At 74.7% G+C, this 459,969-nt stretch carries 400 protein-coding genes, 4 tRNA genes, 2 other RNA genes, 2 pseudogenes and 1 riboswitch (2 of these 409 only partly in view); of the genes and pseudogenes, 214 read left to right on the top strand and 194 right to left on the bottom strand.

The features are described 5' to 3' along the window. Together R3E88_07855 and R3E88_07850 are read left to right on the top strand one after the other, a co-directional pair. A protein-coding gene (locus R3E88_07855) for a glycosyltransferase family 4 protein (GenBank protein ID MEZ4216375.1) crosses the window boundary here: on the top strand, positions 1-1,021 show its 3' portion. 101 nt of this gene lie to the left of the window's left edge; the window shows 1,021 of its 1,122 coding nt (coding positions 102-1,122); the start codon falls outside the window, past its left edge; it ends in the stop codon at positions 1,019-1,021. Beyond that, positions 1,018-2,745, top strand: coding sequence for a lipopolysaccharide kinase InaA family protein (locus R3E88_07850; protein MEZ4216374.1), 1,728 nt, complete (start codon positions 1,018-1,020; stop codon positions 2,743-2,745). Before R3E88_07855 ends, R3E88_07850 begins: the two co-directional genes overlap by 4 nt. On the opposite strand, the gene R3E88_07845 is transcribed toward R3E88_07850, so the two are convergent. From R3E88_07845 to R3E88_07705, 29 genes and pseudogenes are all read right to left on the bottom strand, one after another. Next, positions 2,726-3,034, bottom strand: a complete 309-nt coding sequence (locus R3E88_07845) for a hypothetical protein (protein MEZ4216373.1) — start codon at positions 3,032-3,034, stop codon at positions 2,726-2,728. The genes R3E88_07850 and R3E88_07845 overlap by 20 nt on opposite strands. A gap of 65 nt (positions 3,035-3,099) precedes the next feature. Continuing rightward, on the bottom strand, positions 3,100-4,071 hold the full coding sequence (locus R3E88_07840; GenBank protein ID MEZ4216372.1) for an ABC transporter ATP-binding protein: 972 nt from the start codon (positions 4,069-4,071) through the stop codon (positions 3,100-3,102). Next, positions 4,068-5,096 carry an ABC transporter ATP-binding protein gene (locus tag R3E88_07835; protein ID MEZ4216371.1) on the bottom strand — a complete coding sequence of 343 codons (1,029 nt, stop codon included), beginning with the start codon at positions 5,094-5,096 and terminating at the stop codon, positions 4,068-4,070. Before R3E88_07835 ends, R3E88_07840 begins: the two co-directional genes overlap by 4 nt. Next, a complete protein-coding gene (locus R3E88_07830; GenBank protein MEZ4216370.1) occupies positions 5,093-6,043 on the bottom strand; it encodes an ABC transporter permease in 951 nt (316 codons plus the stop codon). The genes R3E88_07835 and R3E88_07830 overlap by 4 nt, the downstream gene beginning before the upstream one ends. Then, entirely contained in the window at positions 6,040-7,227 is a 1,188-nt protein-coding gene (locus R3E88_07825) for an ABC transporter permease (protein ID MEZ4216369.1), read from the bottom strand. Before R3E88_07825 ends, R3E88_07830 begins: the two co-directional genes overlap by 4 nt. Continuing rightward, positions 7,224-9,302 carry a peptide ABC transporter substrate-binding protein gene (locus tag R3E88_07820; GenBank protein ID MEZ4216368.1) on the bottom strand — a complete coding sequence of 693 codons (2,079 nt, stop codon included), beginning with the start codon at positions 9,300-9,302 and terminating at the stop codon, positions 7,224-7,226. The genes R3E88_07825 and R3E88_07820 overlap by 4 nt, the downstream gene beginning before the upstream one ends. Continuing rightward, positions 9,299-9,598 (bottom strand): type II secretion system protein GspG, encoded by a 300-nt coding sequence (locus tag R3E88_07815; GenBank protein MEZ4216367.1) that lies wholly within the window; start codon positions 9,596-9,598, stop codon positions 9,299-9,301. Before R3E88_07815 ends, R3E88_07820 begins: the two co-directional genes overlap by 4 nt. A 622-nt stretch (positions 9,599-10,220) precedes the next feature. Next, positions 10,221-11,126: pseudogene (locus R3E88_07810) on the bottom strand (ATP-binding cassette domain-containing protein). Beyond that, complete coding sequence (locus R3E88_07805; GenBank protein MEZ4216366.1) at positions 11,123-12,193, bottom strand: ABC transporter ATP-binding protein; 1,071 nt, start codon at positions 12,191-12,193, stop codon at positions 11,123-11,125. The pseudogene R3E88_07810 and the gene R3E88_07805 overlap by 4 nt, the downstream one beginning before the upstream one ends. A gap of 1 nt (position 12,194) precedes the next feature. Then, entirely contained in the window at positions 12,195-13,430 is a 1,236-nt protein-coding gene (locus R3E88_07800) for an ABC transporter permease (GenBank protein MEZ4216365.1), read from the bottom strand. Continuing rightward, complete coding sequence (locus R3E88_07795) at positions 13,427-14,884, bottom strand: ABC transporter permease (GenBank protein ID MEZ4216364.1); 1,458 nt, start codon at positions 14,882-14,884, stop codon at positions 13,427-13,429. The genes R3E88_07800 and R3E88_07795 overlap by 4 nt, the downstream gene beginning before the upstream one ends. A gap of 10 nt (positions 14,885-14,894) precedes the next feature. Further along, positions 14,895-16,868 carry an ABC transporter substrate-binding protein gene (locus tag R3E88_07790; protein MEZ4216363.1) on the bottom strand — a complete coding sequence of 658 codons (1,974 nt, stop codon included), beginning with the start codon at positions 16,866-16,868 and terminating at the stop codon, positions 14,895-14,897. Positions 16,869-17,060: 192 nt separating this feature from the next. Beyond that, a complete protein-coding gene (locus R3E88_07785; GenBank protein ID MEZ4216362.1) occupies positions 17,061-17,879 on the bottom strand; it encodes a hypothetical protein in 819 nt (272 codons plus the stop codon). Beyond that, positions 17,876-19,600 carry a tetratricopeptide repeat protein gene (locus R3E88_07780; protein ID MEZ4216361.1) on the bottom strand — a complete coding sequence of 575 codons (1,725 nt, stop codon included), beginning with the start codon at positions 19,598-19,600 and terminating at the stop codon, positions 17,876-17,878. The genes R3E88_07785 and R3E88_07780 overlap by 4 nt, the downstream gene beginning before the upstream one ends. A gap of 68 nt (positions 19,601-19,668) precedes the next feature. Continuing rightward, positions 19,669-20,277: an adenylyl-sulfate kinase gene (gene cysC / locus R3E88_07775; protein ID MEZ4216360.1), complete on the bottom strand. Its 609-nt coding sequence runs from the start codon at positions 20,275-20,277 to the stop codon at positions 19,669-19,671. Positions 20,278-20,418: 141 nt separating this feature from the next. Further along, complete coding sequence (locus tag R3E88_07770; GenBank protein ID MEZ4216359.1) at positions 20,419-21,582, bottom strand: cysteine desulfurase family protein; 1,164 nt, start codon at positions 21,580-21,582, stop codon at positions 20,419-20,421. Positions 21,583-21,591: 9 nt separating this feature from the next. Continuing rightward, complete coding sequence (locus R3E88_07765; GenBank protein MEZ4216358.1) at positions 21,592-21,924, bottom strand: iron-sulfur cluster assembly accessory protein; 333 nt, start codon at positions 21,922-21,924, stop codon at positions 21,592-21,594. 51 nt (positions 21,925-21,975) lie between these two features. Next, complete coding sequence (locus tag R3E88_07760; GenBank protein MEZ4216357.1) at positions 21,976-22,830, bottom strand: TlyA family RNA methyltransferase; 855 nt, start codon at positions 22,828-22,830, stop codon at positions 21,976-21,978. Beyond that, the gene (gene dxs, locus R3E88_07755; GenBank protein ID MEZ4216356.1) at positions 22,827-24,716 is read right to left on the bottom strand and encodes a 1-deoxy-D-xylulose-5-phosphate synthase; all 1,890 of its coding nucleotides are present in this window, start codon (positions 24,714-24,716) and stop codon (positions 22,827-22,829) included. The genes R3E88_07760 and dxs overlap by 4 nt, the downstream gene beginning before the upstream one ends. A 34-nt stretch (positions 24,717-24,750) precedes the next feature. Next, positions 24,751-25,605 (bottom strand): polyprenyl synthetase family protein, encoded by an 855-nt coding sequence (locus R3E88_07750; GenBank protein MEZ4216355.1) that lies wholly within the window; start codon positions 25,603-25,605, stop codon positions 24,751-24,753. Beyond that, positions 25,605-25,967, bottom strand: a complete 363-nt coding sequence (locus tag R3E88_07745; GenBank protein ID MEZ4216354.1) for an exodeoxyribonuclease VII small subunit — start codon at positions 25,965-25,967, stop codon at positions 25,605-25,607. Before R3E88_07745 ends, R3E88_07750 begins: the two co-directional genes overlap by 1 nt. 82 nt (positions 25,968-26,049) lie before the next feature. Continuing rightward, a pseudogene (xseA, locus tag R3E88_07740) lies at positions 26,050-27,356 on the bottom strand (exodeoxyribonuclease VII large subunit). Between the two features lie 71 nt (positions 27,357-27,427). Further along, positions 27,428-28,966 carry a S41 family peptidase gene (locus R3E88_07735; protein MEZ4216353.1) on the bottom strand — a complete coding sequence of 513 codons (1,539 nt, stop codon included), beginning with the start codon at positions 28,964-28,966 and terminating at the stop codon, positions 27,428-27,430. A gap of 96 nt (positions 28,967-29,062) precedes the next feature. Further along, a complete protein-coding gene (locus R3E88_07730) occupies positions 29,063-30,214 on the bottom strand; it encodes a M23 family metallopeptidase (GenBank protein MEZ4216352.1) in 1,152 nt (383 codons plus the stop codon). Between the two features lie 50 nt (positions 30,215-30,264). After that, entirely contained in the window at positions 30,265-31,164 is a 900-nt protein-coding gene (locus R3E88_07725; GenBank protein MEZ4216351.1) for a permease-like cell division protein FtsX, read from the bottom strand. Further along, positions 31,161-31,883: a cell division ATP-binding protein FtsE gene (gene ftsE / locus R3E88_07720; protein ID MEZ4216350.1), complete on the bottom strand. Its 723-nt coding sequence runs from the start codon at positions 31,881-31,883 to the stop codon at positions 31,161-31,163. The genes R3E88_07725 and ftsE overlap by 4 nt, the downstream gene beginning before the upstream one ends. Further along, entirely contained in the window at positions 31,880-32,410 is a 531-nt protein-coding gene (locus R3E88_07715) for a hypothetical protein (GenBank protein MEZ4216349.1), read from the bottom strand. Before R3E88_07715 ends, ftsE begins: the two co-directional genes overlap by 4 nt. Before the next feature lie 319 nt (positions 32,411-32,729). Beyond that, positions 32,730-33,407, bottom strand: a complete 678-nt coding sequence (locus tag R3E88_07710; protein MEZ4216348.1) for a PEP-CTERM sorting domain-containing protein — start codon at positions 33,405-33,407, stop codon at positions 32,730-32,732. A 47-nt stretch (positions 33,408-33,454) separates the two neighbouring features. Then, the gene (locus R3E88_07705; protein MEZ4216347.1) at positions 33,455-35,203 is read right to left on the bottom strand and encodes a hypothetical protein; all 1,749 of its coding nucleotides are present in this window, start codon (positions 35,201-35,203) and stop codon (positions 33,455-33,457) included. 261 nt (positions 35,204-35,464) lie between these two features. Between R3E88_07705 and R3E88_07700 the strand changes: the two genes are divergently transcribed. From R3E88_07700 to cofE, 4 genes are read left to right on the top strand one after another with little or no spacing between them, the layout of a single operon-like run. Continuing rightward, the gene (locus tag R3E88_07700) at positions 35,465-35,878 is read left to right on the top strand and encodes a hypothetical protein (GenBank protein MEZ4216346.1); all 414 of its coding nucleotides are present in this window, start codon (positions 35,465-35,467) and stop codon (positions 35,876-35,878) included. Then, positions 35,875-36,864 carry a 2-phospho-L-lactate transferase gene (gene cofD, locus R3E88_07695; GenBank protein ID MEZ4216345.1) on the top strand — a complete coding sequence of 330 codons (990 nt, stop codon included), beginning with the start codon at positions 35,875-35,877 and terminating at the stop codon, positions 36,862-36,864. The genes R3E88_07700 and cofD overlap by 4 nt, the downstream gene beginning before the upstream one ends. Before the next feature lie 8 nt (positions 36,865-36,872). Further along, positions 36,873-37,544 (top strand): 2-phospho-L-lactate guanylyltransferase, encoded by a 672-nt coding sequence (cofC, locus tag R3E88_07690; GenBank protein MEZ4216344.1) that lies wholly within the window; start codon positions 36,873-36,875, stop codon positions 37,542-37,544. Beyond that, complete coding sequence (gene cofE / locus R3E88_07685; protein ID MEZ4216343.1) at positions 37,541-38,314, top strand: coenzyme F420-0:L-glutamate ligase; 774 nt, start codon at positions 37,541-37,543, stop codon at positions 38,312-38,314. Before cofC ends, cofE begins: the two co-directional genes overlap by 4 nt. Here the strand turns inward: cofE and yihA are convergent. Next, on the bottom strand, positions 38,311-38,946 hold the full coding sequence (yihA, locus tag R3E88_07680; protein MEZ4216342.1) for a ribosome biogenesis GTP-binding protein YihA/YsxC: 636 nt from the start codon (positions 38,944-38,946) through the stop codon (positions 38,311-38,313). The genes cofE and yihA overlap by 4 nt on opposite strands. Further along, a complete protein-coding gene (locus tag R3E88_07675; GenBank protein ID MEZ4216341.1) occupies positions 38,943-40,178 on the bottom strand; it encodes a pyridoxal phosphate-dependent aminotransferase in 1,236 nt (411 codons plus the stop codon). The genes yihA and R3E88_07675 overlap by 4 nt, the downstream gene beginning before the upstream one ends. Positions 40,179-40,422: 244 nt before the next feature. Here R3E88_07675 and R3E88_07670 point away from each other — a divergent pair, with 244 nt between their 5' ends. The 6 genes from R3E88_07670 to R3E88_07645 all read left to right on the top strand — a co-directional run bounded on the left by R3E88_07670 (position 40,423) and on the right by R3E88_07645 (position 47,347). Next, a complete protein-coding gene (locus R3E88_07670; protein ID MEZ4216340.1) occupies positions 40,423-40,917 on the top strand; it encodes a cytochrome c maturation protein CcmE in 495 nt (164 codons plus the stop codon). A 104-nt stretch (positions 40,918-41,021) separates the two neighbouring features. After that, a complete protein-coding gene (locus R3E88_07665; protein ID MEZ4216339.1) occupies positions 41,022-42,992 on the top strand; it encodes a heme lyase CcmF/NrfE family subunit in 1,971 nt (656 codons plus the stop codon). Continuing rightward, positions 42,993-44,972: a hypothetical protein gene (locus R3E88_07660; GenBank protein MEZ4216338.1), complete on the top strand. Its 1,980-nt coding sequence runs from the start codon at positions 42,993-42,995 to the stop codon at positions 44,970-44,972. It abuts the gene before it with no gap. Beyond that, entirely contained in the window at positions 44,969-45,721 is a 753-nt protein-coding gene (gene ccmA / locus R3E88_07655; protein ID MEZ4216337.1) for a heme ABC exporter ATP-binding protein CcmA, read from the top strand. Before R3E88_07660 ends, ccmA begins: the two co-directional genes overlap by 4 nt. Then, the gene (locus R3E88_07650) at positions 45,718-46,383 is read left to right on the top strand and encodes a heme exporter protein CcmB (protein MEZ4216336.1); all 666 of its coding nucleotides are present in this window, start codon (positions 45,718-45,720) and stop codon (positions 46,381-46,383) included. The genes ccmA and R3E88_07650 overlap by 4 nt, the downstream gene beginning before the upstream one ends. Positions 46,384-46,849: 466 nt before the next feature. Then, a complete protein-coding gene (locus tag R3E88_07645) occupies positions 46,850-47,347 on the top strand; it encodes a hypothetical protein (GenBank protein MEZ4216335.1) in 498 nt (165 codons plus the stop codon). A 69-nt stretch (positions 47,348-47,416) separates the two neighbouring features. On the opposite strand, the gene R3E88_07640 is transcribed toward R3E88_07645, so the two are convergent. Genes R3E88_07640 through R3E88_07630 form a run of 3 tightly spaced genes read right to left on the bottom strand, consistent with a single transcriptional unit; the run spans position 47,417 to position 49,884 of the window. After that, entirely contained in the window at positions 47,417-48,325 is a 909-nt protein-coding gene (locus R3E88_07640; GenBank protein ID MEZ4216334.1) for an ion transporter, read from the bottom strand. A gap of 12 nt (positions 48,326-48,337) precedes the next feature. After that, the gene (locus tag R3E88_07635; protein ID MEZ4216333.1) at positions 48,338-49,021 is read right to left on the bottom strand and encodes a class I SAM-dependent methyltransferase; all 684 of its coding nucleotides are present in this window, start codon (positions 49,019-49,021) and stop codon (positions 48,338-48,340) included. Continuing rightward, positions 49,018-49,884: a sterol desaturase family protein gene (locus tag R3E88_07630; GenBank protein ID MEZ4216332.1), complete on the bottom strand. Its 867-nt coding sequence runs from the start codon at positions 49,882-49,884 to the stop codon at positions 49,018-49,020. The genes R3E88_07635 and R3E88_07630 overlap by 4 nt, the downstream gene beginning before the upstream one ends. Before the next feature lie 120 nt (positions 49,885-50,004). Between R3E88_07630 and R3E88_07625 the strand changes: the two genes are divergently transcribed. Further along, positions 50,005-50,466, top strand: coding sequence for a MarR family transcriptional regulator (locus R3E88_07625; protein MEZ4216331.1), 462 nt, complete (start codon positions 50,005-50,007; stop codon positions 50,464-50,466). Here R3E88_07625 and R3E88_07620 read toward each other — a convergent pair. From R3E88_07620 to R3E88_07590, 7 genes are all read right to left on the bottom strand, one after another. Further along, a complete protein-coding gene (locus tag R3E88_07620) occupies positions 50,452-51,018 on the bottom strand; it encodes an NUDIX hydrolase (protein MEZ4216330.1) in 567 nt (188 codons plus the stop codon). The genes R3E88_07625 and R3E88_07620 overlap by 15 nt on opposite strands. Before the next feature lie 7 nt (positions 51,019-51,025). Continuing rightward, a complete protein-coding gene (gene hisG, locus R3E88_07615; GenBank protein ID MEZ4216329.1) occupies positions 51,026-51,910 on the bottom strand; it encodes an ATP phosphoribosyltransferase in 885 nt (294 codons plus the stop codon). Next, entirely contained in the window at positions 51,907-52,311 is a 405-nt protein-coding gene (hisI, locus tag R3E88_07610; protein MEZ4216328.1) for a phosphoribosyl-AMP cyclohydrolase, read from the bottom strand. Before hisI ends, hisG begins: the two co-directional genes overlap by 4 nt. Positions 52,312-52,324: 13 nt before the next feature. Further along, positions 52,325-54,931, bottom strand: a complete 2,607-nt coding sequence (locus tag R3E88_07605) for a 1-acyl-sn-glycerol-3-phosphate acyltransferase (protein ID MEZ4216327.1) — start codon at positions 54,929-54,931, stop codon at positions 52,325-52,327. A 31-nt stretch (positions 54,932-54,962) separates the two neighbouring features. After that, complete coding sequence (locus R3E88_07600) at positions 54,963-55,817, bottom strand: SDR family NAD(P)-dependent oxidoreductase (protein MEZ4216326.1); 855 nt, start codon at positions 55,815-55,817, stop codon at positions 54,963-54,965. A gap of 73 nt (positions 55,818-55,890) precedes the next feature. Beyond that, the gene (locus tag R3E88_07595; protein MEZ4216325.1) at positions 55,891-56,760 is read right to left on the bottom strand and encodes a GNAT family N-acetyltransferase; all 870 of its coding nucleotides are present in this window, start codon (positions 56,758-56,760) and stop codon (positions 55,891-55,893) included. 16 nt (positions 56,761-56,776) lie between these two features. Next, positions 56,777-56,998, bottom strand: coding sequence for an acetyl-CoA carboxylase biotin carboxyl carrier protein subunit (locus tag R3E88_07590; GenBank protein ID MEZ4216324.1), 222 nt, complete (start codon positions 56,996-56,998; stop codon positions 56,777-56,779). Positions 56,999-57,148: 150 nt separating this feature from the next. On the opposite strand from R3E88_07590, the gene ffh reads away from it, so the two are divergent. The 3 genes from ffh to R3E88_07575 all read left to right on the top strand — a co-directional run bounded on the left by ffh (position 57,149) and on the right by R3E88_07575 (position 62,523). Continuing rightward, on the top strand, positions 57,149-58,663 hold the full coding sequence (ffh, locus tag R3E88_07585; GenBank protein MEZ4216323.1) for a signal recognition particle protein: 1,515 nt from the start codon (positions 57,149-57,151) through the stop codon (positions 58,661-58,663). Positions 58,664-58,712: 49 nt separating this feature from the next. Further along, a complete protein-coding gene (locus R3E88_07580) occupies positions 58,713-61,103 on the top strand; it encodes a LysM peptidoglycan-binding domain-containing protein (GenBank protein MEZ4216322.1) in 2,391 nt (796 codons plus the stop codon). Positions 61,104-61,224: 121 nt separating this feature from the next. Then, positions 61,225-62,523, top strand: coding sequence for a DUF1214 domain-containing protein (locus R3E88_07575; protein MEZ4216321.1), 1,299 nt, complete (start codon positions 61,225-61,227; stop codon positions 62,521-62,523). 12 nt (positions 62,524-62,535) lie between these two features. On the opposite strand, the gene R3E88_07570 is transcribed toward R3E88_07575, so the two are convergent. The 7 genes from R3E88_07570 to R3E88_07540 form a co-directional block, all read right to left on the bottom strand. Next, on the bottom strand, positions 62,536-63,213 hold the full coding sequence (locus tag R3E88_07570; protein ID MEZ4216320.1) for a metallophosphoesterase family protein: 678 nt from the start codon (positions 63,211-63,213) through the stop codon (positions 62,536-62,538). Between the two features lie 202 nt (positions 63,214-63,415). Then, the gene (gene rlmN / locus R3E88_07565) at positions 63,416-64,483 is read right to left on the bottom strand and encodes a 23S rRNA (adenine(2503)-C(2))-methyltransferase RlmN (protein MEZ4216319.1); all 1,068 of its coding nucleotides are present in this window, start codon (positions 64,481-64,483) and stop codon (positions 63,416-63,418) included. A gap of 29 nt (positions 64,484-64,512) precedes the next feature. Then, positions 64,513-65,154: a tRNA (guanosine(46)-N7)-methyltransferase TrmB gene (trmB, locus tag R3E88_07560; protein ID MEZ4216318.1), complete on the bottom strand. Its 642-nt coding sequence runs from the start codon at positions 65,152-65,154 to the stop codon at positions 64,513-64,515. Further along, entirely contained in the window at positions 65,154-66,878 is a 1,725-nt protein-coding gene (gene sppA / locus R3E88_07555) for a signal peptide peptidase SppA (protein MEZ4216317.1), read from the bottom strand. The genes trmB and sppA overlap by 1 nt, the downstream gene beginning before the upstream one ends. 1 nt (position 66,879) lies before the next feature. Beyond that, on the bottom strand, positions 66,880-68,508 hold the full coding sequence (locus R3E88_07550) for a hypothetical protein (protein ID MEZ4216316.1): 1,629 nt from the start codon (positions 68,506-68,508) through the stop codon (positions 66,880-66,882). After that, a complete protein-coding gene (locus R3E88_07545; protein MEZ4216315.1) occupies positions 68,505-69,920 on the bottom strand; it encodes a sigma 54-interacting transcriptional regulator in 1,416 nt (471 codons plus the stop codon). The genes R3E88_07550 and R3E88_07545 overlap by 4 nt, the downstream gene beginning before the upstream one ends. Positions 69,921-69,962: 42 nt before the next feature. After that, positions 69,963-71,171 (bottom strand): hypothetical protein, encoded by a 1,209-nt coding sequence (locus tag R3E88_07540; protein MEZ4216314.1) that lies wholly within the window; start codon positions 71,169-71,171, stop codon positions 69,963-69,965. 233 nt (positions 71,172-71,404) lie between these two features. Here R3E88_07540 and R3E88_07535 point away from each other — a divergent pair, with 233 nt between their 5' ends. The 6 genes from R3E88_07535 to R3E88_07510 all read left to right on the top strand — a co-directional run bounded on the left by R3E88_07535 (position 71,405) and on the right by R3E88_07510 (position 76,568). Further along, positions 71,405-71,968, top strand: a complete 564-nt coding sequence (locus tag R3E88_07535; protein ID MEZ4216313.1) for a MerR family transcriptional regulator — start codon at positions 71,405-71,407, stop codon at positions 71,966-71,968. Positions 71,969-72,166: 198 nt separating this feature from the next. Beyond that, a complete protein-coding gene (locus R3E88_07530; GenBank protein ID MEZ4216312.1) occupies positions 72,167-73,261 on the top strand; it encodes an AAA family ATPase in 1,095 nt (364 codons plus the stop codon). A gap of 140 nt (positions 73,262-73,401) precedes the next feature. Further along, complete coding sequence (locus R3E88_07525) at positions 73,402-74,190, top strand: hypothetical protein (GenBank protein MEZ4216311.1); 789 nt, start codon at positions 73,402-73,404, stop codon at positions 74,188-74,190. Then, positions 74,183-74,830, top strand: coding sequence for a hypothetical protein (locus R3E88_07520; protein ID MEZ4216310.1), 648 nt, complete (start codon positions 74,183-74,185; stop codon positions 74,828-74,830). Before R3E88_07525 ends, R3E88_07520 begins: the two co-directional genes overlap by 8 nt. Positions 74,831-75,053: 223 nt before the next feature. After that, positions 75,054-75,632: an RNA polymerase sigma factor gene (locus R3E88_07515; GenBank protein ID MEZ4216309.1), complete on the top strand. Its 579-nt coding sequence runs from the start codon at positions 75,054-75,056 to the stop codon at positions 75,630-75,632. 111 nt (positions 75,633-75,743) lie between these two features. Further along, positions 75,744-76,568: an alpha/beta fold hydrolase gene (locus R3E88_07510; protein ID MEZ4216308.1), complete on the top strand. Its 825-nt coding sequence runs from the start codon at positions 75,744-75,746 to the stop codon at positions 76,566-76,568. On the opposite strand, the gene R3E88_07505 is transcribed toward R3E88_07510, so the two are convergent. Further along, the gene (locus tag R3E88_07505) at positions 76,565-77,422 is read right to left on the bottom strand and encodes an EI24 domain-containing protein (protein MEZ4216307.1); all 858 of its coding nucleotides are present in this window, start codon (positions 77,420-77,422) and stop codon (positions 76,565-76,567) included. The two genes, R3E88_07510 and R3E88_07505, sit on opposite strands and share 4 nt — an antisense overlap. 205 nt (positions 77,423-77,627) lie before the next feature. Between R3E88_07505 and R3E88_07500 the strand changes: the two genes are divergently transcribed. Continuing rightward, a complete protein-coding gene (locus R3E88_07500; protein ID MEZ4216306.1) occupies positions 77,628-78,647 on the top strand; it encodes a thioredoxin domain-containing protein in 1,020 nt (339 codons plus the stop codon). Between the two features lie 27 nt (positions 78,648-78,674). On the opposite strand, the gene R3E88_07495 is transcribed toward R3E88_07500, so the two are convergent. Beyond that, the gene (locus R3E88_07495; GenBank protein MEZ4216305.1) at positions 78,675-80,018 is read right to left on the bottom strand and encodes a phosphomannomutase/phosphoglucomutase; all 1,344 of its coding nucleotides are present in this window, start codon (positions 80,016-80,018) and stop codon (positions 78,675-78,677) included. Positions 80,019-80,185: 167 nt separating this feature from the next. On the opposite strand from R3E88_07495, the gene R3E88_07490 reads away from it, so the two are divergent. Beyond that, on the top strand, positions 80,186-80,404 hold the full coding sequence (locus R3E88_07490; GenBank protein MEZ4216304.1) for a twin-arginine translocase TatA/TatE family subunit: 219 nt from the start codon (positions 80,186-80,188) through the stop codon (positions 80,402-80,404). Here the strand turns inward: R3E88_07490 and R3E88_07485 are convergent. Next, the gene (locus tag R3E88_07485; protein ID MEZ4216303.1) at positions 80,379-81,710 is read right to left on the bottom strand and encodes a zinc-ribbon domain-containing protein; all 1,332 of its coding nucleotides are present in this window, start codon (positions 81,708-81,710) and stop codon (positions 80,379-80,381) included. The two genes, R3E88_07490 and R3E88_07485, sit on opposite strands and share 26 nt — an antisense overlap. Positions 81,711-81,847: 137 nt before the next feature. On the opposite strand from R3E88_07485, the gene R3E88_07480 reads away from it, so the two are divergent. The 4 genes from R3E88_07480 to R3E88_07465 are packed head-to-tail and all read left to right on the top strand — an operon-like array spanning position 81,848 to position 85,408. Continuing rightward, the gene (locus R3E88_07480; GenBank protein MEZ4216302.1) at positions 81,848-82,885 is read left to right on the top strand and encodes an ArsA-related P-loop ATPase; all 1,038 of its coding nucleotides are present in this window, start codon (positions 81,848-81,850) and stop codon (positions 82,883-82,885) included. After that, positions 82,882-84,192, top strand: a complete 1,311-nt coding sequence (locus tag R3E88_07475) for an ArsA-related P-loop ATPase (GenBank protein ID MEZ4216301.1) — start codon at positions 82,882-82,884, stop codon at positions 84,190-84,192. Before R3E88_07480 ends, R3E88_07475 begins: the two co-directional genes overlap by 4 nt. Positions 84,193-84,215: 23 nt before the next feature. Further along, positions 84,216-84,785, top strand: coding sequence for a hypothetical protein (locus R3E88_07470; protein MEZ4216300.1), 570 nt, complete (start codon positions 84,216-84,218; stop codon positions 84,783-84,785). Further along, complete coding sequence (locus R3E88_07465) at positions 84,773-85,408, top strand: polyhydroxyalkanoate synthesis regulator DNA-binding domain-containing protein (protein ID MEZ4216299.1); 636 nt, start codon at positions 84,773-84,775, stop codon at positions 85,406-85,408. Before R3E88_07470 ends, R3E88_07465 begins: the two co-directional genes overlap by 13 nt. Positions 85,409-85,453: 45 nt before the next feature. Here the strand turns inward: R3E88_07465 and R3E88_07460 are convergent, their stop codons facing one another. Then, positions 85,454-86,464: a lysophospholipid acyltransferase family protein gene (locus tag R3E88_07460; GenBank protein MEZ4216298.1), complete on the bottom strand. Its 1,011-nt coding sequence runs from the start codon at positions 86,462-86,464 to the stop codon at positions 85,454-85,456. Positions 86,465-86,485: 21 nt separating this feature from the next. Continuing rightward, a complete protein-coding gene (locus R3E88_07455) occupies positions 86,486-87,451 on the bottom strand; it encodes an NAD-dependent epimerase/dehydratase family protein (GenBank protein MEZ4216297.1) in 966 nt (321 codons plus the stop codon). 134 nt (positions 87,452-87,585) lie between these two features. On the opposite strand from R3E88_07455, the gene R3E88_07450 reads away from it, so the two are divergent. From R3E88_07450 to ftsZ, 16 genes are all read left to right on the top strand, one after another. Further along, positions 87,586-88,650 carry a histone deacetylase gene (locus tag R3E88_07450; GenBank protein MEZ4216296.1) on the top strand — a complete coding sequence of 355 codons (1,065 nt, stop codon included), beginning with the start codon at positions 87,586-87,588 and terminating at the stop codon, positions 88,648-88,650. 228 nt (positions 88,651-88,878) lie between these two features. Continuing rightward, entirely contained in the window at positions 88,879-89,319 is a 441-nt protein-coding gene (gene mraZ / locus R3E88_07445) for a division/cell wall cluster transcriptional repressor MraZ (protein MEZ4216295.1), read from the top strand. A 195-nt stretch (positions 89,320-89,514) separates the two neighbouring features. Further along, positions 89,515-90,498 (top strand): 16S rRNA (cytosine(1402)-N(4))-methyltransferase RsmH, encoded by a 984-nt coding sequence (rsmH, locus tag R3E88_07440; protein ID MEZ4216294.1) that lies wholly within the window; start codon positions 89,515-89,517, stop codon positions 90,496-90,498. Next, positions 90,495-91,079, top strand: a complete 585-nt coding sequence (locus tag R3E88_07435; GenBank protein ID MEZ4216293.1) for a hypothetical protein — start codon at positions 90,495-90,497, stop codon at positions 91,077-91,079. The genes rsmH and R3E88_07435 overlap by 4 nt, the downstream gene beginning before the upstream one ends. Further along, entirely contained in the window at positions 91,076-93,232 is a 2,157-nt protein-coding gene (locus tag R3E88_07430; GenBank protein MEZ4216292.1) for a penicillin-binding protein, read from the top strand. Before R3E88_07435 ends, R3E88_07430 begins: the two co-directional genes overlap by 4 nt. Then, positions 93,232-94,839, top strand: coding sequence for a UDP-N-acetylmuramoyl-L-alanyl-D-glutamate--2,6-diaminopimelate ligase (locus tag R3E88_07425; protein MEZ4216291.1), 1,608 nt, complete (start codon positions 93,232-93,234; stop codon positions 94,837-94,839). The genes R3E88_07430 and R3E88_07425 overlap by 1 nt, the downstream gene beginning before the upstream one ends. Continuing rightward, positions 94,836-96,245: a UDP-N-acetylmuramoyl-tripeptide--D-alanyl-D-alanine ligase gene (gene murF, locus R3E88_07420; protein MEZ4216290.1), complete on the top strand. Its 1,410-nt coding sequence runs from the start codon at positions 94,836-94,838 to the stop codon at positions 96,243-96,245. Before R3E88_07425 ends, murF begins: the two co-directional genes overlap by 4 nt. Further along, positions 96,245-97,318, top strand: coding sequence for a phospho-N-acetylmuramoyl-pentapeptide-transferase (gene mraY / locus R3E88_07415; GenBank protein MEZ4216289.1), 1,074 nt, complete (start codon positions 96,245-96,247; stop codon positions 97,316-97,318). The genes murF and mraY overlap by 1 nt, the downstream gene beginning before the upstream one ends. Before the next feature lie 28 nt (positions 97,319-97,346). Further along, positions 97,347-98,741 carry a UDP-N-acetylmuramoyl-L-alanine--D-glutamate ligase gene (gene murD, locus R3E88_07410; protein MEZ4216288.1) on the top strand — a complete coding sequence of 465 codons (1,395 nt, stop codon included), beginning with the start codon at positions 97,347-97,349 and terminating at the stop codon, positions 98,739-98,741. Between the two features lie 205 nt (positions 98,742-98,946). Further along, entirely contained in the window at positions 98,947-100,029 is a 1,083-nt protein-coding gene (locus tag R3E88_07405; GenBank protein ID MEZ4216287.1) for an FtsW/RodA/SpoVE family cell cycle protein, read from the top strand. Next, a complete protein-coding gene (gene murG / locus R3E88_07400) occupies positions 100,026-101,120 on the top strand; it encodes an undecaprenyldiphospho-muramoylpentapeptide beta-N-acetylglucosaminyltransferase (GenBank protein ID MEZ4216286.1) in 1,095 nt (364 codons plus the stop codon). Before R3E88_07405 ends, murG begins: the two co-directional genes overlap by 4 nt. Then, on the top strand, positions 101,117-102,568 hold the full coding sequence (gene murC / locus R3E88_07395) for a UDP-N-acetylmuramate--L-alanine ligase (GenBank protein MEZ4216285.1): 1,452 nt from the start codon (positions 101,117-101,119) through the stop codon (positions 102,566-102,568). The genes murG and murC overlap by 4 nt, the downstream gene beginning before the upstream one ends. Continuing rightward, positions 102,565-103,551 carry a UDP-N-acetylmuramate dehydrogenase gene (gene murB, locus R3E88_07390; protein MEZ4216284.1) on the top strand — a complete coding sequence of 329 codons (987 nt, stop codon included), beginning with the start codon at positions 102,565-102,567 and terminating at the stop codon, positions 103,549-103,551. The genes murC and murB overlap by 4 nt, the downstream gene beginning before the upstream one ends. 13 nt (positions 103,552-103,564) lie before the next feature. Next, positions 103,565-104,680, top strand: coding sequence for an FtsQ-type POTRA domain-containing protein (locus tag R3E88_07385; GenBank protein ID MEZ4216283.1), 1,116 nt, complete (start codon positions 103,565-103,567; stop codon positions 104,678-104,680). After that, on the top strand, positions 104,659-105,897 hold the full coding sequence (gene ftsA / locus R3E88_07380) for a cell division protein FtsA (GenBank protein MEZ4216282.1): 1,239 nt from the start codon (positions 104,659-104,661) through the stop codon (positions 105,895-105,897). The genes R3E88_07385 and ftsA overlap by 22 nt, the downstream gene beginning before the upstream one ends. A 440-nt stretch (positions 105,898-106,337) precedes the next feature. Beyond that, the gene (gene ftsZ, locus R3E88_07375) at positions 106,338-107,612 is read left to right on the top strand and encodes a cell division protein FtsZ (GenBank protein ID MEZ4216281.1); all 1,275 of its coding nucleotides are present in this window, start codon (positions 106,338-106,340) and stop codon (positions 107,610-107,612) included. A 391-nt stretch (positions 107,613-108,003) separates the two neighbouring features. On the opposite strand, the gene ndk is transcribed toward ftsZ, so the two are convergent. From ndk to R3E88_07350, 5 genes are all read right to left on the bottom strand, one after another. Next, positions 108,004-108,444, bottom strand: a complete 441-nt coding sequence (ndk, locus tag R3E88_07370) for a nucleoside-diphosphate kinase (protein MEZ4216280.1) — start codon at positions 108,442-108,444, stop codon at positions 108,004-108,006. 101 nt (positions 108,445-108,545) lie between these two features. After that, positions 108,546-109,544, bottom strand: coding sequence for an NAD(P)H-quinone oxidoreductase (locus R3E88_07365; protein MEZ4216279.1), 999 nt, complete (start codon positions 109,542-109,544; stop codon positions 108,546-108,548). Positions 109,545-109,589: 45 nt separating this feature from the next. Then, positions 109,590-110,768, bottom strand: a complete 1,179-nt coding sequence (locus R3E88_07360; protein ID MEZ4216278.1) for an acyl-CoA dehydrogenase family protein — start codon at positions 110,766-110,768, stop codon at positions 109,590-109,592. A 36-nt stretch (positions 110,769-110,804) separates the two neighbouring features. Beyond that, entirely contained in the window at positions 110,805-111,911 is a 1,107-nt protein-coding gene (locus R3E88_07355) for an acyl-CoA dehydrogenase family protein (protein MEZ4216277.1), read from the bottom strand. 14 nt (positions 111,912-111,925) lie between these two features. After that, on the bottom strand, positions 111,926-112,657 hold the full coding sequence (locus R3E88_07350; protein ID MEZ4216276.1) for a winged helix-turn-helix transcriptional regulator: 732 nt from the start codon (positions 112,655-112,657) through the stop codon (positions 111,926-111,928). A gap of 96 nt (positions 112,658-112,753) precedes the next feature. On the opposite strand from R3E88_07350, the gene rnpB reads away from it, so the two are divergent. Continuing rightward, an RNA gene (gene rnpB / locus R3E88_07345) (RNase P RNA component class A) lies at positions 112,754-113,192 on the top strand. A 241-nt stretch (positions 113,193-113,433) separates the two neighbouring features. Further along, a riboswitch (cobalamin riboswitch) is annotated at positions 113,434-113,593 on the top strand. Between the two features lie 193 nt (positions 113,594-113,786). Then, on the top strand, positions 113,787-115,754 hold the full coding sequence (locus R3E88_07340; GenBank protein ID MEZ4216275.1) for a TonB-dependent receptor: 1,968 nt from the start codon (positions 113,787-113,789) through the stop codon (positions 115,752-115,754). Positions 115,755-115,778: 24 nt separating this feature from the next. On the opposite strand, the gene R3E88_07335 is transcribed toward R3E88_07340, so the two are convergent. Beyond that, positions 115,779-116,861, bottom strand: coding sequence for a GNAT family N-acetyltransferase (locus R3E88_07335; GenBank protein MEZ4216274.1), 1,083 nt, complete (start codon positions 116,859-116,861; stop codon positions 115,779-115,781). A gap of 104 nt (positions 116,862-116,965) precedes the next feature. Between R3E88_07335 and R3E88_07330 the strand changes: the two genes are divergently transcribed. Then, positions 116,966-118,744, top strand: coding sequence for an SLC13 family permease (locus R3E88_07330; GenBank protein ID MEZ4216273.1), 1,779 nt, complete (start codon positions 116,966-116,968; stop codon positions 118,742-118,744). Positions 118,745-119,451: 707 nt separating this feature from the next. Next, positions 119,452-120,831: a sigma-70 family RNA polymerase sigma factor gene (locus R3E88_07325; protein MEZ4216272.1), complete on the top strand. Its 1,380-nt coding sequence runs from the start codon at positions 119,452-119,454 to the stop codon at positions 120,829-120,831. A gap of 77 nt (positions 120,832-120,908) precedes the next feature. Here the strand turns inward: R3E88_07325 and R3E88_07320 are convergent, their stop codons facing one another. Beyond that, complete coding sequence (locus tag R3E88_07320; protein ID MEZ4216271.1) at positions 120,909-121,694, bottom strand: undecaprenyl-diphosphate phosphatase; 786 nt, start codon at positions 121,692-121,694, stop codon at positions 120,909-120,911. Positions 121,695-121,819: 125 nt separating this feature from the next. On the opposite strand from R3E88_07320, the gene thrH reads away from it, so the two are divergent. Beyond that, complete coding sequence (gene thrH, locus R3E88_07315) at positions 121,820-122,437, top strand: bifunctional phosphoserine phosphatase/homoserine phosphotransferase ThrH (protein MEZ4216270.1); 618 nt, start codon at positions 121,820-121,822, stop codon at positions 122,435-122,437. Between the two features lie 22 nt (positions 122,438-122,459). Here thrH and R3E88_07310 read toward each other — a convergent pair whose 3' ends face one another. Together R3E88_07310 and typA are read right to left on the bottom strand one after the other, a co-directional pair. Beyond that, positions 122,460-123,266 carry a phytanoyl-CoA dioxygenase family protein gene (locus R3E88_07310; protein MEZ4216269.1) on the bottom strand — a complete coding sequence of 269 codons (807 nt, stop codon included), beginning with the start codon at positions 123,264-123,266 and terminating at the stop codon, positions 122,460-122,462. Positions 123,267-123,327: 61 nt separating this feature from the next. After that, the gene (gene typA / locus R3E88_07305) at positions 123,328-125,178 is read right to left on the bottom strand and encodes a translational GTPase TypA (protein ID MEZ4216268.1); all 1,851 of its coding nucleotides are present in this window, start codon (positions 125,176-125,178) and stop codon (positions 123,328-123,330) included. 307 nt (positions 125,179-125,485) lie between these two features. Here typA and R3E88_07300 point away from each other — a divergent pair, with 307 nt between their 5' ends. Further along, positions 125,486-126,430, top strand: a complete 945-nt coding sequence (locus tag R3E88_07300; GenBank protein ID MEZ4216267.1) for an acyl-CoA desaturase — start codon at positions 125,486-125,488, stop codon at positions 126,428-126,430. Here the strand turns inward: R3E88_07300 and R3E88_07295 are convergent. Beyond that, complete coding sequence (locus R3E88_07295) at positions 126,427-127,134, bottom strand: hypothetical protein (GenBank protein ID MEZ4216266.1); 708 nt, start codon at positions 127,132-127,134, stop codon at positions 126,427-126,429. The two genes, R3E88_07300 and R3E88_07295, sit on opposite strands and share 4 nt — an antisense overlap. 106 nt (positions 127,135-127,240) lie before the next feature. Here R3E88_07295 and R3E88_07290 point away from each other — a divergent pair, with 106 nt between their 5' ends. Continuing rightward, positions 127,241-127,675, top strand: coding sequence for a hypothetical protein (locus tag R3E88_07290; GenBank protein ID MEZ4216265.1), 435 nt, complete (start codon positions 127,241-127,243; stop codon positions 127,673-127,675). Continuing rightward, positions 127,672-128,535, top strand: a complete 864-nt coding sequence (locus tag R3E88_07285) for a protein phosphatase 2C domain-containing protein (GenBank protein ID MEZ4216264.1) — start codon at positions 127,672-127,674, stop codon at positions 128,533-128,535. Before R3E88_07290 ends, R3E88_07285 begins: the two co-directional genes overlap by 4 nt. Here the strand turns inward: R3E88_07285 and R3E88_07280 are convergent. Genes R3E88_07280 through R3E88_07270 form a run of 3 tightly spaced genes read right to left on the bottom strand, consistent with a single transcriptional unit; the run spans position 128,527 to position 131,910 of the window. Next, a complete protein-coding gene (locus R3E88_07280; GenBank protein MEZ4216263.1) occupies positions 128,527-129,675 on the bottom strand; it encodes an NAD(P)/FAD-dependent oxidoreductase in 1,149 nt (382 codons plus the stop codon). The genes R3E88_07285 and R3E88_07280 overlap by 9 nt on opposite strands. Then, the gene (locus R3E88_07275) at positions 129,672-130,937 is read right to left on the bottom strand and encodes a sodium:calcium antiporter (protein ID MEZ4216262.1); all 1,266 of its coding nucleotides are present in this window, start codon (positions 130,935-130,937) and stop codon (positions 129,672-129,674) included. Before R3E88_07275 ends, R3E88_07280 begins: the two co-directional genes overlap by 4 nt. 1 nt (position 130,938) lies before the next feature. Beyond that, a complete protein-coding gene (locus R3E88_07270) occupies positions 130,939-131,910 on the bottom strand; it encodes a carbohydrate kinase family protein (protein MEZ4216261.1) in 972 nt (323 codons plus the stop codon). Positions 131,911-131,987: 77 nt separating this feature from the next. Here R3E88_07270 and metF point away from each other — a divergent pair, with 77 nt between their 5' ends. From metF to R3E88_07245, 5 genes are all read left to right on the top strand, one after another. Continuing rightward, a complete protein-coding gene (metF, locus tag R3E88_07265; protein ID MEZ4216260.1) occupies positions 131,988-132,875 on the top strand; it encodes a methylenetetrahydrofolate reductase [NAD(P)H] in 888 nt (295 codons plus the stop codon). Between the two features lies 1 nt (position 132,876). Further along, positions 132,877-133,497 (top strand): phosphoribosylglycinamide formyltransferase, encoded by a 621-nt coding sequence (purN, locus tag R3E88_07260; protein MEZ4216259.1) that lies wholly within the window; start codon positions 132,877-132,879, stop codon positions 133,495-133,497. A gap of 96 nt (positions 133,498-133,593) precedes the next feature. Next, positions 133,594-134,373: a hypothetical protein gene (locus R3E88_07255; GenBank protein ID MEZ4216258.1), complete on the top strand. Its 780-nt coding sequence runs from the start codon at positions 133,594-133,596 to the stop codon at positions 134,371-134,373. Continuing rightward, positions 134,370-135,968 (top strand): hypothetical protein, encoded by a 1,599-nt coding sequence (locus tag R3E88_07250; GenBank protein MEZ4216257.1) that lies wholly within the window; start codon positions 134,370-134,372, stop codon positions 135,966-135,968. Before R3E88_07255 ends, R3E88_07250 begins: the two co-directional genes overlap by 4 nt. 466 nt (positions 135,969-136,434) lie before the next feature. Beyond that, positions 136,435-137,022 (top strand): methyltransferase domain-containing protein, encoded by a 588-nt coding sequence (locus R3E88_07245; protein ID MEZ4216256.1) that lies wholly within the window; start codon positions 136,435-136,437, stop codon positions 137,020-137,022. Between the two features lie 140 nt (positions 137,023-137,162). Here R3E88_07245 and R3E88_07240 read toward each other — a convergent pair whose 3' ends face one another. Beyond that, positions 137,163-137,513, bottom strand: coding sequence for an RNA-binding protein (locus R3E88_07240; protein MEZ4216255.1), 351 nt, complete (start codon positions 137,511-137,513; stop codon positions 137,163-137,165). 413 nt (positions 137,514-137,926) lie between these two features. On the opposite strand from R3E88_07240, the gene R3E88_07235 reads away from it, so the two are divergent. Beyond that, positions 137,927-138,304 carry a PH domain-containing protein gene (locus R3E88_07235; protein MEZ4216254.1) on the top strand — a complete coding sequence of 126 codons (378 nt, stop codon included), beginning with the start codon at positions 137,927-137,929 and terminating at the stop codon, positions 138,302-138,304. On the opposite strand, the gene dinB is transcribed toward R3E88_07235, so the two are convergent. The 4 genes from dinB to R3E88_07215 form a co-directional block, all read right to left on the bottom strand. Next, positions 138,284-139,555: a DNA polymerase IV gene (gene dinB / locus R3E88_07230; GenBank protein MEZ4216253.1), complete on the bottom strand. Its 1,272-nt coding sequence runs from the start codon at positions 139,553-139,555 to the stop codon at positions 138,284-138,286. The genes R3E88_07235 and dinB overlap by 21 nt on opposite strands. 64 nt (positions 139,556-139,619) lie before the next feature. Beyond that, positions 139,620-140,021, bottom strand: a complete 402-nt coding sequence (locus R3E88_07225) for a VOC family protein (GenBank protein MEZ4216252.1) — start codon at positions 140,019-140,021, stop codon at positions 139,620-139,622. A gap of 56 nt (positions 140,022-140,077) precedes the next feature. Next, positions 140,078-141,394, bottom strand: a complete 1,317-nt coding sequence (locus tag R3E88_07220; protein ID MEZ4216251.1) for an NAD(P)/FAD-dependent oxidoreductase — start codon at positions 141,392-141,394, stop codon at positions 140,078-140,080. After that, entirely contained in the window at positions 141,394-141,813 is a 420-nt protein-coding gene (locus R3E88_07215) for a response regulator (protein ID MEZ4216250.1), read from the bottom strand. The genes R3E88_07220 and R3E88_07215 overlap by 1 nt, the downstream gene beginning before the upstream one ends. A 149-nt stretch (positions 141,814-141,962) precedes the next feature. Here R3E88_07215 and R3E88_07210 point away from each other — a divergent pair, with 149 nt between their 5' ends. Next, complete coding sequence (locus tag R3E88_07210) at positions 141,963-145,196, top strand: error-prone DNA polymerase (GenBank protein ID MEZ4216249.1); 3,234 nt, start codon at positions 141,963-141,965, stop codon at positions 145,194-145,196. Between the two features lie 37 nt (positions 145,197-145,233). Here R3E88_07210 and R3E88_07205 read toward each other — a convergent pair whose 3' ends face one another. The 3 genes from R3E88_07205 to tkt are packed head-to-tail and all read right to left on the bottom strand — an operon-like array spanning position 145,234 to position 148,676. Beyond that, a complete protein-coding gene (locus R3E88_07205; GenBank protein ID MEZ4216248.1) occupies positions 145,234-145,854 on the bottom strand; it encodes a hypothetical protein in 621 nt (206 codons plus the stop codon). Then, complete coding sequence (locus R3E88_07200; protein ID MEZ4216247.1) at positions 145,851-146,591, bottom strand: Mbeg1-like protein; 741 nt, start codon at positions 146,589-146,591, stop codon at positions 145,851-145,853. Before R3E88_07200 ends, R3E88_07205 begins: the two co-directional genes overlap by 4 nt. A 54-nt stretch (positions 146,592-146,645) precedes the next feature. Further along, the gene (gene tkt / locus R3E88_07195; GenBank protein MEZ4216246.1) at positions 146,646-148,676 is read right to left on the bottom strand and encodes a transketolase; all 2,031 of its coding nucleotides are present in this window, start codon (positions 148,674-148,676) and stop codon (positions 146,646-146,648) included. Between the two features lie 241 nt (positions 148,677-148,917). Here tkt and R3E88_07190 point away from each other — a divergent pair, with 241 nt between their 5' ends. Then, positions 148,918-149,970, top strand: a complete 1,053-nt coding sequence (locus R3E88_07190) for an alpha/beta hydrolase (protein MEZ4216245.1) — start codon at positions 148,918-148,920, stop codon at positions 149,968-149,970. A 43-nt stretch (positions 149,971-150,013) separates the two neighbouring features. On the opposite strand, the gene R3E88_07185 is transcribed toward R3E88_07190, so the two are convergent. The 3 genes from R3E88_07185 to R3E88_07175 form a co-directional block, all read right to left on the bottom strand. Then, a complete protein-coding gene (locus tag R3E88_07185) occupies positions 150,014-152,188 on the bottom strand; it encodes a PQQ-dependent dehydrogenase, methanol/ethanol family (GenBank protein ID MEZ4216244.1) in 2,175 nt (724 codons plus the stop codon). 134 nt (positions 152,189-152,322) lie between these two features. Further along, a complete protein-coding gene (locus tag R3E88_07180) occupies positions 152,323-153,318 on the bottom strand; it encodes a 3'(2'),5'-bisphosphate nucleotidase (protein ID MEZ4216243.1) in 996 nt (331 codons plus the stop codon). Positions 153,319-153,392: 74 nt separating this feature from the next. Then, positions 153,393-153,467 (bottom strand) — tRNA-Pro (locus R3E88_07175). 172 nt (positions 153,468-153,639) lie between these two features. On the opposite strand from R3E88_07175, the gene leuC reads away from it, so the two are divergent. From leuC to R3E88_07160, 3 genes are read left to right on the top strand one after another with little or no spacing between them, the layout of a single operon-like run. Further along, the gene (leuC, locus tag R3E88_07170) at positions 153,640-155,061 is read left to right on the top strand and encodes a 3-isopropylmalate dehydratase large subunit (GenBank protein ID MEZ4216242.1); all 1,422 of its coding nucleotides are present in this window, start codon (positions 153,640-153,642) and stop codon (positions 155,059-155,061) included. Between the two features lie 2 nt (positions 155,062-155,063). Then, positions 155,064-155,675, top strand: a complete 612-nt coding sequence (gene leuD / locus R3E88_07165) for a 3-isopropylmalate dehydratase small subunit (GenBank protein ID MEZ4216241.1) — start codon at positions 155,064-155,066, stop codon at positions 155,673-155,675. 14 nt (positions 155,676-155,689) lie between these two features. Then, positions 155,690-156,958 carry a CoA transferase gene (locus tag R3E88_07160; protein ID MEZ4216240.1) on the top strand — a complete coding sequence of 423 codons (1,269 nt, stop codon included), beginning with the start codon at positions 155,690-155,692 and terminating at the stop codon, positions 156,956-156,958. 60 nt (positions 156,959-157,018) lie between these two features. Here R3E88_07160 and R3E88_07155 read toward each other — a convergent pair whose 3' ends face one another. Beyond that, a complete protein-coding gene (locus R3E88_07155; GenBank protein ID MEZ4216239.1) occupies positions 157,019-157,795 on the bottom strand; it encodes an enoyl-CoA hydratase-related protein in 777 nt (258 codons plus the stop codon). Positions 157,796-157,929: 134 nt separating this feature from the next. On the opposite strand from R3E88_07155, the gene R3E88_07150 reads away from it, so the two are divergent. After that, on the top strand, positions 157,930-158,694 hold the full coding sequence (locus tag R3E88_07150) for a DUF1499 domain-containing protein (protein MEZ4216238.1): 765 nt from the start codon (positions 157,930-157,932) through the stop codon (positions 158,692-158,694). A gap of 63 nt (positions 158,695-158,757) precedes the next feature. Here the strand turns inward: R3E88_07150 and R3E88_07145 are convergent, their stop codons facing one another. From R3E88_07145 to R3E88_07135, 3 genes are read right to left on the bottom strand one after another with little or no spacing between them, the layout of a single operon-like run. Further along, positions 158,758-160,431 carry an acyl-CoA synthetase gene (locus R3E88_07145; protein MEZ4216237.1) on the bottom strand — a complete coding sequence of 558 codons (1,674 nt, stop codon included), beginning with the start codon at positions 160,429-160,431 and terminating at the stop codon, positions 158,758-158,760. Positions 160,432-160,482: 51 nt separating this feature from the next. Then, positions 160,483-161,415 (bottom strand): hypothetical protein, encoded by a 933-nt coding sequence (locus R3E88_07140; GenBank protein ID MEZ4216236.1) that lies wholly within the window; start codon positions 161,413-161,415, stop codon positions 160,483-160,485. Next, positions 161,412-162,602 (bottom strand): class I SAM-dependent rRNA methyltransferase, encoded by a 1,191-nt coding sequence (locus R3E88_07135; protein ID MEZ4216235.1) that lies wholly within the window; start codon positions 162,600-162,602, stop codon positions 161,412-161,414. The genes R3E88_07140 and R3E88_07135 overlap by 4 nt, the downstream gene beginning before the upstream one ends. A gap of 96 nt (positions 162,603-162,698) precedes the next feature. On the opposite strand from R3E88_07135, the gene R3E88_07130 reads away from it, so the two are divergent. The 4 genes from R3E88_07130 (at position 162,699) to R3E88_07115 (ending at position 168,172) form a co-directional block, all read left to right on the top strand. Next, positions 162,699-164,819 (top strand): thioredoxin domain-containing protein, encoded by a 2,121-nt coding sequence (locus tag R3E88_07130; GenBank protein ID MEZ4216234.1) that lies wholly within the window; start codon positions 162,699-162,701, stop codon positions 164,817-164,819. Between the two features lie 88 nt (positions 164,820-164,907). After that, complete coding sequence (locus R3E88_07125; GenBank protein MEZ4216233.1) at positions 164,908-165,960, top strand: deoxyhypusine synthase family protein; 1,053 nt, start codon at positions 164,908-164,910, stop codon at positions 165,958-165,960. 5 nt (positions 165,961-165,965) lie between these two features. Then, positions 165,966-167,258 (top strand): dipeptidase, encoded by a 1,293-nt coding sequence (locus tag R3E88_07120; GenBank protein ID MEZ4216232.1) that lies wholly within the window; start codon positions 165,966-165,968, stop codon positions 167,256-167,258. Next, positions 167,255-168,172, top strand: a complete 918-nt coding sequence (locus R3E88_07115; GenBank protein ID MEZ4216231.1) for an LLM class flavin-dependent oxidoreductase — start codon at positions 167,255-167,257, stop codon at positions 168,170-168,172. Before R3E88_07120 ends, R3E88_07115 begins: the two co-directional genes overlap by 4 nt. Positions 168,173-168,192: 20 nt before the next feature. Here the strand turns inward: R3E88_07115 and R3E88_07110 are convergent, their stop codons facing one another. Both R3E88_07110 and R3E88_07105 read right to left on the bottom strand, forming a co-directional pair. Next, entirely contained in the window at positions 168,193-168,879 is a 687-nt protein-coding gene (locus tag R3E88_07110) for a VIT family protein (protein MEZ4216230.1), read from the bottom strand. Positions 168,880-168,916: 37 nt separating this feature from the next. Next, positions 168,917-169,525, bottom strand: coding sequence for a hypothetical protein (locus tag R3E88_07105; GenBank protein MEZ4216229.1), 609 nt, complete (start codon positions 169,523-169,525; stop codon positions 168,917-168,919). Between the two features lie 282 nt (positions 169,526-169,807). On the opposite strand from R3E88_07105, the gene R3E88_07100 reads away from it, so the two are divergent. From R3E88_07100 to R3E88_07065, 8 genes are all read left to right on the top strand, one after another. After that, entirely contained in the window at positions 169,808-170,647 is an 840-nt protein-coding gene (locus tag R3E88_07100; GenBank protein ID MEZ4216228.1) for an amidohydrolase family protein, read from the top strand. Between the two features lie 13 nt (positions 170,648-170,660). Further along, the gene (locus tag R3E88_07095; protein ID MEZ4216227.1) at positions 170,661-171,065 is read left to right on the top strand and encodes an ester cyclase; all 405 of its coding nucleotides are present in this window, start codon (positions 170,661-170,663) and stop codon (positions 171,063-171,065) included. 245 nt (positions 171,066-171,310) lie between these two features. After that, positions 171,311-171,715: a hypothetical protein gene (locus R3E88_07090; protein MEZ4216226.1), complete on the top strand. Its 405-nt coding sequence runs from the start codon at positions 171,311-171,313 to the stop codon at positions 171,713-171,715. A gap of 195 nt (positions 171,716-171,910) precedes the next feature. Further along, positions 171,911-172,594 carry an alpha/beta fold hydrolase gene (locus tag R3E88_07085; protein MEZ4216225.1) on the top strand — a complete coding sequence of 228 codons (684 nt, stop codon included), beginning with the start codon at positions 171,911-171,913 and terminating at the stop codon, positions 172,592-172,594. A gap of 32 nt (positions 172,595-172,626) precedes the next feature. Further along, complete coding sequence (locus R3E88_07080) at positions 172,627-173,427, top strand: class I SAM-dependent methyltransferase (GenBank protein MEZ4216224.1); 801 nt, start codon at positions 172,627-172,629, stop codon at positions 173,425-173,427. Between the two features lie 30 nt (positions 173,428-173,457). Beyond that, positions 173,458-174,183, top strand: a complete 726-nt coding sequence (locus R3E88_07075; protein ID MEZ4216223.1) for a class I SAM-dependent methyltransferase — start codon at positions 173,458-173,460, stop codon at positions 174,181-174,183. Positions 174,184-174,259: 76 nt separating this feature from the next. Then, a complete protein-coding gene (locus tag R3E88_07070; GenBank protein ID MEZ4216222.1) occupies positions 174,260-176,026 on the top strand; it encodes a hypothetical protein in 1,767 nt (588 codons plus the stop codon). Between the two features lie 149 nt (positions 176,027-176,175). Further along, positions 176,176-176,667, top strand: a complete 492-nt coding sequence (locus R3E88_07065) for a DUF1801 domain-containing protein (GenBank protein ID MEZ4216221.1) — start codon at positions 176,176-176,178, stop codon at positions 176,665-176,667. Here R3E88_07065 and R3E88_07060 read toward each other — a convergent pair. Genes R3E88_07060 through R3E88_07050 form a run of 3 tightly spaced genes read right to left on the bottom strand, consistent with a single transcriptional unit; the run spans position 176,603 to position 178,518 of the window. After that, a complete protein-coding gene (locus R3E88_07060) occupies positions 176,603-177,127 on the bottom strand; it encodes a hypothetical protein (protein ID MEZ4216220.1) in 525 nt (174 codons plus the stop codon). The genes R3E88_07065 and R3E88_07060 overlap by 65 nt on opposite strands. Positions 177,128-177,138: 11 nt before the next feature. Then, the gene (locus R3E88_07055) at positions 177,139-178,074 is read right to left on the bottom strand and encodes an alpha/beta hydrolase (GenBank protein ID MEZ4216219.1); all 936 of its coding nucleotides are present in this window, start codon (positions 178,072-178,074) and stop codon (positions 177,139-177,141) included. 36 nt (positions 178,075-178,110) lie between these two features. Then, entirely contained in the window at positions 178,111-178,518 is a 408-nt protein-coding gene (locus tag R3E88_07050; protein MEZ4216218.1) for a RidA family protein, read from the bottom strand. A gap of 98 nt (positions 178,519-178,616) precedes the next feature. Here R3E88_07050 and R3E88_07045 point away from each other — a divergent pair, with 98 nt between their 5' ends. Beyond that, on the top strand, positions 178,617-180,305 hold the full coding sequence (locus R3E88_07045; protein MEZ4216217.1) for an amidohydrolase family protein: 1,689 nt from the start codon (positions 178,617-178,619) through the stop codon (positions 180,303-180,305). 24 nt (positions 180,306-180,329) lie between these two features. Here the strand turns inward: R3E88_07045 and R3E88_07040 are convergent, their stop codons facing one another. From R3E88_07040 to R3E88_07025, 4 genes are all read right to left on the bottom strand, one after another. After that, the gene (locus R3E88_07040) at positions 180,330-181,535 is read right to left on the bottom strand and encodes a CaiB/BaiF CoA-transferase family protein (GenBank protein ID MEZ4216216.1); all 1,206 of its coding nucleotides are present in this window, start codon (positions 181,533-181,535) and stop codon (positions 180,330-180,332) included. Between the two features lie 211 nt (positions 181,536-181,746). Further along, positions 181,747-182,694: an enoyl-CoA hydratase/isomerase family protein gene (locus R3E88_07035; protein MEZ4216215.1), complete on the bottom strand. Its 948-nt coding sequence runs from the start codon at positions 182,692-182,694 to the stop codon at positions 181,747-181,749. A gap of 110 nt (positions 182,695-182,804) precedes the next feature. Beyond that, positions 182,805-184,313 (bottom strand): class I adenylate-forming enzyme family protein, encoded by a 1,509-nt coding sequence (locus tag R3E88_07030; protein MEZ4216214.1) that lies wholly within the window; start codon positions 184,311-184,313, stop codon positions 182,805-182,807. 27 nt (positions 184,314-184,340) lie between these two features. Next, positions 184,341-184,643, bottom strand: coding sequence for a hypothetical protein (locus R3E88_07025; protein ID MEZ4216213.1), 303 nt, complete (start codon positions 184,641-184,643; stop codon positions 184,341-184,343). Positions 184,644-184,986: 343 nt separating this feature from the next. Between R3E88_07025 and R3E88_07020 the strand changes: the two genes are divergently transcribed. The 3 genes from R3E88_07020 to R3E88_07010 all read left to right on the top strand — a co-directional run bounded on the left by R3E88_07020 (position 184,987) and on the right by R3E88_07010 (position 189,137). Then, a complete protein-coding gene (locus tag R3E88_07020; GenBank protein ID MEZ4216212.1) occupies positions 184,987-186,516 on the top strand; it encodes a CoA transferase in 1,530 nt (509 codons plus the stop codon). Next, a complete protein-coding gene (locus R3E88_07015; GenBank protein ID MEZ4216211.1) occupies positions 186,510-188,135 on the top strand; it encodes an amidohydrolase family protein in 1,626 nt (541 codons plus the stop codon). Before R3E88_07020 ends, R3E88_07015 begins: the two co-directional genes overlap by 7 nt. Positions 188,136-188,225: 90 nt before the next feature. Then, positions 188,226-189,137: an NAD(P)-dependent oxidoreductase gene (locus tag R3E88_07010; GenBank protein MEZ4216210.1), complete on the top strand. Its 912-nt coding sequence runs from the start codon at positions 188,226-188,228 to the stop codon at positions 189,135-189,137. Between the two features lie 10 nt (positions 189,138-189,147). Here the strand turns inward: R3E88_07010 and R3E88_07005 are convergent, their stop codons facing one another. Continuing rightward, a complete protein-coding gene (locus R3E88_07005) occupies positions 189,148-189,798 on the bottom strand; it encodes a PilZ domain-containing protein (protein ID MEZ4216209.1) in 651 nt (216 codons plus the stop codon). Positions 189,799-189,891: 93 nt separating this feature from the next. On the opposite strand from R3E88_07005, the gene R3E88_07000 reads away from it, so the two are divergent. Beyond that, positions 189,892-190,647, top strand: a complete 756-nt coding sequence (locus R3E88_07000) for a PAS domain-containing protein (protein MEZ4216208.1) — start codon at positions 189,892-189,894, stop codon at positions 190,645-190,647. A gap of 32 nt (positions 190,648-190,679) precedes the next feature. Here the strand turns inward: R3E88_07000 and R3E88_06995 are convergent, their stop codons facing one another. Beyond that, positions 190,680-191,510, bottom strand: coding sequence for a dienelactone hydrolase family protein (locus R3E88_06995; protein MEZ4216207.1), 831 nt, complete (start codon positions 191,508-191,510; stop codon positions 190,680-190,682). A gap of 24 nt (positions 191,511-191,534) precedes the next feature. Here R3E88_06995 and R3E88_06990 point away from each other — a divergent pair, with 24 nt between their 5' ends. Both R3E88_06990 and R3E88_06985 read left to right on the top strand, forming a co-directional pair. Continuing rightward, positions 191,535-192,488 (top strand): inositol monophosphatase, encoded by a 954-nt coding sequence (locus tag R3E88_06990; GenBank protein MEZ4216206.1) that lies wholly within the window; start codon positions 191,535-191,537, stop codon positions 192,486-192,488. A 63-nt stretch (positions 192,489-192,551) separates the two neighbouring features. Next, positions 192,552-193,748 carry a hypothetical protein gene (locus R3E88_06985; protein ID MEZ4216205.1) on the top strand — a complete coding sequence of 399 codons (1,197 nt, stop codon included), beginning with the start codon at positions 192,552-192,554 and terminating at the stop codon, positions 193,746-193,748. Here the strand turns inward: R3E88_06985 and R3E88_06980 are convergent, their stop codons facing one another. Then, positions 193,749-194,918, bottom strand: coding sequence for an acyl-CoA dehydrogenase family protein (locus tag R3E88_06980; GenBank protein MEZ4216204.1), 1,170 nt, complete (start codon positions 194,916-194,918; stop codon positions 193,749-193,751). It lies immediately after the preceding gene. A 217-nt stretch (positions 194,919-195,135) separates the two neighbouring features. Here R3E88_06980 and R3E88_06975 point away from each other — a divergent pair, with 217 nt between their 5' ends. From R3E88_06975 to R3E88_06945, 7 genes are read left to right on the top strand one after another with little or no spacing between them, the layout of a single operon-like run. Beyond that, the gene (locus R3E88_06975; GenBank protein ID MEZ4216203.1) at positions 195,136-195,918 is read left to right on the top strand and encodes an enoyl-CoA hydratase-related protein; all 783 of its coding nucleotides are present in this window, start codon (positions 195,136-195,138) and stop codon (positions 195,916-195,918) included. Between the two features lies 1 nt (position 195,919). Continuing rightward, a complete protein-coding gene (locus R3E88_06970) occupies positions 195,920-196,690 on the top strand; it encodes a TetR/AcrR family transcriptional regulator (GenBank protein ID MEZ4216202.1) in 771 nt (256 codons plus the stop codon). After that, positions 196,690-198,171 carry a biotin carboxylase N-terminal domain-containing protein gene (locus R3E88_06965; GenBank protein ID MEZ4216201.1) on the top strand — a complete coding sequence of 494 codons (1,482 nt, stop codon included), beginning with the start codon at positions 196,690-196,692 and terminating at the stop codon, positions 198,169-198,171. Before R3E88_06970 ends, R3E88_06965 begins: the two co-directional genes overlap by 1 nt. Further along, positions 198,168-198,788 (top strand): biotin/lipoyl-containing protein, encoded by a 621-nt coding sequence (locus tag R3E88_06960; protein MEZ4216200.1) that lies wholly within the window; start codon positions 198,168-198,170, stop codon positions 198,786-198,788. The genes R3E88_06965 and R3E88_06960 overlap by 4 nt, the downstream gene beginning before the upstream one ends. Then, positions 198,785-200,392, top strand: a complete 1,608-nt coding sequence (locus tag R3E88_06955; GenBank protein ID MEZ4216199.1) for a carboxyl transferase domain-containing protein — start codon at positions 198,785-198,787, stop codon at positions 200,390-200,392. Before R3E88_06960 ends, R3E88_06955 begins: the two co-directional genes overlap by 4 nt. Continuing rightward, the gene (locus R3E88_06950; GenBank protein MEZ4216198.1) at positions 200,389-201,252 is read left to right on the top strand and encodes an SDR family oxidoreductase; all 864 of its coding nucleotides are present in this window, start codon (positions 200,389-200,391) and stop codon (positions 201,250-201,252) included. Before R3E88_06955 ends, R3E88_06950 begins: the two co-directional genes overlap by 4 nt. Continuing rightward, entirely contained in the window at positions 201,245-203,026 is a 1,782-nt protein-coding gene (locus tag R3E88_06945; GenBank protein MEZ4216197.1) for an acyclic terpene utilization AtuA family protein, read from the top strand. The genes R3E88_06950 and R3E88_06945 overlap by 8 nt, the downstream gene beginning before the upstream one ends. Here the strand turns inward: R3E88_06945 and R3E88_06940 are convergent. The 5 genes from R3E88_06940 to R3E88_06920 form a co-directional block, all read right to left on the bottom strand. Next, positions 203,023-203,865 (bottom strand): SDR family NAD(P)-dependent oxidoreductase, encoded by an 843-nt coding sequence (locus R3E88_06940; protein MEZ4216196.1) that lies wholly within the window; start codon positions 203,863-203,865, stop codon positions 203,023-203,025. The genes R3E88_06945 and R3E88_06940 overlap by 4 nt on opposite strands. Next, positions 203,866-204,810 carry a sterol desaturase family protein gene (locus R3E88_06935; protein MEZ4216195.1) on the bottom strand — a complete coding sequence of 315 codons (945 nt, stop codon included), beginning with the start codon at positions 204,808-204,810 and terminating at the stop codon, positions 203,866-203,868. After that, a complete protein-coding gene (locus tag R3E88_06930; protein ID MEZ4216194.1) occupies positions 204,807-205,616 on the bottom strand; it encodes an SDR family NAD(P)-dependent oxidoreductase in 810 nt (269 codons plus the stop codon). The genes R3E88_06935 and R3E88_06930 overlap by 4 nt, the downstream gene beginning before the upstream one ends. Before the next feature lie 132 nt (positions 205,617-205,748). Then, positions 205,749-207,083: an MFS transporter gene (locus R3E88_06925; protein ID MEZ4216193.1), complete on the bottom strand. Its 1,335-nt coding sequence runs from the start codon at positions 207,081-207,083 to the stop codon at positions 205,749-205,751. Between the two features lie 77 nt (positions 207,084-207,160). Continuing rightward, positions 207,161-208,186 carry a GNAT family acetyltransferase gene (locus tag R3E88_06920; protein MEZ4216192.1) on the bottom strand — a complete coding sequence of 342 codons (1,026 nt, stop codon included), beginning with the start codon at positions 208,184-208,186 and terminating at the stop codon, positions 207,161-207,163. A 239-nt stretch (positions 208,187-208,425) separates the two neighbouring features. Here R3E88_06920 and R3E88_06915 point away from each other — a divergent pair, with 239 nt between their 5' ends. Together R3E88_06915 and R3E88_06910 are read left to right on the top strand one after the other, a co-directional pair. Then, on the top strand, positions 208,426-209,223 hold the full coding sequence (locus R3E88_06915; protein MEZ4216191.1) for a DUF547 domain-containing protein: 798 nt from the start codon (positions 208,426-208,428) through the stop codon (positions 209,221-209,223). A 46-nt stretch (positions 209,224-209,269) separates the two neighbouring features. Further along, positions 209,270-210,361, top strand: coding sequence for a MaoC family dehydratase (locus R3E88_06910; GenBank protein ID MEZ4216190.1), 1,092 nt, complete (start codon positions 209,270-209,272; stop codon positions 210,359-210,361). Between the two features lie 192 nt (positions 210,362-210,553). Here R3E88_06910 and R3E88_06905 read toward each other — a convergent pair whose 3' ends face one another. After that, on the bottom strand, positions 210,554-211,720 hold the full coding sequence (locus tag R3E88_06905) for a zinc-binding dehydrogenase (protein ID MEZ4216189.1): 1,167 nt from the start codon (positions 211,718-211,720) through the stop codon (positions 210,554-210,556). A 220-nt stretch (positions 211,721-211,940) separates the two neighbouring features. Between R3E88_06905 and R3E88_06900 the strand changes: the two genes are divergently transcribed. From R3E88_06900 to ttcA, 7 genes are all read left to right on the top strand, one after another. Then, positions 211,941-213,152 (top strand): ATP-grasp domain-containing protein, encoded by a 1,212-nt coding sequence (locus R3E88_06900; protein ID MEZ4216188.1) that lies wholly within the window; start codon positions 211,941-211,943, stop codon positions 213,150-213,152. Next, positions 213,149-214,066 (top strand): CoA-binding protein, encoded by a 918-nt coding sequence (locus R3E88_06895; GenBank protein MEZ4216187.1) that lies wholly within the window; start codon positions 213,149-213,151, stop codon positions 214,064-214,066. Before R3E88_06900 ends, R3E88_06895 begins: the two co-directional genes overlap by 4 nt. After that, the gene (locus tag R3E88_06890; GenBank protein ID MEZ4216186.1) at positions 214,066-214,287 is read left to right on the top strand and encodes a hypothetical protein; all 222 of its coding nucleotides are present in this window, start codon (positions 214,066-214,068) and stop codon (positions 214,285-214,287) included. The genes R3E88_06895 and R3E88_06890 overlap by 1 nt, the downstream gene beginning before the upstream one ends. Before the next feature lie 5 nt (positions 214,288-214,292). Continuing rightward, the gene (locus R3E88_06885; GenBank protein ID MEZ4216185.1) at positions 214,293-215,342 is read left to right on the top strand and encodes a CoA ester lyase; all 1,050 of its coding nucleotides are present in this window, start codon (positions 214,293-214,295) and stop codon (positions 215,340-215,342) included. Positions 215,343-215,536: 194 nt separating this feature from the next. After that, positions 215,537-216,427: a hypothetical protein gene (locus R3E88_06880; protein MEZ4216184.1), complete on the top strand. Its 891-nt coding sequence runs from the start codon at positions 215,537-215,539 to the stop codon at positions 216,425-216,427. An 81-nt stretch (positions 216,428-216,508) separates the two neighbouring features. Continuing rightward, a complete protein-coding gene (locus R3E88_06875) occupies positions 216,509-217,204 on the top strand; it encodes a carbonic anhydrase family protein (protein MEZ4216183.1) in 696 nt (231 codons plus the stop codon). Between the two features lie 55 nt (positions 217,205-217,259). After that, on the top strand, positions 217,260-218,060 hold the full coding sequence (gene ttcA / locus R3E88_06870) for a tRNA 2-thiocytidine(32) synthetase TtcA (protein MEZ4216182.1): 801 nt from the start codon (positions 217,260-217,262) through the stop codon (positions 218,058-218,060). Positions 218,061-218,137: 77 nt separating this feature from the next. Here ttcA and R3E88_06865 read toward each other — a convergent pair whose 3' ends face one another. Further along, the gene (locus tag R3E88_06865) at positions 218,138-218,968 is read right to left on the bottom strand and encodes a DUF1566 domain-containing protein (GenBank protein MEZ4216181.1); all 831 of its coding nucleotides are present in this window, start codon (positions 218,966-218,968) and stop codon (positions 218,138-218,140) included. A gap of 375 nt (positions 218,969-219,343) precedes the next feature. Between R3E88_06865 and R3E88_06860 the strand changes: the two genes are divergently transcribed. Together R3E88_06860 and R3E88_06855 are read left to right on the top strand one after the other, a co-directional pair. Beyond that, positions 219,344-219,679, top strand: a complete 336-nt coding sequence (locus R3E88_06860) for an RNA-binding protein (GenBank protein MEZ4216180.1) — start codon at positions 219,344-219,346, stop codon at positions 219,677-219,679. A gap of 92 nt (positions 219,680-219,771) precedes the next feature. Further along, complete coding sequence (locus R3E88_06855) at positions 219,772-219,966, top strand: hypothetical protein (GenBank protein ID MEZ4216179.1); 195 nt, start codon at positions 219,772-219,774, stop codon at positions 219,964-219,966. 49 nt (positions 219,967-220,015) lie between these two features. On the opposite strand, the gene rimO is transcribed toward R3E88_06855, so the two are convergent. Then, positions 220,016-221,389, bottom strand: coding sequence for a 30S ribosomal protein S12 methylthiotransferase RimO (gene rimO / locus R3E88_06850; GenBank protein MEZ4216178.1), 1,374 nt, complete (start codon positions 221,387-221,389; stop codon positions 220,016-220,018). Between the two features lie 145 nt (positions 221,390-221,534). On the opposite strand from rimO, the gene R3E88_06845 reads away from it, so the two are divergent. From R3E88_06845 to R3E88_06835, 3 genes are all read left to right on the top strand, one after another. Next, entirely contained in the window at positions 221,535-222,887 is a 1,353-nt protein-coding gene (locus R3E88_06845) for a hypothetical protein (protein ID MEZ4216177.1), read from the top strand. 236 nt (positions 222,888-223,123) lie between these two features. Next, positions 223,124-224,692, top strand: coding sequence for a histidine kinase dimerization/phosphoacceptor domain -containing protein (locus R3E88_06840; GenBank protein ID MEZ4216176.1), 1,569 nt, complete (start codon positions 223,124-223,126; stop codon positions 224,690-224,692). After that, positions 224,677-226,713, top strand: a complete 2,037-nt coding sequence (locus R3E88_06835; protein ID MEZ4216175.1) for a response regulator — start codon at positions 224,677-224,679, stop codon at positions 226,711-226,713. The genes R3E88_06840 and R3E88_06835 overlap by 16 nt, the downstream gene beginning before the upstream one ends. On the opposite strand, the gene R3E88_06830 is transcribed toward R3E88_06835, so the two are convergent. The 3 genes from R3E88_06830 to R3E88_06820 are packed head-to-tail and all read right to left on the bottom strand — an operon-like array spanning position 226,710 to position 228,526. Continuing rightward, positions 226,710-227,639 carry a hypothetical protein gene (locus tag R3E88_06830; GenBank protein MEZ4216174.1) on the bottom strand — a complete coding sequence of 310 codons (930 nt, stop codon included), beginning with the start codon at positions 227,637-227,639 and terminating at the stop codon, positions 226,710-226,712. The genes R3E88_06835 and R3E88_06830 overlap by 4 nt on opposite strands. After that, entirely contained in the window at positions 227,636-227,977 is a 342-nt protein-coding gene (locus R3E88_06825) for a hypothetical protein (protein MEZ4216173.1), read from the bottom strand. The genes R3E88_06830 and R3E88_06825 overlap by 4 nt, the downstream gene beginning before the upstream one ends. A 39-nt stretch (positions 227,978-228,016) precedes the next feature. After that, positions 228,017-228,526 (bottom strand): DUF1993 domain-containing protein, encoded by a 510-nt coding sequence (locus R3E88_06820; GenBank protein MEZ4216172.1) that lies wholly within the window; start codon positions 228,524-228,526, stop codon positions 228,017-228,019. Positions 228,527-228,824: 298 nt separating this feature from the next. On the opposite strand from R3E88_06820, the gene R3E88_06815 reads away from it, so the two are divergent. The 8 genes from R3E88_06815 (at position 228,825) to R3E88_06780 (ending at position 237,129) form a co-directional block, all read left to right on the top strand. Beyond that, complete coding sequence (locus R3E88_06815; GenBank protein ID MEZ4216171.1) at positions 228,825-229,577, top strand: GDSL-type esterase/lipase family protein; 753 nt, start codon at positions 228,825-228,827, stop codon at positions 229,575-229,577. Between the two features lie 6 nt (positions 229,578-229,583). After that, positions 229,584-231,158 (top strand): MBOAT family O-acyltransferase, encoded by a 1,575-nt coding sequence (locus R3E88_06810; protein ID MEZ4216170.1) that lies wholly within the window; start codon positions 229,584-229,586, stop codon positions 231,156-231,158. 7 nt (positions 231,159-231,165) lie between these two features. Further along, positions 231,166-232,389, top strand: a complete 1,224-nt coding sequence (locus R3E88_06805) for a hypothetical protein (protein MEZ4216169.1) — start codon at positions 231,166-231,168, stop codon at positions 232,387-232,389. A 12-nt stretch (positions 232,390-232,401) separates the two neighbouring features. Beyond that, the gene (locus R3E88_06800) at positions 232,402-232,944 is read left to right on the top strand and encodes an elongation factor P hydroxylase (GenBank protein MEZ4216168.1); all 543 of its coding nucleotides are present in this window, start codon (positions 232,402-232,404) and stop codon (positions 232,942-232,944) included. 145 nt (positions 232,945-233,089) lie between these two features. After that, on the top strand, positions 233,090-233,485 hold the full coding sequence (locus R3E88_06795; GenBank protein MEZ4216167.1) for a hypothetical protein: 396 nt from the start codon (positions 233,090-233,092) through the stop codon (positions 233,483-233,485). Between the two features lie 2 nt (positions 233,486-233,487). Further along, positions 233,488-234,015: a hypothetical protein gene (locus R3E88_06790; GenBank protein ID MEZ4216166.1), complete on the top strand. Its 528-nt coding sequence runs from the start codon at positions 233,488-233,490 to the stop codon at positions 234,013-234,015. Further along, on the top strand, positions 234,002-234,595 hold the full coding sequence (locus R3E88_06785) for a prepilin-type N-terminal cleavage/methylation domain-containing protein (protein MEZ4216165.1): 594 nt from the start codon (positions 234,002-234,004) through the stop codon (positions 234,593-234,595). The genes R3E88_06790 and R3E88_06785 overlap by 14 nt, the downstream gene beginning before the upstream one ends. Before the next feature lie 5 nt (positions 234,596-234,600). After that, on the top strand, positions 234,601-237,129 hold the full coding sequence (locus R3E88_06780) for an HD domain-containing phosphohydrolase (GenBank protein ID MEZ4216164.1): 2,529 nt from the start codon (positions 234,601-234,603) through the stop codon (positions 237,127-237,129). 30 nt (positions 237,130-237,159) lie between these two features. Here the strand turns inward: R3E88_06780 and R3E88_06775 are convergent, their stop codons facing one another. The 3 genes from R3E88_06775 to R3E88_06765 all read right to left on the bottom strand — a co-directional run bounded on the left by R3E88_06775 (position 237,160) and on the right by R3E88_06765 (position 239,877). Beyond that, positions 237,160-237,807 (bottom strand): hypothetical protein, encoded by a 648-nt coding sequence (locus R3E88_06775; protein MEZ4216163.1) that lies wholly within the window; start codon positions 237,805-237,807, stop codon positions 237,160-237,162. Between the two features lie 156 nt (positions 237,808-237,963). Beyond that, entirely contained in the window at positions 237,964-238,926 is a 963-nt protein-coding gene (gene nadA / locus R3E88_06770; protein MEZ4216162.1) for a quinolinate synthase NadA, read from the bottom strand. A 105-nt stretch (positions 238,927-239,031) separates the two neighbouring features. Further along, a complete protein-coding gene (locus R3E88_06765; protein MEZ4216161.1) occupies positions 239,032-239,877 on the bottom strand; it encodes a VOC family protein in 846 nt (281 codons plus the stop codon). Between the two features lie 42 nt (positions 239,878-239,919). Here R3E88_06765 and R3E88_06760 point away from each other — a divergent pair, with 42 nt between their 5' ends. The 5 genes from R3E88_06760 (at position 239,920) to R3E88_06740 (ending at position 245,710) form a co-directional block, all read left to right on the top strand. Then, positions 239,920-241,146 (top strand): sulfatase-like hydrolase/transferase, encoded by a 1,227-nt coding sequence (locus R3E88_06760; protein ID MEZ4216160.1) that lies wholly within the window; start codon positions 239,920-239,922, stop codon positions 241,144-241,146. A gap of 319 nt (positions 241,147-241,465) precedes the next feature. After that, positions 241,466-242,344 carry a PEP-CTERM sorting domain-containing protein gene (locus tag R3E88_06755; GenBank protein MEZ4216159.1) on the top strand — a complete coding sequence of 293 codons (879 nt, stop codon included), beginning with the start codon at positions 241,466-241,468 and terminating at the stop codon, positions 242,342-242,344. A gap of 62 nt (positions 242,345-242,406) precedes the next feature. Continuing rightward, positions 242,407-243,111 (top strand): hypothetical protein, encoded by a 705-nt coding sequence (locus tag R3E88_06750; protein ID MEZ4216158.1) that lies wholly within the window; start codon positions 242,407-242,409, stop codon positions 243,109-243,111. 275 nt (positions 243,112-243,386) lie between these two features. Then, on the top strand, positions 243,387-245,180 hold the full coding sequence (locus R3E88_06745) for a hypothetical protein (GenBank protein MEZ4216157.1): 1,794 nt from the start codon (positions 243,387-243,389) through the stop codon (positions 245,178-245,180). After that, positions 245,177-245,710, top strand: a complete 534-nt coding sequence (locus R3E88_06740) for a hypothetical protein (protein MEZ4216156.1) — start codon at positions 245,177-245,179, stop codon at positions 245,708-245,710. Before R3E88_06745 ends, R3E88_06740 begins: the two co-directional genes overlap by 4 nt. A 31-nt stretch (positions 245,711-245,741) precedes the next feature. Here R3E88_06740 and R3E88_06735 read toward each other — a convergent pair whose 3' ends face one another. Further along, positions 245,742-246,815 (bottom strand): serine/threonine protein kinase, encoded by a 1,074-nt coding sequence (locus R3E88_06735; protein ID MEZ4216155.1) that lies wholly within the window; start codon positions 246,813-246,815, stop codon positions 245,742-245,744. Positions 246,816-246,916: 101 nt separating this feature from the next. On the opposite strand from R3E88_06735, the gene R3E88_06730 reads away from it, so the two are divergent. Both R3E88_06730 and meaB read left to right on the top strand, forming a co-directional pair. After that, positions 246,917-248,893: a protein meaA gene (locus R3E88_06730; GenBank protein ID MEZ4216154.1), complete on the top strand. Its 1,977-nt coding sequence runs from the start codon at positions 246,917-246,919 to the stop codon at positions 248,891-248,893. Next, positions 248,886-249,920 carry a methylmalonyl Co-A mutase-associated GTPase MeaB gene (gene meaB, locus R3E88_06725; GenBank protein MEZ4216153.1) on the top strand — a complete coding sequence of 345 codons (1,035 nt, stop codon included), beginning with the start codon at positions 248,886-248,888 and terminating at the stop codon, positions 249,918-249,920. Before R3E88_06730 ends, meaB begins: the two co-directional genes overlap by 8 nt. Positions 249,921-250,038: 118 nt before the next feature. On the opposite strand, the gene R3E88_06720 is transcribed toward meaB, so the two are convergent. From R3E88_06720 to epsC, 3 genes are read right to left on the bottom strand one after another with little or no spacing between them, the layout of a single operon-like run. Beyond that, positions 250,039-250,599, bottom strand: a complete 561-nt coding sequence (locus tag R3E88_06720) for a cob(I)yrinic acid a,c-diamide adenosyltransferase (protein MEZ4216152.1) — start codon at positions 250,597-250,599, stop codon at positions 250,039-250,041. Next, positions 250,596-251,207, bottom strand: coding sequence for a cytochrome c-type biogenesis protein CcmH (locus tag R3E88_06715; protein ID MEZ4216151.1), 612 nt, complete (start codon positions 251,205-251,207; stop codon positions 250,596-250,598). The genes R3E88_06720 and R3E88_06715 overlap by 4 nt, the downstream gene beginning before the upstream one ends. Beyond that, positions 251,195-252,109 carry a serine O-acetyltransferase EpsC gene (gene epsC / locus R3E88_06710; protein ID MEZ4216150.1) on the bottom strand — a complete coding sequence of 305 codons (915 nt, stop codon included), beginning with the start codon at positions 252,107-252,109 and terminating at the stop codon, positions 251,195-251,197. Before epsC ends, R3E88_06715 begins: the two co-directional genes overlap by 13 nt. Positions 252,110-252,309: 200 nt before the next feature. Here epsC and R3E88_06705 point away from each other — a divergent pair, with 200 nt between their 5' ends. The 4 genes from R3E88_06705 to R3E88_06690 are packed head-to-tail and all read left to right on the top strand — an operon-like array spanning position 252,310 to position 254,973. Further along, the gene (locus R3E88_06705) at positions 252,310-252,795 is read left to right on the top strand and encodes an NUDIX domain-containing protein (GenBank protein MEZ4216149.1); all 486 of its coding nucleotides are present in this window, start codon (positions 252,310-252,312) and stop codon (positions 252,793-252,795) included. Between the two features lie 28 nt (positions 252,796-252,823). Beyond that, entirely contained in the window at positions 252,824-253,726 is a 903-nt protein-coding gene (locus tag R3E88_06700) for a PD-(D/E)XK nuclease family protein (GenBank protein MEZ4216148.1), read from the top strand. Positions 253,727-253,757: 31 nt separating this feature from the next. Continuing rightward, entirely contained in the window at positions 253,758-254,516 is a 759-nt protein-coding gene (gloB, locus tag R3E88_06695; protein ID MEZ4216147.1) for a hydroxyacylglutathione hydrolase, read from the top strand. Between the two features lie 4 nt (positions 254,517-254,520). Then, the gene (locus R3E88_06690; GenBank protein MEZ4216146.1) at positions 254,521-254,973 is read left to right on the top strand and encodes a thioesterase family protein; all 453 of its coding nucleotides are present in this window, start codon (positions 254,521-254,523) and stop codon (positions 254,971-254,973) included. A gap of 26 nt (positions 254,974-254,999) precedes the next feature. On the opposite strand, the gene R3E88_06685 is transcribed toward R3E88_06690, so the two are convergent. Genes R3E88_06685 through R3E88_06675 form a run of 3 tightly spaced genes read right to left on the bottom strand, consistent with a single transcriptional unit; the run spans position 255,000 to position 257,880 of the window. Next, on the bottom strand, positions 255,000-255,485 hold the full coding sequence (locus R3E88_06685) for a DUF1232 domain-containing protein (GenBank protein ID MEZ4216145.1): 486 nt from the start codon (positions 255,483-255,485) through the stop codon (positions 255,000-255,002). Next, positions 255,482-256,957 carry an alkaline phosphatase family protein gene (locus tag R3E88_06680; protein MEZ4216144.1) on the bottom strand — a complete coding sequence of 492 codons (1,476 nt, stop codon included), beginning with the start codon at positions 256,955-256,957 and terminating at the stop codon, positions 255,482-255,484. The genes R3E88_06685 and R3E88_06680 overlap by 4 nt, the downstream gene beginning before the upstream one ends. Continuing rightward, positions 256,954-257,880 carry an NAD-dependent epimerase/dehydratase family protein gene (locus R3E88_06675; protein MEZ4216143.1) on the bottom strand — a complete coding sequence of 309 codons (927 nt, stop codon included), beginning with the start codon at positions 257,878-257,880 and terminating at the stop codon, positions 256,954-256,956. Before R3E88_06675 ends, R3E88_06680 begins: the two co-directional genes overlap by 4 nt. A 178-nt stretch (positions 257,881-258,058) precedes the next feature. Here R3E88_06675 and R3E88_06670 point away from each other — a divergent pair, with 178 nt between their 5' ends. From R3E88_06670 to R3E88_06640, 7 genes are all read left to right on the top strand, one after another. Continuing rightward, the gene (locus tag R3E88_06670; GenBank protein MEZ4216142.1) at positions 258,059-258,700 is read left to right on the top strand and encodes an alpha/beta family hydrolase; all 642 of its coding nucleotides are present in this window, start codon (positions 258,059-258,061) and stop codon (positions 258,698-258,700) included. Then, positions 258,670-259,107, top strand: a complete 438-nt coding sequence (locus R3E88_06665) for a Rieske 2Fe-2S domain-containing protein (GenBank protein MEZ4216141.1) — start codon at positions 258,670-258,672, stop codon at positions 259,105-259,107. The genes R3E88_06670 and R3E88_06665 overlap by 31 nt, the downstream gene beginning before the upstream one ends. A 39-nt stretch (positions 259,108-259,146) precedes the next feature. Next, positions 259,147-259,851 carry an MBL fold metallo-hydrolase gene (locus R3E88_06660; GenBank protein MEZ4216140.1) on the top strand — a complete coding sequence of 235 codons (705 nt, stop codon included), beginning with the start codon at positions 259,147-259,149 and terminating at the stop codon, positions 259,849-259,851. A 224-nt stretch (positions 259,852-260,075) separates the two neighbouring features. Continuing rightward, positions 260,076-260,849, top strand: coding sequence for an electron transfer flavoprotein subunit beta/FixA family protein (locus R3E88_06655; GenBank protein MEZ4216139.1), 774 nt, complete (start codon positions 260,076-260,078; stop codon positions 260,847-260,849). A 26-nt stretch (positions 260,850-260,875) separates the two neighbouring features. After that, positions 260,876-261,838, top strand: a complete 963-nt coding sequence (locus tag R3E88_06650) for an electron transfer flavoprotein subunit alpha/FixB family protein (protein MEZ4216138.1) — start codon at positions 260,876-260,878, stop codon at positions 261,836-261,838. Between the two features lie 137 nt (positions 261,839-261,975). Beyond that, positions 261,976-262,545, top strand: coding sequence for an elongation factor P (gene efp, locus R3E88_06645; protein MEZ4216137.1), 570 nt, complete (start codon positions 261,976-261,978; stop codon positions 262,543-262,545). Beyond that, a complete protein-coding gene (locus tag R3E88_06640) occupies positions 262,517-263,788 on the top strand; it encodes a patatin-like phospholipase family protein (protein ID MEZ4216136.1) in 1,272 nt (423 codons plus the stop codon). Before efp ends, R3E88_06640 begins: the two co-directional genes overlap by 29 nt. A 22-nt stretch (positions 263,789-263,810) precedes the next feature. Here the strand turns inward: R3E88_06640 and R3E88_06635 are convergent, their stop codons facing one another. The 4 genes from R3E88_06635 to R3E88_06620 form a co-directional block, all read right to left on the bottom strand. Then, positions 263,811-265,502 carry a hypothetical protein gene (locus R3E88_06635; GenBank protein ID MEZ4216135.1) on the bottom strand — a complete coding sequence of 564 codons (1,692 nt, stop codon included), beginning with the start codon at positions 265,500-265,502 and terminating at the stop codon, positions 263,811-263,813. A 151-nt stretch (positions 265,503-265,653) separates the two neighbouring features. Next, the gene (locus R3E88_06630; GenBank protein ID MEZ4216134.1) at positions 265,654-266,625 is read right to left on the bottom strand and encodes a WYL domain-containing protein; all 972 of its coding nucleotides are present in this window, start codon (positions 266,623-266,625) and stop codon (positions 265,654-265,656) included. 39 nt (positions 266,626-266,664) lie between these two features. Then, positions 266,665-267,735 (bottom strand): ferritin-like domain-containing protein, encoded by a 1,071-nt coding sequence (locus R3E88_06625; GenBank protein MEZ4216133.1) that lies wholly within the window; start codon positions 267,733-267,735, stop codon positions 266,665-266,667. 50 nt (positions 267,736-267,785) lie between these two features. Next, positions 267,786-268,439, bottom strand: coding sequence for a TetR/AcrR family transcriptional regulator (locus tag R3E88_06620; GenBank protein ID MEZ4216132.1), 654 nt, complete (start codon positions 268,437-268,439; stop codon positions 267,786-267,788). A gap of 363 nt (positions 268,440-268,802) precedes the next feature. Here R3E88_06620 and R3E88_06615 point away from each other — a divergent pair, with 363 nt between their 5' ends. Both R3E88_06615 and R3E88_06610 read left to right on the top strand, forming a co-directional pair. Further along, the gene (locus tag R3E88_06615) at positions 268,803-270,863 is read left to right on the top strand and encodes a hypothetical protein (protein ID MEZ4216131.1); all 2,061 of its coding nucleotides are present in this window, start codon (positions 268,803-268,805) and stop codon (positions 270,861-270,863) included. A gap of 38 nt (positions 270,864-270,901) precedes the next feature. Further along, the gene (locus R3E88_06610) at positions 270,902-278,095 is read left to right on the top strand and encodes a filamentous hemagglutinin N-terminal domain-containing protein (protein MEZ4216130.1); all 7,194 of its coding nucleotides are present in this window, start codon (positions 270,902-270,904) and stop codon (positions 278,093-278,095) included. Between the two features lie 5 nt (positions 278,096-278,100). Here the strand turns inward: R3E88_06610 and R3E88_06605 are convergent, their stop codons facing one another. The 3 genes from R3E88_06605 to R3E88_06595 form a co-directional block, all read right to left on the bottom strand. Further along, the gene (locus R3E88_06605) at positions 278,101-278,598 is read right to left on the bottom strand and encodes a DUF1203 domain-containing protein (protein MEZ4216129.1); all 498 of its coding nucleotides are present in this window, start codon (positions 278,596-278,598) and stop codon (positions 278,101-278,103) included. A 134-nt stretch (positions 278,599-278,732) separates the two neighbouring features. Continuing rightward, positions 278,733-280,226 carry a pitrilysin family protein gene (locus R3E88_06600; GenBank protein MEZ4216128.1) on the bottom strand — a complete coding sequence of 498 codons (1,494 nt, stop codon included), beginning with the start codon at positions 280,224-280,226 and terminating at the stop codon, positions 278,733-278,735. Continuing rightward, on the bottom strand, positions 280,223-281,572 hold the full coding sequence (locus tag R3E88_06595) for a pitrilysin family protein (GenBank protein MEZ4216127.1): 1,350 nt from the start codon (positions 281,570-281,572) through the stop codon (positions 280,223-280,225). Before R3E88_06595 ends, R3E88_06600 begins: the two co-directional genes overlap by 4 nt. 256 nt (positions 281,573-281,828) lie before the next feature. Between R3E88_06595 and R3E88_06590 the strand changes: the two genes are divergently transcribed. Both R3E88_06590 and R3E88_06585 read left to right on the top strand, forming a co-directional pair. Continuing rightward, positions 281,829-282,254 (top strand): CoA-binding protein, encoded by a 426-nt coding sequence (locus R3E88_06590; protein ID MEZ4216126.1) that lies wholly within the window; start codon positions 281,829-281,831, stop codon positions 282,252-282,254. Between the two features lie 4 nt (positions 282,255-282,258). Further along, the gene (locus R3E88_06585) at positions 282,259-282,615 is read left to right on the top strand and encodes a translation initiation factor Sui1 (protein ID MEZ4216125.1); all 357 of its coding nucleotides are present in this window, start codon (positions 282,259-282,261) and stop codon (positions 282,613-282,615) included. Here the strand turns inward: R3E88_06585 and R3E88_06580 are convergent. Both R3E88_06580 and R3E88_06575 read right to left on the bottom strand, forming a co-directional pair. After that, entirely contained in the window at positions 282,612-283,376 is a 765-nt protein-coding gene (locus R3E88_06580) for a glycosyltransferase (GenBank protein MEZ4216124.1), read from the bottom strand. The two genes, R3E88_06585 and R3E88_06580, sit on opposite strands and share 4 nt — an antisense overlap. Further along, positions 283,376-284,002, bottom strand: a complete 627-nt coding sequence (locus R3E88_06575) for a hypothetical protein (GenBank protein ID MEZ4216123.1) — start codon at positions 284,000-284,002, stop codon at positions 283,376-283,378. Before R3E88_06575 ends, R3E88_06580 begins: the two co-directional genes overlap by 1 nt. A gap of 214 nt (positions 284,003-284,216) precedes the next feature. Here R3E88_06575 and R3E88_06570 point away from each other — a divergent pair, with 214 nt between their 5' ends. From R3E88_06570 to R3E88_06535, 8 genes are all read left to right on the top strand, one after another. Continuing rightward, on the top strand, positions 284,217-285,914 hold the full coding sequence (locus R3E88_06570; protein MEZ4216122.1) for a glycosyltransferase family 39 protein: 1,698 nt from the start codon (positions 284,217-284,219) through the stop codon (positions 285,912-285,914). Between the two features lie 144 nt (positions 285,915-286,058). Next, the gene (locus tag R3E88_06565; GenBank protein MEZ4216121.1) at positions 286,059-287,345 is read left to right on the top strand and encodes a citrate synthase; all 1,287 of its coding nucleotides are present in this window, start codon (positions 286,059-286,061) and stop codon (positions 287,343-287,345) included. After that, positions 287,231-288,208 (top strand): aminotransferase class IV, encoded by a 978-nt coding sequence (locus tag R3E88_06560; protein ID MEZ4216120.1) that lies wholly within the window; start codon positions 287,231-287,233, stop codon positions 288,206-288,208. The genes R3E88_06565 and R3E88_06560 overlap by 115 nt, the downstream gene beginning before the upstream one ends. Positions 288,209-288,254: 46 nt before the next feature. Next, positions 288,255-289,265, top strand: coding sequence for an LLM class F420-dependent oxidoreductase (locus R3E88_06555; GenBank protein MEZ4216119.1), 1,011 nt, complete (start codon positions 288,255-288,257; stop codon positions 289,263-289,265). Positions 289,266-289,273: 8 nt separating this feature from the next. Continuing rightward, entirely contained in the window at positions 289,274-289,693 is a 420-nt protein-coding gene (locus tag R3E88_06550; GenBank protein ID MEZ4216118.1) for a nuclear transport factor 2 family protein, read from the top strand. After that, positions 289,690-291,132, top strand: a complete 1,443-nt coding sequence (locus R3E88_06545) for a phosphotransferase family protein (GenBank protein ID MEZ4216117.1) — start codon at positions 289,690-289,692, stop codon at positions 291,130-291,132. The genes R3E88_06550 and R3E88_06545 overlap by 4 nt, the downstream gene beginning before the upstream one ends. Positions 291,133-291,230: 98 nt before the next feature. Beyond that, entirely contained in the window at positions 291,231-292,388 is a 1,158-nt protein-coding gene (locus R3E88_06540; GenBank protein ID MEZ4216116.1) for an acyl-CoA dehydrogenase family protein, read from the top strand. A 34-nt stretch (positions 292,389-292,422) separates the two neighbouring features. Then, on the top strand, positions 292,423-293,508 hold the full coding sequence (locus R3E88_06535; protein ID MEZ4216115.1) for an acyl-CoA dehydrogenase family protein: 1,086 nt from the start codon (positions 292,423-292,425) through the stop codon (positions 293,506-293,508). Between the two features lie 34 nt (positions 293,509-293,542). On the opposite strand, the gene R3E88_06530 is transcribed toward R3E88_06535, so the two are convergent. Then, positions 293,543-293,971 (bottom strand): hypothetical protein, encoded by a 429-nt coding sequence (locus R3E88_06530; GenBank protein ID MEZ4216114.1) that lies wholly within the window; start codon positions 293,969-293,971, stop codon positions 293,543-293,545. 179 nt (positions 293,972-294,150) lie between these two features. Here R3E88_06530 and R3E88_06525 point away from each other — a divergent pair, with 179 nt between their 5' ends. Next, a complete protein-coding gene (locus R3E88_06525; GenBank protein ID MEZ4216113.1) occupies positions 294,151-295,113 on the top strand; it encodes a COX15/CtaA family protein in 963 nt (320 codons plus the stop codon). Between the two features lie 9 nt (positions 295,114-295,122). Next, complete coding sequence (locus tag R3E88_06520; protein ID MEZ4216112.1) at positions 295,123-295,599, top strand: hypothetical protein; 477 nt, start codon at positions 295,123-295,125, stop codon at positions 295,597-295,599. Positions 295,600-295,681: 82 nt separating this feature from the next. Here R3E88_06520 and R3E88_06515 read toward each other — a convergent pair whose 3' ends face one another. Continuing rightward, a complete protein-coding gene (locus R3E88_06515) occupies positions 295,682-296,536 on the bottom strand; it encodes a MaoC/PaaZ C-terminal domain-containing protein (protein MEZ4216111.1) in 855 nt (284 codons plus the stop codon). 15 nt (positions 296,537-296,551) lie between these two features. Then, on the bottom strand, positions 296,552-297,457 hold the full coding sequence (locus R3E88_06510) for an SDR family oxidoreductase (protein MEZ4216110.1): 906 nt from the start codon (positions 297,455-297,457) through the stop codon (positions 296,552-296,554). 207 nt (positions 297,458-297,664) lie between these two features. Between R3E88_06510 and R3E88_06505 the strand changes: the two genes are divergently transcribed. From R3E88_06505 to R3E88_06490, 4 genes are all read left to right on the top strand, one after another. Then, positions 297,665-298,864, top strand: a complete 1,200-nt coding sequence (locus tag R3E88_06505; GenBank protein MEZ4216109.1) for a methyltransferase domain-containing protein — start codon at positions 297,665-297,667, stop codon at positions 298,862-298,864. A 3-nt stretch (positions 298,865-298,867) separates the two neighbouring features. Then, complete coding sequence (gene arsS, locus R3E88_06500) at positions 298,868-299,914, top strand: arsenosugar biosynthesis radical SAM protein ArsS (GenBank protein MEZ4216108.1); 1,047 nt, start codon at positions 298,868-298,870, stop codon at positions 299,912-299,914. Between the two features lie 67 nt (positions 299,915-299,981). Next, on the top strand, positions 299,982-300,797 hold the full coding sequence (locus R3E88_06495; GenBank protein MEZ4216107.1) for a TVP38/TMEM64 family protein: 816 nt from the start codon (positions 299,982-299,984) through the stop codon (positions 300,795-300,797). Position 300,798: 1 nt separating this feature from the next. Then, positions 300,799-302,322, top strand: coding sequence for a mercuric reductase (locus R3E88_06490; GenBank protein ID MEZ4216106.1), 1,524 nt, complete (start codon positions 300,799-300,801; stop codon positions 302,320-302,322). A 13-nt stretch (positions 302,323-302,335) separates the two neighbouring features. On the opposite strand, the gene R3E88_06485 is transcribed toward R3E88_06490, so the two are convergent. Genes R3E88_06485 through R3E88_06475 form a run of 3 tightly spaced genes read right to left on the bottom strand, consistent with a single transcriptional unit; the run spans position 302,336 to position 303,569 of the window. Beyond that, entirely contained in the window at positions 302,336-302,572 is a 237-nt protein-coding gene (locus R3E88_06485; protein ID MEZ4216105.1) for a zf-HC2 domain-containing protein, read from the bottom strand. Continuing rightward, entirely contained in the window at positions 302,569-303,189 is a 621-nt protein-coding gene (locus R3E88_06480) for a sigma-70 family RNA polymerase sigma factor (GenBank protein MEZ4216104.1), read from the bottom strand. The genes R3E88_06485 and R3E88_06480 overlap by 4 nt, the downstream gene beginning before the upstream one ends. 11 nt (positions 303,190-303,200) lie before the next feature. Continuing rightward, positions 303,201-303,569, bottom strand: coding sequence for an ArsC/Spx/MgsR family protein (locus R3E88_06475; protein MEZ4216103.1), 369 nt, complete (start codon positions 303,567-303,569; stop codon positions 303,201-303,203). Between the two features lie 120 nt (positions 303,570-303,689). Here R3E88_06475 and R3E88_06470 point away from each other — a divergent pair, with 120 nt between their 5' ends. Then, positions 303,690-304,220, top strand: a complete 531-nt coding sequence (locus R3E88_06470) for a TerB family tellurite resistance protein (GenBank protein MEZ4216102.1) — start codon at positions 303,690-303,692, stop codon at positions 304,218-304,220. A gap of 17 nt (positions 304,221-304,237) precedes the next feature. On the opposite strand, the gene R3E88_06465 is transcribed toward R3E88_06470, so the two are convergent. The 6 genes from R3E88_06465 to infA all read right to left on the bottom strand — a co-directional run bounded on the left by R3E88_06465 (position 304,238) and on the right by infA (position 310,091). After that, positions 304,238-304,927 (bottom strand): hypothetical protein, encoded by a 690-nt coding sequence (locus R3E88_06465; protein ID MEZ4216101.1) that lies wholly within the window; start codon positions 304,925-304,927, stop codon positions 304,238-304,240. 54 nt (positions 304,928-304,981) lie between these two features. Next, positions 304,982-307,078, bottom strand: a complete 2,097-nt coding sequence (gene fusA / locus R3E88_06460; protein ID MEZ4216100.1) for an elongation factor G — start codon at positions 307,076-307,078, stop codon at positions 304,982-304,984. A 196-nt stretch (positions 307,079-307,274) separates the two neighbouring features. Beyond that, on the bottom strand, positions 307,275-308,075 hold the full coding sequence (locus tag R3E88_06455) for a hypothetical protein (protein MEZ4216099.1): 801 nt from the start codon (positions 308,073-308,075) through the stop codon (positions 307,275-307,277). A gap of 78 nt (positions 308,076-308,153) precedes the next feature. Then, positions 308,154-309,092, bottom strand: coding sequence for a formyltransferase family protein (locus R3E88_06450; protein ID MEZ4216098.1), 939 nt, complete (start codon positions 309,090-309,092; stop codon positions 308,154-308,156). Positions 309,093-309,176: 84 nt separating this feature from the next. Then, positions 309,177-309,815 (bottom strand): acyltransferase, encoded by a 639-nt coding sequence (locus R3E88_06445; protein MEZ4216097.1) that lies wholly within the window; start codon positions 309,813-309,815, stop codon positions 309,177-309,179. A 27-nt stretch (positions 309,816-309,842) separates the two neighbouring features. Next, complete coding sequence (gene infA, locus R3E88_06440; protein ID MEZ4216096.1) at positions 309,843-310,091, bottom strand: translation initiation factor IF-1; 249 nt, start codon at positions 310,089-310,091, stop codon at positions 309,843-309,845. A gap of 184 nt (positions 310,092-310,275) precedes the next feature. On the opposite strand from infA, the gene R3E88_06435 reads away from it, so the two are divergent. Next, positions 310,276-310,367, top strand: a tRNA-Ser gene (locus R3E88_06435). A gap of 160 nt (positions 310,368-310,527) precedes the next feature. On the opposite strand, the gene R3E88_06430 is transcribed toward R3E88_06435, so the two are convergent. The 3 genes from R3E88_06430 to R3E88_06420 form a co-directional block, all read right to left on the bottom strand. Beyond that, positions 310,528-310,890 (bottom strand): hypothetical protein, encoded by a 363-nt coding sequence (locus R3E88_06430; protein ID MEZ4216095.1) that lies wholly within the window; start codon positions 310,888-310,890, stop codon positions 310,528-310,530. A 70-nt stretch (positions 310,891-310,960) separates the two neighbouring features. Beyond that, positions 310,961-314,365 carry a PilC/PilY family type IV pilus protein gene (locus R3E88_06425; GenBank protein ID MEZ4216094.1) on the bottom strand — a complete coding sequence of 1,135 codons (3,405 nt, stop codon included), beginning with the start codon at positions 314,363-314,365 and terminating at the stop codon, positions 310,961-310,963. A gap of 191 nt (positions 314,366-314,556) precedes the next feature. After that, complete coding sequence (locus tag R3E88_06420; GenBank protein ID MEZ4216093.1) at positions 314,557-316,941, bottom strand: hypothetical protein; 2,385 nt, start codon at positions 316,939-316,941, stop codon at positions 314,557-314,559. A gap of 173 nt (positions 316,942-317,114) precedes the next feature. On the opposite strand from R3E88_06420, the gene R3E88_06415 reads away from it, so the two are divergent. The 8 genes from R3E88_06415 (at position 317,115) to R3E88_06380 (ending at position 323,384) form a co-directional block, all read left to right on the top strand. Beyond that, positions 317,115-318,098, top strand: a complete 984-nt coding sequence (locus tag R3E88_06415) for a sterol desaturase family protein (GenBank protein ID MEZ4216092.1) — start codon at positions 317,115-317,117, stop codon at positions 318,096-318,098. A 71-nt stretch (positions 318,099-318,169) separates the two neighbouring features. Further along, an RNA gene (gene ffs, locus R3E88_06410) (signal recognition particle sRNA small type) lies at positions 318,170-318,270 on the top strand. A 64-nt stretch (positions 318,271-318,334) separates the two neighbouring features. Beyond that, entirely contained in the window at positions 318,335-320,287 is a 1,953-nt protein-coding gene (gene dnaX / locus R3E88_06405) for a DNA polymerase III subunit gamma/tau (protein MEZ4216091.1), read from the top strand. Continuing rightward, the gene (locus R3E88_06400; GenBank protein MEZ4216090.1) at positions 320,284-320,643 is read left to right on the top strand and encodes a YbaB/EbfC family nucleoid-associated protein; all 360 of its coding nucleotides are present in this window, start codon (positions 320,284-320,286) and stop codon (positions 320,641-320,643) included. The genes dnaX and R3E88_06400 overlap by 4 nt, the downstream gene beginning before the upstream one ends. Beyond that, on the top strand, positions 320,640-321,242 hold the full coding sequence (gene recR / locus R3E88_06395; GenBank protein ID MEZ4216089.1) for a recombination mediator RecR: 603 nt from the start codon (positions 320,640-320,642) through the stop codon (positions 321,240-321,242). The genes R3E88_06400 and recR overlap by 4 nt, the downstream gene beginning before the upstream one ends. A gap of 147 nt (positions 321,243-321,389) precedes the next feature. Beyond that, positions 321,390-321,878: a roadblock/LC7 domain-containing protein gene (locus R3E88_06390; protein MEZ4216088.1), complete on the top strand. Its 489-nt coding sequence runs from the start codon at positions 321,390-321,392 to the stop codon at positions 321,876-321,878. Positions 321,879-321,890: 12 nt separating this feature from the next. Beyond that, positions 321,891-322,481, top strand: a complete 591-nt coding sequence (locus R3E88_06385) for an ADP-ribosylation factor-like protein (GenBank protein MEZ4216087.1) — start codon at positions 321,891-321,893, stop codon at positions 322,479-322,481. Between the two features lie 96 nt (positions 322,482-322,577). Further along, positions 322,578-323,384 carry an alpha/beta fold hydrolase gene (locus R3E88_06380; protein ID MEZ4216086.1) on the top strand — a complete coding sequence of 269 codons (807 nt, stop codon included), beginning with the start codon at positions 322,578-322,580 and terminating at the stop codon, positions 323,382-323,384. A 33-nt stretch (positions 323,385-323,417) separates the two neighbouring features. Here R3E88_06380 and R3E88_06375 read toward each other — a convergent pair whose 3' ends face one another. Then, positions 323,418-324,146, bottom strand: coding sequence for a fused MFS/spermidine synthase (locus R3E88_06375; GenBank protein ID MEZ4216085.1), 729 nt, complete (start codon positions 324,144-324,146; stop codon positions 323,418-323,420). 76 nt (positions 324,147-324,222) lie between these two features. Between R3E88_06375 and priA the strand changes: the two genes are divergently transcribed. From priA to R3E88_06345, 6 genes are all read left to right on the top strand, one after another. Next, positions 324,223-326,697, top strand: a complete 2,475-nt coding sequence (gene priA, locus R3E88_06370; GenBank protein MEZ4216084.1) for a primosomal protein N' — start codon at positions 324,223-324,225, stop codon at positions 326,695-326,697. 62 nt (positions 326,698-326,759) lie between these two features. Then, positions 326,760-327,308 carry a peptide deformylase gene (def, locus tag R3E88_06365; GenBank protein ID MEZ4216083.1) on the top strand — a complete coding sequence of 183 codons (549 nt, stop codon included), beginning with the start codon at positions 326,760-326,762 and terminating at the stop codon, positions 327,306-327,308. A 23-nt stretch (positions 327,309-327,331) separates the two neighbouring features. Further along, a complete protein-coding gene (gene fmt, locus R3E88_06360) occupies positions 327,332-328,330 on the top strand; it encodes a methionyl-tRNA formyltransferase (GenBank protein MEZ4216082.1) in 999 nt (332 codons plus the stop codon). Positions 328,331-328,464: 134 nt separating this feature from the next. After that, a complete protein-coding gene (rsmB, locus tag R3E88_06355) occupies positions 328,465-329,979 on the top strand; it encodes a 16S rRNA (cytosine(967)-C(5))-methyltransferase RsmB (protein MEZ4216081.1) in 1,515 nt (504 codons plus the stop codon). After that, a complete protein-coding gene (rpe, locus tag R3E88_06350) occupies positions 329,979-330,665 on the top strand; it encodes a ribulose-phosphate 3-epimerase (GenBank protein ID MEZ4216080.1) in 687 nt (228 codons plus the stop codon). Before rsmB ends, rpe begins: the two co-directional genes overlap by 1 nt. A 151-nt stretch (positions 330,666-330,816) precedes the next feature. Beyond that, positions 330,817-330,893: transfer RNA gene (locus tag R3E88_06345), tRNA-Pro, on the top strand. Between the two features lie 57 nt (positions 330,894-330,950). Here R3E88_06345 and R3E88_06340 read toward each other — a convergent pair. Both R3E88_06340 and R3E88_06335 read right to left on the bottom strand, forming a co-directional pair. Next, the gene (locus R3E88_06340; protein MEZ4216079.1) at positions 330,951-331,115 is read right to left on the bottom strand and encodes a hypothetical protein; all 165 of its coding nucleotides are present in this window, start codon (positions 331,113-331,115) and stop codon (positions 330,951-330,953) included. Between the two features lie 404 nt (positions 331,116-331,519). Next, positions 331,520-332,749, bottom strand: a complete 1,230-nt coding sequence (locus R3E88_06335) for an amidohydrolase family protein (GenBank protein ID MEZ4216078.1) — start codon at positions 332,747-332,749, stop codon at positions 331,520-331,522. Between the two features lie 449 nt (positions 332,750-333,198). Here R3E88_06335 and R3E88_06330 point away from each other — a divergent pair, with 449 nt between their 5' ends. Beyond that, complete coding sequence (locus R3E88_06330) at positions 333,199-333,453, top strand: hypothetical protein (GenBank protein ID MEZ4216077.1); 255 nt, start codon at positions 333,199-333,201, stop codon at positions 333,451-333,453. Between the two features lie 75 nt (positions 333,454-333,528). Here the strand turns inward: R3E88_06330 and R3E88_06325 are convergent, their stop codons facing one another. Together R3E88_06325 and R3E88_06320 are read right to left on the bottom strand one after the other, a co-directional pair. Further along, positions 333,529-334,575 (bottom strand): malectin domain-containing carbohydrate-binding protein, encoded by a 1,047-nt coding sequence (locus R3E88_06325; GenBank protein ID MEZ4216076.1) that lies wholly within the window; start codon positions 334,573-334,575, stop codon positions 333,529-333,531. Positions 334,576-334,711: 136 nt separating this feature from the next. Continuing rightward, positions 334,712-335,317 carry a CPBP family intramembrane glutamic endopeptidase gene (locus R3E88_06320; GenBank protein MEZ4216075.1) on the bottom strand — a complete coding sequence of 202 codons (606 nt, stop codon included), beginning with the start codon at positions 335,315-335,317 and terminating at the stop codon, positions 334,712-334,714. A gap of 300 nt (positions 335,318-335,617) precedes the next feature. Between R3E88_06320 and greA the strand changes: the two genes are divergently transcribed. From greA to R3E88_06295, 5 genes are all read left to right on the top strand, one after another. After that, positions 335,618-336,094, top strand: coding sequence for a transcription elongation factor GreA (greA, locus tag R3E88_06315; GenBank protein MEZ4216074.1), 477 nt, complete (start codon positions 335,618-335,620; stop codon positions 336,092-336,094). Between the two features lie 94 nt (positions 336,095-336,188). Beyond that, a tRNA-Asn gene (locus R3E88_06310) sits at positions 336,189-336,264 on the top strand. 27 nt (positions 336,265-336,291) lie between these two features. Beyond that, a complete protein-coding gene (locus tag R3E88_06305) occupies positions 336,292-338,202 on the top strand; it encodes an ammonia-forming cytochrome c nitrite reductase subunit c552 (GenBank protein MEZ4216073.1) in 1,911 nt (636 codons plus the stop codon). 160 nt (positions 338,203-338,362) lie between these two features. Next, positions 338,363-339,013 carry a TIGR04211 family SH3 domain-containing protein gene (locus R3E88_06300; protein MEZ4216072.1) on the top strand — a complete coding sequence of 217 codons (651 nt, stop codon included), beginning with the start codon at positions 338,363-338,365 and terminating at the stop codon, positions 339,011-339,013. Positions 339,014-339,015: 2 nt separating this feature from the next. Beyond that, a complete protein-coding gene (locus R3E88_06295; protein MEZ4216071.1) occupies positions 339,016-339,963 on the top strand; it encodes an LLM class flavin-dependent oxidoreductase in 948 nt (315 codons plus the stop codon). Here R3E88_06295 and R3E88_06290 read toward each other — a convergent pair. From R3E88_06290 to R3E88_06260, 7 genes are all read right to left on the bottom strand, one after another. Further along, positions 339,960-340,910 (bottom strand): CHAD domain-containing protein, encoded by a 951-nt coding sequence (locus tag R3E88_06290; GenBank protein MEZ4216070.1) that lies wholly within the window; start codon positions 340,908-340,910, stop codon positions 339,960-339,962. The two genes, R3E88_06295 and R3E88_06290, sit on opposite strands and share 4 nt — an antisense overlap. Positions 340,911-340,940: 30 nt before the next feature. Further along, a complete protein-coding gene (locus R3E88_06285) occupies positions 340,941-341,384 on the bottom strand; it encodes an Hsp20/alpha crystallin family protein (GenBank protein ID MEZ4216069.1) in 444 nt (147 codons plus the stop codon). Positions 341,385-341,556: 172 nt separating this feature from the next. Further along, complete coding sequence (locus R3E88_06280) at positions 341,557-342,963, bottom strand: TIGR00366 family protein (GenBank protein ID MEZ4216068.1); 1,407 nt, start codon at positions 342,961-342,963, stop codon at positions 341,557-341,559. Between the two features lie 39 nt (positions 342,964-343,002). Further along, a complete protein-coding gene (locus tag R3E88_06275; protein ID MEZ4216067.1) occupies positions 343,003-343,758 on the bottom strand; it encodes a rhomboid family intramembrane serine protease in 756 nt (251 codons plus the stop codon). Positions 343,759-343,770: 12 nt separating this feature from the next. Next, positions 343,771-344,238 (bottom strand): DUF420 domain-containing protein, encoded by a 468-nt coding sequence (locus tag R3E88_06270; GenBank protein MEZ4216066.1) that lies wholly within the window; start codon positions 344,236-344,238, stop codon positions 343,771-343,773. Between the two features lie 21 nt (positions 344,239-344,259). Further along, positions 344,260-345,504: a 6-phosphofructokinase gene (locus R3E88_06265; protein ID MEZ4216065.1), complete on the bottom strand. Its 1,245-nt coding sequence runs from the start codon at positions 345,502-345,504 to the stop codon at positions 344,260-344,262. A 20-nt stretch (positions 345,505-345,524) separates the two neighbouring features. Further along, the gene (locus tag R3E88_06260; protein ID MEZ4216064.1) at positions 345,525-345,821 is read right to left on the bottom strand and encodes a hypothetical protein; all 297 of its coding nucleotides are present in this window, start codon (positions 345,819-345,821) and stop codon (positions 345,525-345,527) included. A gap of 816 nt (positions 345,822-346,637) precedes the next feature. Between R3E88_06260 and kdsB the strand changes: the two genes are divergently transcribed. Then, positions 346,638-347,438: a 3-deoxy-manno-octulosonate cytidylyltransferase gene (kdsB, locus tag R3E88_06255; protein MEZ4216063.1), complete on the top strand. Its 801-nt coding sequence runs from the start codon at positions 346,638-346,640 to the stop codon at positions 347,436-347,438. Continuing rightward, positions 347,435-348,391 (top strand): cyclase family protein, encoded by a 957-nt coding sequence (locus tag R3E88_06250; protein MEZ4216062.1) that lies wholly within the window; start codon positions 347,435-347,437, stop codon positions 348,389-348,391. The genes kdsB and R3E88_06250 overlap by 4 nt, the downstream gene beginning before the upstream one ends. Here R3E88_06250 and R3E88_06245 read toward each other — a convergent pair. Beyond that, entirely contained in the window at positions 348,362-349,531 is a 1,170-nt protein-coding gene (locus R3E88_06245; protein MEZ4216061.1) for a hypothetical protein, read from the bottom strand. The genes R3E88_06250 and R3E88_06245 overlap by 30 nt on opposite strands. A gap of 711 nt (positions 349,532-350,242) precedes the next feature. Here R3E88_06245 and purU point away from each other — a divergent pair. Together purU and R3E88_06235 are read left to right on the top strand one after the other, a co-directional pair. Then, entirely contained in the window at positions 350,243-351,130 is an 888-nt protein-coding gene (gene purU, locus R3E88_06240) for a formyltetrahydrofolate deformylase (GenBank protein ID MEZ4216060.1), read from the top strand. Positions 351,131-351,134: 4 nt separating this feature from the next. Continuing rightward, positions 351,135-352,106, top strand: a complete 972-nt coding sequence (locus R3E88_06235) for a hypothetical protein (protein ID MEZ4216059.1) — start codon at positions 351,135-351,137, stop codon at positions 352,104-352,106. A 10-nt stretch (positions 352,107-352,116) separates the two neighbouring features. Here the strand turns inward: R3E88_06235 and R3E88_06230 are convergent, their stop codons facing one another. From R3E88_06230 to R3E88_06185, 10 genes are all read right to left on the bottom strand, one after another. After that, the gene (locus R3E88_06230; GenBank protein MEZ4216058.1) at positions 352,117-353,640 is read right to left on the bottom strand and encodes a rhomboid family intramembrane serine protease; all 1,524 of its coding nucleotides are present in this window, start codon (positions 353,638-353,640) and stop codon (positions 352,117-352,119) included. 94 nt (positions 353,641-353,734) lie between these two features. Beyond that, positions 353,735-355,060, bottom strand: a complete 1,326-nt coding sequence (locus R3E88_06225; protein MEZ4216057.1) for a hypothetical protein — start codon at positions 355,058-355,060, stop codon at positions 353,735-353,737. After that, positions 355,057-355,611, bottom strand: a complete 555-nt coding sequence (locus R3E88_06220; GenBank protein ID MEZ4216056.1) for a cytochrome c — start codon at positions 355,609-355,611, stop codon at positions 355,057-355,059. Before R3E88_06220 ends, R3E88_06225 begins: the two co-directional genes overlap by 4 nt. Next, complete coding sequence (locus tag R3E88_06215; GenBank protein ID MEZ4216055.1) at positions 355,604-356,110, bottom strand: DUF3341 domain-containing protein; 507 nt, start codon at positions 356,108-356,110, stop codon at positions 355,604-355,606. Before R3E88_06215 ends, R3E88_06220 begins: the two co-directional genes overlap by 8 nt. After that, positions 356,110-357,480 carry an NrfD/PsrC family molybdoenzyme membrane anchor subunit gene (gene nrfD / locus R3E88_06210; protein ID MEZ4216054.1) on the bottom strand — a complete coding sequence of 457 codons (1,371 nt, stop codon included), beginning with the start codon at positions 357,478-357,480 and terminating at the stop codon, positions 356,110-356,112. Before nrfD ends, R3E88_06215 begins: the two co-directional genes overlap by 1 nt. Then, complete coding sequence (locus R3E88_06205; GenBank protein ID MEZ4216053.1) at positions 357,477-360,449, bottom strand: 4Fe-4S dicluster domain-containing protein; 2,973 nt, start codon at positions 360,447-360,449, stop codon at positions 357,477-357,479. Before R3E88_06205 ends, nrfD begins: the two co-directional genes overlap by 4 nt. 54 nt (positions 360,450-360,503) lie before the next feature. After that, positions 360,504-361,340, bottom strand: a complete 837-nt coding sequence (locus tag R3E88_06200) for a cytochrome c3 family protein (protein ID MEZ4216052.1) — start codon at positions 361,338-361,340, stop codon at positions 360,504-360,506. Between the two features lie 596 nt (positions 361,341-361,936). After that, on the bottom strand, positions 361,937-362,764 hold the full coding sequence (locus R3E88_06195; protein MEZ4216051.1) for a metal ABC transporter permease: 828 nt from the start codon (positions 362,762-362,764) through the stop codon (positions 361,937-361,939). A 1-nt stretch (position 362,765) separates the two neighbouring features. Beyond that, a complete protein-coding gene (locus R3E88_06190) occupies positions 362,766-363,566 on the bottom strand; it encodes an ABC transporter ATP-binding protein (GenBank protein ID MEZ4216050.1) in 801 nt (266 codons plus the stop codon). After that, positions 363,563-364,528: a zinc ABC transporter substrate-binding protein gene (locus R3E88_06185; GenBank protein MEZ4216049.1), complete on the bottom strand. Its 966-nt coding sequence runs from the start codon at positions 364,526-364,528 to the stop codon at positions 363,563-363,565. Before R3E88_06185 ends, R3E88_06190 begins: the two co-directional genes overlap by 4 nt. Before the next feature lie 268 nt (positions 364,529-364,796). On the opposite strand from R3E88_06185, the gene R3E88_06180 reads away from it, so the two are divergent. Genes R3E88_06180 through R3E88_06165 form a run of 4 tightly spaced genes read left to right on the top strand, consistent with a single transcriptional unit; the run spans position 364,797 to position 368,666 of the window. Continuing rightward, positions 364,797-366,029, top strand: coding sequence for an acetyl-CoA C-acetyltransferase (locus R3E88_06180; GenBank protein MEZ4216048.1), 1,233 nt, complete (start codon positions 364,797-364,799; stop codon positions 366,027-366,029). A 27-nt stretch (positions 366,030-366,056) separates the two neighbouring features. Then, a complete protein-coding gene (locus tag R3E88_06175) occupies positions 366,057-367,148 on the top strand; it encodes an acyl-CoA dehydrogenase family protein (protein ID MEZ4216047.1) in 1,092 nt (363 codons plus the stop codon). A 27-nt stretch (positions 367,149-367,175) separates the two neighbouring features. Next, positions 367,176-368,405: an acyl-CoA dehydrogenase family protein gene (locus R3E88_06170; protein ID MEZ4216046.1), complete on the top strand. Its 1,230-nt coding sequence runs from the start codon at positions 367,176-367,178 to the stop codon at positions 368,403-368,405. A gap of 9 nt (positions 368,406-368,414) precedes the next feature. After that, a complete protein-coding gene (locus tag R3E88_06165) occupies positions 368,415-368,666 on the top strand; it encodes a hypothetical protein (GenBank protein MEZ4216045.1) in 252 nt (83 codons plus the stop codon). 806 nt (positions 368,667-369,472) lie between these two features. Here the strand turns inward: R3E88_06165 and R3E88_06160 are convergent. The 3 genes from R3E88_06160 to R3E88_06150 form a co-directional block, all read right to left on the bottom strand. Next, positions 369,473-370,249 (bottom strand): PAC2 family protein, encoded by a 777-nt coding sequence (locus R3E88_06160; protein MEZ4216044.1) that lies wholly within the window; start codon positions 370,247-370,249, stop codon positions 369,473-369,475. Between the two features lie 102 nt (positions 370,250-370,351). After that, the gene (locus tag R3E88_06155) at positions 370,352-371,053 is read right to left on the bottom strand and encodes a response regulator transcription factor (protein ID MEZ4216043.1); all 702 of its coding nucleotides are present in this window, start codon (positions 371,051-371,053) and stop codon (positions 370,352-370,354) included. Position 371,054: 1 nt separating this feature from the next. Beyond that, entirely contained in the window at positions 371,055-371,990 is a 936-nt protein-coding gene (locus R3E88_06150) for a HAMP domain-containing sensor histidine kinase (protein ID MEZ4216042.1), read from the bottom strand. Between the two features lie 96 nt (positions 371,991-372,086). On the opposite strand from R3E88_06150, the gene R3E88_06145 reads away from it, so the two are divergent. Beyond that, positions 372,087-373,580, top strand: a complete 1,494-nt coding sequence (locus tag R3E88_06145; protein ID MEZ4216041.1) for a DUF1329 domain-containing protein — start codon at positions 372,087-372,089, stop codon at positions 373,578-373,580. Here R3E88_06145 and R3E88_06140 read toward each other — a convergent pair whose 3' ends face one another. Both R3E88_06140 and R3E88_06135 read right to left on the bottom strand, forming a co-directional pair. Next, complete coding sequence (locus R3E88_06140; protein ID MEZ4216040.1) at positions 373,581-377,987, bottom strand: DUF1302 family protein; 4,407 nt, start codon at positions 377,985-377,987, stop codon at positions 373,581-373,583. 327 nt (positions 377,988-378,314) lie between these two features. Further along, positions 378,315-381,176 (bottom strand): DNA topoisomerase, encoded by a 2,862-nt coding sequence (locus R3E88_06135; GenBank protein MEZ4216039.1) that lies wholly within the window; start codon positions 381,174-381,176, stop codon positions 378,315-378,317. A gap of 249 nt (positions 381,177-381,425) precedes the next feature. Between R3E88_06135 and R3E88_06130 the strand changes: the two genes are divergently transcribed. Beyond that, the gene (locus R3E88_06130; GenBank protein MEZ4216038.1) at positions 381,426-382,208 is read left to right on the top strand and encodes a nucleoside phosphorylase; all 783 of its coding nucleotides are present in this window, start codon (positions 381,426-381,428) and stop codon (positions 382,206-382,208) included. Positions 382,209-382,275: 67 nt separating this feature from the next. Here the strand turns inward: R3E88_06130 and R3E88_06125 are convergent, their stop codons facing one another. Next, a complete protein-coding gene (locus R3E88_06125; protein MEZ4216037.1) occupies positions 382,276-383,643 on the bottom strand; it encodes a VCBS repeat-containing protein in 1,368 nt (455 codons plus the stop codon). 170 nt (positions 383,644-383,813) lie between these two features. Here R3E88_06125 and hisS point away from each other — a divergent pair, with 170 nt between their 5' ends. Then, complete coding sequence (gene hisS / locus R3E88_06120; GenBank protein MEZ4216036.1) at positions 383,814-385,109, top strand: histidine--tRNA ligase; 1,296 nt, start codon at positions 383,814-383,816, stop codon at positions 385,107-385,109. Between the two features lie 176 nt (positions 385,110-385,285). Further along, positions 385,286-389,914 carry an FG-GAP-like repeat-containing protein gene (locus R3E88_06115; GenBank protein MEZ4216035.1) on the top strand — a complete coding sequence of 1,543 codons (4,629 nt, stop codon included), beginning with the start codon at positions 385,286-385,288 and terminating at the stop codon, positions 389,912-389,914. On the opposite strand, the gene R3E88_06110 is transcribed toward R3E88_06115, so the two are convergent. Next, the gene (locus R3E88_06110; protein MEZ4216034.1) at positions 389,911-392,943 is read right to left on the bottom strand and encodes an AAA family ATPase; all 3,033 of its coding nucleotides are present in this window, start codon (positions 392,941-392,943) and stop codon (positions 389,911-389,913) included. The genes R3E88_06115 and R3E88_06110 overlap by 4 nt on opposite strands. A gap of 290 nt (positions 392,944-393,233) precedes the next feature. On the opposite strand from R3E88_06110, the gene speA reads away from it, so the two are divergent. Both speA and R3E88_06100 read left to right on the top strand, forming a co-directional pair. Then, entirely contained in the window at positions 393,234-395,141 is a 1,908-nt protein-coding gene (gene speA, locus R3E88_06105; protein MEZ4216033.1) for a biosynthetic arginine decarboxylase, read from the top strand. A 14-nt stretch (positions 395,142-395,155) separates the two neighbouring features. Then, entirely contained in the window at positions 395,156-395,953 is a 798-nt protein-coding gene (locus tag R3E88_06100) for an exodeoxyribonuclease III (protein ID MEZ4216032.1), read from the top strand. Here R3E88_06100 and R3E88_06095 read toward each other — a convergent pair. From R3E88_06095 to R3E88_06085, 3 genes are all read right to left on the bottom strand, one after another. Then, positions 395,908-396,261: a PGPGW domain-containing protein gene (locus tag R3E88_06095; GenBank protein ID MEZ4216031.1), complete on the bottom strand. Its 354-nt coding sequence runs from the start codon at positions 396,259-396,261 to the stop codon at positions 395,908-395,910. The genes R3E88_06100 and R3E88_06095 overlap by 46 nt on opposite strands. Further along, positions 396,258-396,656 carry a phage holin family protein gene (locus R3E88_06090; GenBank protein ID MEZ4216030.1) on the bottom strand — a complete coding sequence of 133 codons (399 nt, stop codon included), beginning with the start codon at positions 396,654-396,656 and terminating at the stop codon, positions 396,258-396,260. The genes R3E88_06095 and R3E88_06090 overlap by 4 nt, the downstream gene beginning before the upstream one ends. 114 nt (positions 396,657-396,770) lie before the next feature. Beyond that, entirely contained in the window at positions 396,771-397,661 is an 891-nt protein-coding gene (locus R3E88_06085) for a universal stress protein (protein ID MEZ4216029.1), read from the bottom strand. 295 nt (positions 397,662-397,956) lie between these two features. On the opposite strand from R3E88_06085, the gene R3E88_06080 reads away from it, so the two are divergent. The 6 genes from R3E88_06080 to R3E88_06055 all read left to right on the top strand — a co-directional run bounded on the left by R3E88_06080 (position 397,957) and on the right by R3E88_06055 (position 402,433). Next, positions 397,957-398,505 carry a hemerythrin domain-containing protein gene (locus R3E88_06080; protein MEZ4216028.1) on the top strand — a complete coding sequence of 183 codons (549 nt, stop codon included), beginning with the start codon at positions 397,957-397,959 and terminating at the stop codon, positions 398,503-398,505. A 19-nt stretch (positions 398,506-398,524) separates the two neighbouring features. Further along, positions 398,525-399,412: a ferritin-like domain-containing protein gene (locus R3E88_06075; GenBank protein MEZ4216027.1), complete on the top strand. Its 888-nt coding sequence runs from the start codon at positions 398,525-398,527 to the stop codon at positions 399,410-399,412. Positions 399,413-399,448: 36 nt separating this feature from the next. Next, positions 399,449-400,873, top strand: coding sequence for a wax ester/triacylglycerol synthase family O-acyltransferase (locus R3E88_06070; protein ID MEZ4216026.1), 1,425 nt, complete (start codon positions 399,449-399,451; stop codon positions 400,871-400,873). Further along, complete coding sequence (locus R3E88_06065; protein MEZ4216025.1) at positions 400,870-401,670, top strand: ferritin-like domain-containing protein; 801 nt, start codon at positions 400,870-400,872, stop codon at positions 401,668-401,670. The genes R3E88_06070 and R3E88_06065 overlap by 4 nt, the downstream gene beginning before the upstream one ends. After that, the gene (locus R3E88_06060; GenBank protein ID MEZ4216024.1) at positions 401,670-401,969 is read left to right on the top strand and encodes a hypothetical protein; all 300 of its coding nucleotides are present in this window, start codon (positions 401,670-401,672) and stop codon (positions 401,967-401,969) included. Before R3E88_06065 ends, R3E88_06060 begins: the two co-directional genes overlap by 1 nt. Positions 401,970-402,055: 86 nt before the next feature. Beyond that, positions 402,056-402,433: a cupin domain-containing protein gene (locus tag R3E88_06055; GenBank protein MEZ4216023.1), complete on the top strand. Its 378-nt coding sequence runs from the start codon at positions 402,056-402,058 to the stop codon at positions 402,431-402,433. Positions 402,434-402,457: 24 nt separating this feature from the next. Here the strand turns inward: R3E88_06055 and ccoS are convergent, their stop codons facing one another. The 8 genes from ccoS to ccoN all read right to left on the bottom strand — a co-directional run bounded on the left by ccoS (position 402,458) and on the right by ccoN (position 409,272). Further along, on the bottom strand, positions 402,458-402,619 hold the full coding sequence (gene ccoS, locus R3E88_06050) for a cbb3-type cytochrome oxidase assembly protein CcoS (protein MEZ4216022.1): 162 nt from the start codon (positions 402,617-402,619) through the stop codon (positions 402,458-402,460). Continuing rightward, positions 402,616-404,841 (bottom strand): cation-translocating P-type ATPase, encoded by a 2,226-nt coding sequence (locus tag R3E88_06045; protein MEZ4216021.1) that lies wholly within the window; start codon positions 404,839-404,841, stop codon positions 402,616-402,618. The genes ccoS and R3E88_06045 overlap by 4 nt, the downstream gene beginning before the upstream one ends. Continuing rightward, on the bottom strand, positions 404,838-405,050 hold the full coding sequence (locus R3E88_06040) for a hypothetical protein (protein ID MEZ4216020.1): 213 nt from the start codon (positions 405,048-405,050) through the stop codon (positions 404,838-404,840). The genes R3E88_06045 and R3E88_06040 overlap by 4 nt, the downstream gene beginning before the upstream one ends. After that, positions 405,047-406,354, bottom strand: coding sequence for a cytochrome c oxidase accessory protein CcoG (gene ccoG, locus R3E88_06035; protein MEZ4216019.1), 1,308 nt, complete (start codon positions 406,352-406,354; stop codon positions 405,047-405,049). Before ccoG ends, R3E88_06040 begins: the two co-directional genes overlap by 4 nt. Before the next feature lie 88 nt (positions 406,355-406,442). Beyond that, the gene (locus R3E88_06030) at positions 406,443-407,021 is read right to left on the bottom strand and encodes a c-type cytochrome (GenBank protein MEZ4216018.1); all 579 of its coding nucleotides are present in this window, start codon (positions 407,019-407,021) and stop codon (positions 406,443-406,445) included. Then, positions 407,018-407,167 (bottom strand): hypothetical protein, encoded by a 150-nt coding sequence (locus tag R3E88_06025; GenBank protein ID MEZ4216017.1) that lies wholly within the window; start codon positions 407,165-407,167, stop codon positions 407,018-407,020. The genes R3E88_06030 and R3E88_06025 overlap by 4 nt, the downstream gene beginning before the upstream one ends. Beyond that, on the bottom strand, positions 407,167-407,850 hold the full coding sequence (gene ccoO, locus R3E88_06020) for a cytochrome-c oxidase, cbb3-type subunit II (protein MEZ4216016.1): 684 nt from the start codon (positions 407,848-407,850) through the stop codon (positions 407,167-407,169). Before ccoO ends, R3E88_06025 begins: the two co-directional genes overlap by 1 nt. A gap of 3 nt (positions 407,851-407,853) precedes the next feature. Next, positions 407,854-409,272, bottom strand: coding sequence for a cytochrome-c oxidase, cbb3-type subunit I (gene ccoN, locus R3E88_06015; GenBank protein MEZ4216015.1), 1,419 nt, complete (start codon positions 409,270-409,272; stop codon positions 407,854-407,856). Between the two features lie 305 nt (positions 409,273-409,577). Here ccoN and R3E88_06010 point away from each other — a divergent pair, with 305 nt between their 5' ends. Further along, positions 409,578-410,030 (top strand): universal stress protein, encoded by a 453-nt coding sequence (locus tag R3E88_06010; protein ID MEZ4216014.1) that lies wholly within the window; start codon positions 409,578-409,580, stop codon positions 410,028-410,030. A gap of 34 nt (positions 410,031-410,064) precedes the next feature. Here the strand turns inward: R3E88_06010 and R3E88_06005 are convergent, their stop codons facing one another. Then, positions 410,065-411,303 carry an APC family permease gene (locus R3E88_06005; protein MEZ4216013.1) on the bottom strand — a complete coding sequence of 413 codons (1,239 nt, stop codon included), beginning with the start codon at positions 411,301-411,303 and terminating at the stop codon, positions 410,065-410,067. 342 nt (positions 411,304-411,645) lie between these two features. On the opposite strand from R3E88_06005, the gene R3E88_06000 reads away from it, so the two are divergent. The 4 genes from R3E88_06000 to R3E88_05985 all read left to right on the top strand — a co-directional run bounded on the left by R3E88_06000 (position 411,646) and on the right by R3E88_05985 (position 414,840). Beyond that, on the top strand, positions 411,646-412,074 hold the full coding sequence (locus R3E88_06000; GenBank protein MEZ4216012.1) for a CBS domain-containing protein: 429 nt from the start codon (positions 411,646-411,648) through the stop codon (positions 412,072-412,074). Between the two features lie 82 nt (positions 412,075-412,156). Continuing rightward, complete coding sequence (locus R3E88_05995; GenBank protein MEZ4216011.1) at positions 412,157-412,726, top strand: CBS domain-containing protein; 570 nt, start codon at positions 412,157-412,159, stop codon at positions 412,724-412,726. A 93-nt stretch (positions 412,727-412,819) separates the two neighbouring features. After that, complete coding sequence (locus R3E88_05990; protein MEZ4216010.1) at positions 412,820-413,575, top strand: DUF2238 domain-containing protein; 756 nt, start codon at positions 412,820-412,822, stop codon at positions 413,573-413,575. Positions 413,576-413,655: 80 nt separating this feature from the next. Continuing rightward, entirely contained in the window at positions 413,656-414,840 is a 1,185-nt protein-coding gene (locus R3E88_05985) for a hypothetical protein (GenBank protein MEZ4216009.1), read from the top strand. Between the two features lie 12 nt (positions 414,841-414,852). Here R3E88_05985 and R3E88_05980 read toward each other — a convergent pair whose 3' ends face one another. The 4 genes from R3E88_05980 to R3E88_05965 form a co-directional block, all read right to left on the bottom strand. Beyond that, entirely contained in the window at positions 414,853-415,290 is a 438-nt protein-coding gene (locus R3E88_05980; GenBank protein MEZ4216008.1) for a universal stress protein, read from the bottom strand. Continuing rightward, on the bottom strand, positions 415,287-416,681 hold the full coding sequence (locus tag R3E88_05975; GenBank protein ID MEZ4216007.1) for a sigma-54 dependent transcriptional regulator: 1,395 nt from the start codon (positions 416,679-416,681) through the stop codon (positions 415,287-415,289). Before R3E88_05975 ends, R3E88_05980 begins: the two co-directional genes overlap by 4 nt. Before the next feature lie 122 nt (positions 416,682-416,803). Beyond that, positions 416,804-418,075, bottom strand: coding sequence for a protoglobin domain-containing protein (locus tag R3E88_05970; GenBank protein MEZ4216006.1), 1,272 nt, complete (start codon positions 418,073-418,075; stop codon positions 416,804-416,806). A gap of 34 nt (positions 418,076-418,109) precedes the next feature. Then, positions 418,110-418,901 carry an enoyl-CoA hydratase/isomerase family protein gene (locus R3E88_05965; GenBank protein ID MEZ4216005.1) on the bottom strand — a complete coding sequence of 264 codons (792 nt, stop codon included), beginning with the start codon at positions 418,899-418,901 and terminating at the stop codon, positions 418,110-418,112. A gap of 121 nt (positions 418,902-419,022) precedes the next feature. Here R3E88_05965 and R3E88_05960 point away from each other — a divergent pair, with 121 nt between their 5' ends. The 3 genes from R3E88_05960 to R3E88_05950 all read left to right on the top strand — a co-directional run bounded on the left by R3E88_05960 (position 419,023) and on the right by R3E88_05950 (position 421,199). Further along, positions 419,023-420,171 carry a PilZ domain-containing protein gene (locus R3E88_05960; protein MEZ4216004.1) on the top strand — a complete coding sequence of 383 codons (1,149 nt, stop codon included), beginning with the start codon at positions 419,023-419,025 and terminating at the stop codon, positions 420,169-420,171. A gap of 61 nt (positions 420,172-420,232) precedes the next feature. Further along, complete coding sequence (locus R3E88_05955; GenBank protein MEZ4216003.1) at positions 420,233-420,814, top strand: nuclear transport factor 2 family protein; 582 nt, start codon at positions 420,233-420,235, stop codon at positions 420,812-420,814. 22 nt (positions 420,815-420,836) lie between these two features. Beyond that, a complete protein-coding gene (locus R3E88_05950) occupies positions 420,837-421,199 on the top strand; it encodes a VOC family protein (GenBank protein MEZ4216002.1) in 363 nt (120 codons plus the stop codon). Between the two features lie 589 nt (positions 421,200-421,788). Here R3E88_05950 and R3E88_05945 read toward each other — a convergent pair. Both R3E88_05945 and R3E88_05940 read right to left on the bottom strand, forming a co-directional pair. Beyond that, positions 421,789-424,050 (bottom strand): sulfatase, encoded by a 2,262-nt coding sequence (locus tag R3E88_05945; GenBank protein ID MEZ4216001.1) that lies wholly within the window; start codon positions 424,048-424,050, stop codon positions 421,789-421,791. A 147-nt stretch (positions 424,051-424,197) separates the two neighbouring features. After that, complete coding sequence (locus R3E88_05940; GenBank protein ID MEZ4216000.1) at positions 424,198-424,707, bottom strand: DUF5658 family protein; 510 nt, start codon at positions 424,705-424,707, stop codon at positions 424,198-424,200. A gap of 301 nt (positions 424,708-425,008) precedes the next feature. On the opposite strand from R3E88_05940, the gene R3E88_05935 reads away from it, so the two are divergent. Further along, the gene (locus R3E88_05935) at positions 425,009-426,169 is read left to right on the top strand and encodes an MFS transporter (GenBank protein ID MEZ4215999.1); all 1,161 of its coding nucleotides are present in this window, start codon (positions 425,009-425,011) and stop codon (positions 426,167-426,169) included. A gap of 20 nt (positions 426,170-426,189) precedes the next feature. Here R3E88_05935 and R3E88_05930 read toward each other — a convergent pair whose 3' ends face one another. Next, the gene (locus R3E88_05930) at positions 426,190-427,740 is read right to left on the bottom strand and encodes a hypothetical protein (GenBank protein ID MEZ4215998.1); all 1,551 of its coding nucleotides are present in this window, start codon (positions 427,738-427,740) and stop codon (positions 426,190-426,192) included. Between the two features lie 65 nt (positions 427,741-427,805). On the opposite strand from R3E88_05930, the gene R3E88_05925 reads away from it, so the two are divergent. The 3 genes from R3E88_05925 (at position 427,806) to murA (ending at position 433,313) form a co-directional block, all read left to right on the top strand. After that, complete coding sequence (locus tag R3E88_05925) at positions 427,806-430,061, top strand: hypothetical protein (protein ID MEZ4215997.1); 2,256 nt, start codon at positions 427,806-427,808, stop codon at positions 430,059-430,061. Positions 430,062-430,876: 815 nt separating this feature from the next. Continuing rightward, the gene (locus tag R3E88_05920) at positions 430,877-431,908 is read left to right on the top strand and encodes a hypothetical protein (protein ID MEZ4215996.1); all 1,032 of its coding nucleotides are present in this window, start codon (positions 430,877-430,879) and stop codon (positions 431,906-431,908) included. A 109-nt stretch (positions 431,909-432,017) separates the two neighbouring features. Next, on the top strand, positions 432,018-433,313 hold the full coding sequence (gene murA / locus R3E88_05915; GenBank protein MEZ4215995.1) for a UDP-N-acetylglucosamine 1-carboxyvinyltransferase: 1,296 nt from the start codon (positions 432,018-432,020) through the stop codon (positions 433,311-433,313). Between the two features lie 23 nt (positions 433,314-433,336). On the opposite strand, the gene R3E88_05910 is transcribed toward murA, so the two are convergent. Beyond that, positions 433,337-435,535, bottom strand: a complete 2,199-nt coding sequence (locus R3E88_05910) for an acetate--CoA ligase family protein (protein MEZ4215994.1) — start codon at positions 435,533-435,535, stop codon at positions 433,337-433,339. A gap of 197 nt (positions 435,536-435,732) precedes the next feature. Here R3E88_05910 and R3E88_05905 point away from each other — a divergent pair, with 197 nt between their 5' ends. Both R3E88_05905 and R3E88_05900 read left to right on the top strand, forming a co-directional pair. Then, positions 435,733-437,256 carry an alanine/glycine:cation symporter family protein gene (locus R3E88_05905; GenBank protein ID MEZ4215993.1) on the top strand — a complete coding sequence of 508 codons (1,524 nt, stop codon included), beginning with the start codon at positions 435,733-435,735 and terminating at the stop codon, positions 437,254-437,256. 32 nt (positions 437,257-437,288) lie between these two features. Then, positions 437,289-437,555: a hypothetical protein gene (locus R3E88_05900; protein ID MEZ4215992.1), complete on the top strand. Its 267-nt coding sequence runs from the start codon at positions 437,289-437,291 to the stop codon at positions 437,553-437,555. A 58-nt stretch (positions 437,556-437,613) separates the two neighbouring features. Here R3E88_05900 and R3E88_05895 read toward each other — a convergent pair whose 3' ends face one another. Together R3E88_05895 and R3E88_05890 are read right to left on the bottom strand one after the other, a co-directional pair. Beyond that, the gene (locus tag R3E88_05895) at positions 437,614-438,441 is read right to left on the bottom strand and encodes a hypothetical protein (GenBank protein MEZ4215991.1); all 828 of its coding nucleotides are present in this window, start codon (positions 438,439-438,441) and stop codon (positions 437,614-437,616) included. Positions 438,442-438,504: 63 nt separating this feature from the next. Continuing rightward, complete coding sequence (locus tag R3E88_05890) at positions 438,505-439,143, bottom strand: cytochrome c3 family protein (GenBank protein MEZ4215990.1); 639 nt, start codon at positions 439,141-439,143, stop codon at positions 438,505-438,507. A gap of 174 nt (positions 439,144-439,317) precedes the next feature. Between R3E88_05890 and R3E88_05885 the strand changes: the two genes are divergently transcribed. Together R3E88_05885 and R3E88_05880 are read left to right on the top strand one after the other, a co-directional pair. Further along, a complete protein-coding gene (locus R3E88_05885; protein MEZ4215989.1) occupies positions 439,318-440,205 on the top strand; it encodes a TIGR03620 family F420-dependent LLM class oxidoreductase in 888 nt (295 codons plus the stop codon). Between the two features lie 77 nt (positions 440,206-440,282). Beyond that, positions 440,283-441,518 (top strand): LL-diaminopimelate aminotransferase, encoded by a 1,236-nt coding sequence (locus R3E88_05880; GenBank protein ID MEZ4215988.1) that lies wholly within the window; start codon positions 440,283-440,285, stop codon positions 441,516-441,518. Between the two features lie 15 nt (positions 441,519-441,533). Here the strand turns inward: R3E88_05880 and R3E88_05875 are convergent, their stop codons facing one another. Next, entirely contained in the window at positions 441,534-442,250 is a 717-nt protein-coding gene (locus R3E88_05875; GenBank protein MEZ4215987.1) for a DUF2490 domain-containing protein, read from the bottom strand. Positions 442,251-442,257: 7 nt separating this feature from the next. Next, positions 442,258-443,610 carry a phosphotransferase family protein gene (locus tag R3E88_05870; GenBank protein ID MEZ4215986.1) on the bottom strand — a complete coding sequence of 451 codons (1,353 nt, stop codon included), beginning with the start codon at positions 443,608-443,610 and terminating at the stop codon, positions 442,258-442,260. 125 nt (positions 443,611-443,735) lie between these two features. On the opposite strand from R3E88_05870, the gene R3E88_05865 reads away from it, so the two are divergent. From R3E88_05865 to R3E88_05850, 4 genes are all read left to right on the top strand, one after another. Next, positions 443,736-444,758 (top strand): DUF924 family protein, encoded by a 1,023-nt coding sequence (locus R3E88_05865; GenBank protein MEZ4215985.1) that lies wholly within the window; start codon positions 443,736-443,738, stop codon positions 444,756-444,758. A gap of 38 nt (positions 444,759-444,796) precedes the next feature. Next, positions 444,797-445,186: a DUF4345 family protein gene (locus R3E88_05860; GenBank protein MEZ4215984.1), complete on the top strand. Its 390-nt coding sequence runs from the start codon at positions 444,797-444,799 to the stop codon at positions 445,184-445,186. 135 nt (positions 445,187-445,321) lie between these two features. Continuing rightward, positions 445,322-446,809, top strand: coding sequence for a VWA domain-containing protein (locus R3E88_05855; protein MEZ4215983.1), 1,488 nt, complete (start codon positions 445,322-445,324; stop codon positions 446,807-446,809). 97 nt (positions 446,810-446,906) lie between these two features. Next, positions 446,907-447,146 (top strand): hypothetical protein, encoded by a 240-nt coding sequence (locus tag R3E88_05850; protein MEZ4215982.1) that lies wholly within the window; start codon positions 446,907-446,909, stop codon positions 447,144-447,146. Positions 447,147-447,155: 9 nt separating this feature from the next. Here the strand turns inward: R3E88_05850 and ettA are convergent, their stop codons facing one another. Next, positions 447,156-448,832, bottom strand: a complete 1,677-nt coding sequence (gene ettA, locus R3E88_05845) for an energy-dependent translational throttle protein EttA (GenBank protein MEZ4215981.1) — start codon at positions 448,830-448,832, stop codon at positions 447,156-447,158. Positions 448,833-449,039: 207 nt separating this feature from the next. Here ettA and R3E88_05840 point away from each other — a divergent pair, with 207 nt between their 5' ends. Further along, complete coding sequence (locus R3E88_05840) at positions 449,040-450,602, top strand: TIGR03790 family protein (protein MEZ4215980.1); 1,563 nt, start codon at positions 449,040-449,042, stop codon at positions 450,600-450,602. A 72-nt stretch (positions 450,603-450,674) separates the two neighbouring features. Continuing rightward, positions 450,675-452,636, top strand: coding sequence for a hypothetical protein (locus R3E88_05835; GenBank protein MEZ4215979.1), 1,962 nt, complete (start codon positions 450,675-450,677; stop codon positions 452,634-452,636). On the opposite strand, the gene R3E88_05830 is transcribed toward R3E88_05835, so the two are convergent. Next, a complete protein-coding gene (locus R3E88_05830) occupies positions 452,549-457,030 on the bottom strand; it encodes a DEAD/DEAH box helicase (protein ID MEZ4215978.1) in 4,482 nt (1,493 codons plus the stop codon). The genes R3E88_05835 and R3E88_05830 overlap by 88 nt on opposite strands. Positions 457,031-457,219: 189 nt before the next feature. Here R3E88_05830 and R3E88_05825 point away from each other — a divergent pair, with 189 nt between their 5' ends. Together R3E88_05825 and R3E88_05820 are read left to right on the top strand one after the other, a co-directional pair. Continuing rightward, entirely contained in the window at positions 457,220-457,948 is a 729-nt protein-coding gene (locus R3E88_05825) for a histidine phosphatase family protein (GenBank protein ID MEZ4215977.1), read from the top strand. An 88-nt stretch (positions 457,949-458,036) separates the two neighbouring features. Beyond that, positions 458,037-459,969, top strand: the 5' portion of a protein-coding gene (locus R3E88_05820; protein ID MEZ4215976.1) for a DUF3604 domain-containing protein. The gene runs 248 nt beyond the window's last position; 1,933 of the gene's 2,181 nt are visible here — the first part of the coding sequence; it begins with the start codon at positions 458,037-458,039; its stop codon lies off the right edge, out of view.

Below are 459,969 nucleotides of genomic sequence, written 5' to 3'. Positions count from 1 at the left end.
CGTGAGCGTCGCGTGTCGCGCCCACGCGCCGTCCGTGCGCGTCGCCGCGCGCGCGTTCCGCGTCTCGACGGCCTGGCAGCCGTGGCGCGTGCTGCGCTTCGCGGCGCGCGTCGGCCCGTGGCTCGAGGCCGAGCGCGCGCGCGGCGCGCTCGACGCCACCCACGCGTTCAGCCGCGTGCCCGGGGCGGACGTCTTCCACGCCGGCGAGGGAAGCCACCTCCACTACATGCGGCGCGCGTACGGAGACGCGGGCGCCGCCTGGCGGCGCGCATCGCCGCGCCACGCCGCGCTGCTCGCGCTCGAGCGACGCATCGACGCGCGCGCACGGACGGTCGTGCAGTGCGTGTCGCAGCAGGTCGCGCGCGAGTGGCGCGCGCGCTTCGGCGCGAGCGAGGCGCGCACGCCCGTCGTCGGCTACGGCGTCGACCTCGCGCGCTTCCATCCCGAGGACGGGAGCGGCGAGCGGCGCGCGACGCGCGCGGCCCTCGGCGCGGGCGACGGGCCGGCCTTCCTGTTCGCGGGCAGCGGCTTCCGGCGCAAGGGGCTCGACACCGCGCTGCGCGCGCTCGCGCGCGCGCGCGACGGCGGCGCCGAGCTCTGGGTGGCCGGCCGCGACGATCCGCGGCGCCACCGGGCGCTCGCGCGCGAGCTCGGCGTCGAGCGCCGCGTGCGCTTCCTCGGCCCGCGCGACGACGTCGACCGCCTGCTGCGCGCGTGCGACGCCCTGCTGCTCCCGACGCGCTACGACGCGTTCGGGCTCGTGTGCCTCGAGGCGGCCGCGAGCGGGCGCGCGTGCATCGCGAGCGGCGCGACCGGCGCGCTCGACGTCGTGCGCGACGCCGCGGTCGTCGTCGACGACCCCGAGGACGCGGCGGGCTTCGCGTCTGCGATCGACGCGCTGTGCGACGACGACCGACGCCGCGCGCTCGGCGCGCGCGGCACGGCGCTCGCGCGCGCGCACGCGTGGTCCGACGTCGCCGCGCGCCTCCGCGCGCTCTACGCGGGCGCCGCCGCGCGATGAGCGCCGCGCCGCCGCCCGCGACGGGCGCGATCGCGTGGCGCGCGGGCGAGCGCGCCCTCCGCGATCTCGTCGCGCGCGCGCTCGCGCGCGAGGCGGAGGGCGAGGTGCTCCACGACTCGGCACGCCGGCGCGTCGTGCGCGTGCGCGTCGACGACGAGCGCGGCCTCGGCCACGACGTCGTCCTGAAGCGCTTCCGCGCGCGTCGACCGCTGCGCGAGGCGCTCGCCCGCGCGCTCGGGCGCGCGCAGTCGGCGCGCGAGTGGCGCGCGCTCGCCGCGCTCGCTCGCGCGCGCGCAGCGGTGCCCGAGCCGCTCGCCCTCCTCCGCGACGCGCGCGGCGACGTGCTCGCCACCCGGTTCGTTCCCGGCGTCCCGCTCGCGCGCGCGCTCGCCGCGGCGGCTCCCGCCGAGCGCGCGCGCATCGCGCGCGCCGTCGCCGAAGCACTGCGCGCCGCGCACGCCGCGGGCTTCGCGCACGGCGACCTGCACCAGGCGAACGTGCGCGTCGACGGCGAGCGCGTGTGGATCCTCGACTGGCAGCGCGCGCGCCGCGCGCGCACACCGCGCCGCGGTGCGCGGGCGGACGCCGCGGCGTCGAGCGGCGCGCCTCCCGCGCCGCAGCCCCACCGAGCGCCTCCCACCCGGGCCGAACGGCGCGACCTCGCGGCGCTCGAGCTCTCGCTCGCGCTCTCGGGCGCGTCGCGCGCGACGCGGATGCGGCTCCGCCGCGCGCGGCTCGCGGACGCCGCCACCGCGCGCGCGCTGCGCGCCGCGGGAGCGCGCGTCGACGCCCTCGCGCACGCGCACTTCCGCGGGCGCACGCGGCGCTGCCTGCGCGAAGGGCGGCGCTTCGCGCGCCTTTGCGGCGACGCGGGCGCGGGTGTGCGCGGCATGCGCGTCGCCGAGCTCCCGGCCGCCGCGATCGCGCGCGCGCTCGCCGCGCACGACGACCCGGCCGCGCACGTGCTGAAGGACGACGCGCGCGCGCGCGTCACGCGCCTCGCGCTCGCGCCGCTCCTCGACGCGCGCGACGCCGCCGCGCGCGACGCGCTGCCCGCGACGGTCGTCGCGAAGGAGGTGCGCAAGGGCGGCCTCGCGCGGCGCGCGGCCGACGCGCTCCGCGGCTCGCCGGCGCGCCGCGCGTGGATCGCCGGCCACGGGCTCGCCGCGCGCGGCATCGCGGCGGCGCGGCCGCTCGCGTGGATCGAGCTCGGCGCGCGCGGCGGCGCGGGCGCGCGCTCGATCGTCCGGCTCGAAGACCTCGGCGGCGCGGCCTGCCTCGAGGACGCGGCGCATCCCGCGCTCGCCGCGCTCGCGCCCGAACGCCTCGCCGATGCGCTCGCCTCGCTGCTGCTCGTCCTCCACCGCCGCGGCGTCGACCACGGCGACCTGCAGGCCTCGCACGTGTTCGCGACCGGGGTCGGAGCGGACGGCGCCGCGACGCGCCTCGCACTGATCGACCTCGAAGGGCTCCGCTTCCGCCGCCGGCTCTCCGACGCGCGGCGCGTGCGCGCGCTCGCCGAGCTCAATGCGTCGCTCGCCGACGAGCGCCTCGCCGACGCGCTGCGACGCACAGCGTTCGAATGCTATGCCCGAGCGCTGCCCTTCTCGACGTCGCGCGAGCGCGCGCTGCGGGAGGTGGTGCGGCTCTCGCGCGCACGCCGCCACCGCTGGCGCGGCGACGGCTGCGCGGACGCGGCGTCGCCTAGCCTCGCGTCACCGTGAGCCACTGGAAGTAGCTCGACGAGCCCGGCACGCGGCCGCCCGCCCCCGTCTCGTACGCGATCGGCCGCGACGTCGCGGACGTCGCGAGGATCTCCTGGAAGCCGCGGATCTTGCGCTCCGGATCCTCGGGGTTCAGCCCGTGGAAGACGATCTCGACGCGCTCCTTGCCGTCGAGGACGTTGAGCACGAGCGTGGCGAGCGTGAAGAGCTTGCCGATGCCTTCGACGGCCTCGACCGAGAAGCGGGGTACGTCGATGCGGTCGATCGAGATCGAGTATTCGAGGCGCATTCGCCCTCCTGTGGCGGAAAGACGGCGCAGCGTAGGCAGGCGCCCGAGCCGTGTCGAGGCGGCGCTCAGAGCGGCTCGTGGAGGAAGCACCGGACGCGGCCTTCGGGGTCGTCCGGCGTCGGCACCTCGGGCGGCGCCGTCGTGCGACAGCGCGCCATCGCGTGGCGGCAGCGCGGGTGGAAGCGACAGCCGGGCGGCGGCGCGAGCGGCGACGGGATCTCGTCGGGCTGCGGCGACGGCGCGCCCGCCGCGGCGCTCGGCCCGTCGCCGATGCGCGGCACCGCCTCGAGCAGCGCACGCGTGTACGGGTGTGCGGGCGCGGAGAAGAGCGCGCGCACGTCGGCCGTCTCGACCACCTGCCCGAGGTAGAGGACGGCGACGCGGTGCGCGAGGTGGTGCACGACGCCGAGGTCGTGCGTGATGAACACGATCGCGAGGCCGAGCTCCTCCTGGAGGCCGCGGAGCAGCTCCACGATCTGCGCCTGGATCGACACGTCGAGCGCGGACGTCACCTCGTCGCACAGCAGCAGGTCGGGCCCGGCCGCGAGCGCGCGCGCGATGCCGATGCGCTGGCGCTGGCCGCCGGAGAACGCGTGCGGGAAGCGGCCGCGCAGCGACGGGTCGAGGCCGACGCGCTCGAGCTGCGCGCACACCTCGCGGTCGAGCGCCGCGCCGCGCAGGCCGCGGTGGATGCGCAGCGGCTCGCCGACGAGCGCGGCCGCGGTCATGCGCGGGTTCAAGCTCGCGTCCGGGTCCTGGAACACCATCTGCACGCGGCGCCGCAGCGGGCGCCACGCGCGCGGCGAGCGGCCGACGACCTCCTCGCCGTCGATGCGGATCGAGCCCGCGTGCGCGCGCACGAGCCCGGCGACCGCGCGCGCGAGCGTCGACTTCCCGCATCCCGACTCGCCGACGAGCGCGAGCGTCTCGCCGCGCGCGACGTCGAGCGAAGCGCCGTCGACCGCGCGGAGCTCCGCGTCTCCGAGCCGGAAGCGCACCACGAGGTCGCACACGGCGAGCAGCGGCGCGCGCGTCACGCGAGCTCCTCGGGCGCCGCGATGCAGCGGCGCGCGCGACCGGGCGCGGAGGCCGCGAGCGCGGGCTCGGCCTCGCGGCAGGCCGCGCGCGCGAGCGGGCAGCGCGGCGCGAACGCACAGCCGGGAGGCGGCGGCGCGTCGAGGCGCGGCGGGAGGCCGGGCAGGCTCGCGAGCCGCGCGCCGGGCGGCGCGTCGACGCGCGGCGTCGCGCGCAGGAGCGCGCGCGTGTACGGGTGGTGCGGCGACGCGAACACCTCGCGCGTCGGCCCTTCCTCGACGATGCGCCCCGCGTACATCACGAGCACGCGCTCGCACGCGCCCGCGACGACGCCGAGGTCGTGCGTGATCAGGAGCATCGCCATGCCGCGCTCCGCGCGCAGCTCGGCGAGCAGCGCGAGCAGCTGCGCCTGGATCGTCACGTCGAGCGCCGTCGTCGGCTCGTCGGCGATCAGCAGCGCGGGCTCGGCGAGCAGTGCCATCGCGATCATCACGCGCTGCCGCATGCCGCCCGACAGCTCGTGCGGGTAGGAGCGCAGACGCCGCTCCGCGTCGGGCAGGCCGACGCGCTCGAGCATCGCGCGCGCGCGCGCGAGCGCCTCGCGACGCGAGAGCCCGAGGTGCAGGCGCGGCCCCTCGACGAGCTGCTCGCCGACGCGCAGGTACGGGTTCGCGCTCGTCATCGGATCCTGGAAGATCATCGCGACGTCGCGCCCGCGCGCCGCGCGCCACGCGCGCGCGTCGCCCGCGGTCAGGTCGCGCCCCGCGAGCCGGATGCGTCCCGACGCGAGGCGCCCGCGCGGGCGCGGCAGGAGGCCCATCACGGCGAGGCTCGCGAGCGTCTTCCCACAGCCCGACTCGCCGACGAGCCCGAGCGACTCGCCGCGCGCGATCCGGAGCGAGACGCCGTCGACGGCGCGCACGGCGGGGTCGCGCGGCGTCTCGCCGTCGATGCGCACGCGCAGGTCGTCGACCTCGAGCAGCGGTTCGGCCGCGCCCCTCGCCGCGCCGGGTGCCGTCGCGTTCACGACGCGTCGCTCCGCGGGTCGAGCGCGTCGCGCAGGCCGTCGCCGACGAAGTTGAGCGCGAGCAGCGTGACGGCGAGGAACGCGCTCGGCGCCGCGAGCAGCCACCACGTCGAGCGGATCGGGTTCACGATGTCGACCGCCTCGGCGGCGAGCCGCCCCCACGAGAGCGCGACGCCGAGCCCGAGGAACGAGAGGAACGACTCGAGCAGGATCACGGACGGCACGGTCAGCGTCGCGTACACGCTGATCACGCCGAGCAGGTTCGGGAGCACGTGGCGCAGCAGGACGCGCAGGTCGCTCGCGCCGATCGTCCGCGCCGCGAGCACGAACTCGCGCTCGCGCAGCGCGCGCGTCTCGCCGCGCACGATGCGCGCCATCGTGAGCCACTGCACGAGACCGAGCGCGAGGAAGACGGGCAGCGGATTGCCGCGCGCCGTCTCGTCGAAGAGCAGCATGATCAGGATGACGAGGAACATGTACGGGAGGCCGTAGAGGAAGTCGACGAGGCGCATCATCGCCTCGTCGATCCAGCCGCCGTAGAAGCCCGCGACCATCCCGTACAGCACGCCGATCACGACGGATGCGACCGTCGCCGTGACGCCGACGAGCAGCGACGTGCGGCCGCCGACGAGCACGCGCGCGAGCACGTCCCGCCCGAGCGCGTCGCGGCCGAGCCAGGCGTCCGCCGAGGGGGCGCGCAGGTGGAGCTCGGGCGCCGTCGTCTCGGGATCGAGCGCGAGGAGCGTCGGCAGCCCGAAGCACGCGAACGCGACGAGCGCGAGCGCGACGATCCCGGCCGTCGCCGCGCGATCGCGACGCAGGCGCCGCAGCGCGAGCCGCCCGGGGCCGAGCTCGCGCGCGCCCGCGCGCGCGCCGCGAGCGCCGCGCCGCGCGTCGACCCGCGGGTCGCCCGTCGGGTCGACGGGCGGGTCGCCCGGCGCGCTCACGCGCCCTCCCCCGCCGCGTCGGCGTCGCGCACGCGCGGGTCGAGCCAGCCCTGCGCGAGGTCGACGGCGAGGTTGAAGAGCGTGATCGCGGCGAAGTAGATCGTCGCCGTGCCGAGCACGACCGCGTAGTCGCGGTTGATCGCGCCCTTCACGAACCACTGGCCCATCCCCGGGATGCCGAACAGCACCTCCACGACGAACGAGCCCGTCAGCACGCCCGCCGCCGCGGGGCCGAGGTACGCGACCGCCGGCGCGATCGCGGCCGGCAGCGCGTGGCGCAACACGACCTCGCGCTCGGGCAGGCCCTTCGCGCGCGCAGTGCGCACCCAGTCCTGCTGCATGGCTTCGATCGTTCCGGCGCGCACGAGCCGCGCGATGTACGCGGCATAGGGCAGCGCGAGCGTCACGGCGGGGAGCACGACGTGGCGCACGGTTCCCCAGCCCGCGACCGGCAGCCACCCGAGCGCGAGCCCGAAGACGAGGATGCCGAGCGCGCCGATCACGAAGCTCGGCAGCGAGATGCCGACGAGTGCGAGCGCCATGCTGCCGTGGTCGCTCCACGAGCGCGGCGCGAGTCCGGCGCGCAGACCGACGGCGACGCCCGCGACGAGCGCGAGCGCGAGCGCGAGCAGGCCGAGCGAGAAGCTCACCGGGAGCGCGGGAAGCAGCAGGTCCTCGACGCTGCGCCCCTGCACCTTGATCGACGGGCCCATCGTCCCGTCGACGACCAGGCGCCGCACGTAGATCGCGAAGAACGCCGTCGCGCTCTCCGGCACGCCGTACTGCGCGCGCAGCGCGGCCTCGACCTGCGGCGACGACGCGCGCTCCTGCGCGAACGGGTTGCCCGGCGCCTGGAACATCAGGACGGTCGTCGCGAACACGAGCAGCACGAGCGACGGGACGAGGAAGGCGACGCGGCGCAGGAACGCGTGCGCGCCGCTCGCGAAGCCGAGCGCGGCGGCGGCGAGGCCGAGGAGCGCGGCGGCCGCGAGCACGCCCGCGTCGGAAGCGGCGCCGACCGGCGCGGCGACCGCGGCCGCCGCGCCGGTCGCGCGCGCGAGCAGCGCGCACGCGACACCGAGCCAGAGCGCGCCGACGACGCGCACCGCGCGGCGCGGGAGCCAGACGGGCGCCGTCACGACGCCGAGGCCGAGCGCGAGCGCGGCGAGCGCGCCCGCGCTCACGGGCGCGCTCCGGCGAGCGCCGTTCCGCGCGCAGGCGACGCGGCGTCCGTGATCGCGTCCGTGGCCGCGGCCGCGATCCGGATGCCGCGCAGCGGGTGGATGTCGCGCAGGTTCGGGCTGCGCGCGCCGTCGCGCTCGAGCTCGGTGTAGAGGCCCTGCACGCGCGGGGCGAGCAGGCCCGCGTTCACGCGGAAGTAGAGCGGCACGATCGGCAGGCCGTCATCGAGCAGGCGCGCTTCCGCCTCGCGCAGCAGCTGCATGCGCAGCGCCTCGAGCGCGCGCACGCGCGCCGCCGGGTCGCGGGCCGGCGCGCGCGCGGCCTCGAGCGCCGCGCGCATCGCGCCGGGCTCCTTCCACGCGTGCGCGAGCGCGTCGGGGCGCGCGACGAAGGCGCCGACGTCCGCGGCCGAGGCGATGCACAGGTCGTAGAGCGGGTCGGACCAGCCCGTGTTGTTGTTGGGCCCGTCCGTCACCCACATGTCGAGGAACGTGTTCGGATCCTCGTAGTCGCCGATCCATCCGGAGCGCGCGATCTCGAAGTCGCCCGCGCGCAGCGTCGCGAGGAACGACTGCCACTCCTGGTTGTACGCGCGCGCGCGGATGCCGAGGTGGCGCCGGAGCTGGTCGGCCACCACCTCGGCGATCTTCCGGTGCTCCTCGTTCGTGTTGTAGAGGATGCCCACCTCGTCGATGCCCTCGCCGCCCGGGTGGCCGGACTCCGCGAGCAGGCGCCGCGCTTCGGCCGGATCGAAGCGCAGCGCAGACGGCGGCGGCGTGTAGCCCGCCATGCCCGGCGGCACGAAGTGGGAGGCGGGCACCTGTCCGAGACCGAGCACCTCGTCGACGATCACGCGCCGGTCGATCGCGAGGTTGAGCGCGCGCCGCACGCGCACGTCGTCGAGCGGCGGCGCCGTCGTGCGCAGCTTGTAGTAGTACACGCTGAGCCCGGGCTGCGCGTAGAAGTCGTCGCGCGCGCGCAGCGCGTCGGCGAGCGCGGCCGGGAAGAGATCGGGCAGCCAGTCGACCTCGCCCGTCAGGTAGAGGTTGAGCGCCGTGGCCTGGTGCTCGATCGGCAGCACGTCGACGCGCGCGAGCGCGACCTCGTCGCGCCCCCAGTAGGTGTCGCTGCGCACGAGCCGGATGCGGTGGTGCACGGCCCAGCTCTCGAGCCGGAACGGCCCGTTCGTCGCGATCTTCCCGGGCAGGAACCAGTCGCTCGCGTTGCCCGGTGCCTCGACGACGTGGCGCGGCACGGGATACGCCGTGTAGAACGCGGCCACCGCCGGGAAGTACGGCGTCGGCGCGCGCAGCTCGACGACGAGCGTGCGGTCGTCGACGGCGAACACGCCCTCGTCGACGCCGAAGTGCGCGTCGGCGTCCGCGAAGGCGCGCGCGCGCCGCGCGGCCTGCGCATCGATCGCGCGCGCGACGACGTCGACCGCGGCCGCGTCGGGGAGCGCCGCGCCCGGCGCGAGCGCGCGCGCGAGCGCGGGCTCGGCGTCGCCCGCCGCGAGCTCGTGCAGGCCGTGCGCGCGCGCGAACGCCTGCCACTCCGCGGCCGACGCGCCGCGCGCGTGCGCACGCGCGAAGTCGGCGAACGCCTCGCGCACGGGTCCGCGCAGCGCGTCCGCCTGTGCGCCGTACAGATTGAGCTCCTTCGCGTGCCGCACCATGTGCAGCAGGAAGGCGTACTCCGACCCGAGCGCGGGCTGCTGCAGGCGGCGCCACGACCACGCGAAGTCGTGCGCGGTGACGGGTGCGCCGTCGCTCCAGCGCGCGTCGGCGCGCAGTCGGAACTCGTACCGCAGGCCGTCCGCCGAGACCGAATGGCTCTCCGCGACGCCGGGCACGGGCTCCATCGTGCGCTCGTCGTAGCGGAGCAGCCCCTCGAAGAGCGCGATCAGGACGCGCCCCTCCGGCTGCCCGGTCGCGAGCCCGGGGTCGAGCGTGCGCGGCTCGGTGCCGTTCACGAAGCGGAAGTCGGCGGGCGTCTCGACCGACGCGCGCAGCCCGAGCGCGACGAGGGCGAGCGCGAGCGCGACGATGGCGGCGAGCGCGACGAGCGCGCGGCTCACGAGCCGCTCGCCGACGCGCCATCGCGCGCGGGACCCGCGCCCAGCACGTCGTCATCGGTCCCGTCGACGCCGTCGGGCCCGGCGCTCGCGAGCGCATAGCCCGCGTCGTCTGCGCGATAGGTCCACGCGCGGCCCCACGGATCGAGGCCCGGGTCGGCGTTCGCGCCGTCGACGCCACCCTGCCCGGCGAGCCGCCAGCCGAGATCGCGCAGCGCATCCGGGTAGGCCCCGGTGAGCGCGTGCACCTCGGCGAGCTCGCGTTCGATCGCGGCGATGCGGGCGCGCGCGTCGCGCACGCGCGCGCGCGACGCGACGAGGCTCCCCGCGGCCTGGGACACGGCGCCCCCGCGCGCGACCGCGGCGGTCGCGCGCGCGCGGCGGCCGCGCGTCGCCGGCCGCAGCGCCAGGCTCCCGAGCGCGGCGAGTGCGAGCAGCGCGCCGAGCGAAGCCGATCCCGCGACGACGGCGACCGCGCCCGCCGCGAACGCGACGCCCTCGACGCGCGCGCGAGCGCGCAGGGCCTCGAGGCGCGCCGCGCGCGCGCGCGCATCGCGGCCGCGCTCTGCCTCGTCGCGCGCGCGCGCGCGCGCCTCGCGCGCGTCCTCGTCCCTCGCGCCGACCGCCGCGCGCCTCGCCCGCGTCTTCGTCCCGCGCGCCGACCGCGGGCAACTCGCGCGCGTCTTCGTCCCGCGCGCGCTCGTCGATCGCGCGCTCCCCGCGCGCGCGCTCGGCCGCGAGCGCGAAGCGCGAGGCGGGCGCGTCCGCGCCCGCCGTCGGCCGCCGCCGCGCGCGCTCCGCCTCGGCCGAGCGCGCGAGCGCGACGCGGTGCCAGCCCGCGTCGTCGACGAGCCCCTCCGCGTGCCAGCACTTCACGCGGTGCGGCCCGGCGCCGACGCCGAACGCCGGCGGCTCCTCGCGCGCACAGCGGTCGAACGCGGCCGGGCAGCGCGTGTGGAAACGGCAGCCGGACGGCGGATCGATCGGCGTCGGCACGTCGCCCTCGAGCACGATGCGCCGGCTGCGGTGCGCGGGGTCGGCGACCGGGATCGCGGAGAGCAGCGATCGCGCGTACGGGTGCGCGGGCGCCGCGAACAGCTCGGCGCGCGGCGCGCTCTCGACGATCTGCCCCAGATACATGACCGCCACGTCGTCGGCGATGTGGCGCACCACCGAGAGGTCGTGCGAGATGAAGACGTAGGCGAGCCCCATCTCGCGCTGCAGCGCGACGAGCAGGTTCAGCACCTGCGCGCGGATCGAGACGTCGAGCGCGGACACCGCCTCGTCGCACACGACGAGCCGCGGCTCGAGCGCGATCGCGCGCGCGATGCTGATGCGCTGGCGCTGCCCGCCCGAGAACTCGTGCGGATAGCGCCCGATCCACGCGCCCGGGATGCCGACGCGCGCGAGCACCTCGACGACCCGCCGCTCGACGTCCGCGCCGCGCGCGAGCCCGTGCACGGCGAGCGCCTCGCCGACGATGTCCGCGACCGTCATGCGCGGGTTGAGCGAGCCGAACGGATCCTGGAAGACGATCTGCAGCTCGCGCCGCAGCGCGCGCAGCTCCTGCTGCGGCAGGTGCGTGATGTCGCGGCCGCCGAAGAGGATGCGGCCGCCCGTCGGCTCGAGCAGCCGCACGATGCACTCGCCGACCGTCGTCTTGCCGCAGCCCGACTCGCCGACGAGGCCGAGCGTGCGTCCGGCGCCGAGCTCGAACGAGACGCCGTCGACGGCCTTCACCTGCCCGACCGTCCGCCCGAGCACGCCCGCCGTCACCGGGAAGTGCTTCTCGAGGCCGTCGACGCGCAGCAGCGGCTCGCCGCTCACGCCGTCGCCTCGGGCGTCGCGCTCGCGCGCGGCGCGTCGTGGGCGAGCAGGTCGAGGCCCGGCTCCTCGTCGACGGCGAAGCACGCCGACGCGTGCGCGACCGCGGCGCTCGCGTCGTTGCGCCGCCGCTCGGGCGGGGCCTCGCGCGTGCAGCGCTCGCGCGCGAACGCACAGCGCGGGTGGAACCGACATCCGGCGGGCAGCGCGAGCGCGTCCGGCACGCTGCCCTCGACGGGCTCGAGGCGTGCGCCCTCCTCGCCGAGCCGCGGAATCGAGCGCAGGAGCCCCGCCGTGTACGGATGGCGCGGGCGCGCGAAGAGGTCGGCGACGCTCGCGCGCTCGACGATGCGGCCCGCGTACATCACCACGACGCGGTGCGCGACCTCGGCGACGACGCCGAGGTCGTGCGTGATCAAGAGGATGGCGGTGCCGAGGTCGCTCTGCAGCGCGCGCAGGAGGTCGAGGATCTGCGCCTGCACGGTGACGTCGAGCGCGGTCGTCGGCTCGTCGGCGATCAGGAGCTTCGGGTCGCACGCGAGCGCCATCGCGATCATCACGCGCTGGCACATGCCGCCGGAGAGCTGGTGCGGGTAGTCGAGCGCGCGGCGCTCGGGCGCGGGAATGCCGACGCGCGCGAGCATGCCGACGGCCGCGGCGAACGCGTCCGCCTCGTCGAGCCCGCGGTGCTGCACGATGGCCTCGGCGATCTGGTCGCCCACGCGGAAGACCGGGTTCAGGCTCGTCATCGGCTCCTGGAAGATCATCGCGACGTCGTTGCCGCGGATCGCGCGCAGCTCCTCGTCGCCCGCGCGGACGAGGTCGACGACGCCGGCGTCGCCTTCGGGCGCGAACAGGATGCGACCCGCCGTGACGCGGCTCGGCGGGCTCGGCACGAGCCCGAGCACCGACAGGGCCGTCACCGACTTCCCGCAGCCCGACTCGCCGACGAGCGCGAGCGTCTCGCCCTCGCCCACCTCGAGCGACACCCCGTCGACCGCGCGCACCGTTCCGGCGCTCGTCGCGAACTCGACGTGCAGGTCGTCGATGCGCAGGAGCGGCACCGCCATGCTAGGTCCGCAGCTTCGGGTCGAGGGCGTCGCGCAGCCCCTCCCCGACCAGGTTGAGCACGCTCACGAGCGCGAAGATCGCGAGGCCGGGCGCCAGGATGAGCCAGAGCTTCCGCTCGAGGCGGCCGGCCGCGAGCGTCATGCCCCAGCTCGGCGCCGTGACGTCGCCGAGGCCGAGGAAGGCGAGGCTCGACTCGGTGAGGATGGCCGACGCGACGCCGAACGTGGCCGACACGAGCACGGGCGCGATCGCGTTCGGGAGGATGTGCCGGAAGATGATGCGGCGGCGCGGGATGCCGAGCGCGAGCGCCGCCTGCGCGTACTCGAGCGCCTTGTGGCGGAGGAACTCGGCGCGCACCAGGCGCGCGACCCCCGTCCAGCTCGTGACCCCGATGATCACCATGACGTGGAAGATCGAGCGCTCCTCGACGAAGGCCGCGAGCGTGAGGATCAGGAAGAAGCTCGGGAAGCAGATCATCACCTCGATCGCCCGCGAGACGGCGACGTCGACCCAGCCGCCGAAGTAGCCCGCGAACGCGCCGAGCACGATGCCGATCGCGACGTAGATCGAGACCGCGACGACGCCGATCGTGAGCGAGACGCGCGTGCCGTAGAGCATGCGGGCGAAGACGTCGCGCCCCTCCGTGTCCGTTCCGAGCCAGTGCGCGAGCCCCGGCGCCTGCACGGTGCGCGACGGGTCGGTGCCGCGGAAGTGGTACGGGCGGACGGGGTAGATCGCGACCGTCGGCGACGCGCCCGGCGGCGCGGCGGCGTCCATGCGCGCGAGCTCCGATTCCCAGTCGACGACCGGCGCCGTGTAGTGGAGCGGGTTCTCGAACGGCCCGACGCCCGGGAGCTGGAGCAGCGCGAACAGCGCGAGGTGCGCGGCCGCGAAGCGGCGCAGCCACGCACCGCGCACGCGCGCGAAGCCCGGGCCGAGCCGGCGGCGACCCCACGCCCAGACGAGCGCATACACGGGCGCGCCGACGAGCAGCAGGTTGAAGAAGACGTCGACCGCGTTCTCGAACACGAGCCGGTTGAAGAGCGCGCCGAACCAGGGGAACGCGGTGCGCTCCGGCCCGAGCACGACGAACGGCTGGTCGAGCGACACGAGCGGCGCGCCCGTCGCGAGCGCGAAGAACACGCCGACGGCCCACAGGCCCGCCATCGCGACGCGGTTGCGGCGCAGCTCGGCCGCGACGATCGCGCCGTAGCTCGCGTGCGGCGCGGCGCTCATTCGAAGCGGATCCGCGGATCGACGAGCGCGTAGCTCAGATCCGTGAGCAGGATGCCGACCAGCACGAGCAGCGTCGAGAAGAGCTGCACGACCATGATCGCGTTGTAGTCGCGCGCGAAGATCGAGTCGACGATCCAGAGCCCCATGCCGGGGATGCCGAAGATGTACTCGATGATGACCGCGCCCCCGAGCGCCGCGGGCAGGAGCCCTGCGAGCAGCGTGAGGATGGGGAGCAGCCCGTTGCGCACCGCGTGGCGGCCGATCACGACGATCTCGGGCAGCCCCTTCGCGCGCGCGGTGCGCACGTAGTCGGAGCGGATCACGTCGAGCAGACCCGTCCGCATGTAGCGCGACAGGCTCGCGAGCGAGCCGTAGGTCGCGCAGAACATGGGCAGCACCATGTGGTGCGCGACGTCGCGGAGCTGCCCGAGGCTCGTGAGCTCCATGTAGTCGCGCGAGCGGAAGCCCCCCGTCGGGAACAGGCGCAGCCACTCGTACTGCGACGCCGTCGAGAGGAGCGCGAGGAGCAGCGTCGCGACGAAGAAGCTCGGGAGCGAGTAGAGCATGAAGAGCACGACCGTCGTCGCGCGATCGAGCGGCGAGTCCTTCGAGACGGCGGACAGGATGCCGAGCGGGATGGCGATCGCGTACGCGAGCAGGAGCGAGCCGACCGAGAGCGTGAGCGAGTACGGGAGCTTCGCGACGAGCGTCGCGAGCACGGGCTCCTTCGTGACGAGCGAGACGCCGAAGTCGAGGCGCGCGAGGTTGCGACAGTAGGCGGCGAAGCGCGTGTCGAGGAGGAGGATGCGCAGGCGCTCGCCGGTCGAGGTGCGCCAGCGCTCGGCGTGGTCGCCGTACCACTGCTGCCACAGCCCGGCGATGCGACTCGCCTCCGCCTCGGGCGCGCCCGCGTCGTAGCGCAGGCTCCGCAGGTACGCGTTCTCCGCGTCGATCTCGCGGTTGCGCTCGCGCACGCGCTCGGGCGGGTGCGGGTCGAACGGATCCACGAGCGGCCGCGGCGCCGCGCGGCGCAGGAAGGCCACCGCCGCGTCGCGCATCCGCGCGTCGCCCGCGCGGTCGGCCTCGGCGAGCACGGCCACGAGGTGCGGAACGGCGTACCGCCCGTAGTCGTCGAGGCGCTCGCTCGCGGCGACGCGCTCCGCCGCGTCGCGCGACGCGCGGCCGATCACGACCTCGAGCGCGTCGCGCACCTCCGCCTCGTCGAGCGCGAAGAGCGTGTTGAGGAGCACCGGCTTGTCGAGGTGGAACTGCTCGCGGAAGATCCGATACGACTCGGCCGTCGCCTCCGCGCCCGGGTCGGTCGCGCTCTCCGCGCCCTTCTGCGCCGCGCCGGGCCGGCCGGGCGCGAGGTTCAGCACCGCGAACACCAGCAGGGTGATCCCGAGGAACGTCGGGATCATGAGCAGCAGCCGCTTGACGAGGTAGGCCTTCACGCGCCCTCGCTCAACGAGGCTCGATCCACCACGGCAGGCTGTCGACGAGCGGACGCGTCATCGGGAACTTCACGCCCTTCACGTCCGACCACCAGCAGAAGACCGTGTACGGCACGCGGAAGAACGACACCGCGTGCGCCTCGGCGATGCGGCGATGGATGCGCCGGTACATGCGGATGCGCTCGTCGCGGTCGAAGGTCGCCCGCAGCTCGACGATGAGGCGGTCGACCTCCGGGTCGCGGAAGCCGATGCGGTTCGAGCCCTTCGGCTCGTCGGCCTGCGACGAGTGCCAGATCTGGTAGGGGTCGCCCTCCCAGCCGACGGCCCAGCCCGCGTACATCGCGTCGAACTGCTTCTCGTCCATCTTCTTCTGCATCAGGCTCCACTCGGCGGCGTCGATCCGCATGCGGACGCCGATCTTCGAGAGGTCGTCCTTCAGCACGTTCGCGAGCGCGAGCCCCTCGGTCGAGTGCGCGAAGAGCAGCAGCGAGAACTCGAACGGCTCGCGCGTGCCGTCGCCGTCGAGGTCGCGGTCGAGCAGGCCGTCGCCGTCGCTGTCCGTCCAGCCGGCCTCCGCGAGCAGCGCGCGCGCGCGCTCGAGGTCGAACGGCTCGATCGGGACGTCGGGGTCGTTGAACGGGCTCGTCGAGAGGAAGGGCCCGGGCGCGATCTCGCCGAGCCCGACGTAGATGTCGTCGATGATGGCCTGGCGGTCGAACGCGAGCGTCATCGCGTGGCGCACGCGCGCGTCCGCGAACACCGGGCGGTCGGCGTTCCAGCCGATGTACGAGTACGCGAAGTCGAGCTGCTTCGAGCACTCGACGTCGCCGTTCAGGAACGGCGTGTCGGGCCGCTCGGCCGCCGGCACGTCCTGCCAGCGCAGGAGCTCGTTGCGGTACTGCCCGGGGCGCAGGTCGCCCACCTGGATCTCGTGCGACTTCAGCATCAGCAGCGTGCGCTCGGGATCGCTGTAGATCGAGTAGACGATGCGCTCGATGGGCGGCTTCTCGCCCCAGTAGTCCTCGTTGCGCTCGAGCGTGATCGAGACGCCCGGGCGGTACTCGGCCATGCGGTACGGCCCGGTGCCGACGACGCCCTTGCTGGCGTACCAGTGCTGGTTGAAGCGCAGCCCGATCGTCTCGTCGGGGAAGCGCTGGCCGCTCTCGTCGTACGCCCAGAGGAACTCGGGGATCACGGGCGCGCTGATCGAGAGCGACAGGTTGAAGTAGAGGGGCTTCCTCCAGCGCACGCGCACCGTGTAGTCGTCGATCGCCTCCCAGCTCTCGAGGTCGCCGTAGTAGCTCTTGATCGCGCCGTTCTCGACCTGCGGGTTCATCAGCATGTCGAAGCCGAACACGACGTCGTGCGCGGTCAGCTCGTGCTCGCCGCGCAGCCACGCATAGCGTTCGTCCGAGAGGTCGACCCCGCTCGGCACGTGCCACTTCACGCCGCGGCGCAGGTACAGGACGAACTCGGTGTGATCGTCGTTGCCCTCGACGCGCCACGCGAGCCCCTGCACCTCCTGCAGCGGGTCGGTCCAGCGCGCGACGCCGCCGAGCGACTCCATCGTGTAGTGCTCGACCTTGTGGGCGAGGTCGGCCTCGTTCTCGATCAGCGTGTTGAAGCCCTTGGGGTCGCCGGACTCCCAGCCGCGGAACAGCGTCTGGTCGTGCGGCACGTCCGGGTTCGCCCACGAGAACGGGTCGCGCGCGAGCAGGTTCGGGCGCTCGGGGTGGAGCACGGGGACGTCGGCGTAGGCGTCGGCGACGTCGCCGGCTCCCGCGACGCGCACGCCGCCGCGCACGAGCGTGTCGACGCGCGCCGCGAGCCGGTCGGTCGACGCACCGAGCTCGCGCAGCTGGCGCGCCTCGACGACGGCGCGCTCCTCGAGGTTGTGGAGCTGGAACGACTGGAAGGCGGTGACGGCGAGCAGGGCCGCGAGCAGCGCGGCCACGAGGCCTGCGAGACCACCGCTGCCCTGCACCCCGCGACCTCCCGGCGTCCGCGCGCGCCGCGCACCGCGCCGCTCTCCGCCTCCGCGCGCCCGCCCGTCCCGCGCGCGCCGCGCCGGGAACCGGCGCGGAGCGAGCACGCCGCGCAGTGCGCTGCGACGCGACAGACGCTCGTGGAAGGGCTCGTCGTGGCGCGACCGATGCGAGCGCGATCGACATCGCGCTCATCCCCCGCGCGGTACTTGTAGCACGAACAGCCCGGGCGAAAGGACGGGGTCGAGCTCGACGCTGCGGAACTCGATGCGCGCCGACGCGCCGACGCGCGGGAACTCGAGCGCGATGTCGTGCGCGAACGGGCGCCCCCCCGCGTCGCGCACGTCGCCGAAGCGCGCGCTCCAGCGCTCGCCACTCGCGTCGGTGCGCGCGGCGCGGCGAAGCTCCCCCGCCCCGTCCCACTCGAGCTCGAGACGCGCCGGCTCCGCGCGCGCCGCATCCGACACCGCGAGCGTCGCGGCGATCGCGCCGTCGGCGAACGAGCGCGCGGCGACGACGTGCGCGCCGTCGTCGATCGGCGGCGCGCCGAGCAGCAGCGCCACCGCCTCGCTCGGCGCGAGGTCGATGCGCGCCGTGCGCCAGAGCAGATCGTCGTCGACCGGCCCCTCCTCGCGCCGGCCCGACGCGAGGTCGACGAACGCGAAGCGCGCGCCGTCGGTCGCGACGATGCCGGCGACCTGGTCGAAGAGGCCGAGCACCTCGACGCGCAGCCGCGCCGGGCGCTCCGCCACGACGCGCTGCGGACGCGAGAGCCGCGCGCCCGGCGCATCGAGGGCGACGTGGGCGAGGCCGCGCAGCGCCGAGCGGCGCGCGCTCCGCTCGCGCAGCGCGGCGAGGCGCCCGCGCAGCGCGGGATCGTCCGGCGCGAGCGGCGCGCCCGCATCGACGACCGTGCGGCAGCCGCCCGCGAGCGCGGCCAGGAGGAGCGCCGCCGCGAGCCGCGCGCCCGTCCGCGCGCTGCGCGAGCGAGCGGGCGCGCCGCGCGTCACCGCGTCCCGAGCTGCGCGCGCAGCGCGTCGATCTTCGCGTCGAGCTCGGGCTGCTCGCCCTCGCGCGGCTCCTGCTCGAGCGCGCGCTCGTAGTGCTCGAGCGCGGCGGCGAGGTCGCCCGCGAGCCGGTGTACGTCGCCGATGTGCTCGGAGATCACGGGATCGCCGCCGGCCAGCTCGTCGGCGCGCGCGAGCGTCGCGAGCGCGCGCTCGATCCACGGCCGGGCCTCGGCGGCGCGCCCCGCCTCCACGAGCGGGCGCGCGCGCATGTAGTAGACCCAGCCGAGGCTGTCGGTGATGTAGCCGTCGTCGGGCGCGAGCTCGAGCGCGCGCTGGATGAGCGACTCCGCCTCGTCGAGCCGCTCGCCGCGCTCGGCGAGCGTGTACCCGATGTAGTTGAGCGCGTGCGCGTCGCTGGGCTCGATCTCGAGCGCGCGCCGCATCCACGCGATCGCCTCGTCGCGCTGCTTCGCCGCGTCGTACACGAGGCCCATCTGGTAGAGCGCGGACGCGTCCTGCGGATCGGCGTCGATCCACTCCTGCACGAGCGCCACCGCGCCGGCGAGGTCGCCCGTCCGCGCGCGCAGCCCGGCCGTCGCGAAGTCGTTCTCCTTGCCGGGCTCGAGCACGCGCAGCTCCTCGAGCAGCGCGAGCGCCCCGGCGTCGTCGCCCGCGTGCTGGCGCAGCGCGGCGAGTCGCTTGCGCGCGTCGCCGTAGCTCGGGTGCGAGGGCGGCACGCGCGCGAGCGTGGCCTCCGCGCGCTCGAGGTCGCCGAGCTCGAGCTCGACGAGAGCGAGCATGTAGACCAGGTCGAAGTCGTCCGGCGTCCGCTCGCTCGCGTCGCGCAGGCGCTCGGCCGCGAGCGCGTAGTCGCCGCGCTCGAGGTCGAGCCCGACGAGGTGCTTCACGAGCGTCGGCTCGTCGGGATACAGGCGCGCGGCGCGCTCGTAGAGCTGCGCGGCGCGGTCGAGGTCGCCCTTGCGCTTCCAGAGCTCGGCGAGCGCGCGCAGCGTGCCGAGGTGCTCGGGGTTCCGCTCGAGCAGCATCTCGTTCGCGGCGATCTCGCCGTCGACGTCGCCGTTCGCGCGGCGCACCTGGGCGAGCCGCACGTAGAGGCGCGCGTCGTCGGGGAAGGCCGCGATCGCGCGCAGCAGGACGGCCTCGACCTGGTCGCGTTCGCCCGCCTCCTCGTACACCGACGCGAGCGAGAAGTAGGCGTTCGGCTCGTCCGGGTAGCGCTCGACCAGCCCCTCCGCGGTGCCGAGCGCCTCGGCGCCGCGACCGGCCTCGAGCAGGTGCTGCACGAGCAGGATGCCGGCGTGCAACGAGATGGGAGCGCCGCTCTCGTCGCGCAGCGCGGCCTCGAAGCCGGCGGTGTCGCCCTGCTGGCGGCGCAGCCGCGCGAGCAGCACGCGCGTCTCGACGTCGCCCGGATCGAGCGCGAGCGTCCGCTCGGCGTCGCGCGCGGCCGCGTCGAACTCGCCGAGCCGTGCCGCGAGCGCGGCGGTGCGACGCGCGAGCGCCGCCGAGCCGGGGTCCTTCTCCGCCGCGCGACGATAGGCCTCGAGCGCGCCCGCGAGGTCGCCGTCGCGCGCGGCGAACTCGGCGACGAGGACGTCGTAGTCCGCGGGAAGGTCGGGCTGGACGAGCGGCGCCTCGCGCCGGGGCGCCGGGACGCCGAGCACCGCGCAGCCCCCGCTCGCGAGCGCGAGCGCGACCACGGGGGCGAGGGCCGCGCGTCGCGCGCGCGCCGCTGCGCGGGCCCGCGGCGCGGCGCCGCGCGCGACGGTCATCCGAGATAGCCGTTCGCGCGCAGGTAGCCGACCAGCTGGTCGACGCTCTCGTCGACGCTCTGCGCGCCCGTGTCGAGCACGACCTCGGGCGAGAGCGGCTCCTCGTACGGCGCCGAGATGCCCGTGAACTCCGGGATCTCGCCCTTGCGCGCCTTCGCGTAGAGGCCCTTCACGTCGCGCTTCTCGCACGTCGCGACGTCGGCGGCGACGTAGACCTCGATGAAGTCGCCGTCCGCGAGGTTGTTGCGGACGAGGTCGCGGTCGGCGCGATACGGCGAGATGAACGAGGTGAACACGATCACGCCGGCGTCGGTGAAGAGCTTCGCGACCTCGCCGATGCGGCGGATGTTCTCCGTGCGGTCCGCCGGCGAGAAGCCGAGGTTGCTGTTGAGGCCGTGGCGGATGTTGTCGCCGTCGAGCACGTAGGCGACGCGGCCTTCCTCGACGAGCCGCTTCTCGGCCGCGACGGCGACCGTCGACTTGCCGCTGCCCGACAGGCCCGTGAGCCAGACCGTCGCGCCGCGCTGCCCGAGCAGCTTCTCGCGATCGGTGCGCGACACGTCGCCCACGTGCCAGGTGATGTTGGTCGACTTCCGGTCCGCCATGCTGCGCTGTTCCTCTTCGGTGCTTCGCCCGCGCGTCGCGCGGCGGGCCTCTCGTTGCGCTCGCGTCGTCGGCGACGAGCGGGCGCGCAGGGTAGCCGCGGCCCCCGGGCGCCGCCCCTGCCGCGAAGGCGCCGCCGCGCCCTAGACGCCGCGCAGCCCGCGCACCGCCTCGACGACGCGCGCGGCGGCGTAGGCGACGTCGTCCTCGCTCGTCGCCCGCCCGAGCCCGAAGCGCAGCGACGCCCGCGCGAGGCGCGGCGGCAGGCCGATGGCCGAGAGCACGTGGCTCGGCTCGGGCTGCGCGGAGCTGCACGCCGAGCCCGTCGACAGTGCGAGGTCGGGGAGCGCGAGCAGGAGCTTGTCGACGTCGACGCCCTCGATCGAGACGCTCAGGTTCGCCGCGAGGCGCGGCGCGCCGAGCCCATTGCAGCGCACGCCGTCGAGCTCGGCGGCGAGGCGCTCCCAGAGGCCGTCGCGCAGGCGCGCGAGCCGCGCCTGCTCCGCCTCGCGCTCCGCGAGGCAGAGCTCGAGCGCGCGCGCGAGCCCCACGCACAGCGCGACCGGGAGCGTCCCCGAGCGCAGGCCGCGCTCGTGCCCGCCCCCATATTGAATGGGCTCGGGCCGCACGCGCGGGCGCCGCGCGCGCACGAAGAGCGCCCCGACGCCCTTCGGCCCGTAGAGCTTGTGGCCCGACAGCGAGAGCAGCTCGATCGGCTGCGCGGCGAGGTCGAAGGCGAGCCGGCCGGCCGCCTGCGCCGCGTCGCTGTGCAGCCACGCGCCGGCCTCGCGCGCGATCGCGCCGATCGCGTCGAGCGGCTGGAGCACGCCGATCTCGTTGTTCGCCGCCATCGCGCTGACGAGCGCCGTGCGCTCGTCGACGGCGTCGCGCAGACGGTCGAGGTCGACGAGGCCGTCGGAACCGACGGGCAGCACGACGGCGCGGAAGCCCTCGCGCTCGAGCGCGCGCAGGGGGTCGAGCACGGCGCGGTGCTCCGTCGCGAGCGCGACGACGCCGTCGCGCCCGTGCGCGCGCCGCGCGCGCGCCGCGCCGAGCACCGCGATGTTGTTCGACTCGGTCGCCCCGCTCGTGAACACGATCTCGCGCGGCTCGGCGCCGAGCGCCGCGGCAATGCGCTCGCGCGCGCTCTCGACCGCGGCCTCCGCGCGCCAGCCGTAGGCGTGCGTGCGGCTCGCCGCGTTGCCGAACTCGTCGCGCAGGAACGGATCCATCGCGTCGAGCACGCGCGGGTCGAGCGGCGTCGTCGCGTGGTGGTCGAGGTAGAGGGGCCGTGCCGCGTCGGGCATGGCGGGACGCTAGGCGGAGAACGACTGACCGCAGCCGCAGGTGTTGGAAGCGTTCGGGTTGTCGATCTTGAAGCCCGACTCCTGGAGCGTGTCCACGAAGTCGAGCCGGCAACCGACGAGATAGAGCGCGCTCTTCTCGTCGACGAGCAGGCGCACGCCGCCCGCGTCGAGCTCGGTGTCGTTCTCCTTCACGACGTCGTCGAAGGAGAGCTGGTACTGGAGGCCCGAGCAGCCTCCGCCGATCACCTTCATCCGCAGCGCGTGCGTCTCGCGCTTGCCGTCCTGGTCGAGGAGCTGGCCGATGCGGGCGCTGGCGGCCTCGGTCACGTTCACGATCGACATCCGTTCTCCTCCCCATCGTTCGGGGCGCGGCCCGGGGCGCGGGCGGCGAGGTTAGCAGCCCGCTCCCCCGGCTCGCGGCGCGGTCGGGCCGCCATCGGCGCGCGCCGGCGCGAGCCACAGGAAGATCTCGCGGTTCCCCTTGGGGCCGTGCACGCGGCTGTCGACGCGCGCGCGCTCGCGATAGCCGAGCGCGGCCGCCGCGGCCGCCACCGCGTCGACCGCCGCCGCGCGCTCCGCGTCGTCGCGCACGACACCGCCCTTCCCCACGCGCTCGCGGCCGACCTCGAACTGCGGCTTCACGAGCGCGAGCACCTGCGCGCGCGGCGCGACCGCGGCGACCGGCGCGAGCAGCAGGCGCAGCGAGATGAACGACGCGTCGAACACCGCGAGGTCGATCGCGTGCGGGAGCGCGGCGGCTTCGAGGTCGCGCGCGTTCGTGCGCTCGCGCACGAGGACGCGCGGGTCGTCGCGCAGGCGCGGGTGCAGCTGGCCGTAGCCGACGTCGACCGCGACGACGCTCGCCGCGCCGGCCTGCAGCAGGCAGTCCGTGAAGCCGCCGGTCGAGGCGCCGACGTCGAGGCAGTGGAGGCCGCGCGGGTCGAGCCCCTGCGGCGCGAGGTCGGCGAGCGCGCCCGCGAGCTTGTCGCCGCCGCGCGAGACGTAGCGCGAGCCGCCGCCGCGCACGCGCACGCGCACGCGCGACTCGGGGCGCACGCGCGTGCCGGCCTTCGTCACGGGCACGTCGTCGACGAGGACGTCGCCCGTGAGCACGAGCGCCTGCGCGCGCGCGCGCGTCTCCGCGAGGCCGTCGTCGACGAGGCGCTGGTCGAGGCGCGGGCGGCGCTCGTGCGGCGCCGCGCGCGTCGGCCGCGCTCCGTCGCCGCCGCGCTCGCGCGCCGCCGTCAGCGCGCCCCCGCGCGCCGCGCCGCGAGCGCGCGCGCGGCGGCGACGATGTCGGCGACGCCGAGGCCGATCGAGTCGAGCGTCGCGCCGTGCTCGTGCAGCTCGTCGGACGCCGCGAGCACGCGCGTCGGCACCTCGACGCCGCCCGCGGCGAGCGCCTCGAGCACCGCGCCGCCGAAGCCGCCCATGCCGCTGTGCTCCTCGAGCGTGAGCACCGCGCCGCAGCGCTTCGCGAGCGGCAGGATGCGCGCGTCGTCGAGCGGCTTCGCGAAGCGCGCGTTCACGACCGCCGCCTGGATGCCGTCCGCCGCGAGCTCGGCCGCGGCCTCGAGCGCGGGGTGCACGAGCGAGCCGATCGCGACGATGGCGACGTCGTCGCCGTCGCGCAGCAGCTCGGCCTCGCCGATCGGGATCGCCTTCAGGTCCGGGTCGAGCGGCACGCCCTGCCCCGCGCCGCGCGGGTAGCGCACGGCGGCCGGCCCCGGGTACTCGATCGCCGTCTTCAGCATGTGGCGCAGCTCGTTCTCGTCCTTCGGCGCCATCACCACGGTGTTGGGCAGCGTCCGGAAGTACGCGAGGTCGTAGAGGCCCTGGTGCGTCGCGCCGTCGGCGCCGACGAGGCCGGCGCGGTCGAGCGCGAAGGTGACGTCGAGGTTCTGCAGGCACACGTCGTGCACCACCTGGTCGAAGGCGCGCTGCAGGAAGGTCGAGTAGATCGCCGCGACCGGCTTCATGCCCTCGGTCGCGAGGCCCGCCGCGAACGTCACCGCGTGCTGCTCCGCGATGCCGACGTCGTAGAAGCGGTCGGGGAACTGGCGCGCGAACTTGTCGAGCCCCGTGCCGGGCGCCATCGCGGCCGTGATCGCGACGATGCGCTCGTCCTCCTTCGCGAGCCCGATCAGCGCGTCGGCGAAGACCTTCGTGTAGGCGGGCGGGCCGGGCTTGCTCGGCGCGAACGCGCCCGAGCCGACGTCGAACGTGCCGACGCCGTGGTACTTGAGCGGGTCGCGCTGCGCGGGGTCGTAGCCGTGTCCCTTCTCGGTGATCGCGTGCACGAGGATCGGGCCGTCGCCCTCCTCGAGCATGCGCTTCACGTTCTCGAACGTCTCGAGCACGACGTCCATGCGGTGGCCCTGGATCGGCCCGACGTACTTGAACGACAGCGCCTCGAACAGCAGGCCGGGCGAGAAGAAGACCTTGAGCGACTCCTCGGCCTTGCGCGCCCAGTGCACCATGTCGCCCGGCATCGAGCCGAGGAAGTCGCGCGCCCAGTGCTTCATGCGCCGCACCATCGGCGCCGAGAGCTTGCGCGACAGGTACGACGAGAGCGCGCCGACGTTCGGGTCGATCGACATCTCGTTGTCGTTCAGCACGACGACGAGCCGCTTCTCCTTCAGGTGCCCGGCGTGGTTCATCGCTTCGAAGGCCATGCCCGCCGTCATCGAGCCGTCGCCGATCAGCGCGATCGTGTAGCCGGGCTCGCCCTTGTGGTGCTTCGCGCGCGCCATGCCGAGCGCGGCCGAGATCGACGTGCCCGCGTGGCCGGCGCCGAAGTGGTCGAACTCGCTCTCGGAGCGGCGCAGGAACTTCGCGATGCCGCCGGCCTTCCCGATCGACTCGAACTGCGCGCGCCGCCCCGTCAGCATCTTGTGCGGATAGCCCTGGTGCCCGACGTCGAGCACGAGCCGGTCGGTCGGCGTGTCGAACACGTAGTGGATCGCGGTGATCAGCTCGACCGCGCCGAGGCTCGACGCGAGGTGCCCGCCGGTCTGCGAGATGTTCTCGAGGATCTCCTGGCGCAGCTCGCCCGCGACCTGCTCGAGGCTCTCGCGCGGCAACCTCCGCAGGTCCGCCGGCCGATCGATTCCGTGGAGCAGTCGCTCGCCCATTCCGTCCTCCCGGCTCGAAGCCAAGGCCGCCCGCTCAGTGCTCGCGGCGCACCGCGAAGCGCATCAGCTCGCGCAGCGGCTCGGCCGCCGCGCCGAGCGCGTCGAGGCGCGCGAGCGCGCTCGCGAGCAGCGCCTCCGCGCGCGCGAGCGCCGCGTCCGGCCCCGTCGCGCGCACGAGCGAGCAGTGGTCCTGCTCGTCGTCGCGATCGAGCCAGTCGTCGGCGATCTGGAACGCGACGCCGAGCTCGAGGCCGCTCGCGCGCAGCGCGTCGACGCGCGCCTCGTCGCCGCCGGCGAGCCGCGCACCGCACGCGATCGCGCACGCGATCAGCGCCGCCGACTTGCGCTCGTGCACGCGCTCGATGCGGCCGGCGAGCGCGCCGTCGGCCTCGCCCGGCTCGCGCGCGAAGTCGAGGTCGTCCACCTGGCCGCCGACGAGGAAGCGCGCACCGGCCGCGGCGGCGAGGTCGCGCACGCAGGCCGCCGCGCGCGCCGGCTCGACGTCGGGCGCGGCGAGCGCCTCGAACGCGAGCGCCTGGAGCGCGTCGCCCGCGAGCACGGCCACGGCCTCGCCGAAGGCGCGGTGCACGGTCGGCCGGCCGCGCCGCACGTCGTCGTCGTCCATGCACGGCAGGTCGTCGTGCACGAGCGAGTAGGTGTGCACGAGCTCGACCGCGGCGGCGGCGGGGAGCGCGACCTCGGGCGCGCGCCCGAGCGCCTCGGCGGCGGCGAACGCGAGCGCCGGCCGCAGGCGCTTGCCGCCCGGGAAGACGAGATGGCGCATCGCACCGTGGAGCGCGCGCGGCGGCGCGTCGGCCGGCGGCAGCAGCCGCTCGAGCCGCGCGTCGACGAGCGGCGTGCGCTCGGCGAGGTAGCCGGCCGCGTCCATCAGAACGCGCCGTCCGCGTCGTCGGCGGCGTCGTCGGCGTCGCCATCGCCTTCGGCCGCGAACGCCGCGAAGGGCTTCGCGAGCAGCTCGCCGCCCTCCTCGACCAGCAGCTCGATGCGCCGCTCCGCGCGGTCGAGCTGCGCGGCGCAGTGCTTCGAGAGCGCGACGCCCTCCTCGAACGCCGCGAGCGCGGCCTCGAGGTCGAGCTCGCCGTCGTCGAGCGCGTCGACGACGCCCTCGAGGCGCTCGATCGCCTGCTCGAACGGGAGATCGGCCGGGACGGCCGCCGCGCGCGGGGCGTCGGACGCGTCGGGAGCGCCGGAGGACGGCGGATTCGCGGCTTTGCCTCGGGCTCGCGGCATGGCGGCCGAAGCTAGCTCCGGCCTAGCGCGGGGTCAAAGCGACTCGCGGCGAAAACCCGCGTAACGAAAGCGGCTTTCGGGCCTAACGACGAGGCGGCCCGGCCGCGCCCGGCGGCCGGGCGCCGGCCGGCGCGGGCTCGAGCGCGCGCACCGTCTCGACCCGCGCCCGCAGCCGGGCCCGGGCGACGCGCACGTCGACGGCGGCGCCGACCTCGGCGTCGCGCGCCTCGCGCACGAGCCGCCCGTCGTCGGCGCGCCGCACGACGGCGTAGCCGCGCGCGAGGACGGCGAGCGGCGAGAGCGAGTCGAGCCGCGCGGCGCGCAGCGCGAGCGCGGCGCGCTGCGTGCGCGCGCCGCGCGCGAGCGAGCGCGCGAGCGCGGCCGCGGCGGCGGCGAGGCGCCCGCGCGCGACGGCCGTCGTCGGCGCGCGCGCGCCGAGCGCGACGACGGCGCGCGCGTGGCGCGCGCGCGCGCGAGCTCGCCGCGCCCGACGCGCGCCAGGGCGCGCGCCGCCGCGCGCCAGCGCTCGTGGCGCGCGCGCAGGCGCGCGAGCGGAGAGAGGCGCCGCACCGCGCCGCGCGCGCGGTCGAGCCGCTGCCACCGCACCTCGAGCGCGGCGCGCCCTTCCCCCGCGAGCCGGTCCCACAGCGCCGCGAGCGCGGCGCGCGCCGCCGCGCGATCGGGCAGCGCGAGCATCGCGGCCGCCGACGGGGTCGGCGCGCGCGCGTCGGCCGCGAAGTCGGCGAGCGTCGTGTCGGTCTCGTGGCCGACGCCGCTCACGACGGGAACGGGCGCGGCCGCGATCGCGCGCGCGACGACCTCGGTGTTGAAGCACCAGAGGTCCTCGAGCGAGCCGCCGCCGCGCACCACGAGCACGACGTCGACGTCGGGGAGCGCCGCGGCGCGCGCGATCGCGGCTGCGATCTCGTGCTCGGCGCCCTCGCCCTGCACGCGCGTCGGCGCGACGACGATCGGCGTCGACGGCCAGCGCCGCCCGCTCACCTGCAGCACGTCGCGGATCGCGGCGCCGCGCGGCGACGTCACCACCGCGACGCGCCGCGGGTGCGCGGGCAGCGGGCGCTTGCGCGCGGCCGCGAAGAGCCCCTCGGCCTCGAGCCGCGCGCGCAGCTGCTCGAAGGCGATCGCGAGCGCGCCCGCGCCGCGCGGCTCCGCGTCGCGCACGACGAGCTGCAGCTCGCCGCGCTGCACGTAGACCGACGGCTCGGCGTGCACGACGAGCTCCATCCCGTTCTCGATGTCGAAGCGAAGGCGGCGCGCGTCGGCGCGGAAGAAGGCGCAGCGGATCTGGCCCGTGCCGTCCTTCAGCGTGAAGTACACGTGGCCGGCCGGCGACGCGAACACGTTGCTCGTCTCGCCCGCCACCCACACGCGCCCGACGGCGTCCTCGAGCAGGCGCCGCACGCCCTCGAGGAGCTCGGCGACCGCGAGGACGCGGCGGCTCACGGCGTCGGCATCGGCGCGGCGTGCGCGAGCGGCGGCGCGGTCGACGTGCTCGTCGGCGCCGGCGCGCGCAGGTTCTCGAAGTAGGTCCAGCTCTTCAGGACCTCGAGCGCGCGGCGCACCTGGAGGTCGCTGCGCACGCGGACGGCGGCGTCCTCGGGCTCCCCGGCGGCCGCGTCGGGCTCGGCCTGCATCTCGACCTCGACCGGCACGCCCTCGTCGTCGCCGGCGTCGCCGGCCGCGTCCTGCTGCGTGAAGTGGCCGCGCAGGTCGCGCTCGCGCACGCGGCGGGGCGCGGCCTGCTCGCCCGCGGCGGGCGCCGGCTGCACCTCGATGTCGGGGCGGATGCCGACCTCCTGGATCGAGCGGCCCGACGGCGTGTAGTAGAGCGCGGTCGTGAGGCGCAGCCCGTAGTCGCCGATCGGGAACACCGTCTGCACGGATCCCTTGCCGAACGTCTGCGTCCCGAGCACGAGCGCGCGCTTGTGATCCTGCAGCGCGCCGGCCACGATCTCCGAAGCGCTCGCGCTGCCCGCGTTGACGAGCACGACGAGCGGGTACGCGCCCTGGGTGCGCTCGGGCTTCGCGCGGAACTCCTGCCGCTCGTCCTCGTCGCGGCCCTGCGTGTACACGACGAGGCCGTCGCCGAGCCACAGGTCCGCGATCTTCACCGCCTGGTCGAGCAGCCCGCCCGGGTTGTCGCGCAAGTCGAGCACGAGGCCCTCGAGCTTCCCGTCGGCCTCGTCGCGCAGCGCGTCGAGCTGGCCGGCGAGGTCTTCGGCGGAGCGCTCCTGGAACTGGCGGACGCGCACGTAGCCGTAGCCCGGCTCGAGCAGCTCCGACGAGATCGACGCGATCTGCACGACGTCGCGCACGATCGTGAAGGGGCGCGGCTCGTCGAAGCCCTCGCGCCACACGTGCACGGTGATCGCGGTGCCCTTCTTGCCGCGCATGAGCGCGACGGCCTCGACGAGCGACATGTCGTCCGTCGGCCGGCACGTCTCGCCGGGCTCCCAGTCTTCGGGGACCTCGGTCGGGCAGATCGACACGATCTGGTCGCGCGCGCGGATGCCCGCGCGGTCGGCGGGCGTGCCCTCGATCGGCGACACCACCTCGACGTACCCGCCCTGCGTCTTGTGGATTTCGACGCCGAGGCCGTGGAACTCGCCCTTCGTGTCGATCTGCATCTCGCGGTACTGGTCGGGCTCCATGAACGCCGAGTGCGGATCGAGCTCGGCCATCATCCCGCGGATCGCGCCCGCGATCAGCTCGTGGTCGTCGATCGCCTCGACGTAGTGGCGTCGCACGTGGTCGACGACGCTCGAGAAGAGGCCGAGGTCGTCGTAGCGGTTCGAGGCCTCGCTGCGCGTCGCGTCGCCGACGAGCATCGCGCCGGCCGCCGCGAGCACGCCGAGCGCGAACGAGAGCAGCATGCGCACGCGCGCCGCGCGCGCGTCCGACGGCCCACGGCGGCGCGGCGCGTGCGGCGCGCCGGGGGCGTTCGTGGCGGAGGGGTTCGTGCCCGAGCGGGAGTCCATGCGTGCGGAACCTCGTGGTCGGCGAGCGTCGCGCCACCGCGTCCGGCGATCGCGCGGACGAGGGCGCCAGAGCGTAGCGGCAACCGCGCGTCCGGCTCAGCGGGCCGCGGCCAGCCGTTCGGGCGCGAACCACGGCAGCGGGTCGATCGCGTCCTTGCCCTGCCGCAGCTCGAAGTAGAGCTTCGCGCCCGTGAGCGACCCCGTGTCGCCCGCGCGCCCGATCGCGCCCTCGGCCTCGACGCGGTCGCCGACGGCCACGTCGATTTCGGAGAGATGGCCGTTCACGGTGAAGTACGAATCGCCGTGGTCGAGGATCACGATGCGGCCGTAGCCGCGGAACCAGCCGGCGAAGCGCACGACGCCGCGCGCCGTCGCGCGCACGAGCTCGCCCTCCTCGGCCGCGAACTCGACGCCGTTGCGCACCGTCTGCGTGTGGAACTCGGCGTCGGTGACGCGTCCGAAGCGGCCCGTCACGCGCGCGTCGACGGGCAGCGGGAGCGCGCCGCGCGCGGCCGCGAAGCCCGAGCCGTCCACCCACGCCGCGTCGCGGCGCCCCGACTCGCCGATCTCCGCGAGCTTCACCTCGAGCGCGCGCGCCGACTTCTCGAGCTCGACGAGCAGCGCGCGCTCGCGCCGCCGGTCGCTGCGCACGCGCGCGAGCAGCTCGCGCTTCGCGCCGCGCTCGCCCGCGAGCGCGCGCTCCTCCGACGCGAGCTTCGCCGCGGCGGCCTCGTGCCGGGCCGTCGCGCGGTCCGCGTCGGCGCGCGCCGCGGTGTACGCCACGGCGTCGCGCTCGTAGCGGGCGACCAGCGCGCCGTCGTGCTCGAGCAGCCGCTCGAGCACCGTCACGCGCTGCATCAGCTCGCGCAGCGAATCCGCGGAGAAGAGCACGCGCAGCGGCCCGACGTCGCCCGCCTTGTAGAGCGCGACCGCGCGCGTGCGCATCGCCGCGCGCGTGCGCGCGAGCACGCCCGCGAGCCGCTCCGTCTCGCGCACGATCTCGTCGCGCGCCGCGCGCGCGCGGCGCGCATCGGCCCGCGCCGCGCGCGCCGAGACGCCGAGCGACGCGAGGCGCTGGTCGATCGCGTCGAGCCGGTCGAAGAGCGCGCGCTCCTCCGCCTCGTGCTGCTCGACCTTCCCGCGGCTCTCCTCGATGCGCTCGCGCAGCTCCTCGAGCTGCTCGCGCTCCTGCGCCGACGCCGTGCGCGCCGGAGCGATCGCCCCGACCACCGCGAGCGCGACGAACACCGCACGCGTGCCCGCCGCGCGAGCGGCCGCCGGCCGGCGCGCGCGGCGCCTCACCGCCGCCACCCGACGAGCGCGACGAGCGAGCCGAGCGCGCCGAGCGCCGCGCCGGCGAGCACCACGACGGCCGCCTCCCGGCCCGCGAAGAAGGCGGGCGCGCGGTCGCCGAGGAAGAGCGCGAGCCCGAACGAGAGGCGCGGCAGGAAGCTGCGGAAGGCGAGCCACAGCACCGCGAGCGCGACCCCGCCTCCGAGCGCGCCCTGCGCCGCCCCTTCGAGCACGAACGGCGCGCGCACGAACCCGCGGCCGGCACCGACGAGCGAGAGGATCTCGATCTCGTCCTCGCGCGCGTACACGCCGAGGCGGATCGTGTTCGCGACGATCAGCAGCGCCGCGCCGACGAGCACCGCGCCGAGCAGCGTCGCCGCGGACCGCGCCAGCGCGGCCGCGCGCGCGTAGCCCTCCACCCAGTCCTGGCCGTGCGCGAGCTCGTCGACGCCCGGGAGCCCGTCGAGCGCGGCGGCGACGACCGCGACGCCCTCGCCCGTGCGCGCGGCCTCCGTGAGCTCGAGCTCGATCGACGGCGGGAGCGGGTTGTCCTCGAGGCCGGCGAGCAGCTCGCTGCCGCGCATCGTCGCGCGGAAGCGCTCGAGCGCCTGCTCGGGCGTCACGAGCTCGACCGACGCGACGCCCTCGATCAGCTCCGCCGCGCGCGCGAGCGCGCGCTGCTCGTCCGGCGACAGGCCGGGCTCGAGGTAGGCCGTGACGTGCAGCTCGCTCGCGAAGCGGGTGAGCACGCCCTCCATGTTGCCGACGACGAGCGCGAACGCGCCGACGAGCACGAGCGCGATGGCGATCGTGACGACCGCGATCGCGCTCGGGACCGGGCTCGCGACGAGGCCGCGCCCCGCGCTCTCGAGCACGACGCGCGCGACGACGAGCGCGCGCCTCACGCGCGCGCCCCGGCCGGCACGTCCTCCACGAGGCGCCCCCCGTCGAGGTGCAGCCGGCGCTTCGCATAGCGTTCGATCAGCGCCATGTCGTGCGTCGCGACGACCACCGACGTTCCGCGCAGCGACGCGCCGACGATCAGGTCCATGATCTCGATCGTGAGCGCCGGGTCGAGGTTGCCGGTCGGCTCGTCGGCGAGCAGGAGATCGGGGTCGCCGACGAGCGCGCGCGCGAGCGCGACGCGCTGCTGCTCGCCGCCCGAGAGCGACAGCGGATGGTGGTAGCGGCGGTGCTGGAGACCGACCTCCTTCAGCCGCTGGAACACCTTCGCCTTCGCCTCGCGGCGATCGGTGCCCACGACGTCGAGCACGACGCGCACGTTCTCCTCGACCGTGCGGCGCGACAGCAGCTTGAAGTCCTGGAACACGACGCCGATGCGCCGCCGCAGCACGGGGATCGCGCGCTCGGTGAGCCGCCCGACGTTGCGACCGAGCACGATCACCTGCCCCTCGCTCGGCCGCTCGGCGGCGAAGAGCGACCGCAGCAGCGTCGTCTTGCCGGCGCCCGACGACCCGGTGAGGAACACGAGCTCGCCCTTCGCGATCTCGAGCGTCACGTCGTGGAGCGCGTACTGGCCGGCGAGGTAGGTCTTCGAGAGGTGGAAGGTGCGGACGACGGCGTCGCTGCCCGCGGCGGGCGCGCGCCGCGCGAGGCGGCTCACCGGCCCGCGCGCTTTCGCTTGCGCGCACTCTCCACGAGGTAGTCGAGCACGACCTCGTCGAGCGGCTTGGCGGACACGACGCCCTGCCCGAAGGCGCGCGCCGCCGCCGCCGCCGGACGCGCGCCGCCGGCCGCGGGCGGCGGCGGTGCGGGCGTCTCGTCCTCGGGCGGGAGCGTCGGCGATTCGGGCGTCATCGCCGCCGCGGTGTCCGTCGGATCCTGTACCTCGCCCGAGGGCGCGTCGAAGGCCTCGGGGCCGAGTCGCTCGAGGATGACCGCGTCGTGCTCGCCCGCGCGCAGGCGCTTGAGCATCGCCTTGTGCTGCGACTCCATGAGGGCGCGGACGACCTGTTCGAGGTTGCCGCCCGCCGCGAGCTGCTCCGAGTAGTCGCGCTTCTCGGAGGCCATGATGTTGCCGCCGTGGAAGAGATGCGTGATGACGTGCGGGTTCGCCTTCCCGCTGTCCTCGGTCTGCACGTGGAAGAGCACGCCGCGATGACGGATGTTCGTGTTGAATCCGGACTGCATCGCGGGCCGCGCCCCCCTAACGAACCACCGGCCGCCGCACTCGGTCGCGCAGTGTCACGCACGTGCATCCGGGCGGCAACGGGCCGGGCACGCAGCGGCGGGGTTATCGGAATCGCACACTTCGTTCTGAACGCCCGCGCGCGACGGCGCGTTCGCGCGCAGCGCGCGAGGGCGCCCCGGAGCGCGGGCTCCGGGGCGCGGGCGGCGGCGGAGAGGGGGAGCGATCCGCCGCGCCGGACCTCGCTCGCGCCGGTGGACGAGCCAGACGCGGCGCGATCGGATCGCCCGGGCCGCCGCCGGGGGGACGCGTGCCGCGCGCTCAGCCGCGGCGGCGGCCCGCGGCGCCGAGGCCCGCGAGGCCGATCGCGCACAGCAGGCCCGTGCCCGGCTCGGGCACGGGCGCGAACGCGGCGCTGCCCGGCGTCGGCGTCGCGAGCGCGACGAAGTCGAGCGCGTTGTCGTCCGTGTCCACGTTCGCGAAGACGCGCGCGAGGCTCTCGCCCGCCGGCGGGTCCACGGCCGGCGCGCCCTCGCCGGCGAAGACGTCGCCCGGCGCGAACACGCCGTAGCCCACCGCGTCGACGACGCCGCTCGCGTCGCGGAGCACGATCGAATCGGGCCCGTTCTGGAAGTCGAAGTTCGCGAGCTGGTCGAAGACGGCGACCGCCGTGAGACCGCTCCCGTCGACGTCGGCGACGACGAAGAGGCCGCTCGCCGACACGCTCCCGGAGAGCGCGATCACGGGCCCGATCGCGCCGCCCGAGCCGTTCACGCCTTCGATCGTGAAGCCGTCGAGCACGGTGCCCGCCGGCGCGTGGATCTCGACGAACGAGAGCCCGTCGTCGGACCCGACGGCGTCGTAGAAGATCTCGGAGAGCAGGGGAACGGCGCGCGCCGCGGTGGCGAGCGGGAGCGTGCCGAGCGCGGCGATCGCGAGGAGCGCGCGCGCCGCGCGCGGGCGGCGGACCGGGAGCGGACGAGGACGGAACGAGGGCATCGAGAACCTCCGGACGGCGGGACCGAGCGGGGCGGGAATCGAGACGCTCACGGCGCCTCCGCGGCGCCGGCGCGCGGATCGCGCGCGCCGCGGTCGGGGTCGTCGTCGCGCGCGCCGGCGGCGTCGGATCGCGCGGCGCGGTCGCTCGTGCGCGCGACGGGCTCGAAGAGCGCGCGCGAGAAGCCGCCGCCCGTCCAGGCGTCGAGGCCCGCCGCGAGCTCGGCCGCGCGCAGGCGCAGGCGCTCGGCGTCGATCGAGCGCGCGTCGGGCACGGCGGCCAGCTCGAGCAGTGCGCGCCGGCGCTCGAAGTAGAGCTGGTCGATCTCGTCGAGCACGTCGTCGCGCAGCGAGATCCACAGCCGCTCCTCGCGCGCGAAGTCCACCGCGTCGCCGTCGAGCACGGCGTTCGCGAGGTCCCAGTGGAGCGCGATGCCGACGTCCCAGTCGTCGCCGCGATCGCGCGCGCGGTCGACGAGGTGCTGCGTCGCGCCGGACGTGAACGTCTGGTCGAAGTCGACGGCGCGCCCGCGGTCGCCGCCGTAGTCGGCGCGCACGTCCACCTCGGGCCACCACGCGCGGCGCGCGATGCGCGCGCGCCATGTGCGCTGGCGATCGAGGTCGAGCCCCTGGTGCGCGAGCGCCATGCGATGCAGCGCGCGCAGCTCGGCCGCGATCGACGCATCGACCTGCGCCGCGCGCGCCTCGTGCGGCGGTGCGCCGTCCCCGCGCGCGGCGACCGCGCGCGCGGACGCGGCTTCCCCGGCGCCTTCGTCCGCGAGCGCCGCGAGCGGCGCCGAGACGCGTCCGCGCAGCACGCCGCTCGCCGTCGCCACCCACAGCGCCTCGCCGTCGGAGGCGACCGCGGCCGTGCCGAGCCAGCCGGCCGGCACGTCCGCACGGCGCCACGCGCCGCCCGCCTCGAAGCTCCCGTGGAGGAGACCGCGATCGGTCGCGATCCAGTCGCGCCCGAGCGCGCGCAGCGCGCGGCGCGCACCCGCTCCCGGCGGCAGCGCGGGACGCCGCAGTGCGAAGGCGTCCGGCGCGTCGGCGCGCTCGATCGCGAGCGCGCGCTCGTACACGACGACGAGCCGGCCCGCGGCGACGGCGACGTCGACGGGCGCAGCGCCGGCCGGCGCGCCCGCGACCGCGAGCTCGCGCACGCGCTGCGCGAGCGGCCGACCGGCGCGCGCCTCGAGATCCGCGCGCCACAGCGCATCGCCCGCGATCCACGCGACGTCGCACGCGCCCGCCCGACAGCGGAGCGCGACGCCGCTCGACGCCGCGCGCGGCGCCGCGCCGTCGAGCTCGCTCCACGGCCCGCCGGCGAGTGCGACGAACGCACCCGCGTCGGTCGCCGCGGCGATCCACTCGCCGTCGACGGCGAGCCGCGCGACGCGGCGGGCGTCGGCGCCGGGCGCCGGCGAGCGATCCTCGACGGCGCCGGGATCGTCGGGACGCGTGCGCCAGAGCCCCTCGTCGGTCGCGATCCAGAGCGCGCCGCGCGCGTCGAACGCGAGATCGCGCACACCCGCCCGCGCAATGCGGCGAGCGACGCGGCCGTCGCGCACGAGCGTCGCGCCGCTCGCGTCGCCGACGGCGACCCACGCGCCGCCGGGCGTCGCCGCGACCGCGACCGCGCCGCGCTCGCCCTGCCCCCACGGCTCGCGCTGCCACGCGAGCGAGGCCTCCGCCGCGCGCGCGCCGCCCGCGGCCAGGAGTGCGAAGACGAGGAGGCCGGCCGCGGAAGCGCATCGCGGCGGGAGCGGCGTCGTGCGGAGCGGGTGCGATGAGCGCATGTGCGCGCCGCATCGCAAGCCGCGTGCCCGCGCCCGCCGCGCGCTGCGACGCGGGCGGCGCGCGCAGGAACACCCGTCGGAACGGGCGGCTGCGCGGCGCTCCTCGCGCGGCGGCCGGGCGCGCGCCGAAGGCGCGGGAGCGCGCGTGAACGCGCGGACACGCGTCCGCGACGCCGTCGCGCGGCGGCGCGTTCACGCGCGCCGCCGCGCGCGCCCGCCAGCTTGACGCCCCTCCGCCACTCGCGAAGAATCGCGCGCGCCATGCCCTCCCCGCGCCCGCTGCTCGTCTCCGTTCGCGCGCGCGCGGTGCGCGTCCCGGCCGTTGCCGTGCGGACGACGACGCGCGCGGCGCGCGCCCGCGCCGCCCGCGCGCTCGCCCTCGCGGTCGCGCTCGGCGCCGCGTGCGCGAGCGCGCCGCCCGCGGTCGACACGGCCCTCCCGGACGACGCGGACGCGCTCGCGGACGCGCTCGAGCGCGACCGCGAACGCGTGCTCGACTGGCTCGCCGCACCGCCCGCCGCAGGGCGCGCGGCCGAGAGCGACGACGGCGCTCCGGCGACGCCCGTCCGCGCGCCGAGCGACGACGAGCTGCGCGCGCTCGCGCTCCGCATGCCCGCGCTCCAGGCCGCGCTCGCGCAGCGCGAAGCCGCCGCGCGCGCCGGCGCGCAGCCGTGAGCGCACGCGAGGGCCGGAGCGCGCACGTCGTCGCACTCGCCGGCGGCGTCGGCGCGTCGCGCTTCCTGTGCGGGCTCGTGCGCGTCGTCGCGCCCGAGGCGGTGACCGCGATCGTGAACACCGGCGACGACCGCGAGTTCTACGGCGTCCACGTCGCGCCCGACCTCGACATCGTGACCTACGCGCTCGCCGGCATCGTCGATCGCGAGCGCGGCTTCGGCATCGCGGGCGACACGTTCGCGGTGGTCGACCGCCTCGGCGAGCTCGGGCGCGAGGCGTGGTTCCGCCTCGGCGATCGCGACTTCGCGCACTGCCTGCACCGCACGCTGCGCCTGCGCGAGGGCGCGGGGCTCGCGGCCGTCGCGGACGAGCTGCGCCGACGGCTCGGCGTCGCGACGCGCATCCTCCCCATGTCCGAGGCGCCGTGTCCGACGATCGTCGAGCTCGGCGCGGGGCGGCGCGTCCACTTCGAGGAGTACCTCGTGCGCGACGGCGCGCCCGCCGACGTCGAGGGCGTCGACCTGTCGGCCGCGGCCGCGGCGGCACCCGCGCCCGGCGTGCTCGACGCGATCGCGAGCGCGGACGTCGTGCTCGTGTGCCCGAGCAACCCGGTCGTCTCGATCGGGCCGATCCTCGCCGTGCGCGGCGTGCGCGACGCGCTCGCCGCGACGCGCGCGCCGATCGTCGCCGTCTCGCCGATCGTCGGCGGCAAGCCCATCAAGGGCCCGGCCGATCCGCTGCTGCGCGGCATCGGCGCCGAGGTGTCGGCGCGCGGCGTCGCGCGCCTCTACCGCGACTGGATCGACGCGATCGTGATCGACGAGCGCGACGCCGCGCTGCGCGGCGACGTCGAGGCGCTCGACGTCGCGGTCGACGCGACGGACACGATCATGGTCGACGCCGACGCCGCGGCGCGGCTGGCGAGGTGCGCGCTCGCGCTCGCCGAGCGCGTCCGCGCGCGGGCCGGCGCGCGCGGACGGCGATGATCGCGGCGGTGGTCCCCGTGAAGTCGCTCGCGGAGTCGAAGTCGCGCCTCGTGGCGGCGCTCTCGCCCGACGCGCGCGGCGAGCTCGCGCTCGCGATGCTCGGCGACGTGCTCGACGCGCTCGGCGGAGCGGAGCGGGTCGACGTGCGCGCCGTCGTGACACCCGACGACGACGTCGCCGCCGCCGCCGAGCGCGCCGGCGCGCGCGCGATCGTCGCGCGCGCGCCCGGGCTCAACGCCTCGCTCGACGCGGCCGCCCTCGCGCTCGCGCGCGACGCCGGACTCGGCGCGCGGCCGGGCGACGCCCTGCTCGTCGTGCTCGGCGACGTCGCGGGCGCGACGGCGCGCGACGTCGACGCGCTGTGCGCGAGCCTCGACGGCGTCGACGGCCCGGCCGTCGCGCTCGCCGCGTCGCACGACGGCGGCACCGCTGCGCTGCTGCGCCGGCCGCCCGACGCGATCCCGTCCCGGTTCGGCGCGGCGAGCGCCGATGCGCACCGCGCCGCCGCGGCGGCTGCGCGCGTTCCCTGCCTCGAGCCGCGCGTGCCCTCGCTCGCCATCGACCTCGACGTGCCGGGCGACGTCGACGCGTTCGTCGCGCGCGGCGCGGACGGCGACGACGGCGGAGCGCGCACGCGCGCGCTGCTCGCGCGGGCGCGGACCGGGAGCGCACCCGCATGAGCCCCGCGCGCGAGCGCGCGCCCCGCACCCGCCTCGAGCTCGTCGCGCTCGAGGGCGTGCCGGAGGTCGCCCCCGGCGACGATCTCGCGGCGCTGCTCGCCGACGCGGCCGCGCGCGCGCGCCTCGCGCTCGAGCGCGGCGTCCTCGTCGTGTGCCAGAAGGTCGTGTCGAAGGCCGAGGGGCGGCTCGTGCGGCTCGCCGACGTGACGCCGTCGGCCGAGGCCGCGCGGATCGCCGCCGAGCACGCCAAGGATCCGCGCCACATGGAGATCGTGCTGCGCGAGACGAAGCGCGTCGTGCGGCGCGCCCACGGCGTGCTGATCTGCGAGACGCACCACGGCTTCGTGTGCGCGAACGCCGGCGTCGACCTCTCGAACGCGCCGGGCGAGGACGTCGCCGTGCTGCTCCCCGTCGACCCGGACGCGTCGGCCGCGCACCTCCGCGATGCGCTCGTCGCGCGCGGCGCGCGCGGCATCGCGGTCGTCGTGAGCGACACCTTCGGGCGGCCGTGGCGCGAGGGGCTCGTCGACGTCGCGATCGGCTGCGCGGGCATGGCCGCGATCGACGACGCGCGCGGCACGCTCGACCGCGCGGGACGCGAGCTGCAGGTGACCGCGATGGCGACGCCCGACCAGCTCGCGGCCGCGGCGGGGCTCCTGATGGAGAAGGCCTCGGGCGTCGCGGCGGTGTGGGTCGCGGGCTTCGCGCCGGAGGGCGACGGCCGCCTGCGCGACCTGCTCCGCGACCCGGCGACCGACCTCTTTCGTTAGTCGCCGCCGGCGGCCGCCTCGGCCGCGTCGCGCACGCGTTCCAGGATCGCCCGCCACAGCGCGTCGATGCCGTCGCCCGACTCCGCCGACGTCGCGACGATGCGCGCGGGCGCGAGCGGCAGCTCCGCGCGCAGCTCGCGCAGCCGCTGCGCGCGGCGCATCGGCTTGAGCTTGTCGGTCTTCGTGATCGCGACGAGCGCGGGCACGCGCTGCTCGTCGAGCCAGTCGAGCAGCAGGCGCTCGTCGTCGCCGACGTCGCGCCGCACGTCCTGGAGAAGCACGGCCGCACACAGCCCCTCGCGCTGCGCGAGGTAGCCCTCGATCATCGTCTTCCACGCGTCGCGCTCGCGCTTCGCGACCTTCGCGTAGCCGTAGCCGGGGAGATCGACGAGCCGCACGCACTGGCCGGCGATCTCGACCTCGTAGAGGTGGAGGAGGCGCGTCTTGCCGGGCGTGCCGCTCGTGCGCGCGAGCTGCTTGCGGCGCACGAGCGCGTTCAGGAGGCTCGACTTGCCCGCGTTGCTGCGCCCGAGGAAGGCGACCTCGGGCCGCGCGCGCGGGTCGGGCGCGGGAAGCCCGGCGACGTTCGCGGCCGTCGCGACGTGCTCGGCGCGGCGGAGCGGGAGGCTCACCGCGCGCGCTCCGCGGGCGCGACGGGCGGCGTGACGGGCGGCGCGCTCGCGCGCGCGGCGTCGGCGAGCCGCGGCAGCGCGTCGGCGATGCGCGCGAGCGCCTCGTCGATCGCGTCGTCGGCCACCGCATAGCAGAAGCGCAGCCAGCCCTCGGCGGCCGCGCCGAAGTCGACGCCCGGCGCGACGCCGACGCCCGCCTGCTCGAGCAGCGCGAACGCGAGCGCGCGCGAGTCGGCGCGCGGCCCGGCGACGGGCCGCGCATCGGCGAGCACGTAGAAGGCGCCCTGCGGCGCGCGCGGCACGCCGAAGCCGAGCGCGCGGAGCCCCGCGACGAGCCGGTCGCGGCGCCGCGCGTACCCGTCGCGCATGTGCGCGACGTCGGCCGCGCCGCCCTCGAGCGCGGCCACCGCCGCCTCCTGCGCGAACGAGGACGCCGAGATGAACAGGCTCTGCTGCAGCACCTGCAGGTCGCGCGCGAAGGCGGACGGCGCGACCACCCACCCGAGCCGGAAGCCCGTCATCGCGTAGCGCTTCGAGAAGCCGTCGAGCACGAAGGCGTCGTCCGTCACCTCGAGCGCGCTCGCGGTGCGCGCGCCGTCGTAGACGAGGCCGTCGTAGATCTCGTCGGACACGAGCGTCGGGCCGAGCGCGGCGAGCGCCTCGAGCGTCGCGCGCGACTGCACGGCCCCCGTCGGGTTCGCGGGCGAGTTCACGACGATCGCCTTCGTGCGCGGCGAGATCGCGCGCGCGACGCGCTCGGGGTCGAGCCGGTAGCCGTCGGCCGGGTCGGTCTCGACGAGCACGGGCACGCCGCCGCAGACGCGCACGAAGTTCGGGTAGCAGGGATAGTGCGGCGTCCCGAGCACGACCTCGTCGCCCGGGTCGAGCAGCGCCTCGAAGACGAGCAGCATCGCGGGCGAGGTGCCCATCGTCACGACGATGCGCGCCGGGTCGACCGACCCGCCCCGCACCGGGAAGCGCGCGGCGAGATCGCGCGCGATGGCCTCGCGCAGGCGCGCGGTGCCGCGCGAGTCGGTGTAGTGGGTGACGCCGCGGTGCAACGCTTCGATGCAGGCTTCGGTGGCGCAGGCGGGCGGCGGGAAGTCGGGCTCGCCGACCTCGAGATGGACGACCGCCGCGCCGGCGCGCTCGAGCTCGAGCGCGCGCTCGAGCACCTCCATCGCGAGGAAGGGCTCGACCTGGCGGAGGCGGTGTGCGCGCGCGGCCGGCATGCGCCGCGGAGTAGCCGTGCGCGCGAGCGGTGTCAAACCGCGCGAACGCCTGTCGAGGCACGCGTTCATCGAATGCAAATGCCCGGAATGCGTGCGCTTTCGACGCGTGCGCGCTTTGACGCTCGCGGGGGCCGGTGATAACGTGCGGCGCGCTCTCACCGCCCCCCGCGCCCGTCCTCCAACGCGCACGCGCCCGACCCCCGCGACCGCTCGCGCACGCGCGCGCCCCGTGCGAGGTGCATCGATGCAGACCGACGACGCGACCGTGAAGCGGGTGCCGAAGGGCGTGCAGATCGCGATCGGCGCGCTCGTCTGCGCCGCGCTGCTCGGCTGGTACGGCGCGACGAACCTCGGCGGCGAGGCGAGCTACCGCTACTTCGACACGCTCGAGGAGTTCCTCGCGGCCGGGCCCGCCACGCGCGCGGGCGAGCGGCTGCGCATCAAGGGCTACGTCGCGAACGGCTCGATCGAGCGCGAGCTCGACGCGCGGCGCGTGCGCTTCGCGATCCAGAACGACCCGCCGCACGCGGTGGGCGACGCGACCGAGCGGCTCGCCGTCGACTTCGCGAGCCTCGAGACGCCGGACCTCTTCAAGGACGGCGCCGAGGTCGTGGTGGAAGGCCGCGTCGAGGCGGGCGGCGGCACGCCCGTGTTCTTCGCGGACAACGTCCTCGCGAAGTGCCCCTCGAAGTTCCAGGCGAAGGCCGAGGGCGCGGCGGACGAGGCGACGCCGCTCTAGAGGGCGCCCGCGGCGGCGCGGCGCCCGCACGGCGCGCGCACCGCGACGACGGAACGGCGATCCGCGAGGGCCGCCGGACGGCAACCGGAATGGAGGGGCACTGCGTGGCCGACCTCGGGCTCCACAGCTTGCGATTCGCGCTGCTCTTCGCAGTGGTCGGGTTCGCGACGGCGATCGCCGCGGGCCTGCGGCGCGAGCGCGGCGAGGCGTGGACGCTCGTCGCCGAGCGCTGCGTCGCCGTCGTGTTCGCGTTCGCGAGCGTCGCGATGGCGGCGCTGTTCCACGCGCTCGCGACCAACGACTACCGGCTCGCCTACGTCGCCGCGCACTCGGCCAGCACGATGCCGCTGCACTTCCGCCTCGCCGCGCTGTGGGGCGGCCAGGCCGGCTCGCTGCTGCTGTGGTGCTGGATGGCGTGCTTCTACGGCGCGCTCGCGCTCCGCGCCAACCGCCACCACCACCGCGCGCTCGCGCCGTGGGCGGCGGCCACGATGCTCGCGAGCTCGATCTTCTTCCTCGTGCTCGTGAACTTCGTGACCGAGCCGTTCGAGCGCGTGCCGGCCGCGCAGGTCGTCTCCGACGGCAACGGCCTGAACCCGCTGCTGCAGCACCCGGCGATGATGATCCACCCGCTCATGCTCTACGCGGGCTTCGTCGGCTTCTCCGTGCCGTTCGCCTACGCGTTCGCGGCACTGATCACGGGTCGGCTCGACACGACGTGGTTCCGCATCACGCGCCGCTGGTCGCTCTTCGCGTGGGCCGTGCTCGGCTGCGGGCTCATGCTGGGCGGTCGCTGGGCCTACGAGGTGCTCGGCTGGGGCGGCTACTGGGCGTGGGACCCGGTCGAGAACGCGGCGCTCATGCCCTGGCTCGTCGCGACGGCCTACCTGCACTCGGTGATGATCCAGGAGAAGCGCGACATGCTGAAGGTGTGGAACCTGGTGCTGATCGGGCTGGCCTACGCGCTCTGCCTGTTCGGCACCTTCCTCACCCGCAGCGGCGTCGTGCAGTCGGTGCACTCGTTCACGAACGCGGGCTGGTTCGGGTACATCTTCCTCGGCTACGTCGCGACCGTGACGCTCGCCTACTTCGCGGCGCTCGCGCGCCGCGTCCCGCAGCTGCGGTCGCCGAGCCAGCTCGAGTCGATGGTCTCGCGCGAGGCGAGCTTCGTCGTCAACAACTGGCTCTTCCTCGCGCTGCTCGTGATGGTCTTCTGGTTCACGCTGCACCCCGTCTTCAGCGAGGCGCTCTTCGACAAGCGCACGACGTGGGGGCCGCACGCGTACAACCTGTTCGGCGCGCCGATCGGGCTCGCGCTCCTGTTCCTGACGGGCTTCGGGCCGCTGATCGCGTGGCGCCGCGCGACCTCGACGAGCCTGCGGCGCCAGTTCCTCGTGCCGGGCTCCGTGGGGCTCGCCGTCGGCATCGCGCTCGCCGTGTCGATCGGCCGCGAGCCGATGGCGATCGCCTACTGGGCGACGTGCGCCTTCGTGATCGCGACGATCGCGCAGGAGTACACGCGCGCGGTCGCGGCGCGCACGCGCCGCGGCGAGTCGGTGCCGACCGCGCTCGCGACGCTCCTGCGCCGCAACCAGCGGCGCTACGGCGGCTACGTCGTGCACCTCGGCATGGTGCTCGCGATGGGCGGCATCGCGGGCGCGGCCTTCGACCGCGAGGTGCTCGCGAACGTGCGCCCCGGCGACTCGATCGCGCTCGGCGACGTGCGCGGCGAGTTCCTGACGGCGGTGCCGATCGAGCAGCAGCACTACGGCGGCGCGCGCGCGCGCGTCGCGCTCTTCCGCGGCGACGATCCGCTCGCGACGCTCGTCCCGGAGAAGCGCACGTACTGGCTCGAGCAGCAGCCGAGCTCGATCCCCGCCATCTACTCGACGCTGCGCGAGGACGTCTACCTCGTGCTCACCGCGATCGAGCCCGACGGCTCGGCGACGCTCAAGCTCTATCGCAACCCGCTCGTGAACTGGCTGTGGGTCGGGCTCGGCGTGTTCATCGCGGGCAGCGTGCTCGTGCTGTGGCCGCCGCCCGCCCGCGCGCGCGCGGCCGCGCAGGAGGCCTAGGTGCGAGCCCCGCGCTCGAGCGGCGCGCCGGTCGCGCTGCTCCTCCTGACCCTCGCCGCGCTCGTCGCGGCGGATGCGCGCGGCGCGTCGACGGACGGCGCCGCGGTGCCCGCGCCGCCGCCGCTGCCGCAGGGCGACGGCGTCGTGACGGGCGCCGTCCTGCGCGCGGGCGCCGCCGACGGCGCGCCGGGCCTCCCGGGCGTCCCCGTCGTCCTCTACGGGCTCTCGCAGACGGGCGAGCCCGGCGTCGCCGACACCGTCACCGATGCGTCGGGACGCTTCCGCTTCGAGAACGTCTCGAGCGAGCCCACGATGGCCTATCTCGTTGGCGCGAAGTACGGCGGCATCCCGTTCTTCGGGCCGAGCGTGCGCTTCACGGAAGGCGTGCGCGCACTCGAGGCGAACGTCGAGGTGACGGAGCCGACGGCGGACGCGAGCGGCATCGCGGTCGACGAGGCGATCGTCGAGCTCCAGTGGACGGGCGGCAAGCTCGCCGTGCAGGAGCTCCACCGGCTCGAGAGCGCGGGCGGCCGCGTCGTGCTCGTGCCCGAGGACGCGCGCGACGGCCGCACGCCGGCGCCGTTCGAGACGGCGCTGCCCGCCGGCGCGAGCGACTTCCTGCCGATGACGGCCGGCTTCGAGGACGCGCTCGTGCGCAGCGGCGAGCGCGTGCGCTTCTACGGCCCCGTCTACCCGCGCGGCCAGGACGTGCGCTTCCAGTACCTGCTGCCGATCGACGGCGAGCGCACGCGCGTCGCGCTCGCGTTCCCGATGGGAGCGCGGCACCTGCGCGTGCTCACCGCCGTCGGCGGCCCGGACGTCGCGGGCGCGCCGCCGCTCGCTCGCGGCGAGGACGCCGACGTCGACGGGCGCCGCTACCGCGTGCTCGAGGCGAGCGACGTCGCGAAGGGCGCGCGCATCGCGCTCGACGTGTCGCTGCCCGCGACCGACGCCGACGCGACGCGGCTCTCGCTGCCGCGCGCCGACCTGTGGCTCGAGCTCGACGACACGCAGCTCGTCGCGAACGCGAGCCTCGCCCTCGAGGTCGCGGGCGCGCACCGGCTCGCGAGCGTCGGCGATGCGCCGCTCGCGCGCTTCGCGCTTCCCGCCGAGGCCGCCGACGTCGAGATCCCGCCCGATGCGCGCGCGCTCGGCGCGAGCGTCGACGGGAGCGCGATCGTCGTGCGCGGCCCGCTCCCGCCCGGCGAGTCGACGCTGCGCGCGCGCTTCCGCGTGCCCGCGACGCCCGAGGGCGCACGCCTCGACATCGCCTTCCCGCTCGAGGTCGCGACGCTCAACGTGCTCGTCGCCGACACGGGCGTCGACATCGAGAGCGACCGCCTCCACCGCCGGCGCCCGTTCCGCCAGGGCACGCGCACCTACCTCCACCGCGAGGCCTTCCACGTGGAGCCCGCCGAGACGCTCGCGCTCGGGCTCGCGCCGATCCGCCGCGGCGGGCTCGGGAGCCGCGGTGCGGCAGTCGGCGTGCTCGGCCTCGTCGCCGCGGCGGTCTGGTACCTGATGGCGCCGCTGCGCGCGGAGCGCGCGAACGAGGCGGACGAGTCGCTCGCCACCTCCGCCGCGCAGCGCGAGGCGATCTACCAGGACATCCGCGACCTCGACCACGACTTCGAGACGGGCAAGCTCGACGAGGACGACCACCGCGCGCTGCGCGCGCAGCTGCTCGCACGCGCGGCGGCCTCGATCGAGCTCGAGCGCCGCGATGCGGCGGATGCGACCGACGCAGCGGAGGCGGCGAACGACGCGAGCGCCCCGACGAGCGCGGCGCGCACACCGACCGCGCGCGACGGCGTGCGCACCGCGCCCGCGCCGCACGCGGCGGACGGGACGGGCCGCCCCGTCCCGCTCGGCGCCTTCTGCCCGCGCTGCGGCGGTCGCATCGACGCGAGCTGGGCCTTCTGCTCGCACTGCGGCGCCGCGCTCGGCGCCGAGCGGACGCCGGGAGCGCGCGAGGCGTGAGCCTCGCGCTCCGCGCGCGAGGGCTCGAGAAGCGCTTCGGCGCGTTCGCCGCGCTGCGCGGCGTCGACCTCGACCTCGCGGCGGGGAGCTGCCTGGCCGTGCTCGGGCCGAACGGCGCCGGCAAGTCGACGCTGCTGCGCCTGCTCGCCGGGCTCGCGCGCCCGACGCGCGGCGAGCTCGAGCTCGTCGCGGACGGCGCCGGGGCGACGCGCGGCGCGGCGCGCGCGCACGTCGGCTACCTCGGCCACGCGACGCTCCTCTACGCGGAGCTCACGGCGTTCGAGAACCTCGTGTTCGCGGCGCGCCTGTGCGGCGTCGCCGACCCCGCGGCGCGCGCGCACGCGCTGCTCGAGGCCGAGGGGCTCGCGCACGCGGCCGACCGCCGCGCGGGCGACTTCTCGCGCGGCATGAGCCAGCGCCTCGCGATCGCGCGCGCCCTCGTGCACGACCCGCGCCTCGTGCTGCTCGACGAGCCCTTCACCGGCCTCGACCGCAGCGCGGCCGACCGGCTGGCCGAGCGCCTCGCGGCCCTGCGTGCGCAGGGCCGCACGTGCGTGCTCGTCACGCACGAGCTCCGCGCCGCGTCGCGGCTCGCGGACGAGGCGATCGTGCTGCTCGGCGGGCGCGTGCGCGCGCGGCTCCGCGGCGCGGAGCTCGAGCGCGAGGCGCTCGAGCGGGCCTACGGCGCGGCGACGGCGCTCGCCGGCGACGGCGCGGGCGACGACGGTGCCGGAGGCCGCGCGGCGTGAACGTCGTCCTCGCGATCCTCTGGAAGGATCTGGTGACCGAGTGGCGCTCGCGCGAACGCCTCGGCGCGATGCTCGCGTTCGCACTGCTCGTCGTGATCGTCTTCCACTTCGCCCTGCCGGAGGGAACGGCGTCGGGCATCGGCGACAACGCCGCGGGGCTGCTGTGGGTGGCCTACGTGTTCGCCGCGCTGCTCGGGCTCGGCCGCTCGTTCGCGCAGGAGCTCGAGAACGACGCGCTCGCCGGCCTCGCGCTCGCGCCCGCGGACCGCGGCGCGGTCTTCGCCGGCAAGGCGCTCGCGAGCTTCGTCGTGACGGGCGGCGTCGAGGCGGTCGTCGCCGCGGCGTTCGCGCTCGTCTTCGGCCTCGACCTGCGGCCGGTCGCGCTCCCGCTCGCGGGCGTCGTGGCACTCGGAACGGCGGGCATCTGCAGCGTCGGGACGCTGCTGTCGGCGATGGCCGTGCGCACGCGCTTCCGCGAGCTCCTGCTCCCCATCCTGCTGCTGCCCGCCCTGCTGCCCGTGCTCGCGGGCGCGGTGCGCGGCACGGCCGCCGCGATCGCCGGCGAGGGCATCCCGTTCGAGGCGCTCCAGCTGCTCGTCGTCATCGACGGCATCTACGTGACCGTCTCCTATCTGGTATTCGAGTACGTTCTCGACGAGTAGGGGTATCTGCCCCGCGAGCCGAGTCTTTCCGACTCGCAGATCGACGCCGGAAGCGCCTGAACGAAAAGCCGGTTGACAGCTCGGCGACCGCGGCCGTATAAAGCGCGATGGCCCCCGAGCGGGCCGTTCACGCCGCTTCCGAGCCCGTCGCCGTCCCTGTCGCCGAAGCCCGCCGCGATGCCTCCCGCTCGCGTCGGGCGAGACGGACTGCGACGAAACTTGCGGAGTGGAACGGCGGTGCGCCGCCGTCGAGGACTGGAAGGAAGAGCGCTTCCCCGCACGCGCGGCTCGTCGCGAGAGCACGTGCCCGGCAGCACGAAGGCAGGACCCACGACAACGGTGCGGCGACACGAGGGTCGGCCGCATCGCCTCGCCGCGTGGCACGCGGCTTGCTCCGACTCCCCCCAAACCGGCCCACACCGGATTCGGAGCACGAACGCACCGGGCCAGAGGGCGCATCGACGGGATGGCCAGCATGAAGCGCGGCGTCGGCTACTGCGAGAACACGGATTGCGAGGACTACGCCAAGGGCGTGTTCCTCCTCAACCACGGCGACACCTTCTACTGCCCGCGCTGCCGTCAGCTCGGCAAGGTCGAGAAGGAGCGCGGCTTCTACACGGGGAACTCGGACATCTTCAAGGAGGTCCGGGTCGAGTACAACTTCGATCCGATCAACGGCGTCTACCGCGAGATCGCGATCGTCCGCGACGAGAGTCTCTGGGGCCGCAACAACGTCTACACGCTGCAGTCGCCGCTGATCAAGACGGAGAAGCGCGCGCTCAAGGTGGCCGAGGCGATCCTCGCGAACCTCAACCGCTACCGCGGGCTGCTGAACGGCGACGACATCCCGCGCACGACCGAGATCATCCTGTCGTTCGACGACCCCTTCGAAGAGTTCTCCGCGAAGCTCAAGCAGCTCTCGAAGGAGTGGGAGGCGAGCGGGCTGCGCGAGCAGCGACGCTAGTCGCAGGTCACCGAAGAGAAACGTTCATCCGTCAATTGGACGATCCCTTCGAAGGACGCCCTCCGCACCTCACGGCGCGGGGGGCGTCTGCGTTTCGGGCTCCGGCCCGGCCGCGCGGCGCACGAGCTCGCCGCCGCACTCGAAGCAGAAGCGCGCCGACGGGCGGTGCCCCTCCTCGAGGCAGTGCGGGCAGACGCGCGTCGTGATCGGTGCGGGGTGCTGGCGCACGCTCTCGACGATCTCCGCCGTCACGATCCCCGTCGGCACCGCGATGATCGCGTAGCCGAGGATCATCACGGCCGCCGCGAGCGTCTGCCCCGGGATCGTCCGGGGTGTGATGTCGCCGTAGCCGACCGTCGTCATCGTCACGATCGCCCAGTAGATGCTGCGCGGGATGCTCGTGAAGCCCGCGTCCGCGCCCTCGACCAGGTACATCACCGAGCCCAGGATCGTGACGAGGATGAGCACCGTCCCGAGGAACACGACGACCTTGTGCCGGCTCGCGCGCATCGCGTCGACGAGCACGTTCGCCTCGCCGAGGAAGTGCGCGAGCTTGAGCACGCGGAACACGCGCAGCAGGCGCAGCGCGCGGATCACGATCAGCGACTGCGAGCCGGGGAGCGCGATGCTCAGGTAGGTGGGCGCGATCGCGAGCAGGTCGACCACGCCGAAGAAGCTGCGCACGTAGCGCAGCGGGAACGGCGAGCAGTAGATGCGGACGAGGTACTCCGCGGTGAAGAGCAGCGTGAACGCCCACTCGGCCGTGCGCAGCAGCGCGCCGTGGGCGGTGCGCATCGCCTCGACGCTCTCGAGCATCACGGCGACGACGCTCGCGACGATCCCCCACAGGAGCGCCACGTCGAACGCGCGGCCCGCCGGCGTGTCCGCCTCGAAGATGATCTCGCGCAGCCGCTCGCGGCGGGGCGACGCGCCGGCGCGCGCCGCGGCCTCGTTCTCGCTCCCGTTCCCGGACGTCATCGCGGGCCGAGCCTAACGCGCGGTGGCGGCTCCGGCAGGCGCCGCGGGTGCCGCCGCGGCCTCGCCCGCGGACGCGCGCTCGCCGATCGCGCACACCGCACACGCGGGCGTGAGCGGGAGCGTCTCGACGCGGACGCGCGCGAGGCCCGCGGCGCGCAGCCACGCCGCCGCCTCCTCGCCCGCGCGCAGCGAGTCCGCATCCGAAGCTCCCGCCCTGCGCGACTGCGTCGCGATCGCGAGGCGCCCGCCCGGGCGGAGCCGCGCCGCGAGCGCGCGCACGAGCGCGGCCGGGTCGTCGTCGAACTGCACCGCGTTGACGGCGAAGATCGCGTCGAACGCGCCCGCGACGCGCGCGAGCTCGGCGAACGAGCCCGCGACGAGCTCGACGCGCCCCTCGCGCACGGCCGCGCGATTGCGACGCGACGCCATGCGGTGCATGGCCTCGGAGTGGTCGAGCCCGACCACCCTCCCCCTTTGCGCGCGGCGCGCGGCATCCGCGATCGCGAGCCCGGGCCCGAACCCGAGCTCGAGCACGTGGTCGTCGGGGCGGATGGCGAGCCGCTCGACGACCCACGCGTTGCGCGCGCGATTCGAGGGCCGGCGCGCGAGCACGAGGCCTGCGAGCGCGCCGAACGCGCCCGTCGGCCGGTGGAACTGCGCGACGACGGCGCGGCGCAGCCGGTCGCGCGCGCTCACGACGCCGCTCCGGCGGCGCGCCCCGAGCCGGCGCGCGCCGGGGCGCCGCGGCGCCGCAGCGGAGCGAGCAGGAGCGCGACGAGCCCGAGCCGCTCCGCGCCCGGCTCGTCGTCGAGCCCGAGCGCCATCGTCGCCGGGTCGTCGCGCGGCTCGCCGCGGTAGGTGCCGAGCACGACGTCCCAGATCGGGAAGACCGCGCCGTAGTTGCTGTCCGTCTCCGGCGCCCAGCGCGAGTGGTGGATGCGGTGGAGCTCGGGCGTCACGACGACGACGCGCAGCGCGCGCTCGAGCCCGCGCGGCAGGCGCAGGTTCGCGTGCGAGAAGAGCGTGACGACGACGTCGAGCAGCTCGTAGAGCGCGAGCGCCCACGGCTCGAGGCCGCCCGCGAGCACGAACGGCAGGCCGAGCAACGGCCCGGTGAGCATCTCGAGCGGGTGGAAGCGGACCGTCGAGGAGACGTCGAGCTCGGCGTCGAGGTGGTGCACGCGATGGATGCGCCACAGCAGCGGAACCTGGTGGTGCAGCAGGTGCGTGATCGTCGAGAGGAGACCGCGCACGAGCAGCGTCGCGAGTGCGGCGAGCGCGGGCGGGAGCGCCACGGCGTTCAGCACGCCGACGCCGTGCGCGCGGGCCCAGAGCGCCGCACCGACGAACGACACCGGCACGAAGCCGAGCGCGACGACGTTCAGCGCCGTGAGCGCGAAGTTGACCGGCCAGCGCTGGCGTCGCCGCGCCGGCGCGCGACGGCGCGGTCGCCAGGCCTCGAGCGCGAGCAGCGCGAGCAATGCGCCGCCGAAGGCGACCTCCTGCGCGGTGCCGGCGTTCGCGAGGATCCAGGAGTCGAGCGGACCGGAGACCGACATGGGCCACCTCGGGCGCGCGGCGCGGCGGGCACGGGACGCGCGCGGCGCCGCGAGGAATCGCATATTGACAACACTGTTGTCAAGTTGACAGGCGGCCTCCGGAGCGCGAGCCTGCGGGCGATGGCCGACGATGCCCCCGCCCCGCTCGACGAGCTGATCGACGAGGTGCGCCTGCTCTGGAACGCGCTCGTGCAGCGCGCCGAGCGCCTGCACCGCGGCTCGGGCGTCACCGTCGCCATGCGCGCCGTGCTGGAGTTCCTCGCGCGCGCGGGCCCGACTTCGGTGCCCCACGTCGCGCGCGCGCGGCGCGTCTCGCGCCAGCACATCCAGGCGATCGCCAACGCACTCGTCGAGCGGGGGCTCGTCGCGACCGACGCGAACCCCGCCCACCGCCGCTCGCCGCTCCTGCGCCTCACGCCGAAGGGCGCGCGCGCGATCGCGCGCATGCAGGACAGGGAGCAGACGACGCTCGCGGCCGCCGCTCCCGTCGCCACGCCGGCCGAGCTCGCGCGCGCCGCGGCGACGCTGCGGAAGGTGCGCGGGGCGCTCGAGGGCCGGGCCGCCGGCCTAACGAGACCGTAGCCGCTCGGCGCGCGTCGCGAGGTCGATGCGCGCGCCGGCCGCGATCTCGCGCCAGCCGTTGCGCTCGCGGCGCTCGACGGGCGGGAGCTCGCCGCTCGTCGCGAGCAGGAAGGCCTCGGCGTACCACGGGAAGAGCGTCGCGGGCGGAGCGTCGGCCGGGAACCACGCGGCGTCGAGCGTCTCGTCGCCGAGCGGGCCGCGCGCGCACGGCTCGTCGGCGGTCGCGCACACGAAGACGTGCGCGGTGTGCGGGCGGTAGCCCGTGCGCACCCACGTCCCGACGCGCCGTCCGACCGCGGCGTCGATGCCGAGCTCCTCGCGCAGCTCGCGCGCGAGCGCGCGCTCGGGCGACTCGCCGGGCTCGACGGTGCCGCCGGGAAGCTCCCAGCCCTGGAGGTCGCGCCGCAGCGCGAGCAGCACGCCGCGCGCGGGGTCGAGCACGACCGCCTGCGCGACCACGAGCGGGCGGCTCTCGCCGACGGCGAGGCCCCAGAAGCCGAGCTTCGCCCAGCTCCACGCCGCCGCGCCGAGAGCGCCCGCGAGCCGGAGCACGGCGCGCTCAGTCGATCAGCTTGTTGAGGGGGGTCTCGATGATGCCGCGCGCGCCCGCGTCCTTGAGGCGCGGGATCAGGTCGCGCACGGTCTTCTCCTCGACGACGGCGGTGACGTCGACCCACTCGTCGTCCGCGAGCGTCGAGATCGTGGGCGTCCCGAGCGACGGGAGGATGCCGAGCACGGCGTCGAGCCGCGTGCGCGGCACGTTCATCGCGAGGCAGACGCGCGTCGCCGCGGCGATCGCGCCGCGCAGCAGCAGCAGCAGCCGCTCCATCTTGTCGCGCTTCCACGGGTCGGCGAGCGCCTGCTTGTTGGCGATGAAGCGCGGCGTGCTCTCGAGCACGACGTCGAGCACGACGAGGTCGTTCGCGCGCAGCGACGAGCCCGTCTCCGAGACGTCGACGATCGCGTCGGCGAGGAGCGGCGGCTTCACTTCCGTCGCGCCCCACGAGAACTCGACGTTCGCGGTGATGCCCTTCCCGGCGAGGTAGCGCTGCGTCATGCCGACCGCCTCGGCGGCGATCCGCTTGCCGGCGAGGTCCTCGACCTTCTCGAAGGGCGAGCCCTCCTTCACCGCGAGCACCCAGCGGACGGGCCCGTAGTTCGGCCACGGCGCGCGCAGGTCGGCGAGCTCCGCGACGTCCGCACCCGTCTCGAGCACCCAGTCGAGGCCGGTGATGCCGCAGTCGATGACGCCCTGCGCGACGTAGCGCGCCATCTCCTGCGGGCGCATCAGGATGCAGGAGATCTCGTCGTCGTCGATCGTCGGATAGTAGGAACGCGAGGAGATGCGCAGGTCGAAGCCCGCCTTCGCGAACAGCGACTGCGTGGTCTCCTGCAGGCTGCCCTTCGGAAGCCCGAGCTGCAGCGTCGTCGCGCGCTCGCTCATTTCCCGTACACCTCGTCCGGATCGAAGACCTGCACGCCGACGTCGGTCACGCGGCCGTCGGCGACCTTGCGGAAGAAGCAGCTGCGCTTGCCCGTGTGGCAGGCCGCGCCGCCCACCTGCTCGACCCGCAGCAGCACCGCGTCGGCGTCGCAGTCGACGTAGAGCTCCTTCACGAGCTGCACGTTCCCGCTCTCCTCGCCCTTGTGCCAGAGCTTGCGGCGCGAGCGCGTCCAGTAGACGGCCTGCCCCGTCTCGAGCGTGCGGCGGAACGCGTCCTCGTTCATCCACGCGAGCATCAGGATCTCGCCGGTCGCGTGATCCTGCGCGATCGCGGCGACGAGCCCGTCGCCCTTGCGGAAGTCGAGCAGCGAGGCCGGGTCTTCGGGGAGGGCGGTCGTCATGGGGGCGCGCAGGCTACCGCTCGGCCAGCTCCGCTGCCAACCGGTCGCGCAGGCTCGCGAGCTCCTCGAAGCGCTCGCCGCGCACGAGGTCGGCTCCGCTTCCGCCGCCGTCGGCGCGCGCGAGCACCTCGCTGCGCACGAGCCAGTCGAGCGCGTTCGCGAGCGTGGTCGGGTTGAGCGCCTCGGCGCGTTCGGCCTCGCCGAGCAGGCGCGCGCGCTCGACACGCGCGCTCGCGAGCTTCGCGAGCTCGCGCCGCGAGAGCGCGCCGCCCTGCTCGATCGCCACGTCGCAGACCGCCGCGTAGACCTCGACGAGGCCGCGCGTCTGCTCGGCGAGCGAGCGCAGGAACGGCTCGCCCGCCTCCGTGGCGCGCCACAGCCCGTCGCGCTCCTCGGCGAAGCCGCAGCGCTCGAAGTGCGCGAGCACGATCGCGACGTCGCCGCGTCGCGCGTCGATGCGCGCGGCGAAGAACTCGTGCTCGAAGACGAGCTGCGCGCGCTCGACGTCCTCGTCGAGCTGCTTGCGCGAGCACTCGCCGAGCAGCGCGCGCGCGACGAAGCTCGGCGCCGCGAGGTAGTGCGCGATCGCGTTGCGGTAGATGTCGAGCGCGCGCCGGCGCGACTCGTCGAAGTAGACGATCTCGCCGCGCGGGTCCGACTCGACGTGCACGAGCGAGGCACCCGACAGGAACGCGAGCGACTCGACGAACCCACCCTCGTCGCGCGCGAGCGCCTGCGTCATGCGCACGTCGAGCGCGCGCAGCAGGTCGACCGTCCACTGCATGCGCCGCACGAACTCCGCGCGGCGCATGCCGCGGTGCGGATGCCCGAGCAGGACGCTCGCCGCCACCGACGTCGCGTTCGCGAACAGCGACCAGTTGATGCGCTCGACGATGCGATAGCCGAGCGACTGGATGAAGCGCCGCTTCTCGGCCTCGACCGCTTCGCCGCCGTCGCGCGCGAAGGAGTCGCGCCGCGCGCCGAGCGCCCGCGCCAGCGAGATCGGCTCGTCGAAGTGGATGTGCACGCTGCCGAAGCGACTGCGCAGGAAGCGCCGGGCGCGCACGAGCCCGAGCATGCTCTCGTCCTTCTTCTCGCCGCCCTCGAGCTCGTCGACCATCGAGCCCTCCTCGACGAGCCGTTCGTACGTGATGCCGATCGGCACGAAGAGCAGGTCGCGGCGCCGGCTCTGGAGGAAGCCCTCGACGTCCCACGACAGGATGCCGAAGCGCGGCGCCAGGCTCTTGCCCGTGCGCGACCGCCCCCCCTCGATGAAGAACTCCTGCGTGAAGCCCTCGCGCACGAGGTAGGAGACGTAGGCGCGGAACACCTCCTTGTAGAGCTCGTCGTCGAAGCGGCGCCGCATGAAGAACGCACCCGCGCGCCGGAACACGAAGCCGAACGGCCCGAAGGACATGTTCTCGCGCGCGACGATGTGGGGCGGCACGAGGAAGTTCTGGTAGAAGAGCCACGACAGGATCAGGAAGTCGAAGTACGAGCGGTGGTTCGGCACGAGCACGAGGGCCTGGCGCTTCGCGTGCTCCTTGACCGCCTCGAGTCCGGTCGTCTCGATCGACGAGAACATGCGCCGGAAGATCCACCCGACGACGGCGCCGAGCACGGCGAGCAGCGTCGAGTTCATGTTCGCCGCGATCTCGCGGAAGCGGCGCTCGGCGTCGCGCTCGGCGCGCTCGATCGAGACGCCGCGCTCCTTCGCGTAGGCGTCGACCGCGCGCCGCACGCCCGCGTCCGCGAGCACCTCCTGCAGCACGCGCGAAGGCGAGCGCAGCGTCGGCCCCTCGACGACCTTCTCCTCCGCGGAGAAGTAGACGAGCATCGAGCGCCGCACCTTGCGCGCGAGCAGGCGCAGGTCGTCGCCCGGGCGCTCGCGCACGAACTCGAGCAGGTCGATCGGCTCGCCCGTCTTCACGGCGAGGTCGCGGTACGTCGAGAAGAAGGACGTCACCTTCGCGAGGTCGCTCGGGCGCGTGACGGCGCCGTACGACAGGTTCAGGAAGCGGCTCTCCGCGCGCGGCCCCTTGCGCCAGAAGAGCGCGAGGGGAACGAAGAAGACCGGGCGCCCGGACTCGATCGACTCCGCCGCCGCCACCTCGATCAGGTCGAGCTCGCGCGCCTCGGCGAGCGCGCGGCGCCCGCGCAGCAGGCGCCGCAGCCGCTCCGTCCGCAGGAACAGGAACATCGACTCGCCCGCGCGCACGAGCGCCTGCACGCGCTCGCGCCGCTCCGCGTGCCGCACCTCGCGCGGGAGCCCGCGCCTCCGGAACAGGAACGTGCGCAGCGCGTCGCGCAGCGGGTGGTAGTAGTAGAAGTGGATGCCGTTCGCGAAGCGCGACAGCCGCAGCCCGTGGCGCACGAAGAGCGTGTTGAACAGGAAGTAGTCGAGGCGGCTCGAGTACCGCATCACGTAGACGACCGAGCCGCGGTCCTCGAGCGCGCGCAGGCGCTGGACCGTCTCGTCGTCGAGCCCGAAGTGGCCGAAGAAGCGGCGCGCGAACCAGCGGAAGGCGAGGTTGAAGCGCGGCGCCATCGCCGACAGCACGTCGGCGAGCGCGCGCCGATCGGGACGCCCGCTCGGGGCTCGGGTCGTCGGAGAGCTCATCGGCGCGCGAAGGTACCGCACCGCCCGCGCGCTAGTCCGACAGCAGGATCTTCCCCGGCTGCATGGCGTCGGCGATCTCCTGCGCCGTCCACAGGCCCCCGCCGTCCTTCTTGGTCACGCCCTCGGCCGTGACCATCCGCATCTCGGCGATGCGGCCGCCGCCCGCGAAGAAGGTCGTGCCGGTGCGGTCCTTCGACAGGTCGCTCGCGAGGTACACGATCAGCGGCGAGACCAGCTTCGGATCGAGCGAGCCCTGCATGTCGCCGCTCATGAGGTCCTCGGTGAGCCGCGTGAACGCGACCGGCGCGAGGATGAACGCGCGCACGCCGTACTTCTTGCCCTCGATCGCGAGGCAGCGCGTGAAGCCGGCGATGCCCGCCTTCGCCGCGCCGTAGTTGCACTGGCCGAAGTTGCCGTTCAGGCCCGACGTGGACGAGGTGTTGACGATCACGCCGCCCTGCCCGCGCTCGAGCATGTGCGTGTAGACGGCGTGCGTGACGCAGTACGTGCCCTTGAGGTGCACCTGCACGACGGGGTCCCACAGGTCCTCGGTCGTGTTCTTGAACGACTTGTCGCGCAGGATGCCCGCGTTGTTCACGAGCACGTCGATCTGCCCGAACGCGTCGACGGCCGCCTGCGCGATCGCCTTGCCGCCCTCGACGGTCGCGACCGTGTCGTAGTTCGCCGCCGCCTCGCCGCCGGCCTCGCGGATCTCGGCGACGACGTGGTCGGCCATGTTGTGGCCGGCGCCCGTGCCGTCGCGCGAGCCGCCGAGGTCGTTCACGAGGACGGCCGCGCCCTCCTTCGCCAGCGCGAGCGCGTGCTCGCGCCCGAGCCCGCCTCCCGCTCCCGTCACGATCGCCACCTTCCCGTCGAGCAGGCCCATGCGTCCGATCCTCCGTGGTGCGCGTCGCGGCCGCGGCGGACCGTGCGCGCGGCCCATCCTACGGAATGCGCCGCTACGCGAACAGGATGGTTCGCAGGGTGTCGAACGGGCGGAAGCCGAGCTTGGCGTAGAGCGACATCGCGGGCGCGTTGCCGTCGACGACGGCGAGCTGCACGTGGCCGGCGCCGGCCTCGAAGCCCTCCTCGACGATCGCGCTCATGCCCGCCGCCGCGAGGCCCGTGCGGCGCGCCTCGGGCCACGTGTAGACGCCCTGCACGAGCCAGCCCTCGGGCCGCCGGACGTCCGCGTAGCCGACGAATGCGACGCGGCCGTCGCGCTCGACGACGCGCGCGCGCTCGAGACGGCCGCGCACCCAGCGCCGGAAGCCCGTCGGGTCGCCGTCGAACGGGTCGGGCCGCCCTTCCTCGCGCAGGCTCGCGCGCGCTGCGTGCACGAGCGCCTCGAGGTCGCGCGGCGCGGCGCGGCGCAGCAGCGCGCCGAGCGGAGCGGGCGCGGGCCGCAGCGCGCCGCGCTCGACCGCGAGCGCGTGCTCGCGGCGGTCGATGACCGCCGACTTGCCGCGCCGCGCGAGCCGCCGCCACAGGAGCTCGACGCCCGACGCCTCGCTCTTCACGAGCCCGGACTCGATCGTCTCGACGTAGGGCAGCACCGCGTCGAGCGCGCCCTCGTCGAGCTCCGCTTCGAGCACGAGGCTCGGGCGCAGCGCCACGACGCCGCACAGCTCGTCGCCGTCGAACGCACCGACCGCCTGGGCGGGCACTTCGTACGGCGACGCGGCGCGGCCGATCGAGGCGACGACGTCGAGCAGCATCAGATTGCGGCGCGCCGACCGCGCGAGGCGCGCGACGGCCTCGTCGCGCTTGGCGCCGGTGAGGAGACGGGGCCGCGGCCGTCCGCGCTCGGAGACGAGACCGTGGGCCATGGCGGGATGGCGACGGCTAGGCGTCGTCGAGGACGACGAGCACGTCGCCTTCCTCGATCGCCTGCCCCTCGGCGACGCGGATCTCGGCGACGACGCCGGCCCCCGGCGCCTCGACCGGAATCTCCATCTTCATGGATTCGACGACGAGGAGGACGTCCTCCTCCTCGACGCGGGCGCCGACCTGCGTCTCGATCTTCCACACGCTGCCCGTGATCTGCGCCTCGACCTCGATCGCCATGCGGCTCCTCTTCGGGCGCGCCGCGCGCGCCGCGGGTGCGGGAAGGGGCGTCATCATGCACGCGGCGCGATGCGCGAGCAAGCGCGCCGCAGGGTGCGCGGGAGCGCGCGCGACCCCGCGCTAGACTGCGCGCCGCTCGCGGAGGGGATCGTGCTCGAGACCGTCACCCAGGGCTTCAAGAACGCGACCGAACGGCTGCGCGGCGTGCGCGCGCTCGACGAGGAGAACATCTCCGAGGCGCTGCGCGACGTGCGCGCGTCGCTGCTCGAAGCGGACGTCGATTTCCAGGTCGCGAAGGACTTCCTCGCGAAGGTCAAGGAGCGCGCGCTCGGCGAGAAGGTGTCGACGCGCGCGCGCGACGCGCAGGGTCGCGCGCTCAAGGTGACGCCGGGCCAGCACTTCGTCGCGATCTGCGAGCAGGAGCTCGCGGCCCTGATGGGGCCGGTCGACCCGAAGCTGCGCTTCCAGCGCGGGGCGACGTCGGTGATGCTCGTCGGCCTCCAGGGCGTGGGCAAGACGACGTGCGCGGCCAAGGTCGCGCGGCGGCTCCAGTCGCAGGGCAAGCGGCCGCTGCTCGTCGCGGCCGACGTGTACCGCCCCGCGGCCGTCGACCAGCTCGTGACGCTCGGCGCGCAGATCGACGTCGCCGTCCACCGCGGCGGCGAGGGCGAGCTCCCGCCGTCGATCTGCAGGGCCGCGCGCGAGCGCGCGAAGCGCGAGGGCTTCGACGCGATCGTCTACGACACGGCCGGCCGGCTCGCGATCGACGACGACCTGATGCGCGAGCTCGAGGAGATCGTCGCCGCCGTCGAGCCCGCGAACACGCTGCTCGTGTGCGACGCGCTCATGGGGCGCGACGCGGTGAACGTCGCGCGCGCGTTCGGCGAACGCCTCGCGCTCGACGGCATCGTGATGACGAAGCTCGACGGCGACGCGCGCGGCGGCGCGGCGCTCGCCGTGAAGGCCGTGACCGGCGTCCCGATCAAGTTCATCGGCACGGGCGAGTCCGTCGACCGGCTCGAGGAGTTCCGGCCCGAGGGCCTCGCGTCGCGCATCCTCGGCATGGGCGACATCGTCGGTCTCGTCCAGGACTTCGAGTCCGTCGTCGACGAGAAGCAGGCCGAGGAGGACGCCGAGCGCATCCTCCAGGGCCAGTTCACGCTCGACGACCTGCTCACGCAGCTCAAGACGATCCAGAAGATGGGCCCGCTGCGCGAGGTGTTCGCGAAGATGCCCTTCTTCAACCAGATGGCCGACCAGGTCGAGGAAGGGCAGCTCCGCAAGGTCGAGTCGATGATCCAGTCGATGACCCGCCAGGAGCGCACCGCGCCCGACCTGATCGACAAGAGCCGCACCGCACGCATCGCGCGCGGCAGCGGCCACAAGCAGAAGGACGTGAGCGACCTGGTGAAGCGCTTCCACCAGATGCGCGACGTCATGTCGAACCTCGGCGGTGCGGGCGGCCTGCTCTCGCGCATCCCCGGGCTCGACCGCCTGGCCCCGGCCGGCGGCATGGACCCGAGCGCCCTGCTCGGCGGCGGGCCCGGCGGCCTCGGCGCGTTCGGCGCCGCGGGCCCGGGCGGCGTGCGCCGGCGCGCCGACACGGACGCCAAGAAGAAGAAGCGCAAGCAGCAGCGCGCCGCGCGCCGCAAGGGCCGCCGGTAGGCGCGCCCACCCCTCACATCCTGCCGGCGAGCTGCCGAATCGGACCCCGATGCACCATCCGCCGCTCCGCTCCCTCGCCCTCGCCCTCCTCTTCGCCTCCGCGCTCGCGCCCGCCGCGGGGGCGGAGCCGTTTCCGCGCCCTGCCGGCCTCGAGCCCGACGTCCGCTTCTGGGTGCGGATCTACTCGGAGGTCGACACGCAGGGCGGACTGATCCACGACGCGACCGACCTCGGCGTCGTGTACGACGTCGTGCGGTTCGGCGATCGCCAGAGCCCGCGCGCGCGCGAGCAGCAGACGGACTCGGCGAAGAAGGAGATCGCCGCCGCCCTGCGCGCGCTCGCGAAGGGCAAGCGCAGCGGTCTCTCGCGGCGGGAACGACACGTGCTGGCGCAGTTCCCCGACGGCGTCTCGAACCGCACGCTCGCCGAGGCCGCGCGCAACGTGCGCTTCCAGCTCGGCCAGGCGGACAAGTTCCGCGCCGGCATCGTGCGCTCGGGGGCGTGGCACGACCACATCGAGGGCACGTTCCGCGAGATGGGGCTGCCGACCGAGCTCGCGTCGCTCCCCCACGTCGAGTCGTCGTTCCGCCACGACGCGCAGTCGCACGTCGGAGCGGCCGGCCTGTGGCAGTTCATGCGCTCGACGGGGCGGCGCTACATGAGCGTCGACCACGTCGTCGACGAACGCCTCGACCCGTTCGAGTCGACGCGCGCCGCGGCGAAGCTGCTCGCGGCCAACAAGCAGGTGACGGGAACGTGGCCGCTGGCGCTCGTCGCCTACAACCACGGTGCCGCCGGCATGCGGCGCGCGGCGCGCACCGTCGGCACCACCGACATCGAGACGATCCTGCGCAAGTACCGGAGCCGCACCTTCGGCTTCGCCTCGCGCAACTTCTACGTCGAGTTCCTCGCCGCGCGCGAGGTCGAGACGAACGCAGAGCGCTACTTCGGGCCGATCCGCCGCGACGCGCCGGTCGCGTACGACCGCATCGAGCTTCCCTTCTATGCGAAGGCGAGCTCGCTCGCGAGCGCGATCGGCGTGCCGGTCGAGACGCTGCGCGCCGCGAACCCCGCGCTCTCGCGCCTGGTGTGGAGCGGACAGAAGTTCGTGCCGCGCGGCTTCGCGCTGCGCGTGCCGTCGGCCGAGCTCGCGCGCCCGCTCGCGCTCGCCCTCGACGATCTCGCCGCCGACCAGCGCTTCGCGGCGCAGACCGCCGACCGCACGCACCGCGTCCGCCGCGGCGACACGCTCTCCGGCATCGCCGCGCGCTACGGGACGTCGGTGCGCGAGCTCGCGGCCGCCAACAAGCTCCGCAGCCACCACACGATCCGCGTCGGCCAGGTGCTGCGCCTCCCGCACGGCGGCGGCGTCGTGCTCGCGAGCGCGAAGCCCGCCGCGAAGGCGAAGCCCTCGCGGTCCGCGAAGGCGAGCGCCCCCGCCGCCCCGCCGCCCGAGGGCGTCTACACGGTCCGGCGCGGCGACACGCTCGCCTCGATCGCGCGGCGCTTCGGCACGACCGAGCGCGAGCTGCTCGCCGCGAACGACGTGCGCGACCGCAACCGCATCTACCCCGGCCAGTCGCTGCGCGTGGGCGCCGACGCGCCCGAGCCCGCAGCGCCGCCGTCGGCGATCACGCTGGCCGCCGCCACCGCGCCGATCGAGCGCGAGGAGCCCGCCGCCGCGAACGCGCCGTCGGCGGCGGCGATCGCGCTCGCCGAGGTCGCGGCGGTCGACGTCGCGCCCGGGCCGGACGCGGCCCCGTCCGAGCGCGATGCGGCGCGGGACGCCTCACCCGCGAGCGGCTCGCCGAGCGAGGCGCTCGCCGCCGACGACGCGGGCGCGAGCGACGGCGACGGCGACGGCTCGAGCGACGGCGCGGACGCGAGCGCGAACGCAGGCGCGACCGCGAGCGCCGACGAGGGCGCCGCCGACGATGCGGCGGACGAGCCCGCCACCGAGCTCGCGGCGGACGAGACGACGACGGAGCTCGCGCGCGACCTGCTCGCCGACCCCGCCGACTACTCGGTCGCCGACGACGGCACGATCGAGGTGCAGCCGACCGAGACCCTGGGACACATCGCCGAGTGGCTCGACGTCCGCGCGAGCCGGCTGCGCCAGCTGAACCGGCTCCGCTTCGGGACGCCGATCGCCGTGCACCAGCGCCTGCGGCTCGACTTCGAGCGCGTCGCGCGCGACGAGTTCGAGCGGCGCCGTCTGCAGCACCACCGCGCGCTGCAGACCGAGTACTTCGAGCGGTACGAGATCACGGGAACGCGCGAGCACGTCGTGCGCCGCGGCGACTCCGTCTGGGTGCTCGCACAGCGCTCGAACGTCCCGCTCTGGCTGCTGCAGCAGTACAACCCCGACCTCGAGGTCGAGAGCCTCTCCGCGGGCGCGAAGCTCACGCTGCCCGTCGTCCGCCGCCACCAGCCGAGCTGAGGCGCGGCACCGGGCGCTCGCCCGGCCGCGATCCCGCGGCTTCCCCGCGTCCCCGGCGTCTGTCACGCTGCGCGACCTGCGTGCGGGCGTGTGCGTCCGCGTCCGCGGACGGGAGGGGGCGATGGCGACGCGATCGGATCGGAGTCTCACGCGACGGGACGTGCTCGCGACGGGTGCGGCCATGGCGCTCGCGGGCGTCGCGCCCCGGGCCGCGGCCGCGCCCGGGGCGGCCTCGCCGCCCGGTGCCGCACCGGGCCCGGCCGCGGACGGGCCGCCGGTCGCGGGCGCGGCCGCGGCGATGCCCGCCGATGCGGACGCGCTCTGGGCGCGCTTCTGCGACGCGCTCCGCCCGCTCGTCGGGCGCCTCGACCCGACGCTCTCCGCCGGCGACCCGGTGACCCAGGTCGAGGGCGTGCGCTGCCTGGCGCGCCTCGTCGCGCTCGGCCTCGACCGCTTCGTCGAGCACGCCGACCCGCGCCACCCGAGCTTCTACGAGCTGCAGACGGCGACGCGGAAGTATCTCGGCGACAACCCCGACCAGACCTATCGCGTCGCCGCGGTCGACGGGCGCGGGACGTACCGCGTGCGCGGCACGGTCGCGGGAGCGGCGGGCGTCGAGATCGGCGTCTACGCGGGCACGTTCCAGAGCGGGGCGAAGGGCGGCGGCGGGCGACGACTCGTCGCCTCGCGCGACGAGGGCACGCTGCGCGTCGCCGACGACGGCGCGTTCGACGTCACCCTCGGACCGGAGCCCGGAGGCGCAGGCCATCTGCAGACGGAGCCCGACGCGAACTCGCTGCTCGTCCGCACCTACTTCTGGGACCGCGCGCTGCGCGTCGCGCACCCGATGCCGACGATCGAGCGGCTCGACGTGGCCGAGCCGCCGGCGCCGCTCGACCTCGCGACGCTCGCGCGCGGGATGCTCGCGACCGCCGCGTTCGTCGACGGGAGCCTCGCGTTCTGGAGCGGCTTCGAAGGCATCCGCACCGCGCCCAACACGATGATCGAGATGCCCGACGACGGCAGCGTGCAGACGCCGAGCGGCGTGCGCTACCGCAACGGCATCGTCGAGCTCGACGCGTCGCAGGCGCTCGTCCTCGAGCTCGCGCCCCGGGACGAGCCCGCGTACTGGAGCTTCGTGCTGCAGAACCTCTGGGGCGAGACGCCCGACTGGCGCCATCACCCGGTCGTCCGCAACAACCGCGAGCTCGTGCGCGCAGGCGACGGACGCGTGCGCATCGTCGTCGCGCACCGCGTTCCCGCGATCGACGCGCTGCCGCCCGCGCTCCGCGCGAACTGGATGGACATGGCGGGGCACCGCCGGCTGCTGCTCTCGCTGCGCTGGCGCAGCCGGACGGGCCTTCCGGAGGTGACGACGCGCGTCGTCCCGGTGGAGACGCTCGCGTCGCTCGCGTCCTGAAGCGCGCGCTCTCTAGACCTGGAAGACGGTCTCGTCGGGGAGGCGGATCGCCGTGAGCGGCCCGCCGTACACGGCGCCCGTGTCGATCCCGATGCTGTAGGGCAGGTTCCAGCGCACGCCGAAGTCCTCGGCCGGCGTGTGCCCGTAGACGATCGTGGCGCCGAGCCGGTGCGGCAGGTCGCAGCTCGTGCGGTTCCACAAGAGATCCTCGGGCCGCGTCTTGCGCAGCGCGTAGGTGGCGTCGTCGAGGCGCAGCTGGTCGGCGCCGAGCCCGGCGTGCACGAACACGTAGTCGCCGTCGCGGTGGTGGGAGACGAGCGCGAGCAGGAAGTCCTCGTGCGCCTTCGGGAGCTCGAAGCTCTCGCGGTCGGGTCGCTCGCGATCGAAGTAGCCGTAGCTCGCGAGCGTGCGGTCGCCGCCGTTCATGAGGAAGGCGTCGCCGCCGAAGTAGCGGTCGTCCGTCCAGCCGAGGAAGTCGAGGAACATCGACTCGTGGTTGCCGAGCAGGAACGTGCACGGCCACTGCTTCGAGAACGCCACGAGGCGATCGACGACCGCGCACGAGTCGGGGCCGCGGTCGATGTAGTCGCCGAGGAAGACGAGGCGGTCGCCCGGCTCGAGCGGCAGCGCGGCGAGCAGCTCGTCGAGCTTCTCGCGCTCGCCGTGGATGTCGCCGACCGCGTAGAGCATGCGCTCGCTCGCCCCTCCCCTCGCGTTGCTCGCCCGGCCCCCGACCGCGCCGCGGCGCGCTGCGGCCGGCCCGGAGGCGCGCCGACACGGCGCGTGGGCAGGCGCATCGGCCGCGAACGACGCGGGCTTGACGCCCCGACCCGCGCCTCGGACGCATCTCCCTGACGCCCTCGGTCGTCGCCCCGCACCTGCGAGCGGCGCGCTAGCCCGCCGCCGCCCGCGCCGGCGATGCGCCGCCGCGCCCGCGCGCGGCGAGCTGCCCGCACGCGGCGTCGATGTCCCGGCCTCGGTCGCGGCGCAGCGTGACTCGCAATCCGCCGGCGTGCACCTCGGCGGTGAAGCGATCGACGACCTCGTCCGCCGGCGGCCCGTACGGCGCGTCGGCGTGCGGGTTCATCGGAATCACGTTCACCTTCGCGGGGATTCCCCGGAGCAGCTTCGGCAGCCGGCGCGCGTCGGCGATCGAGTCGTTCACGCCCGCCATCAGCGTGTACTCGAAGAAGACGGGCCGGCGCCGGTTCACGAGCGGCTCCTCGCGCAGCGCGCCGAGCAGCGCGTCGAGCGGGAAGCGGCGGTTGAGCGGGACGAGCTCGTCGCGCACCTCGTCGGTCGTCGCGTGCAGCGACACCGCGAGGTGGATGGGCGCGATCGCGAGCAGGTCGTGGATGCGCGGCACGAGCCCGGCGGTCGAGACCGTGATGCGGCGCGGCGCCATCGCGAAGGCCTTCGGGTGCACGAGCAGCTCGATCGCGCTCCGCACGTTCGCGAGGTTGAGCAACGGCTCGCCCATGCCCATGAACACGACGTTCGTGATCGGCGCGTCGTCGCCGGCCGCCTCGCGCGCGCGACAGACCTGGTCGACGATCTCGGCCGTCGTGAGGTTGCGCGCCAGGCCGAGCGCGCCCGTCGCGCAGAACGAGCACGCGAGCGAGCAGCCGACCTGCGTCGACACGCAGAGCGTCGTGCGCCGCGCCTCCGGGATCACGACCGTCTCGATCACCGCGCCGTCGGCCGCGCGCAGCGCGAGCTTGCGCGTGCCGTCGCGCGAGAGCTGCACCGCCTCGGTCTCGAGCGCGCGCGTCGCATAGCCGGCGGCGAGCCGCTCGCGCAGCGCGGCCGGCAGGTTCGACATCGCGCGCGGGTCCTCGACGCCCTTCGCGTAGAGCCACTCGAGCAGCTGCTCGGCGCGGAAGGCCGCCTCTCCCTCGTCGCGCAGACAGGCGCGCAGGGCCGCGGGAGCGAGGCTCTTCAGGTTCGGGAGGCCGGCCATCGGGGAACCGCCGTCGCGCGCCGCGCAGGCTAGGCGCGACGCCGGTAGGCGAAGAAATGTAACGGTCGACCCTCGGCGCGCCATTGCTCCTCGTAGGCCGTGTGCATGCGCCCGGGCACCTCGGGCCGCCAGCGCAGCGGCGCGTTCGCGTTCTCGAGCAGCGGCTCGCCCGCGAACACCTCGTCCATCTGCTCGGCGTAGGCCGGGTCGTCGGTCGCCGCGTGCAGCACCCCACCGGGCACGAGGCGCGTCGCGAGCGCGTGGACGAGCGGCGGCTGCACGAGCCGGTTCTTCGCGTGTCGCTTCTTGGGCCACGGATCGGGGAAGTTGATCCAGAACTCGTCGACGCTCGCCGGCGCGAGCAGCTCGTCGACGACGGTCTCGCCGCGGCCGAGCACGAGGCGCGCGTTGCGCAGCTCGCCGCGCGCCATGCGCCGCGCGAGCTTCAGCACGCGCTTGAACGACAGCTCGACGCCCACGAACGCGACGTCCGGGCGCGCGGCCGCCTGCGCGACCAGGAACTCGCCGCGGCCGAAGCCGATCTCCACGACGAGCCGCAGCGGCGGCGCGAGCTCGGGCGCGAACACGCCCTCCCATCCGCGCTCGCGCACCTCGTCGATGCTCCGGCGCCAGTCCGGCCCCGGCATGTCGTACTTGAGCTTGCGCGCCATCAGTCGAGCCGGGCCCGCTCCCCGAAGCCGAAGCTCCGTCCGAGCTCGGACAGGAGGCCCGGCTCCGCGCGCGATCCGCCGAAGCCCCGCAGCCACGGCCACGCGCCGAAGCCCGGGCCGCGGGGCAGCACGTCGAGCGCATAGCGCTCTCCGCGCGCGAGCCCGGCGCGCTCGCACGCCATGGCGAGCGCCTCGAGCGGCCCGCCGATCGCATCGACGAGACCGTGCTCGCGCGCGTGCGCGCCGCTCATCACGCGCCCCTGCGCGACGCGCTCGACCGCCGCGCGCTCGAGCGAGCGCCCGCGCGCGACGCGCTCGAGGAAGGCGTCGTAGAGCACGCGCATCTCGCGCTGGAGCGCGCCGCGCTCGGCGGGCGTGAAGCCGCGCGTCGGCGACAGGAGGCCCGCGCGCGCGCCGCTCTCGACCGCGTCGACACGCACGCCGAGCCGCTCGTAGAGCCCCGAGAGATCGAGCTTGCCTCCGACGACGCCGATCGAGCCCGTGAGCGTCTGCGCCTCGGCGACGATCGCGCTCGCGGAGGCCGCGAGGTAGTAGCCGCCCGAGGCCGCGACGCCCGCGAACGACGCGACGACCGGCTTGCGCGCGGCGAGCCGCTCGACCGCGCGACACAGGAGATCGGACGCGACGGCGTCGCCGCCGCCGCTCTCGATGCGCAGCACGACGGCGCGCACCTCGTCCGCGCGGCGCAGCTGCGCGAGGAGCTCGCCGTACCGCTGGCTCGCGACGCCGCCCGCCCCGCGCCCGCGCCAGACGGTGCCGCTCGCGACGACGTAGGCGACGCGCGGGAGGCCGCGCAAGAGCGGGTGCCAGCCGCCGTCGCCGCCGCAGAGCGCGGCGTAGGCGGCGACGTCGACGAGCGGCGCGAGCGGCGCGTCCTCGCCCTCCGCGCGCGCGGCCGCGCCGCGCCGCGCGTTCGGCGTCGCGGCGGCGAGCGCGGCTTCGACCTCGTCCGGGTAGCGGACGTCGTCGACGAGCCCGCGCTCCGCGGCGTCGCGCGCCGCGAACGGCCCTTCGTCGATCGCGGCGCGCACGGCGTCGGGCGCGAGCGAGCGACCGCGCGCGACGTCGTCGACGAGCCGGTCGAAGGCGTCGCGCTGCCAGGCCTCGAGCTGCTCGCGCTGCTCGGGCGACATCGCGGCGCGCGTGAGCGGCTCGGCGGCGGCCTTGTGCGTGCCGATGCGCACGACGTCGGCGCGCACGCCGACCCGTTCGAGGAGCGGGCGCGCGAAGACCTGCGCCGTGCGGAAGCCGAGCAGGTGCACGGAGCCCGTCGGCGCGACGTCGACGCGCTCGCACGCCGAGGCGACCCACAGCTCGAGCGCGTCGTACGCCTCGCTCCACGCCCACACGGCCTTGCCCGCCTCGCGCAGCGCGACGACCGCGCGCCGCAGTGCGGCGGCCTGCACGAGCGTCGCCGGGCCGCCCTCGAAGCGCAGCACGAGGCCGCGCACGCGCGCGTCGTCGCGCGCCGCTTCGAGCGCGCGGAGCAGGTCGACGAGCGCCGGCAGGCGCGGCTCGCTCGACCACGAGAAGCGCGACGGGCGCAGCTCCGTCGCGTCGCCGCGCAGCCGCACGAGCAGCCACAGCGTGTCGCGATCCGTGCGCCGGCCGACGACGGCGCGCTCGGCGAGCCGCCGCACGCCGGTCGCGGCGTTGCCGCCGAGCCGCCGCACGAAGGCGCGGACGTCGCGCGCGCCGGCCACGTCAGGCGCCCCGTCGCAGCTTGCGCCGCGCGATGTAGTCGACCATCAGGAACGAGCCGAGCTGCTGCGGGCTCGAGAAGAAGGCGCGGCCGCGGTTGATCTGCGTCATGCGCTCGACGAAGCCGACGAGCTCGGGCGCGTCGTCGAGCATGAACGTGTTGATCGTGGAGCCGCGCCGCGTCACGCGCTTCACCGTCTTGAGCGTCTCCGCGACCGCGTGCGGCGACACGCCGCCCATGCCCATCGGCCACTCGACGCGCAGCTCGCCCGTCGCCGACTCGCGATACGCCGTCGGCTGCCCGTCGGTGACGACGATGATCTGCGGCGACGGGCTCGGGTGCTGGCCGATCAAGCGCTCGGCGATCTCGAGCCCGTGCTGCAGGTTGGTGAACGGGTCGCCCATGTCCCAGCTCACCTCGGGCAGGTCGCGGATCGCGATCTCGCGCGCCTGCGTCGAGAAGCCGACCACGAAGAAGTGGTCGCGCGGGTAGCGCGTGCGCACGAGCTGGTCCATCGCGAGCGCCACGCGCTTCGCGGCCGGGAAGCGGCCGGCCCACGACATCGACCAGGAGAGGTCGAGCAGCAGCACGGTGGTCGACTGCGTCGTCCAGTCCATCTCGTGGATCTGGAAGTCGTCGGGCGAGAGCGCGACGCGCGCACCGGGCGCCGCGCCCTGCGCGGCGCGGCGCTTCACGCCGTTCATCACGGTCCCGACGATGTCGAGGTCGAACGGGTCGCCGAAGGCCCACGGGCGCGTCTCGTCGGGCCGCGGCAGCGCGACGCCGCGCGCGACGGTCTCGTGCGTGCCGGGGCGCCCCTTGCGGAGCGCGCCGTAGACGTCGGCGAGCGCCTGCGCGCCGATGCGGCGGATGGCGCGCGGCGTGAGCCGCGGATCCTCGCCGCGGAGATAGCCGGCGTCGCGCATCGAGCCCTCGAGGTCGCGCAGCAGCACGAACGACTGCGCGGCCGGGTCGCCGAGCATCTCGGCGAGCTCCTCGGGCGAGACGGACGCGAGGTCGCCGTTCGCGAGCTGCTCGAGCATCTGCTGCAGGCGCTCGACCTGCTGGCGGATCTCCTGCGCCTCGTCGTAGTCGGCCGCGCGGTCGCCGCGGAACCGCGGCCCCTGCTGCTGCGCGAACTCCTCGAGCGCGCGCAGCCGGTCGAGCTCGTCGAGCAGCTCGCGGAAGTCGGCGCCCGCCTCGTCGTCCGCGAAGTCGTGGTCGCGCATCCGCTCGATGCGCTCGGAGAGGCGCTCGCTCTCGCCGTGGCGGCGCTCGAGGAATTCGTTCATCGCGCTCGACTCGTAGCCGTGGCGCTCGCGCTGCGCGCGCTCCTCGCGCTCGAGCACGTCGTCGAGCCGCTCCTCGAGCGAGCGCGTCGCCTCGTCGAGCCGCCAGCGATCGAAGAGCGACTCGAGCTGCTGGCGAAGCTCGCGCCGCAGCTCCTGCAGGCCCATCACGCGGAAGTTCGCGCCGCCGAGCTCGAAGCCGTGCTCGCGCATCCACGCGAGCGCCTCCTGCGCGTCGAGCCCTTCCATCATGAGGTCGGTCATCGCGTCGAGCGCGCGCTTCGCGTCGAGTGCGAACGACTCCTGCGTGCCGTCCCAGCGGCTGTACCGCCACGTCCTCATCGGCGCTGGTAGCGGACGGCGCTCGCGCCCTCGGCCTTGTTCAGCTGGTTGCGCAGGTGCAGCCCCTCGAGCACGAACTCGATCGCCGACGCCATGGCCGCGTCGCCGGTCGAGCCGGCGAGCGCCGCCGCGGCGTCGCGCAGGCCCGGGATCTGGTCGATGCCCTCGAGGTAGTCGGCCGACGGCATCGCCGCGCCGACCTCGACCTGCCAGCCCTCCTGGAACGCATCGACGACGGCCGCGAGCCCCTCCACCTGGCCCATGCGCTCGTCGAAGACGACGCGCGTCGCGCGCCGCAGGAGCCCCTCGACGACCTCCGTCTCCGTCTGCTCCGCGCCCGCGTACTCGAGCTCGAGCTTGCCCGTCGACGACGCGAGCAGCGCGGCGAGGTCCGAGACGCGCGCGACCGCGCGGTCCTCGCCGAGCCGCAGCGCGCGGCGCAGCGCGGCGGCCGCGAGCGTCTCGTAGTTCGCGATCGTCATGCGCACCGAGACGCCCGACGTCTGCGACACGTCCGGCGACAGCCGCGCCTCGAACGTGAGCTGCGCGACGACGTCCTCGAGGAAGGACGGGATCGCGAGCGCGACGCCCTCGGCCGCGGGCAGCTCGGCCTCCTGCCTGACGACCTCGAGCTCGACGTCGCGCGTGCGCGGGTAGTGCGTGCGGATCTGCGCCGCATAGCGATCCTTGAGGGGCGTGATGATGCGACCGCGGCTCGTGTAGTCCTCGGGGTTCGCGCTCGCGACCACGAGCACGTCGAGCGGCAGGCGCACGCGGTAGCCCTTCACCTGGACGTCGCGCTCCTCCATCACGTTGAAGAGCCCGACCTGCACCTTCTCCGTCAGGTCGGGCAGCTCGTTGATGCAGAAGATCCCGCGGTGGCTGCGCGGCAGCAGGCCGAAGTGGATCGTGAGCTCGTCGGACAGGTGGCGCCCCTCGGCGACCTTGATCGGGTCGACGTCGCCGATCAGGTCGGCGATCGAGACGTCGGGCGTCGCGAGCTTCTCGGTGTAGCGGGCGTCGCGCCCGATCCACGCGATCTCGGTGTCGTCGCCGCGCTCGGCGACGCGCTCGCGCGCGAACGCGGAGATCGGGGCGAACGGGTCGTCGTGGATCTCGCTGCCGGCGACGACGGGCAGCCACTCGTCGAGCAGCGACGCGAAGGCGCGGATCATGCGCGTCTTCGCCTGCCCGCGCTCGCCGAGGAAGATCACGTCGTGCCCGCACAGCAGCGCGTTCTCGACCGCCGGCACGACGGTGTCCTCGTAGCCCTTCACGCCGGGGAAGAGCGGCGCGCCCTCGCGCAGGCGCGCGACGAGGTTCGCGTGGATCTCCTGGCGGAGCGTGCGCGGCGCGTGGCCGTGCGCGCGCAGCTCGCCGAGCGTGCGCGCGCTGGGGGGAGCGGTGGACATGACGCGGGCCTCGCGGTTCGGGTTGGGGGGCGGTCTCCGCGACTACGAGCGCTTAGCGTAGGGCAGCTCCGGCGTCTCCGTGGACTCCCGTTCGCGCAGCGTCTCGACGACGTGTCGCATGACGAGCAGGACCGAGCTCTCGACCGAGAGGTTGTCGACGATCGGCACGTCGTTCGCGTCGGCCGCCTCGAGCATGTGCTCCTGGATCTGCAGGATGGCGTCGAGGTTCTCGAGGTAGCGCCGCGTCCCGCGCCGCGTCGCGTCGACCCCGCGCTGCCGGAAGTGGCCGCGGAACGACGCCTCGTCGAGCCGCGCGACGACGAGCGGGATCACGAACGCCGCCTCGCGATAGGTGGACATGTCGAGCAGGCCCGGCACGAGCGACACGCCGTCGATCACGACGCTCGTGTTCTCCTCGACGGCGCGGTCGAGGATGGCGCGCACGCCGACCGTCACGGCCGTCGCCTGCTGCAGGAAGCCGTCGACGACGCGCGTCCCGGGCGCGCCCTCGAGCTTGAGCGCGCGGTGCGCGTCGAAGGAGGAGGCGTGCAGCGCGGGCGCGAGCTCGCGCGGGAGCACGATGCGCATCACCTGGCGGATCGAGTCCGTCGACAGCACGCGCCGGATGCCGAGCCGCAGCGCGACCTCGAGCGCGATCGACGTCTTGCCCACGCCGGTCGTGCCGCCGAGCAGGATGATGACGGGCTTGCGCGGCTCCTGGTGCTGGCGCCAGACCATGTAGCGATCGGCCGTGCGATCGCCGAAGCGATCGAGCAGCGCCTGGTGCGCGAGCTTGCGCAGGCCGCCGCGCGAGACGCGCGTCGCGCCGCGGCGCCGCAGCTCGGCCTCGATGTCGCGCGCGGTCTCGAACGCCGCGGTCGGGTCGATCGATGCCGCGAGCAGCGACTGCGCGAGCACGCCCTTCGAGAACGGCAGTGCGTTCTTCCCGCTGCCGACGTCGATCTCGAAGGGGTCGGGGAGCGGCGGCTGGTGGTCGCGCAGCTCGCCCTCGCCGAGCAGCTCGCCCACCATGCGCGTCAGCTCGTCGCGCGCGACGACGGTGCGGCCGCGCAGCTTCGAGCGCACGCGATCGGCCGTCTCGTAGGCCTTGTCGAAGCCGACGCCGCGCGCCATCAGCGCGTGGACCATGATCCCGCGCATGAACGGGCGGCGGCCGTTGCGGTCCTCGACGAAGATGCGCTCGCCGCCCGCCTCGTCGCCGCCCGACCCCTTGCTCCGTCGCTGCGCCATCGCGCGCGGCCCCCGGGTCGGTCGTCGCTCGTCGATCGCACCCGGACGAACCCCGACCGGTCCACCGGTGAGCCTCCGAGATTGCGCGTCGCAGTCCCTCGAACGCAACATTTTCTTTGTGTTTTCGGCTCGCTTTCTCGTAAACTGCCGACCGTCCGAGCGCGCCGGTCGCCGGACGGCGGGGGGTTCCGATGGGCATTGGTCTGCGCGCGAGCGGCGCGAGCGGGTCCGGCGTGTCCGCCGGGAGCGACGCGCCCGAGCCGGCCGACGGGCGAGCGCGACGGAGCGCGCCCGGCCGGTCGCGGCACTACCGGACGCAGGAAGTCGTCGGCGCACTCGGCGTCACGCGGCGCCAGCTCCAGTACTGGGCGAAGACGGGCCTCGTCGTGCCGTCGGCGCGCACGCCGGGCGGACACCACCGCTACGGATTCAGCGATCTCATCGCAGTGAAGGCGACCAAGCGGCTGATCGACGCGGGCGTCTCCGTGCAGCGCATCCGACGCTGCCTCGAGGCGCTCGCGCAACGCCTTCCCGCGATCGAGCGCCCGCTCGAAGAGCTCGTGATCGTCGCGACGGGCGACGTGCTGCTCGTGATCGAGGGCGCACACGCGTACGAGGCCCTGTCGGGCCAGGAGTGGGTGTTCGAAGTCGCGCAGCTCGCGAAGGAGCTCGCGGCGTTCGACGACGGCGGACGGTGCGCGCGCGCGCCGGGCGCGGACGGCGCCGCGACGCGCGTCGAGCCCGTGCGCCGCGCGCGCGCGGTCCGGACCGAGAGACGGCAGCAGACGGCCGGCTGACCTCGCGCACGGCGCCTGCCGGCTGCGGGGCCGGGCAGCGGGAGGCGCACGGAGTCCGGGCGGCGTCCGCGCGGAGCTCCGGGGAGGACTGCAGGGAGTCGGCTCGCAGCCGCGAGCGACGTCGCCATGGGGGGCGGCGTCGGGGGAACGCGACGGGGAGGAAGCCGTCCCGTCGCGCACCCCGGAAGAGAGGATGCCATGCGCGTCATCGCAGTCGTGAACCAGAAGGGCGGCTGCGGCAAGACGACGACCACCGTCAACCTTGCCGCGAGCCTCGCCGCCGACGGCGCCCGCGTGCTCGCCGTCGACCTCGACCCGCAGGCCCACACGACGATCGCGCTCGGGGTCGACCCGGACGAGCTCTCCGAGAACGTGTACGAGGTGCTCGTCGATCCCGACGGCGCCGACCAGCTCGCGCAGATCGTCGTGAACGCGGGCGAGCGGCTCGACCTCGCGCCCTCGGGCATCGTGCTCTCGGCGATCGAGCAGAAGCTCGCTGCGCAGACGGGCGACGCGCCGACCGAGCGGCTGGCGAACGCGCTCGAGCGCCTGCCGACGCCCTACGACTACGTGCTGATCGACTGCCCGCCGGCGGTCGGCATGCTCACGTTCAACGCGCTGCGCGCGGCGCGCGAGGTGATCGTCCCGCTCGAGACGAGCTACTTCGCGATCGACGGCGTGCAGAAGCTGCTCGAGACGATCGGCCTGCTCGCGGACCGCATCGGCCACGAGCTCACCGTCCGCATCCTGCCGACGCTCTACGACGGCCGCACGAAGTACGCGCGCCAGACGCTCGGCGAGATCCGCGAGCTGTTCAAGGACCTGTGCTTCGACAGCGTGATCCGCATCAACGTGAAGCTGCGCGAGGCCGCGCAGCACGGAAAGCCGATCAACCGCTTCGCGCCGAGCTCGAACGGCGCGGTCGACTACGCGGCGCTCGCGCTCGAGGTCGAGGCGACGCCGCCCGAGGCCCAGCAGCCCGCGATCGCGGCGCCCACCGCCGCGTCGCGCACCACCGCCGACATGCGCGAGGTCGTCGTGCGCTTCCGCGACCCGAGCGCGGGCGACGTGCGCATCGCGGGCGACTTCAACGGCTGGATCCCGGACAAGGGCGTCCGCTCGGTGATCGAGTCGACCGGCCAGACGCGCGTGTGGACGAAGATCCTCCAGCTGCCGCCCGGGACGTACCAGTACCGCTACGTCGTCGACGGCGAGTGGCGCGAGGATCCGAGCAACCCCGAGTCCGTGCCGAGCGCATCCGGCCGCCGCAACTCGGTGCTCGTGATCGCCTAGGAGGCCGCGCCGCCGCGCGGCGGCCGCTCCGCGGCTTCTCGAGATCCACGAACAGAGGGGGTGTCCCCTCGCAAATCACCGCGCGAGCCCGTACGGTGGAGCGCGCGCGCCGGCGAGTGCGCGCGCGACGGGGAGCCTTGGTGCCGCGCGATCTGGGCGACGTGATCCACTACTTCATCCCCGAGGCGGCCGCGCGCCGCGAGGAGGCGTCGGCGCACCCTCCCCCGCGCAGCGCGGACGCGCGCGAGCGGCGCGCCGTCGTGGCGATCCCGGTCGGCGACGGCGACGTGCTGCGCGCCGCCTTCGCCTGGAACCTGTGCGTCGAGCTCGCGCGCGCCGGCGCGGAGGCGTCGCTCGTCGCGGCCCGCGACGAGTCGAGCGAGGCGGTGTGGCCGGGCGACGGCCCGGGCCCGCTCGGCTGTCGCGTCGCGCTGCTCGACCGCGCTCCCGCGGCCGAGATCGCGCGCACTGCCCTCGCGCAGGCGGCCGAGCGCTCGGGCGGGCGCGCGCGCTGCGTGCTCGCCTGCGTTCCCGAGCTCGCGCTGCGCGAGGTCGCCGCGGGGCCGGACGCGCCGGGGACGTGGCTCGTCCTGTGCGCAGCCGACGACGACGGGCGCCGGCGTGCCGCCGCCGCGGTGCTCGACATCGCGCGCGCCGCGCCCGCCGCGCGCATCGGCGCCACGATCCACGGCGTGCGCAGCATCGCGGAAGCGCGCACGGCCTTCGACGCGCTCGCGAGCGCGACCGACGCGGCGATCCCGCGGCCGATCGCGAGCTACGGGCTCGTCGCCGACGACCTCCACCTCTACCGGGCGATCCTCTCGCAGCGGCCCGTCGGCCTCGCGCACCCGCAGTCGCCCGCGGCGCGCACGCTCGCCGACGTGGCCGCGCTGCTCGTCGAGGACATCGGAGGCGCGGCCGATGCGTGACTTCGATCGAGAGGCGCTGCGCGCGGAGCTGGCCGCCGTCGCGCCGGAGCTCACACCGCTCGCGTGGGACGTGCTCGGCGCCGTCCACCGCATCGATGCCGTCGCGCTCGACCCCGGCGGCGGCGTCCACGTCGTGTTCTTCTGCGACGCGCCCGACGACGGCGCCGTGCTGACGCGCGCGCTCGCGGCGATCGCGTGGCTCGAGCCGCGCCTCCCGGACTGGGAGCAGCTCGCCCGCGCGAGCGGCCTCGACGCCGCGCGCCCCGTGCGCGCCGTGCTCGTCGCGCGCGCCTTCGAGCCCGACACGCTCGCGGCGGCCCTGTGGCTCGGAGACGCGCGCGTGCGCTGCCTGCCGGCGCGGCCCGGCCCCGCGGCGGCCGACGACGCGTCTTCGGGTGGGGAGGCCGCGGACGCTCCGACCGCACCGCACCCCGCCGACGGGGTGAAGCCGCACGCGCTCGCCCCGCAAGCGCCCGCGACCGCGGCGGCGCGCTCGGACCGCGCGCGCGCGGAGGGGCCGCGGCCGCCGCCGGCTGCGGCCGCGGGGCCGGCCTCCCCGGCCGAGGCCTCGCGATTCCGCACGCGGCTCACCGAGGCCGACCTCGGTGCGGCCTCCTCGCCGCTTCCCGCGTCGAGCTGAGCTTGCGCGCCCGCATCCCGCGGGGCAGGATCCCGGGGATCGAGCCGAGGGCAAGCGACGATTTTCGGCACCCGGTGACTTTTCTTGACACCTCGGCACCCCTCGCCGCCACTCATCCCTTCGAGCACTCGCTCGGCCTCCGCCGGGGCCGCGCGAAGGGTCGGCTCGGTCGGCAGTGACGCGACCGCAGGCGATCCGGCTCTGGGAAGGAGTCCTGCCCCCCATGGCAGCCCCGCAGATCCGCGACATCGGCGCCCTCGACGACGAGCTGCTCGTCGAGCGCATGCGCCGCGGGGACGAGGCGGCCTTCGAGGCCCTCTACGAGCGCTATTTCAAGCGCATCGCGCTCTTCGTCGGCCGGCGGGTCGACAACCGCGCCGACGCCGAGGAGACCGTCCAGGAGGTCTTCATCAACGTCTTCTCGTCGATCCAGAGCTACCGCGGCGACGCGCCCTTCGTGGCCTGGGTCTTCGGGCTGACGCGGCGGACCATCGCGAGCCGCTACAAGCGCCGGCAGCACCCGGTCGTGTCGATCGAGGACGAGGACATCGCCTCGTCGGCGCCGCACCCGGCCGCCCCCTCGTCGCTGCCGTCGCCCGACGAGATGTACGACTGCCGCGAGCGCGCCGACGCGCTCGCGAGCGCGCTCGCCGAGAAGCTGTCCGACGAGCAGCGCGAAGTCTTCCGGCTCCACCACCTCGAGGAGCGATCGATCGCGGAGATCGCGCTCGCGCTCGGCAAGAGCGAGGACTCGGTGAAGTCGCATCTCTACCGCACGCGCAAGCTCCTGCTCGCGCCCTGAGCCCGCGCGGCCGGCGAAGCGCCGGCGACCGCCGCGCGCGGGCCCTCGCCTCGCGACGGCGCCGCGCGCGCGGGCGGCGATCGGCGCCGCGGGCCCTAGACTCCGCCGCCCATGCTCGACGACGCCACGCTCCGCCCCGACCCCGACGAGCCGCTCGCGCTGCGCGTCGCCACCCTGCCCGCCGGCGACGGCGAAGGCCCGCGCCTCGAGCTCGAGCTCTCGTCGCGCGGCGACCGCGTCCCCGCCCGCGTCGCGCTCCCACCGACGGGCGACGCGCCTCCGCCGGTCGTGCTCCTCGTCCACGGGCTCGGCGGCTCGCGCGACGCGGCGTACATGCAGATGGCCCGGCGCTGGGTGAGCGAGGGAGCCGCCGTCGCCACGCTCGACCTCCCGCTCCACGGCGCGCGCGCGAACGCGAAGATGGGCGAGCGCCTCGCCGCGAGCGCCCCGCGCGCGCTCCGGGGCGAGCCGCTCGACGGCGTCGAGCAGATCCTGTGGACCGAGCTCGCCCGCCAGGCAGTGCTCGACCTGCGCCGCCTGCTCGACGCGCTCGCGCAGCTTCCGCAGGTCGACGCGACACGCGTCGCGTACGTGGGGTTCAGCCTCGGCGGCCTGCTCGGCTGCGCGCTCTGCGGCGCCGACCCGCGCCCGCGCGCGGCGGCGATCGCGGTCGCGGGCACGCCGCCCGACGGCGCGGCACTCGCGCTCTCCGCGTGGGTCGAGCGGATCGCCCCGCGCCCGCTCCTGTTCGTGAACGCGGAGCGCGACGAGACGATCCCGCGCGAAGCCGCGCTGCGACTCCACGCCGCCGCGCGCGGGCCGGCGGACGTCGCCTGGTTCGCGAGCGGCCACGCCGACCTGCCCGGCGCCGCGCTGAAGCGCATCTGGCAGTTCGTCCGCGCGCACGTCGGCCTCGACGGCGCGGAAGCTCGTTAGTCGCGAGCGACGGCGCGCGGCGACGGTGGCGCGGCGAGCGGAGGCCGCTCGACGACGAGCAGCGTCCCCGCGGCGACGAGCACCGGCAGCAGCGCGAAGTTGAGCCCGGGTACGGCGCCGATCGCGAACGCCGCGGCACCGAAGCCGAGCGTGCGTGCGCGCTCGGCGCGCAGCCACGCGCGGCGCGCGCCGAAGGCGACGCGCCGGCGGTCGAGCGCGAAGCCCGCGTACTCGAGCGGGAGGTAGGCGACCGCGAACGCCGCGAGCGCGATCGGCGCGAGCGCGGGGCCGAACGGCACGACGAACCCGCCCGCGGTGATCGCGAGCCAGACCGCCGCGAAGAACGCGAGCCTGCGCGCCTCGTGGCCGAGCGAGCGGAGCGCGTCGCGCGCGAGCCGGCCGGCGTCGAAGGCCTCGTCGTCGCCCGCGGCGGCGCCCGTGAGCGCCCGCTCGACGCGCTGCGAGAGCACGTCGAGGACCGGCGACGTGAGCAGCGCGGCGGCGAGCATCGCGGCGACGAGCGCCGCCGCGGCGAGCACCGCGACGAGCAGCTGCCGAGCCAGCCAGAGGCCGGCGACGACGGGGCCGACCCACAGCCACTGCCAGGCCGACTCCGCGACCGGGCTCGGGAGCGCGCGCGCGACGGCCGCCGACCAGCCGCCCGCGTTCGCGGCGACGACTGCGATCGCGAACGCTACGAGCACCGCGGTCACGAGCGCGGGAACGGCGGCCGGCGCCCACAGCTCCGAGCGCGCGCGCAGCAGGCGGAGTGCGCGGGGCACGAGCGCCGCTCCGGCCCGGAAGCGCGCGATCGCGCCCGTCGATTCGCGATCGGCCGCGCCCGCGCCGCCCATGGTGCGCAATACTAGCCGCCGATCGTCCGCCTCCCGCCGGCCGCAGCGCACATGCGAAGGCGCGCCGACGGGAAGCGTCTCGCAGCCGCTCGCACGCGTCGCCGCACTCCGCGGCCTCCCGCGAGCCCTCGAAGGAAGCCCGACGTCCGCCACCACGCCGCGATCGCGCGCGGCCCGCGCGCCGCGATCGCCCCAGGGAGCCTGCATGTCCGCATTCCGCCTCGTCTCGCACGCCGCGCTCGCGGCGCTCCTCCTGGCGCACGCTCCCGCGTGCTCGTCGACCGGCGATACGGCCTCGTGCGCCGAGGCGGCGAGCCCGGTCGTCGCGGTCGTGAACGAGCGCGAGGTGACGCTCGCCGAGCTCGACGAGCGCATCGCCGCACAGCTCTTCGACGCGCGCTCCGAGGCGCTCGACGAGTGGGTGCGCGACCTCGTCGTCGAGACCGAGGCGAAGAAGCGCGGCGTCACGAAGGAAGAGCTGCTCGAGAGCGAGGTCGCATCGCTCGGCGCGGTCGACGACGCGGAGGTCGCGGCGTTCTTCGAGGAGAACAAGGAGCGCATGCGCCCGGGCGAGACGCTCGAGAACGTCGGGCCGCGCATCCGCGCCTACCTCGAGCAGGGAAAGCGCGCCGAGGCCGTCGAGGCGCTGATCGCCGCGGCCAACGTCACGATGAAGCTCGAGCCGCCGCGCATCGAGGTCGAGGCCATCGGACAGGCGCGCGGCCCCGCCGACGCGCCCGTCACGATCGTCGAGTTCAGCGACTACCAGTGCCCGTTCTGCAGCCGCGCCGAGCCCACCGTCGACCAGCTGCTCGAGCGCTATCCGACGCAGGTCCGCCTCGTCTACCGCCACTTCCCGCTCGACTCGATCCACCCCGAGGCGCGCGCCGCGGCGATCGCGGCGACGTGCGCCGGCGAGCAGGGGAAGTTCTGGGAGTTCCACGAGAAGCTCTTCGCCAACCAGCGCGAGCTCGGCGCCGAGGCGTTCGACCGCTTCGCGGGCGAGCTCGGCCTCGACGGCGCGGCCTTCGACGCCTGCACGGCGAGCCCCGAGGCGGCCGCGGTCGTGACCCGCGACGCCGAGGCCGGCGTCGCGGCGGGCGCGTCCGGAACGCCCGCGTTCTTCGTGAACGGCATCCTGCTCTCGGGCGCGCGCCCGCTCGAGGACTTCGTCGAGATCGTCGAGGCGGAGCTCGCGCGCGTCGGCGGCGCGGGCGGCGCCTGACGGCGGGCGCGGAGCCCGGCGCGGACGCTAGGCCGCGCCGAGCTCCTCGATGCGCGCGAGCATGCGGTCGCGCTCGAGCTCCATCTTCTCGCGCGTGTCGGCCTCGAGGTTCAGGCGCAGCACGGGCTCGGTGTTCGACGGCCGCAGGTTGAACCACCAGTCCGCGTAGCGGACGAGCAGGCCGTCGAGCCGCGAGACCTCGTCCGCACCGGTGTGCTCGGCCGCGACCGCGCCGATCACGGCGTCCGTGTCGCGCACGCGCCGGTTGATCTCGCCACTCGCCGAGTAGCGCCGCAGCGGCGCGACGATCTTCGACAGCGGCTCCTTGCGGTCGGCGAGCACGTCGAGCATCGCGACGAACGCGGCCGTGCCGTCGTCCGCGACGAGCGTCGGCGAGAAGCGGAAGTAGAAGTGTCCGGAGAGCTCGCCCGCGAAGACGGCGCCCGTCTCGCGCATCTGCGCCTTCACGAACGAGTGGCCGACGCGGCACATCTCGGCCGTGCCGCCCGCCGCGACGATCTCCTCGCGGACCGCCTTGCTCGAGCGCAGGTCGTAGAGCACGCGGCCACCCGGCACGCGCTGCAGCTGGTAGCGCGCGAGCAGCGCGGTCACGAGGTCGGACGAGACGGGCTCGCCCGCGTCGTCGACGAAGACGGCGCGATCGCCGTCGCCGTCGAACGCGACGCCGAAGTCGGCGCCGACGCGCGTCACTGCGGCGATCAGGTCCTCGAGGTTCTCGAGCTTGAGCGGGTCGGCCTCGTGGTTCGGGAAGGTGCCGTCGGGCTCGACGTAGAGGAGCTCCGTGCGCAGGCCGAGCCGATCGAGCAGCGGCCCGAGCGCGCGTCCGGCCATGCCGTTGCCGCAGTCGATCGCGACGGTGAGCGACGGGCGCCCCTTCCCCACCGACAGCACGTGCTCGACGTACTCGTCGAGCACGGCCTCGACGCGCAGCTCGCCGCGCGGTGTGACCGCCTGCGCGCTCGCGCGCGCGGGCACGAGCTTCTCGATCTCGCGCAGCCCGCTCGCCTCGCCGACCGGAATGGCGTGCTCGCGGCACAGCTTGAAGCCGTTGTACTGGCTCGGGTTGTGCGACGCGGTGACCATCACGCCGCCGTCGGTCTCGAGGTGGTCGACCGCGAAGTAGAGCATCGGTGTCGACACGAGTCCGAGGTCGACGACGTGCGTGCCCTCGTCGCGGATGCCCTCGATCAGCGCCTCGCAGAGGTCGGGCGAGTGCGGGCGCGCATCGCGCCCGACGGCGAGCGTGTCGGCCTCGAAGTGACGCGCCGTGGCGCGGCCGATCGCATAGGCGAGCTTCGGATCGAGCTGGTCGGGAACGATTCCGCGGATGTCGTAGGCCTTGAAGATCATGGCGGGCGGGATCCTAGCCGCGCGGCGGCCCTGCCCGCGCGCTTGACCGCACTCCGGGCCGGCGTCACTCTCTGCGCCCTTCCGCCCCGTCGCCCTCCGTCGACGCGTCCGCGCCTGCGCGCACCGCGTCGAGCGTTCGGGCCCATCCACGCACGAGGGGAGTCGCCATGTTCGGCCTCGGTCCGATGGAGCTGGTCGTGATCCTGGCGATCTGCGTGCTGCTGTTCGGCGCGCGCCGCCTCCCCGAGATCGGGAGCGGCATCGGCGAGGCCATCCGCAACTTCAAGTCGGGCATCAAGGACGAGAAGAAGGAGATCGACGTGACGCCCGGCGACGGCGACGAACGTCGCTCCGAGCGCGTCACGGAAGGTCGGAAGGACTCGTAGCCGCGCGATCGCGCGCGCCGACGGCGACGCGGCGCGCGCCCGGCGGCGCATCCTCGAAGTACGCGGCGAACGCGACGTGCCGGCCCGCGGGCACGGCGCCCGCGGCGAATGCGGCGAACGCGCCCTGCTGGAGCTGGGCGCGCTCGTCGGGGCCGAGGTCGCGCAGCATCTCCGGGTCGAGCACGCTGCCGGCGCGCGCGGCGGGCAGATCGAGCGCCACGCCGTCGGCATCGAGCAGCTCGACCCACACCGGCGACTCGGGCCGCACGGGCGCCGAGGTCGGGTTGTGGAGCTCGCCGGTCACGGCGAGCAGCGTGCGGCCGCCGCGCACCGGAATGAACACGGAGCCGAGCGAGCGCGCGCGCAGCGGCCCGACCTCGAACGCGCCCGCCGCATCGCCCGACGCCGCCGCCGGCGCGAGCCCGCGCGCGAGCGCGGCTCCGAAGAGCGCGATCGCGACGCACGCGCCGAGCGCCGCGCCCGCGCGCTGCAGCCAGCCCGGCACGGCCAGCGGCGCGACGTCGAACGCGTCGACGCCGACCGGCCCGCGCGGCGCGGCGACGGCCGGGCGCATGTGCGCGGGCGGCGCGCTCGCGGTGGGAGCGGCGGAGAACGCCACGGGCGCCTCGGGCGCGGACAGGTCGTCGCCGAGCAGGTCCCAGTCCTCGGGCTCGCCGAGGTCCGGCGCGGCATCGCCGCCTTCGAGCGCGTCGAGCCCGTCGAGCCCGCGCGACGCCTCGCTCGCGCCCGACGCCGCGAAGGCGTCGATCGCGCTGTCGATGCGCTCGGCCGCGGTGCCACGCGCCGGTGCGGGCGGTGCGACTGCGGCGGGGGCGGATGCGGTCTGCGAAGCCGCGGCGGCGAGCGCGCCGAAGTCGTCGTCGGAGAGATCGCCGAGGTCGTCGTCGCCGCCGAGGTCGCCGAGGTCGTCGATGCTCCCAAAGCTCGCGTCGTCTTCGACGGCGGGCGTCGCCACCGGCGCGGCTCCGGCCGCGCCGGCCGCGCTGCCCGCGGCGCGCGCGGGCTCGGGCGGAAGGTCGTGATTGAACTCCCAGTCCTCCTCGTCGTCGTCGAGACCGCTCGCGGCGGGCCTCGCGTCGACGAGATCCTGGGTGGAATCGGGAGGGCGCCCGCCGGCCGCGGCGCGCGTCGCGACGTCCTCGAGCGCCTCCTGCTCGGACGCCGACGGATGCTCGAGGAAGAACGCCTCCTTGCACTTCGAGCATCGCACGCGGATCCCGGAGAGCGGGATCCGCGACTCGTCCAGCTGGAATCGCGTCTGGCAGCTTCGACACTCGACGATCACGCGCGGCGTCCCCTTCTCGCCGGCGCGCTCGTCGGGCGCGGCGGGGCCTGGCGGTTTGCTACTTCGGAAGCGGTGGGGATGCGCTTGAGATGCCGGCGCCCGTCGCGTCCCGACGCCAGGTGCGAGAGGTCCTCGTGATGCCCGACCCGCTGCCGCCGTTGCTCGACGCGCGGCTCGTCATCGTGACGGGCAAGGGCGGCACGGGGAAGACGACGGTCGCGGCGGCGCTCGCGCTCGCCGCCGCCCGCGCGGGCCGCCGCGTGCTCCTCGCCGAGGTCGGACGCGACGAGCAGGCCGCCGCGCTCGTCCGCCCGGGCGTCGGACCGGTCGGCTACGCGGGCCGCGAGGTCGCGCCCGGGCTGCGCGCGATGCGACTCGACCCCTTCGACGCCCTCGCCGACTACCTCGGCTTGCAGCTCGGCTCGTTCGTCGCCGAGCGCGTGGTGCGCAACCGCGCCTTCCAGCAGCTCATGGGGGCGACGCCCGGCTGGCGCGAGCTGATCGCGCTCGGCGCCATCTGGCACTTCGAGCGCGGCCGCGAGCGCGACGGACGCCCGACCGTCGACCTGATCGTCGTCGACGCCCCCGCCACCGGGCACGGCCTCACCTTCCTCGACGTCCCGCACGTCGTCGCCTCCGCCGTGCGGACGGGGCCGCTGCGGCGCAACGCGGCCGAGGTGGAGCGCCTGCTCGCGGACCCGCGGCGCACGCGCCTGCTCCCCGTCGCGCTCGCGGAGGAGCTCCCGGTGCGCGAGACGGCGGAGCTGGTCGGGCGGCTGCGGAGCGAACGGCAGATCGCGGTCGATCGGATCGTCGTGAACGCCGTCGAGGCGCGGCCGCTCCCGGCGTCGCTCGAGAGCCTGCCCGACGCGCTCGACGCGCTGGCCGCGAGCGAGGCGGGCGCGCGCGCGGGCGCGCCGAGCGCGCCGCCGCCCGGCGTGCTCGCGCGCTGCATCCGCCACCGCGTCGCGCGGCGCGCGCTGCACGAGCGCCAGCTCGCGATGCTCGGCGAGCTCGTGCAGCTGCCCGTCGTCGTGCTGCCGTTCCTCCCGGGCGCGGTGCGCGGCCCGGACGACCTCGCCGCGCTCGCGCCCCACCTGCTCGCCGCTCCCGTCGACGCGCGCGACGCCGCGCGCGACGCGCATCCCGCTCCCGGCGGCGAGGCCGTCGCGTGAACGGAGGCGAGCTCGCGCGCGCACTCGCACCGGCGCGCGTCGTCGTCTGCGCCGGGACGGGCGGCGTCGGCAAGACGACGACGTCGGCCGCGATCGCGCTCGCGGCGGCACGCGCCGGCGAGCACGTCGCCGTGCTGACGATCGACCCCGCCCGCCGGCTCGCCGACGCGCTCGGCGTCGATCTCGAGGGCGGCGACGGCGACGCGGCGCACGCGATCGCCGTCGACGGAGACGGCTCGCTCGCGGTCTTCACGCTCGACTCGCGGCGCACGTTCGACCGCCTCGTCGACCGCTTCGCGCCCGACGCCGCGACGCGCGAGCGCATCCTCGCGAACGCGCTGTACCAGCAGATCGTGACGACGGTCGCCGGCAGCGCGGAGTACGCGGCGCTCGAGCGCGTGTACGAGATCGCGGAGGACGCGCGCTTCGATCGCATCGTCGTCGACACGCCGCCCGCGCAGCACGCGCTCGAGTTCCTCGAGGCGCCGATGCGGATCGCCGAGTTCCTCGACAGCCGGCTCGTCGCGCTGCTCCTGCAGCCGACGCTCGCGGCCGGCCGCGTCGGGCTGCGGCTGTTCGAGCGCGCCGCGCACAGCGTGCTCGCGCTGATCGAGCGCGTCTCGGGGCTCGCGTTCCTCGAGGACCTGTCGGAGCTGCTCATCGCGCTCGAGAGCCTGACCGAGGGGCTGCGCGGCCGCGCGCAGGGGCTCTCGGCGCTGCTGCGCTCGGACGCGACGCGCTTCGTGGTCGTGACGGGGCCTTCGACCGAAGCGGCGCGAGCCGCCGACCGCTTCCTCGACCAGCTCGACGCGCTCGACGTGCGCGTCGCCGGCGTCGTCGCGAACCGCGTGCGCACGTGGCCCGACGACGCCGTCGCGCCCGACGCACTCGCGCGCTTCGCCGACGGCGGCGCGGACGACGACGCGCGGCGCGCGCTCGCCCTGCGCCTCGAGCCGGCGCTCGGCGAGCGGGCCGACGCCGGCGCACGCGCGGCGTTCGCGCTCGCTTCGGGATACGCTGCGCAGGTCCTCGCGGACCGGCGCGCGCTCGAGCCCCTGGCAGCGCGCGCGCGCTCCGCGGGCCGGTTCTTCCACCGCGTTCCCGAGCTCGCTGCGGACGTGCACGACGTCGACGGGCTCGACGCGATCGTCGCCGCGCTGTTCGGCGAGACGGCCGCGCGCGCCTCCGCGGCGCCCGAGGGCCCGACGAACGAAGGCCGCGCGACGAGCGGACGCGCCGCGACCGAAGGCGCCGGGACGGACGGCGCAGGGATCGACGGCGCCGGAACGGGAGGCGCGAAGACGTGAGCGGCGAGCGACGGCGGAGACCCATGCCCGCTAGCGTCGAGGAGGCGCTCGCCGACGCCGCGCGACACGCGCGCGCCGCGGGCGCCGAAGCGATCGCCGCGGCGCGCAGCCTGCTCGACGCCGTCGCGCTCGTCGCGGCACCCGAGTCGCCGGCCGCGCACGCGCCGACCGCCTCGCTCGCGCGCATGCTCGACGAGCTCGAGTCCCGGGTGCGGGGCGACGCCGCCGCTCCCGGGGCCTCCGACGCCCTCCTCTCCGCGCTGTCCGCGGCGCTCGACGTCGAGATCGAACGCTGGCAGGAGCGCGCCGCGCACGACCGCGACGCGCGCGCCGTCCTGCGCGCCTTCCTCGGGCTGCGCGAGGTGCTCTGGGAGCTCGGCGTGCGCCCGTCCGGCGCGCCTGCTCGCGGGACGGCGCAGAAAGAGCGCGACGCGCGCGGCTCCGATGCGCAAAATGGGCGCCCGCACGCGGCGCCGCCGGACGGACGCGTGCAGCGGGTGCGCGTCCGAGTGGACGACGACGACGACCGCGCGCGCGCGGTGGATCCGATCGGCGGCGACGACCGCGAGGTGCGAGCTCGATGGCGATCCTGATCAAGCGCTACGCGAACCGGAAGCTCTACAACACGGCGACGAGCCGCTACATCACGCTCAAGGGCATCGCCGAGCTCCTCGACGAGGGCGAGGAGGTGCGCGTCGTCGACAACGAGACGGGCGAGGACATCACGAAGGTCGCGCTCTCGCAGATCCTCGTCGACACGGAGCGCACGCGCAGCGACACGCCGAGCGGCCTGCTCTCGCAGATCCTCGGTCGCGGCGGCGACGCGCTCTACGAGGCGCTGCGCAAGGGCGTCGGCGAGGCCAACGAGAACCTCGAGGAGATCCAGGATCGCTTCCGGCGGTTCGTGCGCCCCGGCGAGCGCCGCGGCGCGGGCGACGAGGCGACGGGCGGAGACGACGCGCCGCGCGAGCGGCGCGGCCGCGGCCTCTCCGACTGGATCGCCTACACGTCGCCCGACGTCGACGAGATCGTGCAGAACGCGATGGAGCGGGTGTTCAAGCTGCTCGACCTGCCGCGGCGCTCCGACATCGACGCGCTGAACGAGAACCTGCGCCGCGTCGCGCACGCGCTCGAGCGCCTCGAGAAGACGTGGGAGGAGCCGGAGCCGGCCCGCGCTCCGCTTCCGGCCGACGACGCGCGCGGCGAGGACGCCTGACGGCGCGCGCGGCGCGCGCCGCGCCCTGGGATCGCGTCGCGGATGCTAGTCGCGCGCGCCGCCGCGGCGCGCGAGGCCGCGCGTGACGAGCGCGCGGATGCGCGTGCGCAGCTCCTCGTTCATGCGCGACACGAAGAGCTCGTCGGCCGCGCTCTCCGGGTCGAGCGCGTCGAACGCGAGCGGCTCGCCGATTTCGATCGTCCACTTCGACGGGAGCGGAAGCAGGCCGAGCGGCCCGAGCGCGGGGAACGTGGGCGTGACGGGCAGGAACGGCAGCCCGACGGCGCGCCCCGCCGTGCGCGACTTGTAGAGGATCGGGTGCACCTCCTCGGCGCCGACGATCCCGACGGGCACGAGCGGCACGCCGTTCTCGATCGCCGCACGCACCGCGCCGCCGCGGCCGAAGCGCTGGAGCCGGTAGCGCAGGCGGAAATCCTTCGCGGCGCCCTTCACGCCTTCCGGGAACGCGATGACCGACTTGCCGCGCCGCAGCAGTCGATCGGTGTTCTCGCGGCACGCGCGGACGCCGCCGAGCCGCGCGAGCAGCGGCTGGGCGAACGGAAGGGTGATCAGCCAGTCCGCGACGAGGAAGCGGGGCCGGTACCAATCGGGCCGCTCGCGCTGGATGCAGTGCGCGAGCACGAGCCCGTCCCACGGAAGCAGCCCCGAGCGATTGCCGACGAGCAGCACCGGCTGGGTGCCGCCGAGGTGCTCGGCGCCGGCGAGCTCGACGCGCCAGTAGCGGTCGACGAGGAAGTCGAGCAGCGGGCGCGCGCGCACGAGCGTCATCACGTCGAGACCGAACTCGTCGACCTCGCCCGAGCGCTCGCTCATGCCGAAGCTGCCCGCACGACGGCGCAGCTCGTCGAACAGCTCGATCCAGTCGAACGACTCCGCTTCGGACTCGACGCCCGGCTCGCTCCGCGGCGCGAAGCGCGCGTCGATCTCGCTGCGCAGGCCGCGCAGCGCGTCGCGCAGCGCGGCGACGTCCTCGGGCGCCGCGCCGCGCGCGCGCTCGCGCGGGAACGGCACGACGTTGTCGGAGGGCTGGTTCACGACCGTGTTCCTCCGCGCGCGTCAGCCGAGGCGGCGCAGGCGCCGCGACCCGACGAACGCGCTCCACGCCTCGGTGGTGGTGTAGATGGGCTCGCCGAACTCCCGCCAGCCGCGCGCGCCGTCGGCGACCCACAGGAAGCGAAGGTAGTCGAAGAAGCCGGCGGGCGGGTCGCCCGTGCCGCCCTGCGAGGCGAGCCAGGCGGTGCGGTAGAGCACGGGCCGCGGCACCGCGACGTTGCGCTTGCCCGCGAGCGCGAGCAGCGTCGAGAGGGGCGCGACGCCGCGACCGACGACGTTGAAGACGCCGGGGTGCGCCTCGAGCGCGGCGCGCTCGAACGCGTCGACGAGGTCGCGCTCGTGCACGAACTGCAGCAGCGGGTCGTAGCCGAGCACCGTCGGGATGCGCGAGCGCTCGAAGAACTCGACGACGCGGTCGAACCAGGTCGGCCCCATCACCCAGCAGTGGCGCAGCACGCTCACCTGCACGTCGGGATGGCGGCGCGTCCAGTCGGCCAGGATGGACTCGACCTCGACCCGGTTCTGCACGTTGTGCGCGTCCGGGTGGCCGCGCAGCGGGTGCGACTCGGTCAGGAAGTTCGGGTTCGACGCGTGCGCGCCGTAGGCCATCGTGCTCGACTGCACGACGAGCCTGCGCACCTTCGCGGCCGCGCACGCCGCGAGCAGCGCGAAGCTGCCGACGGTCTCGAGATCGTGGTCGTAGTCGACGTCGCTCGACGGGAAGCGGCGGAACGCGAGGTGCACGACGGTGTCGATGCGCTCGCGCTGCAGCACGTCGGCGAGCCGCGCGTCGACGGTGGGGTCGGTGAGGTCGACGTCGCAGAACGCGAGCCGCTCGTGCTGGCGGAGCGGGCGTCGCACGTCGAGCCCGAGGAGCGCGGGCGCCGCCTCGGCCTGGAGCAGCCGCTCGACGAGCCGTTGCGCGAGCGGCGTCGCGAGACCGGTGATGGCGATGCGCTGTGCGCCCACGGCGCTCTCCTCGCGCGGGCCGGCCCGGGCGGCTCGCGCACCGGGCGCACCGTAGCGCGCGCCGCCGAGGCACTGCCGAGGCACCGCCGAGCGCGCGCGCTCGCCGCGGCGGCGACTCGGATAGGATGGCGCGCATGGCGAGCACAGGCGAAGGCGTCCACGTCGCGATCGACGCTCGCTTCCTCGACCACCGCACGCCCGCCGGCCACCCCGAGCGTCCCGAACGCCTCGCCGCCGTGGCCGCCGCCTGCGACGAGCGGAGCGCCGAGCTCCGCGCCCGCGCGCCGCGCGAGGCCAGCGCGGGCGAGATCCTGCGCATCCACGACGAGGCCTACCTGCGCACGCTCGAGTCCGCGGCCGCGCGCGCGCCCGCGCAGCTCGACCCCGACACCCACGTCTCCGCGCGCAGCCACGAGGTCGCGCTGCTCGCGGCGGGCGCCGCCGTCGACGTCGCCCGCGCGGTCGCGCGCGGCGAGGCGCGCGCGGGGCTCGCCGCCGTGCGCCCGCCCGGCCACCACGCCGAGGCCTCGCGCGCGATGGGGTTCTGCCTGCTCAACAACGTCGCGATCGCGGCGCGCGCGCTGCAGCGCGACGAAGGGCTCGACCGCGTGCTCGTCCTCGACTGGGACGTGCACCACGGCAACGGCACGCAGCACGCGTTCGAGCGCGACCCGTCCGTGCTGTACGTGTCGACGCACCAGTTCCCGTACTACCCCGGGACGGGCGGGGCCGGCGAGATCGGCGTCGAGGAGGGGCGCGGCGCGACCGTGAACGTGCCGCTCCCGGCGGGCAGCGGCGACGAGGAGTACACGGGCGTCTTCGAGCGCGTCCTCGTGCCCGTCGCCCGATGTTATGCGCCGCAGGCGATCCTCGTCTCGTGCGGCTTCGACGCGCACCGCGACGACCCGCTCGCCTCCATGGAGGTGACGCGCGCGGGCTTCCTCGCGATGGCGCGCATCGTGCGCTCGCTCGCCGAGGAGCTCTGCGGCGGACGCATCGCGCTCGTCCTCGAAGGAGGTTATGCGGAGAGCGGGCTCCGCGAGGGAACGAGCGCCGTGCTCGAGGCGCTGCTCGAGCCCGCGCGCGCCGTGCCCGACCCGCGCGCCCGCGCCCTCCCGCCCGGAAGCGCGCTGCGCGCCGCGGTCGCGCGCGTCGCCGACGCCCACGCGGCGACCTTCCCCGAGCTGCGCCTCGACTGAACCGGCGCTCCCAGCCGAGCGAACGCGACACGTCCGCGCCGCGCGCGTGGCGTTGCCCTCCGCGTTCGCGAGAAAAACGACAATTTTCTGGCGACCCCGTTGCCGACCGCTCGGGCCCGCGGTACACAGCCGCCGGTGGGGAAAAGTGGCTTCAAGTGGCATGGTCGGCCCATCGAGTGGCAGACGCGACCCCGAGCCAGCCGACCGATTCCCACGAGAAGCTAAACGATGTTCCGCGGTCGGTACACGCACAACATCGACAGCAAGGGGCGCCTGAGCATCCCGGCAGGATTCCGATCCGAAATGCAGGACCGCAGCACCCGAGCCCCCATCCTCACGAACGAGAAGAGCTGTCTCGTGCTCTACGCGAACGAGGACTGGGCGGAGATCGAGGAGTCGCTGGCGGCCCGCGCCCGGGTGGCCCCCGAGAACAAGGCGTACCTGCGGTTCATGGTCTCGGGCGCCGTCGAGGCCCCGTTCGACTCCCAGGGACGCATCCTCGTGCCCCAGTTCCTGCGCGATCACGCGCACCTGGAGCGCGAAGTCACGATTGCCGGCGTCGGGCCCCGGATCGAGATCTGGGACAAGACGCTCTTCGATCAGGAGCTCCAGCGGACCGTGGCCGACTTCGACGCGATCGCGTCGGCGGTCGCGATGTCGGAGAGCTGATCGACACGGTGGGGGGACCGGAGCCGTGTGGCTCCGGGAGAGAGGCTGGGGTGTCCGCGGGACACCGATGGGTGCGACGGCTCGGTCTGTGGGGGGTACGAGCCGCCGCGTAGGTGCCCCGCGGCACCCCAGCATCTTCACCGCTTCGCTCCATGCGCACCTCGCGAGGGGTCTGGCGGGAGGCGCGCCGCTCTCGTGGCCAGCCAATACCGACACGAACCGGTCCTGCTCGCCGAGGCGCTCTCCTATTTGTTCGATGGCCGCGCGGCCGAGGCGCCCGGCCCGCTCGTCGTCGTGGACGGCACGCTCGGCGGCGGCGGGCACGCGCAGGCCATCCTCGAGCGCACGGCTCCCGACGGCATCCTGGTCGGTCTCGACGTCGACGACGAGGCGCTCGTCGCCGCGCAGGCGCGTCTCGCCCCCTTCGGCGAGCGCGCGCGCATCGTGCGCTCCTCGTTCCGCGTGCTCGACCGCGTGCTCGAGGCCGAGGAGATCGACGGCGTCGACGGCGTGCTGCTCGACCTCGGCGTCTCGTCGCGCCAGCTCGACGCGCCGGAGCGCGGCTTCCGGTTCGGCGCCGACGCCGCGGAGACCACGCCGCTCGACATGCGCATGGACCCGACGCGCGGCGCGTCGGCCGCCGCCCTGCTCGCGAGCGCGTCGCAGGACGAGCTCGAGCGCTGCTTCCGCGAGCTCGGCGAGCTGCGCGGGGCGCGCAAGCTCGCGCGCGCGATCGTCGCTCGCCGCGACGCGCAGCCGTTCGCCACCGCGGCCGACCTGCTGCGCGTCGTGCGCGAGACGGGCGTCGGCGGCGGCCGCGCGCACAACCCCGCGACACTCGTCTTCCAGGCGCTCCGCATCGCGGTGAACGACGAGCTCGGCGCGCTGCGCGACGGGCTCGACGCCGCCGTCTCCGCGCTGCGGCCCGGCGGACGCCTCGTCGTGATCGCCTACCACTCGCTCGAGGACCGCATCGTGAAGCAGCACCTGCGCCTCGAGGAGAAGGGCTGCGAGTGCCCGCGCGAGGTGCCGGTGTGCGTGTGCGGTCGCGCGCGACGGCTGCGCGTGCTGACGCGCAAGCCCGTCGTCCCGTCCGCCGCCGAGACGCGCGCCAACCCGCGCGCCCGCTCGGCGCGCCTGCGCGCCGCCGAGCGCGTCGACGTCGCGGAGGCCGCGTGAGGGCGCCCCGCGGCACGCGCAACGTCGCGCGCGGCGGCGCACGCCGCCGCACGAGCGCGCTCGCGAGCCCGATCGGGCGCGACTTCAAGCGCGTGCGGGCGCCTCGCTCGCCGCTCGCGCTCCTCCCCGCCGTGCTGACCGCCGTCGCCTGCGCGTTCGCGCTGACGTCGCTGCGCACGCAGGTGCTGAAGCTCCGGTACGAGCTCGCCGAGCACGTCGAGCGCGAGCGCGAGCTGCGCGCCGAGCAGAGCGACCTGACGGTCGAGATGCGCAAGCAGCGCTCGCCGCGCGAGCTCGTCGAGCGCGCGGCCGCGCTCGGCTTCGCGCGTCCGGAGCGCGTGATCGACCTGCCGTCGGCGAGCGGCGACGACGCGCCGCCCGCCGTGGCTGCCGCCGGCCCGCCCGAGCGAGGCGACGCGGACGGCGATGCCGACGGCGCGCGCGTTCCCGCCGTCGTCGCCGCGGACGCTGGCGACGCGCTGCTCGCCGCGGCGCCCGTGCAGTCCACCGCCGGAGGCGCGGCGGCGGCGATCTCCGCGATCGGCGTCGCCGCCGCGACCGCCGCGGACGCGCCGCGATGAGGGCGATCGAGCTTCGCGGGGCCGTCGCACGCGTCGGGGCGATCCGCGCGGTCGGCCTGCTCGCGTTCTTCGCGCTCGCCGCACGCGCCGCCCAGCTCACCGTGATCGAGGACGCCGGCGACGCGCTCTGGGGCCAGCAGGTCTACACGCTGCTCGAGCTCCCGCCCGCGCGCGGCGTCCTCTACGACCGCCGCGGCGTCGAGCTCGGCGTGACCGTGAACGCGGCCTCGGTCTACGCGATGCCGGCCGAGGTCGACGACGCGGGCCGCGACGCGCTCGCACGCGCCCTCTCCGTATCGCGCGCGCGCGTCGACGAGCGGCTCGGCCGGCGCCGCGGCTTCACGTTCGTCGCGCGCTGGGTGTCGAGCGCGCAGGCCGAAGCGGTCGCGAAGCTCGGGCTTCCGGGCGTCGGCCTCGTCGCCGAGCCGAAGCGCGAGTACCCGGCCGGCGCGCTCGCGGGGCGCCTGCTCGGCTTCACCAACATCGACGGCCAGGGCGCGCGCGGCATCGAGCAGCGCGAGAACGCCTGGCTGCAGGGCTCGCCGATCTCGGTGCCGGTCGAGCGCGACGGCGGCGGCCAGCTGATCGTGATCACGCCGGTGCGCCCGACCGACGCCGCGGGCGGCGACGTCGCACTCACGATCGACGCGAGCCTGCAGGCCGAAGCCGAGCTCGCGCTCGCGCGCGCCGTCGCGGAGACCGGCGCGCGCGGGGGCGTCGCGATCACGCTCGACCCCGCGACGGGCGACGTGCTCGCGCTGGCCGAGGCCCCGTCGTTCGACCCGAACGCGTTCCGCACGACGCCCTTCCGCACGACGGGCTCGCCGGCGTTCGACCGCCTGATCGAGCCCGGCTCGACGATGAAGGTCTTCGTCGTCGCCGCCGCGCTCGACGCCGGCGTCGTGACGCCGGACGAACGGCTCGACACGAGCGGCGGCGAGCTCGACGTTCCCGGCAAGACGATCCGCGACCGCCGCGACTTCGGCGTGCTCACGCTCGCGGACGTGCTGCGCGTGTCGAGCAACGTCGGCGCCGTGCAGATCGCCTATCGACTCGGAGCGGAGCGCCACCACGCGGCGCTCGAGCGCTTCGGCTTCGGCCGCCCGACGGGCAGTCGGTTCCCGAACGAGGCCGCCGGCCTGCTGCGCACGTGGCGCGACTGGCAGCCCGTCGACCACGCGACGATCTCCTACGGCCAGGGCATCAGCGTGACGCCCGTCCAGCTCGCGGCCGCGATCGGCGCTCTCGCGAACGGCGGCGTGTGGCGCACGCCGCGGCTCGTGCTGGCGCGGCGCGCGCCCGAGGGCGACTGGGAGTACGCGCCGCTCGGCCCCTCGCACCGCGCCGTGCGCGGCGAGACCGCCGCCGCGGTGCTCGCGATGATGCGCGAGGTCGTGAGCGCGGAGGGGACGGGACGGCTCGCCGCGCTCGCGGGCATCGACGTCGCGGGCAAGACGGGAACGGCCCAGAAGCTCGATCCGCGCACGCACGCGTACTCGAAGCGCGACTACGTCGCGTGGTTCGCGGGGGCGGTGCCCGCGGACGATCCGCGGCTCGTCGTGGTCGTCGCCCTCGACGAGCCGCGCACCGTGCACAGCGGCGGCGTCGTCGCCGCGCCGCTCTTCGCGAGCGTCGCCGCCGCGCAGCTCGCGCACCTCGGCATCATCACGCACCCCGCGCCGATCGCCGCGCCCCCGCCCGAGCCGGTCGCGCTCGCGCACGCGGAGGCCGTCGCGCCCGCGCGCACGGCGAAGGCCGCGCCGGTGTCGGAGCGGCCGCGCGACGCGGCCGCGCGCGACGCGATCGCCGCGACGGAGCCGCCGGAGGTCTCGGCGGCACCGCCCGAGCGCCGCGCTCCGCTCCCGCTCCCGCGCCGCGCCCCGCGCGCCGCGGGCGAGCTCGAGATCGCGCGCGCGGGGAGCCGACTCTTCGTGCCCGACTTCCGCGGCTACTCGCTCGCCCAGGTGAGGCAGATCACGGCGTCCCAGGGCATTCCGCTGGAGACTCAGGGGTCCGGCCTCGCGATCGAGCAGCACCCGGCCCCCGGTGACATCCTCGACGCCGACGAGCGGCACGCGCGCGTCTTCGTGCGCTTCGCCGACCCGCGCGCGCAGGCCGCGTCGGCGTCGACGCGCGATGGGGGCGGACTCTGATGCGGCTCTCCGCGCTGCTCGCTGCGCTTCCCGCTCCGCTCGCGCCCACCGCGTGGCAGCGCGCCGACGCCGCCGCCGACCCGATCGTGCGCGGACTCGCGTACGACTCGCGCCGCGTCTGCCCGGGCGACCTGTTCGTCGCGCTCCGCGGAGCGGTGACCGACGGCCACGACTACCTCGCGCAGGCGCGCGCCCTCGGCGCCGTCGCGTTCGTGGTCGAGACGGCGCCGGCGAACGACGTCGCGGGCGACCTCCCCGTCGTCGTCGTCCCGGACGCGCGGCGCGCCCTCGCGCCGCTCGCCGCGCGCTTCTACGGCGACCCGGCGAGCGAGCTGCGCCTCGTCGGGGTCACCGGGACGAACGGCAAGACGAGCACGACCTATCTCGTCGAGTCGATCCTGCAGCGCGCGGGCGCGCGCACCGGCCTCATCGGCACCGTCGAGATCCGCTATGCGGGCGAGCGCCAGCCCGCGGTGAACACGACGCCCGAGAGCCTCGACCTGCAGCGCCTGCTGCGCTCGATGGTCACGCTCGGCGTCGAGGCCGCGGTGATGGAGGTGTCGTCGCACGGGCTCGAGCTCGGCCGCGTCGCCGGCTGCCACTTCGCCGTCGGCGCGTTCACGAACCTCACGCAGGACCACCTCGACTTCCACGGCAGCATGGAGGCCTACCTCGCGTCGAAGGCGCGCCTCTTCCGCGACCACCTCGCACCGGGCGGCGCCGCCGTCGTGAACGTCGACGATCCGGCGGGCGCCCGGCTCGTCGCGATCGCGCGTGAGCGCGGTGCCGAAGTGTGGCGCTGCTCGCGTCGCGCCGGCGCGACGCGCGACGAAGCCGAGCTGCGCGTGCTGTCGGCCCGCACCTCGCTCGACGGGACGCAGGCGCGCCTCGCGTGGCCGGACGGCGCGGAGCAGGACGTCGCGCTGCCGCTGATCGGCGACTTCAACGTCGAGAACCTGCTCGTCGCGTGCGGCATCGCGGGTGCGCTCGGCCTCCCGCGCGACGCGATCGCGGAGGGCGTCGCGCGCTGCCCGCAGGTGCCGGGCCGCGTCGAGCGCGTGCGGCCGAGCGCGGCCGACGCGCGCGCGCCGGGCGTGCTCGTCGACTACGCGCACACGCCCGATGCGGTCGAGAAGCTGCTCGCGTCGGTGCGTCCGCTCGCGCAGGGCACGGGCCGGCTGATCGCGGTGTTCGGCTGCGGCGGCGATCGCGACCGCCGCAAGCGGCCGCTGATGGCCGAGGCCGTCGCGCGCCGCGCCGACGTCGCGATCGCGACGAGCGACAACCCGCGCACCGAGGATCCGGACGCCATCCTGCGCGACGTCGAGGAGGGGCTGCGCTCGCTCGCGCGCGTCGAGCCCGAGGCGCTCGGCCCGGCGAGCGGATGCTATGCGATCGTGCGCGACCGCCGCGAGGCGATCGAGCGCGCGATCGCGATCGCCGGCGACGAGGACACGGTCGTGCTCGCGGGCAAGGGCCACGAGGACTACCAGATCGTCGGCCGCGAGAAGCTCCCGTTCGACGACCGCCAGGAGGCGCGCCGCGCGCTCGACCGGCGCGTCGCACCGCGCACCGGCGGCGACGCCCCGCGCGGAGGCGCGCGATGAGCGGCGTCGTGCTGCGCGCGGGCGACGCCGCGGGCTGGTGCGGCGGCGCGCTCGTGCGCGGCGACGCGGCGCGCGTCTTCACCTCCGCCTCGATCGACACGCGCACGGTCGAGCCCGGCGCCCTCTTCTTCGCGATCCGAGGCCCGCGCCACGACGCGCACGCCTTCCTCGCGGACGCCGCCGCGCGCGGCGCGACCGGCTTCGTCGTCGAGCGCGGGCGCGCCGATGTCGGAGCGCTCGCGCGCGCCGCGTGCGCGATCGAGGTCGACGACACGACGCGCGCGCTGGCCGACGTCGCGCGCGGGCACCGCGGCCGGTTCCGCGGCCCGCTCGTCGGGCTCACCGGGAGCAGCGGCAAGACGACGACGAAGGAGATGTGCGCGGCCGTGCTCGCCGCGCACGCGCCGACGCTCGCGACGCGCGGCAACCTGAACAACGAGTACGGCGTGCCGCTCACGCTGCTCCGTCGCACCGAGGAGCACGCGCTCGCCGTCGTCGAGATGGGCATGAACCACCGCGGCGAGATCGCGCGCCTCGCGGCGATCGCGCGGCCGACGATCGGCGTCCTCACCAACATCGGGACGGCGCACATCGAGCACCTCGGGTCGCGCGAGGAGATCGCGGCCGAGAAGGGCGACCTGTTCGCCGCGCTGCCCGCGACGGGAACCGCCTGCGTGAACCTCGACGACGCGCGCGTCGTCGAGCAGGCGCGCCGCGCACCCTGCCCGTCCCTCGGCTACGGACGCGCGCCCGGCGCGCCGGTGACGGCGCGCGACGTGCGCTTCGACGCAGGGCGCTTCGCGTTCCGCGTCGAGACGCCGGCCGGCGCGTGCGAGGCGCTCGTGCGCGGCCTGTCGGAGACGTCCGTGATCAACGCGCTCGCCGCCGCGGCCGTCGGCCTCGCCGCGGGGCTCGACGTCGACGCGGTCGAGCGCGGGCTCGCCGACTACCGACCGATCCGCGGGCGCATGACGCCCGTCCCGCTCGCCTCGGGCGTCGTCGTCGTCGACGACACGTACAACGCGAACCCGGACTCGATGCGCGCCTCGCTCGAGGCGCTGCGCGCGCTCGCGACCGGCGGCCGCGCGATCGCCGTGATGGGCGACATGGGCGAGCTCGGCGACGCCGCGGACGACGCGCACCGCGAGGCGGGCGCGCGCGCCGCGAAGCTCGGCATCGACGCGCTCTTCGCCTACGGCGCGCGCGCCGCGCTCGTGCGGGAGGGCGCGCTCGCCGCCGGGCTCGCGAGCGCGGATGCGGCCGTCGTCGCCTCGCACGACGAGGCGGCCGAGCGCGTGCGCGCGCGCGTGCGCTCCGGCGACTGGGTGCTCGTGAAGGGCTCGCGCTCGATGCAGATGGAGCGCGTCGTCGCCGCGCTCGAGGCCGAACGATCGGAGGAGCGCTGATGCTCTACCACCTGCTCTACTCGCTCGCCGACGTCTTCGGCGGCTTCAACGTCGTCCGCTACATCACGTTCCGCACGGCGGCCGCGACGCTGACGGCGCTCTTCGTGTCGCTGATGCTCGGGCCGTGGGTGATCCGGCGCCTGCAGGCGCTGCGCGTCGGCCAGCCGATCCGCGAGATCGGGCCGGACCACGCCGCGAAGGCGGGCACGCCGACGATGGGCGGCCTGCTCATCCTGCTGTCGACGATCGGCGCCGCGCTGCTGTGGAGCGACCTCACGAACCGATTCGTGTGGACCGTGCTCGGGCTCACCGCCGGCTACGGGCTGCTCGGCTTCGTCGACGACTACAAGAAGGTCACCGAGGGCAGCTCGGCGGGCATCCGCGCGCGCACGAAGCTCGTGTGGCAGGTGTCGCTCGCGCTCGTCGTGGGCATCGTGATCTACAACGACCCCGCGTTCGACAACCAGCTCGCCGTCCCGTTCTTCAAGGGCTTCACGCCGCACATCGGCGTGCTCTACGTGCCGCTCGCGGCGTTCATCATCGTGGCCGCGAGCAACGGCGTGAACCTCACCGACGGCCTCGACGGCCTCGCCATCGGCCCGGTGATGATCGCCTCGGGCGTCTTCCTCGTCCTCGCCTACGCCGCGGGCCACGCCGGCATCGCGGAGTACCTGCAGATCAAGTCGGTGCCGGGCAGCGGCCAGCTCGCCATCTTCTGTGGCGCGCTCGTCGGCGGCGGGCTCGGCTTCCTGTGGTTCAACACGTCGCCCGCGCAGGTGTTCATGGGCGACGTCGGCGCGCTCGCGCTCGGCGGCGCGCTCGGCACGATCGCCGTGCTGATCCGCCAGGAGATCCTGCTGGCCGTGGTCGGCGGCATCTTCGTCGTCGAGACGCTGTCCGTGATCATCCAGGTGGTGTCGTTCAAGCTCACGGGCCGGCGCGTGTTCCTCATGGCGCCGATCCACCACCACTTCGAGAAGGTCGGCTGGGCCGAGCAGAAGATCGTGGTCCGCTTCTGGATCGTGTCGATCGTGCTCGGGCTCGTCGCGCTGTCGTCACTCAAGCTTCGCTAGGCGCGGAACGCGGGGAGCGGAAGGAACGGTGCGGACGCTGGAACTCGACGGCAGGCGCGTGCTCGTGATCGGCCTCGGCGTGTCGGGCCGCTCGGCGGCGCGCTTCTGCGCCGAGCGCGGAGCGGCGGTCGTGGCCGTCGACGAGCGGCCGGCGAGCGCGCTCGGCGACCTCGACGAGCTCGGCGCCGCCGTCGAGGTGCGCTGCGCGGCGACCCTCCCGCTCCCGGACGGGGAAGCCGGCACCTTCGACCTCGTCGTGCCGAGCCCGGGCGTGCCGCACGCGCGCTACGCGAACGTGACCGCGCCGGCGTGGGGCGACGTCGAGCTGCTGTCGCGCGCGCTCCCCGACGCGGTGCGCATCGCGGCGATCACCGGCACGAACGGCAAGTCGACGACCACGTGCCTCGTCGAGGCGATGCTGCGCACGGGCGGCCTGCGCGCGCGGGCGGCGGGCAACCTCGGCGACCCGGCGCTCGGCCTCGTCGGCGCACCGATCGACGTCGCCGTGCTCGAGGTGTCGTCCTTCCAGCTCGACACGACCGAGGCCTTCCGCCCGGACGTCGCGGTCGTGCTGAACGTCACGCCCGACCACCTCGACCGGCACGCGACGCTCGAGGGCTACGCGGCCGCGAAGGCGCGCATCCTCGCCAACCAGACGCCCGACGACACCGCCGTGCTCGCCGTCGACGACCCGATCGTCGCGAAGCTCGCGGCCTCCGCGCGCGCCCGCGTGCTCGCCTACTCGCGCACGCGCCCGCAGAGCGCGGGCGCCTGGCTCGACGGCGACTCGGTCGTCCTCGTCGACCCGGCGCGCGGCGTGCGCGCGCGCGTCGACCTCTCGCCGCTCGCGCTCGAGGGGCGCCACAACCGCGACAACGCGGCGATGGCCCTCTGCGCGGCGGTCGCGCTCGGCGTCGAGCCCGCGCGCGCGAGCCGCGCGTTCGCGACGTTCCGCGGGCTCCCGCACCGCAGCGAGCTCGTCGCGGTCGTGCGCGGCGTGCGCTTCGTCGACGACTCGAAGGCCACGAACCCGGGCGCGGCGGAGCGCTCGCTCGAGGGCTGCGAAGGGCGCGTCGTGTGGATCGCCGGCGGGCGCGACAAGGGCCTCGACTTCGCGCCGCTCGCCGAGGTCGCGGCGCCCCGCGTGCGGGCGGCGCTGTGGATCGGGGAGTCCGCGGGCGCGCTCGAAGCCGCGATGGGCGGCGCGATCCCGAGCGAAGCGTGCGGCACGCTCGCGCGCGCCGTCACGCGCGCCGCCGAGCTCGCGCGCGAAGGCGACACCGTCCTGCTCGCGCCGGCGTGCGCGAGCTTCGACCAGTTCACGAGCTACGCGCATCGCGGCGAGGTCTTCCGCCGCGAGGTGCTCGCGCTCGCGGGCGCCGCGCCGGGAGCGGCCGTGGCCGACGGCGGAGACGCGCCGTGAGGAAGGGCAAGGTGCGCACGGGAGGCCGCCCGGCAGCGCGGTGCGCGCGCGGCCGCGCGCGACGCCGCGCGGCGCAGCGGCGGCGCGGCGCGCGGCGCCACCGGCGCGCCGAAGCGCCGCGCACGCACGCGCGGCGCGCACCGCGGTCGCCGCCGCATCGTCCGCCGCCCGCGACGACGCGCGCGGTCACCTCGACGCGGGCGTCGTGCTCGCCGCGACCGTGCTGCTCGGGACGGGCGTCGTGATGAGCTACAGCACGACCGCGCCGCTCGCCTTCGAGCGCGTCCTGCCGCCGCTCTTCGTCGCGCACGCGAGCGCGCTCGCCGCCGGTCTCGGCGCCGCGGCGCTCGCCGCCTGGGCGCCGCTCGGCTGGCTGCGCGCGGCGGCGCTCCCGCTCTGGGCACTCGGGCTCGCCCTGCTCGTCGCGACCGACGTCGCGGGCGTCGAGGTGAACGGCGCGCAGCGCTGGCTCGCCCTTCCGGGCGTCGGCTTCCGCTTCCAGCCCGTCGAGCTCGTGAAGATCGCGACGCTGCTCGCCGTGGTGAACGTCGTGGCGCGGCGCGAGGGGCGCGACGAGGAGCTGCCGCCGCGGCGCGCGCTCGTCGCGCTCGCGATCGCGGGCGCGCCCGTGCTGCTGCTCGTGCGCCAGCCCGACTTCGGCAACGCGGTGCTGATCGCCGCGCTCGCGGCGCTCCTGCTCGTGGCCGCGGGCACGCGCCTGCGCCGCCTCGTCGCTCCCGGGCTCGTCGCCGCGCTCGCGATCGCGGCCTACGTCGCCGCGCGCCCCTACGCGATGCGCCGTGTGGTCGGCTTCCTCGACCCGTGGAAGGACCGCTACGGCGCGGGGTTCCAGCTCGTGCAGTCGTTCGTCGCGTTCGGCAAGGGCGGCGTCTTCGGCCTCGGTCTCGGCGCGGGGCGCCAGAAGCTCGCCTACCTGCCGGAGGGGAAGACCGACTTCATCCTCGCGCTCGTCGCCGAGGAGCTCGGCCTGCTCGGCGTGCTCGTCGTGCTCGGCGCGTTCGCCGCGCTGTGGGTCGCGGGCGCGCGCATCGCGCGCCGCGCGAAGGACCGCTTCTCGCTGCTCCTCGCGCTCGCGATGACGTCCTTGCTGACGGTGCCGGCGATGATCAACGCGGCCGTCGTGATGGGGCTCGTCCCGACGAAGGGCCTCACGCTCCCGTTCCTGTCGCACGGCGGCACGTCGCTCGTCGCGTCGTGCGCGGTGCTCGGCGTGCTGCTCGGCATCGGGCGCCGCACGGCCGACGCGCCGCGGGGCCGGCGCGCATGAGCTCGTGGGTGGTCGCCGGCGGCGGAACGGGCGGGCACGTGACGCTCGCGCTCGCGCTCGGCGAGGAGATCGCGCGGCGCGGCGAGCGCGTGCTGTTCATCGGCACCGACCGCGGCTTCGAGGCGAAGCTCGTACCCGACGCGGGCTTCGAGCTCGTGACGCTGCCCGCGCGCCAGGTGATGGGGCGCAGCATCGTCGGCGCCGTGCGCGGCGTCGCGTCGATCCTGGCCGCCGCGCTGCCCGCGCGGCGCGAGCTCGCGCGCGTCGGCGCCGACTACGTGCTCTCGGTGGGCGGCTACGCCGCAATGCCGGCGCTGCTCGCCGCGCGCCTGCGCGGCACGCCGGTCGCGCTCCTCGAGCCGAACGCGATCCCCGGCCGCACCAACCGCCTCGCCGCGCGCTTCGCGCGCGACGTCTTCGTCGGGCTCGAGGCGTCGAAGCCGCACTTCGGCCGCGCGGCCGCGCGCGCGCGCTGCGTCGGCATCCCGCTGCGCCGCGCGCTGCTCGAGCGCTTCGCGCGCGCGGGCGAGCGACGTGCACCGGCGTCGCCCTTCCGCGTGCTCGTGTCGGGCGGCAGCCAGGGCGCGCGGCAGATCAACGACGCGATGGTCGCGATCCTCTCCGAGCTCGCGCAGCTCCCCGTCGAGGTCTTCCACCAGGCGGGCGAGAGCGACGTCCCGCGGCTCGAGGCCGCGTATCGCGAGGCGCAGGTCGAGGCGCGCGTCGTGGCGTTCGAGCGCGACATGCCCGCTCGCTATGCGTGGGCGGACGTCGCGATCTGCCGCGCGGGCGCGATCACGGTCGCGGAGCTCGCGCTCGCGGGACTGCCGTCGATCCTCGTCCCCTACCCGTTCGCCGCCGACGACCACCAGACCGCCAACGCGCGCGCGCTCGAGGAAGCCGGCGCGGCGTTGCGCGTCGACTCGCGCGCGCTCGACCCCGAAGTGATCTCGGACGCACTCGGCGCGTGGTTCGCGGAGCCTGCGAAGCTCGTCGCGATGGGCGAGGCCGCGCGGCGCCTCGCGCGGCCGGACGCGGCGGCCGCGGTGATCGACGCGTGCGCGGCGCGCCTCGCGGAGGGCGCGGCATGAGCGGCGCGAACGCGATGTTCCGGCGCACGCGGCGCGTGCACTTCGTCGGCATCGGCGGCATCGGGATGTGCGGCATCGCCGAGCTGCTGCACGCCGAGGGCGTCGCGGTGCGCGGCTCCGACCTGCAGGAGGGCCCGACCGTCGCGCGGCTGCGCTCGCTCGGGATCGAGGTCGCGATCGGCCACGACGCCGCGCACGTCGGCGACGCCGACGTGCTCGTCTACTCGTCCGCGGTGCGCGCGTCGAACCCCGAGCTCGTCGAGGCGAAGCGGCGCGGCATTCCCGCCATCCGCCGCGCCGAGATGCTCGCGGAGCTCATGCGCATGAAGCAGGGCATCGCGATCGCGGGCACGCACGGCAAGACGACGACGACCTCGCTCGTCGCGCACGTGCTGTCGGCGGCGGGCCTCGACCCGACCGCGATCGTCGGCGGCCGCGTGCGCGGCGCGAGCTTCGGCGCGACGACGCGCCGCGGCGCCGGCGCGTGGCTCGTCGCGGAGGCGGACGAGAGCGACGGATCGTTCCTGCGGCTCGCGCCCGTCGTCGCCGTCGTCACGAACGTCGAGCCCGAGCACCTCGACCACTGGGGCGACGAGCGCGCGCTGCGCGACGCGTTCGCCGACTTCGCGAACCGCGTGCCGTTCTGGGGCGCGGCGATCGTGTGCCTCGACGACCCGGGCGTGCGCGCGCTGCTGCCCCGCCTCGAGCGGCGCGTCACGACGTACGGCACGGACCCGCGCGCGCACTGGGTCGCGAGCGACGTGCGCGCGGACGGCTACGGCGTGCGCTTCCGCGTCGCGCGCGCGGGCGCGCCGCAGGGCGAGGCGTTCGCGCCGCTCGTCGGCGCGCACAACGCGCTGAACGCGCTCGCCGCGATCGCGGTGGCGGACGAGCTCGAGGTGCCGTTCGCGAAGGCGGCCGAGGCGCTCACGGGCTTCGGCGGCGTCGAGCGCCGCTTCGAGATCAAGGGCGCGGCGCGCGGCATCACGGTGGTCGACGACTACGGCCACCACCCGACCGAGGTGCGCGCCACGCTCGCGGCCGCGCGCGGCGTCCACGCGGGCCGCATCGTCACCGTCTTCCAGCCGCACCGCTACTCGCGCACGCGCGACCTGTTCGACGACTTCGCGCGCGCCTTCGACGACGCCGACGTGCTCGTGCTGACCGCCGTCTACGGCGCGGGCGAGGACCGCCCGGACGACCCGCGCGCCAGCGCGGCCGAGCTCGCGCGCGCCGTGCGCGCGCGCGGCCACGCCGACGTGCGCTACGTCGAGGACCGCGCGGCCGTCGCCGCGCAGCTCGCGCCCGCGCTGCGCGAGGGCGACCTCGTGATCACGCTCGGCGCGGGCAACGTGTCGGCGATCGGGCCCGAGCTGCTCGCGCTCCTCGGCCCTCCGGACGGCGCGCGGGACGGCGCGGCCGCGCCCGCGCCGGGAGGCCGGCGATGATCGCGCCGGCCGCGCGCGCGGCGCTCCGCGAGGCCCTCGGCGACGCCGTGCGCTTCGGCGTACCGCTCCGCCGCTTCACGTCGCTGCGCGTCGGCGGGCCGGCCGACGCGGTCGTCACGCCCGCCGACCGCGGCGAGCTCTCGCGCGCACTCGTCGCCTGCGCGGCGCACGCCATCCCGCACTGCGTGCTCGGCGGCGGCTTCAACACGATCGCGCGCGAGGGCGGCGTCGACGGTGTCGTGCTCGTGATGCGCAAGCTGCGCGGCCTCGCGCTGCGCGACGACGGCACGATCCGCGCCGAGGCCGGCGTCTCGCACAACACGCTGACGAAGCTCTGCATCGCGAACGGCCGCAGCGGCCTCGAGTTCGGCGCCGGCATCCCGGGCACGATCGGCGGCTGGGTGGCGATGAACGCGGGCATCGGCGAGCGCGAGGTGAAGGACGCGATCGTCGCGCTCGAGGTGATGCGGCCCGACGGAACGCTCGTCGAGACGATCGAGCGCGACCGGCTCGACTTCCGCTACCGCGGCCTGCACGGGCTCGCGAAGGGCGCGGTGGTCGTCGCCGCGATCTTCGCGACCACGGCGTCGACGCCCGAGGCCGTGCGCGCCGAGGTCGACCGCCTGCTCGCGCGCCGCCACGCGACGCAGCCGCTCGACGCGCCGTCGTGTGGCTCGGTGTTCAAGAACCCGCCCGGCGACTTCGCGGGGAGGCTCGTCGAAGAGGTCGGGCTCAAGGGCGCGACGGCCGGCGGCGCGCAGATCTCGACCGTGCACGCGAACTTCATCGTGAACCGCGGCGACGCGAGCGCGGACGACGTGCTCGCGCTCGTCGAACGCGCGCGCCGCTCGGTGCGCGAGGCGTTCGGCGTCGAGCTCGAGACCGAGGTCGAGATCCTGGGCCGCGCCGACGCGCCGCGCGGCGCGCGCGGCGCGAGCGGCGCCGGTGCGCACGACGAGCGCGGCGCGGGAGGAACGCGATGAACCGGGGCTCGCGATGATCCGGCTCTCCCCGCGCCCTCGGACGGCCGGCGCGCGCGCACCGCGCGCGCACGCCGCGCGCCCGCTGCGCCGGCGCGCCGCGGACCCGCGCCGCGCGCTCGCCTTCGCGATCGCGTGCGCCGCGGGGCTCGCCGCCGGCTTCGCCGCGGGCCCGCACGCGGCGCCCTGGCTGTGGCGCGCGATCGACGGCCCGGGACGCGCGGTCGAGGCGATCGCCGTCGTCGGCCACGAGCGCGTCGACGCGGAGGCGATCGCGCGGCGCACGGGCGTCGAACGCGGCGCACCGATCGACGCGATCGACTTCGCGGCCGCCGCCGCGGCGGTCGCCGCCGAGCCGTGGGTGCGCGAGGCGCGCGTGCGCCGCGCGCCGGACGGCACGCTGCTCGTCGCGGTCGAGGAGCGCGCCGCGGCCGCGCTGCTCGAGGACGCGGCGCGCGGGGCCTGGCTCGCGCTCGAGAGCGACGGCCGACCGATCGCGCCCGTCGAGCCGGACGCGTGGCCCGCCCTGCCCCGCCTGCGCTCGCTCGCTCCCGTGGAGCCCGGCGTGCCGAACGCCGACGCGGTGCGCGCGCTCGCGCTCGTGGGCGAGCTCGCCGCGCACGGCCTGCCCGCCGCCGAGTGGATCGCGCTCCCGCTGCGCGACGCGCCCGCGGCCGCGCCGGACGCGCGCGCGGCGAGCGCGCACGGCGATGCGGACATCGCGCCGGCGGAGGCCGGCTTCCGCGCGAAGCTCGCGGACGGCGGCGCCGAGGTCGTGCTCGGCGACGCGCCGGCAGCCGAGCAGCTCGCGCGCCTCGCGACGCTGCTCGCCGAGCGGCCCGACGTGGCGCGCGCCGCCGCGCGCATCGATCTGCGATTCCGCGACCGCGCCGTGCTGCTGCCGCGCGACGACGTCGCCGCGCCGGCCGCGCCGGCGACGGACGACGCGCGCGCGGCGAGCGCCGACGCGCGCGAACCGGTGTGGGGAGGAGCGCCGGCCTCGGACGAGGTCGGCGCGAGAGGTCGCGAGCGCGCGTGGATGCGCGCGCTCGCCTTGCGCGGGGCGCCGTGGACGCGGCGCGACCGCACTTCTGTGGGGGGAGACGAGGAATGGCTCGCAAGGACGATCTGATCATCGGGCTCGACATCGGCACGACCAAGATCTGCGTGATCGTGGCCGAGGCGACGGAGAACGGCGTCGACATCGTGGGCATCGGCACCGCGCCGTCGCGCGGGCTGCGCAAGGGCGTGGTGGTCGACATCGAGGCGACCGTCGAGTCCATCAAGGCCGCCGTCGAGGAGGCGGAGCTGATGGCCGACTGCGAGATCACGTCGGTCTACGCCGGCATCGCGGGCAGCCACATCCGCGGCATCAACTCGCACGGCGTCGTCGCGGTGAAGGACCGCGAAGTGCGCGAAGGCGACATCAAGCGCGTGATCGACGCCGCCAAGGCGGTCGCGATCCCGATGGACCGCGAGGTCATCCACGTGATCCCGCAGGAGTTCATCATCGACGACCAGGACGGCATCCGCGAGCCGCTCGGCATGAGCGGCGTGCGGCTCGAGGCGAAGATCCACATCGTGACCGCGGCCGTGACGAGCGCGCAGAACATCGTGAAGTGCGCGAACAAGGCCGGGCTCAACGTGATCGACATCGTGCTCGAGCCGCTCGCGTCGGCGCAGGCGGTGCTCGCCTCCGACGAGCGCGACCTCGGCGTGTGCATGATCGACATCGGCGGCGGCACGACGGACATCGCCGTCTTCCAGGACGGCTCGATCAAGAGCACGTCGGTGCTCGGGCTCGGCGGCTACCACCTCACGAACGACATCGCGGTCGGGCTGCGCACGCCGTTCGACGAGGCGGAGCGCATCAAGAAGAAGTTCGGCGTCGCGTCGCCGCGCTATCTCGCGAGCGACGACGTGATCAGCGTGCCGAGCGTCGGCGGGCGCAAGCCGCGCGAGGTGTCGCGCAAGATCCTGTGCGAAGTGATCGAGCCGCGCGTCGAGGAGATCCTCTCGCTCGCGCGGCAGGAGATCGTGAAGGCCGGGCTCGAGGACCGCATCCCGAGCGGCGTCGTGCTGACGGGCGGCGCGTCCGCGCTCGCCGGCCTGCCCGAGCTCGCGGAGGAGATCTTCGAGGCGCCGGTGCGGCGCGGGCGACCGACGCACATCGGCGGCCTGCAGGACGTCGTCCGCAGCCCCATGTACGCCACGGGCGTCGGGCTCGTGATCTTCGGCGACGCCCAGACCGAGCCGCGCGGCCAGAGCCGCTTCCGCATCCGCGACGAGTCGATCTTCGGCCGCGTCAAGCAGCGGATGCGCGACTGGTTCTACGGCGACGCGGAGTAGAGGGGCCGGCATGCCCACCGCTCGGGGAAAGCGACGCCAGGCCGGGGCAGTAGGCCGATTCTTGCGATTTTCTGTAGTGCACAAGAACGAGCCGTTCGTGTACCATTCTCGCCACGGCCGCCTCCACCCGACGGGAATCCCTTCCGGGCTCCCGTCGGGGATCGAGCGCGGCCGGGGCATTTCGAGGCGCGCCCCGGGGTGCGCGCGGCGCGGCGGCGCCGCGGGCGGGGGCGCGTGGCCGCGATCGCGACGAGCGCGGCCGGCACATGAGAAATGGGATGGTCGATCGGCCCGGGGGGGTGAGAGCGATGTCCAAGCAGCGACGTGACGGCGATTCGACGGGCTCCAAGGGCGGGAACGTCCCGCCCGCGCAGAGCGACTTCCAGCTCGGCGAGCTGGACGGTCCCGATCTCCTCGAGATCGGCCCCGACGACGAGGACCTGCTGGAGTTCGAGGCCAGCTCGTCGCAGCGCGCGACGATCAAGGTCGTCGGCGTCGGCGGCGGCGGCGGCAACGCGCTGAACTCGATGATCCGCTCGGGCATGAGCGGCGTCGAGTTCATCGCGGCGAACACCGACGCCCAGGCGCTCCAGCACAACCTGGCTCCGATCAAGCTCCAGCTCGGCGCGGAGGTCACGCGCGGGCTCGGCTGCGGCGCGAACCCCGACCGCGGACGCGCGTCCGCGCTCGAGGTGCGCGACCGCCTGCGCGAGCTGCTCGAGGGCGCGGACATGGTGTTCGTGACCGCCGGCATGGGCGGCGGCACGGGCACGGGCGCCGCGCCGATCGTCGCCGAGGTCGCGCGCGAGATCGGCGCGCTCACGGTCGGCGTCGTCACCAAGCCCTTCCCGTTCGAGGGCAAGGTGCGCGGCAAGCACGCCGAGCGCGGGCTCGACGAGCTGCACGCCGTCGTCGACACGCTGATCACGATCCCGAACCAGCGGCTGCTCGCGCTCGCGGGCAAGTCGACGGCGGTGCGGGACGCGTTCAGCCTCGCGGACGAGGTGCTGCTCAACGCGACGCGCGGCATCTCGGACCTCATCACGATCCACGGCCTCATCAACCTCGACTTCGCCGACGTCCGCACGGTGATGAACGAGGCCGGCGTGGCGATGATGGGCACGGGCGTCGGCCGCGGCGACACGCGCGCGCTCGACGCGGCGCGCGCGGCGATCTCGAGCCCGCTGCTCGAGGACCTGTCGATCGACGGCGCCCGCGGCGTCCTCATCAACATCACGGGCGGCAGCGACATGACGCTGTTCGAGGTCAACGAGGCCTCGATGCTCGTGCAGGAGGCCGCGCACGAGGATGCCAACATCATCTTCGGCGCGGTGATCGACGACGACGCGCCGGACGGCGAGATCCGCGTGACGGTGATCGCGACCGGCCTCGACGACGGGCGCCAGCGCCGCACGTTCGAGCCGAGCGGCGAGCGGCACGAGGACGTGTCGCCGCCGAACGTGCGCTCTCTGCGGCCGTCGGCGCCGGAGCCCGAGCTGGCGCCGGTGGCGGCGCGCGAGGAGTCGCGCGAGCCGGAGCGGCACCGGCCGATCGAGGAGCCGCCGGTCGAGGAGGCCGTCCGCGCCGCTGGCTACGTCTCGCCCTTCGAGGAGGACGAGCTCGACGTGCCGGCGTTCATCCGCCGCACGCAGGCGAACCGCGACGAGGAAGAGGACCGCGAGACCCCGGCCTTCTTCCGCCGCGCACAGGACTAGAGCCCGGCGCCGCCCGACGGGCGGGCGGCGCGCACCGTCTCCCATCCTCCCAACCAACAGGCTCCGGCGGTCGCGCTCACCGACGCGGTCGCCGGAGAGGGAGCAGCGGGGAGGAGCCCTTCGCGAGAAGGGCTCCTCCCCGCGATTCGTTCGGGGATGCGCTCGCGCGGGGCTCGAGTCCGCACCGACCGCATCCGACAAGAGCCGGCCACGGGCGCGAGCTCGCCGCCCGCACCGCACCGATCACCGCAGCCTCGGATCGACGACCGGAGGGGAGCACCGATGGAGACCGCGCGACGCTGGGCCCGCAGCCACCACTTCTGGCTCGGAGCGACCTACCTCGCGCTCATGCTCCTGATCGCCCGCGCCTACGCCTGAGGCGAGGCGGCGCTCAGAGCGCCTCCACCACCGCCTGGATCTCGGCGGCGTCGAAGAAGTACGGGATCTCCTTCGCCGCCGTCTCGGGCGCGTCCGAACCGTGCGACGCATTGCGCTCGATGTCGGTGCCGAAGTCGCCGCGGATCGTGCCCTTCGGCGCCTCCTTCGAATTCGTCGGCCCCATCAGGTCGCGCCACTTCCGGATGGCGTCGTCGCCCTCGAGCGCGACGACGACGACGGGGCCCGACGTCATGAACGCGACGAGCTCGCCGTAGAAGGGGCGCGCCTTGTGCACGGCGTAGAAGCCCTTCGCGACGGCCTCGCTGAGCTGCACGCGCTTCATCGCGATGATCGAGAGGCCCGCCGCCTCGATGCGGCGGAGGATCTCGCCCGTGGCACCGGGCTTGGCGACGGCGTCGGGCTTGATGATCGCGAGGGTTCGCTGGATGGCCATGAGGTCCGGGTCTCCTGTGGTGTCGAGGGCGGCGCAGCGTAGCGGGATCGGGAGCGGCGGGCGACGCCCGGGAAGGCCCCGGCGCGGGGTCGCGCTCGCGGCTAGGCGGCGCCGATCTCGAGCGCGATCTTCCCGAAGTGCGCGCTCGACTGCATGAGCGCGTGCGCCTCCTCGGCGCGCTCCATCGGGAAGGTCGCGTGCACGACCGGGCGCAGCCGCCCCGCGTCGATCGCCTCGCCGAAGCGCTCGCGCAGCCCGGCGACGACGGCCGCCTTCTCCGCGAGCGAGCGCGTCCGCAGCGTCGAGCCGATCACCGAGAGCCGGCGCACGAGCAGCGCGCCGAGGTCGATCTCGGCCTTCGCGCCCTGCATGAGGCCGATCAGCACGAGCCGGCCACCGACGGCGAGCGAGCGCAGGTTCCCGGCCAGATAGGCCGCGCCGATCGAGTCGAGCACGACGTCGACGCCGGCGCCGCCCGTCGCCGCCGCGACCTCCTCGGCGAAGTCCTGCGCGGTGTAGTCGATCGCGAGATCGGCGCCGAGCTCGCGGCAGCGCGCGCACTTCTCGGCGCTCCCCGCCGTCGCGAAGACGCGCGCACCCGCCTCGCGCGCGAGCTGGATCGACGCGGTGCCGATCCCGCTGCCGCCGCCGTGCACGAGCAGCGCGCCCCCGCGCTCGAGCCGCCCGATCTGGAACACGTTCGAGAAGACGGTCAGGTAGACCTCGGGAAAGACGCCGGCCTCGACGTCCGAGAGCGCGTCCGGCACGCGCATCGCGCTGCCGGCGTCGACGACGACCTCCTCCGCGTAGCCGCCGCCCGGGAGCAGCGCCATCGCGCGGTCGCCGACCTTCCACTGCGCCGGTGACGCCGCGGCCGCCGCGTCGACCTCGACGACCTCGCCCGCGCACTCGAGCCCGAGCAGCGGGCTCGCGCCCGGCGGCGGCGGGTAGAAGCCGCGCCGCTGCAGGAGGTCGGCGCGGTTGAGCCCCGCCGCCGCGACGCGGACGCGCAGCCCGTTGTGCACCATCGCGGGCGCGGGCGCGTCGCCGACGCGCAGCCTCGCCTCCGCGCCCTTGCCCTCGACCAGGACGGCCTTCATCGCTCCCTCCGCGCGCGCGGCGGGCCGCTCGCGCGAGCGGCCTCGCTAGTTGAGCTCTTCGCGCGTGTAGTCGAGCAGCCCGCGCGCGACGATCAGCCGCTGGATCTGCCCGGTGCCCTCGTAGATGTCCACGATACGCGAATCGCGCATCCACTTCTCGATCAAGTGCTCGCGCGAGACGCCGAGCGGGCCGAGCAGGTCGATGCAGCCCGCGATCACCTGGCGCACCGCGTTGCCCGCGTGCGCCTTGCAGACGGACGACTCGAGGTTGTTGGGCTTGGCCTCGCCCGCCAGCCACACCGCGTTCAGCATGTTGAGGCGCGCCGACTGCCAGTACGCCTCGAGCCGCAGGAAGCGGTCGGCGAGCGCGCTCTGGCGGCCGAGACCGGCGCCGTAGTCGAGCTCGATGCCGGCGGCCTCGAGCTGCTCGCGCGTGAAGTCGAGCGCGGCCTCCGTGATGCCGAGCCCGAACGCCGCCGTCGCGGGTCGCGTCATGTTGAACGTCTTCATCACGCCGCGGAAGCCGCCCGAGCCCTTCTGCGCGACCGACTCGTCGCCGCCGAGCAGGTGGTCGCGCGGGATGCGGCAGTTCTCGAACACGTAGGTCGCCGTGTCGTCGGCGCGGATGCCGAGCTTCTTCTCCTTGTGCGCGACGACGAAGCCGGGCGTGTCCTTCAGCACGAGGAAGCTCTTGATGCCCGCGCGTCCGGCGGACTTGTCGATCGTCGCCCACACGACGGCGCCGGTCGCGCGGCAGCCCGTCGTCACGAAGATCTTCTCGCCGTTCAGCACCCACTCGTCGGTCGCCGGGTCGAGCACGGCGCTCGTCTGCACCTGCGACGGATCCGAGCCGCAGCCGGGCTCGGTGATCGCCATGGCGAGGTTCTCGCCGCCCCAGCGCGCCTTCTGGTCGTCGGTGCCGGCGGCCGAGAGCGCGGCGTTGCCGAGCGCGCCGCGCGGGCGCCGCGCGCGCACCGTGTAGTCGCCCCACATCTGGCCCATCGTCGCGAGCATGGCCATCACGGGCATCGAGCAGTCGTCGGGCGCGGGCGCGAGGCGCAGCTCGTGCACCTCGCCGAGCGCGACGGCCTCGTCGATCACCTCGGGCGCGAACTCGTCCTCGTGCTCGTCGAAGTGGCGCGCGTGCTCGCGGCAGATCAGCGCCTGCTGGCGGATCAGGTCGAGGCGCTTGCGGTCGTTGTCGCTGAGTCGGAAGTCGATCATCGCAGGAGCTCCTTCGCGCAGTGCGCGGGCGGACGGCTAGAGGCAGAGCGTTCCTTCGAGCACGCCGAGCGTGCGCGCGTTGCGGTACCACATCTCGACGGGGTGCTCGCGGATGTAGCCGTGCCCGCCGAGGCACTGCACGCCGTTGTCGGCGATCCACATGCCCTTCTCGGACGCGATCGCGCGCGCCTGGTAGGCGGCCTTCGTCGCGTCGAGCGCCGGGTCGCGGTGCTCGAGCGCGGCCGCGGCCTGCCACGCGAGCCAGCGCATGCCCTCCGTCTCCATGTGCATCTCGGCGAGCATGAACGCGATCGCCTGCTTGCGCGCGATCGGCTCGTCGAAGGCGACGCGGTCCTTCGCGTAGGGAACGCAGTAGTCGAGCACGGCGCGCGACACGCCCGTCAGCACGGCGGCGATCGCCGCGCGTCCGCCGTCGAGCACGCGGCGCACGTCGCACCCGGCGTCGCCGCCGAGCCGCGCCGCGCGCGGCAGCTCGACGCGCTCGAGCTCGAGGCCCGTCGTCGGGAGCGCCTTGAGGCCCATGTTCCGCTCGCGCGCGCCGACCGTGAGCCCCGCGGCGTCGCGCGGGACCACGAACAGGTCGACGCCGCCGTTGCTGCGCGCGCTCACGAGGAAGTGGCTCGCCCGGTCGCCGAACGGCACGAACGCCTTCGCGCCCGACAGCACGAACGCCGCGTCGCCCTTCGGCTCGGCGACCGTGCGCGGGAGGGCCGGGTCGGAGAACGCGCCCGGCTCGAGCAGCGCGAGCGACGCGGCGTGGAACGACGCGCCGCAGAACGCGGGCAGCAGCGCGCGCTTCTGCTCGTCGGTGCCGAAGTCGAGCACCGCGTTCGCGAAGCCCGCCGGCGCCATCGCCGCCACCGCGAGCGACGCGTCGCCGTAGCCGAGCTCCTCGAGCACGAGCGCGTTCGTGATCGGCGAGCGCGCCTCGCCGCCGCCGCCGTACGTCTCGGGGATCGCCGTCGACGCGAGGCCGAGCTCGTGCAGCTGCCCGAGCAGCTCCTCCGACGGCTCGCTCGCCTCGTCCTGCGCGCGCGCGTGCGGGCGCATCGCCTCCGCCGCGAACTCGCGCAGCGTGTCGCGGACGAGCTCCTGCTCCTCGGTCGGTCCAAAGGAGATCATCGCGTCTCCTCCTGTCAGGCCCCCCGCCGCCCGCGGCGCGCGCTCGGCGCCTCGAGTCGCGAGGGTTGGTGGAAGTAGTGGTCGAGCGCGGCCTGGCCGCCCTCCTTCGAGAGCCGGCCCGTCTTCATCGCGTCGCGCGCGTCGACGAGCCCGAGCGCGACGCCGCACCACGTGCGCGCGTCGGCCGTGTACCGGACGTCGGCGCGCTCGGCGAAGGTGGGCTCGACGCGGCAGTGGCCGTCGTCGATCGCGACGGTCCAGGCGCCGCCGCCCTCGCCCGTCAGCCGCACCTCGAACACGACGTGCGCGCCGCGCGCGTTCTCCTCGCGCAGCAGCACGGGCAGCGCCTCGAAGATGGATTGCGGCGACGTCTCCGTGAACTGGCCGACGTCGATCTCGAGCTCCTGGATGCCGTGGTGCACCCACCAACGGGCGAGCTCGTGGATCACGGGCTCGAGCGCGCGCCCGCGCTCCGTCACGCCGTAGGGCGCGCGCGGCCCGTCGCCCGCGAGCTCGATGAAGCCGTCGTCCTGGAGCTGGCGCAGCCGCCCCGACAGCACGCGCGGCGCGATGCCCGTGCGCTGGCGCAGCTCCTGGAAGCCGCGCGGCCCGTCGAGCAGCTGCCGCACGAGCACGAGCGTCCAGCGATCGCCGATGAAGTCGAGCGCGCGCGCGACCGGATCGAAGATCGACTTCGGCTGCGGGATGGCGCGGACGGGGCTCGGCGACGAGGACGCGGACGGCATGCGCGCAGTATCTATCCGATCCTCGATGAGTATTCAATGGATACTTTCAAAGGAATTCGAGCGACTCCGAGTCGCGGCGCTACGCTGCGCGCGCCGGAGGTGGACGGAAGGTCGCTGGCGGACACGCACCGTCCGCGGGAGGAAAGTCCGGGCTCCACAGGGCGGGGAGGTCGCTAACGGCGACCCGGGGCGACCCGAGGGAAAGCGCAACAGAAATCACACCGCCGATGGCCGACGAAGCCGCCGCCTGGTGAGGGCGGCGGGGGAGGCACAGGCAAGGGTGAAATCGTGGGGTAAGAGCCCACGCGCGACGGCCAGGTGACTGGCGGCGAGGCAAGCCCCTCCCGGAGCAAGCTCGAATAGGGATGCCATCGAGGGCGGCCCGTCCGAAGGCCGTCGCCGCGAGGCGGCGGCCGGGCATCCGGGTGAGAGCGCTCGAGCGGCGCGGCAACGCGTCGCCTAGATGAATGGCCTTCGTCCGGCGCGGGGCGACCCGCGTCGGGAACAGAACCCGGCTTACAGTCCACGCTCGCATGGGAGCCCGGGCGGAACGAAGCGGCTCGCCGCCAGTTCCGCCCGGCTCCGGCCTCTGCGCCGCGCTTCGCGCGCCGCGCGCGCAACGCCCGCCGCGCGCGTTCTTCGTTGCCCGCGCGTCCGCGCTCTGATACTCCTGCGCGCACATCGAATCAGGGGTGTCCTCCCGCTACGCGCACCGCCGCTCCGGCGTCGGCGTCGTCAGGCGGGAGGCAGTCGAGGGCGACGAGCGTCCTCGGCTGCGGGAAGCCGGTGCGAATCCGGCGCGAGCCCGTCGCTGTGACCGGGGACGACCCGTGCGCACGAAGCCACTGGCCGGGCCGAGCGAGGCAACGCCTCGTTCGGCGCCAAGACGGCCGGGAAGGCAGCGCGAGGTCGGACGATCCGGGAGCCAGAAGACCGGCCCCTCGAGCGGCTTCGAGACTCTCCGAGGCAGAGAGTGCGAGGCAGAACGCGAGCTCCGTGCTCGCGCTCCTGCACCGCACCCGCGCGCGCGCGCACCCCGGACGCCTCGTCGGCCGCCGATTCGCCGGCCGGCGGGAGGTCCGCCGGCGCCTTGCTCCGACGCGCACGGGTGCTGCGCAGGAGATCGCGCATGTCGCTGGCTCTCGCCGTCCGCCTCCCCTCCCCCTCCTTCCGACTCCGCTCGACTCGCGTCCGGTCGCTCGCGACGTTCGCGGCCGCGCTCGCGGCATGCGCCGCGTTCGCGCCGCGCACGGCGGCCGCCGACGACGACGCGGAGCTCCCGCCGGTCGGCTCGCCCGACGCCGAGCGCATGGTCGTCACGGCCACGCGCACGCCGCTCGCGCTCCCGCGCGTCGGCAGCGCGCTCACGGTGATCGATGCCGAGGAGCTCGAGCTCCAGCAGGACGCGCTGCTCGTCGACGCGCTCGAGCGCGTGCCCGGCCTGACCGTCGTGCGCCAGGGAGGCCCGGGAACGATCCCGTCCGTGTTCATCCGCGGCGCGAACTCGAACCAGACGCTGCTGCTCGTCGACGGCGTGAAGCTCCACGACGCCGCCGGCCCGAACCGCGAGACGCAGCTCGACCACGTCGCCGTCGAGGACATCGAGCGCATCGAGGTGCTGCGCGGCCCGCAGAGCGTGCTGTACGGATCGGACGCGATCGGTGGCGTCATCAACGTCATCACGAAGCGCGAGCGCGGCGCGCCGCACGTGCGCGCCTCCGTCGAGGGCGGCTCGTTCGGCACCAACGTCGAGACGGCGTCCGTGCGCGGGGGAGGCCCGCGCCACTACTACGCCGCGTCGCTCACGCGCACCGACGTGACGGGCTTCTCGATCGCGACGACCGACGTCGCGGGCGACCGCGACGGCTACGAGCGCCTCGCGCTCTCGAACCAGGTCGGCTTCGGCGGCGACGCGCTCGGCATCGACCTCGGCTTCCGCTACGTCGACGCCGACGTCGAGATCGACTCCGGCGGCAGCCCCGGGTCGAGCTACGCCGACGCGCGCCAGTTCGTCGGACGCGTCGCGCCGCGCGCCTCGCTGTTCGACGGAGCGTGGGAGCAGACGCTCGCCTGGTCGGTGAACCACGCCCGTCGCGACTCGCTCGCGTTCGGGCGCAGCCGGTTCACCGGCCGCCTGCACGAGGTCGACTGGCAGCACACGCTGCGGCCGCTCGAGGCGCTCGCGATCGTCGTCGGCGCCGAGTGGGAGCGCGAGATCATGGCCGGCACGTCGTCCGGCAACGCGCTGCGCGTGGACGTCGACGCGTACTCGGCCTACGGCGACCTGCAGCTCTCGCTCCTCGACGCGGTCGACCTCGCGGCGGGTGCGCGCGTGTACCACCACGAGATCTTCGGCACCGAGGTCGTCGGCCGCGGGAGCGCGGCGGTGCGCATCCCCGACACCGGCTTCAAGCTGCGCATCTCCGCGGGCAACGGCTTCAAGGCGCCGACGCTCGGGCAGCTCTACGACGACACGTTCGCGACCAACAACCCGGCCCTCGAGCCCGAGCGCGCGATCGGTGCGGACGCGGGCATCGCGTGGCGGAGCGCGGACGACCGCTTCGGCGCCGACGTCGGTGTGTTCGCCAACTGGATCGACGACCTGATCGTCGGTGCCGCGCCGACGTTCGTGAACGCGAACGTCGCCGAGGCGCGAACGCGCGGCGTCGAGGCCTCCGCCGACGCCGTGCTGCTCGAGCGCGGGAGCGCGCTCGGCCTGCTGCGCGCGCGCATCGACTACACCTACCTGTACACGCGCGACCGGCTCGCGCAGCGGCGCCTGCTGCGGCGCCCCGCGCACGAGGTGTCGTTCTCGGCGACGTGGTCGCCGATCGAGCGGGTCGACGTCACGGCCTCGGTCCGCTGGCTCGACGACCGTCTCGACTTCTCGCCCGTCACGTTCGCCATCATCGAGGCGAACGACTACGCGGTCGTCGACGTGATGGTGCGCTTCGCCGCGACCGGGTGGCTCGACGTGTACGCGCGCGTCGAGAACGCGGCGGACGAGGACTACGAGGCGATCGCGGGCTTCCGTCAGCCGGGAGTCGCCGCCTACGCCGGCGTGCGCATCGACCTCGAGCGCCTGTGGCCGCGCTGAGCCGTCGGCCGTCGGGAGGCGACGCTAGGCGAGGTCGCAGCGCAGGCACGTGACCTGCGCGCGGCGCTCGTCGGGGTAGCCGTCCCACTTCTCGGCGGGCACGCGCGACGGGTCGACGCGCGCGAAGCCGTTCGTCTCGAAGAAGCCGACCACGCGCGGCTGCGTCGTGCACGCATACACGTAGGCGAAGCCCTCGCGGCGGGCGGCGTCGAGCGCGTAGCGCACGAGGTGTCCGCCCACGCCCTCGCCCGCGAAGCGCGTCAGCGTGTAGAGCGAGCCGAGCTCGCCGGCGTTCTCCTTCGCGTGCGGGAGCAGCGCGCCGATGCCGGCGAGGTAGCGGCGCTCGACGAAGACGCCGAAGGCGTTCGTGATGACCTCTTCGAGCGCGGCTTCGCTGCGCGGTACGAGGTAGCCCTCCGCGACGCCGCGGCGGATGAGGTCGTGCCCGGCGTCGAACTCGTCGAGCCCGAGCGGCCGCACCTCGATGTAGCCCTCGCGCGTGAAGAACGTGCCCGAGCCCGCGAAGGTGAACAGCTCGTCGGCGAGCCCGGACGGCGCACAGATCGCGGCCGACGGCAGCCCGTCCTCGAGCATCGCCGCGATGTCGCCGAGCCGCTCGGCGCGCCGCGCGTCGCGCGCGACCAGCTCCGCGAGCTCGGCCTGGTCGACGTGCGAGATGCGGCCGCCGGCCGGCCGCTCGAGCCCGCCCTCGGCGTCGAGCCACACGACCTTCGCGAGCCGGAGCCGCGCCGCGGCGCGGCGCACGCACGCCGCCAGCGACGCCGCCCCGGGTGCGAGCAGGCACACGACGCGCGCGCGCTGCATGCCCCGCCACACGGCGCCGACCCAGCGCGGGTCGCGCGCGTCGACCACGGCCACCTTCCCCCGCCCGGCCACACCGGCGAGGCGGCGGCGATCCGCACCGATCAGCACGCAGCTCGTGGCGTTGCCCTCGAGGTCGTCGAGCACGCCGCGCAGGACGCCCGCGTCGCCCGCCTGGGCGGGCTTCGCGTCGGCCAGCACGACGCCGAGCGAGCGCCCGCGGAACTCGGCGAGGTAGAACTCCTTCTCCGAGAAGCCGGCGGTCGCGCGCAGGGCCTGGGACATGGCGCGCGAGTGTGGCGGATCGCCGGAGCGCGCGCCGCACGCGCGCGGGCGGGCGGCCGCGACGCTTGGCCGCGCGTGCGCCGCCGCCTATCGTCCGACGCCACATGGACTGGCAGATCGCGTTCACGCTCGGCGTCGTGGCGCTCGCCCTCGTCGCGATGCTGCGCGAGATCGCCGCGCCCGATCTCGTCATGATGGCCGCACTCGTGAGCCTCGCGCTCGTCGGCATCCTGACGCCGGCGGAGGCGTTCGCCGGCTTCTCGAACAAGTCCGTGATCGCGATCGGCGTGCTGTTCATCGTGTCGGCGGCGCTGCGCTCGACGGGCGCGCTCGACCTCGTGCTGCGCTGGTGGATGGGACGCGAGTCCTCGCTCACGGGCGGGCTCGTCCGCATCACGGTGCCCGTCGCCGCGTTCTCCGCCTTCCTGAACAACGCGCCGATCGTCGCGATGATGACGCCCGCCGTCATCGACTGGGGCAAGCGCGTGCGCATCTCGCCGAGCCGCCTGCTGATCCCCGTGTCCTACGCGGCGATCCTCGGCAGCAGCACGACGCTGATCGGAACGAGCGTGAACCTCACGGTCGCGGGCCTGATGGGCGAGGCGGGCATGCGCGAGATGGGCTTCTTCGAGCTGCTGCCGCTCGGCCTCCCGATCGCGCTCGCGGGGCTGCTCTACCTGATCTTCGGCGTCTGGCGCGTGCTCCCCGACCGCGAGCCGCCCGGCGACGTCGTCGGGGACCGGCGCCGCGAGTACATGATCACGATGCGCGTCGAGCCCGAGTGCCCGCTCGTCAACCAGACGGTCGAGGACGCCGGGCTCCGCCACCTGCCCGGCCTGTTCCTCGTCGAGATCGACCGGCGCGGCCGCGTGATCACGCCCGTCGCGCCCGACCTCCCGATCCGCGCCGGCGACCACCTCGTGTTCGCGGGCGTCGTCTCGACGATCGTCGATCTCCAGCGCATCCGCGGGCTCGTGCCGGTCGAGGAGGAGGAGGCGCGACGCGTGTCGGCGGCGCGTCGGATGTGGGTGGAGGCCGTGGTGTCGAGCTCGTCCCCGCTCGCGGGCACGACCGTCAAGCGCGCGAACTTCCGCACCGTCTACGACGCGGCGGTGATCGCCATCCACCGCAACGGCGAGCGCGTCGCCGGCAAGATCGGCGACATCGTCATGCGCCCGGGCGACTCGCTGCTGCTGCAGACGGCGCCCGGCTTCCTGCGCGCGCACCGCAACAGCCCCGACTTCTTCCTCGTCTCGGACATCGGCGAAGGCGACAAGCCGCGCTTCGAGCGCGCCTGGCTCGCGATCGCGACGCTCGTCGCGCTCGTGCTCTCGGTGAGCGCATTCGACGTGCCGATCTCGCTCGCCGCCTGTGCGGGCGCCGGCGTGCTGATCCTCACGCGCTGCGTCACCGGGCCCGAGGCGCGGCAGAGCGTGCAGTGGCCGATCCTGATCGTGATCGGGGCCGGGCTCGGCATCGCGCAGGCGATGCAGGTGACGGGCGCGGCGGACTTCGTGGCGCGCGGCCTGGTCGCGGCCGCCGGCATCGGCCACGACGCCTCGCCGCACGTCGCGCTCGCCGTCGTCTACCTGCTGTGCCTCGCGATGGCCGAGACGCTCCAGCACAACGCCGCCGCGGCGATCATGTTCCCGGTCGCCGTCGCCACTGCGCAGCTCGTCGACGCCGACCCGCGCGGGTTCGTGATGGCCGTGGCCTCGGCCTCGTGCTGCGCGTTCGCGTCGCCGGTCGCGTACCAGACCCACCTGATCGTCTACGGCCCGGGTGGCTACCGCTTCGCGGACTTCGTCCGCAGCGGGTGGCCGCTCGACGTGCTCGTCGCGACCCTCGGGATCGTCCTCATCCCCCTGATCTGGCCCTTCTAGCGCGCGCGCTCCGCGCACGAGCTGCCGCGCGGGCGGCGCGAAGGCGCTCTCGCCGGCGCGAGGCGCCCGATTCGGGCCACCGCGACCGCAGGTTCGACACAAACGTTGCCGAAGCGCCACATACCTCCCGTGAGAGGTCGAGGAGGACGGTGGCAAGGCGCCCAGGGCGACCCAGTCTGGAATCCCGGAGCCGCCCACGGGGTGGCCCGGCAGCCCTTTCGAGAGGAGCGCGATCGCGTGCTCGGGGTCGGAAAATCGCTAGCAGAAGTCACGCGAAACGCAGATAATCCCGGGCCACTTGGTTGCCCCCCCACTCGGTCGATCGATGGCCCGCAGCCAGGACGCGAAGCCCTGCCTGCGGACGGCGATTCCATCGCGCGCCCTCGCCTCCGTCGATCGCACCGCAGCCGTGGCCAGCGAAGCATGACCTTCCCCGTACGGACAGCGAGCGGCCCGCGCCGCTCGCGGGAGGTCGTCGTGACGAGCGAACGGTCCTTGGGCATTGCGGTCGTCCGGTCGGCGCGAGCGGCGGAAGCGCCGACGCCGGCGATGCGAGGTTGGAGGCAGAGGCAGGCGAGCGCGCCGACCGATCGGCGCTCCGCCGTCGGCGCGAGTCGACGAGGCCGATCCGAAACCGGGCCCGGGCAGGCGGTATCCGACGAGCACTTCGGAATCGCACTGACGAACGGAGCCCGCGAGGTGGTGGTATGAGCGAGAAGCAGCACGCAAAGAGCGATCCGAAGGCGAAGTCGTCCGCACAGGGCGCGACGCCCGTCGCGCAGTCCGAGGAGCTCGATCCCGGCCGCGAGCGGCGGCCGCTCGAGTCCTACTTCCAGGAGATCGGCGGCACGCGCACGCTCAAGCGCGAGGAGGAGGTCGTCCTCGCGAAGGATCTCGAGGCGTCGACGGCGCAGCTGCGCGACGCGCTCTACGCGATCCCGAGCTCGGCCAAGCACGTCGTCTCGCGCTGGGATGCGCTGCGCGCGCTGTCCCACACGGGCGCCAAGCTCTCGGAGTCGGCCGGCGACGAGGAGACGGGCGAGATCGCGGCGCGCGTCGAGCGCGCCGTCAAGAAGCTGCGCGGCCACCTGGCCGACCGCGACAAGATCTGGCTCAAGGGCGCCGACGCCGATGCGGACGCGCTCGCCAAGGCCGACGCCAGGATCGCGAAGGACATGCACGGCGCGCAGCTGTCGCTCGCCGTGCTGGTCGAGCTGCGCGAGCAGGCGCTCGACCTCGCGGCCGAGATGCGCCAGGCGCGCCGGCGCACGCGTCGGCTCGCCGAGCTCGAGGAGCAGGCCGGCGTCGCGAAGGAGCGGCTGCTCGAGCTGGTCGACCGCGTCGAGACGGCGCACCACCAGATGACGACGGTCAAGAACCGCTTCATCGAGCACAACCTGAAGCTCGTGGTCGCGATCGCGAAGGACTACCGGAACCTCGGCCTGTCGTTCCCGGACCTGATCCAGGAGGGCAACCTGGGGCTCATCCGCGCGGTCGAGAAGTTCGATCACCGGCGCGGCTTCAAGTTCTCGACGTACGCGGTCTGGTGGATCCGCCAGGCGCTCGTGCGCGCGATCCAGAACCACTCGCGCACGATCCGCCTGCCCTCGCACGTGCACGACCGGCTGCAGCGCAGCCAGCGCGTGCGCGCGGAGCTGACGGGCAAGCTCGGCCGCGAGCCGACGCCGGCCGAGCTCGCGCCGGCGCTCGGCACCGACACCGAGTCGCTCGAAGCGCTCGACCGCCTCTCGCGCGAGGCGATCTCGCTCGAGTCGACGGTGGCGGGAACGGAGAAGCGGCTCGAGGACTTCGTGGCCGACCCGACGTCCACGCGCCCGGACGGCGGCATCGACGACGAGCGCATGCGCACCGGGGTGGGCTCGCTGATCGGGTCGCTCACGCCGCGCGAGCAGCTCATCCTGCGCCTGCGCTACGGCCTCGGCGGCGAGGAGGAGCACACGCTCGAGCAGATCGGCCAGTCGCTCGGCCTCTCGCGCGAGCGCGTCCGCCAGCTCGAGGCGCGCGCGCTCAAGAAGCTGCGCGAGACGCAGCCCGCGCAGCGGCTCCACCCGATCCTCGAGCCGTAGACGGCGGCTCGAGCCGGCGACGACGGCGGCCCGCCTCCCTCGGGAGGCGGGCCGCTCTGCGTCGGGGCGCGCGCTCGCTAGGCGCGCAGCGCCGTGTACGCGAGGAAGCCGAGACCGGCCGGGACCAGGTAGTAGGCGAACGCGTGGAACGTCTTGCGCTCGAGCAGGCGCAGGAAGAGCGCGATCGCGCCGACGCCCGACGCGAGCGCCGCCGCGCTCCCGAGCGCGATCGGCGCGAGCTCGGCGCGCGCGCCCGCGAGGTCGGGCAGGATCAGCACCGCCGCGCCCGCGATCGCGATCGTGCCGAGCAGGAACGAGAACTCGGCGGCCGCGATCGGCGCGACGCCGAGCGCGAGCGCGGCGGCCACCGTCGTGCCGCTGCGCGAGATGCCGGGCAGGATGGCGAACGCCTGGGCGCAGCCGATCCAGAGCGCGGCCGCGAAGCCCGGCTCCGCGGCGCGCGCGCGCGGGAGCGTCGCGCGCGTCGTCCACAGGATGGCCGCGGTGACGACGAGGCAGACGCCGACGACGGCCGGGCTCGCGAACGTCGCCTCGATGCGGTCCTTCGCGCCGAGACCGACGACGACGGCGGGAAACGTCGCGAGCGCGAGCTTCGCGATGTAGGCCCACGCGTCGCGGTCGCGCGCGAGCGCTCCGCGCGCGAGGCCGGCGACGCGCGCGCGGTAGACGACGAGGATCGCGAGCAGCGTCGCCACGTGCACGGCGACCTCGAACACGAGGCCGCCCTCGCCCTCGATCCCGAATAGCGTCTCGAAGATCACGAGGTGGCCCGAGCTCGACACGGGCAGGAACTCGGTCAGCCCCTGCACGAGGCCGAGCACGAGCGCTTCGACGATCGTCATCGCGCCGCCCCCCTGCGGCGCGCGGAGCGTACCTCGCCGCTAGACTCCGCGCCTCGTCGGCACCGGTCGCGTCGCGCGTGCGCACGCCGCGCATCGCCCGCCGCGGCACACGAGGAGTCCCGGACGTGGAGCTCGCCTGTCTCGACCTCGAAGGCGTCCTGATCCCCGAGATCTGGATCGAGTTCGCCGAACGCACGCGCATCGATGCGCTGCGCGCGACGACGCGCGACATCCCCGACTACGACGTGCTGATGAAGCAGCGCCTCGCGATCCTGAAGGAGCACGGGCTCGGGCTCGCCGACATCCAGCAGGTGATCGGCGGCATGCGTCCGCTCGAGGGAGCGGCCGACTTCCTCGCGTGGCTGCGCGCGCGCTTCCAGGTGATCATCCTCTCCGACACGTTCTACGAGTTCGCCGCGCCGCTCATGGCGCAGCTCGGACACCCGACGCTGTTCTGCCACCGCCTCGAGTCCGACGCGAGCGGCACGATCGTCGACTACCACCTGCGCCAGAAGGACCCGAAGCGCAAGGCCGTCCAGGCCCTGCACGGCCTGAACTTCCGCATCATCGCCGCCGGCGACTCGTACAACGACACGACGATGCTCGCCGAGGCCGACGCGGGGATCCTGTTCCGCCCGCCGCAGAACGTGATCGACGAGTTCCCGCAGTTCCCCGTCGCGACGACGTACGACGCGCTCGCGCGCGAGTTCGCGCGCGCCTCGCTGCGCGACGTCGACGCCTAGCGTCGCCGCCGGGCGCCGCGCCTCACCCGGCGGCGCTCGCGGCGCCCGCCTCGCGCACGCCCTCGCGCTTGAACATCGGGAAGCCCGCGGGCTGATAGGTCAGCACGAGCGCGCGCCGCGGCTCGTCGGACTCGTTGGGCAGCGAGCCGTGCACGGTGTGCGGGCTGAAGAAGACGAGCGACCCGGCGGGCACCGCGATCGGCACCTGCCGCGACTCGTCGAAGGCCGTCGGGTCCGTGAACAGCGGGCCGAGCCGCGAGCCGTCGTGGATGCCCGGGAGGCAGCCCTTCGTGTGGCTGCCGCGCACGACGCGGAAGCAGCCGTTGCGCTCGCTCGCGTCGTCGAGCGCGACCATGACGTTCGGCAGCCGGTCGACGTGCGCGCAGACGTGCGTCCAGTAGGGCGAGTCCTGGTGCCAGCGGAAGCGCGACCCCTCGCGAGGGCGCTTCAGGTTCATCTTGTCGGTCCACACCGCGACGCGGTCGCAGCCGAGCACGCCGCGCATCGGCTCGACGATGCGCGGGTCGTCGAGCAGGGCGTCGAACAGCGGGTCGAGGTGGTGGAACGGCTCGATCACGCGGATCGTCGCGGTGCCCTCGGCGTGCTCGAACTGCACGGTGATGCCGTCGGTGTCGACGTAGCGGTTGCCGTCGATCGCGTAGGCCGGGCTCGCCTGCGCCGCGGCGCCCGCGACGGCGACGACGCGCTCGGCGGCCGCGCGCATCGCGTCGAGCTCGGCGGGCGCGAACTGCGCCTCGCGGACGAAGAAGCCGTCCTCGCGATAGGCGCGCGCCTCGGACGGGGTCAGGGAGAAGGAGGGGGTCGTCATGGCGCGCGGAGTTTCCGCGGCGCCGCGCGCGCGGTCAACCCGTCGCGGCCGCGCGGCGCGCTCAGCGCTTGCGGAAGCTCTTGTCGAGGATGCGCTTGCGCAGACGGAGCGACTTCGGCGTGACCTCGAGCAGCTCGTCGTCCTCGATCCACTCGAGGGCGGACTCGATCGTGAGCCGGCGCGCGGGCGTCACCATCTCGTTCTCGTCGCGCCCGGCCGCGCGCACGTTCGTGAGCTTCTTCGCGCGGCACACGTTGACGTTCATGTCGCCCGGCCGGCGGTTCTCGCCGCACACCTGCCCCTCGTAGACGGGGTCGCCGGGCGAGACGAAGAGCGTCGCGCGCTCCTGGATGCCGAAGATCGCGTGCGTCGTCGCCTTGCCGGCCTCGGTCGCGACGATCGCGCCGACGCCGCGCGCGGTGAGGTCGCCCGCCCAGGGCTCGTAGCCGCGCACGGTCCGATGCAGCTGCCCCTCGCCGCGCGTGTCGGTGAGGAACTCGGTGCGGTAGCCGAACAGGCCGCGACTCGGCACGACGAACGCCATCGTCACGCGGTCGTCGTGCTGGTGCATCGAGACGAGCCGGCCCTTGCGCTGCGGCAGCTTCTCCATCACCGCGCCCGCGCTCGCCTCGGGCACCTCGATCACCACGTCCTCGACCGGCTCGCACTTCGCGCCGTCGACCACGCGCGTGATGATCTCGGGCCGCGACACGGAGAACTCGTAGCCCTCGCGGCGCATCGTCTCGATCAGGATCGCGATCTGCAGCTCGCCGCGGCCGGCCACCTCGAACGTGTCGCGCGAGCCCGTCGCGCCGATCTTCACCGACGGGTTGCCGAGCGCCTCGCGCTCGAGGCGATCGGCGATCTGGCGGCTCGTGACGAACTTGCCCTCGCGGCCCGCGAACGGCGACGAGTTGATCGAGAAGTGCACGCGGATCGTCGGCGGGTCGACCGCGATCGGCGCGAGCGCCTCGGGCACGGCGGGGTCGCACACCGTGTCGCCGATCTGGATCGAGTCGATGCCGGCGAGCACGACGATCTCGCCCGCGCTCGCGCGCTCGAGCTCGACGCGCTCGAGCCCGCGCGTGCCGAACAGCTTCGTCGCGCGGAACGTCTCGTGCGCGCCTTCCTGCGTCACGCGCTGGACGGTCGCGCCGCGCACGAGCGTGCCGCGCTCGACGCGGCCGATCACGAGGCGGCCCACGAAGTCGTCCCAGCCGAGCGTCACCGCCTGGAACTGGAGCGGCGCGTCGACGTCGACGGCCGGCGCGGGCGCGTGCTCGAGGATGGTCTCGAGGAGCGGCCGCAGGTCGACCGCGCGGCCGGCGACGATCGCCTCGAGGTCGCGCGACGCGATGCCCTTCTTCGCGGAGGCGTACACGACCGGGAAGTCGAGCTGCTCGTCGTCGGCGCCGAGCTCGACGAGCAGGTCGAACACCTCGTCGACGACCGCCTCCGCGCGCTGCTCGGGGCGGTCGACCTTGTTCACGACGAGCACGGGGCGCAGGCCGTGCCCGAGCGCCTTGCGCAGCACGAAGCGCGTCTGCGGCATCACGCCGTCGACCGCGTCGACGAGCAGCAGGCACGCGTCGACCATCCCGAGCACGCGCTCGACCTCGCCGCCGAAGTCGGCGTGGCCCGGCGTGTCGACGAGCTGGATGCGCACGCCCTCGAACTCGATCGCGGTGTTCTTCGAGAGGATCGTGATGCCGCGCTCGCGCTCGAGGTCGCCCGAGTCCATCACGCGCTCCGCCACCTCCTGGTTCGCGCGGAACACGCCCGACTGGCGCAAGAGCCCGTCGACGAGCGTCGTCTTGCCGTGATCGACGTGCGCGATGATGGCGAGGTTGCGCAGATCCTTGCGCGCGGCGCTCGAGGCGAGCGGTCTTCCGGCGGATGCAGTCGTGCTCATGGGCGGGCTCTCGGTCCGTCCGGCGTCGAGCCGACGCGGGCTCGGGCATTCCGGTGACGTGCGCGGGGGGCGGCGGCTCGTGCACGTGCGCGGCCGCCGGCGCGTGGCGGGCGCGGAAGCTAGCAGAGGCGCCACCCTCCGCGCCGCTCGCCCTTTTACGCAAGTTTCACAGCGCGCGCGCTGCGCAGCGCCGATGCGCTCCGTAGCGTTCGGCCGCCTCCACCGAAGGTCCATCCGGAGCCCGGACGCCGCCCGCGCGGGCGCGCGCCGCGGGTGCTGCCCACGCACGAGGAGGAGCCGCGCTCCCATGGCCAGCCCGATCCCGACGACGCCCGAAGCGAACCTCGACCTGCCCGCGCCGCTCGAGGCCGCGCCGCGGGCGGCGGCCGCGGCGCCCGCCGCCGCTCCCGGCGAGCGCGACGCCGACGGCGCGTGGTCGCGCCAGGCCGCGCTCTCCGCGGCGATCTACTGGACCATCCACGCGGCGTGCCTGCTCGCGTTCTTCACCGGCGTCGGCGCGACCGAGGTCGCGCTCTGCCTCGGCCTCTTCTGGCTGCGCATGTTCGCCATCACCGGCGGCTACCACCGCTACTTCTCGCACCGCGCCTACCGCACGAGCCGCGCCTTCCAGTTCGCCCTCGCCGTGCTCGGCTGCATGGCGGTGCAGAAGGGGCCGCTCTGGTGGGCGGCCGGGCACCGCCGCCACCACCGCTTCTCCGATCGCGACGGCGACATGCACTCGCCGCGCCGGGGCTTCTGGTACTCGCACCAGGCGTGGATCTTCGACGACGCGTGGGGGCGCACCGAGATCGAGCTCGTTCCCGACCTCGCGCGCTACCCCGAGCTCGTGTGGCTGAACCGCTGGCACGTCGTGCCGCCCGCCCTGCTCGCGGCGGGGCTCTTCGCGGCGGGCGGGCTCTCGTGGCTCGTCTTCGGCTTCTGCATCTCGACGACGCTGCTCTGGCACGCGACCTACTCGATCAACTCGCTCGCCCACCTGTTCGGGTCGCGCCGCTACGAGACGGGCGACGACAGCCGCAACAACCTGTGGCTCGCGCTGCTCACGCTCGGCGAGGGCTGGCACAACAACCACCACAAGTACATGCCGGCCGCGCGCAACGGCTTCTTCTGGTGGGAGATCGACGTCACCTGGTACGCGCTGCGCGCGCTCGCGCGGCTCGGCGTCGTCTGGCAGCTGCGCGAAGTTCCCGCCCAGCTCCTCGAGGCGTCGGCGCACGACGCGCGCCGCTAGCGCGGCGGCGGGTCGTCGCCCGCGATCGCGAGCACGAGCCGCACGCACGTGCGGCCGTCGGCGCGCTCGACGTCGGCCTCGCCGCCGAGCGAGCCGAGCAGGAGGTCGGCGAGCTGGAGCGCGAGCACGCGCCCGCGCTGCGCGCCGACCCGCCAGTCGTCGAGCTCGCCATCGCGCGGGCCGTCGTCGCACACCGCGATCTCGAGCCGGTCGTCGCACACGCGCGCCGCGACGTCGACCCGGCCCGGCTCGCTCCCGCGCGCGCGCGTCGCGGCCTCGACGCCGCCGAGCGCGATCAGCAGCAGCAGCGCGTTGATGCGCTCCGGGTCGCCGACGACGAAGGGGAGATCGGGCGCGACCTCGATCGCGAGCCGCACGCCGGGCGCCCCGCGCTCGTCGAACACGTCGCGCAGGTTCGCGAGCAGCGCGCGCGCGCTGACGCGCCCCGCCCCGCCGCCGTCCACCTCCTCGAGCAGCGGCCGCACCTGCGCGAGCAGCGCGCCGACGCGCGCCGTCAGGTCCTCGATCGCGACGGCCGCGCGCGCGACGCCGAGCGGACCGTCCTCGTCGTCGAGCAGGTGGGCCTCGAGACGCACGGCCGCCACGAGGTTCCCGATCTCGTGACACACCGCGAGCACGAGATCGCGGCGGCGATCCTCCTGGAAGCTGCCCCCGCGCCAGGGCGTCGTGCGCATCGAAGACATGCGGGTGCTCCGCAACCGATCGAGTGGCGCGCGCGGCCGCCGCCGCGCGCGGCGAGCGCGCGGCGCGTGCCGCGGCCGTCGGACGACGGCGCGTATACTACCCGGCATGCCCGACTCCACCCGCGCTCCGTCCGAGCCCGCGTTTCCCGGTGCGGCGCGCGTCGCCGCCAAGCTCGACGAGCTGCACGTCGGCGACTACCGACGTCACGTCTTCCTCTGCACGGGCGGCGACTGCGCGCCGCCCGCGCTGCAGCAGGAGGCGTGGCAGTTCCTGAAGGCGAGGCTCAAGGAGCTCGGGCTCGTCGACCGCGCGGGCGGCGTCTTCCGGACGAAGGCCGAGTGCCTGCGCGTGTGCATGCAGGGACCGATCGCGCTCGTCTACCCGGACGGCACGTGGTACCGCAAGGCGACGCCGCAGAACCTCGAGCGCATCATCCAGGAGCACCTGATCGGGGGAACCCCCGTCGCCGACCTCGTGATCGCCACGAACGAGCTGTTCGACGACGACCCCGCCCCGCTTCCCGGCTCCGAGGGCGCGTGAGCGACGCGCCGCGCGCGCACCGCCTGCTCGGCGCGCGCTGCGTCGAGGTCGGGAGCGTCGAGGGCGTCGCGCAGGGCGCGTGCGCCATCGCCCTCTCGCGCGGCGGCGCGGCCAAGGTCTACGACCACACCGAGCCCAACGAGGACGCCGCCGCCTTCGCGGAGGGCGCGGGCGGCGTCCTGCTCGCGGTGGCTGACGGCCACGACGGCGCGCACGGCGCGGAGGCCGCGATCGCCGCGGTCGTCGATGCGATCGCGCCCGCGGCGTGCGCGGCGACGCCGCCGGTCGCGGGCGGAGCGGACGCGGGCCGCGCGTGGAACGACTGGCTCTACGCCGCGCTGCAGACGGCGAGCGCGCGCGCGATCGCCGACGCCGCCGCGCGCCGGCTCCCGCCCGCGCCGACGACGCTCGCGATCGCGCTCGTGCGCCCCGGCGACGACCTCGTCGCGTGGGCCGGCGTCGGCGACAGCCACGTGCTGGCGTGCGCCGCGGAGCGCGTCGAGGAGCGCGGCTGGGCGGCGCTCGGCGCGCACGCGTCGCCGCACTTCCTCGGCCTCCCCGAGGAGACGTGGCACCGCGCCAACACCGCGCTCGGCTGCGCGCCGCTCGGCGGCCTGCGCGCGCTCGCGCTCGCGACGGACGGGCTCTCCGAGGTCGGCATCGGCGTCGATCACCCCGAGGAGGCGGTCGCCGAAGCGCTCGCCGTCGCACGGGGCGTCGCCGTGCCGCCGGCCTGCCGGGCACAGCGCTTCGCGCGCGCACTCGCCGAGGCCGCGCTCGCCGCGCACCGGCGCCGCCGGAGCGGCGACAACGTGGCGGTCGCCGCGTGGGTCGCGCCCGACGCCGCGCGCTCAGAGTGACGCGAGCAGCGCGGCCACGCGGCGCGCGAGCGACGCGGCGGCGGTGAGCCCGGGCGACTCGATCCCGACGCAGCTCACGAAGCCCGGCGCGCCGTGCGCGCTCTCCTCGCGCACCACGAAGTCGCGGAACGGCTCGCCCGGCCCCGCGAGCTTGGGCCGCACACCGGCGTCGTCCGGCGCGAGCCACTCCTCGCGGATGCCGGGCGCATAGCGCGCGATCGCGCGCGCGAACGCGGCGGCCTTCGCCGGGTCGACGCGCACGTCGTCGCGCGCCTCGGGCGCGACGTACTCCGCGTCCGGGCCGAAGCGCACGCGCCCGCCGAGGTCGAGCGTCGCGTGCACGCCGAGCCCGCCGCCGGCCGGCAGCGGATACACGAGCCCGCGGAACGCGAGCGGCGCTCCGGGCGCGAGCGCGAAGTAGCTCCCCTTGCACGGGTGCAGGCGCAGGCCGGCGGCGTCGACGTCGATGCCGGCGAGCGCGGCCACGCGGTCGGCCTCGAGGCCGGCCGCGTCGACGACCGCGAGCGCGGCGATCGCGCCGCGCGCGCCGTCGGGCTCGCGCACGTCGACGCGCCACCCGTCGCGCGTGCGCGCGAGCCCGACCACTTCGCGCGACGTGAGACACGCCGCGCCCGAAGCCTCCGCCTCCGCCGCGAAGGACGCCGCGAGGCCGACGGCGTCGACGATGCCCGTGCGCGGCGACCACAGCGCGGCGACCGCGCGCACGTGCGGCTCGCGCGCGCTCGCGAACGCCGCGTCGACGAGCTCGACGTCCGGCGCCCCGCACGCGCGCGCGTTGGCGGCGAGCGCCTCGAGCCGCGGCACCTCGTCGGGCGCGCACGCGACGACGAGCTTGCCCGTCTCGCGCCAGTCGATGCCGCGCTCGCGACAGCGCGCGACGGTGAGCGCGCGCCCCTCGACGCACGCGTGCGCGGCGAGCGAGCCGGGCGGGTAGTAGAGCCCGGCGTGCAGCACGCCGCTGTTGCGGCTCGTCGTCGCCGTCGCGATGCGCGCCGCGCGCTCGAGCACGACGACGCCGCGCCCCGCGCTCGCGAGCGCCGCCGCGCTCGCGAGCCCGACGACGCCCGCGCCGACGACGACGACGTCGACGCCGTCCGCGGCGCGCGCCGGCGCGCTCACGCGCCGGGCGCCGAGGCGCTCCCCGCGCCGCTCCCCGACGCACGCCGCGCGGCGCGGTCGCTCGACGGCAGCGAGGTGACGAGCGAGAGGAAGCCGCGCGTCTTCGCGCGCGGCCCGAAGAGCAGGAGGCCCGCGGCACCCGCGAGGTAGAGCCACGTGAACCACACGTGCGTCGAGGGCAGCAGGAGCTGCACGGCGAACAGCGCGAAGAGCGCGATCGCCTCGGCGCGCGAGAACGCGAGGTCCGCCAGCAGGATCGCCGCGAAGAGCGACTGCGCCGACGTCAGGTACAGCTCGTGCGTCTGGCGCTCGTCGAGCGGGAGCCCGCTCCAGCCTCCCGACGACAGCATGAAGGCGAGCGGCAGCGCGCCGACGAGCAGCGTCCACTGGTTCACCTTCGACGAGACGAGCGCGCCGATGCCGATCGACCCGCGCACGCGCAGCGCGAAGAGCAGCGCGACCACGAACTCCGGCGACTCCGACGCGAGCGGCGCGACCCACTGCACGAGCAGGAACTCGTCGATCGCCGAGCTCCGCCCGACCATCACGAGGCTGTGCGCGAAGGGCTCGGCCGACACCCAGATCGACCAGCCCGCGCAACCGAACAGGAAGACGGCCCACAGGCGGCGCCCGAGGTCGCTGAAGTTCACGTCGATCAGCAGCGCCGGCCCGAGCAGCTCCTCCTCCTCGTGGCGGTCGCCGCGCATCGCCGCGACGACGTAGGCGCCGAAGAGGCCGAGCAGCACGACGGCGTCGAGCAGGTCGATCTTCCCGTTGAGCGGGATGACGAACGAGTAGAGCGTCGCCCAGATCAGGAAGCGCAGCTCGAGGCGCTGCCCGTGCGCGATCTCGAGCTCGCGCGTGCCCGACTTCCAGCACGTGATCAGCACGACCGCCGCCCAGCCGACGCCGATCAAGAGCCGGTTGGCGCCCGTCATGTTGGCGACGGCGTAGTGCGCCCAGGCGGGATCCTCGCCCGCCTTCCACGCGAACGAGAGGTCGACCGCGTACTCGGGCAGCACGCCGACGAGTGCGAGCACGAGCAGTGCGAACGCCTGCGGGATGTAGCGCTCGCCGATCTCGCACGACCACGACAGCATGAAGGCCGCGCCCAGGATCGCGAGGCCCGACAGCACGGCGACCCAGCCCGCCGGGAGGCCGAGTCCACCGACGGCGCTCGCGACGACCCACGGCACCGGCAGCGCGATGCCGAGCCCGAACCACGCGAGGTCGCGACCGCGGTCGCGGGGCGCCGTGTCCACGTCAGAAGCCTTCGCCGTACTCCCGCACATAGCGTTCGCGGAACGCGGCGGCGTCGAGCGGAATGCTCTGCGGGCCGGGGCGCGCGATCTTGAGCGCGCCGAACAGCGACCCGATGCGCGCGCCCGTCTCGAGCGGGAGGCCGCGGTGCAGCGCGTGCAGGAGGCCCGCGCGGTACGAGTCTCCGCAGCCCGTCGGGTCGACGATCGCGAGGGCCTTCACCGCCGGGACGACGCAGCGCTCCGAGGCGAGCGACACCGCCGCGTCGGTGCGACCGCCGCGCCGCAGCTCCGAGCCCTCGCCGCCGCGCGTGATGACGACCGCGCCGACGCGCTCGGCGATCGCCTCCGCGCTCTCGCCCGTCTTCTCGAGCGTGAGCGCCCACTCGTAGTCGTTCACGACGTAGACGGACGCGCCGTCGAGCAGCGCGAGCAGCTCGTCGCCGTCGAACAGCGGCAGCGCCTGGCCGGGGTCGACGACGCAGGTCGTGCCCGCGGACTTGAGCGCCGCGGCGTGCTCCTGCATCGCCTGCTTGCCGTTCGGCGCGACGATGCCGACGCGCACGCGCCCCGCGTCGGCGACCGACGAGATCTTCGCCTCGTGCGCGCGCGTCATCGCGCCGGGGTGGAACGCCGTGATCTGGTTGTCGTCGAGATCGGTCGTGATGAACGCCTGCGCCGTCATCGCGTCGCCGAGCACGAGCACGCCGTCCGTGCGCAGCCCGCACGCGCGCATGTGCTCGAGGTACGGATCGAAGTCGCGCCCGGCGGTGGCGAGCACGATCGGGTCCTCGCCCACGATGCGCAGGTTGTAGGCGATGTTCGCCGCCGTGCCGCCCCAGCGCTTGTCGAGCGTCGGCACGACGAACGACACGTTCAGCACGTGGACCTTGTCGGGCAGGATGTGGTGCTTGAAGCGGTCCTCGAAGACCATGATGTGGTCGTACGCGACCGATCCGCTCACGAGAATCGACATGGGCGCCTCCGCGAGCGGCGCAGTCTCGCCGTCCGGTGCGGGGGCGTCAATGCTGCGCGGTGGTAGACTGCGCCGCCATGCGCATCGCGGACCTGTACGGCAACGGACGTCCCGTCATCTCGTTCGAGTTCTTCCCGCCGAAGACGGAGGCGGGCTTCGCATCGCTGTTCCGCACGATCGCCGAGCTCGCGCACGTCGCGCCCGACTTCGTGTCCGTCACGATGGGCGCGGGCGGCGGCACGCGCGACAAGACGATCGACCTCGTGAAGCGGATCCAGCACGACACCGGCGTCACCGCGATGTGCCACCTGCCGTGCATCAGCTATTCGCGCGCCGAGATCGCGAACATCCTCGACGGGCTCGAGCGCGCCGGCATCGAGAACGTGCTCGCGCTCGGCGGCGACCCGCCGGCCGACGAGCCGCAGTTCGCGCCGCCGAGCGACGCGTTCGCCTATGCGAGCGAGCTCGTCGCCTTCATCCGACAGGGGCCGTGGTCGTTCTCGATCGGCGGGGGCTGCTATCCGGAAGTGCATCCGCGCGCGCTCTCCGCGGACGACGACCTCCGCCACCTCGTGCGCAAGGTCGCCGCCGGCACCGACTTCCTCATCACGCAGCTCTTCTTCGCGAACGACGACTACTTCCGCTTCGTCGACCGCGCGCGCGCCGCCGGCGTCCGCGTGCCGATCGTGCCCGGCATCATGCCGATCGTGAGCGCGTCGAACGTGCGGCGCATGGCGCAGCTCTCGAACGCGAAGATCCCGGCCGAGCTCGACCGCCGGCTCGACGCGGCGAGCGGCGACGAGGCGGTCGCGGCGGTCGGCGTCGAGTGGGCGACCGGGCAGTGCCGCGACCTGCTCGCGCGCGGCGCCCCCGGACTCCACTTCTACACGCTGAACCGCTCGCCGGCGACGCGTCGCATCCACGCGGCGCTCTTCGGCGCGGCGGACGGCGCGCGCTCCGCCTGACATGACGGCGCCGCTGCGCGTCGCCGTCCTGCTGTCGGGCAGCGGCACGAGCCTCGAGAACCTCTTCGAGCACATCGACCGCGGGCTGCCCGCGCGGGTCGTCGTCGCGATCTCGTCGAAGGAGGACGCGTTCGGCCTCGAGCGCGCGCGCCGCCGCGGCGTGCCGACGGCCGTCGTGTCGCGGCGCGCGCTGCGCGACATCGACGCCTTCAACGACGCGCTCCACGCCGAGCTCGCACGCCACGAGGTCGACCTCGTCGCGCTGCTCGGCTTCCTCTCGCTCTTCCAGTCGCGCGGCAAGTACGACGGCCGCGCGATCAACGTGCACCCCGCGCTCATCCCCGCCTTCAGCGGCCCGGGCTTCTACGGCCACCGCGTGCACGAAGCCGTGCTCGCGAAGGGCGCGAAGGTGAGCGGCGCGACCGTGCACTTCACCGACGACGCCTACGACCGCGGCCCGATCCTGCTGCAGGAGGCGGTGCCCGTGCTCGAGAGCGACACGCCCGACGCGCTCGCGGCACGCGTCCAGGCCGCCGAGCGGCGGCTCGTGCCCGAGGCGATCCGCCTGATCGCCGAGGGGCGCGTGCGGATCGCCGACGGCCGCACCTTCCTGCACCGCTGATCGCCGCCGGCGCGGCCCCCGCCCCGCTTCCGCCCCGTTTCCCGCTGCGACGGGACGGGCTTGACCCGGAGGCGAACAAAAGGCGAAGATCGCCGCATGCCCCCCGGCCCCCCGCACCGGCTCGCCCGGGCGCGCCCCGCGTCCGACGCCTCCCCTGCCGCATCCGCCGCCCCCGCCGATCGCGCGGCGCGGCTCGACGCGCTCGTGCGCGCGCTCGGCTCGCAGCTGCGGCGCGGCCCGGCGGCCGGCGACGCGAGCGGCGCCGCGCCCTGGCCCACCGGCCTCACCGAGGTCGACGCCCTGCTCGGCGGCGGCCTGCCGCGCGCCGGGCTGAGCGAGATCGCCGGGCCGGCCTCGTCCGGCCGCACCTCCGTCGCGCTCGCGCTCGTCGCGCGCGCGACCCGGGCCGGCCACTGCGCGGCCTGGATCGACGCCGCCGACGCCTTCGACCCGATCTCGGCCGACGACGCGGGTGCGGCGCTCGAGCGCGTGCTCTGGGCGCGCCCGCGCGCCGGCGACGAGACGCTGCGCATCGCCGCGCGGCTGCTCGAGACCGACGGCTTCCCGCTGGTCGTGCTCGACCTGGGGCTCGCTCCCGCGCGCGGCGCGGTGCGCGACCCGAACGCCTGGCGGCGGCTCGCGCGCGCGGCGCAGGCGGCGGCGCGCGCGCTCGTCGTGCTCGCCGACGAACGCGTCGCCGGCAGCGCCGCCGACGTCGCGCTCGCGCTCGCGCGCCATCCCGCGCGCTGGAGCGAGGCGCCGACGCTGCTCGAGGGGCTCGAGCTCGAGGTCGCGCTCGTGCGGCACCGCACGGCGCCGGCCGCCGCGGGGCGCGGCGTGCGCGTGCGGACGCCGCGCGACGAGCGCGCCGCATGAGCGCGCAGCGGCGCGTCGCCTGCCTGCTGGCGCCGGACTTCCTCGTGCAGGCCGAGCGACGCGCCCACCCCGAGCTCGCGGGCCGCCCCTTCGTCGTCGCGACCGGCGACGACGGGCGCGCGGAGATCGTCGCCGTCTCCGAGGCGGCGACGCGCGCGGGCGTGCGCGCGGCGCAGACCGTCGCCCGCGCGCGCGCGGCCTGCGCCGGGCTCGTCGTGCGGCCGGCCTCGGCCGCGCTCGAGCAGAGCGCGCGCCAGAGCCTGCTCGACGCCGCGCTCGCCCTCGCGCCGCGCGCCGAGCTCGCCCCGCGCGAGGCGCCGCCGTTCGCCGCCGAGGCCGCCGTCTTCGTCGACGCGACGGGAACCGCGACGCTGTACGCGTCCGAGAACGGCTTCGCGTCGGCGCTCGTCGCGCGCGCGGGCGCGCTCGGGCTCGCGGGCTTCGTCGGCGTCGCGAGCTCGCGCTTCGCGGCGCGCGGCGTGGCGCGCCGGCTCGCGGCCGCGGCGCGCGGCGCCGCACACGCGGAGGCCCGCGCGTCGGGCTTCCTCGCGCTGCGGCCCGACGAGGAGGCGCGCGCGATCGCCGCGCTGCCCGTCGACCTGCTCGCGCCGAGCGACGCGCTCGCACAGCGCCTCACGCGCCTCGGCATCCGGCGCGTCGGCGACCTCCTGCGCCTGCCGCGGCGCGCGCTCGCACAGCGCCTCGGCCCCGAGGCGCGCGCGCTCGCCGCGCGCGCGCGCGGCGAGCACGACGAGCCGCCGCTGCCCGCGCCGCGCGACGCGCGGCTCGAGGAGGCCTGCGACCTCGAGGCGCCGATCGACCGGCTCGAGCCGCTGCGCTTCGCGCTGCGCGGGCTCGCCGCGCGGCTCGCGGAGCGGCTCGCCGTGCGCGGCCTCGCCACGCGCCGGCTCGAGCTCGCGCTCGCGCTCGAGGGCCGCGCGCGCGACGCGCGGCGCATCGGGCTCGCCGCGCCGACGCTCGACGTGCGCGTGTGGATGCGCGTGCTCGCCGGCGAGCTCGAGGCGAGCCCGCCGCGCGCGCCGGTGCTCGCGGTGGCGCTCGCGACCGAGGGCGAGGCGGTGCGACGCGACCAGCTCGACCTGTTCCGCCCGCGCGGCCCCGACCCGTCCGCGCTCGACGCGACGCTCGCCGAGCTCGAGGCGCTGTGCGGGCGCGAGCGCGTCGGCGCGCCGCGCGTCGCCGACGTCCACCGCCCCGACGCCTGGGCCCTCGCGCCGTTCGCGCCGCGCGCGGCCGAGGCCCGCGCCGCGGGCGGCCCCGTCGACACCGCGCGCATCGGGGACGAACGGGGAACGGACGCGCGCCCGCCCCTCGCGGCCGTTCGCGCACTGCGCCCACCCGTGCCGGCGCGGGTGCGCGTCGACGCCGGCGCGCCGGTCGCCGTCGCGAGCGCCGTCACGAGCGGCGAGGTCGTCCACGCGAGCGGCCCGTGGCGCAGCACGGGCGGATGGTGGAGCGAGGGCGAACGCTATGCGCTCGATCACTACGACGTGCAGGTGAGCGACGGCGTCGTCGCGCGACTCTGCTTCGACTGGACCGCGCGGCGCTGGTCCGTCGACGGCGTCTACGACTAACATCGATCGCGGAACGCGCGCGCGGTCGGCGCGGCGCGCGGCGCGCGCGATGCGGCACGCGGAGCGCGCGCGACGCGATACCGCACACGCGCGCGCGATGCGGAGTGCGCGCGTGTGCGGAGCGCGCGCGATGGGCGACGTCGCGATGCGGCGGGCGCGCAGCGCCGTCGCGCGCCGAGCGCGCGCGGCCGCGCGCGGGTCGGGCGCGCGCGACGAACGGGCGCGCGGCCCGATGCGCGGCCCGATGCGCGGCCCGGCGCGCGGTCCGAGCCGCGCCCGCCCCGGCACGATCGGGCGCGCGAACGCCCGTTCGAGGGGAGGGCCCCGCGCTCCGGCGCATTCTCGCCGCGCCGCGCACGACTCGCTTGACCGCGCGTCGCTTCACCTCTAAAAAACGTGCGCTCTCTTCCCAGCCCGATCCGACCGCGCGCGCCGAGGGCGCGCCTCGACGGAGGAACGCTCTCGCATGCCCCTCGCCACCCCCGACCCCGAACACCGACTGGCCTTCCTGCGCGGATTCCTGAAGCGACCGAAGGAGGTCGGGTCGGTGATTCCGAGCTCGCGCTTCCTCGAGCGCCGCATCGTGAAGAGCGCCGACCTCGCGAGCAGCCGCGTCGTCGTCGAGCTCGGCCCCGGAACGGGCGGCACGACGCGCGCGCTGCTCCGCGCCCTCGCCCCCGACGCGACGCTGCTCGCGATCGAGATCAACCCGCACTTCGCGCGGCTGCTGCGCGAGCACGTGCGCGACCCGCGGCTCATCGTGTTCGAGGGCAGCGCGGCCGACATTCCGAGCGCGCTCGCGAAGTTCGACCTTCCCGCGCCCGACGTGATCCTGTCCGGGATCCCGTTCTCGACGATGCCGCGCGCGCTCGGCACGAGCATCCTCGAGAGCGTGCGCGACGCGCTCGCGCCCGGCGGGCGGTTCGTCGCCTATCAGTTCCGCGATCGCGTGGAGAAGCTCGGGCGCCGCGTGTTCGGGCGCGCGAGCGTGCAGCTCGAGCTGCTGAACGTGCCGCCGATGCACGTCTACCGCTGGGACAAGTCGAGCGACTGACGCGCCACACGCGCGCCTCGAACGCTCTCGTCGGAGCGGGAGCCGGCCGCGCGGAGCGGCGCGGCCGGAAGCGGGCCGGAAGGTGGAACGCGCGAGCTCCGCTCTCGCGGAGCTCGCGCGTCGAAGCTACCTGCCGCGCGCTACCAGCGAGGCCGACCGCCGCCGCCGCCACCGCGGGGGCCACCGCCACCGCCGCCGCCGCTGCGCTTGTCGTTCGCCTCGTTCACACGCAGGGCGCGACCGCCGAAGTCGCGACCATCCAGCTGCTCGATCGCCTTGTCCGCGCCTTCCGAAGGCTCGATCTCGACGAATCCGAACCCGCGCGAGCGGCCCGTCTCGCGGTCGGTGATGATCGCGACCGACTCGACGGAACCGAACGATCCGAACAGATCCCGGAGCTCGTCCTCGGTGCAGCTCCAGGGCAGGTTCCCAACGTACAACTTCTTCACAGATGCACTCCAGAAGCCCGGCCACTCATTGGCGCGAGCCATTCGGACCCGCACCTAACGTCCTTCGCAGGATCGGGTCTCGGTCGAGGCGCGGCTGCTTTCCTCGTCGCCGCGTCACTTGCGTCACGGAACTCTGAGCCGACTGCGAAGTGAGATGAACTCGGAAGGAATCGAAATCGGGCAGGGCCAGTTGCAAGCGGCGCAAACAGTAGGCAGCCTCGTCGACGCACGCCACCGGACCGGGAGGCGCTTGCGCGACGCGATCCGCCCGACGCCGTCGCGATACGCCGCGTGTCGATATCGAACGGACGTTCGGGCCGGCGCGGGCGCGGCGGGTCGGTGCGGAGCTGGCGCGAATTGGGCCAGCTCCCCGGGGAAGACGCGGCCGACGCGCGCGGGCGACCGCGACCGAGTGCGCGAACCTGCGCGCCGCAGCGACGGGGGGTGACGACGCGATGGGCATGTGGAGCGGATGGATCGGGACCGCGAGCGAGCTCGAGTCGTCGTCGGTCGAGGAGGAGCTCGCGTCGTTCCTCGTCCCGGGCGAGCGCATCGAGAAGGCCTTCCGCGTGGGGCGCGACCTCTACGTCTTCACGAGCGCGCGACTCGTGCTCGTCGACCGCCAGGGCATCGCCGGCCGCAAGGCGCTCGTGACGTCGATCCCGTACCGGAGCATCACGCGCTTCTCGAAGGAGAACGCGGGGACGCTCGACCTCGACGCGGAGCTGCGCATCTGGACCGCCGGCCAGCCCGACCCGATCGTGAAGCGCTTCCGCAACGACGCGAGCCTCCACGACGTGTACCGGCTGCTCTCAGTCGGGGCGCTCCGCTGACGGCGCACCGCGCTCGCCGCGCTTCGCCTGCAGCGACAGCCCGGCGCGCGCGGCGTCGCCCTCGCCGCCCCGCTTCACCGCGCCGTCGCCGAAGCGGTCGACCAGCGCGTCGACGGCCCGGTCGAGCCGGCGCCGCCGCTCGGTCGACGCGCGCTCGGCGCCCTCGAAGAGCCCGAGCTGCCCGTCGCCGCGCGCCACCAGGTTCGTCGCGCCGACCCCGACGAGCCGCACCGGCTCGTCGAGCGCGCCGCGGTCGAGCAGCCGCGTCGCCTCGCGCGCGATCACGAGGCCCTCGTCGGTCGGCGCGGACAGCGTCGTGCGGCGCGTGTGCAGCGGGTAGCCGCGCGGCCCGGGCGCGCGCCGCCTCCCGAACCGCCACTTGAGCACGACCGTGCGCGCCTCGAGCCCGTCGCGGCGGAGGCGCCGCGCGACGGCCTCGGCGTGCGCGAGGAGCGTCGCGGCGAGCACGTCGCGCGACGCGACGTCGCGCGCGAACGTGTTCTCCTCGCTGTACGAGACGGCTTCGCGGAACGGCTCGACCTCGCGCAGGTCGTCGCCGCGCGCGAGCCGCGCGAGCGCGACGCCGTGCGCGCCGAGCGCGCGCTCGAGCAAGCGCGCATCCGCGCGCGCGACGTCGCCGACGGTCCGCAGCCCGAGCGCGTGGAGCCGCTGCTCGCCCGTCGCCCCGACTCCCCACAGCCGGCGCACGGGGAGCGGGTCGAGGAACGCGCGCACGTCGCCCGCGCGCACCTCGACGAGGCCGTCGGGCTTCGCCGCGTCGCTCGCGATCTTCGCGACCATCTTCACGGGGCCGATGCCGACGGAGACGGCGAGCCCCGTCACCTCGCGCACGCGCGCGCGCAGACGCCGGCCCACGTCGCCCGGCGCGCCGAGCAGCCGCTCCGAGCCCGTGAGGTCGAGGAAGGCCTCGTCGAGCGAGAGCCCCTCGACGCTCGGCGAGAACTCGCGGAACACGTCGAAGATGCGCCGGCTCTCGGCCGCATAACGAGCCATCTCGCCGCGCAGGAAGACGCCGTGCGGGCAGAGCTGGCGCGCGCGATAGGTCGGCATCGCCGAGTGCACGCCGAAGGCGCGCGCCTCGTAGCTCGCGGCCGACACGACGCCGCGCGCTCCCGTGCCGCCGACGATCACCGGGCGGCCGCGCAGGCGCGGGTCGTCGCGCTGCTCGACGGACGCGTAGAACGCGTCCATGTCGGCGTGGAGCACGACGCGCGGGTGCTCCGCGTTCACGCGCGCTCCCGACCCGGAGCGCTTCCCGGCGCGAAGGCCCCTGCGCCGCCCGCCGACACGATCGCTACCACTCGCCCGTGTTCGGCATCGAGGCCCACGGCTCGCGCGGCGCGAGCGGCGCGCCCTTCTGCAGCAGCTCGACCGAGATCGCGTCGGGCGAGCGCACGAAGGCCATGCGGCCGTCGCGCGGCGGACGCAGGATGACGACGCCGTGCGCGGCGAGCCGCTCGCACGCCGCGTAGACGTCGTCGACCTCGTAGGCGAGGTGCCCGAAGTTGCGCCCGCCGCCGTACGCCTCCGGGTCCCAGTTGTGCGTGAGCTCGACCTGCGCGTCGTCGTCGCCCGGCGCGGCGAGGAAGACGAGCGTGAAGCGGCCGGCGGGAACGTCGTAGCGGTGCAGCTCGCGCAGGCCGAGCGCGTCGCAGTAGAACGCGAGCGACGCGTCGAGATCGGTGACGCGCACCATCGTGTGCAGGTAGCGAAGGGACACGGGGCCTCCGGCGGTCGGAACGAGCGGAGGCGTCAGCCGAGCGCGCGGACCACCTCGCTCGCCGCGCGCAGACCGCTCGTCAGGGAGCCCTCAGTATACGGGCCGACGCGGAAGTCCCCGGCGAAGGCGAGCCGCGGCGTGCGCTCCGCGCGCTCGAGGAAGGCGCGCAGCCGCCGCAGCGCGCCGGGCGCGAAGCGCGAGCCCGCCGACGCCACGCGCTCGACGACGATGCGCCGCGGCCGCACCCGGCCGATCGGCGTGCGCTCGAGCGCCTCGAGCACGCGCGCCCCGAGCCGATCGTCGTCGCGGCTCCACAGGCGCTCCACGGCGCGCGGGTCGAGCTCGATGCGCAGCGCGCCCGCGCCCGGCGGCGCGGCGTCGCGCTTGTGGTGCTCGACGCAGATGCGCGCGAGGTCGAGGCCGAGCTGCGACGGGACGTGGAGCGCGTAGTGCGCGAGCCCGCGCGGTGGCTCGTCGAGCAGCGCGTGCACGACGAGCGCGCGCCCGGTCCCGACGCTCGCGAGGAAGCCGTGCTCCTCGGGCGTGAGCTTCGCGCAGACGGCGGCGGCGCGATCGGCGGGCAGCGCGATCACGACGGCGTCCGCGAACACGCGCCGCTCGCGCCCGCTCGCGACATAGCGAACGACCGCGCCGCCGCGCTCCGTCTCCACGCTCTCGACGCGCGCGCCGCAGCGCACCGCGACCTGGTCGCGCAGCGCGTCGACGACGCGCCCCATGCCGCCGGTGATCGCCTCGAAGCCGCCGCCGCGCAGCTCCTCGAGCAGCACGAGCTGCACGAACGCATCGGAGCACGCCTCGAGCGGCGCGCCGAGGCGCGGCTCGAGCACGGGCGCGACCAGGAAGTCGCGCGCCTCGACGCCGCACGCGCGCGCCAGATCGGTGGCGGCGTCGCCGCGCTCGCGCGCGGCCGCGCGCTCGGGGTGGTGGAGGTCGAGCTCGCCGCGGCGGCGCACGAGATCGAGCGCGAAGCGCGCGGCGCGCACGCGCGCGCCCACCGACAGGAGCGGCGACGCGAAGAACGCGCGCACCGAGTCGGTCGGCACCGGAACGAAGACGCCGCGTCGCAGCACCGCGCTGCCGCCCGGCTCGATCGGATGGAGCGCGTCCTGCAGGCCGAGCGCGTGCACGAGCACGCGGCGGTTGTGGTCGAGCGGGCCGAACGCCGCCGGCCCGCGCTCGAGGCGGTAGCCGTCGACGAGCGTCGTGCGCACGCGGCCGCCCGGCGCGTCCGCGGCCTCGAGCACCTCGACGTCGTGCTCGGCGTGCCGCAGCCGCCAGGCACACGCGAGCCCGGCGATGCCGCCGCCCACGACGACGATCGACGCCATCAGCGGAGACCGTCGGGGTGGCTCTCTCCCGCGAGCACGCGACGCACCATCTCGGCGAGGGTACGGGGCGCGAACGGCTTGCGCAGGAAGCTGCCGCCGATGCGCGCGAGGTCGTCGCGCAGCGCGGCGTCGAGATCGCCGCCGCTCGCGACGACGATGCGCAGCGCGGGGATCGCCGCGTGCAGCGCGCGCACGACGGAGGCGCCGCCTTCGGGCGGGAGCTTCTGGTCGACGATCGCGAGCGCGGGCTTCGCACTCGCCGCGAGCGCGACCGCCTCCGCGCCGTCGCTCGCCTCGGCGACGGCGAAGCCGTCGCGCGCGAGCACGCGCCCCATCAGGCGCCGGAGCTGCTCCTCGTCGTCGACGACGAGGATGCAGACGGAGCCCTCGCCCACCTGGGAGTCGAGTGCGCCGGCCATGCGGGCAGCATACGCCGATCGCCGCGCACCGGAGCGGGGCGAACGCCCGAGCGGAGGCGGCGCGGACGACCGGCGCGCGCGCCGAGGCGGCGCGCGCGACTTGCCCGGAGGCGAACACGAGGCGAAAGTAGCGGGACACCGGAGCCCCCATGTCCCGCCCGCCCCCTCCCCTCGCTCCTGCGCCCGGGCCGCGCGCGCCCGGCCGCACCACAGCGCGCCCCGCCCGCCCGCGCGCGGAGCCCGGCGACTACGTCGAGCTGCGCGCGCGCAGCGCGTTCTCCTTCCTCGAGGGTGCCTCGAACCCCGAAGAGCTCGCGACGCGCGCGGCCGAGCTCGGCTATCCGGCGCTCGCGCTCGCCGACCGCGACGGCGTCTACGGCGCGCCGCGCTTCCACGCGGCGACGCGCGCCGCGGGCGTGCGCGGCATCGTCGGTGCCGAGCTGTTCGTCGATGCGGCGCGCACGCAGCGCGTGCGGCTGCTCGTCGCGTCGCGCGAGGGCTGGCGCCACCTCGGCCGCCTCACGACGCTCGCGCACGCGGCGGCCGGCGACGCGCGGCGCGCGGGCGCGGCGTTCGCGACCTGGGAGCAGGTGGAGGAGCACGCGCGCGGGCTCGTCGCGCTCGTCGCCGGCGACGCGACGCTCGAGGCCGCGATGCTCGACCGCGCGCTCGGCGTGTTCGGGCGCGCGCACCTGCGCGTCGACGTCGCGCGGCCGCTCGAGCGCACCGCCGCGCGCGACGCGCGGCGCGCCGCCGACCTCGCGGCCTCGCTCGGCGTCGACGTCGTCGCGTCGGGCGACGTGCGCGCGGCGCGCGCGGCCGACCGTCCGCTGCTCGACGCATTCACGTGCCTGCGACACGGGACGACGCTCGAGGCGGCGGGCCGGCGCCTGCTGCCGAACGGCGAGCGCCACCTGCAGCCGCGCGAGGTCGTCGCGGCGCGCTTCGCCGATGCGCCGGAGCTCGTGCGCGGCACGCGCGAGCTGGCCGAGCGCTGCGCGTTCACGCTCGAGGATCTCGGCTACCGCTTCCCCGTCTTCCCGGTGCCGGACGGGCACACGCAGGCCTCGTGGCTGCGCGCGCTCACGTTCCGCTGTGCGCGCGAGCGCTACGGCGCCGCGCTCGCGCCGCGCGTGCGCGCGCAGCTCGAGCGCGAGCTCGCCGTGATCGAGAAGCTCGACCTCGCCGGCTACTTCCTGATCGTGCACGACATCGCGCGCTTCGCGCGCGAGCGCCGCATGCTGGCGCAGGGGCGCGGCTCGGCCGCGAACAGCGCCGTCTGCTACGCGCTCGGCATCACCGCCGTCGACCCGGTCGGCATGGAGCTGCTGTTCGAGCGCTTCCTGTCGGAGGAGCGCGGCGAGTGGCCCGACATCGACATCGACCTGCCCTCGGGCGCACAGCGCGAAGAGGTGATCCAGTACGTCTTCGCGAAGTACGGCGCGCACGGCGCGGCGATGACGGCGAACGTCATCACCTATCGCACGCGCATGGCCGTGCGCGAGATGGGCAAGGTGCTCGGCCTCGACGGCGACACGACGGGCGCGCTGTCGAAGGCGCTCGCGAGCATGGGCTTCCGCGACGGAGAGGACCCTTCCGAGCTCCGGCGCACGCTGCGCGAGAGCGGCGTCGACCCCGATGCGCCGCGCATCGCGAAGCTGCTCGAGCTCGTCGCGCGCGTGCAGGGGCTGCCGCGCCATCTCGGGCAGCACAGCGGCGGCATCGTGATCGCGGCCGGGCGGCTCGACGAGGTGGTGCCGATCGAGCCCGCCTCGATGCCCGGACGCCGCGTCGTGCAGTGGGACAAGGAGGACTGCGCCGACCTCGGCATCATCAAGATCGACCTGCTCGGGCTCGGCATGCTCGCGGCGCTCGAGGAGACGATCCCGATGATCCGCGACGCGTGCGGCGTCGAGATCGACCTCGCGAAGCTCCCGCCCGACGACGCCGCGACGTACGCGATGATCCAGAAGGCCGACACGATCGGCACGTTCCAGATCGAGAGCCGCGCGCAGATGGCGACGCTGCCGCGCCTTCGGCCCGCCTGCTTCTACGACCTCGTGGTCGAGATCGCGATCATCCGGCCCGGCCCGATCGTCGGGCAGATGGTGCACCCGTACCTGAACCGGCGCGCCGGCCGCGAGCCCGTCACCTATCCGCACCCGTCGCTCGAGCCCATCCTGCGGCGGACGTTGGGCGTCCCGCTGTTCCAGGAGCAGCTCCTGCGCATCGCGATGACGGCGGCCGGCTTCTCGGGCGGCGAGGCCGAGGAGCTGCGGCGCGCGATGGGCTTCAAGCGTTCGATCGAGCGCATGCAGCAGATCGAAGCGCGCCTGCGCAGCGGCATGGGCGCGCGCGGCATCACGGGCACGGCGCAGGACGACATCGTCCGCCACATCACCTCGTTCGCGCTCTACGGCTTCCCCGAGTCGCACTCGGCCTCGTTCGCGCTGATCGCCTACGCCTCGTCCTACTTGAAGTGCCACTTCCCGGCGGCCTTCCTCGCCGGCCTGCTCAACGCCTGGCCGATGGGCTTCTACAACCCGGCGACGCTGGTCAAGGACGCGCAGCGCCACGGCGTCGAGGTGCGCGCGATCGACGTCGCGCGCTCGCACTGGAAGTGCACGCTCGAGGGCGAGCGCTGCACGCGCATCGGGCTTCGCCATGCGAGCGGCCTGCGCGCGGGAAGCGGCCTGCGCATCGAGCGCGCGCGCGCCGAGCGGCCCTTCGACTCACTCGGCGACTTCGTGCGCCGCGCCGCCCTGCAGCGCGACGAGCTCGACGCGCTGGCCGAGCTCGGCGCGCTCGCGAGCCTGCCCGGCGCGCCCACGAAGCGGCGCGCCGCGCTGTGGCAGGTGGCGGGCATCGAGCGCGACGCGACGTCGCTGTTCGCGGGCGAGGCGCCGGTGGCGCGGGACGGCGCGCATAGCGCGAGCGAGGCGGAGGGCGCGATCCCCGTTCCCGAGATGGACGACGTCGAGGCGACGCTCGCCGACTATCGTCTCGCCGGCCTCACGACCGGGCCGCAGATCGTCGCGCACCTGCGACCGCGACTGCGCGCGCGCGGCGTGCTCTCGGCCGCCGAGCTGCGCGACGTGCCGAACGGGCGCTGGGTGCGCATCGCGGGGCACGTGATCGTGCGCCAGCGACCCGGCCCCGCGCAGGGCGTCTGCTTCGTCACGCTCGAGGACGAGACCGGCACCTCGAACGCCGTGCTCATGCCCGCCGAGTTCCGCCGCTTCCGCGCGCCGCTCCACCAGGCGCCGATCGTCGAGATCGCGGGCCCCGTGCAGAACGTCGACGGCGTGATCCACGTGCGCGCGCGCGAGCTCTCGCCGGTCGCACTCTCGGGCGACCTGCCCGGCTCGCACGACTATCGCTAGCGAGTCGGCCGCGCCGCGCATCGCCTCGCGCGCTGCGCTACCCCGGCGGCGACAGCGGAAAGGACGTCCAGAGGCCGTCCTGTGAACGGATCTGCAGCTCGAGATCCCGGGGCAGGCGATCCCAGAAGCTGCAGATGAAGGCGATCTGCCACTCCTCGATTCCGGTCGCCGCATCGCGCGTCACGCCCTGAACGATTCCCCCGCTCGTGCCCACGCGACTCGTGCCCGCCTCTCCGTGCTGCAGGCGCACGCGGTCGGCCATCGCCGTGGCGCGCTCTCCCGCCGCGAGCGCGTCCGGCACCGTGCCTGCGGCCGGGTCCGATGGCGTCGCAGGCGCACCGATGCTGGCGGGATCGAAGGTCAGCCACGCAGAGCACGGCTCGCTTCGCGTCGCGCGCACGAGCGTGAAGCGGAGGACGCCGGGCCATCCCGGCATCGACGCCGCATCGCGAACCGCAGGCGCTGCGGACGCGATGCCCGCGCCTTCCCCCGCGATGCGCTCGTAGCCCGTCGACGAGCGCGCGAACGAGAGTGCTCCGTCGGTCGGGGTCGCCGCAGGCTCCGGATCCGAGGGCGAGCATCCGATCGCGACGAGCGCGGCGAGCCCGGCCACCGCGAGACGTCGGAACCGCCGGCCGCGCCCTCCGATGCAGGTCATAGCTCCTCGTGGAATCGCGGATCGGCCGCGATCGCCCAGTAGAGCTGCTGCATGGAGTGCTGACACATCAGATAGGCGGCGCCCTGCCCCAACGCCTGGCCGAGGAGCGAGGCGACCCCACCGAACGAGAACGACGGAGACGGACAGAAGTTCCCGATCGACAGGTCGCTTCCCAGCGTCGCACCCGTGCCGATCGAAACGGGATCGTGGACGGCGCGGATGTTCGTGATCCGCGCGCCGGCATCGTCGTCGTCGAGCGCGACCGACACCGCGTCGCGCATCACGCTCGCGAGAACGCTCCCGATCGGACTGTCCGCGAGCAGACGATCGGCCTCCGCGCGCGCCATCCCCGGGGCATTGAACGTGACCGTCCGCACGCCCTGGCGATAGCCGACGAGACTCGCGAGCCCGCCGCCGAGCGAGTGTCCGGTGAGCAGGAACCGCGACACGGAGTGACTCTGGAGTACCGTGCGCACGCTCGAGTACGCCATCGCCGCCTCGAGGAACTGCAGCGGATACTTGCCGAGCGCGATCTGGAGGTCGGCCAATCCGTCGTGGAGCACGTCGTCCGTGCCCCGGAAGGCGAGGCACCACTCGTCGCCCTTCCGGAACACCGCAGCGAAGAATCCGGCCTTCGAGTCGCCGAAGGGGGCCACGCGACTCCACGCCCCCGACATCGACGAGTCCGCCTCGTAGACGTCGAGACTCATTCGCGCGAGCTCCGCGATGGTCGCCATCGCGAATGCCTCCTCTGCACCCGGCGGTCGCGGCAGCCGCTGCCGCTTCCTTCCCTACCCCACGAGCTCCTTCACGCGCGCGGCGAGCGCATCCGGCGTGAAGCCGAAGTGCTCGGCGAGCGCGGGCGCGGGGGCGGAGGCGCCGAAGCGGTCGATGCCGTAGACGAGGCCCTTGCGGCCGACGAGCCTGCGGAAGCTCTCGCCGCGCGCGGCCTCGACGGCGACGACGGGCGTGCCGTCGTCGGGCACGAGGCCCTCGACGTAGGCGTCGCCCTGCGCCTCGAAGAGCTCGAGGCACGGCACCGACACGACGCGCACGGCGAGACCGCCCGCGGCGAGCTTCGCCGCGGCGTCGCACGCGAGCCGCACCTCGGTGCCGGTCGCGAGCAGCACGACGTCGGGCTTGCCCTTCGGCTCGACGACCGCGTAGCCGCCCTTCCACACGTCGGCGAGCGCGAAGCCCTTCGCGCGCTCGAGCGCCTTCACCTTCTGGCGCGAGAGCGAGAGCAGCGCGGGGCCGCTCGCCTGCTCGAGGATCCAGGCGTAGGCGGCCGCCGTCTCGACACCGTCGGCCGGGCGCCAGACGGGCAGGTTCGGGATCGCGCGCAGCGAGTCGAGCTGCTCGATCGGCTGGTGCGTCGGGCCGTCCTCGCCGACGAAGATCGAGTCGTGCGTGAACACGAAGATCGAGCGCACGCCCATCAGCGCGGCGAGCCGGATGGCCGGCCGCATGTAGTCGCTGAAGATCAGGAACGTTCCCGAGTACGGAAGGAACGTGCCGTCGAGCGCGATGCCGTTCGCGACCGCGCCCATCGCGTGCTCGCGGATGCCGAAGTGGATGTTGTGGCCGGCGAACGGGTCGTGGCCCTCGCCCGCGCCCGGCCCGACGACGCCGCGGCCCGACAGCACGGGCGGCGCCGCCGAGCCCGCGAGGTCGGCCGAGCCACCGACGAGGTACGGCACGTGCTCGGCGAGCTTCGACAGCACGAGCTTGCCGTGGTTGCGCGTCGCCTCGTCGAGGCCCGTCATGCCCTCGGCGAGGAGATCGGCGAGCCCGGCGGGCGCGCGCCGCGCGCGCGCCGCCTCGAACGCCTCGGCGCGCTCGGGGTTCGCGCCCGCCCACGCGCGGAACGCCGCGTCGCGCTCGGCGCGCTCGGCCTTCTTCTCCGCCGCGCGCGCGCGACCGTAGGCGGCGACGTCGTCGGGCACGAGCAGCTCGCCCTCGGTCGGCCATCCGAGGTTCTTCTTCGTCGCGACGACCTCGTCCGGGCCGAGCGGCGCGCCGTGCGCCTTGCTCTTGCCCGCGACGGCCGGGCTCCCGTAGCCGATCGTCGTGCGCATCACGATGATCGACGGGCGCTCGGTCTCGGCCTTGGCCGCCTCGAGCGCGGCGTCGAGCGCCGCGACGTTCTGGCCGTCGGCCGTCTGCACGTGCCAGCCCGCGGCCGCGAAGCGCGCCGCCACGTCCTCGCTCCAGCACAGGCTCGTCGGCCCGTCGATCGTGATGCGGTTGTCGTCGTAGAGGTAGACGAGGTTGCCGAGCCCGAGGTGGCCGGCGAGCGCGGCCGCTTCGTAGGCGATGCCTTCCATCAGGTCGCCGTCCGACACGATGCCGTACACGATGTGGTGACCCGGGCCGCGCACGTCGCCGCCCGCGAGCTGCGACGCCGCGAGCTTGCCCGCGAGCGCCATGCCGACGCCGTGTGCGAAGCCCTGGCCGAGCGGGCCGGTCGTGAGCTCGACGCCCGGCGTGTCGCCGTACTCGGGGTGGCCCGGCGTCTTCGAGCCGAGCTGCCGGAAGCGGGCGATGTCGTCGAGCGTGAGGTCGTAGCCGAACAGGTGCAGCAGCGCGTACTGCAGCATCGACGCGTGCCCGGCCGACAGCACGAAGCGGTCGCGCAGCGGCCACGCCGGGTCGCTCGGATCGAAGCGCAGGTGCTTGTCCCAGAGCAGGAAGGCCGGCCGCGCGAGGCCCATGGGCGCGCCGGGATGGCCGCTGTTCGCGCGCTGCACGGCGTCGACGGCGAGGAAGCGGATGGTGTTCTCCGCGCGGTCGCGGAGCTCCTGCGAGAGTTCGGATGCCATCGTGGGGGCGTCTCCGGGTGGGCGGCGCGTCGCGCATCGCGTGCGGACGGCAGCACCTACCGTTGTGCTCGTGGATCGGCGGGGGGGCCGGGACGACGGCGCGCACTGTACCGTCGAACGCGCGCCCCGGGCAATCGGGGCGAACGCTTCCGGCGTCGTCGACGCGCGCGATCGCGCCCCAGCCGAACGACGTTGTGCAGGCGGCGCGCAGCGCGCGCCGCGACGAGCCAGGAGGAGCCCGGTGGACGCGACGCTCGGCCCGATCGACGTGCGCCTCGACGTGACGGACGCCGTCGCCCCGCGGCTGCGCGGCGGCCGCGCAGGGGCCGCGGGCGAGCGCGGCGCCGACGCGCGGCTCGTGCAGACGGCGTGGCTCTTCGCGCCGCGCGACCCGGGCCCCGCGCCGCGCGTGCTCGTCTGCCTCGCCGGCGGCAGCTACGACAAGCGCTACTGGCACGCCGACGTGCCGGGCCGCGACGGGTACAGCTTCGCGCGGCACCTGGCCGGCCTGGGCTTCGTCGTGCTCGCGCTCGACCACCTGGGCACGGGCGGCAGCAGCGACCCGACGGGCGCGTCCGCGGTCGACCTCGCGCTCCTGCGCGACGGCGACGTCGCCGCGATCGCCGAGGCGCGGCGGCGCGCCGAGCGCGGCGCCCTCTGCGACGCGCTCCCGCCGCTCGCCGACGCGGCGTGGATCGGCGTCGGCCACTCGCTCGGCGCCTGCCTAACGACGATGGTGCAGGCGAGCGCGCGGCCCTTCGAGGCGGTCGCGCTGCTCGGCTACACGGTCGACGTCGCGGGCCTGCAGGGGGACGACGCCGGCGCCGGCGGCGCCGCCCTCGGCAGCGACGACGCCGCGCTCGCCGCGCGCGTGCTCGCCTCCGAGCGCCGCCTGCGCGCGTCGTCCGGCGCGCCCGACGACGCGCTCTCGACGCGCCTCGACCGCGCGCGCACGCGCGCGCTCTTCCACGCGCCCGACGTGCCCGACGACGTGGTCGCAGCGGACGACGCGGCGGCCACGCGCCTGCCCGTGCGCGCCGCGGCCGAGGTGACGACCGAGGGCTTCGTCGGCCGCTTCGCCGCCGCGATCGACGTGCCCGTCTTCCTCGGCATCGGCGGCGGCGTCGACGTCTCGCCGGCGCCGCACCGCGAGCCCGCCGCCTTTCCCGCGGCGCGCGACGTCACGCTCTTCGTGCTCGAGGGCGCCGCGCACTGCCACAACTTCGCGAGCGGGCGCCACCGGCTGTGGGATCGCCTCGCGGCCTGGGCCGCGTCGCTGCCGCCGCGGAGCTGAGCGCGCGCGGCGTGCGCGACGCGCGGGCGCGCGGGCGGGCGCCTCAGTCCGCCGCCCACTCCGCCGGGACGCACACCCGCTCCGACAGCCACGCCGCGGCCGACTCGAGCGCGCTCGGCTCGCGCAGCGCCTGCGCGACGACGTAGGCCTGCACGGCGAGCGCGTCCTCGCGCGTCAGCAGGTTCGCGAAGCTCGGCATGCCGCGCGCCTGGCGCGTGCCGCCGAGCACGATGTCGGTCCACTGCTCGTGCACGGTGCGCGAGGCGCGGCGCAGGTCGGGCAGCACGCCCGTCGCCTTCGTGCCGACGCCGTGGCAGCGCCAGCAGTGCCAGCCGTAGACCTCGCGTCCGCGCTCGACCTGCGCGGCCGTCGTCGCGAGCGCAGGCGGCGCGACCGGCTGCGCGGCGAGCTTCTCGACCTTCGGCAGCGAGGCCGTGCCCCCGAGCTTGTACGCGATCGCGTAGCCGCGGTTCACGTAGTCGATCACGTCGAGGTGCAGTCCGCTCGAGCCGCCCGTGCCCGCGAGCACCGCGACGTACTGCTCGCCGTCGACCTCGTACGAGACGGGCCCGGCCATGAGCCCGATGCCCACGTCCGACGCCCAGAGCTCCTCGCCGGTGGCAGCGCGATAGGCGACGAAGCGGCCGGTGCCCGAGCCCTGGAACACGAGGTCGCGCCCCGTCGCGAGCGCGCCGCCGTTCGTCTCGCTCGCGTGCGCGACGCGCCACACCGCCTTGCGCGCGACCGGATCCCACGCCGTCAGGTGCGTCGGGTCGCAGAAGCGCACCGCGCGCTCGTAGCCGTCGAGCGACTTCGCCATCGCCGGGAAGTCCTCGCCGGTGTTGAAGCGCCCGCCCGCGACGAAGCGCGCGTCGCGATCGACGTGGAACGGGTAGGCCATCTGCTGGCTCGGCAGGTAGACGAGCCCGGTCTTCGGATGGAACGCCATCGGGTGCCAGTTGTGGCCGCCGATCACGGACGGCGAGACCATCGCGCTGCCGTCGTTCCACTGCGCGCGACCCGTCTCGACGGGGCGCCCGGTCGCGAGGTCGACGCGGCTCGCCCAGCTCGTGAAGACGTAGGGATCGGCGGCGAGCAGCTCGCCCGTCGCGCGGTCGAGCACGTAGAAGAAGCCGTTCTTCGGCGCCTGCACGAGGAGCTTGCGGACGCGGCGGTCGGCGCCCTCGCCCCACTCGAGGTCGGCGAGCAGGATGTGCTGCGTCGCCGTGTAGTCCCAGTTCTCGGCGGGCGTCGTCTGGTAGTGCCAGACGAGCCGGCCCGTGTCGGGGCGCACGGCGACGATCGACGACAGGAAGAGGTTGTCGCCGCCGCCCGGGCTGCGGCGCTCGCGGTCGTAGGGCGAGCTGTTGCCGACGCCGACGTACAGCAGGTCGAGCGCGGGATCGAAGGCCATCGCGTCCCACGCGGTGCCGCCGAGCCCGAACTCCCAGGCCGATTCGGGGCTCCACGTCGCGCGCGCGAGCGCGTCCTCGGGCGTGCCGGCCGCGACGCCCGTGTGCGCGTCCTCGGCGCCGGGCTTCGCGGGCACGGTGTAGAAGCGCCAGCGCAGTGCGCCGGTCGCGGCGTCGTAGGCGCTGAAGTAGCCGCGCACGCCGAACTCGGCGCCGCCGTTCCCGATCACCACCATGTCCTTCACGACGCGCGGCGCGCCGGTGATCGTGTACGCCTTCGCGGGGTCGGTGGTCTGCACCTCCCAGAGCGGCGCGCCCGTGCGCGCGTCGAGCGCGATGAGGCGCCCGTCGAGCGCGCCGACGTAGACGCGCCCCTTCCACACGGCGACGCCGCGGTTCACCGCGTCGCAGCACGCGTCGCGCCCCTTCCAGCGCGGCACCTGCGGGTCGTAGCGCCAGAGCTCGCGTCCGGTCTTCGCGTCGAGCGCGAACACGATGCTCCACGTCGCGGTCGCGAACAGCACGCCGTCGACGACGACGGGCGTCGCCTCGTGCCCGCGCGTCTCGCCCGTCTCGTACACCCATGCGGGCGCGAGCTGCGCGACGTTGCCGGCGTCGATGCGGTCGAGTGGCGAGTAGCGCTGCTCGAAGTAGCCGCGGCCGTGCGAGGGCCATTCGGCGTCGGAAACGGAGTCGGCGTCGGAAACGGAGTCGGCGTCGGAGGCGGACTCGGCGTCGGAGTCGCGCGCGCGATCGGCGCGCGCGATGCGCGCGCCGTCGACCGCGAACGCGCGCGGCGCGGGCACCGGCTGCGCTCCCCCGCTGTCCCGCGCCGCCGCGGCCGTCGCGGCGGTCGCGGCCGTCGCGGCGGTCGCGGCCGTCGCGGCGAACGCCGCGAGCGCGCCGAGCGCCGCGACGGCGCGCGCCGCGCGTCGCGCGCTCAGCTCGCGGCCTCCGCGCGCACGCGGCGCACGGCGTCGACGACCTCGTCGTGGATGGCGGCCGCCGTCGCGACGACGCCGCGGTTGCGCTCGAGCGTCGCGCCGCGGCCGAAGTCGAGCGCGTCGCCGTTCGCGTCGCTCACGCGCCCGCCCGCGCACTCGACGACGAGCTTGCCCGCGGCGTGGTCCCAGATCTTCTCGCGGTAGTCCTTCTTCGTCGGCATGCGCAGGTAGATCGACGCGTCGCCGCGCGCGACCGCCGCGTACTTGCACTGGCGGGCGATGCGATACGGCTCGGCCGGGATGCCGAGCAGCTCCGCGATGCGCGCGGACTCGCCCTGGTTGCTGTGCCCCGACTCGACCGATTCGCAGAAGCGCGCGTCGGCCGCGCGCGCGACGGCCGCGACGCGCACGGGCGCGCCGCTCGCACCCGTGCCCGCGAGCGCGAGCGTCTGCGCGCCCTCGCCCGCGATCGCGGTGAAGAGCGCGCCCGCGCCACCGCCCGCCGCAGGCAGGTTCGGGCAGCCGAGCACGCCGAGCACGACCTCGCCGTCTTCGATCAGCGCGAGCGCGACGGCGTACTGCTCGCCGCGCAGGAAGCCCTTCGTGCCGTCGATCGGGTCGAGCGTCCAGTAGCTCCCGCCGTCGGCCTTCGCGTTCCCGAGGTCGATCCAGTCGAGCACCTCGTCGGCCGACGCGGCGCGCCCGAGCTCGCCGCCCACCTTCTCGACGACGGCCGCGCGCAGCGTCGCCTGCTCGGCGGCGCGCAGCTCCGTGGCGTCCTCCTCGCCGACGATGCGCGCGCCGGGCAGCGCCTGCGCGAGCTTCGCGCAGACGATCGCCTGCGAGGCGAAGTCGGCGACCGTGACGGGGCTCTTGTCCTTCTTCTCGAGCGTGTCGGCGTCGACGAGTGCGCGCTGCACGGCGATGCACACGCGCGAGGCGGCCCGCACGGCGTCGACCGCCGCGACGAGCTGGGTCTTCCGGTCGCTCACGGGCGTCCTCCAGTCTCTCTCGATGTCTCTCGGTGTCCGATCGGGCCGTCGACGCGGCGCGCGGCGACGCGCGCTGGTCGGGGTGGAGGGATTCGAACCCTCGACGCTGAACCCCCAAAGTTCAGGCTCTACCGCTGAGCTACACCCCGAGCTTCGTCGCGCGCGGCCCCGTGGCGCCGCGGAGCATACGGGAGGATGGGCGCCGCGGCGCGTGCTATCTCCCGCCGCGTCCGGTTCCCGCGCCGTCACGCCGCGAACGCCGGGCGCGCGGCCCCGCCGCGACGACGCGGCCGCCTTCCCCTCCACGGAGCCCCCATCCTCATGAGTTCCGCGAGCGCCACGAGTGGCAAGACGCTCTTCGACAAGGTCTGGGACCTGCACGCCGTGCGCGAGCTGCCGACCGGCCAGACCCAGCTCTTCATCGGGACGCACCTGATCCACGAGGTCACGAGCCCGCAGGCCTTCGCCATGCTGCGCGAGCTCGGCGTGCCGGTGCGCTTCCCCGAGCGCACGTTCGCCACCGTCGACCACATCATCCCGACGGATTCGCAGGTGCGCCCGTTCGCCGACGCGCTCGCCGAGGCGATGATGAGCGAGCTCGAGCGCAACTGCCGCGAGCACGGCATCACGTTCTTCGACTCCGCGAGCGGGCACCAGGGCATCGTGCACGTGATCGGCCCGGAGCTCGGCCTCACGCAGCCCGGCATGACGATCGCGTGCGGCGACTCGCACACCGCGACGCACGGCGCCTTCGGCGCGATCGCGTTCGGCATCGGCACGTCGCAGGTGCGCGACGTGCTCGCGACGCAGACGCTCGCGATGGCGCGCCTCGGCGTCCGCCGCATCGAGGTGAACGGCAAGCTCGGCGCGGGCGTGTACGCGAAGGACGTGACGCTCGCCGTCATCCGCCGGCTCGGCGTGAACGGCGGCGTCGGCTTCGCGTACGAGTACGCGGGCGACGTGTTCGACGCGATGACGCTCGAGGAGCGCATGACCGTCTGCAACATGGCGATCGAGGGCGGCGCGCGCTGCGGCTACGTGAACCCCGACGAGACGACCTTCGACTACCTGCGCGGGCGGTCGTACGCGCCGCAGGGCGCCGCGTTCGACCGCGCCGTCGCGTGGTGGCGCTCGATGGCGAGCGACGCGGACGCCGCCTACGCGGATCGCGTCGAGATGGACGGCGCCGCGATCGCGCCGTCCGTCACCTGGGGCATCAACCCGGGCCAGAACGCCGGCGTCGACGAGGCCATCCCGAAGCTCACCGACCTGCCCGACGCGCAGCGGCCGCAGCTCGCCGAGGCGCTCGACTACATGGGCCTGCGCGCGGGCCAGCCGATCGCGGGCATCCCGATCGACGTCGCGTTCATCGGCTCGTGCACGAACGGCCGCCTCTCGGACCTGCGCGAGGCCGCGCGCGTCGCGCGCACGGGCACGGTCGCCGCGGGCGTGCGCGCGCTCGTCGTGCCGGGGTCGCAGGAGGTGCAGCGCCAGGCCGAGGCCGAGGGGCTCGACGACGTCTTCCGCGCGGCGGGCTTCGAGTGGCGCGAGCCCGGCTGCTCGATGTGCCTCGCGATGAATCCCGACAAGCTCGTCGGCCGCGAGATGAGCGCGTCGTCGAGCAACCGCAACTTCAAGGGCCGTCAGGGCTCGCCGACCGGGCGCACGCTGCTGATGTCGCCCGCGATGGTCGCCGCGGCCGCGCTCCGCGGGAAGGTCACCGACGTGCGGGAGGTGCTGTAGCCATGGCCGCGAACGGACCGCGCCGGATCACCGACGTCGAGGGCACCGCCTGCGTGCTGCGCGGCGACGACATCGACACGGATCGCATCATCCCCGCGCGCTTCATGAAGGTCGTCACGTTCGACACGATGGGCGAGCACGCGTTCGAGGACGAGCGCGCCGCCGCGAAGGGCGACCACCCGCTCGACCAGGACGCCTACCGCGGCGCGCGCATCCTCGTCGTCGGCAGGAACTTCGGCTGCGGGAGCTCGCGCGAGCACGCGCCGCAGGCGCTCATGCGCTTCGGCTTCGACGCCTTCGTCGGCAAGTCGTTCGCCGAGATCTTCTTCGGCAACTGCACGGCGCTCGGCCTGCCGTGCGTGACGCTCGCCGACGCCGACGTCGATGCGCTGATGGACGCCGTCGAGCTCGACCCGACGCAGCGCGTGCGCATCGACCTCGTCGCGAAGACCGTCGCGTCGCGCGCCGGCGCGATGGCGGCGATCGTGCCCGAGGGCACGCGCAAGCAGCTCGTCGAGGGCACGTGGGACGCGACCGGGCTCCTGCTCGCGGGCGGCGACGCGATCGAGGCGACGGCGCGCCGCCTTCCCTACGTGGCGGGCTACGGCGCCTAGCGAGGCCCGGCGCGATGCGCCTCGGCGAGGTCCGCCACCCGGAGCGCGCGCGCGGCCCGAAGCCGCTCGCGGGCGTGCGCGTCCTCGCCGTCGAGCAGATGCAGGCGATGCCCTTCGGCACGCAGCTGCTCGCGCACCTCGGCGCGGACGTCGTGAAGGTGGAGCCGCCCGGGCGCGGCGAGTCGGGCCGCGCGTCGCGCCCGGCCGTCATCGACCGCGACGGAACGAGCGTCGGCGCGACCTTCCTGCGCAACAACCTCTCGAAGCGCAGCGTCGCGATCGACGTGCGCAGCGAGCGCGGCCGCGCGCTCGTGCTCGCGCTCGCGAAGCGCTTCGACGTCTTCGCCGAGAACGCGCGCGCGGGCGCGATGGCGCGCCTCGGCCTCGGCTACGACGCGGTCGCCGCCGCCAACCCGCGCATCGTCTACGCCTCGATCTCGGGCTTCGGGAACCTCGCGCCGAGCCCCTACGACGGCTGGTCCGCCTACGCGCCGATCGCCGAGGCCATGGCGGGCACGTACGAGCCGACGCGCCGCGAGGGCGAGCCGCCGCCGGTCGTCGTCGCGGGCGCGCTCGGCGACAACGCGGCCGCGCTCTACTGCGTGATCGGCGTGCTCGCGGCGCTGCGCGAACGCGACCGCAGCGGCCGCGGGCAGCACGTCGACGTCGCGATGTACGACGCGATGATCGCGATGACGGACATGGTCCCCTTCATGGGCTCGATGGGAGAGCCGCGCCAGGCCGCGACCGCCGGCCGCACGGGCATCGTCGAAGCCTACGCCGCGCGCGACGGGCACTTCGTCGTCGCCGTCTTCCGCGAGCACCAGTTCGAGAAGCTCGCGCGGCTCGTCGGCCGCCCCGAGTGGCTCGCCGACCCGCGCTTCGCGACGCGCGAGGGCTGGGCCGCACAGCGCAACGGGCCCGTGCGCGAGGCGCTCGAGCAGTGGGCGCGCGACCGGACGAAGCTCGAGGCCGCGCGCGCGCTCAACGAGCAGGGCATCGCGGCCGGCCCGAGCCATACGGCCGACGACCTGCGCGCCGACCCGCACGTCGCCGCGCACGGCATGCTCGTCGAGGTGCCGCGGCCCGACCGCGACGCGGGCGCGCCGCCCATGCTCGTGGCGGGCAACCCGATCGCGCTCTCGGCGATGGCCGACGGCCCGATCGCGCGCTTCCCGATGGTGGGCGAGCACACGCGCGACGTGCTGCGCGCCGAGCTCGCGCTCGACGACGACGCGCTCGCGGCGCTCGAGACCGACGGCGTGATCGGCCGCCCGGCCTGACGTCCCGCGAGCCCGCAGTGCAGCGAGCCCGACGTCCGGCGCGCCCGACGTCCGGCGCGCCTAACGTCCTGCGAAGTGCGGGTCGCGCTTCTCGAGGAAGGCGCCCATGCCCTCGCGCGCGTCGTCGGTCGCGAAGGCGAGCCCGAAGGCCTGCTGCTCGAGCGCGTGCGCGGTGCGGACGTCGGCGTCCTGCCCTTCCTGCATGATGCGCTTCGCGGCCGCGACGGCGACCGGCCCCTTCGCCGCGATCGCCTCGCCCGCCGCGATGGCCGCGTCGAGCAGCGCATCCGGCTCGAAGACGCGGTTCGCGAGCCCGATCCGGAGCGCTTCGTCGGCCGCGACGGGCGCGCCCGTCAGCACGAGCTCCTTCGCCCACGCGATGCCGACGCGGCGCACGAGGCGCGTCGTGCCGCCGAAGCCCGGGACGAGGCCGAGCCCGACCTCGGGCTGGCCGAAGCGCGCCTTCGTCGACGCGTAGATCCAGTCGCAGGCGAGCGCGAGCTCGCAGCCGCCGCCGAGCGCGAAGCCGTTCACGGCGGCGATCGTCGGGACGGCGAGCGCCTCGAGCGCCGCCGTCGCGGCGTGGCCGAGGCGTCCGAACGCGAGCGCCTCGACCGGCGAGAGCGCGCGCATCTGCGCGATGTCCGCGCCCGCCGCGAACGCCCGCCCCTCGCCCGTCAGCACGAGCGCGCGCACGCCCGGGTCGGCGCCGACCGCCGCGACCTCGCTCGCGATCGCCTCGAGCAGCGCGCGGTCGAGCGCGTTCAGCGACGCGGGGCGGTCGAGCGTCAGGACGGCGACGGCGCCGCGGCGCTCGCTGCGGAGGATCTCGCTCACGGCTTCGGCTCCCGGATCGGGCGCGCACGCGGCGCGCGGGGGCGCGGAACCTATCACGCCGCTCCGCGCGCGCGTGATAGCGTGCCGCGCCGCGCGGCCGGGGCCGCCGCACACGACCGCGAAGGAGGGACGACGTGGCCGGAGCAGGACCTTCGGGCGCGCACGCGCCGCACACATCGAATGGCGCGCCGCGCGCGTCGCGCCTCGCGACGGCGGCCGCGATCGTCGCCGTCGTCGCGCTCTCGCTGCCGGCGATCGGCGTCGTCGGCATCCACGTCGGCGCGCTCGCGCCGATGACGGGCTTCTACGCCTTCGCCGCCGGCGCCGTGCTCGGCGGGCTGCTCGCCACGTTGCTCGGCTTCGCCGGGCTCGTCGCGACGCGCGGCGGCCGCGACCCCGACGGACGGCTGCGCGCGTGGACGGGCCTCGGCGGCGGGCTCGCCCTGCTCGGCGTCGTCGCGATCGCGGCCGGGCCGAGCAGCGACCTCCCGCCCATCAACGACATCGCGACCGACCTCGCGGACCCGCCCGCGTTCGCGGGCGACCCGTCGGGACGCGGGCGCGACATGACCTATCCGGTCGACTTCGTCGCGCAGGTGCGCGCCGCCTATCCCGACCTCCACCCGCACGTCGTCGGGGCGTCGCCCGACGAGGCCTTCGACCGCGCGGCCTCGGCCGCGAACGCGCTCGGCTGGGACGTGACGCGCGCCGACGAGGCCGCGGGCGTGCTCGAGGCGCGCGACACGACGGCGATCTTCCGCTTCGTCGACGACGTGGTCGTGCGCGTGCGCCCGCACGAGCAGGGCGCGGTCGTCGACGTGCGCTCGAAGTCGCGCGACGGCCGCGGCGACCTCGGCGCCAACGCCGCGCGCATCCGCGCGTTCGTCGCGAAGCTCTAGCCGGCGCCGCTCGCGCGCGGCGCGCGTTCGCGGCGCGCGCGAGCCGGGCGCGGCGCGGGCCGCCTAGCGTTCGTCCGGGCGCGCGCCCTCGCCCGCGAGCGCGCGCTCGGCGGTCGCGCGCGCCCAGGCGTAGTCGGGCTTCCCGCTCGGTGCGCGCGCGATCGCGGGCACGACGACGAACGCCTTCGGGAGCTTGAAGCCCGCGAGGTGCGCGGCCGCCGCCGCGCGCAGCGCCGCGTCGTCGCGCGCGGCACCCGGGCGGAGCGCGACGAGCGCCGTCACCTGCTGCCCCCAGCGCTCGCTCGGCGTCCCGACGACGAGCGCGTCGTGCACGTCGGGGTGCGTCTTCAGCGCGAGCTCGACCTCCTCGGCGAAGATCTTCTCGCCACCGCTGTTGATGGTGACCGAGTCGCGCCCGAGCAGGTGCAGGCGGCCGTCCGCGCCGAGCCGCGCGCGGTCGCCCGGCACCGCATGACGGACGCCGTCGACCACGGGGAACGTGCGCGCCGTCTTCTGCGGGTCGCCGAGGTAGCCGAGCGGCACGTGGCCGCTCTTCGCGAGCCAGCCGATCTCCGCGTCGCCGGGCGCGAGCACGCGGTCGAGCGCGGCCGAGAGCACGACGTTCGCGCGCGCGAGCTCGAAGCGCGCCGTCTCGCCCTCGCGCCCCTTCGTCGACGACTGCACGGCCTGCATGCCCGACTCCGAGGAGCCGAGCGAGTCGTTGATGCGCAGGCCGGGGATCGCGTCGAGCAGCTCGCGCTTGCGCTCGCTCGACAGGATGGCGCCGCCCGACGTCAGCAGGCGCAGGCTCGAGAGGTCGTAGCGGCGCTCGGCGAGCGCATCGAGCAGCGGCCGCGCGAAGGCGTCGCCGACGATCGTGAGCGCCGACGCGCGCTCGCGCTCGACGGTCGCCCAGACGTCGTGCGGGTCGAGCCGCTCGGGGTGCGACTGCACGATCACCGTGCCGCCGAGGAACGCGATGTTGAACGCGGCCCAGTGCGCGGCGCCGTGCATGAAGGGCGGCGCCGCGAGCACGCGGATCGGGTCGCCGCGCTCGACGGCGCGGCGGGCGACGCCCTCCGCGTCGCCGGGCGCGCCGGGCGGGTAGAGCGCGCCGAGGAAGATGTCCTGCTGGCGCCAGAGCACGCCCTTCGGCATGCCCGTCGTGCCGCCCGTGTAGAGCACGTAGAGATCGTCGGGCGAGAGGCCGCGCGGCGGGGCGGGCGCCGCCGCCGCGAGCGCCGCCTCGTAGTCGAGCGCGCCGGGCAGCCGCGGCGCGCCGGAGCCGTCGTCGACCTGCAGCCACAGCCGCACGTCCTCGAGCCGTTCGCGCACGCGCGCGAGCGCGGGCGCGAACGCGCCGTGGAAGACGACCGCACGGGCGCGCGCGTCGCGCAGCAGGTAGACGAGCTCGTCGTCGACGTAGCGGTAGTTGACGTTGAACGGCGCGCAGCGCGCCTTGAACGCGCCGAGCATCCCCTCGAGGTACTCGTTGCCGTTGTGGAGGTAGAGCGCGACGTGGTCCTGCCCGGACTCCCAGCCCTCGAGCACCGTGTCGCCCGCCGCGTTCCGGCGCTCCGCGTGGCAGCCGAGACCGTGCGCGCGCAGCACGTCGGCGAGGCGGCGTGTGCGGTCGGTCGTCTGCGCCCACGTGAAGCGGCGGTCGCGGAAGACGATGCACTCGCGCTCGGGCAGCGCGCGCGCGATGGCCTCGTGGATCGCGGCGAGATTGTGCACGGAGTCTCCCCGGCCCGGCGGCGCGCCCGGCGCGCGCGGCGCGCGCGGCGCTCAGAACGTCGCGCAGAGTCCGATGATGCCGCGCATCGCGTCGACGCTCGGGGCGACGCGCGCGGCCGCGCCGTCCGGACAGAGCGCGTCGAAGCCGCCGTCGCGCGCCTGCTCGGCGAGCAGCCGCTCGAGCAGCTCCTCGGGCGCGAAGCTCGCGCCGGGGAGCGAGCCGGCCTGGCAGGCGAGCAGCACCTGCACGACGGAGAGCGCCTCCACGCGGTGGCTGCGGAAGCGCTTCTCGAGCTCGCGCCCGCACCACTGCAGCGCCTCGTCGGCGAGCTCGTCGGGCACGGTCGCGTAGAAGAGCGCGAGTGCGGCGAGGCCGGCGAAGCTCGCCGCCTCGACGCGCTCGGGCGCGAAGCGCGCGGCGAGCCAGGTGGCCGCTGCCGCGAGCCCCTCGGGCCGCGCATAACGACTGCGCCCGAGGCTCCCGGCCGCGAGCGCCGTCGCGAGCACGCGCGCGTCCTCGTCGGCGCCCGCGGCGAGCGCGCCGCCGAAGCCGCCGTCCGGGTCGGCGCGGCCCTCGACGAAGCGCACGGCGCGCTCCACGTCGTCGCCGTCGTCGCAGCGCAGCTCGGCGAAGAGCGCGAGCGCGTCGAGCGTCGCCGCGAACGCGGGGGCCGCGCCGAGCGCGCGCAGCTCGCGCGCGACCGCGCACTCGCCGTCGGCGCCGAGCGGCGCGAACGCGCCGTCGCCCTGCTGGAGCGCGTCCGCGAGCGCGCGCGCGCGGGTGGCGGGCTCGGCGCGCAGCGCGGCGTGCGCGCGCGCGAGCCCGAGCTCGCCGCCGTGCGCGCGCGCGAATGCGAGCGCGCGCTCGAGCGCCGTGGCCGCGCGCTCCTTGAGCGCGTCGGCACCTCCCGCTCCGCCGGCGTCCCCGCCGCCCCCGGAGTCGCCCGCGCCGCCGCCGCCCAGGAACACGACACCGCCGCTCACGGGCGGCCTCCGACGCGCACGAGCAGCCCCGTCAGGTAGCGGCCCTCGGGATGGTCGAGCGACACCGGATGGTCGGGCGGCGCGCCGAGCTCGCGCAGCACGGCGAGCGGGCGCCGCGCGTCGAGCGACGCGCCGAACAGCACCTTGCGGAAGAGCTCGGGGCCGACGTGGTGCGAGCAGCCGAAGAAGAGCGCGAGCGCGCCCGGATCCGCGCAGCGCAGCGCGTGGAGCGCCGCGTCCTTGTAGGCGCGGGTCGCGCGCGCGACGTCGCGCTGCGCGCGCGCGAGCGGCGGCGGGTCGACGACGAGCAGGTCGAAGCGCTCGCGCGCGCTCCGCACCCACTCGAAGGCGTCGGCGCGCTCGAACGCGACGCGCGCGGCGTCGCCGTTGCGCTCCGCGTTCTCGCGCGCGAGCGCGAGTGCGGGCTCGGAGGAGTCGACCGCGACGACGCGCTCGGCCCCGCCGCGCAGCGCGGCGACCGCGAAGCCGCCGGTGTAGCTGAAGAGGTCGAGCACGCGGCGCCCGCGCGCGAGCGCCTCGACCGCGTCGCGCGCGTCGCGCTGGTCGAGGTAGAAGCCCGTCTTCTGGCCCTCGCGCAGGTCGACCGTGTAGCGGCGCTCGCGCTCGCGGATCTCGGCGCGCGAAGGAGGCGCGCCGAACCAGGTGCGGTCGTCGCTGTCGACGCCCTCGCGGCGCGCGGCGAGCGCGTCTCGCCGCTCGAGCGCGTGCGCGACACCCGCGTCCTCGCGCAGCGCGAGGGCGACGTCGTCGCGCAGCCGCGCCATGCCGGCGCTCGTCACCTTCGCGACGGCGACGTCGCCGTACCGGTCGACGGCGAGCCCGGGCAGCCCGTCGCCCTCCGCGTTGACGAGCCGCACGGCGTCGGTCGCGCCGAGGAGCGCGCGCGCCTCGGCGCCGCGGCGGAGCGCGAACGCGGCGCGCAGGCGCTCGCGCACGAGCGCGCGCTCGTCGACGGGCTCCTTGCCGAACGCGAGCATGCGCACGCGCAGGCTCGACTGCGGCGCGTAGTGCCCGTAGCCGAGCACGTCGCCCTCGGCCGCGCGCACGCGCACGAAGGCGCCGGGCGCGGCACTGCCCTCGACGTGCGCGACGGCGCCCGACAGCACCCAGGGGTGCCGCCGGCGCAGCGCGCGATCCCGGCCCGGCGCAACGACGACGTCGATCACACGCGCAACGATCGGGGATCGCCCGCGCGCCGACAAGCGCACGCCCGGAGCCCGTCCGCCGGCGCGCCGCGCGCGGCCGCCTACACTCGCGCGCGCATGCCTCCCCCCGACGACCGCGACGCATCCGCCGGCCCGCACGCCCCGCACGACGCGGGCGGCCCGACGAACCGCCTCGCGAGCGAGACGAGCGCCTACCTCCGCCAGCACATGCACAACCCCGTCGACTGGCTGCCGTGGGGCGAGGAGGCGTTCGCGCGCGCGAGAGAGCGCGACGTGCCGCTGCTCGTCTCGATCGGGTACAGCGCCTGTCACTGGTGTCACGTGATGGCGCACGAGTCGTTCGAGGACGCGGCGACCGCGGCGGTCGTGAACGAGCTCTTCGTGCCCGTGAAGGTCGACCGCGAGGAGCGCCCCGACGTCGACCAGGTGTTCATGGACACGGTCGTGCGGCTCACCGGGCACGGCGGCTGGCCGCTCACCGCGTTCGCGACGCCCGACGGGAGGCCGTTCTTCGGCGGCACCTACTATCCGCCGGAGCGGCGTCACGGAATGCCGAGCTTCACCGAGGTGCTGCGCGCGGTCGACGAGGCGTGGCGCGAGCGGCGCGGCGCCGTCGAGCGCTCGGCGCACGACCTCGTGCAGGCGCTCGACGACCGCGCGACCGGCGTCGCCGAGGCGCCGCCGTCGGCGCGCACGGTCGTGCACTGCGCCGCGGCGCTGATGCAGGGCGCCGACGCCGAGAACGGCGGCTTCGGCACGGGCGGACCGAAGTTCCCGACGCCGACGACGCTCGAGGCGATCCTCACGGCGGTCGACTTCACGGCCGAGGACACGGCGTCCGAGTGGCTCCAGCACCTGTACGGAACGTGCGTGCGCATGGCGCGCCGCGGCCTCTACGACCACGCGGGCGGAGGCTTCCACCGCTACTGCGTCGACCCGCGCTGGACCATCCCGCACTTCGAGAAGATGCTCTACGACCAGGGCCTCCTGCTGCGCGTGTACGCGGAGATGTCGCGGCGCGCGCGCGGGAGCGAGGAGCTCGCGTGGCCCGTGCGCGAGACGGTCGCCTGGCTGCGCCGCGAGATGACGGCGCCCGAGGGCGGCTTCTACGCGAGCCAGGACGCGGACTCGGAGGGCGAGGAAGGGAAGTTCTTCGTGTGGACGCCCGCGCAGGTGCGCGCCGCACTCGACGACGCCGGGCTCGGCGCGAGCGCCGACGCCTTCTGCGCGGCCTACTCGGTGAGCGAGCGCGGCAACTTCGAGCACGGCACGTCGCACCTCGTCGACACGGCGGGCGAGGCGCGCGAGCGCTTCGCGGCCGAGCGCGCCGCGCTCCTCGCCGTGCGCTCGCGACGCGTGCCGCCCGCCACGGACCGCAAGCGCGTCGCCGCGTGGAACGGCTACGCGATCAGCGGCCTCGCGCGCGCGGCGACGTGGCAGGGCGAGCCGGACTTCCTCGACGACGCCGTGCGCGCGGCCGACTTCGTGCTCGCGCGCATGCGCGACGAGCGCGGGCGGCTGCTGCGCATCTTCGACGGCGGGCGCGCGCACGTGCCCGCCTTCCTCGACGACGTCGCGAGCCTGCTCGACGCCTGCCTCGACCTCCACCGCGCGGGCGGCGGCGACCGCTTCCTGGCCGCGGCGGCCGGCTTCGCGTCGGACGTCGCGACGCGCTTCTTCGACGCCGACGCGGGCGAGCTCTTCCTCACCGCGAACGACGGCGAGCGGCTCGCGCACCGCCCGCGCTCGGACCACGACGGCGCGACGCCGCAGGCGACCGGGCTCGCCGTGCTCGGGCTCGTGCGCATGGCCGAGCTCGCCGGGCGCGACGACTGGCGCGCGCTCGCCGACCGCGTCGTGCGCGACCACGCCTACGCGCTCGAGCAGCTCCCGCACGCGACGCCGACGCTCGTGCGCGCGGTCGCGCTGCGCGAGCGCGGCATGACGGTCGCCGTCGTCGTGGGCGACCCGGACGACGCGCGCACGCGGGCGCTCGCCGCGCGCGCGCGGCTGCGCCTGCTGCCCGAGGACGCGGTCGTCGTGGCGGCGCCGGGCGCGCCCGCGCCCGAAGGCCTCGCGGCGTCGTGGCTCGAAGGGCGCGGCCTGCACGGCGGGCGGCCGGCCGCCTACGTGTGCCGCGGCACGACGTGCTCGCTCCCGACGAACGACCCGGACGCGCTCGACGACCTCCGCGCCCTCTTCGCGCCCGGCGCCTGAGCACGCCCGTGCGCTAGGGTGCGACCCCCGTCGGCGGGGCGCGCGTCGCGCGCCCGCAACGCCCGGACTCGCGGGAGGAGTCGAGCCCATGCAGCGCGAAGAGGTGAAGTTCGGCACCGGTCACGACGACGGCCTCGAGCCGCTCGTCCCGCTCGACCTCGCCGCGACCGGCAGCGTCGACGCGCTCGTGCGCGCGATGTCGAACACGGCCTTCGGGGGGCGGCGGCTCGGCGAGGCGGCCGACACGCTCGAGGCGATGGTCCGCGACCGCGACTGCTTCCGCGTCGTCACCGTGTCGGGCGCGATGACGATCGCGAAGCAGGGCATGGTGCTGTGCGAGATGATCGACCGCGGCTGGGTGCAGGCCATCGTCGCGACCGGCGCGCTCATGACGCACGGCTTCGTCGAGGGCGCCGGCATGCTGCACTTCAAGCACCGCTCGACGATGAAGGACGAGTACCTCTACGAGCGCGGCTACAACCGCGTGTACGACACGATCGAGCTCGAGAAGAACCTCGACGACGCGGAGCAGGTGCTGCAGAAGGCGCTGGCGGGGCTCGCCGAGGGAACGGTGCTGTCGAGCCGCCTCATCATGGACCGGCTCGGCGCCTTCCTCGCGAGCGCGACCGAGGGCCGCGCCATCCTGAAGAGCGCGTACCAGCAGGGCGTGCCCGTGTTCGTGCCGGCGTTCACGGACTCGGAGCTCGGCCTCGACGTCTCGATCTTCAACACGATGCGCCGCCAGCGCGGCGAGCCGCCCTTCCCGTTCGACCCGTACCTCGACCTCGACGACTTCGCCGAGCGCATCCGCCGCCACGAGACGATCGGCATCTTCACGATCGGCGGCGGCGTGCCGCGCAACTGGGCGCAGCAGGTCGGCCCCTACCTCGACATCCGCCGTCTGCGGCTCGAGATCGACGAGCCGCTGCGCCGCTACAAGTACGCGGTGCGCATCTGCCCCGAGCCCGAGCACTGGGGCGGGCTCTCGGGCTGCTCCTACTCGGAGGGCGTCTCGTGGGGGAAGTTCGTGCCGGAGGCCGAGGGCGGGCGCTTCGCGGAGGTGTTCGCGGACGCGACGATCGCGTGGCCGCTCGTCGTGCGCTCGGTGATCGAGCGCCTCGAGGCGCGGCCGGTCGCCTAGCATCGGTGCGCCGGCGTGCGGGCGCGCGCCGCGGCGCCGCGGCGACGATCGCCCTCGCCGCGCTCGCGGCCGGCTGTGCGCGCGGGCCGGCCGCCGAGGCCGCCGCCGCGAGCGCCGCGGAGTCGCTCGACGCGCGCGCGGCGCGCATCCACCGCGACGCGATCGTCGTCGACACGCACTCCGACACGACGCTCTACTTCCAGGACGCGTCGTTCGACTTCGCCGCGCGCCACCCGAAGACCGAGACGCACATGGACCTGCCGCGCATCCGCGAGGGCGGGCTCGACGTCGAGTTCTGGTCGATCTACATGGGCGAGCGCCCGGAGCCCGGGAGCGCGATCCGCGAGGCGCTCGAGCGCATCGACGCCGTGCACGAGATGGTCGCGCGCACGCCCGGCGTCGCGCTCGCCACGAGCGAGGCCGAGGTGCGCGCGCACGTCGCCGCCGGGCGCTTCGTGAGCATGATGGGCATCGAGGGCGGGCACATCCTCGAGGACTCGCTCGCCGCGCTGCGCACGTTCCACCGGCTCGGCGTCCGCTACGTCACGCTCACGCACTCGTTCCACACGAGCTGGGCCGATTCGGCGGGCACGCGCGAGGTGCCGCCGCCGCTCCACGGCGGGCTCACCGACCGCGGGCGCGAGATCGTCGCCGAGATGAACCGCATCGGGATGATGGTCGACGTCTCGCACGTCGCCGACGCGACGTTCTGGGACGTCATCGCCGCGACGCGCGCGCCCGTGATCGCGTCGCACTCCTCGTGCCGCGCCGTCCACGACCACGTGCGCAACCTCGACGACGCGATGCTGCGCGCGCTCGCCGCGAACGGCGGCGTCGCGATGATCAACTTCTACTCGGGCTACATCGACCCGGAGGTCGGCCCGGCGATCGAGGCCTGGTACCGCGAGCACGGCCCCGCGTTCGCGGCGCTCGGCGTGCGCTTCGCCGACGACGGGTGGGGCCTGTGGCTCGCCCGGCGCGCCTACTATGCGGCGCACCCGATGCCGCAGGCTCCGCTCGCGCGCCTGCTCGACCACTTCGACCACGCGATCGCCGTCGCCGGCCCCGACCACGTCGGCATCGGCGCCGACTGGGACGGCATCGCCTCGCTGCCCGAAGGGCTCGACGAGGTGAACCTGCTGCCGGCGCTCACGCGCGGCCTGCTCGAGCGGGGCCACCCGGAGGCGACGGTGCGCAAGGTGCTCGGCGAGAACCTGCTGCGCGTGCTCCGCGAGGTGGAGGACGTCGCGCGCCAGAGCGCGAGCGCGGGCGCGGGCGCGCCGCCGCGCGCCGGATGAGGATCGGCCTGCAGCTCGACCCGCGCGGGCAGCGCGACCTCGCGTCGACGCTCTCCGCCTTCGCCGCCGCCGAGCGCGACGGCTTCGCGAGCGTGTGGCTCGGCCAGGTGTTCGAGCAGGACGCACTCACGCTGCTCGCGCTCGCCGGCACGTGCACGGAGCGCATCGAGCTCGGCACGTCGGTCGTGCCGCTGCCGACACGCCACCCGACGGCGCTCGCGCAGCAGGCGCTCACCGTGCAGGTCGCGACGCGCGGGCGGCTCTGCCTCGGCGTCGGCAGCGGGCACCCCGCGCTGCTCGAGCGCAAGCTCGGCCTGCCCGCCGACGACGTCGTCGGCCGCACGCGCGAGGCGCTCGCCGTGCTGCGCCCGCTCCTGCGCGGCGAGCACGTCGTGCACGAGGGGCGCTACCAGCGGCTGCGCGTGGCGACGCCCATCGCCGCGCCGAAGCCGCCGCCCGTGCTGCTCGCCGCGCTCGGCCCGCGCATGATCGCGCTCGCGGCCGAGCTCGCCGACGGCGTGTCGCTCGTCTACGCAGGGGCCGCCTTCGTCGCGCGCGCCGTGCGGCCGCGCCTTCCTGCGCGCGCGCGCATCGTCGCGAGCCTTCCCGTCGTCGTGTGCGACGACGCCGCGAGCGCGCGCGCCGCGGTCGACGCCTACACCGGCCCTTCGAGCCGCCTGCCCGTGTACGCGCGCGTGCTCGCGGCGCAGGGCGCCGCGCACCCGAGCGACGTCGCGCTCGTGGGCGACGAGGCGCGCGTCGAGGACGGGCTCGAGGCACTCGCGGCGAGCGGCGTGACGGACCTGAACCCGATCCTCGTGCACGTCGACGGCGAGCCCGGCGCCGCGCGGCGCACGCGCGAGTGGCTGGCGGAGCGGGCTCGTCGTCGCGCGCGCGTTCGGGATCTTCGTTAGGCGCGCCTTCGGGCGCGCGGTCAGCCGGCGCCGAAGAGCCGCCCGACCGCCGTCGTGAGCGCCATCGCGAGCGCGCCCCAGAACCCGACGCGGACCGCGCCGCGCCAGGCGCTCGCGCCGCCCGCCCCCGCCGCGAGCGCGCCGAGCGCGCACAGCAGCGCGAGCGACGACGTCGCGACCGCCGCGCGCAGCGCCGGGCCCGGTGCGAGCACGACGACGAGCAGCGGCAGCGCGGCGCCGACGGCGAACGTCGCCGCCGAGGCGAGCGCGGCCACGACCGGCTGCGCGAGCCCGTCGGTGTCGATGCCGAGCTCGTCGCGCGCGTGGGCGGCGAGCGCGTCGTGCTCCATCAGCTGGTGGGCGACGGCGCGCGCCGTCGCCTCGTCGAGGCCGCGCTCCACGTAGATGCCCGCGAGCTCGTCGCGCTCGAGGACCGGGTCGGCGGCGAGCTCCGCGCGCTCGCGCCGCAGGTCGGCCTCCTCCGTGTCGCGCTGCGAGCTCACCGAGACGTACTCGCCCGCGGCCATCGACATCGCGCCCGCGACGAGGCCGGCGACGCCCGCGACGACGACGCTCTCGTGCGTCGCGTCGGCGGCCGCGACGCCGAGCACGAGGCTCGCCGTCGAGACGATGCCGTCGTTCGCGCCGAGCACGGCGGCGCGCAGCCACCCGATGCGGTGGGCGCGATGGACCTCGGAGTGGCGCATCAGCGCCCGGCGCCGCGAGTGGGCGATGGCGCGCGCCTCAGTAGCGCCAGTTCACGCCGAGCGAGAGCTCGAGGCTCCGCCAGCGCGCCGCGTCGCCGGCGTTGAGCGTGTAGCCGGCGGCGAGCTGCAGCGCGACGTCGTTGGTGAGCCAGTAGTCGGTGCCGAGGCCGAGCTTCAGGTGGCCGCTCGGCTCCTTGCCCTTGCCGAGGTCGCCGCTCAGGACGCCCCACGTGCCGAACGCGAACGGCTGCAGGCGGTCATCCATCCACTGCGTGTCGAGGAGCGGCGCGACGTAGAGGCGCGTCGCGATGCCGATGGACCACGGGTTGCGGCCGCCGAGCGAGAGCCAGTCGCCCGTCAGCTCGAGCGCGAGCGCCGGCGCGAGCCGGAAGCCGACGCGCGCCTCGACGCCGCCCGTCTCGGAGACGTCGAGGTTGTCGGTCGAGAGGTCGACCGCGAACATGCCGGACAGGCCGAGGTAGGGCCCCTCGCGCGAGAAGTCCTGCTCCTCTTCGTCCTCGTCGTCGTCCGCGAGCGCCGCGCCCGGGAGCGCGGCGAGCGCGAGGAGCGCGAGCAGCGAGGCGAGCAGGACGGGGTAGAGCGTGCGGGCGATCGGGCCGTTCGGGCGTGCGGTCGTGCGCAGCATGCGCTCTCCCTCCGAGGCGCGCGGCGCGCGCGATGGGCGTTCGGAGCGCGCAGCCTACCACCCGCGCGCGCCGCGCGCGGCCCGAAGGTGCGCACCGCGCGCGGGCCACGCGCGCGCGGGGCGCGGGGCGGGACGGCGCGGTTGCCCCGCCCGCGTGCGCGGTGGTTGAATGCGCGCGCGCGAAGTCGCGCGCGTGCACCTGCGCCGGCCCCGGCGCGTGCGCGCGCGGCGACCGGTGGCACGGCGCTCGACGCGGCGCGCGCCGCGCGCGGGAGAACCGCCATGGCCCTCGTCGTCGACGCCCACCACCACCTGCTCGACCCCGCGCGCATCGACTACCCGTTCCTCCGCTTCCTCCCGCACCTCGCACGCTTCGTCGGACACGAAGAGCTCGGCGCGCTCGCGAAGGACGCGGGCGTCGACGCCAGCGTCTGCGTGCAGGCGGCCGACTGCGAGCCCGAAACCGACTTCATGCTCGCGCAGGCGGCCGAGGCGGGATTCATCGCGGGCGTCGTCGGCTGGGTGCCGCTCGCCGACCCGGCCGCGACCGAGCGCGCGATCGCGCGCCACCGCGACGCGCGCGCGCCGCTCGTCGGCGTCCGGCACCTGATCCACGACGAGCCCGACCCCGACTGGGTCGTCCGGCCCGCCGTCCTCGACTCGCTGCGCCTGCTCGCCGACGCCGGGCTCGCGTTCGACCTCTCGGCCTTCCAGCCGCGGCACCTCGAGCACGTCGCGACGATCGCCGCTGCCGTGCCCGCGCTGCGTCTCGTCGTCTGCCACTTCGGGATGCCCGGTGCGAAGCCCGAAGACTGGGAGCCGTGGGCGACCGCGTTCGCGCGCGCCGCCGCGCACCCGCACTGCGTCGTGAAGGTCTCCGGCCTCGACATGTACCGCGGCGGCTGCGACGTCGACGCCTTCCGCCCCTACTTCGACTTCGCGCTCGAGCACTTCGGCGCCGAGCGCATGATCTGGGCCTCGAACTGGCCCGTCTCGCTCCAGCTCACGGGCTATGCGCAGCTGCTCGAGACCGCGCGCGCCGTGCTCGCCGGCCGCAGCCCCGCCGAGCGCGACGCCATCTTCGGCGGCAACGCCATCCGCACCTACCGCCTGCCCCTCTAGGCCCGGAGGCCCCATGCGCCCGCTCGACGTCGTCCGCAAGGTGATCGAATGCGACAACGGCCGCGACGCCCGCGGCTACCGCGCCCTCCTCCACGACGACTATCGAGCGCGCGTGCACGGCGAGGTCCAGACCGACGGCGCCGACGCCGAGGTCGCCGCCCTCGAAGCCTGGTGGAAGGCCACGCCCGACAGCCACCTCGAAGAGCTCGCCACCTACGTCGACGGCAACGTCGTCACGCTCCGCTACCGCCTCTCCGGAACCAACGAAGGCGCCCTCGGAACCCTGCCCGCCACGGGCCGCACGTTCACGACCGAGGCCTGCACGCTGCTCGAGGTCGAAGACGGCAAGGTGCGGCGCACGTGGAGGTTCGCGGACACGTTCGGGATGCTGAAGCAGCTGGGAGTGATTCCGGGCTAGCGGCGATCGTAGCTTCGGCCTGGCATCGGAAGCCCGCGACTATCGTCGACAGTGGATCATGACTCTCATCGAACGTTGCAGGAGACGCTCGGGAATCGCCGACGATGACACGCCACAGTCCGGCGCGGCCCAAACGCCGCAAGAAGCCCTCCCACTCGAAGCGCTCGACGGGCACTGTCTGGTCCGACGTCGGTCGCGTGGTCGTCTCCGGTGAGCTTCGACGTAGCCGCGGGCGACCGCGAAGCGTGTCGCGGCTCTTCACTGCACTCGGCGAAAAGCTTCCGTTCGAGGCGCTGGCCAACGTGCGTCGCGACCTCGCGGAGCGCGGCATGCAGGCGACCGGCGTCTACGTCGCACACGATTCCATGGGCACCGCACGCTACATCGGACGAGGCGCGATCTTTGCCCGACTGTCCGCGCACAAGCGCGCGCACTCCGCAGAACTTCTCTACTTCTCGTTCTACATCGTCGAGCAGAAGGTGCATGAACGTGAAATCGAGACACTTCTGATTCGCGCAGCCGGACCTCAGCTCGAATTCAACAGCCGAAAGAAGCGGGTGGGCATCGCGCCCGGAAACGTCCGTGACTACGAGGCGGGAACCTTGTTCTATGAGCGCCAGTCTCGTCGCGGCAGGAGGGCGGGGACCTAGCAAGGTTTCGGACGCGGCCGAGGTCCATGCGCACTGGCGTGCGAATATGACGAACGCTCGTCCACGAGCTACGGCGTCGCCCTACTACCCGCCCAGGACGAACCAAGAGTCACGGGCACCCCGTATTGCTTCGCCAGCAGTAGCGACGCGGATGCCTCGGGAGATGGATGCGACGCCCCGAAGAGGCCTGACGCCATGACCGACTTCGTCCTCGTCCACGGCGGTGCGCACGGCGCGTGGTGCTGGGAGCGCCTGGTGCCGCACCTCGTGTCCGACCCGCGCGTCGGCGCGGTCGTCGCCGTCGACCTCCGCGGCCACGGCGCGCGCCGCGGCGACGGCGGGCTCGAGGGCATCACGGTCGCGGACTACGTCGACGACGTGGTCGGCGAGATCGAGGGGCGCGACCTCGCCGACGTGGTGCTCGTCGGTCACTCGCTGGCCGGCATCACGACGCCTCGCGTGGCGCAGCGCGTCGGCGATCGCGTGCGGCGGCTCGTGCACCTGTCGACGTCGAATCCGCCGGTCGGGCAGTCGATCGCCGACCTGATGGAACACCCGCTGTCGCCGGTCTCGCGCGGCGCGGACTTCCGGCGGATGTTCTGCAACGACCTCGACGACGACACGGTGGCCTGGCTGCTCGCGCGGCTCGAACGCGAGCCGCCCGGCCCGATGACGGAGCGCGTGCCGCCCGTCGCGCTGCCGCCCGGCCTCGCGACCACGTACATCCTGCTCGAGCGCGACGAGGCGCTCCCGCCCGCCTATCAACGCGAGCAGGCGCGCAACGCCGGCGTCGACGAGGTCGTGCCGTTCGACGCGGGGCACAGCGCGTTCCTGTCGCGGCCGCGCGAGCTGGCGGAGCTCCTTCTGCGCTACGCGTGACGCGCGCCGCGCGCGGCGAACGGAGGCAGGCCATGAGCGATGTCCCGAGCGATCGCTGGCGGGAGGGCGCGGCGTACGAGGCCTACATGGGCCGCTGGAGTCGACCGCTCGCGAACGCGTTCGTCGCCTGGCTGCGCGAGGCCCCGGGCTCGCACTGGCTCGAGGTCGGGTGCGGCACGGGTGCGCTGACGGCGGCGATCTGCGCGGACGGCGAGCCGGCATCGGTCGTCGCGTGCGATCCGTCGGCCTCCTTCGTCGAGCACGCGCGCGCGCAGCTCGCCGACCCGCGCGTCTCGTTCGTCGTCGCGGGCGTCGACGCGCTTCCCGCGCGCGCCGGCGGGTTCGACGCCGTCGCCTCCGCGCTCGTGTTCAACTTCCTGCCCGACGCGCGCGCCGCCGTCGCGGCGATGCGCGAGCGCCTGCGCCCGGGCGGAAGCCTCGCCGCCTGCGTCTGGGACTACGCCGACGGCATGGAGCTGCTGCGCGTCTTCTGGGACGAGGCCGCGGCGATCGATGCGCGCGCCGCCGCGCTCGACGAGGGCGCGCGCTTCCCGCTGTGCCGCGCGTCGGCGCTCGCCTCGCTCTTCCGCGAGTGCGACCTCGACGACCTGCGCGACGATGCGCTCGCGATCGCGACCGACTTCGCGAGCTTCGACGACTACTGGGCGCCGTTCCTCCGCGGCACGGGGCCGGCGCCGAGCTACGTCGCATCGCTCGACGCCGTGGGCCGCGAGGCCTTGCGCGCGCGGCTCGAACGGCGCCTCGCGCCGCGGGCGGGCGCGCCCGTGCGCCTGCGCGCGCGCGCGTGGGCGGTGCGCGGCGTGGCGCACTGAGCGGGCGGCCGACGCCGCGGTGCGGAAGCGATGACCCTCTACGACACGATCGGCCAGGGCTACGGCGGACGGCGGCGCGCGGACCCGCGCATCGCCTCGCAGATCGTGCGCGCGCTCGGGAGCGCGCGCCGCGTCGTGAACGTCGGCGCGGGCGCGGGCTCCTACGAGCCGCGCGATCGCGACGTGGTCGCGGTCGAGCCGTCGCGGGTCATGCTCGGTCAGCGCGCTCGCGACGCGGCGCCCGCGGTGCGCGGCTCGGCGATGGCCCTTCCGTTTCGCGATGCGAGCTTCGACGCGTCGCTCGCCGTCCTCACCGCACACCACTGGCCCGACGTCGCGCGGGGGCTGCGCGAGCTGCGGCGCGTCGCGCGCGAGCGCGTGGTCGTGTTCACCTTCGACACGGCGGGCGACGGCTTCTGGATCGCGGACTACTTTCCCGCGATCGCCGGGCTCGACCGACGCACGATGCCGACGGTCGCGGCCGTCGCGCGCGCGCTCGGCGGCGCCGACGTCGTCGACGTGCCCGTGCCCCACGACTGCTCGGACGGCTTCCTCGGCGCCTACTGGCGGCGCCCGCACGCCTACCTCGATGCGAGCGTCCGCGCGGCCATCTCCGTCTTCGCGCGCATCGACGGCGTCGACGAAGGCGTCGCGCGCCTCCAGCAGGACCTCGACTCCGGCGCCTGGCAGCGGCGCTGGGGACACCTGCTCGAGCGCGAAGAGCTCGACGTCGGGTACCGGCTCGTCGTCGCCTAGCGGCGCCGGAGCACAGGCGGCGCGCGCGGCGGCGTCCTCGCCTGCGCCCGCGGCGATCGGATAGGCTCCGCGCGCCGTGCCCGCGCTCTCCGACCTCGCCGCCTGGATCCGCGACAACGACGCGCTGCTGAGCGGGATCGCGGCGCTCGGCGCGGTCGCGGGCATCGTGTTCTCCGCGCTCGCGATGGGGACGCGGCGGTTCGTCGCGCTGTTCCGCCGCTCGCGCGCCGCGCGCGACGCGGCGCACGCCGACGCACCGCGCGGCGCATCCCCGCCCGCGGCGCTCGACGCCCCCCCTCCCGCCGAGAGCGACCCGATCGTCGCCGTGCTCGCGTTCGACAACCTGTCGAACGACGCGGAGATGCAGTTCTTCTCCGACGGCATCAGCGAGGAGCTCATCTGGCGACTCGCGCGCGGGACGAAGCTGCGCGTGATCGGGCGCGCGTCGAGCTTCCAGCTCCGGGGCGAACGGAAGGTGGGTGCGGCCGAGGAGCTGCGCTGCTCGCACGTGATCGACGGCTCGGTGCGGCGCGCGGCCGGCCAGGTGCGCATCCACGCGCAGCTCGTCGACGGCGCCACGCGCGCGACGCTCTGGGCCGAGCGCTACGACCGCGCGCTCGAGGACGTGTTCGCCGTGCAGGACGAGATCGCGGAGAGCATCGCGCGCGCGCTCGACCACACGTTCGCGTCGAGGGGTGCGACGGCGTCCGTCGACGCCGAGACGTACGACCTCTACCTGCGCGCCATCCCGGCGTCGTACGCGCCGGACGAGCTGCGCGCGCGCGTCGCCCAGCTCGAGACGGTGACGGAGCGCGCTCCCGGATTCGCGGAGGCGTGGGGGCGGCTCGCCTACCTGCGCGCGTGGATCCACGCGTACGAGCCCTTCGCGGCGCGCCCCGCGTGTGCGGCCCGCGTCGAGCGCGAGGCCGCGCGCGCGCTCGGGGCCGACCCGCACAACGTCGATGCACTCGCCGCGCGGCTCTTCGTCGTGCCGCCGTTCGGGAGCTTCGTCGAGGCGAGCGCCGCGATCGAGCGGCTCATGCGCTCGCCCGGCTCGGGCGACGGGCGACGCTACGTCAGCTGGTTCCTGCGCACGCTCGGCCGCGTGCGCGAGAGCCTCGACGAGGCCGAGCGCGCCTACCGTCTCGACGCGCTCGACCCGATGACCGCGAACTTCGTCGCGCTCGCGCGCATGGCCGCCGGCCGCGTCGCCGAAGCCGTTCCCGTCTACGAAGACCTCGTCGAGCGCATGCCCGCGATGAGCTTCCCCGTCTCGAGCCTGCTGCGCGCGTACCTGTTCCTCGGCGACGCGGCGGCGATCGACCGCCTGCTCGCCCTCGCCGAGCGACGCGAGCTGCGCGAGTTCGAGGACGGCCTCGCGTTCATCCGAACGAGTCGGAGCCCGACGCCCGCGAGCCTCGCCGCCTGGCGCGACGCGCTCGACGCGCACGTGCGCGCGACCGGCGGCATCGACCTCGCGCGCCTCGTCTACACCGCCCACCTCGGCCTCGTCGACGACGCCTATCGTCTCGCCGACGCGGCGCGCCTCGGCCCCGCCGGCACTCCCGCCGACGTCATGGGCCCCGACGCCTACCGCCCGTCGATCCTCTTCCAGGCGAACATGCCCGCGCTCCGCGACGACCCGCGCTTCCCGCGCCTGTGCGCGCGCCTCGGCCTGGTCGACGCCTGGATCGCGACCGGCACGTGGCCCGACTGCGCCGACGAGGTGCCCTACGACTTCCGCGCCGCGTGCGCGCGCGCGACCGACGTCGAGCGGGAGCGGTTCGGAGTCGACCTCCGGCCGCACGCTCCGACGGCCGCGGCCGCCGTACCGATCGCCTGACGACGGGGAGAAGGAACGAGAATGGAAGCCCGCGACGCGCCCTCGTCCCGCTCCCGGATCTCGTTGGCGCGAGCGGGCCGCTCCCTCGTGCGGCCGGCGTTCGTCTTCGCGCGCATCCCGTTCGCGCGGCCGTCGGCCTGACGCCGCGCATGGCGACGAAGAGCGAGCGCGCGACCGAGCTGCTGCGGTTCCCCGGCGCCGTCGCGCACGACCCGGCCATCGAGCGCTGGATGCGCGACCGCGCGGGCGCGCTCGGCTCGATCGCCGAGCACTGGTTCGGGGTGATGCGCGGCTGCGGCGCCGACGTGCGCGAGCTGCTGCACGACGGGCATCCGACCGCGTGCATCGGCGACGCGGCATTCGCCTACGTCGACGCCTTCCGCGCGCACGTGAACGTCGGCTTCTTCCGCGGCGCCGAGCTGCGCGACCCCGCCGGCCTGCTCGAGGGCACCGGGCGCTTCATGCGGCACGTCGAGCTCCGGCCCGGCGTGGAGGTCGATGCCGCCGCGCTCGAGGCGCTCGTCGAGGCCGCCTGCGCCGACATGCGAAGGCGCGTGGAACGGGAGGCCGGCCCGGTCAGCCCGCTTCCTCCTCCCCGTCCACGCGCAGGTGGCCGGCGACGAGCGTCGCGAAGCGCGTGACCGCGAGGAACAGGAACCAGAGGACGGCGACGACGTAGACCGTCGCGGCGCTCGACGCGAACGCGCCCGCCGCCGCGGCGACTTCGAACCCCAGCACGACGAACCCGAACACGATCAGGAACCTGGAGAACGTGGTGAGTGCGACGTCGCCCTCGCGGCGGCGGCGCGCATCGCGCCGCCCGCGGAACACCTCGTAGTACACGAAGGAGTGGAACGCGGCGAAGACCGCGAGCGAGGCGCGCCACGGCTCGTCGCTCGTGTGGATCGCGAGCACGACCGGAACGTAGGCGAGGAACGTCGCACCGAGGCTCCACAAGAGGAGCGCGCGGAGATTGCTGCGTTCGAGCAGCGAGAGTGGCTCGTCGCGCCGATGCCCGATCGCCGCGACGAGCCCGGCGAAGCCGGTGATCGCGATTCCGATCTCCGCCAGCGACTCGAGCGCCGAGAACGGGTCGACCACGCTCGCGCTCGCTAGGCGCCGAAGGCCTCGCGCAGGCGCTTGCTGCACAGCTCGACCGCGTCGCGGCCCTTGTCGAGCACGCCGAACATCGAGACGAAGCCGTGGATCATGCCGTCGTAGCGGACGATCAGCGTGCCGACGCCCGCGTCCTCGAGCATCCGGCCGTAGGCCTCGCCCTCGTCGCGCAGCGGGTCGTACTCCGCGGTGATGACGGTCGCGGGCGGGAGGCCGGCGAGGTCGGCCTTCGTCGCGTGGATGGGCGCGGCGAGCGGGTCCTTCGCGTCCTTCGCGTCGCGCAGGTAGTGGTGCGTGAACCACTTCATCATGTCGGCCGTGAGGAAGAAGCCCTCGGCGTTCTCGCGGTAGGAGTCGGTGTCGGGCTCGTGGGACGTGACGGGATAGACGAGGAGCTGGTGCACGAGCCTCGGCCCGCCCTTGCGCTTCGCGAGGAGGGCGGTGACGGCCGAGAGGTTGCCGCCCGCGCTGTCGCCCGCGACGGCGAGGCGCTCGGCGTCGCCGCCGAGCTCGGCGGCATGGTCGGCCACCCACTTCGTCGCCGCATAGCAATCGTCGGCCGCGGCCGGGAACTTCGACTCGGGCGCGAGCCGGTAGTCGACCGAGACGACGATGGCGCCCGCGCCGCGGCAGAGGGCGCGCGCGAGCGTGTCGTGCGAATCGAGGCCGCAGAGCACGAAGCCGCCGCCGTGGAAGAAGGCGACGAGCGGGAACGGCCCCGTGCCCTCCGGCGTGTAGATGCGCACGGGAATCTCGCCCGCCGGGCCGGGGATCGTGCGGTCGACCACCTTCGCCACCTCGATCTTCTCGGGCTCGGGGCCGACGGTGCCGAAGCCCTGCCGCATCACGGCGGGGTCCATCGACCACCAGTCGATCTGGGCCATGCCGGCCATGGCCTCGAGCAGCGGTGTCACCTGCGGGTCGACGGGCATCGGTCTTCTCCTCCTGCGTCTCGCTCGTTCGTTCGCTCAGGCGTCGACGACCGCGATCGCCTCGATCTCGATCAGCATGCCGTCCATCGCGAGCCGCTCGACGCCGACCATCGTCGACGCCGGCGGGCGCGCATCGCGGCCGCCGAGCGCGGCGGCGATGCCGCGCATCACGGCGGGCAGCTTCGCCTGCTCGAGGCCGACCACGTACATCGTGCTCTTCGCGATGTGCTCGGGGCCCGCTCCCGCGCCCTCGAGCGCGAGCAGCAGGTTCCCGTAGGCCTGCCGCGCCTGCGCCTCGAGGTCGCCCGGCCCGACGAGCTGCCACTGCGCGTCGAAGGCGCCCTGCCCCGCCACGTAGAGCGTGCGGGCGCCCGTGGCCGCGACCACGTGCGTGTACCCCATCGGCTTCATCAGCGTCGGCGGATCGATGTGCTCGAGCGGCATGCGGGCGCGTATGCTGCCCCCGCGGCGCCGCCCGCTGCAAGCGAAGAACGCGCGGCGCGCGAGAGCGGCGCGCGCGGCGCCCGCCGGAGGACGGACGGATGACCTGGGATCTCGTGATTCGCGGCGGCCGCGTGGTCGACGGCACGGGCATCGCGCCCTACACGGCGGACGTCGGCGTGCGCGGCGGACGCATCGCGCGCATCGGACGCTGCGACGGGCCCGCGCTGCGCGCGATCGCCGCCGACGGCGCCGTCGTGACGCCGGGCTTCATCGACACGCACACGCACTACGACGTGCAGCTCGACTGGGACCCGACCGCGTCGCCCTCGTCGTGGCACGGCGTGACCACCGTGCTGACGGGCAACTGCGGCTTCACGCTGGCGCCGTCGCGCCCCGAGGACGTGCCGTGGCTCGCGGGCATGCTGAGCCGGGTCGAGGGCATGTCGAAGGAGGCGCTCGCCGAGGGCTTCACGTTCGGGGGCGGCAGCTTCGACGACTTCTGGCGCCGGCTCGACGGCCGCCTCGGCGTGAACGCGGGCGGCTACGTCGGGCACTGCGCCGTGCGCCGCTATGTGATGGGCGACGACGCGAGCGAGCGCGCGGCCACGGCCGACGAGATCGCCGCGATGCAGGCGCTCGTGCGCGAGAGCATGCGCGAGGGCGCGATCGGCTTCTCGACCTCGCAGCTCGACGTGCACGTCGGCGAGGACGGCCGCGAGGTGCCGTGCAACCACGCCGCGCACGAGGAGATCGTCGCGCTCGCGTCGGTGCTCGCCGAGTTCGACCACGGCGCGATCGAGATCATCCCGCGCTCGCACGCCGAGGGGCACGACGAGCAGGACCGCGCGCTCGTGCTCGAGCTCTACCGCGTGTCGGGCAAGCCCGTCTCGCTCGGCCTGCTCGCGCCGACGCCGAACACGCCGATGGCCTGGCAGCGCACGCTCGAGTTCGCGCGCGAGGCGGCGGCGCGCGGCGCGCGCGTCCACCCGCAGTTCGCGACGCAGAAGCTCGGCCTGCACATCCGCCTGTGCGACACGTTCGTGTTCGACGAGCTGCCGACCTGGCGCGCGGTGCTGACGGCGCCGCAGGCCGAGCGGCTGCGCCGCCTGCGCGACCCCGACGTGCGCGCGCGCATGCGCGCCGAGGTCGAGGACGAGGGCGCGCGCAACGTCTCGTTCGACCTCGGGCAGCTGTGCGTCGAGGCGGTGCGCGACGACGCGCACCGCCCGCTGCTCGGACGCCTCGTCCGCGACATCGCGCAGGAGCGCGGCATCCCCGTGCTCGACGCCTTCCTCGACGTCGCGCTCGCCGAGGATCTCGCGACGAGCTTCGAGGTGGCGTCGACCGAGGAGACGCGCGCATTCATGGACTTCGTGACGCGCCAGACCGTCGCCGACCCGCTCGTCATGGCCGGCAGCTCCGACGGCGGCGCGCACCTCGCGAGCTTCGTCGGCGCCGATTACACGACGAAGCTCCTCACCGACTGGGTGCCCGAGCTGCTCACGCTCGAGCAGGCCGTCTGGCGCCTCACCGGCATGCCGGCCGCCGTCCACGGCCTGCGCGACCGCGGCGTCCTGCGCGTCGGCGCGAAGGCCGACCTCAACGTGATCGACCTCGACGCGCTCGAGGCCGGCGCGCACTACCTCGCGCGCGACTTCCCGGCCGGCACCGACCGCTGGGTCGTCGGCGCGACGGGCTACGTCGCGACCGTCGTGAACGGCGCCGTGCTGATGGAGAACGGGAAGCACACGGGCGCGCTGCCGGGCGAGGTGATCCGCGGGGCCTGAGGCGCGCACCCGCGCCCGCGCGCGTCAGACGACGGCGCCCTTCTCGCGCAGCGCGGCGATCGCCGCGTCGTCGCGGCCGAGCTCGCGCAGCACCTCGTCGGTGTGCTCGCCGTGCTCGGGCGCCATCGCGCGCGGCTTCCACGGCGTGCCGTGGAAGTCGCACGGCGTCGCGGGCAGCGTCGTCGTCGCGTCGCCGTCGGGCACCTCGACGAGCCCGCCGCACGCGTGCACCTGCTCGTCGGCGAGCACCTCGTCGATCGTCTGCACGGGCGACCAGAAGAAGTCGGGCGTGCCGTCGAAGATCGGCCGCCACTCGTCGATCGACTTCGTCGCGAAGATGGCGTCGAGCCTGCCGATCAGGTCGGCCGCGTTCTGCGCGCGCCCGCGCGCGTCGCGGAAGCGCTCGTCCTCCACCCACTCGGGGTGCCCGACCGCGCGGCACAGCGGCGGCCAGTGGCGGTCGCCCTCGAGGCCGACGATCCAGAACCAGCGCCCGTCCTTGTCCTGGTAGTTGTTGATGCACGGGTTGCCCATCGTCTTGCGGTTCGCGGGCGCGACGTGGATGCCGAAGCGGCACGCGATCGAGAGGTCGAACGACAGCGTGTAGAGCCCTTCGCGCAGGAGCGACGTCGACACGAACTGACCCTGGCCCGTCTGCGCGCGCTTGAAGAGCGCGGCCGAGATGGCCGCCGCGCCCGCGAGCCCCGCGTTGTGGTCGCCCATGCCGCCGCGCTGGAACGGCGGGTGATGGCCCTGGCTCGTGAGCGACGCCGCGATGCCCGAGCGCGCCCAGAAGGCGGCGATGTCGTAGGCCGCGCGGTCGGCGTCGGGCCCGCTCGTGCCGAAGCCCGTGATCGCGCAGTAGACGAGCCGCGGATTGCGCGCGCAGAGCGACTCCGGGTCGAGCCCGAGGCGCCGCAGGCCCGCCAGCCGCACGTTGGTGAGGAACACGTCGGCGCCGTCGACGAGCTCGAGCGCGATGGCGCGGCCCTCGTCGCTCCCGAGGTCGATGCCGACGCTGCGCTTGCTGCGGTTGTCCATCTCGAAGACGGGGTTGAACGGCAGGTCGCCGCCGAGCATCGTCTTGAACAGGCGCGCCGGGTCGCCGACGCCGGGCGGCTCGATCTTCACGACGTCCGCGCCCCAGTCGGCGAGGATTCCGCCCGCGGCCGGGCCTGCGACCCAGACGCCGAGCTCGACCACCTTCACGCCCTCGAGCGGCCCCGGCATCGCACTCCTCCTTCCCTCGTCGGTTCTCGTCGGTTCTCGGCGGTTCCGGCGGTTCCGGCGGTTCTCGTCGGCACTCGCCGGCCTTCGCCGCCTCGAGCCGCCGTGCGCGGGCTCGTTAGGCGCCGCCGCGCGCGCGCACGCGCCAGTCATACCACGCGGCGCACACCCGCGGCGAGCCGCCCGCGCACCGCCGCGCCGCGCGACGCTGCGATCAGGCGAGCGCGTCGCGCTCGACGCCCGGCTCGAGCACCACCTCGTCGACGAGCCCCCACGCGAGCGCCGTCGGCGCGTCGATGCGCCGCCCGGTGAGCGCGAGCCAGGCCGTGCGCTGGCGCCCGATGCGGCGCGGCAGGCTCACCGTGCCGCCCGCGCCCGGCACGAGCCCGATCCCGAGCTCGGGCAGCTGGAAGAACGCGCTCTCCCGCGCGACGACGCGGCGCGCGAACGCGGGAAGCTCGCAGCCCGCGCCGATGCACGCGCCGTGCACCTCGAAGCGCACGCGGTCGCGCAGGTCGTGCAGCGCGCGCGCGACGTTGCGCGTCGTGCGGATCAGGTGCGCGGTCGCCGGGTCGGGAAGCGTGCCGAACTCGTCGAGGTCGCCGCCGCTGCAGAACGAGCGCCCCGCGCCGCGCACGACGATCTCCTGCACGCCCGGGTCGACGCGCGCCGGGCGCAGCGCGAGGGCGAGCGCATCGCGCATCTCGCTCGAGAACGCGTTGTGCTTGTGCGGCCGGTCGAGCGTGAGCGCGAGCGTGCCGCGGAAGCGCTCGACGCGGACGGCGGGCGTCGAGCTCGGGCCGAGCCCCGGCGGCGCGCCGCGCGCGGCGCGCCACGCCGCGAACTCGGGGCCCGCCTGCAGCGCCGAGTACACGAAGGATTCGGCGACGAGCGCCTGCGGCACGTCGAGCGTCTCGCCCATGCGCAGCAGCTGCACGAGCGCCGCGGCGGCGAGCGGGCGCGCGCGCACCGCGTTCGCGATGCGCGCGAGGTCGGCCTCGGACTCGAGCGCGACGTCGAAGCGGTCGACGAGCCGCCGCAGCGCGGGCGTCGCGCGCGCACCCGGCCCGGCGATCGCGACCGTCGGCGCCGGCAGCCGCGCGAGCGTCGCGCACGCGGCGTCGACCTCCGCGTCGGTCGGCGCACGCCCGTCGACGCGCACGCACAAGAGCGGCGCGCCCGTGAGCGGCGAGACGTCCTCGGTGGCGAAGGGAGACGCGAGGCGGGCGAGCGCCTCGTCGAGCGCGAGGATGCGCGCCTCTTCCGCGCGGCCTATGACGCGTTCTCGGCGAGGTCGGCGCGCACGAGCCGCCGCAGGAGCTTGCCCGTCTCGTTGTACGGGAGCTCGGCGCGGAAGACGATGCGCTCGGGCGTGCGCGACGAGCGCAGGCGCTCGCGCACGTAGGCCTGCAGCGCCTCGACCGTCGCGCTCTGCCCTTCGTGCAGCACGACGGCCGCGGCCACCGCCTCGCCCCACTGCTCGTCGGGCACGCCGACGACCGCGACGTCGCGCACGGCCTCGTGCTGCAGCAGCACGTCCTCGATCTCGCCGGGCGACATGTTCTCCGCGCCGCGCACGATGATGTCGTCCTGACGACCTTCGAGGAACAGGTAGCCCTCGTCGTCGAGGTAGCCGCCGTCGCGCGTCGGGAAGAAGCCGTCGCCGAGCAGCGTCGTGCCCTTGCCGAGGTACTCGCCCGACACCTGCTCGCCGCGCACGAAGATCTCACCGCGCTCGTTCGGGCCGAGCACGGCGCCCATGTCGTCGCGGATCTGCACCTCGACGGTGGGAATCGGCTGGCCGACCGACGCGAGGCGCCGGCGCACGGCCGGGTCGTCGCTCGCGAACGCGGTGCGGTGGTCGTCGGGGCCGAGCACGGCGATCGTCGAGCTCGTCTCCGTGAGCCCGTAGGCCTGTGTGAACGCGACGTGCGGCAGCGCGGCCATCGCGCGCTCGATCACGGGGAGCGGCATCTTGCCGCCGCCGTAGGCGAGCGCGCGCAGGTGCGGCAGCGCGTCGCGCGCGGCGTCGCCGAGCTCGTCGAGGATGCGGCCGAGCATCGTCGGCACGACGAAGGCCTGGCTCACGCGCTCGTCGCGCGCGAGCCGCAGCCAGTCCGCCGCCGCGAAGTTCGGGAGCTGCACGATCTTGCGACCCGCGTAGATCGAGCTGCACAGCGTCGCCATGCCGGCGATGTGATAGGGAGGAACCGCGACGAGCTGGCCGTCCTCGTCGCCCGCCGCGCCGAACTCGACCGTCGTCAGGATGTACGACGTCAGGTGCTTGTGGCGGATGACGGCGGCCTTCGGCGGCCCCGTCGTGCCGCTCGTGAAGAGCAGGACCGCGATGTCCTCGGGATCCATCGGCCACGACGACGGCTCGAGCGGCTCGCCCGCGCGCGCGCTCGCGAGGAACTCGTCGCGCGCGACGACCTCGATGCCCGCGAGCCCGCGCAGCGACGCCGCGCGCTCGCCGTCCGCGACGAGCAGCGCGGGCGCGATCTGCGACGTGAGGCGCTCGAGCTCCTCGCCCGTGAGCCGGTAGTTGAGCGGGACGAAGGGCACGCCGGCCCAGGCCGCGGCGAACAGGCCCGTCGGCACGGCCGGGCTGCTCACGTCGAGCACGGCGAGGTGCTTCGCGCCGCTCTCGCGCACGCGCCGCGCGGCCGCGCCCGCCGCGCCGAAGAGCTCGCCGTACGTCAGCGCGAGCGCGCCGTCGGTCACCGCGACGCGGTCGGCGAAGCCGGCCGACGCCATCTCGAGCAGCATCATCAGGTTCATCGAGCGGGCCTCGGGTGCGAGCGCGCGTCAGTCGGACGACGGCAGCGGCTTCGCCTCCTTGATCTGGAGCGGCGCGCCGTTCGCGCCGAGCGAGCCGGCGCCGGGCTTCGTGCAGAGCACCTCGAGGTCGCCCGCCGCGTTGACGTAGCGCTTGCCGAGCTGCGTGCCGGCCGCCGCGTCGGCCGCGGGCTGCCCGCCCGGAGGCGGCGTCTCCGCGATCGGGAGCATCGCCGCGCCGCCGCACGTGAGCTCGGCGCCGCCGGCCGGCGCCGCCACCACCATCACCTCGGTCGCACACACGGCGCTGCGCAGCCGCGTCCCTGCCTTGATGTCTGCCATCGGGTCTCTCCGTTCCGGTCTCGAAAGGGCTCTCGACGGGCGCTCTCGAAGGGGCTCGGCGCGCGGCGGCGAGCCGGGCGCGAGCCGGTGGACACACTGGCGCCGGGACGACCCGGCTCGGGCGCGCACCACGGCTCACTCGCGCGGATCGCTCGCGCCCGAGGGTCGGCCGCGCGGCGGCCGCGGAAGCTACTGCATCGCGTCGCGCGAGTTCCAGCCCTGATTGGCGGCGCGGGGCCGCCGGCGGCGACGCGGGCCCCGCGCCGGCTTCGCGGCGCGCGCGCGACGCGGCGCGCGCCCGCCCGGCCCGGTCGCGGCGATAGCATGCGATCCCATGTCCCCTCGCGGCTCGCACGCTGGAGATGCGCACGGAAGCGACGCCGCGCGCGCGGACGCGACCGCGAGTGTCACCGGACGGACCGCGACGTCCGGCGACGAGCTCGCGCGCGTGGTGGCGGCCTGCGACGCGCCGGTCGACGCGCGCGCCGGAGCGGAGGACTGGGCGCGCAGCGGCGCCATGGCCGTCACCGGCTTCCCGGACGGCCCCCCGCTCGTCGCGCCCGCGGCCTTCGCGACGGCCGCGGCGCGCGCCGTCGCCGAGGTGGCGCGGCTCGCGCGCGCGCTCGGCCTTCCGCGCGCACCCGGGCTCGATGCGCTCGACGGCGCGCTCCTGCTCGGCGAGCGCGCGGCCGCGCTCGCGCTCGCGCGCCGCGGCGACGTCGCGCCCGGAGGCGACTGCCGGCTCCTGCGCACGCGCGACGGCGCCGTCGCGCTCCAGCTCGTGCGCGACGACGACACGGCGCTGCTCGACGCCTGGCTCGAGACGCCGCGAGGCGGCTCGGAGCCCTGGGAGTTCGCGGCCCGCGCCCTGCGCGCGCGCGACGCGGAGCCCGTCGCGCTGCGCGCGCGCGAGCTCGGGCTCGCGTGTGCGGTCGCCGCGGCTCCCCGCGCCGACGCGGGCGCGTGGCTCGATGCGCGCGAGCTCACACCGGCGTCCGAGAGCGCCGCGGGCCGCGCCGCGGCGCGCGGCGCCGCTCGCGGGCACGCGCGCGCGGAAGGCGACGCCACCGCGCACTCGACATCGCGAGGGCCCGCGCGCGGCCGGCGCCCGCTCGTCGTCGACCTCTCGTCGCTCTGGGCGGGACCGCTCTGCACCCATCTCCTCGCGCTCGCCGGCGCGGACGTCGTGAAGGTCGAGTCGACGCGACGCCCCGACGGCGCGCGGCGCGGCCCGGCCGATTTCCACGACCTGCTGAACGCCGGGAAGCGCAGCGTCGCGCTCGACTTCGCGAGTGCGGACGGGCGCGCCGCGCTCGCCCGCCTCGTCGCGGCGGCGGACATCGTCGTCGAGGCGTCGCGCCCGCGCGCGCTCGCGCAGCTCGGCATCGACGCGGAGCGCGTCGTCGCGCGCGGGCGCCGCGCGACGTGGGTCTCGATCACGGGCTACGGCCGCGACGAGCCCGGTGCGAGCTGGATCGCGTACGGCGACGACGCGGCGGTGGCGGCGGGCGCGTCGTTCGCGCTCCGCGCGCGCGAGCGCGCGCGCGGCGCGATCGATTCGCCGGCGGCCGCGCGCGCGGACGGCCTCTGCTTCTGCGGCGACGCGCTCGCCGACCCGCTCACCGGTGCGCGCGCGGCGGCCGCCGCGCTCGCCGCACACGCGGACGGCGGCGGCCGGCTGCTCTCGATTCCGCTCACCGGCGTCGTCGCCTCCGTCCTCGCGACGGCGCCGATCGCGGCCGACGTCGGGAGCGCGCGCCTCGAGGCGGCGCCGCCGCGGCTGCGACCGGCGCGCGGGCGGGCCGCCGCGCTCGGCGCCGACACGCGCGACGTGCTCGGCGAGCTCGACGCCCGCCCGTGCTGATCGCCGACTGCGAGGTCGAGCGCGACGACGGCGCGCGCGTGCGCGTCGACGTCGAGATCGCGGGCGGGCGCATCGCGCGCATCACCGCGCGCGCGAGCGCGCGCGGATCGCGCGAGGGCGGCGCGGAGCGCGACGCGCGCGCATCGCGCGCCGCGAGCGATGCCGAGCCCGAGCGCGACGCGTGCGACGCACCGCGCGTCCTCGACGCGCGCGGAGGCGCACTGCTCCCGGCGCTGCACGACCACCACCTCCACCTCCTCGCGCTCGCCGCCGCGCGCGCCTCCGTCGTGTGCGGCCCGCCGGGCGTGCGGTCGCGCGAGCCGCTCGGTCGCGCGCTGCGCGCGGCGGCGAGCGGTGGGCGCGAGGTGCGCGGCGTCGCCTATCACGAGTCCGTCGCGGGCGACCTCGACCGCGACGCGCTCGACGCGCTCGCGCCCGGCGCGCGCGTCCGCGTCCAACACCGCACGGGCGCGTTGTGGACGTGGAGCAGTGCGCTCCTCGAAGCGACGGGCCTCGCCGCCGGGCCGCCGGCCGGCGGCTGGCCGGAGGGTGCCGAGCTCGACGCGCGCGGGCGCCCGACCGGGCGCTTCTTCCGCCTCGACGACTGGCTCGCGGCGCGACGCGAGGCCGCCGGGCTCGCGCGTCCCGGCGACGCGCCGTCGCTCGCCGACGCGAGCCGCGCGCTCGCGCGCGCGGGCGTCGCGAGCGCGACCGACGCGACGCCGCGCAACGACGCCGCGACCGCGCGCCTGCTCGCCGCGGCCTTCGCGCGCGGCGAGCTGCTGCAGCGCGTGCGCCTGATGGGCGGGCCCGCGCTCGACGCGCTGCTCGCCGACGGATGCGACGAGCGCGCCGAACACGCCGGCCAGACCTCCGCGCCGCGCGGCGCGCGCGACGCGCAGCGCGGCGCGCGCGCGGATGCGGATGCGGCCGCGGATGTCGACGGGCCGGCGATCGAGATCGGCGAGCGCAAGCTCGTGCTCGACGAGCGCGCCCTGCCCTCGCCCGACGCGCTCGCGCGCGCGGTCGAGGCCGCGCACGAGGCCGGCCGCGCGGTCGCCGTGCACTGCGTGACGCGCGTCGAGCTCGCGCTCGCGGCGAGCGCGATCGCGCAGGCGGGCGCGCGCGCGGGCGATCGCATCGAGCACGCGTCGGTCGCACCGCCCGACCTCGTCGCGTGGCTCGCCGAGCAGGGCGTCGCCGTCGTCACGCAGCCGGGCTTCGTGCGCGAGCGCGGCGACGCCTACCTGCGCGACGTCGATCCGGTCGACCGCGCGTGGCTGTACCGGTGCGCGGGCCTCGACGCGGCGGGCGTGTCGCTCGGCGGCGGCACGGACGCGCCCTACGGCGCGCCCGACCCGTGGCTCGCGATGCAGGCGGCCGTCGACCGGCGCACCGAGGCCGGAGCGTTGTTAGGCCGCCGCGAGGCCGTGACGCCCGAGCGCGCGCTCGCGCTCTTCACGACCTCCCCCGACGCGCCGGGCGGCGCGCCGCGCCGCATCGCGCCGGGCGCGCCGGCCGACCTCGTGCTGCTCGACCGGCCGTGGGCCCGCGCGAGGGAGACCCTCTCGGCCGACCTCGTCCGCGCCACGTTCGCGCGCGGGCGTCGCATCGCGTGATAGGCTCCCGCGCCCGCGCGCCAGGTCACGCCCCCGTCCGCACACCGGCCGGCCCGAGAGCGGGCCCGGCGACGACCGCAGGAGAACCCCATGGAAGGCAAGAAGATCCTCGTCACCGGCCCGACCGGGCAGGTGGCGTTCCCGCTCGCGTGCACGCTCGCGAAGTCGAACGAGGTGTGGGGCGCCGCGCGCTTCAGCGACGCGAAGAAGAAGGCGGCGCTCGAGGCGGCGGGGGTCACGTGCGTCGCGACCGACCTCGGCAGCGGCGAGTTCGACGGCCTCCCGACCGACTTCGACTACGTGCTCCACCTCGCCGTCGCACGCGGCGCGACACCCGACTTCGACGGCGACCTGCGCGCGAACGCCGAGGCGGCGGGCCTGCTGATGGCGCACTGCCGCCGCGCGAAGGCCTTCCTGCACTGCTCGACGACGGGCGTGTACCAGCCCAAGGATCACGAACCGATCGTCGAGAGCGACCCGCTCGGCGACAACCACCGCGTGATGATGCCGACCTACAGCATCGCGAAGATCGCCGCGGAGGCGGTCGTTCGCTATGCGGCGCGCCAGCTCGGGCTGCCGACGGTCATCGCGCGCCTCAACACGCCGTACGGCAACAACGGCGGCTGGATGTACTACCACCTGCTGATGATGAAGAACGGCGTCGACATCACCGTGCACAGCGACGCGCCGAGCGTCTACACGCCGATCCACGAGGACGACATCGCGCGCGTCTTCCCGGCGCTGCTCGCGCACGCGAAGGTGCCGGCCGAGATCGTGAACGTCTCGGGCCAGGAGCACGTGAGCATCGAGGAGTGGTGCGCGTACCTGGGCGAGCTCTGCGGGCTCGAGCCGAAGTTCGTGAAGACCGAGGCGACGCTCGAGAGCGTGATGAGCGACAACGCGAAGATGGTGTCGCTCGTCGGTCCCGCGCGCGTGTCGTGGAAGGACGGCCTCCGCCGCCTCGTCGAGGCGCGTCACCCCGACTGGCTCGTCGCGCGCTAGCGGCGCGCGCTCAGCCGAGCGTCGACGTCACGAAGTCGCGCAGCGCGCGCCGCGTGCCCGGCGGAAGGCCGCTGAAGACGAGTCCGACGTCGGGCAGGAGCTGGTAGGACGGCTCGGCGACGATCGCGATCGGGCCCGCCGCGGGCAGGTCGAACGCGAGCTCGACCGCGCTCCCGAGCGGCAGCGCCTCGCTGCTGCGCAGCAGGCAGCCGTTCTCCGAGATGGAGAGGATGGAGCCGTCCCACGAGCGGCCACTCCGCGCGCAGCGGGCCCGGAGGTGGGTGGGCACGCGCGGCGTCGCGCGCGGAAATTCTTCGAGCAGCTGTTGAAGGACGCGGTACAGGTCGTGCGGGCCCGCGGGCTTCTTGACCGCGGCGACGACGCGCGGGTCGGCCCCGCTCGCGCCGTGGCGGCCGGTCAGCAGGACGATCTGGACGGGGCGCTCTCCGGGCTCGTCCTCGACCTCGCCGAGACGCCGTTCGTCCACGATCCGGAGCGCGGGCGGGTCGACCTCGCGCGCGTCGGCGTCGCGCGCGTCGTACTCCTCGACCGGCCAGATCGCGTAGCCGAGTCGACCGAGGATGACCTGCGTTCCCGGCGTGAAGGCCTGCGCGCGCGCGTGGCAGACGAGAGTGTGTCGCGGCAGCTCGCGCGGGCTCATACGTGAGGGCCATCATCGGTGACTGCGCGTGCAGAATTGAGCACGCGCCGCGCGGCTGCGCGGAACGCGAATCGGTGTAGACTGCCGCGCGTGATGGGGAACACCGAGAGCGAAACGCGGGCTTCACTGGGGGAGCTCGGGTCCTGGCTCGTCGCGAAGCGGCCGCAGATCGAAGCCGCGATGAACGGCGTGCTCGGTCCCGCCGCACCCTCTCCTTCTTCACCGGAGACGGAGGCGCTCCGCCGCTTCCGCACCTTCTCGTCGACGGCGCTGATGCGCGGCGAGGCCGCGCCGCCGAACCTCGACGGCCTGCGCGTCAACCAGCGCCGCACGCTCGCGCTGCTCGACGCGTGGGTCGAGGCGTCGACGCTGCTCGCCGCCGAGCGCGGCGATGCGCTGCAGCAGGCGCTCGCGCCGCTCGTCGCGCAGTTCGCGCTCGCCCTGCGCACGAGCCACAACGGACGCAAGCTCGCCGGCCGTCCGCGCCTCGCGCGGCGCGCCGTCGCCGGCGCGATCGATCGCATCGCCGACGCGTTCCTCGCGCTCGACACCGACGCCGGCACGATCGAGGACGCGAACCCGGCCGCGGGCGCGATGCTCGGCGTGAAGCGCGACGCGCTGCTCGGCGTTCCCGCGCAGAGCTTCATCGCACCGGGCGCCCAGAACGACCTCTGGACGCGGCTCGACGCCCTCTGCGAGGGCAGCGAGGCCGCGCGCTTCTCGACCACGTTCGTCGACGCGGGCGGCGCGCCCGTCGAGGTCGAGGCCACGGCGTCGGGCTTCACGACGAAGAGCCGCACGCTCGCGCTGGTGGTCGCGCGGCCCAAGGGCCCGATCGCGCCGCTCTGAGCGGCGGGCGCGCACCGCGCGCCCGCGCCGCGTCACGCCCCTCCGAGCTGCTCGCGAAGGAACGCGACGGTGCGCGTCCAGGCGCGCGCCGCCGCCTCGGGCCGGAACGCCTCGGGCCGCGTGTCGTTCATGAACGCGTGGCCCGCGCCCTCGACGACCACGACCTCCGACGGTCTCCCCGCGCGCGCGAGTGCGCGCTCGAGCGCGCGCACGTCCGCGAGCGGCACGAGCGCGTCGTCGGCGCCGAAGAACGCGAGCATCGGGCAGCGCAGTGCGTGCGCGACGGCGAGCGGCTCGTGCGGCTTGCGCGCGGGGTCGAGCCCGCCCTCGCGGTGGAGCACGCCGTGCGCGTGCGAGAGCAGCCCGTAGAACGGAACGCTCGCGTCGAAGCCCTCCGCGCCGCAGGCCGCGAGCAGCGCGTACATGCCGCCCATGCAGAAGCCCACGACGCCGACGCGCGCCGCGCCGCCGTCGCGCGCGCGCTCGCGCAGGAAGCGCGCGCCGGCCTCGAGGTCGGCGAGCACCTGCGGATCGGAGAGCTCCTGCATCCACGGCCCGGGGTCGGCGATCGCGACGGGCTCGACGCGCCGGTACAGGTCGACGGCGAGCACGCGGAAGCCCTCGGCCGCGAGCCTGCGCGCGAGGTCGCGCGGGTGATCGCGCAGTCCCCAGACGTCGTGCACGAGCACGACGCCCGGGCTCGCGTCGTCGCCCCGCGCGCGGGCGTAGGCGCCGAGCGCGACGTCCTCGACGTCGATCGGCGCGGCACTCGCCGCTTCCGCCGCGCGCCGCGCGCCGCGCGCGTTCGCATGCGCGCCATCGCGCGCGCTCGGCGCGCCGTCGTCGGAAGCCTTGGGCGACATGGCGCGCGAGTATACTCGCGCGCCATGTCGCCCAAGGATCGCGCCGCGCTCGACGCCGCGCGCGAACGCGGGCTCGGCCGCGAGCTCGCCACCGCACTCGCCGCCGCGCGCGACGCGGGCGCGATCGTGCGCGACGCATGGGACGCGATCGCCGCGCGGCCCCCCGACGCGCGCGCGCCCGCTCCGCGCGACGCGAGCGAGACGCCCGTGACGCGCGCCGACCTCGCCGCCGACGCCGCGATCCGCGCGCGCGTCGCGCGCGAGCACCCCGACGATGGCTGGTGCAGCGAGGAGAGCGGCCCGCGCACGGGCGCGCGCACCTGGATCGTCGACCCGCTCGACGGCACGCACGAGCTGCTCGCGCTCGTCCCCGAGCTCGCGGTGTCGATCGCGCTCGTCGAGCGCGGCGCGCCGCTCGTCGGCGTCGTCGCGAACCCGATCGCGGGCGTCGTCGTCGCCGCGGTGCGCGGCGGCGGCTGCTTCCGCGACGGCGCGCGCGCGCGCGTCTCGACGCAGTGCGAGCTCGCGCGCGCGACCGCGCTCGCGAGCCGCTCCGAGTCGCGGCGCGGCGACTGGGAGCCGATCGCCGGCTGGTTCGGCGCCGTCCGCCCGACGGGCTCGGCCGCTTGGAAGCTCGCCGCGGTCGCGTGCGGCGAAGGCGACCTCACCGTCTCGGTCCGCCCGAAGCGGAGCTGGGACGTGTGCGCGGGCGACCTGCTCGTGCGCGAGGCGGGCGGCATCTACGCGGACGCCTCGCTGCGCGCACCACGCTATGCGCCGCCCGGCTGCGCGCTCCCTGCCGGCATGGCGGCCGGGCCGCGCGCGCTCGTCGCGGCGCTCTTCGCGCGCGCGGGCGCGCTCGCCCCGGGCGCGCTCGCCCCGGGCGCGCGCGCCCCGGACGCGCGCGAGCGGGACACGCGCGAGCGGGACGGAAGCGAGGGCGCGGGGACGGGGACGCCGCGCGGCGGCGACGTGTAGACTGGCGCGCGCTCGACGCCCGCGGCCCGGCGGGCCTCCTCCCCCTGACGAGAGCCGACGCGCATGCCCCTCCCCCTCCTCCGCTCCCGGTCGCGCCGCGCGCGCACGCTCGGCATCGCCGCCGCGGTGCTCGGGCTCGCATCGCTCGCCGCCTCCGCGCCGCGCGACGCGCGCGCGCAGGCCGACGACTTCGTGATCCTGTTCGCCGGGCCCGACGACTTCGAGTGGAAGGGCACCGACTACACGGTCGTCGTGCAGCACGTCGGCACCGGCCCCGGGCTCAAGGCGTTCACGTTCGGCTACGCGGCGACCGGCGGCTCGCTGCACGGCCTCGACGTGTCCGGCTCGGACGCGGAGATGGCGCTGAACGACCCGTTCTCGACGCTCGAGTCCGACGTCTCGGATCTCCCACCGGGCCTCTGCTCGAAGGTCATCGACAGCCTCGAGGGCACGGGCTCGCAGCTCGAGTGGGAGCTCGACCCGATGACGGCGAGCACGATGGGCGTGCTCCGCGTGCGCGCGCCGAACGGCAACGTCGCGAGCCCCGTCGTGCTGCGCATCGCGAACGACCTCACGTGCCCGACGTTCACGAGTCCGAGCTTTCCGGTCGTCACGTCGCGCGTCTGCGAGCGGACGTCGTTCGGGTCGACGACGAACGCGTGCGCCGCGCCCAACGACGCGCTCCGCCGCCTGCGTCCGAACAACCTCGTCGCGGGCGCCGAGTTCGACACGAGCCTCGCCGGCTGGTCGGCGACGGGCCTCGACAGCGCCGCGCTCGACGTGCTCGACGTCGACGGCTCGACCACGTCGAGCTCCGTGCGCGTCGCGCTGAGCACGCCCGTCGACGGCGCGACCGGGAGCCTGGGCTCGCCGTGCGTGCCCGTCGTCGGCGGCGCCGACTACGCGGCGGGCGGCTCGATCCAGGCGAGCCTCGGGCAGGCGCGCGCGGGCACGGCGGGCATCGAGGTGCGCTTCCACGACGACGCGACCTGCACGAGCCCGATCGCCACGACGACGCGCGTCGACGCGACGCCGGGCGCGGCCTTCGACGCCGTCGTGCTCGCGGCGACGTCGCCGCCCTCCGCGGCATCGGCCGAGGTGCTGTGCACCGTCGAGGTCGCGGGCACGTCGAGCGCGCCGTTCCTGGCGCGCTGCGACTCGATCTTCGTTCCCGAGCCCGGGGCGGGAGCGGCGTCCGCCGCCGCGCTCGCGATGCTCGGCGCGATCGCGGCGCGCCGCCGGGCCGGGGCCGCGCGCTAGTCAGCCCGCGAGCAGCTCCTTCGCGATGATGAGCTTGCGCACCTCGGTCGTGCCGGCGCCGATCTCGAGCAGCTTGATGCCGCGGTAGAGGCGGTTCATCTCGGTCTCGAAGACGTAGCCCGCGCCGCCGTGCACCTGCACGGCGTGGTCGAGCACCGCGTGCAGCGCGTCGGCCGCGTACATCACGGACGCCGCCGACATCGCGTGCGCGGAGCCGCGCCCGCCCTCGCCGGGCGCGAGGTCGTTCAGCGACGCGAGGCAGTGGTAGGTGTAGGCGCGCATCGTCTCGACGAGCACGTACATCTCGGCGAGCCGCGACTGCACCATCTGGAAGTGGCCGATCGGCTCGCCGAACTGCACGCGGTCGCGCGCGTGCGCGACTGCGAGCTCGAGCGCGCGCTCCGCCATCCCGAGGCAGATCGGCGCGATCATCGCGCGCTCGAGGTCGAGGCCGCTCATCAGGCACGCGACGCCGCCGTTCTCGGCGCCGAGCCGGTTCGCCACCGGGACGCGGCAGCCGTCGAACGCGAGCTCGGCGGTCTGCGAGCCGCGGAAGCCCATCTTCGCGAGCTTCTGCGTGACCGCGACGCCCGGCGCGTGCATGTCGACGACGAAGGCGGAGATGCCGCGCGCGCCGCGGGCCGGGTCGGTCCTGGCGTAGAGCAGCGCCACGTCCGCGATCGGCCCGTTCGTGATGTAGAGCTTGCGCCCGTCGAGCACGTAGTCGTCGCCGTCGCGGCGCGCGGTGGTCGCCATGCTGCCGAGCGCGTCCGAGCCCGCGCCCGGCTCCGTCAGCGCGAGACAGCCGACGTGCGTGCCGTCGCACAGCCGCGGCAGGAAGCGCTCGCGCTGCTCGTCGCTCGCGTTGCGCAGGATGTTGTTGAGGCAGAGGTTCTCGTGCGCGACCCACGAGAGCGCGACGGCGTGGTTCCAGCGGCCGAAGGCCTGCGCGACGAGCCCGCTCGCGAACAGGTCGAGCCCGGCGCCGCCGAGCTCGGCCGGCGCCGTCACACCGAGGAAGCCGCTCTGCCCGAGCAGCGGGAAGACCTCGGGCGGCCACCACTCGTCGGCGTCCATGCGCGGCGCGAGCGGCGCGAGCCGTTCGCGCGCCAGCCGGTCGGCCGACGCGAGCACCGAAGCGCGTTCCTCGGAGAGTCCCTGCGGCGTCACGGCGCGCCCTCCTTCGCCGCGGCCGGCGGCGGCCGACCGCGCGGCCGATCGGATTCCGCTCGACAGCGTATTGAGTCGGGCTCATTCTATGCGGCGCGCGCGGCGAAGCCAATCCGCGCGCCGCTCACGCCCGGGGCGTGCGATCGCCGGGATCCGCCCGCACGGCGCCGATCGCGCCCGCCGCGGCGACCGGCGCGCGGAATGAGGAGGCCTCAGCATGTCGACCCCGCTCGTCCGCAGCGAGCGACGCGGCGCCGCGCAGTGGATCACGATCGACCGCCCCGCGCAGCGCAACGCCTTCAACGACGAGGTGGTGCGCGGCATCGCGGCGGCGCTCTCCGGCGCGCAGGCCGACGCCGCGGTGCGCGCGGTGGTGCTCACCGGCGCCGGCGACCGCGCCTTCTGCGCGGGCGGCGACCTCGGCTCGCGCGACGAGGGCCCGTTCGAGGTCGACCCCGCGCGCCCCGGCAATGCGGTGATCGAGCTCTTCCGCGCCTTCGAGCGCTGCGGCCTGCCGACGATCGCGCGCGTGAACGGGCACGCGCTGGCCGGCGGTCTCGGGCTCGCGTGCGCGTGCGACATGGCCGTCGTGCGGCGCGGCGCGACGCTCGGCGTTCCCGAGACGGGCGTCGGCCTGTTCCCGATGATGATCCTGCCCTACCTCGCGCGCACGATGCCGCGCCGCAAGCTCCTCGAGTGGTGCATCACGGGCGTGCGCTGGACGGCGGACGAGGCGCTCGAGGCCGGCCTCGTCAACTACGTCGTCGAGCCCGACGAGCTCGACGCGAAGGTCGAGTGGCTGCTCGAGCGCGTGACGCGCCAGTCGCCGACGGCGATCCGCCTCGGCAAGATGGGCTGGCGCGCCATGCAGGACATGTCGCTCGACGAGGCCTTCGAGTACGCGCAGCTGATGCTGCCGACGATGGCGCGCACGGAGGACGCGGCCGAGGGGCGGCGCGCCTTCCGCGAGAAGCGCGACCCCGCGTGGACGGGACGCTGAGGTGGCGGCGCGGTCGAGGCCGGGCGACACGGACGCGCGCCGCCCCGCGCCGCGCGCGCGCACCGAGCGGCGCGCCGCGCACCCCGCGAACGCCGCGCGCCGCACGCGGCGCCCGCGCGAGGAGCGCGAGCGCGACATCCTCGCCGCCGCCCGCGCCGTCTTCACCGAGCGCGGCTACGCCGGCGGCTCCGTGGCGGAGATCGCCGACCGCGCCGGCGTCGTCGAGGGCACCGTCTACACCTACTTCGAGACGAAGCAGGCGCTCCTCCTGCGCGTCGTCGGCGCGTTCTACGAGGCGCTCATCGCCGACGTCGAGTCGGGCCTGCGCGCCATCCGCGGCGCCGAGGACCGGCTGCGCTTCCTGATCGCGCGGCACCTGCAGGTGTACGTCCAGGATCTCGGCATGTGCCGCCTCATCCTGTCCGAGATCCGGCCCGACCCCGCGCTCTACGACCGCAGCATCCGCGCGCTCGCGCGCCGCTACACGAACGTCGCGATCGGCGTGCTCGAGCAGGGACAGCGCGACGGCGAGCTGCGCGCCGAGGTCTCGCCGCTCGTCCTGCGCGACCTCCTCTTCGGCAGCATCGAGCACGCGCTCTGGCGCCACGTGAACGCCGGACGGCCCGCGCGCATCGACGCGCTCGGCGCGCAGCTCGCGGACGCGATCCTGTTCGGGATCGCGCGCGGCGTCCCCGCCGCGCGCGGCGCCGACGTCGTCGAGCGGCTCGAGCGCGCGGTCGCGACGCTCGAGCGCGCGCAGGAGCCCGGGTGATGCCGCCCTTCGCGCGCATCGCGATCGCGAACCGCGGCGAGGTCGCCGTCCGCATCGCGCGCACGCTGCGCGCGATGGGCATCGAGAGCCTGCTCGCGTGCCATCCGGTCGACGCGCGCGAGCCGGCCGCGCGCGCCGTCGACCGCGTGCTGCCGCTCGAGGGCGACGACCCGCTGCGCGCCTACCTCGACGGCGAACAGATCGCGCGCCTCGCGCGCGACGCGGGCGCGGACGCCGTGCACCCGGGCTACGGCTTCCTGTCCGAGAACGCCGCGTTCGCCGAGCGCGTCGCGGCGGAGGGGCTCGTCTTCATCGGCCCGCCGCCGGGCGCGATCCGCGCGATGGGCGACAAGATCGCGGCGCGCGCGCTCGCCGCGGAGCGCGGCCTGCGCGTCGCCCCGGCCATCCTCGAGGCGGACGATCCCGCGACGTTCGTCGAGCGCGCGCGCGCGCTCGGCGCGCCGCTGCTCATCAAGGCCTCGGCCGGCGGCGGCGGGCGCGGCATGCAGATCGTGCGCGACCTCGCCGAGCTCCCCGACGCGCTCGCGCGCTGCCGCGCCGAGGCGGCGCGCGCGTTCGGCGACGAGCGCGTCTACGTCGAGCGCTTCGTCGAGCGGCCGCGCCACGTCGAGGTGCAGGTGCTCGCGGACCGCCACGGCGCGTGCCTCCATCTCCTCGATCGCGAGTGCTCCGTGCAGCGCCGCTTCCAGAAGCTCGTCGAGGAGGCGCCTGCGCCGCGCCTGCCCGACTCCGTGCGCCGCGCGATGCGCGACGACGCCGTCGCGCTCGCGCGCGCGGTCGGCTACGAGGGCGCGGGGACGGTCGAGTTCGTCGTCACGCCCGACGACGACTACTCGTTCCTCGAGATGAACACGCGGCTGCAGGTCGAGCACCCGGTGACGGAGTGCGTGACGGGCCTCGACCTCGTCGAGCAGCAGGTGCGCGTCGCGGCGGGCGAGCCGCTCGCGTTCCGGCAGGCCGACGTGCGCGCACGCGGCGTCGCGATCGAGGTGCGCGTGTGCGCCGAGGAGCCCGACGCGGACTTCCGACCCGCGACCGGCGTCGTGCGTCTGCTGCGCGCACCGGAGGGAGAGGGGCTCCGCCTCGACGCCGGCGTCGCGAGCGGGTCGCGTGTCTCCGCGAGCTTCGACTCGATGCTCGCGAAGCTCGTCGCGCACGGCGACACGCGCGACGCCGCGATCGCGCGCGCGATCGCGGGCCTGCGCGCGCTCGTGCTGCTCGGCGTGCCGACGAACGTCGACCACCTCGCACGCGTCCTCGACCACGACGCGTTCCGCGCCGCGCGCGTCCACACGGGCTTCCTCGCGGAGCACGCGGACGCGCTCCGCGGCGCGCCCGACGCGGAGACGCGCGAGGTGGTCGCCGCCGTCGCCGCGCTCGCCCACCGCCCGCTCGTCGAGGGCATCGCCGCGATCCCCGCCCTCCACCGCGCGATCGGCGCCTGGGGCAACGCGCGATGACGTTCTTCGCCGACGTCGCGGGAACGAGCGTGCGCGTCGTCGGGCGGCCTTCGCGCGCGGGCGGCATCGCGCTCGAGATCGACGGCGCGCTGCGCGAGGCGGCGCTGTCCCCGGGCGACGCGGTCGCGCCCGAGGCCGCGCGCGGCTGCGACGTCGCCGGCGTCGTCGATTTCGTGCTCGAGCTCGACGGTCGGCGCGAGCGCGTCGTGGCGCTCGTCGACGGCGACGTCGTGCACGTGCACGCGCGCGGCCGCGCGTTCGCGGTGCGCATCGAGAGCGAGCTCGAGCGGCTGCGCGCGCGGGCGCGCGCGCGCAGCGGCAGCGGCGCCGCGCTCGCGCCGATGCCGGGCGTCGTCGTCGAGCACCTCGTGCGCGAGGGCGAGACGGTCGCCGCCGGGCAGGCGCTGCTCGTGATCGAGAGCATGAAGCTGCAGTCGCGCATCGCGAGCGAGGTGGCCGGCCGCGTCGCTGCCCTGCCGTGCGAGCCCGGGAGCGCGTTCGAGCGCGGTGCGGTGCTCGCGCGCATCGAGCCGGCGGACGCACGGGCCGCCGTGGCGCGCGAGGGCGAAGGCGAGGCGGCGGGCGGCCCGGCCGCGCGCGCGGGAGGGAGCCGATGAGGCGCATCGAGTCGCACATCGATCCGAACGGCGCGACGTTCCGGCGCTACGACGCTTCCGCGCGCGCGCGTGTCGCCGAGCTGCGCGAACGCCAGCGCGCCGCGCGCGAGGACCGCCCGGCGCGCGATGTCGAGCGGCTCGCGCGCCAGGGCAAGCTCCCCGTGCGCGAGCGCATCGCGCGGCTCCTCGACCCCGGCACGCCCTTCCTCGAGCTCTCGCCGCTCGCGGCGTGCACGGAGTACGGCGGCGACGCGAAGGCGGCGAGCGTCGTCGTCGGCATCGGCGTCGTCGCGGGACGCGAGGTCGTCGTGCGCGCGGACGATCCGAGCGTCAAGGGCGGCGCGTGGTATCCGCTCACGGTCAAGAAGATCGTGCGCAGCCTCGACATCGCGCTCGAGAACCGCCTCCCGGTCGTTCACATGTGCGACAGCGCGGGCGGCTTCCTGCCGCTGCAGGCCGACCTGTTTCCCGATCGCCATGCGGCCGGTCGCATCTTCCGCAACCAGTCGCTGCTGTCGAAGCTGCGCGTGCCGCAGCTCTCGCTCGTGTTCGGCCAGTGCACGGCGGGCGGCGCCTACATCCCGGCGCTCTCGGACTACTCGGTCATGGTGCGCGGCAACGGCGGCATCTTCCTCGGCGGCCCGCCGCTCGTGCGCGCGGCGACGGGCGAGGTGATCGACGCCGAGTCGCTCGGCGGCGCCGACCTGCACACGCGCGTGAGCGGCGTCGCCGACTACGCGGCCGACTCGGAGCCCGAGGCGATCGCGCTCGGGCGCGAGATCGTCGCGCAGTGGCCGCGCGGCGAGAAGGCGCCCGTGCAGCGGCGCGAGCCGGAGCCGCCCTGGTACGACCCCGAGGAGCTGTACGGCATCGTGCCCGACGACCCCAAGGTGCAGTTCGACATGCGCGAGGTCGTGGCGCGCATCGTCGACGGGAGCCTCTTCCACGAGTACCAGCCCGACTACGGCACGACGCTCGTCTGCGGCTACGCGTGGCTCTGGGGCATGAAGGTCGGCGTGCTCGCGAACAACGGCGTGCTGTTCAACGACAGCTCGCTCAAGGGCGCGCACTTCATGGAGCTGTGCAACCAGAGCGGCACGCCGCTCGTCTTCCTGCAGAACATCACGGGCTTCATGGTCGGCCGCGACGCCGAGGAGCGCGGCATCTGCAAGGACGGCGCGAAGATGATCATGGTGCAGGCCTGCAGCGAGGTGCCGAAGCTCACCGTGATGGTGAACGGCTCGTTCGGCGCCGGGAACTACGGCATGTGCGGGCGCGCGTTCGACGGGCGCTTCCTGTTCACGTGGCCCAACCACCAGATCGGCGTGATGGGCGCCGAGCAGGCGGCGGACACGCTCGCCGAGGTCAAGATCCGCCAGCTCGAGCGCAGCGGCGCGACGCTCGGCCCCGAGGACGTCGCGGCCATCCGCGGGCCCATTCTCGAGAGCTACGCGCGCGAGCTCTCGGCCTACTACTCGACCTCGCACCTGTGGGACGACGGCATCCTGGACCCCGTCGACACGCGCGACGCGCTCGGCATCGCGCTGCACGCGTCGCTCTCCGCGCCGATCGGCGCGCCGTCGTACGGAGTGCTCCGGCTGTGACGCTGCGGCGCGACGACGTGCTCGCACGCCCCTCGCCCTTCCGCGCAGGGCTGCTCGACGGCGTGCGCCTCCTCGTCTCGGGCGGCGGCACGGGCATCGGCCAGGCGATCGCGCTCGCGGCCGCCGAGCTCGGCGCGCGCGTCGCCGTCTGCGGGCGGCGCGCCGAGCCGCTCGACGAGACGCGCGCGCTGCTCGCGTCGCTCGGGCACGCCTGCTTCGCGCGGCCGACCAACATCCGCGAGCCCGAGGCCGTCGACGCGCTCTTCGACGCGCTCGACGCCGAGATGGGCGGCGTCGACGTGCTCGTCAACAACGCGGGCGGGCAGTTCCCGCAGCACGCGATCGACCTCTCCGACAAGGGCTTCCGCGCCGTCGTCGACACGAACCTGAACGGGACGTGGACGATGATGCAGCGCGCCGCGCGACGCCTCCGCGCGCGCGGTGCGTCCGGCGCGATCGTCAACATCGTCGCGCCCTACGAGCGCGGCATGTACGGCCTCGCGCACACCGTCGCCGCGCGCGCGGGCGTCGCGTACCTGTCGCGCAACGTCGCCGTCGAGTGGGCGCCGCTCGGCATCCGCGTCAACTGCGTGATGCCCGGCGGAATCGACACGCGCGGCCTCGAGCACTACGCGCCCGAGGTGCGCGCCGAGATGGCCGCCGCGCACCCGACGGGCTCGCTCGGCGTCGCGCAGGACGTCGCCGACGCGGTCGTCTACCTCGCCGCCCCGTCGACGCCCTTCGTCACCGGCGTCGTGCTGCCCGTCGACGGCGGTCACCACCTGCACGGCGAGCTCTGGCAGGCCGGGCGGCCCGAAGGCTGGACGCGCGCCGCGGACGAAGGGCGCGGCGATGGCTGACGCGCGCGCTCCGCTGCGCGTCGCGAACGTGTCGGGCTTCTACGGCGACGTGCCCGAGGCCGCGCGCGCGATGCTCGACGGCGGCGACGTCGACGTGCTGACCGGCGACTACCTCGCCGAGCTCACGATGCTGATCCTGCACAAGGCGCGCGAGCGCAAGCCCGGCACGGGCTATGCGGCGAGCTTCCTGCGCCAGATGGAAGGCGTGCTCGGCCCCGCGCTCGAGCGCGGGGTGCGCATCGTCGTGAACGCCGGCGGGCTCGCCCCGCGCGCGCTCGCCGACGCGCTGCGCGCACAGGCGCGCGCGGCCGGGCTCGCCCCGCGCGTCGCGCACGTCGAGGGCGACGACCTCCTGCCCCGCCTGCCCGAGCTCCTCGCGAAGGGCCACGCGCTCGCCCACCTCGACCGCGGCACGCCGCTCGCCGAGGCCGGCATCGAGCCCGTGAGCGCGAACGCGTACCTCGGCGCGTGGGGCATCGCGGCGGCGCTCGCGCGCGGCGCCGACGTCGTCGTGTGCCCGCGCGTCACCGACGCCTCGCTCGTCGTCGGCCCCGCCGCGTGGCACTTCGGCTGGCGCGACGACGACTGGGACCGCCTCGCCGCCGCCGTCGTCGCCGGCCACGTGCTCGAGTGCGGGCCGCAGGCCTGCGGCGGCAACTTCGCGTTCTTCGAGGAGGTGCCGCGGCTCGTCGCCCCGGGCTTCCCGATCGCCGAGATCGCGGAGGACGGGAGCTTCGTCGTCACGAAGCACCCCGGCACCGACGGCCTCGTCTCGGTCGACACCGTGACGGCGCAGCTCCTCTACGAGATCGCCGGCCCTCGCTATGCGAACCCCGACGTCGTCGCGCGCTTCGACACGATCGAGCTCGCGAGCGACGGGCCCGACCGCGTGCGCGTCAGCGGCGTGCGCGGCGAGCCGCGGCCGTCCGAGCTCAAGGTGTGCATCAACCACGTCGGCGGCTTCCGCAACACGGTGAGCTTCGGCATCACGGGCCTCGACGTCGACGCGAAGGCCGCGGCGATCGAGCGCGCGCTCTTCGAGCGCGTCGGCGGCCGCGAGCGCTTCGACGAGGTCGCCGTCGTGCTCGAGCGCGGGAACCCCGGCGCGTCGACCACGGCCGACGCCGTCTCGTTCCTGCACGTGACGGTCAAGTCGCGCGACGCGCGCGTCGCGGGCCGCGCGTTCGCGAACCGCGCGACCGAGATGCTGCTCGGCAGCGTGCCGGGCCTCTTCACGCAGGCGCCCCCGTCCGACGCGCGCGAGTTCGGCGTCTACTGGCCGGCGCTCGTGCCCGCGCACGAGGTCGCGACGCGCGTCGTCGACCCCGACGGCGGGGAGATCGAGCTTCCGTTCGCGCCCGCGGCGGCACTCGCCGAGCCGGTCGTCGCACGGCCGCGCGCGCTTCCCGCCGCTCCGGAGGGCCCGACCGTCGCCCTCCCCCTCGGCCGCCTCGCCGGCGCGCGCTCGGGCGACAAGGGCGGCAACGCGAACGTCGGCGTCTGGGCGCGCAGTGACGAGGCCTACGCCTGGCTCGAGCGCGCGCTCACGGTGGAGGGCTTCCGCGCGCTCCTGCCGGAGACGCGCGCGCTCCGCGTCGAGCGCCACGCGTTCCCGAACCTGCGCGCGCTGAACTTCGTGGTGGTCGGCCTGCTCGGCGAGGGCGTCGCGTCGTCGACGCGCATCGACCCGCAGGCGAAGGGGCTCGGCGAGCTCCTGCGCGCCCAGGTCGTCGACGTGCCGGAAGCGCTCGCGCGCGCGGCCGGCATTCGTTAGTCGTCGCGCCGCTCGGGCGCCGTCGTGCCCCACGCGGGCGCCATCGCGCGCCGGTGCTCCTCGTCGCTCTTCGCGCGCCACGCGCGCAGCAGCTGCTCGCCGACCGGGTCGCACGCCACGCGCAGCGGCGACGCATCGTCGAGCACGGCGTCCGCGATGCGCGCGGCCGCCTCGGCGGCCGGCGTCGCGCGGCCCTCGACCGCGCGCTGCCCCGCCCGGTGTCGCTCGGCCATCGGCGCGTAGGCCGCGCGCGCCGAGGCCTCCGGCGCTCGCGTCGACGCGGCCGCGAGCATGTCGGTCTCGATCGGGCCCGGCAGCACCTCGACGACGCGGATGCCGAAGGGCGCGAGCTCGGTCGCGAGCGTCTCGCCGAACGCCGACACGGCGGCCTTGCTCGCGCGGTACACGGCGTAGAACGGAACGGGCGCGAGCAGCGACGACGACGTCACGTTGCAGACGACACCGCCGCCGGCGGCGCGCAGCGCGGGGATGGCGCGCCGCGTCGCCTCGACGAGCCCGAAGAAGTTCGTCTCGAAGACGCGGCGCCCGTCGTCGGGCGGCTGGTGCTCGACGGGCTCGTTCGCGCACTCGATGCCCGCGTTGTTGACGAGGACGCGCAGCCCGGCCGGCGGCGCGAAATCGCCGGGCGCCTCGACGTCGTAGCGCGCCACGCGCAGGCGGCCGCCCTGCCGCGCCGCTTCGGCCGGGAGCGCCGCGCCGGCGGCCGGGTCGCGCATCGTCGCGAGCACGTCGAAGCCGCGCGCCGCGAGCGCGAGCGCGACCGCACGGCCGAGGCCCCGCCCCGCGCCCGTCACCCACGCGACCCCTTCCGCGCGCACCTAACGTCGCTCCGCGGGGGCGGGCACGCCGGCGCCGGGCGATGCGCCGCTCGCCTCGGCGTGGAGCCTCCGCCACGCGAAGGGCAGCCGCCAGTGCGCGGCGAACGTCTGCGGCACCTCGATCCCCGGCAGACCGATGTCGTCCGACGGGACGCCCGACGGCTCGGGCGCGCGGAACGTGCCGAACAGGCGGTCGAAGACGATCAGCGAATCGCCGTAGTTGCGGTCGTGCCGCTCGATCGGCTTCGCGTGGTGCTCGCGGTGGAGCTCGGGCGTCGCGAGCAGGAGACCGAGCGGGCCCGTCGTCATGCGCACGTTCGCGTGCTGGAGGTAGGAGTTCGCCGAGACGAAGACCGCGTACATCGCGAGCGCCTGCGGCGTCGCGCCGAGCCCCCAGAGCACGGAGAAGCGCCCGCCGTACGTGAGCAGCGCCTGCAGCGGGTGCTTGCGGACCGAGATCCCGAAGTACATCCGCGGCGAGCAGTGGTGCACGGCGTGCAGCGGCCAGAGGCGCGTCTCGTGGTAGGCGCGGTGGAGCGCGTAGTTGACGAGCTCGGCGAGCCCGAGCGCGAGTGCGAACTGCGCGCCGAGCGACGCGTGCGCGGGCCAGAGCCCGGCGCCGAAGCGCTCCGCGATCGGCGCCGTGGCCGCCACCAGCGCGCCGAGCAGGAGCGCGCGCAGGAGCGCCATCGGAACCGCGTTGCTGAGGACCATGTGGAGCGCATCGGCGCCCATCTCGCGCGGGTCGGAACGCCAGCGCGGCGACGCGGGGAACGCGCGTTCGAGCGCGAAGCACACCGGGACGAGGCCGAAGCCGACGGCGGTCGTCGCCACGTCGGGCTCGCCGCCCGACGCGATCCAGGCCGCCGCACCGCCGACGCTCGCGAGCAGCACGCACGGATACGCGCCCAGCCTCACCGCGCGCGCCGCGAGCGACTCCGTCATCCGAGCGTCGTCCGCTTCACGTTGCGCCGGAACCAGCCTGGCGCGATCGCCTTCACGGGATACGCCGAGGCGATCGCGCGCGGATGCGTGATCTCGCGCCGCCCGCGTGCGAGCGCGTCGAGCACCGCGTCGACGAGCCCGTCGACCGGCACCATCCCGCGCTTCGCGACGGCCGGCATCGCGGCGAGGTCGTCCTCCCCGAAGAAGGGCGTGTCGATCACGCCGGGACAGACGTTCAGCACGTGGACGCCGGCGTCCTCGACCTCGCACGACAGCGCCTCGGCGAACGCCAGCATCGCGGCCTTGGTCGCCGCGTACGGGGCCTCGAGCGGCGTCGCGACCTTGCCCGCGACCGACGCGACGAACACGACGTCGCCGCGGCCGCGCGCGAGCATCGCGGGCAACACGGCCTGCGTGATCGCGACGCTCGAGACGTAGTTCACCGTCGTCATGCGCGCGACGTCGTCGAGCGGCCAGTCGACCGCGCGTCGGTGGCCGCCGTAGCCGGCGTTGTTCACGAGCAGCTCGACACCGCCCGGCGCGAGGCGGGCCTCCGCGGCCCGTCCGGCCTCGGCGGCGGCGGAAGGGTCCGCGAAGTCGCACGGGAGGACGCAGGGCGCGGGGCCGCCATCGGCCGCGATCGCGTCGGCGACGCGCGCGAGCTCGGCTTCGCGCCGCGCGACGAGCGCGAGGCGCGCGCCCTCGCGGCCGAGCCTGCGCGCGAGCGCCTCGCCGATTCCGCTCGACGCGCCGGTGACGACGACACCGCGCCCGCGCCAGTCGCGGCGGCCTCGCGGCGCGGACATGCTAGGCGGCCCCGCGGACGGGCCGCGCTCGCGACCCGGCGGTGCGGATTCGGGGCGGACGTTGCATCGGCACTCCGATCGGCGCGCGCGGCGCATCGGCGGGCCGATGCTCCGCCGGTCGCGTCGCCCGTGTCAAGCCGCGCCCGGCCCGGCTCGCGCGTCCGCGAGCGCGCGCGCGAGCGTGCGCGCCGCGAGCGCGTTGTGGAGCGAGCCCCAGAGGTGCGCGAGGGCGACGACGAGCAGCGCGATGCGCAGCGATGCGACGCCGTGCGTCGGCGCGAGCGCGTCGCTCAGCGCGCCCACGAGCAGCGGGCCGAGACCGAGGCCCACGAGGTTGTACGTCCCCGTCGTGAGGCCCGACGCGAGCGCGCGCATGCGGGGCCGCGCGATGCCGAGCACGGCGGCGAGCGTCGGCCCGTTCCACATGCCGCCGAGGAACGACGCGGGCATCAGCACGAGCAGGGCGACGGGGAGCTCGCGGTCGCCGAGCGCGAAGGTCGAGCCCGCCGGCCAGAGCACGAACGCGAGCGTCGACGGCACCGACAGCACCGCGCTCCACGCCGGGATGCGCATGTAGGCGCGCACGTCGCGCGCGCCGGCGCGATCGGCGAGGCGGCCGCCGACGAAAGCGCCGATGCCGGAGAGCAGCGGCCCGACGACGGCGTAGGCGACGCCCGTCGTCGCGAGGTCGAGCCCGTGCACGCGCCCGAGGTAGGCCGGGTACCACGACGCCGTGCCGATGCTCGCGAACGCGTGGAAGCCGGCGCTCAGCACGACGTGCACGTACGTCCGGCTGCCGAACAGGTAGGCGGCCGTCGCGCGCAGCGGCGGTGCCGACGCGCCGGCCGCGATCCCGTCCGCCGCGCCGCGCGCGGGCTCGCGCACGACCGCGCGCACCACCAACGCGAGCGCGAGCCCCGGCGCGCCGAACACGAGGAAGGCCGCGCGCCACCCCCACGCGGCCGCGACGACGCCGCCGACCGCCATGCCGAGCGCGATCCCGACGATGCCGCCGATCGAGATCAGCCCGAGCGCGGTCGCGCGCTGGTGCGGCGGGAAGGCGTCGGCGAGCAGCGAGTGCACGGGCGCACTGCCCGCGCTCTCGGTCGCGCTCACGCCCATGCGCGCGACGAGCAGCTGCGCGTAGCTCTGCGCGGCGCCCGACAGCGCCGTCAGCCCGCTCCACAGGAAGAGCCCGGCCGCGACGAGCGAGCGCCGGTCGCCGCGGTCGGCGAGCCGCCCGACGAAGAGCACGGCGACGTTGTGCACGACCGCGAACCACGTGCCGACGAGCAGCCCCATCTGCGTGTCCGTCGCGTCGAACGCCTCCTTCACGGGCTGCAGCAGGATGTTCAGCAGGTTGCGGTCCGCGACGTTGAGCGCGGTCGTCGCCATCAGAATCCCGAGCGTGAGCCAGGCGTGGCGCGACGCGTTCGCGGGCGGCGGGACGGGCGCGGGAGCCGACACGCGCGGCAGCATGGCAGACGGCGAGGCGCGCGGGGGCGGAGAACGCGGTGCGCGACGCCGGCGCGCGGCGAGCCGTGCTAGTCGCGCCGCCAGCGGCCGAGCGGCTTGCCGAAGCTCGCGCGATCCTCGGCGGCGAAGCCGCGCGCGACGTAGAAGGCGGTGGCGCCGGCGTTCCCGGCCCGCACCTGCAGGTTCAGCTTCGGACAGCCGAGCGCTTCGAGCCCGCGCTCGGCGGCGTCGAGCAGGCGCGTCGCGAGCCCGCGCCGGCGCACGTCGGGATGGACGGCGAGGTGGTGGACCCAGCCGCGCACGCCGTCGAAGCCCGCGAGCACCGTCGCGACGACGCGGCCGTCGAGCTCGGCCACGAGGAAGAGCTCGCGCTGCACGCCGAGCTTGCGATCGACGACGTCGTGCGGGTCGCTCCACGGCGGGTCGTCGGGAAACACGCGCTGCCAGAGCGCGACGACGGCCGCGCGATCGCGCTCGGCGAACGCGCGGACGACGGGCCCGTCCGCTCCGAGCGCGGCGTCTGCTCCGAGCGCGGCGTCGGGCGCGGGTGCGGCGTTCGCATCCGCGTCGAGCGAGCGCGCGTAGGCGAGCGGCAGCACGAGCCCGAAGGCGCGCGCGAGCGCCTCCATGTCGGCGCGGTCGGTCGCGGTCGGCGCATAGCCCTGCGCGTGGCACTGCAGCTGCGCCTGCGGCGACAGGCAGCGCACCGCGCGATGCGCGATGCGACCGGCGCCCTCGAACGCCGCGCGCGGGAACCACCACGTCCCGCCTTCCGGGAGGCGGAACCCGCCGCGCCCCTCGGCGTCGACGGCGACGGGATGGACGTCGACGCTCCGCCCTTGCCCGTCGACGAGGACGAAGCCCGCGCTCGGGTCGTCGCCGTCGCGCGATGCGGCGGCGCGCGCGAAGCCTTCGGAAGCGAGCGCGCGATCGAGCGCCGCGGCGTCGCGCGCGGCGACGATCAGGTCGAGGTCGGCGTGCGCGCGCGTCTCGCGGCCGAGCAGCGCGTCGACGCCCCATCCGCCGTCGACGCAGACGTCCACGCCCGCGCGCGCGAGCGCGTCGAGCACCTCGACCACCGCGGCGGCCGTCATCCGCGTCGCTGCCGCTTCGCGCGCCATCGCCGCCGTGTAGCACCGCGCCGGGCCGGCCGCGCGAAGCGCGGGCGCGCGCGCGTCCGCGAGGTAGCCTCGCGCGCCGCTCGCCGCTCGCCGCCGCGCGATCGGCGAACGGCGCGCGGCGCGGTGCAGCGCTGCGCGCGACGCCGCGGCGCGCGCGGCATCCGACCCGGGCCCGGACGCGCTCGCGCGCGACGCGGCGACGAGGAGGCCCCATGCGACACCCCCGACTGCGCGCGCTCGCCGCGGCGCTCGCGTGCCTCGCGAGTGCGGTGCCCGGAGCCGCGCGCGCCGCGGATCTCGACCTCGACCTCTACGCGGCGCTGCTCGCCGAGTACACGCAGGCGGTCGACGCCACGGTCGGTACGCGCGTCGACTACGCGGGGCTCGGGCGCGAGCCGCGCTGGCGCGCGCTCGTCGCGTCGCTCGAGGCGGCGACGCCGTCGGCGCTGCCGACGCGCGAGGCGCGCCTCGCGTTCTGGATCAACGCCTACAACGTCCTCGCGATCGACACGGTGGTGGCGCACTACCCGGTCGACAGCATCCGCGACGTCGGCGCGGGCTGGGTGCGCATCCCGGGCTTCGCTCCCGTCTGGAAGCGGGAGGCGGCGCGCATCGAGGGGCGCGCGATCTCGCTCGACGGGATCGAGCACGCCACGCTGCGCCCGCTCGGCGAGCCGCGCATCCACGGCGCGATCGTGTGCGCGTCGACGTCGTGCCCGTCGCTCGCGCGCGAGCCGTTCCGCGCCGAGACGCTCGACGCGCAGCTCGACGCCGCGTGGCGGCGCTGGATGGCCGACCCGCGCAAGGGGCTGCGCGTCGACCGCGCGGCGATGCGCGTGACCACGAGTCGCATCCTCCTGTGGTTCGCGGAGGACTTCGAGGCGCAGGGCGGACCGCTCGCGTTCGCCGCGCGTTATGCGAGCGACGACGATCGCGCGTGGATCGCCGCGCACGACCCCGCCCTCGCGTACTTCGACTACGACTGGTCGCTCAACGACTGGCGCCGGTGAGCGCGGCGGATATGCTCCGCCCCCCTCGCACCCAGGAGCCAACGACGTGAGCGACGCCCCCCGCATCGTCCGCAAGAAGACGGGCAACTTCCTCGAGGACTTCCGGCCCGGCCAGGTGTTCCGCCACCACGGCGGCAAGACGGTGACCGAGGGGCTCTTCGCGATCTTCTCGGACTTCTCGATGGCGACGAACCCGCTGTCGAAGAACGCGCGTCACGCGCGCGCCCACGGCTACCGCGGCCTCGTCTGCCCGCCCGCGCTCACGATGCTGGTCGCGTTCTCGCAGACGGTCGAGGACATCTCCGAGAACGCGCGCGCGAACCTCGAGTACATCGACATGCGCTTCGGCGCGCCCGTGTACGTCGGCGACACGATCGAGGTCGAGACGAAGATCCTCGGCGTGCGGCCCTCCTCGAGCCGGCCGAACCTCGGCATCGTCTCCGTGCAGTCGACCGCGCGCAAGAACGTGGGCGCGGACGACGAGGCGATCGTCATGACCTGGCAGCGCAAGGTGCAGGTCTACAAGGACGACGCGAGCATCGAGGTCGAGGGCTTCGACGTCGCGCCCGACGAGGTGCCGTGCGAGCTCTGGCTGCCGGAGTACGCCGGCCGCGAGGCCTACGCCGGGCTCGCCCATCTGTCGAGCCGCGACTCGTACTTCGAGGATCTCGAGCCCGGCACGCGCATCGAGCACTCCCGCGCGCGCACCATCACCGACGAGCACATCTGGCTGACGGGCATCCTCGACAACACGAGCCAGGTGCACTGCAACCAGCACATGATCGACCGCGACCCGAAGCAGTACGTCGGCGGCCGGCTGATCGTGTTCGGCGGCATCCCGTTCACGCTCTGCCTCGGCCTGTCGAGCCCCGACGTCGGCGACAACGCGCTCGGCGACCTCGTCTACAAGACGGGGAGCCACACGGCGCCGCTCTTCGCGGGCGACACCGTCTACGCGGCCACGGACGTGCTCGGGAAGCGCGACCTCCCGGGCCGCCCCGACCTCGGCGTCGTCGAGACCCGCCTGCTCGGCTTCAAGCACGAGCGCGACGCCGACGCACCCGACGGCTGGAAGAAGACGCAGATCTTCACGCTCGACCGCGACGTCGTCGTGAAGCGCCGCAGCCACTACGCCTGAGCGCGAGCCCCGCGACGCCGAGCGCGGCGAGCGCGCCGGTGCCGGGCTCGGGGACGAGCGCGATCGTCGCGCTCCCGTCGTTGCGGACGAACGCGGCGAACGCCTCGCCCGAGGCGAGCCTGCCCGCGAGGGTCGCGAACGAGAGCCCGCCGCCGAGCGCTGCGTCGCGCGCTGCGCGCCGCGGCACCACGCCTACACGAGCCCCTTCACCGAGTCCGGCATCGCGTCGGCCACGCGGATGATGGGGATGCCGGTCTGGACGTTGCGCGTCATCTCCTCCATCGCGCGCGGGAGGTCGGCGAAGGCGTAGATCTCGCGGTGGACGGTGGGCTTGTAGACGCGGCCGTAGAGCTCGGTCGCGGCGGTGACGCCCTCGAGCGTCTCGTAGTGCGTGTGATCGAGCGTCACCTGCTTCACGGAGGCGAGCGTCGAGTTGTACGTGATCTTCTGCGAGAGCTGCCAGCCGGCCGAGACGTTCACGCCCTCGCGCGCGGCGACGGAGAAGCCCGCTTCGAAGACGGGCCCGCGCAGCATGTCGCACACGATGTCGGCGCCCTCGCCGTTCGTGAGCTTCTTCACCTCGGCGCCGAACGCCTTCACGTCGTCCCGGCTCGCGAAGCGGTGATAGGCCTTCTGGTCGATGCCGACGATGCCCTGCTTCTCGAGCGCGGCGCGCCGCTCGGGACTGCCCGAGCAGAAGAACGCGTTGTGCCCCTCGGCCTTCGCGTTCATCAGGAACAGCTCGGAGACGCCGCCGCCGAAGCCGAGCACGTTGAGCACGGCGCGGCGCTCGCGCGGCACCTTGATGCGGTAGATGCCGAGCGCGCGGCGCCACATGTGATAGGCGGTCGGCGCGCGCAGCGGAAGCGCGGCGATCTCCCACAGGTTCAGCCCGCAGGCGAGCGGCGCCTTCACGATCTGCCAGTCGCCGACGACCGCCTCCTGCGCGTACCAGCCGACGGAGTCCGGCATGTCGTAGGCCCAGATGCGCGTCGGGAAGCCGTACGCGTCGGGCGAGCCGTTGCAGTGCGTGATCACGACGTCGCCCGCGGCGAACTTCGCGACGTCGCGGCCGACCGCGAGCACCTCGCCGACGGCCGAGTTGCCCGGGAACATCTTGCCGCCCCGCGCCTCGGCGATGTTGACGGTGTCGGCGGTCGCCGCGTGGCTGATGTTATGTTCGGCCGACGCCGCGAGGATGCGCAGGTGCACGTCGCGCGGGCCGAGGTCGGGGAGCGCGAGGTCGTCGAGCCGGACGACGCGCGAGACGTCGATCTCGACGCCCTCCGCCTTGGCGCGCGCCGCCTCCGCCTCGATGGCCTCCGTCGTGATCGAGTACGCCTTGACCGTTCGTCCCATCGCCATCGCGCTCCCCGGTTTCGAGTGGGCGGGTACCCTACCGTCTTGCCGCGCGACGAGAAAGGCAATAAGGTCCGCGCGCTTACGCGATCGGCGGAAGGCCCCGCGCTGACTCCCGGTCGCGCTCCGCGCACCCCCACTGCGCCGGGACGCCGAGCGGGCCGCGATCGCGCCCGCAGGCGACCGGACGTCGACGCCGAGAGCCCAGGGCTTCCATCCAATGCGCTTCTACGAATACGAGTCGAAGGCGCTCTTCGAGCGCCGCGGGCTGCCGCTCGGCCCGCGCCGCGTCGTGCACACGGCGGACGAGGCACGCGCCGCGGCGCGCGAGCTCGCGGGCCCGGTCGTGCTCAAGAGCCAGGTGCTCTCGGGCGGCCGCATGAAGGCGGGCGCCGTGAAGTTCGCCGACACGCCCGACGAGGCGGCGGCGCGCCACGACGAGATCCTGCCCGTCGTCGTGCGCGGCGAGAAGGCGCGCTCGATCCTCGTCGAGCGCAAGAGCCCGATCGCGCAGGAGTACTACGTCGGCGTCACCTGGGACGGCCGCGCGAAGCTCCCGGTCGTGATCTTCTCCGACATGGGCGGCATCGACATCGAGGAGGTCGCGGAGACGCACCCCGACCGCGTCTCGAAGACGCACGTGTCGACCATCCTGCCGACGACGCCGCGCATCGCGAAGGAGGCGATCGGCGCGGTCGGCGTCTCGGGCAGCGACCTCAACAAGCTCGTGCCGATCGTCGCGAAGCTGGTCGACCTCTTCCTCGAGTACGACCTGACGCTCGCGGAGATCAACCCGCTCGCGAAGCTCGAGGACGGCACCTTCCTCGTGCTCGACGGCCACGTCGACATGGAGGCCGAAGCGCGCGACCGGCACGCGAAGCTGCTCGACGAGCTCGGGATCGGGAAGGAGGAGACGCGCCTCGCGCGCCCGCCGACGCCGTTCGAGATCGCCGGCGCGAAGGTCGACGCGAGCGACCACCGCGGCGTGGCCGGCAACGTCGTCGAGTTCGACGGGAACCTCGGGCTCGTGATCGGCGCGGGCGGCGGCTCGCTCACGCTGTTCGACGCGGTGCGCAAGCACGGCGGGAAGCCGGCCAACTACTGCGAGATCGGCGGCAACCCGAGCGTGAAGAAGGCCTGCGAGCTCACCAAGCTGATCCTCGGCAAGCCCGGCGTCGAGAAGATCGCCGTGATGATGAACGTCGTGTCGAACACGCGCGTGGACATCGTCGCGCGCGGTGTCATCAAGGGCTGCCTCGAGATGGGCAAGGACCCGAGCGAGGTGATCGCGATCTTCCGCATCCCGGGCTCGTGGGAGGACGAGGGCTTCAAGATCCTGGCGAAGTACGGCGTCGAGTACTGCGACCGCGGCGTCAGCATGTTCGAGGCGGCCGGCCGCGCCGTCGCGAAGATGGGAGGCGCGCCGCGATGAGCATCCTGATCGACCGCGACACGACGTTCATCGTGCAGGGCATCACGGGCCGCGAGGCCGTGAGCCTGACGCGCGAGAACCTGGCCTACGGAAGCAGGATCGTCGGCGGCGTCACGCCGGGGCGCGCGGGCCGCGACGTCTACGGCGTCCCCGTCTACGACTGCGTCCGCGACATCACGAAGGACCAGAAGGTCACGGGCTCGATCGTCTGCGTGCCGCCGAACTTCACGAAGGACGCGGTGTTCGAGGCGATCGAGAACGGCATCGAGCTCGTCGTCGTCGTCACCGAGCGCGTGCCGCGGCGCGAGGTCGCGCAGTGCGTCGAGCTCGCGAAGCTGCGCGGCGCGCGCATCATCGGGCCGAACTGCCTGGGCCTCATCTCGCCGGGGCCCGAGGGCGAAGGCATCAAGATGGGCGGCATCGGCGGCCCGGCGGCGAACACGCGCCAGGCGTACTCGAAGGGCCCGATCGGCGTGATGTCGCGCTCGGGCGGCATGACGACGGAGATCGCGTCGACGCTGACGGCGGCGGGCCTCGGGCAGAGCACGGCCGTCTCGATCGGCGGCGACGCCATCATCGGGACGACCTACGCCGAGCTCATGCCGCTCTTCGAGGCCGACCCGCAGACGAAGGCGATCGCGATCTACTCCGAGCCCGGCGGCCGCATGGAGGCCGAGCTCGCGGAGTGGGTGAAGGAGCACCGCTCGCGCCTGCCGATCGTCGCGTTCATGGCGGGCCGCTTCATGGACGAGATGCCCGGCATGCGGTTCGGCCACGCCGGCACCATCGTCGAGGGCAAGGCCGACACGACCGCCGACAAGATCGAGCGCATGCGCGCGGCGGGGATCCAGGTCGCGGAGCGGATCGAGGAGATCCCGGGGCTGCTCCGCAAGGCGCTCGGGGAGAAGCAGTGATGCCCGGACTCTTCATCGACGTCGTGGTCGACCCGAGCGCGGCCCGCGACCCGGAGGTCGCGCGCAGGCTCGACGACGCGTGCCCCGTCGACATCTTCGAGGCCACGGACGCGGGCGTGCGCATCGTCGAGGCGAACCTCGACGAGTGCACGCTGTGCGACCTCTGTCTCGACGCCGCGCCCGGCAAGGTGCGCGTCGTCAAGCTCTACGAGAAGGAGTAGCGGCCGTGCGCAGTGCGAAGGACTTCTTCCAGCCGATGGCGCTCGGCGCGCCGATGCCGCCGCGCGAGATCCCGTTCCGCCCGTCGCGCATGATCCACTTCTTCGATCCTTCGAACGAGAAGATGGCGGCGAAGATCCCCGACCTCGCCAGGAAGTGCGACGTCCTGCTCGGCAACCTCGAGGACGCGATCAAGGCCGACAACAAGGTCGCCGCGCGCGAGGGCCTCGTGAAGATCGCCCGCGACACGGACTTCGGCGATTGCCAGCTGTGGACGCGCGTGAACTGCCTCGAGAGCCCGTGGTTCCTCGACGACGTGACGCGCCTCGTCGGCGAGGTGGGCGACAAGCTCGACGTCGTGATGATCCCGAAGGTCGAGGGCGCCTGGGACATCCACTACGTCGATCGCCTGCTCGCGCAGCTCGAGGCGCGCGCCGGCCTCACGAAGCCGCTGCTCGTGCACGCCATCCTGGAGACGGCGCTCGGCGTCGCGAACGTCGAGGAGATCTGCGCGGCGAGCCCGCGCATGCAGGGCCTGTCGCTCGGCCCCGCCGACCTCGCCGCGAGCCGGCGCATGAAGACGACGCGCGTCGGCGGCGGCCACCCCGGCTACCTCGTGCGCCAGGATCCCGACCCGAGCGACGAGAGCGCGCCGCGCGCCACCGCGCAGCAGGACCTGTGGCACTACACGATGGCGCGCATGGTCGACGCCTGTAATGCGAACGGCATCCTTCCGTACTACGGCCCCTTCGGCGACATCAAGGACACGGTCGCCTGCGAGGACCAGTTCCGGAACGCGTTCCTGATGGGCTGCGTGGGCGCCTGGAGCCTGCACCCCGTGCAGGTCGACATCGCGCGGAAGGTGTTCAGCCCGCCCGTCGACGAGGTGCTCTGGGCGAAGCGCGTCCTCGAGGAGATGGGCGACGGCACCGGCGCCGTGATGATCGACGGCAAGATGCAGGACGACGCCACCGTGAAGCAGTGCCGCGTCATGGTCGAGTGCGCGCGCCTGATGGCCGAGCGCGACCCGGACCTCCGCAAGGCCTACGGGTTCTAGCCCGGCCCCGCCGACTGCCCCATCTCGAGCCAGCAGACCGTGCGCAGACCGCGCGGGTGCGGCGTCTTTGCGCTCGAGCCGCCGCCGCACCGCGCCGAACCAGGGCACCGCACCTCGCCTGCCGGGCCGCCATCGCGGAGCGCGCCGTACTGCGCCCGCCGTGCCCGGCGCGCGCAGAAGACAGGAGCCCCGCGATGCCGAGCGTCCTCGCCGCCGCCCACTCTCCCGCCGACCTCGCGAACGTGAGCGACGCGAGCCTGCCCTACGGGTTCTCCGAGATCTTCACCGGCGAAGGCTTCTTCGCCCGCCGCCTCGACCGCAAGCGGCTCAAGCTGATCCAATCCATCGACGACGCGCTGCGCGGCCTGCTCGCGAACGGCGAACGCGTCGAGGCCGTGACCTGGGGCGTCGAGTACTCGTTCGTCGACCACTACTTCATGGGCGCGTGGGCCTACCTCGTGAACCGCCGCGCCGTCGTGCTCACGAGCCAGCGCATCGTGCTGCTGCAGATCGACGGCCGCGGGCGCGCGCGCGAGCTGCGCTCCGAGGTTCGCTATGCGGCGATCGCGAGCGTCGTGAAGCGCCGGCTCGGCTACCTCGTGCTCACGCTCAACGACGGCAGGAAGCTCACGCTCACGGGCGTCCCGCGTCGCGACCGCGGCGCGCTGCGCGAGCGCCTCGAGGCGCACGTGCGCGCGAGCCGCACGGAGCCGCGCGTGTCGGGCCGCTCGAACCTGTGCCCCCACTGCGGCGTGCGCGTGCGCGAGTTTCCCGAGCGCTGCCGGCAGTGCGGCCGCGGCTTCAAGTCGGCGGCGCGCGCGGGCTGGCTGTCGCTCGCCTTCCCCGGCCTCGGCGACCTCTACCTCGGCCACCGCCTGCTCGGCGCGGTCGAGATCGCGGGCGGCGTCGGCGCCTGGCTCGTCGTCGGCCTCGCGGCCGTGCAGATCCACGCCGAGGACCCGTCGAGCTCGCTCGCGGCCACCGCCGTGCTCGCGACCGTCGTCTTCGCGTTCGTCCACGGCGTCGACGCCGTGATCACGCGGCGCATGGGCTTCAAGGGGATCTATCCCGCATCGGACGCGTGACGCGCGCGGCCGCGCGGCGCACGGCGTCGCGGCGCGGTAGCCTCGCGCGCCGCGAGATGCCGCCAGGAGGAGGGCTCGCCCATGCTCGACTCCGGTGGCGCGCGCGCGATGCGCGCCCTCGCCCTCGCCGCGACCCTCGCGCTCGTCGCGTGCGCGGGGGCCCCGCCGCCCGCCGCGCGCGGAGTCGCGCGGCAGTCGCCCGTCGACCTCCCCGTCGACCACGTGCTCGAGCGCTCCGCGCACCGCGTCGTCGTCGACTATCACGCGACGCCCGAGCACCTCGTCCTGCTGCCGCACACCCTCGAGCTCGAGATCGAGCGGGGGAGCGGCCTCGACTACGACGGCACGCGCTTCGACCTCGAGCAGCTCCACTTCCACACGCCGTCCGAGCACCGGCTCGAGGGACGGCGGCTTCCCCTCGAGATGCACCTCGTGCACCGGAGCGCGGCGGGGCGGCTGCTCGTCGTCGCCGTGCTCTTCGAGGCCGGCGCCGCCGACCCCTTCCTCGAGCGGCTGCTGAGCGACGCCCCGGCGCACGAGGGCCGCGTCGACCGCGCCGACGCGCTCGACGTCGCCGCGGCGCTCGGCGAGAGCGGGCCCTTCTACGCCTACGACGGCTCGCTCACGACGCATCCGTACACCGAGGGCGTCACGTGGCTCGTTCGCAAGCGGCGCGGAGAGGCGTCGAGCGACCAGATCGTGCGGCTGCTCGTGCTCGAGGGCGGCAACGCCCGCGACGTGCAGCCGCTCGGAGCCCGCGCGATCACCGAGTTCTGAGCCGCGCCGCGTCGGGACGCCCCGACGGTCGCGCCGCGCGCCCCGAGACGCCGCCATGACGACGCCCGCCACCCTGCCCGCGCCGCCCCCCTCGAACAACGCGAAGCGCCTCGGCGCGCACCTGCGCGGGCTCGTCGGTCGCGCGATCGCCGACTTCGGGATGATCGACGACGGCGACCGCGTGATGGTCTGCCTCTCGGGCGGCAAGGATTCGTACGCGATGCTCGACCTGCTGCTCTCGCTGCAGCGCTCGGCGCCCGTGAGGTTCGAGCTCGTCGCCGTGAACCTCGACCAGAAGCAGCCGGGCTTTCCCGCGCACGTGCTGCCCGACTGGCTCCGCGCGCGCGGCGTCCCCTTCCACGTGATCGAGCAGGACACGTACTCGGTCGTGAAGCGCGTCGTGCCGGAGGGGCGCACGCAGTGCGGCCTCTGCAGCCGACTTCGCCGCGGCGCGCTCTACCGCTTCGCGGCCGAGAACGGCTTCGACAAGATCGCGCTCGGCCACCACCGCGACGACATCGTCGAGACGTTCTTCCTGAACCTCTTCCACGGCGGGAAGCTCAAGGGCATGCCGCCCAAGCTCCGCTCGGACGACGGTCGCCACGTCGTCATCCGCCCGCTCTGCCATGCGACCGAGCGCGACATCGCGCGCTACGCGCGCGCGCGGCGGTTCCCGATCATCCCGTGCACGCTGTGCGGCTCGCAGCCGAACCTCGAGCGCAAGGCCGTCGCGCGCATGCTCGCCGAGTGGGAGCGCGCGCACCCCGGGCGCGTCGACTCCATCTTCCGCGCGCTGCAGCACGTCGAGCCGGCCACGCTCGCCGACGCGAAGCTGTTCGACTTCGCGGGGCTGTAGGGCCCCCGCGAGCGCCGACCGCGTCCCGCGCCCGGGCGCGGCGTCCTCGCGTCCTCGCGTCCTCGCGTCCTCGCGTCCTAGAACAGGAAGCCGACCCAGTGCCGCACGGCCCGCACGGACGTGTTCACGAGTCCGCTGAGCGTCGGCTGCGAGCCATTGCTGAAGTTGACGGTCCCGATGAAGCGCTGGTCGCTCGTCGCCGGGGAGTTCGTCCAGTAGAAGCTCCCTTTCGTGGGGCCGAAGACCGACTCGTCGATGCAGTTCGGGCCGGCGCTGCAGTCGACGATCGTCGCGAGCTCGCCCGGCTGCGGCAGCCGCCAGTCGCAGTAGTTCCCGTACCCGGTCGTGCCCGTCGTGCAGCTGTTCAGCTGGTCGAGGTAGCTCGTGAACGCGGTGCCGTTGCGCGGCGCGTCCGAGATCGTCGCGCTGCCGCCCGTGTACCAGTCGTAGGTGTTGTCGAAGTCGGTGACGCCGCCGGCGTCGTCGGTCTTGATCCACATGAGGCCGGTCTGCGTGTCGCCGACGGCGAAGCCCATGTCGATGAAGCGGATCCCCTGGATCGCGGCGGCCGATCGCAGCTGGAAGTCCGCCACCATCCCCTCGGCGCCGAGGGCGTCGATGGCGGAGGGGCACGTGCCGGGGCCGAACTTCGCGTCCGCCCTCGACTCCGCCTTCGCCCAGCGGTCGTAGAACTTCGCGAGGCACTTCGACAGGTCGAGCGTGGAGAGCCCCTTGCGCAGGGCCTTGTCCTGCTCGGCGTACACGCAGGACACGAGCTTGCGCGTCTCGGAGAGCTGCGCGCGCGTGCACTTGAGCTGGGCCTTCACGAAGGCCTCGCTCACGGCGTGCGACGAGCTCGCGAGGAAGAGCGAGAGCGCGACGATGGCCAGACGGCGGAGGGACGACATCGGGGGATACCTCGTTTCGTGGTGACGGGGGCGACCCTAACACCTGCGCGGCGGGGCATGACGCCCGCAACGGGCCCGAGCGGCGATCCGACCCGCAGCTTCCGCGCAGCGACCCGGGCCGCGGGCCTTCTCGCGGGAACCCGCTACGCTGGCGGCTCGAGAGGCTTCCGATCGGTTCCCAGGCGCGCCTTCCGCGCGCCTTCGTTTCCCATCGAGATCACTCCTCGAGGCCCGGGCAGCCTGCGCGATGCGACCACGTCGCACGGCGGCGCCCGCGGCCGGCCACTGCGACGGGAAACCCGGTCGGATCGTCCGAGCGCGTCACCGGAGCGAGTCGTGGCAGCGAGACCAACGCGCGCCACGAGGAATCATGACTTGGGCAAGAAGATCTATGTCGGCAACCTCCCCTTCTCGGCCACCGAGCAGGACCTCCGCGAAGTCTTCGAACGACACGGCGAGATCGACTCGGTGAACGTGATCGTCGACCGGGAGACCGGGCGGGCGCGCGGGTTCGCATTCGTCGAGATGGCCGATGCGAGCGCTGCGAGCGACGCCATCCGCGCGCTCGACGGCACCGAGATGGGCGGCCGCAACCTCCGCGTCAACGAGGCGGAGGACCGCCGCGGCGGCGGTGGTGGCGGCGGCGGCGGCGGCCGCGGCGGCTACCGGGGCGGCGATCGCGGCGGCGACCGCGGCGGGTTCCGACGCTAGGCGCGCACACACGGCGGGCCGGGCGGGCGCGCGCGTCGCCCCCGCCCGGCCCGCCTTCTTTCCACACCCCCCTTCGCGACGGAGGCGCCGCCATGGCCCAGTCGAATCGCATGTCCGCGCAGAAGCGATTGCGGGAGAAGAAGAAGGCCGAGGCCGCCGAGCAGAAGCGCCTCGACCGCAGCCAGAAGAAGTCGTCCGACGCCGCCGGCGGCACGGTCGCCGAGCGCGACGAGCTCGAGGGCTACGGCGTCCTGCACGGCCCGCTCGACGACACCGGGAACGACTGAGCCCGCCACTGCGCCCGCGGCCCTGCGGCGCCCGCGCGCCCGCGGCGCGTCAGGCCGGGATCGGCGACGCCCAGAGGTCGACCTCGTCGGCCGCGTCGACCACGACGGGAAGCCGATCGCCCGGCGCGAGGTCGAAGCCCGGCTCGAGGTAGACGTTGCCGTCGATCTCGGGCGCGTCGCCGCGCGAGCGCGCGACCACACCCTCGTCCGTGACCTCGTCGACGATCACCTCGATCTCGGTGCCGACGCGCTTCGCGAGGAGCTCGGCGCTGATCGCCTGCTGCGCCTGCATGAAGCGGTGCCAGCGCTCCTCCTTCACCTCGTCGGGAACCGGGTCGCCGAGCGCGTTCGCCGCGGCGCCCTGCACGGGCTCGTACCGGAAGCAGCCCACGCGATCGAGCCGCGCCTCGCCGAGCCAGTCGAGGAGGTGGGCGAAGTCGTCCTCGGTCTCGCCCGGGAAGCCCACGATGAAGGTCGAGCGCAGCACGAGGTCCGGGCACTCCGCGCGCCAGGCGCGGATGCGCGCGAGCGTCTTCGCGTCGTGCGCCGGGCGCTTCATCGCTTCCAGGATGCGCGGGCTCGCGTGCTGGAACGGGACGTCGAGGTACGGGAGCAGACGGCCCTCGGCCATCAGCGCGACGACCTCGTCGACGTGCGGATACGGGTAGACGTAGTGGAGGCGCACCCAGAGCCCCTGGTCGCCGAGCTCGGCGAGCGCGCGCGCGAGCTCGAGGAAGCGCGCCGGGCGCGCGACGCCGCGCCACTCGCTCGAGGCGTAGCCGAGATCGAGCCCGTAGGCGCTCGTGTCCTGCGAGATCACGAGCAGCTCCTGCACGCCGCCCTCGAGGAGCGCCTCGGCCTCGCGCATCACGTCGCCGAGCGGGCGGCTCGCGAGGCGCCCGCGCAGCTGCGGGATGATGCAGAACGAGCAGCGGTGGTTGCAGCCTTCCGAGACCTTCAGATAGGCATAGTGCGGCGGCGTGAGGCGCACGCCGCGACCGGGTGCGAGATCGAGGAACGCCGCGTGCGGCGGCGGCACGGCGTCGTGCACGGCGTCGAGCACGGCGTCCGTCTGCTGCGGGCCCGTGATCGCGAGGACGTTCGGGTGGGCGGCGCGGATCGTCTCGCGATCGACGCCGAGGCAGCCCGTGACGACGACGCGCCCGTTCTCGGCCAGCGCCTCGCCGATCGCCTCGAGCGACTCGGCGCGCGCGCTGTCGAGGAAGCCGCACGTGTTCACGACGACGACGTCCGCGCCCTCGTACGTGGGCGCGATCTCGTAGCCCTCGGCGCGCAGGCGCGTGAGGATGCGCTCGGAATCGACGAGCGCCTTGGGGCAGCCGAGGCTCGCGAACGCGACGCGCGCGGCCGCCGGTGCGGAGGTGCGCGCGGAGGAACGAGGCGACGTGGCGCGGGGTGACATGGGGCGCGAACGGTAGCCCGCGTGCGCGCGCGCCGCGGCCGCGCCCGGCGCGCCCGGCGCGCCGCCCGGCGCGTGCCACGCGCGTCCCCGCCGACGCCACTCCCTCGTGGGCGCGCGCGCCGCGCCGCCCGCGAGGAGACGCCGCATGACCAGAGCCCGCGCGCGCGGTCCGCACGCCGCGGCGATCGCATCGACAGCACTCGCCGCACTCGCCGCACTCGGGGCGGCCGCGCCGGCACGCGCGACCATCCTGCTCTTCGACCAGGAGCGCGACCGCATCTCGCAGTCGACCGTCTCGCCGACGTCGAGCGGCGGCCTCCTCCCGTCCGACTACGGGGACAACGTCACGGGCGCCTCGATGGCCGTGCCCGGCGGCGTCTTCACCTACGGCGAGGCGGGCGAGGGCTTCACGCCCGACGTCGTCGTCGACATCTACTCGGCGGCCGGATCGCCCACGGACCCGCGCGTGAATCTCTGGCAGGCCGGCTACGGCGACCTCGTCAACGTCGTGTTCGCGGAGGGACCGGGAACCGGCGGCGCGCCGCAGCTCGACATCGTGCTGACGGCGGCACCGGGCTTCGCCGTCGACCTCTACGGCTTCGACCTCGCCGGCTTCGCCAACCTCGACTACACGATCGCGGGCGTCGACGTCCTCTCCGGCACCGCGACGCTCTTCTCGGCGACCGACGTGCTCGTCGAGGGGGATGCGAACGGCCCCGCGCACACCTCGTTCGCGTTCGCGACGCCGCTCTCGGGGCCCGACATCCGGATTCGCATCGATCTCTCGAACCTCGCGAGCGCGATCCAGGACAACGTCGGGCTCGACTCCGTGCGCTTCGGGCAGACACCGCCTCCGATCCCCGAGCCGGGAACGGGCGTGCTCGCACTCACCGGCGTCGCCGCCCTCGCGGTCGCGCGGCGACGAAGCTCCACCCATCGGGCGCGCCGCGGGGTTGGGTTGCAGCCCTCCGGAGGCCCCATGCACCGCGCCCGCTCTTCGCACGTCGCGCACCGCGTCGCCGGCGTCGCCGTCGTCGCCGGCCTGATCGCCGCGCTCGCCTCGCCCGCCTCGGCCGATCGCACCTTCGATCTCTTCGGAACCGTGCAGGTCTCCGGCGGCGGAACGCGCGAGACCTTCGCCGTCGCCGGCCAGCTCGCGCTCTTCGACGACCGGACCTACTCGATGACCGTCGACGGCGAGACCTCGACGGGCGCATGGGTCCAGGAGGGCACGCGGCTCACCCTGCTCGACGACCCGCCGATCGGCGTGACCGCGCTCGACCAGGTGACGGCGATCGAAGCCGACGTGAGCGCGGCCGCGGGCTTCGCCGTCGCGGTCACGTCCATCCAGCAGGCACCCGACGCGATCGTGCTGTCGCGCTCGGGTCGGCTCCGCATCACGAGTCGCACGCAGTACGCGTTCCGACCGGGACCGCTCGGCCGACCGCTCCTGAAGGTCGCGCAGCGCGTGCGGCTCGAGGGCACGCCCGGGCCGTAGCCCCGCCCGGCTGCGTCGCCTAACGAGCAGACGCGCAGCCGTCTGCTTCAGCACGGGCCACGGGCATCCACCTAGGACACGCGGTGATCTCGCGTCGCTGTGCGGCGCGCTGCCGTTGCTACGCTCGCCGCGCGTCGGCGCGTCGGCGTCGCGTCTCCACGAGGCGCGGCGCGCCCGCCGCGGCGACCGTCCGCGAACGTGCCGCCGGCGGCGTGCCACCGGAGACGGAGGCCCGGATGGATCCGTGGAACGCGCTGTTCGGGTCGCCCTTCCTTCCGCACGGCCACTGCTACCTGTGGCGCCCGGACATCCTCTGGCTCAACGTCGGATCCGACGCCATCGTCGCAGCCGCCTACTACGCGATCCCCGTCGCGCTCGTCGCGCTCGCGCGCGCACGCCGCCACCTCTTCTTCAGCCGGCTCTTCTGGATGTTCGCCGCGTTCATCTTCCTCTGCGGCACGACGCACGTGTTCGCGATCTGGACGGTCTGGCACGGCGACTACCTCGCCGCGGGGCTCGTGAAGGCCGCGACCGCGGGTGCCTCGCTCGCGACGGCCGCGCTCGTCTGGCCGGCCCTCCCGCGGCTGCTCGCGATCCCGAGCCCCGACGCGCTCGAGCGCGCGAACGCCGACCTGCGCCGCGAGATCGCCGAGCGCGAGCGCGCCGAGCGCGACCTGCGCCGCGCGCGGGGCGAGCTCGAGGAGCGCGTCGTCGAGCGCACGCGCGCGCTCGGCGACGCGAATGCCGCGCTCCACCGTGAGATCGCCGATCGCGAGCGCGCGGAGAGCCAGCTTCGCCTCGCGCTCGAAGCGCTCCCGAACGGCACGGTGATGGTGCGGGCCGACGGCGCCATCGCGTTCGCGAACCGCGCCGCCGAGCAGATCTTCGGCTACGCGCGCGGCGCGCTCGTCGATCGACCCATCGAGTCGCTCCTGCCGGAACGCCTGCGCGGGGCCCACCGCGCCCACCGCGCGCGCTTCGCCGCCGCCCCGTCGACGCGCGCGATGGGCGCGGGCCGCGACCTCTACGCGCTGCGTGCCGACGGCGACGAGGTGCCCGTCGAGATCGGCCTGAGCCCGCTCGCGACGCCGGAGGGCGCGTTCGTGCTCGGCTCGATCGTCGACATCACGGAGCGCAAGCGCGCGGAGGAGCGCATCGCGGCATCGCTGCGCGAGAAGGAGATCCTGCTCCGCGAGGTGCACCACCGCGTGAAGAACAACCTGCAGGTCCTGACCAGCCTGCTGCGGCTGCAGATCCATCACTCGCCGGAGGCCGAGAGCGCGCTCGCCGAGACGGAGAGCCGCGTGCGCGCGATCGCGCTGCTCCACGAGAAGCTCTACCTGTCGCCCGACCTCGCCGAGCTCGACGCAGCCTCGTACGTGCGGGACGTCGCGCGCGCGCTCGCCCGCCAGCACGGCGTGTCCGATGCGCGCATCCGCGTGGAGGTCCGCGCCGAGGACGTCCCGCTCGACGTCGACCGGGCGATCCCGTGCGGGCTGATCGTGAACGAGCTCGTGAGCAACGCGTTCGAGCACGCGTTCGCGGACGGGCGCGCGGGCACCATCTCCGTGCGCCTCGCCCGCCACGACGCGCACACGCTCGTGCTCGCGGTCGCGGACGACGGGGTCGGCCTGCCCGCCGAGGTCGACGTCGCGAGCCCGCCGACGCTCGGCCTCCGCCTCGTCGCGACGCTCGCGCACCAGATCGGAGGCGAGCTCGTCGTCGCGCGCGACGGCGGAGCGCGTTTCGAGGTGCGCTTCCCCGCACCTCCGCAGGAGGAGTCGACCGCATGCCGAACGTCCTGATCGTCGAGGACGAGGGCCTCGTCGCCCACGACCTCGAGCTCTCGCTCCGCAAGCTCGGCTACGACGTGGCCGGGATCGCGGCCACCGCCGACGAAGCCCTCCAGGAGGCGGCGTCGCGCCGTCCCGACCTCGTGCTGATGGACATCCGTCTGCGCGGCGAGCGCGACGGGATCGAGGCCGGCGCCGCGCTGCGCGACGCCTACGGCATCCCCGTCGTCTACCTCACCGCGCACGCCGACGACGCGACGCTCGACCGCGCCAAGCGCACCGAGCCGGCCGGCTACCTCGTGAAGCCGTGGAACCCGCTCGACCTGCGGAGCACGCTCGAGGTCGCGATGTACCGCAGCGAGATGGAGACGAGGCTGCGCGACGGCGAGCGTTGGATGCGGACGCTGCTCGCCTCGATCGACGACGCGGTCGTCGCCGTCGCGACGGACTGCAGCGTCACCTACATGAACCCCGGCGCCGAGCGACTCGCCGGCGTCGCCGCGGACGAGGCGCGCGGACGCGCGCTGGCCGACGTCCTGCCGCTCGTCGCCACCGACACCGAGACGCCGATCGCCGACCCCGCGCGCCGTGCGATGGACGAGCGGCGCAGCGTCCGCCTTCCTCCCGGCACGCGGCTTCGCGAGCGCATCATCGAGGACTCGGCCTCGCCGATCGTGGGCGCGAACGGCGACCTGCTCGGAGCCGTGCTCGTCTGCCGCGACACGAGCGAGGAGCGGCGCATCGAGGACGAGCTCGCACGGAGCGATCGCCTGCGCGCGCTCGGCGCGCTCGCCGCGGGCGTCGGCCACGAGATCAACAACCCCCTGACGTTCGTCGCGGGCAACCTCGCGCTCGCACTCGAGGACCTGCGCGGACTCGCGCGCATGCCGAGCCTGCCGGCGGCCGCGCGCGAGCGCATCGCGACCGTCGCGCAGTCTCTCGCCGACGCCGAGCACGGGACCGAGCGCATCCAGCAGATCACGACCGACCTGCGGACGTTCGCGCGGCCGCTCGGCGAGACGCTCGTGCCGACCGACGTCGCGGAGTGCGCGGCCTGGGCGCTGCGCATCACCGCCCGGGAGACGGAGAGCCGCGCCCGCGTGACGGCTGCGCTCGCCCCCACGCCGCTCGTGCTCGCGAGCGAGGCGCGCATCGGACAGGTGCTCGTGAACCTGCTCGTGAACGCCGCGCAGGCGATCGCGGACGACGCCCCCGATGCGAACGAGATCCACGTCGAGACGGGGAGCGACGAGCGGGGCTGGGCCGTCCTGCGCGTGCGCGACACGGGGAGCGGCATCCCGCCCGAGATCCGCGCGCTCATCTTCGAGCCCTTCTTCAGCACGAAGCCCGAGCGCGGCGGGAGCGGCATCGGCCTCGCCGTCTCGCAGAACATCGTCGAGCGCCTCGGCGGCGAGATCCGCGTCGAGAGCGAGCCGGGCCGCGGGTCGGTGTTCGAGGTGAGCCTCCCGCCCGCGCCGGGCTCCGCACCGCGGGAGCCGCGAACGGACGGGGGGGCGAGGCGGGCCGACGCGGTGCGGACCGCCGAAGGCGAGGCCGCGCCGCCGCGCGACGGCCGCGGCGACGGCGAGGCGACTCGCGGCGGCGAGGCGACTCGCGGCGGCGAGGCGCACCGCGTCCTCGTCGTCGACGACGAGCCGCTCGTCCTGCAGGTCGTGGTGCGCGCGCTCGCGCGCGAGTTCCGCGTCCACGCCTGCCTCGGTGGCGCGGAGGCGCTCGCGACGCTCGAGCGCGACGACGCGTTCGACGTCGTGCTGTGCGACGTCGCGATGCCGGACGTCGACGGGCGCGCCGTCTACCAGCACCTGCGCGACCGATGCCCCGCCCTCGCCGAGCGCGTCGTCTTCGCGACCGGAGGCATCCTCGACGACGCGACCGACGACTTCCTGCGCACGCTCCCGAACCCGTGCCTTCGCAAGCCGATCGCGATCGATGTGCTTCGCGCGCTCGTCCGGGCCCGCGCGGCCGGCCGCGCGGCGACACCGGGCGCGTCGCTCGCCTCGGGCCTCGCCTAACCTCGCCGCCCTGCGAAGCGCTCGGCGAGGTCCGTCACCACCTCGCGCACGAGCGCGTGGAAGATCGCCTGTCCCTCGTCGGCCGGGTCGCCCGACGTCGAGACGCCGACGATGCTGCCCTCGCGCGGGCCGTCGTTCGCGGCGGGGTCGCGCTCGACCACCTCCTCGCAGCGCTCGTCCTCGCAGCGGACGAGCACTTCTGCGGTCGGGTCGACGCTCGCGTCGTCGAGGTGCGTCCACTCGTAGAACCAGATGGCCGCGCCGGTCTCGACCCAGATCGCGCTCACGTTGATCGTGGCCGCGATGCGCCGCCCGCCGAGCAGGCGCTCCTCCCTCGCGCGCACGAGCTCCTCGAAGCGGTCGGCGCGCGCGGCCGCGACGCGCGCGGGGTCGCGGCGCTCGCCCGTCCGCGTCGCGCGGTAGTAGCGGCGCTCCCAGCGCGCGTCGCGCCCCGCGTCGAGGTCGACGCGCTCGAGCGCGTTCACCTGCAGCAGGACGTCGACGCGCAGCTCGCGCGCCGCGGCGAGCACGGGCTTCTCCTCGCGACGCGCCTTCTGCTGCACGGCGTCCCAGCTCACGACCTCGTAGCCCGCCTTCGTGAGCGCGCGCTCGAGCTGCGCCATCTCGACGCCGCAGCGCGTGCGCAGCACTCCCTGCTGGAAGGACGCGTCGCCGGAGCCGGCCGAGATGCCGCGGTCGGCGCACACGTCGGGCAATCGCACGCCCACGCGCGCGACGCGCGCGACGAGCTCGCGATAGGCGGGCGACGCGGTGACGTCGGGCGCCGCCGCGAAGCGGGCGCTCTGCACGAGCCGCGACTCGACCACGTAGTACGGCGCGCTCGCGCAGCCCGCGGCCGCGGCGACGCACGCGGCCAGCGCGACCCGCGCGCCGCGCGCGACGGTCGCACGCCGGCGCGCGCTCATCGCCGCAGCGTCCACGTCGCCCCCGGCAGCATGACGAGGCCGCGCTGCTCGCCGACGACGCGGTCGCGGTCGTCGACCGCGACGAGGTCGATGCACGTGCTCGGCAGCTCGACACGGCGCGTCTCGCCCGCGCGCAGCGCGACGTCGGCGAGCGGGCGGAAGGCCGCGTCGTCGGCCTCGCACGGCTTCACGCGCACCTCGCGGACCGTGCGCGCGAGGGCGTTGTGGATGGTGAGGACGGGCGCGCGCTCGGGCGCCGGCGCGGCGCACGCCGCGACGAGCACGGCGGCGGACGAGGCGCGGCCGAGCGCGCCGATCGGGATCCGGCGGAGCGTCATCGCGCGCAGTATACGCACGCGCGGCGCGCGCCGGGGCGATCAGGGCGCGCCGAGGTAGTCCATCTTCCCGAGCTTCACGCCCGCCTGGCGCAGCAGCGCGTACGTCGTCGTCACGTGGAAGAAGAAGTTCGGCAGCGAGAAGTGCGCGAGGAACGTCTCGCCCGTGAACTCGATCTTGCGATCGGGCCCGATCGGAAGCGAGATCGCGCGCGTCTCCGCCCCCTCGAACGCGCTCGCGGGAACGGACTGCGCATACTCGATCGTCGTGCGGATGCGCGCGCGCAGCGCGTCGAGCGTCGTCTCGTCGTCGGCCCACTTCGGCGGCTCGACGCCGGCGAGGCGCGCGACGCAGCCCTTCACCGCGTCGCTCGCGATCTGGATCTGGCGCACGAGCGGGAACATGTCGGGCGCGAGGCGCAGCTGCAGATGGAGGTCGGGGTCGAAGCCGCGCTCCTTCGCGTGCGCCTCGGCGGCGTCGAGCCACGCGAGCGCGTTCGTGAGCATGCGGACGAAGATCGGAACGCTGGCCGAGTGGATCGTGAACGCCATCGGGTCTCCTCCGGTCGGGCGCGGCGCCGCACGATACGCCGCCGGCGCGTCGCGGGGCCAGGGGCCACCCGCGCGGGCGGCGGGCGGCGGCGCCGACCGCGGCGCGGGCCCGCTAGCCTCCGCGCGGTCGCGCGCCGGGCGGCGCGCCCGGCGCGCCGGGGTCGCGCGCGCGCGCGGTCGGACGAAGAGGGCCGCGATCGCCGAACCGCCCCTCGCGGGCGGCGGGAGCGCCAGCGGCGGGAGCGCCGCGGCGCGGGGGCCGCGGATGCGCCGCGGCGCGCGGCCGGAGGGGTGAGGCGTGAAGCGCTCGACGGGGATCGCGCTCGCGATCGCGGGATGGCTGCTCGCCGTCGCGGCGATCGCCGTCGCGGTGACGCTCGCGGGAGCGCTGCGCAACACGTTCGCGGACGCGCGCCGCGAGGCGGCGATCGAGCGCCCGCCCGGGCCGTCGGCCCTGCCTGCCGACCCCGCCGCGCTCGACCCGGGCGAGCGCCGCATCCTCGTGCTCGGCGACAGCCGCGTGCGGCGCTGGGAGCCCGCGCCCGAGATCGCCGGCGCGCGCGTGCTGCTGCGCGGCGTCGGCGGCGAGACGACGCGCGCCCTTCGCGCGCGCGCGGCCGCCGAGATCGCCGCGGCCCGGCCCGCCGTCGTCGTCGTCGCGGCCGGCATCAACGACGTCGTGGCCGCGGGGCTGAGCCCGCGCCTCGAAGCGGTGCTCGTCGACGCGGCCGTCGCGAACGTCGCGGCGATCGCGCGCGACGCGCGCGCGGCCGGCGCCGCGGCCGTCGTGCTCACGATGCCGCGCCCCGCCGCGCCCGACCCCGTACGGCGTCTCCTCGTGTGGTCGGACCGCATCCCGCCGCTCGCCGCGCGGGCGAACGCGGGGCTCCGCGCGCTCGCGAGCGAGCCGGGCGTCCGCGTCGTCGACGCCGATGCCGCGCTCGCCGGCGACTCTCCCCTCCTGCCCGCGCGCTATGCGGTCGATGCGCTGCACTTCTCGCCCGCGGCCTACGCGGCGCTCAACGACCTGCTCCGGAGCGAGCTCGAGTAGCGCGACGTGATCTTCTCGAACCTCGAGTTCTTCGTCTTCTTCGCGGTGTTCGCGCCGCTCTACGTCGCGACGCAGGGGCGGCTGCGCGCGCAGAACGCGCTCACGCTCGCGGCGAGCTACGTCTTCTACGGCTACTGGGACGTGCGCTTCCTGTCGCTCGTCGTCGTGTCGACGGTGATCGACTTCGTCACCGGGCTCGCGATCGCCGAGCGCCCCTTCGGCGCGCGGGACTTCGCGCTCCCGGCCCTCGTGCTGTTCGGCCTCGCGCTCGGGCTCGTCGCGTCCGGCGTGCCCGACGCGACGCTCGTCCTCGGCCTCTCCGCGCTCTTCTTCGCGGCGCTCGTCGCGCTCGACGTCGCGACGCGGCGCGCCGCGCCCGCGCTGCGGCGACGCACCTTCTTCTGGGCCTCGGTGACGACGAACCTCGGCATCCTCGCCACGTTCAAGTACTTCAACTTCTTCGCGGAGAGCTTCGTCGACCTCGCGGGCGCGCTCGGCTTCGCGCCCGACCGGGTGACGATCGACGTGATCCTCCCCGTCGGCATCTCGTTCTACACGTTCCAGAGCATGAGCTACACGATCGACGTGTGGCGCGGACAGCTCGCGCCGACGCGCGACTTCGTGCGCTTCGCGACGTACGTGAGCTTCTTCCCGCAGCTCGTGGCCGGCCCGATCGAGCGCGCCTCGCACCTGCTGCCGCAGTTCGGTCGCGCGCGCGTGCTCTCGTGGGCACAGGCGCGCGAGGGCGCGATGCTCTTCCTCTGGGGCTTCTACAAGAAGGTCGTGATCGCGGACAACCTCGGGCCGATCGCCGATCGCGTGTTCGCCGCTCCGGCGGGCGCGTCGCCGGGCGAGACGCTCGCGGGCGTGCTCGCGTTCACGTTCCAGATCTACGGCGACTTCTCGGGCTACTCGGACATGGCCCGCGGCCTCGCGCGCATGCTCGGCTTCGACCTGATGGTGAACTTCGACATGCCGTACTTCGCGCGCACACCGTCGGAGTTCTGGCGGCGCTGGCACATCAGCCTCTCGTCGTGGCTGCGCGACTACCTCTACATCCCGCTCGGCGGCAACCGCGGCGGCGAGGCGCGCAGGGACCGCAACCTGATGGCGACGATGCTGCTCGGCGGCCTGTGGCACGGCGCGGCGTGGACGTTCGTCGCGTGGGGCGCCTTCCACGGCGCGATCCAGGTCGTCTACCGGCGCGCGGGCGTCGACGCGTGGCTCGAGCGCACGTCGCCGCGCACACCGACGGGGGCGCTCGCGCACGCGGCGGCCGCGCTCGGCATGTTCGGCCTCGCCGTCGTCGGCTGGGTGCTCTTCCGCGCCCGCAGCTTCGGCGACGCGGCCTGGGTGCTCGGGCACATGGCGTTCGTGCCGTCGACGCCCGAGCTCGCGACGGTCGCCTTCTACGCCGGGCCGCTCGTCGCGATGGAGCTCGCCGCGCGACTGTCGGGCCGGCTCACGTTGTGGGATCGCACGCCCTTCCTCGTGCGGCTGCACGTCGTCCTCTTCGCGCTGTCCGCGTCGGCCTTCCTCGCCGCCGCGCGCGGGCAGGCGTTCATCTACTTCGACTTCTGAGGGCGCGATGACGGCCGTCGGCCTCGCACGCAAGCTCGGGATCGCGGCCCTCGTCGGGGCCTACTCGCTCGTCTTCGGCGAGGTGTTCCTGCGCGTGATGGCGCCGCAGGCCATCCTGCCGCGCTTCGTGACGGGAACGCCGCTCGGCATCCGCGGCAACATCCCGGGCGCGCGCTACCGGCAGTGGACGCCCGAGACCGAGGTCGAGATCCGCATCAACGCGCAGGGCCTGCGCGCCGACCGCGAGTTCGCGCGCGCGAAGCCGCCGGGCACCTGCCGCGTCGCGCTGCTCGGCGACTCGTACCTGCTCGGCTTCGAGAACGACCTGCCCGACTCGATCGCCGGGCGGCTCCAGGCGCGCTTCGACGCGTCGCCGTGGCGCGTCGAGGTGCTCGACTTCGCGGTGAGCGGCTTCGGCACCGCCGAGATGCTCGTGCAGTTCGACGGCGAGGTCGCCGCGTTCGCGCCCGACGTCACCGTCTTCCAGTTCCACGCGAGCGACCTGCGCGACAACGTCCGCACGGCACGGCTCTTCGAGGAGGACGCCCGGACGGGCGCGCTGCGCCGGACGGACGCGACGTATCTCCCGGGCGTCGCGGTGCAGGATCGCCTCATGCACTTCGCCGCGTACCGGTGGGCGATCGAGCACAGCCACCTCTACACGGCCGTGCGCGAGCGCGCCGCGCTGCTCGGCAAGGACCTGCTCTTCGCCCTCGGCCGCCGCGACGCGCGCGACGACGCAGAAGACGGGGACGGCGCGAGCGAGGCGGGAGAGGTCGGCGGGGAGGCGGGCGGCGGTGCGGCAGGCGCAGCCGACGCCGGTGCGGACCCGCTCGCCGCGCCCGCGCGCGCGACGGGCCGGCTCCTCGCCCACGCCTGCGAACGCGTGCGCGCCGCGGGCAGCGACTTCCTCGTCCTCGACGTCCCGACCGTCCTCGCGCGCACGCGCTTCGCGTCGCGCGTCGGCGGCCTCGGGCTCGCGCCCGACGTCGCCGCGCGCGTCGTCCCGCTGCTTCCCGTCCTCGAGGCCCACGCCGCGCCGGACGTGAAGCTCTTCTACGAGCAGGGCCACAAGCACATGACGCCGCTCGGAAACGGGCTCGCCGCGGACGCGCTCTTCGAGCGCATCGCGCGCGACGCCGCGGGCCGGCTCGCCGCCTGTCGCAACGCGGACGCTGCGGCCGACACCGGTGCGCGGCGCGACGGCGCGGGCGAGCCGCCTCGACGCTAGGCTGCGCGCCCCATGGCCGACCGCCCCGCACCCGCGCGCTCGCCCGCGACGCCGCCCGCCCACGACGCGCGCGCGCTCGAGCGTCTCTTCGCCGCGTGCTTCCGCGCCGCGCACGCGACGGTGCTCGAAGGCGGCGGCGCGGAGCCGCTCTACGTGCCGTCGCCCGACCCGACGCGCGCGCCGCACCGCATCGTCTACCGCGAGGACTACTTCGCGAGCGCGCTGCACGAGGTCGCGCACTGGTGCATCGCGGGCCGCGCGCGGCGCGCGCTCGAGGACTACGGCTACTGGTACGAGCCCGACGGCCGCGACGCCGCACGGCAGCGCGCGTTCGAGCGCGTCGAGGCGCGCCCGCAGGCGCTCGAGTCGATCTTCGCCGAGGCGTGCGGGTTCGCGTTCCATCCGAGCGCCGACAACCTCGAGCGCGGCGCCGCCGCGAGCGCGGCGTTCGAGCGCGCGCTCGCCCGCGAGCGAGCACGGCTCGCCGCGCGCGGCCTCCCGCCGCGCGCGCGCCGGTTCCGCGACGCGCTCGCGAGCTGGCGCGCCGGGCGCTGACCCGAAACGAACCGGGGCGTTCCATCGAGACGCCACGCCCCGCGCGCGATTTTCCAGGCCGATCGCGGCGCGCCACTCAGGAGGTGCGCGTCCGCTGCCGAAGCGATGCGCACGCCGCGCGCGCTGCCTGCGGCGCGGAGATTCCATGCGCACGACCGGCCTCGCGATCGCATGTGCCCTCGCCGTCTCGCTCGCGGCGTGCGCGCCCGAGCCGCTCCCGCTCCCGTCGGAGCTCGTCGGCGTCTGGAAGACGAGCTCGCCTCGTTATGCCGAGCGCTCGTTCGAGGTGCGCGCCGACTGGGTGATCTTCGGAACCGGCCGCAACACGCTCACGATGCACGAGCTCGCGCGCGTCGAGCCGGGCGCGGGCAACGACGGCGCGACGAAGGAGTGGACGCCCTATCGCATCGTCTACCGCGCCGAGAGCGGCGACGAGCAGGCGATCGAGATCCTCTTCCGCACGCGCGGCGGCCGCGCGCTCCGCTTCGCGCATCGCGACGAGATCTGGACGCCGGCGGCCGCCGCCGCGCAGGAGGGCTGACCGTGAGCCGACGCACCCGCACCCTGTCGACGTTCCGCCTGCACCTGCTCGGCCTGTGCACGACGACGACTCTCTGCTTCGTCGGCGTGATCGCGACGTCGCTCTTCGTGCCGCTCGCCATGCAGCTCGATCGCGCGGACCTCGCGCCCGGGATCGCGGGCGGCATCGCCGAGCACTTCCTCTACCTCCACTCCGCGTTCTGGCCGGTCGTCGTGTGCTCGCTCGGCGCGACCGTCCTGAGCGCGCTCGTGCTGTACCGCAAGCTCACGCGCCCGTTCGTGCGCTTCGTGCGCGCGTTCGACGAGGTCGCGCGCGGCGCGAGCCTTCCGGCGCCGCTCACGCTCCGCCGGACGGACTACCTCACTGCCGAAGCCGACGCCCTCAATCGCATGGTCGACGCCCTGCGCGATCGCGCCGCCAAGCGCGAGGCCGCGCTCGGCGAGCTCGACGCGGTGCAGGACGCGCTCGAGGCCGCGGGGAACGCGGCGCTCGCTGCACGCGTCCGGAACGCGCACGATGCGCTCGCCTAGCACCGCGCCGGCGCGATCGCGGCGCGCGCGCGGCTTCACCTTCATCGAGGTGATGGTCGCCGTGGCGATCGTCGGCGTGCTCGCATCGATCGCCGGCTCGAGCTACGCGAAGTACGTCGAGAAGGCGAAGGTGGCGCGCGCGATCGCCGAGATGCAGGGCATCGCGAAGCACCTCGACGCGGCCGTCGTCGACGACGGCGGGCCGCCCGCCTCGCTCGCCGACCTCGCGATCCCCATCCCGCCCGATCCGTGGGGCCACCCGTACGAGTACCTCCAGATCGCGGGAAACCTGCCGCCCGGCATGTCGGCGATCGACGACGACGGGCTCCCCGACGTGGCGGCGCCGCCGGCGGGAACCGGGGGTGGATCGGGGGGAGCGCAGGGCGGCGGCGGCGGCGGGGCTCCCGCGATCGCCGCGGCGCGCAAGGACCGCTTCCTCGTCCCGATCAACTCGGACTACGACCTCTACAGCCGCGGCGCCGACGGGCTCACGCGCCCGCAGCTCCACGACGCGGACTCCCAGGACGACGTGATCCGCGGCGCGAACGGCAGCTACTACGGGCTCGCCGAGGGGTTCTGACGCCGGTGGAAGGAGAAGCTCCGGCCCCGCGCCTCGACGCCCGCGCCGTCCGCACGCGCGTCGGCCGCCGCGTGCTCGCCGCGTTCCTCGCGGGCTCGCTGCTGCCGGTGACGCTCTTCGCCGTCTACGCCTACGACCGCGTGCGCGAGCACCTCGTCGAGGAGGAGAAGGCCGCGCTCGCGGACCTCTCGCGCTCGACCGGCATGGCGATCGTCGAGCGGCTGCTGCTCGCGGACGCGCGGCTCTCGCTCGAGCTCGCGCAGGGCGGGCTCGCCGCGGGCGACGTGCGCGCCGTCGGCGCCTCGGGCGTTCGCGACGTCGCGCTGCGCGACGCCGGCGCGCTCGACGTTCCGCTCACCGCGCGCGAGCGCGCGCGACTCCGCGACGGCGGCAGCGTCCTCCGCCGCGCGCGCTCGACCGCGCGCGCGGACGGCGCACTCGAGCTGCTCCGCGAACGCCCGACCGGCGAGCTCGCCGTCGCGTCGCTCGAGCCGCGCGCGATCTTCGCTCCCGAGCGCACGCGGAGCGGCGAGCTCTACTGGGTCGTCGACGACACCGGCGCCCTGCTCTTCGCCGCGCCCGACGCGAGCGCGCTCGACGCGGCGGGCATCGCGCCCGACACCGGCATCGACCGCGGAGCCGTGCCCGTCGGCGACGACGCGCTGGCGGCGCGCTGGCCGATCTTCCTCGATGCGGCGTTCGGACGCGGGAGCTGGTCGGTCGGACAGGCGCGCCCGCTCACCGCCGCCTACTCCGCGCTCGAGGACTTCGAAGCCCTCTTCCCGCGCGTCGCGGCGATCGCGATCGCCGCGGCCATCGGGCTCACGTTCTGGCAGGTGCGCCGCACGCTCGGCCCGCTCGCCGCGCTCTCGGAAGCCGCGCGCGCGGTGTCGCGCGGCAACTACGCGGCGCGCGCGGGCGTGACGAGCGACGACGAGTTCGGCGAGCTCGCGCGCACGTTCGACGAGATGGCGGAGCAGGTCGCGCGCCAGATCGAGACGCTGCGCCGGCTGAACGAGATCGGCACCGCGCTGTCGGCGAAGGAGGACGGCGAGGCGCTCGTGCACGCGATCCTGGTGAGCGCGGGCGAGCTCACCGGTGCGCAGGCGGCGACGCTCTTCGCGCCCGACTTCGGCGACGGCGACGAGCTGCGCGATCTCGTCGCCGTGCGCACGTGGAGCGCGGAGGCGGCTCGGCACGGCGCCGACGCGTCGGCGACGCCGCCCGCCCGGCTCGCGCTCGAGGCCGTGCGCCGCGGCATCCCGAAGCAGGAGTGGATCGGCGCCGACCCCGCGATCGCGGACGATCCCGAGTGGCGCGCCTTCGCGCGCACGGGCGGCTTCGCGATCGGCGCGACGCTCGCCCTTCCCCTGCGCACGGAGCGCGGCGACCTGCTCGGCGCGATCGTGCTGCTCCGCGAGGCGGTCGCGGGCGCCTGCGACCCGTTCCTGACGGACGAGGTCGACGTCGCCGAGTCGCTCGCATCGCAGGCCGCGGTCGCGCTGCGCCACAACCGACAGCTGTCGACGCTGCGCGCGCTGTTCGAGGGCGTCATCGATCTCACGGTGAGCGCGATCGACGAGAAGTCCCGCTACACGGGGGACCACTGCCGGCGCGTGCCCGTCCTCACCGAGATGATCGCCGACGCCGCGTGCGCGGCGCGGAGCGGCCCGCTCAAGGACTTCGCGCTCTCGCCGGAGGAGCGCTACGAGCTCCACATCGCGGCGCTGCTGCACGACTGCGGCAAGGTGGTGACGCCCGTCCACGTGATGGACAAGGCGACGAAGCTCGAGACGATCTTCGACCGCGTCGAGATCGTGCGCCTGCGCCACGAGGTGCTGCGCCGCGAGCTCGCCGCGCGCGGGGGCGACGACGCCGCCGCGCACCTGCGGCAGCTCGACGACGACCTCGCCTTCGTCGAGCACGCGAACGTCGGCGGCGAGTTCATGACCGACGACGCGCTCGCGCGCATTCGCGCGATCGCGGCGCGCTGGCGGTTCGAGCGCGCCGACGGGACGAGCGAGCCGCTGATCGACGCGCGCGACGCCGAGAACCTGTCGATCCGGCGCGGCACGCTGAACGACGACGAGCGCAAGGTCATCAACGACCACGTCGTGATGACGATCCGCCTGCTCGAGGAGCTGCCGTTCCCGCGCGAGCTGCGCAACGTCCCCGCGATCGCGGGCGCCCACCACGAGCGCATCGACGGGACGGGCTACCCGAACCGGCTCGCGCGCGACGAGATCTCGATGCAGGGGCGCATGCTCGGCCTGGCCGACGTGTTCGAGGCGCTCACCGCGAAGGATCGCCCCTACAAGCCCGGCAAGACGCTGTCCGAGACGCTGCGCATCCTGCGCGCGATGGTCGAGGAAGGGCACATCGACGCCGACCTCTTCGAGGTCTTCCTCGCCGACGACCTCCACCTCCGCTATGCGGCGGCCTACCTCTCGCCCGAGCAGATCGACCCGGAGTTCCAGGAGGCGATCGAGCGCCTCACGAGCCCGTGGGACGGCGCCGCCCCGCACGCGCACTGAGCGCCGACGGCGGCGCGACGCGGTCGCGCGCTACTGCGGCGTGCAGACCCAGCCGGTGTTGTTGCCGTTCTCGTAGATCGCGAGGCGGGTCGCGTTCGACACATCCGGGTGGATGTCCGCGTTGTTGCCGCCCGCGCCACCGTTGCCGCAGCCGCCCGGACCGCCCGACACGCCGTTGCAGAAGCACACGTAGTACACGGGGCACGCGGCGACGCCCGGGTCGGCGGCATCCTGCCGCGAGTACGTGCCCTTGCATTCCCGCACGCCGTCCTCGCGGCTCACGAGATCGAGCGAGAGGCGTCCGCGCGGGGCCCTCGCAGACAGGCGGAAGTCGGCGCTCGCCATCTCGGCGATCGCGTTCGGATCGCCGTCGTTCTGGCAGCCTTCGAGGGCGGCCATCCCCTTCGCGCCCGGCGCATTCGCGGCGTCGGTCACCGCTCCCTCGTACAGGAGCGCGCCATCGACGAGAACCGCGATCGCGTTGCCGGACTGCGAGACCTCGAGCGTGCTGTCCACGCGCGTCGATACGCGCGCGCCGGCGGCGTCGAGGCCCGTGCACCGGAGGCGGCCCGCCCACGTGCCCGTGAGGTCGGAGGCCGCCGAGGGGGCGGCGAGTGCACACACGAGTGCGAGCGTGCGGGCGATGATCGGAAACGAGAGGAGGCGTCGAGGGTTCATTTCCACTCCGGTCGTCGCAGCGGAACACGGGCGACGGCCCGGACGCTCGACGTCGATGTCACGCCGCATGGGACGCGCAAGTCCGAGAACCTAGCCGTCCATCGGCCACGACGCCGGGCCCTCTCCGCGAGCCCCGGGAGCGCGACCTCGGTAGAACTAACGAGAGAGCTCGAGCATGAGCTCGATCGGCTTCGCGGCCTGCGAGCGCACGGGCTCGGGCACGCTCACGACCGGCGCGAGATCGCGCAGGCACAGGTAGAGCTTCTCGAGCGTGTTGAGCCGCATGAACGGGCACTGGTTGCAGCTGCAGCTCTCGTCGAGCCCGGGCGCCTGGATCAGCACCTTGCCGGGCGCTTTCTGCCGGATCTGGTGGAAGACGCCGTCCTCGGTCGCGACGATCGAGACGACGTCCGGCGTCTCGACCGCGCGCTGGATGATGCCGGTCGTCGACGCGACGTAGTCGGCCTGGTCGAGCACCGCCTGCTCGCACTCGGGGTGCGCGAGCACCTCCGCGTCCGGGTGCGCGAGCTTGAGCTCGGCGAGACGCTTCGCGCTGAACTGCTCGTGCACGATGCACGCGCCGTCCCAGACGATGAGGTCGTCGCGGCCCGCTTCCTTGGCGACGAAGCGCGCGAGGTGGCGGTCGGGCGCGAAGATGAGCGGCTGCCCGTCGAAGTGCCGCACCATCTTCGCGGCGTTCGACGACGTGCAGATCAGGTCGGAGAGCGCCTTCACCTCGGCCGTGCAGTTGATGTACGAGAGCACCTTCGCACCGGGGTGCTGGGCCTTGAAGGCGCGGAACTCGTCGGCCGGGCAGCCGTCGGCGAGCGAGCAGCCCGCCTCGAGGTCGGGCACGACGACGGTGCGTCCGGGGTTCAGGATCGCCGCCGTCTCGGCCATGAAGTGGACGCCGCAGAACGCGATCACGTCGCGGTCGACCTGCTGCGCGGCGCGCGCGAGCTGGAGCGAGTCGCCGACGACGTCGGCGAGATCCTGGATCTCGTCCTCCTGGTAGTAGTGCGCCAGGACGATCGCGTTGCGCTCGCGCTTGATCTCGCGGATCGCGTCCTCGATGTCCTCGGGGATCTCGCGCAGGACGTCGGCGGGGATGTCGGTCATCGCGGGGCCTCCTCGCGGCGGACGGGCGCACGGACGGGCGCACGGACGGGCGCGCGAGAGTAGCCCGCGGCCGCCGCGGGGCCCGGCGCGGCGCAGCGGTGTCGCTCAGCGCGCGCCGGCCGCGTCGCCTCGCGGCGCGTCGCCGTCCGGGGCGTCGCCTCGCGGTGCGTCGCCGATCAGCAGCGTCGGGACGCCGGCCGTCCGCGCCGTCACGGTCGCGACGCGCGTCCCGGGCTTGAAGCCGCGCCGCAGCGCCGACACCGGGAATCCCTCGCTCGCGAGGCGCTCGCGCCAGGCCTCGACGTCGTCGGCCCGCCACGCGAGGCCTCCGAAGCGGTCGGTGCCCGCGCCGCCGCCGCGCGCGTCGATCGGGCCGGCGACCTCGAGCGTCACGCGCCGGTCGCCCTCGCCCGCCTGCAGGAACAGGATGCGCAGGCCGCGCTCGGGAAAGCGGCGGTCGAGCGCGAGCCGCAGGCCGAGCGCGTCGCGGTAGAGCGCGAGCGCGGCCGCGTGGTCGTCGGTCGCGACGACGACGTGGTCGAGGCGCCGCGGGCGCGCGCGCGAAGAGGTCGCCGCCGGCGCGCGCGGCGACGCGGGCCTGCCCTCGCGCAGCCAGATCGCGAGCCCGCGCGTCGAGCGCGGATCGAGGCGCGCGCCGTCGGCACCGGGCACGCCGCTCTCGACGAGCGCGACGCCCGCCGCCGCGAGCCGCGCGCGAAGCGCCGGCGCATCTGCCGCGCACAGCGCCATGCCGACCAGCCCCTCGGCCGCTTCGCTCCCGACCGCGACGAGCTCGAGCGCGACGCCTCCCACCTCGAGCGCCGCGCCCGGGGCGATGCCGAGCAGCCGCTCGAGATCGGTGCGCGCGGCGTCGCGATCGCGCGCGGCGATGTGCAGTGCAGCGAGGTGGACGGGCGCGTCGGCGGCGCGAGCGTCGGCGGGAGCCGGCATCGCGCGCACGATCGCACACGCGCTGCGCTATGCGTCGCGCCCGTGGAACCGGCCCGCCTCCGCGCCGCCTCGGTGGTCGCCGCGCTCGCCGCCGCCGTCGCGCTCGGCGCGGGCTGCGCGGACGCCCCGCCGCCGCGTCCCTCGTTCCTGCTCGTCACCACGAGCGCGCTCCCGACCGCGAGCCTCGCCTGCTACGGCGCGCCCGGCGGCGCGGGCGGCGCGATCTGCGGGCTCGGCGACCGCGGAGCGCGCTTCGTGTGGGCGTTCACGCCATCGCCCGCGACGGCGCCGGCCGCGGCCTCGCTCCTCACGTCGCAGCGGCCGTCCGAGCACGGCGTCCACGCCTCGGCCGCGACCTTCCTGCGCTCGGGCGCGACGACGCTCGCGAGCGTGCTCGCGCGCGAGGGCTACGCGACGGCGGCGTTCGTCGCCGTCCCCGACGTGAACCGCTCGCGCAACCTGCAGCAGGGCTTCGAGGTCTACGACGCACCGCCGCCCGCCGGCGCGGCGTCGGCCGCGGCGCGCGCGGCCGACGCCGCGTATGCGTGGCTCGGCGATCGCGAGCGCGCGCGGCCCTTCCTCGTGTGGGTGCACTTCCCGTCCGCTTCGGCGGCGGGCGCGACGGCGCCGCCGCTCTACGGGCTCGGGCTCGACGACCTCGACGGCTACGTGCGCATGCTCGTCGCGCGCGCGCAGGAGACGGCGGGCGAGGCCGGCGTCGGCATCGCATTCGCCGCGCTCGCGGGCGCCGACCTCGCCTCCGATGGCGGCGCGGGCGGCGACGTCGCGCCGCTCGCGCTCGAGCGCGTGCACGTGCCGCTCCTGTGGACGCCTCCGGGCGGCGTCGTGCCGCAGGTCGCGCGCGCGCCCGTCCCGCTGCTCGACCTGGCGCCCACGATCGTGGCCGCGGCGGGCTTCTCGCCGCCCGAGTCGTTCGAGGGCGAGGGGCTGCGCGTCGGGCCGCTTCCGCCGACGGCACCCCGGCCGGCGCGCCCGCTGCTCCTCGAGGACGACCGCGAGATCGGCGTCGTGCTGAGCCGCCGCTACTACGCGCGGGCGCGCGACGGCGTCGTCGCGCGCACCGCCCTGCTGCCCGACGAGGGCCCGCCGCCGCGGTCGTCGGCGATCTCGCCGAACGCCGAGGAGGTCGCCGAGCACGAGGACCTGCTCCGGTCCGCGAGCGCCTCGGCCCCGCTGTGGCGGAACGGGCATTCCGCAGGAGGGGAACGCGCGTTCCCACCGGCCGCGAGCGGAACGGCGTCTCGCTGACGGGGCCCCTCCAAGCCCCCGGAACTCGTGTGGAATTCCGAGACGCTCCGAGTGACCCATTCCAGGCATGCGAGTTGCACACGATCTGCCGCGGGAAGGGGATGCCCCGTGGCATCCGCGCGCTGGCTGGCCTTCCTGTGACCGAGGGCCGCCAGCGTTTCTGTTTCCGGGGCTCGCCGGGCGGCGACTCCGGCGTGGAAGCTGTCAGCGCGGCAGGTCGGCCGGACCGGTCCGCGCGCCCGCATCAGACCCCGAGGCCGAGCTCGCTCGCCGCCGCGGACGCTGATCCCGGGTTGGGAAGACGAGGTAGGGGATGCGGATGACCCTCCGGAAGCAGAGCGCGCTGGCCGTCGCGGCGGCGCTCGCGACGCTCGGCGCGACGACGCCCGCGCACGCGGTGTTCCTCGGGCTCGAGCCCGGCGACGTGATCGACCGGATCGGATTCTCGATCGGCGCGGGCGCGAGCACGGGCGCGACCTTCACCGACACGGCGGCCGCGACGGGCGACATCCTGACGATCAACGCCCTCGCGAACGACATCACCACCGAGGGCCCGCCGGCCGAGGTGCTGACCGAGATCGACGGCGGCATCGTCGACATCACGCTGAGCGTGGTGGGCGAGTCGCTCGCCTACTTCGGCGGGACGTTCTTCCAGTACTCGGCGACGTTCAACGGCGCCGGCCTGAACCCGGTCAACATCTACGCCCCGACGGGCGGGCCGGCGGCCGAGCAGGACGGCCGGCTCCTCGTGTCGGGCGACTTCTCGACGGCGCCGAACTCGACGCTCCAGGTCTTCTTCGACTCGAGCGGTGCGATCGCGCCGACCTTCACGTTCACGGGCACGTTCGACGTGACGGGCGGCGACGCGACCTTCCTGCAGGCCTTCGGCAACGTCGGCAACCTGGCCGACGTGCTCGCGGCGAGCACCTCGTCGATCCCGAACCTCGCGACGCTGCTCGCGGACGGATACCTCTTCTCCGAGCGCGACGACGGCGCGGGCGGCAACCTGCTCGCGGCGTGCGCGGCGACGATCACGTGCTCGGGCGCGATCGTGGGAACCCAGAGCTGGACGGCGACCGGCACGGGCGAGATCCGGCCGCAGAACCCGTCCCCGTTCGTTCCGGAGCCGGGTACGTTCGCGCTCGTGTGCGTGGGCCTCGCCGGGCTCGGCGCGGCCGGTCGGCGGCGCGCGCGCTGAGCGACGGCGGCGCGGCGAACGGGCACCTTCGATCCGAACCGGAGTCGAGAGGAACGAAACGGATGGGCAGCGGTACGGCGACGACGTGGATGCGCGCGGTGCTCCTCGCAGGAGCGATCGGGTTCGCCGTTCCGTCGGCGGCCCGCGCGGCGACGATCGACATCGAAGCGACCGACGCGTCGACCGGCTACGACGTCTCGACCGGGAAGATCGAGACGAACGCCGACGGGCTCGCGGCGACCGTCGTGCAGCCGAACACGGGCGCGCTCTTCCAGGGCAAGCTCAACTGGACGCTCCAGCTCGACACCGTCGAGTCGCCGGTCACGATCGGCACGCGCTTCGTCGGCGGCAACGCGTCGAGCGCCGACGTCTGGATCACCGACGTCACGGGGACGACCGTGCTGCTCGCGCTCGAGGTGAACGAGATCTTCGTCTCGAACATCGTGCCCGGCTTCGCGGGCTCGTTCGCGACGTCGCTCAACCTCGGCGGCATCGACCCCGACGTCTCGAGTGGCCAGAGCAGCGTGACGATCACGGGCGGCACGCTCGCGGGCGACTTCGGCGGCATCGGCACCGACGGTCTGATGTTCGTGCTGATGGACACGCCCACGAAGAACTTCTTCCCCGGCGCCGTGTTCAACTCGAGCTTCAGCGCGCAGTCGAACACGCAGTTCCACTTCCTGCCGGTCCCGGAGCCCGGAGCGGGCCTCCTGATCGGGTCGGCGCTCCTCGCGCTCGCGGTGCGCGAACGGCGCCACCGCGGCTAGCCGCCGCGCTCGTACTCCGAAACGGGGAAGCCCGGCCACCGACGCGGCGGCCGGGCTTCTTCGCACTGGACGAGAGGGTCGGAGCGGAGAGAAGCTGAGCGGGAATCGAGCTGTCGTCCGCCGCGAGGAGCGCCCCGGCGCGCGCGGACGTGCGCATGCGGAGTGGCACCGGTCGAGCGCCGGTGTCGCACGTGGAATCGGAAGGGGGATGGATGCTGCCCGCGCGTGCCGCCGCGCGCGCACCGTCCGCAGAGTCGAGGGCCTCCCGCCCGGCGGTGTTCCGCGCGGGGAGCTGGGTCGCCGCCATCGCGCTGCTGCTCGGGCCAGCCGCAGCGCTCGCGACCTGCCTCCAGGGAGACCTCGACGGCAACGGTGCGATCGACGCCGCCGACGAGTCGCTGCTCGCCGCGCTGTACGGCGCGAGCGAGGGCGACCCCGCCTACGATCCGGCCGCCGACGCCAACGGCGACGCGGCGATCGACGTGCGCGACCTCGCGCTCTTCGGCGCGCACTTCGGCGACGCCGGCGGCGAGATCGACACGTCCGCGCCCGCGCTCGTCGTGTCGCTCGACGACGTGCCCGACGACATGAACGACCTGCTCGTCGCGCCGCCCGACGGCTTCGACATCACGCTCGCGTGGAGCGGCATCGGCGGCTCGATCGTGGCACCGGCGACGCTCTCGGTGACGAGCAGCCTCCCCTTCGGCGCCCTGCCCGCCGGCGCCGAGCTCGCGCCGCTCTTCACCGCCGGGCAGATGGGCGCGCGCCTCGCCGTTCCCGCCGGCACCGATCTCGCGCGCACGTCGCACTACCTCACCGTGCGCGTCGCCGACGTCGCCGGCAACGAGGCGCAGGCCGTCTACGGCTTCGCCGTTCGCGACCACCCGGTGTCGGGGCCGCCGCTCGAGGACGAGCAGCTCGTGTGGCTCGACTTCACGCGCGACCGCAGCCTCGGCCCCGAGGTCGACTTCGTCGAGGATCTCCGGACGTTCCACCTGACGTCGACGGCGGCGCCGCTGCTCGAGCCCGCGATCCGCGACTGGGTGATCGCGGAGGTCGTCGCGCGCGCCAACGTCCTCTACGGGCGCAATCCGGACGGCAGCGCCGCGCCGGGCTCCGCGAACCTGCGGCTCGTCGCCGCGCAGCCGGCCGCGCCGCCGTACTCGAGGCTGTGCGTGGGCGGCGCGTCGCAGCTCGGCGCTCCGTACCTGGGCGCCACGCTGCTCGACGTGAACAACGTCGTGAAGGCGCAGGACGAGTGCGCGCTCGGCTCGTTCTTCGGCGTCTTCCCGCAGGCGCTCGACGACCTGTGGGCGGCCGATCCCGAGTTCCAGGCCGTCTTCGACCCGCTCGACCCCGCGCACGCGGGCACGCCGATCGGCGAGCACGCGCTCGACGCGATCGTGCTCGACGTCGCGTTCGATCCGCAGCTCGCGAGCGGCCCCGCGCTCGCGCGCTGGAACGCGATCGAGACGGCGGTCACCGCGTTCGCGCAGGCGATCGCGAGCGCGGCCGCGCACGAGACGGGGCACCTCGTCGGGCTCGTCGCACACGGCGCGACACCGGGCGGCCTGTTCGGCGGCGCGTCGGGCGGCGCGTACGACCACAACGTGACGCCCTCCGGCGCGACGCCGGGCGAGAACTTCCTGATGAACCAGGGCGCCTCGTTCACGTTCGCCGAGATCACGGGGCGCGCGGGCGAAGCGCTGCCGCGCCTGCGCCCGCTCGCGTGGGCCTACCTGCACAACGCGCTCGTGCTCGACGCGCGCGTCACCGCGCTGTACCCGGCACCCGCGCTCGCCGCAGCCAATCCGCCCGCGGTCGCGCTCGGCGGCGGCGCCGCCTCGGTGACGTTCACCGGCACGGGCTTCGTCGCGACGCCGGCGCTGTGGCTCGTCGATGCGCAGACGGGCAGCGCGAACGAGGTGCTCGGCGAGGCCTGGCTCGACGCGGGCACGGTGACGGGCACGGTGAACGCGCTGCTCGTGCCGCCCGGCACGTACGACGTGCAGCTCGTGAACCCCGACGGCCAGGTGGCGACGCTGCCGGCCGGGCTGGTCGTCCAGTGACGGCGCGCGCGCGCAGGCGCGCCCTCGCGGCCGCGCTGTCGCTCGCCCCGCTGCTGCTCGGCGGCACGTGCGGCGGCGGCCCCGGCGGAGGCGGAGGCGGCCCGGCGCCCGCCGCGGTCCTGACGTTCGCCTTCGACGCGTCGAACCTGCGCGTCGGCGTGCCGGTCCAGGTTTCGGTGATGGCGACGACGACCGCCGGCACGCTGCAGGCGTTCGACATCGACGTGCAGGTCTCGCCGAAGAAGGCCGTCCTCCACTCCGCCGCGCCGGGCGCCGACTTCGACGACGACGGCGGCCTCTTCCGGCCGTCCGTCAACGCGTTCGCGACGGGCGAGATCCGCGGGATCGTCGACGTGCGCCACGGGCCGAGCGCGCTCGCCGGCGCGGTCGAGATCGCGCGCTTCACGCTGCTGCCGCTCAAGCCGGCGGCGGGACAGTGGGTCGAGTTCACGAGCGCGGCGCTCGCGGATCCGCAGGGGCGCGCGTTCGAGGTCACGGCGATCGGCACGCCGATCCTGATCTCGGAGTGAGGCCGCGCCGCGGCGCGCGCCACCCGGCCTCTCACAGATCCCAGAAGAAGTCCTTGTTCGTCAGCCCGCCCTCGTGGACCTCGTCGCGCGAGGCGGAACCATCGTCGCCGCTCCCCGGCGCGGGCGGCTCGTCGTGCGACGCGATGCGCGCGAGCTGCTCCTCGAGGTCGCGCGTCTCGTTCTCCCAGTATTCGTCGGTGCCGAAGTGCGGGAACGCGTCGGGGAAGCTCGGGTCGCCCCAGCGCTTCGCGATCCACGCCGCGTAGAAGACGAAGCGGAAGGCGCGCAGGGGCTCGATCAGCTCGAAGCTCCGCGGGTCGAACGGGCGGAACTCGCGGTACGCGTCGACGAGCCGCTCGCGCTGTCGCTCGGCGGCGGCGTCGCGCCCCGGCAGCAGCATCCACACGTCCTGCACGGCCGGGCCGTGCACCATGTCGTCGAAGTCGAGGAAGAACCAGCCGTCGTCGCCGTGCAGCAGGTTGCCGGCGTGGCAGTCGCCGTGGATCGGGTGCACGGCGATCCCGCGGCTGCGCTCGTCGTACACGGCCGCCACCTCGCGCGCGGCGGCGACATAGCGTCGCCGGCAGTGCGGCGGCAGGAAGCCGCCGCCCTCGAGCACGGCGAGCGCCTCGCCCACGACGGACTCGGACGTCAGCGTGCGCCGGTGCGCGAGCGCGAGCGCCTCGCCCGCGGAGTGGATGCGCGCGAGCAGCCGCCCGAGCACGGCGACCTCGGCGTCCGAGAGCTCGTCGGGCGAGCGGCCGCCCGTGCGCGGCCAGACGGCGTAGTGGATGCCCGCGACCTCGTGGAGCGTGTCGCCGTCCGCGAACGGCAGCGGCACGCACACCGGAATCTCGGCGTCGCGCAGGGCGAAGAGCATGCGGTGCTCGTCGAGGATCGCCTCACGACTCCAGCGCCCCGGCCGATAGAACTTGGCCACGAGGTGCGCGCCGTCCTCGAGGCGCAGGTCGTAGACGCGGTTCTCGAGCGCGTTCAGCGCGAAGCAGTGACCGGTGGGACGGAAGCCGCCCGCCTCGACCGCCTCGAGGACGCGGTCGGGCGACAGACGGAAGAACGACTCGTTCGGGCTCTCGCGCGTCGCCACGCGCCTCAAGTAGCGCGGCGCGCGGGTGCGCGCCTCGATTGAGCGGTGCGGCCCGTTCGGATAGCGTCCCCTGCCAGCCCGGGGGGTCCTCGAGGAGCACGATGCCGCCTGCCGAACGCGACCGCCCGTGGATGATCCGCACCTACTCGGGGCACTCGTCGGCGCGGCGCAGCAACGAGCTCTACCGCTCGAACCTCGCGAAGGGACAGACGGGCCTCTCGGTCGCGTTCGACCTCCCGACGCAGACCGGCTACGACGCCGACCACCCGCTCGCGCGCGGCGAGGTCGGCAAGGTGGGCGTCCCGGTCGGCTCGATCGACGACATGCAGACGCTGTTCGACGGCATCCCGCTCGGGCGCATGAACACGTCGATGACGATCAACGCGACCGCGCCGTGGCTGCTCGCGCTCTACGTCGCGACGGCCGAGCGCGCCGGCGTGCCAGCGCGCGAGCTCGCCGGCACGACGCAGAACGACATCATCAAGGAGTACCTCTCGCGCGGCACCTACGTGTTCCCGCCCGAGGCCTCGATGCGCCTCGCCACCGACGTCGTCGCCTACACGGTCGCCGAGATCCCGAAGTGGAACCCGGTGAACGTCTGCTCCTATCACCTGCAGGAGGCGGGCGCGACGCCCGTGCAGGAGATCGCGTTCTCGATGGCCAACGCGATCGCGCTGCTCGACGCCGTGCGCGCGCGCGCCGATGTGCCGGCCGACGCGCTCCCCACCGCCTTCGGCCGCATCTCCTTCTTCGTGAACGCGGGCATCCGCTTCGTCGAGGAGGTGTGCAAGGTGCGCGCGATGACGGAGATGTGGGACGCGCTCGGCCGCGACCGCTACGGCGTCGCCGACCCGAAGCTGCGCCGCTTCCGCTACGGCGTGCAGGTGAACAGCCTGGGCCTCACCGAGGCGCAGCCCGAGAACAACATCGTGCGCATCGCGCTCGAGGCGCTCGGCGTCACGCTCTCGAAGGACGCGCGCACGCGCTCGCTCCAGCTCCCCGCGTGGAACGAGGCGCTCGGGCTGCCGCGGCCGTGGGACCAGCAGCTCGCGCTCCGCACGCAGCAGATCCTCGCCTACGAGACCGACCTGCTCGAGTACGAGGACGTCTTCGCCGGCTCGCACGTCGTCGAGGCGCGCACGCGCGCGCTGCGCGAGGAGGCGGAGGGCGAGCTCGCGCGCGTGCTCGAGATGGGCGGCGCGGTCGCCGCCGTCGAGAACGCGTACATGAAGCAGCGGCTCGTCGAGTCGCACACCGCGCGCGTGCGCGCGATCGAGAGCGGCGAGCAGGTGGTGGTCGGCGTGAACCGCTTCGCCGAGAGCGAGCCGTCGCCGCTCGCGGCCGGCGACGGCGGCGCCATCCTGAAGGTCGACGACGCGGCCGAGCGCGAGCAGGTCGAGCGGCTGCGCGCCCACCGCGCGGCGCGGAGCGACGACGACGTGCGCGAAGCGCTCCGCAACCTGCGCGACATCGCCGCGAACGGCGGCAACGTCGTGCCCGCGTCGATTCGCGCCGCCCACGCGGGCGTCACGACGGGCGAGTGGACGCAGGCGCTGCGCGAGCAGTTCGGCGAGTACCGCGCGCCGACGGGCGTCGGCGCGGCGCCGGGCCTCTCGGGCACCGAGGCGAGCGAGGCCGTGCGCGCGCGCGTGCGCGAGCTCGGCGAGAAGCTCGGCCGCCCGCTCAAGATGCTCGTCGGCAAGCCCGGGCTCGACGGCCACAGCAACGGCGCCGAGCAGATCGCGGTGAAGGCGCGCGACGTCGGCATCGAGGTCGTCTACGACGGCATCCGCCTCACGCCCGACGAGATCGTGCGCAGCGCGGCCGACGAGGGCGTGCACGTGATCGGGCTCTCGATCCTCTCGGGCTCGCACGGCGTGCTCGTGCTCGACGTCATCGAGGGGCTGCGGCGCGCCGGGCTCGGCGACGTCCCGGTCGTCGTCGGGGGGATCATTCCCGACGAGGACGCGCGCGACCTGCTCGCGAAGGGCGTCGCGCGCGTGTACACGCCGAAGGACTTCGACCTGACGGCGATCCTGGCCGACGTCGTCGCGCTCGTGGCGGAGCGCAATGGCTGAGGCCGCGCTCGCGCGCGACCTCGCCTCTCGGCTGCTCGCGCGCGACCGCTCCGCCGTCGCCCCCGCGCTGAACCTCGTCGACGACCGGCGCCCCGATCGGCGCGCCGAAGCGCTCGCCCTGCTCGCCCGGGTCGAGCGCGCCGACGCCGTGCCGCGCGCGCACGACGCGCTGCGCGTCGGGGTCACGGGCGCGCCCGGCGCGGGCAAGTCGACGCTGCTCGACGCGCTCGTGCGCGCGCTCCGCGCGCGCGGCGCGACCGTCGGCGTGATCGCGGTCGACCCGTCGAGCCAGCGCACCGGAGGCGCGCTGCTCGGCGACCGCTTCCGCATGCGCGCGAGCGCGCGCGACGAAGGCGTGTTCGTGCGCTCGATGGCGGCGCGCGAGCGGCTCGGCGGCCTCGCCGACGCGACCTGGGCCTCGGTGATCGTGCTCGCGAGCGTCTTCGACTGGGTGTTCGTCGAGACCGTCGGCGTCGGGCAGTCCGAGGGCGACGTCGCGCGCCAGGTCGACACGACGGTGTTCGTCGCGCAGCCCGGAGCGGGCGACCTGCTGCAGTTCATGAAGGCGGGCGTGCTCGAGCTCCCGGACGTGTTCGTCGTGAACAAGGCCGACACCGGCGCGGCCGCCGCGCGCACGCAGCGCGAGCTGCGCGCCGGCCTCGCCCTCGGCGAGCGCAAGACGGCGGGCTGGGAGCCGCCCGTGCTGCTCGCGTCGGCGCGCGACGGCGCGGGCGTCGAGGAGGTGCTCGACGCCGTGCGCGCGCACCGCGCCGCGCTCGAGGCCTCGGGCGAGCTCGCGCGGCTGCGCGCGCGCGCGCGCGTGGCGCACGTGCGCGAGGCGCTCGCGCGGCGCTTCGGCAGCCACGGCATCGAGCGGCTCGGCGGACCCGACGCGCTCGATGCGCGCGCGGCGGCGCGCGTCGCGGAGGGGGGCTCGGCGTTCGAGCTGCTCGGCGAGCTCGCCGCGGGTCTCGAGGCGGCGCTCGCGCCGCCCGGCGCGCAGCGCGAAGCGGGCGACGCGACGTGAAGCTCGCGCGCCTCGTCTGGATTCCGCTCGCCGCGGCACTCGTCACCGGGCTCGCGATCGGAACCTGCGCGCGGCGCCGCGCCGAGCGACCGACGATCGTGATCGTCGAGGCCGCGCGTCAGCCGCGCTCGCGCCCCACCCATGCGACGTCGGCGACGCCCGCGCGCGCGTTCGCGAGCCGCGCGAGCGTGAACAGCAGGTCGGACAGCCGGTTCACGTAGCGGAGCACGGCCTCGTCGACGGGCTCGAGCGCGTGGAGCGCGACGATGCGCCGCTCGGCGCGCCGGCACACCGTGCGCGCGAGGTGGAAGGCCGCGGCCGCCTCGCAGCCGCCGGGCAGCACGAAGGTGGCGAGCGGCGCGAGCTCGCTCTCGAAGCGGTCGATCGCCGCCTCGAGCTCGGCGACGTCGTCGGCGCCCACGGTCGGCACCTTCGCCTTCGCGCGGTGGTGCGCGTCGGGCGTGGCGAGGTGCGCGCCGACGTCGAAGAGCGCGCTCTGCACGCGCTGGAGGAGCGGTGCGACGTCGTCGTCGCGCAGGCGCGCGGCCGCGAGCCCGACGCACGCGTTCGCCTCGTCGACCTCGCCGTACGCGTCGACGCGGAGCGCGTCCTTGCGCACGCGCTCGCCGCCGAACAGGTCGGTCTCGCCCGCGTCGCCGCGCCGCGTGTAGATCTTCACGGGCGCTCCCCGAGCTCGCGCTCGATCTGCGCCGCGACGTCGCGGTCGAGCGCGGGATCGGCCGCGTGCGGCGCGCGCGGGTCGGGCGTTCCGGACGGCCCGGCGGCATCGCCGCGGCGGCCGACGAGCCGGCGCAGCGCGACGAACACGAGCGGCCCGCCCGCGACGACCGCGAGGATCGGGATGCCGTACGCCGCGACACCGCCGAGCCCCTCGGCCGGCGGCGCGGGCCGCATCTCCTCGCCGTAGCGCGCGATCAGCTGCGCCTCGACCTCCTCGCGCGTCGCGCCCGCCGCCTCCTGCGCGAGGATCCAGACGCGCAGCGAGTCGGCCTGCGGGCTCGGGCACTGCGCGAGTGTGCGGCCGGGGCAGAACGGGCTCATCAGGTCGTGCGCGAGCTGGTAGCCCCAGGATTGCCCCGGCGCGGCCGAGGCGGCCGCGGCAGCGGCGTCGCCGCCCGCGTCCGACGCGTCGACGGACGCGTCGGCGGACGCGGCCGGAGCGGCGGCGAGCACGGCGACCGCGGCGAGCGCCGCGACCGCGGCGAGCGCGCCGATCGCCGCAGCGACACCGGACGCGCCACTCGGGTGTCGGCTCAGATCTCCCACTCGAGCTGCTCCCCGTCCGCGGGCGGCGCACCGGTGTGCACGAGGTGCCGCGCGGGCTCCGCCAGCACGCGCGAGCCCGGCTCGATCGACGACGTGATCCACACGTTGCCGCCGATCACGCTGCCGCGCCCGACCACCGTCTCGCCGCCGAGGATCGTCGCGCCCGCGTAGATCGTGACGTCGTCCTCGATCGTCGGGTGGCGCTTGTGCCCGCGCAGGGCGCCCGCGTCGCGCACCGAGGCCGCGCCGATCGTGACGCCCTGGTAGACGCGCACGCGATCGCCGATCTCGGCCGTCTCGCCGACGACGACGCCGGTGCCGTGGTCGATGAAGAAGCGGCGGCCGATGCGCGCACCGGGGTGGATGTCGATCCCGGTCCGGTCGTGCGCGTACTCGGTCATGATGCGCGGCACGAGCGGGACGCCCTGCTCGTGGAGCTCGTGGGCGAGGCGGAAGATCGCGAGCGCGCGGATCGACGGATAGGCGACGACGATCTCCTCGAAGCTCCTCGCGGCGGGGTCGCCGACGTAGGCGGCGTCGACGTCCTCGGCGAGCGCCGCGCGCACGACGGGGAGCCGCTCGATCGTGCGGCGCACGACGGAGGCGGCGTCGACGCCGGCCGGCAGCGTCACCTGCCGCAGCACGGCGGCGAGGCGGTCGGCGAGCGCGGGCACCTCGACGCGCAGCTCGCCGCGCTCGCGCTGGAAGAGCACGAGGCGCTTGGCGCGCTCCGCCCACTCGATCACCTCGTTCGGGTCGAGCAGCCCGCCGCAGGCCGCCTTCGAGAGCGCGTCCTCGTCGCAGGACGCGAGCGCCTCGACGGTCGCGGCGTAGGGCCCGCCGCCGTCGTCGCCCGCGGCGCGGACGGGCGCCTCGCGCAGCTCGTTGCCTCGCGTCGACATGCGTGTGCCTCCAGTCTCGGAAATCGGGCGTCGGGAGTCGGGAGTCGGGGGCGCTCGGGCGTCGTTCGTCGGGCGCGCCGGGCCGCGGGCCCGGGTGGTGGATTCGGCGGGCGCAGGCGCCGGCGGAAGGTAGCGGCCCTCGCGCATCCCACCCGCCGGCGCGCGCGCCTACGATGCGGCCGCGGGACGGAGGTGACGCGATGCGAGGCGGCCGGGGCGAGCGCGATCCGAGCGAGGCGACGCGCGTCGAGCGCAGCGCGGGCGGCGTCGTGTTCCGGCGCTCGCCGCGCGGCGTCGAGATCCTGCTCGGCCACCAGGTCGACTGGAACACGCGGGCTCGCACGGTGCGCCTTCCGAAGGGGCACATCGACCCCGGCGAGGCGCTCGAGGACGCCGCCCTGCGCGAGGTGCGCGAGGAGACGGGCCGCCGCGCGCGCATCGTCGAGCCCCTCGGCGAGTCCCGCTACGCGTACGAGAACCTCGCGACGGGCGAGCTGATCGGGAAGCACGTCGTCTACTTCCTCATGGAGGACGCGGGCGACGCCTCCGCGCACCGCGACGACGAGATGGACGACGTGGGCTGGCACGCGCTCGCCGACGCGATCGAGGCCCTCACGTTCGAGAACGAGCGCGAGGCCGTGCGCGCGGCCGCGGCGCGCATCGAGCGGCTCGCGCGAGGGTCGTGAGGCGCGACCCATCCGTTATCCTGGGCCCGTGCCGGTCTACAGCCACTCGCGCCTGTCGACGTTCGAGACGTGTCCCCGGCAGTTCCACTTCCGCTACGTGCTGCGCGTCCCCGAGGAGTCCGAGGGCATCGAGGCCTTCGTGGGCAAGCGCGTCCACGAAGTGCTCGAGCGGCTCTACGAGTTCGTCGACCGCGGCCAGGTGCCGCCGCTCCAGAAGGTGGTCGACCGCTACTACCAGATCTTCGACGAGCACTGGGACGACGCGCGCATCCGCATCGTGAAGGAGGGCACCGACAAGGCCTTCTATCGCGAGCTCGGGTCGCGCTGTCTGCACAACTACTATCGGCGCCACTACCCGTTCGACGCCGACGAGACGCTCGGGCTCGAGGAGCGCGTGCTCTTCGAGCTCGACGAGGCCGGCCGCTACAAGGTGCAGGGCATCGTCGACCGCATCAGCCGCGCGCCCGACGGCGCCATCGAGATCGTCGACTACAAGACGGGCCAGTGGGTGCCGTCGCAGAGCAAGCTCGACGAGGATCGCCAGCTCGCGCTCTACCAGCTCGGCCTCCAGAAGGTCTACGGGCCGAAGCAGCCGATGCGGCTCGTCTGGCACTACGTCGCGAAGGGCGTGACGCGCGTCTCGCAGCGCACGCCCGAGCAGCTCGAGCGGCTGCGCGCGACGACGATGGAGCGGATCGACGAGATCCAGCGCGAGAGCGCGTACGAGCCGAAGCCGTCGCGTCTGTGCGACTGGTGCGAGTACCGCTCGCTGTGCCCGGCCTTCCGCGAGGACGGCGACGCGCGCGCGCAGGACGCCGCGAACGCGAGCGCGCCGACGAACGCGAGCGCGCGGCGCGCGGGCGACGCGCAGCGTCCGGCGCGTCCGTCCGCACTGCGCGTGGGACGCACGGGTCAGCTCGACCTGCTCTAGCGCGCCGACGCGCGTGCTAGGCTGCGCCGCCATGAGCCTGCAGATCGAACGCATCCCGACGCTCGGCGACAACTACACCTATCTCGTGGTGTGCGACGCCACGCGCGAGGCCGCCGTGATCGACGCGCCGGAGGCGGCGCCCGTGATCGCGCGCGTCGACGCGACCGGCGCGCGCGTCGCGCTCGTCCTCTCCACGCACCACCACCCCGACCACGCGATGGCGAACCCCGAGCTCGCCGAGCGCTACGGCGCGCCGGTCGTCGGCCACGTCTCCGATGCCCATCGCCTCGCCGGCTTCACGCGCGGCGTCGACGAGGGCGACGAGGTGCGCGTCGGCCGCGAGACCGCGCGCGTCCTCCACATCCCGTGCCACACGACCGGCCACGTCGCCTACGTCTTCGACGACGCGAAGGCCGCGTTCACGGGCGACATGCTGTTCGCCGCGGGCTGCGGGCGGACGTTCGAGGGCGACGCGCAGATGATGTACGACGCGCTCGTCGGCAAGCTCGCGAGGCTGCCCGACGACATGCGCGTCTACTGCGGCCACGAGTACACCGAGTCGAACCTGCGCTTCGCGGCGGCGGCCGAGCCGGACAACGAGGACATCCGCCGCCGGCTCGAGGCCGTGCGCGCCATCCGCGCGCACAAGGCCGCCGACTGGCACGACGCGACGCCCGACGAGATGACGATCCCCTCGACGATCGGCGAGGAGAAGCGCACGAATCCCTTCCTGCGCGCGCGCGACGCCGAGGACCTCGGGCGCCTGCGCAAGTGGAAGGACGACTTCTAGCCGCATGGGCGCCGAGCTGGCCGGGCCTCCCGACGGCGCCGCCGTCGCGCGCGTCGCGCACCGCGTCGCGTTCTTCGAGACGGACGGCATGCGCATCGTCCACCACGCGAACTACGTGCGCTGGTTCGAGCTCGCGCGCATCGAGTGGATGGATCGCTACCACGTTCCGTACACGCGCTACGTCGACGCCGGCCTCCACCTCGCGACGATCCGCCTCGAGGTCGACTACCGCGCGCCCGCGCGCTTCGACGACCGCGTCGAGATCGCGACCTGGCTCGACCACGTGGCCGGCGCGTCGCTCCGCATGGCGTACTGCGCCGAGCTCGCGGGCCGGGTGCTCGTGACGGGCGCGACCGAGCACGCCTGCGTCGACGAGGCGGGCCGCCCGCGGCGCATCCCGCGCGAGTGGCGCGACGAGCTGCGCACGCGCGCGGCGCCCGACGCGCGCGACGCGTGACCCCGCGCGACGCGCGCAGTGGCGCCTCAGGCGCCCGCGCGCGGCCCGACGAGCGCGCGCACCGCGCCGCGCAGTCGCGACACCACCTGGTCCTCGGTCCACGCCGACACGCGCTGGATGGCGTCGAGCGCGTCGCCCTTCCCCGCCCAGTGCGCGCGCACGACGTCGGGGTGCACGTGGTTCAGCATGCGCGACAGCGCCATGCCCACGACGACGAGGTCGTCGACGAGGCCGATGGGCCCGAGCACGAGCTCGGGCATCAGCTCGAACGGCGAGAGCACGTAGCCGACCGCGAGGCCGGCGATCGCCTTCGAGAAGAAGGGCACGCGCGCGTCGCGCGCGAGGCGGAAGAGCAGGACGGCGAGGTCGGGCAGGAGCAGCACGAGGTCCCAGAACGTCGAGGTGCGCCCGGGCTCGGGCTCGGCCACGTACGAACGCACGCGATCGTAGAACCGCCGCTCGGCGGGATTGAGCTCGATCGTGATGCGGGGGTCGTCGGGGCTTCGACTCACGAGCCGCTCCTCGCGCGCGGGGGGTCGCTCGGTGTGCTCCGTTCGTCCGAGCCCGCCCGCGGACGCGTGCGCGCGAACACGCCCACGATCGGGCGGCCTTCCGCGCCGGGCAGGTCGACGCCGAGAAGGTGGGCGAGCGTGGGCGCGACGTCGAGCGCGCTCATCTGCGGAACGACGATGCGCTCGCGCACGCCGGCTCCCGCGACCGCGAAGGCGACGTGCGTCTGCGCGGCCGCCCCCGCGGCGCGTCGCTCGGACGGCCGCAGCAGCGGGCCCGTCGCGGCGTCGCCGAACACGTAGCCGGGCGTCGCCTCGAGCCCGAACCACGCGCGCGGGTCGCCGCGGCGCGCCGCGAGCTCGACGGCGGGAAGCACGCGGAAGGCGCCCGTGCGCGCGGCGGCGCCCTCGAGGATCTGCCGCACGGCGACGGCGCCCTGCTCCGTCTCGGCGTGCACGGTCGCGAGCGAGTCGGTCGCGCGCACGATCGCCTGCCACGCTCCCTCGGTCGACGCGAGCGGCAGGCTCGGAAGCCATCCGCCCTCGGCGAGCAGCACGTTCGGGTCGATGCGCGTGTGCACGGGCGCGAGGACGCGATCGCCGGCGATCGCGATCGCGGCGCCTTCGCGCAGGCCCGCGTCGCGCAGACAGCGCACGAGATCGGCGACACGCGCGTCGGCGCGCGCGAGCGCGGCGCGCGACGACTCGCCGTCGACGCCGTCGAGCTGCATGGCGACGGCGGGCTCCTCGAGGCGCAGCAGCAGCAGCTCGGGCGGGGCCGCCGCCCGCAGCGCGGCGCAGGCGGCCGCGGTGCGCGCGCGGTCGCGCTCGCTCGCGACCGGCCACGGCGCGGGCGCGCGGCCGAGCGCGTCGCGCATCGCCGCGAAGAGCGCGGGCGTCGCCGCGCGCTCGAGCACGCCGAGCCACGTCTCGCCCTCCCGGACGGGCGCGAGGTCGGGGACGATCGCGTCGAGCGGCGCGCCGACGGTCGACGGCCAGCCGATCGCGGCGACGCGGCGGCCGGCGGCGCGCGCGGCCGTCAGCAGCGTCGCGCCCTCGATGCGCGTCGCGTGCCAGAAAGGCGCGTTCGCGCGCACGCCGCGGCGGCCGAGCAGCGTGTCGGCGACGACGCGGTGCGCATCGGGCGCGCGGCCCGTCACGAGCGTCGCGTGCGCCGGGTAGACGAGCGGGGCGCCGACGCCGCGCACGTCCTCCGCGCGCGCGCCCTCGCGGGCGAGGCGCGCGAGCGTCGGCAGCGCGTCGTCGCGCAGCGACGCCGCATCGAGCCCGGAGATGGAGACGAGCACGACGCGCTCGACCGCCTCGGTCACCTCGCGCGGCGCCGTCGCGTCGCGCGGCGCGCGCGCGCCGCCGTCCGTCGCACAGGCTCCCGCCGCGAGCGCACTCGCGAGCGCCGCGGCGAGCCCGCGCGCGCGCCCGCGTCCGAGCCCACCCCAGCCGCGCTCGCGCCTCACCGCCGCGACCGCCGCACGCTCTCGAAGCAGTCGGCGAGCCCGTGCGCGGGCTCGAAGCCGGTCGCCGCGGCGAAGGGCCGGCCGTCGAGCGTCACCGGATACTTGAGGTAGTCGAGCATTCCCTGCGGAAAGTCTCCGAAGCCGAGGCGGAACAGCGTGCCGAACGTCGAGCGCAGGAGCACCTCGGGAACCGGCCAGGCGACGCCGCCCGTCTCGTGGATCGCCGTGCGCACCGGCACCTCGCCCGGACCGACGACGTTGAAGACGCCCCGCAGTCCGCACCCGAGCGCGCGCGCGATGGCGCCCGCGACGTCCTCCTCGTGGATGAACTGCATCATCGGATCGAAGCCCATGACGGTCGGGACGCGCGGCAGCCCGAGGTAGCGCGCCGCCATCGAGTGCGCGGTCGGGCCGATCACGTTCACCGGCCGCAGCACGCACGTCGTGACGGACGGCTCCTTCCACAGGAAGCCGCTCGCGAGCGTGTCGACCTCGACCAGGTCGCGGATCTCGGGGTAGGTGCGGCTCGCGGAGAGCGGCGCGTCCTCGGTCATGTGGAACGGGTTCTCCGCGAACGCGCCGTACACGTAGCTGCTCGACACCACGACGAGCCGCTTCACGCCGTAGCGCAGGCAGTGGTCGAGCAGGCGCTTGGTGCCGCGCACGTTCACGTCGTGGCGATGGCGCTCGTCGGACTGGAAGTGGCGGATGAAGCCGAGGTGGACGATCGCATCCGGACGCTCGCGCCGGATCGCGTCCTCGAAGCTTCGCTTGCGCACGTCGGCGAGATGGATGCGGACCCCTTGGGGCGCGGAGCGCCACGGCACGACGTCGACGCCGCAGACGCGGTGCGCGCCCGCGAGCGAGCGCGCGAGGATGCGCGCCAGTGCGCCGGAAATACCCGTGATCAGGACGTTTTCCAAGCGATCCCCGGGGCGTGTGGGAGCCGGCCAGCGAGCGCGCCAAGGCGCCCTACTCTACCGTGCCCGGCATATGACGACGGACTCCCCTGAGGGAGAAGCGATCGAGCCGTCCGCGCGATTCGAGGCGATCCAGGTCCCTCTCCGCGAGCCGGCCCACGGCCTCCACGAAGTCTCCGCCGTGCTCGGCATTCCGGAGTGGTGGCCGACCGGCTCGCGCGTCGCGGTCGTCCTCGCTCACGGCTCCACGAGCGACCTCCACGACCCGCTGCTCGAGCACGTCCACCGCGAGCTCACGCTGCGCCGGTGCCTCACGCTCCGCTTCAACTTTCCCTTCGCCGAGGCGCGCAAGCGCGCGTCGTCCGACTCGCCCGAACGTCTCGACCACGCGTTCCGCGCGGCAATCGCGACGCTCGGACGCGACCCGTCGGCCGCGCCCGCCCATCTGTTCATCGGGGGCGTCGGACTCGGCGCGCGCGTCGCCGCGCGCCTCGCGACCGACCCGATCCGCGTCGACGGCCTGGTGCTGCTCAACTACCCGCTGCACCCGCGCGGCAAGCCCGAGCTCGCGGACGCGGAGGATCTCTACCGGATCATCTCGCCGATGCTCTTCGTGCAGGGCATGCGCGACCCGAGCTGCGACGTCGACCGGCTCCGCGATGCGCTCGTGCGCGTCGGTGCGCCGACGCGCCTGCAGGTCGTCGAGAGCGCCGACGCCGCGTTCAAGGTCACGAAGAAGTCGGGCATCGACCCGCGGGCGGTGCGGCACGCGGTGCTCGAGGCGATCGCGACCTGGCTCGAGGACCAGGTGGGCGCGCTCTGAGGACGCGTGCGGACGGGCGTGCGCGCGATGCCGACGCGCCCGCGCCCGGCGAAGAAGGCGCGCGCTGGCGCGGGACGATCGCGCTCGACGCCGTCGCCGGGCTGCGGGCGGGCGAGCTGCGGCGCATCGACGTGGCCGGGCGCCGGCTCTGCATCGGGCGGCGCGCGCAGGGGCTCTTCGCGGTCGACGACGCGTGCCCGCACGCGGGCGGGAGCCTCTCGGCGGGGCTGCTCGCGGGCAGCGAGCTGATCTGCCCCGAGCACGCGTGGGCCTTCGACGTCGACACGGGCGAGACGCCCGACGACGATCGCGTGCGCCTGCGCCGCTACGAGGTGCGCGTGTCGGCATCGGACGGGGAGCTCGAGCTCGTGTCGCGCGACGTCGCGGACGCGGGTGGAGAGAAGTAGGGGCGCGCGCGGCGCGCCCGACGCAGGCGGAGGGCCGACATGGCCGACGAGACCGATCTCTACTTCCGGCAGCTCGCGCTCGGCGAGATGGCGAACCTCGTCTACCTCGTCGGCTCGCGCTCGACGCGCGAGTGCGTCGTCGTCGACCCCGCCTGGAACATCGACGGCATCCTCGAGGTCGCGGACGAGGACGAGATGAAGCTCGTCGGCGCACTCGTCACGCACTACCACCAGGACCACATCGGGGGCTCGATCTTCGGCATGGAGATCGAGGGGCTCGCCGAGCTGCACGAGCGGCGCGCGGTGCCCGTGCACGTGAACAAGCACGAGGTCGAGGGGACGGCGAAGATCAGCGGGCTCTCGCCGCGCGACATCGTCGGCCACGAGGCGGGCGACGTGATCGAGCTCGGCGGCGTTCGCGTGCGCCTGCTCCACACGCCCGGGCACACGCCGGGCTCGCAGTGCTTCCTCGTCGAGGAGGCCGCGACGCCGGGCACGCTCGTCTCGGGCGACACGCTCTTCCTCGGGAGCTGCGGGCGCGTCGACCTCCCGGGCGCGAGCCCCGAGGACATGTACCGCTCGCTCAACGAGACGCTGAAGCGGCTGCCCGACGAGACCTGGCTCTTCCCCGGCCACCTCTACTCGCCCGAAGCGCACTCGACGATGGGCGAGCAGAAGCGCACGAACCCCTTCCTGCGCGTCGCGTCGCTCGAGCAGTTCCTCGGGTTCATGGGCGTCGACTGAGCGCGCGAAGGCCCCGGCGTGCAGCCGTCCGTTGCGCCGGAAGTCGGCGCGGCGGCGTTGAAAACCGCTCCCCCGGCGGCTAGCGTTCGCCCGCTTTTCGACGGCGCGCCACGCCCCCGGGCCGGCGCGCCGTTGTCTCGCCGTCGACCGGTGCGACGCCGTGCCGGTCGGCTCGACACGACACCCGAAGAACGAGTCCTCGCGACTGTCGGAGGCCCCTCCCCATGAAGGTCATGGTGTGCCTGAAGCAGGTCCCCCATTCGGATGCCAAGCTGGACATCGATGGGTCGGGAACCTGGATCAACGAGAGCAACATCAAGTTCGAGATCAACAGCTACGACACCTACGCGCTCGAAGAGGCGCTGCAGATCAAGGACAAGGCGGCGGACACGGAAGTCGTCGTCGTGTCGATCGGCCCCGACCGCGTGACGCAGGCGCTGCGCACGGCGCTCGGCATGGGCGCCGACCGCGGCATCCACGTGAAGGACGCCGATGCCGCCGCCTCGGACGCGCTCGGCGTGGCGAAGGTGCTCGCCGCGGTCGCCAAGGCCGAGAGCCCGGACCTCGTGTTCACGGGCCTCATGTCGGACGACTCGAACTTCTCGGCCGTGCCGCCCATGCTCGCCGAGCTGCTCGGCCTCCCGTCGGCCACGGGCGTGACGAAGTCGGAGCTGTCCGCGGGCTCGATCCGCTGCGAGCGCGAGCTCGAAGGCGGCGCGTTCGAGGTCGTCGACCTGCCGACGCCCGCGCTCGTCGCGATCCAGACCGGCGCCAACCAGGTCCGCTACGCGTCGCTCAAGGGCATCATGCAGGCGAAGAAGAAGCCGGTCGACGTCAAGACGGCGGGCGACCTCGGCGTGTCCGACCTCGGCGCGAAGGTGAAGATCGGGAAGATCTACTCGCCGCCGAAGGGCCAGGGCGCGACGATCCTCGAGGGCAACACGGAGCAGGTCGTCGCCGGCCTGGTCGGCAAGATCAAGGAGCTCGGGCTCCTCTAGCGGGGCCCGACCGGAGGACGAACTCGATGGGCACCATCCTCATCGTTGCGGAAGTGGCGAACGGCAAGATCCGCGAGGCGAGCTACGAGCTCATCACGCTCGCGGGCAAGATCGGCGGCGACGTGAAGAGCGTCGTCATCGGCAGCGGCGTCGGCGACGCCGCGAACGCGTTCGCGGGCAAGGGCGGCGGCGAGACCTACGTCGTCGACGACGCGGCCTTCGCCAACTACAACGTCGACCTGTGGAACGCCGCGATCCGCGCGGCCGTCGACGCCACGGGCGCCGACCTCGTGCTGCTCTCGAACACGCCGCAGGGCTGGGACGTCGCGCCGCGCATCGCGGCCGGCCTCGACGCCGCGTTCGTGTCCGACTGCTTCTCGATCGAGGCGGCGGGCGCGGGCTTCGCGTTCAAGCGCCGGATGTTCAACGGCAAGCTCGACGCCGAGCTCGCGTCGACGGGCGGCAAGGCCGTCGCGACCGTGCAGCCGGGCGCGTGCGCGGCCGCGGAGAGCGGCGCGGCGGGCTCGACGAAGCCGCTCGCGGTCGACGCCTCGGGCGCGCGCGCGAAGTTCGTCGAGATCAAGGTCGCCGAGTCGAAGGGCGTCGACCTCACGAAGGCCGAGATCATCGTCTCGGGCGGCCGCGGCGTCGGCGCGCCGGAGAAGTTCCCGGAAGTGATCCAGCCGCTCGCCGACGCGCTCGGCGGTGCGATGGGTGCGTCGCGCCCCGTCGTCGACGCCGGCTGGCTGCCGCACCCGTACCAGGTCGGCTCGTCGGGCCAGATCGTGTCGCCGAAGCTGTACATCGCGTGCGGCATCTCGGGCGCCATCCAGCACCTCGTCGGCATGAAGGGCTCGAACTACGTCATCGCGATCAACAAGGATCCCGACGCCCCGATCTTCGAGGTCGCCGACCTCGGCGTCGTCGGCGACCTGTTCGAGGTGGTGCCGGCGCTGACGGCCGCGGTGAAGACGGCGAAGGGCGCCTAGCCTCGAAGGCACGCGCGCGTCGCACGCGATGCGCGCGCGAGTGGACACGACGCGCCCGGGGCTCGCGCCCCGGGCGCGTTTCTCGTTGCCACGGCGACGCGGTTCGCCGCTATGCTCCCCCGCCACCAGGAGTCCGCATGCCCACGGTCGACACCTCGCAGTTCCGCAACGGCCTCAAGCTCGAGCTCGACGGTCAGCCGTTCGTCATCACGTACTTCCAGCACGTGAAGCCCGGCAAGGGCGGCGCGTTCGTGCGCACGAAGGTGAAGAACCTGATCAACGGCAAGGTGCTCGAGCGGACGTTCCGCTCCGGCGAGAAGGCCGAGGAGGCCAACGTCGAGGAGAGGACCATGCAGTACCTCTACCGCGACGGCGAGAACCTGGTGTTCATGGACACGCAGACGTACGACCAGATGCCCATCCCCGAGGCGGGCGTCGGCGACCACGTGCTGCTGCTCAAGGAGAACACCGAGGTCGACGTGCTCCTGTGGAACGGCAAGCCGGTGAACATCGAGCTGCCGCAGTTCGTGGAGCTGCTCGTGACGAAGAGCGATCCGGGCCTCAAGGGCGACACGAGCTCCGGCGCCACGAAGCCCGCCACCCTCGAGACCGGAGCCGAGATCCAGGTCCCCCTGTTCATCAAGGAAGGGGACGTCCTGCGCATCGACACGCGAACGGGTGCCTACACCGAGCGCGTCAGCAGCTGACCTCGCGCCCGCCGGCGGGGCGCCGAAGCGCGCGATCGTCCTGTCGGGCGGTGGCGCGCGCGGCGCCTACGAGGCGGGCGTGCTGCGTTTCATCGTCGAGGAGCTGCCGCGGCGCCACGACCTCCGCCCCGAGTTCGACATCGTCTGCGGCACGTCGGTGGGCGCCATCCACGCCTGCTTCCTCGCGGCGACGGCCGACGGCGGCGAGGAGCGCGGCGAGCGGCTCGCCCGCATCTGGGAGCACCTGCGCGTCGACGAGGTGTTCCGCGTCAAGGGCGCGGACGTGCTGTCGCTGCCGCGCCGCCTGCTCGGGCTGCGGCGCGTCGCCGAGCAGCTGCGCGCGGGCCAGCGCCCCGACCGCCTCTACGGACTGCTCGACACCGAGCCGCTCGAGAAGCTCGTGCTCGACGCGATCCCGTGGCGCGACATCCGCACCAACATCGAGGCCGGCCACGTCGAGGCCGTGTGCGTGGCCGCGACGCAGATCGCGACCGGTCGCTCGATCGTGTTCACGCAGCAGCGGGACCCGCTGCCGCCGTGGGCGAGCCTCGACACCTTCCACATGCAGCCGATCCGGCTCATGCCCGTGCACGCGCTGGCGTCCGCGGCGATCCCGGCGCTCTTCCCGGCCGTGCGCGTCGGCGCGCGCTACTACGCCGACGGCGGGCTGCGCCTCAACACGCCGCTCGCGCCGGCGATCCGCCTCGGCGCGAACCGCGTGCTCGTGATCGGCCTGTCGCACCCGCAGCCCGCGAAGGTCGCGGAGAGCCTCGCGCAGGAGCGCGTGCAGGGCTTCGGCAACCCGATGTTCCTGCTCGGCAAGATCCTGAACGCGCTCCTGCTCGCGCCGATCGAGACCGACCTGTCGCGGCTCAATCTCGTGAACTCGTTCATCGAGAGCGGCGTGCTCGCGTACGGGCCGGGCTTCCTCGACCGCATCAACGAGGAGTTCACGCGCCACGGGCGCCGCCCGCTGCAGCGCATCGACACCGTCGTCGTGCGCCCGACGCGCGACCTCGGCATGCTGGCGGGCGAGCTGCTGCAGGGGCGTCACGGCCCGTTCGAGCTGTCGCGCTTCCTCCGGTTCTTCTTCCGCACGTTCCGCTCCGGTCGCGACGCGCGCGAGGCCGACCTGCTCTCCTACCTGCTCTTCGACGCTCGTTATGCGCGCCTGCTGACCGACCTCGGCTACCAGGACGCGGCGGCGAAGGAGGACGAGCTCGTCGCGTTCTTCCGGGGGTAGGCGCGCGCCCGGACGCGCTCGCCTAGCTGTAGTCCTCGTCGAGCGACATCAGGAAGCGCACGAGCGCATCGACGTCGTCGTCGTCGAGCCGGATGGCGCGCAGCTCGGGCGCGCCGTTGCGCAGCTTGCCGCGCCGCGCGAGCTCGCCCGCCGCGTCGTAGAAACGGACGACGTCCTCGAGCGTCGCGCTCTGCCCGTCGTGGAAGTACGGCGCGGAGTGGCCGAGATCGCGGAGCCCCGGCGTCTTGAAGCGCGCGAGCGCCGTCGGCAGGAGCCGCGGCGCCGTGCACTCGCGCGCGATCCAGCGCGCGCGGACGCGCGCGCTTCGCTGCACGGACGCCGGCGCGTGCGCGAGCGCCTCGTCGCACAGCCGCGCGCCGAGGCGCTCCTGCGGCGCCGGGAAGTCGGGGTTCGCGAAGACGTTCCACAGCCCGAGGTCCGCGCGCAGCGGGCGACCGGCCTCCGGCACGCGACGGAACGGCTCGGCGGCGTCCGGGTGGAGCGGCGTCGCCGGCAGCCAGCGCGCCGGCTCGCGCTCGCGGCGGCGCAGGCTCGGAACGCGCAGGCGCGCGAACCGGCCGGCGCCGTGCACGGCGTCGTAGGCGGACTGCGAGACGCCGGTGTTGTGGAACGAGAAGTCGGTGAACTCGGGCGGCGCGTGGCAGGCGGCGCAGTTGCCGACACCGTCGCGGCCGGGGAGCGAACGCGTCGTCACGAACACCTGCAGCCCGCGCAGCTCGCGCGGCCCGAACACGAAGTCGCGGTCGTGGAACTCGAACGGCCCCGCGTCGACGAAGACCGGGCTCTCGAGCCGCTCGACCGCGAGCCGGAAGCGCCGCGCGAAGTCGTCGGGGCCCTCGCCCGGATCCGGCCGCGCCGGCAGGCCGTTGGCCGCGACGAACGCGTCGAACGGCGAGCCCACGAAGACGTCGTCGTCGTCGGTCGCGAACGAGAGCTGCAGCGCATAGGCGGCGATCAGGCGCGCGACCGCGGCGACGATCTCGCCGTCGCTCGCAGAGTCGACGTCGACGCGCAGCTCGGGCGGGAGCACGAGCTCGGGCGGCAGCGACGGGTCGGTGCCGGCGAGCACGCGCCGGTACGCGCCGCCGAACTCCTGCGCGAGCGCGCCGGTGCCGTCGTCCTCGCGGACGACGCGCGCGACGTGCGCGACCGCGTCCGCGGCCTCGCGCGGGAGCCAGCCGTAGTTGCGGCCGGTGAGCGTCCCGAACACGAGGCCTTCCATCGTCGCGAACTCGCCGTCGAAGTGGAGGTCGAGACCGCCCGGGCGCGGCCGCGACGCGCCGACGAGCGGCGGCGAGTTGCGCGGCGTCGCCGCGAGCCCGTCTTCGCGTGCGGGCACCGGGCTGCGGACCGCGAAGTCCGTGTAGGTCCGCATGCCCCCGCCCGGCGCGTCGAGCTGCTCGTCGACGAGGTGGCAGGCGCGACAGTTGATCGACTCGCCCGCGAAGGGCCCCGGCAGGTCGCCGTCCGGCGTGCGCGTCGTGTCGACGACCGGGTCGCCCGCGGCGAGCGGCGCGTTCACGTTCCCGCCCGCGTTCGCGGCGAAGAACTGGGCGAAGCGCGTCTCGAGGAAGAGGCGCTCGCCGAGCGCGACCGGCGCGGGGTCGGGCTCCTCCTCGGCCTCGTCCGCGCGAGCGGGCGCGGCGAGACAGGCGAGCACGGCGAGGGCGGAAGCCAGGAATCGGGGGCTCATCGGGGGTGTCCTCCACTGGGAATCCACCCCGATGATTCATGAACGAATCATTATCTTGCAAGTGAAATTCAATTTCATTTCTAGAACGCTCGGGCCGGATCGGCCCGCCCCGCGGCGGAGTGCGCCCGGGCCGCGCGTCCCGGAAGAGCTTCTACGCGTAGCGGCGGGCGGCGGCCTCGAGCTCGGCGCGCACCTCGTCGCGCAGCGCGGCCGGCTCGAGCACCTCGGCCCCGGCGCCGAACGAGAGCACCCAATTGCGGATCTCGGGCGTCCCGCCCACCTCCATCGCGAGCTCGACCCCGCCGTCGGGGAGCGCGCAGAGCTCCTGGCTCTCGTGCCAGCGGTGCTCCTCGACGTGGCTGCGCCACTGCTTGTCGAAGCGGATGCGCACGCGCGAGACGGGCTCGGAGATCACGCCGAAGGCGCTCGCCGTGAACGCCTCGAAGTCGAAGTCCGCCGCGACCTCGAAGCGCGCGTCGAGCAGGTCGATGGCCTCGATGCGGTTCACGGCGAAGGTGCGCAGCTCGCCCGACAGGTGGTCGTGGCCGACGACGTACAGGCCGCCGCTGCGGTACCAGACGCGGTACGGGTCGAGCTCGCGCTCGCGCACCTCGCCGGTGCGCCCCGTGCGGTAACGCATCGCGACGCGGCGATGCTCGAGCACGGCGTCGTTGAGCGCCTGGATCGTCTCGCGGAACTCCGCATAGCGTTTGTGCGGGCCGGGAAGCACGCGGAAGCTCTCGCCGAGGCGTTCGAGGTAGGCGACGAGCTGCGGCCCCATGCCCGCGCGGATCTTCGAGATCGCGGACTCCATCGAGTCGTGGAAGACCGTGCCCTCGAGCGTCGCGAGCAGGTCGGCGCCGAGGATCAGCGCCAGCACTTCGTCGTGCGTGAACGGCACGTCGCCGAGCCCGAACGTCTCGATGAAGCGGTAGTAGACGCGCCCGTCGCGCTTCTCGGACACGACGGGGAAGCCGGCGTACATGAGCGCGTCGAGGTCGCGGTAGACGGTGCGCCGCACGCAGCCGAGCGATTCCGCGAGCTCGTCGAGCCCGGCGCCGCCGCGGCTCTTCGCGAGCCGCTGGATGAGCTGCCACTGCCTCGCGAGCTGGTCGCCGCGCATGGCGGCCGAGCATAGTCCGCGGCCACGAGGCCGGCCGCCCTACCCGGCGATCGGCAGCACGCTCTGCGCCGTGCCCTTCGCGTCCGTCATCATGCCGAGCCGCATCCAGTGCTCCTGCGTGCGCTCGGTGATGAGGCCGAGTCGAAGCAGGTTCGGAACGACGGTGTGCATGAACGGCGGCGAGTTGAGCTGCGCGAAGTCGGGGAGCTTGGTGAAGCCCTCGACGATCAGCTCGGGCTGGAGGTCGTACTTCGGCGCGAGCAGGCGCAGCATGTCGAGCTGCTGGTTGGCGTTGAGCGTCTCGAGGATGCCGAACGCCCAGTCCTCCATCTGGTGCATCTCCTGCGTCGACGCGTCGCGCACGATGCGGCGCATGTTCAGCACGCCGAACGCCGCGTGGCGCGCCTCGTCGCCCTCGACGCGGAGCAGGATGTCGCTGAACAACGCACACCGGCTCTCGCGCCGGATCATGTCCATGATGCCGACGGCCATGCCCTCGAAGAGCGTCTGCATGCCGAGCACCTTGTACGACACGCCCTTCGCCTCGAGCAGGATGTCGAGGAGCGTCTTGAGCGTCGTGCCGATCGGGTAGAGCGTGCCCATCTTGCGCTGCAGGAACTTCGACAGCACCTCGATGTGGCGCGCCTCGTCGACCACCTGGCTCGCCGCGTAGAGCTTCTGGTCGATGTCCTCGCACAGGTTGGTGAGCTGGCCGCAGAGCTGGAGCGCGGCCTGCTCGCCGTGCAGCAGCTGCGAGATCGTGTACGCGACCTCGTCGAAGGCGGCCGCCTTCTGCGTCGCCTCGTCCTTGCCCATCATCTTGCAGAGCTGCGCGAGCGCGGACGCCTCCGGGTTCATGATCCAGTCGTCGGCCGAGACGCGCGCGTCCCAGTCGACGTCGGTCTCCGCGTTCCACTGCCCCGCCTTGCCCTTCTCGTAGAGGCGCCGCAGCTCCTCGACCTCGGGCGCGTAGCTCCACGTCCAGTGGAGCGTGAGCGGGACGTCGACGTCGACGTGCTCGCGCACCCGCGCGATGGCGCCCTCGTCGACGACGTCGACGACTTCGAAGGCGCCGAGCTGGTGGCGATGGGCGGCGAGGATCTTGTCCATGACGGTCTCCCGGTGGCGGTCGGCGCCGCGCGCCGCCGCGTTCGATCTCGCTATGCGACGCCCGACGCGTCGCGAAGCAGGGCGCGGAGGAAGAAGGCGCGCTGCTCGTCGCGGCGGCGCGCGACGGCCTGCGCCGAGAACAGCGACTCGCCGAGCACGGCCTCGCCGAGCTCGCCCGAGGCGAAGTGGAAGACGGCAGCGCCGATCAGCGTCTGCGTCGCGTCGACGACCGACACGTCGCGGAACTCGCCGGTCGCGATGCCGTCGCGCACGAGCTGCTGGAAGGCGCCGATCATCGCGGCGAGGATCGCGTCGCCCGCCGCGGCCTCCGGCGGAGCGGCGTCGGTCGCGAACGGATGCGCCTCGAAGAGGCTCCGGAGGAGGAGCGGCGCGGAGGTCGGGTGCTCGGCCAGCGCGTCGACGAGCGCGTCGCTCGCGGCGGCGAGCCGGCCCGCCGCCCCCGCGTCGCGCGAGAGCGCCGGCATCACGCCCGCGGCGATCCGCGCGAGCACGTGCTCGACCACCTCGAAGTAGAGCGCCGGCTTCGTCGCGAAGTGATGGAAGAGCGACGACTTCCCGAGCCCGGCGTGCTGCGCGACCTCGCGCATGCCGACGCCCGCATAGCCGCTGCGCGCGAACAGGGCCTCGGCGACGTCGAGGATCTTCTCGCGCGAGCTCGGTGCGGACGCGGCGGGCCTGGGCACGGACGGACACCTCGGGACGGCTTCGAACGCGGGTGGGCGCCGACCGATCGGTCGGACGGCGGCGCGCAACGTAGTCGACCGATCGGTCGGTGTCGAGCACGGCTTGACGCGCGCGGACTCGGCCGCGCGAACCCGATCGTCGCGGCGGGGTCGAAGCGCGCCGGGGGGAAGCCGCGCCCGGTGCCGATCCGCAGCCACGTCCGGCCCGCGCGCACAGGCGCGCGGCGACGCCGCCACCGCCGTCCGGAATCGTGCCGCGACGCCGGGTTGCGCCGGCGAAGCGCGCTATGGTGCGCGCTCGCTGCGGCTCGGCTCCGCCCGGGGGCGAGCGCCTCGATCTTCCCTGACTCCGAGATCCCCTCGATGCCCCTGCCCCGCCACGCGGCGCGCGTCGCGCCCCCGTCCGCCCGCGCCGCCGCGCCGCGCGTGCGCGCGCTGGCCCGCGCGCTGCTCGGCGCCGCGGCCCTGCTCGCGGCGGCGCCGGCCTCCGCCGCCGATCCCGGGGTCGCCTACCGCGTCGAGCGCTTCGTCGTCGAGTACGAGGCCGGGCTCGCGGAGGGCGCGAGCCTCCCGCCGGTCGCGAGCTACGTGCCGCTCCCGGTCGAGCTCGCGGAGCTCCCCACCGGTCTCGCGGCTCCCGAGGACGCGCCGGGCGGCGCGCCCGTCCGCACGGTCGAGATCGGCTACGGCACGGATGCCGGCACCTATCACGCGAGCGCCGTCGCCGCGATCGCGCGCGCGCTGCTCGCACGCGTGCAGCAGGAAGGCTTCGTCGGCGTCTTCGTGCGCCCGCACCGCGAGGACGTCGACCTCCACACCGAGGCCGACCTCCGCCTCGACCGCGACGGGCCGATGCGCCTCGTCGTGTCGATCGGACGCGTGAGCGAGCTGCGCACGGTGGCCGCCGGCGACCGCGTCTCCGAGGAGTGGCGCATCGACAACCCCGCGCACCGCGCGATCCGCCTGCGCTCGCCCATCCAGCCCTCCGCCTTCGTCACCGAGGGCACGAGCGACGTGATCCGCAAGGACGTCCTCGAGGACTACCTGTTCCGCGTGAACCGCCACCCGGGCCGCCGCGTCGAGGCCGTGCTCGCCGGCGCGCGCGACGGCGAGGGCATCGCGCTCGACCTGCGCGTGAACGAGGCCAAGCCGTGGTTCGTGTACGCGCAGACGTCCGACACGGGCAGCGAGCGCACGGACGAGTGGCAGCACCGGCTCGGCGCCGTCCACCGCCAGCTCACGGGCCGCGACGACATCCTGAGCATCGCCTACACGAACGCGGGCCTCGACGCGGTCAACGCGATCGACGTGTCGTACGAGGCGCCGTGGTTCGGCTCGGAACGCCCGGCCTGGCTGCGCTCGCGCGCCGACGACGAGTCGCTCACGCGCTGGATCCCGCGCGACTGGGTGCCGTGGTGGGGAAGTGACTCGCTGCGCTGGCGGCTCGCGGCCTCGTACGGCTCGTTCAACGCGTTCGACGTCGGCGGCATCGACGACATCCGCAGCGACGAGTGGAGTGCAGACGGCCGCCTCACCTGGCAGGCCTTCCAGCACCACGACTTGTTCGTCGACCTCTTCGTCGGCCTCGGTCTGCGCGACGTCGACGTCGACAATCGCGTGAGCGCGACCGTCGCGCACGAGTTCTTCGTGCTGCCGCGCGTGGGCGCCGAGCTCGAGAAGATCGACGAGGTGTCCACGCTGCGCGCGTCCGTCGACTTCGAGACCAACGTCTCTGGCATCGCGGCGAAGGACCTCGACAACCTCGGCCGCCGCAATGCCGAAGGGCACTGGAAGGTCCTGCACTACGACGCGGGCCTGAGCCAGTACCTCGAGCCCCTGCTCTTCCCCGAAGACTGGAAGGACCCGTCGTCGCCGAGCACGTCGACGCTCTCGCACGAGGTCGCGCTCGGCATCCGCGGCCAGTACGCCTTCGGCGACCGGCTCGTCGCGCAGGCATCGCAGGTGGCGGGCGGGCTGTTCAGCGTGCGCGGCTACGAGCAGAGCGTCGCGTCGGGCGACGACGTCGTGATCGGCTCGTTCGAGTACCGCTTCCACGTGCCGCGCGCGCTGCCCATCCAGCGCGAGCCGCTGCGCGTGCCGTTCCTCGGCGACTTCCGCGCCACGCCGCAGATGGTGTACGGCCGGCCGGACTGGGACCTCGTGCTGAAGGCGTTCGTCGACTACGGCCTCACCCACCGCAACAGGATCCCCACGCGCAACGCGAGCTCAGCCGCGGCGACGACCAACGCCTCCGAGACGGACGATACGCTCGTCGGCGCGGGGCTCGGCCTCGAGCTCCAGTTCAAGAGCAACTTCACGGCCCGCGCGGAGTGGGGCCACGCGCTCACGGGCGCCGGCTCGGACGACACGCGCGTGCGCGCGGGCCACGACGAGTTCCACTTCCTGTTCAGCGTGCTCTACTGACGATGGCCGCGGGCCATCGAAGGCCGGACGGAGCCCCGATGACGCGAACCACTCCGCTCACGCGATCCCTGGCCCGGCTGCTCGTCGGCGCGATGCTCGTGCCGCAGGCCGCGCTCGCCGGCCCGGCGGGCGAGCGCGTCGTGCGCGGCAACGTGACGGTCACGCGCAGCGGCGCCGACACGACGGTGCGCGCGAGCAATCGCTCGATCATCGAGTGGACCGACTTCGACATCGCCGCCGGCGAGAGCGTCGAGTTCGTGCAGCCGAACGCGCGCGCGCGCGTCCTGAACCGCGTCACCGGGCCCGACTCGACGGAGATCGAGGGCGCGCTCCGCGCGAACGGTGCCGTCTACATCATCAACCCCTACGGAATCTCGTTCGGCGGCGGGTACGTCGACGTCGGCCAGCTCGTCGCGGCCGCGGGGAACCTCGGCGACGCGGACTTCGTCGCCGGCATCGACCGCTTCACCGGCCTCACGGGACGCGTCGAGAACTTCGGGACGATCGAGGCGGGCACCGTCGCATTGCTCGGAGCGAGCGTCGCGAACCACGGCACGATCACCGTGCCGAACGGGCGCATCTGGATGCTCGCGGGCGACGAGGTGATCGTCGCCGAGCACGGGAGCCCCGTCGTCGTGCGCGTCGCCGCGCCCGACGCGGCCGCGCAGACCGCCTACGCCGTCGAGAACACGGGCACGCTCGACGCCGGCCGCCGCGGCGCGGTGCGCCTGGCCGCGGGCGACCTGCTCTCGCTCGCCATCCACAACGCCGGCACGGTGCGCGCGCGCGAGATCGCGCTCGAAGGCGGCGAGGGAAGCCGCGTGCAGGTGGGCGGCGTGCTCGACGCCTCGAACGCGACGGGCGGGCCGGTGCGCGACGGCGGCACGATCGAGATCCGCGGCGACCAGGTGTTCGTCGACGGCGCCGTGCTCGACGCGTCGGGGCGCCGCGGCGGCGGCGCGATCCACGTCGGCGGCGACGTGCAGGGCGCGCTCGCCGACGGCAGCGACGCGCGCAACGCGCAGCTGACGTACGTGAGCGACGACTCGACGCTGCGCGCCGACGCGCTCGTCACGGGCGACGGCGGCGAGGTCGTCGTGTGGTCGGACGGCGTCGCGGTCGCGAACGGCGCGATCTCTGCGCGCGGCGGCGAGCGCGGCGGCGACGGCGGCTTCGTCGAGACCTCGGGCAAGCAGTGGCTCTCGGTCGCGGGCACGCCCGACCTCGGCGCCGCGAACGGCAGGGGCGGCGAGTGGCTGCTCGACCCGGCGAACATCGACGTCGTCGCGGCGAAGACGGTCCCGAACGGCGACGCGCGCGATCTCACCGACGAGCTCGACGACCTCGCCAACGCGCTCTTCATCACGGGGACGCCGATCATCCTGCCCGAGGCCGCGAGCTCGGAGATCGAGGTCGCGTCGCTGCGCACGGCGCTCGCGCGCGGCATCGACGTCACGCTCTCGACCGAGTACCTGAACGCGCGCAGCGAGCGCAGCTCGACCGAGGAGGGGAACATCACGTTCCAGACGGGGCTCGACTTCGCGAGCGAGGTCGTCGTCCCCGAGACGCAGTCGACGCTCACGCTGCGCGCGGCGAACCAGATCGTCGTCGACGGCGCGATCACCGACGCGACCAACGCGAACCTCTCGCTCACGCTCGACTTCGAGTCCGGCGACGCCGACCAGCCGCAGCTCGCGGGGGCCGACTTCGCGAGCGACCCGCTGAACGAGAGCCTGCACCTGAACGCCGGGCTCGACGTGAAGGGCCAGGTGCTGCTGCGCGGCGCGCGCGTGAACGCGGCGATGGGCGTCGGCATCTCCGGCCTCGCCATCACCGTCGACGCGCGCGACGCGATCTCCGTCGGCGACCTCACCGCGAACGGCGGCATCGTGCGGCTCGACTCCGCGAACGGCGGCATCACCGTCGACGGCAACGTCGCGACCGGCGGCGACTCGTTCATCGCCAACGCGGTCCGCGGCGACCTCGCCGTGACCGGCGACATCGACACGCGCATCGATCCGCTCGACCTCGAGAGCGGCGGCGGCAACGTCGAGCTGCTCGCGACGGCGGCCTACGAGCTCGACGACAAGGGCGACCCGATCCCGCCCGACGGCGTGACCGTGCTCGAGGCGCAGGGCGGCGACGTGACGCTCTCCGGCGCGACCCTCGACGCGGGCGGCGGCGTCGCGATCGAGGCGGGCCACGACCTCGTCGTCTCGAATGCGATCACGACGACGGGCGGCGGCGTCGCGATCACGATCTCCGACAACCCCGAGACGGCCGAGATCGACAAGGTCAGCCACCCGTTCGTGACGGGCGGGCAGACCGCGACGATCTCCGGCCCCATCACCACGAACGGCGGCTCCGTGAGCATCCGCTCGACCGCCGCGCTCGAGACCGACCGCGACATCGCGGTCGACCTCGCGCTCTCGGGCGACATCGACACGCGCGCGACGACGCCGCTCGACCCGGCCTCCGACGGCGACGTCACGATCGAGATCTCGGGCGACGTCGACGTCGCGGCGACCGTCGACATCACGGGTGCGAACGTGCAGGTGTCGGCCGGCCTCGGCGGCGCGGGCGACCTCACGTTCGGCACCGGCACGACGATCACCGCCGAGAACGCGCTCGTCGAGGCCGGCGACGGCTACTCGCGCGCCATCCTGTTCGTCGACGCCGACAACGACCTCGTGAACGACAACGCGGACGAGGACGCGATCCGCAACGACAGCCTGGGCTCGCAGATCGCGTTCGGCGGCCTCGACATCCAGGCGAGCGAGTCGGTCACGATCCTCCAGGACGCGTCGCTCGCGGCGGGCACGCTCGGCGCGAGCGCGCTCGACCTGACGGGCGTCGCGCAGACGAGCCTCCAGGCGCGCGACGGCACGCTCGCGCTCGACGCGACCGACGTCGCGAAGCTCGCGTCGGGCACGGGCACCGAGCTCGTGCTCGGCGGCGCGACCGACGTCGACCTGCAGGCCGCACTCGAGGCCGAGAACGTCACGATCGCGCTCGCCGAGCAGTTCACCATCGACCAGGCCTTCGCCGACATGGCCGCGGGCGCCGCGACGCGCGAGCTGCACGTGATCGCCGGAACGCAGGGTGCGGCCTCCGACGGCGAGCTCTTCGAGGCCGTGACCGGCACGCTCGCGATCGCGGACGGCGTCGCGATGCGGGCGAGCGATTCGGCCGGTGCATCGCTCGCGCTCGAGCTGCACGGCGGCGCGAACGGCGCCGGCCACCTCGTCGTCGGCGACGGCGTGTCGCTCACCGCGAACGACATCCGGCTGCGCGCGGGCGACGGCGCCGGCACGGGCACCGAGGAGCAGGTGGGCGGCGTCGCCGTCCCGTCCGAGGTGCGCTTCGACGACACGACGACGCTCGCGCTCCAGGGCGACGGCAGCGACGTGCGCTTCGAGATCCGCCAGGACGCCGACATCGACGCCACGACCGCGACCGCCCTGCCCGCGGTCGCCGACCCGGGCGGCGCGCTCACGACGACCTACTCGTTGCGCTCGGACGACGGCGACGTCGCGCTCGGCGACGCGGTCGCGCCCGTGCTGCAGGACACGCGACTCGTGCTCGCGGCGAACGGCTTCGACCTCGCGGGCCTCACCTCCGCGCTGCGCGTCGAGACGCTCGACCTCGGCGGCATCGGCAGCCTGCGCGTCGACCAGCCCCTGCTCGACGCGTTCTCGTTCACGGTCGACACGGAGTCGGAGACGACGCTGCGCGCCGGCCTCGGCGGCGTCGGCACGCTCAGCTTCGCGAACGGCACCGTCGTGCGCGGCGACCGGCTCGTGCGGCTCTCGGCCTCGGACGGCATCGGCGGCAGCACGGTCGCGAGCGTGACGCCGACGGGCGCCCGCTTCCAGAAGGCGTCGGATGCGACGGCCGCGCCCGACGTCTTCGTGCTCGAGCAGGACGCCGGCTTCACGGACGCGAAGATCGTGCCGCGCACGGCGTTCGGCGACGGCTCGTCGTCGGCGACGGCCACGCCGGGCACGTACGGCCTGCGCGCGATCGACGGCGCGATCTCGCTCGCGCGCGTGCCGACGCAGCTCGCGAGCGCGAAGCTCGTGCTCGCGGGCGAGGCGGTCGTGATCGACGTCGCGAACGACGACCTCGAGCTCGACTCCGCGGTCGCCGGACAGCCGATCGAGATCCGCGCCGACTTCGTGACGCTCTCGGCGGGCGGCTCGACGGCCGCCAACGACTTCGCCGTGATGCCGGGCGACGTCGCGATCTACGGACACGACACGGTGGAGGGCGGCGTCGACGACGGCGACCTCGAGGTCGCGGCGGCGCCGCGCTTCGCCGCGCGCGAGATCACGGTGCGACAGGACTCGGACGTCACCGGCGCGAACCTGCCGACGCCGCCGACGGACGGCATGGCGATGCAGCTCGCGCCCGACCCCGACGAGCGCGACGCGACGCTCCTCCACGTCTTCGCCGAGGAGGACGCCGGCATCGCGCTCGACGACGAAGCCAAGCTCCGGGATCTCGACGTCTCGATCCGGCTGTTCGACTTCGACGAGGACGTCCCGCGCAGCGTCGCGTTCGCCGACGGCGTCGCGTTCCAGCTCCACAGCCTCGACCTCAGCGTGCCGGGCGCGCTCGACTGGAGCGGCCTCGTGCTCGACCTGACCGCCACCGAGAGCGTGCGCATCGAGAGCGGCACGTCCGGCGTCGCGAACGGCGACCTGCTCTTCGGCGCCGGCTCGCAGATCACCGCGCGCGCGCTCGACCTGATCGCCGGGCTCGGGAGCGGTGCGACGATCGACGTCGCGAGCGCGAGCGACCTCGCGCGCATCGACGCGTCGCCGCTCGCGGTGACGCTGCGCATCGATCCGTCGAATACCGACCCGACCGCGACCACGAGTCTCGTCTTCGACTCGGATGCGACGGTCGACGGGCTCGGAATCACGGCCGCCACGACGGGAACCGAGACGAGCCTCCTGCCGACGCTGACGACGATGGCGCCCGCGACCTCGATCGACACGATCTTCGTGCGCAGCCGGCGCGGCAACGCGTTCGTCGACATCGCGGACGTGGCGCTCGCGGACGTGCTCGACGTGCGCGCCGGCACGAACTCGGTCGACGGCATCGAGTCGACGGAGGTCGGCATCGCGCGCCTCGAAGCGACGATGGGCGACCTCGACCTCGCCGGCGACTTCGACCGGGTCTTCCTGCAGGCGCGCGAGATCGAGCTCGCGGCGAGCAACGCCGGCGACGAGATCCTCGCCGACAGCGACGACGTGATCCTGCGCGGGACGACCGCCGCGACGCCGCTGCGCGTCCAGCTCGAGCAGCACGACGCCTTCGACCTCACTCCCGGCCACGGGTCGATCGTGCGCGCCGAGCAGATCACCGGCCGCGGCGGTTCGGCGCTCGGCCTCGACTACCGCCTGATCCAGGAGACCGGCGGCTTCGCGGTCACGGGCGCCGTCGCCGACCAGCTCGCGGGCTTCGACCTCACGCTCGAGACGCGCGAGACGAACGCGGCGCTGGGCGGCATCTCGATCGACCCGACCGCCGACACGGCGACCTCCCCGCGCTTCTACGGCTTCCACGCGAAGACGGCGGGCGGCGTGATCGCGATCGACGCCGCGAACTTCCGCACGCTCGCCGACCAGTCCTACGAGGGCGCCGTGCGCATCGACCAGGACACGCGGCTCAGCGCCTCGAGCATCCGCTTCGCGGACACGGTCCAGGGCGCGACGGACGGCGGTCAGAGCCTCGAGCTCGACGTCGTCGACAAGCTCCACCTCGTGAAGGGCGTCGGCAACGACGGCCTCGTCGCCGGCCCGACCGCGATGAACCGCCTCCGCGACCTGACGGTGAACTTCGTCGGCGGCGTCGGCGAGCTCGAGCTCGGCTCGTCGGCCGACCCGTCGCAGGACGTGTTCGGCGCGGGCTCCGTCGCGACGGCGCTCGCGAACACCGACACGGTCGCGATCGACCTCGCGGGCGACCTGCTCGTGCGCTCGGTCGACGCCGTCGACTTCGCGGCCGGAACGACCACGCCCGCGTCGCGCAAGCCGGTCGCGCGCACGGCGACGATCTACCAGCGCGGCCGCGGCACGCTCGCGATCCGCACCGACGGGAACGTCTCGCTCGGCGACTACGACCCGAACCCCGCCACGCTCGCGAAGGACGCGGTGCTCGCGTCGGGCGAGAAGCTCACCGTCGCAGGCACGCTCGACATCGACGCGCTCGGCGACGTCGCGGTGGGCGACCTCACGGCCGACTCGATCCAGATCGACGCCGCGAACCTGATCGTGCTGCGGCGCCCCGCCGCCTCGGTGCGCCGCTCGAACGGGAGCTTCGAGCCGGACGGGGGCGTCGACTGGGTCGCGAACGACTTCCAGCTCGCGACGACCGGCGCGACCGGAGCGCTCGCGCAGCTCGGGCGCGGCAACCGCCTCGTGATCGGCTCGTCCGCCGGCCGCCCCGCGATCGACGGCGTCCCGCTCGACGCCCCGCTCTTCGAGGTGAACCCCAACGACAGCGCGCTCGGTCCCCGGCAGCTCTTCTACGACGCCGACCCCGCCGACCTCGACGTGGCGCCGCTCGTGCTCGACGGCCGCCCGGCCGGCCCGTCGACCACCGACCTCACCGAGGCGCTCGCCGAGGCGCCGGCGCGGCCCGAGTCGCGCGCGTCGCTCGCGACGCCCGCGATCGAGCCGGACGCCTTCGCCGAGATCGGGATCGCGACGCGCGAGGCGACGGCGGGCGAGCTCGTGTCGCGCACGCGCGCGAGCGCGATCTTCGACGACGCCTCGCGCGGCTGGCGCAGCGACCGCGAGGTCGCACGGCTCACGGCGGCGCGACTCGACCTGCACAACGCGCAGGAGGCGATGCGGCTGTTCGAGGATCTCTTCGGGGCCGACCTGCACAACGCGCCGGAGCTGCGCGCGACGCTCGGCGCCGCCGTCTCCGACTTCCGCAGCCAGACGGGCGCGCGCCGCGTGCTCGGCTTCGAGCTGCGGCGCTTCCTGAAGAACCGCCCCAGCACGCAGTTCGACGCCTACCAGACGCTCGAGGCGCTCGACCGGCTCTTCTCGGCGCATCGCCGCACGGGGCTCGTGCCGGGCGAGTACGGGCCCGTGCAGCGCGCCTGGGTCGAGGCGATCACGCCCGACGGCATCACGCCCGACGAGCTCGCGGAGGCGATCCACCCCTCGCGCTACGTCCGCGGGAGCGACGTGCTCGACATCTTCGGAAGCTAAGGTCGCTAGGCGGTCGTCGCGAGCGCGCCCGCATCGTCGCCCGCGCGATCGACCCGGCACTGGAAGCAGCCGAACTTCGACCGCACGTGCACGTAGGCGACGGCCGCGTCGGCGAGGATGCGCTCGCACGCGACGCGGAGCTCGGGCCCGCGCACGACGGCGCCCGTCTCGTAGAGGATCCAGTCGTCGGCGTCGTAGCCGCGCACGAGCGCGGGGTCGAGGAAGTCGAACCACGCGGGCAGCACGCCTGCCTCGTAGCGCGCGCAGGCGCGCGCGTGCAGGAAGACGGGGCCCGTCTCGGCGTACGGCTGGAGCGCCGGGAACGGCCGGTAGCCGAGCACGAGCTTCTCGTCGCCCTCCGCGATCAGCCCGAGGCAGTGGCGGCACGGGTTGGCGACGCCCTCCGCGACGCGCCGCAGCGGCGGCCGACCGTTCGCGTCGGGCCCGCCCGCGCGCAGCCGCTCGCACTCGTCCGTCGGAATCCCGCGCACCCGAAGCTCCATCGCCGCTTCCTCCGAGGCCGAGGGAAGCGCGCGCGGCGCCGGCGCTCTCGCGGATTCCGGACGCGATCGCAGGCGACGTGGATCGGGGCGCGGCGAACGAGGGGCGGGCGACGCGGGAGCGCCGCCGCGCGCACTCAGGGCGCGACGACCTCGACGTGGCCGAGGCCCTCGAGCTGCGGGACGAGCGCGCTCGCCGGGCCGAGCACGACGATCGCCGCGCGCTCCGGGTGCACGAGCTCGCGCGCCATGCGGGCGACCTCCTCCACGTCGACGCGCCGCACGCGTCCGCGGAACGTGTCGAGGCCGTCCTCGGGAAGGCCGTGCACGTCGAGGTCGACGAGCGCCTCGACGACGCTCGACGACGTCTCGAGCCCGAGCCCGAAGCGGCCGACGCGCAGCGTCCGGGCACCCGCCACCTCCGCCGCGTCGGGCGGCTCGGTCGCGATGCGCTCGAGCTCGGCCAGCACCCGATCGAGCGCGGCGCGGGCGCGCGGCACCTGCGTGAACGTCTCGACGATGAACGGCCCCGGGCGGCGCCGCAGCCCGAAGCCCGACCACACGCCGTACGTCAGGCCGGCCTCCGAGCGCACGCTCTTCATCAGCCGCGACGAGAAGCCGCCGCCGCCGAGGATGTCGTTCATCACGGCCGCCGGGATGCGGCGCTCGTCGGCGCGCGCGAGCCCCTCGTGGACGAGGACGATGCGCGCCTGGTTGAGGTCGGGCTCGTCGACGACGACGACCTTGCGCTCGCCCGGCACGCGGGCGGGCGGCGCGGGCGCCTCGGGCGGCACGTCGCCGCTGCGCCAGCCGCCGAACGCGCTCTGCACGCGCGCCTCGAAGGCCGCGCGGTCGATGTCGCCGGCCGCGAAGACGACGGCGTCGTTCGCGATCGCGACGCTCTCCCAGAAGCGACGCGCGGCCGCGGCGTCGAGCCGGGCGACCGTCTCGCTCGTGCCTTCGGCCGGCGTTCCGTAGCGGTGGTCACCGTAGGCGGCTCGCGCCGCGTGCCACCCGACGAGCGTCGCCGGGTCGTCCTTCGCCTGCTCGAGGCCGGCGAGCGTCTCGGCGCGCGCCTTGCGCCCTTCCTCGGCGTCGAAGCGCGGCCGCAGCACGACGTCGCGCAGCACCTCGAAGAGCGTGTCGACGTCGCTCGACAGGCCGCTCGCGGTGACCGTCATCGAGTCCCAGTCGGCGCTCGCGCCGAGGCTCGCGCCGAGGCCGTCGACGAGCGTCGCGAGCGCGAGCGCGTCGCGGTCGCCCGCGCCGCGCTCGAGCAGCTCGGCCGTGTAGGCGGCGAGGCCGGCGAGCTCGGGCGGCTCGGCACCCGCGCCGCGGCGAAGGGCGACGCCGACGACGAGGTGCGGCAGGCGGTGATCGCTCAGCAGGATCGCGTGCAGGCCGTTCGGCAGGGCGAAGCGCGCGAGCGCGCCGGGCTCGGTGATGGGCGCGTCCGCGGGCTCGGGCGGCGCCTCGTCCCAGGCCGGCGGCAGCGTCGCGAACGGCGGGCCGTAGACGGGGGCGCGCTCCGCGGCACGGCCGACGAGCTGGCAGCCCGCGCCGAGCGCGAGCGCCACCGCGAGTGCGACCCGCGCGGCGAGCGCGCGCGGAGCTCCGGCGCGCGCGCTCATCGCGCCGCCTCCGCGCCCGACTGCGGCGGCGCGGCCGGCGCCACGACGTGCACGACGCTGCGCTTCTCCGGCACGAGATAGGTGGCGACGACGCGCTGCACGTCGGCCGGCGCGACGGCCGCGATCTCCGCGAGCCGCTCGTCGATGGAGCGCACGCGGCCGAACGCGACGTAGTCGCGCCCGATGCGGCTCGCGAGCGCGTGCGCCGTGCGAAGCCCGCCGATCATCCCGACCTCGAGCTGGCGCTTCGCCTTCGCCACCTCGGCCTCGCTCACGCCCGCTTCGCGGATGCGGTCGATCTCTCCGAAGAAGAGCGCCTCGACGTCCCCGATCGCGGCGTCGGGACGCACGCCCGCGCTCGCGTAGAAGAGGCCCGCGTCCTGCAGCTCCCAGTAGCCGCCGTAGGCGTAGAGCGCCTTCGCCTCGCGATCGACGAGCGTCCGGTAGAGCCGGCTCGAGCGCCCATCGGACAGGATCTGGCTCGCGACGTCGAGCGCGGCACCGTCGGGGTGGCCGGTCGCCGGCGCGTGCCAGCCCGCCATCAGGATGGGGCTGCGCACGTCGAACTCGACGACGACGCGGCGCTCGCCGCGCTGCTCCGGCTCGCGCGTCGGGTTGCGCTCGATCTCCGAGCGGCGAAGCGAGCCGAAGCGGAGGCGGATGCGATCGAGCGCCTCCTTCGCGTCGAAGTCGCCGGCCACGACGAGCACGAGGTTGTTCGCGGCGTAGTAGGCGTCGAAGAACTCCTGGCACTTCTCGACCGTCACGGCCTCGACGTCGCTGCGCCAGCCGATCACGGGGCGCCGGTAGGGATGGGCCATCCACGCCGTCGCCGCGAGCGCCTCGAACGCGAGCCCGCCCGGGTCGTTCTCCGTGCGCATCCCGCGCTCCTCGAGCACGACCTCGCGTTCGCTCGTCAGCATCGCATCGTCGACGTGGAGGTTCGCGAAGCGCTCCGCCTCGAGGTCGATCACGAGGGGCAGCGACTCGCGCGTGACGTCCTCGAAGTAGACCGTGACGTCGTCGCTCGTGAACGCGTTGATGGCGCCGCCGCGGTCGGTGACGAGCTGCGCGTGGCGCTCGGGCTCGAGGTTCTTCGAGCCCTTGAACATCATGTGCTCGAACAGGTGCGCGATGCCCGAGTAGCGCGCCTCGTCGCGCGAGCCCGCGCGCACCCAGACCTGCAGCGAGACGACGGGCGTCGAGTGGTCCTCGAGCAGCAGCACGACGAGCCCGTTCGCGAGCTCGTGACGCTCCAGTCGCGCGGCCGGGTCGTCGATGTCGACGCCCATTGCCGGCCCGGCGAGCGCGCACAGCGCGGGAACCGCCGCGAGCGCGGCGCGCACCCACCGCGCGACCCGAGTGGCCGGAGACGAACCGCGCGGAGCGCGTCCGTCGGGACGCCGGGCGGCGGGGACAGCCGGAGCCGCGACGTCGGCGCCGCCGGACCGGAGCGAACCCATGGACCGGGACGAACGAGGTCGCGCGAGCAGCATGGCGGGGTACCGTAGTGGGTGGGTCGACGAGTGTCGACCGATCGACACGTCGTCGGCGTTCGCATTCCAGCGCAATCGTTCCGCGCGCAGCCGCTTCGGAGTCGCCTTGCCCGAGACCGATCACGAGCTGCGCGCCGTCCTCGAGCGATGCCGGACCATCGCCGTCGTCGGCATCAAGGATCTGGAGTCCGAGGACGCCTATCGGGTTCCCCAGTACCTGCAGCTCCACGGCTTCCGCATCGTTCCCGTGAACCCGAAGCTCGACCGCGTGCTCGGGCAGCCCGCGTTCGCGACGCTGCGCGACGTCGCCGAGCCCGTCGACCTCGTGAACCTCTTTCGCGCGTCCGACCACATCCCCGCGCACGTCGACGAGATCCTCTCGATGTCCGCGCGGCCGTCCGCCGTGTGGATGCAGCTCGGCATCCAGAACGGGGCGGCGGCCGCCCGCCTTCGCGAGGCGGGCATCGAGGTCGTGCAGGACCGCTGCATCATGGTCGAGCACCGCCGACTGCTCGGCGCCGCCGCGCGCTGACGCGATGGCCGCGCGCACGGTCTACTCCTCGTCGCACGGCCGCATGTGCCCCGACTGCAGCGCGCCCGTCGCGCAGTGCCGCTGCAAGCGGGTGCGCGCGCAGCAGGCCGCGGCGTCGGGCGACGGCGTCGCGCGCGTGCGACGCGAGACGAAGGGACGCGGCGGCAAGACGGTGACGACGATCGAGGGCCTGCCGCTCGCGCCCGACGCGCTGCGCGACCTCGCGGCCGAGCTGAAGCGCCGCTGCGGCACGGGCGGCTCCGCGAAGGACGGCGTGATCGAGATCCAGGGCGATCACCGCGACGTGCTGATGGCCGAGCTCGAGCGGCGCGGCTTCCGCGCCAAGCGGGCGGGCGGCTAGGCGCTCGGCGCACCCGCGTCGCGCGCCCGCTCGCGGCGCGCGCGCCGCTGCCGGCGCGCGACGTACACGAGGTCGACGAGAGCTTCGCGCACGCGGTTGCGCGCGGTGTACTTCGATGCGCCGAAGCGGCGCGGCCGGTGCGCCACGGGAAGCTCGACGACGCGCGCCCCCTCGAGCGCGAGCAGCACGGGCAGGAAGCGGTGCAGCCCGCGGCGCAGCGCGAGCGCGCGCGCGTGGCGCGCGCGCACGACGCGCAGCGCGCAGCCGATGTCGCGATGGGCGTCGCCGAGCACCGCGCGGCGGGCGGCGTTCGCCGCGCGCGACGAGAGCCGGCGCCACGCGCCGTCACGGCGCGTCGCGCGCACGCCGCAGACGGCATCCGCGTCGCCCTCGGCGAGGCGCTCCACGAGGCGGGGGAGATCGGCCGGATCGTTCTGGCCGTCGGCGTCGAGCGTCGCGATCGCATCGCCGCGCGCCGCTCGGAAGCCCGCGCCGAGCGCCGATGCCTGTCCGGCGTGCGCGGCGAGCGCGACGACACGCAGCCGCTCGTCCTTCCGCTCCCACTCGCGCATGCGCGCGAGGCTCGCGTCGCGGCTCGCGTCGTCGACGAGGATCCACTCGAGGCCGATGCCGCGCTCGGCCGCGAAGCCCGTGAGCGCGGCGTCGAGCTCGAGCAGGAGCGCGTCGATCGAGGCCTCCTCGTCGCGCACGGGGACGACGACGGAGAGCAGCCGCGGGAGCGCGCGCCCGGCGTCCGTCATCACGCCTCGCGGCAGAGCGCGAACCAGCTGCCGATGTCCTTCCCGTTCTTCGCGGCCGACCCGATCGTCACGTGCTCCGAGACGCGCCGCAGCGTGTCGACCATGTGCCCGTAGACGAGCACCGAGAGGCCGCGCTCGTTCGAGCGCACGGGCGGCCAGCCTTCGGGCAGCGGCGTCGTCGCGGCGTCCGGGACGCGGCGGTAGTCGACCCAGACCTCGCGCCCCTTCCGCTCGGGGTTGTCGACGGCGACGAAGTAGCCGGGCCCCGTGACGGGCGACATCGACTGGAAGTTGAAGCCGTACAGCTCGGCCGGCTTCGCGGCGTCGTCGCCGCGGCCGCGCGCGAAGCGCTTCTCGAAGTGCGTGAACGCGGGCAGCGTGTTCTTCCCGTAGTGCCGCACGGGTACGACGTCGGGCGTCGACGGCGGGACGAGGTCGGCGAGCGCCACCGCGGCGAAGCCGTCGACGGCCTCGTAGAGGCGCCGCTGGTCGGCGCGCCGCAGATCGCGGATCGCGAGCACGCGATCGGCGTGCGAGAGGCCGTCCAGGAAGCGCGCGATCTCGGCGGGGCGGCCCGCGTCCTCGGCGATGCGAGCGCGCAGCTCGGCTCCGGGCGTCGTCGACATCGGGCTCCTCCATGACGCGCGCGCCGGTGTGCGCGCCGCGGGACGACCGCGGCGCCGACGTGCGGCGGCAGGGTACCGTCGATCGCGCGCGCGCGAGCCGTGCGACGAGCGAGGTCCCGTGGAGAGCCGCCCTGCCCCCGAGCCGTCGACCCCCGCCGAGGACGCGCGCCCGCAGCGCGGACGCGCCGCGCGGCGAGCGACCGCGGAATGGCTCGTGATCGCCGCGCTTGCGGCCGCCTGGCTGCCCGCGCTCGGCGCGCGCGACGTCTGGGCGCCCGACGAGCCGCGCTTCGCGCAGGTGGCGGAGGAGCTGCGCGCCGGCGGCGCCTCCCCCGGGCGACTCGCGCTCCTGCGCCTCGGCGGGCGCGCGTACACGCAGAAGCCGCCCCTGTACTACTGGGCGGCGGCGGCGCTCGGCGCGCCGTTCGGGCGCGTCGACGAGTGGGCGGTGCGGCTGCCGTCGGCGCTCGCCGCGCTCGCCGGCGTCGGCCTCGCGATGGCGCTCGCGCGGCGCGCCTTCCCGGGTGACGAGGGCGCAAGGGCCGCCCCCCTCGTCGGCCTGCTGCTCGGAACGAGCTTCCTCTACGCGCACCACGCACAGCGCGCGTCGCTCGACGCGCCGCTCGCGGCCTGCGAGCTCGCGGCGATGCTCGCGTGGTGGCGCGGCGTGCGCGGCGAGCTCCCGCGCGCAGCGGCGCTCGCGCGCTGCCACGCGTGGCTCGGCGTCGGCATGCTGCTGAAAGGGCCGGTCGCCCTGCTTCCGCTCGCGGTGATCGCCGTCGTCGAGCGCGGCGCGCGGCCGCGGCGCGCGCCCGGGCCCTTCGCTCCCCGGCTGCTCGCGCTGTCGCTCGGGCCGTTCGCGGCGTGGGGCGCGATCGCGCTCGCGATCGCGCCGGACGGGTTCTTCGCGCGCGCCGTGGGCGAGAACCTCGTCGGCCGGTTCTTCGCAGGCACGTCGCACGCGCGGCCGTTCTGGTACTACGCCGTGCAGCTCCCGCTCGACTTCCTGCCCGCGACGCTGCTCGTCCCCGCCGCGCTCGCCGCCGGCGCGCGCAGGCTTCGCGGCGGCGCCGACGGGCCTCGCTCGGGCGCGGAGGAGCGCGCCGCGTGGGCGTGGCTCGCGGCGTGGGCGGCCGTCTTCCTCGCGTTCTTCTCGCTCTCCGCGGGAAAGCGCGGCTCCTATCTGCTTCCGCTCCACCCCGCGCTCGCGATCGCGTGCGGCGTCACCGCGCAGCGCGCGCTCGCCGGGCGGACACGACTGCCGCTGCGCCTCGGCATCGCGGCGTCCATCCTCGCGGCGCTCGTCGCCGGCGCCGCGCTGCTCGTGTTAGGCGACGCCTTCGGCGCGGCCGGGCGCATCGCGGGGCTGCTCGACGGCGCGACGCTCCCGCGCGCGTGGCTCGGGGCGGTGGCGGCCACGGGCCTCGCCGCTGCGGCGGCCGGCGCCGGGCTCGCGCGGCGCGGCGCCCCGGCGCGCACCCGCCTCGCGACGGGGCTCGGCGCGCTCGTCGCCCTGCAGGCGGTGAACGCGTGGGGTCTGTGGCCGGCACTCGACCCACTGCGCTCGCCGCGGCCCATCGCCGAGGCGGCGCTCGCGCTCGCGCGGCCCGGCGAGCGGATCGGCGTCTTCGCGCACCCGCCGCTCACGCCCGGCCTCGCGTACTACGCGCGCGGCGCGACCGACCTGTTCGTCGACCTGCCCGACCGCGACGCGGTCGTCGCCTTCCTCGCCCGCGGCAACGCCGTCGTGGTGAGCCGGGAGCGGCGCCTCCCGCGGCTCGAGCCGCTCCCCCCGCCCCTCGCCGGCGGCGTCGTCGCGACGCGCGGCGAGGTCGTCGTGCTGGCGCCGGCCGAACGCCAGCATCGGGGACAAGCGCCCGAACGGGAAAGGCTTTCCGTTCCGGCGGACTGACGGTCGACTTTCATCTCAGCTACCGTGCGATGACCGCCGAAAATTGAACGCCTGCTCGAAGAACACCGTGAGCACCGGTCGGTCCGCACCGCCCCCGCCCGCCGCGCGGAGGCCCGCGCCGGACCGACGCCAAAGGAGGGCCCCATGAGCAAGACCGCCGAGCTGCGCCTCGACGACAAGACGATCGAGCTCCCCGTCGTCGTCGGGAGCGAGGGCGAGCACGCCATCGACATCACCAAGCTGCGCGCGCAGACCGGGTACATCACGCTCGACCCCGGCTACGCGAACTCCGGATCGTGCAAGAGCGCGATCACCTTCATCGACGGCGAGCAGGGCATCCTCCGCTACCGCGGCATCCCGATCGAGGAGCTGGCCGAGAAGTCGAGCTTCCTCGAGGTCGCGTACCTGCTGATCTACGGCCAGCTGCCCCCGGCCGACACGAAGGCGGCGTTCGAGCGCTCGATCCGCCGCCACACGATGATCCACGAGGACTTCCGGTACTTCTTCCGCGCGCTGCCGAAGGACGCGCACCCGATGGCCGCGTGCGCGACCGCGATCGGCGCCCTCGCGACCTTCTATCCCGACTCGCTCGACCCGCGCGACCCGCACCAGGTCGAGGTCTCCGTGCACCGGCTGATCGCGAAGCTGCCGACGATCGCGGCGTACGCGTACAAGCACTCGATCGGGCAGCCCTTCATGTACCCGCAGAACTCGCTCGACTACGTCGGCAACTTCCTGCGCATGATGTTCGGCAACCCGTGCGAGGACTACGAGGTCGACCCGGTCATCGAGCGCGCGCTCGACCTCCTCCTCATCCTCCACGCCGACCACGAGCAGAACTGCTCGACGAGCACCGTGCGCCTGTGCGGCTCGTCGATGGTGAACCTGTTCGGCGCGATCTCGGCCGGCATCAACGCGCTCTGGGGGCCGCTGCACGGCGGCGCGAACCAGGGCGTGATCGAGATGCTCGAGGCGATCGCGGACGAGGGTCAGACGGCGCGCGAGTTCCTCGAGCGCGCGAAGAGCGGCGACGAGAGCGCCCGCCTCATGGGCTTCGGGCACCGCGTCTACAAGAACTACGACCCGCGCGCGAAGGTGATCAAGAAGGCGTGCTTCGACGTGCTCGAGCGGCTCGGAGTCCACAGCAAGCTGCTCGAGATCGCCGTCGAGCTCGAGGAGATCACGCTCAAGGACGACTACTTCGTCGAGCGGCGCCTCTACCCGAACGTCGACTTCTACTCGGGCGTCATCTACAACGCGATCGGAACGCCGGCGAACATGTTCACCGCGCTCTTCGCGATCGGCCGTCTGCCGGGGTGGATCGCGCAGTGGATCGAGATGCACCGCGACCCGGCGTTCAAGATCGGCCGCCCGCGGCAGATCTACACGGGCCCGACGAAGTCGTCGTACGTGCCCGTCGAGAAGCGCTGACGCGGGACGCGCGGACCGCCCGTCCCATTCCCTCCGCTCCGTCCAGCCTGCCCGTCTGGGTCGGCGGTCGCGTCGCGGCCGCCGACACCGCACGGCTCCCGCTGCGCGAAGCGCCCGCCGCCGACGGGCGCGCGCACTACACGACCGCGCGCGTGCGCGCGGGCGACGTCGTCTGGCTCGACCACCACGTCGCGCGCCTCGCGCGCGACGCCGCGCGCCTCGGGCTCCCGCCCGTCGACCCCCGCGTCGCCCGACGCGCCCTCGTCGAGCTGGCGCGCGCGGCGTTCCCGTCGGCCGACGGCATCGTGCGCCTCGAGCACGCGCGCGGCGCGGACGAGCGCGGCCACTGGCTCGGCGTCGCGCGCTCGCTCGGCGCGGACGCGGCGACCTGGCGCGCGGTCGCGGCGCCCGTCGCCCACGAGGGATGGCACGCGTGGTCGGGCGCGAAGCGCTCGGCGCAGCGCGCGGTGTCGATCGCACGCGCGGCGGCCGCGCGCGCGGGCGCGGACGAGGCGATCCTCGTCGACGCCGCCGGGCGGGTCGTCGAGGGCGCGCGCGCGGCGATCTTCGTCCACCTGCCGGACGGCGTGTTCGCGACCCCCGCCCTCGAGCGCGGCGGCGTGCGCTCGCTCGCGCGCGAGGTCGCGCTCGCGCGCGCGCGCGGCGCCGTGCGCACGCGCGACGTCTCGCTGCGCGCGCTGCGCGCGGCGCGCGAGGTCGTGGCCGTGAACGCGGTGCGCGGCGCGCGCCCGCTCGTCGAGCTCGACGGCGAGCCGCTCGGCGCCGCGCGCGGCCCGCTGCTCGACCGCCTTCGCGAGTGGCTCGACCTTCCCGCACCGGAAGGCCCGCGCGATCGGTCCTGAGCGGAGCGGCGCGCGGTGGTAGGGTGGCCGCCACCGCGGAGGCCCGATGTCGCTCGGCAGGCTCGCCGTCACGCTCCCGCTCCCCTTCCTCGACGCGCGCGCGTGCGTCGCGCTCGCGCAGCGCTGCGAGAGCGAGTGGGGCTACGAAGCCATCTGGCTCGCCGAGACGAACGGGCACGACTCGTTCTCGCTCGCCGCCGCCATCGCGCTCGCGACCGAGCGCGTCGAGATCGGCACGGCGATCGTGCCCGTGTACAACCGCACGCCGGTCGTGCTCGCGATGTCGGCGGCCACCGTCGCCCAGCTCGCGAACGACCGCTTCGTGCTCGGCCTCGGCACCTCGAGCCACGCGATCATCGAAGGCTGGAACGGCCTTTCCTTCGACGCGCCGCTGTCGCGCGTGCGCGAGACGGTGCGCGTCGTGCGCTCGGCGCTCGCGGGCGAGCGGACGCGCTTCGTCGGCCGCACCCTGCGCAGCGAGGGCTTCCGGCTGGGCGCGCTGCCGGCGAAGCCCGTGCGCATCTACCTCGCGGCGCTGCGCGAGCGCATGCTCGAGCTCGCCGGCGCGATCGGCGAAGGCCTCGTCCTCAACATGATGCCCGCGCGCGCGATGCCGAGGATCCTCGACGCCTATCGTCGCGGCGGCGTCGAGGCCGAGCGCGACGCGTCGCGCGACGAGGTCGTCGCGCGCTTCCAGGTCGCCGTCACCGATGGCTCGGCCGCCGCGAACGCGCGCGCGCGCGACATGGTGCGCTTCGGCTTCTCGGGCTACGTCGCGACCCCGGTCTACAACCGCTTCTTCCGCTGGATCGGCCACGAGGCCGTCGCCAAGGACGTGCTCGACGCCTTCCGGCGCGGCGATCGGGCGGGCACGTCGGCGGCGATGACGGACGCCTTCGTCGACGACATCGCGATCATCGGCGACGTCGCGACGTGCCGCGCGCGGCTCGCCGAGTTCGTCGCGGCCGGCGTGACGACGCCCGTGCTCGCGCCGCTCGCCGCGAGCGCGGAGGAGGCCGTGGGGATGCTCGAAGCGCTCGCGCCGGCGCGCGGCTGAGGCGCGCCGTGCCGCCCGGCCCGACCGCCGACCTCGCGTTCCGCTTCTTCCGCGCGCTCGGGCGCGGCGACCGCGAGGCGCTGCGCGCCCTCGTGCACGACGACTTCCGCTGGGTCGTGCCGAAGGGCGCGGTCCAGCACGCGGGCGTCCACGCGGGCGCGGAGCGCGTCTTCGACGCGATGCTCGGCGCGGTCGGCGACGCCTTCGTCGCCGGCAGCCAGCGCACGGACCTCGAGGTCGTCGTCGAGGACGGCGGCGTCGCGTTCTGCGAGGCGCGCGTGCGCGCGCGCGCGCCCGACGGGCGCGAGTACGACAACGCCTACGTGTTCGTCTTCGTCGCGCGCGACGGACGCCTCGCCGAGCTGCGCGAGCACGTCGACACGCGCTACGCGGCGGCGTTCTTCGGCCCCGGCGGCGACGGCGCATGAGCGACGCGTCGCCGACCGCGGCCGCAGGCGGAGCCGCGCACCGCGGGCCCGTGCGCATCGATGCCGGCTACGAAGGCCTGCTTCCGTGGGTCGCGGCCCGTCTCGGCGGGAGCGTCGTCGCGTGCGAGCGCCAGGGCGCGCGACGTTCGGGCGGGCGGCCCGCGTTCTTCGTCGACGTCGCGCGCGAGGGCGGCGCGCTCGTGCGGACCTACGCGCGCATGAGCCGCGGGCCCGGCGCGCAGTCGCCCTTCTTCTCGCTCGCGCGCGAGCACGCCGTGCTCGAGGAGCTCTTCGCCGCGGGCATCGCGGTGCCCGAGCCGCTCGGGGTATGCGACGAGCCCGAGGGCATCCTGCTCGCGCGGCTCCCGGGCGACGACGACTACTGCGCGATCGCCGACGACGCGCAGCGCGACGCGATCGACCGCGCCTTCGTCGCCGAGCTCGCGAAGGTGCACGCACTCGACCCGGCGCGCTTCGAGCGGCGCGGGCTCGCCGTGCCGCGCACGCCCGAGGCGCTCGCCGGGGCCGACCTCGCCGTCTGGGAGGAGGGCTTCGATCGCGGCGCGCGGCGGCCCGTTCCGCTCGTGCGCTTCGCGCGCGGATGGCTGCGGCGCAACGCGCCGCGCGAGCCCGTCGCGCCCGTGCTCGTGCAGGGCGACACGGGGCCCGGCCAGTTCCTCTTCGAGGGGCACCGGCTCACGGGCATCGTCGACTGGGAGTTCGCGCACATCGGGGACCCGATGCTCGACCTCGCACAGATCCGCATCCGCGACTTCTACAACCCCGGCGCCGACCTCTCGAAGTGGCTCGCGCTCTACGAGCGCGCGTCGGGGACGCGCATCGACGCCGCGCGCCTCCGCTACTACACCGTGAAGGCGATGCTGATCACGCCGCTCGCGCTCGCGGGCGTCGTGCACGACATGCACCCGCGCACCGACCACGCGGAGTGGTACGCGCAGGACGTCTGCTACCAGCGCGGCACCGCCGAGGCGCTGGCCGAGGCCATGGGCATCGCGCTCGAGCCGGTCGCCCTGCCCGATCCGCCGCCCGGCGAGCGCGCCGACGTGCTCGCGCTGCTCGAGGAGAACCTCGCGAACGAGCTCGGCCCCGGCGCGAGCGACGCGTTCCTGCGCCACCGCACGGCAGTCGCGCGGCGCCTCGCGACCTACGCGCGCAATCTCGAGCGGCTCGGCCCGGCGTTCGAGGCGATGGAGCTCGACGACATGGCGCGGCTGCTCGGCGGCGCGCGCCCGGCGAGCGTCGCGGCGGGCCGCGCCGCGATCGACGCGCTCGTCGCTGCGGCCGGCCCCGAGCGCGACGAGGAGATCCTCCGCTACCTGCACCGCCACACGGTGCGGGAGGAGCGGCTCATGGCCGGCGCGCTCGGCGCCGGCGAGCACGCGCGCCTCCAGCCGCTCACCCTGCCCGGCCTCGCCTAGCCCGCGCGCGGCCCCGCCCCGCAGCGGCTCCGCGCGGCGCCGCGCGGTGATAGAGTGCCCGGCTCGCCCGACGGACCCGACCGCACCGAGGAGCTTCCATGGACTTCCGATGGCCCGACGAGTACCTCGCCTTCCGCGACGAGATCGAAGCCTTCGTCCGCGAGTGGCGCACGCCCGAGCTCGTGCAGGAGACGCGCGAGCGCGAGGGCGCGCCCGGCCCCCTCACGCGCCGCTACTTCGAGGCGCTGCAGGACAAGGGCTGGATGCGCATGTGCTGGCCCCGCGAGATGGGCGGCGAAGGTCGCGACCCGCTGTACCAGTTCATCCTCGTCGAGACCATGGAGTACTGGCGCATGCCGTACGGCAACCTGACGTTCACGTCGGTCGCGCCGTCGATCGCGCAGTACGGCACGGACGTGCAGAAGGAGAAGTACCTCCCCGGCATCTGGAACGGCGAGCTCACGTTCGCGATCGGCTACAGCGAGCCGAACGCGGGGACCGACCTCGCCGCGCTGCGCACGAAGGGCGAGAAGGTCGACGGCGGCTGGAAGGTGAACGGCCAGAAGATCTGGACGTCGCTCGCCGCGCACTCGACGCACATCTGGCTCGCGACGCGCACCGACCCCGACGCGAAGCGACACCAGGGCATCTCGGTGCTGATCGTGAAGACGGACTCGCCCGGCGTCACGATCCGTCCGCTCAAGACCATGAGCGGGATGAGCACGTACGAGACCTTCTACGACGACGTCTTCGTCCCCGACGAGGACGTGCTGCCGCCGCTCCACGGCGGCTGGCCCATCATCATGCACGCGCTCAACCACGAGCGCGTCGGCCTCTCGCCGACGAGCAACCTCGTGCGCAACTACGACGTCGTCGTCGAGCACCTGCGCGCGCACGCGCCGGAGAAGCTGCGCGACCCGGTCGTGCGCAACCGCCTGGCCGAGCTGCGCGTCGAGCTGCAGCGCCACCGCGCGCTCGCGATCCGCAACGCGGTGACGATCGCGCGCGGCGCGATCAAGCCCGGCGAGGCGTCGATGGCGAAGATCTCGGGCAGCGAGCTGCGCTACCGCATGTCGACGCTGCTGCTCGACATCCTCGGCCGGCAGGGCGGGCTCGCGCGCGAGGACGCGCGCGCGATCGCCGACGCGCACGTCCAGGGCAACTACCTCTCGTCGCCGATCCTGCGGTTCGGCGGCGGCACCAACGAGGTGCAGCGCAGCATCATCGCGACGCGCCACCTCGGCATGACGCGCTAGGCGCGCACCCGGCACGCGAGGCGAGGAGAGCGAGATGAATCCCGACTTCACCGAGACGCAGCAGCTGCTGCAGACGACCGTCCGCCAGTACGTCGAGGACGAGGTGCCGTTCGACCGCGTGCGCGAGCACGAGCAGAAGCGCGCCGCCGACGACAAGCTGTGGGAGGCGATCTCGAACCAGGGCTGGCTCGGCATCCCGCTCCCCGAGGCGGTCGGCGGCGGCGACGCCGGCCTCGTCGAGGCGGGCATCTTCGTGCACGAGCTCGCGCGGCGCGCCGCGGTCGTTCCCGCCACCGAGGTGATGACGAGCGCGATCGCGCTCGCGCGCTTCGCGGACGGCGACGAGAGCGCGCTGCTCGCGGCGATCGTGAAGGGGGCGGCGATCGTCGTGCCCGCGGTGCTCGAGGCCGACGACGACCTCGGCCGCGTCGAGGCGCGCGTCGACGCGAAGGGCGCGCTCACCGGCGAGAAGGACTACGTCGACTACGCCGACTTCGCGACGCACCACCTCGTCGTCGCGGTCGGGCCGGAGGGCCGCGGGCTCTACCTCGTCGAGCGCGCGGCGCCGGGCGTGACGCTCGAGGCCCGCCACGGCACCGGCCGCACGCCGCAGTCGACGGTGCGCTACGCGGGCGTACCCGCGCGCCGCGTCGCCGGCACCGACGCGGTCGACCGCCTCGTCGATGTCGCGCGCGCACTCACCTGCGCGCAGCTGCTCGGGTGCATGGAGGTCGCGCTCGAGATGACGGTCGCCTACACGAACGTGCGCGTGCAGTTCGGCCAGCCGCTCGCCGCGTTCCAGGCGGTGCAGCACCACGCGGCCGACATGTGCATGCAGGTCGAGAGCAACCGCTTCCTCGTCTACGAGCTGCTCGACGGGCTCGAGAACGGGCGCGCCACGTCGCACGACGTCGCGATCGCGAAGGCCTCGGCCTCGCGTTCGGTCGCGTACGTCACGATGCAGGCCCACCAGCTGCACGGCGGCCAGGGGCTGATCGAGGAGAACGACCTGTACTTCTTCTCGATCCGCGGCAAGGACCGCGCGCTCGCGTGGGGCACCGCCGAGGAGTGCCTCGCGCAGATCGCGCGCGACGTCGAGGACTCTCCGCGCTGGCTGTGACGGGCCGGCGGCGCCGCGGGGCGCGTCGCCGCGGCTAGTGGACGGTCTCGCCGTCCGCGCCGGCGTCGTCGCCGGCGATCGGCTCGGCCCCGAAGAGCTGCGGCAGCACGTCCTTCACGGTGAGCTCGCCGCGGCCGGGCAGGATCTCGACGAAGTACGACTCGTAGGTGAGCTCGGCCGAGGTCGGGAACTCGTCCTGGAAGCGGCCGAGCACGCGGGCCAGCGTCTCCTCCGCGGTCGTGCGATCGACGTCGGCGAGGTGGAGCACGGTGCGCTCGCGCGTCATGCGGAAGACGCCGTCCTCGACGCGCAGCGCGCTCTCGACGAAGTCGACGAAGTCGGGGAACCGCCGGTCGCCGCGCGGCGCGATGAGCCCGACCATGACGGACGGGACCTCGTGCTGCAGGGCGAGCAGCGAGGCTCGCTCGACGAGGGATCGAAGCTTGCGGGGGTCGTCGCTCACGGAGGCGGTTCCTGCACTCATGGTGCGCCCTATCGGCAACGAACGTCAAAAGCCTGAACGCGTGCGCGGCATCCGCGCGATTTTCTGCGCCCGCACGAGCGCGCGCCGGCGCGCGGGCCCGGGGCCGGGCCGCCTTCGCTAGCGTCCGCGCCGCCCGCCTCCGACCGAGTGAGCCCCGCATGCCCCCTGCCTCCGGCCCGCCGCCGGCCGCCCCGACCGACTCCGACGCCGACCACGCCGCGCGCCTCGCGCGCGGGTTCCGCGCGCTCGTCGGGCTCACGACCGGGCTGATCGTGCTCGGGGCGATGGTGCGCGCGCACGGCGCGGGGCTCGCGTGCCCCGACTGGCCGCTCTGCCACGGCCGGGTGGTCCCGGATTTCGACCTGAAGGTCGCGTTCGAGGTCGGGCACCGCGCCGTCGCGGGCACGGTCTCGCTCCTGTTCGTCGTGCTCGCCGCGCTCGCGCTGCTGCGGCCGGCGACGCGGCGCATCGCGGGGCCCTGGCTCGCGGCGTCGGCCGCGCTGCTCGCCGTGCAGGTGGTGCTCGGGGCGCTCACGGTCTGGCACCTGCTCGCGTCGTGGACGGTCACCTCCCACCTGCTCACGGGCAACGCGGTCAACGCGAGCTTCGCGCTGGCGGCGGCGCGCCTCGCCGACGCGGCGCGCGGCCGGGGCGCGAGCGCCGCGGCCGCGCCGGTGGCTCCCGCCCTGCGCGCCGCCGTGCTCGCCGCCGCCGTCGCACTGCTCGCGCAGCTCGTGCTCGGCGGCCTCGTGTCGTCGAAGTTCGCCGCGCTCGCCTGCGACGAGTGGCCGGCGTGCCACGCCGGCGAGTGGTTCCCGGGCTTCGCGGGCGCGCGCGGCATCCACCTCGCGCACCGCCTCGGCGCCTACACGCTGGTCGCGGTGCTCGGGGCGGCGGCCGCCGTCGGGCGCGGCCGGGGACGCACCGCGCGCCGCATGGCGCTCGCCTTCGCAGTCGCGCTCGCGCAGGTCGCCGTCGGCGTCGCGAACGTGCTGCTGCGCGTCCCGGTCGAGGTCACGGGGCTGCACTCGCTGCTCGCCGCCGTGCTCGTGCTGCTCGTCGCCGTGTCGGTCCGCGAGGTGCTCGCCGCACCGGACGCGCCGCGCGGCGGTGTGCTATGAGGCCAGCCCATGCGTCCCTACCAGATCTTCGCGGCGATGTCGGCCGACGTGGCCGAGCACTTCTTCGACGGGCTCGCGGCCGAGGCCGCGCCGATGTACGCGCAGATGGTGCACGCGGCCGCCGCCGCGATGAAGAGCCGGCCCGGCTCGGTGGCCAAGCTGCCGAAGGACAAGAAGGCCGCGGCGATGCGGCGCGCGCTCGCGCGCGTCGGCGCCGACCCGCTCGCCGAGGAGATGCTCGCCGTCTACTTCCTGCAGGTGAGGAAGGACGTGCTCGTCGAGTGGCTCGACGCGCTCGGCCTCGCGCACGACGAGGGCTCGCTGAAGGACGACTTCCCGCCCGAGCCCGAGGAGGCGAAGCTGCGCGCCTGCGTCGACGCCTTCCGCACCGGCGAGGGGCCGGCCGATCGCGAGCTCCTGCTCGCGGCGTTCGCCGCCCAGACGGCGATCGACTGGCCCGTGCTCGACGCGTTGATCGCCCGCTGACCCGCCGCGACGCGCAAAGGAGAAGGGGCCGGAGAGTCGCCTCCCCGGCCCCGTGCGATGCACTCGCCCCCGTCGCTCTCGACTAGCGAAGCGTGACGGCCGCGTTCGTGATGACGGGCGCCCCGTCGCGCGACTTCGAGTTCGTCTGCACGAGCACCTTGTCGCCCTCGTTCCACCACGAGATCGTGTAGGTCTCGCCCGGGAAGCCGACGCCCGCGAAGCGCGCCTGCCAGCGCCCGACCTTCGTCGTGTCGCCGCCGAGCGCCTCGTCGACCACGGCCTTGAGCGTGATGCCGTACGAGCACAGCCCGTGGATGATCGGGCGGTCGAAGCCCGCCATCTTCGCGAAGTCCGGGTCGGCGTGGAGCGGGTTCTTGTCGCCCGAGAGGCGGTAGAGGAGCGCCTGCTGCGGGAGCAGCGTGCGCTCGCACGTCCCGTCGGGAGCGCGTCCCGGCGCCTCGTTCCCGACCTTCGGCCCGGGCTCGCCGCCGAAGCCGCCCTCGCCGCGCAGGAAGAGCGAGAAGCGATTCGTGAAGAGCTCGTCGCCGCCCTTCTCCTTCGTGTTCATCTCGATCACCGCGAGACACGCCTTGCCCTTGTCCCAGAGCTCGGCGACGCGCCCGCGGCTCTCGATCTCGGCCTCCGGCGGGATCGTGCGGTGGATCTGGATGTCCTGCTCGCCGTGGAGGAGCATCGCGAGGTTGAACTGGAGCCCCGGCGTCGCGCCGATGTTCGCGATCGCGCCGAACACCGGGATCACGCCGAAGCTCGGCAGCACCTTCAGGTTCTTCTCGTAGGTGTACTCGAGCTCGTTCGGATCCGTCGCCGGGTTCCCGGCGCCGACGCCGAGGTGGTAGAGGATCACGTCGTCCTTCGAGTACGCGCCCTGCGAGGGCGCGAACTCGTGGCCGAGGGCCTTGCTGGGATCGATCGGCATCTCGCCTCCCTCCGCCTAGCCCTGCAGGCTCGCGAGGATCGCCTTCATCTCGTCGGCGATGCTCGTGGGAACCGTGTAGCCGTCCTGATCGCGGATCTTCCCGAGATTCGCCATCACCTCCTCGGCCGACGGCGTGGCGCCCGGACCGGCGACCCACCCCGGGCACATCCCGATGAAGACGCGCGCGTAGCGACCGCCGCCGACGTCGAACATCTCGTGCGTGAGCTCGCACTGCTCCGAGACGAGGTAGGTGACGAGCGGCGTCACGCACTCGGGGTTGAGGTTGTCGGCCATCGGCCCGAGCAGCCCTTCGGTGAGCCGCGTCTTCGCGACGGGCAGGATCGTGTTCGCCTTGATGCCGTACTTCGCACCCTCGACGGCGAGCACGTTCATCAGGCCGACGAGGCCCATCTTCGCGGCGCCGTAGTTCGTCTGGCCGAAGTTGCCGAACACGCCGGCGCCCGAGGCCGTGAACACGAACCGGCCGTACCCGTTCTCCTTCATGTTGCGGAACGCGGGCTGCGAGACGTAGAAAGCGCCTCGCAGATGGACGTCGAGCACGATCTTCAGGTCTTCGTCGGCGAGGTTCGCGAAGCTCTTGTCGCGCAGGATGCCGGCGTTGTTGATCACGATGTCGACCTTGCCGAACTGGTCGAGCGCCGTCTTCACGATGGCCTCGCCGCCCTCGGGCGTCGACACGGAGTCGTAGTTTGCGACGGCCGTGCCGCCCGCGGCCTCGATCTCCTTCACGACCTCGTCGGCGGCGCTCGCGGTGCCGCCCGTGCCGTCGGCCGCACCGCCGAGGTCGTTGACGACGACCTTCGCGCCGCGGCGGGCGAGCTCGAGCGCATAGGTGCGGCCGAGGCCGCCGCCGGCGCCCGTGATGACCGCGACGCGGCCGTCGAAGCGAATCTCACTCATGCTCTGGGACTCCCGTGTGGGTGCGCACCGCTCGGCCGGCGGCGCGCCGCGCGGCGGGCGATGCATCGGTGGCTCGGGGAACCGCGGCGACGACGGGCGGCCCGGGTGCGGGCGCGGCCGCCGTCGAGCGGGCAGCGCAGCATAGCGGACGCGCACGCGGCGTAACCGGCGAACGCGCCTCGACGTAGGCGCCGAGAGGAGCGATGCATGACCCCGCCCCAGCGCGACTCCGAGTCCGCACATCGCACCGCCGCCGGTGACGCCGTGCGCCCCACGGCCGTCGAGGACGCGGTGCGCGACCGGTACGCCGCGGCCGCGCGCGTGCGCGAGGCCGCGCTCTGCTGCCCGGTCGACTACGACCCGCGCTGGCTCGCCGTCGTACCCGACGAGGTCGTCGAACGCGACTACGGGTGCGGCGACCCGTCGCGCTTCGTGCGCGAGGGCGACACCGTGCTCGACCTCGGCAGCGGCGGCGGGAAGATCGCCTTCATCGCGCAGCAGATCGCCGGCCCGAGCGGCCGGGTGATCGGCGTCGACGCGAACCCCGACATGCTCGCGCTCGCGCGGCGCGCCGCGCCCGTCGTCGCGGACGCGGTCGGCTTCGCGACGACCGAGTTCCGGCGCGGACGCATCCAGGACCTCGCGCTCGACCTCGACCGCGTCGACGCCTGGCTCGCCGCGCACCCGGTCCGCGCGGCCGACGACGTCGCGGTGCTCGAACGCGAGTGCGAGCGGCTGCGCCGCGACGAGCCGCTCGTCGCCGACGACAGCGTCGACCTCGTCGTCTCGAACTGCGTGCTGAACCTCGTGCGCGAGCAGGACAAGCGCGGCCTCGTGCGCGAGATCTTCCGCGTGCTGCGGCGCGGCGGGCGCATCGCGATCTCGGACATCGTGAGCGACGAGCCGGTGCCGGCGTCGCTGAAGGACGACCCGGAGCTGTGGAGCGGCTGCATCTCCGGCGCGTTCCACGAGCTCGACCTGCTGCGCGCACTCGAGGAGGCGGGCTTCCACGGCATCTCGATCGCGAAGTGGGAGAGCGAGCCGTTCGCGGTGGTCGACGGCATCGTGTTCCGCTCGGTGACGGTGACCGCGCACAAGGGCAAGCACGGCGCGTGCCTCGAAGCGAACCAGGCCGTCGTCTACCGCGGCCCGTGGCGACGCGTGGAGGACGACGACGGGCACGTGTTCGAGCGCGGCGTGCGCCACGCGGTGTGCGCGAAGACGTTCGCGCTGCTGACGCGCGAGCCGTATGCGCCGGAGACGATCGCGATCGAGCCGCGCATCGCGATCCCGGCGGACGCGCGCCGCGCGTTCGACTGCGCGCGCACGACGCCGCGCAGCCCCCGCGAGACGAAGGGCGAGGCCTACCGCGCGACGGAGACGTGCGGCGACGGGAGCTGCTGCTAGGCGATGCGCGCGCGCACCGGCACGACGGCGGCCTCGCGGGAGGCGCGGCCCGGGGCGTCCCGCGGCGCGCCGCGCGCGCCCGCGGACACCGACGCCTTCGCGCACGCGCTCGGCGAGCGGGGCCTCGGCCCGCTCGTCCGCGAGCGCGCGACGACGCTGCAGCTCAACGTCGGCAAGCGCTGCAACCTCGCCTGCCACCACTGCCACGTCGAGTCCGGGCCGAAGCGCACCGAGGCGATCGACGACCGCACCGCCGAGCGCGTGCTCGCGCTGCTCGCGAACGACCTCCGCATCGAGGTGCTCGACCTCACGGGGGGCGCGCCCGAGCTCGACCCGCACTTCCGCGCTCTCGTGCGCGGCGCGCGGGCGCTCGGGCGGCGCGTGATCGACCGCTGCAACCTGACCGTGCTCTTCGAGCCCGGCCAGGAGGACACGGCGCGCTTCCTGGCCGAGCAGGGCGTGGAGGTCGTCGCCTCCCTCCCCTGCTACTCGCGCGAGAACGTCGAGCGCCAGCGCGGTCGCGGCGTGTTCGCCGCGAGCATCGAGGCCCTGCGTGCGCTGAATGCGCTCGGCTACGCGCGCCCCGGCTCGGGCCTGCGGCTCGACCTCGTCTACAACCCCGTCGGCGCGTCGCTCCCGCCGCCCCAGGCCGCGCTCGCGCGCGACTACCGCCACGCGCTGCGCGAGGACTTCGGCGTCGAGTTCGACGACCTGCTCGCGATCGCGAACATGCCGATCCGCCGCTTCGCGCACGCGCTCGCCCGCGAGGGACGCGCGGCGGAGTACGCGAGCCTGCTCGCCGCGCACTTCAACCCCGTCGCGCTCGACGGCCTCATGTGCCGCGCGCTCGTCTCGGTCGACCACGAGGGGCGGCTCTACGACTGCGACTTCCACCAGGCCGAGGGCATCGCGCTCGGGGCGGGCGTCGCGACGATCTTCGACGTCGACGACCTCGGGCCGCTCACCGGCGCGCGGATCGCGACCGCCGCGCACTGCTTCGGCTGTACGGCCGGTGCGGGGTCGAGCTGCGGCGGCGCGCTCGTACGCTAGTCCGCGCGCGGGACGGCGCGCGCATCGCGCGGTGCGGCCCGGCATCGAACGCGCCATGGAGACTCCGATGACGCTGCCCGACGAACCGAGCCCCGCCCGCGCCCCGACACCCCGCCCGTCCGACACCGACGCGGGCGCGGACGTCGTGCCCCTTCCGCGCAGCCCGTTCGCCCTGCGCGTGCTGCTCGCCGCCGGCGGGCTCGCGCTGCTCTACGCGTTCGGGACGGAGGCGGCCGCGCACCTCCAGTCGTTCGCCGCGTGGGTGGAGACGCTCGGCGCGTGGGCGCCGCTCGCGTTCGTCGCGGGCTATGCGCTCGCCGTCGCCGCCCTCGTTCCCGGCTCGCTGCTCACGCTGGCCGGCGGCGCGATCTTCGGCCTGGCCTGGGGGACGCTCTACGTCTTCGTCGCCGCCGTCGCCGGCTCGGTCGCGGGGTTCCTGATCGCGCGGTACGCGGCGCGCGGCTTCGTCGAGCGGCGCGTCGCCGCCGACGCGCGCTTCGCGGCGATCGACCGCGCCGTCGCGCGGAGCGGGTTCCAGATCGTGCTGCTCCTGCGCATGTCGCCGGTCTTCCCGTTCAGCCTGCTCAACTACGCCCTCGGCCTCACGCGCGTGCGCCTGCGCGACTACGCGCTCGCCTCGGTCGGGATGCTCCCGGGCACGCTGCTCTACGTCTACTACGGCAAGGCCATCGGCGACGTCGCAGCGATCGCGAGTGGAGCGCCGCGCGACGGCGCCGGAAGCCTCTGGGTGACGGTGCTCGGCCTCGCGGCGACGATCGCGGTCACGGTGCAGGTCACGCGCATCGCGCGGCGTGCACTCTCCGACGCGACGCACGGCGAGGTCGGCGCGCAGGCCGGCGCTCCAGAGGGAGGGGAGAACTAGCATGCACGCCTCGAGCCACGTCGACGCGGGAGTCGACCCCGATGCGGGGCGGATCGCGAACGTCCACCCGCCCGACTGGGTCCAGCCCACGCCCGCCGGCCGCTACAACCTCGTCGTGCTCGGCGCCGGCACGGCCGGCCTCGTGACGGCCGCGGGTGCGGCCGGCGTCGGCGCGCGCGTCGCCCTCGTCGAGCGCCACTGGATGGGCGGCGACTGCCTGAACGTCGGCTGCGTGCCGTCGAAGGCGCTGCTCGCCTCCGCACACGCCGCCGCGCGCGTGCGCGAGGCCGGCGCGCTGGGCGTGCGCGTCGGCGGAGAGCCCCGCGTCGACTTCGCGGCCGTGATGGAGCGCATGCGCGCCATCCGCCACCGCATCAGCCCCGCGGACTCCGCCCACCGCTTCCGCGAGCTCGGCGTCGACGTGTACTTCGGGGAGGCGCGCTTCGCCGACGACCGCCACGTCGACGTCGGCGGCGTGCGCCTCCCGTTCGCGCGCGCGGTCGTCGCGACGGGCGCGCGCCCCGTCGTGCCGGCGATCCCCGGCCTCGCCGACGCCGGCTTCCTCACGAACGAGACGGTCTTCGAGCTGCGCGCCCTGCCGGAGCGCCTCCTCGTGCTCGGCGGCGGCCCGATCGGCTGCGAGCTCGCGCAGGCCTTCGCGCGCTTCGGGGCGCGCGTCACCCTCGTCGAGATGGCCGACCGCTTCCTCGCGCGCGAGGACGCGGACGCCGCGAGCGTGCTTCGCGCCGCGCTCGAGCGCGACGGCGTCGACCTCCGGCTCGGCACGTCGCTCGGGCGCGTCGAGCTCGTCGACGGCGGGCCCGCGAAGCGCGCGCACCTCGGAGGCCCGCGCGGCACCTCGACGCTCGACGTCGACGCGATCCTCGTCGGCGTCGGGCGCGCTCCCAACGTCGAGGGGCTCGGCCTCGAGGCGGTCGGCGTCGCGACCGGGCCGCAGGGCATCGCGGTCGACGACCGCCTGCGCACGACGAACCGGCGCATCTTCGCGTGCGGCGACGTGTGCATGGCGCAGAAGTTCACGCACGCCGCCGACTTCGCCGCGCGCACCGTCGTGCAGAACGCGCTCTTCTTCGGCCGCGCGAAGCTGTCCGCGCTGCGCGTCCCGCGCTGCACGTACACCGACCCGGAGATCGCGCACGTCGGGCTCACCGACGCGGAAGCGCGGGAGCGCGGCATCGAGGTCGACACCTACGCGATCGACTTCGCCGACGTCGACCGCTCGATCGCGGAGGGCACCGAAGCGGGCTTCGTGAAGATCCACACCGAGCGCGGCCGCGATCGCATCGTGGGCGCGACGATCGCGAACCGGCACGCCGGCGAGATGATCGGGGAGATCGCGGTCGCGATGGCGGCGGGTACCGGCCTCGGCGCGCTCGCGCGCGTGATCCACCCCTATCCGACCCAGGCCGAGGCGATCCGCCGGCTCGGCGACGCGTACAACCGCACGCGGCTCACGCCCACCGTGAAGCGCGTGTTCGACGCGCTGCTGCGCGCGCGACGCTAGTCGCGCGGCGCGCCTACTCCGCGCGGCGCGCCGCGAGGATCGCCGCGACGAGCTCCTCGGGCGCGTCGCACGGCACGCCGTCGTCCGCGCAGGCGAGGCGTCCGAGGCGGATCGTGTCGGCGTAGGTGTCGAGGTAGTCCTTGCACGACGGACAGGCGCCCATGTGCCCCTCGAAGACGTCGCGCGCCACGGGCTCGAGCTCCTCGTCGAGGTAGGCCATCAGGAAGTCGACGAACTCGCGGCAGTTCATGGCTCGCTCCGGCGGAAGTGCGGCTCGAGCTGCTCGCGCAGCGCGAGCCGCGCGCGGTGGAGCCGGGTCTTGACGGCGCCGCGCGTGATCCCGAGCTCGCGCGCGGCCTCCTCCGTGTCGAAGCCTTCGATGTCGCGAAGCAGCAGCACGGTGCGGTGGCTCTCGGGCAGGCGATCGATCGCCTCGCGCACGGCGGCGCGCGTCTGGCTGCGCTCGAGCTGGCGATCGGCGCCGCTGCGCCAGCCGGTCGTCGGCGCCTCGAGGTGGCCGTCCTCGCGGAACCGCGGCAGCAGCTCCTCGATGCTCTGCTCGGGCTTGCGGCGCCGGGTGCGGAGCCGCATCAGGCACGCGTTGACGACGATGCGGTGCAGCCACGTCGAGAGCTGGGCGCCGCCCTCGAAGCGATCGATGGCGCGGAACGCCGACACGAAGGCCTCCTGCACCGCGTCGCGCGCGTCCTCGTCGGTCTGCAGGTAGCGCCGCGCGACGACCAGCATGCGCGGCGTGTTCGCGCGCACGAGGCGCTCGTAGGCCTGGGCCTCGCCGCGCTGGAGCGCGGCGACGAGCTTCGCCTCCTCCTCGATCGCGGCTTCCGACGGCGTCTCCACTCGATCCATGGCGCGAGCCCTCACGGAAGCAGAGCGAGGAGGTCCTCGGTGGGTCGGCCGACGACGGCGCGCCGGCCGCGCACGAGGATCGGTCGCTCGAGCAGGGCGGGCGCGCGCGCGATCGCGTCCTTGATCGCGCCTGGCTCCGATGCCGGCGAGAGCCCGGAGACACGGAACGCCTCGTCCTTCGTGCGCACCCACTCGCCGGGCGGGCGTCCGAGCCGGCCTTCGAGGTCGTCGAGCTCGGCCCGCGAGAGCGGCTCCTCGAGGTAGAGGCGCACCGCGAACGCGACGCCCCGGCTCTCGAGCAGCTCCTTCGCGGCGCGGCTCTTCGAGCAGCGCGGGTTGTGGAGCAGCTGGAGCTCGTCGTCGCGTGCGGGCAGCGGCATCGCGTCCTCCATCGGCGCGCGCGCACTCTATCACCCGGCCGGGCTGCGCGAGCCGGCGCGATGGGCCAGCATGGCGCGCCGCGGCGCGCCGGTGCGGCGCGGTGCGCGCGAGGGGCCCGGATGTCGCTGCTCGAAAGCCTGCTCGGAATCGGAGGCGCCGCGCGCGGCGCGGCCGCCGCCGTCGGCGAGACGGCCTCGGTGCGCCGCATCGCGGCCGCGCTCGCGCGGCTGCCGGCGGAGCGCGCGCGCTACCTCGCCGCCTTCGCGTACGTCCTCGCGCGCGTCGCGCACGCCGACCTGCGCGTCGTCGAGGAGGAGTCGCGGCTCATGCAGGAAGCGGTGCGCGAGCACGGCGGGCTCGACGAGAGCGAGGCCGCGCTCGTCACCGAGCTCGCGATCGACCAGGGCCACCTGCTCGGCGGCACGGAGAACTACCTCGTCACGCGCGAGCTGCGCGGCATCGCGACGCGCGCCGAGCGGCTGGCCGTGCTCGAAGCGGCGTTCGCGATCGCGGCGGCGGACGGCAGCATCGCGGAGAGCGAGAGCCAGGAAGCGCTCGCGATCGGCGAGGAGCTCGGCTTCGCGCGCGAGGAGGCGCTCGCGGTGCGCAGCCGCTTCCGCGACCGCCTGGCGTCGCTGGCGCGACGCTAGGCGAGGCGGCGCGGCCGTCAGCTCCGGACGAGCAGCAGGGTGTTCGGGTCGAGCGCGACGTGCAGGGCCGAGACGTCGGGGTTCTCGTGGTCCTTCAGCGCGCGCAGCTTCATCGCGTCCGTCTCGGGCTCGAGCGCGAGGATCACGCCGACCACGTCCTCGACGAGGCGCACGGCCGCCGGCAGCGCGGCGACCTTCTCGTCCTCGGTCGCGACCGAGAGCCAGACCTCGGCGCCGAGCTCGCCGGCGAGCGCCTTCGTCTCGAGCAGCTCGGCGCGGTCGAGCGCCGGCAGGTCGACGCCCTCGATCAGGATCAGCGCCGGCCGGTTGCCCGCTTCGGCCTCGACCTTCACGGCCTCGCGCAGCTTGCTCGCCGAGAAGCTCGCGGCCGAGTAGGCGCGGATGTTGCGCCGACGGTCGATCTCCTGCCGAGTGACGGCGACGTCGTCGAGGTGCGTGGTCGCCGCGAAGTCGTCGAAGACGGCATCGTAGTGGAGCTTCACGTGCGCGACGGTCTGGTCGAGGGCGACGTGGAGCACGTTGCCCCCGCGCAGCGCCTCGTCGAGCGCGACGCCCACGAGGAAGGGCGTCTTCCCGACGCCGCGGCCGGCGAGCAGGAGGCCGAGGTTGCCGGCCCCGAGGCCGCCGTGGAGCCCCTTCTCGAGCAGGCGGAGCGGGCTGCGCGCGTTCACGAACTTGCGATACATGCGATGCGTTCCCTCTGAGCTTCGCGGCCGGGCCGCGAAGACGGCGCCGATGGTCTAGTCCTCTTCGTCCACCAGCTTCGACGCGTACTTCTTCTTGAGCTCCTCCTGCACCTCGCCGGGCGCGGGCATGTAGCGCGAGAACTCCATCGAGAACTCGGCCTTGCCCTGCGTGAGCGAACGCAGGTCGGTCGCGTAGCCGAACATCTCCGAGAGCGGCACCTCGGACTCGACGCGCGCGAAGCCCGAGTCGTCCTCGGTGGTGCCGACGACGGTGCCGCGGCGCTGCATGATGCTCTTCAGCATCGCGCCCTGGAACTCGACCGGGCCCTCCACCTCGACCTTCATCACCGGCTCGAGGATGATCGGCTTGGCGCGCGGGTAGAACTCGCGGAACGCGCCGCGCGCCGCGGCCTGGAAGGCGTTGTCGGACGAGTCGACCGAGTGCGACTTGCCGTCGTTCAGGCAGATGCGGATGCCCGTCACCGGGAAGCCGATCAGCCGGCCCTTCACGATCGAGCTGCGGAAGCCCTTCTCGACCGACGGGATGTACTCGGTGGGGACGTTGCCGCCCTTCACCTCGTTGACGAACTCGAACTCCGTGTCGCCCTCGGTGATGGGCTCGACCCAGCCCATGACGCAGCCGTACTGGCCGGAGCCGCCCGTCTGCTTCTTGTGCGTGTAGCTGTACTCGACGCGGCGGCTGATCGTCTCGCGGTAGGCGACCTGCGGCTGGCCCGTCTCGACCTCGCAGCTGTACTCGCGCTTCATGCGCTCGACGTACACGTCGAGGTGGAGCTCGCCCATGCCCGAGATCACCGTCTCGCCGCTCTCCGGGTCGACGCCGGCGTGGAAGGTCGGGTCCTCGCGCACGAAGCGGCCGAGCGCCTTGGACATGTTGTCCTGCGCCTTGTTGTCCTTGGGCTTGATCGACAGCGAGATCACGGGCTTCGGCACGTGCATCGACGTCATCGAGATGCGCACCGACTCGTCGCAGAACGTGTCGCCCGTGGCGCACTCGATGCCGAACAGCGCGACGATGTCGCCGGCCGTCGACTTCTCGATGTCCTCCATCTTGTCCGCGTGCATGCGGACGAGACGGCCGACCTTGTGCTTCTTGCGCGTGCGGCTGTTGATGATCGTGCCGCCCTTCTCGAGGTGGCCCTGGTAGACGCGCACGTAGGTGAGCTGTCCGTAGCGCCCGTCCTCGAGCTTGAACGCCAGCGCGATCGTGGGCTTGTTCGGGTCGCACTCGATCGCGACCGGCGCCTCGTCGTTCTCGAGGTCGACCGCCGAGTTCGAGATGTCGATCGGCGCCGGCAGGTAGAGCGTGACCGCGTCGAGCAGCCGCTGGACGCCCTTGTTCTTGTAGGCCGAGCCCAGGAAGACGGGCGTGAGCTCCATCGAGAGCGTGCCCTTGCGGATGGCGGCGTGGATCAGCTCCTCGCTCGGGTTGCCCTCGAGCACGGCCTCCATCAGCTCGTCGCTGAACATCGACACGGCGTCGAGCATCTGCTCGCGCGCCATCTCGGCGTCGTCGCGCAGCTCCTCCGGGATCTCCTTCTCGACGACGTGCTCGCCGTTGTCACCCTCGAAGTGGATCGCCTTCATCGAGATCAGGTCGATCACGCCGGCGAAGTCGTTCTCGAGCCCGATCGGCAGCTGCATCATCACGGCGTTGTGGCCGAGCTTCTCGCGCAGCTGCGTGGTGACGCGCTGCGGGTTCGCGCCGGAGCGGTCGAGCTTGTTGATGAAGGCGAGGCGCGGGACCTTGTAGCGGCGCATCTGGCGGTCGACGGTCATCGACTGCGACTGCACGCCCGCGACGCCGCACAGCACGAGCACCGCGCCGTCGAGCACGCGCAGCGCGCGCTCGACCTCGATCGTGAAGTCGACGTGGCCGGGCGTGTCGATGATGTTGACGTGGTGACCCTTCCACTCGCAGAACGTCGCCGCGGACGCGATCGTGATGCCGCGCTCGCGCTCGAGCTCCATCGAGTCCATCGTCGCGCCGACTTCGTCCTTGCCGCGCACCTCGTGGATGGCATGGATGCGACCCGTGTAGAACAGGACGCGCTCCGTGAGCGTCGTCTTGCCCGAGTCGATGTGGGCGCTGATGCCGATGTTCCGGATCTTCGAGAGGTCGCCGAGCATACTCGCCTCGCCTGCCCCGCCCTGCGCGGGGCCGAATCGAAAGCAACGAAGGATTGAGCGTGGGGGCCGCACGCGGCCGACAGGAGGCCGACGTGGGCGCGCACCTTAGCGTGGACGCGCGCGAGCGGCGAGCCCCGGCGCGCCGCGGCCCCGCGGGAGGACGCGCGCTCGAGCGCGCCCGCTCCCGATGCGCGCGTCACCCGCGCGGCGGATCGGCGGTGGCGGCGAGCCCGACGGCCGCTGCGCGCTGGTGGTGGGCCTCGGCGTCCGCGTCGTAGGCGTGCGCGCGACCGACCGGGCACGCGCGCCGCGCGGCGCACGCGGCCGCGCAGCCGCCGCGCAGGATGCGCTCGGAGCCGCAGGCGCGGACATCGAAGGGCGCATCGCGGCGGACCGCATGCCCGGGACACGCGGACACGCACGGCGCCGGGCAGGCGTCGCACGGCGACGGCGCGGGCGCGCGTTCGCCGCACGGCGGCGCGGGCGCGGCGCCGAGCGCGCCGTCGGCCGCGACGAGCGCGCGCAGCGACCACCACGGTCCGAGCTCGGGATGCACGAGCAGGCCGAGCGGGCTCGGCGCACCGACGCCGGCCGCGCGCGCGAGCGCGAGCAGATCGACGAAGGTCGGAACACCGCCCGGCGAGGCGCGGCGCTCGTCGTAGTGCGCGACCGCACTCGCGCGGGCCGCCGCGCGAAGGGCGTCGCGCGCCGCGCGCAGGCCGCGCCGGACGAAGCGGTCGAGCGGGTCGGGAGCGCCGTCGCGCGCCTCGGCACTCGTGCGAAAGGCGTCGAAGAGCGCGCGGCCTCGGCCGCCGACGAGCGCGACCTCCGCGCCGGCGCCGTCGGCGCCGTCGGCGCGTTCGGGTGCGCCGTCGTCCCGGCCGCCGTCGGCGTCGCGCGCCGCGGCCCGCGTCGGCGTCCACGAGGAGCGCGCGCGTGCGCCAGCCGGCGGCGACGCGCGCGTCGTGGTCGGCGGCGCGCAGGCGCGCGAACACACAGCCCGAACGGCGCGAGCGCGGCGGCGAGCGCCGCGCCCGCGCGGGCGCCCGCATCGGCGGCCGCCCGCGCGAGCTCGTCAGGCGAGGCGCACACCGGGCGCGATGCCGGCGTCGGCGGCCGCGACCTTGGGGCCGTCGCCGCGGCGCACCTTCGCCGCGGCGAGCACGCCGCCGCGCAGCGCGATGCGCAGCCGGCCCGCGGCGTCCGGCGCGAGCACCGTGCCCGCCGGCGCGCCCGCGTCGACGCGCTCGAGCGACGCGCCGAACACGCGCACCGTCTCCTCGCCGAGCCGCGCGTGCGCGCCCGGGTTCGGGTCGCACCCGCGCACGAGGCGGTCGACGACGCCGGCCTCGGCCGCGAAGTCGATGCGCGCGTGCTCGTCGGCGAGCAGCGGCTCGTGGCTCGCGCCCGCCTCGGATTGCGGCGTGAATCGCGCCGTCCCCGCCGCCACCGCCTCGACCGCCTCGACCATCGCCTCGATGCCCGCCGGGTAGAGCTTGTCGAAGTAGAGCGAGGCGGCCGTGTCGTCCGGCGCGATCGGGATGCCCGCCTTCTGGACGACGATCGGCCCGGTGTCGACGCCGCCGTCGGGTCGGAACACGGTCGCGGCCGTCTCGGTCGCGCCGAGGATGATCTGCCACGGGATCGCGCTGCCGCCGCGATGCGCGGGAAGGCGCGACGGGTGGAAGCACAGCGAGCCGTGGCGCGGCGCGTCGACGATCGCTTCGGGAAGGATCACGGTCGTGAACGGCATGACGTTGAGCTCGGCGCCGAGCGCGGCGTACTCGTCGACGAGCTCGCGGATCGGCTCGCCCTTGCGACGGAAGCGCGCGTGGCGGAAGAGCGGCCAGCCGCGCTCCTCGGCGAGCGCGGCGAGCGGGTCGGGTCGCGCACCGGGCGGCGGCGCGTACACGCCGACGACGACGTGGCCCGCGTCGGCGAGCCGCTGCGTCACGTCGCGCCCGAACGGCGCCTGGCCGAATACGGCGATGCGGAGGGGTCGGGGCGTGGTCATGCGCACAGCCTACCCCGGAGTGACGCCGCCGCGCGGCGCGTTCGCGCGCGGTGGCGCGAGCTCACGCGGGCGCGCACACACCGGTCAGGGCCGCACGCTCGAGCGATCGCCGACGCGGCCGCGGGCGCGCGCGGGAACGCCGAACGCGAGCGCGTGGTCGGGCACGTCGCTCGTGACGAGCGAGTGCGCGCCGACGACGCAGTGCGATCCGATCGTCACGCCCTTCAGCACCGTGACGCCGGACGCGATCCACGTGAAGTCGCCGATCCGCACGGGCGCGCGGCGCTCGGGCGTCTCCGCGTCGATGTCGTGCTGGTCGGCGTCGTACACGCGCGAGCCCGGCCCGATCCACGTGCGGAGGCCCGTGGCGAGCTCGCTCTTCGCGGACAGGAAGCAGCCGTTCAGGAAGCCGTCGGCGCCGATCGTCATCCGCGCGCCCGGGTAGACGACGAGCTGCACGCCCTCGACCTCCGTGCGCAGCCAGGTGCCGGCGCCGATGCGCAGCTCGCCTCCCGCCGCGACGTGGATGCGCAGCGCGCGCGGCGTCCGCTCCGTCACGACGCCGTCGCCGATCTCGACGCGCGCGCCGGGCCCGAGCTCGAAGCGCGCGACCGCGAGATTGGTGCTGGCGCCCGGGTGGATCGCGACGCCGGGGTGCGCGCGCGCGAGGCGCGCGAGGCGGCGGCGGTCGCGCGCGCGGATCGCGCGGAGCGCGACGCGCACGTGCCACGGAACGCGCAGGAAGCGGACCTACGAAGAGGCGCCGGGGCCGGACTGCCCCTCGCGCAGGCGGAACGTGATGAAGCCGTGCGTCGGGTCGTAGGGCGAGAGACCGACGGTGACGCGGTCGCCGGGGATCACGCGGATGCGGAAGCGCCGCATGCGACCCGAGAGCTGCGCGGTGACCGTCTGACCGGTGTCGAGGGTGATCTGGTACTTCCCACCCCCGAGGATCTTCTCGACGGTCCCGTCGGCAGCGATCAGGTCGTCACGGGCCAAGCGCGGCGCTCCCCTCTTCACTCGCCCCGGACGCGCCGGAGCACCGGAATCTCGCGGATGCCCGTCCCGCAACGAAGGCGCTCGACGAGCGGCGCGCACCCTAGCACGCGGCCCGGGCGCGGGCACGACGCGCGCGGCGGATCGAGCCGGAGTCGGAATCGCTGCTAGATTCCGCGGCCCTCGCGGAGAGGTGCCGGAGTCCGGTTGAACGGGCCTGACTCGAAATCAGGTGAAGGTGCAAGCCTTCCGTGGGTTCGAATCCCACCCTCTCCGCCATCTCCGCTTCCGCATCGCTCCCGATGGCGACGCCCGCGCGCGTGAACGCGTCGGCGCGTCGTGCGCGCGGTCGTTCCCCGGATGCAGCGCGGGCGCGCCCGCCGGAGCGGAGCGCGCCCGCAGCCCCTTCCCGGGGCGGGTGAACGCGAGCGGCCTCTCGTCACTCGACTCCGCGCGCGACGCGAACGGCCGAGACGAGCCGCCAGCCGCGACCCTGGCGCGCGGCGTGGAACGCGATGCGGTCGGCGTCGTCGACCTCGAAGAGGCCGGGCATCGGGCCGGGCTTCGCGGCCTGGAGCTCCTCGAGCGAGAGCGCGTTGCCCTTCTCGTCCGTGATCGTCGCGTGCTCGTCGACGGTCATCTTCTGCGAGGCGACCGTGAGCGTGCCCTGCACGAGGTCGACCTCTTCGACGAAGCCCGCCCCCTTCTCGACGCCGTCGGCGCCCGGGCGCGCGACGGAGGCTCCGGCCAGCGCGATCGTGCAGAAGACGGCGAGTACCGCGGTCGCGATGCTGCGCTTCATGTCCCTTCTCTCCTCGTGGCTCGAGACGCGGTGCGCGCCGGCGAGCGGTGCTCGCGCGGACGCGCTCCCGTCAGTCGAGCATTCGCCAGTAGAGCGACGTCACCGCGCCGTCCACGTCGGGCATGCCGATGCTCATGAGCTCGGCGTTCGACAGCTCGATGTAGATGCGGTTGTCCTTGCCGTCCGGGCCCACCGAGACCTGCGGATCGGTCGGCATCGCGACGTCGAGGTCGAGCTTGCGATCCGCGTTGCCCGAGCCGTCGACGAAGTAGCCCTCGCCGCACGCGAGCGAGAAGATGTAGATCGCCGCGTTGCCGATCTGGTTGCACGGATCCGTCGTCACCGGCGGCACGTAGCTCGCGACGAACACGAGGCCGGCGAAGATGTCGGTGCGCGTGACGAACTTCTCGCCGTCGGGCAGCGTGAAGAAGTACCCGGGCGTCGAGAGCGAGGCGCACGCCGAGCTGCCCGACACGTCCGTGAGGTCGGTCTCGACGACCGGCGCGGCGACGCCGAGCGTGTTCTCCGGGTCGGCGTCCTTCGCGACGTAGAAGCGGTTGTTCTCGTCGAGCCCGGGGATGCCGGGGAAGTTCAGGTTCTTGCGCTCGCCGGAGCCGAAGGACAGCCACAGGCTCGAGCCGAGCTTCGCCGCCGCCGGCGGGAAGTAGAAGCTCTTGTAGTAGGTCGTGCCCGTGCTGCCGTCGAACGTCGTCGGCGCCTGGAAGAACACCGAGAAGTCCCAGTTCGGCTGGCTGTAGTCGCTCGCGGGCGAGCCGTCGTTCACGCGGTCCTCGCCCACCGGCGACACGACCCACTTGAACACCTGGCCACCGAGGTCGCCCACGTAGATGACGTCGGCGAAGCCGTCCGCGTCGATGTCGAGCACCGAGGGCGTCGACGGGATCGCGTAGAGCATGTCCTTCGCGGCATCCGAGGCCGTCGGGTCGTAGCGCTTCGAAGCGAGCACCTCGCCCGTCTTGACGTCGATGATCGAGATCGAGCGGCCCTTGGTGCCGTTCGGGTCGTAGTTGACCGGGTCGTTCGGGTCGCCCGTCGTGTCGTATCCGCCCGTCACCACCGCGACCCAGCGCTCGTAGCCCGCGCTGCCGTTCGTATTCGCGGCGACGTTGACGCGGACGCGCGTGATGATCGGCTGGCCCCACGTCTCGCCGACGAACGGCAGGAACGAGGTCGCGACCGCCGCGTTGTCGGGGTCCGTCTCCTTCGGGAACTCCCACATGTAGCCGGGGTAGGAGCCCGACGCGGGGTTCGTGACGTCGAGCGCGTAGGTCACCGGGCCGCCGCCGCGCATCGCGCCGACGAGCACCGTCTTCCACTCCGAGCCCGAGAGGTTCTTCGAGGCCGTCGTCGCCGTCGGATGGATCCAGACGTCGGCGGCCTGCGGCGAGCCGTCGACGTAGTGCGTGCGGTCGTCGGGGCGATCGACGTACAGGTTCTTGATGTTCTTGCGCGCGTACCACGGCATGAAGCCGAACTTCTCGCCGCCCGTTCCCGCGTCGTAGGAGGGCGGCGTCGCACCCGCCTGCCAGCTGCCGGCGTGCACCGCGTGCAGGAAGCCGTCGTTCGCGCCGACGTAGAGCATGCGATCGCGCGTCGCGTAGGTCGACTTGAACGCGAGGTAGGACGCGTCCGGCCACAGCACGCGCGGCCGCGACACGACGAGCGGCGCCGAGTGGAAGATGTCGCCCAGCATCGGCGTGCGGCCGGCGCAGGCCACGGTCGCCGAGACGTCCGCGCCCGACACGCCGGTCGCGAAGTTGCAGCCGCGCGCGTACGACACGACCTCGTCGGCGAGGCCCTCCTCGTTGAGCGCGACGCTGCCGGGGTAGATCGGGTTCGGGGCCGACGCCGGCGGAACGGCGAAGGCCTGGATCCCGAGGTCGGCGGCCGTGAGCGCGCTCGAGAAGTCGACGCGCGTCGCGTTGCCCGAGACGACCTTCGAGGTGTAGAGCTTGCGCGAGCCGGCCGCGGGCACCTGGGCCGCCGCGTCCCACCACTCGAGGGCCGACGGGAAGAACGGCCCGCTGTTGCACTCGCCACCGCCGTCCGGGTCGTCGAGCGCGCAGTTGCCGAGCGAGTCGAGGATGTTGCCGGCCGCGTCGATCGTGAAGGCGCGCACGTGGCCTTCCCACAGCGCGCGCTTCGCGGACGGGAGGAAGAAGCTCGTGAAGAAGCTGCCGCCGTCGGTCGTACGCGCGGACGGCACCGTGGCCGCGGTGAACGACTGGGTCTTCTCGAGGATGTTCGTGATCGCGCTCGTGATCGCGACCGTGAGCTCCTCGGCGCTGTTGCTCGTGAAGAAGATGCCGTTGCCCTGGGCGGCGGTCTTGTCGAGCAGCGCGTTCGCCGCGCCGGACGTCGTGAAGCCGATCGTGTAGACGTCGATCAGCTGGTCGCCGGCGAGCGTGGTGTCGAAGTCGTTGGTCGCCATGAACTTGGCGATGTCGTCGAGGTAGAGCGCGCCCTCCGAGGCGTAGCCCGTCTCCACCTCGCCGTCGGCGTTGTAGTCGCCGATCAGCTGGGCGAACTGACCGAAGCCCAGGTCCTCGTTGGTGCCGTCGGTGTCGAAGTCGTCCATCGTCGGCTCGCCGTCCGTGATGATCACGACGAAGTTCTTCTGGCACTCGTACTGGACGGGCGAGGGGATCACGCTCGACATGCTCGACAGGTACTGGCCGCCGTTGCCCGACGTGCTCGTGCTGTAGCGGTAGAGCGGGAAGGCGGTCGTGCCGTTCTGCCCGACCGGCGACTTCGTCGAGTCGCGCGTCATGAAGTACGTGTAGATCTGGAAGAGCGACTCGCCGAGCGGCGTCCACGTGTCGGCGTCGGTCGCCGACACCGCGTTCTCGAGCGCGGTGAACTGGGTCGTCGACGGGTCGTCCGCGCCGACGCGCAGGTAGCCGCCGTGCGGGTCGGCGCCGTCGCGGAAGATGGCGAGGCCCACGCGCACGTCGCGCGACGCGTCGAGCTCGCAGATCGTGTCCATGACGACCTGCTTCGCCGCCGTGATGCGGCTGCGCTGGTACTTGAGGAAGGTCGTGCCGTCGCAGACGCGCGTCGCCGTCCCGGTGAGGATCTCGTTGGCCTCGGTGTCGTGCGCCGGGTCGAAGTACCAGTTGAGGTAGCGGCCGAGCCACAGCGTCTGGCCCGTCGCCGCGGGGTCGTTGTAGAGCCAGCGCGTGCGACCGCAGAACGTGTACCAGCCGCCGGAGGTCGACGCGCCGATCACGTAGCTCGAGTTGTTGTTGAAGACGGCGCAGCCGGGCGAGGTCGCGGTCGGATCGAAGTTCGGGTGCCACACCGCGTTGTCCATCGATCCCGAGTTGTCCATCAGGATGACGACGTTCGGCGACACGGAGGTCGAGAAGAGCGCCAGGTCGGTCTCGACGTCCGCCGCGTGGGCCGCGGGAACGAGCGTCGCGACGAGCGCGAGCGAGAGGATTGCCTTTCGCATGACTCCAGATCCTCCACGCGCACGCACCCCGCCATCGCGTGCGGCACGACGATTCGTCGCGCGTATCGGGATCGGGAAGGTCGACTTGAGGGGAAACTCCCTGACGCGGGAAGCGTCGATCGCCCGCGCGCAGCGCGCGCGCCGGCGGCGAGCACGCACCGTGCAACGGAGCCCGCGCGCAGGGCGCGAGATCAGAAGAGCCGGAAGAGCGCGACGCCGCCTTCGGCGTCGACGAGGCGCGCGCCCGGGAACGCCTCGGCGGCAGCTCGACCGCAGTAGGTGCGCGCGCGGAAGGCGCGCTCGGCGTCTCCCGCGCTGCGCGCCGCGAGCGCGACCCAGCGCGCGCGGGCTCGCGCGAACAGCGCGGGCGCCGGGGCGACGCGGTCCGCTCCGATCCCGACGTCGCCGCGGATCTCGCGACAGGCGGCATCGAGGTCGCTCGCCGCGACGCGCGCCCCCACCGACAGGTGGTAGAGGAACAGCGCGGGCCGCCCCGCCTGCAGGTACAGCGCGAGCGACGGGTCGGTCGGCGCGATCCAGCGCTCGCGGTTCGACGCCGCGACGTGCGCCGCGACGAGGTAGGCCTCGCCGGCCGGCACGCTGCGCGCCTCGAGCGCGCGGAGATCGGCGACGTCGCCCCGCGTCGGGCCTCGCGCCGCGCTCGCGAGCGGCGCCTGGCGCTCGCGCAGGTCGACCTCCGCCGTCGCGAACGCGAGCGCGAGCGCCCCGACCGCGACTCCGAGGGGAACGACGCGGCCCATCGCCCCGCGCGACCGCTCCGTCTCGCGAACGAGGCGCGTGCCGAGTACGGCGCCGGCCGCGACGAGTGGCCAGAGCATCTGCGCGAAGGCGATGGCCGATGCGCGGTTCGCGTAGTCGGGCCAGAGTCGCAGCGCCGCGTCGTCGGCGTGCACCCACGCCCGAAGCGCGGAGCGGCCGGCGGCGTCGAGCGTCGCCGCGACGACGACCGCTCCCACGGCGCGCAGCCACGCCGCATCGCGCCGCCGCAGCACGAGGGCGAGCGGCAGCGGGATCAGGATCCACCGCACCCATCCTTGTAGGGGTGAGATCCCGATCCCCGTAGGGTCCGGAAAGTTGCGCGGCCCCTTCACGAACGGGATGGCGCGGCGCAGGTCGAGCCCGGGCTCGAGCAGCGCGCGGACCGGCCCCTCGACGAGCACGCGCGCCGGCACGAGCGCGTCGACGAGCGTGCGTGTCCGCAGCGCGGCGGCGGCCACGCATCGCGCGCTCGCACAGGTCGCCGCGGGCATCCCGGCGCCGAACTCCGCCTCGACGCGCGCGAGGGCCGCATCGGGCGGCGCGCCCCACCCGAGCGCGCGCGAGGCCGCGGGATCGCCGGCCGCCATCGCCCAGGCGAGCGCGAGGCCGGCCGCCGTGCCGAGAGCGACGCCGCGCCAGCGCGCCGTGCCGGAAGCGAGCGCAGCGACGAGCGCGGTCGCGGAGAGGGTCGCGTGGAGCAGCGCGTGCGTCGGGTTCACGAGCACGACGAGCGCTCCGCTCGCGATGCACGCGAGCGTCGCGGCGAAGCCGGCGAGCGACGCGCGCCCGACCGGCGCGAAGGCGCGCACGCCGCCTGCTGCGGCGAGCAGGACGGCGAAGGGAACCGCGTGCAGGGCGCCGGCCGCGAGCCGACCGGTGCCTTCGTACGCCTCCCACACCGAGAGCTGCGCGGACGAGAGCGCGGCGCTCGACGCGGTGAACACCGCGGTGGCGAGCCACGGCGTCGCGCGGCGTCCGTTCGCGCGCGGCACGAGTGCGCGCGCGCCGGCGACCGCGACGTACACGAGCCACGCCGAAGCGAGCGGCGGCGCGATCGCGACGAGCGTCGTCGGCAGAAGACCCGCGACGCCGCCGAGCCCGGCGAGCCACGCGTGGAAGCCGAGCGGATACGTGATGGGCGCATCCGTCTGCCCGTAGACGTCGGGCGCGAAGCCGAACGACGAGAGCTGCGCGAGCCACGCGATGTGCTGCGCGGGATCGGAGCTGTACGGCGCGAGCGCGCGCCAGTGCGCGCCGCACGTCCACGCGAAGACGGCGAGGAACGCGATGGGCGGCGCGAGGTCGGAGCGACGCGGCGCGATCGCGCGCGCGACGGGCCCGAGCGATGCCGCGAGCGCGAGCAGGAGCGCGAGCGCCGGGAGCGCGAGGCCGCTCCACTGCGGCGCGCCCGCCCAATCGAGGAGGGGTGCGTGCAGGCCGAGCGCTCGCTTCCACACCGCCGATGCGACGAGCCACGCGCACGCCTGCGCGAGCGCGCCCGCGAGCGCTTCGAAGACGGGGTCGCGGAAGACGGCGAACCCGCTCGCCCCGAGGAAGCGTTCGCCGCGCACGCGCAGCACGCGCCCGACCCACCACGAGGCGGCGAACGCGACGCCGAAGCGCGCGGCCGGGTCGGCCGCCTCGCCGCCCGCGCGCAGTACCGCGACGCCCGTCGTCGCTCCCACGCACGCCGCGAGCGCGAGCAGCGCGCGCAGCGCGGCGCTGTCGTCGAGGCGCCGCGCGACGCGCGCGCGAACGGAGTGGAGCGCATCGCGGCCGCGTCGCAGGGCGGGCACGGCGATTCCCCTCCCCTTCGCGCCCGCGCGCGCGTCGCCATCGATGGGATCGAACCGACGGCGCGGCGAGTATATCGGCGTCGCTCGCGCGCGATCGCGATCGCCCCGCGCGGCGCCGCCGAAGTAGGATCCGCCGCGCGCAGGACCTCCGGGCGACGCGCGCGGGAGCGAGCGTGACGGAAGCGAGCCGAGACGGGAGCGGGTTCGAGCCGGTCTCCGCGAGCGGGGCCGCCGCGAAGGAGGGCTGGGCGCGGCGGCTGGTCGCGCACACCGCCTTCCCGGTCGTGCTCGGCTCGACGCTCGTCGCCGCGCACGCGTCGTTCCAGGCGGGCCGCGCCGACATCGCCGCGTTCGCGCTCCTGCTCGCGACGGCCGTCGTCGTCGCGGTGCTCGAGCGGCTCTTCCCGCATCACGCGTCGTGGCTGCACTCGACGGGCGACCTGCGCGTCGACATGGCCTACGTCCCGACCGTCACGGTGACGAGCCAGATCGCCGGCGCGGGCGCCATCTGGCTCGGCTTCCAGGCGTCGGCGTGGGCGAGCGCGGCCCTCGGCGCGACGCTCTGGCCCGCGCACTGGCCGATCGCCGCGCAGCTCGTGCTCGCGCTCGTCGCGGCCGAGCTGCCGAAGTACTGGGCGCACCGGCTCGAGCACGAGGTCGACTTCCTGTGGCGCATCCACGCGACGCACCACAGCGTGCCGCGCCTCTACTTCCTGAACGCGTCGCGCTTCCACCCGCTCGACATCGCGCTCGACGGTCTGCTCGGATTCGGGCCGCTCGTCGCGCTCGGCGCGGGCGAGGAGGTGCTGCTCCTCTTCAGCGTCGTCTCCGCGGTGCACGGCTACTTCCAGCACGCCAACCTCGCGACGCGCATCGGCCCGCTCAACTACTTCTTCTCGATGGCCGAGCTCCACCGCTGGCACCACTCGAAGACGATCGCCGAGGCGAACCACAACTACGGACAGAACTCGAGCGTCTGGGACCTCGTGTTCGGGACGTTCTTCTGGCCGAAGGATCGCGAGCCGCCCGAGCACATCGGGCTCGCCGACCTGCCCGCGTTCCCGACGACGTTCTGGCGACAGCTCGCGTCGCCCTTCGCGTGGCGGCGCATCCGGGCGGAGTCCCGCGCGCTCGCGGAACGCGCCGACACCGCCTGAGCGCACGCCGCGCGCCGTCGACCCGGCGCACGCCGCGCGGTACCCTGCGCCGTCCTGCGGCAAGAGGGGATCGCAGGGTCCCGCTCGAGCTCGGAGACTCGTGAACCCGGTCAGGCCCGGAAGGGAGCAGCCGTAGCGGGGATTCGGTTGCGAGCGGGGGTGCCCTGCGGTCTTCTGTTGCCGCAGCCTCGCGCGGCGCGCCCTCCGGCGCGCCGCGCCCCCAGCGAGGCCCCCGCTTGAGCTACCAGGTCATCGCGCGAAAGTGGCGGCCGCAGGCCTTCGACGAGGTCGTCGGGCAGGCGCACGTCACGACCGCGCTGCGCAACGCGATCCGCACCGGCCGCGTCCCGCACGCCATCCTGCTCACGGGACCGCGCGGCGTCGGCAAGACGACGATCGCGCGCATCGTCGCTCGCTGCCTGAACTGCGAGAAGGGTCCGACGGAGACCCCGTGCGGCACCTGCGACGCGTGCCGCGACATCAGCGCCGGTCGCTCGACCGACGTGCAGGAGGTCGACGCGGCGAGCCGCACCAGCGTCGACGACGTGCGCGAGCTGATCGAGTCGATCCGCTACGCGCCCTCCCCCGGCAAGCACCGCATCTTCGTCGTCGACGAGGTGCACATGCTCTCGACGGCTGCGTTCAACGCGCTGCTGAAGACGCTCGAGGAGCCGCCGCCGAGCAGCCTCTTCCTCTTCGCGACGACGAACCCCGAGAAGATCCCGTTCACGGTCGTGTCGCGCTGCCAGCGCTACGACCTGCGGCGCATCCGGATCGCCGACGTCGCCGATCAGCTCGGCCGGATCGCGGAGGCGGAGGGCGTCTCGCTCTCGCGCGCGAGCCTGGTCTCGATCGCGCTCGAGGGCGACGGCTCGATGCGCGACGCGCAGACGCTGCTCGACCAGCTGATCGCCTACGGCGGCAACGAGATCTCCGACGAGACGGTCGCGACCGTGCTCGACCTGATCGACCGCCGCGTGCTGCTCGCGATCGCGCGCGCGTGCATCGAGCGCGACGCCGCGGCCGCGCTCGACGCGTGCGCGCGCGCCGTCGATTCCGGCAGCGACCCGAAGCGTCTGGCGGCCGCGTTGATCGCGCTGCTGCGCGACCTCGTCGTGCTCGCGATCGCGCCCGACGGCGAGCTCGTCGAGGCGAGCGACGCCGAGCTCGAGGAGCTGCGCACGCTCGCCGGATCGACGGACGCCGCGAGGCTGCGCCGCATGTTCCGCGCGATGGTCCGCGAGCAGGAGGATCTCGCCTGGGCGCCGCAGCCCTACGCGGTGCTCGAGATGGCGATCGTGCGGCTCGCGACGATGCCCGACGGCGAGGACGTCGCGCGCCTGCTCGCCCGGCTCGACGCGCTCGAGCGGCGCCTCGCAGGCGGCGGCAACGTGGGCGGCGGGCGCGGCGGCGAGGGAGCACCGGCGCGATCGACGCCGCCCGCGCGAGGCGAGCCCGGCCCTCCGACGGCGCGCCGCGGCACGCCTCCCGACGACGCGCCTCCCCGCCGCGCGGCAGCCGACGCCCCGCCCCGCAGCGCGCCCGGCGAAGCGGCGCCCCGGTCGGCGCCTCCGCGCGCGTCCGCCCCGACCCGCGCGGCCCTCGACGACGACGTGCCCTTCCCGGACGACGTCGACTTCGGCGACCCCGACGCCGAAGTCGACGGGCGCGGCGACGACTCCGCCTTCGGGTCGACCCGCGCCGCGCCGTCGCGGGCGCGCGGACCGCGCGCCGACGAGGCTCCGCTTCCCGTGGTGTTCGACCGCCTCCGCGCCTTCGCCCAGGAGCGCGACCGCGGAGGCTTCGCGGCGCTCGCCGACGCGAGGCTCGTCGAGCGCCAGAGCGGCTTCGTCGCGATCGAGCTCGGAAGCGACTTCCAGGCGCGCCGCCTGCGCGACCGGGCCGCCGCGCTCGAAGCGGTCTGCTCGGAGTTCTTCGCCGAGCCGACGACGGTCGAGATCCGCTGCGCCGAGTCGACGCCGCCGCCGCGCCGGGCCCGCGGTGCGCGCGACGACGCCCCGCAGCGCGACGGCGACGACGCCTCGGCGCTCCGCCGCGAGGCCGCCCGCCGTGCGCGCCAGGCCGCGCTCCACAACGAGGGCGTGAACACCGCGCTCGAGGTGCTCGGCGCGTCGATCGTCGACATCCAGCCCATCGCGCCGGGCGGGCCGCGAGGCGCGCGCACGTGAGCGCACCCGACCTCGGCAAGCTGCTCGCGAGTGCGCGGGAGATGCAGTCGCGTCTCGCCGAGGTGCAGCGCGACCTCGCGAACCGACGCATCGAGGGAACCGCGGGTGGCGGCATGGTGCGCGCCGTCGTCGACGGACAGCTGCGCGTCCACGCCGTCGAGATCGAGCCGCAGATGCTCGCGACCGGCGACGCGCACATGCTCGGCGACCTGTGCGCCGCGGCCGTGAACGCCGCGCTCGCGAACGCCCAGCGCGTGGCGCGCGAAGAGCTCGAGCGCGCCTCGGGCGGGCTCGGAGGAGCGCTCGGCGGCGGCCTCGGAGACGCGCTCGGCAAGCTCTTCGGCGGCTCGGCGTGAAGACGTCGCCGGCGATCGACCGGCTCGTCGCGGCGCTGCGGCGGCTGCCCGGCATCGGCGAGAAGTCGGCCACGCGGCTCGCCTTCTTCCTGCTCGGCGCGGCCGACGGCTTCGTCGCCGAGCTCGGCGACGCGATCGCGCGGCTCAAGCAGGACACGGTGCTGTGCGAGCGATGCTTCAACCTGACGGACGCATCGCCCTGCGGCGTCTGCCGCGACGGCTCGCGCGACGCGGCGCTCGTGTGCGTGGTGGAGGAGCCGGCCGACCTCGTCGCGGTCGAGCGGAGCGGCGGCTACCGCGGCCACTATCACGTGCTCGGCGGCACGCTGTCGCCGATCGACGGCGTGGGCCCCGACGAGCTGCGGATCGGCGAGCTCGAGGCGCGCGTGCGCGCGGGCGACGTCCGCGAGGTCATCCTCGCCACGAATCCGAACGCCGAGGGCGACGCGACCGCGCACTACATCGCCGACCGGCTCGCCGACGCGGGCGTCGCGCTCTCGCGCATCGCCTACGGCATGCCGCTCGGCGGCGACCTCGAGTACGCGGACCACGTGACGGTGGGCCGGTCGCTCGAGCATCGGCGCCCGCTCGATCGCTAGTGCGGCCGCTCCGGCGAATGCCGCACTCAAGCCGCCGGGTGGCGAATCCGATGCCGCCCGTCGTCAACTTGGTTGCCCTTGGAGTGGGCTCCGGATAGATTGCACCGGAATCCTCGTCATTCCGAGCGGTTACAGAGGCGCCTGCCGATGTTCGAAGCCCAGCTCGTCATGCGCGATGAGGACCACAAACGCATCCTCGTCGTCATCTCGCGGCTCGTGCGCGACGCCAACTCGAAGGGCGTCTTCCTCGTCGACAAGAACGGTCACCTGATGGCCGAGGCCGGCGAACTCACCGGCATCGACAGCACGAGCCTCGCCTCGCTCACGGCCGGCTGCATCGCAGCGACCGGCGGCCTCGCCAAGATCGTCGGCGAGGAGGAGTTCCCGACCCACTTCCACCAGGGCCAGCGCGACAACCTCCACATCACGATGGTGGGGACGCGCATCATCCTGGTGGTCATCTTCGACGACCGCAGCTCGCTCGGCCTGGTGCGGCTGCGCGTGAAGAAGGCGACCGGCGAGCTGGCGAAGATCTTCGAGGACATCGAGAAGAAGACCGAGCAAGACGCGCGCGCCGGGGGCTCTCCGTTCGCCGAGATCACCGACGACGACATCGACAACCTGTTCTCGGACTAGGCGGCCGCACCCATGTCGTTCATCAACTACTCGTCGCGCGAGATCAACTGCAAGATCGTCTACTACGGCCCGGGCCTGTGCGGGAAGACGACGAACCTGCAGTACATCTACAGCAAGACGAATCCCGACGTGAAGGGGAAGATGATCTCCCTCGCGACGGAGACGGAGCGCACGCTCTTCTTCGACTTCCTGCCGCTCGCGCTCGGCGAGATCCGCGGCTTCAAGACGCGCTTCCATCTGTACACGGTGCCCGGCCAGGTCTTCTACGACGCGAGTCGCAAGCTCATCCTGAAGGGCGTGGACGGCGTCGTGTTCGTGGCCGACAGCCAGATCGAGCGCATGGAGGCGAACGTCGAGAGTCTCGAGAACCTCGGCGTGAACCTGCGCGAGCAGGGCTACGACCTCGCGAAGCTCCCGTACGTGATCCAGTACAACAAGCGCGACCTCCCGAACGCGGCGCCGCTCGAGGAGATGCGACGGGTGCTCAACCCGAACGGCGTCCCGGAGTTCGAGGCCTGCGCGACCGTCGGCAAGGGCGTCTTCGAGACGCTCAAGGCCGTCGCCAAGGGCGTGCTGACCGACCTGAAGAAGCTCGGCGGCTAGCGCGCCGCCCCCGGCTCCCCGCGCAGCGCGCGGTCCGCCCCCGCGCAGCGCGCGGTCCGCCCCCGCGCAGCGCGCGGTCCGCGGTACGATGGTCGCATGCCGATCGTCCACTACCGCTCGCGACGGATCGAGTACGAGGTCCACGGCAGCGGGCCCGCCGTCCCGCTCCTGCTCGCGACCGGCACCGGCGGCTCCTACAAGGGCTGGCTCCCGCTCCAGGTTCCCGAGCTCTCGAAGCGCGGACGCGTCGTCCTCTTCAACCACCGCGGCGTCGGCGCGAGCGACGACGACGGCAAGCCCTTCACCACGGCCGACCTCGCCGACGACATGGTCGGCCTGCTCGACGCCCTGCAGATCCCGACCGCGGACGTGCTCGGCGCGTTCATGGGCGGGATGGCCGCCCAGGAGCTCGCGCTCCAGCACCCCGCGCGGCTGCGGCGTCTCGTGCTCACCGGCACCTACGCGCGCGCGGACGCGAAGCGGCGCATGCTGCTCGACCACTGGGCCTCGCTCGCCGCGCGCGGCTTCGCGATGGACGCGATGGTGCGCGAGCGGATGCTGTGGTCGCTGCAGGACGAGACGCTCGCGCAGACGGACCTGATCCAGGGAATGGTCGAGTACCTGTCGAAGGGCGACCTGCCGATGACCGCCGACCTGTTCGCACGGCAGTGCATGGCGTGCATGGAGCACGACACCTACGACCGCCTGCGTCGCATCCAGCACCCGACGCTCGTCGTCAGCGGTCGCAACGATCAGCTGACGCCGCCCCGCCTTCTGCGCGAGATCGCCGACGAGGTGCCGGACGCGCGGCTCGTCACGATCCGCTTCGCGGCGCACCTCGTCATGGTCGAGGCGGCCGAGCGCTTCAACCAGCTGGTCGCGGACTTCCTCGACGAGCACTGAGCGGGCGGCCGAAGCCGCCGACGACTCCGACGCCTACCGCGCGAGCGTGCGCAGCCGCAGCTCGCGAAGCGTCTCGCGCAGGACATCGCTGCGGGCGATCGCCGCGCGCAGGACGCGCGCCGAGAGCGGCCGCGGGCCGCCGACGAGCACGCGGTTGTCGAACCCTTCGATCTCGATCGACACGACGCGCGGGAAGGACGCGCCGAGGCTCGCGGCGACGCGCGACGCCTCGTCGAGCGTGTTCGCGACGAGCACGCCGCCCGACGCGAGACGCGCGCGCGCGAGGTCGTGGGCGGGATGCGGGATCCACGCCGGCTTGTGCACGGCGTCGCCGCGCCCGACGAACACGTCGTCGAGAATGGCATCGAAGCGCCGCCGTTCGCGTTCGAGCACCGCCAGCGCGTCGTCGCGCAGCACCTCGACGCGCAGCGCGTCGAGGTCGAAGTGGGCGCGCGCGACGCGCAGCACCTCGCGGTCGATCTCGACGCCGACCAGCTCGGCGCGCGGCGCGATCGCGCGCACGACCCGCGCCGCGCTCCCCGCGGCGAGCCCGAGGAAGAGGAAGCGGCGTCGGCGCTCCGGCGGAAGCGCGAGCACGGGCGCCGCGATCGCATCCCACACCGAGCCGGTCGTCGCGCGCCCCGGCCGGTAGAGCGACGCGAACGTCCCGTCGACGACGAGCTCGCGCCCGTAGCGGCTCTCGTGCACCTCGACGCGCGGGCGCTCGGCGCGCCGCGCCCGCCCGTCGACCCGCTGCTCCACGCCCTCGCGCGCACCCACTCGTCCGCCCCCGCCCCGGTCGTTCCGGCCCGACGAGTAGCACCGCTAGACTCGCCGCATGCCCGACCCGCTCTTCGCGGGCGCGCGCGGGCGAGCGCTGCGCGTCGCCCTTCCGGTTCCGATCTCCCCGACCGACGGCGCCTTCGACTACCTGCCGCCCGCCGACGACGCGCGGCCGCTCGAGCGCTGGGTGCGCTGCCGCGTGGTGGTGCCCTTTCGCGGGCGCCGCCTGACCGGCGTCGTCGTCGGGATCGCCGGGGACGACGCGCACGCGGGCGCGCTCGCGCGCATCGAGCGCGCGCTCGACGACGAGCCGGTAGTCGGCGAGGCGCTGCTCGACGCGCTGCGCGAGGGCGCGGCGCGCGCGCTCTGCCCGCTCGGGCTCGCGATCGCGCCCGCCCTCCCGCCGGGCGCAGCGCCGCGCATGACGCGCCAGCTCGCGATCACGCAGCGCGGGCGCGACGCGCTCGCGAGCGGCGCGGCGCGCGGAGCGCTGCGCGACGCGCTCGCCGCGCTCGCGAAGGCCCCGCTCTCGCCGGCCGCACTCGCGCGCCGCTTCCCGCGCGGCGGAGACGCGCTGCGCGCGCTCGAACGCGACGGGCTCGCGATCGCGCGCGCGGGCGAGCTGCGGCCGAGCGCGCGGCTCCCCACCGAGCGCGTCGCCGTGTCGGTGTGCGGCGACGTCGAAGGGACGTGCGCGAGCGAGCTCGCGCGCGCGCCGCGGCAGGCCGAGCTGCTTCGCCGCATCGCGGCCGAGGGACCCGTCGCCGCGTCGCTCCTCGACGCGCCGGCCGCGCTCCGCGCGCTCGCGACGCGCGGCTTCGTGCGGATCGAGGAGCGCGCCGTCGAGGTCGGCGCGCCCGGCGGCGCCGACGACGCGTTCGACGCGGCCGCGACACCGCCCGCGCTGACCGCCGAGCAGCGCGCGGCGCTCGAGCCGATCCTGCGCGACGTCGAACGACGGCGCGCGGGGCACTACCTGCTGCACGGCGTCACGGGCAGCGGCAAGACCGAGGTCTACCTGCACGCCGTCGCGCACGCGCTCGCGCAGGGTCGTCAGGCGCTCGTGCTCGTCCCCGAGATCACGCTCACCCATCAGATCGTGGCGCGCCTGCGCGCGCGCTTCGGGCAACGCGTCGCGGTGCTCCACAGCGGCCTGCGCCCGCCCGAGCGCCTCGACCAGTGGTGGCGCATCGCGCGTCGCGAGCTGCCGATCGCCGTCGGCGCGCGCAGCGCGCTCTTCGCACCGCTCGACGACCTCGGCGTCGTCGTCGTCGACGAGGAGCACGACCCCGCCTACAAGAACGAGGAGGGCTTCCGCTACCACGCGCGCGACCTCGCGCGCCTGCGCGCGCAACGCGCCGGGTGCCCGCTCGTGCTCGGCAGCGCGACCCCGGCGCTCGAGACGCGCCACGCGGCCGAGCGCGGCGAGACGGTGCGGCTCGTGCTCTCCCACCGGATCGCGGGGCGGCCGCTGCCGCGCGTCGAGGTCGTCGACCTGCAGGCCGAGCGCGACCGCACGCCGCGCGGTCGCAGCCGCACGCTGACGCGCCCGCTCGTGCGCGCGCTCGAGAGCACGCTCGCCGAAGGCCACCAGGCGATCCTGTTCCTCAACCGCCGGGGCTTCTCGACGCGCATCTTCTGCTTCGAGTGCGGTCACGCGGAGCGCTGCAAGAACTGCGACGTCGCCCTCGTGTACCACGCGCGCGAGGCGCACCTGCGCTGCCACTACTGCGACTACGCGAAGGCGCCGCCCGAGGTCTGCGGCGGCTGCGGGGCGCCGGACGCCGCGCTGCTCGGCGTGGGCACGGAGCGCCTCGAGGAGGAGCTGCGCGCGCGGCTCCCCGATGCGCGCATCGCGCGGCTCGACCGCGACACCGCGGCGCGTCGCGGCTACACGGAGTCGGTGCTGCGCGCGCTCCGCGAGCGCAAGCTCGACGTGCTCGTCGGCACGCAGATCGTCGCGAAGGGGCACGACTTCCCCGGCGTGCGGCTGGTCGGCGTCGTGGCGGCGGACGTCGGGCTCCACCTGCCGGACTTCCGCGCCGCAGAGCGCACCTTCCAGCTGCTCACCCAGGTCTCGGGCCGCGCCGGCCGCGACGCGACGCCCGGCCACGTGGTGCTGCAGACGTTCGTGCCCGACCACTACGCGATCGCGCCCGTCGTCGAGCACGACTACGAGCGCTTCTACCGCGAAGAGCTCGAGCACCGCCGCGCGCTCGGCTACCCGCCCTTCGGCGCGCTCGCGCAGTGCGTCGTGTCGGCCGAGGCGGAGGACGTCGCGCGCGACGCCGCGGGGCGCCTCGCCGCGCGTGCGCGCGAGGCCGCCGCGCGCGAGCCGGGCGCCGACGTGCTCGGCCCGGCGCCCGCGCCGCTCGCGCGCCTGCGCGGCCGCTTCCGCTTCCAGCTGCTCGTCAAGGCGCCGACGCGCGACGCCGCGACGAACGTCGCGCGCGCCGTGCGCGACGACATCCCGCGCCTGCCGCGCGCGGCGGCGGCCGTCCTCGACCTCGATCCGGTCCACATGCTATAGACGCCCGGCGACGGCACTCGCCGTCGCGCCCCCCCGACGATGCGATCCACCCGGCGGATGCCATGGCGTTGCGCGCAGTCCTGAAGTTCCCCGATCCGCGCCTCAAGCGCGTGTCGGAGCCCGTCGGCGACGTCACCGACGCGCTGCGCGAGCTCGCGCGCGACATGTGCGAGGTGATGTACGACGAGCCGGGCATCGGGCTCGCCGCGCCGCAGGTCGGCGAGGCGGTGCGCCTGATCGTCGTCGACACCGAGTGGACGGAGGACGGCGTCGAGCGCAGCCCGCTCGTCGTCGTGAACCCCGTGCTCTCGCATCCGGAGGGCAAGATCGTGTGGACCGAGGGCTGTCTCTCGGTGCCCGACTTCCAGGCCGACGTCGAGCGCGCCGAGCGCATCACGCTCACCGGCACGGACCTCGACGGGAACGCGATCGAGGAGCGCGCCGAGGGCCTGCGCGCCGTCTGCTTCCAGCACGAGCTCGACCACCTCGACGGCGTCCTCTTCATCGACCGCATCAGCCGCCTCAAGCGCTCGATGTACGTCAAGCGCCGCAAGAAGCAGCTCCGCTTCGAGGAAGAGGAGGCGGGCGCGACGAGCGGGCGCGCGCTCTGACGCGCTCCGCCGACGCGCCTGCGGTGCGCTCGCTGCGCGTCGCGTTCTTCGGCACGCCCGAGCTCGCGGTTCCCACGCTCGCGCGTCTCGCGGACGGACCGCACGAGGTCGTCTGCGTCGTGACGCAGCCCGATCGCGCGCGCGGGCGCGGGCGGCGGACGTCGCCCTCGCCCGTCGCCGAGGCCGCGCTCGCGCGCGGGCTCCCGGTGCTGCGTCCCGAGAAGATCGGCGACGAGGTGGCGGTCGCCGCGCTGCGCGCGCACGCGCCCGACGTCGGGGTCGTCGTCGCCTACGGGCAGTTCCTCCCGAAGAAGGTGCGCGAGCTGCCGTCGTGCGGGTTCCTCGTGAACGCGCACGCGAGCCTGCTCCCGAAGCTGCGCGGGGCGGCGCCGATCGCGCGCGCGATCCTCGACGGCGAGACGCGTACCGGCATCTCGGTGATGCGCGTCGAGCGCGAGATGGACGCGGGCCCCGTCGCCCTCGTGCGCGAGCTCGCGATCGGCGACGACGAGAACACCGAGCAGCTCGAGACGCGCCTCGGCGCGCTCGCCGCCGACGCGATCGCCGAGGCGCTCGACCTGCTCGCGCGCGACGCACTCGCCTTCACGCCGCAGGACGACGCGCGCGCGACGCTCGCGCCGAAGCTCGAGCGTGCGGAGGCCGAGCTCGACTGGCGCGCTCCCGCGCGCGAGCTCGCGCGCCGCGTGCGCGCCTTCGCGCCGCGCCCCGGCGCGACGACCGCGCTCGACGGCGAGCCGCTGCGCGTGCTCGCCGCCGACGTCGACGAGGCCCCCGTCGACCGCGCGCCGGGCACGGTGCGCCTCGACCCCGCGAGGCGCGACGCGCCTCTCGCGATCGCGACCGGCGACGGCTGGCTGCGGCCGCGCGTGCTGCAGCGCGCCGGCGGCAAGGCCCTCGACGTCGCGGCCTTCCTGCGCGGACGGCCGCTCACGGACGGGGTGCGCCTCGCCGACGCGCCGAGCTCGCCCGCCCATCCCGGTCGATCCGGGGACGGCTGCTAGACTCGCGCGCCGGCAGGGTTCACAGCCTGCCGCCCCCCTTCCCCGTTCGCCCGCCGGCCCCCCGCGCCGGGAGAGGTCCTCCCAGGCACCGGGGCCCGGATCGACGGCAGCCGCGCGGCTGCGCAGGTCGTCCCGTGCCCGAACGCCCCCCTCGCCGCGGCAGCGACGACGACGGCGAACGCGAAGGCGGACGCCGCGGCGGACGCGCGCGACCGCGCCGCGGACGGCCGGAGCCGCGCGTCGCCGCGGGCCACCACCGCCGCGGCGGGCCGACGCTCGCGCGGCAGATCGCGGTGCGCGTGCTCGAGCGCGTCGAGCGCGTGCGCGCATTCGCCGACCTCGCGCTCCACCACGCGCTCGCGTCGACGGAGCTCTCGGGCGCGGACCGCGCGCTCGCGACCGAGATCGTCTACGGAACGCTTCGCTGGCGAGGCCGGATCGACTTCGTGCTCGGCCACGTGCTCGACCGCGACCTCGAGAAGCTCGAGCCGATGGTCGCGAGCATCCTGCGCGCCGGCGCCTACCAGCTCCTGTTCGCGGATCGCATCCCGGCGAGCGCGGCGGTCGACGAGTCGGTGCGCTGCGCGCGCGCGCTCGGTGCCGGTCGCGCGTCGGGGCTCGTCAACGCGGTGCTTCGCAGGCTCGCGCGCGATCACGTCGGCATCCCCGTCCCCGCGCTCGACAAGGACCCGCACGGTCACCTCGTCCACGCGCTGTCGGTTCCGCCGTGGATCGCCGAGCGCTGGCTCGAGCGCTTCCCGCCCGACGAAGCGGCCGCACTGGCGCGCGCCTCGAACGAGCCCGCGCCGCGCACCGTGCGCGCGAACCGCGCGCGCACGACGCGCGACGCCCTGCTCGCGCGCCTGCGCGAGCGCTACGACGAGGCGCGGCCGTGCGCGATCGCGCGCGACGGCATCGCGCTCGGTCGCGGCGCCGCGCCGAGCCGGCACCCCGCGTTCCTCGCCGGCGAGTTCTCGATGCAGGACGAGGCGTCGCAGCTCGTCGTCGAGCTGCTCGACCCGCAGCCGGGCGAGCTCGTGCTCGACGTCTGCGCGGCCCCGGGCACGAAGGCGCTCGCGATCGCGGAGCGCGTCGGCGACGCGGGCCGCGTCGTCGCGTGCGATCGGCACGCCGGGCGGCTGCGGCTCGTCGCGCGCGACGCGCGGCGCCTCGGGCTCGCCCACGTCGAGACGCTCGTGCGCGACGGCGCGGAGTCGCTCGAGGATCTCGTGCCGGAGGGGCGCGCGGGCTTCGATCGCGTGCTGGTCGACGCGCCCTGCTCGGGGCTCGGCTCGCTGCGCCGAAACCCCGACGCGCGCTGGCGCATCCGGCCCGCCGACGTCGAGGCGCTCGCCGACCTGCAGCGCCGCATCCTCGACCGCGCGGCCGCCGTCGTGCGCCCGGGCGGCGTGCTCGTCTACAGCACCTGCACGCTGCTGCCCGAGGAGAACGAGCGCCAGGCGGACGCGTTCGCGCAGCGCCATCCGGAGCTGCGCCGCTGCGCGCGGCGCGAGCTGCCCGCGCACCTCACGCCCGCGCTGCGCGACGACGGCGCGCTCGAGTGCCTGCCGCACGTCCACGGCACGGATGGCTTCTACGCCGCGCGCTTCGCGCGCGCCGACGACCGCGAACCCGAAGGAGCACGCTGATGTCCGCTTCCGCCGCGCCCCGCGAGACCGTGATCGCCCCGTCCATCCTCGCCGCCGACTTCGGACGGCTCGCCGAGGAGGTGCGGGCCGTCGAGGAGGCGGGCGCGGACTGGATCCACGTCGACGTGATGGACGGCCGCTTCGTCCCCAACATCTCGCTCGGCCCGGCGATCGTCGCGGCGGTGAAGGCGGCGACGTCGCTGCCGCTCGACGTGCACCTCATGATCGTCGAGCCCGAGCGCTACGTGCCGGACTTCGTCGCCGCGGGCGCGTCGACGGTCGGCGTGCACGTCGAGGCCTGTCCGCACCTGCACCGCAACCTCGCGCAGATCCGCGAGGCCGGCGCGCGGGCGTGCGTCGTGCTCAATCCCGGCACGCCGGCCCAGTCCATCGAACGCGTGCTCGAGCACGTCGACCAGGTGCTCGTGATGACGGTGAACCCGGGCTTCGGCGGACAGAAGTTCATCGAGAGCGCGCTGCCCACGGTCGCGACGATCCGCCGCTGGGTCGTCGAGCGCGGGCTCGACGTCGACATCGAGGTGGACGGCGGCATCGGGAGCGAGACGGTCGGTCGCGCCGCGCGCGCGGGTGCCAACGCCTTCGTCGCCGGGAGCGCCGTGTACGGCGCGCCGAGCTACCGCGACGCGATCGAGGCCATCCGCGCCAACGCGCGGGTCGGGGGCTGAGCGGCGACGCGCCTCCGCCCGCGATCGCCGCAGGGCGACCCGACGGTCGCCGGCGACGGGCGGGCCGGCATGCCGCGGGCGCCGCCGGGCGCGCGCGAGGCGCACTCCACCGGTTGGCGGCGGCGACGGGGAAATGCATACTCCGCCGCCTCGGGGCGTGGCGCAGTTTGGTAGCGCGCTTCGTTCGGGACGAAGAGGTCGCTGGTTCGAATCCAGTCGCCCCGACCACCTCTTGCCTCTTCCTGCTCTTCGGGCTCCGGAATGCGGGCCGCGCGCGGACGCGGCTCAGGCGGCTTCGAGCGCCGCCCGCGCGGCGACGCCCTGCGTCGCGCCGATCGCGGCGGCGGGTCGCACGATCCACGCGGCGAGCAGCCCGGCCCACAGTCCCTTGCCGAGCGCGTAGACCACGGGCGAGAGCGACACCGCGCCGGCCGCGAGCCCCGCGACCACGAGCGCGCTCGCGAGCGCACCCGCCGCACCGAACGCGACGGCGACGCCGGCGGTCGGCGCGCCCGCCGCGCGCGCGAGCCAGCCCGGCGCGCGCGCGGGCGCGGCGAGCTCGCCGCGCGCGCCGCCGCGCGGCGATGCGTGGCAACGACGATCGCAGCGACGATCGAGGCGAGCAGGAAGCCCGTGATCAGGAGATCGACGCCGTAGCTCGCGTCGCCGAACGTCGCGAGCGTCTCGTGGCCGCGCAGGAGCGCGTAGGCGATGGCGCCGTTGATGACGAGATTGGCGGCGAAGTTCACGCGCGCGCCCTTGCGCACGTGGTCGTCGAACGAGTGCGCGGCGTCGCTCACGGCGCTTCCTCCTGCGATGGGCGGCGAAGTCCGGCCATTCTCGCCGCGCGCGCCTCAGCGACGCGCGAGCATCCGCTCGGCGCGCGCGCGCTGGAAGGTGATGCAGGTCGAGTCGGCCGGGATCTCGTCGAGCGGCCGCGCCACGAGCGACGGTCGGATGTCGATCGCCCGGGCGATCGGCTCGAGCGCCGCGAGATCGAAGCCGTAGAGGGCGGCCGCGTTCTCGCCGAGCATCTTGCGCACCTCGTCCTCCGGCACGTCGGCGAACGCGAAGCGCATGTTCTCGCGCGAGTACGGGTAGCAGCCCTCGTAGTGCGGATAGTCGTTGCCCCACATCACGCGGTCGACGCCCACCACGTCGCGGCCGGCCACGTCCTGCGGCGACGGGAAGCTCGCTCCGTACCAGCAATTGCGCTTCACGTAGGTGCTCGGGAGCTCCTTCAGCGCGGGGTCGCGCGACGCGTCGATCTCGCCGATCGCACCGGCCTTCCACGCGAGGTACATCCCGTCCATCTGCTGCATGAGCTTCGGCGCCCACGCGCAGCCCGATTCCGTGAGCACGTAGCGCAGGCGCGGGAAGCGCTCGAAGACACCGCCCATCACGAGGTGCGTGAGCCCGCGCTGCACGAAGAACGACATCTCCATCGCCCACAGCGCCGTCGACCCCTGGCCCTCGCAGTAGGTCGGACAGCCCTGCCCCGAGTGCTGGTTGACGACGAGGTCGCAGTCCTGGATCGCGGCCCACAGCCGATCGTAGTCGGGGTGGTTGAGCGGACGGACGTGCGCCTCGGACGGCGACGGCAACGGCAGCAGCAATCCGCCGCGCAGCCCGTGGTGCGCGATCCACTGCACGTCTTCGATCGCGTCGTCGATGTCGTTCAGGTGGAGGAGCCCGATGCCCGCGCGGCGCGCGGGCTCCTCGGCGCAGAACTCGGCGAGCCAGCGGTTGTGCGCGCGCGTTCCCGCGAGCGCGTGCTCGTACTCCGCCGGCGCGGGCGGCGGTGCGACGTGGAACGCCTTCGCGTAGAACGGAGGCACCGTGTTCGGGAAGACGACCTCGCCCGCGACGCCGTCGGCCTCGAGGTCGCGCGCGCGCTCCGCGGAGTCCCAGTTCTTCGTCTTCTTCCCGCCGATGTGCTCCTTCGACGGGTTGCGATACGAGCCTCGCCACTCGTCGAACGCCGCGCGGTACTTCGGGTCGAGGTACGCGCGGTAGGCGTCGACCGACGCACCCGCGTGCGTGTCGGCGGTGATCGTGACGATGGGGCGATCGCTTCGGGCCACGGCGCGCACCTCGCTGTCGCCGGCGACTTCCGCGCGCGACGCGCCGGCACCGGCCGCGCGATCGTATCCGCCGGCTCGCGACGCGATCAAGCGACGCGCGCGCGGAAGGGCGTGCGCAACTTCCTTCGGTGGCGCCCGGAAACGCTGGACGACGACCTGCGCACGCCGTCTCGGGCACGCCTCAACCCTTCGTCGTTACAGCGTTTTCGAGCGGCGAGCGCGTTGACACCCCCGAGCGCTGGTGCCACGATCGGCCGCGCTCCGACGGGAAGGACGCTGTCGCGGGAAATGCGGAGTCGAACGTTCCCACGCCACGGTCGGGCCGGTTGATCCCAAAGGATGGGCCCACAACGGATGCACCCCACGCTCGGGCGGATCGTCGTCCTCGATCCACGATCCCGATGCACACCCGCACGTTCCTGGAAGCTGCGCGGGTGCGGAGAACGGCGATGACGTTCGAGGAGATGGCCTGGGAGTTCGTCGAGGTGTTCGAAGACCTCGACAGCGATCGCATCAACGAGATGCTCGCGAAGAACGTCCCGTTCGACACGATCGACTTCATCGCGAAGTACGCGCGCGAGTACGGAGAGAGCGAGAACCTCTCCGGTCGCACGCTCGATCGGCTGCCGAACCTGATGTTGATCGGCTACCTGCTGCGCGTGCTCGAAGAGCGCCTGCAGCCGACGACGACCTCCGAGTTCTGATCCGGCGCGCGGAGCGGCACGCGCAGTCCGCGACCCGTCACGGGGCGCGGACTGCGCGCCGCTTCGCGCGGCCGTTCACGGCATCGCGACCTGCGGCTGGCCGGGCGCGCCCATGAGCGGCGGCGACGTGCCCGGGTCCGTCGTCGTGCCGCCCGTCGAGCCACCCCCGCTCGAGCCGCCACCCGTCGCGCCACCGCCCGTCGACGTCCCTCCCGTCGCGCCACCGCCGGTCGAGCCCCCGCCCGTCGAGCCGATGGGCGTCGACGAGACCAACGCCACCTCGAGCGCCGACAGCGTCGGCTGCCACACCTCCTCGGCGAGCTGCACGCTGAGCGAGCCGTCGGTCACGTCGATGTCGAACTCGTGCGTGATCGCCGTGCGCCACTGCGGGCTCTCCGCGAGCAGGTCGAGGTCGTCGAGCACGAGCTGCGACTCGACGCGCACGTCGAAGACGCGCTGTCCGGCGACGAACTCGTCCCACGCCTCCATGAAGTGCAGGCGGACGTGGTAGCGGCCGTCGGGCAACGGCAGCTCGTAGTGGATGTCGGTCGCGGGATCGGTGTCGTACCGGAGGCTCTGGAAGAGGAACGGATCGCTCGTCGCGAGCGGCTGCAGGCGCGAGTTGTACATCGCCGTGCCCCCGCTGACGTACGCGCCGTCGGCCTCCCAGACGTGGCCGGCCGAGTCGGTGTAGGCGGCGCCACCGACGTTCACGCGATAGCTCGTCGGCAGCGCGCTCCCGCCCGGTGCGGGCGAGGCGGGAGGTGCCGGCGGGTCGTACTGGCGCTCGTTCGAGAGCGGGCTCTCGAGACCCTGCGCGTCGTAGGCGGTGACGGCGACGATCGCGCTCGAGCCGTCGGGCAGGGTGAGATCGAAGTGGTAGACGCCCGACGCATCCGGAGCCGGCATCCCGTCGAAGGCGGGAACGCCGTAGGTGCCGGCGACGTCGCGCGTGTACACGCGGAAGCCCGCAACGTTCGACGTGTCCGCGTGCTGCCAGCCGAGCGACTGGATGCGTGCGTCGGCATCGGCGGCGAGCAGCGCCGAGCCGGCGACGACGGCGAACGTCGCCGCAGCGCGGCGCAGCGACGGGGCAGAGGGGAGCGAGCGGACGAGCTGCATCGAAGACCTCGCATCCGATCGGAGCCAGCCGATCGACGGGAGGTCGTTTCGTCCACGAGCCGGAATCCTCTGTGAGTGCAGTCACAGCACGCCGAGCTGCACATCGGCGCGCAGCGCGCGACGCCGCGACGATCGCCTAGCGATCCGCCGCGCCGTAGCGGCGCACGAGCAGCGGAAGGTTCACGGCGTTGACGAGCGTGTGCGCGACGATCGGAGCGACGAGCGTTCCCGTCGCCTCGAACAGCCAGCCGAACGCGAGCCCCATCGCCGCCGCGAAGAGCGTCCACGCGACGAGCGCGCGTTCCGTCGGCAGGTGGAGCGCACCGAACAGGAGGCTCGCTGCGACGAGCCCGACGCGCGGCTGGAGCGCGCCGCGGAAGAAGAGCTCCTCCGCGAGCCCGCTCGCGCAGGCGAGCAGCAGCGCGTCGGCGACCGAGAGCGCCGGGAGCTGCGCACCGAGCGCCCGCGCGAGCCGGCGGCCGAACGCCGTCCCCTCCGTCAGCGCGAACGAGAGCGCGACCGCCCCGAGGCCGAGCGCGGCGCCTGCGAGCGCGCCCGCGCCGAGGGCGGCCGCTCCGAGCGCCTCCGGCGCGCCCGGTGCCGCGAAGATCCGCTCGCCCGCGAGCCCCTGCCGCCAGACGACCGCCGCCACCGCGAGCGCGCCGTAGAAGATCAGGCCGAGACGCACGAAGCGCGCCGGGTCGAGCGCCCCGGGCGGGCCGCCCGGCGTCGGTGCGCTCACGCCCGCCTCCGCACGCCGCCTCGGACATCCCGATGCGCGTCCACTGCGTTGACACCCCCGGCGAGGTCGATACGGTCCGGTCTGGCCGCGGCCCCGTCCCCCTCGGGAGCCGCGGATCCATTCTGAGGATCGGGTCGCCGGGTGTCGAGCGCGCCGACCGCGCCGGGCCCGGAGCCGGCAGGCGACTCCCCCCGCCCCTCGCACGACCACAGCGGAGCGTGCGACGCCGGTCCGGCACGCCGATGGTGCCGGCCGCACCGACCGAACCACCCACCCGCCCACTGCTGCCGGGGATGCGCCATGGAACGAGTCCCGATGACGAAGGCCGGCTACGACCGGCTGAAGGAAGAGCTCCAGCGCCTGAAGAGCGTCGAGCGCCCGAAGAACGTGCGCGAGATCGAAGAGGCGCGCGCGCACGGCGACCTGTCCGAGAACGCCGAGTACCACGCCGCGAAGGAGCGCCAGGGCCACCTCGCCGCGCAGATCGCGCACCTCGAGGACAAGATCGCGCGCGCCCAGGTCATCGACCCCGCAGGGCAGCCGACCGACCGCGTCTTCTTCGGCGCGACCGTGGTGCTGTGCGACATGAGCACCGACGAGCAGGTCCGGTACACGATCGTCGGCGAGGACGAAGCCGACGCGGCCGCCGGACGGATCTCCGTCACGTCGCCGATCGCCAAGGCGATGATGGGCAAGCGGATCGACGACGAGGTGCGCGTGCAGGTGCCGAAGGGCACGCGCGAGTTCGAAGTGCTGGAGATCGTGTACGAGGGTTGAGGATGCGCGGGCGGCCGCAGCGGCCCGCTCCGCGCCTCCCGGCCGCGGTTGAACTTGCCCGGCGACCCTCTAGACTCCGGCGCCCGTTCGCCGTTCCCCGGTAGCTCAGTTGGCAGAGCAAGCGGCTGTTAACCGCTGGGTCGTAGGTTCAAGTCCTACCCGGGGAGCCAGGCGCGTGCGCTAGGGTGCGAAGCGCCGTGTCGCACCCGCTCCAAGCCCGCTCGCGATGCGCCCCTCCGCGCCGGCTCGCGCTGCGGCTCGTCGCCTCCGCACTGCTCGCGTCGCTCGCGGGCTGCGGCGAGACGCCGCCGCCGGTCGCGCCGAGTGCGCCCCTCGCCGTTCCCGCGAGCGGCTACGTCACGTCCGACACGTGCCGCTCGTGCCACCCCGGCCCCTACGCGAGCTGGGCGGCATCGCACCACAGCATGATGACGCGCGCCGCGACGCCCGCGAGCGTGCTCGGCGACTTCGACGGCGCGACCGCACACGGGCGCGGCCACGACATCGCGCTCTCGCGCGAGGGCGATCGCTTCTTCGCCCGCGTGCCCTCGATCGACTGGGACGGAACGGGCACGCCGAGCTGGGAGAAGCGCGAGATCGTCCTCGTCACCGGCAGCCACAACCTGCAGATCTACTGGTTCGAGACGGGGCGCAGCCGCGTGCTCGGCCGGCTCCCGGTCGCGTGGGAGATCTTCGACCGGCGCTGGTTCCCGACCGCGGACAACTTCATCGCCCCGCCGCTCCCGGACGACGCGCCGCGCGCGCTCGGCTACGGCGAGTGGAACCACGGCTGCATCCAGTGCCACGTGACGGATGCGCGGCCGCACTGGGGCGGCCTCGACCACACGTCGACCGAGGCGAGCGAGTTCGGCATCGCGTGCGAGAGCTGCCACGGGCCGGCCGAGCGCCACGTCGAGCGGATGCGCGACCCGTCGGCTCGTTATGCCGAGCACCTCGCCCCCTCGGACGACCCGCAGCACGCGCTCGCCATCGCGCTTCCGCCGAAGCTGCCCTTCGATCGTCGCTCGCAGGTCTGCGGCCGCTGTCACAGCGTCTGGCGCTTCGCGAGCAACGAGCACTACTCGCGGTTCATGACGGAGCGACTCCCGTTCGAGCCGGGCCAGGACCTCGGCGAGCAGGGCTTCGCGGTGATCGGGAGCCACCGCCTCGACCCCGACTCGTTCTGGCCCGACGACGAGGTGAAGCCCTCCGGCCGCGAGTACAACGGGCTCGTCGCGTCGCCGTGCTTCGCGGCCGGCGAGCTCTCGTGCTTCTCGTGCCACCAGATGCACGCGCCCGTGGCGGCGGGCGACGGCGCCGCGCTCGCGGCCTGGCGCGACGACCAGCTGAAGCCCGGCATGCGCGGCAACGAGGCCTGCCTGCAGTGCCACGACGCGTTCCGCGACGACGGCGCGCGGGCCGCGCACGCGCACCATCCGGCGGGATCGTCGGGCGCGGAGTGCCAGAACTGCCACATGCCGTACACGAACCTCGGCCTGCGCAAGGCCGTGCGCAGCCACACGATCACGAGCCCGCGCGCGGCCACCGACCGCGCGACCGGGCGGCCCAACGCGTGCACCGCCTGCCACGTCGACCGTTCGCTCGGCTGGGCGGCGCGCTGGCTCGAAGCCTGGTACGCACAGCCGGCGCCGCGCGATCTCGACGCGATCGAGCGCGCCGTCCCGGCCACGGTCGTCGACGCGCTGCGCGGCGACGCCGCGCAGCGCGCGCTCGCGGCGTGGGCGCTCGGGTGGCCGGACGCGATGCGCACGAGCGGCTCGGAGGCGTGGGCGACACCGGTGCTCGCGACGCTCCTCGGCGACCCGTATCCGCCGGTCCGCTTCCACGCGAAGCGCGCCCTCGCGCGTCAGCCGGGGCTCGCCGACCTCGTCGTCGACTTCGTCGGCCCGGAGGCCGAGCGCCACGCCGCCGCCGAGGAGGCGACCCGTCGCTGGGTCGCGCTGTCGCGCCGCAGCGGCCGCGTCCCCGACCTCGCGCGCCTGATCGACGCGAGCGCACTCGGGCCGGACGAGCCGCCGCTCACCGCGGCCGTCTTCGACGAGCTGCGGCGCGCCCGCGACGACCGTCCGATCCTCGTGCGCGAGTGAGCCGCGACACGCGCGACGGCCGCGCGTTCGCGCGATCCATCGCGCGTCCCTGCGGTAAGCTCGGCCGGTCGCGCGGCGACGCGGAGAGCGGCGGGGCGCGGACGCGCACCGGGCCGCGCCTGCGAGCGACGCGGCGACGACCGGACGATCCCGGGAACGAGTGAACGAAAGAACGGACGAGAACGAGCTGGGGGGTTTCGTGATCTCGACCTGTCCGCGCGCGCGCCGCGAGCGCCGCCACCGACGACACGCCATCGCACGATCGCTCACGCATGCCGCTCTCGCGGCGGGACTGCTGCTCGCCGCGGCCGCCGCGAGCGCCGAGCAGGCCTGGATCAAGGCCGAGCTCACGCTCAACCTGCGCACCGGCCCGGGCACGCAGTACCGCATCCTCGACGCGGTCAAGAGCGGCGATCTCGTGACCATCCTCGAACGCGCCGAGAGCTGGACGCACGTGCGGCTCGCAGAAGGCAAGGACGGCTGGATCCCGGCCGGCTACCTCGACGCGCAGCCGCCGCCGACGCTGCGCCTCGTGCAGCTCGAGGAGGAGGTCGTCGAGCTCCGCGGCCAGCTCGAGACCGTCACCGCCGATCGCGAGCAGCTGCGGTCGAGCAACGAGTCGCTCGCGTCGAACGACGACGAGCAGGCGACGCGGATCGCCGAGCTCACGCAGGAGAACATGCGACTCACCGCGGGCCAGCGATGGCCCGAGTGGATCACCGGCGGCGCGATGGTCGCCATCGGCATGATCCTCGGCGCGCTCTGGAGCCGCAGCGCGGGCCGGCGCAGCAGCCCGCGCATCCGCCTCTAGCCGTGACCGACCCGCTCGTCCTTCCGGAGCGCGTGCAGTGCGGCATGATGCTCGCGGGCGGCGCGCGCGAGGGCGTGCTCGGGTTCGCGCGCGCGGTCGAGGAGGCGGGCTTCGACGCGCTCTGGGTCGGCGACCACGTCTCGTTCTACATCCCGATCCTCGAGTCGCTCACGCTGCTCTCGTTCGCGGCCGCGGCCACCGAGCGCGTGCGTCTCGCGACGGGCGTCTACCTGCTCCCCCTCCGGCATCCGACGACCACCGCGAAGGTGACGTCGACGCTCGACGTGCTCTCGGGCGGGCGGCTCACGCTCGGCATCGGTGTCGGCGGCGAATTCCCCCCCGAGTTCGAGGCCTGCGGCGTGCCGCTCGCGGAGCGAGGCAGCCGGACGGACGAGGCGATCGACGTCGTCCGGCGCCTGTGGACGCACGACGGCGTCGAGCACCGCGGGCGCCACTACGACTTCGGGCCGGTGTCGCTCGCCCCGAAGCCCGTGCAGCGCAACGGGCCGGCGATCCTCGTCGGCGGGCGGCGCGGGCCGAGCTTCCGCCGCGCCGGTCGGCTCGGCGACGGCTACATCTCGCACATGTGCGACGTCGAGCAGTACGCGGCGAACCTCGCCGAGATCCGCGCGCACGCGCGCGACGCGGGCCGGCGCGAGGCGCCGTTCGAGCCGGCGAGCCTCGTCTTCACGGTGTTCGACGACAGCTACGAGGCCGCGCTCGACCGCGCGGCCGCCCTGCTCCAGCGCATCTACAACGTGCCCTTCCGCGACGCCGCGGCGAAGTACTGCCTGCTCGGCCGCCCCGAGGACTGCCTCGAGCAGATGCAGCGCTACGTGAGCGCGGGCTGCCGGCACATCGTGCTCTCGATGCTGTCCGACCCGCTCGAGGCGATCGAGATCGCGCGCGACGGCATCCTCCCCGAGCTGCACGGCCTCGTCGTTCGTTAGGTCGCTCGGCGCAGGCGCCGGCGCAGGCGGCGGCGCAGGCGGCGCGCGAAGCGGCGCGGCTCGCGCGCCAACGTCTCGCGCGCGAGCGCGAGCGCGCGGCGCTCGAGCGCACGCTCGCGACGCCGCACGCGGCGGTCGATCGACTCCGCGTCGTCGGGCGCGAGCGGCGCGCGCGCGAGCAGCGCGCGGAGATCGTCGAGGTCCTGGCGCTCGCCGAGCCGCGCAGCCAGATCGCGCCAGCCCTCGACGGGCGCACCCGTGCGCATCGCGTCGAGTCCGAGCGCCTCCCACTGGTACAGGAACGCCTTGAGGCGTCGCCGCCAGCGGTGGAAGTCGCGCGCCCTGCCGCTCCGGCGCGCACGCCGCGCCGCGCGCCGGACGCGCCGATAGCTCGCCTCGAGCACGTCGACGACGGCGCGATCGAGCTGGCGCGCGGGCACCGCGCGCGCTGCGACGAGGTCGCGTGCGAGCGCGTCGCGCGCCGCGGCGAGCGCACCGAGGACCTCGCCCCGGGAAGGAGCGACGACACCCGCGCCGCCGCGCGCGAACGCGCCGAGCTCGGCGAGGGGCGCCGAGAGTCGCTGCGGCGCCCGCGCGCCGATGTCGCGCGCGCCCTCGGGAAGGACGTCGCGCGGGCGCGCCCGCGAGCGCGCGCGGTGGATGTCGCGCATCCGCTCGTCCGCGCGGCGCGCGTCGCCGCGCGCTTCCGCCGGCGCGCCGTCGCACGGCGGCTCGCGCGTCGCTGCGGCGCGCTCGGACGCGGGACCGACGAGCGAGCAGAGCGCGTGCAGTCGCTTGTAGGTGAGGCGCACGTCGTGCACGACCTCACCCGCGAGGGGAGCCGAGGCCGTGGCGACCGACTCCGTCGTCTCGTCGACGCACTCCGCCGCGCGCGCGAGCGCGCGCGCGACGAGAGACGGGGCTCCACCGACGGAATCGGCTGCCACGGGCCGGCCCTCCACGCCGCCGCCGCGAGCCTACTTCACCGAGACCGACCGCGGCTTCGCCTCGTCGCGCTTCGGCACCTCGACCGTCAGCACGCCCTCCTGGAAGCTCGCGTGCACGGCTTCGGCGTCGGCGTTCGTCGGCAGCGAGAACGAGCGGGCGAACGATCCGTAGGAGCGCTCGACGTAGCGGCGGTGCTCGTCCTTCTCCTCGCGCTCGCTGCGCTTCTCGCCGCGGATCGTGAGAACGCCCTCGTGGACCTCGACGTTCACGTCCTCCTTGCGGGCGCCCGGGAGCTCGACGGTGACCGTGTACTGCTTCTCGCCCTCGCTCACGTCGACGGCGGGCGCCCAGGACGGCGCGCGTCGCTCGGAGGCGAAGAGCGACTCCCCGAGCGGGCTCCAGCGCGGGAAGAGACTCCAATCGCGGAACGGATCCCACACCGACACGTTCGACTTCGACTCTCGTTCGGCCATGACGGGCCCTCCTCTGATGATCCTCGACGATCGACACCGATCGCGGAGTGCAAGCCCGCGCACCGACGGGGATGCGACGGCGCCGTGCACCGCAGCCTCCGACACCGGACGGTGTGACGGCGTGCGACGGCATGCGCGCGACCGGGGGCGGAGGCGGGGCGCGAGCGAACGCTCAGTGCGCGCCGAGGTCGAGCGGGATGCACGCCATCGCGAGCGCGCACACCGCGAAGCACGCGAGCGCGACGAGGAACGTGTATCCGACGACGTCGCCGAAGCGCAGGCGCGTCACGGCGAGGATGGGAATGGCGAAGAACGGCTGCACGAGGTTGGTCGTCGAGTCGCCGTACGCGTAGGCGAGCAGGACGGTGACGGGCCCGACGCCGAGCTCCTCGCCGGCCGGCAGCAGGAAGGGCGCCTCGATCAGCCACTTCGAGCCGGCCGACGGCACGAAGAGGTTCATGAACCCCGAGTAGACGTAGACCACCATGGGGTACGAGGCGCTCGTCGCGACGGTCGAGAACAGGTGCTCGAGCCAGCCGCCGAGCGCAGTCGACTGCATGAGGCCGAAGATCCCGGCGTAGAAGGGGAACTGGACGATGATGCCCCACGCCGCGTCGACGCCCTCGCGGCACGCGCGCAGGAACGGCTGCGGGCGTCCGTGGAGCACGAGGGCGAGCGCGAGGAACGTCGCGTTGTACGCGTCGATCGTCCAGCTCGACCCGAAGCCGCGCGTCGCGACGGCGTGCACGAGCGGGATCGCGAGCAGTGCGGCGGCGAGCCACACCCAGCCGCGGAACGCGTCGAGCCGGCCCGCCGGCGTGTCGGGAACGGGCTCGAGCGGCGGTGGCGCCGGAAGGATGGCGTCGACCTGCTCCGGCGTCAGCGTGCGCACGTCCGTGCGCGGGTGCAGCAGCGCGACGACGACGAGCGCGACCGCGCCGACGCACGCGATCACCGCCAGGTTGAACGGGTGGAAGAGCGTCTCGGTGACGGGGAACAGACGATCGACGATCGGCGCGCCGCTCCCCGGTGCGACGAGCGGGTTGCCGGGCGTCGCGAGGATGAGCGGCGCCGATCCCGAGAGGCCTCCGTGCCACACGGTGCCGAGGCCGAGGTAGGAGGCCGCGATCGTCACGCGCACGTCCGTCCGCGGATTGCGTCGACACAGGAACGGCACGAAGAGCGCGCACGCCACGAGGCACAGCGCCCAGTTGAGGTAGCCCGTGACGAGCGAGAAGAGACCGGCGAGCACGACGGCCTGCACGGGCCGCTCCGGGTCGGGGAGCGACGCGAGCCGATCGAGCAGCGCGAAGACCGGCCGCGACGTCACGCACGCGTGGGCGGCGACCATCGCGATCGTGAACTGCATCGCGAGCGCGAGCAGCGTCCACGTGCCGCCGCCCCACGCGAGCACGGCCTCGCCGACGCCGACCCCCGCGCCGAGCACGGCGAGCGCGAACGCGAGCGCGGTCAGCGCCATGCAGATGACCCACGCGTCGGGAACCCATCGCTCGGTCGCGCGCGAGAGCGCGGCGCCCGCGCGGCGGAGGAGGTCGAGGGGCGAGGCGACGGCGGGCACGGCGCGCGAGCCTAACACCGTCCGCGCCGCGCGCGGGCCTCAGATGCGATAGCGCGCGGTGCGCCGCGCGGTGAGCGCGAGGCGGGCGCGCATGCGGCCTTCGCTCCGGAAGACCCCGACGAGCAGCGCGCCCGCGACGAAGCCGCCGACGTGCGCCCAGAACGCGACCCCGCCCTCGAACCCGGCGAGCTGCGGGAGGCCGCCGAGCAGCTGGACGAGGAACCAGTAGCCGAGCATCCAGACGGCCGGCACCGCGGCGGTCGTCACGTAGAACCCGAGCACGAGCAGCATGTGGATGCGCGCGCGCGGGAAGAGCCGGATGTAGGCCCCCATCACGCCGCCGATCGCGCCCGAGGCGCCGACCATCGGCACGAGGCTCGCGGGATGGCTCGCGACCTGTGTCACCGCCGCGACGAGCCCGCAGAGCACGTAGAACGCGACGAACCGCACCGGCCCCATCGCATCCTCGACGTTGTCCCCGAAGATCCACAGGAACCACAGGTTGCCGAGGATGTGCGCCCAGCCGCCGTGCATGAACATCGAGGTCACGACCGTCGCCGCGGCGCGACCGTCCGCGACGCACGCGTGCTCGGGGCCGAGCGGCAGCACGGCGCCCGCGCCGACGGTGCCGAGCAGCTCGGCCGGAATCAGGCCGAACGTGCAGATCGACTGCACGAGCGTCGCCTCGCTGCCGAGCCCCTGGAGCGCCGCCCACGTCCACGCGTTGAGCGCGATCAGCGCGATCGTCGCGATGGGGCGGTGCGCGGTCGGGTTCTCGTCGCGAACCGGGAACACGCGACGAGCCGCCTAGCCGCTTCGCGCGATCATGCCGGCGAGCACGATCGCGGCGGTGAGCAGGCCGAGCAGCGCCGACACCGCGGCCGTCCAACCCGCGCGTCGGTGCGCGCGCACGCGGCGCGGGTCGGCGGCCGGGTCGGCCGGGTCGCGCGTGAAGCTGCGCGTCCCCGGGAAGGCGCGCGCGCGCGCGATCGCCACGCCGCCCGCGACCAGCATGAGCAGGACGAACGACTCGTGGATGCGCAGGTTGGCGACGTGCGCCGCGCTCCACGCGGACATGTCCTCCTTGCCGAGCACCGATGACTTCAGCAGATAGGCGACGAGGAAGGCGGCGACGAGCGCGGCCGCCGTCCACATCGAGCGCCGGTGGCGCGCCATCTCGCCGCGCCGCGCCTGTGCGACGCCGCGCGCGACGAACGCGCACAGCACGGCCATGTTGGCGAGGGCGGCGCACCAGAAGGCGAGCTTCGCATCCATCGCGGCGCGGCTCCGGCGCGCTCAGGCGACCGGCGCGTAGCGCCGCCGCACGTCCGCGGCCGGGAGCTTCCCGGCGGCCGCGATCCGCTCGACCATCGCGTCGTCGGCGAGGTCCTCGGCCGTCACGCGGGTCTGCAGCGCGAGCGCATAGCGATAGGACTCGCTCGTCGTGTCGACATAGCGAACGCGCGTCCGCCCGGTGGCAGGGTCGATCAGCTCGTCGAACCGGATCGGCGTGCAGCGGCTGCCCTGGCGCGTCACGAGCACACCGCTCTCGCCCGCGGCGAGCAGCTCGATGGCGCCCACGCCGAGCGTGCGCGTGTACTCGCGATCGAACGCGCACGGCGGCAGGCAGCGCAGCTCGTAGCCGATCTCCTTGGCGTTGACGGTGAGCTTCACGCCGCGGTCTGCGAGCCGCTTCTTCACGAGGTCGGCGATCGTCTTCGCGAGCGGCACGTCGGCGAGCTTGATGTGCCCGTGCTCGTCGCGCGCGACGTCCTTCAGCATCTCGAGGTCGTTCGGATCGAGGCGCTCGGCGATGCCCTCGGCGATCACCGCGCAGCCGTGCTCGAAGCCGAGCGCCTTGCGCTTCACGATCGTGCCCTCGACGAGGTTCGCGACCTGGTCGAGCCGGATCGGATCGTCGGGGAACTCCTCGGCGATCACCGTCAGCGTCGCGCCCGCGGCGGCACCGGTGCCGAAGCTCAGGAAGCCCGCCTGCCGCCCCATCAGCTCGGCGAAGAACCAGCGGTTCATCGTGCGGCCGTCCTCGTGCAGGCCGGCGACGAGGTTCGCCGCGTGCTCGCGCGCGGTCTCGTACCCGAACGTGGGGACGCCGTCGGGGAGCGGCAGGTCGTTGTCGATCGTCTTCGGAACGTGCACGACCTGGATGCGACCGCCGGCCGCGCGGCTCACGGACACGGCCGAGAACGCCGTGTCGTCGCCGCCGATCGTCACGAGCTTCTCGATCCCGAGCGCGTCGAGCGCGGCGACGCACGCCTCGAGGTGCTTCGGATCCTTCGTCGGGTTCGCGCGCGACGTCTTGAGGATCGAGCCCCCGAGCAGGTGGATCGAGACGACCTCCGCGCGCGACAGCTCGCGCGCGTGCGCGGCGATGTCCGCGGGCCCCTTCATCAGGTGCGCGAAGCCTTCGAAGATGCCGACCACCGTCGCGCCGCGCGCCTGCGCGGCGAGCGTGGCGGCGCCGATCACGCCGTTGATGCCCGGCGCCGGGCCGCCGCCCACGAGGATGCCGACTCGTCCCATGCCCGCTCTGCCCTCTCCGCTCATTCGCTCCCCCTCGGCGCGTGGAATGCCCTGGCGCCCGCGCTGCGCGCCACCTCGCCGTGCGACGGCGCGCGCGCCGGCCGCCGCGCCCGCAGCAGGCGCCGCCACGCGTCGGCGCCCTCGGTGCTCGGCGCGTCGCCGCGCGCGCGGATGGCGAGCGCGAGCCGCTGCTCGCGCGCCGCGCGCTCGCGCCGCGCGAGCGCGTCGAGCCCGAGGTCGACGGCGATCTCCTGCGCGAGCGCGCGCAGCTGGCGATCGAGCGACGTTCCGCGCGCCGCGTGCAGCGCGCTCCGCACGGCGCCGTCGCGTCCGAGACGCGCCTCGAGCGCGGGGCGCGCGCGACGAAGCCGCGATAGGCCGGCCAGCCGCCGCGCGCGATCGCGGCCCGGAGCTGCGCGAGCGCGTCGAGGCCCGCCGCGTCGACGCGCGCCGCGCGGTCGACGCCGCAGACGAGGAGGCGCGCGCGCCGGCGGGCGCGTGCGGCCGGCGTCTCGCGCTCGATCCGCTCGAGCCGCTCGACGGCGCGCGCGAGCGACGCGTCGTCCCAGACCGGGAGCGCGATGCGATCGGCCGCGCGCTCGGCGGCGGCGTCGAGCGCATCGAGGCCCGAGCGCGCGTCGACGACGTGGAGCCCGCCCCAGCGCGTGCGGTCGAGGACGCCGCGCAGCGCGTCGGCGTCGCGCGCGACCTCGGCCGCGACGCGCTCGGGCGCCGCCGGAGCGCGCACCGCGTGCACGCCGAACTGCCCGAGCGCGATCGCGCGGTTCAGGCTTCCGAGCGCGACCGCGGCCTCGAGCGATGCGGGCGCGCCGGGCGCGCCCGGCAGGTCGAGCAGCTCGCCGCCCGGCGGACGCCGCGCGAGCGGGACGTACAGCACGCCCACGTCCTCGCGCAGCGCGCGCAGGTAGACGGCGAGGTTGACGGCGAGATGCGCGGCGAAGGGCGCCTGCGGCGGCGCGCTCACGCAGAGGATCGGACCCGCGAGGCGGACGGGCTGCGTCGGGGGGGAGTGCACCGGCGCAGAATACTACGTCCCGCGCGGCGGCGGCAGCGAGCGGTAGCATGCGCGGCGCTGCGCGTGCGAACGGCGGCGCAGTGGAGCGGGTGCGAGCATGCGAGCGATCGGCATCATCCCGGCGCGCTGGGCGTCGTCGCGCTTCCCGGGCAAGCCGCTCGCACCGCTCGCCGGCGTCGCGATGATCGAGCGCACGTGGCGCGGCGCGCGGGCCGCCCGCTCGCTCGAGGCGCTGCTCGTCGCCACGGACGACGAGCGCATCGCGCGCGCGTGCCGCGCCTTCGGCGCCGACGTCGTCATGACGGACGCGCGACACGGGACGGGGACCGACCGGCTCGGAGAGGTCGCGCGCGGGCTCGACGCCGACGTCGTCGTCAACGTCCAGGGCGACGAGCCGCTCGTCGAGGGGCGCGTCGTCGACGCCGCCGTCGATGCGCTCACCGCGGACGCGGGCGCCGCGCTGGCGACGGTGGCGCACGCGCTCGAGGCCGGCGCGGTCGACGACCCGAACCGCGTCAAGGTCTGGGTCGACGCCCGCGGACGCGCGGTGCGCTTCGCGCGCGAATGTGCGGCGCGCCCCGACCCGCGCGCGCCGCGTCTGCGAGACGATCCGGGCGATCCGCGCGTGCTGCAGCACGTCGGGCTCTACGCCTACCGGCGCGACTTCCTGCTCGAGTTCGTCGCGTGGCCGCCGAGCGACGGCGAGCGCGCGCACCGGCTCGAGCAGCTGCGCGCGCTCGAGCGCGGCTGCGCGATCGCGGTCGCGGAGATCGACGGCTGGACGAGCGCACCCGTCGACGTGCCGGGCGACGTCGCGCGCGTCGAGGCCGTGCTCGCCGCGCGCGCGCGCGGCGCGGGACGCGCTCCGCGCGACGCCGAGGAGGACCGCACGACATGACGATCGAGGTCGACGCGCTCACGGTGCGGGAGTGGGGACGACGTTATTCGAACTGGGGGCGCTGGGGCGACGACGACGAGCGCGGCACGCTCAACTTCATCACGCCGGCGCGGCGGCTCGCGGCGCTCGCGCTGCCGCGGCGCGGCATCGCCATCTCGTGCGCGCTGCCCTTCGACGCGGCCGGGCCGCAGAGCGGCTTCGCGGGTCGCCACAACCCCGTCCACCGCATGCTCACGGACGGCGCCGCGGCGCTCGCCGGCGAGCAGGACGCGTTCCCCGGCGGCTTCCGCTACGCGGACGACGCGATCGAGATGCCGCTGCAGTGCGGCACGCAGTGGGACGCGCTCTCGCACGTCTTCTACGACGGCAGGATGTACAACGGGCGGGACATCGCGCTCGTGACGAGCCGCGGCGCGGAGCGCAACGGCATCGAGCGCATGCGCCACGACGTCGTCGCGCGCGGCGTGCTGCTCGACCTGCCCCGCCACCGCGGCGTGCCGTGGCTCGAGGACGGAACGGCCATCCACGCGAGCGAGCTCGACGAGTGCGCGGAGGCGTGCGGCGTCGCCGTCGAGCCCGGCGACGTCGTGCTCGTGCGCACCGGAATGATCACGCGCTGTCTCGAGCAGGCCTCGTGGAAGGGCTACTGCGGCGGGCCGGCGCCCGGCCTCTCCGTCCACTGCGCGCGCTGGCTGTGGGAGCGCGAGATCGCCGCCGTCGCGACCGACACGTGGGGCGTCGAGGTGATCCCGAACGAGACGCCCGACTGCCTGCACCCGCTCCACATGATCGCGCTGCGCGACATGGGGCTCCTGCTCGGCGAGATCTTCCACCTCGACGCGCTCGCCGAGGCGTGCGCGGCGGACGGCGCGTGGGCCTTCCTCTTCGTCGCCGCACCGCTGCCCATCACGGGCGCGGTGGGGTCACCGATCAACCCGCTCGCCATCAAGTAGCGGCGAGGCGGGAGGGGCCGCGTCACCGGTCGCGAGGTCGGGGGCGGGCTCGCGGGCCACGGGCGTCGCACCCTCTCCCTGCGCGGCGGGAACGCGCCGCTCGAGCTCGTCGTCGCGCCAGACGCCGCGGACCTCGCCGCCGTCGGCGAGCACGAGCGTGCCCGCCCCCCAGCGCCGGCCGCCGACCCACGTTCCCGTGAAGCGGACGCCGTCGGGCCAGCGCATCGCGCCCTCGCCGTCGCGCTCGCCGCGCTTCCACGCTCCCTCGTAGACCGACCCGTCGGGCCACGTCATGCGCCCGATGCCCTCGGGCGCGCCGGCCACCCACTCGCCGTCGTAGGTCGGGCCGTCCGGCACCTCGTGGACGCCGCGGCCGTGCGGCAGGTCGAGATGCCAGCCGCCGACATAACGTTCGCCGTTCGGCCAGCGCAGCTCGCCCTCGCCCTCCGCGCGGCCCTCGCTCCACTCGCCCTCGTACACGCGGCCGTCGGGCCACTCCATGCGCCCGTGCCCGCTCGGCTCGCCGCGCGCCCAGTCGCCCTCGTAGCGCGTGCCGTCGGCCTCGACGCGGGTGCCCTGCCCGTGGGCGAGGTCGCGCTCGAACCCGCCCGTGTGCACGCGGCCGTCGGGCGCGCGCAGCTCGCCCTGGCCCCACTTCATGCCGTCGCGGAAGGCGCCGCGGTAGACGCGACCGTCGGCCCACTCGTACTTGCCCTGGCCGTGGTGCCGGCCGTCCTTCCACTCGCCCTCGTAGCGATCGCCCTCGACGCCGGTGAAGACGCCGAAGCCCTCGAGCTCGCCGAAGGCGAGCTCGCCGATGTACTGGTCGCCGTTCGGCCAGCGGTACACGCCGCGACCGTGCTGCTGGCCGCGCACCCACTCGCCCGTGTACAGCGAGCCGTCCTTGCCGGCGAGCGTTCCCTTGCCGTGCGGGACGCCGTCCTCGAGGTCGCCGACATAGCGATCCTCGCCGCCGTCCTCGGGCACCGGCTCGAGCGCGTGCTGCACGGCGGCTTCGAGCTGCTGCGCCACCCACTCGCGCGTCGTCGGGAACGACGCGCATCCCGTCGATCCGACCGCGACGGCGGCCGCGCCGATCGCCGCGATCGCGCGCCATCGCATCGAGCCCGTCCCCGCCATCGCCATCCTCCCGCGCGATCGCACGCGCGCAGGTGGCATCGAACGACACGCGCGCGCCTTGAGGTGCGGCGCGCGCGGCGGGCGCCGTGGTGTGCGATGTCAGCGCAAGCGCTGCGCGGACGGCGGAGCGACGAGGGTGCGGGGGAAGCGCGAGGTGCGGGGGCGGCGAAGGGCCGTGAAGGGCCAGGGGCCGTAGAGGAATGGACGCCGCGCTGCGGGTCGGGCGCGCGCCGCCGGGACGGCGGCGTCGCACGGGCGAGAGACGAAAGACCCCGGGAGCAGGCCTCGAGGACCCCGAAGCGGCTACGGCAACCGCGCTCCCGGGGACGGTGGCGCTGGGAACTCTGCGTCCCTGCGTATCACCGGGATTCGAAGATCGACGATGATGGTTGGCGTCAGGACGCCGCCACCTCACTCGCCGTAGTCCTACGTTTGTCCAACTCGGATTCCTCCTCATCTCGGCATCGCAGTGACGAGCCGCCAGCCCCAGTGCCCGCGGCCGATTCCCGCTCCGAGGTGGGCGCCGTTCCCGCCCCTACGGGTCGCCCCGCGCGGGCTCGGGCCCGTGCGCGGGACTCGGAGGTGAGTGAGACCCCCTGTCGAGCACGGTATCGGAGCGCTCCGGGGCGGTCCATAGGGCCGATCGGCGACGCGCGCACCGCCAGCGGATCGCTCGCGACGGCGTGCCGCGGGACGTAGACTCGCCCGCCCATGTCCGCTGCCCCGACCGAGAAGCCTCCGGACACGACGGCCGTGCTGCTCGTGTCGTGTCCCGATCGCAAGGGGCTCGTCGCGTCGCTCGCGCAGCTGCTCTACGGACACGGCGCCAACATCCTCGACGCCGACCAGCACACGGACGCGCAGGCGCGGATGTTCTTCCAGCGCATCCACTTCGACACGAACGAGCTCCACGTCGACCGGCGCGCGCTCGAGGCCGCGATCGACGAGGTGGCGGGCCGCTTCGACATGGCGTGGCGCCTGCACTTCGCCGCCGAGCGCAAGCGCGTCGCGATCTTCGTGTCGAAGTACGACCACTGCCTGTGGGACCTGCTGCTCCGCCACCGCGCGGGCGAGCTCGACTGCGAGATCCCGCTCGTGGTGAGCAACCATCCCGACCTCGCGCCCGTCGCCGAGCAGTTCGGCATCGAGTACCGCGTCTTCCCGATCGCGAAGGACACGAAGCGCGAGCAGGAGGAGCGCGAGGCGGCCCTGCTCGAGGAGCGCGGCATCGACCTCGTCGTGCTCGCCCGCTACATGCAGGTGCTCTCGGGTGAGTTCATCGCGCGCTTCCCGGCGCGCATCATCAACATCCACCACTCGTTCCTGCCGGCGTTCATGGGCAGCCGGCCGTACCACCGCGCCTACGAACGCGGCGTGAAGCGCATCGGGGCGACCGCGCACTACGCGACGACCGACCTCGACGAGGGACCGATCATCGAACAGGACGTGATCCGCGTGACGCACGCCGACGGCGTGCCCGACCTCGTGCGCAAGGGCCGCGACGTCGAGCGCGCCGTGCTCGCGCGCGCGGTGCGCTGGCACCTCGAGGACCGCATCCTCGTCTGCCACAACCGCTGCATCGTGTTCGCGAAGGAGTAGGTCGGTGAACGCCCGCCTCGCCTTCTTCGCGGTCGCGGCCGCGGCGCTCCTCGTGAGCTGGTGCTCGTCGTTCGTGCTGTGGCGCGCCGCCGAACGCGGCGACGAGGTCGTGACGCTCGACGCGCGCGACATGGGCGCGCTCTCCGTCGTCGCCGTCGGGACCGGCTCCGCGTGGGAGAACCCGACGCGCGGCGGACCGAGCATCGCGGTGGGCGCGGGCGAGGACGTCTGGCTCGTCGACGCCGGCCGCGGGGTCGCGGAGGGCCTGCGGCGCGCGCGCATCCCCGTCGCGCAGCCGTCGGTCGTGTACCTCACGAGCCTGCTGCCCGAGAACACGGTCGGCATCGACGACCTGCTGATGACGGGCTTCCGACAGGGCCGCGCGCAGCCGCTCGCGCTCGTCGGGCCGCCCGGCACCGAGGCGCTCGCGCGCGCCGTCGAGGCCGCGAACGCGCGCGGCGCGCGCGCGCTCGCCGAGGCGCTCGCGCTCGCCCCGGAAGGCGCGCGCATCGAGGCGACCGAGGTCGGCCCCGCGACACCGTTCGATGCCGAGCGCGACGGCGTGCGCATCCGCGCGGGCGCGATCCCGGGCGGCCCGCTCGAGGCGCTCGCGTGGAGCTTCGAGAAGCGCGCGCAGCGCGTCGTCGTGTCGGGCGTCGGGTTCGGCGAGGACGCGCTCGTCGCGTTCGCCGAGGGTGCGAGCCTGCTCGTGCACGAGGCGGTCTACGTGCCGACCGCCGAGGACGCGAAGAACGCCGAGGTCGAGCTCGACATCGCGTCGCTCGATCGCGAGCGCGCGCTCCACACGTCGATCAACGACGTCGGCGCGCTCGCCGCGCGTGCGCGCGTGCGCGCGCTCGCGCTCGTGCGGCTGCGCCCGCCGCCCCTCTACGCGTTCCGCTTCGCGGCGATCGCGGGCCGCACCTTCGACGGCGAGGTCGAGATCCCCGAGGACGGCGACGACCTCTGGCCGTGAGCCCGCGCGCTCAGATCGCGATGCCCTCGCCCTCGTCCCACGGCGCCGCGTCGCGCGCGTCGGGCACGCGCAGGTACCACGGCAGCGCGGGCGCGACCGGCCGATCGTCGGGCGCGCGCGCGCCGGTGAACCGGTCGCGCTGCTCGCGGAAGTAGGGGTCCCACGGCGCGATCTCGATCGCCTCGTCGATCGCGGCGATGGCCGCTCCCGCGTCGCCGCTCGCGAAGCGCACCTCGGCGAGCGTGTCGAGGAAGTCGGGGTTGGCGCGCTCGGTCTCCTCGACGGCGCGCTCGGCGAGCGCGAGCGCGCTCGCGCGCGCGCTCGCGCGGGCGAGCGCGTCGCTCTCGGTCGCCATGCGCCACGCGAGGTCGTTCAGGTCGCCGGCGGTCGCGTCCTCGACCGCGAGCATCCGGTCGGCGTGGCGGGCGAGCGCGCCCGGCCAGCGCAGCACGAGCGGCGCGGCCGCCGCGAAGGCCGCGATGCCCGCCGTCGCGACGGCGAGCGCCGCGGCGCGCAGCGGGCGCGACGACGCGCGGTCGAGGACGCCGCCCGGGCCGACGACACGCCCCGCGAGGTAGCCGCCCGCGAAGCCGCCGAGATGCGCGAACCCCGCCACGACGGGAAGCGCGAACCCGAGCACCGCCTCGAGCGCGAGCACCGGCACGAGCACGCGGCGCGGGATGCGCCACGGCGCCGGCAGGCGCTCCGGAACGGCGAGCTCGAGCGCGAGCGCTGCGCCCGCGAGGCCGAGCACGAGCCCCGAGCCCCCGATCATCCGCTCGTCGACGGCCGCGCTGGCGAACGCGGCGCCGAGGCCCGCGGCGCCGAGCACGACGAGCGTGCGCCGCGGCCCGAGCGGCTGCTCGACGAGCTGCCCGAACAGCAGCAGGAGCGCCGTGTTCACGGCGAGGTGGAGCGGCGCCCACGATGCGAGCGGCCCGAGCGCGAGCCACAGCCGCAGCCACAGCAGCTGGCCCACGGACGACTCGAAGGCCTCGGGCCGCGGGAGGCCCACCTGGTGCAGGAACTGCGCGGTCGCCACGCGCCACCACTCGCCCGCGCGCGCGAGCTCGGCGACGAACATCCCGACCGACTCGACGAAGCCGTCCGAGACCTGCAGCAGGTGCAGCCCGAGCCAGACGAGCGCACACGCGATCGTCAGCCTCGCGCCGTGCGAGCCGCGCAGGCGCCGGTCGTTCTCGCGGAAGAGCGCGACGCGCTCGGCGCCGCCCGGCCGGCGCGCGACGCGCGCCTCGATCGCGCGCGCGAGCGCCGCCGTGTCGGCGCGCGTGTGGCGCCCGCGCGTGACGGCCTCGACGGTGCGCCGGCGCCCGATCCAGATGCCCCGGCGCGCGGGAACCACGTGCGTGATGTCGTCGTACGGGACGTAGTGCGCGCCGACCGCCGTGCGGCGCGTCGAGTGGAACAGACCGTCCTCGGACAGGAGCAGGTAGCCGCCGCGCTGCGTCAGCGGGAAGAGCTGGTCGCCGTCCCGGATGGCGAGCTCGAACGGGAGCGGATCGGTGCGCGACACGGCCGCGCAGCATAGCGGGCGGCCGGAACGAAGCGGGCCGGTGCGCGCTCGCGCACCGGCCCGGCATCCGTGCCTTCCGCGTCGGCGCGGGGCGTCAGTCGCGCGCGGGCACCGCCAGCGACGGGAACACGCGCGTGTACACGAGGAACACGAGCGAGAACGCGCCGAGGAAGCCGAGCGCGATCGCGAGCTGCACGCCGCCGAACCACGCGAAGCCGCCGTCCTTCACGACCGACGGCCAGATCAGCAGGTTGCGCTCGATCCACAGCCCGACGAGGACGACGCACGCCACGCTGCCGAGGATGGCGGGCGTCTTCTTGGGCCGCTGTCCGAGCAGCACCCAGAAGGGCACGATCCAGCAGCAGGCCCACACGATCATCGACGTCCAGCCGTAGGCCTCGTCGAGGCGCGCCCAGCGGAAGTCCCAGCCCGACCACGCGCGCGCCCACGCCAGATCCGTGAAGCCCTTGTCGATCACGAACTGCGGGCCGAGGCGATCGCGGAAGAAGAGCGTCTCCTCGGGCAGGTTGCCGTACCAGATCACGAGGTACTGCGAGAAGAACAGGTACATCCAGAAGATCGAGAAGGCGAAGATCATCTTCCCGATGTCGTGGAGGCGCTTCTCGTTCACCTCGCCCTCGAGCCCCGGCGCGTTGCGGTGCAGGATCGCGATCAGCGCGATCGCCGACACCGCGGACAGGATGCCGCCCCAGCTCACGAACGCTCCGAAGAGGTTCGAGTACCAGGTCTGCTCCATCGACATCACCTGGTCGAACACGACCAGGCTGTAGCCGAGCGCGAAGACGAGGCAGATGATCGGCGCGAGGAAGCGCTTGCGCGCTTCGGCCGCCTCGCGCTCCTCGGCGTCGCCCCGCCAGCCCGACGTGAAGCTCTCGGCCATCGACTTCGCGATCCCGGTGGCGGTCGACGCCGCGTTGCCGAGCGTCGGCCGCACGGAAGCGCGCAGGAAGGCGAGCGAGAGCACGGTCATGGCGAGCAGGATGCCGAAGTCCGTCCACCACACGCGCGTCGGGTTGAGCCACACGTCCTTGCCGTGGACGGCGCCCTCGCGCTGCCACTCGAACAGGTAGTCGCCCGCACCGCCGCCCCACGCGACGAGGAACAGCACGAACGTCACGGGCACCCAGGCGCCGAGCGCCTCGGAGATGCGGCGCAGCGGCCCCGGCCACTTCGCGCCGACGATCGTGAAGATGCACGACAGGATGACGCCCGCCTGCGCGAGCAGCGCGAAGTAGATGAAGTTCGCGTGGAACGCGAGCCACGCGGTCTGCGGATCGTTCTTCAGCCCGTACACGAAGGCCGCGACGCCGAGCGCCGCGAGTGCGGCGCAGATGGCCGTCAACGGCTGCGGAAGGGCACGCGGATTCGCCTTCTCGGCGACGACGCTCGGGGAACTCACGGCCGACCTCCGTTCAGCTCGCGCACGTAGTTCACGACGTTCCAGCGATCCTCGGGCCCGATGCGCCGGTAGCTCGGCATGCGGCCGCGGCCGAGCGAGATCGTCGTGTAGATGTGTCCGTCGGTGAGGCCCCGGGCGACGCTCGTCGCGCCGCCGATGGGGAGCACGAGGCCGAGCGGGCCGGTGCCGAAGGGCGGCCCGGCGACCGGGCCGTTGCCCGCGCCCTGCGGCCCGTGGCAGGCGGCGCAGTAGCGGCCGAAGAGCACCTTGCCGCGCTCGAGCGAGGCGAGCGACGGCGCGACGGGGTTGGCGATCGCCTCCTGGTCCGCGAGCGCCATGGCCGCGAGGTCGGGCACGCCGGCGCCGCCGACGGGAACCGTGCCGTCGGGCGGCGTGAACCCCTGCAGCTGTCCCGCGTGGTCGACGCGCTCGAACGCCTGCACGGCGGCCTGCCGCTTCATCTGCGGGAACCACTTGCCGCCGTCGATCTGCTCCCAGCAGCCGACGCTCGACGCGGCGAGCAGCGCCAGCGCGACACCGAGCCTACGCATCGACAAGGCTCACCTCCTTCGCGGAGTTCGACCGCAGGAGCGCATCCACCTCGGCGACGTCGCGATCCTTGCACGTCACGACCACGCCGAACTCCTCGCCCGAGAAGCGCGCGCTGTAGGCCGGGTCGAGGTGGAAGCGCGGGTAGAGCTTCCCGACCACGAGCAGGCCGACGAGCGTGAGCAGACCGCCGAAGAGGATCGTCAGCTCGAAGCCGATGATCACGTACGGCGGGATCGAGGCGAACGGCTTGCCCGCGATCTTCACGGGCCAGTCGAGCGACATCCAGATCTGGATGAAGAAGCCCGTGACGACGCCCGCGAGCCCGCCGATCAGCGTGAACGCGCGCACCGCACTCGGCTTCGGATCGACGGCGTCGTCGATCTCCTCGAACGGGGCCGGCGAGTAGGTCTCGATCTGGTCGAAACCGCGGCCCTTGAGCTTCGTCACCGCCGCAACGACGTCCTGCGGCCGGTCGAAGACGCTGACGAGCATGGGCATCAGTGCGCCTCCCCGTGCGCCCGCTCGTGGATCGCGAGTTCCTTGACCTCGGAGATCGCCACGATGGGGAAGAACTTGATGAAGAGCAGGAAGAACATCGAGAACCAGCAGAAGCTGCCCACGAGGATGGAGAGCTCGGCCGGCGCCGGGATGTACACGCCCCACGCCGCGGGCACGAAGTCGCGCGACAGCGAGGTGATGATGATGACGTACCGCTCGAACCACATGCCGATGTTGATCAGCACGGACAGGACGAACAGCGTCGGCACGTGCGTGCGCACCTTCTTGAACCAGAGCACCTGCGGCGCGATGCAGTTGCAGAAGATCATGATCCAGGTCGAGATCCAGAAGGGCCCGAAGGCGCGCATCCAGAAGCTCGTCTGCTCGAACTCGACCGCGCTGTACCAGGCGATGAAGTACTCGATCCCGTAGGCGTACCCGACGATCCACGACGTGAACAGCAGGAAGCGCGACATGTTCTCGAAGTGGTAGTTCGTGATGTAGGCCTCGAGGCCGAAGATCCGGCGCACCGGGATCATGACCGTGAGCACCATCGCGAAGCCGCCGAAGATGGCGCCGGCGACGAAGTACGGCGCGAAGATCGTCGCGTGCCAGCCGGGGATGATCGACATGGCGAAGTCCCAGGACACGACCGAGTGCACCGACAGCACGAGCGGCGTCGCGAGGCCGGACAGGTGCAGCACCGTGCGGTTGTGCGCCTTCCACTGGCCCGACGTGCCCTGCCAGCCGAGCGACAGCACGCCGTAGATGGCGCGCTTCAGGCCGGTCGAGCGGTCGCGCGCGACGGCGATGTCGGGGATCAGGCCGACGAAGAAGAAGACGATCGAGATGGTCATGTACGTGTTCACCGCGAACACGTCCCAGAGCAGCGGGCTCTTGAAGTTCACCCACAGGCCGCGCTGGTTCGGATACGGGATGAGGAAGTAGAACTTCCAGAGCCGCCCGATGTGGATGAGCGGGAAGAGCGCGGCGGTGAGCACCGCGAAGACCGTCATCGCCTCGGCGCCGCGGTTGATGGCGTTGCGCCACTTCGCGCGGAACAGGAAGAGGATCGCCGAGATCAGCGTTCCCGCGTGACCGATGCCGATCCAGAACACGAACGTGATGATGTAGACGCCCCAGAAGATGGGCGCCTGGTAGCCGGCGACGCCGAGCCCGACGTACGTCTGGTAGCCGAGCGTGAACACCGCCTGCCCCACGCCGAGGACGGCGAGCAGCAGCAGCACGCCCCACTGCCAGCTGACGTAGCGGGTGGGTGCGAGGATGTCGCGATTGATCTTCGAGTCCTGCGCCGCCGGGGCGGCGTGGCTCATCGTCGCGACGGCCGTCGCGGGAGGCGGAGGCGTCATGCGTGGGACTCCTCGGAATCGCGCGTCACCTGCGCGAGGTAGGTGATGCCGGGCCGGGTGTTGAGCACGTGGAGCGAGTGGTAGGCGCGCTTGTCCGCCTGCTTCGCCTTCGCGTTGACGGCGGCCTTCGCGTCGCGCGTGTTGCCGAACGTGATCGCGCCGGTCGGGCACGACTGCTGGCACGCGGTGACGACGTCGCCGTCCTGCAGGATCTGGCCGGCGTCCTTGCGCGGCTGCTTCGCGAGGTGGATGCGCTGCACGCAGAACGTGCACTTCTCCATCACGCCCTGCTGCCGCACGGTGACGTCGGGGTTCAGCATGAGCGAGAGGAGACCGGGCCAGTTGTCGTTGCCGTAGTCGAAGTAGTTGAACCGCCGGACCTTGTAGACGCAGTTGTTCGCGCAGTAGCGCGTCCCCACGCAGCGGTTGTAGATCATGCCGTTCAGGCCGTCGGGCGAGTGGTACGTCGCGATCACCGGACACACCGACTCGCACGGCGCCGCACCGCAGTGCTGGCAGAGCATCGGCGCGTGGCGGACGTCGGTGCGACCGAGCTCCTCGCGGTCGGGCACCGGCCGGCGCTCCTCGCCGCCCTCGCGGTCGCCGTCGCCGACGTAGCGCTCGATGCGGATCCACGTCATCTCGCGGTGCTTGAGCGCGTTGGCCTCGCCCACGATCGCGACGTTGTTCTCGACGTAGCAGGCGGCGATGCACGCGCTGCAGCCGGTGCAGCGATCGTTGTCGATCGTCATGCCCCAGCGGTACGGCTCGTCCGGGTGCGCGTCCTGGCCGCGGTCGTACGGCACGAGGAGCTCGTGGTGTCCGCCGTGGTGGTCGTCGTGACCGGCGAGCGCCGCGAGCGAGACCGTCGGCGCGAGGCCGCGTCCGCGCTGGTTGTCCGTCCACTGCGAGAGCGCGATGCGCTGGAAGGCGCCCGTCCGGCGCAGCGACGCCTTCGTCGCGAGCCACGCGCGCCCGCCCTTCTCGTCCGTCGCCGCGGGCAGCACCGCGATGACGCTCGCACCGCGCGCGACGCCGGGCTGGCCGTCGCCGGCGAGCGACGCGTAGTGACCGACCGTGTGCCCCTGCCCGACCGCGATCGCGACGACGTCGTCGCGCACGCCGCCGCGCGGATAGACCGGCAGCTCGATCGCGCCCGCGTCGGTCGTCACCTCGACGATGTCGCCGAACTTCAGGCCGAGCGACGTCGCCGTCGCCTTGCTCACCTCGGCCCACGAGCGCCACGAGAGCTTCGTGACCGGGTCCGGGATCTCCTGCATCCACGGCAGCGCGGCGCCCGAGCCGTCGCCGATCGTCGAGTGCGGGTAGGCGACGAGCGTGTACTCGCCGCGGCCCGAGAGCGTCGACGGCGCCGACACCGCGGCCGCCGCCGAAGGCTGGACGGTCGCACCGCCCGCGTCGGAGGCGCCGAAGCGCCCGCCGCGCGCGAGCGCCTGGCGGAGACTCGCCGCCCCGCCCCAGGCCGCCTCGAGGATCGAGCGCGTGTCGCCCGCCGGCACGTCCGCGCCGAGCGCGCGACCGAGCGCGAGGAACACGTCGCCGATCGCCTTCGTGTCCTGCAGCGGGCGCACCGTCGGCTGCACGAGCGAGCGCACGCCCGCGCGCGGTGCGGCGTCGCCCCACGACTCGAGCGGCGTGTGATCGGGCAGCACGAGGTGCGCGGCCTGCGACGTCTCGTCCGCGAGCGGCGCGAGCGACACGACCGTTCCGACCTTGGCGAGGGCCTGCGCGAAGCCGCTGCTCGCGGGCAGCGAGTAGAGCGGGTTCGCGTCGTGCACGACGAGCACGGCGACGTGGCCGGCGCTCATCGCGTCGACGAGCCGCTGCACCTCGGCGTAGCTCGCGTTCGGCGCGGGATCGGGCTGCGCGGGAATGCGCACGCGCGAGCCGACCGCGCCCACGACGGCGTTGAGCAGCAGCACGGCCGCGTTCGCGGCGACCGCGTTGGTGCCGCTCGCAGCGGGCCCGGGCGGCATGGCGACGGCCGCGCCCGCGCTCGCGAGATCCGCGGCCAGCGTCTCGAGCGCGTGCGCGTCGACGTCGGCGGCCGTGGCGACGGCCGAGAGCGACGGCGCCTTCGCGAGCGCGGCGTCGAGCGCCGCGTCCATCACGCCGCGGCGGCTCGCGACGGCCTTCGCGAGCGCGAGCGCGAGCGCACCCTCGCTGCCGGCCGACGCCGGGATCCAGCGCTCCGCGTTGCTCGCGGTGAGCGTGAGGCGAGGCCCGATCGCGACCAGCTTCGCGCCGCCGTCGGGGTGCTTCGCGATGTCGCGCGCCTCGGCGAGCTGCGCGGCGTGCTCGACGGGCGACGATCCGGTGCCGAGGAAGTCCGAGCCGAAGTCGAGGACGAGGTCGGCGCTCGAGAGGTCGAAGAGCGGCGTCGCCGCGATGCCGAACACCTGCTCCGTCGCGCCGCGGAGCGCGGTGCCGTCGAAGGTCGAGTAGACGACGCGACCGCCGAGGCCCGCGCCGGCGACGACGGCGTCGACGATCCCGTCGATCGTCGGGCCGCGCGACGCGCCGAGCACCCACGTGCGGCCGGGCGCGGCCTTCACGGCCTCGGCGAGCTTCGCCTCGGCCTCGCTCCACGACGTCGGCGCGAGCGCGTCGCCGCTGCGCGCCATCGGGCCGGCGTAGCGATCGGGATGATAGGTGCGGCCGATGCCCGCCTGGCCGCGCGCGCAGAGCCTGCCCTGGTTGATCGGGTGCTCGGGATTGCCCTCGAGCTTGATCGGCCGCCCCTCGCGCGTGCGCACGTGCAGGCCGCACGCCGCCGCGCACTCGCGGCAGGTGGACGCGTAGAACGTCGGGATCCCGGGCGTCACCGTCTCCGGTTGCACGACGTACGGGACGAGGTCCTCGATGGGATCGGAGCAACCCGCCGCGGCGGCGGTGCCGGCTCCGAGTCCGACGAGCTTCAGGAAATCGCGACGATCGAGTTCGGGCATACGCTGCGTCCGTCCTGGGTCGTGGGGTTCGTGCGCGCGTGCGCGGGCCGCGGCCTAGTAGTGGCAGGCGAGGCAGTCCTGCGTCGCCTGCTGGTTGTTGTCGCGATGGCACTGGATGCACCAGCCCATCTCGAGCTTCTGCGTGGGCAGCCCGTAGAACCACCACTTCGTGTCGGGCACGAGGTGCATCTTGTCGATCTCCTCGACCGGCCCGTGGCACTTCTGGCACGCGACGCCCGCCTGCACGTGGCGGTTGTGCCGGAACTTCACGTGCTCGGGGAGGCGGTGGATCTGCTTCCAGACGACGGGCGTCTTCTCCTCCCAGTGCTGCTTCAGGATGCGGATGCCCTCGAGCTCGTCGTACTCCTTCGGGAACTGCGCGTGGCAGCCCATGCAGACCTCGACCGAGGGCATGCCCGCCGCGCGCGAGCGGTCCGTCGCGGAGTGGCAGTACTGGCAGTCGATCTGGAACTGGCCCGCGTGGTGCTTGTGGCTGAACGGGATCGGCTGCATGGGGCCATCGGCGCGCTCGTCCCACGTCGCGTCGTGCGACTCGCACGCGGAGAGCGACGGCCACGGCTTGTTGAACTCGGCCGGGATCTCGATCTGGATGCGCGGGTCCTCGGCCTTCGCCGCCTTGAGCCGCTGCGCGTCGCAGACGCTGGTGGCGACGTGCACGGGCCCCTTCGCCGGAGCGGCCGCCTCGTCGCCGTGCTCGCTGCCGGCCGAGCTCCCGACGCCCGGTGCGAGCACGAGGGCCGCCGCGAGCGACGTCGCGGCGAGGACGACGGCGGAGCGACGCCCCGCGAGCCCGCCCTGGCGCGGAGCGATCTCCGACCCCGGCCGGGCGACGCCCGACCTCTCAAGCCACCGGTCGATTCGTTGATTCATGCGCACGCTCGTGGGCCCCTCTCTCCGGGGTCGTCATGTGCCGAGGCCCCGCGCTCCGGCTCTCTCGCGCTCGCGAGCGCCGCGATCGCGTGCCCCGCCCGACTCACTCTCGACGCTCGCGGGCGCCGGCCCGGCGCCGCGACCTCGCGCTGTGTCCTTGGAAGGTCGCTCGAAGGCGGGGCCATCCGGGCGCGCGCGACGCGGCGCGCGCACCCATCCGACCTTCCTGCCCTCGAGGCTCGCATCCCGGCACGAACGACGAGCTCGATGCTCCGCGCACGACGAGCACTCGCGTCCCGTCGCAGATCCGCCGCCACGAGACCGGTCGAGCGCGAACCTGGGCACCGGGTCGGCCATGCGGAGGCCCGAGAACGGACGTCGATGCCCGGCGAAACGCGCTCTTCACGGTCTGTTGGCTGCGGCGGGGCGGTTTCTAGAACGAGGCCCCGCCGCCGTCAAGGAGATTCGGGGCTTGCGCGCGGAGCTGCGACGCATCCGATCGTTGCAGCGCGTCGCCGCGCGCGCGTGCGCCTCCGCCGAAGCACGCAGGCGCGCACCCTGCGAAGCCCGGTGTCGGCGCACCGACACGAACGGCGTTAGGCGCGCGCGCGCAGCCGCACCGCGACGCCCGACAGCGCGTAGCCCGCAGCCGCCAGCAGCACGACCAGCGGCCCGGGCGGAATCGACACGCCGAAGCGCTCGGCGAGGCCGTACGAGAGGAAGAGCCCGCCCGTCGTGCACGCCGCGCAGATCGCGACCGCGAGCACCATCATGGGCCGCAGGCCGTCCGCGAAGCGGCGCGCCGTGGCGGCCGGGATCGTGAGCAGGCCGATCGCGAGCACCGCGCCGACCACGCGGATCAAGGTCACGATCGCGAGCGCCGCGAGCGCGAGCAGCGCGAGGAAGAGCGGCTCGGTGGGCACGCCGGTCGCCTCGGCGAACTCCTCGTCGAAGCAGACGGCCTCGAAGTAGGGATGGAAGAGCACGACCGCGCCGAGGATCGCGACGTCGAGCCCGGCGACCACGGCGACGTAGCTCCAGGGCGCGAAGAGCAGGCTCCCGAACAGGTAGCTCATGAGGTCCGGCGCATAGCCGGGCGCGAGCGCGACGAACACGACGCCGAGCGCCATGCCGACCGACCACACCATCGTGATCAGCGCGTCGAGCCCCGAGCGCATGCGACGCTCGGCGAAGCCGACGACGAGCGCGGCCACGAGCGCGAACCCCGCCGCCCCCGCCATCGGCGCGACGCCCACGAGGTAGCCGAGGCCGACGCCGCCGAACGCCGCGTGCGCGAGCCCCCCGGAGAGCGACGCGATGCGCCGGGCCACCACGTAGGCGCCGATCACGCCGCACGCGACGCTCGCGAGCAGCCCGGCCACGAGCACGCGCTGGAAGAACGGGAGGGCGAGCGCCTCGGCCACGTCACCCCTCCCCGTGCGGCGCGCCGGCGCCGTCGTGGTCGGCCAGCACGCGGTGCGGATGCCCGTGCGCGACGAGATCGATGGGACAGCCGTAGGCCGCCTCGATCACGTCGGAGGTGAGCTGCCGCGACGGGTGCGCGAAGAGGTGGCGGTTCAGGCACGCGACGCTGCGCACGCTGCGCGAGATCGCCCCGATGTCGTGCGAGACCACCACGATCGCCATCTCCGCGGAGAGCTCTTCGAAGAGCTCCCAGACGCTGCGCCCGATGCGCTCGTCGAGGCTCGACGTCGGCTCGTCGAGCAGGAGCAGCCGCGGCCGCTGCGCGAGCGCGCGCGCGATCAGCACGCGCTGCAGCTGGCCGCCCGAGAGCGCGCCGATCGGCCGGTCGGCGAGCGCCGCCATCTCGACGCGCTCGAGCGCCGCGTCGGCGGCCTCGCGATCGTCGCGCGCGAAGCGGCCGAGGCGCGCGAGGCCGAGCCCCGCGAGCCGGCCCATCGAGACGACGTCGCGCACGCGGATCGGGAAGTCGAGGTCGAACGTGGCGCGCTGCGGGACGTAGCCGACGCGCCCGCGCGCGCGCCGCGGCGGCGCGCCGAACACGCGCACGCGGCCCGCGTCGGGCTCGATCAGCCCGAGGATCACCTTGAGCAGCGTGCTCTTGCCGCTCCCGTTCGGGCCGAGGATCGCGAGGTAGTCGTTCGCCGCGATGCGCAGCGTCACGTCCTCGAGCACGGGGCGCCCGCCGCGCGAGACGCTCACGCGATCGAGCTCGACGCAGGGCGGCGGCGCGGCGTCCGTCACGAGGCGAGTCCCTCCGCGAGCGCGCGCGCGACGCGGCGCAGGTTGTCGTCCCAGTCGGGCGCGAGCGGGTCGAGCACCTCGAGCCGCGCGCCGACCTCGTCGGCGATCGTCTGCGCGGCCGCGCGATCGAACTGCGGCTGCACGAAGATCACGCGCACGCCCTCGTCGCGCGCGCGCGCGACGAGGCGCGCCAGCTCGTGCGCGTCGGGCTCCTTGCCCTCGTCCTCGATCGCGACCTGCACGAGCCCGTACTCGCGCGCGAGATAGCCGAACGCGGGGTGGAAGACGAGGAAGGTGCGCCCCCGCACCGGGGCGAGCCGCGCGCGCAGCTCGGCGTCGAGCGCCTCGGCGTCGCGACGCAGGCCCTCGAGGCGGGCGTCGATCGCGGCGCGCTCGGCGGGCAGCGCATCGGCGAGCGCGCGCGCGACGGAGGCCGCCATCGTCGCGACGTGGCGCGGCACGAGCCAGTAGTGCGGGTCGCCGGGCGCGAGCTCGATGCCCGCCGCGCCGTCGACGACGCGCACGCCTTCGGCATCCGCGAGCAGCGCGTCGAGCCAGGCCCGCTCGAACGCGAAGCGCGGGTGGCCGACCTTCACGTAGAGGACGGCGCGATCGAGCGCGCGCATCTGCGAGATCGAGGGCTCGTAGGTCGCCTCGTTCGCACCGGGCGGCAGCATCACGACGACCCGGACGCGGTCGCCCGCGAGCCGCTCGACCACCCACTGCTGCGGAAGCACGGAGACGGCGACGACCGGCCGCGCATCCGCACTCGGCGCGGCGCGGTCGCAGCCGGCGAGCGCCACACCGAGCGCGACGGCGAGCACGAAGGCGAGCGCGACCGCGACGAACGGACGGGCCGCCGCGCGCGCGCGCGCGTCGCGGACCGCCCGCGGCGCGCCGCCGCGGCGTCGCGCGCGCGCCGCCGAACTCCTGCCCGCCGCGTCCACGGCTCGCTCCCCCACGTTCCGCCTCGCGGCGATCCCGCGCGTCCGGTCGGCCCGCCGCACGGGCGGCGTCCGTCGCGATCGATCGCGGGAGGCGCCGGCCCGGCTTCGCGGCGCGGCCCCGCGCGCGCGGCGTACGGACGCGCGCGCGCGGCGCCCGGGACGTGCGCCGTGCGGTATCGTGCGCTGCGCCCGCACCCCGAACCGACCCATCCGGAGCGCGCCGCGCCGTGCCGCGCACTCCGCAAGCCCCGCGCCGTCGCCGGCGCCCTCGAGAGGGACCCCCATGCCCGAAGCCTGGATCATCGACGCCGTGCGCACGCCGCGCGGCAAGGGCAAGCCCGAGACGGGCGGACTGTACGGCATCCATCCCCAGGAGCTGCTCGCGCAGTGCCTGAACGGCCTGCGCGAGCGCGCCGGCTTCGACCCCGCGGACGTCGAGGACGTCGTCGCCGGCATCGTGAGCGCGGTGAAGGACCAGGGCGGCTGTCTCGCGCGCATGGCCGCACTCGCGGCCGGGTGGCCGGTCGAGTCGGCGACGGGCGTGACGCTCAACCGCTACTGCGGCTCGGGCCAGCAGGCCGTCAACTTCGCGGCGATGGGCGTGATGTCGGGCCAGCAGGATCTCGTGATCGGCGGCGGCGTCGAGTCGATGAGCCGCGTCCCGATGGGCAGCGACGGCTCGAAGATGCACGGCGGCAACCCGCACCTGATCGAGCTCCACCCGCAGGTGCCGCAGGGCATCTCGGCCGACATCATCGCCGCGAAGGAGGGCTTCTCGCGCGCCGACCTCGACGCCTATGCCGCCGAGAGCCAGCGACGCTGCGACGTCGCGCGCAGGGAAGGACGTTATGCGAGCCTGATCCCGGCGCGCGGCCTCGACGGCCAGGTCGTGCTCGCCGAGGACGAGCACCCGCGCGCCGGCACGACCGTCGAGAGCCTCGGCAAGCTCCCGGCGTCGTTCGAAGCGCTCGGCGCGCACGTCGCCAAGGGCGAGACGCGCTCGCTCGACGAGATGGCGCTCACCCGGTACCCGGAGCTCGGCTCCATCCCGCACGTGCACACCGCGGGCAACTCGTCGGGCATCGTCGACGGCGCGAGCGCCGTGCTCCTCGCGTCGCCCGACTACGCGCGCGCACACGGACTGCGCCCGCGCGCGCGCATCCTCGCGACGGCGACCACCGGCAGCGAGCCCGTCATCATGCTCACCGCGCCGTCGACCGCGGTGCCGAAGGTGCTGAAGAAGGCCGGCATGACGATCGGCGACATCGACCTGGTCGAGATCAACGAGGCGTTCGCCGCGATCCCGCTCAAGACCATGCGCGACACCGGGATGGATCCGGAGAAGGTCAACGTGAACGGCGGCGCGATCGCGCTCGGGCACCCGCTCGGCGCGACCGGCGGCATGCTGATCGGGACCGTGCTCGACGAGCTCGAGCGGCGCGACCGCACGACGGGCCTCGTCACCATGTGCATCGGCGGCGGCATGGGCATCGCGACCGTGCTCGAGCGCATCTAGCGCCGCGCGACGGAGGCGGGCCACGCGATGATCGACTTCGAGCCGGACGAGGAGCAGGCGCTCATCCGCGAGACGGTGCGCCAGTTCGCGCAGAACGAGGTGCGACCGAAGGCGCGCGCGTGCGACGAGGCGCGCGCCGTCGACACCGCGGTGCTCGAGGCCGCGCACGAGCTCGGGCTCGTCGCCAACGCGCTCCCCGAGGAGTGCGGCGGCGGCGGCGCGCGCAGCGCCGTCACCGGCTGCCTCGTCGCGGAGGAGCTCGCCTGGGGCGACCTCTCGCTCGCGCTCGCGATCCTCTCGCCGTCGCTGCTCGGCTTCCCCGTCGCCGACCTCGGCACGCCCGAGCAGCGCGCGCAGCTCCTGCCCGGCGTGCTCGGCGATCGTCCTGCGCCGGGCTCGCTCGCGTGGGTCGAGCCGCGCTTCGCGTTCGACCCGCTGCACCCGCACACGACGGCGAAGCGCGACGGCGGCGACGTCGTGCTCGACGGCGCCAAGTGCTTCGTGCCCTGGCAGGACGGGCTCGCGCACGTCGTCGTCGTCGCGCGCGACGAGGGGCTCGCGGCCTTCGCCGTGCCGACGGACGCGCCCGGGCTCACCGCGACGCGCGAGGCGAACATGGGCCTGCAGGCGCTGCCGACGGCCGAGGTCGCGCTCGCGGGCGTGCGCGTGCCGGCGAGCGCGCGGCTCGGCGGCGATGCGGCGGGCACGGCAGCGGTGCGGGCGCTCCTCGACCGCGGGCGCGTCGCGCTCGCGGCGTGCGCGGTCGGCGTCGCGCGCGCGTCCTACGAGGTGGCGCTCGAGTACGCGAAGGAGCGCAAGGCGTTCGGCGTGCCGATCGCGACGAAGCAGGCGATCGCGTTCAAGCTCGCGGACATGGCGACGGAGATCGACGCGACGCGCCTGCTCGCGTGGGAGGCCGCGTGGCGCCTCGACCAGGGGCTCGACGCGTCGCGCGAGGCCGTGCTCGCGATCGGCAAGGCGCAGCGCATGGTGCTCGCGGTGGCGGACGGCGCCGTGCAGGTGTTCGGCGGCCACGGCTACACGCGCGAGTACCTGCCCGAGATGCACCTGCGCAACGCGCGCGGCTTCTCGACCTTCGAAGCCCTGACGCTCGTCTGAGCGACGACGCGTCGAGCGAGGCCCGGCATGGCGATCTCCTTCGAGCCCACCGAGAACACGAAGACCGCGCGCGCGCACTTCCACCGCATCGCGCACGAGCAGATGCGCCCGATCTCGCGCACGTACGACGACCGCGAGCACGAGCCGCCGCGCGAGTGGATCGACTTCTGGTGGAGCGAGGGGCGCAAGGGCGCGCCCGTCGACGCGAGCCAGCCGACCGACGGCTTCGTCACCGTGTGCGTGCAGGCGGAAGAGCTCTGCTTCGGCGACGCGGGCCTCTACCTGCGCATGCCGACGCCGGCGCTCGGCGGCTCGGCGGTGAGCGCCGCGGGCACGCCCGAGCAGCGCGACCAGTTCCTCTCCGCGTTCCGCTCCGACGGCCACCCGATCTGGGGCGCGATGGCGATCACGGAGCCCGAGGCGGGCTCGGACTCGGCGGCGATCCAGACGACGGCCGACTTCGACGAAGCGACGCGCGAGTGGGTGCTGAACGGCACGAAGATCTTCTGCACCGCGGGCGAGGGCGCGTCGCAGGTCGAGGGCGGCTTCGTCGTCGTGTGGGCGACGGTCGACCGGAGCGCGGGCCGCGGCGGCATCAAGAGCTTCGTCGTCCCCGCGCTCACGCCCGGCATGAAGCTCGTCGGCACCGAGGACAAGCTCGGCATCCGCGCGTCGGACACGGCGACGCTCGTGTTCGAGAACTGCCGCGTGCCCGAGGCCAACCTGCTCGGCCGCCGCGAGGTCCGGAAGCAGGACCCGAAGCAGAGCGGCGACAAGGGCTTCAAGGGCGCGATGGCGACGTTCGACGCGAGCCGCCCGATCGTCGCGGCGATGGCCGTCGGCGTCGGGCGCGCGGCGCTCGACTTCGTCGTCGAGGAGCTCGAGCGCCAGGGCGTGCGACTGCGGCACGACGCACCGCGCCACGAGCTGACGGCGATCGAGCGCGACGTCCTCGAGATGCAGGCCGAGCTGCAGGCCGCGCGCCTCCTCACCTGGCGCGCCGCCAAGATGATCAGCTCGGGGACGCCCAACAACCTCGAGGCGTCGATGGCCAAGGCGAAGGCCGGCCTCGCCGTCACGCAGATCACGCAGAAGGCCGTCGAGCTGCTCGGCCCGCTCGGCTATTCGAAGAAGCTGCTCGTCGAGAAGTGGATGCGCGATGCCAAGATCAACGACATCTACGAAGGCACGCAGCAGATCAACCAGCTCATCATCGCGCGCCGGATCCTCGGCTACTCGTCGTCCCTCCTGCGCTAGGAGCCCGTCATGCCCGTCCAAGCAGAGCTTCTCGAGATCCTCGTGTGCCCGGAGACCAAGCAGCCCGTCGCACCCGCCGACGCCCAGACGCTCGCGCGCGTGAACGCCGAGATCGAGGCCGGCCGCCTGCGCAACCGCGGCGGCGACGCGGTGACGAAGCCCGTCGCCGAGGGCCTCGTGCGCGAGGACGGCAAGGTGCTGTACGTCGTCGACGACTCGATCCCGGTGATGCTGATCGAAGAGTCGATCGAGCTCGCCTAGCGAGCGGGGGAGCTTCGGTAGGGGCGCCGCGCGGCGCGGGCGCGGGGGCGGCGAATGGCTCGCCGGCGCCCGGGCGGGTGCCGCGAGGGGCCGCCTCGCGGGGATCGAACGGCTCGGGCATCCGGACATCGCGCGCCGGCTGCGCTCGATTTCGCCGCCCCCGCGCCCGCTCCGCGCTCCTCGCCATTTCGACGGGTCCGCTCGCGGACGAGGATCGCGGGGTGGGGGTGCGGACCGCGCGGGCGATCGATCGTTAGTCGATGATCTCGCCCGGAGCACCGCAGGCGGATTGCAGTGCCGGTCGCGCGCCTCGAAGCACCGCGCGGCGCGGGGCGCGGGGGCGGCGAATCGCCGGCGCAGCCGGCGCTCGGTGCCGCGAGTGCCACCGCGCGCGCATCGAACCACGCCGAACGCCGACCCAGGTCGCGCGCCGGCTCGGATTCGCCGCCGCGCCCCCGCCCCGCGCTCCTCGCCACTTCGACGGGTCCGCTCGCAGACGAGGATCGCGGTGGTGGGGGTGCGGACCGCGCGGGCGATCGGTCGTTAGGCCACGCCGTCTCGCGGAACGCCGCAGGTGGAGTTGCAGTGCCGGTCGCGCGCCTCGGAGGACCGGGCGCGGGGGAGGGGGCGCGGCGGCGAAATCGAGCGCAGCCGGCGCTCGATACCCGAGTGCCACCGCGCGCGACACGCCGAACCACGCCGAACACCGACCCAGGTCGACCGCCGGCGAGCCATTCGCCGCCGCGCCCCCGCCCCCGCGCCTCCTCGGCCGACCGAGCGAACGCGCGCCCGCGACGCCCCTCCGCCTACTGTGCGAAGTCGCGCTTCTTGAGCTGGCGGACGTACTCGCTGAGCTCCGGGTCGGCGGCGACGATCTCGTTGACGCGCTTCTCGAACTCCTCGGCCTCGGCGCGCAGCGCGCCGTCGTCGAACGAGACGCCGAGATAGGCCGAGAGGCGGTCGACCAGCGCGAGCGCGCCGCGCGGGTTGGGCGACGTGCTCAGGTAGTGCGGCAGGCAGGCCCAGAGCGAGACGACCTCGCGGCCGTCGCGCTGCAGGCGGTCGCCGAGCACGCCGACGATGCCGGTCGGGCCCTCGTAGCCGGAGAGGCCGACGCCCAGCCGCTCGAGATCGGCGGGGTCGCTCGCGAAGCCCGTCACCTCGACGGGCCGCGAGTAGACGACGTCGGAGAGGAAGGAGCCGAGCAGCACGACGCGGTGCGCGTGCACGCCCTCGGCCAGCGCGGCGACGGCGTCGCAGAAGGTGCGCCAGCGCAGGTGCGGCTCGCTGCCGAGCCCCGTCACGAGCTCGACGTTGCCGGCGTGTCCGAAGCGGAACTCGGTGCTCGGCCACACGATGCGGCGCTCGCCGTCGCCGTCGAGCTCGACGTGCGGGCGCGCGACGGTGAAGTCGTAGAACTCCTCCGGGTCGAGCTCGGCGAGCGCGACGGACTGGATCGCGTCGTTCACGAACGCGAGCGCGCTGCTCGCGGCCTCGCTCGCGTCGCTCCAGCCGCCGAACGCCAGCACGAGCACCGGGTCGTCGAGCGCAGGATGGACCTGGAATCGGATTGCCCCCGTCACGCGTTCAGGTTCGCACGCGCGCGCCCCGCTCCACAAGCGGCGAACGCGCGAAACGCCGTGTGCGCGACGACGGTGTCGACGCCGTCGACTGCGTCGACGCCGTCAGCGCACGAAGCGATAGCCGTGTCCGCGCACGGACACGATGTGACGCGGCCGTGAAGGATCGGGCTCGACGTAGCGACGCAGCCGCACGACGAAGCTGTCGACGACGCGCGTGCGCGTGTCGGGCCGGAGCCCCCAGACGTCCTCGAGCAGCTCGCCGCGCGTCACGGCCTCGCCCTCGCGATCGATCAGCGCGCGCAGCAGGCCGGCCTCGCGTGTCGTGATGCGCGCCGTGCCGCGCGGCGTCGCGATCTCGAAGCGATCGAAGTGCACGGTGACGTCGCCGAACCGGACCTCGCGCGGCGCCGTCGACTCGCCGAGGCCGCCGTCCCAGCGGCGTCGGCGCAGCAGCCCGCGCACGCGCGCGAGCAGCTCCTCGAGCCGGAACGGCTTCGCGAGATAGTCGTCCGCCCCTTCCTCGAGGCCGCGCACGCGGTCGGCGACCTCGTCCTTCGCGGTGAGCATGAGGATGGGGACGAAGTTGCCCGCCGCGCGCGCGCGCCGCGCGACCTCGAAGCCGCTCATGCCGGGCAGCATCACGTCGAGCAGCACGAGGTCGAGCGGCGCGCCCTCGCTCGCGAGCCGCTGCGCCGCGAGCGCGCCGTCGCCGAGCACCTCGACCTCGTGCCCTTCCGCTTCGAGGTTGAATTGCAGCCCCTCCGCGAGATGCAGCTCGTCCTCGACGACGAGCACGCGCGCCACGTCACGCCTCGCCGCGCGGCGCGGCGCGCAGCGTCACGACGAAGCGGCTTCCCTGCCCCGCGCCCGCCGACTCGGCGACGACGCGGCCGCCCTGCCGGCGCAGGAGGCCGCGCACGATGAACAGCCCGAGCCCGAGCCCGGCCGCGCGCCGCTGCACGTCCCTCCCCGCGCGGTAGAAGCGCTGGAAGATCTTGCGGAGCTCGGTCGGCGGGATGCCAATGCCGTTGTCCTCGATCTCGACACGCACCCGGCCGTCGCCGACGTCGCGCACGCCGACGCGCACCTCGACGGGGTCGTGCGAGTACTGGATCGCGTTCTGCAGCAGGTTGCGGAACACGATGCCGAGCTCCGCGGCGTCGCCGCGCACGACCGACGCGGCCTCGCGCACGACGCGCACGGCCTCGGCCGGCAGGCGGTTGCGCTCGCGCACGTCCTCGACGCAGCCCGCGAGCAGCGGCGCGAGCGCGACGCGGCCGGGCGGGCGCGCGCTGCGCTCCTCGGCGCGCGCGGCGGCGAGCACCTGGTCGACGGTGTGATCGAGCCGCTCGAGATCGTCGCGCATGCGCGCGACGAACGTGCCGCGCCGCTCGGGGTCGAGGTCGTGGCTCGCGATCGTGTCGAGGTAGAGACGGAACGACGCGAGCGGCGTCTTGAGCTCGTGCGTGACCGCATCGATGAAGGCGCGCTGGCGCTGGTTGAGCCGCATCTCCTGCACGAGCCAGACGCAGAGCCACACGAGCCCGGCGAGCACGAGCCCGAAGAAGAGCGTCCCGAGCACGAGGAAGATCCAGTCGGTGACGCCGAGGCCCGGACGCGGGTCGAGGCGCGGCTCGAAGTCGGCGAGCACGAGCACCTGCCAGCCCGCCGCGAGCAGCAGCAGCAGCAGCACGCCGACGATGCCGACGACGAGCGGCGTTCCGATCGAGCGGCGATGCACGCGCGTCCCTCCGTCGCGCGCTCGCGGCGCGCGCGCCCGCGCCTCGCGACGCGGCGCCGGCCGGGGCGAGCGCGCCGCGTAGGATAGACTGCGCCGATGCTCGCCTCCCGCCGGCCCGTCCTGCGCCGCATCGCGCGCTCGCTCGCGGCGCGCGCCCTCGCCGCCGGCGCGCTCGGCGCCGCGCGCGCGAGCGCCCCCGCGCGCGCCGGGCTCCCCGCGGAGGGCGATTGCCCGACCGTCACCGGCGGCGTCGTCACCGACGAGCAGGGCCGCCCCCGCGATGCCGCGAGCGTGACGCTGAAGGAGGGCATGGTCCTCGGCATCGAGAACCTGCTCGTGCTGCGCGAGCTCCTCCCGACCGAGATCTGGAGCCATCGCGACGTCTTCTTCTTCGAGGGCATGCGCATGGAGGTCGGGCCCTGCCACCGGCGCTACGTCGAGCCCGGCTTCCTGAAGGAGGCGACCGCGCGCTTCGCGAAGGACGTCTCGCTCGACGCGCGCGGCAACCTCTCGGGCTACACGGCCGGCGTCCCCTTCCCGCCCGACGCGATCGACCCGGAGGCCGAGGACGCCGCGCAGCGCTTCGCGTGGAACCTCGCACTGCGCTTCGCGGGCGGCGGCCATCGCGGGCACTTCCGCGTCGTCGACTTCTCCGAGCGCGAAGGCGACGCGCAGACGTACGAGGGCGACGCGTACTTCCTCCCGACGCGCGGCCGCGCCGACCTCGCCGCGACGGGCTACGCCGTCGAGGGGAGCGGCGACACCTGGTGGATCGCGGGCGGGCACTTCACGAAGCCCTTCCAGGTGCGCCACCTCGCGTGGCGCCAGTTCCGGCCCGCGAAGACGTGGACGAGCTACGAGGAGCCCGACGACACGTTCGTGTACGTGCCCTCGATGCGGAAGTCGCGACGCGCGTCGACGGCGTGGGTCGACGGCCTGTACTTCCCGACGTACGCCGCGGCGGGCCCCGAGGCCGGCGGCTCCGTCGCCTTCGGCGGCGACCTCGGCGTCTCGATCAGCCCGACGGCCGGCCGCTCGGCCGCGGCCTCGGCGCACGCCTACAAGGGCTTCGAGGGCATGATGCTGCGCCCGAACGCGTACAAGTGGCGGCTCCTCGGCATGCAGGACGTGATGGCGCCGATCAACGGCACGAGCTCGGGCTACCCGATCGATCCGAACCGCAACTTCGGACCGGCCGGCCTCTCGGTCGCGAGCGACCGCTGGGAGGTGCGGCGCGCGGCGGTGATCGAGGGCGCGATCCGCCGCGACGACGAAGGTCTGCGCACGGTGATGTTCTGGGTCGACGCGCAGACGGGCGTCCCGCTCTACCGCGTCTCGCGCGCGGGACGGCGCCGCATCCTCGACGTGCAGATCTTCGTGCACCGCTTCTCGGGCGATCAGCCGGGCTACCCCGAGTGGCCGGGCGGCACTCCGGCGCTCGTCTTCGAGCCCGTCGCGGAGGTGTCGTTCGACGCGCTCGCGGGCGCGGGCGGCTGGCGGCGCGAGAGCTACGACGTCGTGTCGCTGCCCTTCGACCGCGACGACCTGCCCGGCCTCACGTCGTCCGCCGCGCTCGAGCGCGGACGCTAGTCAGAACGCGTAGCGCAGCCGCAGGTACACGTTGTCCGTGCTGCGCACGATCGAGACGCCGTCGTCCGACGCCACGCGGTACGCGTACGGGCCCTGCTGGTTCGACGCGGGGCCGAGCCCGTTCACCGGCATGTCGACGATGTCCGGCTTGCCGCCGAAGAACTGCGCGCCGAACACGATCGAGAACGCCTCGGTGTAGCGGTACTGGAGCTGCGGCAGCGCGCCGTACGTGTTCGAGCGCGCGTCGTAGATGAACGTCACGCTCGGCAGCAGGCGATCCTGGAAGTAGCCCGCGAGCACGGTGAACGTGCTGAGCAGGTCGAGCGTGCTCGCCGTCCCCGCGGCGCGGTAGCGGAAGAAGAACTGCGCGTTGAAGAAGAACGTGCGGTTCGCGTTCAGGAAGTTGACGAAGGTCGGGCGGTCGACGGAGAGCGTGAGGTTGTAGTCGTCCGCGTAGCGCACGCCGTTCCAGGAGTCGGGGTCGCCGCGGCGCACCTTCGGGATCCACGTCGCCTCGATGCTGAAGTTCGACTTCGTGACGTCCTCGGCGAAGTCCATCGAGAAGCCGAGCACGTTGCGGCGCTCGAACGCGAGCACGGCCTCGCCGCCGGACTGCCACACGAACGTGCGGCGCCCGAACGTCCCGTTGCCGCCCGCGCGGCGCGTGTTGCGCGTGACGCCCGCGAGACCGAGCAGGCCGCGCACCGTCCCGCAGTGCTGCGGCGTCGCGAGGCTGCAGACGGGCTCGGGGTTGCCGCGCGCATCGAGCAGACACTGACCCGGATTGTTCGGATCCTCGCGGCAGACCGCGAAGCGGTTGTCCTCGTCGAACTCGCGATCGGCGATCGTGAGCAGGACGAGGAAGTTCCACGACAGCGCCGCCATCTCGCTGCGGAAGTACTGCGTCGAGCCGCCCATGTCGGCGAGCGGGTGCACGAGCGAGTGGTACGGGTTCACGTTCGCGCGGCCGCTCGACGTCGTGCACGTCGTGTGGTCGGTCACGGTCACGCCGAGCGCGGCGCTCACGGCCGCGTAGGCCGCCGGCCCGATGCAGCCGTCCTGCGTCGGGTCGTAGTCCGGGTTCAGGCCGGGCGTCGGCCCGTTGCCGACGACGAGCGCGTCGGTCTTCTCGTCGAACACGAACGGCGAGCGCGCACCGGGGAGCACGATGTTGCGCTTCGGCGTCGTGGGCGAGTCGGTGGGCAGCCGGCCGTACACCGTGCCCACCGGGCCGCCGCGGAAGAAGATCGTGCCGGGCTGCTGGCGGTCCTGGCCGTCGGCCGACAGCGCGCGCCCGTTCACCGTGTTCGTGCCCGGGTCGTACTTCGTGTTCGTGGTCGTCCACTGGCGCGGCGGCGTCGCGCCCGTCCCGGGCGCGAAGTTCGGGCCGCCCGCCGCCTGGCCCGTGCCGTCGAAGCCCGGGAACGACTGGAAGAGCACGCTCGCCTCGGCGTTCAGGAGGTCGATGCCCGAGTCGTCGCAGTTCGTGCCGAAGAACGGGCCGCAGCCGAGCAGCGCCTGCTGCTCGACCGTCAGCACCTGGCCGAGCGCATAGCCTCCCGACGCCGCGAACGACGCGCCGCCGCTGTGGCACGGGATGTCGAACACGAGGTTCAGCGCGTCGAAGTAGTAGATGCTGTGGCGCGGGTGCGTGACCGGCCGCGCGATCTCGCGCAGCGAGTTGTCGACGCAGTAGTGGTTGTCGCCGCCGTAGACGATCTGCAGCGGGCCGCCCCACTGCCCGCCCGGGCCCGTGCCGCCGTACTCCGCGTCCTGGATGTCGTGGTTGAGGCGCACGAGCGCGTCGCTGATCTCGAACTGCGTGAGGCCGGTGCTCGACGTGAGTGCGATCGCGCCCGGCGTCACCTGGCCCGTCGTGCCCGGGCCGTTGTCGCTGCCGGCGAGCACCGAGCCGATCACCTGCGAGGTCGTGAGCAGGCCCGAGGAGAGCGGGAGCAGGAGCTGGCTGCCGAACACGGTCGCCGCGCAGGCCGACGGGTCGAGCGAGCTCACGCCGACCGTGCCCGCGCAGATCGCCGCGAAGAACTGCTGGTTGGCCGGGTGCGCGTCGAGCGCGTTCTTCTCCGCGAAGGTCGGGAGCGTCGGGTCGTTCGTGACGAGCACGCCCATCTCGCGCAGGATCGGGTCGAACGTCTGGCCCGGAGCGACGGCCGCGAGCTCGGCCTCGGCGAGCGCGGCGTCCGCGCGGTACTCGTTGCCGACGATCGCCGGGTTCGTCGCGACGGCGCGCCGCGTCGGGCCGGCCTGCAGGCAGCCGGGGTCGACGCTCGGCACGCCGAGCGGCGCGCGCGGGCGAAGCGCGACGGGCTGCGTCGCGCACGGGCCCGTCTCGCCCATCGCGCGCATGCGGCCCGTCGACGGGTCGACGTTGCGCTCGTAGGTCGAGATGCGGTCGAGGAAGGGCAGGTCCTCGTAGCCGTAGAAGTCGGCGATCGCGAAGCTGAAGCGGTCCCAGCGCCACTCGATGCGGCCGCCGAACTCCGTCTTCGTCACGTCCTCCCACGGCGACTCGGGCTTGTCGACGCCCGCGAGGCCGACGCCGAACGCGCCGTGCGCGAACGAGCCGAAGGCCGCGTCGCAGACCGGGTTCGGCGTGAACGGCTCGCCGCACGCGCCGAGGTCGTTCGACTCGTAGTCGTCGATGTTGGCCGCGATCTCGACGCGCACGTCCTCGAACGGGCCGACCTCGTAGAGCGAGTAGACGGCGCGGCCCGACCACAGCGCGATGCGCGTCTCCTCGAGGTTGCCGAGCGTCACGAGCGCGAGGTCGACCGGGTTGAACTGGTCGGTCGTGCGGAAGAGCTCCGTCTTGCCCCAGACGATGTTCTGCTTGCCGAGCCGCAGCCACAGGCGGCTGTCGAGCGTCTCGATGTCGACGAAGGCCTCCTTGAGCTCGCCCTCGTCCTGCTGGCTCGCGCCGCGGTTCCACGCCCGCTCGTTCTCGGTGAAGTTGATCGGGATCGTGGCGGCGCGGTCGCCCGCGAGCGCGCTGCGCAGGCCCTTGCTCGGGAGGTAGAGGCCGCGGGCGACCTGGTCGCCCTCGGCATAGCGAGCCGCATCCGTGATCGGGATCGGCCGCATCGGCTTCGACGCGCCGACGCGCGAGCCGCCCGTCGGGCCCGCCTGCGCCGAGATGATCGCGCGCGTCGCGCCGCGCACGTAGACCGCGTTCTGGTCGATCGTCGAGATGCCGGGCGTCGTCGACGCCTCGAGCTCGCCGGCGGTGATCTCGGCCGCGAGCAGCACGTCGTGGAACGGGTCCTCGAACGCGCTCTGCGAGTTGAACAGGATGTGCTGCTCGACGAAGGTCGTCGGATCGGTCGGGTCGATGTCGCCCGACTTGAAGTTGTAGCCCCAGTTCGAGCTGCTGTAGATCGAGCCGTTGTAGGCGTTGTTCCGCAGCAGCTGCGTCGTCTGCGAGGCGTCGAACGGGTTGAACTGGTCGGCGAGCGTCGCGTTCGGGTAGACGAAGTTCTTGGGCAGCCACGGGCCCATGATGGCCGACGGCATGCCGCCGCTGCCGCCGCCGCGCAGGCCGCGGTGCGCGAACTTGTAGTCGAGGAAGCGCTCGAACACGAACGGGAACGGGTCGTCGTCGCGCAGCGCCCACGACTCGCCCGGATCCGGCTGCGTGTTGCTCACGGTGATCACGTTCGGGCCCGTGCACGCGGTGTTCGAGCTCGAGAAGAAGCAGAAGGTGCCGCCGACCTTCGAGCTCGGGAGCGTCGCGAGGCCGTTCAGCGCGTTCCCGAACGCCGGCTGGCCGAGGTAGCCGTCGGCGCCCGTCTGGTCGCCGAGGCCCGAGAAGCCGGGGATGTCGACGAGCGGCACGACCTGGTGGTGGTCGACGATCGGCGCGCCGTGCAGGTCCGTCTCGAGCACCTGGACGGTGGTGTCGGCGATGCCGTCGCCGTCGGTGTCCTGGAAGGTGTTGATGCGCCGCTCGACCTTCGGGAGCAGCATCGCGCCGTGATAGGTGTTCTTCTTCGCGCTCGAGATCCGCGTCGGGAGGTGCTTCGCGCGGTCGCCGTAGGTGTCGGCGGTGCGGAACATCCCGCAGCCGCGCGAGTAGACGCAGTCGTAGCGCGCCTCGAGCCGCACGTACGCCGACATCAGGTCGATCGCGCCCCAGCCGTCGGGGAGGATGTCGACCTCGAGCTCGAGGTTGAGCACCTGGTACCACTGCGCGAGGTCGTACTGCTCGCGGAAGTCGTCGCTGATCACCCGCAGCTGGCTCTCGAAGAAGCCGTGTGCCTGGACGCGCCCATCGAGCGCCTCGATGGCCCGCGCCTGGCGCGGCACGAGGCCGCCGAGTGTGGCGGCGGTGACCAGGGCGGCGGCGACGGCGAAGAGGCGACCAACGAAGCGGGCGGGTACTCGGCGCATCGTCTCCCCGGGCCCGGAGGCCCCCGGCTCGGCGCCCGCCCGCCGCGCGTGCGGCCGGCGGGACCCTGCTAGGCGGGGAAGCGACGAATCGGTCGCGGCGCCGCGAAGACGCGGCGCGACGCGGGCCCATCCCGAGACCCGTCCCGAACGGGCGCCCGCCCGAAGGCCGACACCCGCGCTTCCCCCAGACGTCCGGGTGGCCGCGCTGGCGCGCGCGGCCCCCTCGGCACCCGGCTATTTAGGCAGTAAGCGCGCAGCAGGACAAGCGATTTCGTACGCGGCCGCGCGACTGGGAGTCAGCCGCGCGGGGCGGGCGGGCGGTGCGCGCTACTCGTCGCCGGCGTCGGCCGGCGAGCCGCCGCGCGCGCGCGCCTTCGCGCCGGCCTTCTTGGCCGAGGCCTTCTTGCGCCCCGCCTTCTTCGCCGGCTTCTTGCGCCCGGGCGCCTTCTTCGCGGGCGCCTTCTTCCCCGGAGCCTTCTTCTTGGCGGGGGCCTTCTTGCGCGGCGCGGCGGCGTCCGGCGCGGCCGCGTCGTCGCCCTCTCCAGTCTTCTTCGCGGCGGCGCCGCGCGGCTGGAACTCGAAGCCGTGGCGGCCGCTCTCCTGCAGCACGAGCGTCGCGGAGAAGGGCCGCCCGAAGCGCGACGTGAAATCGGTGAGCAGCTCGGTGCGGCGGTTGGCGAGGTAGGCCTGCGCCTCGTCGCGCGTGATCTCGCGCTTGCAGACGGTGCGCGGCAGCACGAACGTGCACGGCTTGTCGCTCGCCTCGCGCGTCGCCTTGCGCCGCGCGGCGATCGACTTCTTGCGGTCGTCGACGCTCATCTCGGCCTCGGCGGCCTTGATCGCGGCGAGCGCCCGCTCGGCCTCGAGCCGGCCCGCGCACGTGAACTCCGTCGGCGTCTCGACGACGTCGCGCCCGCAGCCGAGCGGGCACGCCCCGAGCGGCCGCTCGTCGACGTCGTACTCGGGCGTGTCGTCGGTCGCCTCCTCGTTCCAGCCGATCGAGCGCACGACGAGCTTCCACTCGTCGCGGTCGACCTCGATCTGGCCGCGGTAGGTGCGGCCGTTGCGCGCGGTGAAGCCGTCGAGCACCGGCGTCACGCCGTCGCGGCAGAGCGCGCGCACGGCGTTCGGGTCGAGGTAGCGGCCCGACGTGTCCTTCCAGAACCGCATCGGGCAGTCGTCCTCTTCGAGCGGCGGCTGGCAGCGGTAGAACCAGGCGCTCTCGACGACGGGGCGCCCGCAGCTCGGACACGCGCCGAGCGACTCGGCGTCGGCGTAGAGCTCGCCGTAGTCGAACGTCTTGGCGCGGTCGACGACGTCGACCGCGTACTGCGTGACCTCGGCCAGGAAGTCGCGCGCGCTGCGCTCGCCGCGCTCGACCTCGAGCAGCTGGTACTCGAGGTCGCCCGTGAGCTGCGGCGACGCGAGGCGATCGATGTGGATGCGCTTCAGGCTGTCGATCAGGCGGATGCCCTTCACGGTCGGGCGCAGGCTCTTGCCCTGCCGCACGACGTAGCCCTTGCGGATCAGGTTCTCGATGATCTCCGCGCGCGTCGCGGGCGTCCCGATGCCCTTCTGGTGCAGGACGGCGGCGATGTCGTCGTCGTCGATCTGCTTGCCCGCGTTCTCCATCAGCGAGAGCAGGCGCGCCTCGGTGATGCGCGGCGGGGGCTTCGTCTCCTCCTCGAGCACTTCCGACGCGGCCGTGCGCACGGCGACGTCCGACGCCTCGGTCGCGCCCGCGACGAGCGGCGCGAGCGACACGGCGGGCTCGGTCTCCTCGCTCGCGGGCGGCAGCACGGCGCGCCAGCCGGGAACCTCGAGCGAGCGCGCGCGCGTCGTGAACGCGTGGCCCGCCGCCTCCGTCGTGCGCTCGACGCGCTCCCACTCCGCGGGCGGGTGGAAGGCGCCGAAGAAGCGCCGCACGACGAGATCGAAGAGCCGCTTGTCGTCGCCCGTGAGCTCCTCCTCCGGCAGCGTGCCGGTGGGGATGATCGCGAAGTGGTCGCTCACGCCCTTGTTGTCGAAGGTGCGCGCCTCGTTCTCGAGACCGTCCTCGAGCAGGCGCGCGGCGGCGCGCGCGTAGTCGGCGAACGCGGTGTCGCGCTTCGCGAGCGCGCCGCTGCCGCCGCCCGCATAGCTCTCGAGCACGCCGCGCACGGTGTCGCGGTAGTCCTCGGGCAGGCAGCGCGAGTCGGTGCGCGGATAGGTCAGGACCTTGTGGCGCTCGTAGCAGCGCTGCGCGGCCGACAGCGTGCGGCGCGCCGACCAGCCGAAGCGCCGGTTGCCCTCGCGCTGCAGGCTCGTGAGATCGAAGAGCGGCGGGGCCGACTCCTTCGACGGCTTGCGCGTCTCGCGCGCGCGGGCCGACGCGCTCGCCACCTCCGCCGCGACCGCGCGCGCGCGCGCCTCGTCGAACAGCCGATCCTCGCGGCGCGCGTCGTCGTCGTCGGCCTCGAACGCCGGGTCGAACCACGTGCCCTCGTACGTCTGGCCGGCGTGCTCGAAGCTCGCCTTCACGCGCCAGTAGGGCTTCGGGACGTGCGCGAGCACCTCGAGCTCGCGGTCGACGAGCAGCGCGAGCGTCGGCGTCTGCACGCGGCCCGCCGACCAGGCCGTCTTCTCCTTGCGGCTCGCGAGGCGCTTCGTGAGCGCGCGCGTCGAGTTCATCCCGATCAGCCAGTCCGAGTACGCGCGGCACTCGGCCGACGCCGCGAGCCCGTCGAGCTGCTCGCCGGGGAGCAGCTGCTCGAAGCCCGTGCGGATCGCGTCCGTCGTCATCGACTGGAGCCACAGCCTGCGGATCGGCTTCTCCGAGCCGAGGTACTTCACGATCTCGCGGAAGATCAGCTCGCCCTCGCGCCCGGCGTCGCAGGCGTTGACGAAGCCCTCGACGTCGTCGCGCAGCGCGAGCTTCTTGATCGTGCGGATGCGCTCCGACTGGCCCTTCTTCGGCTTGAGCTGGAAGCCGCGATCGTCGGGGAGGATGGGCAGGACCTCGAGCGTCCACGCCTTGTACTTCTCGTCGAGCTCCTCGGGCTCGAGCAGCTCGAAGAGGTGGCCCACCGCGTAGGTGACGACCCAGTCATCGCTCTCCCAGTAGCCGTCCTGCTCCCGGAAGCCGCCGAGCACGCGCACGATGTCCTGCGCGACGCTCGGCTTCTCGCTGATGACCAGCCACTTCGTCACGAATCCCCCCAACGTCGCGCACGCGGGTGCCGGCCGACGGACCGCCCGGCTCCCGCGAGGCCCGGGTGCGGGCGCGGAGTGGCCGCGCCGGCGCCGGACCCGGCGAAACGGCGCCATGCATTAGCCCGGCCCTCCGGGCCGAGCAAGAACGCGCCGATAGGGGGCGCCGCATTTGCCGCGCGCCGGCGCATCGGGCAGCTTGCGCCGCCGCGAGCCGCGGAACGCGGAATCGAGAGGAGACGCGACGAGATGAGCGACGCCCAGCCCCTGACCGGCCTGCGCCCCGGCGACGTGGCCGAGCACGTGTTCCTGTGCGGCGACCCGGCGCGCGTCGAGCGCATCGCGGCGAGCTGGAGCGGCGTCGAGACGGTGTGCAGCGTGCGCGAGTACCGCGTCGTCACCGGCACGCGCGACGGCGTGCGGCTCACGGCGGGCTCGACCGGCATCGGCGCGCCGAGCACGGCCGTCCTGCTCGAGGAGCTCGCGAAGCTCGGCGCCCATTCCTTCATCCGCATCGGCAACAGCGGCGGCCTCGACCCGGCGCTCGAGCTCGGCGACCTCGCGATCACGACCGGCTCGGTGCGCGACGACGGCACCTCGAAGACCTACGTCGTGCCCGAGTTCCCCGCGGTCGCGAGCTACGAGGTGGTCGGCGCGCTCGTCGCGGCCGCGCGCGCCGCCGGCGCGCGCCACGCGACGGGCATCACCTGGAGCCTCGACGCGTTCTACGTCCGCAACGCCTTCGTCGACGCGAAGGGCGCGATGTCGTCGATGAGCGTCGGCGGCTACTGGCCGTCCCACCTCGAGGCGCGCATCCGCGACATGCAGGCGGCGCGCGTGCTCAACTGCGAGATGGAGTCGGGCGTCACGCTCACGCTCGCCAACCTGTTCGGCCTGCGCGCGGGCTGCATCTGCGTCGTCTCCGACCGCACGCCCTGGCCGGGCCCGGCCGAGCTCGACCTCGACAACAACATGACGACCGCCATCGAGGTCGCGAACCGCGCGATGCTCGCGCTCGCCCGCCCGGCCTGATCGCCCGCCCCGAGACGCGTCGGCCGCGGCGCCGGAGCCACCGCGATGGGGCGAGGCGGGCCGGCGATCAGCGGGGAACGAGGGCCACGGGGACGGGCATGATGTTCCAGGTGAAGACCGCGCGACCGTCGGTGCGCGCGTAGATCGTCTCGCGGTCGAAGGCGCTCCCGTTCCAGACGTAGCGGCGCAGCTGCTTGTGCTTGTCGCTCGCGACGTAGAGCTCGTCGCGCCCGTCGCCGTCGAGGTCGGTGAGGATCGCGGCGTGCTCGAAGCCGCCCGAGTCGCGGTCGATGTTCGTCACGTTCCAGGCGCCGTTCGGGTCGTCGCCCGGGCGCGCGAGCCAGACGCCGCTCGAGAAGGCCGCGATCACCATCTCCTTCTTCCCGTCGCCGTCGACGTCGCCGACGGTCGCGAAGCGGCAGAGCCGGTCGTCGATCGCCGCGATCACCGCGCCGCCCGCCGGGTCGGTGCCCGCCTCGTAGCGGCGCACCTCGATGCCGTGCTCGAGCTCCGTCTTGCTGCCCTTCGCGAGCTGGCCCTCGACGAGCACGTAGAGCTCGTCGGTGCCGTTGCCGTCGACGTCGGCGACGACGATCTCCTTCGCGTGGCGGTTGCCGAGGTCGGCGACGACGACGCGCCCCTCGCCCTTCTTCGGCACGTAGCGCACGACGTGCCCGCTCTGGTCGGAGCCGTCGAGCTTGTTGGGCTCGCTCGGCGTCGCGTAGACCTCGAGCACGCCGTCGCCGTCGACGTCGCCGATCTCGATCTCGTGCACGAAGGTGTCGGGCTCGCGGTCGAGCTCCGTCACCTCGAAGCCGCCCTGCCCGTCGGGATGGATCGTCGCGACGACGCCCTGGTCGTGCGTCGCGACCGCCATCGTCGCGCGGCCGTCGCCGAACAGGTCGGCGACCTCGACGTCGCGCATGCGGTTGCGCTTCCCGCCGAACGACTGCTCCCAGATCGTCTCCGGGACGAGCGTCGCGCCCTCGCGGTGCCAGAGCTTCACGAGCGCGGGCTGGCCGACCGGCGCGCCGGCGACCGTCAGCACCTTCGGCGTGCCGCCGTCCTCCGCATCGACGTAGGCCATCGCCTTGTGGAAGACGTCCGACGCCTCGTCCTCGATGCCGTAGACCTTCCACTCGCCGCCCTCGCGCACGACGAACTCCATCCGCGCCGGCAGCGGCTTCGCGCCGTCGAAGTGGGCGAGCCCGAGCACGAGCGCGAGCGGGAGATCGGCCGGCGCGCTCGACGCGGCGGCCGCGGGCGCGGCGCTCGGCGGCGCGGCGGGTGCGGGCGGAGCCGCGGCGCCGCCCGGGTCGGACTCGGAGCCACACGCGAGCGCGACGAGCGCGACGAGCGCGGCGAGTGCCGCGGCGCGGGTGCGCGGTGCGAGCGGAGCGGAGCGGGCCGGGCGGACGGGATGGGCGCGGTGCATGGCGGACCTCCGAGCGACGCGGGCGTTCGCGCCGGCGCGCGACGGCGCGGCGCTCGGGGGTGTAGCAAGCGGCGAGGCCCCGCTCACCTCGCGCGGCGCCGCGACCCGGCCGTCGGCGCGCCCCCGCCGCGCCTCGGCGACCGCGCGCGGCGCGTGCTACTCGAACGCGCGTGAGCAAGCAGGGCCTGCAGCCGCCGCGCGGAACGCGCGACTTCTACCCCGACGACATGCGCTTCCGCGAGTGGCTCTTCGGGCACTTCCGCGCGGTCGCGAAGGGCTTCGGCTTCGAGGAGGTCGACGCACCGATCGTCGAGCACGCCGAGCTCTTCACGCGCAAGGCGGGCGAGGAGATCGTCGAGCAGCTCTACCACTTCGAGCTGCACGATCGGCACCTCGCGCTGCGCGGCGAGTTCACGCCGTCGCTCGCGCGCATGGTGCTCGCGCGCGCCGGCGCGCTCCGCTTCCCGATCCGCTGGTTCGCAATCCCGCAGTGCTGGCGCTACGAGCGCATGACGCGCGGCCGGCGCCGCGAGCACTACCAGTGGAACATGGACATCTGGGGCGAGCCCGGCGTCGAGGCCGAGGCCGAGCTGCTCGCCGCGATCTGCGCGCTGCTCGACCGGCTCGGCGTGCCGCGCGACGCCGCGCGCATCCGCATCAACAGCCGCGCGCTGCTCGAGGAGTCGCTGCGCGGCGGCGTGCTCGCGAAGCGCCCCGAGGCCTTCGAGCCGCTGTGCGTGGTGATCGACAAGCTCGACAAGATCGGCGACGACGCGGTGGTCGAGCAGCTGTGCGACCCGGCCGGCGGAGTGGGCCTCACCGACGCCGAGGCGCGCCGCACGATCGAGATGCTCGGTGCGCGCGACCTCGACGAGGCAGCGGCCTTCGCACCGAAGGATTCCTCCGCGCTCGCCGACGTGCGGAGGCTGTTCGATCTGCTCGCGGCCTACGGCATCGCCGATCGCGTCGTGTTCGACGCCTCGGTCGTGCGCGGGCTCGCCTACTACACGGGCATCGTGTTCGAGGCCTTCGACACGAGCGGCGCCCTGCGCGCGATCTGCGGCGGCGGCCGCTACGACCGCCTGCTCGAGACGCTCGGCGGCCCGCGCGTTCCCGCCGTCGGCTTCGGCTTCGGCGACGCCGTGATCCACGAGCTCCTGCAGGAGCACGGCCTCGTGCCGTCGCTCGCGCGCGAGCTCGACGACGTCGTGTTCGCGTTCGGCGAAGCCGAGCACCCGGCCGCGATCGGCGTCGCGCAGCGGCTGCGCGCGGCCGGGCGGCGGGTCGAGCTCGTGCTCGGCCACCCGAAGCCGAAGCGCGTGCTCGCCGACGCCGACAAGAGCGGCGCCGCGCGCGTCTGGCTGCTCGGCCCCGACGAAGTCGCGCGCGGGTCGGCGCGCGTGAAGTCGCTCGCCACCGGCGAGCAGCGCGACATCGCGTTCGGCGCCGAGGCCGACGCCAACTAGCAATCGGATCGCCGCGCGCGCCCGCCCCCCGCCGGCGCATGCGGGCGCCCCGGCGCGCGCCGAGGGCGTCGCGAGCGCGAATCGCGGCTCGACCGCGGCGGCGCGGCGAGATTTCAGACTCGCCTCAGGTTCGGGCGCCCGGGCATCGGTAGGTTGGACGGGAGAGGTGGCCCGTCATGACCAGACCGCGCTGCTCCCCGTCGTCCACGTCGAGGAAGCGACCCCTCGGGAGCGCGCGGCGCTTCGCAATCGGCGCGCTGCTGGCCGCGCTCGCGCTGCTCACCGAGCCCAGCGACGCGCGCGCGATCACGCCGCTCTTCGCCGCGCCCAAGACCGAGACGCCCCAGAGTCCCCGAGGCATGGCCCAGGCCGACTTCGACAACGACGGGGTGCTCGACGCCGTCGTCGCGGCGAACTCCACCAACGACCTCACGGTGCTGATCGGGAACGGCGACGGGACCTTCACGACCGCGACGCCGCTCGACGCTTTCGCCCTGCCCATCGACGTCGCGACGGGCGACTTCGACGGAGACGGGAATGCCGATATCGCCAGCGCGGTTCCGCTCCTCGCACTCGTGGCGGTCTGGTTCGGCAATGGGGACGGCTCGTTTCAGGCGCCGATACCGATCACGTTATTGAACGGCATCGTCGCGGTCACGACCGGAGACATGGACGGGGACGGAGCGGACGACATCGCCGCGAGCGTCGTCGTTGGGGGCGGCGTGGAGGTTCTCGCCTTCCGATGGAACGGGAGCAGTGCGTTCCAGTCGAGTGGGGGTCTCGCGTCGTTTGGCGCCACTGCGACGAACGCCAACACCGCGCTTGCCGACCTCGACGCGGATGGCGCCCTCGACATCGTCGTCGCCAACGACGGCATTGTCACCCCGATTGCCGTCGCGCTCGGCAACGGGGACGGCTCATTCCAGTCTCCAGCCTTCTTGAGCAGCTGGGAGTCGTCCTTGACGCTTCGCGCGATCGCCGTTGGCGACTTCGACGGCGATGCCAACGTCGACTTGGCAGTCGGCGACCTCGTCGGCGCGTTTGGGGCGGTTTGGCTGCTTCCGGGCAACGGCGACGGCACGTTCCAGAGTGCCGTCGGCGTACCCGTCCCCACCGCGGTCTTCGATCTCGAAGTCGCCGACTTCGACCGCGACGGACACCTCGATCTCGTCGGCATCCCGAACAGCGCGGCGCTGCCCGCGACTGCGAGCCTCCTTCTCGGAAATGGGGACGGCACGTTCCAACCAGCGAGTCTCATCCCACTCCCGAGCTATTCGCACGACGTCGTCGCGGACGACTTCGACCTCGACAGCGTTCCCGACCTGACATTCGTCTTCGACGCGCTCGACGGCCTCGCCTTCTGGCGCGGCCGCGGAGACGGCACCTTCGAGGGCTACCGGGAGCAGTCGGTCGCCGCTCCTCAGCTCGGGATCGCGGCGGCCGACCTCGACTCCGACGGCGCGACCGACCTCGTCGCAGCGACGGGCGGCGAGGTGGTCGCGCTGATCGGAAACGGCGACGGCAGCCTCCAGACGCCCGTTCCGGTCGCAACCGGAGCTCTCCTCTACGACGTCGCACTGGCGGACCTGGATGGGAGCGACGTGGTCGATCTCGTCGCCGTGTGCCTGCTGTGCAACTCGGGAAATCCCGGGATCGTCATCGCGCTCGGAAACGGAGACGGCAGCTTCCAGGCCGCGAGCACGTACTCCACGCTCACGGTGGAGGGCGGGGACATCGCGATCGCCGACGTCGACGGGGATACCAACCTCGACATCGTGACGAGCGCCCCGGTGTCGGTTTCGCTCGGCAACGGCGACGGAACTCTTCAGCCGCCGCTCGCGGTCGCTACACCCATGACCGCGCGCGGCATCGCCCTGGCAGACCTCGACGGCGACACGGTGCTCGACCTCGTCGCGGTCGGGCAGACGACGTTCGCGTTCTATGTCGGAAACGGTGACGGCACCTTCCAGCTCGATTCCACGAGCGTCCTCGGCGCGGGAAGCGAGGACGTCGTGCTCGCCGACGTGAACTCGGACGGCGCGCTGGACGCGCTCGTCCCCGCCACGGGCATCTCGCCGAACGTGGCCGACGGAACCGTGCAGGTACTGCTCGGCAACGGCGACGGCACGTTCCAGCTGCCCGTCGCGTTCGCGGCCGGCTCGGCGCCGCAGGAGATCGCGCTCGCCGACCTCGACGCGAACGATACGCTCGACATCGTCGTCGTCGACGCGGCGAACTCGTCGGTGAGCCACCTGCTCGGCAACGGCGACGGCACGTTCGGCCCGGCCGCCCCGTTCGCGACGGGAGCGAGCCCGCAGGACGTAGCGGTCGCCGACTTCGACGGCGACAGCGTGCTCGATCTCGCCGTCTCGAACGGCGGCGCGTTCGGCATCACCATGCTGCTCGGCCGCCGCGACACGACGCTGGGTACGCCGATGTCGCTATCTGCAGGCGCCGGGCCGACCGCGACCGCCGCGGCGGACCTCGACGGCGACGGCGTGCTCGACCTCGTGACGGCAGATCGGAACGGCAACGCCGTCGGTGTGCGGCTCGGCGTCGGCGACGGAACGTATGCGCCGACGATCGCGCTGCCCGTCGGTGCACTTCCGCGTTCGGTCGCCGTCGCCGACGTGAACGCGGACTTCGTGCCCGACCTCGTCACGTCGAACGCGGGCGACGGCACGGTGAGCGTGCTGCTCGGAAACGGCGACGGCACGTTCCAGCCGGCGAGCTCGTTCGCCGCGGGCGGCCCGGCGTTCGACCTCGAGCTCGTCGACCTCGACGGCGATGGCTGGCTCGACGTGGCGTGCGTCGACGCGACGACCGGAATGGCTCGCGTGCTGCTCGGCAACGGCGACGGCAGCTTCCAGCCACCGACGTCCTTCGCGGTCGGGAGCGCGCCGATCGCGATCGCCTCCGCCGATCTCGATGGCGATGGCATCGTCGATCTCGCGACCGCGAACTCCGCGAGCGACGATGCGAGCGTGCTGCTCGGCAATGGCGACGGCTCGTTCCAGCCCGCGGTCGCCTACGCGGTGGGCGAATTCCCGTTTCAGATCGGCCTCGCCGACCTCGACGGCGACGGCGACGTCGATCTCGTCACTGCGAACCCCGACAGCGACGACCTGACCGTGCTGCTCGGCAACGGCGATGGCACGTTCCAGAGCGCGCAGTCGTTCACGGCGGGCAACCGCCCGAATAGCGTCGCGATCGCGGACATCGACGGCGACGGACACCCCGATCTCGTCACCGCGAACACGCCGAGCAGTGCCGTGCACGTGCTGTTCGGGAATGGCGAGGGGACCTTCCAGGTTCCCGTCATCCTCGACACGGGCGCGAGCCCGTTCTCGACACTCGCCGTCGATCTCGACGCCGACGGCGGCATCGACGTCGTGACGACGAGCTTCGCGACCGGCGAGCTCAGCGTGCTCGCGAACCCGACCTCGGTCGCGTTCCAGCCGGCGTCGACGTTCGCGGCGGGCGTGGGACCGCTCGACATCGCGGCGGCGGACCTCGACGCCGATGGCCTTCTCGATCTCGTGACCGCGAACGCGGGGGGCGACGCGAGCCTGCTCTTCGGCACGGGCGGGCGGACGTTCGCCGCGTCGGTTGCGATGCCCGTCGGCAGCTCGCCACAGAGCGTGGTCGCGCAGGATCTCGACCGCGACGGCGTGGTCGACCTCGCGTTCGCGCGCGGCTCGTTGTTCCCGTGCGACGGCGGCGTCACCGCCGCACTCGGCAACGGAGATGGCTCGTTCCAACCCGCGATCGACTCCGCATCGGGGATCTCCGCCTTCGGACTGGCCACGGGCGATTTCGACCGCGACGGGAAGCCCGACCTGGCAACGGCGAGCTTGTGTTCGTTCGAGGCGTCGCCCCTGCTCGGAAACGGCGACGGGAGCTTCGCGCCCGGGCCGGTGATCGCGGTGGGCGACCTGCCGCGCGCCGTGCTCGCGGCGCGCTTCCGCGGCCCGGGCCCCATCGACCTGGCCACCGCGAACAGCGGGAGCGCCGACGTCAGCGTGTCGCTCGGCAACGGCGACGGAACCTTCACGCCGGCCAGCACGCTCTCGGCCGGAGGCACGCCGCGCGCGCTGGCGTCGGGGGACATGGACGGCAACGGCACCGCCGACCTCGTGATCGCGAGCTCCGCGACCAACAGCGTGCGCGTCGTGCTAGGCGCGGGCGACGGCAGCTTCGTTTCGGCTGGCGCGTTCACGACTGGCGTCGGCCCGGTCGACGTCGTCGTCGCCGACCTCGACGGCGACGGCATCGTCGACGTCGCGACGGCGAGCCCATCGGGCAACTCTGTCGACGTGCTCCTCGGCAACGGAGCGGGCGGGCTCGCATTCCGGCGCACGTATGCGACCGCCTCCGGTCCGCAGGCGCTCGTCGCTCGCGATCTCGACGGCGACAGCGCGGTCGATCTCGTCGCGGCGAATTCTTCGGGCAGTGTCAGCGTGCTGTGGAACCGGATCGCTCGTCCCGATGCCGACGGCGATGGCCTGCCCAACGCGGCCGAAGCGCACTTCGGAACGGGATCGTTCGTCCCCGACTCGGACGGCGACGGCATCTCCGATGGCGAAGAGGTACTGGCGCTCGGAACGGATCCGCTCGCGGCCGACACGGACGGCGACGGCTTCGACGACGGCCAGGAGGTGGCAGCGGGCTCGGACCCGAACGATCCCGCATCGCAGCCGACCGTCCCCGCGGTGCCGGCGGCTCCCGTTCCGGCCCTGCTCGCGCTCGCGGTCGCCCTCGCGGCGGCGGCGCGGTCGCGGCTCGCGGCGTCGCAGATCCGCTAGCGCGCCGCGAGTCGTTCGCGCTCGCGCCGAACGCCGTCGAGCACGAGCTGCATGCCGATCGGCTCGGCCGTCGCGGCGGCGCGATGCAGCAGGGCTTCGACGCGCGCACGGTCGACCCGCGACCGGCGCGCCAGCACCTGCGCCCAGCGCCAGCACGTGCGCGCAACCAGCGGAGGCGAGTCGAGCCGTTCGGCGCGTTCGAGCGCGTCGGCGAGGTGCGCATCCGCACTCTCGTCGCGGCCCGCGTGGCCCGCGAGGAGGCCGAGCGAGAACGACACGGGGCCGAGGAAGGCCTGCGCGTGCCCGGCGACGGCGTAGAGATCGGCGTGCGGAAGCGCCATCTCGTAGAGCGGAGCGACGGGCTCGACGTCCCCCAACGAGGCGGCGGCCTCGGCGAACATCGCGATCAGCGCCAGCCGGTTCGCGTCGACCGGCAGGCGGTCGAAGCCCATCTGCGCGGCGCGCCGCAGGAGGGCGCGCGCCCGCTCGCGCTCGCCCGCATCGGCCAGGAGCAGCGCGACCGGCCCGAGGAAGGCGACCTGGTCCGGGAACCGGTTCGCGGCCTCCGCGAACGGACCCGCGAGCTCCGCAGCGCGGCCCTGTGCGCGGCGGATGTCGGCGAGCTGAGGGACCCCGAAGTACGTCGACCCGACGGGCGAACGGATGCGCTCGCCGGCGCGCGCCGTCTCGATCGCGAGCGGCTCGGCCTCGGCATAGCGCCCCTGCATCACGAGGCGGGTCGCGCGATGGCCGAGCAGGAACGGCTCGACCTCGAGCAACCGCTGACGCTCGATGCGGCGCTCGAGCTCGCGCGCATCGCGGTCGGCGGCCTCGAGGTCGCCGCGGACGAGGCTGCCGGTGACGCGCAGGAAGAGCGACATCGCGGCCGTCTCGGGGTCGCCCGACGCCTCCGCGCGCTCGAACGCCTGGGTCGCGGCGTCGATCCGCGCGAGCGGGTCCACGCCGCCCGCCTGGTTGTAGGCCTGCGTGCGCAGCGCGAGCGCCTGGACGCGCGCATCGCCGCACTCGAACGCGAGCTGCGCGCCGTCCGCGAGCCGCGCCGCCGACGTCGCGGGGTCGCCGGCGGCGCTCGCGTGCGCGGAGAGCCGCAGCAGCAGCTCGGCGCGCATCGCCGGCGAGCGGTCGCCGAGCCGGCGCAGCGCCTCGCCGAGGAGATCGACCTCGTCCGCGTCGAGCACGCCCATGGGCAGGAGCCGACCGACGCTGCCGACCGCCGCGCGCGCGAGCCGGAGTCCGTCGTCGTGTGTGCGCGCGATCTCGCCGGCCCGGCGGCTGGCGACGATCGACTCGGCGAGCCGACCGCCGCGCGCGAGGGCGTCGGCCTCGGCGAGGAGCAGGTCGCACCGCTCCCGCTCGTGGCCGCCGCCGAGGTGCTCGAGCGCCGCGCCCGCACGGCGCGCGTGCGCCGCCGCCTCGTCGTAGGCGAGCCGACCGAGGGCCCACTCGCACGCCCGCCGCGAGTAGTCGGCCGCGTTGCGCGCCTCTCCATGGGCCGCGGCGCGACAGAAGTGGTCTGCGATCTCGGAGAGGTGCGGGCCCGCACGCGTCCGGTGGAACGCCACCAACGCGTGGGCCGCGCGCGCGTGCAGGGCCGCCGACTCCGCGTGGGAGAGGTTCGCGACCAGCGACTCCTGGATGAGGGCGTGCACGAAGCGGATGCGGCCCGGCGCGCACGGCACGACGAAGCCCCGCCGCTGCGCATCGCGCAGGGCGGGGTCGAGATCGCGCTCGTCGGTCTCGCACACGACCGCGAGGCGCGCGAGCGACACCTCCACCCCGAGCACCGCCGCGCGCTCGAGCACCGCGCGGGTGCGGGGCGCGAGGCGTCGCGCCAGCGCCTCGAGCACCTCGCGCACCGGCGCGTGCACGCGTCCCGACGGGCTCGCGTCCTCGGCGGCGAGACCGCACAGGGCGCGGATCCAGAGAGGGTTGCCCCCGGTCCGCGCGCACGTGTCGCGCAGCTGCGAAACGTCCGGTGTCGCGCCGGTCCAGCGGCTCCAGAGCCGTGCGACCGAGGCTTCGTCGAGCCCGCCGAGGGGCTCGACGCGCACTCCCGCATTGCGCGAGACGCGCCCGAGCGTCTCGGCGAGCGGATGCGGCGGCGCCGCCTCGGCGTCGCGGTAGGTGCCGACCAGCAGCCAGCGCTCGCGCGCCGCCTCGTGCGCGACGAACTCGAGCAGGTGCAGCGTCGACGTGTCCGCCCAGTGGAGGTCCTCGATGACGAGCACGCGCGGACGGGCCGCCGCCGCGCGCGCGAGCAGGTCGCGCACCGCGTCGAACAGTCGGAAGCGGGCGTCGGGGCGCTCGTGGCCCTCGATCGGCGGCGCGTCCGTCGTCCATTCCGTGAGGAGCACGGCGAGCGGCGAGCCGGCGATCGAGTCTCGCAGGGGCGCGTCGCGCGGGTCGTCGCACAGCGCGCGCAGGAGCCGGATCCACGGCCAATAGGGCGGCGCGCCGTCGCCTTCCCAGCACCACGCGCGGCTCACGTCGCGCTGGCCCGCCGCGAACTCCTCGACGAGGCGCGACTTCCCGATTCCGGGCTCGCCGGCGACGAGCACGATCCCGCCGTGTCCGTCGGCGGCGCGGTGCGCGTCCGCGACGAGCGCGGCGAGGACGTCGCGGCGCCCGACGAAGTCGTTCTCCACCCGCCGCTCGAGAACGGCCACGTCGGCGACGAAGCGGTAGCCGTCGCGGCGTCGCGTCTGGATGAAGCGGGAGTGGCTCGCGCTGTCGCCGAGCGCGCGGCGCACCTCGCGGACGGCGGTGAACAGCGAGGCGTCCGAGACGGCGACGTCGCTCCACACGTGATCGATCAGCTCGTCCTTCGCGACGAAGCGGTGGCGGTTGCGGCACAGGAAGGCGAGCAGGGCGAAGGGGCGCGCGGTCAACGCGACGACGTCCCCGCCGCGGACGAGCGTCCGCGTGGCCTCGTGAAGCTCGAAGTCCTCGAACGCGAGGATCGACTCCTCGCGCGCCGGAACGTCGTCTCGTTGCCTGCCTTCGCTCACATCGGCCTCGACCGGTCGCGCGATCCTACCCGGATCGCCGCGCGCCGAGCGCAACCGACGGACGAGGCCGCTCCTCCGCAGCGGCTCGCGCGTGGCCGCCGCCGGCCGGTCGGCTCGGGAGCGTCCTCGTCCCGCCGGCGCGAGGCTTTCTCCTCGCGTACGTGCGAGCTATGCAATGGCCGCGTCGGCACGGTGCCGTGCACAACCCCCACCCTCTCCGCTCTCCGCCCTCTCCCGCCCGACGCGCGCGTCGTCGGCCGCACCGGGCGCACGCGACGACGAGGTTCCCGATGGCCAGCTGGACCGTCCAGGAGAGCCGCGAGCTCTACGGGTTGAGCTACTGGGGCGACGAGTACTTCGGCGTGAACGACGCGGGGCACGTCGTCGTGAAGCCGCGCGGGGGCGACGGGCCGGGGATCGACCTGCTCTCGCTCGTCGGCGACCTGCAGCGACGCGGGCTTCGGACGCCGCTATTGATCCGCTTCTCCGACATCCTCGCGAGCCGCATCGCGAGCATCGGCGGCGCGTTCCAGTACGCGATCGACGAGTACGAGTACAAGGGGCGCTGGCGCGGCGTCTACCCGATCAAGGTGAACCAGCAGCGCCACGTGGTCGAGGAGATCGTCGAGCACGGCGCCGCGTTCGGCGTCGGCCTCGAGGCGGGCAGCAAGCCCGAGCTGCTCGTCGCACTCGCCGTGCTCGAGACGCCGGGCGCGACCATCGTCTGCAACGGCTACAAGGACCGCGCCTATCTCGAGACCGCGCTGCTCGCCCAGCGCCTCGGCCGGCGCCCGATCATCGTGATCGACCGCTTCCGCGAGCTCGAGCTGCTGATCAAGACGTCCAAGGAGCTGGGCATCCGCCCGCACATCGGCGTGCGCGCCAAGATGTGGACGCGCGGCGCCGGCAAGTGGATCGAGAGCACGGGCAGCCGCAGCAAGTTCGGGCTCTCGCCGGCCGAGCTCGTCGCGGCCGTCGAGCGCCTGCGCGGCGAGGACATGCTCGACTGCCTCGAGCTCCTGCACTGCCACATCGGATCGCAGATCACGGCCATCCGGGCGCACAAGGAGGCGGTGCGCGAGATCAGCCGCATCTACGTCGGCCTGCGCGAGATCGGCGCCGGGCTCACGACGATCGACGTCGGCGGCGGCCTCGGCGTCGACTACGACGGCTCGCAGAGCGACGACCTGTCGTCGATGAACTACTCGATCCAGGAGTACGCGAACGACGTCGTCGCGACCATCCAGGACGCGTGCGAGGAGGCCGGACAGCCGCATCCGGACATCATCACGGAATCGGGCCGCGCGATGGTGGCGCACCACTCGGTCCTGGTGTTCGACGTGCTCGGCGTGCACGAGATGACGAAGAGCGGCCTCGAGGGGCCGGTCGACGAGAACGACGAGAAGGTGCTCGTCGACCTCGCCGAGGTGCGCGACGGCGCGATCGACGAGGACAACGTCTACGAGGCCTATCACGATGCGCAGGAGCTGCGCGACCAGGCGGCCTCGCTGTTCTCGCTCGGCTACCTCGACCTCACCGCGCGCGCGCGCGCCGAGCGTCTCTACTTCCAGTGCTGCGAGCGCATCCTCGCGGTCGCGCGCGGCCTCGAGGAGCCGTCGGAGGAGCTCGACAGCCTCGAGCGCGAGCTCGCCGACACCTACTACGGGAACTTCTCCGTCTTCCAGTCCGCGCCCGACCACTGGGCCGTCGACCAGCTCTTCCCGGTGATGCCGATCCACCGCCTCGACGAGGAGCCGAACCGGCGCGGCGTCTTCGCCGACCTCACCTGCGACAGCGACGGCAAGATCGACCGCTTCATCGGGAACGACGGCGTGCGCGCGCAGCTCCCGCTGCACGGCTGGAACGGCGAGCCGTACTACGTCGGCGTGTTCCTCGTCGGCGCCTACCAGGAGATCCTGGGCGACCTGCACAACCTGTTCGGCGACACCGACGCCGTGCACGTGCGCGTCGAGGACGACGGTCGCTACGCGATCGAGCACGAGGTCGAGGGCGACGAGGTGAGCGAGGTGCTGCACTACGTGCAGTACGACCGCCACGCGCTGATCGAGAAGGTGCGGCGCACCATCGAACGCGCGCTGCGCGACGGCGACATCGGCCTCGAGGACTCCGCGCGCCTGCGCAAGCGCTACGAGCAGGGACTCACCGAGTACACCTACCTGTCGCGCGACGACGACTGAGCGCAGCCGGCTCCGTGGCGCGCCGACGCATCGTCTCCTGGAACGTGAACGGCCTGCGCGCGTGCGCGAAGAAGGGCTTCGGCAGCTGGCTCTCCCGCGCGCGCGCCGAGATCGTGGGCGTGCAGGAGGTGCGCGCGCTCGAGGACGAGATCCCGGAAGACCTGCGCGCGCGCCGCGGCTGGCACTGCCACTTCCGGGCGGCCGAGCGCCGAGGCTATTCGGGCGTCGGCCTGTTCGCGCGGCGCGCACCCGACCGCGTCGAGACGGAGCTCGGCGACGCGCGCTTCGACGTCGAGGGCCGCCTCCAGATCGCGCACTTCGGGAAGCTCGTCGTCGCCAACGCGTACTTTCCGAAGGGCAGCGGCAAGGAGCGCGACAACAGCCGCGTCGGCTACAAGCTCGCGTTCTACGCCGCCGTCTTCGAGCGCGTGCAGGCGCTGCGGAAGTCCGGCCGGCGCGTGCTCGTGATGGGCGACTTCAACACCGCGCACGCCGAGATCGACCTCGCGCGCCCGAAGGACAACCGCAAGAACAGCGGCTTCCTGCCCGAGGAGCGCGCCGAGCTCGACCGCTGGGTGGCGGCGGGGTGGAGCGACACGTTCCGCGCGCTCCACCCGGAGACGGAGGGCGCCTACACCTGGTGGCGGCAGTGGGGCGACGCGCGCGCCAAGAACGTCGGCTGGCGCATCGACTACGTGTTCGCGTGTCCGGCCGCGATGGAGTTCGTCGAGCGCGCGTTCATCCTCGCGGACGTCGAGGGCTCGGATCACTGCCCGGTCGGGGTCGACGTCGACGAGCGCGTCTTCGGCTGAGCGCCGGCGCCGTCGGCCGCGCCGCGCGCGTCGTCCGACGCGCCCGACCCCGCGGCCCACGCGGCGAGCTCCGCGTACTGCGCCTTCGTCCGGCGCAGCCAGCGCCGCGCCCACTCGAACTCGATCGCCAGGATGCCCAGGCCGAGCGGGATCACGACGAACGCGGGGCCGGGCAGCACGAGCAGCGCGAGTCCGACGGCGAGCACCGAGAGGCCGAGCACGGCGACGACGAGCCGGCGCAGCAGCCGGTACGGGCTCGTCCAGATCGGCGCGTCGTCGTCGCCGTGCGGCGACGGCCGCTCGCTCACCGAGCGTCCTCGTCCCCGTCGCGCCGCGCGCGCACGATCATCACCTCGTAGCGGCCCTTCGGCCCGACGAAGCCCGAGCCGATCCAGCCCGTGATCGCGACGATCAGCGAGCCGAGCAGCGCGGCGCCGAAGCTCGCGATGCGGAAGCCGTCGAGCAGCCACGCGACGAGCCCGAGCATCGCCGCGTTGATCGCGAACACGAACAGCCCGAGCGTGAGGATCGTGAGCGGCAGCGTCAGGAAGACGACGACCGGCCGCACGACGGCGTTGACGACGCCGAGCCAGAGCGCGGCGAAGAGCAGCGTCGCGCCGCTCGCGATCTCGATGCCGGGAACCCAGCGCGCGGCGAGCCACAGCCCGAACGCCGTGATCGCCATCCGGATCGCGAATCCCATGCCCGTCCTCCCCTGGCTTCGCGCGGCGCGCTCGCGCCGCGGCTTCCGCGCGGCCGGGGCCGCGCGAGGAACGGCCGTCGCCGCGCGCCCACCGCGCGCGCGACGGCGAGCCCTTCACGCGCCCGCGGCGCGCACCGGCTCGCGCACCACGAGGATCGCCCCGCGCACGTCGTCGAGCATCCGCTCGGCGGTCGTCCCGACGACCCAGCGCGCGAGGCCGCGCCGCGGCGTCACGCCGAGCACGCAGACGTCGGCGACCGTCTGCTCGGCGACCGCCGCGATGCCGTGCTCGGGCGTGTCGTAGCCCGCGCGCACGTCGATCGCCTCCGCGTCGAGCCCCGGAGCCACCCGCGCCGCCGCCGCCGCGACCTGCGCGCGCAGCGCCGCGCGCCGCTCGTTCCGGTGCGCGTCGAGCTCGCCGGCGAGCTGCAGCGACGGCGTCCGCGTCAGCACGCGGACGACCGCGAGCCCCGCGCGCCAGCGCGCGGCCAGCGAGAGCGCGGCGTCGAGCACGTGATCGTCGTCGTCGTCGAGCGCGGCGACGAGGTGGCGCGGCGGCCAGTGGTCGGCCTCGGCCGATGCCAGCCACACGTGCGGGCGCGCGTCGCGCAGCGCGGCGTTCGCGACGCTGCCCACGCGACGCAGCGCGCCCGGCGCGTGCGAGCGGTGATCGTTGCGGCCGAGCACGAGCAGGTCGGCATCGCCGACGAGCGCGGCCAGGCGCTCGCGCGCGCTCCCGATCGCGAGATCGGTCGACGCCTCGAGCCCGTCCGCGGCGAGCGCGGCCGCAGCGACGCCGAGCGCGCGCTCGCAGACCTCGAGCGCGAGCGCGTCGCCGCGCGCGACGTGCACGACGCGCACGCGGGCACCGGCCACCCCCGCGAGCCGGCCGGCGGCAGTCAGCGCGAGACGGCTGCCCGCGGTCGGCGCGGGGTCGGCGCCGTCCGCACCGGGGGCGAGCTCGATCGCCACCACCACGTCCCGCAGCTCTCCCGGTCCCAGCATCGCGCCGTCCTCCCGGCCGCGGATCGTGCCCCGCTCGGGCCGCGATCGCATCGGCCGCCGCCGCGATGGCGCAGCGCGTCGCGAAGCCTGCCGCGCGGCGTCGCGAATGCGCAGCTTGTGACCCCGCGCCCCGCGCGCGGCCGCGGCTTCGCGACGCAGCGTCTCGCTGCAGCCGGCGCGACGCCGCTCTCCCTCGCGACACGCGCGGCACCAACCTTGCACTCGCCCGGGAACGAGAGCGCCGAGCACGCGGGCTGCGGATGGCGGCGAGGACGGCGCGCTCGAGGAGACGGCCATGAAGCTCGACGGACAGCCCGCGCGCCCGACCGGTGCCGAGAGTGCGTCCGCCCGCGAGCCGTCCGTCGGCGGAGTGCCCGGCCGCGACGTCGGCGCCCGCCACCGCATGCGGTACGAGGAGCTTCGGATCTCGCGTCAGCACGACCAGCTGAACGCGCTCTTCGGCGCCGTCCTGAGCTCCCTCTACCGCGACGCCGTGCACTGCGCGCGCGAGGCGTTCGTCCGGTTCGCGGACGCGCTCGAGGCGCACCTCTCGCTCGAGGACCGCCTCTACTTCCCGGCGCTGCACGGCCTCCGCCCCGATCTCACGAGCAAGCTCGCGACGCTCTGCGACGAGCACGATGCGCTGCGCGACCGCGCGGTCGTCATCCGCATGCTGCTGTCGTCGGGCGAGCGCGAGACGTCGCGCGAACGCCTCGACGAGTTCGCCGAGCTGCTCGCCGACCACGAGGCGCGCGAGGAGGAGCTGATCTCGCACGCCAACACTTCGCTGAACGACGCGCCCGCGGCGACCCCGGCGAACAAGCCGCCGGCGGCTGCCCAATGACCGACGAGGAGAAACGACGATGGCCGACTTCCTGAACGCGTACTCCATCCAGTACTGGCTCGAGTCCTGCCCGCAGGGCTATCTCGAGGACACCGAGTACGGCCACGCGCCGGGCGAGTCCGAGCCCGACGTGGTGATGAGCGACCCGCTGCTGCGCGAGCAGGCGGTGCGTCTCACGACGCAGCTCGTGCTCGGCGAGCGCTGCGCGCTCGCCGCGTCCTCCGGCCTGATCAACGCGGCGCCCGACGAGGCGCACAAGCGCTTCCTCGCGACGCAGACGCTCGACGAGGCCCGCCACGTCGAGATCTTCACGCAACGCATGTACGACCTGGGCGTGAAGAAGTCCGAGCTCGAGGACACGCTCAAGGCCTACGGCAACCCGAACCTGATCCGCTTCGCCGAGGTGCTCCTCGACAAGGTGACGTCGGGCAACTTCGTCGCGGGCGTCGTCGGGCAGAACGTCATCCTCGAGGGCATGGCGTTCGCCGTGTTCGAGATGCTCGCGCAGGCGAACGGCCAGCTGAACCCGAAGTTCGCGCACACGCTCGCCGGCACGATCGCGGACGAGCGGCGCCACGTCGGCTTCGGCGAGAACGCGATCGGCGGCCTCGTGCGACAGCATCCCGAGCGCAAGGAAGAGATCGAGAAGATGCAGGAGGAGATGTCGTACTACATGCTCGCGACGTTCGCCGACCAGATGCGCGCGCCCGACACGAAGGCCGCGCAGGAGGCGGCGCGCGCCGCGCGCGGGCCGAGCGAGGGCCCGGAGCCGCAGTGGCAGGGCGTGAACCTCGCGACCGCCGACCCGGAGGAGCTCGAGGCGGCGCTGGCGAACACGATCCTCGGTGCCTTCCGCGAGCGGCTCGCGCGCATCGGCATCGACTACCGCACGCCGCGCCGGCCGTAGCCGGCGCGCGCGACGCGAGACCGGGGAGGATCGGCCATGGCCCGCTACGCGTACGAACGTCTCTCGACGCTGGACAACGCGTTCCTGCGCTGGGAGAAGCCGAACCTCCCCATGCACACGTCGGCGCTGCAGATCTTCGATGCCGGCCCGCTCGAGACCGAGGAGGGCGGCATCGACTTCCCGGCGATCGTGCAGCACTTCGCCTCGAAGCTGCACGTGATGCCCGCCTATCGACAGCGCCTGATGTGGATCCCGGGCCGGGACCACGCCGTGTGGGTGGACGATCCGAGCTTCTCGATCGACTACCACGTCCGCCACACGGCGCTCCCGCGCCCGGGAACCCACGAGCAGCTCGAGCGGCTGGCGTCGCGCATCGTCGAGCAGCCGCTCGACCGCAACCGCCCGCTGTGGGAGACGTGGGTGATCGAGGGGCTCGAGGGCCATCGCTTCGCGCTCATCAGCAAGCAGCACCACTGCCTGATCGACGGCGGCGCGGGCACCGACCTGATGACGAGCCTCATGTCGCTCGAGCCCGTCGCGACGCCGGGCCCGGCCGCGCGCTTCGTGCCGCGACCGCTCCCGACGCCGCGCGAGCTCGCGCGCGACGAGACGCGGCGCCGCCTGCTGGCTCCGATCGGCGCGCTGCGGCGCGCCGTCGACTTCGCGCGCGAGAGCGAGCATCCGATCGACGACCTCGCCGCCCAGCTCGACGCGGTGCGCGGGCTCGTCGACGGCTTCCTGACGCCGGCCTCGGAGACGCCGATCAACGGCCCCGTCGGCCCGCACCGCCACTTCGAGACGACCGAGACGCCGCTCGAGCTGCTGCTCGCGATCCGCAAGGAGCTCGGCTGCTCGGTCAACGACGTCGTGCTCGGCATCGTCGCGGGCGCGATGCGGCGGTTCCTGATCGAGCGGCGCGTCGACGTCGCGAAGCTCGACTTCCGCGTGTCGACGCCGGTCGACGTGCGCCGTCCGGACGAGCGCGGGGACTTCGGCAACCGCGTGTCGTCGTGGATCGTGCGCCTGCCGCTCGGCGAGTCGGACCCGCGCAAGCAGGTCGAGGCGATCCGCGCGGCGACGCGCGACCGCAAGGGCAGCCACGAGGCCGACGCGATCGAGGCGCTCACCGAGCTGATGGACTGGCTCCCCTTCGACGTGCAGAACGCGGCCTCGCGGACGACCAACTGCGTGGTGACGAACGTGCGCGGACCCGGCCAGCCGCTCTACCTGCTGTCGGCGCGCCAGCTCGCGGTGTACGGTCATCCGCCGCTGCTCGAGAACCACGGGCTCTCGATCGGCGTGCTGAGCTACGACGGCACGCTCTGCTGGGGCCTGATCGCCGACGCCGACCGCGTCCCCGACATCGCGCTGCTCGCGCGGCACATCGAGCAGGCGACGGCGAGGCTGGCCGCCGCGGCGGGCCTCGCCGCGCGCGAGCCGAAGACGGGCGGAGCGCGATGACGACGCACACGACGACGGAGGACGCGCCCGGCGGCGACGAGCTCCACGCGATCGATCCCGACGAGTTCCGGCGGCGCGTGCGGTCGTTCGAGCACTGGTTCGAAGCGGTCGAGGGCTATCTCGGCGGCCTGCACAACGGCCACGCCGACCTGCGCGAGGAGACGCTCGACGACGAGGCGCGGACGCGCCTCGTCAACGCGCTCTCGACCTACTGGGTCGGCGAGAGCGCCGCGCTCGAGGGCTCGAGCGGCCTCGTGCGCATCGCGCCCAACACGGAGTTCAAGATCTTCCTCGCGACCCAGGTCGCGGACGAGGCGCGACACCTCGAGGTGATGCGCGCGCGCATCGCCGAGCTCGGCGCCGACGCCTCCGACGCGGCGATCGAGCGCCGCGCCGCGCCGAGCCTGCTCGACTTCAAGCGGCGACTGCTGCAGCTCGTCGACGCCGGCGAGTGGACGAGCGCGCTGTTCGCGCAGAACGTGATGCTCGAATCGATGGAGTACGTGACCTTCGGCGCCCACGCGAAGACGGCCGACCCGATCACGCGCGACCTGCTCGAGCGCGTCCTGCGCGACGAGCGCCGCCACCTCGGGTTCGGCGAGAACGAGATCGCGCGCGCGCTCCGCGCCGCACCCGAGCGCGCCGACTGGCTGCGCGAGGTGAAGCGCGACCTCGACGCGATCGTGCTCGAGACGTTCGAGCACGCCGCGAGCGAGCTGCGCCTCGTGCGCACGAGCGGCGCCGATCTCGGCCGCGCCTACCTGCAGGCCGTCGCGCGCCTGGGGCTCGCCGGCTGATGCTCGACCGCGACCCGCTGATCGAGCCCGCGACGAAGCGCCCGCGCCGCCGCTACGAGCTCGCCGACGACACCGGCTTCGACGAGGTGCCGAAGGCCTATCGCAAGTTCTACCGGCGCTGGAGCGGCGACGGCGACTCGCTCGCGCCGAACGAAGTGCTCTGCCCCGTCTGCCGCATCGTCGTGCGCTCGTCGCGCGAGCTGCGGCCGGGCGACCGCCTCTACTGCATGGCGTGCATGACGCGGCTGCGGATCGTCGTCGGCGAGGGCGGGCGCCTCGAGGGCCACGCCGAGTATTGACGGCGGGTGCGCCCTGCCCCCATCGTCTCGCTCGGGCGGAGGCCCGGCGCGGAGCGCCGGCCCGCGGCGAGGGCACGAGGCGCAGCATGAAGCGACGACTCCCGAACGACGATGCGACGGTGCCGGCCGACCGGGCCTGGAAGGCGTTCGAGATCGCCGACGAGGTCGAGCGCCTGCGCGAGACGGGCACGCCGTACCGCGAGTTCCTGCGCGTCCCGTCGCTCAGCTGCGGCGTCTACCGCCTGCCCGCCGGCGCGAAGGACCTGCAGGCGCCGCACGACGAGGACGAGGTCTACTTCGTGATCTCCGGCCGCGGCAAGGTGCGCATCGACGGCCGCGAGCGCGAGGTCGGACGGGGCTCGCTGCTCTACGTCCGCGCGACCGCCGAGCACTCCTTCTTCGAGATCGAAGAGGACATCACGCTGCTCGTGTTCTTCGCTTCGGGTGGCCCGTCCGAGGACTAGTCGCGCGACGCGGGCGCCGCCGCCTCAGGCCTCGCGTTCCGGCGTCGAGTCGTCGTCGTGGAGCATGCGCTCCGCGGGCCCTTCCCAGTCGTCGTAGTCGCCCGCGCGCGCGCGCCAGACGACGAGCGCGAGCAGCGTCGCCCCGAGCAGCAGCGAGACGGGAATCGTGACCGCGAGGAAGCTCATGCGCGCGGCCGCCAGCGGCCGAGCCGGATCGCGTTGCCCGTGACGACGAGCGACGACGCGCTCATCGCCACCGCGGCCGCGAGGGGCGAGAGCCAGCCGGTCGCGGCGAGCGGTACCGCGACGAGGTTGTAGAGGAGCGCGAACGCGAGGTTCTCGCGGATGCGCGACAGCGCCGCGCGCGAGAGCTCGATCGCGTCGGCCACCGCGCCGAGGCGCGGGCTGCGGACGACGAGGTCGGCCGCGTGCAGCGCGACGTCGGAGCCGCTCGCCATCGCCGCGCCGACGTCCGCGGCCGCGAGCGCCGCGGCATCGTTGATCCCGTCGCCGACGGCGAGCACGCGATGCCCCTCGCCGCGGAGCGCGCGGATGCGCTCGACCTTGCCCTCGGGCGCCACCTGCGCGCGCACGGCGCTCTCGGCGATGCCCGCGCCGCGCGCGACGACGCGCGCCGCCTGCTCGTGGTCGCCCGTGACGAGCTCGCTCGCGACGCCCAGCCGGTCGAGGCGCTCGACCGCGTCGCCGGCGTCCGCGCGCAGCGCGTCGACGAGACCGACGACGCCGAGCACCTGCTTCGCATCGGCCACCCACGCGAGCGTCGCGCCGCGCGCCGCGAGCGCGCGCGCGGCCGACTCGAGTGCGTCGGGAACGCGCGCGTCGGAAGCGCCCACCGCGAACGCGCGCGCGCCGACGCGCACCACGTCGCCACCGGCGCGCCACTCGACGCCGCGGCCGGCCGCGGCGCTTCGCTCGCCCGGCGCGCGCAGCGCCGCCTCGACGACCTCGCCCTGCCCCGCGCCCGCGGCCGCCTCCGCGAGCGCGCGCGCGATGGGGTGCGCCGAGGCTCCCTCCGCCGCGGCCGCGCGCGCGAGCACGCGCGCCGCGTCGACGCCGGGCGCGGGCTCCACCGCGCGCACCTCGAGCCGCCCCTGCGTCACGGTGCCCGTCTTGTCGAGCACGCAGCGGTCGATCGCCGCACAGCGCTCGATCGCCTCGCCGCCCTTCACGATCACCCCGAGCGCGGCCGCGCGACCGATGGCCGCCGTCACGGCGGCCGGCGTCGCGAGGCCGAGCGCGCACGGGCAGGCGACGATCAGGACGGCACTCGCGGCGAGCGTCGCCTCGAACACGGGCGCACCGACCCACCACCACGCGACGCCGACGGCGAGCGCCGCGCCGAGCACCGTCGGCGCGAAGACGCGCGCGACGCGGTCGGCCAGGCGCTGGATCTTCGGGCGCTCGGTCTGCGCGCGCTCGAGCAGCGCGGCGAGACGCGCGAGCGTGCCGGCGTCCACCGCGGCCTCGATCTCGAGCTCGAGCTCGCCGAGCAGGTTCAGCGTGCCGCCGACCGCGCGCTCGCCCGCGCCGCGCGCGACGGGCAGCGATTCGCCGGTGAGCAGCGACTCGTCGAGCTCGCTCGCCCCGCGCACGATGCGCCCGTCCGCCGGCACCACCTCGCCCGGCGCGACGACGACGAGGTCGCCGCGCGCGAGCGACGCCGCGGCCACCTCCTCGAGCGAGCCGTCGGCCGCGCGGCGCAGCGCGGTCGCCGGCGTGAGCGCCGTGAGCCGGTCGACCGCGGCGGCGGCGCGCGCGCGCGCGCTGCGCTCGAGCGTGCGCCCGAGCAGGATGAGGAAGACGATCATCGCGGCCGAGTCGACGTAGAGGTGCTCGCTCTCGCGCAGCGTGCCGAGCACGTTGGTCGCGAACGCGGTGCCGATGCCGAGCGCGATCGGCACGTCCATCGTGATCTCGCGCCGCGCGAGCCCGCGCACCGCGCCGCTCCAGAACGGCGCCGCGCACCACGTCACGGACGGCACGGACAGGAGGATCGCCAGCCAGCGCAGCCCGCGGCGCGTCGCGACGTCGACGCCCTCGATCGCGCCGATGTAGAGCGCGACGGCGACGAGCATGACGTTCGCCGCGAAGAACGCCGCGACGAGCAGGCGCACGAGCGCGCGGCGCGCGTCGCGCTGCTGGGGGCGCTCGAGGGCCTCGGGCGCGTAGGGCGTGGCGCGGTAGCCGAGCGACTCGACTTCGCGCACGAGCGCCCTCTCGTCGGTGTGCGCGGGGTCGAAGCGCACGAGCGCGCGGTGGGTCGTGTAGTTCACGTTCGCGTCGGCGACGCCGGGCGCCGCGCGCAGCGCGCGCTCGACGCGGTTCACGCAGCCCGAGCAGTGCAGCCCGTCGAGGAAGAGCCCCGTCTCCGCGACGGCGGCGCTCACGGGTGGCCGCGCTCCGCCCGCGGCGCGCCGGGCTCCGGCGCCACCGCGCCCGACGGCGCGTCGACGCGCTCGACCTCGGGGTCGCGGTGCGAGGCGGCGACCGCGTAGAACGAGATCGAGGTCGCGATCATCGCGCCGAGCATCGCAGCCAGCACCCACGGCCACGGCTCGAACCGGCGCCGCGGCGCCGCCTCGGATTCGCCGCTCATCCCGTCGCCCCCTTCCCGAGGAAGCGCGCGGGCCGGACGACCTGCGCGCTCGCGTCGTCCTCGGCGCTCACCTCGAAGCGGATCTCGCGCCCTTCGATGCCGACGTCGGCGTCGCGCGGCGCGAGCACGAACACGCGCGTCTCGACCTCGTCGCTCGCGGCGACGGCGACCGGGTTCATGCCGGTCACGAGCTCGAAGCCCGGCGCCCCGTCGGCGTCGAGCGCGACGCGGAAGCGCCGCGGCTCGCGCGAGCGGTTCTGGATGTGGAGCGTGTAGGCGTTGCTCGCGCGGCCGTCGGCCGTCATGTGCACGAGCTCCGCGCGGTTGCGGATGATCTCCACCGAGAGCGCCTCGCGGCGCGCGAGCAGGCTCCCGAACGCGAGGCCGATCACCGCGAGGATGGCGCCGTAGACGACGACGCGCGCGCGCAGGACGCGCGCCGGGCGCAGTCCCTCGAGCGTCGCGAGCGCGCGGTAGCCGATGAGCGAGGGCTCGCGGCCGAGCTTCGCCATCACGCCGTCGCAGGCGTCGATGCACTGCGTGCACGCGATGCAGTCGAGCTGCAGACCGTCGCGGATGTCGATGCCCGACGGGCACACCTGCACGCACAGCCCGCAGTCGACGCAGTCGCCCTCGGCGCGCTTGCCGCGCGGGTCGCCGCGCCGCGCGTCGTAGCCGATCACGAGCGTGTCGCGATCGAACATCACGCTCTGGAAGCGCGCGTAGGGGCAGAGGAACTTGCAGAACGTCTGGCGCACGTACACGAAGTCGGCGTACGAGACGAGCGTCGCGAACGTGAAGAAGCCGATCGTCGTCGCGCTGAGCTCGCCGGCGCGGATCTCGCCGAGCATCGTGTACGGCGAGTGGAAGTAGCCGACGAGGTGGAAGCCGATCGCCGCGCTGCACGCGAGCCAGATGGCGTGCAGGAGCACGCGGCGCCACGGCGCGACGCGCTTCGGGCGCGCGTGGCCCTTCCAGCCCTCGACGCGTCGCGCGATGCCCGCGAAGACGTCGGTGAAGACCGTCTGCGGGCAGGCCCATCCGCACCACAGCCGCCCGGCGAGCGCGGTGAAGAAGAAGAGCGAGATCGCGAGGCCGATGACGAGCAGCCAGAGCAGGTACAGCTCCTGCGGGAAGATCACGAGCCCGCCGACGTGGAAGCGTCGCGCGGCGATGTCGAGCAGGACGAGCGGCTCGCCGCCGATGCGGATCCACGGCACGGCGAACAGGATCAGCACCAGGATCGCGTTCACGTTGGCGCGCAGCGTGCGGAAGCGGCCTTCGACGGGACGTGCGTTCAACATGGCGAGCTCGGACCTTCCTTCCATCTCTCCCGGCGCGCGTCCGTCCCGACCGCCGCGGCGGCGGGACGGACGACGGCGCGGCCGTCGGCTACGGCGCGGGCTCCTCGCCGGGCTTCGGCGCACCGACGCCCGGCTCGGACTCGCGCGGCAGGCTCTCCGCATAGGCGAGCGCCTGCCAGATCTTCTCGGTGCCGAGCTGCGTGCCCCAGGCGGGCATGCCACCCGGGCGGCCGTTCGCGACGGACTCGAACAGCGACGCGTCGTCCGAGCCGTACTTCCAGTACGGGTCGACGAGGCTCGGACCGACGAGGCCGGTTCCGTCGGGCTTGTGGCACGCGGCGCAGATCGTCGTGAAGACCTGCTGGCCGGCCGCGATCGCGGCGGTATCGCCGTGGTACGGGTTCGAGGTCGGCGCGGCCGCCTTCACGTGCGCATAGCGTTCCTCGAAGGCCGCGACCTCGCCGGCGTACTGGTTCGCCGACGACCACCCCGAGAGCGTGTAGTAGAGGAGGTAGACGATGCCGAAGACGATCATCCCGTAGAAGCCCGCGTTGAACCACAGCGGGATCGGGTTGTCCTCCTCGCCGATCGCGTCGCGGACCGGAGCTCCCGGACGCACGTACTCGGCGATCTCCGGTGCGCCACCGGCGTTTCGTTCGTCGCTCATGCCTCGTCGTCCTCCTCGAGCATGCGCCGCGCGGGCGCCTCGAGCGCTTCGGGATTCGCCACGACCCAGAGCCACACCGCGAGCCCGACGAGGATCGCGGCCAGCAGCCCGAGCCGGCCCAGCTTGTACAGGGCGACCCACTCCATCAGCGCGCCCCCCCGCCGCGCACGGCGTGGCCGAGCGACTGCAGATAGGCGATCAGCGCGATCGCCTCGCTGCGCTCCTGGGCCGCGTCGAGCTCGATGCCGTCGCGGCGCAGGCTCGCGGCGACCACGCGCGCCTGCGAGAGCGCGTCGCTCTCGGCGTTCGCGACCTCGGCGTCCGAGTACGGATGGCCGAGCGTGCGGAGGCCGGCGAGGCGCGCGCTCGTGAGCGACGTGTCGAGCGGTGTCGTCGTGAGGAACGCGAACGACGGCATGTTGGAGCGCGGCTCGAGGCGGCGCGGATCCGTCAGGTGGATCCAGTGCCACGAGTCGGGATAGCGGCCGCCCACGCGGTGCAGGTCCGGCCCGGTGCGGCGGGAGCCCCAGAGGAAGGGCCGGTCGTAGGCGCTCTCGCCCGCGAGCGAGTAGGCGCCGTAGCGATCGGTCTCCGACTTGAGCGGCCGCACCTGCTGGCTGTGGCACGTGTTGCATCCCTCTCGGATGTAGATGTCGCGCCCTTCCTGCTCGAGCGCGCTGTACGGACGCAGCGTGTCGAGCGGCGTGACGACGCCCTGGAGGAAGAGCGGCGGGATCAGCACGAGCCCGCCGATCGCGACGGACACGAAGGTGAGGAGCGTGAACAGCCCCCACTTCCGTTCGAGCGGCTTGTGTGCCTCGTACGCCATGGCCTACGCACCTCCCGTCGCGACGGGCGCCGGCGCCAGCGCGTCCGCGCGCGGCGGCGCGGGAACCGCGGAGGTGCCCTGCGCGATCGTCTTCCACACGTTGAAGAGCATCACGAACATGCCGGCGAGGAAGACCACCCCGCCGCCGGCGCGGATCACGTCGTAGACGCGGATCGCGCTGACCGTCTCGATGAACGCGTAGGTCAGGCTGCCGTCCGGCTCGTACGCGCGCCACATCAGGCCCTGCGTCACGCCCGAGATCCACATCGGCGTCACGTAGAGCACGATGCCGATGGTCGCGGTCCAGAAGTGCACGTTCGCGAGCCGCAGGCTGTACAGCTGCGTGTGCCACAGGCGCGGGATCAGGTAGTACAGCGTCGCGAAGCAGGTGAGCGCGACCCATCCGAGCGCGCCGCTGTGCACGTGGCCGATCGTCCAGTTGGTGAAGTGCGACAGCGAGTTCACCGTCTTGATCGACATCATCGGGCCTTCGAACGTGCTCATGCCGTAGAAGGTGAGCCCGACGGCGAACATCTTGAGCAGCGGGTCGGTGCGCACCTTGTCCCAGGCGCCGCGCATCGTGAGCAGGCCGTTCAGCATGCCGCCCCACGAGGGCAGGATCAGCATCAGCGAGAAGGCCGCGCCGAACGTCTGCGCCCAGTCGGGCAGCGGCGAGTAGATCAGGTGGTGCGGCCCGGCCCAGATGTAGATGAAGATCAGCGACCAGAAGTGGAGGATCGAGAGCCGGTGCGAGAAGATCGGCCGGTCGATCTGCTTCGGCAGGTAGTAGTACATGAGGCCGAGGATCGGCGTCGTGAGCAGGAAGCCGACCGCGTTGTGCCCGTACCACCACTGGATGTTCGCGTCGTACACGCCCGCGTAGAGCGAGTACGACTTCCACATCGAGATGGGCAGCTCGAGGCTGTTGACGATGTGGAGCATCGCGATCGTGAGGATCGTCGCGATCCAGAACCAGATCGCCGCGTACATCGACTGCTCGCGCCGCTTGATCAGCGTTCCGAACACGTTGATCGCGTAGATCACCCACACGACGGCGATCGCGATGTCGATCGGCCACTCGAGCTCGGCGTACTCCTTGGCGGTCGACTTGCCGAGCAGGAGCGTGACGGCCGCGGCGACGATGATCGCGTTCCAGCCCCACAGATTGAGCCGCGAGAGCGTGTCCGAGAACATGCGGACGCGGCACAGGCGCTGGATGGCGTAGTACGTGCCGGCGAACACCGCGCCGAGCGTGAAGCCGAAGATGACGGCGTTGGTGTGGATCGGTCGCAGTCGACCGAAGTGCAGCGGCCCCCAGTTGAGCTGGGGCCACGCGAGCTGGAGCGCGATCACGAGGCCGACGAGCATGCCGACCGTGCCCCAGACGAGCGCCGAGATGGCGAAGCCCCGCACGACGGCCATGTCGTACTGGACGGCGCCCCCCTCCGAATGCGATGCGGACACGACGATCCTCCTCATGGAAGGTGCGTCCGCCGGCTGTGCACGAGACGTGCCGGCTCTCGGGCGGCGTATGCGCGCGCCGAGCACCGAGGCGCGTGACCCCAGGACACGGCCGCGTGACAAATGGGCGCGTTCGCGGTCGAATACGGCTCACGCGCGGCCCCGAGCGCCGCGCCGCCCAGCCCGGGCCTTGGCACGCATCGTGCTCCGGCGTCCGGGCGTTCGCGCTCGGGCGCGCCGCGCGCGCAGCGAAGGAGTCCTCCGTCATGCACCCGCCGAAGCACATCGTCGTCGCGACCGACTTCTCCGACACGGCCGAGCTCGCGCTCGACCGCGCGATCGAGCTCGCCCGCCACTTCGACGCCGAGCTCCACGTCACCCACGTGTTCGCGCTGCCGGTTCCGGCCGTCGGCGTGTACGACTTCGCGATCCCCGAGAGCGGGATCCGCGAGGCGCGCGAGAGCGCGCTCCGCCGGCTCGAGGGCGCGGCGCAGAAGGCCGTCGCCGCGGGCGTCCGCACGCACACGCACCTGGTCGCGACGCCGACCGAGACGGGGATCTCGGACGTCGCGCGCGAGGTCGGCGCCGAGATGATCGTCGTCGGCACGCACGGCCACACGGGGCTCAAGCACGTCCTGCTCGGCAGCGTCGCCGAGCGCGTGGTGCGCCACGCGCCGTGCAGCGTGCTCGTCGTGAGGCCGGACTCCTCCGCGGCGTGAGTGCGCCGGCGGGCGGGCTGCCGGTGCGCGCCCGTCAGACGGCGAGAACGAGCCGCGCGACCAGGAAGCCCGCGCTCGAGACGAGCCCGATCCACGGCAGCGCGCGCGGAATGCGGAGCGGGTCGCCGGGCTCCCGCCCGGCGCGCAGGCGGATGGCCGCCGCGTCGACCACGGCGAACACCGCGAGCGTGACGAGCGAGGTCGCCTCCGCGAGGCGGGCGAGGGGAAACGCGAGCGCGAGCGTCGCGACCGCGACGGCGACGGCGCCCGTCGCGACGACCGGCGTGCGGGTGCGTCGCGCGACGCGCCCGAACACCGCCGGGATCTCGCCGTCGCGCGCGAGCCCGAAGAGCACGCGCGACGCCATGATGATCTGGATCAGTGCGCCGTTGAGCATCGCCACGACGCCGATCGCGCCGAGCCACCGCGGGTCGCCGCCGCTCTGCTCGAGCACGAGCGCGAGGGGGGCCTCGCTCGCCGCGAGCTCGGCCGGCGGCACGACCAGCACCGCGCACAGCGCCACCGCCGCGTAGATCGCGAGCGTCGCGGCGAGCGTCGCGGCGATCGCGCGCGGCACGACGCGCGGTGCGTCGCGCACCTCCTCGGCGACGTTCACCATGTCCTCGAACCCGAGGAACGCGTAGAACGCGAGGAAGGCGCCCGCGAAGACGCCACCCGCCCCGGCCGGGAGCGCCGCGAGGTCGAACGCGCCCGGCGCGCCCGCGCGCGCGATCGCCTCGGGCGCGGCGGCGGCGACGACGAGCGCGAGCCCGGCCACCTCGACCACGGTCACGATCGACGCCGCCGCGACGGACTCCCGCACGCCCCATGCGGCGAGTCCGGCGAGCGCGGCCACGAGCGCGACGAGCGCGGGCGCGCGCGGGACGGCGACGATCTCGCCCAGGTAGCCGACGAACGCATTGCCGACCGTCGCGGCCGAGAGGCTCGCGGTGCCCACCATCGCGAGCCCGACCGCGGTGGCGAGGCGCGGCCTCGCGAAGGCCTCGCGCACGAACACGGCCTCGGCGGCCGCGCGCGGGAAGCGGGCCGAGAGCGCGGCGAACGAGGCCGCGCTCGCACCCGCGAGCAGCGCCGCCAGCGCGAACGACGCGAACGCCCACGCGCCCGCGACGCGCGCGACCTCGCCCGTCAGCGCGTAGATCCCCGCGCCCACCGTCGTGCCGAGCCCGTACAGCACGAGCGCGACGGGGCCGAGCCGGCGCTCGAGCGACCCGGGGGCACCGCCGCCGCGCGCGGGCCGGCCCGCGCTCACGCGAGCTCGCCGCCGAGCCGCGCTCCCGCGACTCCGGCTGCGAGCGCGATCGCCCCGTCGCCCGTCACGGGCCCTCCTCGTTCCGCGCCGCGCACCGCCCCCGCGCGGCAGCGCGCCGAGTGTAGGCAGCGCGCGCCCGCGCGACGCGCGCGAGGCGCCTCGCCACGACGTCCCGGTCGACAGCGAGCGCGCGCGCGCGCTTCGGGCGGCCGGACGCGCCCCGGGAGCGCTCCGCCCGCGTCGCCCCGGGCACGCATCTTGCTCCTGCGTTCGGACGTGAACCCGGGAGATGCTGCGTCGCGCGCGAACGCCGCGCGCGACGGCGAGACGGAGGAGGACACCGTGCCCGTCGGAGACCACTGCACCACGAAGGTCGCCACCGCGCGACCGGACGCGACGATCCGGGAGCTCGCGAGCCGGATGGACGCCGAGGACACCGGCTGCGTCGTGATCGTCGACGAGCAGCACCGGCCGATCGGGATCGTCACCGATCGCGACATCGCGCTGCGCGTGCTGCGCCGGCGTCGCAACGCCGACGCGACGCTCGCGAGCGACGTGATGACCGAGCACCCGATCCGCGTGCGCGCGCTGACCCCCATCGCGACGGCGCTCCGCCGCATGAACGGCGAGGGTGTGCGCCGCGTGCCCGTGATCGGCGACGGCGGAAGGCTCGTCGGCCTGTTCTCGATCGACGCCGCGCTGCGCGCGATCGCGAACGAGGTGGGCGCGCTCGCGAGCGTCGCCGAGGCACAGCGCACGGCGTCGGCCTGATCGCAGCGCGGGGCGCCCGGCCGCCCCGCCCACCCCATCGCCGCTCCGCGCCGACGCGCGCGAGCGAGCCGAGGAGCGAGCCATGCACGGACTGACCCACCCGGAAGCCGTCACGCTCGGACCGGATGCCACCGCCTGGGAGCTGGCGGACGCGATGGACGCGCACGGCGTCGGGAGCATCGTGATCGTCGACGCGGCGCGCGCGCCGGTCGGGATCGTGACCGACCGCGACCTCGTGCGCCGCGTCGTCGCGCGCGGGCTCGACGAGTCGAAGGTGCGCGCGAGCGAGATCATGTCGCGCGACCTCGTGACGGGCGACCCGCACGAGACGAGCGGCGAGCTGCTCGAGCGCATGCGCGCGCGCGGCGTGCGCCGGATCGCGCTCGTCGACGACGGGAGGATCGCGGGCGTCGCCTCGTTCGACGACGTGCTGACGGGGCTCGCGACCGTGCTCTGGAACGCGGCCGACGCGGTGCGCGTCGAGCTGCGCGAGACGGCGCGCAAGACGGCGACGCGCAGGCGCGCCGAGGCGCGCGAGGAGCTGGTGGAGGACTTCCGCAGCTACGTGAGCGAGCTCGAGTCGAGCGCGCGCACGCGGATCGAGCACGACGTGCGCGGCTTCTTCGACTGGCTCGGCGGACGCCGCGACTAGCGCCGCGGCGACGAGCGGTCGATGATCGGCGGGGTCGGGCCCGCGCCCGGCGCCCCGGCGGCGCGCGCTCCGCCGGCCGAGCGAGGGCCGACCGTGTTCGATCCGCGCCTTTCCTACCGCGCCACGCTGATCGTGCTGGGCAGCCTGTTCGCCGTCGAGTTCGCCGCGCTCGCGATCTCGCCGGTGTCGCGCTCGACGTGGGTGCTCGAGAACGTCCTGCTCGTGGCCCTGGTCGCGGTCCTCGTCGCGACGCGCCGCAGCTTCCGCTTCTCGCGCATCTCCTACACGATGATCTTCGCCTTCTCGTGCCTCCACGAGCTCGGGAGCCACTACACCTACTCGCTCGTTCCATACGACGCGTGGGCGCAGCGCTGGCTCGGCTTCTCGATCGACGCCGCGCTCGGCTTCGAGCGCAACCAGTTCGACCGCGCGGTCCACTTCCTCTACGGGCTGCTGCTCGCCTACCCCATCCGCGAGATCGTGCTGCGCATCGTCGACGTGCGCGGCGTCTGGGGCTACCTGATCCCGCTCGACGTCACGATGTCCACCTCGATGATCTACGAGCTCATCGAGTGGGGCGCGGCGGAGCTGTTCGGGGGCGAGCTCGGCCAGGCCTACCTCGGCACGCAGGGCGACGTCTGGGACGCGCACAAGGACATGGCGCTCGCGAGCCTCGGCGCCGTGCTCGCGATGGGCGCGACGCTCGCCATCAACCTCGCCCTCCAGCGCGACTTCGCGGCGGACTGGGCCCACAGCCTGCGCGTCAAGCACAGCGAGCCGCTCGGCGAAGAGGTGCTCGCACGGCGGCTCATCGACGGCGAGGACGGCGGCGCGGGCGCGACCGACTGAGACGCCGCGCACCGGCGCGCGCGCGCGCGCGGGTGCACTATCGTCCGCGCCGCCTGGGGTCGCACGACGAGGGGGGTGTCATGGGACTCGGACACAGGTTCGCTCGCGCGGGGCTCGTCGCGGGCGCGTCGCTCGCGCTCGTCGCGGCCGCGACGCCGCGCGCCACGATGCACCGCATCTTCGATCGCTTCGCCGAGCTGCTCCCGCTCGTGCTCGACGACGAGCACTTCCTCGACGAGACGTCGCAGGCGCGCATCGGGACGCTGCTCGGCGAGCTCGACGACGTCTCCGAAGCGCTCGAGGCGCACGCCGCGCAGCGCGACGCCGACTTCCAGTACCACGCCGGCGGCCTCTCGAACGACCTGCGCGAAGCGCGGCGCCGCTTCGACCGCGGCGCGCCCGAGGAGGCGCGCTTCTTCGTCGTCACCGCGACGCAGTACTGCGTCGCGTGCCACTCGCGCGTGCCCAAGGCGCGCAACTTCCCGCTCGCGAGCCGGCTCACCCACGAGGCGGCGATCCAGTCGCTCGACGGCGACGAGCGCGCCCTCTTCCACGTCGCGACGCGCTCGTTCGGGACGGCGCTCGACGAGTTCGAGGGCTTCCTGCTCGACCCGGGAACCGACCCGCGGCGCATCTCGATCGGCGACACGATCTACCACTACCTGACGATCGCGATCCGCGTGGAGCGCGACCCGGCGCGCGCCGCGCGCACGCTCGCGCAGCTCGCCGAGCGGAGCGACCTCGGCGACGAGTTCCAGCAGGTCGTCGCCGCCTGGCGCGCGGACCTCGCGACCTACGGTCCGTCCGTCGCGACACCGCCCTCGCTCGCCCGCGCGCGCGAGCTCGCGAGCGCCGGAGAGGCCGAGGGAGCGGCCGCGCGCACGGGCCTCGTGCGCGACCTCGTGGCCTCGAGCGACCTGCTGCAGATCATCGATCGCGACGCCGCGCCGGCCGACGAGCGCGCCGAGGCCTACTACTGGCTCGGCGTCATCGGCGACCGCCACGCGTTCGCGTTCTGGCACCCGGAGACCGCCACGCACCTCGAGCGCGCCGTGCGGCTCGCGCCCGGCGGCCCGCACGCGCAGGACGCGCTCGCCCGGCTCGAGGAGCACTGGCGGTTCGTGTACGGGGGCTCGGGCGGCCTGCACCTCCCGCGCGAGGCCAACGCCACGCTCGAGGAGCTCCGGCACCTCGTCGCGGAAGCGAAGACGAGCGCCGCGCCGCCCGCACCGGGCGCCGCACACGAGGCCGACGAGGCCGACTAGCGAGCGGCGAGGCTAGGCGGTCTTCACCGTCAGCACGGAGCACGGCGCGTGGCGCACCGTCCGCTCGGCCACGCTGCCGAGCACGACGTGCTTGAGCCCCGTGAGGCCCTTCGTGCCCATGACGATGAGGTCGGCGCCGAGCTGCTCGGCCGCGCGCTCGATGCCCTCGGTCGGAAGCAGGCTGCTCAGGTGCGCCTCGGCGTTCGCGCCGCGCGCGACCGCGTCCTCGGTCCACTTCGCGAGCTCGGCGGACGCCGCCTGCTTGATCTCGTCGCCGAGCGTCGGCGGGAGCGTCACGCCGTACGGGGACGCCCACCCTAGATCGATGCGGTAGCAGTGCAGCAGGTGGAGGCGCGCGCCGCGCTCCTTGGCGAGGTCGATGGCCGCGTCGAGCGCGGCGCGCGCGCCGTCCGAGAAGTCGACGGGAACGAGGATCGTCTCGATCTTCACGAGCCCTCCCTCTCGCCCGCCGCCGCGCGATCGCCGCGGCGGTAGAGCGTGCGGCGGTTGATCCCGAGGATCTTCGCCGCCTGCATCTTGTTCCCGCCAGTGAATTCGAGCACCGCGTCCGTGTAGCGGTCCTCGAGCTCGCGCAGCGTGAGCCGCTGGGCGAGCGCCTCCGCGAGGAAGCCCGCGTCTCCCTCGGCCATCGACTCCCTCTGCATCGGCCCTCCCTCCTCGTCCGGCAGGATCAGATCGTCGCTCGTGAGTACCTGGTTCTCCGACATGGCAAGGCTCCTCTCGATCACGTTCTCGAGCTCGCGCGCATTGCCCTCCCAGTGGCAGCGCTCGAGCCGACGCAACGCGTCGGTCGACAGACGCCGCAGCGCGCCGTCCGCGTGGCGTTCGACGAACGCCCGCGCCAGCACCTCGACGTCCTCCGGCCGCTCGCGCAACGGGGGGATGTGAAGCGGGATCACGTTCAGGCGGTAGAAGAGGTCGCGGCGGAAGCGCCCTTCCTCGATCTCCCTGCGCAGGTCCTTGTTGGTCGCGGCGACGATCCGCACGTCGACCTTGACGCTCTCCGTCCCGCCGACGGGCCGCACCTCGCCGTCCTGCAGGACGCGCAGGAGCTTGCTCTGGAGGCCGCCCCCCATGTCGCCGATCTCGTCGAGGAAGAGCGTGCCGCCGTTGGCGCGCGCAAAGAGCCCTTCCTTGTTCGAGTCGGCGCCCGTGAACGCGCCCTTGCGGTGGCCGAAGAGCTCGCTCTCGAGCAGGCCCTCCGGGATCGCCGTGCAGTTGATCGGAATGAACGGCTTCTCGCGGCGCGAGCCGCTGAAGTGGAGCGTGCGCGCGACGACCTCCTTGCCCGTGCCGCTCTCGCCCGTGATCAGCACGCTGCTGCGGCTGTCCGCGACCTTGCGGATCTTCGCGAAGATCTCGCGCATCGCGGGGCTCGCCCCGAGGAGGTCGCCGAACGAGGCCGTGCGATCCACCGCGCGGCGCAGCCGCGCGTTCTCGCGCTCGAGCTCGCGGTGCTCGAACGCGCGCTCGAGGACGACGAGCACCTCCTCGCGCTTGAACGGCTTCGTGACGTAGTGGAACGCGCCGCCGCGCATCGCGGCGACCGCCGAGTCGATGCTTCCGAACGCCGTCATCAGCACGACCGGGACGTCGGGACAGCGCTCGCGGAGCTCGCCGAGCAGCTCGAGCCCGGTCCGGCCGGGCATGCGGATGTCGGACAGCACGGCGTCGAACTCGCGGCGCTCGACGGCGGCGAGCGCCGAATCGGCGCTGCCCACGCACTCGGCGTCGATCCCGTGGTCGTCGAGCAGCGAGACGACCATCTCGCCCATGGCGACGTCGTCGTCGACGACCAGGACTGCTCGCGGACTGCGCATGTGCGCCCCCCTGTGCAGGCCGGATGCCAGGTTGGGGCGGCCGCAGGGCGCGCCTCGCCCTCCCGCACCCCGGGCCCGCGGCCCCGAGACGCGACATTGTGGCACGCGTGTGGCGGAAGCTCTCAGCCGCGGTGGGGCGGCGACCCCTCCGGCGGGCCGGGCAGCTCGACCGTGAAACGGGTGCCCGCGCCGAGCTCGCTCTCGACCTCGATGTCGCCGCCGTGGTCGATCGCGATGCCGCGCGCGACCACGAGCCCGAGCCCGTTGCCCTGCCCGGCGGGCTTCGTCGTGAAGAACGGGTCGAAGATGCGCGGCAGGTCGACGGGCTCGATGCCCACGCCCGTGTCGGCCACCCAGGCGTGCACGGCGCCGCCCTCGACCGCGCGCGCACCGAGGCGCAGCTCGCCGCCGCCGCCCATGGCGTCCGCCGCGTTGAGGATGAGGTTGAGGAACAGCTGCTGCAGCTTCTCGGCGTCGCCCTCGACGACGACGTCGCCGTCGACCTCGAGCGCGACCTCGATGCCGCGGCGCTCGAGCTTCTGGGCGAGGAACGAAGCGGCCGTCTCGAGCACGCCGCCGAGATCGACCGGCCCGATCACCGGCTCGCGCGGCCGCGCCAGGTTCAGCAGCGCCTGCATGATGTTCGTGATGCGGTCGATCTGCTCGACGATCGTGCGCACGCGCCACTGCGAGCGCTCGTCGGGAACGACGCCCTCGAGGCTCTCCGCGTGGCCGCGGATCACGCTCATGGGCGTCCCGATCTCGTGCGCGAGGCCGGCGGCGAGCACGCCGACCGAGGCGAGCTGCTCGGCCGCGCGCGCGCGCGCCGTCGTCACCTTGAGCTCCTCGCGCTGCTCGCGCACCTCGCGCGCGAGGCCGCGCTGCGCAGCCGCGAGCTCGCGGTTCGCGAACTCGAGCTGCTTGCCGCGCCGATCGATGTAGGCCTCCATCGCGAGCTGGAGGTCGAAGAGGATGCGCTTGCAGAGCACGTCGTGCGCGCGGCGCATCCGCGCGGCGTCGTCGCGATAGTGCTCGGAGAGGATGCGCCCGATCTCGCGCAGATAGAGCGCGTACGCCCCGATGTACCAGGTGGGCTCGAGCCCGACGCGCTCGTGCATGCGCCCGATCGCCGCGCGGCGCTCCGCATACGCCGCGTCCATCTTGGGGCCGCAGAGGCTCACGAAGTACTGCTTCTGGCTCTCGAGCAGGCGGTCGCGCACGTCCGGGTCGCCGAGCAGCCCGCGCGGGGCGTCGAACGACAGCAGGTGCTGGTAGAAGGCCGCCGTGAATGCATCGGCGCTCGCGGCGAAGGCCGGCTCGAGCGCCGCGAGCTCCGCGAGCTCGTCCTCGTCGATGCCGAGGAAGTCGATCCGCGTCGCGATGTCGATGCCCATGCGTTCCGGCCTCCGGCGCGATCGCGGCTCCCGGCTACTCGCCGCGGAAGACGGGGTCGCGCTTCGCGAGCAGCGCCTCGACACCCTCGCGGTGGTCGTCCGTCTCGAGCGTGCGCGCCTGGAGCTGCGCCTCGTTCCACGCGGCCTCGCGCGGCTCCCAGCCCGCGTGCGCGTAGAGGGAGCGCTTCGTCCAGCGCGTCGCGAGCGGCGCGGCGGCCGCGCACTCCCGCGCGAGCGCCTGCGCGCGCGGCAGCACCTCGTCCGCCGGCACCGCGTGGTTCACGAGCCCGATGCGCTCGGCCTCGGCGCCGTCGACGAGCCGGCCCGTGAAGAGCAGCTCGGCGGCGCGCGGCATCCCGACGAGGCGCGGGAGCAGGTAGGTCGTCGCCATGCCGGGGTGCAGCCCGAGGCGCGTGAAGTTGGCGCCGTAGCGGGCGCTCGCGTTGGCGACGCGCAGGTCGCAGACGAGCGCGAGCCCGAGCCCGCCGCCGACCGCGTGCCCCTGGAGCGCTCCGACGACGGGCACCTCGATCTCGAGCACGGCGAGGAACGGCTCGTACATCGCGAACGAGCGCTCGTTCGGCGCGAGCGCGCGGTGGCCCGGGTTGCGCTGCGCGCCGGTCTTGAAGTCGGCCCCGGCGCAGAAGCTCGGCCCGCGCCCCGTGATCAACACGCAGCGCACCTGCGGGTCGGCCTCGACGCGTGCGAGCGCGTCGCCGAGCCCGGTCAGGACGTCCTCGGTCATCGAGTTGCGGTTCTCGGGCCGGTTGAGCGTGATCGTCGCGACGTGGTCGCGGCACTCGTAGAGCACGGCCGGCTCGGGCATCGGGCCTCCGGGAGGCGCCCGGAAGCGGGCGCGCGCGGGGCGCCGACTCTCGCACAGCGGGCTCGCCGCGCCATCGGGGGCGGGGTTCAGGCTCCCGCACGGCCCACCGAAAGGCGCTCCCATGGACCGCCCTCGCGCGCTCGTGATCCACGACGGAGAGCTCGACCGCTTCGTCGCCGCGCTCGAGCGCGCGGGCGTCGCGCCGCTCGCCGCCGCCGCCGAGGACGTGCGCGACGGCCTCCCGATGCCCTGCGACCTGCTCGTCTCGACCGGCAGGCGCACGCTCGCGATGCCCGCGCTGAGCGTGGCCGGCCCGGGCGCGGCCCCGACCTGGATCTGCGTGCACACGCAGGACTTCCATCCCCTTCGCGAGCGCCTGCGCGCGCTCGGCGTGCACTTCCTCGTGCAGGCGTCGATCGAGGAGCGGCCGCTCGAGCTCTTCCTCGCGCAGCTCCTCCACCGCGGGCGCGAACGCCGGCGCGAGCCGCGCCTTCCCGTCGGTGCGAGCGCCGCGCTGCGCTGGAAGGGACGCACCGAGAAGGTGACGCTGGTCGACGTCTCGGCGACGGGCGCGCGCCTCGACGCGCGCGACGAGCTGCCCGTCGGCGCCGTCGTCGAGCTCGAGCTGCCGTCGGTGCTCGTCGGCCGCCCGCTCGCCGTGCACGCGCAGGTCGCGCGCTCCGAGCCGATCCACGGGCCGGAGGGCGAGCGCCGCGAGGCGCACGTCGTCTGGCACGACCTCGCACCCGATCACCGGCTCGTGATCGAGGAGCTCGCGGCCGGGCGACGCATCGGCCCGCGCGTCGCACCGCTCGCGCCGGCGCCCTACGTCGACGGCACGGGAATCCCGGACTGGGGCGACCTCGAGCAGGAGGGCGAGCGACGGAGCGAGCCGCGCCGCCGCTACCGCGCGCACGTCGACACCTTCTCGAACGCGGGACCGACCGCCGCGATCGGCCGCGACCTCTCGCACCGCGGCGTGTGCATCGAGACCGGCGACGCCAGTGCGCTGCGCGTCGGCGACGAGGTGACCGTCGCGCTCCACGCCGGCGGGCGCGACGAGCCCGTGCTCGCGACCGCGCGCGTCGAGCGCCGCAACACCGACGCTTCGTACGCGCTGCTGTTCGGGCCGCTCGACGACGAGGCGCGCGCCGGCCTCGACCGCATCCTCGATGCCCTGCCGGTCGTGAGCGCGGTCGGCGAGGACGACGGCCGCGTCGTGCCGGCCGAGATCGCCGGGCTCGCCGCCTCCCGCCCCTCGGAAGGGTGAGCGGCGCGGCCCGCGCCGCGGCCGCGCCCCATCGCGCGGCGCACTGCTAGGCTGCCCGCGCATGACCTCCCCGCCCGCGCGCGCGACGCCCCCGGGCCGGGCGTCCGCCGCGGCGCCCGCCGACGCCACGCTCGCCGACGCGGTCGCCGCGCTGTGCGACGAGCGCGCGATCCGCGACGTCGTCCTGCGCTACTGCCGCGGCATCGACCGCATGGATCGCGAGCTCGTCCGCGGCTGCTACCACGACGACGCGCGCGACGAGCACGGGAGCTTCGAGGGCGGCGTCGACGCCTTCCTCGACTGGTGCTTCCGCCTGCTCGGCCGCTACGCCTCGACCATGCACTTCGTCGGCAACCTGCTCGTCGAGCCCTCGCCGTCGCGGCCGCGCGAGTGCGCGCGCGCCGAGACCTACGGCATCGCCTTCCACCGCGGCGACCCCGCGGACCCGGCGCGCAACCTCGTCACCGGCTTCCGCTACATCGACCGCTTCGAGCGGCGCGACGGCGCGTGGCGCATCGCGCACCGGGTGGCGACGACCGAGTGGGTGCGCGTCGACGTGCCCGAGAACTGGTGGCCGACTCCCGACCACCTGCCGCGCGGGCGGCGCGACGCGAGCGACCCCGTCTACGAGCCCATCGACTGACGGCCGCGCGCAGGAGGCAGCGATGAAGATCGAGATCGGAGTGCACCACGTCGGCCTCAACGTGCGCGACCTCGACGCGTGCGTGCGCTTCTACGTCGACGGCCTCGGGCTCGTCCCGATCGAGCGGCCCGACTTCGGCTTCGCCGGCGCGTGGCTGCAGGCCGGGCGCCAGCAGGTGCACCTGCTCGTGCAGCCGGACGGCGCGCCCGCGCCTCCCGGCCAGCACTTCGCGTTCGAGGTCGAGGGGCTCGACGCCGCCATCGCCGACCTGCGCGCACGGGGCATCGAGGTGAGCGACGCGTTCGAGATCCCGGGCGTCGGCCGCCAGGCCTTCCTGCGCGATCCCGACGGGAACGCGATCGAGCTGAACGAGCCCCGCCGCTAGCCGGGGGGCGGGCGCCCGCCCGTCCGGGCCGCTCCGCCCGCCCCGCCCTTCGCCGACGAACGTCGACCGACGACCGCCCGGGCGCCCTCGCCGCCCCCGGCGCGGAAAATCCGCGACGGGGCGTTTTCCCTGACATTTCCGCCTCCGCCGAACCACTCAGCTCCGAACACCGGCCTGCGCGCGTGCGCGCAGCGATGCGCCAGTGCGGCGGAGATGAAATGGTGCGGCGAATCCTGCTGACGTTGACCGCCTTCGCGTTCGTTCTCGCCGGAGCCGCGAGCAGCGCCTCCGCGTGGCGGATGGGGAACGACCCGACCGATCCCGGAATGGATCCCGCGCACACCATCTCCCTGATCTGGGAGACGTCGGGAACGCCCGACCTGTGTCTCTCCGAGTCCGATCCGTCGCGCCAGGTCCTCTACGTGGTGCTCGAGGCGACGAACCCGCGCATCTTCGGCGTCGACCTCACGATCCTCTTCGATCTGAACGAGAGCGCCACCGTCGGCTACGACGAGCTCGACTACGTCGGCGGCCGCGAGTGGAGCAACCCGAGCATCGGCCAGTCGCCCGACGGCGCGGGCCTCACGCTCTACCGCGACAGCAACGGCGTGTCCGAAGGGCTCGTCACGCACTTCGGCGTCGCGTTCGCGAGCGGCATCGAGCACGCGACCGTCACGCTCGGCAGCATCGTCTTCAACGTGAACCAGAGCGCGCTCGACAACGGCATCGACATCCTGCCGACGATCGACCCGCGCTTCGACAACGGCGTGTTCGGCCTCGACGGGAACGACCTCGCGAAGCGCGGCCTCGTCGCGTTCGAGGGCGCCTCCGTGAAGCGGCTGCCCGAGCCCACGACCGCCCTGCTCCTCGTCGGCGGCCTCGCGATGATGGGCTGGGCCGGCGCGCGCCGGAGCGACTGAGCGCGAACCCGCGGCGCGCATCGCGCGCGCGGATCCACGATTTCTTCCCAGAATGCGGCGGCGGCGCTTCCCAGGTCGGGAACGCCGCCGTTCGCATTCCGGGCGTGCGACGAAGTCGCTAGTCGGTCGTGTAGCCGAGCGCCTCGAGGTGCTCGCGCACGCGCGCGTCGAGTGCGCCGGTGCCGCGGCGGCGCCGCCGCCGGCGCGCGCGCGCGCGCGGCGCCGCGGTGGCGCTCGAGCGCCGCGCGAAGCTGCGCGCGCGCGCGCGCGGCCGCGGCGTCGAGCGGCACCGCCCCGCCGAGCACGCGCTGCTCGCGCGGGTCGACCTCGAGGTCGAAGAAGCGCTCGGCGCCCTGCGCGTCCGCGACGAGCGCATAGCGCCCGTCGGTGATGCGCGTCTTCCCGCCGAACTCGCTCACGACGCGCGGCGGCGCGCCGGGCGATGCGAGCAGGTCGCGCCCCTCGGCGCCGTCGAGCCCGCCCGCCCCCGCGAGCGCGAGCAGCGTCGGCGCGACGTCGACGAGCCCGGCCGGCTCGGCGCGGCGCCCCGGCGCGAGCCCGGGCGCGCGCAGGAGGAGCGGCACGGCGACGTTCTCGACGTTGAGGTCGCGGTGCTCGAAGCCGCCGTGCTCGCCGAACTGCTCGCCGTGGTCGGCCGTGAACGCGACGATCGTCGAGCCGTCGAGCAGGCCGAGCGCGCGGAGGGCGTCGAGCAGCCGCCCCACCTGCGCGTCGAGGTACCGCACCTCGCCCGCGTACAGCTCCTTCATCTGCGCGACGTCGCCCGCCCCGGGCCGGCGGCCGTCGCGCGTCATGCGGTGGAGCGTGCGCGCGTGGCCGTCGAACTCGCCGTCGTAGGCGCGCGCGCGCTCCGACCAGTACGCGCGCGGCGGCCGGTAGTGCACGTGGGGATCCATGAAGTGCACGTGCGCGAACCAGGGCCGCGCGGCCTCGCCGCCTTCGCGCGCCGCGGCGAGCACGCGCGCCCAGCGCAGCACCGCGTCGACGAGCTGGCGCGCCGACTGCCCGTCGGCGTCCTCGCCGCCCACCCACTCGTACACGTCGTAGCCGCGCTCGAAGCCCGAGCCGGGCGCGATCACGGGGTTCTTCACGAAGCCGGCCGTGTGGTAGCCGCGCGCGGCGAGCGCGCTCGGGAGCGTCGCGAGATCGGCGGCGAGCGGCACGCGGAACTCCGCGCTGCCGCGCAGCCGCGGGTCGATCGTCGAGGGATGCCGGCTCGCGTAGAGCGCCATCATCGAGGGCAGCGTCCACGCCGCGTTCGAGAACGCGCGCTCGAACACGAGCGACTCGCCGGCGAGCGCGGCGATGTGCGGCGCATCGGCCGCAGCGTTCGCGAGCGCGTCGGCGCGCAGCGTGTCGACGACGATCAGGAGCACGTCGGGCGCGCGCGTGCTCGTCGCGGGCGGGCGCCCTGCAGCCGCCGGCTCGCCGCGCAGCACGCGCGCGCGGAGATCGGCGCGGTCCGCGGCGACGAGCGACGCCGTCGCGAGGGCGCCGGCCGCGAGCGCGGCCGCCGCGGGGCGCCACGCGACGCGCGCGAGCCCGCCGCGCAGCGCGCCCGCGAGCGCGAGCGCGGCCGCGAGCGAGGGACGCAGCGGGTAGCGCGCGGAGAGCCAGCCGACGTCGAGGCCGTCGCCCACCGCCGCCCACGTCGCGACGACGAGCAGCGCGGCGTAGGCGACGAGCAGCGCGCGCGCGAAGCGCCCGGCCACGCGCGGCCGCAGCATCGCGCCGGCGAGCGCGACCGCGAGCGCGCACGGCGCACCGACCGGGTCGTACCACACGAGTCGCAGCGCGCGGCCGCCGGCGAGCGCGACGTCGAGGTCCGCGCCGCCGCCGAGCGCGATCCACGCGGGCGGCACGAGCAGCGCCGCGCAGACGGCCGAGATGCCGCGGACGGCGGCTCGCATCCCCTCGACCTCCGTCCCCGATCGGCCCTCGACGCCCGGCGCCCGGTCGCCGGGCCCGGCGCATCGACGCGGGAGTCCGAGGCTAGGGCCCGACCGGCGGATCCGCGACCGCGCACCGCAGCCGGCGCGCGCGGGCGCGCGCTGCGGTCACGGGTGGGGAACGGGCTCCGCGCACAGCGCGAGGAAGCCGTGGTAGATCGCGAGCAGCGCGTAGACGACGAGCAGCGACCAGAGCCCGAGTCGCGCCAGCCGGAAGTTCTTGTGCACGACGAGCACGACGATCCAGATCGCCGCGACGAAGCACTTCTGGAACAGGAAGACCGAGTCGCCCGCATCGAGCGCCCAGTCCATGATCGGATTGCCCTCGCTGCCGCCGCGGCGCAGCCAGACGAGCGTGCAGAAGGCGTCGAAGATGTTGAGCGCGAAGACCGCGAGCGCGAGCGCGATGCCTCGCGTGCCGAGGCGGTCGACGTACTGGTCGGCGCCCTCGCCCGCGCGGCGACCGGCGCGGCGCCGGCGATGGCCGAGCACGGAGTCGAAGAAGCGCGTCGGACGGGAGCGCCGGTCCGCGCTGCGGCGGCGGTCCACGACCGGCCACGTCGGCTCGCTCCCGCCGTCGCCGCGCTCGTCGGAAAGAGGGGGGAAGGGCTCCGCCATGACTCCCACGAACGGGTTGAAGGGCTCGCCGCGGGCGAGCGGTTCGCGCCGCCCGGGTGGCGGACCCTCGCACCATCGGTCGCGGCGGGCCGCGGGCTGAGCCCGGCGACGCACTGCGCGCGACCCGCGGCCGACGACGGACGGGCGCCGCGGGAGCGGCCGGCGCGCAGCGCGAGTCGGGGTGGGCGGGCGCGGCGACGCGGGCTGCTAGCGTCCCGCCGCCCGACCGACGGAGCCCGCCATTCCGCCCCCGACCGCCGACGCCGATGCGCCCCGCGCGCGGGCCTACCCGCAGCTCCACGTGCTGCTGGCCGTCGTCGTCGTCGACCTGATCGGCTTCGCGATCGTCGTCCCCATCCTTCCCTTCTACGCGGTCCAGTACGGCGCCGGAGGGCTCGAGGTCGGCGCGATCGTCGCGAGCTTCGCGCTCTTCCAGTTCGCGTTCGGCCCCGTGTGGGGCCGGCTCTCGGACCGCGTCGGGCGCCGGCCCGTGCTGCTCGCGACGATCGCCGGGAACACGGTCGCGCTCGCGGCGCTCGGCTTCGCCGACTCGCTCGCGACGATCCTGGCCGCGCGCGTGCTCGCGGGCGCGTTCTCCGGGAACGTCGGCGTCGCGACGGCCTACATCACCGACGTCACCGCCGACGAGGACCGGCCGCGCTGGATGGGGCTGATCGGCCTGTCCTTCGCGATCGGCTTCACGCTCGGCCCGGCGATCGGCGGCGTCGCGTCGAAGGCCGGCTATGCGGCGCCGATGTTCGTCGCCGCCGCGCTCTCCGCCGTGAACCTCGTGCAGGCCTGGACGCGCCTTCCGGAGTCGCCCGAGCACGCGCGGCGCGCCGGCGACGCGGCGCCCGCCCTGTCGCGGATCGACGCGCTGCGGCAGCCCGGCGTCGCGCTGCTCACGTCGACGAACTTCGCCTTCGCATTCGCGGTGACGCAGCTCGAGACCGTCTTCCAGCTCTACATGCTCGACCGCTTCGGCTGGGACGCGTTCGCGGTCTCGATGATCCTGTTCGGCATGGCGATCGTGATGGGCGGTGTGCAGGGCGGCGCGATCCGCACGCTCTCCGCGCGCTTCGGCGAGCGCACGCTCATCCGCACCGGGGCCGTCGTGCTCGCGGCCGGCTTCGTCGCGACGCCCGCCGCACCGACCGTCGTCTGGCTGCTCGTGCCGCTCGGGCTCGCGGCGGTCGGCCGCGCCCTGCTGCAGCCGTCGCTGATGACGCTCGCCTCGTTCCGCACCGCGGAGCACACGCGCGGCGCGGTGATGGGCACCTACCAGTCGGCGGCCGCGCTCGCGCGCGTCGTCGGCCCGCTCGTCGCGGGGCACGCCTACGACGTCGCGCGCCCCGCGCCGTTCGCGATCGCGGCGGCCGCGACCGCGGTCGTCTTCGCGCTCGCGACCTCGCTTCCCGCGCCGCCGCTCGAGGACGTCGCGCGCCCCGACGCGGGCGTCTGAGCGGCGCGCGGCGCGCCCGCCTAACGACCCGGGTCGATCCCCTTGCGGCGCAGCGCGTCCGCCATCGGAACGAGCCGGTAGAGCTGCCAGTCGAAGCCGAAGCCCGACGTGCGGAACAGCCGGTCGCGGTCGTAGAGATGCCCGGCGTACTGGATCTCGGCCGGCCACGGACGCGCGACGCGCACGAAGAAGCGCGGCGGGCTCGCGGCGTCGGGCTCGGGCAGGAAGACGATCGACGCCTCCGGCAGGAGGCGCGCCCAGAACTGCGACATGAGCCGCATCGCGAGCACGTGGTCGCTCGCCACCGTCACCGGCCCCACCGTCTCGGCCGCCATGTAGCGGAAGGCGTCGTCGTACTGCCCGCGTCCGTAGCGGACGAGGTCGACGACGTGCGAGAGGTTCGCCGCGGCGATCGCGAGCGCGACGGCCGTGGCGACGACCGCGCCGAGCCGGCCCGCGCGGCGCGCGCGCGCGAGGGCGCCGAGCGCGATCGCGACGAGCAGCAGCAGGTAGACCTCGCTCGCGGCGAAGAAGCGCACGAACAGCGCGCGCGGCCGCGAGACCGCGAGCACGAGCGCGGGGGCGAGCGCGATCGCGAGCGCGAACAGCAGCGCCGTCCGGTCGCGGCGCCGCGCGACGACGGCGAGCCCGGCGGCGAACGCGAGCGCGCCGAAGACGAACAGGCGCTCGGCCCCGGGCCCGACGAAGGGCCCTCCGAAGGCGAGCGAGACGGCCTGCACGACGATGCCGCGGTGGTCGGTCGCGAACTGCGTGCCGGTGAGCCCGGGCAGGTAGAAGACGCGGAACACGAAGGCGAAGACGGCGACCGGGAGCGCGTGCAGACGCGCGACCGCGAGCGCCGCGCGCCCGAGCCGCGCGGAGAGCGGCCCCTCGGCGCGCAGCGCGCGTTCGAGCAGCACGGCCCCGCTCCAGACGGCGAGCGCGACGAACGTGTGCAGGTAGTAGAGGTTCGCGAGGAACGCGACCGCCGTGCACGCGGCGTAGGCGAGCGCGCTCCGCGCGCGCGGAGCGTCGAGGTCGCGCGCCAGGAAGGTCGTCGCGCCGAGCGCGCCGGCGAGCATGAGCGCGTAGCCGCGCGCCTGCGACGCGTGGTGCACGACGACGAACGAGGTCGCGAGCAGCGCGGCCGCGATCACGGCGGCCGCGCGCCCGAAGCGCCACGCGAAGGCGGCGCCGAAGCCCACGACGAGGGCGCCCGCCGCGATGCTGTGGAGCCGGTAGAGCGCGAAGCGGTCGCCGACGTCGCCGAGCCAGTACAGGTAGAGCGTGTTGAGCGGATGGTTGTTGGCGTGCGGCAGGCGCAGGAGCACGTCCGACGCGTGCATCACGCGCGGCAGCAGCTCGAACGTCCAGACCTCGTCGAGCCACGGACTCGTGCGCGCGGCGAGCGCGCTCGCGACGACGCCGAACGCGACGCACAGCGCGATCGCGGCGATCGCGGCGCGGTCGGCCCGCGCGTCGGCGCGGTCGGCGTCGCGGTCGCGCGGCGAGCGCGGCGAGCGCGGCGGCGGCGGAGTGACGTGCGCGGTGCGCGGCGGCGGATCGGGCATCCGCGGGATGGAATCCGACGCGGCGCCGCGACGCCACGGGCGCGGGTTGGCGTACCCTGCCGGCCATGAGCGCGGACGCCGAGCCGGACCCGAACGCGCGCGGTGCGGCGGCCGTTCCCGCGGTCGCGGCCGTCGGCGCGCTCGCGGTGCTCGCGATGGTGCTCGTGCTCGCCGCCGCGCCGATCCGCACGAACGACCTGTGGTTCCACCTCGGCGCCGGGCGCGCCTACCTGGCCGAGGGGCCGTGGCCCGCCGCCGACCCGATGCTCCACACGGCCGGGCCGGATGCGCCCGTGCAGCACGAGTGGCTGTTCGGCGTCGCCACCTACGCGATCGCCTCCGCATTCGGACTCGGGGCGCTGCGCGTCGCGCACGCGCTCGCGGTGCTCGGCATCGCGGCGACCGCACTGCTCGCGCTGCGCCGCGCCGGCGTGCGCGGCGCCTTCGCGTGGGCCGCGCTGGCCGCATTCCTCGCGCTCGCGTGGTGGCGGCTGATCCAGCTCCGCCCCGACCTCGTGAGCATCCCGGCGACGCTCGCGACGTACGCGCTGCTCCTCGCGCGCCCGGGCGCGCCGCCGCCTCGGCGCATCGCGCTCGCCGCCCTGCTCGCGCTCGTCTGGGCGAACGCGCACTCGCTCTTCGCGCTCGGGCCGGCGCTCGTCGTGGCCGCGCTGCTCGGCCTGGCGCTCGAGGCCGGGCTCGAATCCGCACTCCGCATCGCGCGCGACGACGCCGCGCGGGCCGCGCGGCGCGCGCGCGCGCGGTCGCTCGGCGTCGCGCTCGGCGCGATGCTCGCGGCCGCGCTCGCGAACCCGCGCGGCGTCGGTCAGCACCTCACGTTCTTCACCTCGTCGCGCGACACCGCGATCTGGCAGATCTCCGACGAGTGGCGGCACTTCGACCCCTTCGCCCTCCCGACCCTCGGCCCGCTCGTGAGCCCGCTCGCGTGGGCGATCGCGAACACGCTGCTCGTCGCGGTCGCCGCGCTCGCGACCGCCCGGCTCGTGCGCGTCGTGCGCGCGCGAAGCCGCGACGCGCTCGAGGCGCTCGACGCCGAGCACCTCGGGCTCGCGCTCGCGGGCGCCGTCGCGCTGCTCGTGTCGGTGCGCTTCCTCTGGATGGGGTTCTTCCCGCTCGCGCTCGCGTGCCGCGCGCTCGGCCGCCAGCGCGCGCCCGCGCGGCGCGCCGCCGCGCGCATCGCCGCCGTCGCGGCGTGCGCGCTCGCCGTCGCATTCCCGGCGAGCGGCGGCTTCGACCAGCGCGCGCGCACGCTGCCGCGCACGCTCGCCGAGTACGCGCGCGCGCCCTACGCCCCGGGCCCGTTCTACGCGCGCGCGGCGCGCTTCCTGCGCGACGCCGCGCTCGAGGGCAACCTCTACAACCGCTACACGCTCGGCGGCTACCTCGGCTACTGGCTCGCGCCGCGCATGAAGACGTTCGTCGACGGCCGCACCGAGCACTACCCGCCCGACGTGCTCGACGACTACTTCCACATCGCGCGGCAGCTCGAGGTGCGCGACGGCGAGAGCGCACTCGCCGCGCTCGATCGGCGCGGCGTCGACGTGTACGTGGGCGTGGGGCTGCCGGTCGAGGGCGAGGCGTACTACACGACGCCGCACCTCGACGGCGCACCCGGCTGGGTGCTCGTCTCGCGCTCGGTCGACCACTCCGTGTTCGTGCGGCGCAACGCGCGGAACCGCGCCAACCTCGCGCGCGTGGCCGACTACTATCGCGCGCGCGGCGTCCCCTTCGACGCCGAGCGCGGCTTCGACCCGCTCGCCGCGGCGGCGCGGCGCCCGGCCTGGGCGATCGAGGAGGGCGTCGTCCCGCCGGACTACCCCGCGCTCGTCGCCGACCGCGTCGGCACCGACCCCGTCGCGCGCGCGCGCGCGCGCGATCGCCTCGCGCTGCTCGCCTACCTGCTCGGCGACTACGCGCAGACGGTCGCGCTCGACCGCGAGACGCTCGCCGAGCTCCCGGGCGAGGTGGCGCCGCGCGAGCGGCTCGTGCGCGCGCTGCTGCTGACGGGCGCCGTCGGCGAGGCGCGGCTGCAGGCCGACGAGCTGCTCCGCCGCACGCGCGGCGAGCCGCCGACGGGCCGCGTCTTCCGCATGATCCAGGCCCACGAGCAGCTCGCGCTCGACCCGCGCGCGACGGTGCCGCCCGCGGCCGCCGTGCACGCGACGCCCTTCCTGTCGCGCGCCGCGATGGCGGCGTTCTTCGCCGCCGGCGCGCCGCGGATGGGCGCGGTGCCGGGTGCACCCGCGCTCGCCGCCCTCGACGGCACGGGCGACGGAGGGGCCGCGACCGGTGCGGACTGAGGCGCGGCACGCGTGCGCGCTCGCGGCGCTCGGCGCGTTGTTCGCCGCGCTCGTCGCGTGGAGCGCGGGTCGCTGGACCGACCCCGTCATCGACTTCGGCTTCGAGCTCTACGTGCCGTGGCGCCTGACCGAGGGCGACGTCCTCTATCGCGACATCGCGTACCGCAACGGCCCGTTCTCGCCCTACGCGAACGCGGCGGTGTTCGCGGCCCTCGGCGTCTCGGTGCGCTCGCTCGTCGTCGCCAACCTCGGAGTGCTGGCCGCGATCGTCGCCCTGCTCTACGCGCTGCTCGCGCGCGCGACGTCGGCGCTCGGCGCGTTCGCGGGCGCGGCCGCCGTGCTGTGCGTGTGCGCGTTCTCGCAGTACGGCAACGTCGGCAACTACGACTTCGCGACGCCGTACCAGCACGGGCAGACGCACGGGCTCGCGCTCGGCCTCGGGGTGGTCGCGCTGTGCGTGCGCGCGCTGCGCGCTCCGGCGCCGCGCACGGGTGCGCTCGCGGGCGCGGGCGCGCTCCTCGGAGCGCTCGCGCTGACGAAGGCCGAGACGTTCGTGCCCGGCGCCGTCGCGGCGGCGCTCGCCGTCGCACTCGCGCCGCGCGGCACGCGCGCGCGCGCCGCCGCGGCGATCACGGTGCCTGCGTTCGCGGTCTTCGCCGGCGCGGTCGCGGCGCTCGCGACCGCGCTGCCGCTCGGCGAAGCGCTGCGCGGCGCGCTCGGCAACGCGCCCTACCTCGGCGGCGTCGGCGCCGACGCGTTCTACGCGCACACCGCCGGCCTCGACGCGCCCGCGCGCAACGCCGCGCGCATGCTCGGTGCGATCGCCGCGGGCGCGGCGCTCGCGGCCGCGTGCGCGGCGGTCGATCGCGCGCCGGTCCGCATCGCGCGCGCGGGCGCAGGGCTCGCCGGAGCCGCCGCGCTCGCGGCCGCGGCGGCGGGCGCGCTCCCGTGGGCCGACCTCGCGCGCGCTCCCGGCGGCGGTCGCGGCCGTCGCGCTCGTCGCGCTCGTCACGCTCGCGAAATCGCGCAGCGCGGCGCGCGACGCGAAGCCGCGCGCCGGCGCGAGCGAGGGCGGCGCGAAGGAGGACGGCGCGAAGGAGGGCGGCGCGAAGGAGGACGGCGCGAGCGAGGGCGGCGCGGCCGTCGCGCGGCTCCTCCTCGGCGCGTACGCGCTCGCGCTCCTCGCGAAGCTCGGCCTGCATCCGCAGGTGCAGCACTACGGATTCGCGCTCGCCGCGCCCGCGCTCGCGCTCGCCGCCGCGGTGGCGGCGACCGCCCCGCGCTCGCGCGAAGCGCGCGCGCTCGCACTCGCGCTCGTCGCCGCGTTCGCCGTCGCCGCGCTGCGCGACGCGAACGAGGTGCTCGCGACCAAGACGTTCGCGCTCGGCGAGGGGCGGGACCGCATCCTCGTCGCCGGGCCCGCCCACTCGCCGCGCGGCGCGATGATGGCGCGCGCGATGGAGGAGCTCGCGCGCGTCATGCCCGAGGACGCGACGCTGCTCGCGATGCCCGAGGGCGCGGGGCTCAACTACTGGCTGCGGCGGCGCAACCCGACGCCGTACTCGCTCTTCCTCCCGCCCGAGCTGCGCGCGCACGGCGGTGCGGCGGCGATGCTCGCGCGCATCGAGGCGTCGCCGCCCGACTTCGTCGCGCTCGTGCACCGCGGGCACGCCGAGTTCGGCACCGGGCCCTTCCTCCGCGACCCGGACTACGGCGCGGCCTTCCTGCCGTGGCTCGAGCGCGACTACCGCGTCGTCGCGACGATCGGCGCCGAGCCCTTCCGCGGCCCGCGCTTCGGCATCGTCGTGCTCGAGCGCGCGCGCGCCGACGACGGAGCCGCGCGCTGACGGCGCGCGCGCAGCGGTGTCGCGGGCCGCAGCCGCTACCCTCCCGCGCGCGTTCCCGCGGCTTCCCCTCCGAGGCCCGCCGGTGCGCGGGGCGCGAGGGGGGAGGCGCATGAGCCGGTTCGTGATCCGCGGCGGTCGGCCGCTCGCGGGCGAGATCGTCGCGAGCGGGAACAAGAACGCGGTGCTGCCGATGCTCGCCGCGACGCTGCTCACCGACCAGGAGGTCGTGCTCGAGAACGTCCCGGACATCCGCGACGTCGAGAACATGCTGCGCGTGCTCGAGCACCTCGGCGCCGACGTCGCGCGCGAAGGGTCGGTCGTGCGCGTGCGCGCGGAGCGCATCGCGACGGGCGAGATCCCGCGCGAGCTGTGCGAGCTCACGCGCACGTCCTTCCTGTTCGTCGGGCCGCTGCTCACGCGCACGGGACGCGTGAAGGTGTCGGCACCGGGCGGCGACGGCATCGGGCGCCGACGCCTCGACGCGCACCTCTACGGCCTGCGCCGGCTCGGCGTCGTCGTGGACGACGCCGGCTTCGAGTTCCGCGCGCCGGCCGCGCCCGATGCGCTGCGCGGCGGCACGCTCTTCTTCGACGAGGCGAGCGTCACGGCCACCGAGCACATCCTGATGGTGGCGGCGTTCGCCGAGGGCGAGACGACGCTGCTCAACGCCGCCGGCGAGCCGCACGTGCAGGACCTCGCGAAGCTGCTCGTCGCCATGGGCGCCGACATCAGCGGCGCCGGCTCGAACACGCTGCGCATCCGCGGAAGCGGCGGGCGGCTCCTCGGCGGGGCGCGGCACCGCGTCGTGTCGGACCACATCGAGGTGGGCAGCTACCTCGCGCTCGCCGCGGCGACGGGCGGCTCGATCAGCGTTCGCGACACCGTCCGCAGCCACTACTGGATGACCCACCGCGTCTTCGAGCGCTTCGGCCTCGACGTGCGCATCGAGCCCGACCGCGTCGTGCTGCCCGCCGGTCAGCGCGCGCGCGTCGCCGCCGACGCGGGCGGCGCCATCCCGCGCGTCGACGACGGCCCGTGGCCGCAGTTCCCGACCGACCTCATGAGCGCGATGATCGTGCTCGCGACGCAGGCCGAGGGCACGGTGCTCTTCTTCGAGAAGATGTTCGAGAGCCGGCTCTACTTCGTCGATCCGCTGATCCAGATGGGCGCGAACATCATCGTCTGCGACCCGCACCGCGTCGTCGTGCGCGGGCCGACGCCGCTGCGCGGGCAGACGGTGCGCAGCCCCGACATCCGCGCCGGCATGGCGCTCCTGATGGGCGCGCTGTGCGCGTCCGGCCCGCCGAGCATCGTGCAGAACGCCGAGGTGATCGACCGCGGCTACGAGCGCATCGAGGAGAAGCTCCGCGCGCTCGGCGCCGACCTCGTGCGCGAGGCCGACTGAGCGCGCGGCGCGCGCCGCCCCGCCTAGCGTCGGAGGTATTCCGCCCGGTCGACGAGCGCGCGCAGCGCGCGCACGCCGCGGTGCGCGCTCGGGTAGCAGACGCGACCGGCCTCGCGCACCGCGAGCGGCCCGGCATTGCCGTAGGAGCGATCGGCCGTGACGAGCTCGCTGCACGAGAGCACGGGCACGCCGTGGCGCTCGGAGACCTCCGCGGCCGCCTTCGCATAGCGAGCGTCCTGCTGCTCGTGGAAGCTCGCGATGCGCTCGAGCCCGTGATCGGGAAAGAACGGCCCCTGCCGGAACGCGTTCGCCTGGTTCGCCTGGATGCCGAGGCCGAGGTGCACGATCGCGTCGACCTCGGGATGCGCGGCGAGCAGGTCGAGCACGGCGGGAATCGTGTCGCGCGTCTCGCCGCCCGCGAGGTCGACCGGGTTGTTGCGGCTCCAGCGCGGCGGGACCATCGAGTCGATCGCCGCCTCGACGTCCTTCGGCAGGCGGATCAGCTCGAGCCCGTTCGCCGCACACGCATCCGCCGCGAGCACGCCCCACCCGCCGACGCTCGTGAAGACGACGGTGCGCCGGCCCTTCGGCAGCGGCTGCGTCGCGAGCGTCGCCGCCCACTCGAAGGCCTCCTCGATGGTCGGCGCGCGCAGCACACCGAGCTGGCGACAGAGGCCGTCGAAGACGCGGTCGTCACTCGCGAGCGCGCCGGTGTGGCTCGCGGCGGCGCGCTTGCCCTCGTCGGCGACGCCGCCCTTCACGAGCACGAGCGGCTTCACCTTCGTGAGGCGCGCGACGGCCTCTCGGAAGCGCGCGCCGCGACCGACGCTCTCGACGTAGACGAGCGCGACGTCGGTGTCGGGGTCGACGGCGAAGTACTCGAGCACGTCGGCGAGCTCGGTCTGCGCGGAGTTCCCGAGCGACACCGCCTTGCTCACGCCGACGCCCGTCTGCACCGCGTAGTTGAGATACGCGGAGACGAGGTTGCCGCTCTGGCTCGCCACGCCGATCCGCCCGGCGGGCGGATACGGCGCGGTGATCTGCGCGCACATCGACTCGGGCGTCGACACGACGCCCTGCCCGTTCGGCCCGATCATCGCGATGCCGAGCGCGTCCGCGCGTGCGACGAGCTCGCGCTGCATGGCGCGCCCCTCCTCGCCCGCCTCGCCGTAGCCCGCACTCGCGACGAAGGCCGCGCGCACGCCCTTCGCGGCGCACTTCTCGAGCAGCTCGAGATTCACGGCGGCCGGCGTGCACACGAACACGAGGTCGGCCGCGCCGTCGGGCACGTCGGCGACGTCGCGCAGCGTCGGCGCGCCGAGCACCTCGGCGCCGTCGGGCTTCACGGGGAAGAGCGCGCCGCGGAATCCGAACGCGCGCAGGTTGTGATAGGTCACGAAGCCGAACTTGCCCGGGTGGCTCGCGACGCCCGCGACGACGATGCCGCGCGGGTGGAAGAGCGGGCGGAAGCGCTCGAGCACCTGCGCGTCGCTGCGCGCGGGGGCGGCCGCCGCGTCCTCCACGCCCGCCGGCGCGGAGCCCGCGCGGAGCTCGACGAGCGCATCGACCGCCACCGGCCGACCGCCCGACAGGATCACCGGGTTCAGGTCGACGCTCGCCACGTCGGGGCGCGCGAGCGCGAGCGCGCCGAGCCCGACGAGCAGGTCGACGAGCGCCTCGACGTCGGCCGCGGGCTCGCCGCGGAACGGGCGCGTCACGAGGTGGCTCGCGCGCAGGCCGTCGATCATCGCCCGCGCGTCGGCGCGCGACACCGGCGCGGCCGCGAACACGACGTCCGAGAGCGCCTCGGTCAGGATGCCGCCGAGCCCGAGCACGACGCACGGGCCGAACTGCGCGTCCCGCACGACGCCGCAGATGAGCTCGCGCCGCCCGCGCACCATCTCGGCGACGAGCAGGTCGACGGCGCCGTCCTCGGGCCGCGCCTTCGCGAGCAGCTCGGCCGCCGCGTCGCGCACGGCCGCTTCGTCGGTGAGACCGAGCCGCACGAGGTCGCGCTCGGTCTTGTGCGCGATGGCGTCGCCGTTCAGCTTCAGCACGACCGGGAAGCCGAGCTCGCGCGCGGCGCGCGCGGCCGCCGCGGGATCGGCGGCCGTCGCCTCGCGGGCGATCGGAACGCCGAACTCCGCGACGAGCGCCTTCGAGGCGCGCTCGGAGAGCGTCGTCGACGGCGCGGCGGCCGCGGGATCGTGGGGATTGCTCATCGCGCGCGGCAGCGTAGACGAGCCGGTCCGACGCGTCATCGCTGCGCGACGGATGGATTATGCTCGCCCACCGCGCGGCCGATGCGGTCGCGACCGTGCGTGCGGACGCGGCTGCGACCGCCCGCCCGGCTCCCCCCGCGAACCCGAACGTCCCGTTCCCGCATGCGTACGCGCATGCGCGCGGAGGAAGCGTCCACGTGCCCGACCCGATCGTCGACGCCGGCGCCCACGGCGCCGTGATGCACTTCCTCGAAGCGGCCGACCACGCGTTCCGCGCCTGGCTGGTGGCGCCGATCGAGGCCGTGATCTTCTTCGACCTCGCCTTCTGGACGGACGCCTTCGAGCTTCCCGCGGTCGTCGTGTGGCTCGCCGCCGGCGCCGTCTTCTTCACGCTGCGCTTCCAGTTCGTGAACTTCCGCGCCTTCCGCCACGCCGTCGACTGCGTGCGCGGACGCTATGCGCGCGAGGGCGACCCGGGCGAGATCTCGCACTTCCAGGCGCTCTCGGCCGCGCTCTCCGCGACGGTCGGGCTCGGCAACATCGCGGGCGTCGCGGTCGCGGTCGGCGTCGGCGGACCGGGCGCCGTCGTCTGGATGATCGCGATGGGCTTCTTCGGGATGAGCTCGAAGTTCGCCGAGTGCACGCTCGCGCAGATGCACCGCGTGCGGCGCGAGGACGGCCACTTCTCGGGCGGGCCGCAGCACTATCTCGAGCGCGGCTTCGCGGGCACGCGCCTCGCGACGTTCGGCCGGGTGCTGTCGATCGTGTTCGCGGTGATGTGCATCGGCGGGAGCTTCGGCGGCGGGAACATGTTCCAGTCGAACCAGGCCTACGCCCAGTTCGAGGGCACGTTCCCGGCGATCGTCGACGGGCTCGAGGGGCTCGCGCCGGTGTTCTTCGGGCTCGCGCTCTCGGTCGCCGTCGGCGTCGTGATCATCGGGGGCATCCGGCGCATCGGCGAGGTCGCGGGCGTGCTCGTGCCCGTGATGTGCTGCGTGTACGTCGCGACGGGCGTCGTGATCCTGGTGTTCGACGCGGCGCGCGTGCCCGACGCGTTCGCGACCATGCTCGAATCCGCGTTCTCGCTCGAGGCGGGCCTCGGCGGCCTCGTCGGCACGATGATCCAGGGCTTCCGGCGCGCCGCCTTCAGCAACGAGGCGGGCTGCGGCTCGGCGGCGATCGCGCACTCCGCCGCGGCGACGCCCGAGCCCGTGCGCGAGGGCATCGTCGCGCTGCTCGAGCCGTTCGTCGACACGATCATCGTGTGCACGACGACGGGCCTCGTGCTCGTCGTGACGGGCGCCTACGCGGAGCCCGGCGTGAGCGGCATCCAGATGACGTCGCTCGCGTTCGAGAGCGTCTTCCCGTGGTTCCGCTACGTGCTGTCGTTCTGCGCCGTGCTGTTCGCGTTCAGCACGATGATCTCGTGGAGCTACTACGGCGAGCAGTGCTGGGCGCGCCTGTTCGGCGTGCGCACGACGCTCGTCTACAAGCTGCTCTTCCTGCTCTTCGCGTGGGCCGGCGCCGTCTTCCACCCGGGCGCCGTGCTCGACTTCGGCGACCTCATGATCCTCGGCATGGCCTTCCCGAACGTCGTCGGGGTGCTGCTGCTGTCGGGGAGCGTCAAGCGCGAGCTCGACCGCTACCTCGCGCGGCTCGCCGCCGGCGAGCTCGAGCGGGCGCAGCCCGCCCCCGCCGCCGACCTCGCACGCAGCGCTTGACGCCGGCGCGCGCGCCGGCGTACACCGCGCGCATGGACCGCAACAAGACCGTCGTGGCGTTCGTGTGGGTGGTGTGCCTCGTCATGATGCTCGGGATGACGGGCACGGCGTCGATCATCGGCACCGTCGTGTTCTGGGCGATGGCGCTCGCGCACCTCGCCGAGTTCCTCGCGAAGCGCGCGGTGATGGCGAAGGCGGGCGGCTCGATGGGCCACCACTTCGTGCAGACGATGCTGTTCGGGCTCTTCCACTGGAAGCCGCTCGAGGACGCGCAGAAGCAGGCGGGCGGCGGCGCCTGACGCGCGGACGCGGAGGCGGCGGGGCGGCGCGCGCCGCCCCGCCGCCCGCGCGGCGCGCCTACTGTCCCTGCGCGGCGGCCGCCTCGGCCGGCTTCACCGTGATCTCGTGCTCGGGCGTGAAGCGCACGCGGCCCGACGCGCCGGCGGTCGTGCCGCGCGGCATCTTCCAGCCGACCGCGTTCGTCGTGTAGCCGAGCGGGCTGCCCTTCTCGGTGCCGTACAGGTAGACGCCGACGAGCGGATAGTCGCCCGGCTTGTCGGGCGCCTTCAGCGTGAAGATCACCTTCGCGCTGCCCCACGACTCGGTGCTCGCGTCCGACGAGATGCCCTTCACGTTCACGTACGTCGTCGCGCGCCCGAACTTCTCGGGCCGCGCGTCGCTCCACTCGCTCTGCGGCCGGCCGTCCTGCCCGATCACCGACGGCGGCCCGACGACCGTCCAGCCCGCCGACGTCGCGGGCTTCGCGTACCAGCGATGCGCGCGGTCGACGAGCGCGACGCCGACGACCGGGCCGGCGCCCCCCGTCACGTTCACGGTGACGTTGAACGTCTCGCCGACCGCGACCTGCGGCGGGAACTCCATCTGGATGGTCGAGCTCGCGTCGAGCGCGCGGATGTGCGCGACGAGCGTCGTGCGATCGGCCTCCGAGAGATCCTTGTAGCCGTTCTCGCCGGCGGCGATCGGCGCCAGGTGCTTGGCGGCGATCACCTCCTTCGCGGCGCGCTCGCCCGCGCCCTCGAGGTCGGATTCCGCGACCGACGAGTGGCAGCCCGCGCAGAACGGCGCGACGTCGGTCTGGTAGCTCGGTGTGCCGCCCGGATAGGCGGAAGCGGTGCCCGCCGCGAGCGCGACCAGCGCCGCGAGCGCGGCTCGTGACATCCCCATCGATCGACCTCCCCTCGCTGCGCGGCGCGAAGGCGCCGCGGACGGGCGCGCACGGCGCCCGCGTCACATCTCCCCGGCCATGCGCTCGTGACAGCGCGCGCACTGCGCGCGCACGTGCGCGGCCGCGACGAACCACTGCTCCGGGTCGCCGCTCGCGTCGTGCCCGAGGTGGCACTCGACGCAGTCGACGCCGAGATCGGCGTTGTGCACGCCGAGGTCGTGGAACGCCGGGTCCTCGAAGTCGCCGGCCTTCGCGGCGAACGATGCGTGGCACTGGCGGCAGTCGTCGTCGAGGAGCGGCCAGCGCATGTGATCGGGCTCGTCGAACGCGCCGACCACCCAGAAGAACGCGTCCTTCGCGGCGAGCGCCTTCACGCGCAGCTTGCCGGCGAAGCCGACGCCGCCGTGGCAGTCCATGCAGCGGAACGCGGCCGCGTCGCCCGCGCGCCCGTCGACCGCGACGGTCGCGTGCGAGCCGGCGAGCGTGCGCGGCGGACGCTCCGCGAAGCCGTCGCGCTGGCGCGTGTGGAGCGGCGTGCCCGAGACCCAGCCGTCGAGGTGGCAGGCGTTGCAGAAGCGGTCGTCCTGCTCGAGCCGCTCGCTTCCGAACCAGCCGCCGACGCTCACGAGCGCTCCCACCGCCCCCGCCGCGAGGAGCGCGCGCAGGCCGCGACCACCCGGGCCGGCACCTCCGCCGTTCATGCCGCCTTCGCCCCCGCGATCCCGCGCGATCGCCTGCGCATCGTCCGCTCCGTCGGCCCCGCGGGCCGGCGCAGTGTCGCACTCGACGACGGCCGTGGCCAGCGCTCGCACGCGACTGCGATAGTCTGCGCGCCCGCCGAACGCGGGAGCGGGAGCGACGAGGAGGCTTCGGGCATGGCGACGGAGATCGGACGGCTCGGCGTGTGGACGTGGCTCGACGGCATGAGCGCCGACGAGGCCACGAACTTCGCGCGGCGCGTCGAAGCGTGGGGCTACGGCGCGCTGTGGCTGCCCGAGGCGGTCGGTCGCGACCCGTTCGCGCTGATCGGCTTCCTCGCCGCGCGCACCGAGCGGCTCGCGTTCGCGACCGGCATCGCCAACATCTACGCGCGCGACGCGATGACGACGAAGGCGATCTGGAAGACGCTCGCGAGCCTCGCGCCCGGGCGCTTCGTGCTCGGGCTCGGCGTGTCGCACGGCCACCTCGTCGCGGGCGTGCGCGGACACACCTACGAGAAGCCGGTCGCGACGATGCGCGCCTATCTCGAGGCGATCGAGAAGGCGCTGTTCATGGCACGGCCGCCCGACGAGGACGCGCCGATCGTGATCGCGGCGCTGCGCGGCCGCATGCTCGCCCTCGCCGCGGAGAAGACGACGGGCGCCCATCCCTACTTCGTGCCGCCCGAGCACACCGCGAAGGCGCGCGCGACGCTCGGCCCGAAGGCGTGGCTCTGTCCCGAGCAGATGGTGCTGCGCGAGACCGACCCGTCGAAGGCGCGCGCCGTCGCACGCGCGGCGATGAAGATCTACGTCGGGCTCCCGAACTACCAGAACAACCTGCGCGAGCTCGGCTTCGGCGATGCCGACTTCCAGGACGGCGGCAGCGACCGGCTCGTCGACGCGATCGTCGCGTGGGGCGACGAGAAGGCGATCTGGGAGCGCGTGCAGGCGCACTGGGACGCGGGCGCGAGCCACGTGTGCATCCAGCCGCTGCGCGCGGACGGCGAGGCCGGGCCCGACGTCGCACTCCTCGAGGCGTTCGCGCCCGCGAAGAACGGCTAGGCGCGCGCCGCGCGCGAGCGCGACACCGACCGATCGCATCCCCCACCCGACCGCTTCCCGATCACCGCGGAGGAACGATGGCCCGCATCAACGACCACTACCGCAAGCTCAAGGCCGGCTACCTGTTCCCGGAGATCGGCCGCCGCGTGCGCGCCTTCCAGGCCGCGCACCCCGATGCCGCGATCATCCGGCTCGGCATCGGCGACGTCACGCTGCCGCTCGTGCCCGCGGTCGTCGAGGCGCTCCACGCGGCCGTCGACGACATGGGCCGCGCCGAGACGTTCCAGGGCTATCCGCCCGAGAACGGCTACGACTTCCTGATCGACGCGATCCTCGAGCACGACTTCCGCGCGCGCGGCGTCGAGCTCGCGCGCGACGAGGTGTTCGTCTCCGACGGCAGCAAGCAGGACACGGCGAACATCCAGGAGATCTTCGGCAGCGACTGCTCGTTCGTCGTGACCGACCCGGTCTATCCCGTCTACGTCGACACGAACGTGATGGCGGGCCGCACGGGCGAGGCCGACGCCGGCGGGCGCTACGCGGGCGTCACCTACCTGCGCGCGGACGCCGACAACGGCTTCGTCCCCGCGCCGCCCTCGTCCGCGCACGACATCGCCTACCTGTGCTCGCCCAACAACCCGACCGGCGCCGTGATGACGCGCGAGGCGCTCGCCGACTGGATCGCGTGGGCGCGCGACTGCGACGCGGTGATCCTGTTCGACGCCGCCTACGACGCGTTCATCCAGGACGACGCGCTCCCGCACTCGATCTACGAGATCCCGGGCGCGAAGGAGTGCGCGATCGAGATGCGGAGCTTCTCGAAGCGCGCGGGGTTCACGGGCGTGCGCTGCGCCTACACCGTCGTGCCGCGGGCCCTCACCGGCGTGGCCGCGAACGGCGAGCGCGTCGCGCTGCGCGACCTGTGGGCGCGGCGCGTGGCGACCAAGTTCAACGGCGTGCCCTACATCGTGCAGCGCGCGGCGGCGGCCGTGTTCTCGGACGCCGGCCGCAAGCAGACGGCCGAGCAGGTCGCCCACTACATGGAGAACGCGCGGCGCATCCGCGAGGGGCTCGCGGCCGCGGGCATCGAGGCGCACGCGGGCGAGCACGCGCCCTACATCTGGCTGCGCACGCCCGGCGGCGCGACGAGCTGGGAGTTCTTCGACCAGCTGCTCGAGCGCGCCCACGTCGTCGGCACGCCGGGCTCGGGCTTCGGCGCCGCCGGCGAGGGCTTCTTCCGCATCAGCGCCTTCAACTCGCGCGAGAACGTCGAAGAGGCGATCGCCCGCATCCAGCGCGCCTTCGGACGCTAGGCGCCTCCCGCCCGCCTAACGGGCGAGCGCGAGCGCGACGAGCCAGGTGTGGTTGGCGGCGTCGCGCCCGGGCCGCGAGACGTACTGGAGCTGGTAGCCCGTCTCGAGCCGCAGGCCGCCGCCGACGTCGAGGCGAAGGCCCGCGTAGGGGCGCGCCTCGTCGAAGCCCGCGCGCGCGTGCGGGCGCCGGTCGTCGAGCGCGACGAAGAGCTCGTTCGCGAGCTCGACGGAGAAGGGCCCGCCGCCGAGCCCGCGCACGAGGCCGAGCCGCCAGCGCAGGCGCAGCGCCGCACCGTCCGCGTGCGGCGCGAAGCGCTGCTCGAGCCGCAGGCGGTGCGCGACGTCGAAGCCCGCGAGCGGGTGGGCGAGCGCCACCTGCTCGAACACCCGGTGCTCGACCGCGTCGCGCGGCCACTCGACGACGTGCGCGTCGTAGCCGAGCGCGAGCGAGAGCGGCCCGAAGGTCGCTTCGAGCGCCGGCGAGACGAGCACGCGCTCGAGCCGCGCGAGATCGTCCGCGAGCCGGACCTGCACGAGCAGCAGGGCGGCCGCCCGCGGCCCGAGCCCGAGGCGTCCCGTCGCCTGCGCCCAGAGCCGCGCGTCGTGCTCCGCCGGGTCGGCGCGCGCGAGGCGCGGCGCGGCGATCGTCGCAGCGGCGAGGCACGCCGCGAGCGCGGCGGCGAGGCGCGCGGCGGAGGCGCCGCGCGGGTGCGGACGTCGCAAGGGCGCCATCGCGTCGCTAGTCGAGCGTCTGCATGCGCGCGCCGGCGAGCTCCTTCATCACCGGCGCGAGCAGGAACTCGTGACGCTGGCAGCGGCGCACGAAGTAGCGGACGAGCGCCGCGTCGAGCTCGCCCTCGTTGCGACCGACGAGCACCTCGAGCGCCTCGTCGCGCTCGCGCCAGCCGCGCGGGCGCGCGCCGAGCAGCTCGCGCGCCTCGTCGAGGTCGTCCTCGAGCAGCGCCGCGCCGTAGCGGTCCGCGCGGCGCAGGTACTCGGCGGTGCGCGCGACGGCCTCGCGCTGGTAGGCCGCGAACTCGTCGGCCGCCGGCAGCTTCCCGATGCGATCGACGAGGACGTCGAAGGCCTTCGCGCACTCGCTGTCGGCCTCGTCCGGGAGCGCGGCCGGCGGCACGTCGACGTCCGTCGCGTGCGCCACGAGCTGCATCGGACAGCGCGAGTAGACGAGGTACCACGCGAGGTACTGCACGAAGTCCGTCATGGGCGTCGGCGCCGCGACCTGCACGGAGGTCGACAGCGGCGTCACCATGCCGAAGCGGATCGCGTGGTAGAGCACGACGCGGCGATCGACGCGCTCGCCGCTCGCCGCCTCGTACGCGCGGATCGCGTCGCCGATGTCGCCCATCGGCTCCGAGAGGTCGCGCGACAGGAGCCCGCCGAGGTCGGCCGCCGGGTCGCCGATGTAGGACAGCTCGAGGTCGATCACCGCCGTCACGCGGCCCTCGTCGAACAGGAACTGCCCCGAGTCCCCGCACAGGAGCGACGCGCGCTCGCGTCCCTGCGGCACGTTGCGCTCGAGCCAGTCGATCGCGAACTCGATCAGCGGCTCGGGCCGCGCCTTCGTCTTGCGGAACGCGCGCACCCAGTGCGCGAAGTCGCCGAGCGCGAGGTCGGCCGCCGAGGCCGGCCGCGCGAAGCCCGCCGCGACGAAGTCGTCGAGGGGCAGCGCGTGGATGCGCGCGAGGATCTGCATGTAGTGCTCGAGCACGGCCTTGCGCTCGGCCTCGTCGCGCGCCGTCGCGAGGCTGATGCGGCCCGGCGCCTTCGCCATCAGGAAGCCTTCCGGGTCGTCGCAGAAGCCGTACACGTGCGGCACCGGGATGCCGTGGCGCTCGAGGATCTCCATGCAGCGGAACTCGTGCGCGAGCGCGTACACGCCGTGGTCCGTCTCCCCGCGCGCGCCGCGGAAGTAGACGGGCACGACCTCGCCGTCGCGCTCGACGTCGAGGAACCAGGCCGGGCGCCAGCGCGCCTGGCGCTCCGCGGCCACGATGCGCCCGCCGACCTTCGCCTCGACGAAGTCGAACGCGCGCTGCCACTCGGGCGAGAGCGTCGATCGATCGAATGCCATGGCGCGCAGTCTGCGCGGCGGCCGCGGCGAACGCAACGCAGACGCGCGCCGGTGCGCGACTCCGTCCGCGTCGACGCCCGATGCGCCGCCGGCCGCGCGACGGCGCGTGGTAGCGTGCGGTCGCCATGTCGCTCGACGACACCCTCGTCTACCGCGGCCCCGCCGAGCGCGACGAAGCGCTGCTCGCGCGGCTCCCGGGCGCGCTGCGCGCGATCGTCGGGCGCCACAACGGCTGCGTCTGGCTCGACGGCGCGCTGCACGTGCGCGGCGCCTGCGACGCGCCGCGCTGGCACTCGTTGCGCGTCGCGTGGGAGGCGCCCGACGGCGTCGTCGCGACGACGCCCGCGCTCGAGCCCACCGACATCCCGTTCGCGCGCACGACGTTCGGCGACGAGCTCGCGCTGCGCGGGCGCGACGTCGTGCGCGTGCGCGCCGAGACGGGGGCGCTCGAGCCGCTCGGCACGAGCGTCGGCCGCTTCGTCGCGGGCCTCGAGCGCGACCCGCTGCGCTTCCTCGACCTCGACCCCGACGCGCGCGCGCCGGCCGCCGATGGCGCCGCGCTGCTCGCGGCGTGGTTCGAGGGGAGCGAGCGCGACGCCGCGCGCATCGCGGCGCTCGTCCCGCGCTGGTTCGGCGGCGGCGCGGACTTCGATGCGCTCCTCGGCGAGCAGTTCGGCGGATGGCTCGAGCGCGCCGAGGCGGGCGACGCCGCGCTCGACGCGTGGTGCGCGACGCCGCGCGGCGCGCTCGCGGCGGTGCTCGTGCACGACCAGCTCCCGCGCAACCTGCGGCGCGGCGACCCGCGCGCCTTCGCGCTCGACGCCGCGGCGCGACGCATTGCGGCGCGCGCGATCGAGCGCGGCTTCGACCTCTGCCTGCGCGCCGTCGAGGCCGCGTTCCTCTACCTGCCCTTCGAGCACGCCGAGGACCGCGCCGAGCAGGCGCGCAGCGTCGCGCTCTTCGAGGCGCTGCGGCAGCGCGCGCCGCGCGCCGCCGCGGCGGCGTTCGACACGTTCGAGGACTATGCGCGCCGCCACCGCGACGTCGTCGAGCGCTTCGGCCGCTTTCCGCACCGCAACGCGACGCTCGGCCGCGCGCCGACGGCCGAGGAAGAGGCGTTCCTCGCGGCGGGCGGCGACGCGTTCTGACGCGAACGCGCGGCCGGACGCCGCGCACGGAGGTGTCGATGACCGGAGTGCGCGTGTTCCTGGGGCTCTCGGTGCTCGTCTGGCTGCCCTACGGCCTCTACCTCGCGGCGAGCCCCGATGCGCTCGCCGGCATCGCGGGGGTCGCGGCGACGACCGCGACCGGGACGACCGAGCTGCGCGCGATGTACGGCGGCGCGCAGGCGGCGATCGGCGCGATCGCGCTGCTCGGGCTCGTGCGCGCCGCGCACGCGCGCGCCGCGCTCGTCACGCTCGGCTGCCTGACGGCCGGGCTCGGCAGCGTGCGGCTCGCGGGCGCGGTGGTCGACGGCAGCTTCGGCGCCTACACGAACGGCGCGCTCGTCCTCGAGCTCGGCTCGGTCGCGCTCGTCGCGGCCCTCCTGCGCCGCGGATCGACCGCGGGCGCCTAACATCCAGGACGGCCCGCGGGCGCGGCCGCACGGCCGGAGGCGCGCGGTGGCCGCAGCGGCCGCGCCGGAGCCCGCGCTACGCTCCGCGCCGCCCGCGGCGCGGCCGCGCGCTTCGCACGAGACCCCGAGCCACCCGTGACCCCCCGCTCCGCCACCCGCCCTCCGACCGCGACGCGCGCGCTCGCCCTCGTGCGCGCGCTCGTCCTCGCACACCTCGTCGCGCTCGCGCTCGCGGTGCTCGGCCCGCGGCCCGGCGCGGCGGCGCCGCCCGAGCTCTTCGAGCCCACCGACTCGCTCGTCGGCTGGCCGCGCGACCCCGTCTACGTCTTCTATCCGCGCGCGTCCTGCCGCGGGAGCGAGATCGAGCTCGAGGTCTGGCACCGCCCCGAGCGGAAGTGGGTCGCGCATCCCGCGCACGCGCGCGTCCCCGTCGAGACGTGCCAGCTCGAGGACGCGGGCGTGCTGTGGAACGAGCTGCGCTGGCGCTGCGTCGAGCCGCCGGACGCGCACGTCCCGGCGCCCTCGTGGGTGCGCGGCATCGACGTCTTCGACCCCGACGTGATGGAGCGCTGCGCCGTCTCGCGCGACGGCGACGGCTTCGGCGCGATGACGATCGACGTGGCGTCGCCCTCGTCGCAGATGCCGCTGCGCGCGGCCGAGCCGGTCGCGACGGTCGAGGGGAGCGTGCGGCTCGGCGGCCTCCAGGGCGCCGACTACGACGTCGTGATCGCGATCGACACGTCGGCCGACGTCGGCGCGCGCGGTCTGCTCGCCGCGCAGGTCGAGGCGGCGCGCGCCTTCGTCGAGCGCGCGCGCCCGCGGCTCGGCGAGACGCGCATCGGCGTCGTCAGCCATCCGAACGTGCGGCCGCGGCGCGGCGAGCACACGGGCGCGCGCACCGAGATCGCGCTCACCGACGACGCCGCCGCGCTCGACCGCGCGCTCGTCGCGCTCGGCGCGCGCGGCGCGGCGGGCGCCCCCACGTTCGCGAGCGGGCTCGCCTTCGCGCTCGACGCCCTGCAGTTCACGGGCGGCGATGCCGCCGGGGCGCGCCCGCACGCGCGCAAGCTGCTCGTGATGCTCGCCGACGGCACGCGCGCCCTGCCCTTCGGCCCCGACGCGCAGCAGCCGGCGAACGCGCGCGCGCAGGTGCTCGGCCTCGCGCGCCGCGCGCACGAGCACGGTGTCGCGCTGCACCTCTACGCGCTCGGCGGCGCGTCGTCGGAGCCCTCGACGCTCGTCGCCGAGATGCTCCGCGACAACCGCGGGCGCTTCACGCAGGTGCTGCGCCCCGACGAGGCGCGCGACTACCTGCGCGACATCCGCATGCCCTACGTCACCTCGATCTCGGTGCGCAACGAGACGCTCGGCGCCGACGCGGACGGGCTCGCGTACGGGACGGGCGGGCGCTTCCGCGGCACCGTGCCCGTCGCGTTCGGGCACAACCGCCTGCACATCGAGGCGCGCAGCTCGGACGACGAACACGCCGCGGTCGACCACGAGTTCGAGTTCGACGGCTCGCTCGTGAAGGAGCGGCTGCGCGAGGCCGAGCGCCAGCGCCTCGAGCGCATGAAGCGACGGCGCGAGGTCACGATCGAGCCCGAGGACGGCGGCGGCGAGTGACGCGCGCGCCTTGTGCCGCGCGCGGGGACGTGGGAGCATGCGGCGCCGCCCGGCGCGGCGCGGCCGCAGCGAACGCGGCCCGCGGAGGGAAGACGCGATGACGACGAAGCCGCTCTCGATCCCCGGGACGTGCGCCCGCGCGCTCGCGCTGCTCGGCGCGGCCGTGCTCGCCCATCCCGCCGCCGCGCACCCCGGCCACGGCGACCCGTCGCACGCCGGAACGCCCGCCCACTGGCTCGGCGAGCCCGTCCACGCGGTCGCGCTCGCGGCCGCCGTGCTCGCGGCCGTCGGCCTGCTCGAGTGGCGCCGCGCGCGACGGACGGCGCGCTCGCGCTAGGCGCGTCCGCTACGCGTCGATCCGCCGGTACTTGAGGCGGTGCGGCTGGTCGGCGTCGGCGCCGAGCCGGCGGCGGCGGTCCTTCTCGTAGTCCTGGTAGTTGCCCTCGAACCACTCGACGTGGCTGTCGCCCTCGAAGGCGAGGATGTGCGTCGCGATGCGGTCGAGGAACCAGCGGTCGTGCGACGTGATCACGACGCAGCCGGGGAACTCGACGAGCGCGTCCTCGAGCGCGCGCAGCGTGTCGACGTCGAGGTCGTTCGTGGGCTCGTCGAGCAGGAGCACGTTGCCGCCGCTCTTGAGCAGCGTCGCGAGGTGGACGCGGTTGCGCTCGCCGCCCGAGAGCGCGCCGACGAGCTTCTGCTGGTCGGGGCCCCGGAAGTTGAACGACGCGACGTAGGCGCGCGACGGCACCTCGCGCCGACCGACCTGCATCACGTCCTCGCCGCCGCTGATCACGTCGTAGACCGTCTTGTCCGCGGCGAGGTGGTCGCGCAGCTGGTCGACGTAGGCGAGCGAGACGGTGTCGCCGAGCTCGATCGCGCCGCCGTCGGGCTCCTCCTGGCCGGCGATCATGCGGAACAGCGTCGACTTGCCCGCGCCGTTCGCGCCGATCACGCCGACGATCGCGCCGGGCGGGATCTCGAACGTGAGGTCGTCGATCAGGAGCCGGTCGCCGTAGCCCTTCCGCAGGTGCTCGACGCGCACGACCTTGTCGCCGAGCCGCGGCGGCGTCGGGATCGCGATCTCGAGCTTGCGGTCGACGTTCGACTGGTTCTGCTCGAGCAGCTTCTCGTAGGCGTTGACGCGCGCCTTGCTCTTGGCCTGGCGCGCGCGCGGGCTCATCTGGATCCACTCGAGCTCGCGCTCGAGCGTCTTGGCGCGCGCGCTCGCCTGCTTCTCCTCCACCTCGAGGCGCTTGCGCTTCTGGTCGAGCCACGAGGAGTAGTTGCCCTTCCACGGGATGCCCTTGCCGCGGTCGAGCTCGAGGATCCAGCCGGCGACGTTGTCGAGGAAATAACGATCGTGCGTGACGGCGATGACCGTGCCCGGGTACTCCTGCAGGAAGCGCTCGAGCCACGCGACCGACTCGGCGTCGAGATGGTTCGTGGGCTCGTCGAGCAGGAGCAGGTCGGGCTTCGAGAGGAGCAGCCGGCAGAGCGCGACGCGGCGCCGCTCGCCGCCCGAGAGCGTGGCCACCGGCGTGTCGCCCGGCGGACAGCGGAGCGCGTCCATCGCCACCTCGAGCGTGCGCTCGAGCTCCCAGCCGCCGGCCGCGTCGATCTGGTCCTGTAGCTTGCCCTGCTCTTCCAGCAGCGCGTTCATCTCGTCGTCCTCGAGCGGCTCGGCGAACTTGTTCGAGACCTCCTCGAAGCGCGCGAGCAGGTCGCGCACGGGCGCGACGCCCTCCATCACGTTGCCGAGCACGTCCTTCGACTCGTCGAGCACGGGCTCCTGCGAGAGCAGACCGATGCGCACGCCGGGCGCGGGCTTCGCCTCGCCCGTGAAGTCCTGGTCGAGCCCGGCCATGATGCGCAGCAGCGAGCTCTTGCCGGCGCCGTTGTGGCCGAGCACGCCGATCTTCGCGCCGGGCAGGAACGCGAGCGTGATGCCGTCGAGGATGACGCGCCCTTCGCCGACGACGCGCCGCAGGTCCTGCATCGTGAAGACGAACTCGTGCGCCACTGCGAAGCCCTCCGTCCGCGCGCCGCCCGCGCGCGGGAGTCGTTCCAGATCTGGGTGCGAAGCGCCGGGAGCATAACCACTGGCCGCGCGCGCGCATCCGAGCCCGGCGGCGCGCAGCGCCGGGCGAAGGCGCCGGCCCGGATCGGGGGATAGACTGCGCGGCCGCTTCGAACCCCCGACCCCACCCGAGGCTGCGGGAGGCCCGACGTGCCGCGCCCGCTCCCGACGCCGATCGCGCGCGCGTGCGCATGCGTCCTCGCGTGCGCGGTGCTCGCCGCCGCCTGCGGCGGCGACGCCCCCGAGCGCGTGCTCGTCGTCGTCAACGTCGAGAGCCCGGTCTCGGTCGCGATCGGCGAGTGGTACGCGCAGCGGCGCGGCATCCCGGCGCGCAACGTCGCGCGCATCGCGGTCGGTGTCGCCGACCCCGCGCTGCGGACCGACGCGCACGAGACGATCGACCGCGAGCGCTGGCGCACGCTCGTGCGCGATCCGATCGCCGCGCACCTCGACCGCAGCGGGCTGCGCGACGCGATCGAGGTGATCGTCACGACGAAGGGCGTGCCGCTCCGCATCGACGCCGAGCGCGTTGCGCTCGACGTGCGGCTGCGCGACTCGCTGCAGGCCTCGGTCGACGCCGAGCTGATGCTGCTCGGCACGACGCTCGACGAGGCGCCGGGCGTCGCGCGCACGCCCAACCCGTACTTCCGCTCGCGCGAGCGCTTCCGCGACTTCCGCGCGCGGCGCGGCGCGGACGCGCTGCCGCGCTACCTCGTCGCGCGCCTCACCGGCCCCATCGCCGCGAGCGACGCACCGGGCGCCGTGCCCGCGAGCGTGCGCGCGCTCGTCGAGGCGGCCGAGGCGCGGCCCGAGCCGGACGCCGCCCGCGCCTGGGTCCTCGACGGCAACGCCCGCCTGCGCGGCGGCATGGGCGTCGCGAACGCGCGGCTGCTCGGCGCGGCGGCCGCCGCGCTCGGCGCGGCGCGCGTGCCCGTGCAGCGCGACGACGGCCCCGACGAGGTGCGCGACGCGCCGGCGATCGCGGCCTACGCCTCGTGGGGCAGCAACGATCCCGACCACCCGCCGCGGCCGTACTACGGCGCGTTCGGCGGGCACGTCCATCCCGGCCGCTTCGCGCCGCGCGCCGTCGCGGTCGACTTCGTCAGCACGGGCGCGCGCACGTTCACGGCCGGCGCGACCTACGGGCAGTCGCTCGCGATGGACCTGCTCGCGCTCGGCGTGGCGGGCGTCGGCGGCCACGTGGCCGAGCCGATGCTCGCCGCCGTCCCGCGCCCGGACGTGCTCTTCGGTCGTTATGCGGAGGGCGTCCCGGCGGTCGAGGCCTACTGGTCGAGCGTGCCCTTCCTCGGGTGGATGCACACGTGGGTGGGCGACCCGATGCTGCGCCTCGAGGCGCCGCCCGCGCGCCCGGGTCGCCCCCGCGATCGCGACGGCGACGGCGTTCCCGACGACCGCGACGTGTGCACCGACGTCCCCGACCCGGACCAGCGCGACAGCGACCGCGACGGCTACGGCAACGCCTGCGACGCCGACGTCGACGGCGACGGCGTCGTCACGACGTCGTGGGGCGCCGTCTTCCCGCTCGACGAGCGCGGCGACGTCGAGTGGATCGCGCTGACCGCGAAGGCCGGCGCATACGACGCGGACCACGACCTCGACGGCGACGGGCGCGTCGACGAGACGGACGTCGCGATCGCGCAGCTCGCCGTCTTCCAGCCGCCCGGGCCGAGCGCGGCGGACGGGCGCGACTAGCGCACGGGCGCGGCGCGGGCGGCATCGGGTACAACTACTGCCGCCGCACCGCCGCGCGGGCGAGGAGGTTCCGTGGCGCCCGAATCCCCCGCGCGCGACGACGCACGAGAGAGCGCATACCGCGATCGCGGCGCGGTCTCCGGCGCGGCGCGCCGCGCGCGGCGCGCCCGTCGCGCCGGCTGGATCGCGCTGTGCGCGATCGCGGCCGTCGCGCCCTACCTGTCGTCGCTCGACGACGCGCTCGTGTGGGACGACCGGTTCGCCATCGGCCCCGGGCTCGACGTCGACGGCGTGCGCGGCCTCGCGCGCCTCTGGGTCCAGCCGTTCGAGCCGCTCTTCGCGACGCGCGGCGACGGCGCCAGCTACTACCGCCCCGTCGTGACGACGACGCTCGCGCTCGACCGCGCGCTCTTCGGCGACGCGACCGCGGGCTTCCACGCGACGAACCTCGCCTGGCACGCCGCGTCCGCGATCGCGCTCTTCGCGCTCGCCCTCGCGCTCCTCGCACCGGGCGCCGCGCGCCGCGACGGCCCGCGCGAGGAGTGGCGCGCCGCGCTGGCGGCCGTGCTGTTCGCGCTCCACCCGGCGCACGCCGAGCCGGTGTGCCTGATCATGGGCCGCAGCGATCCGGTCGCGAGCGTGTTCCTGTTCGCCGCGATCGCGCTCGCGCTGCGCGGCGCCGCGATCGCGCCTGCGGCGCTCGTGCTCGCGGGCGCGTTCGCGAAGGAGGTCGCGCTGCTCGGCGCGCCGGTCGTCGCGCTCGCGGCGTGGCTGCGCACGGACACGGGCATGGGCAGCGACAGCGACAGCGGCAGCGCGCGCGCGAGCGCGCCCCTGCGCGCGTCGCGCGCGCGCGCCGTCGCACTCGTCGTCGTCGCCGCCGCCATCGCGGTGGCGATCCGGCTCTCGATCCCCGGCCTCGCGCTCGGCCGCGAGAGCGTCCCGCTGCCCGAGGGCGCGCTCGCGCGATTCGGCGTCGGTCTCGGCGTCGTCGCGGACTACGCGCTCTCGGTCGTCGCGCCGGTGAACCTCTCCGCGCTCCGGCAGGTGCCGGCGCTCTCGCCGCTGCGCGCCGCGGCGGGCGCGCTCGTCGTCGCGCTGCTCGCGCTCGCGTTCGCGCGCGGGCTCGCGCGCCGCCGCGCGGCCGCGCTCCCCCCCGCGCTCTTCGCCGCGACGCTGCTGCCGCTCTGCTGGCCACCCGCGCTCGCCGGCATCGCGATGGCGGACCGCTTCCTCTACGTGCCGACCGCGGCGTTCGCGCTCGCCGTCGCCGCGCTGCCGCGCCGCGCGGCGATCGCGCTCGGCGTCGCGTTCGCGGCGGCGTTCTCGGCGCTCCTGCCCGCGCGCGTCGCGATCTGGGACGATCAGGTCGCGCTGTTCGAGAGCGTGCTGCGCGACTCGGGCGAGTCGTCCTTCGTGCACTCCATCCTCTCGCGCGAGCACCGGCGGCGCGGCGACGCGGAGCGCACGCTCGCGCACGCCCTGCGCGCGCACGAGCTCGAGCCCGGCGAGCCGCTCGCGCTCGAGTCGCTCGTGCAGCTCGAGGTCGAGCTCGGGCGCGCGCAGGACGCGCGTGCGCACGCGAACGCGGCCATCGAGCGCGCGCCCGACGACGCGCTCGGGTGGTACCTGCTCGGGCTCGCCGAGCTCGGCGCGGGCGACGCCGCGGCGGCCGCGCGCACACTCGAGCGCGCGATCGCGATCGCGCCCTCGCACTCGGCGCCGCACGCCGCCCTCGCGCTCGCACGGCACGCGCAGGGCGACGCGGCCGGAGCGCTCGCCGCGATGCGCGAGGCCGCGCGGCTCGACCCCGGAAACGCGCCGCTCGCAGCGCGCCTGCGCGCGCTCGAGCAGGCATCGGAATCGGAAGACCGCGCCGGCGCTCGCGCTGCGGAGGGGACGCGCGCGCCCGGCCCGGGAGCGGGCGGTGCGGCGACCGACGCCGATCAGGCCGGGCCGGCGCCGAGCGACGAGGGCTCGCCCGCGCCGAGCGGCGCGAGCCCGTCCGCGCCGAGCGGCGCACCGTCCTCGTAGACGATCCACGCGCTGCGCTGCGGCGCGATGCGCGGCCCCGGCGTGAGGATGCCGACGAGGTTGAGCGGGTCGGCCGCCGCGATGCGCACGCGCTCGCCCGTGCGCGGCATGCGCCGCGTGCGCCGCAGCGCCTCGACCGCGCCCGGGAGCGCGTACTGCTCGCCCACGAAGCCGGTGACGAAGCGACCGCCGCGGATCGTCCCGCGCGCCTCCATCCGCCGCAGCGCCCACAGCACGTCGCGCCACGGAACGGCCAGCGTCTCGCGCGCGACGAGGTCGCGGAACACGACGCCCCAGCGCGCGAGCAGCTGCTCGGCGACGGCCTCGGCGAGCTCGTCCGCGTCGAAGCGCGCGGCGACCGCACCGTCGCCGTCGCCGTCGCTCGCGGCGAGCGGCGCGCCGAGCTCGTCCTCGTCGGCGGCTCCCGCGCACGCGCTCTCCGGGAACAGCGACCAGCGGCCTTCCGCGCTCGCCGCACCGCGCGCGCCGCGCCGCAGCCCGCGGCGCGTGCGGCGCTGCACGGCGCGCCGCGCGTGCCGCTCGCGCGAGCCGAGCAGCGACCGCACGGCCTGGAAGCCGTCGGCCGCGACGAGCCCGCGCGCGACGAGATCCCAGAGCGCCTCCTCCACCTCGACGGGCAGGCGGCCCGTGCGCCGCACGAGCTCGCCGTGGAAGAGCGCGCCGTGCGCGCGCAGCGCCTCGAGCACGTCGCGCGCGGCGCCGGGCCCGGGCTCGAGCGGCACGGCGTCGCCGCGGTGCGCGGCGAGCAGCCAGGGGGCGTCGGCGCGCACGACGAGCGCGAGCGGCGTGCGGCGGGACGGCGCGAGCCCGCCGCGCGGCGCGCTCGGCGCGGAGTCGTCGGCCTCGCCCGGCGCGAGCGCGTCGTCCGCGCGCGCCGACGCGCGCGGCGAGAGGCGGCCCCACGCGATCTCGCCCGACAGACAGAGCGCGTCGACGTGCTCGGCGCGGAAGCCATCGACGCGCGCGGGCAGCACGTCGGACTCCCAGCTCCCGGCCGCGAGCTCGCAGCCCTGCAGCTGCTCGATCGCGGCGAGCGTGCCCGCGCGCCCTTCGCGGAGCGTGCCCGGCGCGACGTGCTGCCAGCGCAGCAGGAAGCGCAGGAAGTCGCGCGCGGTGACGGGCTCGATCTCCTTTCGCAGCCGCTCCTGCGTGTAGAGGTGGATGCGCGCGAGCAGCCGCCGCGCACACCACTGCTCCTGTGCGGCGTCGGCGCCGCCCGCGTCGCGCACGTGCGTCTCGAAGCGACCGCGCAGCGCGAAGCCCTCGGCCTCGAGGATCGCGAGCCCCTGCTCGACCGCGACCGCGGGCAGCGCGAGCCGCGCCGCGAGGACACCGAGCGCCGCGGGCCCGGTGAGCTCGAGGTGCCCGCGCACGGCCTCGGCCGCGACGCGCTCGGGCTCGCGCGCCGCGGTGGCGGCGAGCGCCGCGGGCAGCGGCGCGTCGGGCGCGAACGCGACGTCCGGCCAGAGCGCGGCGACGTCGCGCTTGCGCTCCGTCGCCACCCACAGCCCCGCGCCGTCCGGCGACGCGAGCGCGGCGCGCCCGGCCGCGACGAGCTCGTCGAACATGCGTCGCCACGCGAGCTCGGGGCGCAGCGCGACCGTCTGCAGCAGCAGGTCGTGCAGCTCGTCGGCGTCGCGCGGCGCGGGGCGCACCTCGTCGCGCACGCGCGCGATCGCGTCGGGGTCGAGGCGCGCGAGCTCGCGCGCCTCCACGGGCAGGCCGCGGCGCAGCTTCACCGCGCGCGTGCGCCGCTCCTCGAGCGGCGCGTCGTCGAGGAACGTGTACGGGCGCCCGTTCAGGATCTCGTGCGCGAGCGGCGACGGCTCGGTCGTGTCGATGCAGCGCACGGCGACCGCGCCGCTCGCGAGGTCGCCGACGAGCTGCTCGAGCCGTTCGACGTCCATCGCCTCGTGCAGGCAGTCGTCGAGCGTCTGGCGGACGATCGGATGGTCGGGAATCTCGATCGGCCCGCTCGCGTTCTCCTGGCACTGCGCGAGGCCGGGGAAGACCGCGGCCATGATGTCGTCGCTCTCCATGCGCTGGATGGCCGGCGGGTTGCGGCGACCGCCCTTCATCCGCAGCACGGCGAGCGAGCGGTTCAGGTTCCAGCGCCAGCGCGCCGTGAACATCGGCGACGCGAGCACCGCCTGCGCGAGCGCCTCGCGCACGGTGTCGCGGTGCAGGAAGCGCGGCACGTCCTCGAGCGGGAAGCTGTGCTGCGGGCCGAGCGAGAGCACGACGGCGTCGTCGTTCGCGGCCGCCTGGAGCTCGAAGTCGAACGTGCGGCAGAAGCGCTTGCGCAGCGCGAGCCCGAGCCCGCGGTTGGTGCGGCCGCCGAACGGCGCGTGCACGACGAGCTGCATGCCGCCGCTCTCGTCGAAGAAGCGCTCGAGCACGATCTCGCCCTGCGTCGGCAGCGCGCCGAGCGCGCCGTGGGCGGCGGCGAGATAGCGCGCGAGCTGGTCCTGCGCGTCGGGCCCGAGCCCGCACTCGTCGGCCAGCCACGCGCGCGCGGCCGCGAGCTCGCCGCGCGCGAGGAAGGGCGCGAGCGCGGCGCGCAGCTGCGACACCTCGGTCGAGAGCTCCTCGGTGCGCGACGGCGCCTCGCCGAGCCAGAAGGGGATCGTCGGCGGCGCGCCCTGCGCGTCGACGACGCGCACGACGCCGGCCTCGACGCGCCGGATGCGCCACGACGTGCTGCCGAGCAGGAACACGTCGCCCGCCATGCTCTCGATCGCCCAGTCTTCGTCGACCGTGCCGACGAACGTGTCGTCGGGGTCGAGCACGACGCGGTAGTCGGCGCGCTCGGGAATCGCGCCGCCGGACGTGAGCGCCGCGATGCGCGCGCCGCGGCGCGCGCGCACGACGCCGTTCACGAGGTCGCGGTGCAGGTACGCGGCGCGCCGGCCGCGCCCCGTCTGGATGCCCTCGGCGAGCATCGCGACGACCTCGTCGAAGTCGGCGCGCGCGAGGTCGGCGAAGTGCGCGGCACCGCGCACGAGCGCGAAGAGGTCGTCCTCGCGCCAGTCGTCGGCCGCGCAGGCGGCGACGATCTGCTGCGCGAGCACGTCGAGCGGGAGGCGCGCCGGGCGCAGGCGGTCGAGGCGCCCCGCGCGCACCGCGCGCAGCAGGCCCGCGCACTCGACGAGCTCGTCGCGCGTGAGCGGGAACAGGCGCCCCTTCGGCGTCGCGTGGCGCGAGTGACCGGAGCGACCGACCCGCTGCAGGAACGTCGCGATGCTGCGCGGCGAGCCGAGCTGGCAGACGAGCTCGACCGGGCCGACGTCGATGCCGAGCTCGAGCGACGCCGTCGCGACGAGCGCGCGCAGGTCGCCCGCGCGCAGCCGCGCCTCGACGCGGAGCCGCCGCTCCTTCGACAGGCTGCCGTGGTGCGCGGCGACGGCGTCGTCGCCGAGCCGTTCGGCGAGCAGGTGCGCGATGCGCTCGGCCATGCGCCGCGTGTTCACGAACACGAGCGTCGTGCGGTGCCCGGCGACGAGCGCGGCGATGCGGTCGAGCGCGCAGCCGAGCTGTTCGAGCGAGGTCACGGCCTCGAGCTCGTCGTCGGGGAGCTCGAGCGCGAGGTCGAGCGCGCGGCGGTGGCCGGCGTCGACGATCGCGCAGCGCGCCGCGCCGTCGGGCTCGCTGCGGCCTTCGCCCGCGCCCACGAGCAGCCGCGCGACGGTGCCGATCGGGCGCTGCGTCGCCGAGAGCCCGATGCGCACGGGGCGCGCGGGCGCGCACAGCGCGTCGAGCCGCTCGAGCGTGAGCGCGAGGTGCGCGCCGCGCTTGTCGCGCGCGAGCGCGTGGATCTCGTCGACGATCACCGTGCGCACGCCGCGCAGCATCTCGCGCCCGCGCTCGGAGGTGACGAGCAGGTAGAGCGACTCGGGCGTCGTCACGAGCAGGTGCGGCGGCGTGCGCAGCATGGACGCGCGCTCGCTCGCGGTCGTGTCGCCGGTGCGCAGCGCGACGCGCACGTCGGGCACTGCGAGGCCGAGCTCGCGCGCGACGGCGCGGATCTCGGCGAGCGGCGCCTCGAGGTTCTGGTGGATGTCGGCCGCGAGCGCCTTCAGCGGCGAGACGTAGACGACCTCGGTCGGGGGAAGCGGCGCGGCCGGGGGCGCGTCGTCGGCGCGCAGCTCGAAGCGCGCGCCCGCGCCGTCGCGCGCCGCCGCGCGGAAGAGCCGGTCGATGCACACGAGGAAGGCGGAGAGCGTCTTGCCGGTGCCCGTCGGCGCCGCGATCAGCGTGTCGCGGCCCTGCGCGATCGCCGGCCAGCCCCGCTCCTGCGGCTCGGACGGGCCGTCGGGGAAGCGGCGCTCGAACCAGGTGCGCACGGCGGGGTGGAAGCCGGCGAGTGCATCCATGACGGCGGGCGAACGTAGCAGTCGCCGCGAGCTACCCCGCCGCGCGCGCGAGGCGGTAGGCTGGGCGCGCCGCGGCGCGGGGGGCGCCGCGCGGCCGGGTCTCGCGCCGCCGCCGCCGCGCTCGCCCTCCCCGCCCAAGCCACGCCGTCGTCGTTCGCCCCGCGGCCGCCGCGCGCACAGGAGCCGTCGTTGGAGATCACGTTCATCCGCCACGGGCAGCCCGACTGGGAGCCGGACGACCGCGCCGTCGACGAGCCCGTCCTCACGAAGCTCGGCCGCGAGCAGGCCGAGCGCGCCGCGCGCGCGCTCGCGAGCGAGCACGGCGAGGGCGCGCGCGCCTTCGACGTCCTGTACGTGAGCCCGCTCGTGCGCGCGCAGGAGACGGCCGCGCCGATCGCGCGCGCGCTCGGGCTCGAGCCGCGCACGCTGTCGTGGCTGCGCGAGCTCGCGCTCCCCGAGCTCGGCGGCAGCACGCCCGCGCAGGTGCAGGCCTTCTTCCGCGACGGGCGACTGCGCGAGCCCGAGCGTTGGTGGGACGGCTACGCGGGCGGCGAGAGCTTCCGCCACTTCTACGAGCGCGTGACGAGCGGCGTCGACGCGCTGCTCACGGGTGCGCACGCGCTCGGCGTGCACGAGGACGCGGGCCACCGGCTGTGGCGGGTCGAGGACTGGAACGCGCGCGTGCTCGTCGTCGCGCACGAGGGCACGAACGCGGTCGCGGTGTCGCACCTGCTCGGCATCGAGCCGAACCCGTGGGCGCCGCTGCGCTTCACGAGCGCGTGGACGGGCATGACGCGGCTGCACACGTCGGCGCTCGGCGCGGGCGCCGTGTGGTCGCTCGAGTTCTTCAACCGCACCGAGCACCTGGTGCCGCTGCGCGCGCCCGTCGACGGACGCGCGCCGAGGAGCGTGCTGTGACGCGAACGACCTCCGTCCGCGCGGCGGCCGCCGCGCTGCTGGCCGCGGCGGCCGCCGCCTCCGGGTGCGGCGACGACCGCGCGGCGCAGTGGGACTCGCAGATCGAGGGCCCGCGGCGGAGCGAGGCGTCGCTCGCCGCGCAGCGCGCGCGCGCGACGAGGCCGGGCGCGCGCTCGCGTCCCGCGCCGACGACGCGCCCGCCGACGACACGACGATCCTGTTCGGCGACCTGCACGTGCACACGTCCTACTCGTCGGACGGCTTCCTCTTCTCGCTGCCGATGCTGGGCGGCGACGGCGCGCACCCGCCGAACGACGCCTGCGACTTCGCGCGGCACTGCGCGAACCTCGACTTCTTCGCGTTGACCGACCACGCGGAGTCGCTCGCGCCCGAGCACTGGACCCGCTCGAAGGAGAGCGTGCGCGCGTGCAACGCGCGCGCGGGCGACGGCGGCGACGCCGACCTCGTCGCGTTCATGGGCTTCGAGTGGAGCCAGATGGGCCTCACGCCCGACGACCACTGGGGCCACCGCTGCGTCGTGTTCCCGGAGACGGACGACGCGCGGCTGCCCGCGCGGCCGATCGCGGCGGCCGACACGTCGCCCGCGCTGCGCGGCCTCGCCGCGATGGCGCGCTCGACGCGCGTCGTCGGCTTCCTCGACTGGCCGGTGCACGAGCGCTTCGCGGAGCATCACGAACGACTCGCCGAGCGGCCGCTCTGCCCCGACGGCGTCGCGTCGCCCGACATCGAGGGCGACGCGTGCCTCGAGGTGGCGCGCGAGCCGAAGGACCTGCACCGCAAGCTCGACGAGTGGGGCCTGCCCGCGCTCGTGATCCCGCACGGCACGACCTGGGGCGTGTACACGCCTGCGTCGACGACGTTCGACAAGCACCTCGCCGAGGCGCAGTACGCGCCCGAGCGCATGCCGCTCGTCGAGATCATGTCGGGCCACGGCAACTCGGAGGAGTTCCGCGCGTGGCGCGAGATCGACGTCGCGGCCGACGGCACGCGCACGTGCCCCGCGCACGTCGCGGGCCACCTCACGTGCTGCGAGCGCGCGGGACAGATCATGCGCGAGCGCTGCGGCGACCTGCCCGCCGACGAGTGCGAGCGGCGCGTCGAGCGCGCGCGCACGCTCGCGGCGAACACGTGGGTGAACCCGTTCCGCGTCTTCCCCGACACGACGCCCGAGGACTGGCTCGACTGCGACCAGTGCCGCGACTGCTTCAAGCCTTCCTTCGGATACCGGCCGCGCGAGAGCGTGCAGTACGCGATGACGCTGGCCGACCCCGACGCCGGCGAGGGCCGCCGGCGATTCCGCTTCGGCTTCGTCGCCTCGAGCGACGGCCACACGGGACGCCCGGGCAACGCCTACAAGCAGAGCGATCCGTCGCTCGTGAGCGACGTGCGCGGCACGCCCGAGTTCCCGTACGGGATGTTCCAGTCGATGTTCTCGTCGCGCGAGATGGAGGATCCGCGCATGCCCGTCGACCCGGGCGCGACGACGATCAGCGTCGGGTCGCAGCAGGACCTGCGCGTCTCGTCGTTCCTGTTCCCGGCCGGGCTCGCGGCCGTGCACGCGCGCGGGCGCAGCCGCGAGGCGATCTGGAGCGCGCTCGCGCGGCGCGAGGCCTACGGCACGAGCGGGCCGCGCATCCTGCTGTGGTTCGACATCACGAACGCGCCCGGCGCCGACGGCGGACGCGCGCCGATGGGCTCGCAGCACGCGATGGGCGCGAACCCGCGCTTCGAGGTGCGCGCCGTCGGCTCGTTCGAGCCGAAGCCCGGGTGCCCGGAGGAGAGCCGGCGCGCGCTCTCGCCCGAGCGGCTCGCCTACCTGTGCCACGACGAGTGCTACTTCCCGAGCGACGTGCGGCGGCCGATCGCGGCGATCGAGGTGGTGCGCATCCGCCCGCGCACGCGCGCCGACGAGAGCCCGGCCGAGCTGATCGACGACCCCTGGCGGCGCTTCGAGTGCGCGCCCGACCCGGCCGGCTGCCGCGTCGCCTTCGAGGACGAGA

Source organism: Myxococcota bacterium (assembly GCA_041389495.1).
Lineage (GTDB): Bacteria > Myxococcota_A > UBA9160 > UBA9160 > UBA4427 > JAWKRT01.
This window is presented reverse-complemented; position numbering and strand designations above follow the sequence as displayed.

Bases quoted from the DNA above. Each gene is read 5' to 3' on its own strand.
- R3E88_07495 (MEZ4216305.1), bottom strand. From the start codon at position 80,018: ATGATCTTCAAGGCCTACGACATCCGCGGAATCGTTCCCGACCAGCTC.
- R3E88_06880 (MEZ4216184.1), top strand. From the start codon at position 215,537: ATGCCGAGCGTCCTCGCCGCCGCCCACTCTCCCGCCGACCTCGCGAAC.
- R3E88_05865 (MEZ4215985.1), top strand. From the start codon at position 443,736: ATGTCGCTCGACGACACCCTCGTCTACCGCGGCCCCGCCGAGCGCGAC.
- R3E88_07110 (MEZ4216230.1), bottom strand. From the start codon at position 168,879: ATGCGCCACTCCGAGGTCCATCGCGCCCACCGCATCGGGTGGCTGCGC.
- rlmN (MEZ4216319.1), bottom strand. From the start codon at position 64,483: ATGGCCGGCCTCCCGAACCTGAAGAGCCTCGCTCCCGCGGCCCTGCGC.
- R3E88_07010 (MEZ4216210.1), top strand. From the start codon at position 188,226: ATGGAAGGCAAGAAGATCCTCGTCACCGGCCCGACCGGGCAGGTGGCG.
- speA (MEZ4216033.1), top strand. From the start codon at position 393,234: ATGGCCAGCTGGACCGTCCAGGAGAGCCGCGAGCTCTACGGGTTGAGC.
- R3E88_05965 (MEZ4216005.1), bottom strand. From the start codon at position 418,901: ATGCCCGAGCCGGCCGTGCTCTACGAGTGCCGCGACCACGTCGCGACG.
- R3E88_06650 (MEZ4216138.1), top strand. From the start codon at position 260,876: ATGGGCACCATCCTCATCGTTGCGGAAGTGGCGAACGGCAAGATCCGC.
- R3E88_06705 (MEZ4216149.1), top strand. From the start codon at position 252,310: ATGCGAGGCGGCCGGGGCGAGCGCGATCCGAGCGAGGCGACGCGCGTC.
- cysC (MEZ4216360.1), bottom strand. From the start codon at position 20,277: ATGGCGGACCGGAAGTCGACCAACATCACCTGGCACGTGGGCGACGTG.
- R3E88_06900 (MEZ4216188.1), top strand. From the start codon at position 211,941: ATGCGCTTCTACGAATACGAGTCGAAGGCGCTCTTCGAGCGCCGCGGG.
- R3E88_07240 (MEZ4216255.1), bottom strand. From the start codon at position 137,513: ATGGCTCGCGCCAATGAGTGGCCGGGCTTCTGGAGTGCATCTGTGAAG.
- R3E88_06835 (MEZ4216175.1), top strand. From the start codon at position 224,677: ATGCCGAACGTCCTGATCGTCGAGGACGAGGGCCTCGTCGCCCACGAC.
- R3E88_06800 (MEZ4216168.1), top strand. From the start codon at position 232,402: ATGGCCGACCGCCCCGCACCCGCGCGCTCGCCCGCGACGCCGCCCGCC.
- R3E88_05860 (MEZ4215984.1), top strand. From the start codon at position 444,797: ATGACCGGAGTGCGCGTGTTCCTGGGGCTCTCGGTGCTCGTCTGGCTG.
- leuD (MEZ4216241.1), top strand. From the start codon at position 155,064: ATGGCCGCGAACGGACCGCGCCGGATCACCGACGTCGAGGGCACCGCC.
- R3E88_07595 (MEZ4216325.1), bottom strand. From the start codon at position 56,760: ATGGCCCACGGTCTCGTCTCCGAGCGCGGACGGCCGCGGCCCCGTCTC.
- R3E88_07570 (MEZ4216320.1), bottom strand. From the start codon at position 63,213: ATGCTCTACGCGGTCGGCGACATCCACGGCGAGCGCGAGAAGCTCGAC.
- R3E88_06785 (MEZ4216165.1), top strand. From the start codon at position 234,002: ATGCGCTCGCCTAGCACCGCGCCGGCGCGATCGCGGCGCGCGCGCGGC.
- R3E88_06175 (MEZ4216047.1), top strand. From the start codon at position 366,057: ATGATCGACTTCGAGCCGGACGAGGAGCAGGCGCTCATCCGCGAGACG.
- R3E88_06425 (MEZ4216094.1), bottom strand. From the start codon at position 314,365: ATGCGAAAGGCAATCCTCTCGCTCGCGCTCGTCGCGACGCTCGTTCCC.
- R3E88_06995 (MEZ4216207.1), bottom strand. From the start codon at position 191,510: ATGTCGCCCAAGGCTTCCGACGACGGCGCGCCGAGCGCGCGCGATGGC.
- R3E88_06545 (MEZ4216117.1), top strand. From the start codon at position 289,690: ATGAGCGACGCGTCGCCGACCGCGGCCGCAGGCGGAGCCGCGCACCGC.
- R3E88_07160 (MEZ4216240.1), top strand. From the start codon at position 155,690: ATGCGCCTCGGCGAGGTCCGCCACCCGGAGCGCGCGCGCGGCCCGAAG.
- typA (MEZ4216268.1), bottom strand. From the start codon at position 125,178: ATGAGCACGACTGCATCCGCCGGAAGACCGCTCGCCTCGAGCGCCGCG.
- gloB (MEZ4216147.1), top strand. From the start codon at position 253,758: ATGAGCCTGCAGATCGAACGCATCCCGACGCTCGGCGACAACTACACC.
- R3E88_06565 (MEZ4216121.1), top strand. From the start codon at position 286,059: ATGAGCAAGACCGCCGAGCTGCGCCTCGACGACAAGACGATCGAGCTC.
- R3E88_05830 (MEZ4215978.1), bottom strand. From the start codon at position 457,030: ATGGATGCACTCGCCGGCTTCCACCCCGCCGTGCGCACCTGGTTCGAG.
- R3E88_06955 (MEZ4216199.1), top strand. From the start codon at position 198,785: ATGAGGCGCATCGAGTCGCACATCGATCCGAACGGCGCGACGTTCCGG.
- R3E88_05870 (MEZ4215986.1), bottom strand. From the start codon at position 443,610: ATGGCATTCGATCGATCGACGCTCTCGCCCGAGTGGCAGCGCGCGTTC.
- R3E88_06915 (MEZ4216191.1), top strand. From the start codon at position 208,426: ATGCGACACCCCCGACTGCGCGCGCTCGCCGCGGCGCTCGCGTGCCTC.
- R3E88_06635 (MEZ4216135.1), bottom strand. From the start codon at position 265,502: ATGAGCCCCCGATTCCTGGCTTCCGCCCTCGCCGTGCTCGCCTGTCTC.
- R3E88_07295 (MEZ4216266.1), bottom strand. From the start codon at position 127,134: ATGTCTTCGATGCGCACGACGCCCTGGCGCGGGGGCAGCTTCCAGGAG.
- R3E88_06125 (MEZ4216037.1), bottom strand. From the start codon at position 383,643: ATGCACCGCGCCCATCCCGTCCGCCCGGCCCGCTCCGCTCCGCTCGCA.
- R3E88_06945 (MEZ4216197.1), top strand. From the start codon at position 201,245: ATGGCTGACGCGCGCGCTCCGCTGCGCGTCGCGAACGTGTCGGGCTTC.
- R3E88_07125 (MEZ4216233.1), top strand. From the start codon at position 164,908: ATGCAGCGCGAAGAGGTGAAGTTCGGCACCGGTCACGACGACGGCCTC.
- R3E88_06865 (MEZ4216181.1), bottom strand. From the start codon at position 218,968: ATGTCGTCCCTCCGCCGTCTGGCCATCGTCGCGCTCTCGCTCTTCCTC.
- kdsB (MEZ4216063.1), top strand. From the start codon at position 346,638: ATGCGAGCGATCGGCATCATCCCGGCGCGCTGGGCGTCGTCGCGCTTC.
- R3E88_07425 (MEZ4216291.1), top strand. From the start codon at position 93,232: ATGCGGCTCTCCGCGCTGCTCGCTGCGCTTCCCGCTCCGCTCGCGCCC.
- hisG (MEZ4216329.1), bottom strand. From the start codon at position 51,910: ATGAGCGAGCGCGCGACGACGCTGCAGCTCGGGCTTCCGAAGGGCAGC.
- R3E88_07605 (MEZ4216327.1), bottom strand. From the start codon at position 54,931: ATGAGCTCTCCGACGACCCGAGCCCCGAGCGGGCGTCCCGATCGGCGC.
- ttcA (MEZ4216182.1), top strand. From the start codon at position 217,260: ATGACGACGCCCGCCACCCTGCCCGCGCCGCCCCCCTCGAACAACGCG.
- R3E88_06265 (MEZ4216065.1), bottom strand. From the start codon at position 345,504: ATGGGACGAGTCGGCATCCTCGTGGGCGGCGGCCCGGCGCCGGGCATC.
- R3E88_06840 (MEZ4216176.1), top strand. From the start codon at position 223,124: ATGGATCCGTGGAACGCGCTGTTCGGGTCGCCCTTCCTTCCGCACGGC.
- R3E88_06485 (MEZ4216105.1), bottom strand. From the start codon at position 302,572: ATGAACTGCCGCGAGTTCGTCGACTTCCTGATGGCCTACCTCGACGAG.
- R3E88_05875 (MEZ4215987.1), bottom strand. From the start codon at position 442,250: ATGGCGCCCTTGCGACGTCCGCACCCGCGCGGCGCCTCCGCCGCGCGC.
- R3E88_07245 (MEZ4216256.1), top strand. From the start codon at position 136,435: ATGCCCCTCGCCACCCCCGACCCCGAACACCGACTGGCCTTCCTGCGC.
- R3E88_06730 (MEZ4216154.1), top strand. From the start codon at position 246,917: ATGCCGCCTGCCGAACGCGACCGCCCGTGGATGATCCGCACCTACTCG.
- R3E88_06055 (MEZ4216023.1), top strand. From the start codon at position 402,056: ATGAAGCGACGACTCCCGAACGACGATGCGACGGTGCCGGCCGACCGG.
- R3E88_07575 (MEZ4216321.1), top strand. From the start codon at position 61,225: ATGGCGACGCGATCGGATCGGAGTCTCACGCGACGGGACGTGCTCGCG.
- R3E88_07600 (MEZ4216326.1), bottom strand. From the start codon at position 55,817: ATGGGCCTGCTCGACGGGAAGGTGGCGATCGTGACGGGAGCGGGAGGC.
- R3E88_07340 (MEZ4216275.1), top strand. From the start codon at position 113,787: ATGTCGCTGGCTCTCGCCGTCCGCCTCCCCTCCCCCTCCTTCCGACTC.
- R3E88_05960 (MEZ4216004.1), top strand. From the start codon at position 419,023: ATGGACCGCCCTCGCGCGCTCGTGATCCACGACGGAGAGCTCGACCGC.
- R3E88_06775 (MEZ4216163.1), bottom strand. From the start codon at position 237,807: ATGAACCCTCGACGCCTCCTCTCGTTTCCGATCATCGCCCGCACGCTC.
- R3E88_07020 (MEZ4216212.1), top strand. From the start codon at position 184,987: ATGTCCCCTCGCGGCTCGCACGCTGGAGATGCGCACGGAAGCGACGCC.
- R3E88_06220 (MEZ4216056.1), bottom strand. From the start codon at position 355,611: ATGCGTAGGCTCGGTGTCGCGCTGGCGCTGCTCGCCGCGTCGAGCGTC.
- R3E88_07645 (MEZ4216335.1), top strand. From the start codon at position 46,850: ATGGCCAGCATGAAGCGCGGCGTCGGCTACTGCGAGAACACGGATTGC.
- R3E88_07640 (MEZ4216334.1), bottom strand. From the start codon at position 48,325: ATGACGTCCGGGAACGGGAGCGAGAACGAGGCCGCGGCGCGCGCCGGC.
- R3E88_07550 (MEZ4216316.1), bottom strand. From the start codon at position 68,508: ATGAGGACGTGGCGGTACAGCCGCTGGGACGGCACGCAGGAGTCGTTC.
- R3E88_07080 (MEZ4216224.1), top strand. From the start codon at position 172,627: ATGAGCGATGTCCCGAGCGATCGCTGGCGGGAGGGCGCGGCGTACGAG.
- R3E88_06495 (MEZ4216107.1), top strand. From the start codon at position 299,982: ATGACGCTGCCCGACGAACCGAGCCCCGCCCGCGCCCCGACACCCCGC.
- R3E88_05985 (MEZ4216009.1), top strand. From the start codon at position 413,656: ATGGGACTCGGACACAGGTTCGCTCGCGCGGGGCTCGTCGCGGGCGCG.
- R3E88_06330 (MEZ4216077.1), top strand. From the start codon at position 333,199: ATGACGTTCGAGGAGATGGCCTGGGAGTTCGTCGAGGTGTTCGAAGAC.
- R3E88_06960 (MEZ4216200.1), top strand. From the start codon at position 198,168: ATGACGTTCTTCGCCGACGTCGCGGGAACGAGCGTGCGCGTCGTCGGG.
- murC (MEZ4216285.1), top strand. From the start codon at position 101,117: ATGAGCGGCGCGAACGCGATGTTCCGGCGCACGCGGCGCGTGCACTTC.
- R3E88_07320 (MEZ4216271.1), bottom strand. From the start codon at position 121,694: ATGACGATCGTCGAAGCGCTCGTGCTCGGCCTCGTGCAGGGGCTGACC.
- R3E88_06025 (MEZ4216017.1), bottom strand. From the start codon at position 407,167: ATGGAGTGGGTCGCCCTGTACAAGCTGGGCCGGCTCGGGCTGCTGGCC.
- hisI (MEZ4216328.1), bottom strand. From the start codon at position 52,311: ATGACGACCGCCCTCCCCGAAGACCCGGCCTCGCTGCTCGACTTCCGC.
- leuC (MEZ4216242.1), top strand. From the start codon at position 153,640: ATGAGTTCCGCGAGCGCCACGAGTGGCAAGACGCTCTTCGACAAGGTC.
- R3E88_07465 (MEZ4216299.1), top strand. From the start codon at position 84,773: ATGGCGATCCTGATCAAGCGCTACGCGAACCGGAAGCTCTACAACACG.
- R3E88_06200 (MEZ4216052.1), bottom strand. From the start codon at position 361,340: ATGAATCAACGAATCGACCGGTGGCTTGAGAGGTCGGGCGTCGCCCGG.
- R3E88_06250 (MEZ4216062.1), top strand. From the start codon at position 347,435: ATGACGATCGAGGTCGACGCGCTCACGGTGCGGGAGTGGGGACGACGT.
- R3E88_06525 (MEZ4216113.1), top strand. From the start codon at position 294,151: ATGCCCCCTGCCTCCGGCCCGCCGCCGGCCGCCCCGACCGACTCCGAC.
- R3E88_07225 (MEZ4216252.1), bottom strand. From the start codon at position 140,021: ATGGTGCGCGTCACCGATCTCGACGCGTCGCTCGCGTTCTACTGCGAC.
- R3E88_07700 (MEZ4216346.1), top strand. From the start codon at position 35,465: ATGCCCTCCCCGCGCCCGCTGCTCGTCTCCGTTCGCGCGCGCGCGGTG.
- R3E88_07675 (MEZ4216341.1), bottom strand. From the start codon at position 40,178: ATGCCGGCCGCGCGCGCACACCGCCTCCGCCAGGTCGAGCCCTTCCTC.
- rpe (MEZ4216080.1), top strand. From the start codon at position 329,979: ATGTCCGCTTCCGCCGCGCCCCGCGAGACCGTGATCGCCCCGTCCATC.
- R3E88_06540 (MEZ4216116.1), top strand. From the start codon at position 291,231: ATGGACTTCCGATGGCCCGACGAGTACCTCGCCTTCCGCGACGAGATC.
- R3E88_06475 (MEZ4216103.1), bottom strand. From the start codon at position 303,569: ATGCCGCTGCCCGCACGCGACGACGAGCTCCAGCTGCTCCACAACCCG.
- mraZ (MEZ4216295.1), top strand. From the start codon at position 88,879: ATGTTCCGCGGTCGGTACACGCACAACATCGACAGCAAGGGGCGCCTG.
- R3E88_07100 (MEZ4216228.1), top strand. From the start codon at position 169,808: ATGGCCCTCGTCGTCGACGCCCACCACCACCTGCTCGACCCCGCGCGC.
- R3E88_07235 (MEZ4216254.1), top strand. From the start codon at position 137,927: ATGGGCATGTGGAGCGGATGGATCGGGACCGCGAGCGAGCTCGAGTCG.
- R3E88_07290 (MEZ4216265.1), top strand. From the start codon at position 127,241: ATGCCCGACTCCACCCGCGCTCCGTCCGAGCCCGCGTTTCCCGGTGCG.
- R3E88_06975 (MEZ4216203.1), top strand. From the start codon at position 195,136: ATGTCGACCCCGCTCGTCCGCAGCGAGCGACGCGGCGCCGCGCAGTGG.
- R3E88_06580 (MEZ4216124.1), bottom strand. From the start codon at position 283,376: ATGACGGACGCCGGGCGCGCGCTCCCGCGGCTGCTCTCCGTCGTCGTC.
- R3E88_06875 (MEZ4216183.1), top strand. From the start codon at position 216,509: ATGCTCGACTCCGGTGGCGCGCGCGCGATGCGCGCCCTCGCCCTCGCC.
- R3E88_06040 (MEZ4216020.1), bottom strand. From the start codon at position 405,050: ATGAGCGGCGAATCCGAGGCGGCGCCGCGGCGCCGGTTCGAGCCGTGG.
- R3E88_06515 (MEZ4216111.1), bottom strand. From the start codon at position 296,536: ATGCCGATCGATCCCAGCAAGGCCCTCGGCCACGAGTTCGCGCCCTCG.
- R3E88_07055 (MEZ4216219.1), bottom strand. From the start codon at position 178,074: ATGCCCGTCGACCCGCAGGTGACACCGCTGCTCGAGGCCATGGCCGGC.
- R3E88_07075 (MEZ4216223.1), top strand. From the start codon at position 173,458: ATGACCCTCTACGACACGATCGGCCAGGGCTACGGCGGACGGCGGCGC.
- R3E88_07385 (MEZ4216283.1), top strand. From the start codon at position 103,565: ATGATCCGGCTCTCCCCGCGCCCTCGGACGGCCGGCGCGCGCGCACCG.
- R3E88_07330 (MEZ4216273.1), top strand. From the start codon at position 116,966: ATGGACTGGCAGATCGCGTTCACGCTCGGCGTCGTGGCGCTCGCCCTC.
- R3E88_05900 (MEZ4215992.1), top strand. From the start codon at position 437,289: ATGGACCGCAACAAGACCGTCGTGGCGTTCGTGTGGGTGGTGTGCCTC.
- R3E88_05910 (MEZ4215994.1), bottom strand. From the start codon at position 435,535: ATGAGCAATCCCCACGATCCCGCGGCCGCCGCGCCGTCGACGACGCTC.
- R3E88_07335 (MEZ4216274.1), bottom strand. From the start codon at position 116,861: ATGTCCCAGGCCCTGCGCGCGACCGCCGGCTTCTCGGAGAAGGAGTTC.
- R3E88_07210 (MEZ4216249.1), top strand. From the start codon at position 141,963: ATGTCCCGCCCGCCCCCTCCCCTCGCTCCTGCGCCCGGGCCGCGCGCG.
- epsC (MEZ4216150.1), bottom strand. From the start codon at position 252,109: ATGTCGACGCGAGGCAACGAGCTGCGCGAGGCGCCCGTCCGCGCCGCG.
- R3E88_06830 (MEZ4216174.1), bottom strand. From the start codon at position 227,639: ATGAGCGCGCGCCGGCGTGCGACCGTCGCGCGCGGCGCGCGGGTCGCG.
- R3E88_06070 (MEZ4216026.1), top strand. From the start codon at position 399,449: ATGGCCCGCTACGCGTACGAACGTCTCTCGACGCTGGACAACGCGTTC.
- R3E88_07300 (MEZ4216267.1), top strand. From the start codon at position 125,486: ATGGCCAGCCCGATCCCGACGACGCCCGAAGCGAACCTCGACCTGCCC.
- R3E88_05895 (MEZ4215991.1), bottom strand. From the start codon at position 438,441: ATGGGGATGTCACGAGCCGCGCTCGCGGCGCTGGTCGCGCTCGCGGCG.
- R3E88_06825 (MEZ4216173.1), bottom strand. From the start codon at position 227,977: ATGACGCTCCGCCGGATCCCGATCGGCGCGCTCGGCCGCGCCTCGTCC.
- R3E88_06555 (MEZ4216119.1), top strand. From the start codon at position 288,255: ATGTCGCTCGGCAGGCTCGCCGTCACGCTCCCGCTCCCCTTCCTCGAC.
- R3E88_05890 (MEZ4215990.1), bottom strand. From the start codon at position 439,143: ATGAACGGCGGAGGTGCCGGCCCGGGTGGTCGCGGCCTGCGCGCGCTC.
- R3E88_07350 (MEZ4216276.1), bottom strand. From the start codon at position 112,657: ATGCCGTCCGCGTCCTCGTCGCCGAGCCCCGTCCGCGCCATCCCGCAG.
- ccoS (MEZ4216022.1), bottom strand. From the start codon at position 402,619: ATGAGCTTCCTCGCGGTCACGATTCCCGTCTCGCTGCTGCTCGGGGCG.
- arsS (MEZ4216108.1), top strand. From the start codon at position 298,868: ATGCGCGCGCGCACCGGCACGACGGCGGCCTCGCGGGAGGCGCGGCCC.
- R3E88_07765 (MEZ4216358.1), bottom strand. From the start codon at position 21,924: ATGTCGATCGTGAACGTGACCGAGGCCGCCAGCGCCCGCATCGGCCAG.
- R3E88_07805 (MEZ4216366.1), bottom strand. From the start codon at position 12,193: ATGGCGGTGCCGCTCCTGCGCATCGACGACCTGCACGTCGAGTTCGCG.
- R3E88_05950 (MEZ4216002.1), top strand. From the start codon at position 420,837: ATGAAGATCGAGATCGGAGTGCACCACGTCGGCCTCAACGTGCGCGAC.
- R3E88_05940 (MEZ4216000.1), bottom strand. From the start codon at position 424,707: ATGGCGGAGCCCTTCCCCCCTCTTTCCGACGAGCGCGGCGACGGCGGG.
- R3E88_07220 (MEZ4216251.1), bottom strand. From the start codon at position 141,394: ATGGCGTCGATCGTCGTCGTGGGCGGCGGCATCGCCGGGCTCGCGTGT.
- R3E88_06165 (MEZ4216045.1), top strand. From the start codon at position 368,415: ATGCCCGTCCAAGCAGAGCTTCTCGAGATCCTCGTGTGCCCGGAGACC.
- R3E88_06170 (MEZ4216046.1), top strand. From the start codon at position 367,176: ATGGCGATCTCCTTCGAGCCCACCGAGAACACGAAGACCGCGCGCGCG.
- R3E88_06505 (MEZ4216109.1), top strand. From the start codon at position 297,665: ATGACCCCGCCCCAGCGCGACTCCGAGTCCGCACATCGCACCGCCGCC.
- def (MEZ4216083.1), top strand. From the start codon at position 326,760: ATGGCGTTGCGCGCAGTCCTGAAGTTCCCCGATCCGCGCCTCAAGCGC.
- R3E88_07005 (MEZ4216209.1), bottom strand. From the start codon at position 189,798: ATGAGCCCGCGCGAGCTGCCGCGACACACTCTCGTCTGCCACGCGCGC.
- R3E88_06965 (MEZ4216201.1), top strand. From the start codon at position 196,690: ATGCCGCCCTTCGCGCGCATCGCGATCGCGAACCGCGGCGAGGTCGCC.
- ccoN (MEZ4216015.1), bottom strand. From the start codon at position 409,272: ATGGCCGTCGTGCGGGGCTTCGCCATCTCGGCGCTCGTCTGGGGCACG.
- R3E88_07470 (MEZ4216300.1), top strand. From the start codon at position 84,216: ATGCCCGCTAGCGTCGAGGAGGCGCTCGCCGACGCCGCGCGACACGCG.
- R3E88_06600 (MEZ4216128.1), bottom strand. From the start codon at position 280,226: ATGAGCGCGCGCGCCGGAGCTCCGCGCGCGCTCGCCGCGCGGGTCGCA.
- dxs (MEZ4216356.1), bottom strand. From the start codon at position 24,716: ATGGGCGAGCGACTGCTCCACGGAATCGATCGGCCGGCGGACCTGCGG.
- R3E88_06920 (MEZ4216192.1), bottom strand. From the start codon at position 208,186: ATGACGGCCGCCGCGGTGGTCGAGGTGCTCGACGCGCTCGCGCGCGCG.
- priA (MEZ4216084.1), top strand. From the start codon at position 324,223: ATGCCCGACCCGCTCTTCGCGGGCGCGCGCGGGCGAGCGCTGCGCGTC.
- R3E88_07355 (MEZ4216277.1), bottom strand. From the start codon at position 111,911: ATGATCTCCTTTGGACCGACCGAGGAGCAGGAGCTCGTCCGCGACACG.
- R3E88_07530 (MEZ4216312.1), top strand. From the start codon at position 72,167: ATGCGCGTCATCGCAGTCGTGAACCAGAAGGGCGGCTGCGGCAAGACG.
- R3E88_06765 (MEZ4216161.1), bottom strand. From the start codon at position 239,877: ATGCCGGCTCCCGCCGACGCTCGCGCCGCCGACGCGCCCGTCCACCTC.
- R3E88_07500 (MEZ4216306.1), top strand. From the start codon at position 77,628: ATGTCCGCATTCCGCCTCGTCTCGCACGCCGCGCTCGCGGCGCTCCTC.
- ccoG (MEZ4216019.1), bottom strand. From the start codon at position 406,354: ATGTTGAACGCACGTCCCGTCGAAGGCCGCTTCCGCACGCTGCGCGCC.
- R3E88_06385 (MEZ4216087.1), top strand. From the start codon at position 321,891: ATGTCGTTCATCAACTACTCGTCGCGCGAGATCAACTGCAAGATCGTC.
- R3E88_07515 (MEZ4216309.1), top strand. From the start codon at position 75,054: ATGGCAGCCCCGCAGATCCGCGACATCGGCGCCCTCGACGACGAGCTG.
- R3E88_06605 (MEZ4216129.1), bottom strand. From the start codon at position 278,598: ATGGAGCTTCGGGTGCGCGGGATTCCGACGGACGAGTGCGAGCGGCTG.
- R3E88_07255 (MEZ4216258.1), top strand. From the start codon at position 133,594: ATGCCCCCCGGCCCCCCGCACCGGCTCGCCCGGGCGCGCCCCGCGTCC.
- R3E88_05930 (MEZ4215998.1), bottom strand. From the start codon at position 427,740: ATGCCCGATCCGCCGCCGCGCACCGCGCACGTCACTCCGCCGCCGCCG.
- R3E88_07735 (MEZ4216353.1), bottom strand. From the start codon at position 28,966: ATGGACTCCCGCTCGGGCACGAACCCCTCCGCCACGAACGCCCCCGGC.
- R3E88_06030 (MEZ4216018.1), bottom strand. From the start codon at position 407,021: ATGAGCGACGAACGAAACGCCGGTGGCGCACCGGAGATCGCCGAGTAC.
- R3E88_05975 (MEZ4216007.1), bottom strand. From the start codon at position 416,681: ATGCGCAGTCCGCGAGCAGTCCTGGTCGTCGACGACGACGTCGCCATG.
- greA (MEZ4216074.1), top strand. From the start codon at position 335,618: ATGGAACGAGTCCCGATGACGAAGGCCGGCTACGACCGGCTGAAGGAA.
- R3E88_05880 (MEZ4215988.1), top strand. From the start codon at position 440,283: ATGGCCCGCATCAACGACCACTACCGCAAGCTCAAGGCCGGCTACCTG.
- R3E88_07715 (MEZ4216349.1), bottom strand. From the start codon at position 32,410: ATGCAGTCCGGATTCAACACGAACATCCGTCATCGCGGCGTGCTCTTC.
- R3E88_07105 (MEZ4216229.1), bottom strand. From the start codon at position 169,525: ATGCTGCGCACGACCGCACGCCCGAACGGCCCGATCGCCCGCACGCTC.
- R3E88_07085 (MEZ4216225.1), top strand. From the start codon at position 171,911: ATGACCGACTTCGTCCTCGTCCACGGCGGTGCGCACGGCGCGTGGTGC.
- R3E88_06490 (MEZ4216106.1), top strand. From the start codon at position 300,799: ATGCACGCCTCGAGCCACGTCGACGCGGGAGTCGACCCCGATGCGGGG.
- R3E88_06845 (MEZ4216177.1), top strand. From the start codon at position 221,535: ATGACCAGAGCCCGCGCGCGCGGTCCGCACGCCGCGGCGATCGCATCG.
- R3E88_06985 (MEZ4216205.1), top strand. From the start codon at position 192,552: ATGCCCCTCCCCCTCCTCCGCTCCCGGTCGCGCCGCGCGCGCACGCTC.
- R3E88_06895 (MEZ4216187.1), top strand. From the start codon at position 213,149: ATGAGCATCCTGATCGACCGCGACACGACGTTCATCGTGCAGGGCATC.
- R3E88_07670 (MEZ4216340.1), top strand. From the start codon at position 40,423: ATGCAGACCGACGACGCGACCGTGAAGCGGGTGCCGAAGGGCGTGCAG.
- R3E88_06655 (MEZ4216139.1), top strand. From the start codon at position 260,076: ATGAAGGTCATGGTGTGCCTGAAGCAGGTCCCCCATTCGGATGCCAAG.
- R3E88_07360 (MEZ4216278.1), bottom strand. From the start codon at position 110,768: ATGATCGACTTCCGACTCAGCGACAACGACCGCAAGCGCCTCGACCTG.
- R3E88_07770 (MEZ4216359.1), bottom strand. From the start codon at position 21,582: ATGCCCGACGCGGCACGGCCCCTCTACCTCGACCACCACGCGACGACG.
- R3E88_05925 (MEZ4215997.1), top strand. From the start codon at position 427,806: ATGAGCGCGGACGCCGAGCCGGACCCGAACGCGCGCGGTGCGGCGGCC.
- murG (MEZ4216286.1), top strand. From the start codon at position 100,026: ATGAGCTCGTGGGTGGTCGCCGGCGGCGGAACGGGCGGGCACGTGACG.
- R3E88_06145 (MEZ4216041.1), top strand. From the start codon at position 372,087: ATGCTCGCCTCCCGCCGGCCCGTCCTGCGCCGCATCGCGCGCTCGCTC.
- R3E88_06075 (MEZ4216027.1), top strand. From the start codon at position 398,525: ATGGCCGACTTCCTGAACGCGTACTCCATCCAGTACTGGCTCGAGTCC.
- R3E88_06930 (MEZ4216194.1), bottom strand. From the start codon at position 205,616: ATGTCCGCGCCGCGAGGCCGCCGCGACTGGCGCGGGCGCGGTGTCGTC.
- R3E88_05970 (MEZ4216006.1), bottom strand. From the start codon at position 418,075: ATGGGCATCGACATCGCGACGCGGATCGACTTCCTCGGCATCGACGAG.
- ccoO (MEZ4216016.1), bottom strand. From the start codon at position 407,850: ATGGCGTACGAGGCACACAAGCCGCTCGAACGGAAGTGGGGGCTGTTC.
- R3E88_07130 (MEZ4216234.1), top strand. From the start codon at position 162,699: ATGCCTCCCCCCGACGACCGCGACGCATCCGCCGGCCCGCACGCCCCG.
- ftsA (MEZ4216282.1), top strand. From the start codon at position 104,659: ATGGCTCGCAAGGACGATCTGATCATCGGGCTCGACATCGGCACGACC.
- murF (MEZ4216290.1), top strand. From the start codon at position 94,836: ATGAGCGGCGTCGTGCTGCGCGCGGGCGACGCCGCGGGCTGGTGCGGC.
- R3E88_07745 (MEZ4216354.1), bottom strand. From the start codon at position 25,967: ATGCCGCGAGCCCGAGGCAAAGCCGCGAATCCGCCGTCCTCCGGCGCT.
- R3E88_06130 (MEZ4216038.1), top strand. From the start codon at position 381,426: ATGAGCGACGCCCAGCCCCTGACCGGCCTGCGCCCCGGCGACGTGGCC.
- R3E88_07205 (MEZ4216248.1), bottom strand. From the start codon at position 145,854: ATGACCTGCATCGGAGGGCGCGGCCGGCGGTTCCGACGTCTCGCGGTG.
- R3E88_07030 (MEZ4216214.1), bottom strand. From the start codon at position 184,313: ATGAACCTGATGATGCTGCTCGAGATGGCGTCGGCCGGCTTCGCCGAC.
- R3E88_07270 (MEZ4216261.1), bottom strand. From the start codon at position 131,910: ATGTCGATTCTCGTGAGCGGATCGGTCGCGTACGACCACATCATGGTC.
- R3E88_06890 (MEZ4216186.1), top strand. From the start codon at position 214,066: ATGCCCGGACTCTTCATCGACGTCGTGGTCGACCCGAGCGCGGCCCGC.
- R3E88_06755 (MEZ4216159.1), top strand. From the start codon at position 241,466: ATGACCCTCCGGAAGCAGAGCGCGCTGGCCGTCGCGGCGGCGCTCGCG.
- R3E88_06430 (MEZ4216095.1), bottom strand. From the start codon at position 310,890: ATGAAGCGCAGCATCGCGACCGCGGTACTCGCCGTCTTCTGCACGATC.
- R3E88_06325 (MEZ4216076.1), bottom strand. From the start codon at position 334,575: ATGCAGCTCGTCCGCTCGCTCCCCTCTGCCCCGTCGCTGCGCCGCGCT.
- R3E88_07630 (MEZ4216332.1), bottom strand. From the start codon at position 49,884: ATGTCGGTCTCCGGTCCGCTCGACTCCTGGATCCTCGCGAACGCCGGC.
- R3E88_07250 (MEZ4216257.1), top strand. From the start codon at position 134,370: ATGAGCGCGCAGCGGCGCGTCGCCTGCCTGCTGGCGCCGGACTTCCTC.
- R3E88_07200 (MEZ4216247.1), bottom strand. From the start codon at position 146,591: ATGGCGACCATCGCGGAGCTCGCGCGAATGAGTCTCGACGTCTACGAG.
- R3E88_06750 (MEZ4216158.1), top strand. From the start codon at position 242,407: ATGGGCAGCGGTACGGCGACGACGTGGATGCGCGCGGTGCTCCTCGCA.
- R3E88_06820 (MEZ4216172.1), bottom strand. From the start codon at position 228,526: ATGGCGTTCACGATCCACTCGGCCAGCGTTCCGATCTTCGTCCGCATG.
- R3E88_06630 (MEZ4216134.1), bottom strand. From the start codon at position 266,625: ATGCGCGGCGACCAGCTCGCGAGGCAGTGGCAGCTCATCCAGCGGCTC.
- R3E88_06535 (MEZ4216115.1), top strand. From the start codon at position 292,423: ATGAATCCCGACTTCACCGAGACGCAGCAGCTGCTGCAGACGACCGTC.
- R3E88_07490 (MEZ4216304.1), top strand. From the start codon at position 80,186: ATGTTCGGCCTCGGTCCGATGGAGCTGGTCGTGATCCTGGCGATCTGC.
- R3E88_06390 (MEZ4216088.1), top strand. From the start codon at position 321,390: ATGTTCGAAGCCCAGCTCGTCATGCGCGATGAGGACCACAAACGCATC.
- R3E88_06215 (MEZ4216055.1), bottom strand. From the start codon at position 356,110: ATGCCCATGCTCGTCAGCGTCTTCGACCGGCCGCAGGACGTCGTTGCG.
- R3E88_05995 (MEZ4216011.1), top strand. From the start codon at position 412,157: ATGCACGGACTGACCCACCCGGAAGCCGTCACGCTCGGACCGGATGCC.
- R3E88_06140 (MEZ4216040.1), bottom strand. From the start codon at position 377,987: ATGCGCCGAGTACCCGCCCGCTTCGTTGGTCGCCTCTTCGCCGTCGCC.
- R3E88_06090 (MEZ4216030.1), bottom strand. From the start codon at position 396,656: ATGGGATTCGCGATCCGGATGGCGATCACGGCGTTCGGGCTGTGGCTC.
- R3E88_07000 (MEZ4216208.1), top strand. From the start codon at position 189,892: ATGGGGAACACCGAGAGCGAAACGCGGGCTTCACTGGGGGAGCTCGGG.
- R3E88_06180 (MEZ4216048.1), top strand. From the start codon at position 364,797: ATGCCCGAAGCCTGGATCATCGACGCCGTGCGCACGCCGCGCGGCAAG.
- nrfD (MEZ4216054.1), bottom strand. From the start codon at position 357,480: ATGACGCCTCCGCCTCCCGCGACGGCCGTCGCGACGATGAGCCACGCC.
- R3E88_06205 (MEZ4216053.1), bottom strand. From the start codon at position 360,449: ATGCCCGAACTCGATCGTCGCGATTTCCTGAAGCTCGTCGGACTCGGA.
- R3E88_06060 (MEZ4216024.1), top strand. From the start codon at position 401,670: ATGCTCGACCGCGACCCGCTGATCGAGCCCGCGACGAAGCGCCCGCGC.
- R3E88_07590 (MEZ4216324.1), bottom strand. From the start codon at position 56,998: ATGGCGATCGAGGTCGAGGCGCAGATCACGGGCAGCGTGTGGAAGATC.
- R3E88_07540 (MEZ4216314.1), bottom strand. From the start codon at position 71,171: ATGGCGCAGCGACGGAGCAAGGGGTCGGGCGGCGACGAGGCGGGCGGC.
- mraY (MEZ4216289.1), top strand. From the start codon at position 96,245: ATGCTCTACCACCTGCTCTACTCGCTCGCCGACGTCTTCGGCGGCTTC.
- R3E88_06855 (MEZ4216179.1), top strand. From the start codon at position 219,772: ATGGCCCAGTCGAATCGCATGTCCGCGCAGAAGCGATTGCGGGAGAAG.
- meaB (MEZ4216153.1), top strand. From the start codon at position 248,886: ATGGCTGAGGCCGCGCTCGCGCGCGACCTCGCCTCTCGGCTGCTCGCG.
- R3E88_06085 (MEZ4216029.1), bottom strand. From the start codon at position 397,661: ATGCTGGGACCGGGAGAGCTGCGGGACGTGGTGGTGGCGATCGAGCTC.
- R3E88_06510 (MEZ4216110.1), bottom strand. From the start codon at position 297,457: ATGAGTGAGATTCGCTTCGACGGCCGCGTCGCGGTCATCACGGGCGCC.
- R3E88_06660 (MEZ4216140.1), top strand. From the start codon at position 259,147: ATGGCCGACGAGACCGATCTCTACTTCCGGCAGCTCGCGCTCGGCGAG.
- purN (MEZ4216259.1), top strand. From the start codon at position 132,877: ATGACGGCGCCGCTGCGCGTCGCCGTCCTGCTGTCGGGCAGCGGCACG.
- R3E88_07040 (MEZ4216216.1), bottom strand. From the start codon at position 181,535: ATGCCGGGGCCGCTCGAGGGCGTGAAGGTGGTCGAGCTCGGCGTCTGG.
- R3E88_06270 (MEZ4216066.1), bottom strand. From the start codon at position 344,238: ATGGATGCGAAGCTCGCCTTCTGGTGCGCCGCCCTCGCCAACATGGCC.
- R3E88_07215 (MEZ4216250.1), bottom strand. From the start codon at position 141,813: ATGGCCGGCGCACTCGACTCCCAGGTGGGCGAGGGCTCCGTCTGCATC.
- R3E88_05945 (MEZ4216001.1), bottom strand. From the start codon at position 424,050: ATGCGAGCCGCCGTCCGCGGCATCTCGGCCGTCTGCGCGGCGCTGCTC.
- R3E88_07050 (MEZ4216218.1), bottom strand. From the start codon at position 178,518: ATGCCGCTCGAGCACATCGATCCGCCGACGCTGATGAAGCCGATGGGG.
- R3E88_07045 (MEZ4216217.1), top strand. From the start codon at position 178,617: ATGACCTGGGATCTCGTGATTCGCGGCGGCCGCGTGGTCGACGGCACG.
- R3E88_06935 (MEZ4216195.1), bottom strand. From the start codon at position 204,810: ATGACGGAGTCGCTCGCGGCGCGCGCGGTGAGGCTGGGCGCGTATCCG.
- R3E88_07430 (MEZ4216292.1), top strand. From the start codon at position 91,076: ATGAGGGCGATCGAGCTTCGCGGGGCCGTCGCACGCGTCGGGGCGATC.
- R3E88_07505 (MEZ4216307.1), bottom strand. From the start codon at position 77,422: ATGGGCGGCGCGGGCGCGGCCGATCGCGAATCGACGGGCGCGATCGCG.
- murA (MEZ4215995.1), top strand. From the start codon at position 432,018: ATGAGCCGGTTCGTGATCCGCGGCGGTCGGCCGCTCGCGGGCGAGATC.
- R3E88_06115 (MEZ4216035.1), top strand. From the start codon at position 385,286: ATGACCAGACCGCGCTGCTCCCCGTCGTCCACGTCGAGGAAGCGACCC.
- R3E88_06245 (MEZ4216061.1), bottom strand. From the start codon at position 349,531: ATGGCGGGGACGGGCTCGATGCGATGGCGCGCGATCGCGGCGATCGGC.
- R3E88_07545 (MEZ4216315.1), bottom strand. From the start codon at position 69,920: ATGTCCACCGCTCCCCCCAGCGCGCGCACGCTCGGCGAGCTGCGCGCG.
- R3E88_07310 (MEZ4216269.1), bottom strand. From the start codon at position 123,266: ATGACGACCCCCTCCTTCTCCCTGACCCCGTCCGAGGCGCGCGCCTAT.
- tkt (MEZ4216246.1), bottom strand. From the start codon at position 148,676: ATGGCATCCGAACTCTCGCAGGAGCTCCGCGACCGCGCGGAGAACACC.
- rimO (MEZ4216178.1), bottom strand. From the start codon at position 221,389: ATGTCACCCCGCGCCACGTCGCCTCGTTCCTCCGCGCGCACCTCCGCA.
- R3E88_07845 (MEZ4216373.1), bottom strand. From the start codon at position 3,034: ATGCGCCTCGAATACTCGATCTCGATCGACCGCATCGACGTACCCCGC.
- R3E88_07580 (MEZ4216322.1), top strand. From the start codon at position 58,713: ATGCACCATCCGCCGCTCCGCTCCCTCGCCCTCGCCCTCCTCTTCGCC.
- R3E88_06465 (MEZ4216101.1), bottom strand. From the start codon at position 304,927: ATGTATCGCAAGTTCGTGAACGCGCGCAGCCCGCTCCGCCTGCTCGAG.
- R3E88_06610 (MEZ4216130.1), top strand. From the start codon at position 270,902: ATGACGCGAACCACTCCGCTCACGCGATCCCTGGCCCGGCTGCTCGTC.
- trmB (MEZ4216318.1), bottom strand. From the start codon at position 65,154: ATGGCGCGCAAGCTCAAGTACGACATGCCGGGGCCGGACTGGCGCCGG.
- R3E88_05885 (MEZ4215989.1), top strand. From the start codon at position 439,318: ATGGCGACGGAGATCGGACGGCTCGGCGTGTGGACGTGGCTCGACGGC.
- fusA (MEZ4216100.1), bottom strand. From the start codon at position 307,078: ATGCTCGGCGACCTCTCGAAGATCCGGAACATCGGCATCAGCGCCCAC.
- R3E88_07365 (MEZ4216279.1), bottom strand. From the start codon at position 109,544: ATGAAGGCCGTCCTGGTCGAGGGCAAGGGCGCGGAGGCGAGGCTGCGC.
- R3E88_07065 (MEZ4216221.1), top strand. From the start codon at position 176,176: ATGGCGACGAAGAGCGAGCGCGCGACCGAGCTGCTGCGGTTCCCCGGC.
- R3E88_06585 (MEZ4216125.1), top strand. From the start codon at position 282,259: ATGGCCGCGCGCACGGTCTACTCCTCGTCGCACGGCCGCATGTGCCCC.
- R3E88_07800 (MEZ4216365.1), bottom strand. From the start codon at position 13,430: ATGAGCGCCGCGCCGCACGCGAGCTACGGCGCGATCGTCGCGGCCGAG.
- R3E88_07115 (MEZ4216231.1), top strand. From the start codon at position 167,255: ATGAGGATCGGCCTGCAGCTCGACCCGCGCGGGCAGCGCGACCTCGCG.
- R3E88_06690 (MEZ4216146.1), top strand. From the start codon at position 254,521: ATGGGCGCCGAGCTGGCCGGGCCTCCCGACGGCGCCGCCGTCGCGCGC.
- R3E88_06010 (MEZ4216014.1), top strand. From the start codon at position 409,578: ATGCACCCGCCGAAGCACATCGTCGTCGCGACCGACTTCTCCGACACG.
- murB (MEZ4216284.1), top strand. From the start codon at position 102,565: ATGATCGCGCCGGCCGCGCGCGCGGCGCTCCGCGAGGCCCTCGGCGAC.
- R3E88_06795 (MEZ4216167.1), top strand. From the start codon at position 233,090: ATGCGCACGACCGGCCTCGCGATCGCATGTGCCCTCGCCGTCTCGCTC.
- R3E88_07710 (MEZ4216348.1), bottom strand. From the start codon at position 33,407: ATGCCCTCGTTCCGTCCTCGTCCGCTCCCGGTCCGCCGCCCGCGCGCG.
- R3E88_07705 (MEZ4216347.1), bottom strand. From the start codon at position 35,203: ATGCGCTCATCGCACCCGCTCCGCACGACGCCGCTCCCGCCGCGATGC.
- R3E88_06805 (MEZ4216169.1), top strand. From the start codon at position 231,166: ATGACGGCCGTCGGCCTCGCACGCAAGCTCGGGATCGCGGCCCTCGTC.
- efp (MEZ4216137.1), top strand. From the start codon at position 261,976: ATGCCCACGGTCGACACCTCGCAGTTCCGCAACGGCCTCAAGCTCGAG.
- R3E88_07325 (MEZ4216272.1), top strand. From the start codon at position 119,452: ATGAGCGAGAAGCAGCACGCAAAGAGCGATCCGAAGGCGAAGTCGTCC.
- R3E88_06520 (MEZ4216112.1), top strand. From the start codon at position 295,123: ATGCGTCCCTACCAGATCTTCGCGGCGATGTCGGCCGACGTGGCCGAG.
- R3E88_06625 (MEZ4216133.1), bottom strand. From the start codon at position 267,735: ATGGACAAGATCCTCGCCGCCCATCGCCACCAGCTCGGCGCCTTCGAA.
- R3E88_06480 (MEZ4216104.1), bottom strand. From the start codon at position 303,189: ATGGATCGAGTGGAGACGCCGTCGGAAGCCGCGATCGAGGAGGAGGCG.
- ndk (MEZ4216280.1), bottom strand. From the start codon at position 108,444: ATGGCCATCCAGCGAACCCTCGCGATCATCAAGCCCGACGCCGTCGCC.
- R3E88_06470 (MEZ4216102.1), top strand. From the start codon at position 303,690: ATGTCGCTGCTCGAAAGCCTGCTCGGAATCGGAGGCGCCGCGCGCGGC.
- R3E88_06450 (MEZ4216098.1), bottom strand. From the start codon at position 309,092: ATGACCACGCCCCGACCCCTCCGCATCGCCGTATTCGGCCAGGCGCCG.
- nadA (MEZ4216162.1), bottom strand. From the start codon at position 238,926: ATGACCGACATCCCCGCCGACGTCCTGCGCGAGATCCCCGAGGACATC.
- R3E88_07480 (MEZ4216302.1), top strand. From the start codon at position 81,848: ATGCCCGACCCGCTGCCGCCGTTGCTCGACGCGCGGCTCGTCATCGTG.
- R3E88_07520 (MEZ4216310.1), top strand. From the start codon at position 74,183: ATGCGTGACTTCGATCGAGAGGCGCTGCGCGCGGAGCTGGCCGCCGTC.
- R3E88_07625 (MEZ4216331.1), top strand. From the start codon at position 50,005: ATGGCCGACGATGCCCCCGCCCCGCTCGACGAGCTGATCGACGAGGTG.
- R3E88_07095 (MEZ4216227.1), top strand. From the start codon at position 170,661: ATGCGCCCGCTCGACGTCGTCCGCAAGGTGATCGAATGCGACAACGGC.
- R3E88_06080 (MEZ4216028.1), top strand. From the start codon at position 397,957: ATGAAGCTCGACGGACAGCCCGCGCGCCCGACCGGTGCCGAGAGTGCG.
- R3E88_06380 (MEZ4216086.1), top strand. From the start codon at position 322,578: ATGCCGATCGTCCACTACCGCTCGCGACGGATCGAGTACGAGGTCCAC.
- metF (MEZ4216260.1), top strand. From the start codon at position 131,988: ATGCGCATCGCGGACCTGTACGGCAACGGACGTCCCGTCATCTCGTTC.
- purU (MEZ4216060.1), top strand. From the start codon at position 350,243: ATGTCCGCTGCCCCGACCGAGAAGCCTCCGGACACGACGGCCGTGCTG.
- R3E88_06905 (MEZ4216189.1), bottom strand. From the start codon at position 211,720: ATGGGACGAACGGTCAAGGCGTACTCGATCACGACGGAGGCCATCGAG.
- R3E88_06285 (MEZ4216069.1), bottom strand. From the start codon at position 341,384: ATGGCCGAACGAGAGTCGAAGTCGAACGTGTCGGTGTGGGATCCGTTC.
- R3E88_07450 (MEZ4216296.1), top strand. From the start codon at position 87,586: ATGGCGAGCACAGGCGAAGGCGTCCACGTCGCGATCGACGCTCGCTTC.
- R3E88_06615 (MEZ4216131.1), top strand. From the start codon at position 268,803: ATGCCCCTGCCCCGCCACGCGGCGCGCGTCGCGCCCCCGTCCGCCCGC.
- R3E88_07850 (MEZ4216374.1), top strand. From the start codon at position 1,018: ATGAGCGCCGCGCCGCCGCCCGCGACGGGCGCGATCGCGTGGCGCGCG.
- R3E88_06065 (MEZ4216025.1), top strand. From the start codon at position 400,870: ATGACGACGCACACGACGACGGAGGACGCGCCCGGCGGCGACGAGCTC.
- R3E88_06990 (MEZ4216206.1), top strand. From the start codon at position 191,535: ATGTCGCCCAAGGATCGCGCCGCGCTCGACGCCGCGCGCGAACGCGGG.
- R3E88_07510 (MEZ4216308.1), top strand. From the start codon at position 75,744: ATGCTCGACGACGCCACGCTCCGCCCCGACCCCGACGAGCCGCTCGCG.
- R3E88_05850 (MEZ4215982.1), top strand. From the start codon at position 446,907: ATGACGACGAAGCCGCTCTCGATCCCCGGGACGTGCGCCCGCGCGCTC.
- R3E88_06575 (MEZ4216123.1), bottom strand. From the start codon at position 284,002: ATGTCGACGACGCCCGGAGCCGAGCTGCGCGCTCGCATCGCCGAGGAC.
- R3E88_05955 (MEZ4216003.1), top strand. From the start codon at position 420,233: ATGACCTCCCCGCCCGCGCGCGCGACGCCCCCGGGCCGGGCGTCCGCC.
- cofE (MEZ4216343.1), top strand. From the start codon at position 37,541: ATGAGCCCCGCGCGCGAGCGCGCGCCCCGCACCCGCCTCGAGCTCGTC.
- R3E88_07750 (MEZ4216355.1), bottom strand. From the start codon at position 25,605: ATGGACGCGGCCGGCTACCTCGCCGAGCGCACGCCGCTCGTCGACGCG.